This is a genomic window from Paeniglutamicibacter cryotolerans (genome assembly GCF_014190875.1).
GTDB lineage: Bacteria > Actinomycetota > Actinomycetes > Actinomycetales > Micrococcaceae > Paeniglutamicibacter > Paeniglutamicibacter cryotolerans.
The window spans coordinates 627,340-1,088,712 of sequence record NZ_JACHVS010000001.1; the positions used below are offsets into that span (position 1 = coordinate 627,340).

General features: G+C 64.4%; 427 protein-coding genes, 2 tRNA genes, 14 pseudogenes and 2 riboswitches (2 of these 445 cut by a window edge). Of the genes and pseudogenes, 188 read left to right on the forward strand and 255 right to left on the reverse strand.

The genetic code is table 11. From position 1 onward, the window contains the following. A protein-coding gene (locus tag E9229_RS03045; protein WP_183509801.1) for a sensor domain-containing phosphodiesterase crosses the window boundary here: on the forward strand, positions 1–926 show its 3' portion. The gene continues 376 nt to the left of window position 1, outside the view; the window shows 926 of its 1,302 coding nt (coding positions 377–1,302); its start codon lies off the left edge, out of view; its stop codon occupies positions 924–926. A 235-nt stretch (positions 927–1,161) separates the two neighbouring features. After that, entirely contained in the window at positions 1,162–2,565 is a 1,404-nt protein-coding gene (locus E9229_RS03050) for an NAD-dependent succinate-semialdehyde dehydrogenase (protein ID WP_183509803.1), read from the forward strand. 97 nt (positions 2,566–2,662) lie between these two features. Here the strand turns inward: E9229_RS03050 and E9229_RS03055 are convergent, their stop codons facing one another. Both E9229_RS03055 and E9229_RS03060 read right to left on the reverse strand, forming a co-directional pair. Then, positions 2,663–3,025, reverse strand: a complete 363-nt coding sequence (locus tag E9229_RS03055) for an META domain-containing protein (protein WP_183509804.1) — start codon at positions 3,023–3,025, stop codon at positions 2,663–2,665. An 83-nt stretch (positions 3,026–3,108) separates the two neighbouring features. Continuing rightward, entirely contained in the window at positions 3,109–4,350 is a 1,242-nt protein-coding gene (locus E9229_RS03060) for an SH3 domain-containing protein (RefSeq protein ID WP_183509805.1), read from the reverse strand. A 142-nt stretch (positions 4,351–4,492) separates the two neighbouring features. Between E9229_RS03060 and E9229_RS03065 the strand changes: the two genes are divergently transcribed. Next, positions 4,493–5,704 carry an AI-2E family transporter gene (locus E9229_RS03065; RefSeq protein WP_183509806.1) on the forward strand — a complete coding sequence of 404 codons (1,212 nt, stop codon included), beginning with the start codon at positions 4,493–4,495 and terminating at the stop codon, positions 5,702–5,704. Positions 5,705–5,771: 67 nt separating this feature from the next. Here E9229_RS03065 and E9229_RS19635 read toward each other — a convergent pair whose 3' ends face one another. The 5 genes and pseudogenes from E9229_RS19635 to E9229_RS03090 form a co-directional block, all read right to left on the reverse strand. Beyond that, complete coding sequence (locus E9229_RS19635; RefSeq protein ID WP_183509808.1) at positions 5,772–8,108, reverse strand: SH3 domain-containing protein; 2,337 nt, start codon at positions 8,106–8,108, stop codon at positions 5,772–5,774. 157 nt (positions 8,109–8,265) lie between these two features. Then, complete coding sequence (locus E9229_RS03075; protein WP_183509809.1) at positions 8,266–9,144, reverse strand: SH3 domain-containing protein; 879 nt, start codon at positions 9,142–9,144, stop codon at positions 8,266–8,268. Positions 9,145–9,485: 341 nt separating this feature from the next. Continuing rightward, complete coding sequence (locus tag E9229_RS03080; RefSeq protein WP_183509810.1) at positions 9,486–9,989, reverse strand: ferritin; 504 nt, start codon at positions 9,987–9,989, stop codon at positions 9,486–9,488. A gap of 914 nt (positions 9,990–10,903) precedes the next feature. Beyond that, positions 10,904–11,371, reverse strand: a complete 468-nt coding sequence (locus E9229_RS03085; protein ID WP_221184349.1) for an MSCRAMM family adhesin SdrC — start codon at positions 11,369–11,371, stop codon at positions 10,904–10,906. Positions 11,372–11,824: 453 nt separating this feature from the next. Continuing rightward, a pseudogene (locus tag E9229_RS03090) lies at positions 11,825–14,158 on the reverse strand (Tex family protein). Positions 14,159–14,295: 137 nt separating this feature from the next. Between E9229_RS03090 and E9229_RS03095 the strand changes: the two are divergent. From E9229_RS03095 to E9229_RS03105, 3 genes are all read left to right on the forward strand, one after another. Next, the gene (locus E9229_RS03095; protein ID WP_221184350.1) at positions 14,296–14,658 is read left to right on the forward strand and encodes a hypothetical protein; all 363 of its coding nucleotides are present in this window, start codon (positions 14,296–14,298) and stop codon (positions 14,656–14,658) included. A gap of 115 nt (positions 14,659–14,773) precedes the next feature. Further along, positions 14,774–15,175, forward strand: coding sequence for an RNA-binding S4 domain-containing protein (locus E9229_RS03100; protein ID WP_183509814.1), 402 nt, complete (start codon positions 14,774–14,776; stop codon positions 15,173–15,175). Positions 15,176–15,254: 79 nt separating this feature from the next. Continuing rightward, positions 15,255–15,482 (forward strand): hypothetical protein, encoded by a 228-nt coding sequence (locus E9229_RS03105; protein WP_183509815.1) that lies wholly within the window; start codon positions 15,255–15,257, stop codon positions 15,480–15,482. On the opposite strand, the gene E9229_RS03110 is transcribed toward E9229_RS03105, so the two are convergent. From E9229_RS03110 to E9229_RS03150, 10 genes and pseudogenes are all read right to left on the reverse strand, one after another. Next, positions 15,476–16,492 carry a D-2-hydroxyacid dehydrogenase gene (locus tag E9229_RS03110; RefSeq protein ID WP_221184352.1) on the reverse strand — a complete coding sequence of 339 codons (1,017 nt, stop codon included), beginning with the start codon at positions 16,490–16,492 and terminating at the stop codon, positions 15,476–15,478. The two genes, E9229_RS03105 and E9229_RS03110, sit on opposite strands and share 7 nt — an antisense overlap. A gap of 111 nt (positions 16,493–16,603) precedes the next feature. Beyond that, on the reverse strand, positions 16,604–18,004 hold the full coding sequence (locus tag E9229_RS03115) for an APC family permease (protein WP_312855585.1): 1,401 nt from the start codon (positions 18,002–18,004) through the stop codon (positions 16,604–16,606). Between the two features lie 147 nt (positions 18,005–18,151). After that, on the reverse strand, positions 18,152–18,448 hold the full coding sequence (locus tag E9229_RS19230; protein ID WP_246380336.1) for a hypothetical protein: 297 nt from the start codon (positions 18,446–18,448) through the stop codon (positions 18,152–18,154). A gap of 12 nt (positions 18,449–18,460) precedes the next feature. Next, a pseudogene (locus E9229_RS19235) lies at positions 18,461–19,002 on the reverse strand (SDR family NAD(P)-dependent oxidoreductase). Positions 19,003–19,185: 183 nt separating this feature from the next. Next, a complete protein-coding gene (locus tag E9229_RS03125; protein WP_183509817.1) occupies positions 19,186–20,790 on the reverse strand; it encodes a sulfatase family protein in 1,605 nt (534 codons plus the stop codon). Beyond that, positions 20,790–21,575, reverse strand: coding sequence for an ABC transporter ATP-binding protein (locus E9229_RS03130; protein WP_183511845.1), 786 nt, complete (start codon positions 21,573–21,575; stop codon positions 20,790–20,792). Before E9229_RS03130 ends, E9229_RS03125 begins: the two co-directional genes overlap by 1 nt. Before the next feature lie 53 nt (positions 21,576–21,628). Next, positions 21,629–22,405, reverse strand: coding sequence for an ABC transporter permease (locus tag E9229_RS03135; protein WP_183509818.1), 777 nt, complete (start codon positions 22,403–22,405; stop codon positions 21,629–21,631). After that, a complete protein-coding gene (locus tag E9229_RS03140; RefSeq protein ID WP_246380338.1) occupies positions 22,402–23,238 on the reverse strand; it encodes an ABC transporter permease in 837 nt (278 codons plus the stop codon). Before E9229_RS03140 ends, E9229_RS03135 begins: the two co-directional genes overlap by 4 nt. Then, positions 23,210–24,097: an ABC transporter substrate-binding protein gene (locus tag E9229_RS03145; RefSeq protein WP_312855695.1), complete on the reverse strand. Its 888-nt coding sequence runs from the start codon at positions 24,095–24,097 to the stop codon at positions 23,210–23,212. The genes E9229_RS03140 and E9229_RS03145 overlap by 29 nt, the downstream gene beginning before the upstream one ends. Positions 24,098–24,327: 230 nt before the next feature. Then, positions 24,328–26,022, reverse strand: a complete 1,695-nt coding sequence (locus tag E9229_RS03150) for an amidohydrolase (RefSeq protein WP_183509819.1) — start codon at positions 26,020–26,022, stop codon at positions 24,328–24,330. Positions 26,023–26,211: 189 nt separating this feature from the next. Here E9229_RS03150 and E9229_RS03155 point away from each other — a divergent pair, with 189 nt between their 5' ends. Next, complete coding sequence (locus E9229_RS03155) at positions 26,212–26,823, forward strand: TetR/AcrR family transcriptional regulator (RefSeq protein ID WP_183509820.1); 612 nt, start codon at positions 26,212–26,214, stop codon at positions 26,821–26,823. A 234-nt stretch (positions 26,824–27,057) separates the two neighbouring features. Here E9229_RS03155 and E9229_RS03160 read toward each other — a convergent pair whose 3' ends face one another. The 3 genes from E9229_RS03160 to E9229_RS03170 form a co-directional block, all read right to left on the reverse strand. Continuing rightward, positions 27,058–27,480 (reverse strand): hypothetical protein, encoded by a 423-nt coding sequence (locus tag E9229_RS03160; protein ID WP_221184353.1) that lies wholly within the window; start codon positions 27,478–27,480, stop codon positions 27,058–27,060. Between the two features lie 513 nt (positions 27,481–27,993). Then, entirely contained in the window at positions 27,994–28,953 is a 960-nt protein-coding gene (locus E9229_RS03165) for an AraC-like ligand-binding domain-containing protein (RefSeq protein WP_183509822.1), read from the reverse strand. Positions 28,954–29,070: 117 nt separating this feature from the next. Beyond that, positions 29,071–29,655, reverse strand: a complete 585-nt coding sequence (locus tag E9229_RS03170; protein ID WP_183509823.1) for a TetR/AcrR family transcriptional regulator — start codon at positions 29,653–29,655, stop codon at positions 29,071–29,073. Positions 29,656–29,792: 137 nt separating this feature from the next. Here E9229_RS03170 and E9229_RS03175 point away from each other — a divergent pair, with 137 nt between their 5' ends. Both E9229_RS03175 and E9229_RS03180 read left to right on the forward strand, forming a co-directional pair. Beyond that, on the forward strand, positions 29,793–31,742 hold the full coding sequence (locus E9229_RS03175; protein ID WP_183509824.1) for a primary-amine oxidase: 1,950 nt from the start codon (positions 29,793–29,795) through the stop codon (positions 31,740–31,742). 9 nt (positions 31,743–31,751) lie between these two features. Beyond that, entirely contained in the window at positions 31,752–32,207 is a 456-nt protein-coding gene (locus E9229_RS03180) for a hypothetical protein (protein WP_183509826.1), read from the forward strand. A 137-nt stretch (positions 32,208–32,344) separates the two neighbouring features. Here E9229_RS03180 and E9229_RS19240 read toward each other — a convergent pair whose 3' ends face one another. The 4 genes from E9229_RS19240 to E9229_RS03195 all read right to left on the reverse strand — a co-directional run bounded on the left by E9229_RS19240 (position 32,345) and on the right by E9229_RS03195 (position 37,181). After that, complete coding sequence (locus E9229_RS19240) at positions 32,345–32,578, reverse strand: hypothetical protein (RefSeq protein ID WP_246380759.1); 234 nt, start codon at positions 32,576–32,578, stop codon at positions 32,345–32,347. Positions 32,579–32,864: 286 nt separating this feature from the next. Continuing rightward, entirely contained in the window at positions 32,865–33,662 is a 798-nt protein-coding gene (locus E9229_RS19970) for an SLC13 family permease (RefSeq protein ID WP_407671320.1), read from the reverse strand. A 63-nt stretch (positions 33,663–33,725) separates the two neighbouring features. Continuing rightward, positions 33,726–35,141 (reverse strand): NAD(P)/FAD-dependent oxidoreductase, encoded by a 1,416-nt coding sequence (locus E9229_RS03190; protein WP_183509827.1) that lies wholly within the window; start codon positions 35,139–35,141, stop codon positions 33,726–33,728. Positions 35,142–35,216: 75 nt separating this feature from the next. Continuing rightward, complete coding sequence (locus E9229_RS03195; protein ID WP_183509828.1) at positions 35,217–37,181, reverse strand: S9 family peptidase; 1,965 nt, start codon at positions 37,179–37,181, stop codon at positions 35,217–35,219. 245 nt (positions 37,182–37,426) lie between these two features. Here E9229_RS03195 and E9229_RS03200 point away from each other — a divergent pair, with 245 nt between their 5' ends. Next, positions 37,427–37,975, forward strand: coding sequence for a DUF1697 domain-containing protein (locus E9229_RS03200; protein WP_183509829.1), 549 nt, complete (start codon positions 37,427–37,429; stop codon positions 37,973–37,975). Between the two features lie 79 nt (positions 37,976–38,054). Then, positions 38,055–38,693 carry a trimeric intracellular cation channel family protein gene (locus E9229_RS03205; RefSeq protein WP_183509830.1) on the forward strand — a complete coding sequence of 213 codons (639 nt, stop codon included), beginning with the start codon at positions 38,055–38,057 and terminating at the stop codon, positions 38,691–38,693. Here E9229_RS03205 and E9229_RS03210 read toward each other — a convergent pair. Next, positions 38,690–39,952 carry an MFS transporter gene (locus E9229_RS03210; RefSeq protein WP_183509831.1) on the reverse strand — a complete coding sequence of 421 codons (1,263 nt, stop codon included), beginning with the start codon at positions 39,950–39,952 and terminating at the stop codon, positions 38,690–38,692. The two genes, E9229_RS03205 and E9229_RS03210, sit on opposite strands and share 4 nt — an antisense overlap. Before the next feature lie 5 nt (positions 39,953–39,957). Continuing rightward, positions 39,958–40,500: a TetR/AcrR family transcriptional regulator gene (locus tag E9229_RS03215; RefSeq protein ID WP_183509832.1), complete on the reverse strand. Its 543-nt coding sequence runs from the start codon at positions 40,498–40,500 to the stop codon at positions 39,958–39,960. 106 nt (positions 40,501–40,606) lie between these two features. On the opposite strand from E9229_RS03215, the gene E9229_RS03220 reads away from it, so the two are divergent. Both E9229_RS03220 and E9229_RS03225 read left to right on the forward strand, forming a co-directional pair. Further along, positions 40,607–42,181 (forward strand): MFS transporter, encoded by a 1,575-nt coding sequence (locus E9229_RS03220; RefSeq protein WP_183509833.1) that lies wholly within the window; start codon positions 40,607–40,609, stop codon positions 42,179–42,181. 406 nt (positions 42,182–42,587) lie between these two features. Beyond that, positions 42,588–42,791 (forward strand): cold-shock protein, encoded by a 204-nt coding sequence (locus E9229_RS03225; RefSeq protein WP_183509835.1) that lies wholly within the window; start codon positions 42,588–42,590, stop codon positions 42,789–42,791. Between the two features lie 104 nt (positions 42,792–42,895). Here the strand turns inward: E9229_RS03225 and E9229_RS03230 are convergent, their stop codons facing one another. After that, positions 42,896–43,528 carry a hypothetical protein gene (locus E9229_RS03230; RefSeq protein ID WP_183509836.1) on the reverse strand — a complete coding sequence of 211 codons (633 nt, stop codon included), beginning with the start codon at positions 43,526–43,528 and terminating at the stop codon, positions 42,896–42,898. A 52-nt stretch (positions 43,529–43,580) separates the two neighbouring features. Here E9229_RS03230 and E9229_RS03235 point away from each other — a divergent pair, with 52 nt between their 5' ends. Beyond that, positions 43,581–44,564 (forward strand): LLM class flavin-dependent oxidoreductase, encoded by a 984-nt coding sequence (locus tag E9229_RS03235; RefSeq protein WP_183509837.1) that lies wholly within the window; start codon positions 43,581–43,583, stop codon positions 44,562–44,564. Positions 44,565–44,598: 34 nt separating this feature from the next. Here E9229_RS03235 and E9229_RS03240 read toward each other — a convergent pair whose 3' ends face one another. Beyond that, on the reverse strand, positions 44,599–45,108 hold the full coding sequence (locus tag E9229_RS03240; protein WP_246380340.1) for a hypothetical protein: 510 nt from the start codon (positions 45,106–45,108) through the stop codon (positions 44,599–44,601). Between the two features lie 121 nt (positions 45,109–45,229). On the opposite strand from E9229_RS03240, the gene E9229_RS03245 reads away from it, so the two are divergent. Both E9229_RS03245 and E9229_RS03250 read left to right on the forward strand, forming a co-directional pair. Then, entirely contained in the window at positions 45,230–45,508 is a 279-nt protein-coding gene (locus E9229_RS03245) for a hypothetical protein (RefSeq protein WP_183509839.1), read from the forward strand. A gap of 68 nt (positions 45,509–45,576) precedes the next feature. Beyond that, positions 45,577–46,509, forward strand: coding sequence for a LysR family transcriptional regulator (locus tag E9229_RS03250; RefSeq protein WP_183509840.1), 933 nt, complete (start codon positions 45,577–45,579; stop codon positions 46,507–46,509). On the opposite strand, the gene E9229_RS03255 is transcribed toward E9229_RS03250, so the two are convergent. The 9 genes from E9229_RS03255 to E9229_RS03295 form a co-directional block, all read right to left on the reverse strand. Continuing rightward, the gene (locus E9229_RS03255) at positions 46,493–47,161 is read right to left on the reverse strand and encodes an ABC transporter ATP-binding protein (RefSeq protein ID WP_246380543.1); all 669 of its coding nucleotides are present in this window, start codon (positions 47,159–47,161) and stop codon (positions 46,493–46,495) included. The two genes, E9229_RS03250 and E9229_RS03255, sit on opposite strands and share 17 nt — an antisense overlap. Positions 47,162–47,243: 82 nt before the next feature. Beyond that, positions 47,244–48,662 carry an ABC transporter permease gene (locus E9229_RS03260; RefSeq protein ID WP_312855586.1) on the reverse strand — a complete coding sequence of 473 codons (1,419 nt, stop codon included), beginning with the start codon at positions 48,660–48,662 and terminating at the stop codon, positions 47,244–47,246. 161 nt (positions 48,663–48,823) lie between these two features. Further along, positions 48,824–51,355 carry a SpoIID/LytB domain-containing protein gene (locus E9229_RS03265; protein WP_183509841.1) on the reverse strand — a complete coding sequence of 844 codons (2,532 nt, stop codon included), beginning with the start codon at positions 51,353–51,355 and terminating at the stop codon, positions 48,824–48,826. A gap of 49 nt (positions 51,356–51,404) precedes the next feature. After that, a complete protein-coding gene (locus E9229_RS03270) occupies positions 51,405–52,223 on the reverse strand; it encodes an IclR family transcriptional regulator domain-containing protein (RefSeq protein WP_183509842.1) in 819 nt (272 codons plus the stop codon). A gap of 49 nt (positions 52,224–52,272) precedes the next feature. Next, on the reverse strand, positions 52,273–52,608 hold the full coding sequence (locus tag E9229_RS03275) for a DUF202 domain-containing protein (protein ID WP_183509844.1): 336 nt from the start codon (positions 52,606–52,608) through the stop codon (positions 52,273–52,275). Beyond that, positions 52,608–52,988: a YidH family protein gene (locus tag E9229_RS03280; RefSeq protein WP_183509845.1), complete on the reverse strand. Its 381-nt coding sequence runs from the start codon at positions 52,986–52,988 to the stop codon at positions 52,608–52,610. The genes E9229_RS03275 and E9229_RS03280 overlap by 1 nt, the downstream gene beginning before the upstream one ends. A gap of 25 nt (positions 52,989–53,013) precedes the next feature. Continuing rightward, entirely contained in the window at positions 53,014–53,679 is a 666-nt protein-coding gene (locus E9229_RS03285; RefSeq protein WP_183509846.1) for a 3-oxoacid CoA-transferase subunit B, read from the reverse strand. Beyond that, positions 53,676–54,359, reverse strand: a complete 684-nt coding sequence (locus E9229_RS03290; protein WP_183509847.1) for a 3-oxoacid CoA-transferase subunit A — start codon at positions 54,357–54,359, stop codon at positions 53,676–53,678. The genes E9229_RS03285 and E9229_RS03290 overlap by 4 nt, the downstream gene beginning before the upstream one ends. Positions 54,360–54,412: 53 nt before the next feature. Further along, positions 54,413–55,624 (reverse strand): thiolase family protein, encoded by a 1,212-nt coding sequence (locus E9229_RS03295; RefSeq protein WP_183509848.1) that lies wholly within the window; start codon positions 55,622–55,624, stop codon positions 54,413–54,415. Positions 55,625–55,799: 175 nt separating this feature from the next. Between E9229_RS03295 and E9229_RS03300 the strand changes: the two genes are divergently transcribed. After that, the gene (locus E9229_RS03300; protein ID WP_246380341.1) at positions 55,800–56,834 is read left to right on the forward strand and encodes an enoyl-CoA hydratase/isomerase family protein; all 1,035 of its coding nucleotides are present in this window, start codon (positions 55,800–55,802) and stop codon (positions 56,832–56,834) included. Between the two features lie 13 nt (positions 56,835–56,847). Continuing rightward, a complete protein-coding gene (locus tag E9229_RS03305; RefSeq protein WP_183509851.1) occupies positions 56,848–57,585 on the forward strand; it encodes an IclR family transcriptional regulator in 738 nt (245 codons plus the stop codon). Between the two features lie 215 nt (positions 57,586–57,800). Here E9229_RS03305 and E9229_RS03310 read toward each other — a convergent pair whose 3' ends face one another. Together E9229_RS03310 and E9229_RS03315 are read right to left on the reverse strand one after the other, a co-directional pair. Next, positions 57,801–58,811, reverse strand: coding sequence for a PDR/VanB family oxidoreductase (locus tag E9229_RS03310; RefSeq protein WP_183509853.1), 1,011 nt, complete (start codon positions 58,809–58,811; stop codon positions 57,801–57,803). Positions 58,812–58,853: 42 nt separating this feature from the next. Further along, positions 58,854–59,948 carry an aromatic ring-hydroxylating dioxygenase subunit alpha gene (locus E9229_RS03315; RefSeq protein ID WP_183509854.1) on the reverse strand — a complete coding sequence of 365 codons (1,095 nt, stop codon included), beginning with the start codon at positions 59,946–59,948 and terminating at the stop codon, positions 58,854–58,856. Between the two features lie 186 nt (positions 59,949–60,134). On the opposite strand from E9229_RS03315, the gene E9229_RS03320 reads away from it, so the two are divergent. Then, complete coding sequence (locus tag E9229_RS03320; RefSeq protein ID WP_183509855.1) at positions 60,135–60,716, forward strand: PadR family transcriptional regulator; 582 nt, start codon at positions 60,135–60,137, stop codon at positions 60,714–60,716. A gap of 306 nt (positions 60,717–61,022) precedes the next feature. Then, positions 61,023–61,880, forward strand: a complete 858-nt coding sequence (locus E9229_RS03325; RefSeq protein WP_183509856.1) for a methylenetetrahydrofolate reductase — start codon at positions 61,023–61,025, stop codon at positions 61,878–61,880. A gap of 93 nt (positions 61,881–61,973) precedes the next feature. Here the strand turns inward: E9229_RS03325 and E9229_RS03330 are convergent, their stop codons facing one another. Further along, the gene (locus tag E9229_RS03330) at positions 61,974–62,966 is read right to left on the reverse strand and encodes an ABC transporter substrate-binding protein (protein ID WP_183509858.1); all 993 of its coding nucleotides are present in this window, start codon (positions 62,964–62,966) and stop codon (positions 61,974–61,976) included. A gap of 322 nt (positions 62,967–63,288) precedes the next feature. Here E9229_RS03330 and ligM point away from each other — a divergent pair, with 322 nt between their 5' ends. After that, positions 63,289–64,695 carry a vanillate/3-O-methylgallate O-demethylase gene (ligM, locus tag E9229_RS03335; protein WP_183509859.1) on the forward strand — a complete coding sequence of 469 codons (1,407 nt, stop codon included), beginning with the start codon at positions 63,289–63,291 and terminating at the stop codon, positions 64,693–64,695. Positions 64,696–64,766: 71 nt separating this feature from the next. Here the strand turns inward: ligM and fdhA (E9229_RS03340) are convergent, their stop codons facing one another. The 11 genes from fdhA (E9229_RS03340) to E9229_RS03390 all read right to left on the reverse strand — a co-directional run bounded on the left by fdhA (E9229_RS03340) (position 64,767) and on the right by E9229_RS03390 (position 76,216). Then, positions 64,767–65,987, reverse strand: a complete 1,221-nt coding sequence (fdhA, locus tag E9229_RS03340) for a formaldehyde dehydrogenase, glutathione-independent (RefSeq protein ID WP_183509860.1) — start codon at positions 65,985–65,987, stop codon at positions 64,767–64,769. Positions 65,988–66,226: 239 nt separating this feature from the next. Next, on the reverse strand, positions 66,227–67,096 hold the full coding sequence (locus tag E9229_RS03345; RefSeq protein ID WP_183509862.1) for an ABC transporter ATP-binding protein: 870 nt from the start codon (positions 67,094–67,096) through the stop codon (positions 66,227–66,229). After that, on the reverse strand, positions 67,086–67,859 hold the full coding sequence (locus E9229_RS03350) for an ABC transporter permease (protein ID WP_183509864.1): 774 nt from the start codon (positions 67,857–67,859) through the stop codon (positions 67,086–67,088). The genes E9229_RS03345 and E9229_RS03350 overlap by 11 nt, the downstream gene beginning before the upstream one ends. Continuing rightward, positions 67,856–68,686 carry an ABC transporter permease gene (locus E9229_RS03355; RefSeq protein WP_183509865.1) on the reverse strand — a complete coding sequence of 277 codons (831 nt, stop codon included), beginning with the start codon at positions 68,684–68,686 and terminating at the stop codon, positions 67,856–67,858. The genes E9229_RS03350 and E9229_RS03355 overlap by 4 nt, the downstream gene beginning before the upstream one ends. After that, positions 68,686–69,663, reverse strand: coding sequence for an ABC transporter substrate-binding protein (locus E9229_RS03360; RefSeq protein ID WP_183509866.1), 978 nt, complete (start codon positions 69,661–69,663; stop codon positions 68,686–68,688). The genes E9229_RS03355 and E9229_RS03360 overlap by 1 nt, the downstream gene beginning before the upstream one ends. Before the next feature lie 208 nt (positions 69,664–69,871). Continuing rightward, entirely contained in the window at positions 69,872–71,407 is a 1,536-nt protein-coding gene (locus tag E9229_RS03365; RefSeq protein WP_183509867.1) for an acyl-CoA synthetase, read from the reverse strand. Positions 71,408–71,489: 82 nt separating this feature from the next. After that, a complete protein-coding gene (locus E9229_RS03370) occupies positions 71,490–72,485 on the reverse strand; it encodes an ABC transporter substrate-binding protein (RefSeq protein WP_183509868.1) in 996 nt (331 codons plus the stop codon). A gap of 201 nt (positions 72,486–72,686) precedes the next feature. Further along, positions 72,687–73,142: a MaoC family dehydratase gene (locus E9229_RS03375; RefSeq protein WP_183509870.1), complete on the reverse strand. Its 456-nt coding sequence runs from the start codon at positions 73,140–73,142 to the stop codon at positions 72,687–72,689. Positions 73,143–73,194: 52 nt separating this feature from the next. Beyond that, positions 73,195–74,376 (reverse strand): acyl-CoA dehydrogenase family protein, encoded by a 1,182-nt coding sequence (locus E9229_RS03380; protein ID WP_183509871.1) that lies wholly within the window; start codon positions 74,374–74,376, stop codon positions 73,195–73,197. A gap of 2 nt (positions 74,377–74,378) precedes the next feature. Next, the gene (locus E9229_RS03385) at positions 74,379–75,266 is read right to left on the reverse strand and encodes an amidohydrolase family protein (protein ID WP_183509873.1); all 888 of its coding nucleotides are present in this window, start codon (positions 75,264–75,266) and stop codon (positions 74,379–74,381) included. Between the two features lie 17 nt (positions 75,267–75,283). Beyond that, positions 75,284–76,216: an SDR family oxidoreductase gene (locus E9229_RS03390; RefSeq protein ID WP_183509874.1), complete on the reverse strand. Its 933-nt coding sequence runs from the start codon at positions 76,214–76,216 to the stop codon at positions 75,284–75,286. 130 nt (positions 76,217–76,346) lie between these two features. Here E9229_RS03390 and E9229_RS03395 point away from each other — a divergent pair, with 130 nt between their 5' ends. After that, the gene (locus E9229_RS03395; protein ID WP_183509876.1) at positions 76,347–76,814 is read left to right on the forward strand and encodes a MarR family winged helix-turn-helix transcriptional regulator; all 468 of its coding nucleotides are present in this window, start codon (positions 76,347–76,349) and stop codon (positions 76,812–76,814) included. 413 nt (positions 76,815–77,227) lie between these two features. On the opposite strand, the gene E9229_RS03400 is transcribed toward E9229_RS03395, so the two are convergent. Continuing rightward, positions 77,228–77,692, reverse strand: a complete 465-nt coding sequence (locus E9229_RS03400; protein WP_183509878.1) for a DUF3592 domain-containing protein — start codon at positions 77,690–77,692, stop codon at positions 77,228–77,230. Positions 77,693–77,912: 220 nt separating this feature from the next. Between E9229_RS03400 and E9229_RS19975 the strand changes: the two genes are divergently transcribed. Both E9229_RS19975 and E9229_RS03410 read left to right on the forward strand, forming a co-directional pair. Further along, positions 77,913–78,491, forward strand: coding sequence for a LysR family transcriptional regulator (locus tag E9229_RS19975; RefSeq protein ID WP_183509879.1), 579 nt, complete (start codon positions 77,913–77,915; stop codon positions 78,489–78,491). A 56-nt stretch (positions 78,492–78,547) separates the two neighbouring features. Then, entirely contained in the window at positions 78,548–78,832 is a 285-nt protein-coding gene (locus E9229_RS03410; protein ID WP_183509881.1) for a hypothetical protein, read from the forward strand. Positions 78,833–78,942: 110 nt separating this feature from the next. Here E9229_RS03410 and E9229_RS03415 read toward each other — a convergent pair whose 3' ends face one another. Both E9229_RS03415 and E9229_RS03420 read right to left on the reverse strand, forming a co-directional pair. Beyond that, on the reverse strand, positions 78,943–80,268 hold the full coding sequence (locus tag E9229_RS03415) for an MFS transporter (RefSeq protein ID WP_183509882.1): 1,326 nt from the start codon (positions 80,266–80,268) through the stop codon (positions 78,943–78,945). Positions 80,269–80,325: 57 nt separating this feature from the next. Beyond that, a complete protein-coding gene (locus E9229_RS03420) occupies positions 80,326–81,546 on the reverse strand; it encodes a M20 metallopeptidase family protein (protein ID WP_183509883.1) in 1,221 nt (406 codons plus the stop codon). 266 nt (positions 81,547–81,812) lie between these two features. Between E9229_RS03420 and E9229_RS03425 the strand changes: the two genes are divergently transcribed. Continuing rightward, complete coding sequence (locus E9229_RS03425; RefSeq protein ID WP_183509885.1) at positions 81,813–82,826, forward strand: Lrp/AsnC family transcriptional regulator; 1,014 nt, start codon at positions 81,813–81,815, stop codon at positions 82,824–82,826. A 308-nt stretch (positions 82,827–83,134) separates the two neighbouring features. Further along, positions 83,135–84,571, forward strand: a pseudogene (locus E9229_RS03430) (amidohydrolase). A 90-nt stretch (positions 84,572–84,661) separates the two neighbouring features. Here E9229_RS03430 and E9229_RS03435 read toward each other — a convergent pair. Continuing rightward, positions 84,662–84,799: a hypothetical protein gene (locus tag E9229_RS03435; protein WP_183509886.1), complete on the reverse strand. Its 138-nt coding sequence runs from the start codon at positions 84,797–84,799 to the stop codon at positions 84,662–84,664. A gap of 189 nt (positions 84,800–84,988) precedes the next feature. On the opposite strand from E9229_RS03435, the gene E9229_RS03440 reads away from it, so the two are divergent. The 6 genes from E9229_RS03440 to pcaC all read left to right on the forward strand — a co-directional run bounded on the left by E9229_RS03440 (position 84,989) and on the right by pcaC (position 90,357). Further along, positions 84,989–86,185, forward strand: coding sequence for a 4-hydroxybenzoate 3-monooxygenase (locus E9229_RS03440; protein ID WP_183509887.1), 1,197 nt, complete (start codon positions 84,989–84,991; stop codon positions 86,183–86,185). Between the two features lie 54 nt (positions 86,186–86,239). After that, the gene (gene pcaH, locus E9229_RS03445) at positions 86,240–87,052 is read left to right on the forward strand and encodes a protocatechuate 3,4-dioxygenase subunit beta (RefSeq protein WP_183509888.1); all 813 of its coding nucleotides are present in this window, start codon (positions 86,240–86,242) and stop codon (positions 87,050–87,052) included. Continuing rightward, a complete protein-coding gene (gene pcaG, locus E9229_RS03450; protein WP_183509889.1) occupies positions 87,053–87,631 on the forward strand; it encodes a protocatechuate 3,4-dioxygenase subunit alpha in 579 nt (192 codons plus the stop codon). A gap of 122 nt (positions 87,632–87,753) precedes the next feature. Next, positions 87,754–89,145 (forward strand): lyase family protein, encoded by a 1,392-nt coding sequence (locus E9229_RS03455; RefSeq protein ID WP_183509890.1) that lies wholly within the window; start codon positions 87,754–87,756, stop codon positions 89,143–89,145. Beyond that, positions 89,142–89,963, forward strand: a complete 822-nt coding sequence (locus E9229_RS03460) for an alpha/beta fold hydrolase (RefSeq protein ID WP_183509891.1) — start codon at positions 89,142–89,144, stop codon at positions 89,961–89,963. The genes E9229_RS03455 and E9229_RS03460 overlap by 4 nt, the downstream gene beginning before the upstream one ends. Further along, positions 89,956–90,357 (forward strand): 4-carboxymuconolactone decarboxylase, encoded by a 402-nt coding sequence (gene pcaC, locus E9229_RS03465; RefSeq protein WP_183509892.1) that lies wholly within the window; start codon positions 89,956–89,958, stop codon positions 90,355–90,357. Before E9229_RS03460 ends, pcaC begins: the two co-directional genes overlap by 8 nt. A gap of 126 nt (positions 90,358–90,483) precedes the next feature. Here the strand turns inward: pcaC and E9229_RS03470 are convergent, their stop codons facing one another. Next, positions 90,484–91,086 carry a tRNA-specific adenosine deaminase gene (locus E9229_RS03470; protein WP_183509893.1) on the reverse strand — a complete coding sequence of 201 codons (603 nt, stop codon included), beginning with the start codon at positions 91,084–91,086 and terminating at the stop codon, positions 90,484–90,486. Between the two features lie 141 nt (positions 91,087–91,227). Here E9229_RS03470 and E9229_RS03475 point away from each other — a divergent pair, with 141 nt between their 5' ends. The 3 genes from E9229_RS03475 (at position 91,228) to E9229_RS03485 (ending at position 92,650) form a co-directional block, all read left to right on the forward strand. Continuing rightward, positions 91,228–91,542: a hypothetical protein gene (locus E9229_RS03475; RefSeq protein ID WP_183509895.1), complete on the forward strand. Its 315-nt coding sequence runs from the start codon at positions 91,228–91,230 to the stop codon at positions 91,540–91,542. 3 nt (positions 91,543–91,545) lie between these two features. Further along, positions 91,546–91,959, forward strand: coding sequence for a DUF4097 family beta strand repeat-containing protein (locus E9229_RS03480; protein WP_183509896.1), 414 nt, complete (start codon positions 91,546–91,548; stop codon positions 91,957–91,959). Positions 91,960–92,035: 76 nt separating this feature from the next. Continuing rightward, complete coding sequence (locus E9229_RS03485) at positions 92,036–92,650, forward strand: PadR family transcriptional regulator (RefSeq protein WP_183509897.1); 615 nt, start codon at positions 92,036–92,038, stop codon at positions 92,648–92,650. A 29-nt stretch (positions 92,651–92,679) separates the two neighbouring features. Here the strand turns inward: E9229_RS03485 and E9229_RS03490 are convergent, their stop codons facing one another. From E9229_RS03490 to E9229_RS03510, 5 genes are all read right to left on the reverse strand, one after another. Beyond that, positions 92,680–93,903 (reverse strand): MFS transporter, encoded by a 1,224-nt coding sequence (locus tag E9229_RS03490; RefSeq protein WP_183509898.1) that lies wholly within the window; start codon positions 93,901–93,903, stop codon positions 92,680–92,682. Positions 93,904–93,970: 67 nt separating this feature from the next. Beyond that, positions 93,971–95,695: an FMN-binding glutamate synthase family protein gene (locus E9229_RS03495; protein ID WP_183509899.1), complete on the reverse strand. Its 1,725-nt coding sequence runs from the start codon at positions 95,693–95,695 to the stop codon at positions 93,971–93,973. A 79-nt stretch (positions 95,696–95,774) separates the two neighbouring features. Further along, entirely contained in the window at positions 95,775–96,323 is a 549-nt protein-coding gene (locus E9229_RS03500) for an acyl-CoA thioesterase (RefSeq protein ID WP_183509900.1), read from the reverse strand. A 501-nt stretch (positions 96,324–96,824) separates the two neighbouring features. Continuing rightward, positions 96,825–98,684, reverse strand: coding sequence for a glycoside hydrolase family 15 protein (locus E9229_RS03505; RefSeq protein ID WP_183509901.1), 1,860 nt, complete (start codon positions 98,682–98,684; stop codon positions 96,825–96,827). Between the two features lie 99 nt (positions 98,685–98,783). Beyond that, a complete protein-coding gene (locus tag E9229_RS03510; RefSeq protein WP_183509902.1) occupies positions 98,784–99,764 on the reverse strand; it encodes a LysR family transcriptional regulator in 981 nt (326 codons plus the stop codon). 125 nt (positions 99,765–99,889) lie between these two features. On the opposite strand from E9229_RS03510, the gene E9229_RS03515 reads away from it, so the two are divergent. After that, positions 99,890–100,717: a HalD/BesD family halogenase gene (locus E9229_RS03515; protein WP_183509903.1), complete on the forward strand. Its 828-nt coding sequence runs from the start codon at positions 99,890–99,892 to the stop codon at positions 100,715–100,717. Positions 100,718–101,111: 394 nt separating this feature from the next. On the opposite strand, the pseudogene E9229_RS03520 reads toward E9229_RS03515, so the two are convergent. The 4 genes and pseudogenes from E9229_RS03520 to E9229_RS19250 form a co-directional block, all read right to left on the reverse strand. Then, positions 101,112–101,361: pseudogene (locus E9229_RS03520) on the reverse strand (helix-turn-helix domain-containing protein). Next, positions 101,361–101,930 carry a hypothetical protein gene (locus tag E9229_RS03525; protein ID WP_183509904.1) on the reverse strand — a complete coding sequence of 190 codons (570 nt, stop codon included), beginning with the start codon at positions 101,928–101,930 and terminating at the stop codon, positions 101,361–101,363. The pseudogene E9229_RS03520 and the gene E9229_RS03525 overlap by 1 nt, the downstream one beginning before the upstream one ends. 594 nt (positions 101,931–102,524) lie before the next feature. Then, positions 102,525–103,397: an FHA domain-containing protein gene (locus E9229_RS03530; RefSeq protein ID WP_183509905.1), complete on the reverse strand. Its 873-nt coding sequence runs from the start codon at positions 103,395–103,397 to the stop codon at positions 102,525–102,527. 12 nt (positions 103,398–103,409) lie between these two features. Then, positions 103,410–103,670, reverse strand: a complete 261-nt coding sequence (locus E9229_RS19250; RefSeq protein ID WP_312855587.1) for a hypothetical protein — start codon at positions 103,668–103,670, stop codon at positions 103,410–103,412. Positions 103,671–103,978: 308 nt separating this feature from the next. Between E9229_RS19250 and E9229_RS03535 the strand changes: the two genes are divergently transcribed. The 3 genes from E9229_RS03535 (at position 103,979) to E9229_RS03550 (ending at position 108,390) form a co-directional block, all read left to right on the forward strand. Further along, positions 103,979–104,251 (forward strand): hypothetical protein, encoded by a 273-nt coding sequence (locus E9229_RS03535; protein ID WP_221184356.1) that lies wholly within the window; start codon positions 103,979–103,981, stop codon positions 104,249–104,251. Between the two features lie 609 nt (positions 104,252–104,860). After that, complete coding sequence (locus E9229_RS03545) at positions 104,861–107,068, forward strand: glycosyltransferase (protein ID WP_183509906.1); 2,208 nt, start codon at positions 104,861–104,863, stop codon at positions 107,066–107,068. Further along, positions 107,065–108,390, forward strand: a complete 1,326-nt coding sequence (locus tag E9229_RS03550) for a glycosyltransferase (protein WP_183509907.1) — start codon at positions 107,065–107,067, stop codon at positions 108,388–108,390. Before E9229_RS03545 ends, E9229_RS03550 begins: the two co-directional genes overlap by 4 nt. Here the strand turns inward: E9229_RS03550 and E9229_RS03555 are convergent. From E9229_RS03555 to E9229_RS03565, 3 genes are all read right to left on the reverse strand, one after another. Next, on the reverse strand, positions 108,379–110,130 hold the full coding sequence (locus tag E9229_RS03555; protein WP_246380342.1) for a DHA2 family efflux MFS transporter permease subunit: 1,752 nt from the start codon (positions 110,128–110,130) through the stop codon (positions 108,379–108,381). The two genes, E9229_RS03550 and E9229_RS03555, sit on opposite strands and share 12 nt — an antisense overlap. 75 nt (positions 110,131–110,205) lie before the next feature. Further along, on the reverse strand, positions 110,206–110,790 hold the full coding sequence (locus E9229_RS03560) for an SOUL family heme-binding protein (protein WP_183509908.1): 585 nt from the start codon (positions 110,788–110,790) through the stop codon (positions 110,206–110,208). Positions 110,791–111,021: 231 nt separating this feature from the next. After that, a complete protein-coding gene (locus E9229_RS03565; RefSeq protein ID WP_183511850.1) occupies positions 111,022–114,498 on the reverse strand; it encodes a bifunctional proline dehydrogenase/L-glutamate gamma-semialdehyde dehydrogenase in 3,477 nt (1,158 codons plus the stop codon). Positions 114,499–114,770: 272 nt separating this feature from the next. On the opposite strand from E9229_RS03565, the gene E9229_RS03570 reads away from it, so the two are divergent. The 8 genes from E9229_RS03570 to bcp all read left to right on the forward strand — a co-directional run bounded on the left by E9229_RS03570 (position 114,771) and on the right by bcp (position 123,933). Continuing rightward, positions 114,771–115,703, forward strand: a complete 933-nt coding sequence (locus E9229_RS03570; RefSeq protein WP_183509909.1) for a LysR substrate-binding domain-containing protein — start codon at positions 114,771–114,773, stop codon at positions 115,701–115,703. 206 nt (positions 115,704–115,909) lie between these two features. Beyond that, positions 115,910–117,409 carry a sodium/proline symporter PutP gene (putP, locus tag E9229_RS03575; protein ID WP_183509910.1) on the forward strand — a complete coding sequence of 500 codons (1,500 nt, stop codon included), beginning with the start codon at positions 115,910–115,912 and terminating at the stop codon, positions 117,407–117,409. 109 nt (positions 117,410–117,518) lie between these two features. Then, a complete protein-coding gene (locus E9229_RS03580) occupies positions 117,519–119,048 on the forward strand; it encodes a S10 family peptidase (protein WP_183509911.1) in 1,530 nt (509 codons plus the stop codon). A 160-nt stretch (positions 119,049–119,208) separates the two neighbouring features. Next, entirely contained in the window at positions 119,209–120,249 is a 1,041-nt protein-coding gene (locus tag E9229_RS03585) for a polysaccharide deacetylase family protein (protein ID WP_183509912.1), read from the forward strand. A 39-nt stretch (positions 120,250–120,288) separates the two neighbouring features. After that, complete coding sequence (locus tag E9229_RS03590; RefSeq protein WP_183509913.1) at positions 120,289–121,689, forward strand: NAD-dependent epimerase/dehydratase family protein; 1,401 nt, start codon at positions 120,289–120,291, stop codon at positions 121,687–121,689. Continuing rightward, entirely contained in the window at positions 121,682–122,197 is a 516-nt protein-coding gene (locus tag E9229_RS03595; RefSeq protein WP_246380344.1) for a methylated-DNA--[protein]-cysteine S-methyltransferase, read from the forward strand. Before E9229_RS03590 ends, E9229_RS03595 begins: the two co-directional genes overlap by 8 nt. A gap of 107 nt (positions 122,198–122,304) precedes the next feature. Next, complete coding sequence (locus E9229_RS03600) at positions 122,305–122,730, forward strand: hypothetical protein (RefSeq protein WP_183509915.1); 426 nt, start codon at positions 122,305–122,307, stop codon at positions 122,728–122,730. Between the two features lie 726 nt (positions 122,731–123,456). Continuing rightward, on the forward strand, positions 123,457–123,933 hold the full coding sequence (gene bcp / locus E9229_RS03605; protein WP_183509916.1) for a thioredoxin-dependent thiol peroxidase: 477 nt from the start codon (positions 123,457–123,459) through the stop codon (positions 123,931–123,933). A gap of 275 nt (positions 123,934–124,208) precedes the next feature. On the opposite strand, the pseudogene E9229_RS03610 reads toward bcp, so the two are convergent. Further along, positions 124,209–124,792: pseudogene (locus tag E9229_RS03610) on the reverse strand (recombinase family protein). A 650-nt stretch (positions 124,793–125,442) separates the two neighbouring features. Between E9229_RS03610 and E9229_RS03615 the strand changes: the two are divergent. Continuing rightward, positions 125,443–126,189: pseudogene (locus tag E9229_RS03615) on the forward strand (formylglycine-generating enzyme family protein). A 213-nt stretch (positions 126,190–126,402) separates the two neighbouring features. Here E9229_RS03615 and E9229_RS03620 read toward each other — a convergent pair. Then, positions 126,403–127,509: an AAA family ATPase gene (locus tag E9229_RS03620; RefSeq protein WP_183509917.1), complete on the reverse strand. Its 1,107-nt coding sequence runs from the start codon at positions 127,507–127,509 to the stop codon at positions 126,403–126,405. A gap of 326 nt (positions 127,510–127,835) precedes the next feature. Further along, positions 127,836–128,177, reverse strand: a complete 342-nt coding sequence (locus E9229_RS03625; RefSeq protein ID WP_183509918.1) for a hypothetical protein — start codon at positions 128,175–128,177, stop codon at positions 127,836–127,838. 1,176 nt (positions 128,178–129,353) lie between these two features. Here E9229_RS03625 and E9229_RS03630 point away from each other — a divergent pair. Then, positions 129,354–129,836 carry a hypothetical protein gene (locus E9229_RS03630; RefSeq protein WP_183509919.1) on the forward strand — a complete coding sequence of 161 codons (483 nt, stop codon included), beginning with the start codon at positions 129,354–129,356 and terminating at the stop codon, positions 129,834–129,836. A 965-nt stretch (positions 129,837–130,801) separates the two neighbouring features. Then, entirely contained in the window at positions 130,802–131,197 is a 396-nt protein-coding gene (locus E9229_RS03635) for a hypothetical protein (RefSeq protein ID WP_183509920.1), read from the forward strand. A gap of 194 nt (positions 131,198–131,391) precedes the next feature. Here E9229_RS03635 and E9229_RS03640 read toward each other — a convergent pair whose 3' ends face one another. Together E9229_RS03640 and E9229_RS03645 are read right to left on the reverse strand one after the other, a co-directional pair. After that, positions 131,392–132,375 carry a hypothetical protein gene (locus tag E9229_RS03640; protein ID WP_246380346.1) on the reverse strand — a complete coding sequence of 328 codons (984 nt, stop codon included), beginning with the start codon at positions 132,373–132,375 and terminating at the stop codon, positions 131,392–131,394. Between the two features lie 357 nt (positions 132,376–132,732). Then, a pseudogene (locus E9229_RS03645) lies at positions 132,733–134,137 on the reverse strand (IS1380 family transposase). A gap of 110 nt (positions 134,138–134,247) precedes the next feature. Here E9229_RS03645 and E9229_RS03650 point away from each other — a divergent pair. The 3 genes from E9229_RS03650 (at position 134,248) to E9229_RS03660 (ending at position 135,792) form a co-directional block, all read left to right on the forward strand. Next, the gene (locus tag E9229_RS03650) at positions 134,248–134,553 is read left to right on the forward strand and encodes a DUF1801 domain-containing protein (RefSeq protein ID WP_183509922.1); all 306 of its coding nucleotides are present in this window, start codon (positions 134,248–134,250) and stop codon (positions 134,551–134,553) included. A gap of 146 nt (positions 134,554–134,699) precedes the next feature. Beyond that, positions 134,700–135,224: an RDD family protein gene (locus E9229_RS03655; protein WP_183509923.1), complete on the forward strand. Its 525-nt coding sequence runs from the start codon at positions 134,700–134,702 to the stop codon at positions 135,222–135,224. 211 nt (positions 135,225–135,435) lie between these two features. Next, positions 135,436–135,792 (forward strand): VOC family protein, encoded by a 357-nt coding sequence (locus E9229_RS03660; RefSeq protein WP_183509924.1) that lies wholly within the window; start codon positions 135,436–135,438, stop codon positions 135,790–135,792. Between the two features lie 430 nt (positions 135,793–136,222). Here E9229_RS03660 and E9229_RS03665 read toward each other — a convergent pair whose 3' ends face one another. The 10 genes from E9229_RS03665 to E9229_RS03710 all read right to left on the reverse strand — a co-directional run bounded on the left by E9229_RS03665 (position 136,223) and on the right by E9229_RS03710 (position 148,903). Further along, positions 136,223–136,939 carry a PIG-L deacetylase family protein gene (locus E9229_RS03665; protein WP_312855588.1) on the reverse strand — a complete coding sequence of 239 codons (717 nt, stop codon included), beginning with the start codon at positions 136,937–136,939 and terminating at the stop codon, positions 136,223–136,225. 351 nt (positions 136,940–137,290) lie between these two features. Beyond that, positions 137,291–138,691 (reverse strand): allantoinase AllB, encoded by a 1,401-nt coding sequence (gene allB, locus E9229_RS03670; RefSeq protein WP_183509926.1) that lies wholly within the window; start codon positions 138,689–138,691, stop codon positions 137,291–137,293. Next, positions 138,688–139,860, reverse strand: coding sequence for a glycerate kinase (locus E9229_RS03675; protein WP_183509927.1), 1,173 nt, complete (start codon positions 139,858–139,860; stop codon positions 138,688–138,690). The genes allB and E9229_RS03675 overlap by 4 nt, the downstream gene beginning before the upstream one ends. A gap of 10 nt (positions 139,861–139,870) precedes the next feature. Further along, the gene (gene gcl / locus E9229_RS03680; protein WP_183509928.1) at positions 139,871–141,664 is read right to left on the reverse strand and encodes a glyoxylate carboligase; all 1,794 of its coding nucleotides are present in this window, start codon (positions 141,662–141,664) and stop codon (positions 139,871–139,873) included. A gap of 131 nt (positions 141,665–141,795) precedes the next feature. Beyond that, positions 141,796–142,692, reverse strand: a complete 897-nt coding sequence (locus tag E9229_RS03685; protein ID WP_183509929.1) for a 2-hydroxy-3-oxopropionate reductase — start codon at positions 142,690–142,692, stop codon at positions 141,796–141,798. A gap of 42 nt (positions 142,693–142,734) precedes the next feature. Beyond that, complete coding sequence (locus E9229_RS03690) at positions 142,735–143,526, reverse strand: hydroxypyruvate isomerase family protein (protein ID WP_183509930.1); 792 nt, start codon at positions 143,524–143,526, stop codon at positions 142,735–142,737. Between the two features lie 239 nt (positions 143,527–143,765). Then, positions 143,766–144,611, reverse strand: a complete 846-nt coding sequence (locus E9229_RS03695) for a bifunctional allantoicase/(S)-ureidoglycine aminohydrolase (protein WP_183509931.1) — start codon at positions 144,609–144,611, stop codon at positions 143,766–143,768. Next, positions 144,604–145,881 (reverse strand): DUF6986 family protein, encoded by a 1,278-nt coding sequence (locus tag E9229_RS03700; protein ID WP_183509932.1) that lies wholly within the window; start codon positions 145,879–145,881, stop codon positions 144,604–144,606. The genes E9229_RS03695 and E9229_RS03700 overlap by 8 nt, the downstream gene beginning before the upstream one ends. Continuing rightward, the gene (gene aceB, locus E9229_RS03705) at positions 145,878–147,503 is read right to left on the reverse strand and encodes a malate synthase A (RefSeq protein WP_183509933.1); all 1,626 of its coding nucleotides are present in this window, start codon (positions 147,501–147,503) and stop codon (positions 145,878–145,880) included. The genes E9229_RS03700 and aceB overlap by 4 nt, the downstream gene beginning before the upstream one ends. Positions 147,504–147,514: 11 nt before the next feature. Continuing rightward, positions 147,515–148,903 carry an NAD-dependent malic enzyme gene (locus E9229_RS03710; RefSeq protein WP_183509934.1) on the reverse strand — a complete coding sequence of 463 codons (1,389 nt, stop codon included), beginning with the start codon at positions 148,901–148,903 and terminating at the stop codon, positions 147,515–147,517. A gap of 264 nt (positions 148,904–149,167) precedes the next feature. Here E9229_RS03710 and E9229_RS03715 point away from each other — a divergent pair, with 264 nt between their 5' ends. Continuing rightward, positions 149,168–149,929: an IclR family transcriptional regulator gene (locus tag E9229_RS03715; RefSeq protein ID WP_183509935.1), complete on the forward strand. Its 762-nt coding sequence runs from the start codon at positions 149,168–149,170 to the stop codon at positions 149,927–149,929. Between the two features lie 113 nt (positions 149,930–150,042). Here E9229_RS03715 and E9229_RS03720 read toward each other — a convergent pair whose 3' ends face one another. The 4 genes from E9229_RS03720 to uraD form a co-directional block, all read right to left on the reverse strand. Continuing rightward, positions 150,043–151,602 carry a nucleobase:cation symporter-2 family protein gene (locus E9229_RS03720; protein WP_183509936.1) on the reverse strand — a complete coding sequence of 520 codons (1,560 nt, stop codon included), beginning with the start codon at positions 151,600–151,602 and terminating at the stop codon, positions 150,043–150,045. Positions 151,603–151,680: 78 nt separating this feature from the next. Continuing rightward, positions 151,681–152,604 carry a factor-independent urate hydroxylase gene (pucL, locus tag E9229_RS03725; protein WP_183509937.1) on the reverse strand — a complete coding sequence of 308 codons (924 nt, stop codon included), beginning with the start codon at positions 152,602–152,604 and terminating at the stop codon, positions 151,681–151,683. Positions 152,605–152,608: 4 nt separating this feature from the next. Next, complete coding sequence (uraH, locus tag E9229_RS03730; protein ID WP_183509938.1) at positions 152,609–152,965, reverse strand: hydroxyisourate hydrolase; 357 nt, start codon at positions 152,963–152,965, stop codon at positions 152,609–152,611. Positions 152,966–153,029: 64 nt separating this feature from the next. Beyond that, on the reverse strand, positions 153,030–153,527 hold the full coding sequence (gene uraD / locus E9229_RS03735) for a 2-oxo-4-hydroxy-4-carboxy-5-ureidoimidazoline decarboxylase (protein WP_183509939.1): 498 nt from the start codon (positions 153,525–153,527) through the stop codon (positions 153,030–153,032). 369 nt (positions 153,528–153,896) lie between these two features. Between uraD and E9229_RS03740 the strand changes: the two genes are divergently transcribed. Beyond that, entirely contained in the window at positions 153,897–154,121 is a 225-nt protein-coding gene (locus tag E9229_RS03740; RefSeq protein ID WP_183509940.1) for a hypothetical protein, read from the forward strand. A gap of 330 nt (positions 154,122–154,451) precedes the next feature. On the opposite strand, the gene E9229_RS03745 is transcribed toward E9229_RS03740, so the two are convergent. The 17 genes and pseudogenes from E9229_RS03745 to E9229_RS03820 form a co-directional block, all read right to left on the reverse strand. Beyond that, positions 154,452–154,628 carry a hypothetical protein gene (locus E9229_RS03745; protein WP_183509941.1) on the reverse strand — a complete coding sequence of 59 codons (177 nt, stop codon included), beginning with the start codon at positions 154,626–154,628 and terminating at the stop codon, positions 154,452–154,454. Beyond that, on the reverse strand, positions 154,609–154,845 hold the full coding sequence (locus E9229_RS03750) for an ATP-binding protein (RefSeq protein ID WP_312855696.1): 237 nt from the start codon (positions 154,843–154,845) through the stop codon (positions 154,609–154,611). The genes E9229_RS03745 and E9229_RS03750 overlap by 20 nt, the downstream gene beginning before the upstream one ends. A gap of 264 nt (positions 154,846–155,109) precedes the next feature. Next, entirely contained in the window at positions 155,110–156,729 is a 1,620-nt protein-coding gene (locus E9229_RS03755; protein ID WP_183509943.1) for an MFS transporter, read from the reverse strand. A gap of 52 nt (positions 156,730–156,781) precedes the next feature. Further along, positions 156,782–157,087, reverse strand: coding sequence for a DUF2252 family protein (locus tag E9229_RS19980; protein ID WP_407671351.1), 306 nt, complete (start codon positions 157,085–157,087; stop codon positions 156,782–156,784). 106 nt (positions 157,088–157,193) lie between these two features. Next, positions 157,194–157,514 (reverse strand): annotated as a pseudogene (locus E9229_RS19985) (hypothetical protein); the annotation flags it as partial. Continuing rightward, complete coding sequence (locus tag E9229_RS03765) at positions 157,495–158,136, reverse strand: transposase (RefSeq protein WP_312855697.1); 642 nt, start codon at positions 158,134–158,136, stop codon at positions 157,495–157,497. The gene E9229_RS03765 and the pseudogene E9229_RS19985, both read right to left, overlap by 20 nt. Positions 158,137–158,180: 44 nt before the next feature. Continuing rightward, positions 158,181–159,146 (reverse strand): IS3 family transposase, encoded by a 966-nt coding sequence (locus E9229_RS03770; protein WP_312855589.1) that lies wholly within the window; start codon positions 159,144–159,146, stop codon positions 158,181–158,183. Between the two features lie 23 nt (positions 159,147–159,169). Beyond that, on the reverse strand, positions 159,170–159,664 hold the full coding sequence (locus E9229_RS18930; RefSeq protein WP_221184359.1) for a transposase: 495 nt from the start codon (positions 159,662–159,664) through the stop codon (positions 159,170–159,172). Positions 159,665–159,702: 38 nt separating this feature from the next. Beyond that, positions 159,703–160,119, reverse strand: coding sequence for a hypothetical protein (locus E9229_RS03780; protein WP_183509946.1), 417 nt, complete (start codon positions 160,117–160,119; stop codon positions 159,703–159,705). Between the two features lie 18 nt (positions 160,120–160,137). Further along, entirely contained in the window at positions 160,138–161,304 is a 1,167-nt protein-coding gene (locus E9229_RS03785) for an ISAs1 family transposase (protein WP_221184360.1), read from the reverse strand. A 124-nt stretch (positions 161,305–161,428) separates the two neighbouring features. Continuing rightward, positions 161,429–162,076, reverse strand: a complete 648-nt coding sequence (locus tag E9229_RS03790) for a hypothetical protein (protein ID WP_183509947.1) — start codon at positions 162,074–162,076, stop codon at positions 161,429–161,431. 105 nt (positions 162,077–162,181) lie between these two features. Next, positions 162,182–162,682, reverse strand: a complete 501-nt coding sequence (locus E9229_RS19990) for a DUF2252 family protein (RefSeq protein WP_407671352.1) — start codon at positions 162,680–162,682, stop codon at positions 162,182–162,184. Positions 162,683–162,764: 82 nt separating this feature from the next. Then, on the reverse strand, positions 162,765–163,202 hold the full coding sequence (locus E9229_RS03800) for a GAP family protein (RefSeq protein WP_312855590.1): 438 nt from the start codon (positions 163,200–163,202) through the stop codon (positions 162,765–162,767). A gap of 234 nt (positions 163,203–163,436) precedes the next feature. Then, a complete protein-coding gene (aceE, locus tag E9229_RS03805; RefSeq protein WP_183509950.1) occupies positions 163,437–166,193 on the reverse strand; it encodes a pyruvate dehydrogenase (acetyl-transferring), homodimeric type in 2,757 nt (918 codons plus the stop codon). A 560-nt stretch (positions 166,194–166,753) separates the two neighbouring features. Then, positions 166,754–166,826, reverse strand: a tRNA-Ala gene (locus E9229_RS03810). Between the two features lie 271 nt (positions 166,827–167,097). After that, the gene (locus E9229_RS03815) at positions 167,098–168,336 is read right to left on the reverse strand and encodes an MFS transporter (protein WP_407671321.1); all 1,239 of its coding nucleotides are present in this window, start codon (positions 168,334–168,336) and stop codon (positions 167,098–167,100) included. Between the two features lie 127 nt (positions 168,337–168,463). After that, entirely contained in the window at positions 168,464–169,717 is a 1,254-nt protein-coding gene (locus E9229_RS03820; protein ID WP_183509951.1) for an NAD(P)/FAD-dependent oxidoreductase, read from the reverse strand. A gap of 127 nt (positions 169,718–169,844) precedes the next feature. Between E9229_RS03820 and E9229_RS03825 the strand changes: the two genes are divergently transcribed. Then, a complete protein-coding gene (locus tag E9229_RS03825) occupies positions 169,845–170,306 on the forward strand; it encodes a GNAT family N-acetyltransferase (protein ID WP_183509952.1) in 462 nt (153 codons plus the stop codon). Here the strand turns inward: E9229_RS03825 and E9229_RS03830 are convergent. The 4 genes from E9229_RS03830 to E9229_RS03845 all read right to left on the reverse strand — a co-directional run bounded on the left by E9229_RS03830 (position 170,294) and on the right by E9229_RS03845 (position 173,290). Further along, on the reverse strand, positions 170,294–171,460 hold the full coding sequence (locus E9229_RS03830) for a N(5)-(carboxyethyl)ornithine synthase (RefSeq protein WP_183509953.1): 1,167 nt from the start codon (positions 171,458–171,460) through the stop codon (positions 170,294–170,296). The two genes, E9229_RS03825 and E9229_RS03830, sit on opposite strands and share 13 nt — an antisense overlap. 174 nt (positions 171,461–171,634) lie before the next feature. After that, entirely contained in the window at positions 171,635–172,546 is a 912-nt protein-coding gene (locus E9229_RS03835; protein ID WP_183509954.1) for an FUSC family protein, read from the reverse strand. 391 nt (positions 172,547–172,937) lie between these two features. Beyond that, positions 172,938–173,010 (reverse strand) — tRNA-Ala (locus tag E9229_RS03840). An 82-nt stretch (positions 173,011–173,092) separates the two neighbouring features. Beyond that, complete coding sequence (locus E9229_RS03845) at positions 173,093–173,290, reverse strand: helix-turn-helix domain-containing protein (RefSeq protein ID WP_221184361.1); 198 nt, start codon at positions 173,288–173,290, stop codon at positions 173,093–173,095. Positions 173,291–173,754: 464 nt separating this feature from the next. Between E9229_RS03845 and E9229_RS03850 the strand changes: the two genes are divergently transcribed. The 3 genes from E9229_RS03850 to E9229_RS03860 all read left to right on the forward strand — a co-directional run bounded on the left by E9229_RS03850 (position 173,755) and on the right by E9229_RS03860 (position 175,915). Continuing rightward, on the forward strand, positions 173,755–174,228 hold the full coding sequence (locus E9229_RS03850) for an Lrp/AsnC family transcriptional regulator (RefSeq protein WP_183509956.1): 474 nt from the start codon (positions 173,755–173,757) through the stop codon (positions 174,226–174,228). Positions 174,229–174,824: 596 nt separating this feature from the next. After that, positions 174,825–175,181: a hypothetical protein gene (locus E9229_RS03855; protein WP_183509957.1), complete on the forward strand. Its 357-nt coding sequence runs from the start codon at positions 174,825–174,827 to the stop codon at positions 175,179–175,181. 497 nt (positions 175,182–175,678) lie between these two features. After that, a complete protein-coding gene (locus E9229_RS03860; RefSeq protein ID WP_183509958.1) occupies positions 175,679–175,915 on the forward strand; it encodes a hypothetical protein in 237 nt (78 codons plus the stop codon). Between the two features lie 55 nt (positions 175,916–175,970). On the opposite strand, the gene E9229_RS03865 is transcribed toward E9229_RS03860, so the two are convergent. From E9229_RS03865 to E9229_RS03880, 4 genes are read right to left on the reverse strand one after another with little or no spacing between them, the layout of a single operon-like run. After that, positions 175,971–177,107 (reverse strand): acyl-CoA dehydrogenase family protein, encoded by a 1,137-nt coding sequence (locus E9229_RS03865; protein WP_183509959.1) that lies wholly within the window; start codon positions 177,105–177,107, stop codon positions 175,971–175,973. A 47-nt stretch (positions 177,108–177,154) separates the two neighbouring features. Continuing rightward, complete coding sequence (locus tag E9229_RS03870) at positions 177,155–178,087, reverse strand: cytochrome b/b6 domain-containing protein (protein WP_183509960.1); 933 nt, start codon at positions 178,085–178,087, stop codon at positions 177,155–177,157. 35 nt (positions 178,088–178,122) lie between these two features. Then, positions 178,123–179,091, reverse strand: coding sequence for an electron transfer flavoprotein subunit alpha/FixB family protein (locus E9229_RS03875; protein WP_183509961.1), 969 nt, complete (start codon positions 179,089–179,091; stop codon positions 178,123–178,125). Between the two features lie 14 nt (positions 179,092–179,105). After that, positions 179,106–179,864, reverse strand: a complete 759-nt coding sequence (locus E9229_RS03880) for an electron transfer flavoprotein subunit beta/FixA family protein (RefSeq protein ID WP_183509962.1) — start codon at positions 179,862–179,864, stop codon at positions 179,106–179,108. 331 nt (positions 179,865–180,195) lie between these two features. Here E9229_RS03880 and E9229_RS03885 point away from each other — a divergent pair, with 331 nt between their 5' ends. Then, on the forward strand, positions 180,196–181,275 hold the full coding sequence (locus tag E9229_RS03885) for a leucine-rich repeat domain-containing protein (RefSeq protein WP_183509963.1): 1,080 nt from the start codon (positions 180,196–180,198) through the stop codon (positions 181,273–181,275). Positions 181,276–181,310: 35 nt separating this feature from the next. Here the strand turns inward: E9229_RS03885 and E9229_RS18935 are convergent, their stop codons facing one another. From E9229_RS18935 to E9229_RS03905, 5 genes are all read right to left on the reverse strand, one after another. Then, the gene (locus E9229_RS18935) at positions 181,311–182,030 is read right to left on the reverse strand and encodes a transposase (protein WP_221184362.1); all 720 of its coding nucleotides are present in this window, start codon (positions 182,028–182,030) and stop codon (positions 181,311–181,313) included. Then, positions 181,942–182,466: a helix-turn-helix domain-containing protein gene (locus E9229_RS18940; RefSeq protein ID WP_221184363.1), complete on the reverse strand. Its 525-nt coding sequence runs from the start codon at positions 182,464–182,466 to the stop codon at positions 181,942–181,944. The genes E9229_RS18935 and E9229_RS18940 overlap by 89 nt, the downstream gene beginning before the upstream one ends. A 219-nt stretch (positions 182,467–182,685) precedes the next feature. Next, entirely contained in the window at positions 182,686–183,228 is a 543-nt protein-coding gene (gene idi / locus E9229_RS03895; protein WP_183509964.1) for an isopentenyl-diphosphate Delta-isomerase, read from the reverse strand. After that, positions 183,225–184,694 (reverse strand): SDR family oxidoreductase, encoded by a 1,470-nt coding sequence (locus E9229_RS03900; protein ID WP_183509965.1) that lies wholly within the window; start codon positions 184,692–184,694, stop codon positions 183,225–183,227. The genes idi and E9229_RS03900 overlap by 4 nt, the downstream gene beginning before the upstream one ends. Next, the gene (locus tag E9229_RS03905) at positions 184,691–185,530 is read right to left on the reverse strand and encodes a TspO/MBR family protein (protein WP_183509966.1); all 840 of its coding nucleotides are present in this window, start codon (positions 185,528–185,530) and stop codon (positions 184,691–184,693) included. Before E9229_RS03905 ends, E9229_RS03900 begins: the two co-directional genes overlap by 4 nt. Before the next feature lie 157 nt (positions 185,531–185,687). Here E9229_RS03905 and E9229_RS03910 point away from each other — a divergent pair, with 157 nt between their 5' ends. The 8 genes from E9229_RS03910 to E9229_RS03945 all read left to right on the forward strand — a co-directional run bounded on the left by E9229_RS03910 (position 185,688) and on the right by E9229_RS03945 (position 192,805). Then, on the forward strand, positions 185,688–186,161 hold the full coding sequence (locus E9229_RS03910; RefSeq protein WP_183509967.1) for a MarR family winged helix-turn-helix transcriptional regulator: 474 nt from the start codon (positions 185,688–185,690) through the stop codon (positions 186,159–186,161). An 11-nt stretch (positions 186,162–186,172) separates the two neighbouring features. Continuing rightward, complete coding sequence (locus tag E9229_RS03915) at positions 186,173–187,291, forward strand: polyprenyl synthetase family protein (protein ID WP_183509968.1); 1,119 nt, start codon at positions 186,173–186,175, stop codon at positions 187,289–187,291. A 2-nt stretch (positions 187,292–187,293) separates the two neighbouring features. Next, positions 187,294–188,187, forward strand: coding sequence for a phytoene/squalene synthase family protein (locus tag E9229_RS03920; protein ID WP_183509969.1), 894 nt, complete (start codon positions 187,294–187,296; stop codon positions 188,185–188,187). 74 nt (positions 188,188–188,261) lie between these two features. Further along, complete coding sequence (crtI, locus tag E9229_RS03925) at positions 188,262–189,839, forward strand: phytoene desaturase family protein (RefSeq protein WP_183511855.1); 1,578 nt, start codon at positions 188,262–188,264, stop codon at positions 189,837–189,839. Next, positions 189,836–190,171 carry a lycopene cyclase domain-containing protein gene (locus E9229_RS03930; protein WP_183509970.1) on the forward strand — a complete coding sequence of 112 codons (336 nt, stop codon included), beginning with the start codon at positions 189,836–189,838 and terminating at the stop codon, positions 190,169–190,171. Before crtI ends, E9229_RS03930 begins: the two co-directional genes overlap by 4 nt. Beyond that, on the forward strand, positions 190,168–190,482 hold the full coding sequence (locus E9229_RS03935; RefSeq protein WP_183509971.1) for a lycopene cyclase domain-containing protein: 315 nt from the start codon (positions 190,168–190,170) through the stop codon (positions 190,480–190,482). The genes E9229_RS03930 and E9229_RS03935 overlap by 4 nt, the downstream gene beginning before the upstream one ends. After that, the gene (locus E9229_RS03940) at positions 190,479–191,333 is read left to right on the forward strand and encodes a prenyltransferase (protein ID WP_183509972.1); all 855 of its coding nucleotides are present in this window, start codon (positions 190,479–190,481) and stop codon (positions 191,331–191,333) included. The genes E9229_RS03935 and E9229_RS03940 overlap by 4 nt, the downstream gene beginning before the upstream one ends. Next, on the forward strand, positions 191,333–192,805 hold the full coding sequence (locus tag E9229_RS03945) for a cryptochrome/photolyase family protein (protein ID WP_183509973.1): 1,473 nt from the start codon (positions 191,333–191,335) through the stop codon (positions 192,803–192,805). The genes E9229_RS03940 and E9229_RS03945 overlap by 1 nt, the downstream gene beginning before the upstream one ends. On the opposite strand, the gene E9229_RS03950 is transcribed toward E9229_RS03945, so the two are convergent. From E9229_RS03950 to E9229_RS03960, 3 genes are all read right to left on the reverse strand, one after another. Further along, positions 192,747–194,261, reverse strand: coding sequence for an APC family permease (locus E9229_RS03950; RefSeq protein ID WP_183511856.1), 1,515 nt, complete (start codon positions 194,259–194,261; stop codon positions 192,747–192,749). The genes E9229_RS03945 and E9229_RS03950 overlap by 59 nt on opposite strands. Positions 194,262–194,347: 86 nt before the next feature. Then, complete coding sequence (locus tag E9229_RS03955) at positions 194,348–195,235, reverse strand: universal stress protein (protein ID WP_183509975.1); 888 nt, start codon at positions 195,233–195,235, stop codon at positions 194,348–194,350. A gap of 3 nt (positions 195,236–195,238) precedes the next feature. Continuing rightward, on the reverse strand, positions 195,239–196,660 hold the full coding sequence (locus E9229_RS03960; protein ID WP_183509976.1) for a flavin monoamine oxidase family protein: 1,422 nt from the start codon (positions 196,658–196,660) through the stop codon (positions 195,239–195,241). A gap of 84 nt (positions 196,661–196,744) precedes the next feature. On the opposite strand from E9229_RS03960, the gene E9229_RS03965 reads away from it, so the two are divergent. Both E9229_RS03965 and E9229_RS03970 read left to right on the forward strand, forming a co-directional pair. Then, positions 196,745–197,470, forward strand: a complete 726-nt coding sequence (locus tag E9229_RS03965; protein WP_312855591.1) for a TetR/AcrR family transcriptional regulator — start codon at positions 196,745–196,747, stop codon at positions 197,468–197,470. Between the two features lie 34 nt (positions 197,471–197,504). After that, on the forward strand, positions 197,505–197,711 hold the full coding sequence (locus tag E9229_RS03970) for a LapA family protein (protein ID WP_183509977.1): 207 nt from the start codon (positions 197,505–197,507) through the stop codon (positions 197,709–197,711). 19 nt (positions 197,712–197,730) lie between these two features. On the opposite strand, the gene E9229_RS03975 is transcribed toward E9229_RS03970, so the two are convergent. The 3 genes from E9229_RS03975 to E9229_RS03985 form a co-directional block, all read right to left on the reverse strand. Continuing rightward, the gene (locus E9229_RS03975; protein WP_183509978.1) at positions 197,731–198,951 is read right to left on the reverse strand and encodes a low temperature requirement protein A; all 1,221 of its coding nucleotides are present in this window, start codon (positions 198,949–198,951) and stop codon (positions 197,731–197,733) included. Positions 198,952–199,179: 228 nt separating this feature from the next. Next, a complete protein-coding gene (locus E9229_RS03980; protein WP_183509980.1) occupies positions 199,180–199,563 on the reverse strand; it encodes a hypothetical protein in 384 nt (127 codons plus the stop codon). 169 nt (positions 199,564–199,732) lie between these two features. Beyond that, on the reverse strand, positions 199,733–200,233 hold the full coding sequence (locus E9229_RS03985) for a DUF456 domain-containing protein (protein WP_183509981.1): 501 nt from the start codon (positions 200,231–200,233) through the stop codon (positions 199,733–199,735). Between the two features lie 190 nt (positions 200,234–200,423). On the opposite strand from E9229_RS03985, the pseudogene E9229_RS19780 reads away from it, so the two are divergent. The 9 genes and pseudogenes from E9229_RS19780 to E9229_RS04030 form a co-directional block, all read left to right on the forward strand. Beyond that, positions 200,424–200,507 (forward strand): annotated as a pseudogene (locus E9229_RS19780) (allophanate hydrolase); the annotation flags it as partial. Between the two features lie 52 nt (positions 200,508–200,559). Next, positions 200,560–200,955, forward strand: coding sequence for a hypothetical protein (locus E9229_RS03995; RefSeq protein ID WP_312855706.1), 396 nt, complete (start codon positions 200,560–200,562; stop codon positions 200,953–200,955). 96 nt (positions 200,956–201,051) lie between these two features. Then, positions 201,052–201,393 carry a DUF6507 family protein gene (locus E9229_RS04000; protein ID WP_183509983.1) on the forward strand — a complete coding sequence of 114 codons (342 nt, stop codon included), beginning with the start codon at positions 201,052–201,054 and terminating at the stop codon, positions 201,391–201,393. Beyond that, complete coding sequence (locus E9229_RS04005) at positions 201,390–202,556, forward strand: hypothetical protein (protein ID WP_183509984.1); 1,167 nt, start codon at positions 201,390–201,392, stop codon at positions 202,554–202,556. The genes E9229_RS04000 and E9229_RS04005 overlap by 4 nt, the downstream gene beginning before the upstream one ends. Before the next feature lie 24 nt (positions 202,557–202,580). Next, a complete protein-coding gene (locus E9229_RS04010; RefSeq protein WP_183509985.1) occupies positions 202,581–203,000 on the forward strand; it encodes a hypothetical protein in 420 nt (139 codons plus the stop codon). 38 nt (positions 203,001–203,038) lie between these two features. Beyond that, positions 203,039–203,479, forward strand: a complete 441-nt coding sequence (locus E9229_RS04015) for a hypothetical protein (RefSeq protein ID WP_221184365.1) — start codon at positions 203,039–203,041, stop codon at positions 203,477–203,479. Beyond that, complete coding sequence (locus tag E9229_RS04020) at positions 203,476–204,351, forward strand: hypothetical protein (RefSeq protein WP_183509987.1); 876 nt, start codon at positions 203,476–203,478, stop codon at positions 204,349–204,351. Before E9229_RS04015 ends, E9229_RS04020 begins: the two co-directional genes overlap by 4 nt. A 120-nt stretch (positions 204,352–204,471) precedes the next feature. Further along, on the forward strand, positions 204,472–205,230 hold the full coding sequence (locus tag E9229_RS04025) for a LamB/YcsF family protein (protein ID WP_183509988.1): 759 nt from the start codon (positions 204,472–204,474) through the stop codon (positions 205,228–205,230). After that, complete coding sequence (locus tag E9229_RS04030; protein WP_312855592.1) at positions 205,227–206,822, forward strand: 5-oxoprolinase subunit B/C family protein; 1,596 nt, start codon at positions 205,227–205,229, stop codon at positions 206,820–206,822. Before E9229_RS04025 ends, E9229_RS04030 begins: the two co-directional genes overlap by 4 nt. A 36-nt stretch (positions 206,823–206,858) precedes the next feature. Here E9229_RS04030 and E9229_RS04035 read toward each other — a convergent pair whose 3' ends face one another. Both E9229_RS04035 and E9229_RS04040 read right to left on the reverse strand, forming a co-directional pair. Further along, positions 206,859–207,623, reverse strand: a complete 765-nt coding sequence (locus E9229_RS04035) for a SurA N-terminal domain-containing protein (protein WP_183509990.1) — start codon at positions 207,621–207,623, stop codon at positions 206,859–206,861. A gap of 302 nt (positions 207,624–207,925) precedes the next feature. Continuing rightward, positions 207,926–208,183, reverse strand: coding sequence for a metal-sensitive transcriptional regulator (locus tag E9229_RS04040; protein ID WP_183509991.1), 258 nt, complete (start codon positions 208,181–208,183; stop codon positions 207,926–207,928). A gap of 422 nt (positions 208,184–208,605) precedes the next feature. Between E9229_RS04040 and E9229_RS04045 the strand changes: the two genes are divergently transcribed. From E9229_RS04045 to E9229_RS04060, 4 genes are all read left to right on the forward strand, one after another. Beyond that, entirely contained in the window at positions 208,606–210,063 is a 1,458-nt protein-coding gene (locus E9229_RS04045) for a GuaB1 family IMP dehydrogenase-related protein (protein ID WP_183509992.1), read from the forward strand. Positions 210,064–210,384: 321 nt separating this feature from the next. Further along, complete coding sequence (locus tag E9229_RS04050; RefSeq protein WP_246380348.1) at positions 210,385–211,464, forward strand: thermonuclease family protein; 1,080 nt, start codon at positions 210,385–210,387, stop codon at positions 211,462–211,464. A gap of 121 nt (positions 211,465–211,585) precedes the next feature. Beyond that, positions 211,586–212,389 (forward strand): ABC transporter ATP-binding protein, encoded by an 804-nt coding sequence (locus E9229_RS04055; protein WP_183509993.1) that lies wholly within the window; start codon positions 211,586–211,588, stop codon positions 212,387–212,389. Continuing rightward, positions 212,386–213,120, forward strand: a complete 735-nt coding sequence (locus tag E9229_RS04060; protein WP_183509994.1) for an ABC transporter permease — start codon at positions 212,386–212,388, stop codon at positions 213,118–213,120. Before E9229_RS04055 ends, E9229_RS04060 begins: the two co-directional genes overlap by 4 nt. Positions 213,121–213,144: 24 nt before the next feature. Here E9229_RS04060 and E9229_RS04065 read toward each other — a convergent pair whose 3' ends face one another. Then, positions 213,145–213,639, reverse strand: a complete 495-nt coding sequence (locus E9229_RS04065) for an Lrp/AsnC family transcriptional regulator (RefSeq protein WP_183509995.1) — start codon at positions 213,637–213,639, stop codon at positions 213,145–213,147. Between the two features lie 168 nt (positions 213,640–213,807). Here E9229_RS04065 and ald point away from each other — a divergent pair, with 168 nt between their 5' ends. Continuing rightward, on the forward strand, positions 213,808–214,917 hold the full coding sequence (gene ald / locus E9229_RS04070; RefSeq protein ID WP_183509996.1) for an alanine dehydrogenase: 1,110 nt from the start codon (positions 213,808–213,810) through the stop codon (positions 214,915–214,917). Positions 214,918–214,950: 33 nt separating this feature from the next. Here the strand turns inward: ald and E9229_RS04075 are convergent, their stop codons facing one another. Together E9229_RS04075 and E9229_RS04080 are read right to left on the reverse strand one after the other, a co-directional pair. Further along, positions 214,951–215,403, reverse strand: coding sequence for a DedA family protein (locus E9229_RS04075; RefSeq protein ID WP_183509997.1), 453 nt, complete (start codon positions 215,401–215,403; stop codon positions 214,951–214,953). Positions 215,404–215,486: 83 nt separating this feature from the next. Next, positions 215,487–216,764: an MFS transporter gene (locus E9229_RS04080; protein WP_183509998.1), complete on the reverse strand. Its 1,278-nt coding sequence runs from the start codon at positions 216,762–216,764 to the stop codon at positions 215,487–215,489. 320 nt (positions 216,765–217,084) lie between these two features. On the opposite strand from E9229_RS04080, the gene E9229_RS04085 reads away from it, so the two are divergent. After that, entirely contained in the window at positions 217,085–217,933 is an 849-nt protein-coding gene (locus E9229_RS04085) for a hypothetical protein (RefSeq protein ID WP_183509999.1), read from the forward strand. Positions 217,934–217,943: 10 nt separating this feature from the next. Here the strand turns inward: E9229_RS04085 and E9229_RS04090 are convergent, their stop codons facing one another. The 3 genes from E9229_RS04090 to E9229_RS04100 form a co-directional block, all read right to left on the reverse strand. Continuing rightward, positions 217,944–219,155 (reverse strand): NAD(P)/FAD-dependent oxidoreductase, encoded by a 1,212-nt coding sequence (locus E9229_RS04090; protein WP_312855593.1) that lies wholly within the window; start codon positions 219,153–219,155, stop codon positions 217,944–217,946. A 15-nt stretch (positions 219,156–219,170) separates the two neighbouring features. After that, positions 219,171–219,506 (reverse strand): bifunctional 3-phenylpropionate/cinnamic acid dioxygenase ferredoxin subunit, encoded by a 336-nt coding sequence (locus E9229_RS04095; RefSeq protein ID WP_183510001.1) that lies wholly within the window; start codon positions 219,504–219,506, stop codon positions 219,171–219,173. 148 nt (positions 219,507–219,654) lie between these two features. Continuing rightward, the gene (locus tag E9229_RS04100) at positions 219,655–220,125 is read right to left on the reverse strand and encodes a hypothetical protein (protein WP_183510002.1); all 471 of its coding nucleotides are present in this window, start codon (positions 220,123–220,125) and stop codon (positions 219,655–219,657) included. Positions 220,126–220,197: 72 nt separating this feature from the next. Between E9229_RS04100 and E9229_RS04105 the strand changes: the two genes are divergently transcribed. Next, complete coding sequence (locus tag E9229_RS04105) at positions 220,198–221,316, forward strand: PQQ-dependent sugar dehydrogenase (RefSeq protein WP_183510003.1); 1,119 nt, start codon at positions 220,198–220,200, stop codon at positions 221,314–221,316. A 77-nt stretch (positions 221,317–221,393) separates the two neighbouring features. Here the strand turns inward: E9229_RS04105 and E9229_RS04110 are convergent, their stop codons facing one another. Continuing rightward, a complete protein-coding gene (locus E9229_RS04110) occupies positions 221,394–221,675 on the reverse strand; it encodes a YciI family protein (RefSeq protein ID WP_183510004.1) in 282 nt (93 codons plus the stop codon). A gap of 327 nt (positions 221,676–222,002) precedes the next feature. Here E9229_RS04110 and E9229_RS04115 point away from each other — a divergent pair, with 327 nt between their 5' ends. After that, positions 222,003–222,878, forward strand: a complete 876-nt coding sequence (locus E9229_RS04115) for an SDR family NAD(P)-dependent oxidoreductase (protein ID WP_312855594.1) — start codon at positions 222,003–222,005, stop codon at positions 222,876–222,878. Positions 222,879–222,900: 22 nt separating this feature from the next. Here the strand turns inward: E9229_RS04115 and E9229_RS04120 are convergent, their stop codons facing one another. Then, the gene (locus tag E9229_RS04120) at positions 222,901–223,734 is read right to left on the reverse strand and encodes a formate/nitrite transporter family protein (protein ID WP_183510006.1); all 834 of its coding nucleotides are present in this window, start codon (positions 223,732–223,734) and stop codon (positions 222,901–222,903) included. Positions 223,735–224,296: 562 nt separating this feature from the next. On the opposite strand from E9229_RS04120, the gene E9229_RS04125 reads away from it, so the two are divergent. From E9229_RS04125 to E9229_RS04145, 5 genes are all read left to right on the forward strand, one after another. Beyond that, positions 224,297–225,952: an MDR family MFS transporter gene (locus E9229_RS04125; protein ID WP_183511860.1), complete on the forward strand. Its 1,656-nt coding sequence runs from the start codon at positions 224,297–224,299 to the stop codon at positions 225,950–225,952. A gap of 1 nt (position 225,953) precedes the next feature. Continuing rightward, complete coding sequence (locus E9229_RS04130) at positions 225,954–226,442, forward strand: MarR family winged helix-turn-helix transcriptional regulator (RefSeq protein ID WP_183510007.1); 489 nt, start codon at positions 225,954–225,956, stop codon at positions 226,440–226,442. 216 nt (positions 226,443–226,658) lie between these two features. Beyond that, positions 226,659–226,774, forward strand: a riboswitch (SAM riboswitch). Between the two features lie 39 nt (positions 226,775–226,813). Continuing rightward, positions 226,814–227,362 carry an OsmC family protein gene (locus E9229_RS04135; RefSeq protein WP_183510008.1) on the forward strand — a complete coding sequence of 183 codons (549 nt, stop codon included), beginning with the start codon at positions 226,814–226,816 and terminating at the stop codon, positions 227,360–227,362. A gap of 85 nt (positions 227,363–227,447) precedes the next feature. Beyond that, on the forward strand, positions 227,448–228,338 hold the full coding sequence (locus E9229_RS04140; protein ID WP_183510009.1) for an aldo/keto reductase: 891 nt from the start codon (positions 227,448–227,450) through the stop codon (positions 228,336–228,338). A gap of 261 nt (positions 228,339–228,599) precedes the next feature. Beyond that, complete coding sequence (locus E9229_RS04145; RefSeq protein WP_183510010.1) at positions 228,600–230,267, forward strand: phytoene desaturase family protein; 1,668 nt, start codon at positions 228,600–228,602, stop codon at positions 230,265–230,267. Here the strand turns inward: E9229_RS04145 and E9229_RS04150 are convergent. Continuing rightward, positions 230,195–231,589, reverse strand: a complete 1,395-nt coding sequence (locus E9229_RS04150; protein WP_183510011.1) for an MFS transporter — start codon at positions 231,587–231,589, stop codon at positions 230,195–230,197. The two genes, E9229_RS04145 and E9229_RS04150, sit on opposite strands and share 73 nt — an antisense overlap. Positions 231,590–231,859: 270 nt before the next feature. Between E9229_RS04150 and E9229_RS04155 the strand changes: the two genes are divergently transcribed. The 3 genes from E9229_RS04155 to E9229_RS04165 all read left to right on the forward strand — a co-directional run bounded on the left by E9229_RS04155 (position 231,860) and on the right by E9229_RS04165 (position 236,567). Next, positions 231,860–233,038, forward strand: a complete 1,179-nt coding sequence (locus E9229_RS04155) for a siderophore-interacting protein (RefSeq protein WP_312855595.1) — start codon at positions 231,860–231,862, stop codon at positions 233,036–233,038. A 384-nt stretch (positions 233,039–233,422) separates the two neighbouring features. Continuing rightward, positions 233,423–234,457 (forward strand): FUSC family protein, encoded by a 1,035-nt coding sequence (locus tag E9229_RS04160; RefSeq protein ID WP_246380350.1) that lies wholly within the window; start codon positions 233,423–233,425, stop codon positions 234,455–234,457. A 214-nt stretch (positions 234,458–234,671) separates the two neighbouring features. Then, positions 234,672–236,567 (forward strand): FAD-binding monooxygenase, encoded by a 1,896-nt coding sequence (locus E9229_RS04165; protein WP_183510012.1) that lies wholly within the window; start codon positions 234,672–234,674, stop codon positions 236,565–236,567. A 103-nt stretch (positions 236,568–236,670) separates the two neighbouring features. Here E9229_RS04165 and E9229_RS04170 read toward each other — a convergent pair whose 3' ends face one another. Beyond that, positions 236,671–237,342, reverse strand: a complete 672-nt coding sequence (locus E9229_RS04170) for a DNA alkylation repair protein (RefSeq protein ID WP_183510013.1) — start codon at positions 237,340–237,342, stop codon at positions 236,671–236,673. Positions 237,343–237,667: 325 nt separating this feature from the next. On the opposite strand from E9229_RS04170, the gene E9229_RS04175 reads away from it, so the two are divergent. Further along, positions 237,668–238,237: a hypothetical protein gene (locus tag E9229_RS04175; protein ID WP_183510014.1), complete on the forward strand. Its 570-nt coding sequence runs from the start codon at positions 237,668–237,670 to the stop codon at positions 238,235–238,237. 670 nt (positions 238,238–238,907) lie between these two features. On the opposite strand, the gene E9229_RS04180 is transcribed toward E9229_RS04175, so the two are convergent. Both E9229_RS04180 and E9229_RS04185 read right to left on the reverse strand, forming a co-directional pair. After that, positions 238,908–239,198, reverse strand: coding sequence for an antibiotic biosynthesis monooxygenase family protein (locus tag E9229_RS04180; protein WP_183510015.1), 291 nt, complete (start codon positions 239,196–239,198; stop codon positions 238,908–238,910). A gap of 450 nt (positions 239,199–239,648) precedes the next feature. Further along, positions 239,649–241,487 (reverse strand): plasmid pRiA4b ORF-3 family protein, encoded by a 1,839-nt coding sequence (locus E9229_RS04185; protein WP_183510016.1) that lies wholly within the window; start codon positions 241,485–241,487, stop codon positions 239,649–239,651. 318 nt (positions 241,488–241,805) lie between these two features. Between E9229_RS04185 and E9229_RS04190 the strand changes: the two genes are divergently transcribed. After that, positions 241,806–243,190 (forward strand): IS3 family transposase gene (locus tag E9229_RS04190; RefSeq protein WP_183510017.1). Its coding sequence is split into 2 segments (ribosomal slippage): positions 241,806–242,124 and positions 242,124–243,190, totalling 1,386 coding nucleotides; the frame shifts between segments, so codons are not numbered across the junction. Positions 243,191–243,271: 81 nt separating this feature from the next. Here the strand turns inward: E9229_RS04190 and E9229_RS04195 are convergent. The 7 genes from E9229_RS04195 to E9229_RS04220 all read right to left on the reverse strand — a co-directional run bounded on the left by E9229_RS04195 (position 243,272) and on the right by E9229_RS04220 (position 247,751). Beyond that, on the reverse strand, positions 243,272–243,457 hold the full coding sequence (locus tag E9229_RS04195) for a hypothetical protein (RefSeq protein ID WP_183510018.1): 186 nt from the start codon (positions 243,455–243,457) through the stop codon (positions 243,272–243,274). Between the two features lie 70 nt (positions 243,458–243,527). Beyond that, on the reverse strand, positions 243,528–244,325 hold the full coding sequence (locus E9229_RS04200) for a dioxygenase family protein (RefSeq protein WP_183510019.1): 798 nt from the start codon (positions 244,323–244,325) through the stop codon (positions 243,528–243,530). A 193-nt stretch (positions 244,326–244,518) separates the two neighbouring features. Beyond that, entirely contained in the window at positions 244,519–245,469 is a 951-nt protein-coding gene (locus tag E9229_RS04205) for an alpha/beta hydrolase fold domain-containing protein (protein ID WP_183510020.1), read from the reverse strand. Continuing rightward, positions 245,466–245,825 (reverse strand): hypothetical protein, encoded by a 360-nt coding sequence (locus E9229_RS04210; RefSeq protein WP_183510021.1) that lies wholly within the window; start codon positions 245,823–245,825, stop codon positions 245,466–245,468. The genes E9229_RS04205 and E9229_RS04210 overlap by 4 nt, the downstream gene beginning before the upstream one ends. Positions 245,826–245,843: 18 nt before the next feature. Next, positions 245,844–246,563 carry an MFS transporter gene (locus E9229_RS04215; RefSeq protein WP_183510022.1) on the reverse strand — a complete coding sequence of 240 codons (720 nt, stop codon included), beginning with the start codon at positions 246,561–246,563 and terminating at the stop codon, positions 245,844–245,846. A 12-nt stretch (positions 246,564–246,575) separates the two neighbouring features. Beyond that, positions 246,576–246,698 (reverse strand): hypothetical protein, encoded by a 123-nt coding sequence (locus E9229_RS19640; protein ID WP_281369445.1) that lies wholly within the window; start codon positions 246,696–246,698, stop codon positions 246,576–246,578. Positions 246,699–246,932: 234 nt separating this feature from the next. Further along, positions 246,933–247,751, reverse strand: a complete 819-nt coding sequence (locus E9229_RS04220) for an SDR family oxidoreductase (protein WP_183510023.1) — start codon at positions 247,749–247,751, stop codon at positions 246,933–246,935. A gap of 1,139 nt (positions 247,752–248,890) precedes the next feature. Here E9229_RS04220 and E9229_RS04225 point away from each other — a divergent pair. Then, positions 248,891–250,165 carry an IS30 family transposase gene (locus E9229_RS04225; protein WP_456152386.1) on the forward strand — a complete coding sequence of 425 codons (1,275 nt, stop codon included), beginning with the start codon at positions 248,891–248,893 and terminating at the stop codon, positions 250,163–250,165. 112 nt (positions 250,166–250,277) lie between these two features. Here E9229_RS04225 and E9229_RS04230 read toward each other — a convergent pair whose 3' ends face one another. Both E9229_RS04230 and E9229_RS04235 read right to left on the reverse strand, forming a co-directional pair. Further along, on the reverse strand, positions 250,278–250,919 hold the full coding sequence (locus E9229_RS04230) for an NADPH-dependent F420 reductase (RefSeq protein WP_183510024.1): 642 nt from the start codon (positions 250,917–250,919) through the stop codon (positions 250,278–250,280). An 83-nt stretch (positions 250,920–251,002) separates the two neighbouring features. Next, on the reverse strand, positions 251,003–251,923 hold the full coding sequence (locus tag E9229_RS04235; RefSeq protein WP_246380352.1) for an EamA family transporter: 921 nt from the start codon (positions 251,921–251,923) through the stop codon (positions 251,003–251,005). Between the two features lie 68 nt (positions 251,924–251,991). Here E9229_RS04235 and E9229_RS19785 point away from each other — a divergent pair, with 68 nt between their 5' ends. Then, positions 251,992–252,909: a LysR substrate-binding domain-containing protein gene (locus E9229_RS19785; RefSeq protein WP_221184367.1), complete on the forward strand. Its 918-nt coding sequence runs from the start codon at positions 251,992–251,994 to the stop codon at positions 252,907–252,909. A gap of 490 nt (positions 252,910–253,399) precedes the next feature. Further along, positions 253,400–253,945 carry a hypothetical protein gene (locus tag E9229_RS04245; protein ID WP_183510025.1) on the forward strand — a complete coding sequence of 182 codons (546 nt, stop codon included), beginning with the start codon at positions 253,400–253,402 and terminating at the stop codon, positions 253,943–253,945. Between the two features lie 73 nt (positions 253,946–254,018). Here E9229_RS04245 and E9229_RS04250 read toward each other — a convergent pair whose 3' ends face one another. The 4 genes from E9229_RS04250 to E9229_RS04265 form a co-directional block, all read right to left on the reverse strand. Further along, the gene (locus E9229_RS04250; protein ID WP_183510026.1) at positions 254,019–256,508 is read right to left on the reverse strand and encodes a GcvT family protein; all 2,490 of its coding nucleotides are present in this window, start codon (positions 256,506–256,508) and stop codon (positions 254,019–254,021) included. 23 nt (positions 256,509–256,531) lie between these two features. After that, complete coding sequence (purU, locus tag E9229_RS04255) at positions 256,532–257,485, reverse strand: formyltetrahydrofolate deformylase (protein WP_183510027.1); 954 nt, start codon at positions 257,483–257,485, stop codon at positions 256,532–256,534. Then, complete coding sequence (locus E9229_RS04260) at positions 257,482–259,362, reverse strand: BCCT family transporter (protein ID WP_183510028.1); 1,881 nt, start codon at positions 259,360–259,362, stop codon at positions 257,482–257,484. Before E9229_RS04260 ends, purU begins: the two co-directional genes overlap by 4 nt. Positions 259,363–259,906: 544 nt before the next feature. Then, positions 259,907–260,839, reverse strand: a complete 933-nt coding sequence (locus tag E9229_RS04265) for a LysR family transcriptional regulator (RefSeq protein WP_183510029.1) — start codon at positions 260,837–260,839, stop codon at positions 259,907–259,909. Positions 260,840–260,993: 154 nt separating this feature from the next. Here E9229_RS04265 and E9229_RS04270 point away from each other — a divergent pair, with 154 nt between their 5' ends. The 3 genes from E9229_RS04270 (at position 260,994) to fdhA (E9229_RS04280) (ending at position 265,126) form a co-directional block, all read left to right on the forward strand. Continuing rightward, on the forward strand, positions 260,994–262,298 hold the full coding sequence (locus E9229_RS04270) for an aromatic ring-hydroxylating oxygenase subunit alpha (protein WP_183510030.1): 1,305 nt from the start codon (positions 260,994–260,996) through the stop codon (positions 262,296–262,298). Continuing rightward, complete coding sequence (locus E9229_RS04275) at positions 262,295–263,698, forward strand: ferredoxin reductase (RefSeq protein ID WP_183510031.1); 1,404 nt, start codon at positions 262,295–262,297, stop codon at positions 263,696–263,698. Before E9229_RS04270 ends, E9229_RS04275 begins: the two co-directional genes overlap by 4 nt. Positions 263,699–263,905: 207 nt before the next feature. Beyond that, positions 263,906–265,126: a formaldehyde dehydrogenase, glutathione-independent gene (gene fdhA / locus E9229_RS04280; RefSeq protein ID WP_183509860.1), complete on the forward strand. Its 1,221-nt coding sequence runs from the start codon at positions 263,906–263,908 to the stop codon at positions 265,124–265,126. A 434-nt stretch (positions 265,127–265,560) separates the two neighbouring features. On the opposite strand, the gene E9229_RS04285 is transcribed toward fdhA (E9229_RS04280), so the two are convergent. Further along, complete coding sequence (locus tag E9229_RS04285) at positions 265,561–266,370, reverse strand: IclR family transcriptional regulator (protein WP_183510032.1); 810 nt, start codon at positions 266,368–266,370, stop codon at positions 265,561–265,563. A gap of 283 nt (positions 266,371–266,653) precedes the next feature. Here E9229_RS04285 and E9229_RS19260 point away from each other — a divergent pair. Both E9229_RS19260 and E9229_RS04295 read left to right on the forward strand, forming a co-directional pair. Then, positions 266,654–266,891 (forward strand): annotated as a pseudogene (locus E9229_RS19260) (IS1380 family transposase); the annotation flags it as partial. Positions 266,892–267,041: 150 nt separating this feature from the next. After that, a complete protein-coding gene (locus E9229_RS04295) occupies positions 267,042–267,431 on the forward strand; it encodes a helix-turn-helix domain-containing protein (RefSeq protein WP_183510033.1) in 390 nt (129 codons plus the stop codon). 1,108 nt (positions 267,432–268,539) lie between these two features. On the opposite strand, the gene E9229_RS04300 is transcribed toward E9229_RS04295, so the two are convergent. The 7 genes from E9229_RS04300 to E9229_RS19265 all read right to left on the reverse strand — a co-directional run bounded on the left by E9229_RS04300 (position 268,540) and on the right by E9229_RS19265 (position 275,527). Beyond that, a complete protein-coding gene (locus E9229_RS04300) occupies positions 268,540–269,484 on the reverse strand; it encodes a glycine betaine ABC transporter substrate-binding protein (RefSeq protein ID WP_407671322.1) in 945 nt (314 codons plus the stop codon). Between the two features lie 94 nt (positions 269,485–269,578). After that, positions 269,579–270,373 (reverse strand): ABC transporter permease, encoded by a 795-nt coding sequence (locus E9229_RS04305; RefSeq protein ID WP_183510035.1) that lies wholly within the window; start codon positions 270,371–270,373, stop codon positions 269,579–269,581. Further along, the gene (locus E9229_RS04310; protein WP_183510036.1) at positions 270,370–271,674 is read right to left on the reverse strand and encodes an ATP-binding cassette domain-containing protein; all 1,305 of its coding nucleotides are present in this window, start codon (positions 271,672–271,674) and stop codon (positions 270,370–270,372) included. The genes E9229_RS04305 and E9229_RS04310 overlap by 4 nt, the downstream gene beginning before the upstream one ends. Next, positions 271,667–272,308, reverse strand: coding sequence for an ABC transporter permease (locus E9229_RS04315; protein WP_183510037.1), 642 nt, complete (start codon positions 272,306–272,308; stop codon positions 271,667–271,669). Before E9229_RS04315 ends, E9229_RS04310 begins: the two co-directional genes overlap by 8 nt. Positions 272,309–272,976: 668 nt before the next feature. After that, positions 272,977–273,654 carry a FadR/GntR family transcriptional regulator gene (locus E9229_RS04320; protein ID WP_183510038.1) on the reverse strand — a complete coding sequence of 226 codons (678 nt, stop codon included), beginning with the start codon at positions 273,652–273,654 and terminating at the stop codon, positions 272,977–272,979. Next, entirely contained in the window at positions 273,651–274,928 is a 1,278-nt protein-coding gene (locus tag E9229_RS04325) for an MFS transporter (RefSeq protein ID WP_183510039.1), read from the reverse strand. Before E9229_RS04325 ends, E9229_RS04320 begins: the two co-directional genes overlap by 4 nt. Positions 274,929–275,011: 83 nt before the next feature. Next, positions 275,012–275,527: a MarR family winged helix-turn-helix transcriptional regulator gene (locus E9229_RS19265; protein ID WP_312855596.1), complete on the reverse strand. Its 516-nt coding sequence runs from the start codon at positions 275,525–275,527 to the stop codon at positions 275,012–275,014. 56 nt (positions 275,528–275,583) lie between these two features. Here E9229_RS19265 and E9229_RS04335 point away from each other — a divergent pair, with 56 nt between their 5' ends. The 5 genes and pseudogenes from E9229_RS04335 to E9229_RS04355 all read left to right on the forward strand — a co-directional run bounded on the left by E9229_RS04335 (position 275,584) and on the right by E9229_RS04355 (position 279,405). Beyond that, positions 275,584–276,300, forward strand: a complete 717-nt coding sequence (locus E9229_RS04335; protein WP_312855698.1) for an NADPH-dependent F420 reductase — start codon at positions 275,584–275,586, stop codon at positions 276,298–276,300. Positions 276,301–276,940: 640 nt separating this feature from the next. Further along, complete coding sequence (locus tag E9229_RS04340) at positions 276,941–278,155, forward strand: CynX/NimT family MFS transporter (protein WP_183510040.1); 1,215 nt, start codon at positions 276,941–276,943, stop codon at positions 278,153–278,155. 92 nt (positions 278,156–278,247) lie between these two features. Further along, positions 278,248–278,637, forward strand: coding sequence for a DUF1304 domain-containing protein (locus E9229_RS04345; protein ID WP_183510041.1), 390 nt, complete (start codon positions 278,248–278,250; stop codon positions 278,635–278,637). Between the two features lie 94 nt (positions 278,638–278,731). Continuing rightward, a pseudogene (locus E9229_RS04350) lies at positions 278,732–278,899 on the forward strand (bifunctional D-altronate/D-mannonate dehydratase); the annotation flags it as partial. Beyond that, the gene (locus E9229_RS04355; protein WP_312855597.1) at positions 278,896–279,405 is read left to right on the forward strand and encodes a gluconokinase; all 510 of its coding nucleotides are present in this window, start codon (positions 278,896–278,898) and stop codon (positions 279,403–279,405) included. The pseudogene E9229_RS04350 and the gene E9229_RS04355, both read left to right, overlap by 4 nt. Positions 279,406–279,528: 123 nt before the next feature. Here the strand turns inward: E9229_RS04355 and E9229_RS04360 are convergent, their stop codons facing one another. After that, positions 279,529–280,263, reverse strand: a complete 735-nt coding sequence (locus E9229_RS04360) for a FadR/GntR family transcriptional regulator (protein WP_312855598.1) — start codon at positions 280,261–280,263, stop codon at positions 279,529–279,531. Between the two features lie 106 nt (positions 280,264–280,369). On the opposite strand from E9229_RS04360, the gene E9229_RS04365 reads away from it, so the two are divergent. The 4 genes from E9229_RS04365 (at position 280,370) to E9229_RS04380 (ending at position 284,077) form a co-directional block, all read left to right on the forward strand. Then, positions 280,370–281,164 carry a (Fe-S)-binding protein gene (locus E9229_RS04365; protein WP_183510043.1) on the forward strand — a complete coding sequence of 265 codons (795 nt, stop codon included), beginning with the start codon at positions 280,370–280,372 and terminating at the stop codon, positions 281,162–281,164. Then, entirely contained in the window at positions 281,161–282,672 is a 1,512-nt protein-coding gene (locus E9229_RS04370) for a LutB/LldF family L-lactate oxidation iron-sulfur protein (RefSeq protein ID WP_183510044.1), read from the forward strand. Before E9229_RS04365 ends, E9229_RS04370 begins: the two co-directional genes overlap by 4 nt. Beyond that, positions 282,669–283,313, forward strand: a complete 645-nt coding sequence (locus E9229_RS04375) for a LutC/YkgG family protein (RefSeq protein WP_183510045.1) — start codon at positions 282,669–282,671, stop codon at positions 283,311–283,313. The genes E9229_RS04370 and E9229_RS04375 overlap by 4 nt, the downstream gene beginning before the upstream one ends. An 86-nt stretch (positions 283,314–283,399) precedes the next feature. Next, complete coding sequence (locus tag E9229_RS04380) at positions 283,400–284,077, forward strand: DUF805 domain-containing protein (RefSeq protein ID WP_183510046.1); 678 nt, start codon at positions 283,400–283,402, stop codon at positions 284,075–284,077. Between the two features lie 85 nt (positions 284,078–284,162). On the opposite strand, the gene E9229_RS04385 is transcribed toward E9229_RS04380, so the two are convergent. Then, positions 284,163–284,549, reverse strand: coding sequence for a hypothetical protein (locus E9229_RS04385; RefSeq protein WP_183510047.1), 387 nt, complete (start codon positions 284,547–284,549; stop codon positions 284,163–284,165). Between the two features lie 426 nt (positions 284,550–284,975). Next, complete coding sequence (locus E9229_RS04390; RefSeq protein ID WP_221184368.1) at positions 284,976–286,460, reverse strand: PAS domain-containing sensor histidine kinase; 1,485 nt, start codon at positions 286,458–286,460, stop codon at positions 284,976–284,978. A gap of 108 nt (positions 286,461–286,568) precedes the next feature. Between E9229_RS04390 and E9229_RS04395 the strand changes: the two genes are divergently transcribed. The 7 genes from E9229_RS04395 to E9229_RS04425 all read left to right on the forward strand — a co-directional run bounded on the left by E9229_RS04395 (position 286,569) and on the right by E9229_RS04425 (position 292,391). Continuing rightward, on the forward strand, positions 286,569–287,798 hold the full coding sequence (locus E9229_RS04395; protein ID WP_221184369.1) for an acyl-CoA dehydrogenase family protein: 1,230 nt from the start codon (positions 286,569–286,571) through the stop codon (positions 287,796–287,798). 49 nt (positions 287,799–287,847) lie between these two features. Continuing rightward, entirely contained in the window at positions 287,848–288,234 is a 387-nt protein-coding gene (locus E9229_RS04400; protein WP_183510048.1) for a hypothetical protein, read from the forward strand. A 2-nt stretch (positions 288,235–288,236) separates the two neighbouring features. Further along, positions 288,237–288,770: a nuclear transport factor 2 family protein gene (locus E9229_RS04405; protein ID WP_183510049.1), complete on the forward strand. Its 534-nt coding sequence runs from the start codon at positions 288,237–288,239 to the stop codon at positions 288,768–288,770. Next, positions 288,770–290,047, forward strand: a complete 1,278-nt coding sequence (locus E9229_RS04410) for an aromatic ring-hydroxylating oxygenase subunit alpha (protein WP_183510050.1) — start codon at positions 288,770–288,772, stop codon at positions 290,045–290,047. Before E9229_RS04405 ends, E9229_RS04410 begins: the two co-directional genes overlap by 1 nt. Continuing rightward, positions 290,040–290,573 (forward strand): aromatic-ring-hydroxylating dioxygenase subunit beta, encoded by a 534-nt coding sequence (locus E9229_RS04415; protein WP_221184370.1) that lies wholly within the window; start codon positions 290,040–290,042, stop codon positions 290,571–290,573. Before E9229_RS04410 ends, E9229_RS04415 begins: the two co-directional genes overlap by 8 nt. Before the next feature lie 10 nt (positions 290,574–290,583). Continuing rightward, positions 290,584–291,366 (forward strand): SDR family NAD(P)-dependent oxidoreductase, encoded by a 783-nt coding sequence (locus tag E9229_RS04420; RefSeq protein WP_183510051.1) that lies wholly within the window; start codon positions 290,584–290,586, stop codon positions 291,364–291,366. Positions 291,367–291,434: 68 nt separating this feature from the next. Beyond that, positions 291,435–292,391, forward strand: a complete 957-nt coding sequence (locus tag E9229_RS04425) for a PDR/VanB family oxidoreductase (RefSeq protein WP_183510052.1) — start codon at positions 291,435–291,437, stop codon at positions 292,389–292,391. Between the two features lie 494 nt (positions 292,392–292,885). On the opposite strand, the gene E9229_RS04430 is transcribed toward E9229_RS04425, so the two are convergent. Next, entirely contained in the window at positions 292,886–293,584 is a 699-nt protein-coding gene (locus E9229_RS04430; RefSeq protein ID WP_183510053.1) for a hypothetical protein, read from the reverse strand. A 129-nt stretch (positions 293,585–293,713) separates the two neighbouring features. Here E9229_RS04430 and E9229_RS04435 point away from each other — a divergent pair, with 129 nt between their 5' ends. Beyond that, the gene (locus tag E9229_RS04435) at positions 293,714–295,348 is read left to right on the forward strand and encodes an amidohydrolase (RefSeq protein ID WP_183510055.1); all 1,635 of its coding nucleotides are present in this window, start codon (positions 293,714–293,716) and stop codon (positions 295,346–295,348) included. 1,200 nt (positions 295,349–296,548) lie between these two features. Here the strand turns inward: E9229_RS04435 and E9229_RS04440 are convergent. From E9229_RS04440 to E9229_RS04465, 6 genes are read right to left on the reverse strand one after another with little or no spacing between them, the layout of a single operon-like run. Beyond that, entirely contained in the window at positions 296,549–297,922 is a 1,374-nt protein-coding gene (locus E9229_RS04440) for an NAD(P)/FAD-dependent oxidoreductase (RefSeq protein WP_183510056.1), read from the reverse strand. 33 nt (positions 297,923–297,955) lie between these two features. After that, positions 297,956–299,062 (reverse strand): ABC transporter ATP-binding protein, encoded by a 1,107-nt coding sequence (locus tag E9229_RS04445; RefSeq protein ID WP_183510057.1) that lies wholly within the window; start codon positions 299,060–299,062, stop codon positions 297,956–297,958. Continuing rightward, positions 299,055–299,849, reverse strand: a complete 795-nt coding sequence (locus E9229_RS04450) for an ABC transporter permease (protein ID WP_183510059.1) — start codon at positions 299,847–299,849, stop codon at positions 299,055–299,057. The genes E9229_RS04445 and E9229_RS04450 overlap by 8 nt, the downstream gene beginning before the upstream one ends. Further along, positions 299,846–300,760 (reverse strand): ABC transporter permease, encoded by a 915-nt coding sequence (locus E9229_RS04455; protein WP_183510060.1) that lies wholly within the window; start codon positions 300,758–300,760, stop codon positions 299,846–299,848. The genes E9229_RS04450 and E9229_RS04455 overlap by 4 nt, the downstream gene beginning before the upstream one ends. Beyond that, the gene (locus E9229_RS04460) at positions 300,757–301,884 is read right to left on the reverse strand and encodes an ABC transporter substrate-binding protein (RefSeq protein ID WP_183510061.1); all 1,128 of its coding nucleotides are present in this window, start codon (positions 301,882–301,884) and stop codon (positions 300,757–300,759) included. The genes E9229_RS04455 and E9229_RS04460 overlap by 4 nt, the downstream gene beginning before the upstream one ends. A 45-nt stretch (positions 301,885–301,929) precedes the next feature. After that, on the reverse strand, positions 301,930–302,496 hold the full coding sequence (locus tag E9229_RS04465) for a helix-turn-helix domain-containing protein (protein WP_183510062.1): 567 nt from the start codon (positions 302,494–302,496) through the stop codon (positions 301,930–301,932). 166 nt (positions 302,497–302,662) lie between these two features. On the opposite strand from E9229_RS04465, the gene E9229_RS04470 reads away from it, so the two are divergent. Both E9229_RS04470 and E9229_RS04475 read left to right on the forward strand, forming a co-directional pair. Continuing rightward, positions 302,663–303,373 (forward strand): TetR/AcrR family transcriptional regulator, encoded by a 711-nt coding sequence (locus E9229_RS04470; protein WP_183510063.1) that lies wholly within the window; start codon positions 302,663–302,665, stop codon positions 303,371–303,373. Continuing rightward, positions 303,370–305,355, forward strand: a complete 1,986-nt coding sequence (locus E9229_RS04475) for an oxidoreductase (RefSeq protein ID WP_183510064.1) — start codon at positions 303,370–303,372, stop codon at positions 305,353–305,355. The genes E9229_RS04470 and E9229_RS04475 overlap by 4 nt, the downstream gene beginning before the upstream one ends. 401 nt (positions 305,356–305,756) lie before the next feature. On the opposite strand, the gene E9229_RS04480 is transcribed toward E9229_RS04475, so the two are convergent. Further along, positions 305,757–307,166, reverse strand: coding sequence for a PucR family transcriptional regulator (locus E9229_RS04480; protein ID WP_246380575.1), 1,410 nt, complete (start codon positions 307,164–307,166; stop codon positions 305,757–305,759). 148 nt (positions 307,167–307,314) lie between these two features. Here E9229_RS04480 and E9229_RS04485 point away from each other — a divergent pair, with 148 nt between their 5' ends. Both E9229_RS04485 and E9229_RS04490 read left to right on the forward strand, forming a co-directional pair. Beyond that, positions 307,315–308,727, forward strand: coding sequence for an NAD(P)/FAD-dependent oxidoreductase (locus E9229_RS04485; RefSeq protein WP_183510066.1), 1,413 nt, complete (start codon positions 307,315–307,317; stop codon positions 308,725–308,727). Positions 308,728–308,736: 9 nt separating this feature from the next. After that, on the forward strand, positions 308,737–309,084 hold the full coding sequence (locus E9229_RS04490) for a cupin domain-containing protein (protein ID WP_183510067.1): 348 nt from the start codon (positions 308,737–308,739) through the stop codon (positions 309,082–309,084). A gap of 200 nt (positions 309,085–309,284) precedes the next feature. On the opposite strand, the pseudogene E9229_RS04495 reads toward E9229_RS04490, so the two are convergent. Beyond that, positions 309,285–309,430, reverse strand: a pseudogene (locus E9229_RS04495) (transposase); the annotation flags it as partial. Positions 309,431–309,538: 108 nt separating this feature from the next. Continuing rightward, positions 309,539–310,435 carry an ABC transporter substrate-binding protein gene (locus tag E9229_RS04500; RefSeq protein WP_183510068.1) on the reverse strand — a complete coding sequence of 299 codons (897 nt, stop codon included), beginning with the start codon at positions 310,433–310,435 and terminating at the stop codon, positions 309,539–309,541. A 334-nt stretch (positions 310,436–310,769) separates the two neighbouring features. On the opposite strand from E9229_RS04500, the gene E9229_RS04505 reads away from it, so the two are divergent. From E9229_RS04505 to E9229_RS04530, 6 genes are all read left to right on the forward strand, one after another. Continuing rightward, complete coding sequence (locus E9229_RS04505; protein ID WP_183510069.1) at positions 310,770–311,231, forward strand: GntR family transcriptional regulator; 462 nt, start codon at positions 310,770–310,772, stop codon at positions 311,229–311,231. 71 nt (positions 311,232–311,302) lie between these two features. After that, positions 311,303–311,641 carry a hypothetical protein gene (locus E9229_RS04510; RefSeq protein ID WP_183510070.1) on the forward strand — a complete coding sequence of 113 codons (339 nt, stop codon included), beginning with the start codon at positions 311,303–311,305 and terminating at the stop codon, positions 311,639–311,641. Further along, the gene (locus E9229_RS04515) at positions 311,623–313,044 is read left to right on the forward strand and encodes an amidohydrolase family protein (RefSeq protein WP_183510071.1); all 1,422 of its coding nucleotides are present in this window, start codon (positions 311,623–311,625) and stop codon (positions 313,042–313,044) included. The genes E9229_RS04510 and E9229_RS04515 overlap by 19 nt, the downstream gene beginning before the upstream one ends. Next, positions 312,947–313,159 carry an amidohydrolase family protein gene (locus tag E9229_RS19995; protein ID WP_407671323.1) on the forward strand — a complete coding sequence of 71 codons (213 nt, stop codon included), beginning with the start codon at positions 312,947–312,949 and terminating at the stop codon, positions 313,157–313,159. The genes E9229_RS04515 and E9229_RS19995 overlap by 98 nt, the downstream gene beginning before the upstream one ends. Next, entirely contained in the window at positions 313,156–313,929 is a 774-nt protein-coding gene (locus E9229_RS04525; protein ID WP_183510074.1) for an SDR family NAD(P)-dependent oxidoreductase, read from the forward strand. Before E9229_RS19995 ends, E9229_RS04525 begins: the two co-directional genes overlap by 4 nt. A 32-nt stretch (positions 313,930–313,961) precedes the next feature. Beyond that, positions 313,962–316,934, forward strand: a complete 2,973-nt coding sequence (locus tag E9229_RS04530) for an aminotransferase (protein WP_183510075.1) — start codon at positions 313,962–313,964, stop codon at positions 316,932–316,934. Positions 316,935–317,064: 130 nt separating this feature from the next. Here E9229_RS04530 and E9229_RS20000 read toward each other — a convergent pair whose 3' ends face one another. The 4 genes from E9229_RS20000 to E9229_RS04550 all read right to left on the reverse strand — a co-directional run bounded on the left by E9229_RS20000 (position 317,065) and on the right by E9229_RS04550 (position 319,293). After that, a complete protein-coding gene (locus E9229_RS20000; protein ID WP_183511873.1) occupies positions 317,065–317,211 on the reverse strand; it encodes a winged helix-turn-helix transcriptional regulator in 147 nt (48 codons plus the stop codon). Positions 317,212–317,835: 624 nt separating this feature from the next. Further along, positions 317,836–318,201, reverse strand: coding sequence for a hypothetical protein (locus E9229_RS04540; RefSeq protein WP_183510076.1), 366 nt, complete (start codon positions 318,199–318,201; stop codon positions 317,836–317,838). A gap of 13 nt (positions 318,202–318,214) precedes the next feature. Continuing rightward, entirely contained in the window at positions 318,215–318,655 is a 441-nt protein-coding gene (locus E9229_RS20005; protein WP_407671324.1) for a J domain-containing protein, read from the reverse strand. 215 nt (positions 318,656–318,870) lie between these two features. Then, positions 318,871–319,293 carry an Hsp20/alpha crystallin family protein gene (locus tag E9229_RS04550; RefSeq protein ID WP_183510078.1) on the reverse strand — a complete coding sequence of 141 codons (423 nt, stop codon included), beginning with the start codon at positions 319,291–319,293 and terminating at the stop codon, positions 318,871–318,873. A gap of 168 nt (positions 319,294–319,461) precedes the next feature. On the opposite strand from E9229_RS04550, the gene E9229_RS04555 reads away from it, so the two are divergent. The 5 genes and pseudogenes from E9229_RS04555 to E9229_RS04575 all read left to right on the forward strand — a co-directional run bounded on the left by E9229_RS04555 (position 319,462) and on the right by E9229_RS04575 (position 323,024). Further along, on the forward strand, positions 319,462–319,782 hold the full coding sequence (locus E9229_RS04555) for a MerR family transcriptional regulator (protein ID WP_183510080.1): 321 nt from the start codon (positions 319,462–319,464) through the stop codon (positions 319,780–319,782). Between the two features lie 141 nt (positions 319,783–319,923). Further along, entirely contained in the window at positions 319,924–320,169 is a 246-nt protein-coding gene (locus tag E9229_RS04560; RefSeq protein ID WP_183510081.1) for a hypothetical protein, read from the forward strand. A gap of 340 nt (positions 320,170–320,509) precedes the next feature. Continuing rightward, complete coding sequence (locus E9229_RS04565) at positions 320,510–321,430, forward strand: IS630 family transposase (protein WP_221184372.1); 921 nt, start codon at positions 320,510–320,512, stop codon at positions 321,428–321,430. A gap of 165 nt (positions 321,431–321,595) precedes the next feature. Then, a pseudogene (locus tag E9229_RS20175) lies at positions 321,596–322,524 on the forward strand (IS982 family transposase). Between the two features lie 110 nt (positions 322,525–322,634). Further along, a complete protein-coding gene (locus tag E9229_RS04575; RefSeq protein WP_281369447.1) occupies positions 322,635–323,024 on the forward strand; it encodes a GNAT family N-acetyltransferase in 390 nt (129 codons plus the stop codon). A 283-nt stretch (positions 323,025–323,307) separates the two neighbouring features. Here the strand turns inward: E9229_RS04575 and E9229_RS04580 are convergent, their stop codons facing one another. Then, complete coding sequence (locus E9229_RS04580; protein WP_183510083.1) at positions 323,308–323,871, reverse strand: hypothetical protein; 564 nt, start codon at positions 323,869–323,871, stop codon at positions 323,308–323,310. A 587-nt stretch (positions 323,872–324,458) separates the two neighbouring features. Here E9229_RS04580 and E9229_RS04585 point away from each other — a divergent pair. After that, entirely contained in the window at positions 324,459–325,910 is a 1,452-nt protein-coding gene (locus tag E9229_RS04585) for an APC family permease (RefSeq protein WP_183510084.1), read from the forward strand. Positions 325,911–326,100: 190 nt separating this feature from the next. On the opposite strand, the gene E9229_RS19650 is transcribed toward E9229_RS04585, so the two are convergent. Together E9229_RS19650 and E9229_RS04590 are read right to left on the reverse strand one after the other, a co-directional pair. After that, the gene (locus tag E9229_RS19650; protein ID WP_281369448.1) at positions 326,101–326,226 is read right to left on the reverse strand and encodes a hypothetical protein; all 126 of its coding nucleotides are present in this window, start codon (positions 326,224–326,226) and stop codon (positions 326,101–326,103) included. A gap of 482 nt (positions 326,227–326,708) precedes the next feature. Continuing rightward, complete coding sequence (locus tag E9229_RS04590; protein WP_183510085.1) at positions 326,709–327,350, reverse strand: response regulator transcription factor; 642 nt, start codon at positions 327,348–327,350, stop codon at positions 326,709–326,711. 286 nt (positions 327,351–327,636) lie between these two features. Here E9229_RS04590 and E9229_RS04595 point away from each other — a divergent pair, with 286 nt between their 5' ends. The 3 genes from E9229_RS04595 (at position 327,637) to E9229_RS04605 (ending at position 331,076) form a co-directional block, all read left to right on the forward strand. Then, positions 327,637–328,101 carry a flavin reductase gene (locus E9229_RS04595; RefSeq protein ID WP_221184374.1) on the forward strand — a complete coding sequence of 155 codons (465 nt, stop codon included), beginning with the start codon at positions 327,637–327,639 and terminating at the stop codon, positions 328,099–328,101. A gap of 60 nt (positions 328,102–328,161) precedes the next feature. Further along, positions 328,162–329,472 carry an amidase gene (locus tag E9229_RS04600; RefSeq protein WP_183510087.1) on the forward strand — a complete coding sequence of 437 codons (1,311 nt, stop codon included), beginning with the start codon at positions 328,162–328,164 and terminating at the stop codon, positions 329,470–329,472. 239 nt (positions 329,473–329,711) lie between these two features. Continuing rightward, positions 329,712–331,076: an MFS transporter gene (locus E9229_RS04605; RefSeq protein WP_246380355.1), complete on the forward strand. Its 1,365-nt coding sequence runs from the start codon at positions 329,712–329,714 to the stop codon at positions 331,074–331,076. A gap of 205 nt (positions 331,077–331,281) precedes the next feature. Here the strand turns inward: E9229_RS04605 and E9229_RS04610 are convergent, their stop codons facing one another. From E9229_RS04610 to E9229_RS19790, 3 genes are all read right to left on the reverse strand, one after another. Next, complete coding sequence (locus E9229_RS04610) at positions 331,282–332,043, reverse strand: SDR family NAD(P)-dependent oxidoreductase (RefSeq protein WP_183510089.1); 762 nt, start codon at positions 332,041–332,043, stop codon at positions 331,282–331,284. Positions 332,044–332,319: 276 nt separating this feature from the next. Continuing rightward, positions 332,320–332,592, reverse strand: a complete 273-nt coding sequence (locus tag E9229_RS04615) for a hypothetical protein (RefSeq protein ID WP_221184376.1) — start codon at positions 332,590–332,592, stop codon at positions 332,320–332,322. Positions 332,593–332,705: 113 nt separating this feature from the next. Continuing rightward, positions 332,706–333,365, reverse strand: coding sequence for a peptidyl-tRNA hydrolase (locus E9229_RS19790; RefSeq protein WP_183510090.1), 660 nt, complete (start codon positions 333,363–333,365; stop codon positions 332,706–332,708). 115 nt (positions 333,366–333,480) lie between these two features. Here E9229_RS19790 and E9229_RS04625 point away from each other — a divergent pair, with 115 nt between their 5' ends. Then, complete coding sequence (locus tag E9229_RS04625) at positions 333,481–334,329, forward strand: fumarylacetoacetate hydrolase family protein (protein WP_183510091.1); 849 nt, start codon at positions 333,481–333,483, stop codon at positions 334,327–334,329. Between the two features lie 9 nt (positions 334,330–334,338). Here E9229_RS04625 and E9229_RS04630 read toward each other — a convergent pair whose 3' ends face one another. Continuing rightward, on the reverse strand, positions 334,339–334,956 hold the full coding sequence (locus E9229_RS04630; RefSeq protein ID WP_183510093.1) for a class I SAM-dependent methyltransferase: 618 nt from the start codon (positions 334,954–334,956) through the stop codon (positions 334,339–334,341). 126 nt (positions 334,957–335,082) lie between these two features. Here E9229_RS04630 and E9229_RS04635 point away from each other — a divergent pair, with 126 nt between their 5' ends. From E9229_RS04635 to E9229_RS04645, 3 genes are all read left to right on the forward strand, one after another. After that, the gene (locus E9229_RS04635; RefSeq protein WP_183510094.1) at positions 335,083–335,739 is read left to right on the forward strand and encodes an SDR family oxidoreductase; all 657 of its coding nucleotides are present in this window, start codon (positions 335,083–335,085) and stop codon (positions 335,737–335,739) included. Positions 335,740–335,797: 58 nt separating this feature from the next. Continuing rightward, a complete protein-coding gene (gene rraA / locus E9229_RS04640) occupies positions 335,798–336,268 on the forward strand; it encodes a ribonuclease E activity regulator RraA (RefSeq protein WP_183510095.1) in 471 nt (156 codons plus the stop codon). 77 nt (positions 336,269–336,345) lie between these two features. After that, entirely contained in the window at positions 336,346–337,899 is a 1,554-nt protein-coding gene (locus tag E9229_RS04645) for a long-chain-fatty-acid--CoA ligase (RefSeq protein WP_183510096.1), read from the forward strand. An 83-nt stretch (positions 337,900–337,982) separates the two neighbouring features. Here E9229_RS04645 and E9229_RS04650 read toward each other — a convergent pair whose 3' ends face one another. After that, complete coding sequence (locus E9229_RS04650) at positions 337,983–338,828, reverse strand: HpcH/HpaI aldolase/citrate lyase family protein (RefSeq protein ID WP_183510097.1); 846 nt, start codon at positions 338,826–338,828, stop codon at positions 337,983–337,985. Positions 338,829–339,096: 268 nt separating this feature from the next. Here E9229_RS04650 and cycA point away from each other — a divergent pair, with 268 nt between their 5' ends. Then, on the forward strand, positions 339,097–340,572 hold the full coding sequence (gene cycA, locus E9229_RS04655) for a D-serine/D-alanine/glycine transporter (protein ID WP_183510099.1): 1,476 nt from the start codon (positions 339,097–339,099) through the stop codon (positions 340,570–340,572). 87 nt (positions 340,573–340,659) lie between these two features. Here the strand turns inward: cycA and E9229_RS04660 are convergent, their stop codons facing one another. The 4 genes from E9229_RS04660 to E9229_RS04675 all read right to left on the reverse strand — a co-directional run bounded on the left by E9229_RS04660 (position 340,660) and on the right by E9229_RS04675 (position 347,626). Further along, positions 340,660–342,249 (reverse strand): GMC family oxidoreductase, encoded by a 1,590-nt coding sequence (locus E9229_RS04660; protein WP_183510100.1) that lies wholly within the window; start codon positions 342,247–342,249, stop codon positions 340,660–340,662. Between the two features lie 14 nt (positions 342,250–342,263). Then, complete coding sequence (locus E9229_RS04665) at positions 342,264–343,778, reverse strand: aldehyde dehydrogenase family protein (protein WP_183510101.1); 1,515 nt, start codon at positions 343,776–343,778, stop codon at positions 342,264–342,266. Then, a complete protein-coding gene (betT, locus tag E9229_RS04670) occupies positions 343,775–345,988 on the reverse strand; it encodes a choline BCCT transporter BetT (RefSeq protein ID WP_183510102.1) in 2,214 nt (737 codons plus the stop codon). Before betT ends, E9229_RS04665 begins: the two co-directional genes overlap by 4 nt. 459 nt (positions 345,989–346,447) lie before the next feature. Next, on the reverse strand, positions 346,448–347,626 hold the full coding sequence (locus E9229_RS04675) for an NAD(P)-dependent malic enzyme (protein ID WP_183510103.1): 1,179 nt from the start codon (positions 347,624–347,626) through the stop codon (positions 346,448–346,450). A 323-nt stretch (positions 347,627–347,949) separates the two neighbouring features. Here E9229_RS04675 and E9229_RS04680 point away from each other — a divergent pair, with 323 nt between their 5' ends. The 3 genes from E9229_RS04680 to E9229_RS04690 all read left to right on the forward strand — a co-directional run bounded on the left by E9229_RS04680 (position 347,950) and on the right by E9229_RS04690 (position 350,453). Further along, the gene (locus E9229_RS04680; protein ID WP_246380357.1) at positions 347,950–348,402 is read left to right on the forward strand and encodes a helix-turn-helix domain-containing protein; all 453 of its coding nucleotides are present in this window, start codon (positions 347,950–347,952) and stop codon (positions 348,400–348,402) included. 52 nt (positions 348,403–348,454) lie between these two features. After that, positions 348,455–349,114, forward strand: a complete 660-nt coding sequence (locus E9229_RS04685; protein WP_183510104.1) for a GerMN domain-containing protein — start codon at positions 348,455–348,457, stop codon at positions 349,112–349,114. A gap of 85 nt (positions 349,115–349,199) precedes the next feature. Continuing rightward, positions 349,200–350,453, forward strand: coding sequence for an aminotransferase-like domain-containing protein (locus tag E9229_RS04690; protein ID WP_221184377.1), 1,254 nt, complete (start codon positions 349,200–349,202; stop codon positions 350,451–350,453). 163 nt (positions 350,454–350,616) lie between these two features. On the opposite strand, the gene E9229_RS04695 is transcribed toward E9229_RS04690, so the two are convergent. Then, positions 350,617–350,988 (reverse strand): winged helix-turn-helix transcriptional regulator, encoded by a 372-nt coding sequence (locus tag E9229_RS04695; RefSeq protein WP_183510107.1) that lies wholly within the window; start codon positions 350,986–350,988, stop codon positions 350,617–350,619. Positions 350,989–351,093: 105 nt separating this feature from the next. Between E9229_RS04695 and E9229_RS04700 the strand changes: the two genes are divergently transcribed. After that, a complete protein-coding gene (locus E9229_RS04700) occupies positions 351,094–351,696 on the forward strand; it encodes an NAD(P)-dependent oxidoreductase (RefSeq protein ID WP_183510108.1) in 603 nt (200 codons plus the stop codon). A gap of 83 nt (positions 351,697–351,779) precedes the next feature. Further along, on the forward strand, positions 351,780–352,406 hold the full coding sequence (locus E9229_RS04705; RefSeq protein WP_183510109.1) for a flavin reductase family protein: 627 nt from the start codon (positions 351,780–351,782) through the stop codon (positions 352,404–352,406). A 64-nt stretch (positions 352,407–352,470) separates the two neighbouring features. On the opposite strand, the gene E9229_RS04710 is transcribed toward E9229_RS04705, so the two are convergent. From E9229_RS04710 to E9229_RS04735, 6 genes are all read right to left on the reverse strand, one after another. Beyond that, positions 352,471–354,066, reverse strand: a complete 1,596-nt coding sequence (locus E9229_RS04710; RefSeq protein WP_183510110.1) for a 4-hydroxyphenylacetate 3-hydroxylase family protein — start codon at positions 354,064–354,066, stop codon at positions 352,471–352,473. A gap of 102 nt (positions 354,067–354,168) precedes the next feature. Continuing rightward, positions 354,169–354,753, reverse strand: a complete 585-nt coding sequence (locus tag E9229_RS04715; RefSeq protein ID WP_183510111.1) for a flavin reductase family protein — start codon at positions 354,751–354,753, stop codon at positions 354,169–354,171. A 311-nt stretch (positions 354,754–355,064) separates the two neighbouring features. Next, on the reverse strand, positions 355,065–355,916 hold the full coding sequence (gene catA, locus E9229_RS04720) for a catechol 1,2-dioxygenase (protein ID WP_183510113.1): 852 nt from the start codon (positions 355,914–355,916) through the stop codon (positions 355,065–355,067). Positions 355,917–356,071: 155 nt separating this feature from the next. Continuing rightward, the gene (catC, locus tag E9229_RS04725; RefSeq protein ID WP_183510114.1) at positions 356,072–356,350 is read right to left on the reverse strand and encodes a muconolactone Delta-isomerase; all 279 of its coding nucleotides are present in this window, start codon (positions 356,348–356,350) and stop codon (positions 356,072–356,074) included. Between the two features lie 57 nt (positions 356,351–356,407). Then, positions 356,408–357,508, reverse strand: a complete 1,101-nt coding sequence (locus E9229_RS04730; protein WP_183510115.1) for an enolase C-terminal domain-like protein — start codon at positions 357,506–357,508, stop codon at positions 356,408–356,410. Further along, positions 357,505–358,398 carry a LysR substrate-binding domain-containing protein gene (locus E9229_RS04735; protein ID WP_183510116.1) on the reverse strand — a complete coding sequence of 298 codons (894 nt, stop codon included), beginning with the start codon at positions 358,396–358,398 and terminating at the stop codon, positions 357,505–357,507. Before E9229_RS04735 ends, E9229_RS04730 begins: the two co-directional genes overlap by 4 nt. Positions 358,399–358,711: 313 nt before the next feature. Here E9229_RS04735 and E9229_RS04740 point away from each other — a divergent pair, with 313 nt between their 5' ends. Genes E9229_RS04740 through E9229_RS04755 form a run of 4 tightly spaced genes read left to right on the forward strand, consistent with a single transcriptional unit; the run spans position 358,712 to position 363,869 of the window. Beyond that, positions 358,712–360,367, forward strand: coding sequence for an ABC transporter substrate-binding protein (locus E9229_RS04740; protein ID WP_183510119.1), 1,656 nt, complete (start codon positions 358,712–358,714; stop codon positions 360,365–360,367). A 12-nt stretch (positions 360,368–360,379) separates the two neighbouring features. Next, entirely contained in the window at positions 360,380–361,345 is a 966-nt protein-coding gene (locus E9229_RS04745; RefSeq protein WP_183510120.1) for an ABC transporter permease, read from the forward strand. After that, positions 361,342–362,235 carry an ABC transporter permease gene (locus E9229_RS04750; protein WP_183510121.1) on the forward strand — a complete coding sequence of 298 codons (894 nt, stop codon included), beginning with the start codon at positions 361,342–361,344 and terminating at the stop codon, positions 362,233–362,235. Before E9229_RS04745 ends, E9229_RS04750 begins: the two co-directional genes overlap by 4 nt. Beyond that, positions 362,232–363,869, forward strand: coding sequence for a dipeptide ABC transporter ATP-binding protein (locus tag E9229_RS04755; protein WP_183510122.1), 1,638 nt, complete (start codon positions 362,232–362,234; stop codon positions 363,867–363,869). The genes E9229_RS04750 and E9229_RS04755 overlap by 4 nt, the downstream gene beginning before the upstream one ends. Here the strand turns inward: E9229_RS04755 and E9229_RS04760 are convergent. Then, positions 363,824–364,291 (reverse strand): hypothetical protein, encoded by a 468-nt coding sequence (locus tag E9229_RS04760; protein ID WP_183510124.1) that lies wholly within the window; start codon positions 364,289–364,291, stop codon positions 363,824–363,826. The two genes, E9229_RS04755 and E9229_RS04760, sit on opposite strands and share 46 nt — an antisense overlap. A 297-nt stretch (positions 364,292–364,588) precedes the next feature. Here E9229_RS04760 and E9229_RS04765 point away from each other — a divergent pair, with 297 nt between their 5' ends. Both E9229_RS04765 and E9229_RS04770 read left to right on the forward strand, forming a co-directional pair. Beyond that, complete coding sequence (locus E9229_RS04765; RefSeq protein WP_183510125.1) at positions 364,589–364,954, forward strand: hypothetical protein; 366 nt, start codon at positions 364,589–364,591, stop codon at positions 364,952–364,954. Positions 364,955–364,967: 13 nt separating this feature from the next. Beyond that, positions 364,968–365,621 (forward strand): vWA domain-containing protein, encoded by a 654-nt coding sequence (locus tag E9229_RS04770; protein ID WP_183510126.1) that lies wholly within the window; start codon positions 364,968–364,970, stop codon positions 365,619–365,621. An 83-nt stretch (positions 365,622–365,704) separates the two neighbouring features. Here E9229_RS04770 and E9229_RS04775 read toward each other — a convergent pair whose 3' ends face one another. The 5 genes from E9229_RS04775 to E9229_RS04795 form a co-directional block, all read right to left on the reverse strand. Continuing rightward, complete coding sequence (locus E9229_RS04775; RefSeq protein ID WP_183510127.1) at positions 365,705–366,484, reverse strand: hypothetical protein; 780 nt, start codon at positions 366,482–366,484, stop codon at positions 365,705–365,707. Between the two features lie 125 nt (positions 366,485–366,609). Further along, positions 366,610–368,016, reverse strand: a complete 1,407-nt coding sequence (locus E9229_RS04780) for a dihydrolipoamide acetyltransferase family protein (RefSeq protein WP_183510128.1) — start codon at positions 368,014–368,016, stop codon at positions 366,610–366,612. A gap of 51 nt (positions 368,017–368,067) precedes the next feature. Next, complete coding sequence (locus tag E9229_RS04785) at positions 368,068–369,048, reverse strand: alpha-ketoacid dehydrogenase subunit beta (RefSeq protein WP_183510129.1); 981 nt, start codon at positions 369,046–369,048, stop codon at positions 368,068–368,070. Further along, positions 369,045–370,202, reverse strand: a complete 1,158-nt coding sequence (gene pdhA, locus E9229_RS04790) for a pyruvate dehydrogenase (acetyl-transferring) E1 component subunit alpha (RefSeq protein WP_183510131.1) — start codon at positions 370,200–370,202, stop codon at positions 369,045–369,047. Before pdhA ends, E9229_RS04785 begins: the two co-directional genes overlap by 4 nt. Positions 370,203–370,323: 121 nt before the next feature. After that, on the reverse strand, positions 370,324–371,445 hold the full coding sequence (locus E9229_RS04795; RefSeq protein ID WP_183510132.1) for a histidinol-phosphate transaminase: 1,122 nt from the start codon (positions 371,443–371,445) through the stop codon (positions 370,324–370,326). A gap of 97 nt (positions 371,446–371,542) precedes the next feature. Here E9229_RS04795 and E9229_RS04800 point away from each other — a divergent pair, with 97 nt between their 5' ends. Beyond that, on the forward strand, positions 371,543–371,950 hold the full coding sequence (locus tag E9229_RS04800) for a phage holin family protein (RefSeq protein WP_183511879.1): 408 nt from the start codon (positions 371,543–371,545) through the stop codon (positions 371,948–371,950). An 85-nt stretch (positions 371,951–372,035) separates the two neighbouring features. Here the strand turns inward: E9229_RS04800 and E9229_RS04805 are convergent, their stop codons facing one another. From E9229_RS04805 to E9229_RS04815, 3 genes are all read right to left on the reverse strand, one after another. Further along, positions 372,036–373,121, reverse strand: a complete 1,086-nt coding sequence (locus E9229_RS04805; protein WP_183510133.1) for an inositol-3-phosphate synthase — start codon at positions 373,119–373,121, stop codon at positions 372,036–372,038. 245 nt (positions 373,122–373,366) lie between these two features. Then, positions 373,367–374,845, reverse strand: a complete 1,479-nt coding sequence (locus E9229_RS04810; RefSeq protein WP_183510134.1) for a hypothetical protein — start codon at positions 374,843–374,845, stop codon at positions 373,367–373,369. Positions 374,846–374,859: 14 nt separating this feature from the next. Beyond that, positions 374,860–375,147 carry a hypothetical protein gene (locus E9229_RS04815; protein ID WP_183510135.1) on the reverse strand — a complete coding sequence of 96 codons (288 nt, stop codon included), beginning with the start codon at positions 375,145–375,147 and terminating at the stop codon, positions 374,860–374,862. Between the two features lie 194 nt (positions 375,148–375,341). Between E9229_RS04815 and purB the strand changes: the two genes are divergently transcribed. Further along, positions 375,342–376,751: an adenylosuccinate lyase gene (gene purB / locus E9229_RS04820; RefSeq protein WP_183510136.1), complete on the forward strand. Its 1,410-nt coding sequence runs from the start codon at positions 375,342–375,344 to the stop codon at positions 376,749–376,751. Between the two features lie 134 nt (positions 376,752–376,885). Here purB and E9229_RS04825 read toward each other — a convergent pair whose 3' ends face one another. From E9229_RS04825 to E9229_RS04850, 6 genes are all read right to left on the reverse strand, one after another. After that, entirely contained in the window at positions 376,886–377,641 is a 756-nt protein-coding gene (locus E9229_RS04825) for an ABC transporter permease (RefSeq protein ID WP_183510137.1), read from the reverse strand. Then, positions 377,638–378,591 (reverse strand): ABC transporter ATP-binding protein, encoded by a 954-nt coding sequence (locus E9229_RS04830; protein ID WP_246380359.1) that lies wholly within the window; start codon positions 378,589–378,591, stop codon positions 377,638–377,640. The genes E9229_RS04825 and E9229_RS04830 overlap by 4 nt, the downstream gene beginning before the upstream one ends. Positions 378,592–378,687: 96 nt before the next feature. After that, complete coding sequence (locus E9229_RS04835; RefSeq protein ID WP_183510138.1) at positions 378,688–379,428, reverse strand: flagellar basal body-associated FliL family protein; 741 nt, start codon at positions 379,426–379,428, stop codon at positions 378,688–378,690. A 61-nt stretch (positions 379,429–379,489) separates the two neighbouring features. Beyond that, the gene (locus E9229_RS04840; protein ID WP_183510139.1) at positions 379,490–380,347 is read right to left on the reverse strand and encodes a GDSL-type esterase/lipase family protein; all 858 of its coding nucleotides are present in this window, start codon (positions 380,345–380,347) and stop codon (positions 379,490–379,492) included. After that, positions 380,344–383,535 (reverse strand): variant leucine-rich repeat-containing protein, encoded by a 3,192-nt coding sequence (locus E9229_RS04845; RefSeq protein WP_183510140.1) that lies wholly within the window; start codon positions 383,533–383,535, stop codon positions 380,344–380,346. The genes E9229_RS04840 and E9229_RS04845 overlap by 4 nt, the downstream gene beginning before the upstream one ends. Before the next feature lie 198 nt (positions 383,536–383,733). Beyond that, positions 383,734–385,641 carry a hypothetical protein gene (locus tag E9229_RS04850; protein ID WP_183510141.1) on the reverse strand — a complete coding sequence of 636 codons (1,908 nt, stop codon included), beginning with the start codon at positions 385,639–385,641 and terminating at the stop codon, positions 383,734–383,736. A 554-nt stretch (positions 385,642–386,195) separates the two neighbouring features. Here E9229_RS04850 and E9229_RS04855 point away from each other — a divergent pair. Further along, positions 386,196–386,633: an acyl-CoA thioesterase gene (locus E9229_RS04855; protein WP_183511882.1), complete on the forward strand. Its 438-nt coding sequence runs from the start codon at positions 386,196–386,198 to the stop codon at positions 386,631–386,633. On the opposite strand, the gene E9229_RS04860 is transcribed toward E9229_RS04855, so the two are convergent. The 5 genes from E9229_RS04860 to E9229_RS04880 all read right to left on the reverse strand — a co-directional run bounded on the left by E9229_RS04860 (position 386,630) and on the right by E9229_RS04880 (position 390,434). Further along, positions 386,630–387,031: a DUF2695 domain-containing protein gene (locus E9229_RS04860; protein ID WP_183510142.1), complete on the reverse strand. Its 402-nt coding sequence runs from the start codon at positions 387,029–387,031 to the stop codon at positions 386,630–386,632. The genes E9229_RS04855 and E9229_RS04860 overlap by 4 nt on opposite strands. An 89-nt stretch (positions 387,032–387,120) precedes the next feature. After that, the gene (locus tag E9229_RS04865) at positions 387,121–388,329 is read right to left on the reverse strand and encodes an aminotransferase class I/II-fold pyridoxal phosphate-dependent enzyme (protein WP_183510144.1); all 1,209 of its coding nucleotides are present in this window, start codon (positions 388,327–388,329) and stop codon (positions 387,121–387,123) included. Positions 388,330–388,714: 385 nt separating this feature from the next. After that, on the reverse strand, positions 388,715–389,545 hold the full coding sequence (locus E9229_RS04870; protein ID WP_183510145.1) for an oxygenase MpaB family protein: 831 nt from the start codon (positions 389,543–389,545) through the stop codon (positions 388,715–388,717). 38 nt (positions 389,546–389,583) lie between these two features. Continuing rightward, positions 389,584–389,784, reverse strand: a complete 201-nt coding sequence (locus tag E9229_RS04875) for a DUF6186 family protein (RefSeq protein ID WP_183510147.1) — start codon at positions 389,782–389,784, stop codon at positions 389,584–389,586. Then, positions 389,781–390,434 carry a hypothetical protein gene (locus E9229_RS04880; protein ID WP_183510148.1) on the reverse strand — a complete coding sequence of 218 codons (654 nt, stop codon included), beginning with the start codon at positions 390,432–390,434 and terminating at the stop codon, positions 389,781–389,783. The genes E9229_RS04875 and E9229_RS04880 overlap by 4 nt, the downstream gene beginning before the upstream one ends. Before the next feature lie 165 nt (positions 390,435–390,599). Between E9229_RS04880 and E9229_RS04885 the strand changes: the two genes are divergently transcribed. Beyond that, positions 390,600–391,769 carry an N-formylglutamate amidohydrolase gene (locus E9229_RS04885; RefSeq protein ID WP_221184378.1) on the forward strand — a complete coding sequence of 390 codons (1,170 nt, stop codon included), beginning with the start codon at positions 390,600–390,602 and terminating at the stop codon, positions 391,767–391,769. Here E9229_RS04885 and E9229_RS04890 read toward each other — a convergent pair. Then, positions 391,745–393,040: pseudogene (locus tag E9229_RS04890) on the reverse strand (anaerobic C4-dicarboxylate transporter family protein); the annotation flags it as partial. The gene E9229_RS04885 and the pseudogene E9229_RS04890 overlap by 25 nt on opposite strands. A gap of 240 nt (positions 393,041–393,280) precedes the next feature. Beyond that, positions 393,281–394,498, reverse strand: a complete 1,218-nt coding sequence (gene rlmN / locus E9229_RS04895) for a 23S rRNA (adenine(2503)-C(2))-methyltransferase RlmN (protein WP_246380581.1) — start codon at positions 394,496–394,498, stop codon at positions 393,281–393,283. 275 nt (positions 394,499–394,773) lie between these two features. Between rlmN and E9229_RS04900 the strand changes: the two genes are divergently transcribed. Next, positions 394,774–395,214 (forward strand): pyrimidine dimer DNA glycosylase/endonuclease V, encoded by a 441-nt coding sequence (locus E9229_RS04900; protein ID WP_183510149.1) that lies wholly within the window; start codon positions 394,774–394,776, stop codon positions 395,212–395,214. Positions 395,215–395,464: 250 nt separating this feature from the next. On the opposite strand, the gene E9229_RS04905 is transcribed toward E9229_RS04900, so the two are convergent. The 4 genes from E9229_RS04905 to E9229_RS04915 are packed head-to-tail and all read right to left on the reverse strand — an operon-like array spanning position 395,465 to position 398,902. Then, positions 395,465–396,247 carry an ABC transporter ATP-binding protein gene (locus E9229_RS04905; protein WP_183510150.1) on the reverse strand — a complete coding sequence of 261 codons (783 nt, stop codon included), beginning with the start codon at positions 396,245–396,247 and terminating at the stop codon, positions 395,465–395,467. Positions 396,248–396,267: 20 nt separating this feature from the next. Then, positions 396,268–397,086: an ABC transporter permease gene (locus E9229_RS18955; protein ID WP_312855600.1), complete on the reverse strand. Its 819-nt coding sequence runs from the start codon at positions 397,084–397,086 to the stop codon at positions 396,268–396,270. Then, positions 397,050–397,910 carry an ABC transporter permease gene (locus tag E9229_RS18960; protein ID WP_221184379.1) on the reverse strand — a complete coding sequence of 287 codons (861 nt, stop codon included), beginning with the start codon at positions 397,908–397,910 and terminating at the stop codon, positions 397,050–397,052. Before E9229_RS18960 ends, E9229_RS18955 begins: the two co-directional genes overlap by 37 nt. Next, entirely contained in the window at positions 397,907–398,902 is a 996-nt protein-coding gene (locus tag E9229_RS04915; protein ID WP_183510153.1) for an ABC transporter substrate-binding protein, read from the reverse strand. The genes E9229_RS18960 and E9229_RS04915 overlap by 4 nt, the downstream gene beginning before the upstream one ends. A 358-nt stretch (positions 398,903–399,260) precedes the next feature. Here E9229_RS04915 and E9229_RS04920 point away from each other — a divergent pair, with 358 nt between their 5' ends. After that, positions 399,261–400,268: a PDR/VanB family oxidoreductase gene (locus E9229_RS04920; protein ID WP_312855601.1), complete on the forward strand. Its 1,008-nt coding sequence runs from the start codon at positions 399,261–399,263 to the stop codon at positions 400,266–400,268. A gap of 317 nt (positions 400,269–400,585) precedes the next feature. On the opposite strand, the gene E9229_RS04925 is transcribed toward E9229_RS04920, so the two are convergent. After that, positions 400,586–401,740 (reverse strand): hypothetical protein, encoded by a 1,155-nt coding sequence (locus tag E9229_RS04925; RefSeq protein ID WP_183510154.1) that lies wholly within the window; start codon positions 401,738–401,740, stop codon positions 400,586–400,588. 201 nt (positions 401,741–401,941) lie between these two features. Here E9229_RS04925 and E9229_RS04930 point away from each other — a divergent pair, with 201 nt between their 5' ends. The 6 genes from E9229_RS04930 (at position 401,942) to E9229_RS04955 (ending at position 410,245) form a co-directional block, all read left to right on the forward strand. After that, positions 401,942–403,543, forward strand: coding sequence for a carboxyl transferase domain-containing protein (locus E9229_RS04930; protein WP_183510155.1), 1,602 nt, complete (start codon positions 401,942–401,944; stop codon positions 403,541–403,543). Positions 403,544–403,548: 5 nt separating this feature from the next. Continuing rightward, entirely contained in the window at positions 403,549–405,609 is a 2,061-nt protein-coding gene (locus tag E9229_RS04935; RefSeq protein ID WP_183510156.1) for an acetyl/propionyl/methylcrotonyl-CoA carboxylase subunit alpha, read from the forward strand. Next, positions 405,606–406,454, forward strand: coding sequence for an HpcH/HpaI aldolase/citrate lyase family protein (locus E9229_RS04940; RefSeq protein ID WP_183510158.1), 849 nt, complete (start codon positions 405,606–405,608; stop codon positions 406,452–406,454). The genes E9229_RS04935 and E9229_RS04940 overlap by 4 nt, the downstream gene beginning before the upstream one ends. Positions 406,455–406,471: 17 nt before the next feature. Continuing rightward, positions 406,472–407,200 carry a CoA transferase subunit A gene (locus E9229_RS04945; protein ID WP_183510159.1) on the forward strand — a complete coding sequence of 243 codons (729 nt, stop codon included), beginning with the start codon at positions 406,472–406,474 and terminating at the stop codon, positions 407,198–407,200. A 394-nt stretch (positions 407,201–407,594) separates the two neighbouring features. Further along, positions 407,595–409,382 carry an ATP-binding protein gene (locus E9229_RS04950; protein ID WP_183510160.1) on the forward strand — a complete coding sequence of 596 codons (1,788 nt, stop codon included), beginning with the start codon at positions 407,595–407,597 and terminating at the stop codon, positions 409,380–409,382. A 416-nt stretch (positions 409,383–409,798) separates the two neighbouring features. After that, the gene (locus E9229_RS04955) at positions 409,799–410,245 is read left to right on the forward strand and encodes a hypothetical protein (RefSeq protein ID WP_183510161.1); all 447 of its coding nucleotides are present in this window, start codon (positions 409,799–409,801) and stop codon (positions 410,243–410,245) included. 10 nt (positions 410,246–410,255) lie between these two features. Here the strand turns inward: E9229_RS04955 and E9229_RS04960 are convergent, their stop codons facing one another. The 5 genes from E9229_RS04960 to E9229_RS04980 form a co-directional block, all read right to left on the reverse strand. Beyond that, positions 410,256–410,669 carry a DUF779 domain-containing protein gene (locus tag E9229_RS04960; protein ID WP_183510163.1) on the reverse strand — a complete coding sequence of 138 codons (414 nt, stop codon included), beginning with the start codon at positions 410,667–410,669 and terminating at the stop codon, positions 410,256–410,258. Positions 410,670–410,789: 120 nt separating this feature from the next. Next, the gene (adhP, locus tag E9229_RS04965) at positions 410,790–411,836 is read right to left on the reverse strand and encodes an alcohol dehydrogenase AdhP (protein WP_183510164.1); all 1,047 of its coding nucleotides are present in this window, start codon (positions 411,834–411,836) and stop codon (positions 410,790–410,792) included. Between the two features lie 123 nt (positions 411,837–411,959). Continuing rightward, positions 411,960–413,483, reverse strand: coding sequence for an acetaldehyde dehydrogenase ExaC (exaC, locus tag E9229_RS04970; protein WP_183510165.1), 1,524 nt, complete (start codon positions 413,481–413,483; stop codon positions 411,960–411,962). Positions 413,484–413,584: 101 nt separating this feature from the next. Next, complete coding sequence (locus E9229_RS04975) at positions 413,585–414,976, reverse strand: GAF domain-containing protein (RefSeq protein WP_183510166.1); 1,392 nt, start codon at positions 414,974–414,976, stop codon at positions 413,585–413,587. 311 nt (positions 414,977–415,287) lie between these two features. After that, positions 415,288–415,917, reverse strand: coding sequence for a TMEM175 family protein (locus E9229_RS04980; RefSeq protein WP_183510167.1), 630 nt, complete (start codon positions 415,915–415,917; stop codon positions 415,288–415,290). Positions 415,918–416,158: 241 nt separating this feature from the next. Between E9229_RS04980 and E9229_RS04985 the strand changes: the two genes are divergently transcribed. Together E9229_RS04985 and E9229_RS04990 are read left to right on the forward strand one after the other, a co-directional pair. Further along, positions 416,159–416,569, forward strand: a complete 411-nt coding sequence (locus tag E9229_RS04985; RefSeq protein WP_183510169.1) for a VOC family protein — start codon at positions 416,159–416,161, stop codon at positions 416,567–416,569. 432 nt (positions 416,570–417,001) lie between these two features. After that, positions 417,002–418,174, forward strand: a complete 1,173-nt coding sequence (locus E9229_RS04990) for a nitrilase-related carbon-nitrogen hydrolase (RefSeq protein WP_183510170.1) — start codon at positions 417,002–417,004, stop codon at positions 418,172–418,174. A 241-nt stretch (positions 418,175–418,415) separates the two neighbouring features. Here E9229_RS04990 and E9229_RS04995 read toward each other — a convergent pair whose 3' ends face one another. From E9229_RS04995 to E9229_RS05005, 3 genes are all read right to left on the reverse strand, one after another. Next, positions 418,416–418,586, reverse strand: a complete 171-nt coding sequence (locus tag E9229_RS04995; protein ID WP_183510171.1) for a hypothetical protein — start codon at positions 418,584–418,586, stop codon at positions 418,416–418,418. A gap of 65 nt (positions 418,587–418,651) precedes the next feature. Further along, positions 418,652–420,133, reverse strand: coding sequence for a SulP family inorganic anion transporter (locus E9229_RS05000; protein ID WP_183510172.1), 1,482 nt, complete (start codon positions 420,131–420,133; stop codon positions 418,652–418,654). Further along, positions 420,130–421,398 (reverse strand): carboxylate--amine ligase, encoded by a 1,269-nt coding sequence (locus E9229_RS05005; protein WP_183510174.1) that lies wholly within the window; start codon positions 421,396–421,398, stop codon positions 420,130–420,132. Before E9229_RS05005 ends, E9229_RS05000 begins: the two co-directional genes overlap by 4 nt. Positions 421,399–421,480: 82 nt before the next feature. Between E9229_RS05005 and E9229_RS05010 the strand changes: the two genes are divergently transcribed. The 3 genes from E9229_RS05010 to E9229_RS05020 all read left to right on the forward strand — a co-directional run bounded on the left by E9229_RS05010 (position 421,481) and on the right by E9229_RS05020 (position 424,456). Then, complete coding sequence (locus E9229_RS05010) at positions 421,481–421,810, forward strand: metal-sensitive transcriptional regulator (protein ID WP_183510175.1); 330 nt, start codon at positions 421,481–421,483, stop codon at positions 421,808–421,810. A gap of 110 nt (positions 421,811–421,920) precedes the next feature. Beyond that, positions 421,921–422,148, forward strand: a complete 228-nt coding sequence (locus E9229_RS05015) for a heavy-metal-associated domain-containing protein (protein ID WP_183510176.1) — start codon at positions 421,921–421,923, stop codon at positions 422,146–422,148. A gap of 31 nt (positions 422,149–422,179) precedes the next feature. Further along, positions 422,180–424,456, forward strand: coding sequence for a heavy metal translocating P-type ATPase (locus tag E9229_RS05020; protein ID WP_183510177.1), 2,277 nt, complete (start codon positions 422,180–422,182; stop codon positions 424,454–424,456). 16 nt (positions 424,457–424,472) lie between these two features. Here E9229_RS05020 and E9229_RS05025 read toward each other — a convergent pair whose 3' ends face one another. Next, positions 424,473–425,432, reverse strand: coding sequence for an EamA family transporter (locus E9229_RS05025; RefSeq protein ID WP_183510178.1), 960 nt, complete (start codon positions 425,430–425,432; stop codon positions 424,473–424,475). A 143-nt stretch (positions 425,433–425,575) separates the two neighbouring features. Here E9229_RS05025 and E9229_RS05030 point away from each other — a divergent pair, with 143 nt between their 5' ends. Next, positions 425,576–426,124: a CGNR zinc finger domain-containing protein gene (locus E9229_RS05030; protein WP_183511887.1), complete on the forward strand. Its 549-nt coding sequence runs from the start codon at positions 425,576–425,578 to the stop codon at positions 426,122–426,124. Between the two features lie 64 nt (positions 426,125–426,188). Then, positions 426,189–426,518, forward strand: a complete 330-nt coding sequence (locus tag E9229_RS05035; protein WP_183510179.1) for a hypothetical protein — start codon at positions 426,189–426,191, stop codon at positions 426,516–426,518. Positions 426,519–426,603: 85 nt separating this feature from the next. Here E9229_RS05035 and E9229_RS05040 read toward each other — a convergent pair whose 3' ends face one another. The 3 genes from E9229_RS05040 to E9229_RS05050 are packed head-to-tail and all read right to left on the reverse strand — an operon-like array spanning position 426,604 to position 428,751. Beyond that, a complete protein-coding gene (locus tag E9229_RS05040) occupies positions 426,604–426,903 on the reverse strand; it encodes a hypothetical protein (RefSeq protein WP_312855602.1) in 300 nt (99 codons plus the stop codon). A 40-nt stretch (positions 426,904–426,943) separates the two neighbouring features. After that, positions 426,944–427,510 (reverse strand): hypothetical protein, encoded by a 567-nt coding sequence (locus E9229_RS05045; protein ID WP_183510180.1) that lies wholly within the window; start codon positions 427,508–427,510, stop codon positions 426,944–426,946. 23 nt (positions 427,511–427,533) lie between these two features. Beyond that, complete coding sequence (locus tag E9229_RS05050) at positions 427,534–428,751, reverse strand: alpha-hydroxy acid oxidase (RefSeq protein ID WP_183510181.1); 1,218 nt, start codon at positions 428,749–428,751, stop codon at positions 427,534–427,536. A 162-nt stretch (positions 428,752–428,913) separates the two neighbouring features. Here E9229_RS05050 and E9229_RS05055 point away from each other — a divergent pair, with 162 nt between their 5' ends. After that, positions 428,914–429,573, forward strand: coding sequence for a GntR family transcriptional regulator (locus tag E9229_RS05055; protein WP_183510182.1), 660 nt, complete (start codon positions 428,914–428,916; stop codon positions 429,571–429,573). 29 nt (positions 429,574–429,602) lie between these two features. On the opposite strand, the gene E9229_RS05060 is transcribed toward E9229_RS05055, so the two are convergent. The 6 genes from E9229_RS05060 to E9229_RS05085 form a co-directional block, all read right to left on the reverse strand. Beyond that, positions 429,603–430,949 carry an MATE family efflux transporter gene (locus E9229_RS05060; protein WP_183511889.1) on the reverse strand — a complete coding sequence of 449 codons (1,347 nt, stop codon included), beginning with the start codon at positions 430,947–430,949 and terminating at the stop codon, positions 429,603–429,605. A gap of 19 nt (positions 430,950–430,968) precedes the next feature. Continuing rightward, a complete protein-coding gene (locus tag E9229_RS05065) occupies positions 430,969–432,141 on the reverse strand; it encodes an MFS transporter (RefSeq protein WP_312855603.1) in 1,173 nt (390 codons plus the stop codon). A gap of 78 nt (positions 432,142–432,219) precedes the next feature. Further along, a complete protein-coding gene (locus E9229_RS05070) occupies positions 432,220–432,984 on the reverse strand; it encodes a CPBP family intramembrane glutamic endopeptidase (protein WP_183510185.1) in 765 nt (254 codons plus the stop codon). 74 nt (positions 432,985–433,058) lie between these two features. Continuing rightward, positions 433,059–433,715, reverse strand: coding sequence for a pentapeptide repeat-containing protein (locus E9229_RS05075; protein ID WP_183510186.1), 657 nt, complete (start codon positions 433,713–433,715; stop codon positions 433,059–433,061). 99 nt (positions 433,716–433,814) lie between these two features. Then, the gene (locus E9229_RS05080; RefSeq protein ID WP_281369452.1) at positions 433,815–435,845 is read right to left on the reverse strand and encodes an ABC transporter ATP-binding protein; all 2,031 of its coding nucleotides are present in this window, start codon (positions 435,843–435,845) and stop codon (positions 433,815–433,817) included. After that, the gene (locus E9229_RS05085; protein WP_183510187.1) at positions 435,846–437,579 is read right to left on the reverse strand and encodes an ABC transporter ATP-binding protein; all 1,734 of its coding nucleotides are present in this window, start codon (positions 437,577–437,579) and stop codon (positions 435,846–435,848) included. Positions 437,580–437,802: 223 nt separating this feature from the next. Between E9229_RS05085 and E9229_RS05090 the strand changes: the two genes are divergently transcribed. Continuing rightward, positions 437,803–438,564: an SDR family oxidoreductase gene (locus E9229_RS05090; RefSeq protein WP_183510188.1), complete on the forward strand. Its 762-nt coding sequence runs from the start codon at positions 437,803–437,805 to the stop codon at positions 438,562–438,564. 57 nt (positions 438,565–438,621) lie between these two features. Here E9229_RS05090 and E9229_RS05095 read toward each other — a convergent pair whose 3' ends face one another. Both E9229_RS05095 and E9229_RS05100 read right to left on the reverse strand, forming a co-directional pair. Further along, positions 438,622–439,074, reverse strand: coding sequence for an SRPBCC family protein (locus E9229_RS05095; protein WP_183510189.1), 453 nt, complete (start codon positions 439,072–439,074; stop codon positions 438,622–438,624). 71 nt (positions 439,075–439,145) lie between these two features. Further along, entirely contained in the window at positions 439,146–439,583 is a 438-nt protein-coding gene (locus E9229_RS05100) for a YybH family protein (protein WP_183510190.1), read from the reverse strand. A gap of 107 nt (positions 439,584–439,690) precedes the next feature. Between E9229_RS05100 and E9229_RS05105 the strand changes: the two genes are divergently transcribed. The 6 genes from E9229_RS05105 to E9229_RS05130 are packed head-to-tail and all read left to right on the forward strand — an operon-like array spanning position 439,691 to position 444,071. Then, positions 439,691–440,794 carry a WD40/YVTN/BNR-like repeat-containing protein gene (locus E9229_RS05105; RefSeq protein ID WP_183511892.1) on the forward strand — a complete coding sequence of 368 codons (1,104 nt, stop codon included), beginning with the start codon at positions 439,691–439,693 and terminating at the stop codon, positions 440,792–440,794. Then, the gene (locus E9229_RS05110) at positions 440,794–441,081 is read left to right on the forward strand and encodes a MoaD/ThiS family protein (RefSeq protein ID WP_183510191.1); all 288 of its coding nucleotides are present in this window, start codon (positions 440,794–440,796) and stop codon (positions 441,079–441,081) included. The genes E9229_RS05105 and E9229_RS05110 overlap by 1 nt, the downstream gene beginning before the upstream one ends. Positions 441,082–441,139: 58 nt before the next feature. Continuing rightward, entirely contained in the window at positions 441,140–442,249 is a 1,110-nt protein-coding gene (locus E9229_RS05115) for a tellurite resistance/C4-dicarboxylate transporter family protein (protein WP_183510192.1), read from the forward strand. Positions 442,250–442,305: 56 nt separating this feature from the next. Continuing rightward, on the forward strand, positions 442,306–443,304 hold the full coding sequence (locus E9229_RS05120) for a pirin family protein (RefSeq protein ID WP_183510193.1): 999 nt from the start codon (positions 442,306–442,308) through the stop codon (positions 443,302–443,304). Positions 443,305–443,316: 12 nt separating this feature from the next. Next, positions 443,317–443,727, forward strand: coding sequence for a ribonuclease E inhibitor RraB (locus E9229_RS05125; protein ID WP_183510194.1), 411 nt, complete (start codon positions 443,317–443,319; stop codon positions 443,725–443,727). Next, positions 443,724–444,071 (forward strand): GNAT family N-acetyltransferase, encoded by a 348-nt coding sequence (locus tag E9229_RS05130; RefSeq protein WP_183510195.1) that lies wholly within the window; start codon positions 443,724–443,726, stop codon positions 444,069–444,071. The genes E9229_RS05125 and E9229_RS05130 overlap by 4 nt, the downstream gene beginning before the upstream one ends. Before the next feature lie 111 nt (positions 444,072–444,182). Here the strand turns inward: E9229_RS05130 and E9229_RS05135 are convergent, their stop codons facing one another. Next, a complete protein-coding gene (locus tag E9229_RS05135) occupies positions 444,183–445,577 on the reverse strand; it encodes an MFS transporter (protein ID WP_183510196.1) in 1,395 nt (464 codons plus the stop codon). Positions 445,578–445,674: 97 nt separating this feature from the next. Then, the gene (gene dnaB, locus E9229_RS05140) at positions 445,675–447,048 is read right to left on the reverse strand and encodes a replicative DNA helicase (RefSeq protein ID WP_183510198.1); all 1,374 of its coding nucleotides are present in this window, start codon (positions 447,046–447,048) and stop codon (positions 445,675–445,677) included. 508 nt (positions 447,049–447,556) lie between these two features. Between dnaB and E9229_RS05145 the strand changes: the two genes are divergently transcribed. Beyond that, complete coding sequence (locus tag E9229_RS05145; protein WP_183510199.1) at positions 447,557–447,979, forward strand: DUF1801 domain-containing protein; 423 nt, start codon at positions 447,557–447,559, stop codon at positions 447,977–447,979. 878 nt (positions 447,980–448,857) lie between these two features. Here E9229_RS05145 and E9229_RS05150 read toward each other — a convergent pair. The 5 genes from E9229_RS05150 to rpsF form a co-directional block, all read right to left on the reverse strand. Continuing rightward, a complete protein-coding gene (locus E9229_RS05150; protein ID WP_183510200.1) occupies positions 448,858–449,367 on the reverse strand; it encodes a flavin reductase family protein in 510 nt (169 codons plus the stop codon). Positions 449,368–449,430: 63 nt separating this feature from the next. Next, a riboswitch (SAM riboswitch) is annotated at positions 449,431–449,542 on the reverse strand. Positions 449,543–449,706: 164 nt separating this feature from the next. Further along, positions 449,707–450,159, reverse strand: a complete 453-nt coding sequence (gene rplI / locus E9229_RS05155) for a 50S ribosomal protein L9 (RefSeq protein ID WP_183510201.1) — start codon at positions 450,157–450,159, stop codon at positions 449,707–449,709. A gap of 15 nt (positions 450,160–450,174) precedes the next feature. Beyond that, positions 450,175–450,414 carry a 30S ribosomal protein S18 gene (gene rpsR / locus E9229_RS05160; protein ID WP_071894491.1) on the reverse strand — a complete coding sequence of 80 codons (240 nt, stop codon included), beginning with the start codon at positions 450,412–450,414 and terminating at the stop codon, positions 450,175–450,177. Between the two features lie 62 nt (positions 450,415–450,476). Then, the gene (locus E9229_RS05165) at positions 450,477–451,067 is read right to left on the reverse strand and encodes a single-stranded DNA-binding protein (RefSeq protein WP_183510202.1); all 591 of its coding nucleotides are present in this window, start codon (positions 451,065–451,067) and stop codon (positions 450,477–450,479) included. Positions 451,068–451,110: 43 nt separating this feature from the next. After that, entirely contained in the window at positions 451,111–451,416 is a 306-nt protein-coding gene (rpsF, locus tag E9229_RS05170) for a 30S ribosomal protein S6 (RefSeq protein WP_183510203.1), read from the reverse strand. 294 nt (positions 451,417–451,710) lie between these two features. Here rpsF and E9229_RS05175 point away from each other — a divergent pair, with 294 nt between their 5' ends. Beyond that, positions 451,711–453,075, forward strand: a complete 1,365-nt coding sequence (locus tag E9229_RS05175; protein ID WP_183510204.1) for a TrkH family potassium uptake protein — start codon at positions 451,711–451,713, stop codon at positions 453,073–453,075. Continuing rightward, positions 453,068–453,766 (forward strand): potassium channel family protein, encoded by a 699-nt coding sequence (locus E9229_RS05180; RefSeq protein ID WP_246380364.1) that lies wholly within the window; start codon positions 453,068–453,070, stop codon positions 453,764–453,766. Before E9229_RS05175 ends, E9229_RS05180 begins: the two co-directional genes overlap by 8 nt. A gap of 12 nt (positions 453,767–453,778) precedes the next feature. Here E9229_RS05180 and E9229_RS05185 read toward each other — a convergent pair whose 3' ends face one another. From E9229_RS05185 to E9229_RS05210, 6 genes are read right to left on the reverse strand one after another with little or no spacing between them, the layout of a single operon-like run. Beyond that, positions 453,779–455,065 carry a M18 family aminopeptidase gene (locus E9229_RS05185; RefSeq protein WP_183510206.1) on the reverse strand — a complete coding sequence of 429 codons (1,287 nt, stop codon included), beginning with the start codon at positions 455,063–455,065 and terminating at the stop codon, positions 453,779–453,781. 47 nt (positions 455,066–455,112) lie between these two features. Further along, positions 455,113–455,277, reverse strand: coding sequence for a hypothetical protein (locus tag E9229_RS05190; RefSeq protein ID WP_183510207.1), 165 nt, complete (start codon positions 455,275–455,277; stop codon positions 455,113–455,115). Between the two features lie 9 nt (positions 455,278–455,286). Next, positions 455,287–456,027 carry a response regulator gene (locus E9229_RS05195; protein WP_183510208.1) on the reverse strand — a complete coding sequence of 247 codons (741 nt, stop codon included), beginning with the start codon at positions 456,025–456,027 and terminating at the stop codon, positions 455,287–455,289. After that, positions 456,017–457,330, reverse strand: coding sequence for a sensor histidine kinase (locus E9229_RS05200; protein ID WP_183510209.1), 1,314 nt, complete (start codon positions 457,328–457,330; stop codon positions 456,017–456,019). Before E9229_RS05200 ends, E9229_RS05195 begins: the two co-directional genes overlap by 11 nt. Before the next feature lie 34 nt (positions 457,331–457,364). Next, positions 457,365–458,237 (reverse strand): ABC transporter permease subunit, encoded by an 873-nt coding sequence (locus E9229_RS05205; RefSeq protein WP_183510210.1) that lies wholly within the window; start codon positions 458,235–458,237, stop codon positions 457,365–457,367. Position 458,238: 1 nt separating this feature from the next. Next, positions 458,239–459,186, reverse strand: coding sequence for an ABC transporter ATP-binding protein (locus E9229_RS05210; protein WP_183510212.1), 948 nt, complete (start codon positions 459,184–459,186; stop codon positions 458,239–458,241). A 167-nt stretch (positions 459,187–459,353) separates the two neighbouring features. Between E9229_RS05210 and E9229_RS05215 the strand changes: the two genes are divergently transcribed. Beyond that, positions 459,354–460,289, forward strand: a complete 936-nt coding sequence (locus E9229_RS05215) for a formylglycine-generating enzyme family protein (protein ID WP_183510213.1) — start codon at positions 459,354–459,356, stop codon at positions 460,287–460,289. 12 nt (positions 460,290–460,301) lie between these two features. Here the strand turns inward: E9229_RS05215 and E9229_RS05220 are convergent, their stop codons facing one another. Next, positions 460,302–461,373, reverse strand: partial view of a S53 family peptidase gene (locus tag E9229_RS05220; RefSeq protein ID WP_221184381.1) — the 3' portion only. The gene runs 599 nt beyond the window's last position; the window shows 1,072 of its 1,671 coding nt (coding positions 600–1,671); its start codon lies beyond the right edge, outside the window — the gene reads right to left on this strand; it ends in the stop codon at positions 460,302–460,304.

A 461,373-nucleotide genomic window follows, 5' to 3' on the forward strand; every position in this document is an offset into this window, starting at 1 on the left:
GCACCGCCCAGGGCCCGAGAGGCAGCGGCAGCCTCGTCACCGCTTACCGCCATCGGGATGGACGCAGGATACCGGTGGAGGTGTCGGCTCGGGCATTCCATGATGGTGCGGGGCAGAGCGCGGGATACGAGGGAACGAGCCGTGCCCTGGCCCCGGGGACGGCAGATGTCGCGGCTCTCGAGGAAGCCATGGCCCGGGTTGCCATGGTGCTTGCCACGCGGGCACTGTGCACGGCCTTCCAGCCCGTCCACTGCCTGTCGACCGGAACAGTGCTGGGAGCCGAGGCCTTGACCCGCTTTCCCGGTTCTCCGTGCCTGTCCCCGGAGACGTGGTTCAGGGAGGCGGCGATGACTGGGCTGGGAGTGGAGCTGGAAATCATGGCCTTGGAAACCGCCCTCCGGGCCGCCCTCGGGGTCCCGGCGCAACTATACGTCGCGGTAAACCTCTCCCCGGAGGCCTGCCTGGACCCGCGGCTCATCGATCTGCTCGCGGCATCCGGCCTCGCCGCCGGACGCATCATGGTGGAGATCACCGAGCGCCACCACGTGCACGACTATGCTCCACTCACCGCTGCGTTGGAATCCTTGCGTCGCGCCGGGGTGAGGCTCAGCGTCGATGACGCTGGAGCCGGGTTCGCTTCCATGCGCCATATCCTTGAGCTCAAACCGGACGTGGTCAAACTCGACCGGGGCCTCATCGCCGGCATCGATGCAGATCCGGGGCAACGGGCCCTGGGTGCCGCGATGGTCGGTTTTGCCGGTGAGATCGGAGCCTCGCTGGTTGCCGAAGGCATCGAAACCGAGGCCGAGCTTGCCACGGTCACCGCACTGGGCATGGGCTCGGGGCAAGGCTACCTGCTCGGTCGCCCCACCACCCTGCCCGAAGACTGGGCCCGGTGGCAGCTGGCACCGCTGCAGGACCGTTAGGATCTGCGCCCATCCCGGCGTGAAGGGTCGACGCACGCCACAATGCATACGGATTTCGTAGCAATTTGTCAGCAAAACAACTGTTTGCGCATAATCAGGATCACCTAACAACGAAAACATTCCTAGTACGCTCGTGATTGGGTTCACAAATTGAACTTTTCGGGACATGATGGGTAGAGATCTGCGAAGGGAACCTCGTTCCTGCCGCCCGAGCGACCACTGAAGGAGCAAGGCCGTGACCGCCACCGCCCCCACGCCGAATGTCCCCGGCTACCGAGTTCTCAACCCCGCCACCGGCGCAGTGGTTGAAGAATTCCAGACCGCCACCGATGCCCAGATCCAGGACGCGCTTGCCGCCTCCGCGGCAGCGTACGCCACCTGGAAGAACGTTCCGATCGAGGAACGCGCGGTCATTGTGCACCGCATTGCCGAACTGTTCACCGAGCGGGCGGGCAAGCTCGCATCGATCATCACCGAGGAAATGGGCAAGGCCTACTCGCAGTCCCAGGGCGAAGCCGAGTTCTGCACCGACATCTTCGCCTACTTCGCCACCGAGGGCCCTGCCCTGACGGCAGACATGCCGATCAAGGCCATGAATGGAGGACGCGCCGTTGTCCAGAAGCTCCCGGTCGGCCCGTTGCTGGGCATCATGCCGTGGAACTACCCATACTACCAGGTTGCCCGCTTCGCCGCGCCGAACCTGATGCTGGGCAACACCATCGTGCTCAAACACGCTGAAATGTGCCCCCGCTCCGCGCTGGCCATCCAGGCGATCATGGACGATGCGGGCCTGCCCGCCGGCGTCTACACCAACGTCTTCGCCAGCCATGACCAGATCGCCGACATCATCGCCGATGCCCGCATCCAGGGGGTCTCGCTGACCGGTTCCGAGCGCGCAGGTGCCATCATCGGCCAGCTGGCCGGCAAGAATCTGAAGAAGGCCGTGCTGGAACTCGGAGGTTCGGATCCATACGTGATCTTGGATTCCGATGACGTCAAGGACGCCGCCAACACCGCATGGTTCACGCGCATCGAGAACACGGGCCAGGCCTGCAACTCGAACAAGCGCATGATCGTCATGGAGGACATCTTCGACGAGTTCGTTTCCGAGCTCACCGCGCTGGCCACCGGCCTGGTTCCGGGCGACCCGGCCAAGGAAGAGGAGGGCACCTTCGGCCCGCTGTCCTCCCGTGTCGCTGCGGAGGCCCTGTCCGAGCAGATCCAGGACGCCCTTGACAAGGGCGCGACGCTGCACGCCGGCGGCACGCTGCACGAGGGCCCGAGTGCCTTCCTCGAACCGACGGTGCTCACCGGCATCGTTCCGGGCATGCGGGCCTACCACGAGGAACTTTTCGGACCGGTCGCCGTGGTCTACAAAGTCTCCACCGACGAGGAGGCCCTAAAGCTCGCAAACGACACCCCGTACGGTCTCGGCGGAGCAGTCTTCAGCCGGAACGAGGAGCGCGCCCACAAGGTCGCTTCGGGTCTGGAATCCGGCATGAGCAACGTGAACACCCCGGCAGGCGAAGGCGCCGACATGCCCTTCGGCGGCGTGAAGCGCTCGGGCTACGGCCGTGAACTCGGCCCGCTGGGCATGGATGAGTTCGTGAACAAGCGCCTGTTCTACATCGCCGACTAATCAGTCCGGCAACAACCGGGGGCGTGTCCGACACATCAAACGATGTGCCGGGCACGCCCTTCTAGTAGTTGATCGCCCGGTACATGCCCGGACAGGCCTAGTGGCCGCGCTGCAGGGTCCCGATCATCGCGCCGCTCGCGTCCTCGATCACGAGCCTGTCGTTATCCACCGTGGCCGAGGCGGCATCACCGAGCCAGACGTCGACTTCCTCGCACATCATGCGTGTTCCGGCCAGCGTTCCGAAGGCGATGACTCCTCCGGAATCTTCCCAGCTGCCCATCAGCCTGTTGCAGCCGTCGGTTCCAGAAACCTGGCCGCCGTCTTCAATCACCAGTTGCGGCTGGCCCTGCCCTTGCTCGCCCCACGTGCCGATCGGCGTGGCGGCGGTTGAACCGTTTGCCGCACAGGACGACAGGAGCAGGGCGGCGGCGATGGCGCCCAGGAGCTGGGTTCTTCTCATGACTGCAAGCCTAGGGGCTGGGCCCGTCCCAAGCGATGGTTTGGGACGGGATTACCACTTCATTCCACCCGGGATTCCCCCGGTTATCGCCCCACATATTCGAAATGCCACGCTTCGGCGTATTTTGATCCCTCTTCGAGATAAGACCGATGCACCCAGTTGTACTTCTTCGAGTTCACCTTCAACCATTTGAAGTACTTCCCGCGGAAGGAATAGTCGTACGTCTCGGGCAGGTCGATGGCCGTACCCCATCCGTGGTTCGAGGTACCTGGTCGGGCGGCAACGAGCGGCCCCAAATCGGTCCAGTAGTAGTCCTGGGTCTCCCGCGTCCGGTAAGCCAAGTCTATGGTCAACGAGGTGCCGAACTTTTTCTTGAAGCTGGCATTCAAATGCGTCAGGTCAGCCAAGGCCGGTGCGGCGATCAGCGTCTTCTCGCGGTCCCAAGGAATGGCCACCAGCATCGAGGCGGGCACCTTACCGTTGACCTGCCTGTGCACCGTGGCTCTGCTGATCTCCTTGGAATTGACCGTCGGTGCCGTGCTGTTTCGTTGCAACGCGGAGGTCTTCATCCACCCGTAGGTTCCCTGCGTCCGTACGAAATACCAGCCAGCGACCCCACCTGCCTTCCGCTCTTGGGCGAGATCCCGATAGGCCACCGAATAGCGCGGAATGTCACCGATCTTCATCGGTCCGTTGACACTGGACCGCAGACCGGACCCGGCGGTCTTGGTGTAGTAGCGGTCGGTGAGTCCGGCCCGGTTGCTCGTGTAGGCGCCTTCGATGTAGATCTCACGACCCGGCTTGTTCGCGACGCCCTTCAGGTAGCCGGAGTTCACCCAACCGGTCTTCCCCCGATGGGTGACCCTCTTCCATTTTCCCTGAGTGGCCTTCAGCTCGAGGATGGCCCCCTTCGGGATGGAACCGAGAACCTTTGAAGAGGTGGTCGCCTGCTTCCGCAGGTTCAGCGTGGCAGTACTCTTACCGAGTCCAGGTTTCTTTGCCTCCGCCGGCTTGAGGTAGGCGGTGCTCACCCATCCGGTCTTGGACCTGTAGGTGGTCTTGCTCCATCCGCCCGAGGTGGCACTGATTGCGAGCTGGGTGTCCCGTGGTATGACGAGGAGTACCTTGGTGTTCGTTCCCGCACGCAGGCGCAGGTTGAGGTTGGCAGTCGCCCGTTTCACCTCTTTGGCGGCGACGGCGGCAGCGATGGTCACAGGAACGGAGGTGGCTGCAGTGGCAACCGGCGGGGCACCCCAGAACGAAAAAGCCAACACTCCCACCGTCAGCACCCGGAGGCGTGCACCAGGTGTCTTTGCATAGGTCATATAGGGGTTCTCCGCTGTCGGTTCCGGCTGCTGCAATGTTGGCCATCAAATCCCCTCCAGCTTATCTCCACCAATTCACCTTTCGAATGCGCATCGTCCGGGCAAACGTTTAGAGTTGTTCCTAAAACCATCTAGGAGTGAAATGCCGTTTCTGAAGAATTGGGTCAGGAAACGCCCGGCCGCAAGAACAGCCAACGAATCAGTGGCGTCCAACGCAGTGGGCGCGGATCCGACGTTCACCATCGGGCAGCTGTGGACGGATGGCATGGGCCGTTCGGCCACCCGCTCGATTCAGGTCCTGACGGTTCTGGCGCTTGCCGCCGTCGTCGTCTGGGGCCTCATGCAGCTGAGCTTGGTCGTCCTGCCGGTACTCATCGCACTGATCCTATGCAGCGCGCTCTGGCCGCTGGTGAGACTTCTGCGCAAGTTCATGTCCGCGTTGCTCGCCGCCTGGTCCGTCTTCCTTGGATCCTTGGTGATCCTCGGCGGGATCGGCTATCTACTGGTGATCTCGGTGATGGCCGAGGCAGACACGCTGGCCGACAAGGCGGTCGAGGGTTTTCATACGCTCCAGGGCATGATCCAACAGCTGCCCATCAATATCAGTGAGCAGCAGATCAACGATGCCATCAAACAGTCCACCGATTTCTTGACCAGCAGCCAATTCGGTGCCGGAGCGCTGAACGGGATCTCCGCTGCCGGGAACTTCGTCACCGGGCTCATCCTGTTGCTGGTGATCTTGTTCTTCTTCCTCAAGGACGGGGACCGCATCTGGGCCTTCTTCGTGTCCTGGGTACCTCGCCATCTGGAAAGCCGCTGGCTTGCTTCCGGAGCCCGGACCGTGGAAACCCTGGGCGGCTACATCCGCGGCACAGCTACCATTGCCGCGGTCGACGCGGTTGGCATCACTGCCGCGTTGCTGATCCTGCGCGTGCCGCTGGCGATCCCGCTGGGTGTCATCGTCTTCCTTAGCTCCTTCATCCCGATGGTTGGCGCCACGTTCGCCGGCATCCTAGCCACGCTGATCGCTTTGGTCACCAACGGTCCCGTCGTCGCGCTGATCGTGCTGGGCGCCGTCATCCTGGTCAACCAGCTCGAAGGAAACTTCCTGCAGCCGGTCGTCATGGCCCACGCGTTGAACCTGCACGCGTTGGTCATTCTGCTGGCGCTGGCTGCCGGCACGGTCCTGGGCGGGCTTGTCGGTGCGGTACTCGCGGTGCCTATCACCGCGGTCTTCTGGTCGATCGTGAAGATCTGGAGCGGACGGGATAACCAGGCCCCGGAACCCGAACCCGCGAAAACCGATTCCACTGACAACGGCGGTGACCCCAAACAAGCCGCTGCAGCGGGCTAAGGCGGAGGCTTCGGTGAAGAGCAGCATGGCCCGGCGCTTTACCAAGCAGCAGACCCTGCTGCCTTGCTTACTTCAAGTAACCGGAGTGCACCCAGCCGGTCTTTTTACCATAGGAGACCTTCGCCCAGCTGCCCTTGGTGGCCTGGACGGTGAGCTTCTTCCCCACCGGAACCAACAGCAGCGACTTCTGCGCGGTCGAAGCCCCGGCACGTAGGTTCAACCTTGCGATGGTGGTTTTCACCTTCGACTTCGCCGTTTTCATCTTCGATTTGGCCGGCTTCACTGCGACGGTCTTCTTGGCCGGTTTCGCTTCCACCAGCTGCGAGGCAGGTGCCCATCCGGTCCTTGAAGCTACCGCAAAACGCAACCACGATCCACTGCGTGCACTCACCGTGACCTTTGCTCCCTTGGGCAACACCTTGAGGGCCTTGGACTTGGTGCTGGCGCTTTGCCGCACGGTTAGTTTCACCTTGGTCTTGTAGGTTTTTTTGGCCACGGTGGTGACCTTGGGTGCAGCCGGTTTAATGAGCTTCAGGTAGTTGCCTGCCACCCATCCCTGGCTCGTCCCGACCTGGACGTAGCGCCATTTACCCTGAGCTTTAAGCAGCGCCACTTTCGTGCCCTTGGCCAGCACGCGCACTGATTTGGACTTGACGTCCGGTTTCTGGCGCAGGTTCAAGCCGTTGGTGGTCGTGTGGCTGGCCTTTGCTACGGCAGGTTTGGCCGACGGCTGGGGTTTCACCACTACGGGCTTGGGCTTCACGACCACGGGCTTGGGCTTGGGCTTGGGCTTGGCAGGGGGTTTGGGTCCTGCCGGCTGCACTGGTTTGACCACGGTGGGCTTGATGGCCTGCAGATACTGGGCGGCCACCCAACCGGTGTTCGGGCCGGCCTGCACCTGGCGCCAGGTGTTTTGCGTAGCGACGACGGCAACTTCTGTTCCCTTGACGAGGACCTTGAGCGACGTCGTTGAAGCGGAGGGTCCCTGGCGCAGGTTCAGCCCGTTGGTGGTGATGTGAGTCGCCTTCGCGGCGACGGGCTTCGGCTTTTCTACCGGTGGCGCAGGCACGACCGGAGGAGTTGGCGTTGGGGCTCCGATGGCCTTCAAAGCGCTGGCGGGAACCCATCCGGTGGTCTGACCGGCCTGGACTTCCATCCAGCCGTTCAGGCTACGCCTGATGGCGACCTGTGTACCGGCGGCAATTTTTCCGGATTCGGTTTGTGTGACTGCAGCGCCCTTGCGCAGCACGGTTGCGGCAACGGTTTCACGGGTCGGTTTGGCTACGGCCGGATCGAGTGTCGCGGTCCAGGTGAACAGCGGGGCACTGACCCAGCCGATCTTACCGGCATGGGAAATCCTCAGCCAACCCGATTTGCTTTGGTACACATCCACCACGGAACCGGCTTTGACCTGCCCCATGACCGAGTACCAGGTTGCCGTGCCGGTGCGAAGGTTCGCCGTGCCATTGGCCCGGTACCTTGCAATGGGCAGGAGCATGCCATTGGTATCCGCCCCCGCGGATGTCAGGCTTCCAGCCGGCGCATCCCCCATGCGGTAAGGGGTCGCTGCGTAACGGTCGATCCATCCCGTGTTCTTCCCGTAAGTGACCTTGACGTAGTTGCCATTGATCTTGCCGTTGATGGCACCGGGCTTACTGCTGATCAGGGCATTGCGTGGAATCTTGGCGACCACGCTGGAGCCACTATCAGCCGTGGCAAAGACATCGATCATGCCGCGCGCATAGTAGGTGCAGGAACTCGGCGGGGTTTGCGGATAGATCAACGAGGCGTTCTTCGCCAACGAGATCCCCTGCGCGGACAACCACGCCGCGGGGTCCAGCAGGTTCGCGTCGTTCGAGTAGAAGCGTTCCTTCCAGACCTCGAGGTGCAGGTGCGGGCCGGTTGACGGACCAGAGGAGCCCACCACACCGATCTGCTGCCCGGCCTTGATCTTCTGCCCCTCCTTCACATGCGTGCTGGCATTCCACATGTGCAAATATGCGGTTTCGTAGACCTTGCCGCCAATATTATGTTTCAGGATGATCTGGCCACTGACGGCGGAGGTGCCGTTCAATGTCTTACGTACCACCCCATCGGTGACCGCATAGATCGGGTCGCCGTTCTGCGAGCCCAGGTCCTGTCCTAGGTGGTGGGTGGAACCGCCGACCACCGGAATACAGCGAGGGCCCTGCGGGGAAGAAAGACGGTACCCCTTCTTCGGGTCCAAGGGCAAGGCCCAACGGCGGGCACTGTCCTTGGTGGTGTCTTCGATGGGTGCCGATGCCGAAGCAAGTGTCACCGTAAGCGGGGTGGAGCCGGACGCGCTAGCTGGAAGTGCCGGCAGCAGGCCGAGAGCCAGCGAGATGCCGAGCGCCAAGGCCAGTCGTTGCGGGGTTCTTCTCATGGAATTGTGGGTCCTCGATGACGGGCTGGAGGCTACCAGCCGGATGCGTGTGATCAGGTGGGGGCTTCCCCACGAGGTCCCCACCACCAAGCACCCTATTTCACTTCGGGGATTCTTGCACGTAATGCTTCAGAATCGGGCAAAGACTAAGACCTGGCTAGTGGAGGAACTGTTCGCGGATCCAGCCAGCATGCCCGTCGTAGTCGACCTGGGCCCAGTCGCCTCGGGTCCCGCGCACGGTGAGGACGCTCCCGGCGGGGATGTCCAGAATGACCCTGAATTTTTCCGATGCTCCCGTGCGCAGGACGGCATCTGCGTTGGTTTTCGGCTGAAGTTCGAACCCACCAATACGTTCGAGGTGCGTGGCCGGGATCCAGCCGGCACCGCGCTCCAGTTCAATGCGCTTCCAACCACGTAGTGAACCATTCACGTTGACCTTGGCACCACGCTGCAGGATCTGCAGGGTCGCATAGTGGTCTCCCGCATCCTTGCGGACGTTCAGCCGGACCGTGGTGCGGTAGGGCTCGGGTTCAAGGGCGATGATGCCGCGCAAGGGACGGTTGATCGGCAGGGGGCTCAGGTACGCACTGGACACCCAACCACTGGCGGTGCCGGCATAGATCCGGGACCAGGTTCCCTGGCGTTCCATCGCGGCGACCCGCGAGTCCTTGACCAGTACGCGAACGACGGTGTAATTGGTTCCGGCTCCCCGGCGCAGGTTCAGAATTGCGGTAGTTATGTGGGTTGGCGGTGGCCCGGAGGGGACGTCGGCTTCAAGGCCCGCAGCCTTGAGCGCGGACCCGGGGAGGTGCGGAGCTGCGAGGGTGCGCAGACAGTGCCCGGGCACCCAGCCGAAGAGGGAACCGGCCTGGACGCTCGCCCAGGAACCATGGCGGGCCAACAACGTTACGGCGCTGGCATCCGGCAGGATCCGTTGGACGGCATATTCGGTCCCAGAGCCCTTGCGGAGGTTCAGTTCACCGACGGTCACGTGTGTCGGGGCCGGGGAGGATCCGCCGTTTCGAAACGACGTCATGGTCGTCCGACCGCCACGTACCGCGTCAAGCGAAGCGCCCGGGAAGCCGTCAACATGCAAGCGCACCTCGTTCTTGGGAATCTCCGGTCCCCCTCTCGGGTTGCGGTAGCAGACAGGTCCCGCAGGTGATGCGGGTATATCCGTTAAGACTAATCGACGAGCCGATGGCCCAGGTATCGCTGCGGCCTTGTATTCGTCACAGTTGCTCCAATCCGGCACAGGTAGCGGCAATCGGTCTTGACGTTCACGAAGCGCGGATCCTGAACGATTGGATTCGACTCGGTTAAATGCAAAGGCCCGGACCGCGGGAAAGCCCCGGGCCCGGACCAAGAGCGGTTCGGTTATTCGCCGGCTGGGTTACGCGAGCCGAGCTCCGCGTCCAAGCGCAGCAGGCCGTTGCCGTCATTTTCAATCAAGCGCACGCGGCCGACGATTTCACTGACCGTCGCTTCTTCTTCGATCTGCTCGTTGACGAACCAGTTAAGCAGCGGTACCGAGTCGATGTCGCCTTCCAACTGGGCCAAGCGGTAGAGGTCGCGGATGGACTCCGAGACCTTCTTCTCATGGGCCAGTGCGGCCTCGAAGGCGTCCAGGACCGTTGCCACGGAAACAACCGGGGCGGTGATGTCGCCAATCGCGGGGCGGGCGTCGCGGTCGGTCATGTGTCCCAAGAACTTCTCGGCGTGGTGGGTTTCCTCGTCGGACTGGGCCCGGAACCAATCGGCAATGCCGGGGAGGTCCATGATTTCCATCTCGACCGCAAGTTGCCGGTAGACCACCGACGCCCGGAGCTCAAGTGTTACCTGATCGTTGAATGCGTCTGCAAGCTTTCCTGTAAGTTCCATGGGCACTACGTTACGTCCACAATCCGACCTTGTCACCGAAGGACGGCCGTACTAAATGACGTGAAATTAGGAACCTCGAGTGGCCGATTCCTCGATCATGAAGGTGATGCTCACCTATTGTCGCGCACCGTCGAGTCGATCAAGGCATCGGGCGCGAGTACGGGCACAAACTGCACCCTAGATCGTTGACTTTTCAACTCCCTTGGGAAAAATCATTGGCAGCAATACCTCGGAGCATTCCATTTCCGCCCCGTTTGCATCTGCTTGGTCGGCCTTGGCTGCGCATCTCGGTCATGGCCCCACGAGCGGCTTTGCCCCGAGATCTTTTGGTAACTGGGCAAAGCCGATGTCACTTCAGATTATTCGGTAGGTCCCTCAGCTAATGATGCCTGAGCCTCCACAGGAAGGACCCGCGATCATTCGCTGTTGACCATTGTGGCTAGCTCAGCTTGCGGCCGCGGACCAGCAGGAGCCCTGCTATGAATAGCATCCGGCCGGCAGCGCCGATTCCCAGCGCGGTGAAGCCGGTGTTGACCAGGCCACCCTCCGGCGTCTTCGGTGCGACGGTGTCAGCTGGAATCGCCCCTTCGGGCCCTCCACCCTAATCATCCGAATTCGGCAAAGGGCGGTCGAACCGGGGTATCCGGGGCTTCCCGAACAAATGGGGCCCCAAGTTCAACCGGAGTTTCCGGAACGATTGGCGTTCCGGCTCAACCGGCGCTTTTCAGCACGAAGCCGAAGTCCAAAGTGGGATCCCGATCCCCGTGGTTCGCCAAGCCTTCGGAAGATGCCGTCTACTTGGAGGACTCGCCTTCTCGGTCGCCTTGTCCGGATTTCGCCGGCAGATAGCCCTTCAGCGCATCCGGAGAAGCCTCGCGGTGTAAGACTGCACCTCCTTCAGAACTGGAAAATTCTCAAATGAAGTAAGCACCCTGCCTCTCGGTCACCGGCTCACCCTCAGGACCAACCGAGACCAGAACAACACCGGCGATACCAGCCTCATTCTCATCCTGCAGGCCATCACAATTAGTATCAAACCAAACGTAATAGCCCACCAACACCCTGCCCGGATTCACGAAGAATCCGAAGTCCGGTGTCGGGTCATGACCTCCATCGGTCTTCGGCACATCATCGGACGGATCGGCAAAACACAGCTGCAGGTCCGCATGGAGTCGTGCTGATGGGAACCCCAACGCCATTGCCTGATTGGTTTCAGGCCGGGACCAAGCATGCACGTTACCTCTGCGCTGCCCTATCCATGAGCACGCGAACCAGCCGCGGCCAGTTCCGGCAGGGGCGCTGATCAGCAATAGACGTGAGGTGCCCGGATCTCTTAATGTGAAGCGTCCCAGTGCTGGATGGCGTTGCTCTCGGATGGACATGCTTCGCCTCGGCGGCTGCACGTCGTGTTCACGTAAATGCTCGCAGTTGAGTTGCCATCCGGCGACAAAGTTGGGGGGCTTCACGGATGAAAGCGAAGGCACCCGAGATTCATCCTAGGCGACCGGCCAGAAGAACCTGCCGACAAGTCTTGTCGTGAGTAATCCCGTCCGCTGTGCCGGCAGCACTGATGTCATGACGTGATCGAGGCACCTTCCGAAGGCGTAGACGTTTCTTGCCTCCCCGCATGGCCCTTGAACACAACGGGGAATACCGGCACACTCGGGGACTGATTCACAGGTAGGGGTTCGGGCACCCGCAGCGGCACTGATGAGCCGGGGAAGCAGCAGTGACCTCGTAGCGAAACAGGTGATGCTCTGGCATTCCTCTCCCGGTCTCGTGCGCCGGGTGCTGTCCGGATGTCGGCCGCAAATTTATGCCCCTCGGGTAGGGCGCTATTTGCCTAGTCCAGCCCGTCGCAGGGCATCGGCCATAGCCGAGCTTCCCGGGGCCGGAACCCTGGCCTCCTTGGCTGCCGCGGGAGCACCGGAGCGCGGATGCTCTGCCCCGCGCGGTCCGCGTGATCCGCCGGTTTTCGACTCTCCGGCAGCCGGCAAGTCGTCATCGAGGCGAAGGGTCAGTGAAATGCGCTTACGCCCGGGATCGACTTCCAGCACCTTGACCTTGACGACCTGCCCGGAAGTCACCACCTCCCGCGGATCTGAAATGAACTTGGAGCTCATGGCCGAGACATGGACCAGCCCATCCTGGTGCACTCCCACATCCACGAAGGCGCCGAAGGCCGCCACGTTGGAGACCGTTCCCTCCAAGATCATCCCCGGGGCCAGATCCGAGATCTTCTCGACCCCTTCCTTCAGCGCTGCCGTCACGAATTCGGGGCGCGGGTCGCGGGCAGGGCGCACCAGCTCACTGATCACGTCGCATACCGTCGGCAGGCCGAACTAATCATCCACGAAGGCCGAGGCATCCAGCGTCGCCACCGATCCGGTGCCTGCCGCACTCAGCAGCTTCTTGGCGAGGGCGTAGGCCTCCGGGTGCACGGCCAACGCATCCAGGGGTTCCTTGCCTCCGGATACACGCAGGAAGCCCGCACATTGTTCAAAGGCCTTGGCCCCCAAACGCGGAACCTTAAGCAGCGCACGCCGGGTGGCAAAGGGCCCGTTCGCATCGCGGTATTCGACGATGTTACGACTGAGCAGCGGGCCGACACCGGCGACCCGCGCCAGCAGCGACGGGGATGCGGTATTCACATCGACGCCTACGGCATTCACGCAGTCCTCCACCACGGCATCCAGTGAACGGTCCAGCTTCGTCGGATTCAGGTCATGCTGGTACTGGCCCACGCCGATGGACTTGGGTTCGATCTTCACCAGTTCAGCCAAGGGGTCCTGCAGCCGGCGCGCGATGGAGACGGCGCCGCGGATGGAGACGTCCAGTTCGGGCAGTTCGGCCGAGGCAAGCGCCGAAGCCGAATACACCGAAGCACCCGCCTCGGAGACGATGACCTTTGCCGGTTTGTCGGTGAGTAGGGCGATCAGCTCGCCGGCGAGCTTGTCCGTTTCCCGGCTTGCGGTCCCGTTGCCCACGGCGATGAGTTCGGTGCCGTGTTTTTTTGCCAGTGCGGCAAGCGTTGCCAGAGATTCGTTCCATTTGTTGGCCGGTGCGTGCGGGTAGATGGTCGCGATATCCACTACCTTTCCGGTGCCGTCCACCACTGCGGCTTTCACCCCGGTGCGCAGCCCCGGGTCCAAGCCCAGCACGGTGCGGTTTCCGGCGGGTGCCGCCAGAAGCACGTCTCGTAGGTTGGCGGCGAAGACCTTGACCGCCGCCTCCTCCGCCGCCTCGAACAGCCGAGTGCGCAGATCCGATTCCAGCCGGGCCAGCAGCCTGCCTCGCCAAGCAAGCCTGACCGTTTGGGCCAACCATTTTCCGGCCGGGGCATCTGCGCCAGCCGTCACGCCCAACGACCGGGCAACTGCCGCCTCGTAGCCGGAGCGGGCCTTCGTCAAAGCGTCCTCGTCACGCGGATCAGCCTCCGCCAGTTCCAGGTTCAACGCACCCTCGCGTTCCCCACGCAGCAGGGCCAGGACCCGGTGCGAGGGCTGGGCATGGATTGGCTGGACGAAGTCGGCGTAGTCGGCGAACTTCGAACGATCCATGTCGGCAGCCGATGCAGCGGTTGCGGTGGAGCGTAGCCGCCCGCCCTTCCAGAGCCGCTCACGAAGATCAGCCACCAGCGGCGCATCAAGGCCCACGCGTTCGGTGAGGATCGCCCGGGCTCCGGCCAGCGCATCTGCTGCCGCAAGGATCGCGTGTTCCTCATTCAGATAGGCGGCAGCCGTTGATTCCGGATCCAGGTTCGCATCCCGGAGCAGTGCGTCGGCCAGCGGTTCGAGCCCCGCTTCGCGGGCAACCTAGGCCCGGGTACGGCGCTTGGACTTATAGGGAAGATAAAGGTCTTCAAGCTCTGACTTCGTGGAGGCGTCCAAGATTGAGGTGCGCAGCTCGGCGGTGAGCTTTCCGGCCTCGTCGATGGCCTTGAGCACGGTGGCGCGGCGGTCTTCGAGCTCGCGCAGGTAGCGCAACCGTTCTTCCAGGTCCCGCAGCTGGGCATCATCAAGAGTCCCGGTTGCTTCCTTGCGGTACCGGGCGATGAAGGGAACGGTCGCTCCCCCGTCGAGCAGTTCAATGGCGGCGCGGACCTGCCAGTCCTTGACGTCGAGTTCGGATGCGATCTTCTGGATGATGTTCAGCTCACTCACCAGCACTAGTCTGCCGTATCGACCCTGGCACCCCGCTTCATTTGCCACATCTCAGCCACGTCGTGCCGCGAACCGGCCGCCTACGGAGCGGGCTGACGGGGTCCGGGTCGCAAGCTTCCACCGCCACATCACCGGATACGCTTATGCACATGCGTTCATCCCTGTTCAAGATCCTTTCCGGCACGGCCGTCGCCTTGGCCCTCATGGCTTCATCAGGCTGTGCCCAGGTGGCGGATACGGCTAAGCAGGCCGCCTCGAGCGCTGCATCTCAGGTAGCCGAAACGGCAAGGACCGAGGCGGTCAAGGCAATCTGCGCCCCGGTGCGCGACGGCAAGCTCAATGCAGCCGAAGTGAAGAAGCTCTCCGGCTTCATGGACCTGGCCGAGCAGTCGGGCCTCCCCCGGGAATTCACCACTCCGCTGCGCGCATTTGCCGATTCGGGCCTGGAGACACCGAAGGACGTCCAGCAGCAGCTGATGACGGCCTGCGACAACGCCACGAAATAAACGCGGACCGGGTTCCCTCAGCATCGGGCTTCCACGACGCCCTCCGGTCGGCCTGCTGTTCATCACCGCGCCGAGGTACAGCATCGATTGTCCTTTGCCCGTAGAATCGGCCACTGTGACGAGTATTAGCATTTCCAAGGCAGCCGTCCGCGTCGACGCGTGGCTATGGGCGATCCGTATTTATAAGACGCGGTCCGCGGCAACCGCCGCATGCCGGGCCGGCCATGTCCGGCTGGGCGACAGGCCCGTGAAGGCAGCCCAAATCATTGTCCCGGGTGACCGGATCAGGGTCCGGCAGCCCGGATTCGAGCGCATCCTGGAAGTCCAGTACGTCATTTCCAAGCGCGTCGGCCCCGAGGCGGCCGCCCGTTGCTTCATCGACCACACGCCGCCACGGCCCAAGGAATACATTCCGCAGATTCCGGTACGCGACCGCGGCACCGGCAGGCCGACGAAAAAGGACAGGCGCGAAATGGAACGGCTCCGCGACGGTTTCACCCCGGGCCCACCGGCATAGTATGGGCAGTGGAAGCCTTGTCCCCGGGCCCCGGCTTCTGTTTCCCCCCTTCGGGCCCTCTGAACAAACGAGGAATTTGATGGCTACCAAGAAGCGTTGGAAAGACCTGAGCCCCAAGAGCCGGTTCCGCATCCTGGCGCTGGCCGCAGTGCAGTTGGGGCTGCAGTTCATCGTGCTGCGGGATCTGGCCCGGCGCCCGGCAGAACTGGTCAATGGCGCCAAGGGCAAGTGGGTTGCCCTGTCGTTCATTAACTTCGCCGGCCCCCTGGCCTATCTGCTGACCGGTCGGCGTTCCAAGGCTCAGTAGCCGCGTGCCGAATCGTAGGGGTTGCGCAGCGGTTGCCCGTCGATGTACCGGTTGAGGTTGTCCACGAAAAGCTCAACGAGCCGCTCGTTTTCCGTCCATACGTTTGCTGCGGTATGCGGGCTCAACAGCACGTTTGGGGCGCTCCAGAGCGGATTCCCGGCGGGCAGCGGTTCCGGGTGGGCGACATCAAGCACGGCGCCGGAGAGGTGTCCAGCTTCCAGGAACGCGATCAGGGCCCGCTGGTCAACGACCTCGCCGCGGGCAATGTTGACCAGCAACGACCCGGGCTTCATGGCTGCCAGCTGTTCGGCGCCCAGCAATCCCCGGGTCTCATGGGTCAGCGGGCAGGCAAGCACCACGATGTCAGCGGCTCCCAGCGCCGCGGGGCCGAACTCGACGCAGGCACCGAACGGCCGACCCAGATCCCGGGGTGTCCGGGTGGTCCCGATACAGTCGACCCCGAAGAAGTCCAGTGTCCTGGCCACTTCCCGCCCGATGCTTCCCGCGCCCACAATCAGCGCTTTGCGCCCCCGTAGCGTGGCACTGGCCCCGGTTTTCCAGTCCCGGTCGGCCATGCCGCGCTGAAGCCCGGGGACATCGCGCACGAAGTGCAGCAGCCCGGCCACCACGAACTCCGCTAGCGCCCTGGCATGGACGCCGGCTGCCGTGGTGAGGGCAACAGCATCGTCGGTGAAGCCCAAGGCAGCTGCGCGCGCTCCGATGCCGGCCGAAGTCCCCTGGACCCATTTCAGGTTCGGGCTGTTTTTGCGCCAGCACTCCGGTTGCCACCAGTCGAAGTCGAACATCACCTCGGCCCGACCCAGCAACGAGTGCCATGTCCCCAACTGCCCGGCGTCCAGCTCGCGCGGGGTACCCCGGTGGTCGCTGCGGAATCCGGGGACCGGCAGCAGTTCCGGCGCGTAGTGGATCTCGGCGCGGGGCACCCCTGCTCGCAGCCGCTGCACGAGTTCTGGTTCGAGATAACTGGCCATCAGCACGTGCGGGGACAAATCCTGCTCCTGTTTGGGTTAACGGTTTCGGGCCCGGCACCGCCGGTCAAGGCGGTAGCGGACCCGAAACAGGGGGTGGTGGGCGTTCCCGGAAAGATTCCGGGTGGTGCGTTAGTTCCGGATGTCGGCCGGGGCCACTTCCTCGAACTTCTCCAGGTCGTTGCTCAGTCCAGCATATGTTCCCGGTTTCTTCGCACGTAGGTAGTTGCCGTAGATGACGGCGCCGATCAACGCGAGCAGCAGCAGGATCGGCAGCAGCGAGACGGCCAGCGCGTCGGAACCGGCAAGCAGCGGGAAGTTCCAAATGGCCATGGCCACGATGCACAGCAGCCCGAGGAACCCGATGCCGGGAGCCACGAAGGTGGAAAGCCAGCGATTGTCGCCTTCACGACGGAAGTAGACCACGATGGAGAGGGCGGCAAGCATCTGCAGCACCAGGATGCACAGGGTTCCGAATCCGATCATGGTCGGCACCAGCGTGAGGATCGGGTCCATGCCGGACACGGCAAATGCTGCGGCGACAGCTCCGGCAAACACGAAGTTGACAATGCCGCCGGTCAGCGGGACGCCGTTCTTCGCTGTCACGGACAGGGACTTGGGCAGGACCCGGGCACGGCCGAGCGCAAACAGGTAACGGGTTGCCGCGTTGTGGAAGGCCAGCAGTGCGGCGAACAGGGAGACCATGAGCAGGATCATCATGGTACGGGTCAGGAACCCGCCGAGGTACTGCTCCGAAAGACTGAAGATCAGGTCGCCCGATTCCAGGTGCTCCAGAGCCACCGTCTGTGCCTGGGCTGCACCGATGGCACTGACGATGGCCCATGTGGTGAAGGCCAGAATCAGCCCGATAGTCGTGATGGCGATGTAGGTCGCCCGCGGGATGGTCTTGAGCGGGCTCTTGGCTTCCTCACCAAAGAGGGCGGTGGCCTCGAACCCAAGGAAGCCGGTGGATGCGAGGAGCAAGCCGATGCCGAAGGATCCGGTCAGGATGATTTCGGGGCTGAAGACATCGAAGGTGAAACCGGACTGGAAGAGCACGGCAAAGTCGAAGATCATCAGCATCAGGGTCTCGAGCACCAGGGCGACGCCCAGCACCTTGGCGCTGAAGTCGATTCCGCGCCGGGCGAAGAGGAATGCCACGGCCATGGCCGCGATGCCCCAGATGATCCAGTGCACGTTCAGGCCGAAGAGGTCGGCGATGATGATCTGCATGAAGAATCCGGTGGTGCCAATGGCACCGGCAACGAAGAAGTTATAGCCCATGGTGGCGATGAAGCCGGCGACCAGGCCGCCGACGGGCCCCAGGCCCTTGACCACGAAGGCATAGAAACCGCCCGCGTTGACTAGTTTCTTGGACATCTGCGCGTAGCCCACGGCAAAGAGCAGCAGGATGGCGGCGACCACCAGGAACGAGACGACCATGCCACCACCGTTGCCCAAGGCGATGGCCATGGCCGCCACCACGACGACACCGGTCAGCGGTGCCACAGCTGCCAGCACGAGGAACACCACCCCCGGGACTCCTAATGCGTTGGCCTGCAGTTTTCCGACTTCTGTACTTCTAGATTTTGACATCTGAAACACTTTCCTCAGGGAACGGTTGATGAAGCGCGATAATGTGCCTAGTCTGCCCTCGTTTGCCGCCCATGGGCATGACGTTCAGCGCACACCATTTGGGTAAGAGCGCACGTGGGCCCGTTTCGGGTCGATTGCCAGCCCGCTATGAGCCGAAAGCGAGCGTGCGCTGGTCCACGTTGTGCGCCCGCCTTCTGCCGCTGTGGTTACGCCGGTGGTGGAAGAGGATGTTTCAGAGGCCTGGAACGAGACGATGGAGGCCCTTTCGGCCGGTTCTTCCGCACGGTCCAGCGGCACGTTTTCCGCAACCTTCGCTGAGGCCGCGTCCCGGCTGTCCAGCCCTCCGCCGGCCTTCAGCTCGACCATTCCGGTATCGGCCATCGGGGTGCCGGCTCAGCCGGGGCACAGGGCGTTGACGCGGATTCCCCGGCGCCCGTAGTCGCGGGCCTGTGACCTCATCCGGCCGATCAGTGCGTGCTTTCCCACCGTGTACCCGGCAGTCTGTGGGCCGGCATCGAGTCCGGCCAAGGATGAGATGACCACAATGGCCCCGGCTGAATCGGTGAGCGCCGGCAGGGCCGACCGAATCGGCATGAAGGCCGTGGTGAGGTTCGCATTCAGTGATGCCGCCCAGTCCTCGTCGCTGGTCTGCCCCACGGTGGCGACCCCGTGCCCGCCGGCGTTTGCCACCACGACGTCCAGCCTGCCGTGGGCCTGCAGGACGGCGGCGATGACTGCGTCGGCACACGCGGAAGTCGACATGTCTCCGGCCTGGCGAGCGCACCGATCTGCTCGGCAACCAGATGCAACGGTTCCGCCCGGCGCCCGATAATAACCACCCGCAGGCCCTCTGCCGCCAGTTTCCCGGCGATGGCAGCACCGATTCCGGTGCCGCCTCCGGTCACCAGCGCCACCTTTTGATCCTCGTCCCACATGGACAGTGCTCCCACTGTACCGTTCGTTGGGCACGGGTTGAATGCCCCTTACCCAGAACTCTGTCGCATTCAGGCGGGCCGTGGCTTGGCTTGACTTGGCTTGGCTTGGCTTGGCTTGGCTTTAACCGATCATCCCTTGACGGCCAGCGTACAAAGGGCGGGAGCCGGTACCCGCCCGGGCACTCAAGCTGCTGCCGTAGGAGCTATCCCGTCGTCCAGAACCCCGGCCATGCTCTGGAGCATGGCCGATTCCAGGCGGTGGCGAAGCCCCGATGCCGTCGGATCGAATGCGACATTGACCAGCTCGTGCGGGTCGCTGCGGTGGTCGTAGACCTCGAGTTCGTCGGTACCGAAGTAGATCGTCATCCGTCCCTCTTCGGTAATGACCGTGCGCATGCGCACCGGCGCCGGAAGCCCCGACAACGAAAATGGCTGTTCCTCCTCCACCAGTACCGCCTCCCTGAGTCGCGTCTTTTCACCGGTCAAGAGCGGCTGCAGGCTCATGCCCTGGATTCCGCGGAACGCGGGGGTCGCAGTGAGCCCCAGCAGGGTCGGTGCCACGTCGGCGCTGGAGACCAGCGAACCGTTCAGCCCGGGGACAAGCCCCGGAACCCGGATGGTCAACGGCACGCGGGTCACGGCCCGGTAATGCACGAAGTGCTTGAGCATCAGGCCATGGTCTCCGAACAGGTCCCCGTGGTCGGAGGTGAACACGATGATCGTGTCCTGGTACTGCCCGGTTTCCCGCAGCGCGCTCAGCACGTTGCCGATCTGCTCGTCCATGAACGTGATCAGCCCGTACTGGGCCGCCGCGGCCGCGCGGTACTGCTCCTCGTTCACGGCAAACGACATCGTCGGGTCGCTGTTCGGAATGCCCCGCGCGTCAATCATCTCCCTGATGTGTGCCGGGGAGGCAGCATGGTCCTGCTCGAACCCGATCGGGAGTTCGAGTGCCTCGGGATCGTAGAGTCGGGAATAGTCCACCGGCGGGGCAAAGGGGTGATGCGGGTCCGGGAACGAGACGAACAGGAAGAACGGGTCATCCTGCGCCGCAGCGGCACGGACCCGCGCCTCGGCCCGTTCACCGATGAAGCGGGTGGGATGGGCCTCGGCCGGGATCGCCGAGGTGTAGACCTGTTCCCAGGACGCGGCCCGGTCCAGTGCCTGCTCGACCCCGCCGAGAGCGCGCGGATCGACGCCGCGTTCGCGGGCCCAATGCACGTAGTGCCCGCCGGGGGCGTCCCCGTGCCCGATGACCAGGTCGACCTCCTGGTACCCGTAGTAGTCGGCGGGCATCTCGACCAGGGAGGCATCGTGCCGGGCCCGGTTTTCCCACTGGTCCCATCCGGCATCACGGTCCCGGTGCGCCGAATCGCGGGCCCCGGATTCCAGCAGCAGCGGCTGGGTTTGTTCGATCTGCTCGCGCTGTTCGGGCTCGAAGTCCCAGCCCATGTTCTGGTGGTGCAGCTTTCCGACGGCCGCCGTGTTGTACCCGTCGGACGCCAGCTGGCGCACGAACGTCGAGGCGTCGGGATCCAACGCAATCCCGTTGCAGCGGGTGCCATGGGCCGAGGGCCAGCGCCCGGTGAGCAGCGATGCGCGGTTCGGCATGCAGGTCGGGTTGGCGACCGTCGCCTCGGTGAAGATGACCGATTCGGCCGCCAGCGCGTCGATGTTCGGGGTGCGCACCTGGTTGTTTCCGGCAAAGCCCAGGTGGTCGGCGCGCAACTGGTCGGCGATGAAAACGATCACGTTGGGGCGCTTCGCGGCGCCTGGTTCCCGCAACATCAGGCCTTCCTGATCAGCGACAGCACGTTGGTGCGCTGGACGGCGAACTCGGGCAGCGCACGGGTGTGGATCTGGTCCCGGGGCGCGGGCAGGTCGATGTCGACGATTTCCAACACCCGGGCCGGCTTGGAGCCGATGGCCACCACACGGTCCGCCAGGTAAACGGCCTCGTCGATGTCGTGGGTGACCAGCAGGATGGTCATGTTGAAGTCGTCGCGGATCTTCAGGCAGAGGTCCTCGAGCTCGAAGCGGGTCTGCGCGTCGACCGAGGCGAACGGCTCGTCCATGACCAGGATCTCGGGCTGGTAGGCCAGCGCCCGGGCGATGGCCACACGCTGCTGCATTCCGCCGGAGAGCTGCCACGGGTACTTGTTCACCGCTGCGCTCAGGCCCACTGCCTCCAGCGCCTCGTCGATGCGGCGGTTCAGTTCGGCCTTGGGCAGGCGCAGGTGGCGCAGCGGCAGCAGCAGGTTCTTGCGTACAGTCAGCCAGGGCATCAGCGAGCGCGAGTAGTCCTGGAAGACCAGCGCCATTTCCGGCGGCGGGCCGGAGATCTCCTTCCCGTCGATCTCGATCGACCCGGAGGACAGCGGGTGCAACCCGGCCAGGCACTTGAGCAGTGTCGTCTTGCCGACGCCCGATGGCCCGACGATGCAGACCACCTCGCCGGCATCCACCGAGAAAGTCAAGTCCCCGATGATCCGGGCCGCCGTGGGGCCGGACCCGTAGCTCTTGCCCAGGGCATTGACCTCCAGCCGCGGCGTGGTCTGAATCGAGGTTTCCATGTCTGACTCCAGTGTTGTGGTGCGGGTGGTGGATGCGGTGGGGCTGTGCGTGCTCATGCTGCGCGCTCCTGGGCCCGCAATCCGATGTACCAGGCGAGGACCCGGCGTTTGACCAGTTCGAAGACCATGTTGGCCATGAAACCGATCAGCCCCAGCAGCAGGATGCCCGCCCACATATCAGCCGACATGAACGACTGCTGGGCCAACAGCGTCAGCGCGCCGATGCCCTGCGAGGAGCCGAGCATTTCGGAGGCGATCATCACGATGAATGCGACCTGCAGGCTGACCTGCATGCCGGAGGCGATCTGTGGGGAGGCGGAGGGCAGGTAGACCCGGGTGATGCGTTCGGCCGTCGTCAACCGGTAGACCTGGCAGACGTCTTTCAGCCCGCCGTCCACCGAGCGGATGCCGTCCATGGTGGCGATCAGCGTGGGGAAGAACGCCGCCAGGGCGATGTTCGCCACGCGCATTTCCACGCCGAAGCCGATCAGCGTGATCAAGATCGGCACCAGGGCCACGGCCGGGATGCCACGGAAGAAGTGGATGACCGGTTCGAACATCCACCGGATCAACGGGACCATGGCCAGGACGAAGCCGATGACCAGCCCGGCCGCGACGCCCAGGGTGAAGCCCAGCGTGAGGTTGCGCAGCGAGAGCATCACATCCGAGCTGAAGTGGGCGAAGAGCCACAGTTCCTGGAAGCGGATCAGGATCTGCTGCAGCGGAGGAAAGAAGGGGTTCGTGGAGTTCGCGCTGCCGAACCACCACGCGGCGAGCGCGGCGAGCGGGGTCAGGACGCCGATCGCCCAGAGGGCCTTGCTGCTTTTCATGGTTTCACCTCCCTGTGGGACGGGTGCCAGTGCAGCACCTTGGCTTCGACCGATTCGGCAACGCCCTGGAACACCAGTCCCAGGATGCCCAGCACGGCAACCAGTGCGTAGAGCGTGGCGTAGTTGCCGGCCGCCTGAGCCTGGTAGATGGAGCGGCCCAGGCCGGGTGCGCCTCCGAGCAGCCCGGCAACGACGGTGACCACCAGCGATGCCGGGGCGGAGACGCGCATCGCGGTGCCGATGAAGGGGCCCGCGCTGGGCAGCACGATCCGCCACATCGTTTCGCCCCTGCCCAGTCCGTAGGACCGGGCGGTGGACAGCGCCACCGGGTCGGTGTCGGCGACACCGGCCATCGTCTGCATGGCAATGCCCAGCGCACATCCGATGACCACCAGCACCAGCGCCATCGGCGTGGTGGGGCCCAGCACCATGACCATCAGCGGCAGCACCACAATCGGCGGAATCGGTTTGAGGAATTCGAAGATCGCCAGCGTGGCGGCGCGGATGACCCGCGAGCTGCCCATGAGCACACCGAGCAGAACGCCGAGCACGGCGCTGATGCCCAGGCCCGTCAGCGCTATGGCGACGGTAAGTCCAGCGTCGTGCCAGAACGTTGCGGTGCCCAGCAGCTCAACGAACCTGCCGATGGTCTCTGTGGCGGTGGGCAGGGCGTTGCCGAAGCTCCCGGCCACCGCGGTCAGCTGCCAGATGCCCAGCGCGATCAGTGCCCCGAGCAGTCCCAGGCCGGGACGCAGCAGCGCGTTCTTCCTCCGGGGGCGGACCATCAGCCCCTTCGGGACCCGGCTACTTCTGGTTGAGGATAAGACCGTCATTGAGTTCCACCTTCTTCGGCAGGAATCCCAAGTTCACCAGGCGGTCGTTGACCCGGTCTATGTCGGCGATCTCCACGCTGGTCGGCCAGTAGGCAACTGCACCGCTCTTGATGACATCCAGCGGGGTGTCGGTGAGCTTGGCAGCTGCTTCCTGGGCCTCGGGGTGATGTTCGTTGGCGTAGGCATTGGCCTTGTTGATGGCCCGTTCGAAGCCGGCCATCGCTTCGGTCTTGGAGTTCACCGCGCTGTCGCCGGCAACCCAGAGGCCGACGGCGCCGGTCTCGAAGAACTCGAGCCCCGGGGAGGCGACCAGCTTGTCGCCGGCAGCGACGCCCTTGGCGATGAACGGGGCAACCAGGCCTGCCGCATCGATGCGGCCCTGCTGCAGCGACTGCAGCGCCGATGCCGGGTCCAACACCATCCAGTTGACCTTGGACGGGTCCCCGCCGGCTTCCTTGATGGTGTTGGATATCGTCACCTCGAGCTGCGCCTTGCGTGCCGGAACCGAGACGTTCTTGCCCTCCAGCTCCTTGGCCGAGGCGACGCCCGAGTCCTTGCCGACCAGCAGGCCCGTGTCATCCACGATGGACCCGTTGTTGCCGTTGGCCTTTGCCTTGGCCATGGCATCGGGGGCGTAGCCGTCGGCCGCCGCGACGATCTTCAGTTTCACGTTCTGCGAAAGCGCGTTCAACAAGGGGATCGAGGGGGTGTAGGTCAGATCCAGCTGGCCGGACTGCGCTGCGGCGATGCCAGCCGGCGGGTTAGCGACCACCGATGTTTCGACCTTCAGGCCCTCGGCCTCGAAGTAGCCCTTGTCCTGGGCGAAGGAGATGGCCGCGTCCGAGCCGATGCCGACAATGCCGACCTTTCAGGGTCTGGACGCCACCTGATGAGGCAGGCGCCTGGTCCCCTGACCCACAGGCCGCCAGTGTCAGCGCGACGGACGTCGCAGCAGCGAGGGCCAGGAATCGTGTTGTCTTCTTCATGATGTCTCCTTGGGAGTGCCGGCTGCCGCATGGCCGCCTTGGCTGGGGGTGTGCTGGATCGGTCCATTGGCCGCCAACGAGGGGTTTATCGGGTGGGGAAGGATCAGTCGAGCCGGTGCACGATGCGCCCGTGGGCGATCGTGGCCTTGACCTGGTTGCCGCGCAGGTGGCCCACGTCCGGGTCCAACGGCTGTTCCATGACGCACAGGTCTGCGAGGTATCCGGCGGCAATCCGGCCCTTGCGGCCGGTGGCGTGGTCCTGCCAGGCCGGATGGCTGGTCATCATGTCGATTGCCGCTTCGAGCGGGACCCGTTCGGGGTCGTCGGCGGCTCCTGGCCCGGCCGATGAGTCCCGGGTGACGGCCGCGATGACGGTTTCACGCCAGTCCGGGCTGGTGACCGGGGCATCGGAGGCGATGTTTGTCCTGATTCCGGCGGCCAGGGCCGAGGCCAGCGGCTGGTGCTTGGCGAAGCGGTCGGCTCCCAGCACGCGGCGCATCAGGGCTCCGGCGCCAGCCCGGATGGCCGGGTTGGTGCTGTAGCCGATGCCGTGCTTGGCCAGATCGGCCAGCGCCTGGGCGTCGGCGAAAGAGCCGTGGATGATATAGTGCCGGGCATCACGCTGATCGGCTGCCTGCGCGGCGGCGATGGCTTCCACGGCCGCGGCGGTTGTCGCATCGCCCGTTGCGTGGATGCCCGCCTGCAGCCCGGCGCCGTGGATGGCCGCGACAATGGCACGCAACTCCGCCTCGCGTTCGGCGTCGGTGGCGCCGGCAATCACCATTGCCCCGTGATCGAGCCCGCAGGGGGTCTCATAGGGCTCGGACATCCAGGCGGTGCCCGAGCGTGGCGTGCCATCGGCAAAGACCTTGACCCCCGCAATGCGTAGCGTATCAGCGTCGATGCCGCGGTCCTCGAGTGAGCCGGGCAGCACGGAGGCGAGCCCCTCGGCCACCGCCTTCGCGGTGGCTCCGCCGGTTCCAGTGAACAACAGCAGCGCGTTGACCCGGAGGCTGAGTTCACCACTCGCCGCGAGGTCCGCCAGAGCCTGCAGCCCGGCGGTGGCGCAGGCGCCGCCGAAGAGTCCCATGCCGCCCGGTCCCAGACCGGGTTCGGTCAGCGAGGTGATGCCCCAGGCATGGAGCTTGGCCTGGTAGGCAAGAAGTGATGAGCGCAGCAGTGCGGCTGGCAAGGGCGGAATGACCGGAGAAAGCAGTTCCATGGCGGCGTCGGTGAGCTTGCCGTTTGCCGTGCCGTCGCCGTTGGTGCCAACGACTCCCCCGGTAGTCCCCTTTGCCACTTTGCCCTCCAGCCCGGCAAGGTCAGCTGCCTTCCGGTTGACCAGCAGCTGGTGTCCGGTCTGGTCGTAGGCGACCATCGGAGCGTCGGGGTGCAGCTCGAACAACGCATCGGGCCCGCCCTCGCCCAGGACGACCTCGTCCCAGCCGTGGGCGCGGATCCAGCCATCCTCGCCGGGGGATTCCGCCCGCAGGATGTCGACCACTGCCGCCCAGTCGCCGGCGACTTCGGCACCGATCTTGACCGTACCGAATTCGGCGACGGCACTCGCCACGAAGTGCAGGTGCCCGTCGTTGATGCCCGGCAGGATGGCTCCCCCGGCGGCGTCGATGAGAATCGTACCGGCCTCGGCAAACTGAAGCAGTTCAGCCCCACCGACGGCCAGGATGCGACCGCCTGCGATTGCCACGGCACTCGCCTGCGCCGCTCCATCGGAGGCCAGGACTTCGCCGGAATGCACGATCAGCTCTGCGGCGGGCAGCGTTTGGGCCATGATCATCAGCTCGGCTCCTCTCTTTCCATGCTGTGGATACTGTGATCCACGCAACTCTTGGATTAGAGTATGTCGTATGACTAAGTCAATTGACCATACTTTTTCCGAACTATTTTTTTGGCGCTGAAGCATGGCCCCCGACCGTCCGGGCCCACGCCCGCCCTACCATTGGATGAACCCAGGAAGAGGTGCCCCATGGCCCGAGTCTCAGCAAAGGACCGCAGCCTGCAATTCGTGCAGGCAGCCGCACGTGTCATTGCCCGCGATGGAGCCGGTGCCGCAACAACGCGCCGCATAGCGGCGGAGGCCGAAGCACCGCTGGCGGCACTTCACTACTGCTTCCGCAGTAAGGACGAACTACTGGAGGAGGTGTACCGCTATCTAAGCGCCGACTACGCCAGGGCGCTTCCACCGATGTCACCCGGTGCCAGCATCGAGGAAACGATCACCCAGCACGCGCACCGGATCTGGAACCGGATGTTGGCCGAACCGCATGAGCAGGTGACCACGCTCGAGCTGCTTCTGCGCCGCTACCGGCTCGATGCCGAGGAGCAGGAACGCGCGCTGGCGGTGAACCGCACCATGTACGAGGGGTGGGTCAAGTCAACCGCCGAGCTGTTCCGCCAGGGCGCAGCGAACTCGGCAATGGAAGAGGGGCGCGATTTCGAGATCATTGCGTGGTTCTTCGTCGCAACGATCGACGGGGTGAGCATGCAGCACCTCTCGGACCCCAACGAGGCGCGCTCGGCACGGCTGATTGAGGCACTGATCGACGCGACGATCCACATGGTACACCGGCGGGACTGAGGATCGGGCGCGGGGAAAGTCCTTCTCAGGCGACGCGCTTGACCCATGGCGCCACGTCATGACCAGGCTCGCAGGCGGGAGCGTCTCGATGATCCGGAAATAGTCGCGCGATCACTGACGGGTCGACACCCACGCGGGATTCAGGTGCGGCTCACCGCGCCTCCCGGCGCTCCGCGACGCCGAAGTAGACGGCCCCGTTTCCGGAGCCGCGGTCTCGTCACTGTGCGGCAACGCTCAGGAGCTGGACTCAAGCCGGTCGACGAAGCCCACCAAGGGGCTGACCACGAGTGTCACTTGCTGTCCGGCACGGATCCCCGAAGCCTTTTTCGCATCCCGCAGCGTCCAGGCATGAGTACCGCTTCCGGTATCGATCACCAGCTCGTGGCGCACCTTGCGCCGTTCAGACCAGGACCAGCCCACGTTCGGGCCCCGGTCCCAGAGCGCGTTGTTGAGCTGGTCCGGCAGGAAGTCGAGGAACCTACGCTCCGAAATGCTCACCACGACCCCGGGGATGCTTCGGCGCGGCCCCAGATCCAGGATGCCAACCACGATTCGCACCGCAGCGGCCAAGGTCAGCAGCACCAGCACGAATCCGGCGACCATTAGCAGCCCACGCAGGCCGGCGGCCGCGCCGTCGAGCACAGCGATCTCCTTCATTGCCGTGCCCATGTTGACGGTACCCACCAGCAGGAGGATGCATATGGCGCACTGGACGGTACCCCTGAAAATCAATGAGATCGGTGAATGACCCGACCAAGGACGCAAGGACATCCCGAGGAACCTCGCCCACGAACCGGTGTTATCCACTTTCAACCATCCTTCTTTTGACACGCCAGCACGGGCATCATCCCCTCGGCGTAGAACGGACAACCCTTCGGCGCGTGGGGCACTAATGGCCTAGTATGCGCTGGTCAGCACAGTCTAGCCCCGAAACGGCAGCAATTCCTCAAACCGATGGAGCCTATGCGATGTGCCGCGGCAGAGCAGCGAAACCGACGGTGGACAAGTCAGCTGGAAACACGCAAAACAGCTAAGCCGGGAATGTCCTAGATGCTGCCCCGGACACTGGCATGGCACGCCGCGAAACTGGTCCAGGAGGACAATTCTTCGGCAGGACGGAGCCCCCTGGTCAGCTCCGAAGCCAAGGGATGGCCGATGCCCGGGCCGTACTTACGCAGCCCGGCAGAGGCCCGGATCCAGCAGCGCAGAGCGCCGGTACGACACCGGCGATTCACCATAGGCGGCCCGGAAGATCCGGGAGAAGTGCGCCGCGTCGGGCAGGCCCCAGCGCGTGCCGATGGTACCTACGGGAGCCTCGGCTTGCAGCGGATCCAGCAGGTCCCGGCGGCACCGCTCCAGCCGGTGCTCGCGGATCCAGGTGGCTACGGTACTCCCGGTTTCACCGAAGGCCTTGTGCAGGCTGCGGGTGGACATGAAATGGGCCGAGGCGATCAGCCCCGGCGTCAGCATCGGGTTGGCCAGCTGGCCGTCGATGAATTGCTGGATCCGGCGCAGTTGGCGCGATTGTTCGGCGTTCGCGCGGGCCGGACGCGAGGAGACCTCGTCGGCCAGCACGGTGGCGAGCAGGTCGATCAGGTTCATCGCCAGCCGGTGTCCGATCGGCCCGTCAAGTTCCGGCAGCATCTCGCCCAGTTGGGCGAGGAACGGAACGATGGCCCGGCCCAGCCCGGTGGTTTCGCCCATGCGCACTGCGGTGAGCTCGGCAATGTCCTCGGCTGGCAGGTCGATCAGCTGCTGCGGCAGCATCATCACGAGAGTCTTGAATTCTTCGTCGAAGCTCAGCGTGTAGGGGCGTTCGGTGTCGTAAATGACAAAGCCTCCGGGGGTGAGCACCGCCTCGCGGCCATCCTGGCGCAGGATGCCCCGGCCACTGACCTGCATGCTGAGCTTGTAGTACCTGTCGGTGGATTCACTGATCAACTGCGGGGTACGCAGGACCCGATGAGCGGTGGCGCTGACCTCGACGATGGCCAACTCGGCGAACTGGTGGCCGCGCAGGGTCCCCCTGAATTCGCCCGGGGTCCACTGCTGGGAATCGAGGGCAACGAAGGATTCGGACACCAGCTGACGCCATTGGGCAAAAGTCTCTGCGCTGTTCACCTGATACATGGGCCCCCACACCTCAATTTCGGGTAATCGTGACCTGCGCCACGCAAATGTGAGCGTACTGGATGGCCCGGCTTAAGTCACGCTTTTTCTCCCAGCGTCGAATAACAACCAGCTGGACTATCCAGTTGGCAGCAACCCGGACAGGATGGAGTCCAGCTGGAGAAGGAGTGACGCCGCCGAGTTGGCGCCGCCGTCCACCACCGCCACCACCTGCGCTCCGATCATGAACGTCAACAGCGACTCCGCGCCGGCATCGCACTGACCCTCTCCCCGGACCCCGGATTCGACCAGGCGATCACGCAGCTCGTCGCGCCACTGGGCCATCGCCGCGACGTTGTAGGCGGCCTTGGCGGGGTCATGCATGGCCGCCTGCCAGAACGGGATGACCACCCGCGCCTCGGCGAGCCGCTCCTCATCCAGGGGCAGGATCTCACGGCAAAAGGCCCGCAGTCCCTCGATGCCCGAGAGCCCGCGCACCGCCACCTCGGCGCGCCCATTGGTCCGCGAAAAGACGTAGTTGAACGTGGCCTGCAGCAGGTCGTCCTTCGTGGGGAAGTAGGGCTTGAGCGCCCCGTTGGCGAAGCCCGCCTCCGCTGCAACCTCGCGCATCGTGGCGGCATCGAGCCCCAAGCGGGCGATGATTCGCCAGGTGGCCTCCACCAGTTCGACGCGACGCCGGTCGTGGTCGACGATCTTAGGCAACGACTTTCCCTCCCTTTTGCCGGCCATGGAGCCCGGCTGAAACCGGATTGTGGACCAACCCTTGCCCAACAGCCTATGCCGGTCTATTCTCTACAAGTATAGAATAAAAAGTGTTCCACTTCACACTGGAGGATCAGATGACAGAGACCTGCGCACACGAGGCAAACAGCACCATCGTCCTGGACGACGGCCCCACCGCCGCCTACTCGCTGGCCACAGCCGGTGAAATCACAGCCGTCCGCGGACTGCTCGCCGATGCGGGGCACCTGCCTGAATCCGGCCGTCTGGCCTACTTGGGGCTTGTCGATCCCGAACGCGGTACCGAGGACGGGCCGCTGAACCGCCGCTTCCGCGCGTTCATCATCGACACCGCGGGCACGGCGCCAAAGGACGTGACCGTCTCCGTCACGAACGGCACCATCGACTCGGTCCTCGAGCTGGACACCGCACTGACCGGCGAGCTGCCGGTGCTCGAGGAGGAGTTCGAGGTCGTCGAGGAACTGCTGTACACGCACCCGGAATGGCTCGCCGCCATCGCCGCCCGCGACCTGGACATCGACAAGGTCCGTGTCGCCCCGCTCTCGGCCGGCGTGTACGACGAGGAATATCCCGAAGAGACCGGCCGCCGGATCCTGCGCGGCCTGGCCTTCTACCAGGACTTCCCCGAGGATTCGGCCTGGGCCCACCCGATCGACGGACTCGTCGCCTACGTCGATGTCGCAAACAAGACCGTTGACCGCGTGCTGGACCTGGGCATCGTCCCGGTGCCGGCCGAACACGGCAACTACACCGACCCGGAACTGACCGGCGAGCTGCGCACCACGCAGAAGCCGATCGAGATCACCCAGCCCGAGGGCGCCAGCTTCACTGTCACCGGATCCAACCACGTCGAGTGGGAAAAATGGTCCTTGGACGTGGGCTTCGACGCCCGCGAGGGACTGGTCCTGCACAACCTCTCCTTCGACGACAACGGCAAGCGCCGGCGCATCATCAACCGCGCCTCCATCGCCGAGATGGTCGTTCCCTATGGCGATCCCTCGCCGGTGCGCTCCTGGCAGAACTACTTCGACACCGGCGAATACCAGATCGGCCAGTACGCGAACTCGCTCGAACTGGGCTGCGACTGCCTGGGTGAGATCCACTACATCTCCCCGACCATCTCCGACGCGTTCGGCAACCCGCGCGAGATCCGCAACGGCATCTGCATGCACGAGGAGGACTACTCCATCCTCGCCAAGCACTCGGACCTGTGGACCGGGATCGACTACACCCGCCGCAACCGCCGCCTGGTGATCTCGTTCTTCACCACCATCGGCAACTACGACTACGGCTTCTACTGGTACCTGTACCTGGACGGCACCATCGAGCTGGAGGCCAAGGCCACCGGCGTCGTGTTCACCTCGGCGCAGCCGTCCAAGGACTACCCGTATTCCTCGGAGATCGCACCGGGCCTTGGCGCACCGTTCCACCAGCACCTGTTCAGCGCCCGCCTGGACATGGCGCTTGACGGCAACACCAACCGCGTCGAGGAAGAGGACGCCGTCCGCGTGCCGATGGGCCCGGGCAACGAACGCGGCAACGCGTTCACCCGCAAGCGCACCGTGCTGAAGACCGAATCCGAGGGCGTACGCGAGGCCGACATGAAGGTGGGCCGTTCCTGGATCATCTCCAACCCGAACTCGCTGAACCGCCTCGGCGAGCCGGTGGGCTACAAGCTGCACACCCAGGGCAACCCGACGCTGCTGGCCGACCCGGAATCCTCGATCGCCCGCCGCGCGGCGTTCGCCACGAAGGACCTCTGGGTGACCCGCTTCGCCGAGGAGGAGCGCTACCCGACCGGCGACTTCGTCAACCAGTCCCCGATGGACCAGGGGTTGCCGCAGTTCATCGCTGCGAACCGCGACATCGACACCCAGGACATCGTCGTGTGGCACACCTTCGGGCTGACCCACTACCCGCGCGTGGAAGATTGGCCGATCATGCCGGTGGACTCGGTGGGCTTCAAGATGCGCCCCGAGGGATTCTTCGACCGCTCGCCGGTCCTGGACGTCCCCGCGCCGGCCGCTTCCAAGCACTGCGCCGGCTAGCGACCCCCCATGAGTACGACGATGCTTCGGACCCGCGGGCCGGAATCCATCCGGGCCGCGGTTCCCCGCCCCGGCCGGGCGGGGAACCGGGGCGTCGCCGTGCTGGTGCTCGTGGCGGCTTCCGCCCACGTGTGGATGCTGGCGGTCCACGACCACGGTCCCTGGCTCTCGGTGCTGCTGTTGGCCATGACCGCGCTGTGCCTCAAATGCGCGGCCGGCGCCTGGTTCAAGCCGGGCGTTTCGGAACTCGGCCCGATCATGGGCATGTCGCTCGGCATGGCGGTGCTGCACGCCGCGCTGGCCCTGGGCGTGCCCGGGGGCACCGGCGGGCACGACCACGCGGCTGCCGGGTACGGTGCGGCGAACACCGCGGCCGGGCTCATGCTGGGCATCGTGGTGCTGGAACTGGCTGTCGCCTTCGCCGCAGCCCTGGCGCTGCGGGCCGGGCGGACCGCCGGCAACTAACGACATCGTTCCCGAAGCAGGGAAGAGGGGCAGTCCGCGAATCCTCGCGGGCTGCCCCTCTTCCCTGCTTGCAGTGGGTTCCGCACGTCGTGCGTCCACGCCGGCACCGGCCGGCTCGCGGGTTCACCCGTTGACGCCTACAGCAGCGTCATCACGAAGGTCTTGTCCTTGCCGATGAACCACATGTCCTCGGTGCCGATCGCGTGGTCCCCGAAACGCCCCGCGATTTCAGCGGCGCCCATCGAACCGGCATGCAGCACGTGGTCATAGCAGGGGCGCAGCTCGTTGGCAAAGGATTCCTGCTTGCCCATGAGGTGATCGGCATTGCGTTTCTTGTATTCGGACACGAAGTCGATGCCCTCGGCCAGCATCCCCAGCTCTTCGAACCGCTGCCGGTTGGCGGTTGGCGGTTGGCGGTTGGCGGTTGGCGGTTGGCGGTCAAAGCAACCATGGTCGTGGCGTGGACATCGGAGCACACCACGCCGGGCTTCAGTGCGCCGATGATGTCCTCACGCATGATCCAGGTCAACAGGTCGTAGGCTTCCTTTCCTTCCGGCGTCAGCAACAGCGAGCGGGCCATGTCACTGGTAGCCAGCACGATTCCTCCGACGGTGACCTTGACTCCGGCATCCAGCTGGATGCACTTGGTGTCCCCGTTCAAGGGGAAATCCGTGGGCGGTCCGGGGAAGAGCATTCGGGTAGCGGAATGCAGGTTGGTGAAATACGGTTCGATGCAGAACCGGATACCGTTGACTTCCCTGAACGACTGGATCGCTTCCAAGTACACGGCATACACGTCGTTCTCGGTCCGGGCATTGACCGCGCCGATCTGCCGCTGTCCATGGTCCAAGGCCTGCTCGATACACGTGACCCTTGCCCTCGCCGCGATGAACTGGAACGGCAAGTCCTCATGGTCGCGGATATCACGCCAGTGACCAGCGGAATCGAGGCATTGGCGGTCTGCAGCCCGCACTCGGCAAGGCAGTCCGACCAGCTCGAATTCGAAGAACCCGATGCCGCGGCCCGTCGACTCCAGGGCCCCTCCAGGATCAGGATGTTCACCGGGGATCCGGTAAGCACCAGCAGGGATCCGGCGTGGGCTGCGAGGGCCATCGGCATCAGCAGCTGCGCCGGTTTGCGTCCCAGCCGCACGGACGGCACCACGATCATCGGCAGCAGCGCCGCCACCGCCCCGTTCACCAAGATGAACGCGGTCAACACGGCGGTAATGCCCATCATCAGGGCCAGCAGCCAGCTGCGGCTGTCCCCGGCACAGCGAATCAGCACCACCGCCCCGCTGCCGAAGCCCGAATAGGCCGTATCTGCGTCGATGACGCCCGTGCCGAAAAGCGCCAGCGCCACCGCGAGCGCGACGATTTCCACCGGCAGCCTGTTCCAGATGAACGCGGCAACGGCAACACCGGGGATGATCAGGGTAATGGCGCTCTGCGTCATGGACGTACACTGGCCCGCACCGATCCGACGGCTACCGGTCCTTACTTACCACCAGGCGCCGGGTCAGCGGCCCGAAACGAAATCGGCCGCGAGCGCGACCGGCGAGGTGGTGGCCCGTCCGGCCGCCTCCTGTGCATCGGCCCGGTGGTAGGCGGCATACATGCCCTGAACGGCGATCCACCGCAGCGGTTCGACTTCCCAGCGTCGCACCGTGCGGTTGACCCACGGCATCACCACGCGTTCAGTGTTGGCACCCAACACCAGGTCCGCCAGCGTGCGCCCGGCCAGGTTCGTGGCCGTGACGCCCGTTCCGACGTACCCTCCGGCGAAGCCCAACCCGGTCTTCGGATCGTGCCCGACGGTGGCCTTCCAATCTCGCGGGACGCCGAGGACCCCGGCCCAGGCCCGCTCGATCCCCGCGTCGGCGGCGGCGGGGAACATGTCCTTCAGGATCCGTTCGAGCGCGACGATGGTCTCGGGCTGGGTCTCCCCGTTTGTGTCGGTGCGCGAGCCGAAGCGGTAGGGCACGCCCCGTCCGCCAATCGCTACCCGGTCATCGGCAGTGCGCTGTGCGTATATATATGTATGGGCGAGGTCTTCGAGGGTTTCGCGGCCTTCCCAGCCGACCTCGGCCCAGAAACCGGCCTCCAGCGGCGCCGTGACGATCATCGAGGAGTTCATCGGCAGCCACTCGCGGTGCAGGCCCTTGATGTTGGCGGTGAAGCCTTCGGTGGCGCGCAGCACGTGGGTTGCCGCCACCTGCCCGCGGCCCGTCACGGCCAGCGCCCTCGGTCGGGGAGCCCCGGGCGCATTGGATCCGGCACCGGCACCGAGGATCTCGGTGACCGGGCTCTGTTCGTAAATCCGAACGCCCAGGCGCTCCACCGCCGCGGCAAGGCCCTGCACCAGCTTGGCCGGCTGGATCCTGGCACAGTGCGGGATGTGCATGCCCCCGAGCGTCCCGGCGACGTTGATCCGTTCCCGGGTCTGTTCCGCCGTCAGCAGTTTCGCGTCCCCCTCGGGCCAGCGCGCTTCGTCGCGGGCCAGGGCCCCGAGCCGGTGCAGCTGCGCCGGGTTGCGGGCCACCAGCAGTTCCCCGCCCTTGAGGATGTCTGCGTCGATGCCTTCGGCCGCCGCCACTGCGATGACCTCGTCTATCGCTTCGTTGAGCAGTTCTTGGAATCGGCCGGTCAGCTCGCGGCCGTGGCTCTTCTCGTAGCCGGAGCGCCCGCCGGTGATCGAGTTCGCCAGCCAGCCGCCGTTGCGCCCCGAGGCTCCGAACCCGGCAAAGTGCGATTCGAGGATGGCGATGTCGAGGGACGGGTCGGCCTTCTTCAGGTAGTAGGCGGTCCACAGGCCGGTGTATCCGGCCCCGACGATCGCCACGTCCACCTCGAGGTCCCCGGGCAGTGCCGGGCGCGGTGCGGGGAGGCCGATTTCGTCGTACCAGAAGGAAACGTTGCCGTTGATGGTGCTCATGAATCAAGACTCCAGGGGTTGGTTCGCGCTTCGGACGGAACGGCGGCGTGCTGCGGTGCTGTTCAGCGGGTCCCGCTAACTCAGTTCGATCGGCGGCACGTCCGCTTCGAACCCGAAGACCCGCGCGTAGAAGGCGAGCGAGAGTTCGCGGTCCCTGATGATGTTCTCGCGGCGCCGGAAGCCGTGCTGCTCGCCCTTGAAGAGCACGTAGGCATGCGGAATGCCCTTGGCATCCAACGCGTCGGCGACGACCTGCGACTGGGCCGGCGGCACCACCTTGTCCTCGTCTCCCTGCAGCAGCAGAACGGGGCAGTTCAGCGAATCGAGGTGGTTGATCGGTGCCCGCTGCGCATAGAGCTCCCGGGCCTCGGGCCACGGACCCACCAGCGATTCCATGTAGCGGGATTCGAAGTCATGGGTGTCCTGAACCAGCGCCGCGAGGTCCGATACGCCGTAACGGGAGATGCCGGCGGCAAAGACATCGGATCCGGTCAGGGCAGCCAGCACGGTCCAGCCGCCGGCCGAACCGCCCTCGATCGCCAAGCGGTGCGGGTCGGCCAGCCCGGCATCGACCAGGCCGGTCATGACGGCCAGGGTGTCCTGGACATCGACCACTCCCCATTGGCCACGCAGCCGGTTCCGGTAGGCGCGGCCGTAACCGGTGGAGCCGCCGTAGTTGACGTCGACGACCCCGATGCCGCGGCTGGTGTAGTAGGCGATGCCCGGTGAGAGCCGGGCGAAGGCCTGGGACGTCGGGCCGCCGTGGATCAGCGCCACGTAGGGCGGCAGCTCGCCCTCCAGCCCGGCGTACTGCCCCAGTTTCGGTGCGTAGACGTGGGCGTAGACCGGTTCGCCGTCGGAATTGACGAATTCCATCGGGCGGGCGTCCGGAAGCGCGCGTGGATCCGGCAGCGCCGATTCGGACAAGCTGATGTTTTCCACAGCTTCTGTGGATAAGTTAATAACCCGTAGGCCGTCCCCCTCGGTCAGCGAGGTGGCGTTGACCAGCGCAAGGCCCCCGGCGACGTCGGCGGGTGAGATCCGGCTGAACGGAAGGTCCAAGTCAGTCAGCGTGGACGTGGCCAGGTCCAGACGCCCCAGGCTGGAGCCGTGGGTACCGTGGGTGACAAGCAGCGTCCGCTCATCGAGCACGGCAAACCAGGTGGTCCCGACCTGCCACAGCGGTCCGGCAAACTCCTCCTCGCGGGGACACAGCGCACGGATCCCGGCACCGGTGTCGAGGTCGGCGGCGTAGAGGTTCCACCAGCCGGAGCGGTCCGAGACGAAGGCCAACTCGGAGCCGGTGATCCATTCGGGCTGCAGTACCGATTCATCGGGCCCGCCGGCCACCGTGGACACCTCGCGTGCGACGCCGTCCGCTCCGAGTTCGGCGACGTGCAGTTCGGTCCCGTCCCAGGGCATGTTCGGGTGTTCCCAGCTGATCCAGGCGATCCTGGTTCCGGCGTGGTTCAGCCGTGGCGCCGCAACGAAGCGCGAGGACGGTGTCACCCGGCGCAGGTGTCCGGGATCGGCGGCGGCCGATCCATCGAGCGGAATCGCCACGATGTAACGGACCAGCGCATCGCGATGGTCCTCGCAAACGGCCAGGACCTCGCCGTCGTGGGTTCCGGGGATGAATTCGGCGAAACGCAACAGGGGTTCCCCCGCGGCCATCGACTCCGGGGTCAGCGGCTGCGGTTCCCCGCCGGCCTGATCCTGCAGGTAGACCCGCTGGTCGGCGAAGTTGGCGAACACCAGCACGCGGTTTCCCCCGGGGGCCACCGGCAGCCAGGAGGAGCCGCCATATTCGTTGACGCGGCTGCGCACATTAAAGGGCGCGGCCACGAGCTCGCGGGGAGCCTCGTCAGTGGTTGCGCCACGGGCCATCACGGTGAGCCGCCCGCCATCGGCCGGCCGCCCCTCCAACCACCAGAGCCCACCGTCAACGAAGGCTCCGCCGCCAACGGGCGTGGTGCCGGCCGTGGAGGATTCCGCGGATAGGGGTGACGGCCAGGAACCATAGGGCGCACGCGTAGTCATGTCCCGAGCCTACAGAAAACACTACCGGGATGTGCGCTGCGCCACTGTCACAGTTTCCCGCCCCCGCCATTCCCGCCGAATGCCTTGCGGGCCCGTCCACCCGTGCTCGTGGGGCCGGCATCGGCCGAACACGGGTACACCCCTTCGACTACGTGTTGCATGAACGGAGTGCAGCGCCGGACCTCCAGCCGGCTCCCGACATGCGCGTCTTGCCCACACAGGTGCACTGGCACAAGACTGGGGCCATGAATGCCTATGCCGTCTTCTTGCGCGGAATCAATGTCAACGGGGTCAAGATCCTCATGTCGGAGCTGGGCAGCGTCCTCACCGAGGCCGGATTCGAGTCGGTGAAGACGCTGCTGGCATCGGGCAACGTGGTGCTCACTGCGGACACCGACGACGCGGACCAGGTCAAGGAACGCTGCGAGGCGGCGCTGCGCGAGGCCTTCGGTTATGAGGCCTGGGTGATTGTGCGAAGGCGTCAGCAACTCCAGGAAGCCCTGGCAGCCTATCCCTTCACCACACCGAATGACGGCACGCCCCGACACGCATACATCACCCTTGCCACCGGCGAGGCGGAGGCCGCGGCGCTGCTGGACGATGCCCCCGAGCCTTCGGAGCAGGAGCGCGCGGCCGTCTTCGCAGACGTCGTGTTCTGGGAGGCCCCGAAGGGCGGAAGCACCACTACCAGCCTGGCTCGGCATTTCGCCAAGGCGAAATTCCAGGCCACCACCACGACCCGCAACCGGAACACCATCGAAAAGGTCATCGCGGCGCTGCCCCAGGACGCCTGAAGAGGCAGCGATTCACGCCACCGGGGGCGGGTGCTGTAGCCTCGCCTCCTGAAACCACGACCACCCCAGAAAGGACGCCATGGTGTTGACGCCGCTGATTCTGGACCTCATCGGAGTATTTTTCTTTGCCGTTTCCGGCTCCCTGTTGGCTGCCCGGCGTGGGTTCGACATCGTTGGCTCGCTGCTGCTGGGATCCCTGACCGGGCTCGGCGGAGGCGTGCTCCGCGATCTGATCCTCGGCGTGACGCCGAATGCCTTCGCACACCCGGTGTACTTCCTGCCGCCGCTGCTGGCCGTCATCGCCGTTTATCTCTTCGCGCCCAGCGTTGACAGCTACAAGGGAACGCTGCTGGTCTTCGACGCGGGCGGCCTGGCCCTGTTCTGCATAGTGGGTACCCTCAAGGCCCTGGATCTCGGGATGCCGCCGGTCGCGGCCATCCTGTTGGGCATGACCACCGCCCTGGGCGGAGGGTTGATGCGCGACGTGGTGGCCAACCAGGTGCCCACGTTGTTCGACCCGAAGGATATCTATGCCATCCCCGCGCTCCTGGGAGCCGGGCTGACCGCCCTGTTCTGGCAGCTCGGGTTCGTGAACGGCTGGTTCCAACTGGGCGTCGCCACAGTGGTTTTCACCCTGCGCGTGCTGGCCATGCGTTTTTCCTGGCACGTCCCCAAGGCCGTCGGTCCCTGGCATGGGAACTGGGCGCCGCGCCTTTAGTCGACGCGTTCCAGTTGGGCCCCGGCCTGTTGGTGCTTCGCATCCTCGATGCGCCGCGGACCGTTGACCATGACGGCACCGATGAGCATCACCACGATGCAGACGCCGAGCATCGCGAACGAGGCGCCCCAACCGCCCGTCGCGTCGCGCACCACACCGAAAAGCAGCGGTGCGACGGCCGCACCCCCATAGCCCAGGCCTTGGGCAAAGCCGGAGAGCACGCCCGAACCATGGGTGCTGCGCGAGCGCAGATTCACCATCAGCAGCGCCGTGGCAAAGGTGCCCTGGCCCAGCCCGGAGAACGTCATCCAGATCAGGGTTCCCTCCATCGGGGACAGATACAGCCCGATGTGCCCGATGATCCAGAACGCCGTGAACAGCGAAACGGCGATGATGGGGTTGCGCAGCCGGGGAATCCACAACGGCACGAGAAGGCTCATCGGCAGCCCGAGGATCGCGAAATAGGCCAGCATGGAACCGGCGGCTCCGGCATCCATTCCAGCATCGGTGAGGTAGGGCGGGAGCCAGGTGAAGTACACGTAGGTCTGCGCTGAGTTTCCGGCCAGGAAGATGGCCAGGCCCCACGCGACCGGCGAGCGCCAGGGATTGATTTTCACCGGCTCGATGGCAGCTTCCGGCATCCGGTGGGGGTCGGCGGCGAGGGCCGCGGCATGGCTGCGCCGATCCTTGGTGAATTGGACCACCCAGGGCACGAGTACCACGGCGCTGAGAAGCGCCCACAGGGCGATGGAGATCCGCCAGTTGGTGAGCCCGGCAACCGGCACGGCGAGCACTGGGCTCAGCGCGGTACCCACGGCGAGCATCGTCACGTATCCGGCAGTGACCACCGCGATGCGGCTCGGGAAATACTTCTTGACCAACGGCGGCAGCACCACGTTGCCCATGCCGTAGCCGGCGAGGGTCAGTGCCGAGAGTGCGAGGAACGGTGCCACGTCGCCGACCAGGGCACGGGACACTTGTCCGAAGATCGCCAACAGCACCGCGATGACCAGTACCTTCTCAAGCCCCCATGTCTTGATCAAGCGCGGGGTCAGCAAGCCGGAGGCGGCGAACACGACGGGTGCCAGCATCGCGAGCAGACCAGTGCTGAAGGAATCGAAGCCCAGTTCCGGTCCGATGCTTCCCAGCAGCGGGGGAACGGAGACAACGGCCGAGCGGATGCTCAGTGCCATCAGCATGATGCCGAGAAGTGCGCCGATTTTTCCGGCATAGGCCTTCTGTTGGGGTGTGACCGTCATGGGTATTAGTGCTCTGCCTTCAGTCTGTCGACCTGCACTAGCAGGTCCTCGAGTGCCTCGCCGAAGGTACTGCGGTACCAGGCGCCCGGCATGGAGGTTTGATAGTAGAGGCCCTCGCCGATGAGCATGATGGCCTCCGCCGCGTGTTCATCGGCCACCTCGCCGCGAATCAGTTCAAGCCAGGAGTGCTGAATGGTGTCGAGGGCCTTCAGTGACGGAGCGTGGCCGCCTTGGGCCAGGCGCAGCACCGCATTGAAGAAACGGTCGAATTCTCCGCCGACAATGCACGATGTGCGGACGAAGTAACGCGAAGGGCCCTCCGGGGCGGACGCCATGTTTTCGAGGTCCCTGGCGACCAGGTCGTTCAGTCCATCGATGATGGCTTGGGCGAGCGATTCCTTGGAAGGGAAATGGTATAGCAGGCCCCCCTTGGAGACACCGGCCAGGGCCGCAGTGGCTTCCATGGTGGCGGCGCGTTCGCCGTCGTCGCAAATCATGGCGACATATGCCGCGATGATCTTTTCTTTGGCTACTGGTGGGCGGGACATGACATCGACTCTAGTCGCTTTCGTGTAAGCACCATCTCATTGTAACTGTACCGTCCAGACGGTACAGTTACTCTCGTATATGCCCATGACTACCCGGGAACCAGCCATGACGACGAACAGCATCAAGCACAAGAGCATCGATCAGCACATCGACCCCGGTCACCGACGACGTTGGGCTGCACTGTTCGTATTAATGCTCCCGGTGCTGCTCATCTCGGTGGATAACACAGTACTCAGCTTCGCCGTCCCCGCCCTCACCGAGGCGCTGCTCCCCACCGGACCGCAGCTGCTGTGGATCATCGACATCTATCCGCTGATCCTTGCTGGCCTGCTTGTACCCATGGGCTCGCTCGGCGACAGGTTCGGGCGCCGCAGAATGCTGCTGATCGGCTCCACCGGATTCGCACTGGTCTCCGCGGCCGCCGCCTTCGCCTCCAGCGCCGAGCAGCTCATCGCAGCCCGCGCCCTGCTCGGTGTCTTCGGCGCCATGCTGATGCCCGCAACGCTCTCGCTGATCCGCAACATCTTCACTGAGGCAAACGAGCGCCGCAAGGCCATCGCCGTGTGGGCCGCGGCGTTCTCCGGCGGCGCCGCCTTGGGTCCGATCGTGGGCGGCTATCTGCTCGAACACTTCTGGTGGGGCTCGGTCTTCCTGATGGCGGTCCCAGTCCTCTTCCCGCTGCTGATCCTCGGCCCGACATTGATCCCCGAATCCAAGGACCCGAAGCCTGCTCCCATCGATCCGATGAGCATCGTGCTGGCCATTTCGACGCTGCTGCCGATCGTGTACGGCATCAAGGAAGCCACCACGGCTGACAGCCTGCTGATACCGATAGCGGCCATTCTGGTTGGCTTGGTCAGTGGAATGGCCTTCACCTTCCGCCAGCTGCGTCGGAAAAATCCGATGCTCGATGTCCGGCTGTTCAAGAATCCCATCTTCAGCGGAGCCTTGGCAGTCAACCTGCTGAGCATCTTCGCGTTCGTCGGATTCATCTACTTCCTGTCCCAGCACCTGCAGCTGGTTGCGGGCTACTCTCCCATCGATGCGGGCCTGCTGATGCTGCCCGGGCTGGCCATGACGGTGACGTTCGGGTTCCTCGCCGTACCCCTGGTGCGCCGCTTCAAGACGGTCACCGTTGTCGTGGCCGGCCTGGCCATGAACGCCGCGGCTTACGGGATCGTCGCATTCTTCGGGCAGAGCGGTTCCGTCCCGGCACTCATGGTCGCCTTCTGCGTCCTGGGGGCAGGCGTCGGCATGTCCGAAACCCTGTCCAACGACCTTGCACTGGGGGCCGTCCCGGCTTCCAAGGCGGGCGCCGCCTCGGCCATCTCCGAAACCGCCTACGAGATCGGCTCGGTCATGGGCATCGCCGTTCTGGGCAGCATACTGAACGCCGTGTTCGCGAAGAACCTCTTGATTCCCGCCGGCCTGACCGGCCAGCAGGCCACCGATGCCGCCCAGACACTGGGCGGAGCGCATCTGGTCGCCTCACAACTTCCGGGCACCAAGGCCGATACCGCGGCGGCTCTGCTGGATTCCGCCGCACATGCCTTTGATACGGGCGTCATGATCACCTCCATCATTGCCGTGGTCCTCACCGTCCTAGCCGCATTCATCGTCTTCTGTGCCATGCGCGGATACAGCGGGGACGTCACGAAAAAGGCTGACAGCACCCACTAGAAGCAGCGTCCGGAGCTGGTCGAGGGGCTGCGAATCCACACCCGATTCGAGGCGCCTCGCCGCCCGCAGGGCCCGGGAATCCGCGGTATTTCCCGTGAAGCGGAAGCCCCCGCGCCTCGGGGAGCACATCAGAATCGACGGTCAAAAGGTCGAAGTGGCCAAATTAATCACCACTTTTTGACAAACAACAACGAACTTTGCGACCGCGGCTAGTTTGTAAGGCTCAAGTCGCGTAGCGTAGATAGCGTAGTTCTAGTTTTTCTCGCAGTAATTTCAGTGCAAACACCCCGTTGCCGGGGCGAGTACCTTTCTGAACCGCGGTGAATCACGTAGCTGCAGGCAGAGTCCACAGTGGATTTTGCTCCCCCTACGTCCATTTACAGGACAGTCTCGAAAGGACATCATCATGGCAACTGGTACCGTCAAGTGGTTCAACGCTGAAAAGGGCTTCGGCTTCATCGCTCCGGACGACAACTCGGACGACGTGTTCGCACACTACTCCGCCATCCAGTCGAACGGCTTCCGTTCGCTCGAAGAGGGCCAGCGCGTCGAGTTCGAAGTTACCCAGGGCCAGAAGGGCCTGCAGGCCACCGATATTCGTCCCCTCTAAGACGAATCCTGGTTCGCGGCCCTGAGCTGATGGATTACTCCGTCTACTAGGAACACCGCATCCTTTGCACGGAAGGCGACACCTGAAGGTGTCGCCTTCCGTCGTTAACCCGGCGCCTGTTTCGTCGCCTCGATGTAGTCGATGATCATGGCCCCGTCCCAGGGGACGAGCGCCGCATACCAGCGGTCCAACCGGTCATCGCCGATGCCACCGGAACGGTACGCTGCGCTGAACTTCACGAATGATCCGGAATCCGTATGGCTGTATTCCAGCATCTGCTGAAGTTCGAAGCTCGCCCTCGTCCCTGCCCCAGTGAGCCGGGCACTGCGCAGGTTGGCCAGGTTGATGGCCTCGCGCTGGGCGTAGTACTCATCCCAGGCGGCATCGTCGCGGGTCACGAACAGCTTCCCGACGAAGGCCTTCCTGTTGGCCCGGGCCAAATCCGGAAGGCAATGGGCCGCAAGGTCCGCCGCCCGCCAGGCCGGGTCATCGGCCACCGCCTGCGTTCCGGCATTGGCCCAGTCCGAATACGCGGCCAGCAGATCGGCGGCGTGCTGCGCATCGGACCCCTGGCCGATCCGCGGTACGTCAACCACCGCAACGTCAGGGCAAGCTGCGGCCGGGGATGTGGCGCTTGGTACGGCGGTGTTTTCCGGGGCAGGATCCGGCCCGGTGCACCCGCTCAGAAGTGCCAGTCCCAGCACACCGGAGAGGGAAAGCAATGCGCGTGTGTCCATCGACTCAGGCTACCGGGGGAATGGAACGGCACCGAAACGGGTTGTCGCCTATGTGAGCATTCCCTTATCGATACTTGACCTGGCCCCCATCCGCCGCGGTGGCACAGCCGCACAGACCTTCCAAGAAAGCGTCGAACTGGCGCAGACGGCAGAAGCAGAGGGATACCAGCGCATCTGGTATGCCGAGCACCACAACATGCCATCGATCGCCTCCAGCGCCACCAGCGTGCTGATCGGCCACATTGCGCACCACACCAGCACCATTCGCCTCGGCGCCGGCGGCATCATGCTGCCCAACCATTCCCCGCTGGTGATCGCCGAACAGTTCGGCACCCTCGAAACCCTCTTCCCCGGACGCATCGACCTGGGCCTGGGACGGGCCCCGGGCAGCGACCAGCTCACGTTCAGGGCCCTGCGCCGCGAACATGCTGCCGCTGATGCGTTCCCGCACGACGTGCTCGAGCTCCAGGGCTACCTCGCCGGAGAATCGAGGATCCCCGGTGTTAATGCCTACCCGGGCCACGGGACGAATGTTCCACTCTATATCCTGGGCTCCAGCCTCTATGGTGCCCGGCTTGCCGCCCAGTTGGGCCTGCCCTACTCCTTCGCCTCGCACTTCGCACCCGATGCGCTGCTCCAGGCGGTGGCCCTGTACCGGGCCGAGTTCCAGCCATCGGAGTACCAGGCCGAACCGTATGTGATCGCCGGGGTCGGCGTCGTTGCAGCGGAGACAGACGAAGCGGCGTTGGCCACCATGGAACAGGTCAAGCGCGATCGGGTGCGCATGTTCCTGGGCCGAGGCCGCGCCACCGAGTTCACCGATGACGAACTGGAAATGGTCTTGGATTCCCCCGCCGGCGAATCGGTGCTGAAGATGCTCCAATACACGGCTGTTGGCAGCGGGGAAAGCGTCGCCCGCTACCTGGGCGAGTTCGCGCAGCTGGCCGGTGCCGACGAGCTGATCACCGTGCACAATTCATCGAGCGCCCGGGATCGACTGTCCTCCGTGCGCATCACGGCACGCTCCATGGCCTAAGCCTGCATGCGGCCCGTCGGCGTCGACCGGCGGGTCAGCGGTGCTCCGGCGCCATCGGCACGACCCAGCGGCGCACCGCCAGCACGAGGGCGGTGACCAGCAGCAGGATCAGCAGCCCGTCGGCCGCAATGTAAAAGTAGTGGGCCAGCGAGCCGCCGTCGTCGGTTCCGGCCAGCACGGCATCCGTACGCTTATTCAGCAATGGTCGAATCACCGCGACCTTGGCCAGTAGCACCACACCGAGCGCCACCACTACTTGGATGAACCGGACACCGACTCCGCGCCGGATGCAGGCCGCAAGCAGGCCGATGAACAACACCACCTCGAGAATGTTCATGGCCCCGAAGACCAACCGTCCGATGCCCAGTCCGAGCGGGATCGTGATCCCCGGCGCGGTGAACTTCAATGGGGCCTCAATCAGTGAGATCCCGATGATCAGGCCCAACCAAAGTGCCGGAAGCAGCAGTCTGGCGGCGGCGGCCAACATCGCCCCACCGGTGGGGACCAGTGCCGGGAAGTGGTTCGCCTGCTGTGTCTGACTCATGCTTCGACACTACGCCCAGCAGCAGAAAACTTCCCATTCCCAAGTAGCCCGGCTGCACCTAGGCTGGCAATAGCGGAGGCGCATCCGGCGCCCACCGAACCCGGAAGGGAGAGCAACGGCCATGAGCGACGTATTTGACGAAACGGTTTTCGACGAGCAAGTAGACGACGATCTGGATATTCCGGAGGACGGCAGGGACGGGCAGCCCTATGACGGTTCCTCCGACGTTCCGGAAACCATGGATGAACTGGACCCGTTGAAGAAGCACCGCTACCTGATCGATGACGATCTGCGGATCGAGGACGAGGTGGATGAGGGTGCGGACCCCGAAGACGATGATTCGGTGGAGTGGATCGAGGAAGACGACCAGGTAGCTGATGAGGACAAGGTCGAGGACTAAGCGGCCCCCGCTCAGTATGATGGGAAAGCAACGCTAAGCACTTTCCCATCCGAGAAACAGGAGCGATAGTGGTCAATCCGGTTCATCTGCGGACCCTGATCGAAGCCGTGACCCACAAGTCCTTCACCACTGCGGCGGCACGTCTGGGCTACACGGCATCGGCCGTGTCCCAGCAGATGGCCTCCCTCGAACGCGACACCGGCACCGTGCTCTTCACCCGCAGCGCGCGGAGCATCGAACCGACGCCAGCCGCGCTGACCATGGTGCGCTACGCCCGCCGCGTGTTGACCGACATCGACGCGCTGTTGGCAGCAAGCGCCGCCGCCGAACTCGGTGTCGACGGTAAGCCCGTCCAGGAACTGCGGCTGGGCATCTTCCCCTCGCTTGCCACCTATGTGCTGCCGCGCATGCTCGGCTCCAAAGACTGGGATTCACTGGGAGTCAGGCTCCAGCTGATCGTGGGCGAACCGGCCCAGACCATCCAGGGACTGCGTTCGGACGGGGAACTGGACCTGGCCCTGGTCTTCCAAGTCGGACCCGCCGGCTTGTCTTGGCCCAGCTCGCTGAATCGACAATGGATTGGAGATGACCACTTCCGCGTGGTCCTACCCCGGTCTTGGGGCATCACCGACGGCGCCGAAGTCACCGCCGAACAACTGGCGGATATGCCCTGGATCATGCACCACCCCGGATTTGCCGATGCGACGCTGATCTCCCGGCTCTTCTCGGCACTGAACCTGCACCCCCGCGTGGTGGCCTATTGCGACGATTTCAATGCATCGCTCCACCTGGCAGCCGCCGGGCTCGGGGCTGCCTTGGTGCCGGATCTGGCCATGGAGCAGGCACCCGAGGCAGTAGTGGTGGTCGATGTCCCCGAGATCCGGCTGGCCCGCAGCATCTTCTCCCTCGAACCCGGGGACCGGTCCAACCCACAGGCGCGGGTCTTCATGGACCGGCTCGCCGTGTTGCTCGCAGAGCCCCGGCTCAGCCGACCTCGGTGACCGTCCCCTTGCTGATCCGCAGCAGGCGTCCGGCCCGCCGGGCCACGGCCGAATCTGGGCTGACCATCACGATGCTCAGCCCAGCTCGCCACAGCTCCTCGAAGAGTCCCCTGATTTCATCGCGGGTGGCCTCATCAAGGTTCCCGGTCGGCTCGTCGGCAAGCAGCACCCGCGGCTTCTTGGCCAGCGCACGGGCGATGGCCACGCGTTGCTGCTGACCGCCGGAGAGTTCGCCGGGCAGGTGGGTTCTACGCTCGGCCAGACCCACGGATGCCAGCGCAGCGCTGGCCCGGGCTAGGCGTTCGCTCGGGGCCAATCGCAGCGGAGCCAGCCCCATTTCCACGTTCTCGAGGGCACTGAGCGTGGGAATCAAATTGTAGTGCTGGAAGACGAATCCGATGTCGTGGGCCCGAAGGTCCGCCAGCGCCCTGTCACCCAGTATCGTGATATCCCGTCCGGCCAGATGCACGCTGCCGGCTGTGGGCCTATCGAGTGCACCGAGCATCTGCAGCAGCGTTGATTTGCCACCCCCGGTCGTACCTTGGATCACGACCAGCTCGCCGGGCATGATCTCCAGGTCCACGCCACGCAGCGCCTTCACCGTGCGGCCCTTTTGTTGGTAGGTCTTCTCGACCTGACTCAGCCGGTACAGGGGTTCTCGTTTCGAGGACCCCTGGTCAGCAGTGGCTTGCAGGTGCTCACCTGTCTTGTTCATTATTGCCTCGCTCATGTTTTCAGGCCACCGATCGCAATGCTTCTGCCGGACGCAGTCGGGCGGCACGCCATCCACCCAGGATTCTGGCGAGTAGTCCGCCAGCGACGGCCACGGCCAGGGCCATCAGGTTCACGGAGAAGGGCAGGTGCAGCACGACGTCTGCCGCCGTGGCGACCGCTTGGGCTGCGGCCCCGCCACCACGTTCGCCACCGGACCCCGCTCCACCGCCCATGAAACCGGATCCCTGTGTCGAGCTGGCCGCGGCGGCGGTGAGCGTGGGGGAGAACAGGTTGACAATCAATATCCCGGCCACACCCGCCACGATCCCGATCACGCCACCGATCAGCGACTGGATCAGCGATTCCCCGGCGACTTGTTTGACGATGCTCGTGTTGCGCCAGCCGATCGCCTTCAACGTTCCAAATTCCCGGGTCCGTCGAGAAACCCCGGAGAGGGTCAGCAGGATGGCCAGGAGGAAAGCCACGCCCAGTACTGCCACCGAGAGCCATGTGCCCAGGGAAGCCACGAGGCCGGAGGCGGTGGACAAGGAACCGGTCACGGTGGAGCCCAGATCGGCCTGGGTATTGATGGTGTTATCCGGCAGCACGTTGGCCAGGTCCGCCTTCAGCGCGGAGACCTTGTCCGCGTTGTCGGCCAGCACGTAGAGGGTGCTGGCCATTCCGGCTTTGTCAGAGAGCTTTTGTGCCACATCCAGCGGGGTGTAGCTATTTGAAGCCGTCTCGGCCTCGGCTCCGGTGCCGGTGAAATTGGTTCCGCCAATGGAAAGCTTGTCCTTGAGGGCCAGATCGGAGCTGGTTGCGTAGGCTGCATCCAAGACCACGTTGTACTTTCCGGCATCATCGGCGCCCAGCAACCGACCGGAGCTGAGAGTCGCCGATGCCAAGGGACCCACTGTTGCTCCCTCGGCGTCTACACCCATGACGGTGAAGGAATCCACGTTGAATGCCCCTCCCCCGCCCGGGCCCTGCCGCTGCGCGTTTCCACTCGGGGAACCCATGGTGGAGCCCTCGGATCGGGAAGGGATCTCGTCGTTGAAAGTGACGTTGTTCAGTGAAAGCACGCCGGAGGCGGCTGCCACGCCAGTGCTGCCTTGCACCGTCTTCAATGCCGTGGACTTGAAGCTCGTCGATCCCCGACCGGTTGTCAACCGGGATTTGGCAACCTCTGTGGTCCTATGTCCGGTAGCGCTTCCCTCACGGGAGCCGAACTCGAATCTGGAGCCCGAGGGGCGTTCCCCGTTGGCCGGGGCTTGGGGCGCCGCTGTAATGGTGATGTCCGTGCCAAATCCGTACACCGAAGACAGGGCCTCGGATTGCGCGGTTCGGACTCCGGTCGACAGTGAGTTGACGATCATCACCAGGGCGATGCCCAGAGCCATCGCAGTGTCGCTGATTGCCGTTTGCTTTCTCCGGCCCACGAGTTCCCGCCGTAACTACCGTGCAAATATGCGATCCCTTTCACGACGTGGCTCGTTGCCGCGTCGTGAACCACGCTATGGATGAAATCTATGCCGTGGCATAGGCCGTCCTGAGTGGGGCTGTGTCCAGCTGTGTATTTCGGGTGGCGAGGTTTCCGCTGCTACTTGTACCGCTTCATGCTTGCCCCGCTGGACCGGCGAATGTTTCCGGTACCGTTCTTGGAGATCTTAGTGCCGCTGACCTTCACTGCGGCCTTCTTCGCAGCAGCCAGGCCCCCGCTGTAGGTACCCGGTTTGAACCCACCCCACCCGTTGGCAGTGATGGAGGACTTGGTGATCTTCACGTTCTTTGCCGTTGAGACGGTGATGCCGGCCTGGCCGTTGCGGTACGCGTTCACCGTCTTCAGTTCGGTCCCGCGGCCGGTGACCTGGATGCCGATTCCGTGATTGTCAGCGCTGCGCAGGGAGAAGGCCTGAGAGTGGGCACCTTTGAGCACCACGGCACCGGTGTTCGTGGCATTGGCATAGCCAACGACGCCGATCCGGCCCACCCGGGAGAACGTCGAGGTGCTCAGCGCCTTGGAACGCACAGCCAGCGAATACTTGTTCTTCTTGCTCGGAGCCTTACCCGTGTAGAGCGCGCGGTTCTTGTGATCCACCCAGTACGTACCGGCCTTGACCTTGGACTTGGCGGTGACCCGCTTCAGCGGGGAGCCATTGGCGAAGAGCAACTGAGCCGTGTTGCACTGGGCACCGGGTTTGCAGGCTGCGGACTTCTTCGCCTTGGCCGGGATGTATTTGGAGGAGATCTTGTAGATCTTGGCCGCCTTCTTGGCCTTCACCTCGATGCGCCCGTCCAGGACCGATTTGGTGCTGCCGACACCCAGCAGGGTCTGGCGCGATTTCAGCTTCACACCGGTGGGTTTGAAGGTTCCGGTGCCCAAGCAAATGACTGCTCCCTCGGGCTTTGCGTTGATCGCCTTTTGAATGCTTGCCCCGGATTTCACCGTCGTGCTGCAGTACTTCGCCGGGTTGATCGTCGAATTGGCGGTGGTGGTTCCGGACGCCGGCTTGGCAGTGAAGATCCAGGGCGAGAGCCCGTTGAACGAGGTGCGGAAGTCCCGTCCGGAAACCGTGGCTTTCTTCCCGTCCATCGAGGTGGCTGTGGCTGTCTTGATCGTCTTGTCGGTGGAACTGGCAATGGAGATCTTCGCGACGCTGGGCAGCTTGAAGAGCTTGCGGGCGTCTTTCTGAGTCAGCGAATCGGTCCAGGACCGGTAGGGGTTTTTGCTTGACACCATCGTGGACCACTCATCCTTGACACCCCTCAGGTACGCCGGAGTGGGGCCTCCCCAGACTGCGGAGGAATCACGGGTATGCCCACCGGTCGACGAGGAGTACAGAGTCTCGGCCAGAGCAGTGCCATAGGTCACCACCCGGGATTTGACCGGGCCCTTCGCTGCATTCCGCTGCACAGTTGCGTCAACGGCCGCTTTCCACGCACCAGCAGAGGTTAAACCCACGGCATCGTTTTCATGGTTCCATCCGGTGTACTTCTGAGATTTCACCTCGTCATACACGTTGCAGTCGCAGGCCGCTTTCACTGAGCCCATATTGCGCATGGCATAGGTGCGCCCGGCAATCGCCTGCGCCTGCAGTGCCGCCGGTTCCCAGAACGAGGGCATCTCGGCCAGCCCATAAAGGTATTCGTCGTTCAGCCGCATGACGCCCACGGCGTTGACCTGCTTGTCGAGGACGCCGACCTGGATCTTGCCGTGCTTGTAGGTGACTGCCCCGCGGTTCTCGGCGTTGGCCTTCTCCACGGTGAGGACCGAGATGTTTTCCGATGGCCAGGCGCGCGTGCCTTCCCAGAGGATCTCGAGCTTGCCCTTCAGCGTCACGGTGACCGCCTTGACGGGCTTCTTGTTCGGGTCCTTCAACGTGTAGCTGAGTTTGCCACCGGAGAGCTTCAGGTCCAGGATGCTGCCACGTCCTGCCACCGTGGTCTTCTTGTAGTCGCCGCCCAGATCCCGCAGCTGCATCGCCGATCCGGCGACCCTCAGCCGGGCGGTATCGGCCTTGAGCAACTGCACGCGGATGTCGGAATTGGCGTACCTGGTGCTCCAGTCCGCCTTGGAACCAGAGTAGTAGTACTCGAGAATCCGCTGGGCGCTCCAACCCTCCACCGCCATGGCCCGCGCACCGTACTGGCTCATGCCCACTCCGTGGCCCCAACCGGCACCGTTGATGGTGAAGGACGCGGGTCCACCGTTGGCGATGGCATATCCGGTTCCGTCCGGGCGCACCCCGAGGATCGCCTTGTCGAAGACCTGGCGTTTGTCCTTGCCGTAGGCGTACTGCTCGGCCTTGGGGTATCCGTATTTTCCGGTCTCCCAGCCGGTATCCGCCCACACGTTGGCCATCGCCTTGTACACGGTCACGGCCTTGCGCTTGGTCGAGTAGACCACCACCCCGTCGCGGTACGCGCGCCAGGAGCTGGCATCGCGCAGCTTGCCGGTCCCCGCATCAGCCCCGCCGAGCTTGGCCGCAGCCTTGGCCAGATAGGCCTTGTTCGCCGAGGCGATGCTCGGGGCTGCGGCCACCACCTGGATCGGGGCGGCGGTTGCCGGCGCCACTGGCCCCAGCAGGGAGGCAAGCAATGCCGTACCGAGCAGTGCGGAGATCAGCTTCATGGGTCAATGCCTTTCGAACCAGGGTCAGGGAAGTGGAACAAGTGAGTGTTCAGCGCCGGGCTGCCAGGGCGGCCCGGACCTGTTCGGCGGCAGCGAGGAGTTCGGGCAGTACGAGCGCGGCAGCCTCGTCGACATCGTGCCCGGTGCCGTTGGGCAACGTGCTCATGGAGATGTTCAGCGCCGCTGCCACCGATCCGTCGGGAGCGAAGACCGGTGCCGCGATGGAACGCAGCCCGATCTCCAATTCCTGATCCACCAAACAGTAGCCTTGCGCCCTGACCCGGGTCAGCTCGGCACGCAGTTCGGCCGGGTCGGTGATGGTGTTCGGTGTCAGCGCCGAAAGCTCCCGGCCGGCCAGACGCGCTTCCAGGTCGGCTGCGGGAAGATGTGCGAGCAGCACCCGGCCCATCGACGTGGCGTAGGCCGGGAAGCGGCTGCCCACGGAGATCCCCACCCGCATGATCGATCGGGCATGCACCCGGGAAATGTAGACGACGTCGGCTCCGTCGAGGACCGAGGCGGAGGAGGATTCACGCATCCGGGCCGAGAGTCCTTGCAGCACCGGGTCGATGAGCTGGGGCAGCGTATGGCTGGACAGGTAGGAGTAGCCCAGCTGCAGCACGCGCGAGGTCAACTCGAAGTGCTTGCCGTCGGTTTGAACATAACCCAGGTCGGCCAGCGTGAGCAGGAAGCGCCGGGCAGTGGCACGGGAGAGCCCGGTCAGCTTCGCCACGTCGGTGAGCGTCATCGAGGGGTGTTCGGCGTCGAAGGCACGGATGACGTCCAGTCCGCGGGCCAGGGATTGCACGAATTGGCTGCCCGCATTGCTGTTTTCGACAGCCTGCGGGACTGCGCTCGTGTGCTCCATGTGGTCCTTCCGATGTGGTCGCTGGGGCGGTGGGTGCTCATGCGCCGAACTACACCGAAAGCACAACCACCAGTCCCAGCGTACCGATCGCCAGCACGCTGAGGCTCATCCAGAGCACGGCGGCCACGTCGGCGTGGATACGTTCGTCGGAAATTCCCCGGGCGCGCACCGCATAGCGGCGGCGCTGGGTGAGGTAGATCCCGGCGGCCAGCCCCACGGCGAGCAGCACCATCGCCAACGTTCCAACCCCGTAGTGCGGCATCCAGCGCAGGAAGACCGACGCCGCGACACAGAGCGAGAGCGTGGTGCGCCCCCAGGACATGACTGTGCGTTCGGGCTGCAGGCCAGGATCGCGATGTGCGCGTTCCGGAGGGGCGGAAGCCACTAGTGGGTCGCTATCAAAACCGCGACGATGGCCGCCGCAATGGCGCCGCCGAAGCCCAGCAGCGGGATGATCAAGGGTAGCGGCAACGGCCGTCCGTGGCGCATGCTGCGTTCCACCGAGGCCCAACGCACCGCGGCGCCACCGGAAATCAACATCCCGATGCAGATGATGAACACCGCGAGGCCCTGGCGCAACTGCTCGGGGAACACGTCGGAGGCGAAGGCTTCCAACGCGATTCCACCGGCCAGGAAGGCGAGCGCGGTGCGGATCCAGGCCAGGAATGTGCGCTCGTTGGCCAGCGTAAAGCGTGCGTCGGGTTCTGCTCCCCCGGGCAGCACCTTGCGGGCCAGCCAGCCTCGTCCCTCTTCTGGTTCGCTCATCGCTTTTCCCTTTGAACTTGCTTGATTAGACGCGGCGCAGTGCCACGGGCAGACGCTCGGCCAGCTCCTCAAAGCCTATCCCGTGCGTGGAACGCACGCTGACTCCGGATGCGTCGATGACGAACACGGCGGACTCCGTGTAGATACGCGAGACGCAGCCCAGCCCGGTCACCGGGTAGGTCAGCTCGCTGACCAGCTTCGAGGAACCGTCCTTGGCGAACAGTCCCATCATGACCCAGGTTTCCTTGGCGCCGATGGCCAGATCCATGGCGCCGCCCACGGCCGGGATGGCGCCCGGTGCGCCGGTATGCCAGTTGGCCAGGTCGCCGGACGCCGAGACCTGGAAGGCCCCGAGCACGCAGACGTCCAGATGCCCGCCGCGCATCATCGCGAACGAATCGGCGTGGTGGAAATAGGAGGCCCCGGGCAGCTCGGTCACCGGGATCTTGCCGGCATTGATCAGGTCCGGATCGATGTCGTCGCCCTCTGCCGCCGGGCCCATGCCCAGCATGCCGTTTTCGGTATGCAGCGTCACGCCCTGCTCCGCCGTGAGGTAGTTCGAGACAAGCGTCGGCTGGCCGATGCCCAGGTTCACGAAGGAACCCGGGGCGATGTCCGCCGCCACGATGGCAGCGAGCTCATTGCGGTCCAGTGCCGCATCGGTGTGGGTGAAGGTCATTTCGGTGCTCATGCCTGTTCTCCTGCACTGGTGCCAAGGGCGACGATGGTGTTGACGTAGATGCCGGGGGTGATCACGTTCTCCGGGTCGATCGAGCCGGCCGGCACCACCTCATGAACCTGCACGATGGTGGACGTCGCCGCTGCGGCCATGATCGGACCGAAGTTCCGGGCCGTCTTGCGGTAGACCAGGTTGCCGAAGGTATCGGCGCGCAGGGCCTTGATCAGTGCAACGTCTGCATGGATCGGGTACTCCAGCACGTAGCCCTTGCCGTCGATCATCCGGGTTTCCTTGCCCTCGGCGAGCATGGTGCCGTATCCGGTCGGCGTGAAGAACGCTCCGATGCCGGCACCGGCGGCGCGGATGCGCTCGGCCAGGTTGCCCTGCGGCACCAGCTCGAGTTCTATTTCACCGGCGCGGTAGGCGGCATCGAAGTGCCATGAGTCGGACTGGCGCGGGAAGGAACAGATGATCTTGGAGACCTTGCGTTCCTTGATCAGCAGCGCCAATCCGGCGTCCGCCTGCCCGGCGTTGTTGTTCACCACCGTCAGGTTGGTGGCGCCGCATTCCAGCAGCGCGTCGATGAGTTCCATCGGCTGCCCGGCATTGCCGAACCCGCCAATCAGGACGGTCGAGCCGTCGGTAATTCCCGCCACTGCCTCGGCGGCTGTGGCTGCGATCCTCGGTGCCATGCTTTTCGTTTCCCTTGTCTCGTTAGGTAGGTACTGCGGCCCGCGGCGGGTGCCTAGCGGGTGGCCTCGGTGTTTTCCAGCACGACGGCCAGGCCCTGCCCGACGCCGATGCAGATCGCAGCGACGCCCCAGCGGTCGCCGGTGGCACGCAGCCGGGCCGCCAGAGTGCCCAGGATGCGCAGGCCGGAGGCTCCCAGCGGGTGGCCGATGGCGATGGCCCCGCCCCACGCGTTGACGAGCTCCGGGTCGATGTCCCAGGCCCGGATGCAGGCCAGCGACTGTGCGGCGAATGCCTCGTTCAGTTCAACGGCTGCCACGTCGTTCCAGGAGATGCCGGCCTTGGCCAGCGCCTTGTTGGCCGCCTCCACCGGGGCAAAGCCGAAGAACCGCGGGTCGTTCGCATGCGAGGCCCGGGAGGCGATGCGGGCCAGCGGTGCGGTGCCGAGCATCGCCTGTGCCTTTTCGCTGCCGATCCAGGCGGCCGAGGCGCCATCGGACATCGGGGAGGCGTTGCCGGCGGTGACGGTGCCGTTCTCTGCCGGGCGGAAGACGGTGCGCAGCGCCGCGAGCGTCTCGGCGGTGGAGTCGGCGCGGATGGTCTCGTCGCGGATGGTTTCGGTTCCGCGCTGGGAGGCAGCCGGCACTGAAACGACCAGGTTGTCGTAGTGTCCGGCGTCCCAGGCCGCTGCCGCCCGCTGGTGGCTTGCGGCGGAGAACGCATCCTGGTCTTTGCGGGAGATGGAGTACTTTTCGCGCAGCTGCTCGGTGGCTTCGCCCAGGGAGACGGTCCATTCGCCGGGCATGGCCGGGTTGACCAGGCGCCAGCCGAGGGTCGAGTTGGACAGTTCGAGGTTCGCCATCGGGAACGGCCGGTCGGTCTTGGGCAGCACCCAGGGCGCACGGCTCATGGATTCGGTGCCGCCGACGAGGAGCAGGTCGGCGTCCCCGACATTGATCTGGCGCGATGCCGCAATGGCCGCATCGAGGGATGAACCACAAAGCCGGTTCATGGTGGTGCCCGGCAAAGAGGTCGGCAGGCCAGCCAGCAGCGTGGCCATGCGGGCCACGTTGCGGTTTTCCTCGCCGGCTCCGTTGGCGTTGCCGAAGATCGACTCGTCGATGTCGGCGGTGTCCAGCTCGGGGGCGCGGGCGACGAGCGTGCGCACCACATGTGCCGCCAAATCGTCGGGCCGGTGCCCGGAAAGCGATCCGCCGATCTTGCCGAAGGGTGTGCGTACCGCGTCGTAGACGTAGGCCTGCTGCATTGAGTCTCCCAAAACCATACTAAAGTTCACATATTGAACATTTGTGCGTATTTTGAACTTTAGCAGGTGTCGGCCTTGGTTTTCAAGGGTGACCCCACGGATTTCGGGTAGCGTTTCACTACGGAACCACCCTCCTGCCGCCCACTGTGGCGCGATGGGAGCGAAAGGAAACGCATTGAGCCACCACGTCAGCTCCACCGTCGCCGACGGCCTGGGCATCATCACGCTGGACCGCCCCTCGAAGATCAACGCGCTCACGGGCGGCATGCTCCGGGAACTTGCCCGCACCCTCACCACATGGGCCGATAACCCGGCCGTAAAGACGGTGCTCCTGCTGGGAAACGGCGAGCGTGGTTTCTGCGCCGGGGGTGACATCAAGGATTTCCACACCGCCATCGTCAGCGGCAACCACTCGGACTTCACCGGAATTCTGGCCGGGGAATTTGCCATGAACCTGATCATCGCCACTTACCCGAAACCGGTGGCAAGCATGATGCACGGGCTGACGATGGGAGGCGGTGTTGGACTGGGGTCCCATGCAGGAATCAGAATCGTCGCACCGAACTCGAAGCTGGCCATGCCCGAGGTGAAGATCGGATACAGTCCCGATGTCGGTGGCACGCACCTGTTGGGCAACGCCCCGGGGCGTCTGGGCGAATACCTGGCCATGACCGGAACCACGATGGACGCGGCGGACGCCATCCATGCCGGCTTCGCGGACTTCATGGTCGCCGCCGAGGACTTCGACGACGTACTGGCCACGCTGCCGGATCTGGCCGGGCTGCCCGCGCTCGAGACATCGATGGCACTGGAAATCCTGCTCGGAAAGCCGGCCCGCTCGGACCTTGCTGCCCGCCAGCCATGGATCGACGATATGTTCTCGGCCCCGACGTCGGCGACGATCCTCGAGCGGCTTGATGCGGCAGGACATGCCGGGGCACGCGAAGCAGCCGAAATGATCAGAGCCAATTCCCCGCTGGGTGTTGAAACAGCACTACAGGCCGTCCGGGCCGCCCGCTCGGAAAACCACTTGCGCTCGGCACTGGAAAGGGAACTGCGCATCGCCGCCTTCCTGATGCATGAACCGGATTTGGCCGAAGGCATCCGAGCCCAGGTCATCGACAAGGACCGCAACCCGGCTTGGAACCCGGCCAGCGCCACCGAACTTGACCTCGAACGCATTGCCGCCGTCATAGCGGACCCGGCGTAACGGGGCACCAGGGATGGCCAACTCCGATTCAGGGGATTCGATGCTGGACCGTTTGGTGCGGATCCTTGATGCCTTCGATGCCGAGAACCCGACGCTGAGCGTCGGGGCGCTGGCCCGTCGCGCCCGGGTACCGCGGGCAACCACTTACCGGCTTGTCGACGAGCTGGTCGGGCACGGCCTGCTCGCCCGCGAACGGGAGGGCACCCTGCGGCTGGGACTGCGCCTCTGGGAACTGGCCAACCGCTCCTCCGCCGCCCGCGACCTTCGCGAAGTCGCCATGCCCTTCATGGAAGACGTGAACCAGCTGGTGCGCCAGAGCATCCAGCTGGCGATCCTGCACGACGACGAGGTACTGGTCATCGAACGGCTGTCCCGGCCCGGATCCGTGGTGAACCAGGCTTCCGTCGCCGGCCGGATGCCGGTCCACCGGACCTCCATGGGCATGGCCCTGCTCGCTTTCTCCCCCTTCCCGGTGCGGGAGGGCTATCTTGAACGCCATGGGACGGTGATTAGTGCGCTGCATGTGGATTTGCGCCGCGAGCTGGCTCATATCCGACTCAACGGCTACGCCACCTTCGACGGCTTCATCGACTCCGAGTCCACGGGTGCCTCGGTGCCCGTCCTTGACGCCCACGGGCATGCATTAGCCGTCCTCGCTGTCGTGGTTCCGCGCGGCTCCGAGAGCCTGCCTGCCGCGGTGATGGCGCTGCGCACCGCATCACGCGGCATCTCGCGCGCCCTGAGAGCCTGATTGCCGCCTAAGCTGCGTCGCTACCTCATGGTGAATAGCGCAAGGCCCACCTCCGGGACAACAGTGCCTGCTTTTCGGTACCACATAGACCCATAGTGCCCGCCCGGGATTGAGCCGCTCATGAGGAAAAGTCCCCAAGCAAGGAATGACCTCTCCGTCCGGAAGCGAACATCCCGGACGGAGGCCCCAACACATGGCTCGCTCCGCGGCCTCGCTTAGGAGATGCCGATGGTGACCACCGCGGGGCCCGAAGGAGCCGCGTCCGCCTTCGCTCCGGTCTCCGAGGTGACCGCGCGCGAGACGCAGCAGTTCAGCTTCGTGTTCTGACGCTGCTGACGCTCGCTGAAGAACACGTCGCGGTGATCGATCCGTCCCTCCAACGAGAGAATCTGTACCTCGCAGAGACCGCATTCGCCCTTGCGGCAGTCGAACATCATCTCGGCTCCGGCATCTTCCAGGGCTTCGAGCATGGACCGACCCTGCGGAACGGTGACCTCAAGATCCAGCCGCGGCACCCGGACTATGAACTCCTCCGGGTCATACCATCCGCTGTTGCCGAAGGTTTCGTACCGTAGCGAGGGCAGGTCCAACTCGCGTTCGGTCCACGTGCGGCGCACCGCGTCCATGAGTCGGATCGGCCCACACATGTACAGCTCCGTGCCCTCTTCAGCACGGGCGACCAAGTCCGGGACGTTCAGCGAGGTTCCCTCGTCATCGACGTGAACTTCCAGATTTCCCCCGTGTTCCGCCTGCAATTGCTCCAGGTAGGCCATGGCGTTCCGGTTCCGTCCAACGTAGACCAGCGTGTAGTCCGCCTTGATCCGCTTCAGCACGGCCGCCATGTTGGCGATCGCTGTAATGCCGATCCCGCCGGCCAGCAGCAGGTAGCGCTGCGCACCGACACGCAGCGGGAAGTTCTGCAGCGGCTGGGTGACTTCCAACCGGTCGCCGACCTCCAGACCATGCATGAAGACCGATCCTCCGCGGGACAGCGGGGCGAGCATGACGCTGATCGCCAGGGCCCCGCCGTCATCGCTGGAGTCCACCACGGAGTATGAGCGCTTGGCATCCTGCCCGTCGATGGTGACCTTCAGGTCGATGTGCGATCCGGGTTCGGCCTTGATCGGGAGCGAAGGCTCCAGGACGATGCGCATGATCCCCTCGGCCACGGGCACCACCCGGATGATCGTCGCCGACTGCCAGATTTCAATGTTTGTTGCTGCCATGAGTTTTCTCTGTCGCTTTCCGGCGGGCTCTTCTCCCCCGCCCTAGGCGGAGGGAACCAGTCGACCCTCGGCGGCGAGCATGCGCTCCAGGATGCGGCGCACCCACATTCCACCGGCATCGATGTTCAGGTTGTAGAACTCGTAGTCCGGGTTGGCATCGATGGCCTCCTGCTGAGCCTTGAGCATGACCTCGTCCTCCCCGAAGACACCGTGGACACCATCGCGCAGCTGGGTGGTGATCAACTGATTGTCCAGGCAGTAGTTGCGCATGAAGGCCCAGAAGTAGTGGCTGGACCGGTCGGTTTCCGGGGTCAGCGTGTTCATCACGAACCCGTTCACGCCTTGGCTGCGGTCACCCTCCGGGGCGCCGGTGCCGGCCTTGGCCACCCCGACGTCGATCCTGATGGTGCCGGGGGCCTCGAAGTGGATGATCTGCCAGCGATCGACCTTGCCTTCGAAGCCCGGGAACTTGTCGCGCATGTTCTTCAGCCAGAACGGCGGGGCATCGATGTTGTGCATCCAGCGGGTGACGGTGACCGTATTGCCCTCGTGGGTGGTGACGAAGTCGGACTCGGAGAGCTCGTCCTGGCCAATGGTGGACGCGTGCACGAATTCCTCGTGGGTCAGGTCCATCAGGTTATCGAGCACCAGCTGGTAGTTGCAGGCCGCATGGATGGTCAGGCCGTCGCCGGCCCATTCGGGGCTGTCCATCTGGTGCATATCCGGAACCAGGTCCGGGTCGGCCAGTGTCGGATCACCCATCCAGATCCACACATAGCGGTAGCGCTCAACGATCGGAAAGGAGGGAACCGTGGCGCTGGGATTGATGGTTTCCTGGGCCGGCATGGACACGCAGCGTCCGGCCGAGTTGTAGATGATGCCGTGGTACGGGCACTGGATCTTGTCCTTGTCCATAGTCTTGCCCATCGACAGCGGAGCCAGGCGGTGCCAGCAGGCATCGGCCAGGGCAACCGCCTTGCCGTCCTCGGTGCGGTACATCGCAACCGGGCGGTTCGCAATGCGGCGCGACATCGGCTTGCGGGTGACCTCATGGTCCCAGGCCGCAACGTACCAGGCGTTAAGCGGGTGGCCGAGGATCTTGTTGGTCGTGGAGCTGACGGACGTGACGGCGGTCATGGGGTCTACCTTCCAGTGCAGACGCCGGTCCCAGGCTAAGCGGGTCCGGTGGATGGTCGCGGATTTTCCTGCGATTGATATGGTCGAACAACGACCAACTAACTATGTTCATAGTTAGTTCTACTGGACTACACAATAGCTTCCGATATAGTGATTGGCAACACACCACCGAAAGAAGGCCGCCCAATGAGCCTGCGTTACGCGTTGCTCGCACTTCTCAACGTCGAGCCCATGACCGGCTATGACCTGTACAAGGTATTCGAGAGCTCGGTGGGGCACGTCTGGCATGCTCCGGATTCGCAGATCTACCCGGAACTCAAGCGCATGGAGTCCGAGGGGCTGCTCCTGGGTGAAGACATCCCCTGGGGTCAACGCGGCAAAAAACGGCAGTACCACGTCACGAAGGCCGGGACAGAAGCCTTTAGCGCCTGGATGAACACCACCATGGAGTATGCCCGCGTCCGCGAGCCGGCACACCTGCGAGCCGCCTACATGGAGTGGGCGGAACCCGAAGCGGCACGCGAACAAATGAGGGCACATATCAAGCACCACAAGGGGCTGCTTGAACAATGGCGCGAAAAGGTCAGGGAAATTGAAGAGGGCTCGAGTCCGATGCTCAACCGCCGACTGGCCAACACCCCCTCGTCCGAGCAGGAAAAGACCACCGCGTTCAAAGCATTCGCGTACGAAGGGCTCATTTCGCAGGCCGAGGCGGAAGTTTCCTGGGCCAAACGAGGCCTCAAGCTCATCGACCGCCTAAACCCATAACCACGCCGCACCGGCAGATCCGGAAGAGGGCTCGGTCTCCGCGGCGAGAACGAGGAGCCCACCGGCTGGACTCGGCCCAATCCCTGCCGTCGCGGATGCAGCCAAGGGCTGGGCGGGCTTCGAGATACGGCAGCAATGAACGCCCAAGCGAATGGAAGGACGAGCTAGAGATTCGCGTCCTCACCTGATCCCAAGGACAAGGGAAACCCGCGGCTGCGGCCATGGACAGGAGACTGCATTCGAGATATACCTATGGGCATAGCTACTACTGTTAATATCCCCGCTGCGGGGCACGGAGGCCACAGCATGACCCCAGAGCATCCCGACCCGACATCAGGTCCACGACGCCTGCTGTCCGGATTCTCCATGGAGATGACGGGCAAGGACATCCCGGAACTCGAGGCAGCCACACCAAACATTCCACCCGGCACACCCATCAATGTCACGTTCCTGGGCAACGAGGATCTGGGCATGAGGGTTGCCGCCGCTTCGGCGGTCAAGGCGGCCGGGTTCCATCCCGTTCCACACATTTCGGCACGAAGACTCAGCTCGGCCACGGAGCTAGGGGAATTCCTCGACGCCCTGGCAAAACACGGAGCCTCGGGACATGTCTTCGCCGTGGGAGGGGATCCGGCAACCCCCATGGGCCCCTATCCGGATGCGCTTTCGCTGATCGCCTCAGGAGTGTTCGAAGATTTCGGAGTCGGAACGGTTTCCATCGCCGGATACCCCGACGGGCATGCCGAAATCGATGACCGCATGCTCTGGGCCGCGCTCGAGGCCAAGCATGCGGCGCTGGCAGAACGTGGACTGGGTGGCGAGATCATTACCCAGTTCGGGTTCGACACGACGCCTGTCCTGGACTGGCTCGCCGAGCTGCGAGGCCGTGGCGTCGACCTACCGGTCCGGGTCGGGGTCCCTGGCCCTGCGGGCATCAAACGCCTACTGGGATACGCCCGGCGGTTCGGAGTCTCATCATCGGCAGGAATCGCCAAGCGCTACGGCTTTTCCCTTTCCAACCTCTTGGGAAACGCCGGCCCAGAGCGCTTCATCCAGGATCTCGCCCGTGATTATGACCCGTCCCTCCACGGGGAAGTCCAGCTTCACTTCTACACCTTCGGCGGGCTCGAAGCCACAGCTGACTGGGTGGCCGGGCAACGCTGAGGGCATCGCCACCCGGTGCGAATCGAACCATGAAGGGGGCGGCCTGCCCGGGAATTTCCCCGGGCAGGCCGCCCCTGCCATCCTTACTGACTGCTACTTCGTTGGCAGCAAAGCGGCCATGTCCGGAACCTTGTCGATCAGTCCGCGATCAAGCGAGATCGCGGCGACCTCCTGGATGGAGGCTTCGTTCACCTCAGTGAGGAATCGCGGCATGGTCAGCTTCTCGATGACCTCAGGCTTCAGCGTCGTGTAGTCGGGAAGCACGGCCTTTGCCTTTTCCGGGTTCTCGTCCGCGAACTTCTGCGACGCCGTCATGGCGCGGGTGAACTTCGCCGCGGTTTCCGGGTTCTCCTTGATGTAGTCATCGGAGGTGAAGTAGACGGCGACCGTCAGGTCCTTGACGGGCTCAGCGTAGTTCGAGAAGACCGGGACGTTTCCGTCGGCACCAGCAATGGTCACGAACGGTTCGACCGCGGCAATGGCGTCGACGTTTCCGGCATCCAGCTGTGCGGCCATATCCGGGAAAGGCATTTCAACGAACTGGATCTTTGTGTAGTCGCCGCCAGCCTTCTTAACAGCTTCGCTGATCGTCGAGTCGGAGATGTTGTTCAAGGTGTTCACGGCGACCTTCTTGCCGACGAGGTCCTTGATCTCTTTGATGTCGCTGTCCGGCTTCGTCATGACGGCGGCGAAGTCTTCCTTCGTGTTACCGGTGGAGCTGCCGCCGGGGGCAACCATCTTCAGCGGCAAGCCCTTGGAGCGGGCAACGATCATCGAGGTGACGTTGGAGAAGCCGAAGTCCATTTGCTTGCTCGTAATAGCCGGAACGATGGCCGCGCCGCCCTGCGCGAGGGTCAGCTTGACGTCCAGGCCCTCCTTTTCAAAGATGCCCTCCTTCACACCGAGGTAGATCGGGGCGACATCGACGATCGGGATGACTCCAACTTCAATCTGTTCCAGGCCTGCTGCACCACCGCTAGCGCTCGGTGCGGCATCGTCCGTCACGCCAGCCGAGGGCGATCCGCCGCCACACGCCGTCAGACTCAATGCGGCAACGAGCGCGAGGGCTCCAACGATTTTTTTCATTCTGTTCTCCAAGATTCTCGGGGATCTACCCCAAAGCCGAGTGATGCTCGTCTCATAGTACCTATATACATAGGTATATGGGAGTCATGTGACTACGCAATTTTCCGATCCTCCGAAACTCTTACCAAATCATCAGTGAACGGCGGTTCGGTGGCACCAACTTGCCTCCCACCAGCATCGAAACCCGTCCTCAATAACTATCGACTTAGTGTCCCAGCTGGCTTATGGTCTGGGTAGCGACCAATGGGCCGCACCTTCGTATTCCAGAGCGATTCCCTCTTTCCACGGACATCGCTCCCCCACGAAAAGGAAGCCATTGAACATGTCACCCAAAAACCTCCAAGAGGTCCTTGACGAGGCCGGAGACACTGTCGAACTGCTGCGAAATTCGCAGCTGGGAGCCTATGTCTACCCCGTAGTTGCCCCGGAATTCTCCAATTGGCGCAGTGAGCAGCGCGCTTGGCGCGAAACCGCAGTGCTATATGACCAGACCCACCACATGGACAACCTGTTCATCTCTGGGCCCGATGCTCTCAAGCTCATTTCAGCCACGGCCATCAATAGTGTCGCCGAGTTCCCACTAGACCGGGCCAAGCAATATGTCCCGGTCACGCCCGCCGGCCACGTCATCGGGGATGGCATCCTGTTCCACGAGGCCCCCGACGAGTACGTGTATGTGGGCCGGGCGCCGGCGGCCAACTGGCTCCTTTTCCAAGCGGAGACCGGTGGCTACGACGTGCGAATCGAGGTAGATCGCCGCTCGCCCTCCCGACCCATGGGCAAACCCGTCCAGCGCAGATACTGGCGCTTTCAGATCCAAGGCCCCCAGGCCTGGAACATCATCGAAAAGCTCAATGGCGAACCCCTGGAAAAGCAGCGGTTCTTCAGCATGAGCCACATGAACATTGCCGGGCAGCGGGTTCGCACCCTGCGCCATGGAATGGCAGGTGCGCCCGGCCTGGAGATCTGGGGGCCGTACGATTCATATGACCTGATCCGCCAGTCCGTCCTGGAAGCCGGTGCGGAATTCGGCATGGTCCCCGTGGGTGCGCGAGCCTATCCCTCCAACACCTTGGAATCCGGATGGATCCCCTCGCCGCTTCCGGGAATCTACACGGGCGATGAACTGATCGATTACCGCAAGTGGCTGGGCGCAGACAGCTACGAGGCAACTAACGCAGTGGCTGGAAGCTTCGATTCGACGAATGTCGAGGACTACTATCACACACCTTGGGAACTCGGATACGGCTCGTTCGTGAAATTCGACCACGATTTCATCGGGCGCGAGGCGCTGGAGAAAATCGATCCAGCCACCCAGCGCAAGAAGGTCACACTCGCCTGGAACGACGAAGACCTGGGCACGATCCTGACCTCGATACTCGGCCCCGATTCGCTGCCCTACAAGTTCTTCGACCTGCCGTTGGCCAACTACGGCTCATCGAACTACGACAGGGTCATTGATGCCGACGGCAAAACGGTGGGCTTGTCCATGTTCACCGGATACAGCTCCAACGAGCGCCGGGGACTCTCCCTGGCGGTGGTCGATGCAGACGTCCCGGAAGGGACCGAGCTACGCGTCGTCTGGGGAGAGCCCGACGGCGGCACCAGGAAGACGACCGTCGAACCCCACCGGCAGTTCGAGGCCCGCGTTGTCGTAAGTCCCACCCCCTACTCGGCGGTGGCCCGGGCCGAATACCACGGCGGATGGCGGACCTCCTACGGGACATAAGCCAAAGGGGGCGGCCCCTGCCGCGGAGGATGCTTGGTCCATCGCGGCAGGGACCGCCCCCACCTTTAGCGTTAGTTGTTGAGGTAGCCGTTGGGGTTCAGCACGTACTTCGTCGCGGCCCCGGCATCGAATTCGGCGTAGCCGCGCGGGGCGTCCTCGAGCAGGATCGCCTGCGCGTTGACGGCCTTGGCGATGTGGATCCGCTCGTGCAGGATCGCCATCATCAACGCCCGGTTGTATTTCATGGCCGGGCATTGTCCGGTGGTGAAGGACAGGGATTTGGCCCAGCCGGTGCCCAGGGACAGGGACAGGGAGCCCTTCTGGGCCGCTTCGTCCGCTGCTCCGGGATCCCCGGTGACGTAGAGGCCCGGGATGCCCAGGGATCCTCCGGCGGCGGTGAGGTCCATCAGCGAGTTCAGCACGGTGGCCGGGGCCTCGGCGGCCCCGGCACCGTGGCCGTGGCCGCGGGCTTCGAAGCCGACGGCGTCGATGCCCGCATCGACCTCGCGCACGCCGAGCAGCTGTTCGATCTGGTCCGCCGGGTCCCCGTGGGCGACGTTGATCCCTTCGCAGCCGAAGGAGCGGGCCTGGGCCAGGCGGTCCTCGTTCAGGTCCCCGACGATGACCACCGCGGCGCCGAGGAGCTGGGCGGAGGCTGCGGCGGCCAGGCCGACCGGTCCGGCGCCGGCGACGTAGACGGTGGAGCCGACGGTGACCCCGGCGGTGACTGCGCCGTGGAAGCCGGTGGGCAGGATGTCCGAGAGCATGGTCAGGTCCATGATCTTTTCCAGGGCCTGGTCGCGGTCCGGGAACCGGAGCAGGTTCCAGTCGGCGTAGGGGACCAGGACGTATTCGGCTTGGCCGCCGACCCAGCCGCCCATGTCGACGTAGCCGTAGGCGGATCCGGGGCGGTCGGGGTTCACGTTCAGGCAGATCCCGGTCTTTTGTTCCTTGCAGTTGCGGCAGCGGCCGCAGGAGATGTTGAAGGGGACCGAGACGATGTCTCCGACCTTGATGAATTCGACGTCCCGGCCCACCTCGATGACTTCGCCGGTGATTTCGTGGCCCAGGACCAGGCCGGTGGGGGCGGTGGTGCGTCCGCGGACCATGTGTTGGTCCGAGCCGCAGATGTTGGTGGCCACGGTGCGCAGGATGACCCCGTGCGGGACCTTGCGGCCCACGTTGGCGGGGTTGACTCCGGGTCCGTCGGTGAGTTCGAAGGTGGGGAAGGGGGTGTCGATGACCTCGACGATGCCCGGGCCCTGGTAGGCGACTGCCCTGTTACCTGACATGCTGCGACTCCTTCATTAACGATCAAGATATTCCCGTGACGCTGCTCACGGCCTCCTGTCAGACTACCTATGAACATAGATATTGTCAGTAGGTTTTCAAAACTCTTTTGACGGAACCGCCAGCCCCGGAAGGCTTCGCCTCCGTACATGCAAAAGGCCAGGAGCCACCATCACCCGACTGGGATAAGTGGCCCCTGGCCCTGCTCGTCAGGCCCAGGGGCCGACTATGGTGTTCTGGATCAGGAGGTGGCACCGACGGCGGTGATGGCCTCCTCGGGGCGGTGGCCCGCCTTCGCCTTCTGGATCTCCGCATACACGTGGTGACGCAGCTCGGTGAACCGCGGCAGCGACCGGGTCTCGAGCTGGTCGCGCTCGTCCGGCAGGTCGATGACCAGGTCTTCCTGCACGATCGTCGGGGAGGAGGACAGGATGATGACGCGCTCGCCCAGGTAGATCGACTCGTCGATATCGTGGGTCACGAACAGCACCGTCACGCCCAGCTTCTTCCAGACGCTGCGGATCAAATCCTCCAGATCCGCACGGGTCTGCGCATCGACTGCGGCGAACGGCTCATCCATCAGCAGCACCTCCGGCTGGTACGCCACGGCACGGGCGATCGCCACGCGCTGCTGCATGCCACCGGAAAGTTGCCATGGGTAGGACTTGGGCACGTGGGCAAGGCCCACTGCCTCCAGCGCCTCGGCGACCAGGCGGGCGCGCTCGGCCTTGGGCACACCGGCGTTCTTCAGCGGCAGCTCGACGTTCTCTGCCACGCGCAGCCACGGGAAGAGCGAGCGCCCGTACTCCTGGAAGACCACTGCCATTTTCTTCGGCGGGCCGGTGACCTTCTGCCCGTCCAGCGTCACCGAACCACTGGTGGATCCCAGCAGACCGGCGATGCACTTGAGCAGCGTCGTCTTACCCGAGCCCGAGGGCCCGACCAGGCAGACCAGCTCGCCGCGGCCCAGGTCGAAGGTCAGGTTGCGCACCGCCTCGATGTCGCCGGCGTCGGTGTGGTAGACCTTCTTCAGGCCACGGACCGCGAGCAGTGCCTCGCCATCGGGAAGGGTGCGTCCGGCGGGGGTGGGACGAATCGAATCAGACTGCATTTTCAACCTCTTTCAGACCGTGGTACCAGCGCAGTACCCGGCGTTCACACCATTGGAAGATAAAGGACAGGGCCACGCCGATCAGGCCCAGCACCACGATGCCCGACCACATTTCCGGCACCGCGAAGGAGCGCTGGAACTGCACGATCGTGAAGCCCAGGCCGGAGGATGAAGCAAACATCTCGGAGATGACCATCAGGATCAGGCCGATCGACAGGGACTGGCGGATGCCGGCCATGATCGTGGGCGTCGAGGAGGGCAGCACCTGATAACGAATCCGGTTGAACCCGGACAGGCCGTAGGACTTCGAGGTCTCGGTCTGGACCGAGTCGATGGAGCGCACTCCCTCGATGGTGTTCAGCAGCACCGGCCAGACACAGCCGAAGATGATCACGGCGATCTTCATGCCGTCGTTGATGCCCACCAGCAGCATCAACACCGGCACAAGCACCGGCGGTGGAAGCGCGCGGAAGAACTCGAACACCGGCTCGGTCACCGCACGCACCGTACGGTTCAGGCCCACTGCCAGTCCCAGGACGATGCCCAGGACGATCGCTATGCCCAGGCCGATGACCAGGCGCATGACCGAGGGAAGCACGTCGGTGAGGATCCGGTCCCCGATCCACGTCTCGATGAACGTTTCGAAGAGCTGGACCGGGGTCGGAACGAAGAAGTTCGGTTCACCGGAGGTGGCAATCCACCACCAGGCAATCAGGATGATGGGCAAACCCAGCAGGTAGCCCAGGGTCTTGAGGAATTTCACGAGACAACCTCCCCGCGGACCGAGGGGTGCCAGGCCAGGATCCGCTTCTCCACGATTCGCGTGATGACATTGATGGCCAGGCCGAGCAGGCCGGTGGCCACGATCAGCGCATACATGCCGGCGATGGCGCCACCGGACTGGGCGAGGGCGATTTCCTTGCCCAAGCCGTCGGAACCGATGATCAGTTCCGCGGTGATCGCCAGGATCAGCGCGACCGAGGCGGCCAGGCGGATGCCGGTCATCAGATACGGCAGCATGGTCGGGAAGATGACGTCGCGGATCTGCTGCAGGTAGGAGAAGCCATAGGACTTCGCCGTTTGCATCGCCACGTTGTCCACGTCGGCCACCCCGTAAAGCACCTGGATCAATACCTGCCAGAAGCAGGCGTAGATGATCAGCAGCAGTGAGGATTCGATCTTCACGCCGAAGAGCAGCACAGCCAACGGGATCAGCGCGACCGACGGGATCGGGCGCAGGAACTCGATGGTGGAGTTGGTGGCCCGGCGCAGGAACGGGGACATCCCGATGACCAGGCCCAGCACCAGTGCCGTCAGCACGGCGACGGCCAGGCCGATGGCCCAGGCCAGCATGGTGTGGCCCACTGCCACCCAGAAGGCGGTCAGGCCGAAGTCGCCGACCAGGGCGACCAGGACCTCGGAGGCCGGCGGCAGGTACTTGGCCTTGACCAGGCCCAGGGCGGGCATCAGTTCCCAAATGCCCAGGAAGCCGATGATGCCGAACAGGCCCAGCAGCCACGTGGGCAGGCCCTTGGACGGCACCGTCTTTTTCACCCGGCCCGGGGCCGGTTTTTGTATGGTTTGAGTCATTAGGGCATCAATTCATCGAGGTTGACCGGCTTGGAAACGGTACCGAACTTCTGGGCCGCATCGGCCAGCTTGGCTGCAGCGTCCATGTCGAAGTCCACGCGGTAGCGCGGGAGCACGATCTTTTCACGGGTGTCGGCGTCGATCTTGGTGTAGGTGCCCACGATGTCGCGGACTTCCTTCGGGTTGGCCTGTGCGAACTCAAGCGACTTGTTCATGGCACGCGTGAACTTCGCGGTCAGCTCAGGCTTGGATTCAACATTGGCCTTGGTGGTGAAGTAGCCGGCAATGTCGAGCTCGGGGTGGAAATCCGAGAAGTTCGTCGTCACGATGCGCGATCCCTCAGCCAGGGACTGGGTGAGGAACGGATCCAGGATCCAGGCCGCATCGACGATTCCGTTTTCCAGAGCGGCGGGCGCATCAGGGAAGGGAACCTCGACGAAATCGATGGTGCCGGGGTCTCCGCCGGCGTCGGTGACCACCTGGGAGATGGTGGTGTCACCGATATTTGAAAGGTTGTTCACCGAGACCTTTTTGCCGGCCAGGTCCTTCGGGGACTTGATCGGGGAATCGTCGTTCACAACCACTGCGCCGAAATCGATGGTGGTATCGCCGCTGGTGGTGGCACCGTTAGCGACGAGCTTCATGTCAAGACCCTTGTCGTTCGCCACCATCGGGGAGATCAGGTTGGAGAAAGCGAAGTCGTAGCTGCCGGACTGGACACCGGGCACGATGGCCGATCCACCGGTTGCGGTCTGGATATCAAGGTCAAGGCCTTCTTCCTCGAAGAAGCCCTTGGCCTTGCCAAGCCAGATCGGGGCGGTATCCACGATCGGAATGACTCCGACGGTGATTTTCTCAAGGTCTGCACCCGCGGCTCCGGTCTTTACCTCCGCGGCACCGCTGGGCGAACCGGAACCGCAGGCGCTCAATGCCAGGATCCCCATGGCGGCCAGTGCAATTTTGAGCTTGTTCTTCATGACGAACTTCGTCCTTCATTAGTTGGTGCTGTTTTGCGGGCCCGGCCCAAGATGGGAGTGGCAGCGGGCTGCACTGGGGCACATCGGCCGTTGATAGACCTCACATGCACCGGTGATGAAAGTCACTCACGTGTCGACAACAATACCTATGGGTATAGTTATTTTGCAATTCGTTACGGATGCAGAAAGCACACACTTGACGGACAAGTCAGACAGGCGCGGACGAGTTGCCGAAGGTTTTTCGAAGGTCCGCCTTGCGGATCTTTCCGCTGGCGGTGCGCGGTAGCTCGTCGGCGATCACGAAGGAACGCGGGATCTTGTACCGGGCGATGCGCCCGTCTAGGTGCTCCATGATCCGCGCGCCCGTCACTTCGCAACCCTCGGCCGGAACGACAATGGCCCGCGGGACCTCGCCCCATTTAGGATCGGGCACACCGATGACGGCGACGGAAGATACCTCGGTGAGCTCCATGATGGCCTGCTCGATCTCGGCGGGGTAGACATTCTCGCCACCCGAGATGATCATGTCCTTCAGCCGGTCGGAGATGTACAGGAAACCCTCGTCATCGAGGTACCCCATGTCGCCGGAGCGGAACCACACGTCGTCAGCATAGGATTCGGCGCTCGCCTCGGGACGGTTCCAGTACTGAAGGATGACGTTCGGTCCGGAAAGCAGGATCTCCCCGACCACGCCGGCCGGGACCTGGGCGCCGCGATCATCGATGACCCGCACGGCGGAGAAGAAGTGGGGAAGCCCTGCCGAGCCGATCTTTTCACGCGAGCGTTCCGCCTGCAGCGAGGTCGCCCCGGGAGCAGTTTCGGTCATGCCGTAGCCGCCCGAGAAGCCCAGGCCGCGTTCCTCATAGGCCTCGAGCACACGCAGCGGAACGGCTGACCCACCGCAGGTGAGCATGCGCAGGGAGGAAATGTCGGTAGCGCCCCACGCGGGGTGTTCGGCCAGCATCTGGTAGGTGGTGGGAACGCCCGAGAGCGATGTGACCTGGTGCCGTTCGATGGCGTCGAGCACCAACGACGGTTCGAAGCGGTCCTGCAGGACCAGGGTCCCGCCCTTGAGCAGCGTGGGCAGGGCCCCCATGCCCAGCGATGCGGCGTGGAACATCGGGGCGATCATCAGGGCCACCGCGTCGGAAGTGACGTCGTAGTCGACTAGCACGTTGAAGGAGTTCCATGTCATGTTTCCGTGCGTGAGCACTGCACCCTTCGGGGCCCCGGTGGTTCCCGAAGTGTAGAGGATGATCGCCGGATCCTCCAGGCCCACCGGCACATCCCGATGCCCGGACGAGGCCGCTGCCAGGGACCGCTCGTAGGGGGAATCAAGTCCCGGCTCATCGGCCACCACGAGCCGGTGCCCGACAGCGGTATCGCGCACTGCAGGGTCGGCCAGCCCCTCGAGCGACTCCGGGCTGATCAGCACGGTGCTGCCCGAATCGTTCAGGGCATAGGTCAGTTCGCGCGCGGCAAGACGGGTATTGAGCGGAACGAACACCGCACCGATGCTGCCGCAGGCAAAAAGCGTTTCCAGGAATGCCGGGTGGTTGTTGCCCAGGTAGGCAACCCGCGAGCCATGGCCGGCACCGAGCCCGCGCAGGACATCGGCCAGCTGGTCGACGCGCAGCGCCAGCTCGTCGTAGGACAGGGATACCCCGTCCTTGATGATGGCCGCGTGGCCCTTGGACTTGACGCGGCGCTTGTGGATCCAGCTACCCAGGCCCTGGTTCTGCATTGGTACCTCTCATATGCTGCGGGCCGCCCACGCGGCCCGCAGCTGCTATCTCATCTAACCGACGGGCGGAAGGAGCCCGGCGCTACTTCTTGATGGTCAACGCCGCGATGTCGGGCGTCTTGGAGATGAATTCGAATTTGGCCGCCAGTGCGCCGAGCTTGTCCAGCTGCTCGGAGGGGACAACGGCGTCCCAGGTTTCCATCTTCAGGTTTTCGGCAACCTTGGCATCCATCTTCATGAACGTGGGAAGCAGGGCCTTGGCTCCGGCCTGGTCGCTCTCGGCCGCGTCAAGAGTTTCGGCCATGGCGGCCTGGAACTTGGCGACGACGTCCGGGCTCTCTTGGGCGAACTTGCCGCTGGTGAAGCTGACCATGGTCGGAAGGCCCGGGATGGCCTTCTGGTTCGGGTAGCCGAGCAACTTGTTCTCCGGGACGGCCAGTGCCTTGGACAGGAAGGGCTCCGGAACCCAGATCGCGTCCATGTTCTTGCGGTCGAGCTGCGCCTCCATATCGGGGAAAGGCATTTCGCTGAACTTCAGCGCCTTGGGGTCCCCGCCATCAATGGCGGCCGATTCCATGATGGTCAGGTCGCCCTGGGTCTTCAGCGCGTTCACCGAGGTGGTCTTGCCAGCCAGGTCGGCGAAGGTGTTGATGCCCGAATCGGCGCGGACGACGACGCCGTTGATGTCGTCGCCGGTGGCCTTGGAGTTGGAGTACCCGGTGACGATCTTCATGTCCAGGCCCTTGTCCACCGCGGTGATGACCGACAGCGGGTTTCCGACGGCGAAGTTCAGGTCACCGGTGGATACGGCGGGAAGCATTGCCGCACCGGCGGAGGCGGTGGTGAGTTCGATGTCGAGGCCGTGCTTCTCGAAGATCTTCTTGTCCACGCCGTACTGCATGGCCACGGAGGGCGCGATCGGCAGGATGCCGACGACGACCTTGGTCAGTCCCCCGGCCTCTCCGGACTTCGGTGCTTCGGTGCTTGCCGCACCGGAGGGGGATCCGCCGCCGCAGCCGGTCAGGGCCAATGCGGCAATTGACGCTCCTGCGAGCATCGTGGCAAGTCGCTTCTTCATGGTCTCTCCTTGGTGATTCGCTACGGCTTTTGGTTCCGGATCAAACCCATTGGGTTCATGTGATCCGCACCACTCCATACAACCTAGGTCTAATAGTTGAAAAAATCAATAGTTGATAAGAAGTGGTGTTCAATCGTGCCGCAACGACGGCCAGCGAGGCTCCCCCAGGAAGGGGGAGGCCCGGCTGGCCGTGGGAGGACCCTAGGCGTAGAAGCGGTAGATTCCGCGGGAAACCACTGCCGGCTTCGGCGCACCCTCAACCTCGACAACCTGGTCGACGGCGATCTGGTAGCCGCCCTTGACCTCGTCGACCTCGGCGATGATGGCCTTCATGCGGATCTGCGAGCCCACGGGAACCGGCGAGGGGAAGCGGACCTTGTCCAGGCCGTAGTTCACACGGGTGGAGACGCCGGTGACGTCGAAGAGCTCGGACCAGAAGGCGATCTGCAGGCTCAGCGAGAGGTAGCCGTGGGCGATAGGTCCACCGAACGGGCCCTCCTTGGCCTTTTCCGGATCGGTGTGGATCCACTGGTGGTCATCCGTCGCGTCGGCGAACGTGTTGATCTGGTCCTGGGTGACGGTGCGGAAGTCGCTGTAGCCCAGATCGGTACCTGCGGCCGATGCGAGCTGTTCGTAGGAAAGAATGGTCTGGCCCATGGGAGGGTCCTCCTGTGCAGTGGTGATGGGTGTGGAAAAAGCGGGGTGGGGCTTAGCGGAAGGCCCCGATGCCGGTGATGGCCCGCCCGACGATCAGCGAATTGATCTCGTGCGTGCCCTCGTAGGAATAGATGGCCTCGGCATCGGCATGGAAACGGGCCACGCCGTAATCCAGCACGATGCCGTTGCCGCCGCAGACCTCGCGGGCCAGCGCGGCGGTTTCGCGCAGCATCCTGGCGGTGAACATCTTCGCCATAGACGAGGATTCGTCCTTGTAGACGCCCCCGTCCTGCTGCTGGGTCAGCCTGACCACCATTGCCAGGGCAGCCGTGACATTGGAGAGCATGTGCGCGAGCTTCTCCTGGATCAGCTGGAACGAGGCAAGCGGCCGGCCGAACTGCTCGCGCTCCAGCACGTACTTCAGCGCCGCCTCGTAGGCGCCCGCCGCGGCACCGGTGGCGATCCAGGCGACATCGGAGCGCATGTTGCGCAGGCAGGCAGCGACATCGGCGAACGAGTTGATGTTCGCCAGGCGCGCCGATGCGGGAACCCGCACGTCGGACAGGTCAATGTCGGCGTTCTGCATGATGCGCAGGCTGGCCTTGCGCTCGATCTTTCTCAGCGTCACTCCGGCCGAAGCGGTGGGCACCAGGAAGCACTTGACCTTGGCGTCTGCCTCGTCGCGGGCGAAAACGGCGAGCACGTCGGACTGCGCGGCTCCCCCGATCCAGCGCTTGGTCCCGTTAATGACCCATTCACCGGCCCCGGCATCGAACCGCGCGCTGGTGGACAGGCCACCGGCGATGTCAGATCCGTGGTCCGGCTCGGTCAGGGCGAAGACCCCCTTATATGAGTAGTCGGCGATCAAGGGGTCGAGCTCGGCCACCTGTTCGGCGCTGCCGCCTAGGTTCACCGTGGTCCGAAAGAGCCCGGACTGTGCGTTGTAGAACGTCACCACCGATGCATCGACGCGGCCGATCTCGAAGTTGCGGAACCCGGCGAAGAGCCCGCGCACCTCCTCGCCGGCGGCGATGACCTCGGCCGGGCGCATCATGTCCAACTCGATGAGCGGGGCGATGACCTGGGTGGGGAACTCCCCCTTTTCCCAGTATTCGTCGACCACCGGGCGCACATGCCCGTCGAGCACAGCACGCAGCCGCAGCAGCGCGGCGCGTTCGGCGTCGGAGAGCAGTTCGGCAAAACCGTACTGGTCACTCGGGTAGAAGGCGTTCATGCCTACGCCAATCCCAGCAGGCGTGCCGCGTTGTCCTTGAGGATCAAGGGGCGCACCTCGTCCTTGAGCGGCAGCTCGGCGAAGGCTCCGAGCCACTTCCCGGGGGTGATCAGCGGGTAGTCGGTGCCGAAGAGGACCTTGCGCGAGAGCACGTTGTTGCTCATCTTCACCAGCGAGGCCGGGAAGTACTTCGGGCTCCAGCCCGAGAGGTCAATGAACACGTTCGCCTTATGCGTGGCGATCGAGTTCGCCTCGTCTTGCCATGGCACCGAGGGGTGCGCCATGATGATTCTCAGCCCCGGGAAGTCAGCAGCCACGTCGTCGAGCAGCAACGGGTTGGAGTAGCGCAGCTTGATGCCGCGCCCGCCGGGCAGCCCGGCACCCATGCCGTTCTGGCCCGTGTGGAAGATGCAGGGCAGGCCCAGTTCCTCCAGCACGGCCCAGAGCGGGTAGAACTCCTGGCTTGAGGGGTCGAAACCCTGCAGTGAGGGGTGGAACTTGAAGCCCCGCACCCCGAGCACGTCCGCCTGGTGGCGGGCACCGGCCAGCGCGTCGGCACCGGTACGCGGATCGACCGACCCGAAGGGGATCAGCACGTCGTTGTTGCGTGCCGCGCCGGCCACCAGTTCCTCAATCGAGTTCGGCTCGTGGCCCAGCGCGGTGCGCGCATCGACGGTGAACAGCACGGCGGCCATTCCGGCCTCGCGGTAGACCTCCGCAATGCGGTCGACCGACGGGGTGCGCTCGGTGGACTTGAAGTAAGCGGCTGAGGCCTCGAAGAGGTCATCCGGCATGGCCTTGTGGCCGCAGTCGTCCACCTCGAGGTGCACGTGCATGTCGATCGCGGTGATCTTCGCCAGGTCGATCGCTGATTCGTAGCGGATGCTCATGGGACGCCGGCGCTTTTCTACTTGGCTGCCGGTTCGGGCTGCAGTTCGGCCGGGAGTTCGGGGAACCGCTCGCCGACGGACTGCAGCTTGGAGCCGAAGACCGCGCCGAACTGCTCCTGCAAGGTGGTGTAGTCCCAGCCGCCATCGTGGAATTCCGAGGCGATGGCCTCGGGGTGGCTCCACAGCTGCAGCCGGTCGCCGCCGGCACCGATCGCCTGGCCGTTGATGTTGCCGGCCTCCTCGGAGGCGAGGAAGGCGATGAGCCCGGCGACGTCGTCGGCCGTGCCGAAGCCCAGTTCCTTGCGGAAGAAGTCGTGCATGACCTCGCCGGCCTCATCGGCCTCGACGGCCTTGGCGAAGTAGGGGACGGTCTTGGTCATGGCGGTGGCTGCCACGGGGATCACGGCGTTGACCGTAACGCCGGCACGCTTCATTTCCAGCGCCCAGGTGCGGACCATGCCCACGATGCCGGCCTTGGCGGCCGCGTAGTTGGTCTGGCCGAAGTTGCCGCGTTGGCCGGTGGGCGAGCCGATGGTGATGATGCGGCCGGCGATGCCGTTCTCCTTGAAGTAGCCGTAGGCCTCGCGGACGCAGGTGAAGGTGCCGCGCAGGTGCACGTTGATGACCAGGTCGAAGTCCTCGTCGGTCATCTTCAGAATCGATTTGTCGCGCAACACGCCGGCGTTGGTGACCAGGATGTCCAGGCGGCCGAAGTTCTCCACCGCGGCGGCAACCAGCGCCTTGGCGGTTTCGGTGGAACCGACCGGCGCGACGACAGCGACGGCCTTGCCGCCGGCTGCTGCAATCGATGCGACGGCATCCGCTGCCACGTCGGCGTCGACGTCGTTGATGACGACCGCTGCGCCCTGGCGTGAGAGTTCCTGTGCGTAGCTCAGGCCGAGCCCGCGGCCGCTACCGGTGACAATGGCTACTTTTCCTGCGAGTGACATCTGGACTCCTTCGTGTGGCGCTGTTGCCCCACCGTGCATATCGTGGGAATGTTACTTAGATACATGACAACTTATATTCTTGAAAAAGTCAACGATTAAGTTTCTCACCAATAACCGAGGAGCACCACCCATGGCCACCAAGACTGGCATCGCCACCGCCGGCATCGAGCGGTTCCTCGGGAGCGAGCTGGCCGGGGACATCGAGTTCCTCGCAGCCCGGACCAGGTCGCTCGGCTCGGCCCGCGCCAACCGGCTGCTGGCTCCGATGGACCTGAAGGTCCGCTCCTATTCGGTGCTGTCACTGGCCTGCAGCAACCTCGCACCCACACAGCGCGATCTCGCCGAATTCCTCTCGCTTGACCCGAGCCAGATCGTCCCGCTGGTTGATGCACTCGAGGCCCGCGGACTGGTCGAGCGCCATCCGGACTTGCACGACCGCCGCTCCAAAGTCGTCGCCGGCACCGAGGAGGGGCACAAGCTCTACCTGAAAGCACGACGCGCCACCGCCGCGGGCGAGTCCGTCACCATGTCCAACCTCAGCGAGGCCGAGCGCACGACACTGCGCGAACTGCTCTCACGGATCGCCTTCGACTCGTAGGCCCAAGGGACCATCCGGCGGGTTCCGGGGCGCCGTTTGCCGTTATCCACGGTGATCCGCTGCCGCCGGACCAAACACCTCGGCGAATCCAACCGGGATCATCAACTTCCGGGGACCGGTTCGGTACCGGATCCTTCACCGCACCGCAGCCTGCAACGGCGGTACGGTTCCTCCACTGCTATCCTCCACCGGAACGGCACACAGCTTGGGCTCAGCCCGGGCACCTTTCGTGGAATTCCCCTCATGGGGGTGCAAGAGATGATCCAGCGGGCCCCGGCCCTCTCCCCGGACCGGGGACCAGCTGTGTTCACACGGGGAGTCCGGCGTGCGGCCCCTACCGTCGGAGCATGGTCATCTCACAGGTCCCGATAACAACGGTTCCATCCGGTTCTTCTTCCCCGCACAGGCCCCTGCTACTTCCTCCGGGTGTGAACCACCGAGCGCACGCAAACCACGATCAAGAAGGCTGCCACCGACGTCATCACACCGCCTCCTGCCAACATTCCCAGGGTCCTGGCCTTGCCCGCGTTCCCGTCCCGCAGGCGCGCTGATGTGGGGTGCTGCAAAACATACTCCAGTTCGACCTGCTGCCCGTCGGAGAACACGCGGTTGGATCCGCTGGTCCAGATCTTAGTTTCCACCGACTGCCCCCCGGCGGATTCGAACCCGACCTGTAGCGACGTCGATGCCGTCCGCCCCGCAACCCATTTCACGGTTCCAAGGGTCTGCAGGATCGTACTGTCGGTAGCCTGGAAGGCTGCGGCATTTGCCCTGTCCTGCAGACCTTGCCCGACAAAGGCCAGGCCAAGCGCCATGAATGCGAGCAGAAGCACAACCACGACGGCGCCGATGAGCCTCGAGGTGATCTTGGTTTTCATTCGCCTCTTTCTGGTGTTTCCTGCGGCGAAAGCGCCCGCCGCGTGCGGGGCTGAATTTCGGATACCATGCTAATCGATTCCTGCGGGACCAGGATCACCGGAGCAGCCGCAGACCCGACAGGTCCAGCACCTCCCTATCGGGGATCGTCGGAAACCGCCCGTGGAACGTGATCTGCAACCTCGTCGATACCCTCCTGTGTCGGCAGCACCCTGAACCCGCATGTTGTGCTCGGGAGATGAATTACCGACATCTGCTGTACTTCCTGAGCGTGGTCGCCACGGCACGGTCACTGCTGCGACAGAGGCCCTCCACATTGCCCAGCCGGCCCTGAGCCGGCAATTGAAAACGTTCGAACGCGAACTTAATTGTCAATTGTTCGAAACCCGCAGTAATCGCCTGACGCTGACTCCCAGTGGTCGTGCATTCGGTGGCCCGGCACGAAAACTCCTGGTCCAGACACGTGATCCGCAAGATGCCGCACAGGTGCTGCGCACCTGGCAGGTGTCCACCCTTTCCTGCGCCGCCACCGCCGCTTCTATCTGCGGCTTCCTGGCACCCTTCATTGCCCCCCCCTCGCAGGAGCCAACGATCGTGGTCAGGGAGGCCTCACACTTCAGCTTGGAGGAGGCCCTGCTACATGACCTTGATTCATCATCTCCCCGATACTGCCCAGCAGCACGCTGGATCCGGGCCCCCTGGGAAGCATCGCCCTGCGCGCGTTCTCTCCAGAAGGGCATCCCTAGCTGCGCTCGGGGCGGGACTTGGTTGGTTTGCCCTAACTCTGCGACGAACAATTGATCATCCCCTCCAGGCATAGCGTCAGCCGGCAGATCTCGGATGAATCCCTCAATCGTATGGATCTGGATCTGAGCCAAACGATCATCTGGGACGACGTGCTCTCCGCCATGGCAGTGGTTGCGGAAGGTCGCGGGATCAGCATCAGCATCAGCATCGAAGTATCGGTCTACGCGCCCCGGGGCATCGACATCGTTGAATCCGCAGAAGACCCCATCGTAAGCGCGCTCAAAATGAATATGCATGCGACTTGGCATCGGGGGCACTACGCCAAGGCCAAGATCCGGGAAACGGCCCGCCAGCTGCGCCCCTGGGCCGAACCGCGGCAGTCTGAGGCAAGGTGACCAGGCGTCCCGCGGTCCCGGAACGGCAAAGGCCTGGGGGTGCATATGCCATCGGCATACGCACCCCCAGGCCTTCCCAAAGTTGGAAGCCGGAACCCGGGCGGGAAGGCCTACTCCTTGGTCAGGTCCTTGCCCTTGGACTCGGGCAGGGTGAGTGCGACGACCGTGGAGATCAACAGCAGCGTGATCACGTAGATGTTGAACGTGGCCGGACCGAACCGGGCGCCCAAGAACGTCTGCAGATACGGTGCTGTGCCACCGAAGAGGGCAACGGCCACGGCATACGGGATGGCCACGCCAATGGTCCGGATACGGGTGGGGAACATCTCGGCGAAGACGGCAGGCAAGATGGACAACGTGGCGCCCATGAAGAACAGGATCACCGCAGCCGGAATGAACAGCGAAAGGAACGAGGATGAGACCATGGCCTGCATGGGGGCGAAAAGCAGCATCGGAACGCCGGTGCCGATGACCAGCCCGGCCCTCCGCCCGAATTTGTCGGAGAACCGGCCCCAGAACGGCAGTGCAATGATCAGCACCACGTTGCTCAGCAGGTTGGCCAGCAGGGCCGCGCCCTGGTCCATGCCGTTCAGGACCACTGCCTGTTGGACCGCGGAGACTGCCCAGACGTAGTAGCAGACGGTGCCGCCAACGCCCAGACCAATAACTCGAAGGGCAGAACGCCAGTGCTTGCGGACTTCCGGGAACATCGGTGCGCGTTCGCCGGTCTTTGAGGCCGCGAAGGCCTCTGTTTCATGCATCCGACTGCGGGAGAACATGACAGCCAGGCCCAGCAGGCCGCCGATGACGAACGGGATGCGCCAGCCCCAGGCATGCATGATGTCACCGGGCAGGATCGCATTGAGGATCACGCCCATGAGCATGCCTGCCACGATGCCGATGGTTCCCGAGACGTAGATCATCGATGACCAGAGTCCACGGCGCTTGGCCGGGGCGGTCTCGGCAATATAGGTCTGAGCCGATGGCATCTCCCCACCGTGCGCAAGTCCCTGCAGCAGCCGTGCTGTCAACAGGATGATTGCTGCCCAGACCCCGGCATTGGCGTAGGTGGGGACGGCCGCGATCAGCAGCGATCCCACCGAGGCCAGCCCCACGGTGGAAAGCATCGAGGCCCGGCGGCCCACATTGTCCGAGAGCCAACCAAAGAGCCATCCGCCCACCGGGCGGGCTAGGAAGCCCACGGCAAAGACACCCATGACGCCAAGTAGCGCGGAAAGCGGATCCTCCGGGTTGAATATCTCGGTGGCGAAGTAGATGGCGAAGGCCGAGTAGATCCCCCAGTCGAACCATTCCAGGGCATTGCCCATGCCGGTGGCAACGAGGGTACGACGCTCCCGGGGCGTGGCCTTGCGGTCGAGATCGGCGGTGACAGGGAGGTCTGCCCCTAATTGTGGATGATGGTGTTGCAACGTCATGATGCATCCTTGGGTTTGAAAGACCGGGTGTTGATTTCGACGAGGCGCCGGGGACGATTAACGTGCGGCGAGTTCACCGATGCGTGAGAAGGCCAGATGCGTGTATAGAGCAGTCCCGGAGGTGAGCACCGAATCGTCGAACACGGCCCGCGGCGAGTGGTTGTACTCACCCTGGTCCCCGGCCAGCGGGGTCGCATCCAGATTAATGAAGCTGCCCGGGACCTGCGCCAGCACGTCGGCGAAGTCCTCGGAACCGCCCAACGGGTTGGCTATGGCCAAGTGCCGGTCCTCGCCGAAGAGCTCTATGATCTGCTCCTGGACGAAAGTCGTGTTTTCCTGGTCGTTGACCAGGACTCGGCCCCCCACACGGTAGTCCACATCCACTTCGAGCCCGTGTGCCGAGGCGATTCCCTTGAGCAGTCGCGGCACCGCCACCATCATTTTTTCACGGGACGCATCTGAATACATCCGGATACTGGCGCCGAATTCAGCGGTATCGGGAATCACGTTGATGGCTTCGCCTGCCTTGACCATTCCCACGGCCACGACGACCGGGTCGTGGGCATCGAACTGGCGGGTCACCATGGACTGCAGTGCGGTGATCATTTCTGCCATCACCGGGACCGGGTCCTTGGCCCGGTGCGGTGCCGAGCCGTGCCCACCACGGCCCAGAACCGTTACATAGAGCCCGTCTGCGGCCGACATCATGATTCCCTGCCGGGTCATGAACTGCCCGGTGGCACCACCTGAACTGAACACATGCAGGCCGTATGCCGAATCGACACGGCGTCCGGCCAGGTCCAGGATCCCTTCCTCGATCATCATCGGCGCCCCCGCCAGCAGTTCTTCGGCAGGCTGGAACATGAAGACCACGTCCCCGTCCAGCAGGTGGCGGCGATCGGCCAAAAGCCGAGCTGCCCCGGCAAGCATCGAGGTATGCAGGTCATGGCCGCAGGCATGCATGCGGCCATCGATCCGGGAGCTGAACTCAACACCGGTGGCTTCCTGCACCGGCAAGGCATCCATGTCGGCACGCAGGAGCACGACCGGGCGGTTGACGGAGGGCTCGGTGGCGGTTCCGCGCAGCACCGCACCGATCGAAGTGCATCCCTTGCCCAGAGTGACTTCCAGGGGCAGGTCCGCTAGCTCGGTAAGCACGGTTTCCTGGGTCCGGGGAAGGTCCAGCCCAAGCTCGGGGGCCTGGTGCAGCGTGTGGCGCAGCCGGGTCAGGTCCCCATGCAGCTCGTGGGCATCTTGAAGGATGGTTGTCGTGGTCATGGTGACCCTTTCCTAGACGGCCCTCCCTGGGCCCCTACCGACGTTCGGCATGGGCGGGGTGGGGCCGGACGTGCTTATCGGCTGATTTAATCTTGGGACATAGATCACATCCAGTAAAAAAGAATGATGAAATCACCAGAATCATTGGTTCAAATCGAAGAAACCGCCAAGCACCTTGATGCTGAAGGGCATTGTCCCTCCAAGGGAGCCAGTCGTTGGACCCGTTCCGGGAATCCGTTCTGGCCAGAAGACGCGAGAATGAAAGCATGCAGATGCTCAGCGAACGTGATTTGGAACTGATCCACGCCCTGCAGATCGCCCCGAGGGTCTCCTGGGCAGCGGCCTCCGAGATCCTCGACGCCCACCCGGCGGTGCTGGCACAGCGCTGGGACAACCTGCGTTCCATGGGAGCTGTCTGGATTGCCGCCCAGCCTACCGGTCATCCACGGCAACAGGTCATCAGTTTCACCCAGGTCAGTTGTGCTCCTGAACACCGCGATTCCATCATCCGCTCCCTGATGGAGGTCTCCGAGGTCTATTCCGTGGACATGCTCTCGCAAAACCACCGGCTGGGCATCATGCTCACCGGCAAATCCATGTCGAATGTCGTGAACGGGACCTTCAATGAGATCACTCAGCTGCCCGGGGTAACTGCCCTGCACTCGAACTTTTCGGTGCAAATGCACTTCACCGCCAGGGACTGGCACCTGAGCGCTCTCGGCCGCTCCCAGATCGCCGCGCTACGCGAACTCGATGGACAGCAAACACATACGGACCCGGGCATCGCCATCCGCGAAGAGCACCGGCCGATCCTTTCGCTCCTGCAGCAAAATGGCCGGTGCACCGCTGCTGATGTTGCACGCGTCACGGGCCTGTCGCCGACCTCGGCACGACGCCAGCTTTCACGGGTGCTGCATAGTGACATCATCACCCTGCGTTGCGACATGGCCCAAGCCCTCTCGGGTTTCCCCATCACCGCCCAATGGTATGCCCGGCTTCCGGCCTCACAGCACGCCGAAGCGGCCCGGGCCTTGTCCACCCTGCCCAACATGCGCATGGTCTGCACCACGACTGGCCAGGCCAACCTGCTCATCACCATGTGGCTTGCCTCCGTCAACGACATACTCGATGCCCAGCGGAGCATTGAAACGGCCGCAACGGGGATCGAACTGCTCGAAAGCGCCCTCTTGATCAGCCCGTCCAAGCGCATGGGCTGGCTCCTGCGCCCGGACAGTACCACCACTGGCAGGCAGGTTGCCCCTCCGCTTCCATTGCGGTGAAGGCCAGCCAGTCCATGCCCGACGGGCATCATCAGTCCACCTTCTTGGTCGTGGCAGGTCGGGAACACCACGGCATATGCTTGGCTTCCATCGCGCCCGGCGCTTGGCGGGACAAGTCCCCCACTGAGGCGGGTCCGCCATCCGAAAGGTCGCTACGCAGTGCCTCCCACGCTTTTTACCAATGGCCGCATCCACACGCTCAATCCCCGGCAACCCTTGGCCCAGGCCATATTGACGGACCAGGGGCGCATTATCGCGGTCGGCAGCCGGGACGAGATGTGCGCCGCGTCCCCTCCGGAACCCGCTGCGTGGATTTGGGCGGGGCAACGGTCCTGCCCGGCTTCACCGATTCACATATCCACACCGCGAGCCTGGCCCGGGCCTTGACCGAAGTGAACATGCGCGAAATCGCTTCGCTTTCCGAGGCCCTCGAGCGCCTCGCCGCAGCCAGTGGACGCTACGTCCCGCAGTAGTGGATCTTTGGCGGCTGGTGGAACCACAACGCCTGGGAAATCCCCGCACAGCCCGACCGGCTTCCACTTGACCGCTTATGCCCCGAGAACCCAGTGGCGCTTACCAGCGCCGACGGGCATACCGTGTGGGCCAACTCGCTGGCCCTGTCATTGTTGGGAATCCACGAAGACAGTGAGAATCCTCCCGGCGGGGAACTCGTTCGAGATGAACAGGGACGCCTCACAGGCATCCTACGTGAATCCGCTGTCTTCGCCGTTCGCGAGCTGGCCGCAAGTCCCCTCTCGGGCAACCTGGAAACCCAGTTGCTGAGCGCCCAACGGCACCTGCTTTCCCACGGCATCACCTCCGTACATGACATCGACGGGCCCGATGCACACGCTGCTTTTGTATCCTTGCGCCAGCAGGGACTGCTCGACCTGCGCGTGCATAAACTGCTTGCCGTGGGCGAGCTGGAGTCCGCGATCACCGCCGGACTTCGGTCCTATGAGGGGGACGGATGGATCAGCCGTGGTGCGGTGAAGATCTTCTCAGACGGGGCTGCCGGTTCACATACCTGCCATATGTCAGAGCCCTTCGCCGACGACGAATCAAATGTAGGCATGGAGGTGACAGCCTACTCCGAACTGGTCCGTCTGGTCGGGACCGCGGCCGAAGCCGGCATTGCAGTAGCCATCCACGCCATTGGAGACCGAGCCAACCACCTGGCCCTGAACGCACTGGCCGGAGCATCGGAGGCAACGGGCCGCCATGCCCTGCGCCACCGCGTCGAGCACGCCCAGTTCCTTCTCCCGTCCGATGTGGACCGTTTCGCCTCGCTGGGCGTCATCGCATCAATGCAGCCCCAGCACTGCCCTTCAGACGTTCCGCTGCTGGGCATGATCGCCGGACCGGATCTGGCCTCCTACGCATGGAAGTCGCTGCTGCGCAGCGGGGCCGAAGTGGTCTTCGGTTCCGATTCTCCCATCGAACCGGCCATTCCGCTGAAGGGGATTCATGCGGCGCTGAAACGGACCACGCCTGCCGGGGAACCGCCCGGCGGATGGGACCCGGCCGAACGGCTCAGCCTGGCCGAGGCGCTTCACGGATATTGCGTGGCTCCAGCCTTCGCCTCCGGCGAGGAAAAGCTCAAGGGCTTACTGCGCCCCGGAATGCTCTCGGACTTCATCGTGCTGGACCAGGACCCCTTTGCCCTTCCGACCCACGAGGTCAAGCACGTGCGGGTGCAGTCCACAGTGGTCGGCGGTGTGGAGCGCTACCATCGCGAGGCCTGAGCCACCCGGTCGGCCAGGCTCCCCGTTCTATCCACGACATAGGTGGCGATCCTGGCTGCCCCTGGCCCGGAGGGCTCCTGCTTGCGGCAATCATGCTGAGGCGGCAGTGGCCGCATAGACTCCGCTGAGGTTCCCCACGCCACGGACAATCATCTCCGGGACCAGTCTGCGCAATAATGCTCCCGGTTCATCGACGCCGGGGCCATCGGCGAAGCTGGCTATACCCATTGACTGAAGATTCCGCCGCGGAGTAGAGGCGAAAGAGTTCAAAAATTCTCATTCAATGAGACAGGCGTGGTGCGCTTGCTCACGCCTGCCCGACACTGGAAGCAGCAAGATACAGCCTCCAACGGTGCGCCCCGGCGCAGAGTCCCCCGGCTGATCGACTCCCTCGAACCAGCCAAGGAGCCTCCTTTCATGGCCAACGAACGCACCCTGATCAAGACCCGCGTGGGCATCGTCGGCGGCGGCCCCGCCGGCTTGATGCTGAGCCATCTGCTTTCCCATTCCGGCATCGAGAACCTCGTTGTCGAAATGCGCGACCACGAGACCATCCGCAACACCCACCGCGCCGGCATCCTCGAAGCCCAGGCGGTGAAGATGCTGACCGACTCCGGCATCAACGGCCGGGTACTGACCCACGGCGACGAACATTCGGGAATCGACCTGCGCTTCAACGGAGAATCGCATCCGCTGGACTTCACCGACCTGGTCGACGCGACAGTCACGCTCTACGCGCAGAACGAGGTCTTCGTGGACCTGGCGGCAGCCCGTGAGCGCGACGGCGGGGACGTGCGCTATGGCGCCGAGGTCACCGCCGTCTTCGACATGGAGACCGACACCCCGAAGTTCCATTTCACCGACGCTCAGGGCCAGGCCTTCGAGGTGCACTGCGACATCCTCGTCGGTGCCGACGGTTCGCGCAGCTTCTGCCGCCGCGCCATCCCCGAGGACAAGCGCGAAAACTATACGGTCAAGTACCCGTTCGCCTGGTTCGGCATCCTCGCCGAAGCCCCCAAGTCCTCCGCCGAGCTGATCTACGCCAACTCCCCGCACGGCTTCGCACTGATCTCCCAGCGCAGCGAGAGCGTCCAGCGCATGTACTTCCAGTGCGACCCGAACGAAGACACCAGCAGCTGGGACGACGACCGCATTTGGGCCGAATTGCAGCGCCGCGTCGACGGTCCGGACGGCTTCGAGCTCAAGCGTGGACGGATCTTCGACAAGTCGGTGCTGCCGTTCCGCTCGTTCGTGCGCGAACCCCTCTCCCACGGCCGCCTCTACCTGGTCGGCGATGCCGGGCACACCGTCCCGCCAACCGGCGCCAAGGGTCTGAACTTGGCCTTTGCCGACGTGAAGGTGCTCTTCGAAGCCATCGACTCTTACTATTCCACGAGGGGGATCGCCCTGCTCGAGGGCTACTCCGACACGGCGCTCAAGCGCGTGTGGAAGGCGCAGAACTTCTCCTACTGGATGACCACCATGCTGCACACTCCCCCGAACGCCGATCCATTCCAGCTCAAGCGCGCGATCGGCGAGCTCGAGACGGTCGTCAACTCCCGTTACGGCCAGCAATACCTGGCCGAGTCCTACACCGGGTGGCCACATTCCTGACCGGATCGGCTGCCCGGAAAAACCACATCGAACACCCTTGAAAGGAGTAGCTCCATGAACATCGAAGAATTCGAAGACGGCCATGTCATCGACACCAACCCGGATGCAGCCGCTGCCACCCAGGACCAGATCACTGCGGAAATCGGCGCGATCCACGAGGCCTACGAGGCCTCGGGCAAGTTGGAAACCCAGCCACGCATCGACTTCACGCCGTACCGTTCCTCACTGCTGCGCCACCCCACCAAGTCGCTGCACCACGCGGACCCGGAAACCATCGAACTGTACGCCCCGGCCTTCGGCCAGCGAGACGTGCACGCCCTGGAGTCGGATCTGACCATCCAGCACAACGGCGAACCCATCGGCGAGCGCATCGTCGTCACCGGTCGCGTGCTCGACGGCGACGGCCGCCCGGTCGTCAACCAGCTCGTGGAAATCTGGCAGGCAAACGCCGCCGGCCGCTATATCCACAAGCGCGACCAGCACCCGGCGCCGATCGACCCGAACTTCACCGGCGTCGGCCGCACCATCACCGGGGAGAACGGCGAATACTCGTTCACCACCATCAAGCCGGCCCCGTACCCGTGGAAGAACCACCACAACGCTTGGCGCCCGGCGCACATCCATTTCTCGCTCTTCGGAACCGACTTCACCCAGCGCATGATCACCCAGATGTACTTCCCGGGCGATCCGTTGTTCTCGCTGGACCCGATCTACCAGGCGATCACCGACGTCAAGGCCCGTGAGCGCCTCGTGGCAACGTACGACCACAATGTCACGACGCACGAATGGTCTACCGGCTACAGCTGGGACATCGTGCTCACCGGCAGCAACCGCACCTGGATGGAAGAGGAAGAGGGCGAGCACTAGATGTCCAAGGCTCCAGCATTGAAACTGACACCGACCCCGGGCCAGACCATCGGCCCGTTCTACGGTTACGCGCTCCCGTTCAAGGACGGCGGGAAGCTCGTTGACCGCGCCCACCCGGGCTCGATCCGCCTGCACGGCGTGATCACCGACGGCGCCGGGGAAACCATCCCCGACGCGCTGCTGGAAATCTGGCAGCCCGACGAGGAGGGCAACGTCGTCTCCGAGACGGGCTCGCTGGTCCGCGACGGCCACACCTTCACCGGCTTCGGCCGGGTGGCGGTGGACAACGTCGGGCACTACACCTTCACCACGGTGAATCCGGGAGCGACCGAGGCCGGCAAGGCCCCGTTCATCATGCTCACCGTCTTCGCCCGGGGCCTGCTCAACCGGCTGTTCACGCGCATCTACCTGCCCGAGGACACCGAGGCACTGGCAACCGACCCATTGCTGACCTCGATGGACGAGTCCGCACGCTCCTCGCTGATCGCCACTCGCGAGGCCAACGGGGACCTGCGTTTCGACATCAGCCTGCAGGGCGGGAACGAGACCGCGTTCCTGTCATACCCGCGCGAGTCCTAGCACCGGGCGCACCCCGCCGGTCCCCGCCCTTCGACGGCCGGCACCGGCGGGGTGCGCGCCGCGTTAAGCGCCGGCACCCGTACGATCAAAGAACAACACCCCTTTTTGTCAGGAGCACCACCTTGAGCGATGCCGACTACGGCCTGCTGAATCCAGCCTGGGCCGGGAGCCCGGTTGCCGCCCACACCTCCGATGCCGCCTTCGTCCAGGGGATGCTCGACGTAGAATCGGCCTGGGTCGCCACGCTTGCCGCCGCAGGTCTGGCCACCGACGATGACGCAGCGGCCGTTACGTCGATCGCGCAGGCCGACCTCTACGACCTCGCCTCGTTGGCGGCCCGCGGACAGGATGGCGGCAACGCGCTGATCCCGCTGCTGGGCGACATGCGGGCGCTGCTGGCCGCCGACGGCGCCGAGGCATCGGCTTCCAAGGCGCTGCACCGAGGCGCCACCAGCCAGGACATCATCGATTCGGCCCTGATGCTGATGGCGTCGCGGGCCATGTCGGTGATCGGCGCCGAGCTGCGCACTGCGGCCGCCGGGCTGGCCGCATTGGCCGATGCCCACCGTGGAACGCTGTGCGTGGCGCGTTCACTGACCCAACATGCGCTGCCCACCACGTTCGGGCTGCGTGCGGCCAACTGGCTCTCCGGCGTGCTGCTGGCGGGGTCGCGCCTTGATGCGGCAGAAGCAGCGCTGCCGCTGCAATGGGGAGGAGCCGTGGGAACCCTCGCCTCGCTGCGCGATGCGCTCGGCACCGACCCCGAGTCCGGCGTCCGTGTCGGGGCCCTGGTCTCGGATCTGGCATCCCGGTTGGGCCTGGCCAATCCCGTCACGCCCTGGCACACCAACCGCCTGCCAATCACCGGGATCGGCGCCGCATTAGCCGATGTCATCGCCGTCGGAGGCAAGGTAGCCGCCGACGTGCTAATCCTCTCCCGCCCGGAGATCGCCGAGGTTTCCGAACCCCGCGAGGCCGGCAAGGGAGGTTCTTCGGCCATGCCGCAGAAGCAGAACCCGGTGCTCTGCGTGATGCTGCGCAACGCGGCACTTGCCGCACCCGCACACGTCTCCTCGCTCTTCCTGGCCGCTGGCACGGCGGTGGACGAGCGACCCGATGGCGCCTGGCACACCGAATGGGCTCCGCTACGTGAGCTGCTGCGCCTGGCCGGTGGTTCAACGGCCAAGCTCGCCACACTGGCCACCGGGCTCGGCGTGCACCCTGCTGCCATGGCAGTAAACGCCGGCATCTCCGGCGACTTGCTGGTCAGTGAGCGGCTGATGAGCCGCCTGACCCCGCTGCTCGCCGGCGGCAAGCCCACCCTGCAGCGCATCATCGGTGAATCACTGGCCTCCGGCGTCCCATTGCGCGAGCTGCTGCGCTCCGACATCCCCCTGGCCACACTCTCCAACCGGGACCTGACAACGCTGCTTGACCCCTCCGGATACCTGGGCCAAAACAACGAATTCATCGACAGCATTCTCACCGACTTCCAGAATTGGATTGCCTCATGACCGCTCCGCTCCTTACTCCCACGCTCCTGCACCAGGACACCGAAAAGCCCACGCTGATCCTGGGCCCCTCACTGGGCACCGGTTCGCTGGCCCTGTGGGGGCCGTCCGTTCCCGCACTGAGCGGGCACTTCCAGCTATTGGCCTGGGACCTGCCCGGGCACGGGGCAAGTGCGCCCTCCACCGGTGGCTTCACCGTTGCCGAACTGGCAGGTGCCGTGGTGGCAATGCTCGAAGCCCTGGAGACCGACGGCGTGATTGTCGCCGGGCGCCCGCTGTTCTATGCCGGCGTGTCCATCGGCGGCGCGACCGGCCTGCAGCTCGGCCACGACTACCCTTCGCTCTTCGCCGGGATCTCGATCGTCTGCTCCTCGGCGAAGTTCGCCACCCCCGAATTCTGGAACGACCGCGCCGATCTGGTCGCCACGGCGGGTACCCCCACCATGGTCACCGGCTCGGCCGAACGCTGGTTTGCCCCGGGCTTCATCGAGAAGAACCCGGTTCCGGCCACCGATCTGCTGCACAACCTGCAGGATGCAGACCGCTTCTCCTATGCCCACGCCTGCCGCGCCCTGGGCGGCTACGACCTGAGCAACAAGCTCGGTGCCGTCACCGCACCGGTGCTGGCCATTGCCGGCGCGCACGATGTCGTTTCGCCTCCGGAACACGCCCACGCGATCGCCGAGGGCGTCGCGGACGGCCGCGCCGTCATCATCGATTCAGTCGCGCACCTGGCCCCGGCCGAGGATCCCGCAGCGACCAGCGCGCTGCTCATCGATTTCTTCACCAGCATTCCGATCAAGGAGGCCACCCATGGCTGATTCCACCCGCCTGCCCGGCGATACCTATGACGCCGGGTTCGAGGTGCGCCGCCAAGTCCTGGGCGATGCACACGTGGACCGCGCGACCAGCAGCTCCAACGACTTCACCGACGAGTTTCAGGAAATGATCACCCGGTACGCGTGGGGCACCATCTGGACCCGTGACGGACTCGAACGCACCACGCGTTCGGCCATCACGCTCACCGCGCTGATCGCCGGTGGATTCTGGGAGGAGCTGGAAATGCACGTCCATGCGGCGCTGCGCAACGGGATGACACCCGATGAAATCAAGGAAGTCTTCCTGCAGTCGGCCATCTACTGCTCCGTCCCGGCAGCCAACACCGCCTTCAAGATCGGCAAGAAGGTCCTGGCCGAATACGAGTCGGCCCAGTAGTACCCGGAATGCACCAGCGCCTACCGACACCATTTGGGGTCGGTAGGCGCTGGTATTTCCGCCGTGCGGCATGGTCCGGTACCGGTGTCTGGATCCGACACGGCGATGGACGGACCGACATCGGTGTCACATCCTGCGGAGCCCCGATTCCTGGGCAATCTCCCCGGATGCAACGCGGCGGGCATACTCACCAAAAACCGTTGCCAGCTCGGCGGTAAGCTGCCCGCCATTGACCTCGATGCCGCGCCGGGCACATTCGGTTTCCCAATCGGGAAGCATCGGTCCTTCGTCGTATCCGGTGAGTTCCTCGATCATCCGGGCGCTCAGTCCGTATTCGATGGCGCCGATGCCAGACCAGATGACAGCGCCCAGGCACATGAGGCAGGGCTGGGCGTTGGTGGTCAGTACACTGCGCCCCGGTCCGCCCCGCGCACCCAGGTCCCATCTCCCCAGGGCCCGGTTGGCCAGTTGCAGTGCCACCATTTCGGAATGCATGCCCGAGAGCTTCGAATCAAGCACCAGGTTCACGCCCAGCGACTGCAGGGCCCCGGTTTCCGCGTCGGTAACGATGGCAGCAAACGGACCCCCTGTCCTCTCCTCGACGTTGCGGATGGCCAGGGAATTCACCAGGCGCAACCGGTCGTCCCGCTCGGTGAGGCGGGACGGGATGTGCGTGGACTCGAGCAGCAGCCAAGGCGGCAGCAAGACGGCGAAACCGGTCGGCATCATCGTCGGCTCCTTTCAGTATGGGGCCCTGCAACCATCATGCTGCCGCCCCGCCACGCAGGCAAGGCGGCTGGGCAAAGCGATACTCTGCGGGGGCCGTGCCAAGGAACAAAACGCGATATATCGCGACTTTAAGGAGCAGGCATGAACACGAACCAGTGGTCCATCAGCACCCCGCAAACGCTGGACCTCGACGATGTTGCCGAACTGCGCGTCGCCCTAGTGCGCGGCCGCGTGGATGTCATCACCCACGCCGAACCCACCACCACCGTCCAGGTCAGCGAGATCTCCGGGCGCCCCCTCAACGTCAGTCTCAACGCAGGGATCCTGCGGGTCGAACACCTCGATTCCGGAAACTGGCTGAGCAAGATCATGAACTTCGACAACCGGGACCGGGTCGTGATCTCCATCGCCATCCCCGCCTCCCTACTCGTGGCGGTCTCAACCGTCAGCGCATAGGGCATGGTCAGCGGCACCAGTGGCCACACAAGGCTCAAGACCGTCTCCGGCTCGCTGCTGGCAGACGCCACCGCCGGGACACTGAGCGTGGACACCGTCTCCGGTGAGATCATCACCCGCAACCACCGAGGCCACTTCGCCGCCAAGTCGGTATCGGGAGAGGTCACGGCATCCGGTGAACTGGAATCGGTGCGGGCATCGACCGTTTCGGGCAATTTCTCCTTCGACATCGGCGGCACACCGGTGGACCTGGTCTCCAAGTCGGTCTCCGGCGACCTGACGGTCCGCATCCCAGAGGGCCTGGGCATCGATCTGGTTGCCACGTCGACCTCCGGTTCGATCTGCCTCGACGGCGAACGCCATTCGGGGATTTCGCAAAACTGGAAATCCGCCGTGGAGACGGGACCCCGGCATTGAACGTCCGCAGTTCCTCGGTCTCCGGAAACGTGTCAATTGTGCACCGCACCCCCTCCACCCGCGAGGGCGGCTACTAATGGCACCAGTCTTCGCCCACGAGGCACTGAGGCTCTACTTGCTTTCGCTGCTGAACGACGGGCCGAAGCACGGCTACGAGTTGATGCGGGCGCTGAGCGACCGCTTCGGCGGCACCTACACTCCCAGTGCCGGGACCATCTATCCGCGCCTGGCCAAGCTCGAGGAGGATGGCCTGGTCGTCACGGACCTCGACGGCAGGTGCACCATCTACCGCATCACCGATGCGGGCCTGGCCGAACTGGCAGCCCGGGCCGGGGACCTGGCCGGGATCAAAGCCGAGATCTCCGCCTCGGTCCGGCGCTTGGCCGATGAGCTGCGCAAGGACATCCGCACCAACATGCGCGGCTTGCGGGCAGACCTTGCCGCCACCGCGGAACAGGCCCGCGCAGGGGCCTGCGCCACACCCGCCGCGATCATCGCCAGTGCTGCATCAGGGCGCCGGATGCTCATGGAAGCCGAGGTGATACTGGCCGAGTTCAGGAATGACATCCGCATCGAACTCCGCCGGGCGTCGGACAACTCCCTGGATGGCCTCACCCTGGAAACCCTGCGCACCGTGCTTGGCCAGGCCCGGATCTCCATCGAATCGGCGCTCGGGCACCGGAAGCCCTAGCACTAGCCCGGGGCAACGGCCACGGCCAGTTAGGGCGCGGGCTCCCTTCCGCGCGTCTGTTGCCCGCGCAGGGCCCGGAGCGAGGATGCGGTGGCGGCCGCCATCGCCCCACCGAGCGCGAGGAAAACGGCTCCCGCGCCGGCGCCTCCGGCAAACAATCCGATTCCCACGGGGATCACGGCCTGGCCCAGGCGGGTGCCCATGAGCCGCAACGACATCCAGGTTCCGCGTGTCCCCTCGCTCGCCGCCATGCTCACCACGCTCATGCTCAACGGCTGCCCTACGCCCAGGAACAACCCGGCCACGACCAGCAGCACCCCGAGCCATGGCACCGGCAACGGCGCAGCGATCAGTGCAACGAGCGCCGCCGAGATGCCGGTCGACACCAGCAGCAGCCTTTCGCGGCCAACCCGCCGCACCAGCCGCTCCAGCCCGAAACGGGACACCACAGTGGCCCCGCCCCGCAGCGCCAGCAGCACTCCCACAACGGACGTCGGGATTCCGCGCTCAATGGCCAACGCCGGCAGGTAGACCTGCAGCAGGTCGATCGTGCACAGCACCATCATGCTCAACATAATCGAGGCGATCAGCGTGCGCCGGGTCTCCGGATCCGTGGCCAGTGCCCCACGCAGGGTCTGTGGTGTTGCCGGACCCGCTCCCTGCGCCATGCCGAACCGACCGGCCACCATGAATGAGGTCGCGATCAGCAGCCCGACAACGGATACCAAGTAGGCGATGAACAACCGGCCGGTGTCCGGACGCACAGCGGCGCCGCCAATGACGGCCAGGGTCAACGGGGCCGCGGTCTGGGCCAGAGCCGTGGCAGTGGTGTAATACCCGAAGACCCGGTCCATGTTCGCTGATGGCGCGGAGGCCAGCCGACTCTGCTCCCCCAGCAGGCACATCAGGTGCCCGATCCCCAGGATCAGGTTCCAGCCCAGCAGAGCCTCGAGCGAGGACGCGGCCATCAGCAGCCCGAACCCGGAACCGAGCATCAGCAGGGCACCAATCACCAGCACTTGGGCCTCGCGTCCGGCATCCGTGCGTCGGCCGATCCAGATGGCCAGGAATGCGGGAAGGATAGAGAAGCTGGCTACCACCAGGCCCAACATGCCGGGATCGACGCCCAGCTCGAGCGCCCGATAGGAGGTCGTGGGGCGGATCAGGTAGACGGCCACCTGCAGGAAAGCCGCATGGGCCAGGACCGCCGGGAATCCGATCCCACGGACACGGGGTTCGGTCGATCGCAGCATCTGCCCAATCTATGCGACCCGCCGCCGCTGCGCCCGGTTCATGACGACGCGCACCCGTGGCCCATCGCTACCTGGCCGGGCGGCCCTCGGGCCGGCCCGGGTTCTCGCCCACCGGCAGCACAGCGCGGCGGGCTGAGTCCTTGGGCTCGACCCGGCTCGGTGGAGCCGACTGCGCGGGTTCCCGGGGGCTGGGCCACGGCATCGGTGCATGTTCGCCAAAGGTATCGGCGTCAGATTCCAGCCAATCGGCCTTCCAGCCGCGCGGCGGTGATGAAAGAAGTTCCCCCGGAGCCAGCCAGTTGTGGATTGCAGCATAGCTGCGGGTGGTCAGGTGGTCGGTGCGCCGGCGAAGCATCCGGGCGTTGAGCTGGGAGGGATGGGTGACACCCATTGAGGCCATGATCTGCGCAGCCTCTTGCACCGTGAGCTTCTGGTAGTTGTGCACCCGGTTGCCCTTGTCTGTGACATCGAGTGCGCGCATCAGGCGCGGGTCTTGGGTGGTCACACCAACAGGGCACCTGTTTGTATGGCATTTCTGTGCCTGGATGCACCCTGTGGCCATCATCATGGCCCGGGCGCTCATGGTGAAGTCGGCACCCTGGATCAGTCGCTTGACGATGTCCGAGCCGGTAGCCACCTTCCCGGCGGCACCGATGCGGATCTTGTCTCGCAGCCCGCAGCCGACAAGTGCGTTGTGCACGAGCATCAGCCCCTCGGTCAGGGGCGTGCCGACATGGTCCTCGTATTCCAGGGGCGCCGCACCGGTCCCGCCCTCGGAACCGTCCACGATGATGTAGTCCGGCGTGATTCCGGTTTCCAACATGGCCTTGCACATCGCCAGGACGTCGGTGCGCGATCCCACGCAGAACTTGTATCCGATCGGCTTGCCGCCGGAGAGCTCGCGCAGCTGCGCCACGAAGCCCATGAGTTCCCGCGGCGTGTGGAATGCGGAATGCGACGCCGGCGAAATGCAGTCCGTTCCCATGGGCACCTCGCGCGCCTCAGAGATTTCGGCGGTGATCTTGGCCGCCGGCAGTACCCCTCCGAGTCCGGGCTTCGCACCCTGGCTCAGCTTGATCGTGATGCCTTTGACGTGTTCGTTGGCGGCCTTGGCGGAAAAGGCCGCCGGGTCGAATTTCCCCTCGGCGGTGCGGGCGCCGAAGTAGCCGGAGCCGATCTCCCAGAATAGGTCTGCCCCGTGTTCGAGATGGTACTTGGTCAGCCCGCCCTCTCCGGTCTCCTGGACGAATCCGCCCATGGCGGCACCCTTGTTCATTGCCAGCACGGCGTTCTTGGACAGTGCGCCGAAGCTCATCGACGACACGTTCATCAGCGCCATGTCATAGGGCTGCAGACAGTCCGGGCCGCCGATGCGCACCCGGTGCGGGCGGGCGGGGACCTCGGCCGGTGCGGTGGAATGGAGTAGGAATTCGTATCCGGCCTCGTTCACGTCGCGTTCGGTACCGAATGCCTTGTGGCTGTCGGCGCCCTTGGCCCGCGCATAGACCAGCGAGCGGGTGTCCCGGTCGAAAGGCCGCCCGTCGGTGTTGCGCTCGATGAAGTACTGCTGGATTTCGGGGCGGATGGACTCGAGCAGGAAGCGCATGCGTCCGAGCACCGGGTAGTTGCGCAGGATCGCGTGCTTGGTCTGGACCATGTCATGAACGCCCAGTCCCAGCAGTGCCAGCGCGAGGGCGAGAAACACCCACCGGCCCGGGGTACCGAAGGAGAAGGCGACCATGGCGGCGAAGCCAAGGAGCGAGAACAAAGCAATCAGTAGGAAGCGCACCATGGGCCCGAGCTTACAACCCTAGGTACTCTTGGACCCGCACTGCGGAAAATCGTTACGCCCCAAAGCCTCAGGTCGGACACTATGCCCAGAAGTGCGGAGCCGGCTTGCGCGTCCCGGGAAGCGCAGTGTTTTTACGCCAGTCGGCTACCCAGGCGGGCAGGACGAGGTCCGCCGGCACCTCGTGTCCGACGGCGGAGATGATATCGGCGTTAGACACCGGGCCCTTCTTCGAGAGCATGCGCGTGGCGATGACTGCACCGACGTAGATCTCCCCGTTGGCGATCATGCGTTGTTCGAAGTAGATGCAGCGTTCGTCCATGCCAAGCATCCGGGTCTCCTGGGTGAACTTCTGGTTGAAGACCACCGATTTTCGGAAGGTGATGGTCTCGGCCTGCACGACGGGAGTCCATTTGTTGCGCCGCATCGTGGCGAAGGCACCCGAGCGCAGCATCAAATCGAAGCGGCCTAGGTCGAACAGTGAGAAATACATACCGTTGTTGATATGCCCGGCGATGTCAATGTCGGTGAGCATGGCCCGCATGTCCATGCTGCCGACATCGAACAGGCCGAGCGTGGGACGTCTGCGGGAGGTGGCCAACAGGAGCAGGAAGCGGAGGAGAACGTGCATGGACGACAGTCTACTTGTCAGTAACTTATCCGTCGCATGTTTCGATGCTTAATGAACACGCCGCCGAACGGCGGCCCCGCGACGGGGCACCGGGCTCCTGCTTCATCGTGGGCGCCTTCGGACTCGGATCAGCCAAGGGCTCGCCGGAGACAGCACGTCCAAGCGGCCCACTGTCATCCGGCCTCCCCGCGGCTCGCCTGTATCGCGATGCTCGCCGGGCCAGAGGCATGGGCGGGCAGACTGTCCGTGGGCGAAGCAACGGGCGGTCCGGTTCAGATAATCCGGGGGACGCCGCTTCAGCGCCCGGTCCCACCGCTCGTGGAACGCCCCGGTGGACCCGGGCATCTTCCCAACTATGATCGGCGTGGTGGCATGGCTTGCTTGACGGACGCACCCGGACGACCTGGACCATCCGGTCGGTATCTACTATTTCGAACCCGCACGTCGAAGTCGAAACGAGCATGACTGCATCGGCCGGGCCGAAACCCAACCGCCCCTTTCTTAGAGAGCCGCCTGGGCATGGCCATTGATCGCATCTGCGGCACGAATCAAGGCAAGGTGCGAGAACGCCTGCGGGAAGTTCCCGGCCATGCGCTGCTGCACGGTGTCGTATTCCTCGGCCATCAGCCCCAATTCGTTGGAGTAGGACAACAGCTGGTCCATCAGGGACCGGGCCGCGGCCAGCTGTCCGGAACGGGCATATTGCTCTACCAGCCAAAACGAACAGGCCAAAAACGGATGCTCTCCGGGCGGTAGCCCATCCAGCCCGTCGTGGGTGCGATACCGCAGCAGCAAGCCGGCGTCATCCAGGAGCTGCTTCTGCATGAGCTCCACCGTGCCAAGCATTTCCGGTGAATCGTGACGTACGAAGCCCACTTGCGCGATCACCAGCAGCGAGGCGTCCAGCTCGGTTCCACCGTATGTCTGGGTGAAGGAGTTTAGTTCCTTGTTGAATCCCTGTTCCATGATTTCGATCCGCAGCCGATCGCGCAGCCGCTCCCAGGTCTCCGCATCACCATCCAACCCGTGGTCGCGCACGGCGCGCACCCCACGGTCGAAGGAAGCCCACATCATCACCCGAGAATGGGTGAAATGTTGCTGGTCCCCCCGCATTTCCCAGATTCCATGGTCCTTGCGGTTAAAGTGCTTCTCCACGTAGCCGAGCAAGGCCTTTTGCAGCGGCCAGGAAAAGTGATCCTCCACGCCGCCGATATTGCGTAGCTTTTCGAGCGCGACCAGCACTTCGCCGACGACGTCGCCCTGATATTGATTCACCGCACCGTTACCGACCCGCACCGGGGTCGAATCCTCATAGCCCCGCAGGTGGCGCAGTTCATCCTCAGGCAGCTCACGTTCCCCGCTCAACCCGTACATGATCTGCAAGTCTTCGGGATCCCCGGCCACTGCGCGCAATAGCCAGTTGCGCCAATGCAGGGCTTCCTTCTCATATCCGTGGGTCATCATGGCTTCAAGGGTCAACGCAGCATCCCGCAGCCAGCAGAACCGGTAGTCCCAATTTCGCTGCCCCCCGAAGGCCTCGGGCAGCGAGGTGGTCGGGGCCGCGACGATGCCACCGGTTGCCTCATGTGTCAGGGCACGCAACACCAGCAGCGAGCGGCGAACATGTGCCTGGTAGGCATTCTGCTCGGGGATGTCCTTGGCCCATTCCTGCCAATAGGTGGTTGAAGCATGCAATTCCGCACCCACATTGCGCATCGGGGGTACGGACCTGTGCGACGGATACCAGCACAACTCGAAATCCACCACATCGCCGGCCTCGATCAGGAAATCGCCCTCATGCTGGTGCTCGGAGGCGTGCGGCAGCCGTGAACCGTGGAGCACCACCGCATCTGGTCCGGCAACCGCCACGATGGATTCGGCACCTGTCGCGTCATCGTCATGCCGCCGCACCCACGGCACGACCTTGCCGTAGCCGAAACGGATGCTGATTTCCTGATGCATCAGCACCTTGCCTGCGAGGCATTCCACCCGGCGCACCAGTGAGGCCCGTCGGTCTCCCACCGGCATGAAATCGGTGACGAGCACCTCGCCCTCGTCTGTGCGCCACAGCGTGCGCAGCACGAACGTCGAATCGACGTAGGTTCTTCCCACCACCCGCGGATGGCCCCCGTCCTCCGGCTTCCGGTCTGGCCGGACGCCATCCTTGTCCAGGCAGTGGTCTTGGGCACCTGCCGGGGCGAGTAGCCATCGACCATTTTCCGTGGTCCCCAGCAGCGAGGCGAAGACCGAGGGCGAGTCGAAGCGAGGGTAGCAGAGCCAGTCGATGGAACCGGTTCGGGAAACCAAGGCTCCGGTCCGCTGGTCGGAGAGTAACGCGTAATCCTCAATTGGAGATGCCATCCCTCAAGCCAAGCGCACCGGGGGGTTCCTATGCAAGGGGCTGGGTAGATGGCGTGGGTTACTTTGATGAAAAAAGGTGCATAGTCACTGGTCAGACGCTTAAGGAAGCTCCTTTTCCCCTGCGGTGACATCCGCCTCGGACAGGTGGTGGTTCATAAGCTCCATTTGCTGGAAAGCCTCTTTTTGCGCCACCCTGATGAAGGCCTCAACCGAGGGGTTACGAAGACGGTCCCGATGCCAGGCGATCCCCACGATTCTGGGCTTTACCCCAGCCAAGGCCTTCACTCGGATCCCCCGGCGGCCGGGATCCACCGATAGCCAGGAAACGACCGCGGCACCCACGCCCTCGGCTGCCATGCCTAGCACCGTCCCGTTATCGTTTGAGCGCAGGACGATCTGTTTGGCGAGTTCGGGTCTGCCAAATCGGTTCTCGATGGCATGTTCGGGCCGAATCCGCCCATAGGTGATCAGCGGCAGGTGATCCAGATCTGCTAGCGGGACGGGCCCGGGCCCCGTGATCAGCGACGAGCCCTCGCTCACGGCCACCACGTACGGGTCTTCCAGCAGTTCAATCGCGGCAAACGGCCCGGGAATCAGGGGGAAGACGATGAAAGCCACGTCCAGATGCCCATTTTCGACCTCCCGCAGCAGCTCACCATCGTCCTCACTTTCGAATAACTCAACGCGCACGCCCGGCCAGAGCCGGGAGAAATCACGGAGGATCCGTGGCAGGATCCGCACGCCCACGCTTTGGTAGCAACCAACCCGAACGACCCCGGCCGTGCCCGCCGCCACGGCTTCAAGGTCTGCGGCAGCACTTGCCAGCCGCGCCATGATCGCCTCGGCGTGACCACAAAGGATTTCACCGGCAACCGTCAGCACGACTTTCTTGGGCCCAGCTGAACGCTTCACCAGCTCCTGACCCACGATCCGCTCCAGCCTGGTGATTTGCTGGCTGATGGCCGACTGGGTGAAGCCCAGTGACTCCGCGGCCTTGCTAAAGGACTCCAGCGAACCCACGCGCGTCAGGCATAACAAAAGGCGTAGCTCCAGCGAGTGCGGATCGATTTCAACAGTCACGGTCACCCCTCCTTCCTTTTATAAGCAGCTCTAATGATAAGCCAATAATTTGCTAATTGCCCTAATGCACAATGCGTCATAGCCTTATTTCAGCAGCAGGAACACAGACTCAACAGGAGGCAGTCATGACACAGCACACCCTTCCCCCCGCAGCAGCATCCTACGCGGATGTCGTCGATCTGGACCGCTACCCGATTCACGATCTGGACAGCGAACGCGGCGAGGCCTTCGTCGCGGAATGCCGCAAGGAACTTGCCGAAAAGGGAGCCTGCAACCTCCCGGGATTCATCACCCCGGATGCAGTTGCCGAGATGGTTCGCCTGGCTAACGAGCTCAAGGACAAGGCCTGGACGTCTTCGCGCCCCCACAACGTCTACTTCACCGAGCTCGATAAGACCGTTCCGGCCGAGCACCCGCTGGCCCACGAAGTCCGCTCCGTCAAGCACGGCATCGCCAACGACTTCATTCCTGCCGAGGCTCCCCTCAGCCGTCTCTACTCCTCCGATGACCTGACCCGCTTCATTGCCGCTGTCCTTGAGAAGCCGGTCCTCTTCCGCAGCGCCGACCCACTCGACGCACTCCAGGTCACCCACATGGGCGAGGGAGACGAACTGGGCTGGCACTTCGACCGCAGCGAGTTCTCCATCACCGTGATGTACCAGCCCTCGGAAGAAGGCGGCGAATTCTATTACCACCCCGCCCTGCGCTCCGATGACGATCCGAACTACGACGGCATCACCGCCGTGCTGCAGGGAGACGAGACCGGCCAGATGCTCCTTCCCGGAGCCCCCGGCACCCTGGCCTTCTTCCACGGCCACAACGCCCTGCACCACGTCACCCCGGTCGTGGGCGCCACCTCGCGCATCAACACTGTCCTGACTTACGGCGAACACCCGGACATGAAGCTGAACGACATCACCTCGGAACTGTTCTACGGCCGCACCTCCGCCTAACCACCACTGCCCTCATACGGCAGTCCAGGCTCCATGGAGCGCGGCCATCGCGCCACGCCATAACAAACGGGTCCCCCGGATTTTCCGGGGGACCCGTTTGTTGCCGTTGCCAGAGCGCCCGGCGCACCTCCACTCCGGTCAACGCCGACTCCCCCATTGGAACGATTGAGCCCGGCAGGGTTACCGGATGCGGCTCGAATTGAGTCCTATCTCAGGTCCAGCCAGTGGCAGCCCCTTGGCCGATTCACTCTGCCTGCGCACGGGGCCTGCATACAACCGAACCCTGCCTCGGTGCACTTCACAGAATGGCGCTCCTGCCGGCCGAGTCGCCCGGCCTACGCTATGGGATCCAGCTGTCGATGGTGCCCGGCCAGCCCTTCGACCAAGGCAGCTATTAGCGGTGCGATTCGCGCTCTTCCTCCAGGGCAAGCAATTCTCCGATCTGGCATTCAAGTGCCTCGCAGACGGCCACGAGCGTACTGAATCTAATCGCCTTCGCCCTGTCATTCTTGAGCACCGAGAGGTTCACGATGCTAACCCCGGCCAACTCCGCAAGCCTCGTCAGGGGCATCCCCCCGCTCTACCAGGAGCTCGTCGAGCCGACAGTGAACCAGACGCTGAGGCTCAGGGTGGTTATCGTGCATTAGACCAAACCCTCGGTGCCACGCTGGAGCCGGGTCCCGCGCCCAAAGGCCAACGAGGTCAAGGCCAGGACGGCACCCAGCCCGAAGAGGAAATAGTTTACATTCTGGATGTCAAAGAACCCGTTTGCCGAGATCCACTCCTGAATTTCGGTGTCGGCCACCTCGGCTCCGGAGGTGGGAAACCCAAGTTGGTGCGCGGCCATGGCATCAGCGACATTCGTCAGCCAGGGCGAAGTAGTGGAGGTAAAGAGGGCAACGGTTCCAAGCCCCAGCAGGGCCCAGTGCACCAAGGAACTAAAGGGCCGGTCCTTCCAAAGCCGACGGCAGATCAGAATCACCGCCAGGCAGCCTGCGATGAAAAGCAGGAAGTAGAGTCCCTCAGACACGATCGTGGCAACCCTCGAACCCACCAGTGCCTCCGCGCTTTCGATCTGTATGTTCGAATAGGTGACATGCGATTTGCCGATACTCCCCTTGACCCTGGGAATCATATCCAGAAGAGTGGCCACCGTAGGGTGGATGACGAAGGGCTTGGAGAACGCCCAATCGGTGGTGATCAGCAAATACATCAGCCCTAGCAGACCGCACACCGTCGCTGCCACGCCATGAGTGCCAAAAAAGTCCAGCCGCCAAATCGACCCAGGCGATCGATCGTCAATACCGGTGCGTCTCTCATGATGATCCCTTATCGATTGTCGTTAATAACGAGTATCGATAACATATCGAAGTCGCGCCGGGCGGTTAACCCTCGCCGATCAAAGTAGCCTTCCCCCCCCGACTCGAAGGGAAGTTCTCAAGCAACACTGGGATGCCCTGTGAAGAACATGGTCCTCCGGCCTACGCACGGCATCCACGAGGGCGAAACCGGACAGTGACCCCCACACGGACCCCGGTCTGCCCTTGTCGTAGCCTCGGGTGGCCTTGTTCGGTAAGCCTTCGGTCAAGCGTGCGCTGGCGAACAGGCACGTCGCTAAAACACCTCGTGCAGCGTTGCACCGGGCGCATCGGAAGTACTTTCCGACTTAACGACGGCCAGCTGATCATCTGACGACGCATCCGCTGGACTCCTTCAAACCACTCTTCGTAATGCGGGTGCGGACACAAAAGGGGCATCCCCCGCCCTGTTATGGGGGAATGCCCACGACGAAAACGCTGGTATTTATTTATTCGTTTGAGTCCCGTTCGACAAGGCCGGTGCGCGGATTCAGCTGCGGCCGCTGGAAAGACAACTCCCCGCCGTTGCGCCCACCAAACGGCCGGCCATGATCAGCGTATTCTTCCCGGAAGAACACCAGCCTCCAATCGCCAAGCTCAATCCTGGCACCACTGCGAAGCGTGTAATCACGTCCGGGTCTGAATCCCGCACTTCCCCCCACTGGGCCGTTGGCGATGAGCACATACTCGTCCAGGTCGTTATGCACGATGCGGGCGTGCACGGGCTCGAGGCCAGGAAGCACAAGCCCCGCATCAGGGGAACTTCCGATCTCGATCACCTCTGCCTCGACGTTCATCACCTTGGGCGCCTTGCCGTCCCACGATTCACTATCCCTGACGAAGATGATGCGTGGGCGTCCCCCTCCACGTGCATAGTGCGTTGTAGTCACACGGCGTCGATACATCTTGAGAAAGGTCGGCGCTAGCGGGAACAACGTCTCAGGAACGGTCATCGGCACTACCGCAACAGAACTGCGCTTGCGGCCAAAAAGACCCCGGGTCGCTTCAAGCTTGCCGATCCGCATGGCCGGTGAATTCATTCCTATGCGCGCAATGAAATTCGGCTTAACATCCCCCATGCTGATCAGAACCCCGTGAGGCCCTTCGACTTCGACCGTCACCCCGGCCTTTTTCAGTCGTAGAGCAAACTCATTCAAAGCCTTGCGATCAATCATCTTCACCGAGGGGAAGACGGAGAGCGAATCGGCGCTGATGGTAATGACTTTGCCGTCGGCCTTGACCGATCCGCCGATGCGCTCGGGATCGACTCCCTCATCACTAGGAACTTCCACAGAGAACGCCATATCAATGTCGAAACGCATGGAGGGCACCGGCTACTTGCGATACGGGTCGGAACCCACGGATGCGTCATCACTGGTCGTCACGCGCAACGTGCCATCGAATTTCCAGACCGCCCGTGGAGCATCCGGTCCAATATCCCGTGGTACCTCGACGACCATGTCAACCAGAGTGTAGTTAACTGCGGCCCCACGCCCTGTGAGATAGGACCAAAGCTGTTGACCTAAATCGGACCAGTCCCCGATTTGAAGCTCTTCGTGTGCAGACGGCGTACCGGAATCCAAATTCTCCACCACAACCACTCCTTTGTATTAGCAACGGAAAATAACCTTGGCAAAACGCTTCGGTCAGCCCTTAAGACGATCTGGAACTCACAGTAGCGTCCCCCGCAACTAAGGTAAATAGCCTTGTTCGCGCTATTTCCGGGAGGCAACGCTCGGCAAGGAATGTACCTTGAAAAGCACCTCAGCGTGGGGCATATCTAGTACCGCGGCCTACAAGGTTTGCTTTCCCAGGCTGATGGCCGGGGCCGGTCCCCGTTGCGGACCCGGTGTTTTCGGCGCACGCTGATGGTGCGGGATTCCGCCCTTCCCAGGAGGCTGCGATGACACAGCGTGTGACGGTTCGAGACATCGAGTACCACGAAGAGGCCCTGCTGCTGCAGATCGTACGGCGCGGCGGGTCCGGCCCGGTGGTGACCTGGCGCCGGGCCCAGATGGTGCTGCTCTCGGCCCGGGGCATGGACGTGGCCAGCCTCGCCGAGGTCGCCTTCACCAGCCCCGACGCCGGTCCGCGACGTCCTGCACCACTTCAACGACGACGGCTTCGAGTCCCTGCATCCCCACGACGCCGGAGGACGCCCGGCGAAATTCACTGACGCCCAACGCGAACAGATCAAAAGGATCGCCCTGGATGGCACGGACCATCCCCGCCACCGGGCCCAGTCCGGGATGATCCGCCGCTTCATTATTTGGCGTAACCACCACACCACCGACCCGAAACTGCGCAAGGTCATCCGCCGCGCCTCACTGATCAAGCGGGCAAAGGTTACCTGACGCAGTACTAGCAGGCACCCGCCCCTCACGCTTCGAGGTGGTGAGCACACCTGCCATTCGGAATGCAGCTGAAACATCGGCCGCGCTGGAATGCTCGGCGGTCTGTCCAGCCAGAAGTTGGCACGCCGCAAGCGTGGGACCGTGGGGTGTCAACCATGGCTCCCTGCGATCGATAGAGCAGGCTCATCAGCTTCGGTCCTCGAGCAAAGACCGTCACCTGTCGATCGCATGGCATGGCAAGGGGCGCCCCCGCATGCAGCAGTGGGAACTCCTCGTTCGGTCTGGCATGGTTCGGCTCTTTTCCTGTCATATGGTTCACCTATGCGAGAAACTGGTGTTCCTCTTGGTTACCCAATTGCTTGTCCGCATAGGATCAGACTTAGATTTCACATTCCGCATTGGCCCGCCCACACTCTTGACGGGGGATATCCATGAAAATCCAGCATTGCCTCGACGCGGTGAAGAATGCCGACCGCCTAATCGATGCCCTGCGACTGGCAGAGGAATTGGCATTTGAAGCAAGCCGCGATGCGGGCACCAGGAACATCCGCCTGCTACGCAGTGCCATCGGTTCCGAGGACCAACTGGTAGCGATCGCAGCAACGCATGCCCTGGCTCAGGTTTTGGACGAGGAAGCCGATGCAGTGCTCTCCGAACTACTCTCCAGCGACCGTGTTTTCCTACGCGAGCATGCCGTGTGGGCACATGCTTCACGCAGCCCCCGCCCCGAGTCGATCGGTCGGATCATCGGGTTCGTTGCCACGGGAGGATTCGCAGGGATGCTTGCCCAACGGACCCTCGAGGTATGGGCAAGCTCGGCTTCGGAGCTCGTCACCGCCGGGCTGGAGGGCTCCCTGATTGGCGTCATGGACCCGGAGAGTCGCTATCGACTGGTCGAGACCCTGGGCTTGGTGGATCATGCGGCGGCAACCACCGCCTTGATGCGTCTTGCCAAGGACTCCGGTGAGGACGTCTCGGTGCGCGTTGCTGCGGTTGCTGCTCTGGGGCAGCGTCCGGGCAACTCCGCCGTATCCGGGCTGCTAGCCACCTTGACGGATGCTGGGGGGATCCTTTCGGAGGTTGCCCACCTTTCGCTGCTTGATCTACTCGTTCGGGACACCCCGGGCGACGACAGCCTGCCAGAGATCCCGGAACCCGGGCTAACCATTGCCCAGCTCTTCCTACATGCCGATATCGATGCGGACCTGAGCCTCTCCGGAAGCGGCGACAATGGTGGAATCGCCACGTTGTTGGTGAGGTTGGGCGACGCACTGGTATCCGGGGGCACTGATGCGGCTGCCGCACGGCTGGAGGCACCGCGTAGCGCGGGCGTCAGCCGTGTGCTGACCCTCTCCCGAGGGAGCCTGGAGGAGGCGGGGCAGTGCCTGTCGTTATTGGCGAATAGCAATGAGGGTCACCTGTACGGTCGCATACCGTTGCTTCAGGACCCATTGCCAGCCGCTCACGCTTGGCCAGTGCTGGTGGCCGTGCGCCGGGGCATCAGCCGGATCCTGAAATCCGCAGGACGGGTGGACGCCCTGCATTTGCGCATGGCGGATGTGGGCAGCATGGCAGCATTCGACGTTGCCAAGGCCCTGGACATTCCAGTCGTATTCACCGTGGCACCGGACCCTCACGCCGTCATCAACTCCATGGATCTCTCTGGCCACCTGAACCGCACGAATTTCGGAGAGGTGGATCAGGACGAACATTTTTGGTTTCGTGCCCGGCTCGTGCAAAGGCTGGCCTCGAACGCAGCACACACGGTGTTCTTTCCACGTCCGAACCTCACTGCGGATATGAAACAGTTAGTCGGCATCGATCTGGAACGTGCCCCGGAAAGACACACCATTGTCCCCGAAGGAATCGACGTGGCGGCAATCGACGCGGCGGTTATTGAAGCCCAGTCGCTCGCCTCCGGCGGACCGGCCACGACCCCGCTCCTCGATCTCCAGAGCCTGCTGGAGAACCTCCCGGCCGAACGCCGTGGCTTGCCACTGCTGATCAGCGTCGGGCGATTCCACCGGGTCAAGGGCATGGCCTCCATTGTCGAAGCCTGGGCACAGGGAGAGTTACGGGACCGGGCCAACCTGCTGCTGATCGGAGGGAACCTGAAAGACCCCTCGGAAGCTGAGCTCGAACAACTCGACCGGATCGAGCAGGTCGTTCCCGTGGATGGCCGCGCCAGGGCCGGCCTCCTCCTTGCGGGCCACCGTCCCAACGGCACCGTGGCACGTTGGGTTGCTGCGGTCCGGACCGGGATTCCCGGATTCGCAGCACCCCGCGGCATCTATGTGTGCGGCAGCATCAAAGAGGAATTCGGCATCGCTTTGCTCGAGGCAATGGCCACCGGACTACTCGTGGTAGCCCCGAATGGCGGGGGCCCTGCGACCTATGTGGAGCAGGGGCGCACCGGGTTCCTTACACGGACCTGGGACATCGAGATGCTGCGCATGGCCATCATCGATGCTTTGACGTTATCGGAAACCGAAACCTCGGACGAGCGTGCCGCTCATTCGCGAAGCATCGTCCAGAGCGATTTCACGATCGACGCCATGGCCCAGGCGCTGACCGGCGTCTATTCAGAGGTGTACCGTGACGACCTCGATCTTCGAAGAGAATTGATTTCAGTCCTATGAGCCTCCTGATCATCAGCCCAGACTACGCATCACATCTGTACCCGCTCGCGGCACTGGGTACGGCATGGCTGGAGGCCGGCGAAAAGGTGGTGGTCGCCACCGGTCCGGCCACCGCGTCGATTGTCCGCTCCTTTGGTTTTGAGCACGTGAACCTTCAGCTCAGTCGTGGTTCGAATCCCGGAGTCATTCGCGCCGAGGAGCAGCCGGCAGGCGAGGACGACGCCCTGCGCGGTTTCTTTTCGGCAACACGGCTCGGCATGATCGAAACCCTCGCTTTCCAGGCGGAGGCCCGGATGAACGATCTGATGTGGGAGCCGGTCAAGACGGCCCGGGCCGTTCAGCAAATCATCGCAGGGCTCGAACCGGATGCGATCATCGTGGACCATCTGGCATTCAGCGCACGCCTTGCCATGGTGGCTGCAGGGATCAGCCACGTCGACGTCGTCTTGGGCCACCCCACGGCCCTGCCCCTGCCGGCTGCCGCAGAGGTCTATGGTCTTCCACCGGCATGGCCGGCGGCCTTCTCCCCGAGTGCCCAGGAGGCACAGGATTTGCGGGAACTCTGCACGCGTGTCAGCGAATCATTCACCGCCGAATGGAACGCGGCCTTGGCGGAGTTGGCTCCGGGAGCGTCACCGTCCACCGATGCCTTCGCCGAACATGGCGATCTCCTAGTCTTCAATTACCCTGCGGAGCTGATGCCGCTCGCCCGTGCAGAACTCCTACCTCCCCATATCGTGATCGGTTCATCCGTACGCGCCGAGGCCAGGGAGGAACACATCGACCGGTGGCTCTGCGCAAGTAATGAACCCTTTGCGTATGTCAGCTTCGGCAGCTTCCTCTCGGTGCGTGACGACGTGATGCGCAATATCGTCACCGCCTTACGGGAGTCGGGGATCCGCGCGGCCATTGCCTACGGATCGGCTGACCCCGCAACGCTGGGAGAGATTCCGGAGCACTGGCTACTGGGCGACTTCCTTCCACAGGTCACCTTGCTGGGTGCGGCGGCCGTCGGAGTGACGCACGGAGGAAACAATAGCGTTACCGAGTCACTGACATTCGGTGTTCCCCTCGTCGTCCTGCCGTTTTCCACCGATCAGTTCGCCGGCGCCGAAGCACTCGAACGAGTTGGCTTCGGGATGGCGCTGGCACCGAATACCGCGACGGTCGAAGAGATCAAACACGCCATCGGCTCCATGCTGGACTTACCTGACCATACCCGCGAAGCTCTCCGGGAGCTGGGGCAGTCCCTGCGCCGTGATGAGGGCCGGCGCAAAATCCGCACGGTCTTGACCTCCATGGCTTCCGACTCATCCGTCTAGAGGCTCCTCGTGGCTCGTCGAACGAGGAGCCGAGGCCGGAAGTTCCGAATCGGATAACTCGTGATTCAACCGTGGTTGTAAGCGGAAACTCGTCAAGAGGCCTAAGATCAAGGCTCCAGCGGCAATCCAAGATGCCACCGAGACCCCCTGAGTCAATGCTGTCCGTGCGGCATCTGCAATGGGGGCGGTTTCAGCATGGGCAGCAAGCGCCGCAATCGTACCGCCGGCACTCGTCGTGACCGAGTCCACGGCCCCCTGAAGCTGCGGATAGTGGGCAACCAAGGATTCGACTTGGGCTTGGGTGGAATTCTTCAGCGTGGTGAATAAGGCCGTACCCAAAATGGCGATTCCCAGGGCCGATCCCACTTGCCTCGCAGTTGATTGGGTGGATGCTGCCTGACCGGAGCGCTGCACCGGGACATCGGCCAGAACAACCTGGGTGAGCTGGGCAGTCGCGAATCCCACTCCGATGCCGTATACGAAGAGGATGGCCGAGGTAAGCCAGGTCGGAGTGTCAGTGCGTATGACCATCGCCAAGGTCGCTACCGATAGGATTTCCAGCCCGACGCCCAATTGAACCATGCGAACTGCCGGGAGGGATTTGGCCAGGGCCGATACGGCACCAGAGGCCACGAATGATCCGATGGCCAGCGGGACCAGCGCCAGTCCAGATTGGAATGCACTGAGCCCGAGCACGTTTTGAAACCAGATCGGAAGTGAGAGTATCAGCCCGAACTCACCTAAGCTGACTGTCAGTGCCGTGATGTTTCCGCGAGCGAACGACGGAATGTCGAACAGGGAAATATCAAGCAACACGCTTCGCCGCGCTGTTGCGCGGGATTTTTCCAGGAATATGAAACCAATCAGCGCCGCCAAGGCGAGCACAAAGGTCCAAGGGATCGGGGAGAGCCCGAAGATGGCGAAAGGGGCATCGCTGGATGCGCGCCACCAACCGTAATGACGCCCTTCAATCAGGCCGAAGGCCAATGCTCCAAAACCTACCACCGAGAGCAAAGCACCTAGGTAGTCATCAAGTTTTCCGCTGTCCTGTTCGCGGGATTCGGCCACGAACCAGAGGATTCCTGCAGCGGCCAGCAATCCGAGCGGGACATTGATCAAGAAGGCCCAGTTCCAGCTGTAGGTCGTGGTCAGCCATCCACCAATGATGGGACCCAGTGCGGCCATCCCCCCGATAGTCGAGCCCCACACCGCGAAGGCGATGGTGCGTTCCTTACCGCGGAAGTTGGCATTGAGCAAGGACAGCGTGGTGGGCAGGATCATCGAACCGCCGATCCCTTGGACGGCGCGCGCCGAAATCAGCCAGAGTCCCGAGGTTGCCATGGCGCACAGTGCGGAGCTGAGCAAAAATACCAGTAATCCCAGAATCAGGATCCGACGGCGGCCCACCCTGTCAGCCACTCGGCCCCAGACGAGGAGCAGCGCGGCGAAAATCAAGGTGTAGATTTCCTGGATCCATTGGACTTCCGTGGTGTTAAGCCCCAGATCATCAATCACTGAGGGAACCGCCACGGCCACGATTGTACTGTCCATGATGATCAACGCAACGGACAAGCTGATGGCGCCGAGACCGAACCAGCGCAACTTCACATATCGTTCTTTGATTGCTTCCACGATGGAAAGACTACTCCTAGATAGTTCCATGATGGAAGTAGTTTTCGCGAGAAATTTGCTGCCCAGCTGATCGCTCGGTGACGTCCCCTGAAGTACCTGACGAGACATATCCCAGGTCCCCGCTTTACCCGAACAGCCCCACATCGATGACGGGTCGGAGCATGGCCCACCGCAAGGTGGAAGTCAGCTCGGATCCTCCAGGTCAAACATGATTTCGTTGCGGCGTAAGAACCACGGCTTAAAGGGGGGATCGAACCTGGCGAAACGCGGTTCCCCCCTAGTGGTGAAACCCGCAGCACGAAGCGCAATCCGTAGATCTTGGAGGTGGCTCTGATAATTCGGCTGACTCCAGCGCCCGCTATAGCCCTTCACTGCCACCAGTCCCTCCTCAACCCTGCGCAAGTGCACGCGTGGGTTGGTGGGCACAGGAGCGCTTTCGAGCCGCAGCTGCTTCGGCAAGACGAACGCGACGCGGTATCGCCCGGTCCGGCCACCAGCTGACGAATCACCGATGCCCTGCTGGATGACGGGGGCCGTCATCGCGATCTTTTCCGATGCTGCGGTCTGGACCACCGGCGCCGTCATGGCAATATCACGGGATAAGCGGTTCCCGCCGCCAATGTATCCAAACAGATCACGGAAAGCACGGTTTCCTGCATCCTCGAAACTGGCATCAACCAAAACTTCGGCTAGTAGATGTTCGGGATATCGGCGAATCTCAAACTCCGCACGACTTTGCTCCACGCGGTAGGGCTGCTGCTCCGTCATGCCCCCAAGCTACTCCGTTGCCTGCACTTTTTCCACGAGCCTTCAAGGAAGACACGTTAACGGACCGCCTCCCGCTCCGCGTTATCCTGGTTCGGCTCGCGGCATGAGAATCCGGGCACAAGGGCCGAGGTGTAGAACCCCGAAAAATACGACGATGACTCCGCGCAGCAAAGCTCGGGGCCCGCACCTTACTGGGGAAGATACGAGCCCCGCGGTTAGCGGCAGTGTCTACTAGATGACCGAGTCGCTGAGGTGGTTCGGAGTGCCGAAGCGGTGCGCGGTGATGGAGATAGCCTGTTCGTGCAAGAATGTCAGCATTTCCACGCGGCCGGCTGCCACGACGTCGCCGGCGTAGATGGCGACGTCCGGCTTGCCGTTGGTGGCCTCGGCGGTCCCGGCGAGCGAGCCGCCGATCAGTCGGATGCGGGCCGCGGAGTCCGGTCCGGTCTTCGCCGCCAGTGCCTCGGCGCGATGGGTCCATGCCGCCGCATCCTCGATGGACACGGAGACTCCGGCGCCGGTGATGGCGGCACGCAGAGCGGCCGGGATTTCAACGGCGGAGCTCAGCGCGATGCGGGAACCGGCGGTGAGGCCGGCAGAGACGATACGGGCCATTTCGGCCAGACCGTGACCCGAGGTCTGCGCCTCGAAGCGCACGGTGACGTCCAGGGCGCGGTAACGGAACACATTGCGCTCGGCGTGCAGGTCGGAGACGTCCTTGGCCGTGTTGAACTCGTTGTTCCACACGACGGCGTCGGAGGCCAGCGCACGCTCGAGCCATGCGACATCCGGCTCGCCGATGCCGGCGGAGCGTGCCGCCTCAAGCATCGAGGTGTCGGAGCGGCCCAGGGCGGTGGTTGCCGCGGTGATCGGGGCATCCTTCCAGGAGCCCATGCCGACGAGGTAGTTCGGTCCGCCGGCCTTGGTGCCAGCACCGACCGCCGACTTCTTCCAGCCGCCGAACGGCTGGCGCTGCACGATGGCACCGGTGATGCCGCGGTTGATGTAGAGGTTGCCGGCCTGGATGTTCTCCAGCCAATGGGCCATCTCATCGGAATCCAGCGAGTGCAGGCCCGAGGTCAGGCCGTAGTCGATGTCGTTGACCATGGCTATGGCCTCTTCGAGGGTCTCCGCTGTCATGACGCCGAGGATCGGGCCGAAGTACTCGGTCAGGTGGAACTCGGAGCCGCGCTTGACGCCCGAGCGGATGCCCGGGCTCCACAGCTTGCCCGAATCGTCGAGCTTGGACGGCTCGAGCACCCACTTCTCACCGCTGCCCAGCGTGGTCAGGCCGCGCAGCAGCTTGCCCTGTGCGGGTTCGATCACCGGGCCCATCTGGGTCTGCGGGTCCTGCGGGTAGCCGATCTTCAGCGAGTTGACGGCGTCGACCAGCTGGTTGTGGAAGCGTTTGGACTTCGCCACCGAGCCGACCATGATGACCAGCGAGGCGGCGGAGCACTTCTGTCCCGCGTGGCCGAAGGCCGACAGCGCGACGTCCTTGGCTGCCAGGTCCAGGTCCGCGTTCGGGGTGACGATGACGGCGTTCTTGCCGCTGGTCTCGGCCAGCATCGGCAGGTCCTTGCGGAACGAGCGGAACAGCTGAGCCGTCTCGTAGCCTCCAGTGAGAATCAGCCGGTCAACCGCCGGGTGCGAAACGAGTTCGGTGCCCAGTCCCTTTTCGGAGAGCTGGATAAACTGCAGCACATCGCGCGGCACGCCGGCTTCCCAGAGCGCCTCGATCATGACGGCACCGGAGCGGGCCGCCTGGCCCGCTGGCTTGATCACGACGGCCGAGCCTGCGGCAAGCGCGGACAAGGCCGAGCCGGCCGGGATGGCCACCGGGAAATTCCACGGCGGGGTCACGACGGTGACCTTCGAGGGCACGAACACGGCGCCGTCGACGTTTTCCAGTTCCAAACCGCGCTGGGCGTAGTAGTGGGCGAAGTCGATGGCTTCGGAGACCTCGGGGTCGCCCTGGTCCAGGGTCTTGCCGCACTCGGAGCCCATGACCTCGAGCAGTTCGGCACGGCGTGCCTCCAAGGTGACACCGGCGCGGTGCAGGATCGCAGCACGTGCCGCCGCGCCCATTTCCTGCCAACCGGCGGAAGCCGCGACGGCGGTATCCATGACGGCGTTCAGCTCGTCCTCCGTGGCCAGGGTGTGGGCTGCGATGGTGTCGTTGCCCAGCGTCGAGCCGACCATCTTTTGCACGATGGCGCGGCCCCAGGCGCGGTTGCCCGGCAGGTCGGGGTCGGTGTCCGGGGTGTTCTCGAAGTCGGCGGTGCCGTCGGCCAGCGCGCTCAGCTTGGCCTCGATGGCGGCAGCATCGGGCTTCGTACGGTCCTGGATGCGGTGCGGTGCCGGGATGACGTTGCTCAAGGCGTTCAGCGAGTCCATGAAGCGGGCGCGTTCGCGCTCGAACAGTGCCTCGTTGGCCTCGAGCTCGAAGACTGCGGACATGAAGTTCTCCTGGCTCGCGCCCTCTTCAAGGCGGCGGATCAGGTAGGCGATGGCCACGTCGAACTCGCCCGGGTGGACGACCGGGGTGTAGAGCAGCAGCTCGCCGACGTCACGGCGCACAGCCTCGGCCTGGCCGGTGGCCATGCCCAGCAGCATCTCGAATTCAATGCCGGCGGTGACGCCGCGGGACTTGGCCAGCAGCCAGGCCAGTGCGACGTCGAAGAGGTTGTGGCCGGCTATGCCGATGCGCACGTTTTCCACATGGCCCGGGCGCAGCGAGTACTCGAGCACCGACTTGTAGGAAGTGTCCGAATCCTGCTTGGAGTTGCAGGTCGCCACGGGCCAGCCGTGCAGGTTCGCCTCGACCTGTTCCATGGGCAGGTTGGCGCCCTTGACGACGCGGACCTTGATCGACGCGCCACCGCGGGCCACGCGCTTGGCGGACCATTCCTGCAGGTGGATCATGGCGCTCAGGGCATCGGGCAGGTAGGCCTGCAGCACGATGCCGGCCTCGAGGTCCAGGAACTCGGGAAGGTCCAGGATCCGGGTGAAGACCGCAATGGTCAGGTCCAGGTCCTTGTATTCCTCCATGTCCAGGTTGATGAACTTCTGCTTCGGCGTGGCCTGGGCGGCGACGGCGTACAGCGGAATCAGCTTGTCCACGATGTGGCCAACGGCCTCGTCGAAGGCCCAGTGGTTGTGCGGTGCAACGGTCGAGGAAACCTTGATCGAGACGTAGTCGACATCGTCGCGGGCGAGCAGCTTGTGGGTGCCCTCCAGGCGGCGCGCGGCCTCCCCCTCGCCGAGGATGGCCTCGCCGAGCAGGTTGATGTTGAGGTCGATCCCGTCCTTCTTGATCTTCTTGATCGAGGCGCCGAGCTTGGCATCAGTGGCGTCGATAATCAGGTGGCCGACCATTTCGCGCAGCACGCGGCGGGCGATCGGCACGACGATGCCGGGAAGGATCGGGGCCATGGTGCCGCCGAGGGCGACCGCAGACTTCATATACCAGGGCAGGAAGGAGGGGACCTTCGGGGCCAGGGCCTTGAGATTGCGCGCAGCAACCTTCAAGTCCTCGGGGCGAATCACGCCGTCAACGAAGCCGACCGTGAAGTCCAGGCCATTGGGGTCCTTCAGGACGCCTGCCAGCTGGGCGGCGGACGCGTCAACCGGGACCTTTGCACCTTCGGTGAGCCAGTGCCGAACAAGCGTGACCGCCTCGTCGGCGAGCTCCTGCGGGGTGGTCATGGGGGTGCCATCTGCGTGCAGGGCGGGGGCGAGGGTGCGGGCCTGCACCGGTGATTGTGACACTGCTCTTCTTCTCCTACAAAGCGATGAGGGGTAGGGGCGTACCCGCCGGGCTGCTGAACGGCAGGGCGCAGTCGGGTTCAGGAATCAGTATGGAGGTTGCGATGCCTTAAGCAAAAGCGTACTTTTCCGATGCTTTTACTTCGGGTTTTCCGATGTATTCTGAAGGTGTTCCAGGCCACTGCCGCACCCCGAGGAAAAGGCACCCCACAATGCTTGAAATCCGCCGTTTACGCCTCCTGCGCGAACTGAGCATCCGCGGAACCATCGCCGAGGTCGCCGCCACCCTGAGCTACTCACCGTCATCGGTGTCACAACAGCTCGCCCTGCTTGAAAAGGAGGTTGGAGTGCCGTTGATGCGCAAGGTGGGCCGGAGGCTGGCCCTCACCCCGCAGGCAAACGTGCTCGTCGCCCACACCGAAGAGCTGCTTGACTCACTTGAGCGGGCCGAGGCCGCACTCTCCTCGACCATGCCGACCGTCTCCGGGACGGTGCGCCTGGCGGTATTCCAGACAGCCGTCCTCGCCCTGATGCCGCACGTGCTGCGCCAGCTGCGTGAGGAGCACCCGAAACTGCGCGTCGAGCTGGTCCAGCATGAGCCCGAAACGGCACTACACGAGACCTGGGCACGGGATTTCGACCTGGTAGTAGCGGAACAATACCCCGGACATGCGGCGCCCCACTATGCGGAGCTCGATCACGAGGAGCTGACCCATGACCCACTGCGGCTGGCCCTGCCGCTGCGCACCGAACAGGCCCCGGCCGAATTCCACCGGGTGGAATCCATTGCCCAGGCAGCAGGCCTGCCCTGGGTCATGGAGCCGCGCGGTGCGGCCTCACGGCACTGGGCGGAGCAGGTATGCAGGCTGGCCGGCTTCGAACCGGACGTGCGCTATCAGACGGCAGACCTGCAGGCGCATGTGCGGCTGGTGGAATCCGGTAATGCGGTAGCATTACTGCCGGACCTCGTCTGGGCCGCCCAGCCCAGGGACTTGCGCACGGTAGCGTTGCCCGGATTGCCGCAGCGCACCATCTTCACCGCAATGCGCCGCTCCAGTGCGCAAAACCCCGCCATCAGGGCGGTGCGGAGGGCACTGCAGGACGAGGCCGGCGCACTACCCCGCGACATCGGTCAGGGGAGCTAGGGAAAGTGCAGCAGGGGAGTGCCGGAAGGTTCCCCGGAAAAGGTAACAGAGGGATAACGGAGCCGTGATTGCGATCACAATGGTGCCGCCTTTGATGCAATACTCGATAACCGTCCGCCAAGCGCTCCCTAGCGTGGGCACAACATTCCTCCGGTTCAGTGTCATAGCTCAACCCCCGCTGAACCCGAATAAGAACAAGGATTCCTATGTCCGACCAAGCCTTCCAGCTGATCGCGATCGCTGTGTACCTGTGCGCGATGCTCGCCATCGGCTACTTCGCATTCAAGCGCACCACCAACATCGACGATTACATGCTTGCCGACCGCGGGCTCAAGCCCGGCGTAGCGGCCCTGTCCGCCGGCGCCTCCGACATGTCCGGCTGGCTGCTCATGGGCCTGCCCGGCGCGATCTACCTCAACGGACTGATCTCCGCCTGGATCGCCATCGGCCTCACCATCGGCGCCTGGCTCAACTGGAAGTTCGTCGCTCCGCGACTGCGTTCCTACACGGAGGTGGCGCAGAACGCGATCACCATCCCAAGCTTCTTCGAAAAGCGGCTCAAGGACAATAGCCACGCACTGCGCATCAGCGCCGCTGTCATCATCCTGGCCTTCTTCACGTTCTACGTGTCCTCCGGCATGGTCGCCGCGGGCAAGTTCTTCGAGGCCTCCTTCGGCTGGGACTACTTCACCGGCATGTTCATGGTCGCCGGCATCACGCTGGTCTACACGATCTTCGGCGGCTTCCTCGGCGCAACGCTCACAGATGTGGCCCAGGGCCTGCTGATGTTTGCAGCATTGATTGCCGTGCCGATTGTCGCAGTGATCCAGATGGGAAACCTCGGCGACTTCAGCACCAAACTGACCGAGGTCAACCCCGACGCACTAAACCTCTTCTCCAGCTTCGGCGGGGACGCGAACTGGTTCATGGCCGCGATAGCGATCTTCTCCACCGCCGCCTGGGGCCTGGGCTACTTCGGCCAGCCGCACATCCTCGTGCGCTTCATGGCTCTGCGTTCCCCGGGAGAGGCAAAGACAGCCCGCCGGATCGGCATCGGTTGGATGATCCTCACCGCCGTCGGCGCCATCGCCACGGCACTGATCGGCATCGTCTACTTCGCCGAGTCCCCGTTGGACAAGTCCAGCTCGGAAACGGTCTTCCTGCTGCTGAGCCAAGTCTTCTTCCACCCGTTCGTCGCCGGACTGGTGCTGGCGGCGGTCCTGGCAGCGATCATGTCCACCATGTCCTCGCAACTGATCGTCTGCTCCTCGGCCCTGGTCGAGGACCTCTACAACATCGTCGGACGCACTGCATCCCCGAAGAAGCAGGTCAACCTGGGACGTCTCGGCGTGCTGATCGTCGCCGTGGTCGCCGCGCTGATGGCCCTGAACCGGAACTCCAGCATCTTGGATCTGGTCGGCTTCGCCTGGGCCGGCTTCGGCGCCGCCTTCGGCCCGATCGTGCTGCTGAGCCTGTACTGGCGCAAGCTCACCGCCACCGGCGCGCTGGCCGGCATGCTCACCGGTGCAGCCACCGTATTCATCTGGGGCAACATCGATCCGTTGACCCAGAATATGTACGAGATCGTCCCCGGCTTCCTGCTGAACCTGCTCGTCACGGTCCTGGTCTCGCGGGCAACGTTCAAGGCAAACGAGGTCATCGAGGACGAGTTCTCCATCATGGAGAAGCAGGTCGCCGGCGTCTAGCCCGACCCGCTCCCCACGGCGCCGTACCCGCATCCCTTCCGAAGGGATGCGGGTACGGCGCCGTTGCGCATCCAGCGCACTACCGGATACGGCGGGTACGCTGATTCCCATGCCCGAACACACCGCCGCGCCAGCACCCGTCGAACCAGCCAAGCCAGAGGCCACGGACGACTTCACCACACGACGCCATGCCACGGCCTCCGGGCTGCGCTACACCTCGACCACCGGGCGCATGGTGCTGCGCCGTGAGGAGTCCACCGGGGGCAAGGCCGAGGGGCACCGGCCCAAGGCCGAAATCTTCCTGGTCTCCTACACAGCAGACCAGGCGCCAACCGAATCCCCCGCGGCGGTGAACGCCAAGCCGCGGGCCAAGAAGCACACGGACCCGGTTCCAGCGCCGTTACCCAACCCGCGCCCCGTCATCTTCGCTTTCAACGGCGGACCGGGCTCGGCCAGCGTCTGGCTGCACATGGGCCTGCTGGGCCCGCGCATCGTCGATTCGGGCGACGCCGGGAACATGACACCCGCGCCCTACGGCATCATCGATAACCCGGAAACCATCCTCGAGCACGCCGATCTGGTCATGATCGACCCGGTGAACACCGGATTCTCCCGCGTCGTCGACGGCGGCAAGGACGACGAGTTCCATTCCTTCATCGAGGACCGCGATCTGATCGCCGAGGTCATCCGGCTCTGGGTCACCCGCAACGAGCGCTGGCTCTCCCCCAAGTACCTCATCGGCGAAAGCTACGGCACGCTGCGCGCCGTGGCCGTGGCCCGACGCCTGTACGAGGCCTACGGCATGGCGGTCAACGGGCTGGGGTTGATCAGCACGGTGCTGAACATGTCCACCCTGGACTTCGCCCCGGGCAATGACACCCCCTACGCGCTGCACCTGCCCACTTACGCCGCCATCGCCCACCACCACGGTCGCCACGGGAACCGGCCGCTTCAGGAAGTGGTTCGCGACGCCGAGGATTATGCCTCGGGCGACTACGTGCTGGCGCTGCATCTGGGCAACCGGATCTCCAAGCGCAAATACGACGCGGCGGTCAAGCACTTGGCGGAGCTGACCACACTGTCGGAGGCCTTCATCAGGCGCACCGACCTGCGTTGGGACTACATGGAATTCGCCACCGAGCTGCTGCGCGAAAAGGGGCTGATGGTCGGGCGCATCGACGGCCGCTTCACCGGGCGCCCGCCGCGGCTGCAGGAATCACACACCTGGGACGACCCCTCGCTGCGCGCCATCGCCGGACCGTACTCGGCGGCCATCAACCACTACGTGCGGGCCGAACTGGGCTATAGCTCGGACCTGCCCTACGAGGTGCTCACCGGCCGCGTCCAGCCCTGGAGCTACAAGACGTTCGAGGGCGTTCCGGTCGACGTGACCCGGGACTTGGAACGGCTGATGGTCGATCTGCCGCACCTGCGCGTGCATGTCGACTACGGATACCACGACGGCGCCACCCCGCACTTCGCCGCCGAATACGTGTGGGCGCACATGAACCTGGGCCCGGAGGCGCGAACCCGCCTCAGCCATCACTATCACGCCGCCGGGCACATGATGTATCTGAACCCCGCCTGCCGCAGCGACCAGCTCAGCGCGCTGGCCGCTTTCGTAGCGCCGGCCGGGTAGGCCATTCCCACCCGTGCCGCCACCAAAAAAGGGGCACGGCGGCACGGACCGATTCCAACGATTCGGTCACGGCCACCCGCCTGCTGTTGTCCGATTCCTGCGGTGCGCCCACACTGGGGCTCAGGCCTGCGGCCCAGACCACCGTCACCAGGGGGAGTCAATGTGGGATCCGGTAACGAAAGACCACGCGATCATCCGCATCGCGGGAACGTTCCTGCTCATTGCGGTGCTGGCGGCAGGCCCGGCGGGCATTGCTTCGGTCACACCGCCGCCTTCCGTGGCAGCAGCCCCGGCTTCAGCCCCCGCCGTGGCTTTGGCGGGGGGCTTCGCCGCGGCAAAGCTCCCGTCCTCGCTCACCACCACGGCAGCCCTGCATCTACGAACCGGCAGCGGCACCTCGTTCAGGATCCTACTCACCATCCCGAAGGGCAAGGCGGTCAGTGTCCTGGCCAAGGCTGCCAACGGCTGGTACCGGGTCCGCTATGCGGGAAAAACCGGTTGGGCCAGCGGCAAATACCTGGGTAAGGGGAAGCCGGGCGGATCATCGACTCCGCACCTACCGCGCGCCCACCAGAACAGCGGCCCGAACAGGTCATCCAGGGTCGTGCTGACCTTCGACGACTGCCCACGCACCCTCACCGCCTTCACGGCGGCGATCAACTACGCGTCGAGGCACGACATCGCGCTGGTCCTGGCTCCCACGGGAGATTGCCTCACCTCGTTCAAGCACCGCTACGGAGTGGACCTGGCCGCACGCGCCCGGGCCAAGGGCCACTGGGTGATCAACCACTCGGTCTCGCACCCTGACCTGCGCACGCTTTCCTGCGCGCAGGCCGCCGCCCAGTTGCGCGGCACCGGGGTTCGCACCAACTACGGACGTCCTCCCTATGGCGCCATAGACGAAGGAGTGCGCTGCGCATATGCCAGAGTCGGAATGAATATTTGGACCTGGACCCGAGACACCCTTGACTGGAGCACCAAGTCGAAGTCCACCACCATTGCCCGGGCCTCAGCGGCGAAGCCGGGCGACACAGTGCTGATGCACATGGGGTGGCAGGGCTTCGCTCCCGACTCGATCCGCCAGATCAAAAAGGGCCTTGACCGGCGCGGAGTGGAGCTCTGCCGCGCCTACCACGGGGCCAACGGGACGGGTCCGGTCTATCGCACCCCGCGGCTGCTCCCCGCCTCGCTGCCCTGCTGAGTGTCCGCAGGGGCGATGCCCGGGAACTATGCTGGGCCTATGCTCTGGAACCGCACGCAGTCGCATTTTTTCGCCCTTGAACCCCACCAACTATGGGACGTATTAAAGGACCCGTCGACGCTTCCGCGGTGGAACCGGGCGGTTGCCGCGCTGGTCCCTCGCGGCGAGGAGACCGGACCGGGCACTGAACTGGATCAGGTCCCGAATCCCCCGCTATTCGGCGCGATCCATTCGCGCACCGCACCGCCGGCGACCATCACCCGCTACGAGGAGGGGCGGGCCCTGGCCTGGCGCCAGCCGCAACCCGGCGGCGGACTGATTGTCAGCTGGGAGATCGATTCCGAGGCCGGGGGTACCCGGCTGACCCAAATCGTCTGCGTTGCCGGTCCCGGCTCCCCCGTCTTCGTCAAAGCAGCGGCCCGTCCGCTGGCCTCCCGCTTCGCCGAGAACTGCGCCAGGCTTTACACCCTGGCCGGAGGCGTTCCAAGCACCGGCCACAAGGTCGTCATCGCCGGAGGCAACGGCTGTCTAGGTCGGGCGTTGGCCGCGGACCTGTTATGCCGCGGGCACGAGATAGCCATCCTGACCCGCAACCCACTGCCGGATTCACCATTCCGCCAGGTTGCCTGGGACGGCTCGTCCACCGGATCTTGGGCCGCGGAACTGGAATCTGGTGGCGGCCCCATCTCATTGGTGAATCTGGCCGGCAAGCTGGTCGACTGCCGACCCACGGCGGATAACATCGAGGCGCTGCGGGATTCCAGGGTCTCCCCCACCAGGCTCCTCGTTCGGGCCTCGCGGGAACTGAGCACGCCGCTGACCCACTGGGTGCAGGCCAGCACCACGGCCATCTACGGCGACGCGCACGATGCCCAGCTCTCCGAGGACTCGCCGCTTCCCCTCGGTGCCGATGCGCTGGAGCAGATGACCGGTGTGGCGCTGCCGTGGGAGCAGGCTGCCCAGGGCGCCAACTCCGGTTCGCTTCACCTGTTGCGGACCTCGATCGTACTGGCCCAGGAATCCCCCGCCTTCGACCGGCTCGCCCTGCTGGCCAGGGCTGGTCTGGGCGGAAAGGTAGGCAACGGCAAACAATGGGTGAGCTGGATCCACCTGGCCGACTGGCTGCGCGTGGTCCGCGCCTGCCTGGGCCTAGAGCCGGGCTTGGACGTCCCCGACGGCCCTGTGGTTGCCTCCGCCCCGCATCCTGTCACCAATCAGGAGCTGATGCATGAGTTGCGCACCCGGCTCGCCCCGGGCCCGCTGAAGAAACATTCACTGGCGACGCCGACGCCGCTAGTGCGCATCGGTGCCGCAGCCCTACGCACCGACCCGGCACTCGGGCTGACCGGCCGCCATGTGACGTCACACGTGCTGGCCGAGATCGGCTTCGAGTTCGCCCAGCCGGCGCTGAGCCCGGCCTTGGATGAGCTCCTTGGCTGAGTCGCTGCGGCATCTGAGGGCCGGTTCCCCGGTTGGGGAGCTCACCCTGGTGGCCGCTGGCGACGCCCTGGCCGCCGTCTACCTGCCCGCATCCTCGCAGCACCCCGCGCCCGAGCAGCTGGGAGAACCAGCCAGCGGCTACGATCCCCTCCTCGAGAGGGCGGCCCGGCAGCTGGCCGAGTACTTCACCGGAAAGCGCCGGAACTTCGACCTGCCCCTTGAGCCGGAAGGCACCGCCTTTCAGCGGCGCGTCTGGTCGGCCCTGTCCCGGATCCCGTTCGGCGAAACCCGCACCTACCTGGATCTCGCGCTGGAGCTCGGCGATGCCAGACTGACCCGCGCCGTGGGCACTGCAAATGGGCGCAACCCGCTGTCCATCGTCGTTCCCTGCCACCGGGTCATCGGCAGCGACGGGTCGTTGACCGGTTACGCCGGTGGCTTGCCAGCCAAGTTGCTCCTGCTACGCCTCGAAGGAAGTGCCCGGGAAGCCGAACCTACGCTTTTCTAGGTTTCACCTTGAGTCTCCAGCTCCTGCGGCTAGGCTGGCATAGGTGGGGAAGCATGCGACGGTTTGCCGCGCTTCCGGATTAGGCCTGCGGTATCGAGGTGCCCTCCATGACACAAACTGCCATCGTTTATTTCGCTCGTCGTGCCGCCAGTGTGCAATATGCCCGGTGGCTTTCCGACCGATTGGCATTCCTGAGCAGGCGCGCCCAGCTCCTGACGGTGGCCAATGCCTCGGCCCACGAAGTCGTATTCTTCGATGTCGTGGTGCTCATCGGCCCCATGCGCTGGGGTCGGATGCATGGCATGGCCGTAGCCAAGGCGGTGGCCCCGATGCGCCCCACGGCCATCCTGGTCACGGGACCGGCCCCGGCACACCGGGTGCTGCGGCTGCTTCCGGCCGCGGTCCGGGACGAGGTGGCTGTTTTCAACCTCCCGGCCAAGGCCGAGGAAGCCGCCTCCGTCAATGCCGCGGCGGAGTGGGTCCTGGCCGCGACCCCGCCCCGACGCGGACCTCCTCGGACCCTCTCCGGCTGAGCGTTCACTTTCGGGCTCCGCGATCTATTGAACCAACGAGGGGTCGAGATCGCGGGCCCCGGCAGCTCGTCTTCGTGGTGTCCTGAAAACCGAAGCCTCGGGATTAAACAACCGAGTCTGCCCACCGCCCGTTGCTCCATACCCCCTCGGGTGACCATCGAAGGCGTGAAGAGCCCCTGTGACCGCCCCACGGACCTACCCCCATCTCAATCCCTGCGTCCGCCTTGGGCCGTCCACGTCCGCTAGCAGAACCTTGTTCGCCTCGATACTGGCAGCGCGCTTTGGGGCTGTCCGGTCACCCTGCCGGGTTGGGGCGTCCGGGTATCACCTTCCTGTCGGAACTCGCCGCCGGGGCGAACCGGGACACTGCCATAACTGCACTTCATTGCGTTGAATCCGGGCCCGGGACGGATCCGGGCACCGGAAAACCGGGCGACAATCCGGCCCGGCACCCCAGCACGTTCGCCGTTACCGAGGAATGGTGCGAGACAGCCCGATAAAGAATTATCGACTCGCAGGCGAATCCCAGTCGGCCTGGCCCCGCCCATTGGCCTCCGCCTTGCCGGTCGAGGCCGAGGGGACACCCCTGCCACTTTGAGGAGATACGGTAGCTCGAGCATCTCCCGGAATGGCGCCCGAAGTTCCCGGTTATCCATTCCCTTCGTAAGAAAATATTCGTAGAATGATAGTGACATTTCACTGTGCGAAATTATATGGAGGTTTTCCATGAACAACACCCAGGCGCGACTCCAGCCGGGCAATACTGCTCCAGACTTCTCCCTCCAAGACTCCGAGGGGCATACCGCCTCCCTGGCGGACCGCAAGGGCCGATCAGTGGTCGTCTATTTCTACCCCAAGGCAGCCACCCCCGGTTGCACCACGGAAGCCTGCGATTTTCGCGATAATCTCAGCGCCCTTCAGGGTGCCGGATATGACGTGCTGGGCATCTCCCCCGACGGTGGCGAGGATCTGCGTGCCTTCGCCGCGGCCGAGAACCTGACCTTCCCACTGCTCTCGGACCCCGATGCCGCGGTCGCCCGGGCCTACGGCTCCTATGGCGAGAAGGAAATCAACGGCAAGAAGCTCACCGGGGTACTGCGCAGCACCATCGTCGTGGGCCCGGATGGCACGGTCACCCAGTCCGAGTACAACATCCAGCCCCAGGGTCATGTGCGTGAACTACGCGCCTCACTGGGCATCTAGCAGGAATTCAGCGAGCCTCACGCCCACCACGACGACGGTCCCGGCGAACTCTCCGCGGGGACCGTCGCGGGATTTCATGTCCTCGCCGGGACACCGCGCGCGTAGCGGAAGAATCCTGGTGGCAGGGCCAGACCAAGTGGGCTTCCTTCGCCGGCATTTCCCGGGCATCAGGCACAGGGGCCAATACGGGGTCCGGTCTTACTGGTAACGCCCGGAAATTCACGCTGAGAAAGTTCCGATGTCGATTCCGGCGTGGAGGGTGGAATTTTGTGGATCTACGTGGTGGCGTCGCTGGCGCGCTTGATGGCTCGGTAGACGGTGGATCGGACCACTCCGAAGAGTTCGGCAATTTCAACGGTCGTGTGTTTCCCCGCCAGATGCACGGCGAGGAGATGTTCTTCCTGCTTCTTGGAGAGCTTGGGCTGCTTTCCGCGCAACTTTCCCTTGGCTTTGGCGACAGCCGTCCCTTCACGGGTTCGTGCCCGGATCAGGTCTGCCTCGAACTCGGCAACCATGGCCAGGACATGGAACAGGAGTTTCCCTACGGGGTCGGTGGGGTCATGGACGGAGCCGCCGATGCAGAGCTTGACTTCGCGACGGGTGAGTTCATCAACGATGTCCTTTGCATCGCGCAGTGACCTGGCCAGGCGGTCGAGCTTGGTCACGAGGAGGGTATCCCCGCCCGGCAGGCCGCCAGGGCTTGCCCCAGTCCAGGACGTGCCCGGCTTGTGCCAGTGAGGCCCTGGTCAGTGAAAGTCTTTTCAGGTGACACACCCATCGCCAGTAGCGCGTTCTTTTGGGCGGTGAGGTCTTGGTCGTTGATGGATACGCGAGCGTATCCGAGGAGGAGCCTGGTCATGATTTTGAGTGTGCCGTTTAGCCCCCCATCACCGGGCTTTTTCTCGGGCATGATATACGGGAATCCGGCACCTGCGGTACCACGAGGATTCGAGAATTTCCGAAGTCCTCCTCACTCACTCCGGTGAACGACCGGCTTGCGGGACTGCTAACGCCCACATGGAATCTCTTTGGGAAACGTTAGCCGGACGTTTCAATGTCAATCCACGATCCCCAACACATCTAACTGCCTCGATTTCGCCTCGCCCGTTCCACCAAGATGACGATCATTAATGCGGCTACCATTATTACCACGTTGCCGATCATCAGAGGATGCAGCAGGTTTGGAACCGCAACAGCCAGTACTCCCATCGCAATCATCAGGATTATCGCAGGCCCAAGTATTGCTAATCTCAACTTAAACACGCCGCACTCCTGATGGTCCCCAATTGAGTTCTAGCTTTGCGTCAGATATCCGAACCGTACCCGACAGTCACGTACCCGCCAATGGCATTGACGAAAAGCCGGAACGAAAATGCACTGATCATCGAAGCGTCCCGCAGAGCGTTCCTCAAAGGAACTGCCAAAGTGCGACTTTTCAGCTCCGACGGGTGCGTGAATCCACGGGTCGGTCTCCGAACTGGTTACGGGACTACATGGGAGCATTGTGAAATGTCTACGTTTGATCTTCGCCCTCTACCGGCCGGACAAGTGGAACTGCACGACGCGCGACGGCAGCGCCGTTGGGTTGTCGAGCTGGAACCATTCGAAATCGGGGCCGTCCCTGTCACCACAGCCCAGCACGCGCAGCTGATGGGTAATATCGGACCAGCATCCCAATCGCCACTAGTGGATATTAATTGGCTGGACGCCGTCAAGTTTTGTATTGCAGCGTCAGTGGGCGAGGGCCTTGACCCTGCCTACGCCTTTGACACAGGTGACGTGATTTGGCGAACTAGAGCCTCCGGTTACCGCTTACCCACTGAAGCTGAGTGGGAATATGCGTGCCGCGCTGGCACCGTTGGGCCACACTAAGGACCCCTCGATGCCATTGGCTGGACAGCGAATGACAAACTGGAAAATCCGGAAGACGTGGGCCTAAAACAGCCCAATGCCTTTGGACTCCACGACACCCTCGGAAACGTCTGGGAATGGTGCTGGGATCTGCTCGATCCCGCCCGGTACGGCGATTACCAAGTTTTTCGTGGGGGAGGTTTTGCTGACAAACAGTGGAGCGTGCGGGCCTCGACGCGTCGCGGCGGTGCGTCTGGGATGAGTCACCCAGATCTCGGCCTACGTCTGGCGCGGGGTGCCTTCCAAGATGCGGTAACAGTTCAAGGCTGGTCAGCGGAGGCCGATTCTGAACGTGGAAAGATCACTGGCATGTTGCCATCAGGGTGGACGCCCAGGCACCACTAACTCTGTTCAATATGGACCAGCTTGTGGGCATACCGGTGAGCGTCAGCAGGAGGTTCCTCAACCGACACAGCGATACTTCTTCAACTAGAAAAGCTCGCTTTCTCCGGCATACGCGTCATGGCAGCTCTGAACAGATGCCTGAACTCAAGGGTTTTCGCACTTCTCCCTAGATGACAAAAGACAATTGTGATTGGTTAACTGCAACGTCCAGCATCAGATTCCGACGACATACTCGCGTAGGCCGGGTATCGCGAAATCAATCAGTCCTCGACCCGCGGGCTGGATGAGCCCAGCGTCGATGAGCCTAGCTCGGTAGTTGCCGATCGTATTTTTTGCGTCTCCGAGACGCATACCAATCTCAGCAGTGCTCGACGGCCCATCATCTTCGGACATTGCCTGTAAGAAGTCGATATCTTTGGGCGATGCCGTGGCTAATGCCGCAGCCAGCACTACGCGCGTGTTTTTCCGGTGCGCGGCAGCCAAAGCCAGATCAACACCAGCTTCTGTCAGTGGGGTTTCTTTTGATTCTGCTACTTGCCACAAGTGGTATCCCACCAGTTGTATGAGGAATGGATAGCCTCCGGTTGATTTGGCTGCTTTCCGAATGAGCTTCGGAGAAATTGGGTGTTCTAGGCTTGCGAACGTCGCTAGGTAGGAGTCTTCAACCTCACGGATTGCCGCGGCATGCAAGTCGATTCGGTCGGCCCGGCGGAGGAACGTTGCGACGCCTTCATTGAGTAGATCAGAGACGGCTGCTGGTAAGCCTGCAAACAACAACGCAATAGGCAGTCCTTGACGGATGAAGTGCTGCACGAAGGCAGCCAGCTGCGCAAGCTCATCGCGGTTGGCCCCATGAATCTCATCCAAGGTGATAATCAGCCCGGTGCGCTTCTCCTCCAGCAACTGCAACAGCTGTTCGCCTAGTTGCCGCCATCCTAATTGCTGAGCTGGGGCCAACTGTGAAGTAATCGAGAAGCCTGCGGCTCCAATGCCTGTAATTTTCCGGCCCTTCGGCCCCTTTCCCAGTTCTTCGGCAGCTGAACGCATGGCTTCACCTATTCGGCCCAAGAAACCAATCGTTGCAGTCTCTGAAACCACTAACCATCCTTGGGCACGCGCGATGTCTTCGGCTTCCCCGAGCATGACGGTCTTGCCGATACCACGGGCTCCGGTAAAAATAGTGAGCAAGCCGGGGGCACCGGATCTAATTTGTAGTCCGTAAGAGAACTCGTCTAGCAGCCCAGCTCGGCCGATGAGTTGTGGCGGCTCGGCTCCTGCCGTGGGACGGAAAGGATTCTGAGTTGCTTGCTGACTGGCCACGAATTCTCCTGTGAATAGCTGTGTACCCAGTGTACCCCTGTGTACAAGATGAACAGGCGTGTACTCAAGTCTTCCAGCCACATCGGCTGAATCTGAGAAAGCACGTCACTAAATGCACGGTTCAATTTCGCGTGTCAGCTGACCCGTACGAGGTTCCCGAGTGGCACACGCCCGATTGTCACTCAATGCCCCGCATTGATTTCGGTTAACCATGGGCCAACCGGCTTACGGGCGTTCGATTGCGGACAACGGCACCTGAGCCCAATGTCAGGAGCCGGCCAGTCCGGGGAGGCCGCAAAGGGTAGCTGGCATCAGGCCCGAAGTTTTCATTGCTCGGACTTGCTGACCCTGACTGAATGTATTTCAATCCCCTCACTTTCGGTGGGGTTCTCTCCGTATATGCGAACAGCGCTCTTTTGCATGTGCATCCCATCGGGGCTTTGAGTGACTAGGGCCGGCCCTTCTGCGAATACCTCAAATTCCCTGCCATTGCATTTTGCCTTCGCCCATTCAAGAACTTCATCAATTCCCTTCGCCTCAGTTATGCACGCTGATTCTGACCGGAAACCGGCGTACTTCCCGGATGGCGCATCCCAAAAACGAACGAAAAACGTCTTTGCGGAAATTCGAACTTCCAGCGCAAGCAGGTCCGATGGAGTCACCTTCATGCTGCCCCAGCTCCTTGGTAGTAGAGGTTTTCGCGACCCATCTGATTGTGGAGGATCTTCTCAGTTCAAACTAGCCGTCGGCGGGAGTAATTCGAAAACCGCGAGGAATCTTCAATCCACCTTTTGCGCAAAAACCGCTGGAAGGCTACGTTCGGCCTACCAGCGAACATCTCAGGGGGGAAATGGGTAAGAAACTACTGTCTGCCACACTGATCTGCAGCTTAGCCGGGATCGGCTTGGTCGCAGGATCTGTGGGGGCGGCGGCACCGGCTTCAGCCGCAGTGATTGTGTCTGTGTGCACAGTCAAAACGAACTACGCGCATGGGTCTACGCACGTTAGCGGCACGATTAATGTCGAAGGCAACATCAATTGCACCGATGTCATGCCAGAGATCTATTTGCGCACGACCCTGAGGAAGACCAGCAACAACAAGAGCTGGCAGGGAACGCCAAAGGACTATTTCAACGCTACGACGTTCTCTACGTTTGCCAGCACCAGTTGCAATCGAGCGCCTGGAAGCTTCCGTGGCGAAACCTACTATTCACTACGTTTCCCGCCTGGCTACACGCCAGCGACGGCAAAAGGGACGGTTAGCGGGGCGATAACGTCCGTGAACTGCAATGGGGCGAATTTGCTACCAGAGCAACCACGAGAAGCGGAGACCGTGGTCGTCCGCTCGACCATCATGGCCCCAGGATCGCAGGTGCCCAACCCGGGAAGTGTTCAGCCGGAGCTGTTCTAGCGAGAAAAATTACCGGGAGAGGTGAAGGGGTAATAAGCGCCCGTCACCTTTTCCTGCGTGACAGCAATGGGCCGAGTAAGACGCCTTGTTGGCAGAGCCAGGAGTACCGCTCTACTTGCTGATTCCGAAACGCAAGGCCACGCTGAACGACGCAAATCTGTCGTAGTCCACGACTTGAACGCAGAGCCCAGGTCCATGCCGATCTTGCCCCCCTGCCCGCCGCAAAACTGCCCGGTGAGGGTTCGACAAACGGGACCGACGAAGGTTCACAGTCTTCATCAGCGGGTTCGGCGCTGACGATTGTGGTGATGCCGAACGGATGGTGCACGTCCTACAGCGGTTCCAAGTATGCCGGGCCGAGCAGGATCAGGGTCGCGGATGTTAGGGTTCAGCAAAGGGTGGGACTTCTTGGCAAGCACCTGGGCAGGAGGCGATGAGCGTGAAGGCGGACGAGGTAACGATCGGATCCTACCCACGGGATGATGTCTTCAACTCCTGGGTGAAGGATGGACTGGTCAGAGCAGGAACAGCAAAGATCAGCGTCCGCATAGCCGACGGTTCACTCAAGCGGGTCGGTGAGCTCATCCTTGGGAGTCTTGACGTCCTGCATCCTGCCGTCGAGGTCGGCGCTGAGATCATCATCGACCTACACGGGCAGTTCGATGGTCAGGTTTACGAGCGGCAGGTCACTTTCTTCGCTACCGGCGACGAGGGTCATGACGTGTACATCTCCGCAGTTGGTCCGGGGGCACGCGCAGAGCCTAAAACAGGTCGCCTATTCAAGAAGACCCGCTACTGTGGTTTCGAATTCGGCGTGCTGGCCATGGCAGTGACGACAGAGCAGGGCACACGCGTGACGAGTCGATCAAGTCCGCTCATCGAGCACGGTCCCGGTGATGGCGTCGCCCCGAGCTGACAGCATTGGTCTTGGGCGGACGGCCACACACAGACCTTATGCCCCCCAGCCCAAGACGGAAACGCCCTCGAAACGGATCGATCACCATAAACGTCCCTCCCCAACGATCAAGTGCTCGCAAGGCGTTCCACTATCGGACACTTCGTCTGGTGCGCCTTGTCCCAGCCGGACACCGATCTGGATCCCTGAAGAATCGTGCTCGTGGTCTGGAGCCTGTGTCGTACTCCAAACCCGCTTCACGATCAGCAGCTGCAATTTGTTCATGGAAGCGCTTGTGCACCCAGTGCCGCTTGCCGAGCAAACGGACTTCCGCCCAGCGGCCAGAGACCGGGCCAAGCCGGGTGTTCCTCGTCATCTGGCCGGCTAAGGCTTGAGGTTTCGCGCCGCCTGACCACTTGGAGCTGTCGAGCACGTAGATTGCTTCAGGCGTCACAACGACGCATCGGTACTCGTTCCCGAACATGAGGCCGGTTAGATACGTGACGATGAAATAGAAGAAGCTCGGTGCCGCCTGGGCGATGAAGGCTTGGCGGATCTCGCTCCCCACGGGCAGGAAGGGCAGCGCTCGTTCCACGAGATTCGCTCGCGGCATGACGGGCCTATCGGGCTGTGGGGGCATGCTCCAAGAATACGGCAGGCGCATGCACTTACGGGCCTGTGTCGACGTACTCGCCGCACTGATGCAGGGGCGTCTCGTACGGAACAGCCCTGGCGGGATGGGAGGCATCATCCGCCGGTCGCCGCCGCGGTCGTTCGTCTCGTCGCCGGTGACAGTTCCCAAGTGAAAACGACAAACACGGACCCCTCATCTGCACCATTCTGTTTTCAGTGCGCCACCTGCCGGTCCTATGCAGGACACAAACTTCAATCGCTACGAAGCCTTGAACCGACTATGGCTTCAGCCTCCGACCAACGACTTCCAATGCGTGTTAGATTCGGCTTTACCGACAGTGAAAGGCCTAATCATGAGCCCAATAATTCGTCTGGTGAGTTTTGCCGACAGTGACAACGCAACCACCGGTGAAACAGTAGAAGTGTCGGTGCGGCATGAGGCCGAACTCGACAACGGAAAGCTGGTTTTGCTTTTGAATGACCGCGGGTGGTGTTCCAGCGGTCATTGGTCCGAAGTCCGGCAGCAGGAGATCGAGGAAACGGTCCGCGTTGTTGTGGGACCCGATGAGCCCTATGGCGAGGAGAACGTAGAAGAAGCAATAACCGGACACTGGGCCTACATACAAGATATCCTGACCCAGCAGGGAATCGAGGTCAGGGTTTCTGAGTTACGGGAAATGCAGCATGACGTGGTGCTCAGCAAGCGACTCCAGGATCGCCTAGGCATTGGCAACAACCATTCAGGCTGAGCCAGCCCTACCCGGACATCTGGCGGCGTTCTAAAAGCGCGCACGTTCGCCAGATCAACGCCCGGTAAAGGTTCCTGCTGCGGGCATGAAATCGCAGTGCAGGCGCCTTCGGACATCAGTACTGTCGACTTTGGAAAATGACACTCGTTCCCGGTACAGGAAGCCCATAGGCATACGGCCCCGCGCGCCCAACGTCACTGGGGGCGATTGAGCACGTCGCCATCACAAGTCAGATCGGCGCCGGTTCGAATCGGGAGCACTTCGAGACCCGGCGTTCGCATGAGCTCGTGGATGAGTGCCGCGGTTCCCGCAACGAGCGTCGAGTCGAAGTCGATCTCGGTGGCGAGCACCCACGCGTGGTCCTCGGGCCACAGGATGCTGGGCGACTGCGCCCACATTGAATCATCGACCCAGGGCACCTGGTCGGGCCACCTGACATCGGCGAAGCCGTTCGCCCCGGCCTCGAACAGAATATAGTTCCGCCCGGTGCCACCATGCAGGTCGAACCGCGGCCCTGCTGAGACCTCACGCGCCAGCAGCCCGGAGCCAGGTTCGGGCTCGCGGGGAGCGAGCCCCGGAAGTGCCTCGAACATCGACCGCGCACCGGCGATCCCTTGTCGTGCGGCCGAAGTAAGCCGTTCGGGCAGCGACGGACCGGCGGGGTGCGCAGCATCTTCATCGGTGTAGCGTGCTGGCATTCCGCCGCTTGGCTCGAACCCGAAGTGCGCTACTCCTGCCGAGCTCACCAGACCACCCCAGCCATCCCAAACGGCGGCGATGCCGGCATCCGGAGTCGCGGTGTGGCGGGCCAGAACTTCGGATGCCACCGCAAGCGAGGCGGCATCAAGATTGCCCTCGGACGTGCTGCCGTAGCGCCAACCGTCTGCGGAGATCGCCCCGTCGGCATTTCCATAGTCGCGCCGCACCAGCCGTGCATACTGCGCCTCGGGGTGCATGGTCGTGTTGAATGATGCCGCAGCCTTCGCCCACGCGACGCGCTCCGTCTCGAGCGATGCCTCGATGTCCTGGACACTGTTGAAGCATGTCGACTCGTCAACACCCCGCCACGTCTTCGTGTCTCGCGGGCGGTCGCGCTCGACGGGATGGAACACCCGCGCGTACATCTCGAAACCGCGGGGCACAATCGACAGGATGCTGCCAAACGGTTCGGCTTCCATGGGACGAAGCCACTCGCCCCGTGCGAGGTCAGGCACCCACTTGAAACTTTCTGACATGCACCCATTCTCCACCAGCGCCATCGGTGTCGTCCGCTAGCGGACGATCCGTATCGCCTTGGGCATCTGGGATCGTCAGCATCTAGCCGACCATCCGATCACCCACACTTTCGCAGGCTGTCGTTTAACGAAGCAACCCCGAAGCTAAGCCTTGATCCACCGATCCGCCCCCGGTCGTCGTCTGCTGACGACGGACGGGGGCGGTTTCGTTTTTGGGCACGGGAAGGGCGCCAGCCTCTCTGCCGGCGGGTGTTCCACGATGGTTTCCTGGTTGCGCCGCAGAGGGCTCGGTGAACGGTTCTAGGCGATTTGGGGTGGGGCGTGCACGGAAGTGAAGAGCCGTTCCCCTTCGGTTTCCCAGGGCCAATCCAGCGGAAGCCGGAGCTTGGTTTTCCTGGCACTGCGCGCGATGCGCGCCGGAACCTGGATGAGCGTGCGCCGGACCGTTGCGCTCCTGGCCTTGGCTGGCCTTGGCGAAGGTGCCGCCGGCCAGGATTCCGGTGGCGCGGGTGAGGTTGTAGGCGATGGCCGCGGCCACCAGCCAGGCACTATTGGCGCCGAAGTGCCCGGAGGGCATATGGGCCAGTGCGCTGTCCTTCAAATCTGCGTTGACCTGCTCGATGACCGCGTGTTGGCGGTGGGCCTTGTCCGCCGCGACGGTGTCCAGGACACCGTGGTCCACGGTGGTGAAGAACGCGTGGAAACGGTGGCTGTCAAAGAGGGTGCCTTGCCCGGCGGCCTTCTTCGGGTTCAGTTCCGGGATCCGGCGCACCACCAGGCGCCCGGGAACCCGTTCGGCTTTCTTGCGGGAGGTGAACGCGGTGAAGCCGGTTTCGGCGACCTCGGCGCTGGAGACCAAAACCCCGGTGGATTCGTCAAGGATCGCATCGGTGTAGTGGATGGTCTCCCAGGCATCCTCCGGGATCGTGGCGATCGCCCGCTTCACGGCCGGGTCCATGCGCACCGTCACCGAGACCTGCGCGCCCGCCTTCAAGGCCGCCGATACCGGCCCGTGGCCGTAGTAGGCGGAGTCGAAACGGCACAACACCTTCGATCCGGGTTGGCAACGTGTGAGCGTGCCCAGTGCCTCGGTGACGAACTTCTTGGCTCCGCGGGCGGAGTTGGCTGCGCCCTTGCGCAGGCGTTGGGCGGCAATGAACGGCACCGCGTCCTTCGTGGATGCTGTGGCCAGCAAGGCGTTGAGCCCGCGCACCCCGGAATATCCGTAGCCCGAGCCCTGCTTCTGGTAGCCGTGGACCTCGATGATGGTGTCATCGACGTCGAGGTAAACGTAGTCATCAGCGGCAACATCACCCAGCAGTGGGGCCTTGCGGTTCAGGCTCACCAGGAACCTGGAGGCCACGGCATCGAGCTGGCGTACGTGCCCGAAGGTGAAGGAGCGCAGGAAGGACCCCAGGGTGGAGGGGGCATAGCAGGCGGTGAAGACCTTTTTCATGGCTCCGTGCCGCAACAGGGCCATATCGTCAATGGAGTCGGCGCCGGCCACCATCCCGGCCACGAGGGAAGCAATCTTTAACCCGGGGTGGGCACCTTTGTCGGTGGGCACGCTGAGCCATTGGTCAGTCAGTTCATGCAGGCCTGAGTCCCGGGCCAGGACCATGGCCGGCAGCAACCCGGCGGTGGACACGAGGTTCGGTTCGTCGAAGGAAACTGACACGGCGGAGGGATTGTGGGAAACTTGCATCTACGAGATGTCCTTCATTTCAGGAATGTTGCTACTGTCGCAAGTTCAATTTTCCCTGATACGACGGGCATTTCGTGGTTAAAACGCCGAGCAGCTCCCAAATCTCATCGGTGGATCAAGGCTTAGTGCTGCTGGAGGAAATTCGTGCGCTACCGACTCCGCTGGAAGAGAGCATCAAATGGCGCAACCCCTACTTCGACTACAACGGCGCAGTCGTGAAGTGGTACGTAGCTAAGGCGTGGCTCAACGTCTACTTCTACAAGGGCTATCTGCTCGAGGACTCGGAAGGCTTGTTCGAGCAAACCGACGACCTCCGGATCAGGACGGTCAAGATTACCCAGGCCCGGCCGTTGGACCGGGTTTCCTTTGCTGCGCTTCTGGATGCCGCGGTCCAGCTCAACACACCGGGCGGGTAGATGGCACACCGGTGGCATGGCGTCGTACCCGGCGGCCGCGGAGGCGGATCCGCAAATTCGAAAACCTCTTGATGAGGTAATTCTGTCTCAGTAGCCGGGTTGGCTTTCCAACGGTCCCATGCCGAGAGGCTGCTAGGCTCACAAACGTGAGTCGATACCCCTGGAGACGTTTGGTGGCTTGTCTTGTTGACTGGCTGCTGGTCCTGGGATGGGTGGCTACTACTGCCGCAGTGGGGATTCCCTTGTTTCTCAGCGGCGTGACAAGAGGATTGTCGGTCGTAGCACTGAATCTCGTCGCAACACTTGTGTTGGTGGCCCCGGTGACCGTTGGCCTGGCTGTGCTCGAATCAGGCGTTCGGGAAGCAACTATTGGCAAGCGCGCTCGTCAGCTGATTGTCGTCAACGTCACAACGGGCCAGCGCATATCCATGAAACGCGCACTCCTTCGCAACGCCTTGAAGATAGCCTTGCCATGGACGATTGGCCATGCAGCCGTGTATGGGATCGTCCGCACGAGCATGACAGGCTCTGTTCCGCCCGCTATCTGGGTTGTGACTGCAATTGCCTACGTTCTACCAATCGCATACGTGGTCTCTCTGTTCATCGGCTCAGGACGGACACCCTACGATCGAATTTCCGGCACGTCTGTTGTCATCCACACCCCCGTCTAAATCAGCGACACCGGATCAAGAAGCGCTCTCAATCTCCTGTTTCCCGCCCGCAGGACGGTCCTCTTACGATGATCGCGCACGACCTGCGATGTCGGGTTCGTCGTACACGAGCGCCTGTCACAGATTGGTCCGGCTGGCGTTGGGCCGTATGCGGTGGACAGCCATCGGTTCGAACGGCACGATTAAGGGACATCGACGACTGGAGAAGCCCATGCACGTCATCCGCGTGACGATTGACCTCACGGTACCCGACATAAAGGAGGCGAGGGCCTTCTACGCGGACTACCTCGGGCTCGACGGGGAGGACTTGGGCCTCGACTGGGTCACCCGCTTTATCGTGCCCGGCTCCGGGGAGCACATCCAGCTCGTATCCCGAGATGCGACGGCGTCCGAGAATCCACTGCTCACCTTCAAAGTCGATGATGTCGACGACGCCTACGCTGAGGCCCGTCGACGCGGCTACGAGGTTGTTCATCCCCTGACCACAGAGCCGTGGGGCATTCGCCGGTTCTTCGTCCGCGCACCCGACGGGACGGTGCTAAACATCGCCCAGCACCGCGACCACTAAGATCGCCCAGCACCGCTGGCGACACCAGCTATCCCGACCACGGCTTAACTGGCGTCTCGGACTCGACGACGGGCTCAGCCGACCGCACCCGGACCCGTTGCAGATCCCCCGCAGGGCTCGGCGAACCATCCCGCAGAGGGTTCCCCTCTGGAACTGCCATTGTGCGACTTTTCGGCCCCAGCGCGCGCATGAGTCCACGGGCCGGTCTCTGACCGGCTTGCGGGGCACTCTGAAATGCCTATCCGGACGGACCCCTTACGGGTGCTTCCCGGCGGCCTGCTCATCACTATGAAAATCGACCGCCATGGAACCCATTCAACAGTCCGCTGACTCCTTAGCGTGAATTTCCGGGCAATTCTTCCCCAGACCCCAATACCTCAAATCCATATCGACGCGGGAGCGGGGAATACCCCCGCAGAATCACCGCGCATCACCCCATCGGCAGGACGCGCACACCCAGCGCGTACTCGACTCCGGCCTCTCGACCTGTATTTGTCAGCAGACCGGTGAGCAGTTCCCGTGCCGATACATGATCGGGCAAAGCCGAAAGATAGACCTCGTGCGCATTGAGTGAGGCGATGCCCATTTCCAAGGACTTCTCGCTCACGGGAATGGCGTGGGTGTTTTCCGTCCCGGTGACCAACAGCCATGAAACCGCCCAGGCCCCCGGATCGCTTTCCGCCTCGTCAGGGCGGAACAGCCACGGATTATCGGCATCTCGGATCGCATCAATCACGCCAAGTCCCGCTGCCCTGTGATCAGCATGGTTGAGCCCCCACGGCACCTCCAACTCCCACGTCATGGTCAATACGGCATCCGGTTTGAACCTGCGGATCTGGTGGGTTATATGAGCCCTTACTTCAAGGTCTGCTTCCAACAGGCCATCGGGCAAATCCAAGATGGTGAGATCCGAAACCCCGACGATTTCACAGGCCCGGCGTTGTTCTTCAGCGCGCAGGGGGCCCACCGTGCGCGGATCCATTCCGCGGATGCCTGCCTCTCCCGACGTCAGGAGAAGGTATCCCACCTCGATCCCGCGTGAGCGCCATTCGGCTACGGCAGCCGACGCCCCATATTCCATATCGTCAGGATGGGCCACCACGCATAGAACACGTTGAATTTCTGAATCGTTCAGGTACGGAAGCACTGCGGCTCTCTCTCCATCTGATGAACTTGCGGAATTGCCATTGATGGGTCGAGTGTAGGGGAACATGGCCGGAATTTCACCGCTGGTACGGCTCGGCTGAGCGCAAACCCAGACAGGGGACATCGGCCCCCGGCACCCAAGCCGTTCCGGATCACCCGGACCGGTTTTGGCATGCTGCCAACCGATGCACCGTTGCAGCGGAGAAGGCACTGTCGGCGACGGGGCCGTGTCGAGGCACTGCTCCATGGGGAAACTTCCGGAGAGCGCCGTTTCACCGCCCCCGGAACATCGCCCATGCCGCGATACGGCTAGGACGACGTTACGGGTCGGGCCGGCCCGTCTCCCGGGCGCCTAGGCCTGGCCCCGGCGCAGCAACTGTCCATGCGGGGTCTGGAAATCCACTTCCGCTCCACGCACGAACGTCCGGCGCACCTTCCCTGCCAGCGCCTTGCCCTGGTAGGGCGAAATCGGGTTGCGGTGGTGTAGCGCATCGACATCGACCACGTAGCTTTCTTCCGGCGCGAAGACCGAGAAGTCTGCGTCGTAGCCCAGCGCAATGTGCCCCTTGTGGGAGAGCCGCGCCAGTTCGGCCGGCTTGTGCGCCATCCAGGAGAGCACTTGCTCCAAGGCGATGCCGCGGCGCTTGGCCTCCGTCCAGATCAGCGAGAGGCCCAGCTGAAGCGAGGCTACCCCGCCCCAGGCCACGCCGAAATCGCCGTTTTCCAGGTCCTTCAGATCCAGTGTGGAGGGCGAATGGTCCGAGACGATGCAGTCGATGACTCCATCGGCGAGACCCTTCCACAGCAGTTCGCGGTTGGAGGCCTCGCGGATCGGCGGGCAGCATTTGTATGCGGTGGCCCCGTTCGGGATCTCCTCCGCCAGCAGGGTGAGGTAGTGCGGGCAGGTTTCCACGCTCAACTTCACCCCGTCTCGCTTGGCACTGGCGATCATCGCCAACGCGTCGGAGGAGGACAGATGCAGGATGTGCGCCCGAGCACCGGTCCAGCGGGCACGTTCGATGACCTCGGCAATGGCCACGTTTTCGGCCCCACGGGGACGGGAGGCCAGGAATCTTCCGTACTGGTCGCCCTCCGCGTTCGGTGCCCGGTCGATGGCCCGCGAATCCTCGGCATGGACCAGCATCACTGAATCGAATTGGCGTAGTTCGGCCATGTCCGCTTCCATCTCGTCCGGCTCCAGGTAGGGGAATTCATCGACACCCGAGTGCAACAGGAAGCACTTGAAACCGAACACCCCCTCGTCGTGCAGCTCGCGGAGGTCCTTCTGGTTCCCCGGGATCGCTCCGCCCCAGAAACCGACATCGACAAAGGCCTGGGTTTCGGCGGCGGCGCGCTTCAACGCAAGCGCCGCGACGTCGACCGTCGGCGGGATCGAATTCAGCGGCATGTCCACGATGGTGGTCACCCCTCCAGCGGCGGCGGCCCGGGTCGCCGAGGCGAAACCCTCCCATTCGGTCCGTCCGGGCTCGTTGACGTGTACGTGAGTGTCCACCAGGCCCGGAATCATGACCTCATCCGGGGCAAGTTCGACGTATTCGCGTCCCTGCAGTCCGTTTCCTAGGGGTTCGATGGCGATGACCCGGCCATTGCTGATGCCTACCTCGCGCCCGACGATCCCGGCGCCGGTGAGCACTCGCGCACCGCTGATAACCAGGTCGTAGACGATCCGCGTTTCGGCGTCCTGGCCCTGCGCCGACTGCTGCCCCGCGCTGGTTTCCGTTGTATTGCTCATGCGCTGATTCCTCCTTGATTCGTTGTGACCATCATCTCTCCTTCCAGCAGCCCGCGGGCAATCACGGCTCCGGCCTCGGCCACGAGCCGTGCAGCATCCGCCATGCACACCACGGGATCCGGTTCCAGCGAAGTCAGGGATACCACCTGGCCGAAGCCAGCCCCGCGGGTCTGGTCCTCGTCGAGCAGGCTGCGCCCGCATACCGCATGTGCGGGGATTCCCGCGGCGGTAGCCACGCTGGCGACCCCGACCGGCGCCTTGCCGGCGAGGCTTTGCAGGTCGAGGCTTCCCTCGCCGGTAATGACGGCGGCGGCCCCGGCCAATGCTGCATGCAGCCCGGTCAACTCAAGGACCACGTCGATGCCGCGGCGGCGTTCTGCCCCGAGCACAGCCAGCGCGGCGAACCCGGCCCCACCGGCTGCACCGGCACCGGGCAGAACCGCGGCCGCCCGCGCCCGGCCCTCCCCCAAAGCAACATCCAGGACGGACACCCAATGCTCAAGTCCTGATTCCAGGGTGGTCACTTCGGCGGGCCCGGCACCCTTTTGCGGCCCGAATACCGCAGCTGCCCCGTTCGTACCCAGCAACGGATTGTCCACGTCGGCGGCCAGCACGAATTCGGTCAGTTCCAGGCGGGGGTCCATCCCGGCGAGATCAACCTCGTGGATCAGCCCCAACCCGCCGCCGCCCTGGGGTACCGGGTTCCCGGCGAGGTCCAGCAGGCGCGCCCCCAACCCCCGCAGGAGGCCGGCCCCGCCATCGGTGCAGGCACTTCCCCCCACGCCGAGCACGATGCGCCGGGCCCCGGTGTCTAGGGCAGCGGCAATCAGCTGCCCGGCGCCCAGGCTGGTGGAGCCCAGCGCATCGAGCGCGCCACCGGGCAAGAGATCCAGCCCGGAGGCGGCCGCCAGTTCGATGACGGCGCTGGCGCCGTCGATCGCGATCGCCGCTTCAAGGTCACGGCCGGTGGGCCCTGTCACCGTATGCCTGGATTCCCTGTGGCCGGCCTCGAGCGCCGCCGCCAAGGTGCCTTCGCCGCCATCTGCAACCGGGATGAGCACGGTACGGGCATCTGGAAGCACACGCTCGATGCCCTCGCGCAAGGCCCGGGCCACTTCGGCCCCGGTGAGTGAACCCTTGAACTTGTCCGGGGCGATTACGATCAACATGGCCGCAAGCCTAGGCGTTCACGGTGGCCACGGTCAGCGGCGTGATGGCGGTCGGGGCGTCCGCGGCCACCAGGGCAAGGTCCTCGAACTCATTGATGTTATCCAGCTCGGTGCCCATGGAAATATTGGTCACTCGTTCCAGGATGACCTCGACCACGACCGGCACCTGGTGCTCCGCCGCCAGTGCTCCGGCGCGGGCGAAGCCGGCGGCCAGATCGGCCGGGTCCTCGACCCGCACGGCCTTGCAGCCCAGGCCCTCGGCGACCTTGACGTGGTCCACTCCGTAGCCGTTGGTTTCCGGGGAGTTGATGTTTTCGAAGCCGAGCTGGACATGGTAGTCCATCTCGAAGCCGCGCTGGGCCTGGCGAATCAGGCCCAGGTAGGAGTTGTTGACGACGACATGGATGTAGGGCAGTTTGAACTGCGCACCAACGGCCAGTTCCTCGAGCATGAACTGGAAATCGTAGTCGCCGGAGAGCGCAACGACTGTTTCCCCGGGCTTGCCGCGCACCACGCCCAGAGCTGCGGGACCAGTCCAGCCCAGCGGGCCGGCCTGTCCGGCATTGATCCAACGGCGCGGACCGTAGACGTGCAGCATCTGCGCGCCGGCGATCTGGGACAGCCCAATGGTGGAGACATAGGTGGTATCCGGGCCGAAGGCCGCATTCATTTCCTGGTACACGCGCTGCGGCTTGATCGGAATGTTATCGAAGTTGGTCTTGCGGTGGCCCTCCCCCTTGCGGGCGGTGGTGACGTCGGCCCAACCGGAGTAGTCCTTCAGGGAACCGGCCGCCTGGCGTTCGGCCGCGACCTCGATCAGGATCTCCAGCGCGGCCTTCGCATCGGAGACGACGCCGAAGTGCGGGGAGAAAACCCGACCGATCTGGGTCGGTTCGATGTCCACGTGCACGAACGTGCGTCCGGCGGTGTAGGTGTCAAGCCCACCGGTGTGGCGGTTTGCCCAGCGGTTGCCCAGGCCCAGGACGAAGTCCGAGTCCAGGAAGTTCGCGTTGCCGTAGCGGTGGTGGGTCTGCAGCCCGACCATGCCGGCCATCAGCCGGTGGTCGTCCGGGATCGTCCCCCAGCCCATCAGCGTCGGGATCACCGGCACGTTGAGCAGTTCGGCCAGCTCGACCAGCTGTGCGGAGGCATCGGCATTGATGATGCCACCACCGGCGACAATGACCGGGTGTTCGCTGGCGCTCAGCAGGTCCAGGATCTTCTCGGCCTGGCGGCGGGTGGCCCTCGGCTTCTCGACGGCCAGCGGCTCGTAGGCTTCGATGTCGAACTCGATGACTGCCTGTTGCACGTCGATGGGCAGGTCGATCAGCACGGGGCCCGGGCGGCCCGAGCGCATGAGCTGGAACGCCTTCTGGAAGGTGCCCGGAACCTGACCCGGTTCCATGACAGTCACGGCCATCTTGGTCAGCGGTTTGGCAATCGATTCGATGTCCACGGCCTGGAAATCTTCCTTGTGCAGCTTCGCCACCGGGGCCTGACCGGTGATGCACAGGATCGGGATGGAGTCGGCGAACGCCGCGTAGAGCCCGGTGATCATGTCGGTGCCGGCCGGACCCGAGGTGCCCAGGCAGAGCCCGATGTTCCCGGCAGCGGAACGCGAGTAGCCGTCGGCCATATGCGAGGCGCCCTCGACGTGTCGGGCCAGGGTGTGGCGGATCCCGCCGTGGGCCCGCATGGCCGAGTAGAACGGGTTGATGGCGGCTCCGGGCAGCCCGAAGGCCTCGGTGGCCCCCTCCTTTTCGAGGATCAGCACGGCTGCATCAACGGTACGCATCTGGGTCATGAGGTTCTCCTAATACGGGTGCACCGGCACTGCCGGGCGGGGGGGGGTATGTGGCGGCCGCCGGTGCGCGTCTAGCACAGGCACCGGCGGCCGGGATGAGGGGGTCGCAGAGCCTAGGCTCCGGTCGGGGATCAGGCCGCTTCGGTAGTTCCGGAAAGTCGCTGGACACCGCGGAAGAGGCCCGAGTGGTCTAGCCCACCGTCGCCGTTGGCGACGGTGGATGCCACCAGCTGGGCCACGACGGCACCCAGCGGCAATACGATGCCGGCCTCGCGGGCAGCCGAGGTGACGATACCCATGTCCTTGTTGTGCAGGGCCAGGCGGAAGCCCGGGCCGAAGGAACGGTCCAGGATCTTCTGGCCTTTCTGTTCCAGTACCTTGGAACCGGCCAGCCCGCCACCGAGCACCCGCAAGGCCGCGGTGGTGTCCACGCCGTAGGCCTCAAGGAAGACGACGGCCTCGGAGAGCGCCTGGATATTGGCAGCAACGATCAGCTGGTTGGCTGCCTTCACCGTCTGTCCAGAGCCAACCGGGCCCACGTGCACGATGGTCTTGCCAATGGATTCAAGGACCGGTAGAGCGGTTTCGAAGTCCTCCTTCTCCCCGCCGACCATGATCGAGAGCACGGCATCGATGGCGCCCTGTTCTCCACCGGATACCGGCCCGTCCAGCGGGCGCAGTCCCGCCGCACGGGCTTCGGCGGCCAGTTCCACTGCCACATCGGGGCGGATCGAGGAGTTGTCGATCCACAGTGCCCCGGCCTTGGCGTGGGCGAAGACGCCCTGCTCGCCGCGTACGACGGCAGCTACGTCCGGGGAGTCCGGAACCATGGTGATGATGACGTCGGCCCCGGCCACCGCTTCGGGGATGCCCGCGGCGGAGGTCCCCCCGGCCGCGGCCAGGTCAGCGGCACCTTGTGGGCTACGGTTATAGCCGCTGACCGTGTATCCGGCCTTGACCAGGTTGATGGCCATGGGCAGGCCCATGATGCCCAGTCCAATGAATGCGACGTGTTCCTTGTTCGACACGGTATGTCTCCTTCTGAAATCTGGTGGATGGGGCGGTTCGGATCAGGCGTTCTGGCGGATCAGCCAACCGAAGGCGTCCTCGACGGCGGCCTTGTACTCCAGGCCGATGTGCCCGGCATAGCCCAGTTCACGGCTGCGGGTGATCCAGTCGCCCAGCGGGAGGGTTCCGCTGCCCGGTGCCCCGCGTCCCGGATCGTCGGCTATCTGGATGTGCCCGAATTCGTGGGCGTGGGCGTTGATAACGGCCTCGACATCGTCACCGTTGACTGCCAGATGATAGAAGTCGGCGAGCAGCTTCACGTTCTGGACACCGGCTGCACGGGTCTTGGCGATCACCGACAGCGCGTCGTCGGCGAACTTTAACGGATAGCGGGCCGCGCCCGAGACCGGTTCGAGCAATACCGTACCGCCGATGGCCGCCACGCCGATGGCGGCCGCAACCAGGTTCTCAACTGCCAGCTCGTCCTGGGCCTCGGGAGTGTGCTCCTCCTGGCGGTTTCCGTAGAGCGCGTTGAAGGCGGTGCATCCGGTGGCGGAGCCGATAGCCACAACGATTTCGATGTTTTCCTTGAACTCGGAGCAGCGGCCCTTCCAAGAGACCAGTCCGCGGTCTCCCGCTGGCATGTCTCCGGCATTGAAGTTCAGGCCAGTGAGCTGAACGCCGGCGTCCTTCAATGCGGCGATGAACTGGTCAACCTCGGCGTCCTTCGGAACGGATGCGGCGAAGGGCCACCAGAATTCCACGTTTTCGAAACCGGCGGCCTTGGCGGCCGCGGGTCGCTGGAGCAGCGGCAGCTCGGTCAGCAGGATGGAGCAGTTGACGGTGTAGGACACGATCGTCACCCTTCTATTTCATATCGTGGAAATAAGTTCTTGTTACATGAAACCCTAGAAGTGGCCAGGGTCACTGTCAAGAGATTTATCGCTAAATGGACACATGATTTCGCCATGCGATATTTAATGCCCGATGAGGCGCTTCGAGTCCGTCCGCAACGACCATGGGCCTCGTTAGGCTGGCAGCCAGCTGCCGGCCTAACGAGGCCCATTCGGGTGTCCCGCGGAACAACCTGCCCTTACAGGGCGATCTGTCGATTCACGTCCTTGTAGAGCAAGTACCGGAAATTGGCGGGGCCACCGGCATAGCAAGCCTGTGGGCAGAAGGCGCGTAGAGCCATGTAGTCGCCCTCCTGCACCTCCACCCAGTCGCCGTTGAGCCGGTAGACGGCCTTGCCTTCGAGGACGTAGAGGCCATGCTCCATCACATGGGTCTCTGCAAACGGAATCGAGGCCCCGGGTTCGAAGGTCACGATGTTCACGTGCATGTCGTAGGCCAGGTTTTCCGGATCCAGCATCCTGGTCGTGCGCCACTTGTTGTCGGTACCCGGCATGGCGCCGGGCACCAGGTCCGCTTCATTGCCCACGACCGGGGCAGGAACGTGTCCGGCCAGCGCCTCGTAGCGCTTGCGGATCCAGTGGAAGCGGACCACGTCGACACCGTTGTTCGCGGCTTTCCAGGCCGTTCCGGCCGGAAGGAAGGCGAATCCTCCCGCTTCCAGCTCGTGCCCCTGTCCCTCAATTTCCAGCGCCAGGCGCCCTTCGACCACAAACAGGAATCCCTCGACACCAGACTGCGGTTCCGGGTTTTCGGAGCCGCCGCCGGGCGACACCTCGACGATGGACTGGGCGAAAGTCGTCGCACCCCCGGCCACGGGCCGGTTCAACACCCAGGCCCGGGTGCCGGTCCATTCGGGAAAGACCGAGGTGACAATATCGCGCATCACTCCGCGCGGAATCACCGTGTAGGCCTCGGTAACGATCGCCCGGTCGGTGAGCAGGTCATTCTGTGGCGGATGCCCGCCCAAATCACTGTAGTAGGGGCTGCGCTGGAGCGGTTTCGTGGCCGACGGGGTGTTAGACATGGCATTCTTCCTTGGTCGTGTGGCGGGAGAGGGCGATCTCCTCGAGCTGGCCGAAGCCGATGCCGGCCTCTGCGCTGATTTCTTCCAGGGTCAGTGCCCCGCAGGAGTGCCCACGGTGGATGAACCGGGCCAACGCACGGGCGGTGGCCGGCTCGTCCATGATGGACGATTCGATCTGGTGGACGTAGTTGTTCAATCGCCGTGCCGCGGCACCGAAGCCGTCGCGGTAGAACGAGTAGGTGGCCAGGTATCGGGTCACCAGCTGGGCCGGATGCAGGTCCCAGCCCTGGTAGATCCCGCGTTCCAGATGCCGGCGCACCAACCGGGCGTGCAGGGCCCAAGCCCCGGCAACGTCCTTCGGGGAACCAAGCGGCAAGATATTCGTCGAGCCATCCGAGAGGTGCACGCCGGTACCTGCAACGGCCACCTGCATCACCGACTTGGCATAGTCGGCAGCCGGGTGTTCCATCGACTGGTAGGCGGCGGCTATACCCAGCGACGCCGAATAGTCATAAGTGCCGTAGTGCAGCGAAGAGACCCGGCCCTTGCCCGCATGGATGAGCCGCGCCGAGGGTACCGTGCCGTCTTGGGAGAGGATCAGCTGCGGGGTTTCCATCTGGACTTCGAACCGCAGCCGGCCGGGAGCCAGTCCGTGGGCCAGTTCGAGCTCTTCGCAGATGAAGACCATGGCTTCAACCTGGGCCACCGTGGTGACCTTAGGCAGGGTCAGCACCAACCCCGAGGGTAGCGGGCCATGCGCGGAAAGCTCGGAAAGAAAGAGGTCAAGGGTGCGCAGCGCCCTTGACCGGGTAGGCGCCTCGAAACACTTGAACCTGATCCCAATGAACGGGGGCGCGGTGCCTCCGGCCACCGCTCGGGCCACCAGCCGGGCCGCTTCGCTGGCCGAGGCATCCTCCTCGGCATCGCCACGGTTGCCGTAGCCGTCCTCGAAGTCCAGGCGAAGGTCCTCGATCGGCTCACTGCCCAGCTTGAGCCCGACGAGTTCCGCGAGGCGTTGGGTCTGCTCCAGCCCCAGGGAGCGGGCAATGGCTTCGAGTCCGCCAGCCGATGCGGCGGCCTCCAGCGCGGCACCTCCCCAATCGGCCGCCAGCGTTTCGTTGAATTTGTCGGCCGGCACGTAGGCGGTGTGGATCGGCTGGCGGGTGCCGTCATCGCCCGGATAGGAGTGCTCGAGCATCCGGTCCGTAGCGGCCAGGCGCAGCTCCACGGACTGCAGGGCTCCGGCGTTCAGCACCGGAGCGGCTTTCATGGGGCCACCAGCTCGGAGGAAAGCAGCCGGTAGGCCGGTAGCGTCAGGAAGTCCTCGAAGTCTTCGTCCCGTCCCGAGACCAGTCGGCCAATCAGTTCGGCGGCAGGCTCGTAGTAGCGGGCAAAGCGGTCCTCGTCGGCAATTTCCGCGCGCAGGCGCTCGATTTCCTCGGCCAGGATCCCCTCGACCAGCCCGGCAGTGATCACGTTGCCGGTGTCATCGGCGACGACGCGGTTGCGGATCTGCTGCCAGACCTGCGAGCGGGAGATTTCGGCGGTGGCCGCATCCTCCATGAGATTGTGGATCGCCACGGCGCCGTTGCCGCTGAGCCAGGCAGCGGTGTAGGCGACGGCTACGTAGAGGTTGGCGTGCACACCGGCCTCGGTCACCTGTCCGGGGGCGGAAGCGACGTCCAGCAGCTGGTCGGCGCTCACGCTGACCTCCGGGCGCTGGCGGGACAGCTGGTTCGGCTCGTTTCCGAGCACCGACCCAAAGACCTCGGCACAGATCCCGACCAGGTCAGGGTGCGCCACCCAGGAGCCATCGAATCCGTCGTTGGCCTCGCGGGTCTTGTCGGCCCGGACCTTCGCGAAGGCCACCTCGGTCACCTCGGGTTCGCGGCGGTTGGGGATCACTGCGGCCATGCCGCCCATGGCAAATGCACCGCGTTTGTGGCACGTGGCCACCAGCAAATCGGTATAGGCGCGCATCATCGGAGCCGTCATAGCCACAGCGGCACGGTCGGGCATGATGAACTTGTCACCGGCCTCGCGGAAGGTCTTGATGATGCTGAAGAGGTAGTCCCATCGCCCGGCATTCAGTCCGGACGCATGATCGCGCAGCTCGTAGAGGATCTCGTCCATCTCGAAGGCGGCAGGAATGGTCTCGATCAGCACGGTGGCGCGAATGGTCCCGTGCACCAGGCCCAGTTCCGACTCGGCGAAGGTGAAGACCTCGTTCCACAGCCTGGCTTCAAGATGCGATTCCATCTTCGGCAGGTAGTAGAACGGTCCCTGGCCTGTGGCTGCCAGATGCACGGCGTTGTGGAAGAAGTGCAGTCCGAAGTCGACCAGTGCACCGACGGCGGGAGCCCCGTCAACGGACAGGTTGGATTCGGGCAGGTGCCACCCGCGCGGGCGCACCACCACGGTGGCGAGGGACGCATCGGCACGCAGGGCGTAGGCCTTGCCTTCCGGCGAGGTGTAGGACAGGGTCCCGCGAGCCGCGGCACCGAGGTTCACCAGGGCGTCGATGACGTTTGACCAGGTCGGCGTGGCCGCGTCCTCGAGGTCCGCAAGCCAGACCTTGGCCCCGGAGTTCAGGGCGTTGATGGCCATCTTGGCCGGGGTGGCCGGTCCGGTGATTTCCACTCGTCGGTCACGCAGCGCCTCGGGAGCTTCGGCAACCCTCCAGTCGCCGTTGCGGATGTGCGCCGTTTCGGGCAGGAAATCCATCGTTCCGCTGGCGGATGCCGTGGCGCGGGCCCCGGCCCTGGCATTGATCAGCGAGGTGCGGGTGGCGGCGAAGCGGTGGTGCAGTTTTTCGACGAAGTCCAGTGCTTCCGCGCTGAGGATTTCCGCGGCGCCGGTGATGTCCGGGGTTCCGTTGAGGATATAGGTCATGGCAGGGGTCCTTACTTCTTCTTGGAGACGGCGGCCACGACTGCGGCGGCGACATCTGAGGCGACGTGTGGATCAAAGACGTTGGGGACGATGAATCCCGGGTTCAGTTCGGCGTCCGAGACGCGGGCTGCGATGGCGTTGGCCGCGGCCACGAGCATGGCCGGTTCGATTTCCGAGACTCCCGCGTCCAGGAGACCGCGGAAGAATCCGGGGAAGGCCAGCACGTTGTTGATCTGGTTCGGGAAGTCGCTACGCCCGGTGGCGACCACTGCCGCATGGCGGCCGGCGATGTTCGGGTCGATTTCCGGGTCCGGGTTGGCCATGGCGAAGACGATCGAGTCCTTGGCCATGGAGGCCACGTGTTTTTCTTCGAGCACGTCTGGTGCCGAAACGCCGATGAAGACATCGGCCCCGGCGACTGCATCGTGCAGCGTTCCACTGAAGTTGTCCGGGTTCGTGTTTGCTGCCAACCAAGCGCGGTGGGGATCGGCATGCTCGCTATTGCGGTCGATGGCGCCGTTCCGTCCGCAGGCAATGATGTTCGTTGCACCGCGCGCCTGCAGCAGCTGGATAATGGCGTTGCCGGCGGCTCCGACACCCGAGACCACGATCTTAACCGACTCGATGCGCTTGTTCACGACGAGCAGGGCGTTCTGCAGCGCGGCGAGGGTCACGATCGCCGTGCCGTGCTGATCGTCGTGGAAGACCGGGATATCCAGTTCCTCGCGCAGGCGGGCCTCGATCTCGAAGCAACGCGGTGCGGCGATGTCTTCGAGGTTGATGCCTCCGTAGACGGGCGCCAACGCCTTCACGATCATGATGATTTCCTCGGTGTCCTGCGTGTCAAGACACACCGGCCACGCGTCGACATCGGCAAACTGCTTGAAGAGCGCGGCCTTGCCCTCCATCACCGGCAGCGCGGCGGCCGGGCCGATATTTCCCAGGCCCAGCACGGCCGAACCGTCGGTGACCACGGCAATGGTGTTGCGCTTGATGGTCAGGTTGCGGGCGTCGGCGGGGTTCTTGGCAATCGCCAGGCAGACCCGGGCCACACCCGGGGTGTAGGCACGGGAAAGGTCATCTCGGTTGCGCAGCGGAACCTTCGGATTCACCGAGAGCTTGCCGCCCAGATGCATCAGGAAGGTGCGGTCACTCACGTGCTGGACCGTGACATCGTCAAGCGCGTTCAGGGCATCACGGACGCGCTCGGCGTGCTCTTCGCCCGTCGTGTTGCAGCTGACGTCCACGACCATGGTGTCGTGCCCCGATTCGGTCACGTCAAGTGCCGTGATGGCACCTCCTACGGAACCCACCGCGATGGCAAGTTCGCTGGTCGCGGTGATCGTCGCGGGGGTTTCCACCCGAAGCGTCAGTGAGTATCCGGGGCTGGGATTCGCCATGCATGCCTCCTGGTTGCGAAAGTAAGCGTCGTCACTCTCGATTTTATTATTTCCGTATAGTGGACATTATTATCTAACAGATGGAAACGCAAGGGGTTTTGTTGAGAAGTCCCCCCGAGCGCGACAAACAGTTTTCCGAATCGTGGAATCAAACAACCCCCATCCGGTATTCTGGGATCCAGTGCGGCCCACTTCGAGATGACTTATGGGCAGCCGTCGCACCGGCCCATCACCCGCACGGAATAGACCCGGAAGAGGCACAAGATGTCCATCAAGCAAGCCAGTGGCGTGCAGTCTGTTGAACGCGCCTTCGAGCTCCTTGAGCTGATGGCCCGCGCCGGCGGAGAGGTTACGCTCACCCAGCTCGCCACTGAAACCCCGCTGCCGCTACCGACCATCCACCGCCTGTTGCGGACTCTGGTGGGCATCGGATATGTCAGGCAGCTGCCCAGCCGCAGATATTCGCTCGGGCCCCGGCTGATCCGCCTCGGAGAGGTGGCCAACCGCCAGCTGGGCGCACTGGCGGAACCCGTCCTGCGCGAAATGGTGGAACAGTTGGGCGAGTCGGCCAACATGGCGGTACTGGACGGGGACATGGTCACCTACATCTCCCAAGTCCCCTCCCCCCACTCGATGCGCATGTTCACCGAGGTGGGCCGCCGGGCCAACCTCCACGACACCGGCGTGGGCAAGGCGATCCTCTCGGTGCTCGCCGACGAACGCGTCCGGCGCCTGGTCGGCGAGGCCGGCATGCCCACCCCCACGCCGAATACTATAGCCACCCTCCCCGACCTGTTCACCGAGCTCGAGCGCATCCGCGACGTCGGCTACGCGGTTGACGAGGAGGAGCAGGAACCCGGCGTCCGGTGCTTTGCGATGGCGGTGCCCGGGGCGCCGACACCGATGGCGTTGTCCATCTCCGGCCCCACGACCCGGGTGGATGCCGCCTTCGCCGACCGGGCCATTCCGGCCCTGATCCTGGCAACCTCAAAGATCGCCAGCGCACTGGTGGCTGTAGAGAACTGAGCCTCTCGGCACCCCTGCCCCGCAGGGAAAGACCAGTGGGAATACCCCCACGACCGAAGCTGCGGCATGCGCCCCTGCGGGGGCGCATGCCGCAGCTTCGGTCGTTCGGAAACCTACTTCCGCTCGAATTCGCTGACTTCCGGTACCGGAATGCCGGCATTCTTGCATTCATGCTGGTGCCGTACCACCTCAGCCCTGAACTCCTCATCTGTCACGAGAATGATTTCATCGCCGTCGGCATCGATCAGCTTGCCGGCCTGGAAGTAGTCTCCGTCGAGCAACCCGCGGACCTCCTCGCGGCGGACCATGCGCGGTGGCGTGGCCACCAGGACCGAGCCGCCCTTCTTCGGGTTGCCGAACTTCATCTCGTTGAAGAGCAGGTTCAACAGCACCGCCATCACCGCGGCGGAGCTGATTCCGGAGTGGAAGATGGTGGCGAACCAGGTCGGGAACGCATCGTAGAAGTCGGGCTTGACGATCGGGATCATGCCGAAGGCCAGCGAGGCCGAAACGATGATCATATTCAGGCCCTTGTCATAGTTCACCTTCGACAAGGTGCGCACGCCGCTGGCTGCAACGGTGCCGAAGAGCACGATCCCGGCCCCACCGAGAACCGGAGTGGGGATGGCCGCAACGACGCGTCCGAGGACCGGCAGAACACCCAGGACCACCAGGATGCCGCCGCCTGCGGTAACCACGAAGCGGGATTTGACCCCGGTAATGGCCACGAGGCCGACGTTCTGGGCAAAGGCGCTCTGGGTGAAGGTGTTGAAGAAGGGGGCGACGATGCTCGAGGCCATGTCGGCGCGAAGCCCGTTGGCGATACGCTTGGAGTCGACCCGGGTCTTCGCAATTTCGCCCACGGCCAGGATGTCCGCCGTGGTTTCGGTGAGGATGACCAGCACCACGATGGTCATCGAAATAATGCCGCCGATCTCGAAGACGGGCCAGCCGAAGGCCAACGGAGCCGGAATGGCGAAGATCGGTCCATTGCCCACGCGGGAGAAGTCGGTCATGCCCACGGCCGCGGCGATCAATGTGCCGATAACCATGGCCAGCAGGATGGAGAGCCGCGAGATGGCGGCGACGCCGACCTTGCTCAACAACAGGACGATGGCGAAGGTGACGGCCGCCAGGCCGATGTTCGGCAGGCTGCCGTAGTCCTCGGAGCTGGCGTTTCCACCCATGGCCCAGTTCGCGGCAACCGGGGTCAGCGAGAGCCCGATCATCGTAATCACCACGCCAGTCACCACCGGTGGGAAGAACCGTACGATGCGGGCGAAGAACGGGGCTATCAGGAAGCCTATCGCTGAAGCCGCGAGCACCGCGCCAAAGACCGCGGGAAGGCCACCGCCTCCGTTGACGATGGCAACGAGCGTGGCCACCGAGGCGAAGGACGTTCCCTGCACCAGAGGCAGCTGGCAACCGAAGAACGGAATGCCGACGGTCTGCAGGATAGTTGCCAGGCCGCCGATGAACAGACAGCTGGCAACCAGCACACCGACCTGGACATCGTCCAGGCCAGCGGCCCTGCCGATAATCAGCGGAGGGGCAATGATGCCCCCGTACATGGTCAAGACGTGTTGGAAACCGTAGGCGATGGTCCGTCCCAGGGGCAGGACCTCATCTTCGGGGCGTTTCGGTATAGCAGTATGACTACTGACAGCCTTCATGGCTGACCTCCTTAGTGGATGCCGCGATGGGGTTGTGGTGCCCCGCCCCGCAGGAGGGGCACCACAACCGTTCATCGCCTAGCAGAAACCGGGCGTATTTTCCCAAACTGAATGCGTGGCGGGGACCCCTTCACGCGTGATCGTGGCCTCGATCAGCCCGTACGGGCGATCAGCCGCAAAGAACACCTCGTTGGGATTCTCCTGCCCGAAGGGCGAGAGGTCAACGAGGAAGTGGTGCTTGTTCGGCAAAGACATGCGGATTTCCTGGATTTCCGGGTGGGCTTCCAGGACCAGCTTGCCCATCTCAAACATCGATTGCTGCAGGGCTAGCGAGTGCGTGGCGGAGAAGCCCTTCAGCAGCAGCCCGCGCACCGAGGCGTATATGGCGTTGAAGTCGATGGTGCCGGCGTCTGCCGCCACATCGTCGTAGCGCCAGCGGGCAGTGACATCCGTGGCCAGGATCCGATCGGTGGCTTCCTGCAGCGTGGTGTACTTGTCCACAGGGAACCCGGTGAACTCGCTGCCAGTCGACTTCAGGACCGTCAGGTCCCGGATGCCCGCCAGGAAGTGGAAGCGGCCGTTCTCCACCTCGAGCGCGGCGGTGCGTACCTCGGACTTGTTCCGCGAGAACGAGTGGTCGTGGTCCTCGATGCGGTCCCAGAAGTACTGCTCGGCCGACCAGCGGCCGCCGTTGACCCATGCGAATTCCGAGGTGAAGTGCTTACCAAGACGCCCCAAGAATGCTTCCGGGGAACCCACTCCGTCGCGAGCGAAGGAATACACGGTATTCTTCTGCGTGTCGGTCGGAACCACGTGGGCATTATCGCCGTCCAGGTGCGCGTTTTCGAAGTCTCCATGCAGCTGAGAGCTGACATTCAGGTCCTCGATGGTGTGCCGCGCGGAGTCACGGGTCACCTTGACTACCCGAACTTCGGCCTTGCCGAACTGGTTCTTGCCCAGGATGATGCTGGTGCCGGTCTTCGCTTCTGCTGTGGTGGTCATGAGATTAGCTCCCTCGGTACGTGGAATATGCAAACGGGCTGATAAGAAGGGGTACATGGTAGTGATCGGTGGTGCTAGACACCTGGAAATCGATTGTTACCGTGGGGAAGAAAGTTTCCGTTCCCTGCTTCCCGAAGTAGGCGCCAGTGTCGAATCCGACGCGGTAGGTGCCGACTTCAACCTGAACCGGTCCCAGGTTTCTGATGCGGCCATCGCCGTCAGTGAACCCGGATCCGATTTCTTGCCAGCCGGATGCCGTCTTAGCTTCCAGCGTGGCCTTGACACCGGAGGCGGGCCTCCCGGTCCCGGTGTCGAGTACATGGGTGGTGATATGGCTGACTTCAGCCGGTAATGAGCTCATGAATGGCTCCTGTCTGTGGGTCGTGGCTGTACGGCGGGCCCGGCCAACCGGATCCGCGGAACGGTCAGGGTGCGTCGATCAGGTTGCGCAGACGAAGGACGGCGATCTCGCGGAGCTGCGTTGCCGTTTCGGCGAACTCTTGCGCGTCATTGTTCCGCAGCCGGCCTTCAAGCGATTCGAGAATTTCCCCGGCGCTGCGACCGGCGGCACGGATCAGAAAAACTCGGTCGAAGCGCTCTTCGTATGCGGCGTTGCCCTCGCTCAGGCGGCGGGCCATGTCCTGGTCAGCACTGACGCCCGACTGCTCGGTACGGCTCATTCTTGCTTCGCTCGAGCTGCCGGCCGCACGGTCCCCGATCCGGGGATGGTGGGCCAATGCCGTGGCGAGTTCGGCCGAGGTGAAGGGAAATGCGGAATTGCTGGCCGTCCGAAGCAAGGCATTCAGGTCCGCATATGGACGGGAACTGACAATTGCCTCAATCCAGCGATCAATGTCGGCGCAGGGACGTACCAACTGGCGCACTGAATTTACGGGGGCGCTATTGAAATCGGTCAAATTCATCGGGTGTCAGCTCTTTTCGCACTCGTGCGTTCGAATCCACCACGTCGCTGAACACCCTTACCGTTGGCGTTGCCGCCAAGTTTGACTCGATGTTTTTACATGGTGGAATTTTTATTTCATTTCAAATGTAAGCGGCGTCACACTAAAGCGCAATGGGGGTGCTAAATATTTTTCCCAGCCCCGCAATCACGCTGGAGGGGAGCTGCAGCCCGAGCGGCGCACCCAGGAAGGGGCGAGCCTGCAACTCGGCGCGGGCAGAGGCGTGGCGCCGGCCAGCCATTGCCACACCGCCCGGCCTGCCGCATACTATTTCCGTAGAACAAAACATTTATTCCATAAAGTGATAATTTGAGATCGAAGGAGGCTCCGATGAAGACCATCGACAAAGGGACCACGGGCAAGGTCGCTGTCCGTCCGCGGTCGTCGCCGGCCCACAAGCCCGCGGAGCCGGATATGAACAGCACGATGTTTGCCATCTACAAGGTCGGCGGCAGCGACCCGGACTTCATACTGCCCGTCCCCCGAGCACGTACCGCCGGAAGGCTGAATAAGCTGATTTCACGCCTGCGCCCGGGAAGCAAACCGGTTATCTGACGGAAGGAAGCCAGCTTCTGGAAGACCCAAACGCCAGGAAAGCATTCCGCCACATGCTGCAGCGGGTCCCGCGTTGGGAGGCGCATGCGGAGCCTGCTGCATTTTCATCGTGAGTCCATTGATCCGCCCCCACCCCCATATGATTCCGGCCTTCGGGGGCTTTTATTTCTGGCACGGGACAGGAGTCCCCCGCCCCGGCGACTGCTGGGCTCACTGCCGGGGCCAGCCGCGGATCCAACCCCGTTAAAGCCGCTTCCAAGGCCGGGCCTCACCATGGAGCGGGAAGTGCGCCAAAATATTTCTGGTCCTGTCGGCGATTCACCTGCTTCGTCAAGTTGAAGTCGGCAATTTCAGCGCCAAGAAACAGGCCTCTGTGCAGCCCGCCCATTCCACCAGGGCACTCTTGACCTGGCAGGACTCGCCACTGAACTGCAACAAACCCCCGTGGTGCACGATCAGGTCGATCACCACGGCAGTCATACCTTCATCACCGAACACCGTGCCCACCGATCTGTAAGTAATCCATGTTCCTTTCCAGGCGCCCCTCCTCCATGCTCCGGTGCAGCATCATCGCCAGCGAGGACTTGGTGAAGAACTGCTCCTCGACGCCCTTGCGGCACGCCTCGGCCACCAAGGCCGTGGCCAGACGCGTCATGCCGGTCCCTGCCTCCCCACTGAGGACTAGACCTTGGGCAAGACCTTGGGCAAGCTCGATGAACTCCACCAATTCCAACGCCTCACGCCCTTATGCCGCAGGGAAGCTGGCGAACACATAATCGAAACCCCGCAGGGACTTCAACGCTGGCAACCGGGCTCACATCAGCAGCCGGGACCGCCATAAAGCCTGCCAAGACTCATCCCCGGCCACCAGCACCCCATGCGGGTATTCGCGCCACCTCGGGGCCGAGCCGATTGGCAGCAAGATCCATCGAACGAGAGGCCAGCGGGCGGCTTCTGGTCGGCCGGATGGCTCGTGGCACATCACGGTTCACCGCGTCGGCCGTTTCATTCGTTTTCGCTCCTGCGTCGGTGCCGTGCCAGGAATATTGCGAGACAGCAGCAGTGCGATCCCGCTGATCATCGCGAGGGAAGCGAAAGAGACCCTGAGAGCGCTGACTTGGGCCCGCTGGTACAGGTTGGTCAGTTCGGTGGCATCTGACGGGCTGAGGCCTACTCGCTCAGCAATTGCCTCGACACTGGTTGCCGGGATGATCGCGATGCCGGAGTTCGTCTCTTGGACCACGGTCGCCTGCACGGATTCAGGGAGCATACTCGAATTCACGCTACCCAGAAAAACACTTCCCAGCGAGGCGATCAGGATCGATCCGATCAGCGCGGTCCCTAACGAGGAGCCAAGGTTCTGCATCACTCCCTGAAGTCCGCCGACTTCGCTTGATTGCTGTTCGGGGACACTGGTCATATTCACGTTACCGAGTTGCGAAGCTAGAAGGCCCAAGGCCGCCCCCGCGAAGAACATCCCGACCCCGAAGGCGACGCCCTTCAAATCAACTGAGACCGATGCAAGCAGGAAGAGGCTGCTTGCTACCAGGATCAGCTGGCCGATGCGCACGATCCTCTTCGCAGACCAGCGCCGACTGAGCCAAGTGCCGAATACCGAGAAGAGGATGAGAGCGATCGAGAGTGGAAAAATCTTGATGCCCGTTTGAAGAGCATTGAGACCGAGCGTCATTTGCAGGTAAATCGGCACCATGAAGAATAGGCCGGCGGTGATGGCATACTGGGCAGACAATACGCTCAAGCCACTCTGGAGCCTGGGGATCGAGAGCATCGACACCTGCAGTAGCGGGGTGCGCCCGGCGAGGACGAGCTCCTTCTGTCGGTGAAGGAACCACCACAGCAACACGACGCCTGCAGCCATGACGTAGGGCACAGGTGACAGGCCGAGCGGCGTGATCGGAACCCCACCAATCGTCGGCGGAAGGATCGGAAGGATCCAACCCCACGTTTTCGACTGAAGCATGCCCACCACGATTAACACGAGGCCGGCGGCCGACAGGAGGGCGCTGAGCACATCGATCCGGATGCGAACAGGCCTGCTGCGGTCCGCTACAAATCGGGTCACCAGCAGCACAAGGACTATCACGACGCTTTCTCCGAAAAAAACGAAACGCCAACTGGAGTAAGTCGTGACCAGTCCCCCGATGAGCGGTCCAGCCGCAACGGCCGCGCCCGATACGGCTCCGAGGACGGCGAACGCCGTGACCCGGTCACGGCCGGTGTAGTTTTCGGCCACCAACGCAGCAATGGCAGGAATGACCAGGACAGCACCCAGCCCCTCGATCACCGCCCAACCGATAAACAACACGGTGATGTTGGGGCTGAGGCCGGTGATCAGTGACCCCAGTCCATAGACCACTGCTCCGATGACGAATGCTCGCCGGCGACCCCAGACATCGCCGAGCTTGGCACCGAGAAGCATTACCGCAGCCATTGTCAGCGTGTAGAAGGTGATCGTGCTCTGCATGGCACCCACCGTGGTGCGTAGGTCTACGACAATGGCTGAGATAGAGACGTTCATCACGGTACTATCTAGGACCATCACGAATTGTGCACTGCCGAGGATTCCGACTGCAGACCACCTCGCCATGGTTAAATCACCTCCAAATTGCGGGTGTCGAACTCGAAAATGGGGCGCATGTCTACAGTCCGCCGACGGCTTGAAGGCGTCCGGAATCGATCGTGTGCAGGAACGCCGCAAAGTTCTGTCCACTTTGGTCCGCGCGCTGCCCCGCAACGTCGGCAAGTGCCCGGTCGATAAGGTTTGCGGATCCGCGGTAGGCGGCGCAGGCGACACGATCCCCGGTGCAAGAATGAGCCAGAGCCAGTGTTTCTCCGCAGAGTTCCGCATACGGCACCGCAGCGGTCGGGCGCATCGTGACTACATTGGCGGAACCCTTCCAATCCTTCCGTCGACTCACAGAGAAGTCGCGCACCTCCCCGTTCATCTTGGTTGGCGCGTTGCCAGCCAGGGAAGATGTTGCTGGCCGCCTTCCACGGCACCATCCACGCCCACGTTCCAACGTTTCCGAGCCCGACCGGCTTTATGACCATGTCTGCATAGCTGGACTCGGAGAGCGGATGTGGTTCAAACGGCAGGGTACCGGCGTAGCTGGCCAGCAGGCTGTGCAGGTAAATCTCGGTTTCCACCCTCTCCTCCTGGTCAAATATGGGGGCCACTCGCGGTTCGATCACAGGAAGATAGATGATGACGCACAGATGATGATTGGTTAATTTGACCCGCTTGGAGAACGCTTCCATGGCGTCCGAGACTCGAGCCTTGGTGATTGCCTGTTCGCTGCGTTTAGCTTGGTCCTTTCCCGCCCGATGAGCGTTGCGTTCCACATCGAACCGGTTATACCGGGCATCGAGCACACGTGCATTTCTCAGGTGCCTCGTCCTCAGACCCGAATCCGCGTGTAGTGGATTTTCGGGGCTGATCTACTGGCGATGCGCGGGAATCGGGCAATTTTCGGTTTTTGGGCATGGAGGCGACCCGGCTCTCGTGCCAGGTTGACGAAAGGCCCATATTCCTTGGGGCGTTCTTTCTCGTGTGGTTCGGGCAGTGGTCCCCGGCATCAGTGGGGGACGGTAATTCTTGTAGTTTCGGCAGGACGCGCGTGAGCAGGTTTTCACCGGGCGGCAAGCGCAGGTATGTAATCCCGGCCCCGCGGGTGATCCTCCCGGGGATCGCGAACAGCTCCCGACGTATCGTCTTGACGGTGCGCCGCCCGCGTCCGTTGCCGTGGTCGCTCCCGGTGATTTCCTGGATCCAAGCGCTGATCGCGCACCCCAACAGCCCCGCCCACATCCACACACTGTTGGCTGAAAAAGAAGATGATGGCAAATGGCGCATAGCGGTGCCGTGCTTGGCGTTCTTGTTCAGTTCCTCGATATCGGTGCGGTGCCGGTACCAGAATTCAACCTCCGCCAGCTTCTCCTCGGTGCTGAGGTCCATGTTGGTGAGGATGAAGGAATAGGAGTCGACTTCGTCGATGCGTCCCGGAACTTGTCAAATCAAATGAGACATAGTGGTGGTCGTTAATGCGTCGAAGGCTCGGCTCTTTTCGCCGGGTCGTTAATGGCCGCCTTGACCGGTAACGGCGGCGCGGCTGGCCGGCGAGCAAATCGCTCTGGGTGCGCGTGATAGGCCCGGTCCAAGGTGATCTGGCGTCGCTCACGCACCGCGCCAGCGGTGCCGTAATGCACGCTCGCCGGGGTGTGATAACCGATCCCCGAGTGCCGGTGCTCATGGTTGTAGTAGACGGTGAACCCTTCTATCCAGGCCCGTGCCTCGTTCACCGAGGCGAAGCGTTCGGGGTAGTCAGAGGTGTATTTCATTGATTTGAACTGGGCCTCGCTGTAAGGGTTGTCATTGCTCGTGTGGGGCCTGGAGTGGGACCTGGTGATATCCATATCCACCAACATCGATGCCAATGCCTTTGACGTCATCGCCGCCCCTCCGTCGGCATGCAGGTAGCCCGGCGGGTGACCGCCGGTATCGGCGACGATCTCCTGGACGAGGTCCGCGGCCAGCTGCCCATCCTCGATGATTTCGACCCGCCAACCAACGACATAGCGGGAGAAAATATCGAGCACCACGTAGGCGTGATACCAGATTCCCTTGGCCGGACCACGCATTTTCGTGATATCCCACGACCAGACGGAATTGGGTTCGGTGGCCATTAGCTCGGGTATTTTTCGAGGCGGGTGGGTCGCCTGCCGCCTGCGCTCACCACTCATCTTTGCATCCGCCAGGATGCGATACATGCTGCGCTGAGAGCACCAATATCGACCCTCATCTAGTTCGCGGACATAGACCTGGGTTGGTGAAAGGCTCGCGTAGTCCTCGCGGTTGAGCACGGCCAAAACCTCTGCCCGTTCGCCTGGTGAGAGCTCCGCTGGGTGCTGCGCCTTGGGCCAGGGACCGTGCATCCGCGGCTTGGGGCTGGACTGACGGTGATGGGTGGCCCGGGAGCGGCCCACCAGCTTGCAGGCATTCACCACACCCAGATGGGGGATGAGTTCTACTACGGTCTCTGCTTGCCACGATGTGTATTCGGTGCCGGTGATGACGCGTTCTTCGAGCAGAGAGCTTCCAAGAACGCGACCCCTTTTCCCAAGGTGTCCAAAGCGGCATCAGATGAGGCCAGCTGGTCGCGGGTCCGCTCGTGTGAGGCCCGTTCGGCAGCCAGCTCTTTGGTCAGCTGAGCGATCTGAGTCTGCTCGGTTGAGTTCTTCGGCCGGCCCCGGCGTGCCGTCGGTTTCTCGAGCTTGCCCGCCTCAAATGCAGCCCGCCATTCTTGGATATGGGAGTCGTAAAGCCGTTCGCGGCGAAGTATCGCGCCCTTGGATCCGTTCGGTGCCGAGTCGTATTCCTTGACGATTGCCCGTTTGAACTCGGCGGTAAAGGTCCTGCGTGCTGGCCGGTCCGAACGTGGTCCCTGCTCCGGTGACTCTTGGTCCTGGCCGGTGGGTTCTTCCGGTGCGGGTTGCCCGGTCTCGTCTGGTGTGGATGTGGTCATGGTGAAGTTTCCCTCCTGCCTTCAGCCTCTATTCTCGTTCAAGAAGCGGTCTCTAACGAGTCTGGCTGATAGGGTCCTTCCAAGGCGAGGGCGAGCTGGTGCTTGGATATGGTGCGTCGCTTGCGGGCCCTGGCAGTGGGGATCTTGCCTGCGGCCACGCGGGTGCGCCGGGCGATACAGGTAATGTTTTCGTCTTTGGGCCAGTTGCCGGGCAGGTAGTCGATGACAGCGATTTCGGTGTTTTCCATGCCGATGGTCGGGATCCAGGTGTAGCGGCCCAGTCCCGCGGCAGCGGCCATGACCTTGCCGGTGCGCTTGGCGCCGATGGCAAATTCCACGTTGCGTTCCAGGCAGGCCTTCGCCAGGTTCCCGGCGAAGTATCCGGCGTCCCAACGGCAGCGGATCTGCTGCACGCCCTCCGGCAGCCCGGCGATGGATCGGTCCAGGATGTCCACGGCGTTGGCGCGTCACGGCTAATGCAAAGTCGTTGATAGGCCCGTAATCCCAATGGTTTTCATTGGACGGGCCGGGTTGAAGGACATCTTGCGGTTGCCCTGGGCGACATTCTTGGTGCCGGCCAGCAGTAGGACGCTGATCGCCAGGCTCCGCATGGAGGCCATCACCCGGGGTGCTGATCCGGTCCGGACCTGTGATTTGTCCTCCAAATAAATTGAGTCCCTCCGCCAATGGAGACCGTTTTCTATGCCCCAGTGCCCCCGGACCCAGGTGTTCAGTTGCTTTGGGCTGCCCCGATGCACGGGCACGGAGGTGATGATGTAGACCGTTTCGATGGACCAGGTGTTCGTGCCTCGTTTCTTGGTTTTGCGGATCAGTTGGGCCACTTGGGCGACGTGGGGGAAGCCCAGGCCTTTCGGGACGCTGGAGACCTTGATCCTCCGGATGGCCCGGCGTCCATGGCCCGTATCGCGCTGGTCATTGCCCACCGGTGCAAGCTCCCACGGCAGGGCAGTCAAGTGCTTGAGCAGCTTGGGCTGGTTGGCTTTCACGGTGAGCACGAAATGCGCCCCCTGCTGGTGGAGGAACTCGGCGTGAGCCCGCTGGGTATGCAGGGCGTCGGCGGTAAAGATCCTGCCCTGCAGGTCACCCAGGGTTTCCAGGAGCGTCTCGAATTGCGTGATCTCATTGGTTTTCCCACCAACCTCGACTTGTCCCAGGACGGCGCCGGTGTTGTGGTCGACCGCGGCCATCAGGTGCACCCGGGTTCCGCCTGCGTGCTTGGCGCCACGGACCTCCTTGCCATCGATGGCAATGACCTGGGCATCGATGCGGGTGCGTACCCAGGTTCCCACGGCCTGGTCGAACGCGTCGGCGTCAAGGGAACCCAGGACGCGTTGGTAGGTGGTCACGTGCGGGGCTCGGAAGCCGGTGCCGTGCAGGGAGGTGTCGGCGGCGTGAAGCGCCCAGTCAGCGATGGCGGCAAAGGATTTCGAGCCGGCGAGCACGGCGCACAGGGTGGTGGCCAGGATCCAGGCCAGGGCATGGCGGACGCCGCGGGGCTTGCGGGGATCGGGAAACAAGGCCAAGACCTCGGCGATGGATTGCGCCTCGATGTGCTGGGCGAGGTCCCGGGGCAGGTCCTCCAGCTGGCGGCGGATGCGGGTGATGGGGGAAGATGGCATGGAAGGACTCCTGTTGCACTGATGATCTCGACAATCACCAGTTCTAACAGGGGTCTTTCGTCATCAGAAGCACCGTTGGGCGCGTGTTGCGCCGGGGTTGGATTCCACCGCTACCGACTTTGCATTAGCCGTGGTTGGCGCGTGGGTCTTCGGTTCCGCCCATGAGTTCGGCGGCCAAAGGGATCCCGGCCTCGGCCCGGAATCCGATGTGGGAGCGCAGGGTCAGGGCGCCGGTGTAGGCGTGGGCGGCTTTTTCCTTGGAACGCCCGTAGACCTCGATGTCGGTGGCGTCCCCGTCGATGGTCGCGACCTTGAGCAGGCTGCTGCGCCTGGGCAGCGACAGCAGGCCCAGCATCGTGGTGTTGATGGAGGCAACACCCGCTTCGATACCAGCCAGCTGGTGGGGTCCGAAGCGTTTGGCGATTCCGTAGGCGGTGGTGGAGGGAGGGGTGGGCACCGGTTCCAGTTCCTGGCCCGCGACGTCCCGCCTTCTGCGGTCCAAGCCCACGAAGAAGTCTTCCCCGGCCAACTGTGCCGAGGCCATGGAGAGGAGTAGTTCCCCGCCTGAGAGTCCCCGGTTTCGTTGTTTCACCGCACCGATCCCGGCTTCCAGTGAGTCCTTGAGCCCGAGGACTCGGTCGGCCTCTCGTAGGGCTTCTATGCCAGCGGAGGGGGTCAGTCGGGGGTCCGGGGTTCCGATGCGGACCCGTCGTGCGCGTTGGCGCTTTTTCCCGGTTTTGGGGGTCTTCTTTTTGCCGCGTAAGCTTGCCACTGAACAAGTGTCCTTTTCTGCTTGGCTAATTTTCGGTTTCGTCACCTTAATTATCCCAAGTCAAAGGGCACTTGTTCGGCTTAAACACACCCTTGGTTTAGGTGCTTACTCGCGGATTCGGGTCAGACGGTACGCCCTACCTACAGCACAAGTTATCTCTCGCCGCTTTGTGCGGAAGAAGTCACCTTCCCGTCCCACGATCTCGAAGCTCGCGGCAAGCCTCCACAGATCCCATGCACATTGTCCGGCGAGGGTATCCTCGAAGTCGTATAAGTCAAAGATGGAGGGGTGCTCAGGGGCTCCGAAGAGGTCGGAATCTGACAGGCGTGCGTCATCACAGATTTGGGCTTGCAACCCCGAATCTGGTGTAGAGGCGAGATCTGCAGTCTTGATCAGGGCCGCACCTCGAAAGAAGGCGAACGGAGAGCTCGTCATGCCTCTGTGACGGATTTGGGCGAGCTCGGGGACATGTGACCGCGCTCCTTCCTCGAAGAGATTCGCTGGGTCCCTAGTACCTACCGGCACCTGTCGGATGCCATGGACAGAATGTCGGGTCCGTGTGCCCACGGCACGCCCCGCGGCCGTTCGTTCCGGACAGCTAATCATGATCGAATGATAAGCGCATCCGGTGGTTCCGACATCATAATCAACGCGGGAATTTTCGAAGATCCTCAACCAAGAAGAACCATCACAAACGTGTGCGATTGTTTCCGATGATCACAAGACCGATCATCTTCAGGATCAGGATGCTGACAATCTGGTTGTTGCGAGCGATCCAGGTTCGGGCGGACACCAGCAATTCCTGAGTCCTGGCTGGCGCAACCAAAACTCCGATGACGGGCGCCGTGACGCTCGAGGCTGCAATGATCGTGTAGACCGAGAAGATGATGGGAACCTCGGTCAGGCTCCGATCACAGCTTCGTAGCGAATTCCCTGCAGCAGCCAACAGGATCGCATTGGGCCGCAGTCGAGGGACGCAACCAAATCCAAAGGATGTCCATGGTTCGAAGGGCGCCACTGCGGACAGCCATTTGGGTTCGGCTGCCGTCCGCCTGCGTCGGTACCTCATGCGGGACAGCGACATATAAGCCTCCGATGTTCGAGGCCACACAGTGGTCACGGACATACTCAGGATCGTTCAAGGCGCATTTCGAAACCATTGCGGGACAGCGACATATAAGCCTCCGATGTTCGAGGCCACACAGTGGTCACGGACATACTCAGGATCGTTCAAGGCGCATTTCGAAACCATTGCGGGACACCCCCGGCAGCAAGTCCGTCAAGGTTCCCCCGCTCACCGCGGAACCGCCCTGACTATCAAGGCCACACGACAGCCAGAGGCGGGTCTGCGGATTCAGGATTAGGCGCACGCGCCGTGGTCTGCCGGGATTTCATCGAGCTGATACCTCGCGAACGCCGCGGCCGGCACCGACGCGTCCACCTCCCCGCGCTTGGCCAGCATCTGCAGCGTACGCACCACCACCGAGTGCGCGTCGATCTTGAAGAAGCGCCGCGCCGCAGCCCGGGTATCCGAGAAGCCGAAGCCGTCGGCACCCAGGGTCGCGAACTCGTTCGGGACGAACTGGCGGATCTGATCCGGCACGGCCTTCATGTAATCGGTCACCGCGATCACCGGACCGGCCGCCCCGGCCAGCTGCCGGGTCACGAACGGCACCCGCGGCACCGCACCCGGATCCAGGAACGATTCCTCCTCGGCCGCCAACCCGTCACGGCGCAACTCGTTCCAGCTGGTCACCGACCAGACATCGGCCGACACCCCCCACTCCTGGGCCAGCAGGCGCTGGGCCTCGATGGTCCAGGGCACCGCCACGCCCGAGGCCAGCAGCTGCGCACGCGGGCCATCGACCGTGGCCGGGGAAGCCAGGTAGATGCCGCCGAGCACACCGGCGACGTCCAGGTCCTCGGGCTCCTTGGGCTGCTGGTACGGCTCGTTATACAACGTGATGTAATACATCACGTTCGGATCCTCATGCTTCCCGCCATACATGCGCTGAAGGCCGGCCTTCATGATATGCCCGATCTCATAACCGTAGGCCGGATCGTAGGTGATCACCGCCGGGTTGGTCGAGGCCAGGATCGGGGAGTGCCCGTCGGCGTGCTGCAGCCCCTCGCCGGTCAGCGTGGTGCGCCCGGCGGTGGCACCCATGATGAACCCGCGGGCCATCTGGTCCCCGGCGGCCCAGAAGGCATCGCCGGTGCGCTGGAAGCCGAACATCGAGTAGAACACGTAGATCGGCACCAGCGGCTCATCATGCGTGGCATAGGAGGTACCGGCGGCGGTGAACGCGGCCACCGCACCGGCCTCGTTGATGCCCGGGTGGATCAGCTGCCCGGAGACCGACTCCTTGTAGGCCAGGACCAGTTCGCGGTCCACCGAGAGGTAGTTCTGTCCGCCCGGGTTGTAGATCTTCGCCGTGGGGAAGAACGAGTCCATGCCGAAGGTGCGGGACTCATCGGGAACCACCGGCACCACGCGCTTGCCGAAGTCCTTGTCGCGCATCAAATCCTTGAGCAGGCGCACGAAGGCCATCGTGGTGGCGGCCTCCTGCTTGCCCGAACCGCGGGCCGCGACCTCGTAGGCCTTGTCCTCGGGCAGGTGGATGGCCTTGGCCTGGGCCCGGCGTGCGGGCACGGCTCCGCCCAGGGCGGCACGGTGCTCCATCATGTACTTGATTTCCGGTGCGTCCATGCCCGGGTGGTAGTACGGGGGCAGGTACGGGTCCGCTTCGAGCTGGGCATCGGTGATCGGGATGCGCAGGTGGTCGCGGAAGGCCTTGAGGTCCTCCAGGGTCAGCTTCTTCATCTGGTGGGTCGCGTTGCGGCCCTCGAAGTGCGGGCCCAGCCCGTAGCCCTTGACCGTCTTGGTCAAGATGACCGTCGGCTTGCCCTTGAACTCGGTGGCGGCCTGGTAGGCGGCATACATCTTGTGGTAGTCGTGGCCGCCGCGCTTGAGGTTCCAGATCTGCGTGTCGGACATGTCCGCGACCATTTCCTTGGTCTGCGGGGACTTGCCGAAGAAGTGCTCGCGCACGAAGCCGCCGGATTCAGCCTTGTAGGTCTGGTAGTCCCCGTCCGGTGTCTGGTTCATGATCTCGACCAGGGAGTTATCGGTGTCGGCGTCCAGCAGGGCATCCCACTCCCGGCCCCAGACGACCTTGATGACGTTCCAGCCGGCGCCGCGGAAGAACGCTTCGAGTTCCTGCATGATCTTGCCGTTGCCGCGCACCGGGCCATCGAGGCGCTGCAGGTTGCAGTTCACCACGAAGGTCAGGTTGTCGAGGTGTTCGTTGGCGGCGAGCTGGAGCAGGCCGCGTGATTCGGGCTCGTCCATTTCACCGTCGCCCAAAAACGCCCAGACGTGCTGGCCGGAGGTGTCCTTGATGCCGCGGTTTTGCAGGTAGCGGTTGGATTGGGCCTGATAGATCGCGTTCATCGGGCCGATGCCCATGGACACGGTCGGGAATTCCCAGAAGTCCGGCATGGAGCGCGGGTGCGGATAGGAGGGCAGGGCGTGGCCCTTGCGGGACTTTTCCTGGCGGAAGCCGTCGAGGTCTTCCTCGCTCAGGCGCCCTTCCATGAACGCGCGGGCGTACATGCCGGGGGAGGCATGGCCCTGGAAGAAGACCTGGTCTCCGCCGGAAGGGTGGTCCTTGCCCTTGAAGAAGTGGTTGAAGCCGACCTCGTAGAGGGTGGCGGCACCGGCGTAGGTGGAGATGTGTCCGCCGACGCCCACCCCGGGGCGTTGGCCGCGGTGGACCATCACGGCGGCGTTCCAGCGCATCCAGGCGCGGTAGCGGCGTTCGACTTGTTCATCGCCGGGGAAGTCCGGTTCCTGGTCCACGGGGATGGTGTTGACGTAGTCGGTGGTGGTCACCATGGGCACTCCGACGCTTTTGGCGCCGGCGCGCTGGAGTAGTGAGCGCACGATGTATTGGGCGCGTTCGGTGCCTTGGGTTTCCACCAGGTCATCGAAGGATTCGATCCATTCGGCGGTTTCTTCGGGATCGCGATCCGGTAGCTGGCTGGTCAAGCCGCTGCGGATGTGGGAAATATGTTCCTCTACAACTTGGATCCGCGGCTCATCAATAATGGTCATGCTGTCCTCTCGAGGTAGAGAAAGTCGAGATGTCCCACAGGACCATTAGACTCTCGCGATGTGAAAACTTTTTATCACATTGCAATAACCAGTGAACTCGGTCACTGCATCCCTGTCAACACTGCCACTCCGGGCACCCCGTTGATTGATCCACAAAAGCCTCCCCCGGCCGCCTGCCCCCACTCCCCATAGCCGGCGCAGCGCGCCATGCCGACGAATCGCCCACGCGAACGCGCAAGCCACACCACGAGGGTGCCGATAGCCGCAGGACCATGAGCAGATGGGTGGCATGGAAACCCGACGGGACGGCACCCCTGGCTCACCGCCGACTCCCCTGCATCGTTCATTGGCGCTGACGACAGGCATTATCCGGCATGGTCCGAGCACGACGGCGTTGCCGGGATTACGGATGCCCGCAGTGAGGGTGCAACGACGCGCTCTGCGCCCGATTTCGCTCGAAGGCACGACGCAGATGAGAAAGGCCCCCGACCGAAGAGGGGGCCTGTCCTGTTAAGCAAACCAGCGAGATATCAATGAAGATATCTCGCTGGTTTATCTCGTGGAGGTAAGGGGATTCGAACCCCTGACCTTCTGCATGCCATGCAGACGCGCTACCAACTGCGCCATACCCCCGAGGAGGTGATTACAACAAACCGTTTGGACTGCCGAACCGGATAATAATCTACAACACCTTGGGGCCAAAACGCCAATCGGTGCCCGCACCCAGCGGGAAACCCGGATTTCAGTGCCCTTCCCACCTTGGGGGGAACCGCTGGTCACGATCCCGCGGCGTGCGGTATGGCCTCGGGCTGCTTCGTGGGAGTCAAGGGCGGGGACCACCCCATGCCATCAGCCCTCGACAAACAGGCAGAAGCAACTGCCCGGCGCGGAAGCCTGGAGTTCCTCAGATCCGAGCCTTCGCCTGTCGCTTTGCACGTGCCCCGGTGATCAGCGCAAGGCACAGCCCGAGCACTGCCAGACCCGAACCCAGGAACGCAGGCGCTTGGTATCCAAACCCGGCCAGGATGACCCAGGCCCCCAGTGCCGCGCCCATGGCGTTGGCGACGTTCAGTGCCGAGTGGTTCAGCGACGCGGCCAGCGACTGCGCATGTGGGGCCGAGTCCATCAGCAGCGCCTGAAGACCCGGGACCATCGTCGAACCAGTAATGCCCAGCAGGAAGAGCAGGATCAGCGCCGGGGCCTGGAACGGGGACAGCAGGCCGAACAGCAACTGGAAGAGGACCATCGCACACGATGCGACGTAGATCGAGCCCATCACTGACCAGTCGGCCAACCGGCCGCCAATCACATTGCCCACTACCATGCCCACGCCGTAGAGTCCCAGCACAAGCGGGATGGAGGAGATGGACATGCCAGTCACCAGCGTCAGCGTCGGGCTGATGAAGGAATAGACGGCGAAGAAGCCACCGAACCCGACGATGCCGGTCAGCATGGCCAGCCAGACCTGCCCGTTGCGCAACGCGGTGAGCTCCCGGCGGATGCTTGCTTCCTTGTGGGCCGGCGCATGGGGGACAAAAGTGCGGATGGCCAGCCAGGTCAGCGCGCCGACGATGCCCACCGCACCGAACATCCAGCGCCACCCGTAGACCTGGCCCAGGAACACCACCAGCGGCACACCCACGACGTTGGAGACGGAGAGCCCCAGCATCACCCAGGCGATGGCCCGGCCGCGCATTGACGCGGGCACCAGCGTCCCAGCGAGGATGGCAGCGATACCGAAATAGGCCCCGTGCGGCAACCCGGCCAAGAACCGCGAAGCAAGCATCCACTCGTAGGTGGGGGCCAGCACCGAACTCAGGTTGGCGGCGGTGAAGAAGACCATCAGCCACAGCACCATCGTCTTGCGGGCCACTTTGGCGCCTAGGGCCGTCAGCACCGGGGCGCCGACGACCACGCCCAGGGCGTATGAGGAAATCAGGTAACCCATGCTCGGATTATCGACACCCAAGTCGATGGCGCCCTCCTGCAGCAGGCCCATGATGCTGAACTCGGTGGTCCCGATGCCGAATCCTCCCAGGGCCAGGGCCAGCACGGCCAGTAGCAGCGGACGCCCAGTGAGTAACTGGCTGGCGGTCCGCTTCGAGGTCGGCGGGGAAGTCGGTGAAACGGCGTCGTTGATCAAGGCGGCCTTCGAGAGTGGGGTGTGCGGGGTCCCTGTTGCTTCGTCGCATCACGGGGCTGGCCCCACCAGCTTACGCCGATGGCATCCTGGACTTCAGCGGCCGCCCACCGGTCAGTAGCGCCGCTGATCATATCCCGTCGTTCAGTTCCTCCAGCCCGATGGCAAGATCGGTGAGCCGCCCGGCGGGGATCGCCTTGCCCACCAGAGCACGCAGGGCATCGTTAACGTCCCAGGTGTTCACGTTCATCGCGGCACTGATCACACCGTCCGCCAGCCAGAACGCGATGAATGCGCCGTCGGCCAGATTGCCCCGGATGAGCACCTCGTCACTGGGCGCGGAGCGACCCACGTATTCCATGCCCAAGTCGAACTGGTCGGTGAAGAAGTACGGCTGCCAAGCGTAGTCCTCGATACCCTCCAGGATGCTGCCCGCTACCAGCTTGCCCTGGCGGATCGCGTTGTCCCAGTGCTCCACGCGCAGGCGTTCGCCCCGCAGGGTGTTCCAGGCATTGGCCACGTCGCCGATGGCGAAGACCGAACTGTCCAGTGTCCGAAGCCTGGAGTCGACGACCACACCGTTGTCGATTTCCAGTCCCGCCGCCTCAGCCAGTTCCGTATTGGGCATCGCCCCGATGGCCACCAGGACCAAGTCCGCTTCCACGTCCCCCGCACTGGTGTGGAGCCCTGCGGCACGGCCATTGCGTTCGATGATCCCCTCGACACTGGTGCCCAGGTGCAGGTCGACGCCGTTGCGGCGATGCAGCTCCGCCAGATACCCGCCGATGGTTTCGCCCAGGATCCGCTCCAGCGGCAGGTGCTCGGGTGCCACCACGGTGACTTCGACCCCAGCCTGCCGGGCGGAGGCGGCGATCTCCAGACCGATCCAGCCCGAACCCACGATCGCCAGCCGCGCCCCGGGCTTGAACTGCTCCCGCAGCGCCTCGCTGTCAGCCAGAGTACGCAGGTAGTGCACGCCTGGTAGCTTGGCGCCGGGCATTTTTCCGGGGATCCTCGGCCGGGAACCGGTCGCCAGGATCAGAGCCTCGTAGTCCAGCTCCTCGCCACCGGACAGCCGGACCTTCTTGGCTTCGGTGTCGATCGACTCGACCCGGGTCCCGAAGCGGGTGGTGACACGATGCTGTTCATACCAGTCGGCGGCGTGAACGAAGACCTCCTCACGTGGCTTGCTTCCCTGCAGGTATTCCTTAGACAGCGGGGGACGCTCATAGGGCCGTTCCGGTTCCTCACCGATCAATATGATGGCCCCTCGGTAGTTCCGTTCCCGCAGCGACTGGACGGCATGGGCCGCCGCCAGTCCCGCCCCGATGATGACGCAGCCGGCACCAGCCTTGCCGCTTTCCTCTCCAGCCAGCGAGTCCATGGTTTACGCTCCCCGTTTCGATGTCCCCGGCCGTTGCGGTCGGGGATCCGTTCCTGCCAGAGTGGCACCGGGGACCGGCAATGGCAACGGTATGCGCCCACCGCTCGGCGGGGTCTAGGCTGGGCCCATGCCTGTTTTCGCACCGATTCGCAGCCCGAAAATGCGCTCTGCCACCGCAGCCGACCTCCCCCTGATATGGCGCCGCGAATACGCCTACATGCTCGAATTCGAGCCCTCGCAGTCCGGAGGCTGGCTGACCGCGACGGACAGGAATCTGCATCTATGGATCCAGCAGCTGGACCGCGCCACGGTCATCGAGTCAGATGGGGAGGTGGCCGGCTATTCGATCTGGATGGGCGAAGACGACGAAGCGGTGCTCATCACGGTGCAAGTGCTGCCCGCGTGGCGTCGGCGCGGACTGGGAGGGCTGCTGATGGACCGGTTCGTCTCGGAGGCTGATGCCGCCGGACACGCCCGCAAGGCCCTCGGTGTGCTCAAGGGAAACCCGGCCGAGGCGTTATACATCTCGGCCGGGTTCCGGCACACTCACGACGAGGGCGGCTACCGCTTCATGAGCTACGCGTCCTGACGCGCCCCGGCCACCAGATGCGGATAACGAGCATCGCGGTGTTGAAAATCCAGAATGGCCGTGTTGCGGATGACCCCGTCCTGGATTTCGATCGCCCGTTGGATCGTTTCATTCCCTGCCCACGCATCGGGCCCGGCCACAACCGTGTCGATGAACGGCAGCAGCGCCTCGCTGATTTCCCAGCTCGCCGAATTCCAGAGGTACGAAGGGCTGTGGTCAACGGCGTAGTAGTTGATGTTCTCCCCCACGGTGAACATCGGCTCGGCGAAGGACGTCGGAAGCGCCCAATCGAACCCCATGCCCTCGTCGCAGGACACATCCACGATGATGCTCCCCGGGGTGAACGCAGTCAGGTCTGCGGTGCGCAGATACATCAGTGGGGCATTGGGGTCCTGCAGCGTACAGTTCACGACAATGTCGTTCTCCGCCAAGAACGGCGCCAATGGTACTCGTCCATCCTCCGTGATGACCTCGCTGAGGTCCCCCCCACCGTCATGGTCGAACTGCACCATATCCACAGCATGGATCGGCGATGCCACCGCTGCGACGGCCCGGCTGGTCAACACCCGGACATCATGGATACCGTGGGCGCGTAGCGCGGTGACCGCCCCGCGGGCGGTTGCCCCGAATCCGATCACCACGGCGGAGAGCCGTCGCCCATAGTCTCCGGTGGAACCGCATAGGGCCAGAGCATGGATGACCGATGCGTAACCGGCTAGCTCGTTGTTCTTATGGAACACATGCAAGCCGAAACTACCGTCGCTGCCCCAATGGTTCATCGCCTCGAACGCGATCAGCGTCAGCTTCTTATCGATGGCCAACTGCGTAACCCGCTTGTCCTGGACGCAGTGCGGCCAGCCCCATAGGACCTGTCCGTCACGCATCTCCTCCAAATCGGCCGCCTGCGGCTTCGGCAGCAGCAGGATGTCCGATGCGGCGATGATCTCGGCACGAGTCCCGATTTTCCCCACTAAGGGCGCCATCTGGTCATCGTCCATCCCGAACGGCAAGCCGTATCCGGATTCCACCATGATGCGATCCCTGTGTTCGCCGTCGATGCGCTCGAAGTGGGCGGGGTGGATGGGCACCCGGTGTTCGTCAGACTTGCGGGATGTACCCAGCACTCCCAGTGTCAAAGAATTCTTCACAGGCATGTCGCACGTCCAATCGGGACGCCTCGGTGGCGTCCCATATGACCCTCACCGTACACGTGATCACCCTTTGATCGGCAGGGCCTCTGCCCTAGTCGGACCAACAGTCCGGCATCAGCGTCAAGTTCCCTGCCGGGGTCGGCTGCTGTACAGAGCATTCGTGCCGAGTCGAGGGCTTTAGTCGGAGGCGGCTTCGCGTCGGGATTCCCAGTGGCGGAGCACCAGGGCGATCAGCACCGCCGCGACGATGCCAATCACCGTGAAAACAACCCGCTCAATGGTCAGCTCGAACCCCCGTTCAATATCGCCAAGCGATGCGAAGATCAACAGCATGGGCGTCAGGGCCAGCGCCTGCATCAGGTAGGCCCCTCCCATGGAGTACCAGACGAGGAAGAACAGGCACAGCACGGCGACAATGATTGCGCCCCATACAGGAAGGAATAGCACAGCCAGAAGCGCGATGATGGCGCCCAGGAAAGTGCCGATGAGGCGCCCGTTGAGGGTCTCCCGGCGCTGATTGGGCAGCGGCCGCAGGGCCATCAGAACGGTGACAGCGATCCAGTAACCGTGGGGGATGTCAAAGGCGAGGCTCCAGAACATGATTCCGGCGCACAATATGCCCACCGCTATGCCGTGCTCCCAGGCAGTCCGTTTTTCAACGGGCAGGGCCGGGGCCTGAAACTTCAGCAGGCGGGTGATCAGGGCGCCCACGACTCCCCCTCCAAGAATCCACAAGACCGCGGCCCACCAGCTGAGGTCGATGGGACCGGGGCCAAAGAGGATCACGATGATCGGTGTCAGTGAGAGCAGGCCGGCGGAGCGCTGGTTGGTGAGGGCAAACAGGACAGCGGAAACGAAGATGAGCACGGCGATGGCCCACGGTGTCGAACCGGCCCAAGAAGCCAGACCTCCCAGTGCCGCGCCAAGGACTACCAGCAGGGCAGCCTGTCGTGGCCGACTGACTGGAGTGACCGCCATCCCCAGGCCCATGGCCAGACCGAAGCCCATACTTGCCGAGACCCCGCCCAACACGCTCACGATTGCCGAAGGAATCAGGATAGCCACGAGGAGCTTGAGTGTTGTCGGCAAGGTTCCTGGCTGGGGACGACTGAGAATCACCATGGTGTCGCTGCCTTTGCATCAGTCCGGTTAGATGGAAAACTACCCTCCGAGGGGGCCTGGTGAAGAAACCGATATTAACAACCACCATACTGCGGCGAATCCGGCTCCCCGACTAAGTCGGAGATCTATTCTTCGCGACACGTTGCGCGCACTGGGGCATACTGAATGATCTTCGGCGCTGCGGACGATGTCATCTTCCTTGAAACTCCATCAGTGAAAGATCGAGCGATGCCTCTTCGCCCGCAGTTAATCCCCTTCATGCACGATTATGCAATTGACTACAGTGATTGCGACACCGTTGAGGAATCGTACGGAGCATTAAACGGAAAACCCCCGGAAGTCCGGGGGGGTGATTTTGTGGAGCTTAGGGGAATCGAACCCCTGACCTTTTCATTGCGAACGAAACGCTCTACCAACTGAGCTAAAGCCCCGTGTTCCAAACCTGGCGGCCGTGAACCCTGTAAGAATATCCCCCACAGGTCCCGTGATGCAAAATGAACCACGTCACATGTGCTAGAGATTATTTTCCGACTCTATGGCTTCCCTAGCCGTTGCATATTGACGCTGGATGTAGGCTTCAAGTTCGCTTCGTTCAACACGCCAGACACCGCGACCACCGATCTTAATGGCCGGAAGATCGCCGCTACGCACCAACGACCGCACCTGGGGTAGATTGACGTTCAGCTCATCGGCAACGTCTTCCAGACGCATGAATCTCATACCCAAAATCTAGTTCCCCCACCAGCAACTCTCCACCCAGCCGAGCCGAACTGTGGATAACTTCCGCACAATGACCAGGAACAGGATTTTGTGGAAAACAAGTATCCGACTAAACGGCAGACGGCCCGGCGGACTCCTCCAATGTACGAGAGGGAACGCGGGCCGTCTTGCCTTTAAACCATGGCTGCGGGCTTCGTGGGCCGTTTCGAAAACCAGCTGGGATATCGCCTTATTTCGCCAACCGCTCCCCCTCTTAGCTTGTGGCCTAGGGCGAGCAACTGACTCAATTGAAGCAAGCATCGGTCATACCGTGCAACAAGCTTGGGAATCAGTGAGCATATTGACTAACCTAGATCAGAGAGAACCAAACAACTTGGTCAGTCTGACGGACTGCACCAGATCGGCCCCGGATCTTGCACGCCACCGGGCCCATCAACGAATCGAACAGGAGCCTCATGACACCGGAGACCTACCACTTGGACGAGACGGATAAGCGCATCCTCTTGGCAATGGACGAGGACCCCCGGATTCCGACGATGATGCTCGCCCAACGCCTCGGACTTGCCCGTGGCACTGTGCAGACGCGGCTAGAACGCCTTGCCTCATCGGGAGCCCTTCGACCGAATAGCAGCCGCATCAAACCGGCCTCCCTGGGACGCGGGGTTTCGGCAGTGGTCAGCGCCGAGCTGGATCAGGCACACCTCAACGAGGCGATTGACGCGCTGCGTAGGATCCCCGAGGTCCTCGAATGCGTGGCCCCGGCCGGTGATACTGACCTGCTGATCCGGGTAGTGGCCCGCGATCCCGACGATCTGTACCGGGTCAGCGAGGAGATTCGCCTGTGCCCGGGCATCACCCGGACTTCGACATCGATGATCCTGCGCGATGTCATCCCCTACCGCACCACAGAGCTCTTGAAGAGCGTATAACGCATTCTCCAGGCACCCACAGGACAACTCCCCCGTTCTCGACGGGCCTTGTCGCCCGACGGCCCGTGAAACCCACCGGACCGGGTTCCGGTCGACCTGCTTACGGCCGGAGGACCACCTCCAACGAGCTAATGGTCGGGCATCCATACAGCGTCAGTTCCCAGGTTGAAAATCACGGGTCCCGCCCACGCCGCTTTGTGCAGGTCCCGGCCCCCGAATACGTCACGACTCCGACCGATAACTGTCCGCGAAACCTGATCCCTGCAATCACGGCACATGCTCTGGACCTTCCAGCCAGGTGGATAGGGCCCATGATCGTGCAGTACGCCGTCGGGTGGCGGGAGGCGTTCGAGGCGCGATCCGGCATAGCCGTGGCCCTCTACACAGCGGCGGCATTCCTACCCCAGGCGTGGTCTTCCTTTTCGGAAGGGTGCTTGCCGACCGGATGAACAGCAAGGACCTGTTGACCATCACCGCCAACGCCTTCTGGCAGGCCCTTCCGATGCACAACGGGGCATCGAACCCTGGATTATCCTGCTCGTGGTCGGGGGTCCGGTCGCTGGCCGACGTCGTTCGTCTCGCCCCTGCTGGTTGAGATGACCCTCGTCCCCGATTTCTGGATGGTGGCGGTCCTCGAGATCGTTTTCAGCACCGGCATGATCCTGGGCGGAGTGCTGATGTCAGCCCAGCTGGCCAACCATAGCCGAACCACCTTGTTGGTGTTCTGCTTCTTCCTGTTCGCGTTCGGCCTCCTGCACCCGTTGTTCGACGAGCGGTTAATGACGCTGATTCGGGAGACGGTGGAACCGGGGATGCCGGGACGGCTCTTCAGCTACGTGGGCATCCTCATGGCACTTTCCACGCCGTTCGCCATGACTGCGTTCGCCCGCTCACCGATGTCATCAGCGTCCAGCCGTTGCTGGCTTGTGCGGGCATGGCCAACTTGCCGGTAACGCTCCTCGCCATGCCGGTCCACCCGCCGGCAGGGCGGCGATGGCAACGGATCGCGCCAACGCCTCCAGCGCTCGGGAGACCGGGGACGCGGAAGCTGGAGTCGGACACCGAAATGGAACCGGTCGGGCAGGTTTCCTGAGCCTCCGGGCTGCCGAAAGCCCCTCATCTCCAGCCACCACCCCATGGCTGTGTACGCTGCCTGCACGCTAGATTGAATCCAAAAAACCACCCTTCAGGGGTGCTGGGGAGCCGAAGGTGCAAGAGGAAACCATGTCAACGCCGCAACCCACAGGCCGCATCAAGACCATCAATGGGGGCTTCCACCTGGTCTTGGTCCGCCGATTCCCCTCACCGGCCACTGGTCTCTGGTCTCCGGGCGGACCTGACCGAATCGGCATTGATGGGACGCTAGGATCGGGCGCGGAGAGGGCCACCCCTCCAGCGGGTCGGTTGACTACTTCATGACAGCCGAAGACGCAGAGGCATCGGCGATGCCGTGTGGCACCTGTACTTCGACCTCGAGGAGGCCGAAGGCATCACGACGCCGACCTTCGGGCAGAAGCTGAACCCCTCCGATGATCCGACGGATATCTGCCCGGGCTGCGAATACTACCTCGCCCGGCTCACCCTCACCGCGGCCCGCGAGGGACGCGATGCCGGCTCGATCCAGTGGGACGACTACTACCCGGGCTTTCGGCCGCCTACGCCCTGGACGGGCGACCTCCTGTGCTGATCGATGCGACAGCTGGCCGCCGCGGAAGACCTCCTCGACCGGCGCTGGTCGTTACCTACCGGTCCACGGCCAGGCGACCGATGATCAGCTTCATGATCTCGTTGCTTCCCTCGAGGATCTGGTGCACGCGCAGGTCCCTCACGATCTTCTCGATCCCGTATTCGGTGAGGTACCCGTAGCCGCCATGCAGTTGCAGCGCCGTGTTCGCCGCGTTGAACCCGGCGTCGGTGGCGACCTTCTTCGCCATCGCACACAGCCTGACGGTGTCCTTGCTGCCGCGCTCAAGCGCATCGGCCGCGCGCCAGACCATGGTGCGCGCCGTTTCCAGCTCGGTTTCCATGTCGGCGATCTGGAACAGCAGCGCCTGCTGACCGATCAGCGGGGCTCCGAAGGCCGAGCGTTCCTTCAGGTACGCGATGGATTTGTCCAGCGCCGCCTGCCCGCCGCCGAGCGAGCAGGCACCGATGTTGATCCGGCCGCCGTTGAGCCCCTTCATCGCGATCCCGAATCCGGTCCCCTCCTCGCCGAGCCGGTTGGCAGCGGGAATGCGCACGTTCTCGAGCACCACCTGGCGGGTGGGCTGGGCATTCCACCCCATCTTCTTCTCCAGCGCACCGAAGGACAGCCCCGGCGTCCCGTCCGGAACAATGAACGCCGTGATACCGGCGCTGCCGGTGTCGGCGGTGCGTGCCATCACCAGGTACACCCCGGCGGATCCGGCGCCCGAGATGAACTGCTTGGTCCCGTTCAGCACGTAGTGCTCCCCGTCGCGGACCGCGCGGGTGCTCAGAGCCCCGGCATCCGAGCCGACTCCGGGTTCGGTCAGGCAGTAGCTGCCCAGCGAGGCCATCGTGCAGAGGTCCGGAAGCCATGTCGCACGCTGTCCGTCGTTGCCGAAGCGGTCGATCATCCAGGCGACCATGTTGTGGATGGAAATGTAGGCGGCAATCGTCGGATCCGCCTTGGCCAGCTCCTCGAAGATCAGGGCTGCATCCAGACGGGTCATCCCCGATCCGCCATGCTGCTCCCCCACATAGATCCCGCCCATGCCCAGCCCGCCGGCATCGGCCAGCACGTCCACCGGGAAATGATGTTCCTGGTCCCAGGCCGCCGCATGCGGTGCGATGTGCTCGGCGGCGAAATCGCGCACCATTTCGACGATGGCCTGTTGGTCCTCGGTCAGTTCAAACATCTCTGCTCCTTGGTCGCTGGACGATGAGGTGCGGTGTGCCGTACCTGCTATTTGCCGACCTTTCCGGTCAGCGCGGCGATCGGCCGCAGGAAGAGGGGGCGGGCAAGGAACCAGAACCCGACGACGACCACTATCGAGACGGCAAAGAGGATGAGCCCGGTCCAGCTCGTCGAGTTGTTCGACGCATACATGTGGTTCAGGTTGTTCAGCGCCCCGGTGGCCAGCACCAGTGCGACGTGGACGACGACGAATGCGACGAAATAGATCATCACCGGGAAGTGCAGGGCCCGGGCCAGCTCCATCGGGTAGGCCTTGTTCAGCCGCACGGCCTTCTTCGGCCAGGCCCCGGACATGCGCAGTCCGGTGATGATGGCCAGTGGGGCAGCGATGAACACCGTGGTGAAGTAGGCCAGCAGCTGCAGCGCGTTGTAGTTCGTCCAGCCGCTTTCGGTGGGCCAGTTCAGCGAAAGGTACTGCAGAGCCGCGGAAACCGCGTTGGGGAACACGTCCCAACTGGTAGGGACGATCCGCATCCATTGCCCAGTGGCAAAGAGGATGACCACGAAGATGATGCCGTTGAGCACCCACAGCGCATCGAGCGTCAAGTGGAACCAGAGCTCGAGGCTGATCTTGGTGGGGGCGCCCTTGGTGCGGATCAGGCCCTTGTTGTTCCTCAGCCAGTGCGCCTTGGGCCGAGCGGTGGTGCGCACCTGCCAGCCGGTGCGCACTATCAGCACCAGGAAGAACATATTCATGAAGTGCTGCCAGCCCAGCCAGGCGGGGAACCCGACGGGGGCGCCCGTCGGAAGGGCCGAATGGCCGGTGCGGGTTTCCATCCAGGTCTTCACCGGGTCCAACCCCACCAGCCAGCGGGCGAGCAGCACCATGATGACCAGCAGGATGATCAATGAACCGGCGATGATTCCGGCCCGGGTCCACGTGTTGGACTCTGGTTGCCTGCTGCTGGTCCGGGTGCTCATCGATGTGTCCTCGCTGGTTTCTTCGTCGGGCTCGGTTAAGTGCGGTTCTTGAGCAGCTCGATGACCTGCGGGACCACCGTGAACACGTCACCGACGATACCCAGGTCGGCCACCTCGAAGATCGGGGCGTCCTCGTCCTGGTTGATGGCCACGATGGTCTTGGAGCTCTGCATACCGGCCCGGTGCTGGATTGCCCCGGAGATTCCCAAGGCGATATACAGCTGCGGGGCGACGGTGACACCGGTCTGACCGACCTGTGCCGTCTGGGCGATGTATCCGGCGTCGACGGCAGCGCGCGATGCCCCGACCGCTCCGCCGAGGGCGTCGGCCAGCTGTTCGACCAGCGCGAAATTGGCCTCCGATCCGATGCCGCGTCCACCGGAGACCACAGTTGCTGCACCGCGCAGCTCCGGGCGGGCACTGGTTTCGGGCGCCGGGGAGAAGCTCAGCACCGCGGCTTGGTTTCCGGGCGGGGCCGGCATGTCGGCCTTGAGGAGTTCGGGGATGGCGGCGGGGGCCTGTTCGTCGATGGCCCCCTGGCGCACGGTGATGATCGGCAGCCCGCCATCGGCGACGGCGTGCACGGTGAAGCTTCCGCCGAAGACCGAGTGTTCGGCGATGATCTGTCCGTCATGCGCGGCGACGTCGACGACGTCTGCGAGAAGCACCCCCCCGGCGCGCACAGCCAGCCGGCCTGCCGCCTCGCGCCCGTCGGCGGATCCGGAAAGCAGTACGGCCGCGGGCGCGTACGCCGCCACCGCCGCGCCCAGGGCATCGACGAGGGGCGTGGCAAGGATGGCCTGTGTCGCGTCCGATGTCACGGCATGGACCCTCACCGCTCCGAGCTCACCGAGCCGGGCTACCGCCTCGGTGGCCAGCGGCACGTCGGAGACGGTGAGGGCAATCGGCGTTCCGAGCCGGGCCGCAGCGGCCAGCAGGCCGCGGGCCGCCGCTCCAACGTGTCCGCTGCGGGTCAATTCGATGTGGACCAGGATGTCGCTCATGTTTGTTCCCCTTGCTAGATCAGTCGCTGGGCGGCCAGGAAGTCGACGAGTCCCGCTGCGGCGCTTCCGTCGTCGATAAGCTTCCGCCCCGCACTGCGTGGTGGCCGTTCGGTGACGTCCAGGACCCTGCTCCGGCTGGCGGGCGTAGCGCCCCTTGCTGGAACCGTCGCGACTGGCTTGCGCTTGGCGCCCATGATTCCCTTGAAGTTCGGGAACCTCGCCTCGGGAAAGCGTTCGGTGATGGTCAGCATCGCAGGCAAGGCTGCCTCGACCATCTGTGATCCGGCCTCTGTCTGGCGTTCCCCGCTCGCCTTCCCGCTACCGATCTCGGCCGAGACCAATGACCCGAGCATCGGCAGGCCCAGGTGCTCGGCCACCATGGCCGGCACCATTCCGGCGCGTCCGTCGGTGGACTCGTTACCCGCGATGAACAAGTCCGCCCCGATATCGCGCAGGGCAGCGGCGAGGTTCGACGCGGTGAGCAGCAGATCGGCACCGGCCAGTGAGTCGTCAAGGATGTGGATGCCCGAATCAGCCCCCATCGACAGGGCCTTGCGCACCGCCTTCGTTGCCTCGCCCGGTCCCATGGTGACCACGACGATCTCCGTGGACTTGTCCCGGTCCTTCACGGTGAGGGCTAGTTCGAGGGCCCGTTCGGTGATTTCGTCGACGACGGGGTCGTTGGCTGCCCGGTCTAGCAAGCCGGTCGCGGCATCGATTCTTCGCTCTTCCCACGTGTCAGGAACCTGCTTGATCAAGACCGCGATTTTCATGCTTTCGCTCCTTAAGCTGCCGGGCCGTTTGCCTGATCGTGAGACTACTAGGGCACCCCTCGAATTACTAGGTCTTCCTAGTAATATCCGTGCCGGAAACACTTGAGTGGCAGAAGCTGCGGGGTCGGAACCGAACCGACCGAATCGCCTGAGGCGGGTTCCTGCACCATCACTTGACGGAACCCGGGAATGACGACGAAACTACGGGGCAACTCGACGCAGTTCATGGCCCACCAGTACGGATGATCATGCTGTTGACGCACCCATCGGTATTCCCGCAGCCAGGGGCTATGCTTCGACGCAATCACGACCTGCCATTCATTGGAGGATCATGCTCTGGAAAATCACCGCACTGACTGCAACGGCCGCTTCAGCCGCCGGGGCACTCGTGGGAACATCAATGCCGGCCCAGGCCGCAGCCAAGACCATCTACACGCAATGCACTGCCGACGGTTTACCGCAGAAGCTGACCAAGAAGACGCTGTCGACAGGGCGATACATCGTTTGCACCGATCTGGCTGACCTCTCGGCCTTGAAGGGGGCAAAGAAACTGGAAAGCCTCAGCTTGAATGGCAGCAAGAAGCTGAAGATCACCGGCACCTCCAAGCTCCAGAGCCTGTCGACGGGGCCAACCAAGGTCACCTCACTGGGTAACATCGCCCGGCTCAAGCACCTCGCCAACCTCATGATTTCAACCACCAAGTCGTTCAACTACGCACAGCTGGCCAGTCGCAATCAGCTGTTGTCACTCGAGGTCAACACCGGGACTTCAACGATTAATCTTGCCTCCGTTGCAGCGCTTCCAAAGTTAGGGTGGTTCGTCCTGGATGGCGAGAACAAGCAGTCGCTGTCACAGTTGAAGAAGTCCAAATCACTGCAGCTGATCTTTCTCAGTGCCGACCGGAAAGTGAAGCTTAAGAAGGGACAGACCTATAAGTTCACGGCAGCGACCACGCAGAAGTTCGGCGTAGCCACCCTGCGCAGCACCATCGGCTGGAAGTACACCCCGAAAGAGGTTCAGCTCCGTGAAATCTACCGATGTCGGCGAGGCGATCCTTGTCGGAGCAAAGGAAAGCAAACTGGGAAAGATCCCCGTGATGAGCAGAATATTCATTCATCTGCATACCCCAGGGAAAATCGATTTCGTCAGGCCCAAAGTCGCGGCGAAGTCCATCCACAAGGGACAGATGGCGACGGCAGTCAACGCCACGGAGAAGAACTCCAAGGGCTGGAACACCGTCATTTCCAAGTGCAGTTACCAGTGGCAGCGCAACACAAAGAACATCAAGGGGGCGACCAAGCTCAACTACAAGGCCACCAGCGCCGATGTCGGCAAGACCCTGCGCCTGCGAACCGCCTGCACCGTGACCGCCACGGCCAAAACATTCTCCGGTTTCACTGCCAACACTAAGTACTCGGGAGCCGTCAGGGTCAGCTAGTACCGCGTCAGGCAACCTTTGCCCGTTTGATGAGTGAGGCCCGACGAATGACCTTGCGCAGCTTCGGGTCGGTGCTGTGGTGGTTACGCCAAATAATGAAGCGGCGGATCATCCCGGCCTGGGCCCGGTGGCTGGGATGGTCCGTGCCATCCAGGGCAAAGTAGCGCAGCGCGGTGAACTGGGGCTCAATCCGGTTCAGCCACGAGCTGTAATACGGCACGTAGGCGATCTCGACGTTGTTCGCCGCGGCCCAGTCCCCGACCCGGGTATCGACCTTCGTGGACAGGTGCGGGGAGTAGTTATCCATGATGATCGCGATCCGCTGGGCTGCGGGATGCAGCGACCTCAGGTAGCGGGCGAAAGCCAGGAACTCCGTCCGGCGCTTGCGGGCCTTGACGTGTCCGTAGAGCCGGTTGGTGGACAGGTCGTAGCCGGCCAGCAGGTGCCGTACCCCGTTCGGTCGCTGGTAGGTCGCCCGCCGTCGGCGGCGGCGCGGGGCAGCCTGATCCCCTGGGCCGGCGGCCTTCGGTGCCCATTGGTGCCCGGGATGCGGCTGCAGGTTCAAGGGCCCGAATTCGTCGAAGCAGATGACGACCTCCGGATCCCCGTCACCGGGGTTGGCCTTTCCGTCGGCGATGTCATAGAGGTGAAGGACGCGATCCTTCTTCGCTTCGTAGTCCGGGTCCGTGCTGCCCTTCCAGGTTTTGATGGATTGGAAAGGAGACATTTTGTTGGCGCAACAGCATGCGCAGTCCCTCAGGGGAAATGTCCTCTACCACCTCCTTCTGAACCAGGTAGTCGACCAGCTTGGACAGGCTCCAGGTGGAGAACGGCAGGTCGTGGTCCCCTGGGCGATCCAGGGCGATCCTGCGGATCTGTTCGCGTTGGGCGTCGGTGAATTTCGCCGGGCGCCCGCCGGCATAGTGGGGTTCCAACGAGTCGAGCCCGTCGGTGTTGAAGTGGTGCAGGACGTCTCGGACCCGGTCGGGGCTGGTGAAGGCGACTTCGGCGATCGGGGCCACGTCCATGCCCCGGGCCGAGAGCAGCACCATCTGGGCCCGGCGCCAGGTTACCACCGGTCCGGACCCGCCGCGCCGCACGATCTGCAGCAGCCGGGCCTCTTCGTCGGCCTCGATGTCTCGAACCGTCACACGCTGTGTCATCGCAGCCTCCTGGGAAGGGCGGAAACCCGTACCACCAGCGTGCGCCGAAAACACCGTGCCCGCAACGGGAACCGGCCCCGGCCATCAGACTAGGAAAGCAAACATTGCAAGCCGCGGTACTAGTAGGGCTCTTTCGGCTTTTGCTCCAAGGGGCGCACCGGGTCCGCCCCGTTGCACCCCTTGGAGCGTCCGGGCACTGCGAGGCGCCCTGCCGCGGGGCTAGGAACCCAGTGCGCCCTGAGCTACCTGTTCCACGAGCCAAGGTGAGAAGGCAAAGGGTGCTGCCTCGATTGCCGAGCGCAGCTCTTCCGGGGTGCACCATGCGCATTCGGCGACCTCTTCGGGAACCGGCTGCAAGCCGCCGTCGATGGTGGCCCGGTAGACCGGACAGATCTCGTTTTCCACCACTCCACTGGCATCCACGGCCCGGTAGCGGAAACCGGGAAGCACCGGGGTGATACCGGAAACCATCATGCCCAGTTCTTGTGCAGCCCGTCGGTTGATCGCATCCTCGAAGGACTCGCCGGGTCCCGGGTGGCCACAGAACGAATTCGTCCAGACACCGCCCCAGGTCTTCTTACTCAGGGCTCGGCGGGTGAGCAGGATCCTTCCTGCGCTGTCATAGACGTGACAGGAAAATGCGAGGTGCAGTGGTGTCTCCGCAGTGTGGATCGCATACTTCTGCGCCGTGCCGATTTCGGTGCCTTCGTTATTGAGCAAGACCACGAGTTCGGGTCCGTGGTGTGGATCGGTGATCGTCATGGTGCTGGTTTCGCCGTTTCTGCCGCGACCGCGATGCGGTTGGCCATGCTGGAAAAAATCACGCCATGGAATGGCAGGACTGCAAACCAATATAGCCGCCCGGCCAGACCCCTGGGAAAGAAGACGGCCCGCTGCCGATACAGGGTCGTGCCATCCTTGGCCTCTTCCACCATGAATTCGAGCCATGCCCCGCCCGGAACCTTCATCTCCGCACGTAGAAGCAGGAAACTGCCCGGAATGATGTCTTCGACTCGCCACCAGTCCACTACGTCGTTGAGCTGCAGCTTAGTCTGGCTGCGCCGTCCCCTGACCAAGCCCACCCCCCCGGCCAGCTTATCCATCCAGCCGCGTACCGACCAGGCCAGCGGCATCGAATACCAGCCATTGTCACCGCCGATGGCCTCAATGACGGCCCAGACGCTCTGGGTTGAGGCCACAGTAGTCTTTTCCCGGGTATCGGTGAAAACCTTCTGCCCGGCCCACTCCGGGTCGCTGGGCAGTGAATCGGCCGGGGCCAGGACCGGGTGTGCAGTAGCCCAAGAAGTTTCCACGATGCCGCGCTCGATCTTCTTCAGCGCCAATTCCACGGATCTGCGGTAACCAGTAAGCCCGCCAGCGGGAGGGGCAATTACCGCGTCGATGTCGTGGTTGCGCATCACACAGTCGTGCTGGAGCGATTCGACCAGCGGAAGCGCCAGGGCTCGCGGAATCGGGGTCACCAGGTTTACCCACTGTCCGGCCAGCCACGGGGTAAGCACCGGAAGGGCAATCACTAGCGGTCGGCGCATGCCGGCAGCTTGGGCATAGGTTCGCATCATCTCGGAATAGGTCAGCACGTCGGGACCACCCACGTCATAGGTCCCATCAATTGGCTTTTCCAGCTGCCCGGCCTGCCCCAGATAATGCAGGGCATCCCTGATGGCTATGGGCTGGATGTGGTTCAGCACCCACCGCGGGGCCGGCATCACCGGCAAGACGTCCGTCAGGTGCCTGACCATCTCGAAACTTGCAGATCCGGATCCGATGACCAGTCCGGCCTGGAAGACAAGAGTCGGGACGCCGGAGAGTCTCAGGACCTCGCCGACCTCTTGGCGTGATTCCAAGTGGCGGCTCAGCTCCCCTTCCGGATGCAACCCGGAGAGATACACCAACTGGCCGACCTTGTGTTTGCGAGCAGCTGCCGCGGTCATCCGCGCACAGGTTCGCTCCGTCCGTTCAAAATTAGCTGCTCCTCCCATGGAATGAACCAGGTAATAGAGCACGTCGGCCCCGCGACAAAAATCGTCGGCCACTGCCGCATCCTCCAGCGAGCCCTCGACGATCTCGACATCCCCTGCCCACGGAACATCGCGCAGCTTTCCTGCATTACGCGTCAGGACCCGCACCGAATGCCCCTGTTCCAGAAGGATCGGGACCAATCGGCCGCCGATATAACCGGTGGCTCCGGTCACTGCCATGAGGCTCATCGCAGGACTCCCGATGCAGCTTCGGTGCGCGACGTGGATGCGCCGGGGTGGCGGCCAAGCATCCTCACCGCGGCAGTAGCTAATAGGACCACTCCGGCGGCGCAGAAGGCCGTGATGGCGATGGGTGTGGAAACAAGGCCGCCATCAAGGCGTCCCACACCGATCCAGGCTAAGCCCCAGCTCAAGGCAAGGGACGGCGTCCAGCGGCCCCCGGTTCCTACAGCGGTGGCAACTCCGATCAACGCTGCAACCCCGAGCACGAGCCCGGCCGCCAGGTCCGTCGGAAGGCCGAAGGCCTTGAATCCATGGGAAGCCAGCAATGCCGAGACGTTGGCGACGGTGGCGACGGCAACCCAGCCCAGGTACAGCCCCATGGTTCCGTCGAGGAATACCGCATCCACAAGACCAGCAGGACGGTCCCGGTTGAGAAGCGCGATGGTGCGTCCCAGGACGGCCAACAAGATGACGATGACCACGAGGCTCAGCGCCAGGAAACCGCCCTGCACGGTCCAGATCCAAGCCGCATTCAACAGTGCCGAGGCCGCGATCCACGTTCTCGTCCGGGCATAGCGTTCCGAGTCCAACCGGCTGGGCAGCAACTGAAGTACCGCCAGGACGCTGAGGCCGAGATAAATCACGCTCCAAATCGAAAAGGCTCCGGTTCCCGGCGCAAGCGGTGTTCCGTCGGCTGACAACCAGCCATCGACAGCATCCTGGATCGGGGTACCCCCCAGCGCGCCTGAACCGACGAACGCCGTGACGATAGACAGCGCTACCAGGACCAGCACCACCAGGGCCGTGGTCCTGGTGCGCCGTCGCGAAAGATCATTTGTCATGGTGCGTTTCCTTTGAGATCCGGATTCGGCACGCCGTGCGACGTGTCTTCTCGACAAATAGAAGTAGTTCCACCAGTATGTATTTAGAAGATCTAACAATCAAGAGAAACGTGAGTTTCACATCGAAGATTCCCAGCCAGCAGCGCCGAGGCCGACTATGCACCCGGCCTCGGCGCTGCTGCGCCAGATACTGGTCCTGAACGCGTCCTTGGAATTCGAGATGCGTCGAGCCATGCGGATCAACGAAACCGACTTTCAGGCTCTCCAGCACATCATCGCCAGCCGGTCCATGTCTCCAGGAGAGCTAGCCACACGCATGCACCTGACCTCGGCTGCAGTCACCACCATCATTGATCGGCTCGAACGGGCCGGGCACGTGCAACGGACTGCCCACCCCACGGACCGCCGCCGCCGACTGGTCTGCATCACCCCTCAAGCCATGCAGGAGGCCATGGAACACCTCATGCCCATGATCATGGAGTCCGATGCCTCGGTAAAGAACATGGAACCCGAGGCTCAACAGGCAGTTGTCGGGTATCTTAGGGCCACGACTGAAGCCATAGAACGGCGTATCCGGAAGATGCGCGAAACAGACCCATCATCGGCCCCGACCCCGGACGAGTTAGGCTAAGGACAGGCACCATGGAAACAGAAACCGGGCAGAGAGAGCACCTCCAGCTGCACCCCGAAGCCACTGCGCGAAGGGACGCCATGACGGACATCGACTGGGAATCGTTCCGCAGGCACGTTCAGTCCCAGCTTGCGGACTTCCTCTCCGGCTCGCGCGCGGCCATCGACCGGCCACCGGAGCATGGTTCCCCGTTCTGGGCCGGACTCCAGAGCGCACTATCCGGCGGGAAAATGACCCGCCCACGCTTGGTCAGGATGGCTTATCTGGCCCATGGCGGCAGCGATGACCGGGCCTGCGCCCAGCTTGCTGCATCTTTTGAACTGCTCCATGCCGCCCTGCTGATCCACGACGACGTGATCGACCGTGACTTCGTGCGCCGTGGCGTACCTACCCTCTCGGCCGTATACCGCGACCACGCACTGAAACTGGGGCAAGAACTCGAGGATGCCGAACACGCCGGCCAATCCGCGGCCATCATTGCCGGGGATCTTCTGCTTGCCGGCTCCATCCGGCTCTCCTCGTTGGCCGCCGTCACCGGCCCGGACCCGGTAGGCGTGATCGAGGCCATGGCAACGGCGGTTGTCAGGTCCGCCAGCGGTGAGCTCGACGACCTCTTGTACTCGCTCCAGTCGAATACCACCAGCGTCGCCAACGTGCTGGACATGGAGCGCATGAAGACCGCAGCCTACTCCTTCGAAGCACCGCTGGCCGCCGGAGCCCTGCTCGCCGGGAGCGGCACCCAGGCGGCTGCCCAGCTGGGTGCCGTTGGGCGCCGGATAGGCATTGCCTACCAGATCATCGACGATGTCTTAGGCACCTTCGGCAACACACTGGTCACCGGCAAACCAGTAGATTCGGACCTGCGCGAGGGTAAGCACACCATCCTTTCCGCCTATGCGGCCACCGTCTGCGACTTCGATGCACACGTGCGAGGCTTCCGCCGTGGGGACCTGGACATAGCAGGTCTCCGGCAGCTGCTGCGCGACTGCGGGGCCGAGGAGTACGCCCGTAATCTGGCCGCAGAGCTAGTGCAGAAGGCACTCGTGGACCTCGGCTCAATTACGCTGACCGATGCCGTCCGAGCTGACTTTGAAAGCATCGCCCATTACGCCATTAACAGGGGAAAATAAACATGATCACCGACCCATTACTGCGCTACAGCGACGTGGCCTCCTGTAGTGCCAGCGCCGTGATTTCGAAGTATTCAACTTCCTTCTCCTTGGCCTGCCGGCTGCTGGAACCCGGAACCCGGTCACACATTGAAAACATCTATGCCTTGGTCCGCGTTGCCGACGAAGCCGTGGATGGGGCCGCCACGGCGGCAGGGTTGAGCACCACCGCCGTCGCCGAGCAGCTTGACCTGCTGGAGGCAGAAACCCTGCGTGCAATGGCCTGTGGCTACAGCACGAACCTGGTGGTGCATGCCTTTGCCCGCAGTGCACGGACGTGCGGAATCACCAGTGAACTCACCGCACCGTTTTTCGCCTCGATGCGCAGCGACCTGTCCATCAGCGAACACTCCCCGGCCTCTCTGGACGGGTACATCTATGGTTCGGCCGAAGTCGTCGGGCTGATGTGCCTGCGGGCCTTCCAGATTTTGCCCGATGCAGACCATGCGCACGAGCAGGAGCTGCGCATCGCGGCCCGCCGGCTGGGAGCCGCTTTCCAGAAGGTGAACTTCCTGCGCGATTTGGCCGCAGACTCCGAGGATCTGGGCCGCAGCTACTTCCCCGATACCGTTCCCGCCATGCTCACCGAGGAACGCAAAGCCGAGCTGGTCGCCGAGATCCGCGCCGATTTGGATTATGCGGCCACCGGCATCGTCCGGCTCCCGCCATCGGTGAGGCGTGCGGTGGGCATGACGCACGATTTGTTCCGGGCGCTGGTTCTGCGTATCGAACGCGTTCCCGCGAGCGACCTGCTCCGTACCCGGGTGCGGGTCGGCGGCCCGCGCAAGGCGCTGATCGCCGCCCGTGCGCTGACCAGGCGTTTCGATGCCGTTCCGGTCAAGCGGGTGGCGGCATGAGCTTGGGATCATTCGGACACCGGATCGGATCACGCCGGTCCGCTAGGAAGCTTTCACGCCTGAACACTCAGCCGATGCAATGCGTGGTCATCGGCGGCGGTATCGCCGGGCTGGCCACCGCCGGGCTGCTGGCCCGCGATGGACACCAGGTCACGCTGCTGGACAAGGGCACGGAGCTCGGTGGTCGCGCCGGGCGCTGGAGCGCCGGAGGTTTCACCTTCGACACCGGCCCCTCCTGGTACCTGATGCCCCAAGTGATCGATCACTGGTTTGCCCTGATGGGCTCCAGTGCGGCAGCGGAACTGGACTTGGTGGCACTGGACCCCGCCTACCGCCTCTTCAGCGGCGAGGGCGATGCACCACTCGATGTCCGCACCGGTCGGGTAGAAGCCTCCGGACTCTTCGAATCATTGGACCCGGGTTCAGGCAAACGGTTGGAACGCTATCTGGATTCGGCCTCCGACACCTATGAGATGGCTAAGCAGCACTTCCTGTATGACGAGTTCGCCAATTTCAAGGGCCTGCTCAACGGCCCGGTGCTGGCCCGGCTGCCCAAGCTGGCACGGCTGCTGCTGACATCGCTTGACACCTTCGTCGCCCGCTCCTTCGGCAACCTGCGCCAACGCCAGATTCTGGGCTATCCGGCGGTTTTCCTGGGCACCACCCCGTTCAAGGCCCCAGCCATGTACCACCTCATGAGCCACTTGGACTTGACCGAGGGCGTGGCCTACCCCCAGGGCGGATTCGCCGCGCTGATCGACTCCATGGAACGACTCGTCCGCGCCGAAGGGGTGGACATCAAGCTCGGTGCCACGGCGACGCAGATCATCTCCGGCCCCGTCCCCGGCGGGGCCCGGGCCGAGGCAGTGGCCTGGACCGATGCCCAGGGCGAATCCCACCGTAGCGCAGCCCGGATCGTTGTTGGCGCCGCCGATCTGCACCATATCGAAACCAGGCTCCTGCCTGAACCCCTGCGCGAGCACCCGGCGTCGGCTTGGGCGAAGACCGACCCCGGGCCCAGTGCCGTGCTCGTGTGCCTGGGTGTGCGCGGGGCACTGGACATGCTCACCCATCACAACCTGTTCTTCACCTCCGACTGGAGGGATAACTTCACCCGCATTGACACCGGCAGCGAGCTGGCCGCCGAAACTTCCATCTATGTCTGCGCTCCCTCCACCACCGATACGTCGGTTTCACCTGCAGGGGATTCGAACCTTTTCATCCTGGTCCCCTCCCCCGCGGCCCCGCAGTGGGGCCACGGAGGCCTCGACGGACAGGGAAGCGAGATGGTGGAACGGGTCGCCGATGCTGCCATCGATCAGCTGGCGGCTTGGGCCGGCATCACCGATCTGCGCGACCGCATCACGCTCAGGCGCACCGTCGGACCGGCCGACTTCGTCGACGACGTCAACGCCTTCCGCGGCAGCGCTCTGGGTCCGGCCCACACGCTGCGCCAAAGTGCGTTTTTCCGTCCAGGGATCCGGAACCATAAGCTCGAGGGGCTCTTCTATGCCGGAAGTTCGGTCCGCCCGGGCATCGGTGTTCCCATGTGCATGATCAGCGCCGAGCTGGTGCTCAAGGCCGTGCGGGGCGATACCCGATCCGGACCCGTGGAAGTCGGCAGCAGCCTCGCCGCGAAGGCAGGAAAATGATCTACCTGTTGGTCCTCGTGGCCCTGCTCGGATGCATGTGCGCTATAGATGCCCGATACCGCCTCTTCTTCTTTGACCGGCCGCTGGCGGCGGCCCTCACGCTCGTCGCCGGGCTGGCCTATTTTCTGTTCTGGGACATCTGGGCCATTGCCGAAGGCATCTTCCTGCATCTGCCCTCACCGCTGATGACCGGGATCATGGTCGGGCACCAGCTACCGCTGGAAGAGGTCTTCTTCCTGGCTTTCCTGTGTTATCAGACCATGATCCTGTTCGTTGGGGCTCGCCGCCTGCTGGCCAGTCGCCAACGCAAGGAATCGGAGGCCCGGGCATGAGCTTCATTCAACTCGATGTCATCTTCCTGCTCATTGCCGCACTGGTCCTGGCCGTAGCCTGCATTCGGCGCCGGGTCGATAGGACCGCCCTGTGGGCCATTGTGGCGAGCATGCTGATCCTGTGCGTGCTGACCGCGGTGTTCGACAATGTCATGATCGGCGTGGGCCTCTTCGAGTACGCCAGCGCTCCGCTGGCGGGAATCAGGCTGGGGCTGGCGCCGATCGAGGACTTCGCCTACCCCATTGGCGCTGCACTGCTGCTGCCCGGCCTCTGGTTGCTACTCACCAAAAAGGGAGGTGCCCGACGATGAAGGAGCTGATCGCTACCTCGCGCCCCGTTTCCTGGGTTAATACCGCATACCCCTTTGCCGCAGCGTATTTCCTGACCACGGGCCGGATCGACTGGCTGCTCATCGTGGGCACGCTGTTCTTCCTCTTCCCCTATAATCTGGCGATGTACGGGATCAACGATGTGTTTGACTACGAATCGGACCTGTTAAACCCCCGCAAGGGTGGTGCCGAGGGGGCTGTCGTCTCCCGCAGCCGACACCGCGGAATCCTGATTGCCTCGGCCGTGACCTGCATTCCGTTCGTCCTCGTGCTGTTGGCGGCCGGTTCGCTGACCGCCAACCTTGTCCTGGTCCTCTCGCTGGCCGCGGTGCTGGCCTACAGCGCCCCGAAACTGCGTTTCAAGGAACGTCCGTTCATCGACTCGGCAACCTCCTCGATTCATTTTGTCTCCCCGGCCTTGTACGCACTGGTCCTGGGTGATGCGGTATTCACCCCCGGGCTGTGGGCACTGCTAGCCGGCTACTTCCTCTGGGGTGCCGCCAGCCAGGCCTTCGGTTCGGTGCAGGACATCCTCCCGGACCGTGAAGCAGGCATCGGCTCGGTGGGCACCGTATTGGGCACCCGAACGACAGTGGTGGGATCGGCGGTGACGTATCTGGGTGCCGGTGTGCTGATGCTCGCCACCGCTTGGCCCGGCCCGCTAGCGGCGCTGCTCACCCTGCCCTACGCCCATAATGCGCTGCGCTTTGCCCGGTTGGACGACGGGTCCTCCGATGCGGCAAATGCCGGGTGGCGCAGGTTCTTATGGCTGAACTACGTCACCGGTTTCCTAGTGACAATGCTGTTGATCTGGTATGCGGTGTTGCGCTAATGGCGAGCTCACATACCGACGGCAATCCGGCGGACACCGCCATCGTGTGGTTCCGCGATGACCTGAGGGTGGCCGATAACCCGGCCTTGCTCGCTGCTGCAGCCCACGGGAACGCGGTGGGTCTCTATGTGCTGGATCAGGAGTCTGCAGGCATCAGGCCACTGGGTGGTGCCGCCCGGTGGTGGCTGCACCATGCACTGGAAGACCTGCGGGCCGGGCTTGCCGGGCTCGGGATTCCACTCATCCTGGCCCGTGGACCCGCGGCTCTCCTGGTTCCGGAGATCTGCGACCAGGTCGGCGCTTCGGCGGTGTTCTGGAACCGCCGCTATGGGGCGGTCGAACGCGTTGTGGACACCGTAGCCAAACAACGTCTCCAGCGGGCAGACGTTCAGGTGGAGAGCTTCCAGGCATCATTGCTGCATGAACCGTGGAGGCTGGCCACCGGTGCCGGCACCCCCTACCGGGTGTTCACACCGTTTTGGAAGGCTGCCAGCAGCCTGGAAATTCGCTATCCGCTTCCCACGCCGGCACCCGGATGCGGGGCTCCCGGGAGGATTCCCGCCGGCGACGCATTGGACGACCTGTGTCTGCTGCCACTCGGCGTCGACTGGGCCGCCGGGCTGCGGGAGCACTGGAGCCCGAGCGAGGGCGCCGGACTATCGCTGCTGGGCGCCTTCATCCAGGACGTCCTCCCCGACTATGCCACCGCGCGCGAGCGCCCCGATCTGCACGGCAGCAGCCGCTTGTCGCCCTACCTGCGCTGGGGCCAGCTCAGTCCGTTCCAGGTCTGGCATGCCTTGGCCGGCAGCCGCGCCGGGCACCCGCATGACGCGTCGGTCTTCGCCTCCCAACTGGGGTGGCGGGAATTCTGTTGGCACCAACTGTTCCACAACCCGGACTTGGCAGTCGCCAACCTGCGCCCGGTGTTCAACGCCTATCCCTGGAAATGGCCGGATGCCTCCGAACCCGCAGCGGAAGGCCCCGATACCCGCGCCCACCTCGCCGCCTGGCAGCAGGGGATGACCGGGCTGCCGCTGGTTGACGCCGGCCAACGCGAGCTCTGGCATACCGGCTGGATGCACAACCGGGTCCGCATGGTTTCCGCGAGCTTCCTGGTCAAGAACCTGGGCATCCACTGGCGGCTCGGCGAGCAGTGGTTCTGGGACACTCTGGTGGATGCCGATGCCGCCTCGAATCCGGCGAATTGGCAGTGGGTGGCCGGTTCGGGAGCCGATGCCTCCCCCTTCTTCAGGATCTTCAATCCCGAAACCCAGGCCAAGAAGTTCGACCCCGAGGGCCGGTACACCGGCGCCTGGGTCCCCGAAGCGGGCAACCCGCACTACCCGGAACCGCTGGTCGACCTGAAGGAGTCGCGCGCCCTTGCCCTGGACTCCTACGCGGGGATGAAGGCCGCTACTTCATCCGTTGCAGTGTCTTCCCCCGGAAGAAGTCCGGATTCTTCGCCCGCATGATGAACATGAGCACGACTCCCAGCAGCAGCACCGAGAAGCCAAGCACGAAGACCATGCCCACGCCGAACAGCGAGCTGCCCGAACCGTAGCCGGGATCCAGCGAGTCGATGGCCGTCTTCACGAACATCACCAGGAGGATCACACCGCCCAGCAGGGGGGCCAGGAACTTGAACACCACGGACCGCGCCGAGGAGAACGACTCGCGGCGGAAGTACCAGACGCACGCCAATGCCGTGACGCCGTAGTAGAAGCAGATCATCAGGCCCAGCGCGGTGATCGTGTCCCACAGGGCGTTTTCGCTCAACAGTCGCGTGGCCACGTAGAACACCGCGGCGGCGATGCCGGCGGTGATCGTTGCCGTCGACGGGGACATGTAGCGCGGGGACACGGCACCGAAACGCTTCGGCAGCGCCTTGTAGTAGCCCATGGCCAGAATGGTCCGGGCCGGGGAGACGAACGTCGACTGCAGCGAGGCCGCCGAGGAGGACAGGATGGACAGCGACATCAGGATGGCGAACGGTCCCATCACGGGTCCTGCAAGCGCGGCGAAGATCGAGTCCTTGTTCTCCAGGTTGCCGACACCCAGGCCGGTCGTCCCGATCCCCGCGTAGGAGATCACCGAGAGCGAGACGACCATGTAGATGGCCATGATGATCAGCACCGTGAGCGTGGCGGCGCGGCCCGGGATCTTGTCCGGGTCCTTCGTCTCCTCGTTCATGGTCAAGGTGACGTCCCAACCCCAGAAGATGAAGATCGAGAGCGAGACACCGGCCGCGAACCCCGCGAACGAATCGACGGAGAACGGGTTGAACCAGTCCCAGGTGATCGGCGTGGCATCGAAGGCCGTACCCGCACCGACGTGGGCGAAGGCCGCAATCGCGAACCAGCCCAGCACCACCAGCTGGAAGGCCACCAGCGTGTACTGGAACGCCTTGGTGGTCTGCAGGCCGCGATAGGAGATCCAGCAGGCCACGGCGATGAACAACAGCGTGGTGGGGATGTTGATCCACAGGTTGTGGGTCAGCCCCGCCAACGCTTCGTTGCCCGTCACCTGGGCGAGCATCAGGTAGAAGAAGTCCACTGCGACGGCCGCCAGGTTGGAGAGCACGATGACCGTGGCCGCGATCAGTCCCCACCCGCCCATCCAGCCGATCCACGGGCCGAAGGCGCGCGTGGCCCAGGTGAACGAGGTCCCCGAATCCGGCATGGCCGAGTTCAGTTCGCGGTAGCCCAGGGCCACCAGCAGCATCGGCAGGAAGCCGGCCAGGAAGATGGCCGGCAGATGGGTTCCGACCTCCGCCACGGTCGGCCCCAGCGCCGCGGTCAGCGTATAGGCCGGGGCAATGCAGGAAACGCCGATCACGACGGCGCCGAGCAATCCGACGGCCCCCTTGCCCAGGCCCTTGTCGCCCAGGCCACCGGCCTTCTGTTCAGCCGGCGCTGTGCCGGTGACCATGTCAGTCATTCTTTATTCCTAGCTCGGGTCGGGCCCGGGCGCAGCATCGCGCCGTAAGTGAAACGTGGTGAAGCGGTATCCGCCGGTTAGCGGTCCTGCTGGCTGCGGCGGTAGCTCCGGGGCACGACGAGCATCGGAACCGGCAGCGTACGCAGCATGCGTTGGGCTGTACTGCCCAGGAAGAGCCTGCGCTTACGCGCGAGCCGGCTGGAGCCGACCACGGCGATTTCGCCGGGAATCCATTCGAGGACCTGGACTGCGTCCTCGATATTCTTCCCGGAGGCAACCTCGACCTCGGCGGAAGCCCCCACTGCGGAAACGATGCTGGAGATTTTGGCCTCGATGGCCTCGACCAGCGATTCGTCGATGATTTCGCCTTCGTCGGCAAAGTCCATGGCCATCAGCGAGACGACCCGCAACGGGACGCGTTGTGCCGTGGCTGCCTGTGCGGCCGTCTCGACGACGCCCTTGGTGCCCGGGCGGGCTCCGATGAACGCCGTGACGCGGCTGAGCACCGGGATCCCGCCCTCCCCGAAACCATCCGGTGCCAGGGCCACCGGGAACGGCGAGGAATGCAGCAGCGCGCTGGCCACCGATCCGAGGCCCAGCATGCCGGCCATGCGACCGTGCTGGCCGCCGACCACGATCAGGTCGGCGCCGGTTTCCTTGGCCACGGCAATCATGCCCGCTGCCTCGGAGTCGGCGCTACGCACCAGCACGCGGGCGCTGCTGCCCTCCGGCACCAGGGTCAGCGCCTCGGCTGCCCAGGCGTCGATCCGTTCGGCGATGATCGATTTGTAGCCATGGTCGCTGCCCGGGTAGACGGCGGAGAAGGGAGTGTCCTGGGGCAGGACCATGACGATGTCCAGGTGTGGTGAGGCGCCGTTGCCGGCACCGGAACCGCCGACCGAGGCGGCCAGGGCAATTGCCTCTGCTCCGCGACGGTCGGCTGTGTATCCAACGATGATGCGCATGGGTTAGGCGGTCACCGTCGCCAGGGCGTTCAGCGGATCGACACCGTTGTAGCTGGAATCGTATTCGGTTCCGTCAACCGCTGCGATGATGCGTGCGGCGGTGCGGCGTCCCATGCGGACGGCGCCGTCGACGTGCTGGTAGCCCTCGCCGGCCAGGTCCGAAGACGAGAAGTAGATCGGGCCGACATTCTCGTTCTGGGCCGGCCCGAAGCGGTACAGGCCGCCCAGGTCGTAGCTGGTGGCGTACGCGCCGCGGGTCCACTCCTCGGAGCCGAAGTCGGAGAGGTAGAAGACCTCCGGGGTCAGCGCCCTCTCGCCCAGGTATTCGGCCAGTCCCTGGAGGATGGCCTCCTTGCGCGCGGCTTCGCTCAGCTCGAACATCGCATCTGCCTTGAGATCGGAGATGAAGCCGACCAGGGTGCCGGTGGATTCACCGTGGTAGGTGTTGTCGTAGACCTCCTGGACCAGCTGGTTCGGGCCGAAGCAGGTGGCCGAGAGGCCCTCTTCGCGCCAGAACGGGGTGGAGTAGACGGCGTGCACCTTAATTACCAGGCCCATGGACTGGTGCTGGTGCGTGATGTGCTGGCGGCGCGGCAGTGGCGGGTTGTACGAAATGCGCGAGTACAGGTTCGGCGGAACGGCGATGACGACCTTCTTGGCGTTGACCGTGACGTCGGCGCCGTAGGCCGTCACGCCCTCCTGGGACCAGTCGAGCTTCAGCACGGGGTTGTTCAGGTAGACGTCATCGCCCAAGCGCGCCGCCACGGCGATGGAAACGCCCTGCATGGTACCGACCATGCGGCGGTCCAGGATGAAGTCCTCGTCGACCAGGTTGGAGAAGGATCCGGCGGACGCGGACATCAGCAGCGCCTGCAGCGCGGAGAAGGTGTGGGCGGGCTTGGTGAGCATGCCACCGGCGATGAACAGGCCGATGTTATTGCAGGCCGATTCGTCACTGGAGATGGTGCGCAGCCAGTGGTGGAAGGAGATCATGTCCAGCTCGGCGGCGCGCGGGTGCTCCCACGGGACGTCCGGGTCGATCTCGGCGGTGATGCGGTCCAGCTCGGCGATGAGCTTGTTCATTTCGGCAATGGTGGCTTCCCCCACGGGGAAGTCCTCGCCGTCGTAGGCGGTGCGGGTGCCGTCCTCGGCGATGTAGACGGACTTGCCCTGCTTGTAGCGCTCGAAGGTTTCGATGCCCAGCTCCTCGATCAGCGAGTAAAGCGCCGTCTGGTCCGGGGAGATCCATTGGCCACCGATTTCGATGGTTGCGCCATCCATGGTGTCGGTCCAGGTACGGCCGCCAACGCGGTCTCGGGCTTCGAGCACGGCAACGGTCTTTCCTGCCTTGCGCAGCTCGTAGGCTGCCGACAGGCCCGATGGGCCGGCTCCGATGATGACGACATCGCGATCCAACGGTGCCATGGTTACCACTACTTTCCTGTGTGTGCCACCCTAAATGAATGACGTTCATTTACACTTAGATGGTAGACCACATAGTGTGTATCTGTGAAGCAGAGCACGTCGGGCGACGAAAACCGCATGGCCGGGACAACCCAGGTACCCGCCGAACGGCGCCGCGCCGGGCGGCCGAAGGGAACGGTGCTGCAGCGCGAGAAGATCGCCGCCGCGGCGCTGGAACTCGTCGGGGCCCACGGCTACGAGGCACTGACCATGTCCGCGGTGGCCCGCGAGCTCAGCGTCTCCCCTTCTGCCCTCTACAACCACGTCGAGTCCAAGCAGCAGCTACTACAGTGGATCCAGGAACTGGTCATGGCACGGGTCGAATCCGACGCCTTCCACACCCTGGACATCGGGGCTGCGCTGCGGGCCTGGGCAACCTCCTACCGCAATGTCTTTGCAGCCCATTCTCCGCTGATCCCGGTCATCGCGATCCTGCCGGTGGCCGGATCGCCAAACACCTTGCTGATGTATGAGGAGGTCGCCGCCGGGATGGACCGCGCCGGATGGCCACGGGCCGACATCGTTTCCTCGATCGTCGCGCTGGAGTCCTTCATCTTCGGCTCGGCACTCGATGCCACGGCACCGTTGGACATCTTCGACCCCGGCCCGCATTCGGGCAGCCTGCCGGTCTTCGAGGATGCGCTGCGCCTGCAACGGGAATCAGGCAAGTCCAGCGCCGACGACGCGTTTTTCATTGGTCTCGAGGCACTGGTCAACGGGCTCATTTCCCGCCTTTCACCCGTCGGCGGCCTAGGATCTACGCATAACTGAAAAGCATGCTGGAAAAACGCCGGGCGGCAAGGTCATGACCTTCCTTGCCTCCGTCAGCCCGAAGAACTGGATTGCCGTCGCCGTCATCATCCTGGCCGTCATCTTCATCGTGCAGAACCGCGCCACGGTATCGATCACCGTGTTCTTCATGCAGTTCCAGGCCCCGCTCTGGGTCAGCCTGGGCATCGTACTGCTGGTGGGTTGGCTAGCGGGACGCTTCTCGTTCCGCAAGCGGAAGTAACAGCTCCATCCTCGCCCGGTCAGGTGACACCCATGCCACGGGATCGGGCCAAGCGGGCCAGCGCCACTGCCCGGCGGCGGTGCCCCACGAGCTCGTCCACCACGATCGAGCCGGCCGGGGCGATGAGGATCAGCACCAGGCACAGTGTGTGCGGGAAGCCGCGCACGGCCAGCAGGACCGACCCGCCACCCATGAGCAGCATCGCCACACCGTAGGAGAGGTGCAACAGGTCAACCCCCATCATGTGGGAATACAGGAACGTCAGTGCCAGCATGAAGACGGCAACGGGAATCGCCACGGCGGCAACCACCGCCGCCTCGGCGATCCGGGTCCGCCCCTGCAGGTAGTAGGCATAGAGGTGCAGGCCCGCTCCGGTGGCGGCAATCGAGGCAAAGACCAGCATGTGGGCATAACCGAACACGAACGAACGCTCACGGCGCCGATGCAGCGCGGTCCCCGAGGGCATGAGGAAATACAGCCACCACATGGCAAAGGCCAGTCCGGTTCCGGCCAGCCCGACCACTGCCGTATCCAGGTTCCAGCCGCTGTCCGCGACCACGGCGCGCAGCGCATCGATCGTGCCCAGCAGGCATTCGCCCAGTGCGATGATCACCAGCAGGCTATAGCGTTCGGCGATGTGGTGCGCGTGCCACGGCGTCCTTGATTTCCTTTCGGCGATGACCGGTGTCGCCATCTCGAGCAGGAACAGCGGGGCCGCCATCAGGAACATCACGGCAACCCCCGTATCGATGAATATCACCGCAACCCAACCAGCCTGCGCCACAGCCAGGTACTTCGCATAGGCGCGGCAGGTGGCACGGTGGGCCGGGTCCTGTCGGGCGGCCCGCAGCCATTGAAACAGCAGCGCCACGCGCATCACCACGTAGCCGAGCACCATGACCCGGTTATCCACGTGGACCCCGGCCTCGATGGAGGTGAACATCGGCTCGATCCCCATGGCCAGGATCAGCACGCCGAGCATCTGGACCATGGTGACGACCCTGAAGACCCAGTCGTCCGTGTCATAGGCACTGGCAAACCAGCTGAAGTTGATCCACGCCCAGATGACGGCGAACATGGCGAATCCGAAACCGATCAGTCCCGTCCCCACCTTTCCTTCGGCCATGCTCCGGGCAAACAGTCCTGCTGCCACGCCGAAGGCAATGGCGAACGTCAGATCGAAGAATAATTCCAGCGGAGTGGAGACCCGGTTTTCCTCGTGGGGATCCCGGCCGCCCATGCGCGTCATCGCATGCCGCAACTGATGCGGGCTCCCGCTCCGCCCCCCGAAGCTGCCGGGCCTCGTTCCGCGGGTACTTTTCGGGGGGACCATGGCGTTCCTACGGGGTTCGGGGGGGTATTGCCTGGCAGGTGGTCTGCCCAGCATAGGCTCGCACCCTGTTCCGAAGCGCCGGATTCCCGGCGCATTGCCGGGGAGAACGGGACCGGGCAAGGCAGCCGGGGGCCGTTAGAAGCCGGCGCCGTGCATCGACTCGACCAACCAGGTGTTGCCCATGTTCATGGCCAGCAGTGTCATTCCACCGGCCAGCACGGCGGCGACGGCGGCCCAGGCCAGCGACACCTTCACCAGGAACCTGAGCTCGGAGCGGGTGAACGGCAGCTTGTCCGCGGCAAAGTCGTCGGCCAGCTGGTGCATCCGCGCAACCGGCACCGTCGCGGGCATGGCATTCGCGCCTCCCAGGCTGTTCGGGGCCCAGTCGGCACTGCCGTCGCGCAGCCGGGCGACCATCACATCGGCCTTGCGGTCATGGCGCAGCTCGACAATGAAGTCACCATGGCGGGCCAGAAGGATGTCCGCGCCCAGGCTCATTGGCTGCTGTGCCAGCTGCATGTCATTCCCTTGATCTGCCGTGTGGGCGATGCCCCGGATCCCGCTCGTACCCCTTCAGGCTACGGTCGCGCACGAGCAGCGGGACAGCACTTTCAGCCATTCGTCGGCAAACTCACACGCCGTTGTGAGGCGCGCCGCCGCTGGGTGTTAAGCGTGCCACGTGCGCTGGTCAACGGGTGGAAAAATGTACGATGACGCCGATCATCCAGAGCGATGAGGCGAACGCGGCGCAGCCGAACTCGGTGAGGATGCCCAGCCCGGTGGATTTCAGCACAGCCACCGAGGACCGCGTCGCCTCGGGAACGTCGCGCCTCCTGAGAAGTTCGCTGCCGAAGAGTCCCAGCCCGAATCCGAGAAACAGGCCGATGACGGGGACCACGAACATCCCGGCCACCGCGCAGACGACGGCCACCAGGATGGAGCCCTTGGGGATCGACTGCTTCTTGAGCTTGCGCCCGGTCAGCACGGTCGATGCCGTGGCTCCGGTGATGGCCACCGCCATCCCGATGCCGGCGAAAACCCATGCCGCCGGGCTGCCGATGAACCAGGCCCAGGCCAGCAGCGTGCCGATGGCCAGGAAGCTTCCGGGCAACACCGGATAGACGGTGCCGATAACCGCCACCAGCAGGAGCAGCCCGGCAATGAGAGTTGCAATGATTTGTGGATCCACGGGACCAGTCTGCCAGCCCGATCCCCCTTCCCGGTGCGGGGTCATCGTGAGGGAAGAGCACTGGTAATGGTGAAAGGTCGGACAAAACGCCGAAGCGACAGGCATCCGCAGTGCTGGTGATCCGAGCACCATCGGCGCCACCACCAGCGTGGCAGTCAGCTCCGTCCAATGCGCCTACCCGAAGCTCGCCGTGTTCGGCGGGTTCGCCCCGGGGCTCACCCATCTTGCGGCAACGCGGGGCAGACTGTTCGTGCCACGGCGTTCCAGCCCGCGCACCCGGGTCCGGATCCCGGCTGCTGGCCATTGCGTATTTCCTCCTGCAAGGCGTGATCATCCGCTCCCAGGGCAGCGGTTCGGTGCTGGCCCGGGCTATCGGACGGGATCTGAAGGGCAAGACGAACCCGGTGCGTTATCTCATCGGCATTGCGCTGGCACTGGCGGGCGGGGTCCAGGCCAATGCCCTGGACTTCTCCGGTTTCGCGGTCTTCGCAGGCGTCTCGGTGCTCTGGCTGATTCCCGACCGCCGGATCGAACGGAACATCACCGCCGGAACAGCGCAACCCGGTCCTTGGCGGGCGGGGGCAGGCATCGTACGTGGCCGCCGGAACGAGCACCCCCACGCATCACTGCTCGGAGCCTTAAACAGCGGCACTGCGGACTTTGCCCAGCCGTGCGGGGAAGTCCTTGCATCCGCCCGGGGACACGCAGCCACCGTCCCGTGACCGGGACAACACCCATTGCCGGCGGGTAGTTCTCCCCATCGCGCGGTCTTCGCGTAGCCACTATCGTGTTGGTGGGGAAACGAAAGGGAACGATTCATGGCATTGGCGAACTGGGATGTGAATCCCTCAGCGGCACGGGCGGTGATTGCCGGGGTACGTGGGCACGCCGAATCCTTCGAACCCTTGGAAAAGGCGTTGAAGGCGTCGGTGGAGGACGCTGCTGCCTCCTCCAAAAGCACCTCGATCGCCGGTGCTCTGCAGTCCACCTATGAGGGCTACCTGGCCAAGGTTGCGGCCGTGGCCGGGCTGAGCGCCCTGAAAGTCGTTAATCAGGCCGACAAGATCGTGAACGCGTTCGTGGACGCCGACAAGACCATGGCGTCTATCGCCCGGCAAGCAATCGACGAAGTCCCCTCCTCCCTGGCGAATGCACAGTGAGCGTCGATCTCAGCGGGCTCCCGGAACTGCCGGACACCGGGGCACTGCGCGAAGACGCCCTGACGCTCAAGGAAGCAGCCGCCGCTTTGAAGGCGTTATGCGGCGACTGCCAGACCGGCTGGCGCCCGATCCAGGGCACCATCTCCTGCAGCAACGACCAGGAAGCCATCTACACGGCGCTGGACCGCATGGACGACTACGGGGAGGCACTGGACCTCTCGGCAACTGTCGTGGCTTCCGCGCTGGCCACCTATTGCGACGAGATCGACGGGCTGCGGAACCGCTACAACGCAGCGGTTTCCGCGTCCATGGTCTGTTACGCACCGGACGCCACGGTCGACGGCGCCCAGGATCCCACGCAAAAGGCACAGGACGAGGTCAACGCCGTGGCGGCCCTCATGCTGGGGATGGAACAACGTTGCGCCGATTCCATCAAGGCCGCTGATCCGGGCAGCAGCACACCCGCTCCCGACTATTCACGGCAGGACATGGCGCTGGCGGTTGGCGCCCAGGAGGCGCTCAAACGCCTGCGGACCGCGGATTTCCAGTTCACCGTCTCCATCACCATCTCCATCCGCACGCTGGACTACTCGAAGCTGGAGATCCCCTATGCGGATGGTTCCCTGCTCACCCACGAACGGCTGGTCCTGACACAGAGCAGCATCCGCACGGATGTGGCCGTCCGTGGCACCGCACCGGTTTTTTCCAGCTCACCACGCGCCACCATCGGGGAACCACCCCGATGGGCGAAGATCGGTGGCAATGTCCTCGGCGTCCTGGACGTCGGACTCACTGCATGGGGTGCGGGGTCCGACGAATGGAACGACGACCTGATCGACCATCCCGAATACTCGGAGAGGAAACAATGGGATAGCGCCATTAAGTCGGCCGGGCTGCGCACTGCCGGAGCCGCCGCCGGAGGCGCCGCCGGAACGGCAGTGGGCGCCGCTGCCGGTGCCGCGATCTTCGGAACCCTCGGGTCGGTGGTTCCCGTGGCCGGCACCGCCGCGGGCATTGCCGTCGGTGGCTTCCTGGGCGGCGTAGTCGGTGGATTCGTCGGCAGCACCGTCGGCGAAGGCATCGGCGGTTTCCTCGACAACATCTCGGACGGCGAAGGCCTGGGCGATGCCATCGGCAACGCATGGAATGATTTGTGGGGCTAATGCACGCCACCCAAGGAGCATCACATGCCTGAATACATCCTGACCGTGCTCATCCTGGCCGCGATCATGCTGGCCTGTGCGATCCCGCTGGGTGTGATGAGCTACCGCGGCTACCGCGGGAGCTGGCGCCGCTTCCTGGTGATGCAGCCTCCACTGATCCCCGTCGGGCGCTACTGGGGCCTGCTGACCAGCGCCGTGCTGGCATTGTTGGTTATTTGGGCCTGTGGGACGACCATGCTGAGCATCCTGCCACGCACCGGATCCTGGACCGGGCAGCATTCCTTCTGGCTCGTCACGGTCCCGGTCATCGTGTTGGTGGCCGCTGCCTACCTTTTCTCCTGGTGGCTGCCGCGGGCCTGGCGCCCCGGATGGCTGAGGGAACAGGACCGCGGCACCCGCCATGACCCCATGGCGCGGAGTCACCGCCATCCGGACGCCCACTGACCACCCACGCACGGTAGATAAACGGAACAGGCAAAAACATGGAAAACCGAATGACCGCCGGCCCGCTGTCGCTGGAGCTTCCCTCCGGTTGGGAACCAGGCCCAGGCATCGCTGGCACCGATGCCATCGCGCTGGCCCCCGCCGATTCCGCCGGAGGGTTCCGGCCGAACCTGGTGGTGAACTCCGAACCATTCAGCGGATCCACGGCCAAGCTCTCCACCGTGGTGCTGGCCACCCACCAGGTGACGATGTCCGACTACCACCTGATCGATGTCGAAGCGTGGGACGGTCTCGCATCCGAAGGCCGGCGCTTCGAATTCATGCACCGGCAGGGCGGCCTCCTGCTGCATTGCATCCAATACACAGCCAGCCTGAACGGGCTGGCCACCCATGTGACATTCAGCTGCGCCGAAGACCAGTTGGCCCGCTGGGACGCCGCACTCCTCGAGTGCGCCGAGACGATCGGGGCATCCGCATGAGCCCGTCCATCCCCGAGCGCGAACCGCGCCTCGATACGCGGGCCAGTGAACGCGCCGCCGTGCCGCGGGAGGAGCTCTCCGGGCTCGGAATCCGCCAGCCTTATCGCAGTGCCGGGCCTTGGCTCTCCCCCGACGCGCTGGCCATGCTGGGACTGTTGGGCCCACGGGCGAGCGTCGGGGTGTCGGCGGACGGCACGTCCCTGGTGAGCAGGCGAGGAGGCCTGGGAGTCTTCGAAAAGCGCGGCACGGCCCCGGCGCTGGAGGAACTGGTCGCAGCCGATCTGGCCTCCCGGGACGGCAAGCTGAGCGGCGCAGGACTCCTGTGCACCGGGCCGCTTCGCGATACGGCATCTGCCTGGCGCGTCATGACCCGGCTCGGCGGCCGGGAGTCGTTGCTGCAGCTGTGGATCGGCACCGCTGGCGACGCGCTGGTCCTGGCCGGACCCTCCTGGCACCAACAGATCCTGGCCGACCGGACCCAGGGGCCATTCAGCGGACATTCGCAGATCGACTACCTTGTTGCCGGTGAGGCGGCAGGCGTGGTCACCAGCTGGCTCGGCATCGGCCCGTCATGGTTCTGCAGGGAGCCGGCCTTCTCCATCGACCGCCGACTCTACGACGCGCGGCTCGCCGGCGACCAGGGGCACCCGGGAACCCCTCCCGGGCCTCCGGAGCTTTGGGAGCATCAGTGGCTGGCCTGGCAGATCGAGGACCAGCGCGGGCTTTCCAGTACGTTCCTCAACGCCGGCCCGGCCGGGCACTTCACCGTGCAGGCCAACGCCGGGGCAGCAGTGCTGGAACGCGTTCCCGCCCGCAATGTGTACCGCCAGCTGGCCATGTTGCTGGCAGACGGGAAGAGCAGGCTGCGTTAGCCATCCAGCGGTTGGCCCAACCAGCACCCCCGCTCCCGATCGGCCGCCTTGTCACCGTGTTGAGGAATCACTGGCGATGGTGGAAGCTTGGAGAAAACGCCGAAGCGATAGGGATCCACCATGCCGTCCATCGATCTGAACGCCGACGTCGGGGAGTCCTTCGGCAGCTGGAGCATGGGCGATGACGCGGCCATCTTCGGTTCCGTTTCCAGTGCGAACATCGCCTGTGGATTCCATGCCGGGGACCCGAGCACCATCGCCACGACAGCACGCGCCGCCGTCACCGCGTCGATCACCATCGGCGCGCACGTGGGCTACCGCGACCTGGTCGGTTTCGGCCGGCGTTTCATCGATGCCTCCCCCACCGAGCTGGCCGACGACGTGCTCTACCAGCTCGGAGCGCTCTCCGCCATGGCCCGGGCGGCCGGTGGAAGCGTCAAGTACGTCAAGCCCCACGGCGCCCTCTACAACGCGATAGTGCACCACGAGGCCCAGGCCAGGGCCGTCATCGACGGGATCAGGGCGTTTGGCGGGGAGCTGCCGGTGCTGCTGCTGCCCGGCTCGATCGCCCTGGAACTAGCGGACAAGGCCGGATTGCGCGGTGTCACCGAGGCCTTCGCCGATCGGAACTACACCCCCGAAGGCACATTGGTCCCCCGCCGGGACCCCGACGCGCTGCAACACGACCCGGAGGCAGCCACCGTCAACATGCTCCGGATGGTCACCGAGGGACGGGTGAAGGCCGTCGACGGGTCGCTGATCCCGATGAAGGCGGAGAGCATATGCGTGCATTCGGACGCCCCGGGCGCAGTCGCCCTGGCCTCGCACCTGCGTGCCGCCCTGGAAGACGCCGGGGTCCGGATCAACGGCTTCGCGTGAGCATCACGGCGATCCACCGTGCCGGTCACCGTTCGCTGCTCCTGGACCTGTCGGGGCCCGGCACGGCGCTGGCCCTGTCCTCGATGCTGGAGGCCGAGCCCCTGTCCGGACAACAGGAAGTGCTGCCCGGCGCCGGCTCGGTCCTGCTCTCCTTCGATACGGCTGCATCCGCCCGCCGGGCGGTTCCGGTGCTGCGCACCCTGGACCCGGGCGAGCTGCCCCCGGGTACCGGGAAGCTGGTCGAGATCCCCGTCCACTACAACGGGGCGGACTTGGACGAGGTCGCGGCGCTGACCGGACTCAGCCGCGAGGCGGTCATCTCCATCCATTGCGCCCACCCGTGGCTCGCCGTGTTCGGCGGCTTCGCCCCGGGGTTCGCCTACCTGGCAGCAACGGGCGGCGAGTTGTTCGTACCACGACGCGACACCCCGCGCACCAGGGTCCCCGCCGGTTCGGTCGCCCTGGCTGGCGGCTATTCGGCGATCTATCCGAGTCCATCGCCCGGGGGCTGGCAGCTGGTCGGGCACACCAATGCGCGACTCTGGTCACTGGAGCGCGCCGAACCAGCACTGATCCAAGCCGGGAACCGGGTCCGGTTCCTGCCCGCACGCGAGCATCTGCCTCCGCTCCAAACCCCGGAAAGCCACCCGGAAGGGCCCACCGAGCCCGGTGCCGATGCGCTGGAGGTCTTCGCCTCCGGGTTGCAGTCACTGCTGCAGGATAAGGGCCGTCGCGACATGGCCGGTATCGGGGTCGGAACCTCGGGCTCGGCCGATGCGGCTTCTGCGGCACAGGCAAACCGACTGGTCGGAAACGATTCCGGGGATGCCGTCATCGAGAACCTGTTCGGCGGTTTGTCGCTGCGCGCCCACGGTGACCAGGTCCTTGCCGTCACCGGCGCCCGGACCGGGCTGCTGGTCACATCACCCGGCGAGACCGGCCTGGTATCCACACCCGCCCAGGACGCACCGTTCCTGCTCCCCGACGGGCACCTGCTCACGCTGGGCCCGGCACGGGAAGGGCTGCGCTGCTATGTGGCTGTCCGCTGCGGATTCAACGAACCGGCGGTGCTGGGCAGCCGCTCGACCGACACGCTCTCGGGCCTCGGTCCGCAACCATTGGTTCCCGGACGGCTACTCCCGCTCGGCGCAGCAGCCGGGTCGCGCATCGTGGGCCATCCGGAGCCCGGTACCGTGCCCGAAGCGGGTTTCGCGGAGCCCGTCTTCCTGCGCGTGATCCCGGGTCCGCGCGATGACTGGTTCGGCTCTGCGGGCCTGGAGCGGCTGTGCGGGCAGGAATGGCTGGTGGATGCTGCTTCAAACCGGGTCGGCCTCCGCCTGGCGCTGCCCGTGGGCTCGCTGCCGCTGGAACGGATCAGGGCCGGGGAACCGGACAGCGAGGGCATGGTCACCGGCGCGTTGCAGGTGCCGCCGTCGGGACTGCCCGTGTTGTTCCTGGCCGATCATCCGGTGACCGGTGGCTACCCGGTGATCGGCGTCGTGGCCGAACGCGATGTGTGGACGGCCGCCCAGTTGCGGCCCGGGACCCGGATCCGGTTTTCCCTGGCAGACGAAGACGCCCCGGTCGAATAACGACCGGGGCGTGCCGCGGATACCTCGTGGTTCCGCTTACTTCTTGGGTACTGCTACCTCCAGGTGGCTGACGACATCGGCCTTGGTGCGCAGGTCATCGATCAGCGACTGCACTGCGGTGTTTTCCTTCTCGTCCAACGCCTGCTTCTTGAACGTCGCCTTCACGTCCTTGAACGCCGGGATCTTGGTCTTGGCCCCGGTCGCCGCGTCCGACTGCTCCTGGGCCTGGACTGCAGCATCGTAGGCCTTGCGCACTTCCTCGTCGGTGACGGTGAAGGGATCGAACATCTCCTTGATGAGCTTCTGGATCTTGACCTGGCGGACCAGCTGCTCATTGACCTGCTTCGCGTCGATGCCCTGCTTCTTCATCGCTTCGAGGAACTTGGCCGAGGTCAACGAACTCGCCTTGGCGATCTCGGCGAGCGCCGCGTCGGTTTCCTTCTTCGATGCGGTGAGCTTGTGCTTGTCCGCTGCCTGGCTCAACAGTTCGGTGCTGACCATGCCGGTCAGGGTCTGTTCCTTGAGCAGTGCCTGGTCCACCGGCTGCCCGGTGGTTGCGGCCTGCGCCGAAGCCTGGCTGAACTGCCCCTCGTAGGTCTTGGTGAACTCGGCCTTGGTGATCGGCACGCCGTCGACCTCGGCCACCGGATCAGGGATCCCCGCGACATCGGGCGTGGTCGCCTGATCGGTGGCGGGACTGGACGCGGCGGGGGTGGGCGCCGGCTCCGGGGCCGATGAGCAACCGGCGAGCACCGCCAGGGAGCAGGCTAGGGCCAGGGGCAGCAGCAACTTTTTCAGCACGATCGGACCTTCAGTCAGGCGGTGGGGGACCTGGCGAGAATATCAGCCGAGACTGGTGGCTCGCTGAATACCCACTGATGGACGCCGGCAGTTGGACACGACATCTCAGCTGGTTGCCGGGTGTCTGATTGAGCATCATCTCCACGTCGACTTCCTTGGCCCAGGGCCTACGGGCACTCTCCGATACCGAGGCACACGAACCCTGGAATTCAAGAACTGGCCAATCGTGCGGATGGAGAACTTCTGCTGCGCATCATTGGCCGACTCGCCAGGTGACAGCGGCGGAGATCCATCCGCGGCGGTCAGGCCAGTGACATGAACAGCTTTTCCATTTCCTTGCGGTCCATACTCGGATCCTCGCTGGTCAGGCACTGCTCAAGCCCCGTGGCGATAATCGCGAAACCGGCACGGTCGATGGCCTTGGAAACGGCTGCGATCTGGGTGACCACATCCTTGCATTCGGCACCCTCCTCAAGCATGCGGGTGACAGCGGCCAACTGACCCTGGGCCCGCTTGAGGCGGTTGATGACCGGCTTGAGTTCCGTGGGATCGAGCTTCATGGGGACATTCCTTTTCCTAGTCGTCTAAACCTCCATCAATCATACCCCTGGGGGTAATTTGGATACCCAGCGGGGTATATGAGAGGCTGGACGCACCACCGCCCATTCCCCTGGAACGCGGCAGCACTCCATCCACCACCACGCAAGGAGCCCCCCTCATGTGCAGGCCAGTCAAATGCAAGAAATGCTCGAAGACCACCTGGGCCGGCTGCGGTAACCACGTCCAGGATGTCATGCGGCACATCCCCAAGAACGAGCGCTGCAGCTGCGACCCCAACGCGCCCCGGGAAAAATCCGGCGGATGGCTTTCCCGGCTCCTCGGCGGCAGGTAGCCCACACCTCGACCATCACCCCTCCACCCGGAGATCACCACACGTGATGCGAGTCACCAGCAAAGGCTCGTTTGCCGCTAGTCTGAAGCAGTGATCTTCCTCAATGACGTGAAACCGGCCTACGACCTCACCTATAACGACGTGTTCATGGTGCCGTCCCGCTCGGCCGTCGCCTCGCGCACCGGCGTCGATCTGAGTACACCGGACGGGACCGGCACCTCGATCCCGTTGGTAGTCTCCAACATGACGGCCGTTGCCGGCCGCCGCATGGCCGAAACGGTGGCCCGACGCGGCGGCATCGCCATCCTGCCCCAGGACATCGGCCAGGAGGCGGCAGCCGACATGATCGCGCAGGTGAAGCGGGCCCATCCGGTCTTCGAAACCCCGATCACCGTCCAGGTCGACGATGCCGTTGCCACGGCGCTCTCGCTACTCGGCAAGCGCGCCCACGGCGCCGCAGTGGTTCTGGACGGACATCTCCCGGTGGGTATCGTCGCCGAAAAGGACTGCCTCGAGGTGGACCGATTCACCCGTATTTCGCAGGTCATGACCACGGATATCGTCACCGTGGCACCGGATGCCGATCTGCGCTCCGTCTTCGACACGTTGACCGGCCGCCATCTGGGCATGGTCCCGGTGATCGACGGCGAACGCCTGTCCGGAGTACTCACCCGCAAGGGCGTGCTGCGCTCCACCATGTACTCCCCCGCGGTGGACCCCGAGGGCCGGTTGCTGGTCGGTGGAGCCGTCGGGATCAACGGCGACGTGCGGGCCAAGGCCACCTCGCTGCTCGAATCCGGGGTCGACGTGTTGGTGGTCGATACGGCGCACGGTCACCAGGAAAAGATGATCGAGGCACTGCCGGCCATCACCGCCGCACGGGACGACTTTGCCCAGCGCACCGGGCGCCGGATCCAGATCGCCGCCGGAAACGTCGTCTCGGCCGCGGGCGTCGCCGATCTGGTCGCCTCCGGGGCCGACATCCTGAAGGTCGGGGTGGGCCCGGGGGCGATGTGCACCACCCGGATGATGACAGGAGTGGGCCGCCCCCAGTTCTCCGCCGTGCTCGAATGCTCGAGCGCGGCCATCGAGTTGGGCGCCGAAGTGTGGGCCGACGGCGGCGTAAAGTACCCGCGCGACGTCGCACTGGCCCTGGCCGCGGGAGCCGGTTCGGTGATGATCGGATCCTGGTTCGCCGGAACCTACGAATCCGCCGGGGACCTTTCCCACGACGCGAACGGCCGCCTCTACAAGGAAAGCTTCGGCATGGCCTCGGCGCGCGCGGTGCAGCAGCGCACCCGCCACCAGTCGGCCTTCGACCGGGCCCGCGCCGGGCTCTTCGAAGAGGGCATCTCACAGTCCCGGATGTACCTGGATCCGGCCCGACCGGGCGTCGAGGACCTGATCGACTCGATCGTTTCCGGGGTGCGCTCGGCCTTCACCTACGCCGGGGCCGACTCGATCGGGGAGTTCCGGCGCCGGGCCATCGTCGGGGTGCAGTCAAGCGCCGGCTACGAAGAAGGAAGGCCGCGCGACACCTCCTGGTGACGTACCCCCTTCCCGGTTTCCACCGCTCACCCGCCGCCGCTGCCTGCCTTTCCGGCCATGGCGTCCGCGTCCTTCGCCCGGCTTGGACACTCGGCATCCGGGCCGTATCCGCACCACTAGAAGCACCATCGGCCCGGCCCGTGGCACGCGTCAAGGTGACAGCTCACTGTCGGTTGGATTCTCGCATCCCCTGCTTCAAAGGAAGCCACCTCGACGCCACCCTGACAACGGTGTGCCCGCACCCCGTGGCATGGACCCCGCACCGGGCCCCCTGCCGGTACAGTCGAGCCTTTACCAATCTCATTTTTCAAAGGAGTTTCATTGTTCGGGGGAAACAACACGGCAGGGGTCGCCAGGCTCCGGCTTGCCACGGTCGTCGCCACCATGTTCAGCGTCGGACTCGTCGCCACGGGCTGTACGACAGCACCGGTACCGACGGCCGACAAGGCCGAGCCACACGCCACCGTGGTTCGCGTGATCGACGGAGACACCATCGTCGCCGACGTTTCGGGAACCGAGGAAACCATTCGATTGCTGAACCTCGACACCCCGGAAACCAAGGATCCGAGCGTGCCAGTCGAATGCCTTGGCCCGGAAGCCACGGAATTCATGGAATCCCTGCTGAATCCGGGCGACGAGATCGACCTGGAATACGACGTGCAGCGCCTTGATGCGTACGGCCGCACACTGGCGGGCGTCTACAAGGACGGCTCCCTGGTCAATGCGGACATCGCAGCGGCGGGTCTCGGCGTGGCGGTGACCTACCCACCGAACGAACGCTTCTACGCCGAGGTGAAGGCCGCAGAAGCCATGGCACAGAAGGCCGCAGAAGGGCTCTTCAGTCCGGACGTCGCCTGCACCGTTCCCGCCATGGCGACGGCGGTCATCGACGATCTGGAAAACCTCGAACCGGCCGACCCCGGGTCTTCGGCGTCGGCGGGCAAGGCCTTGGCCGTCGTCTCGGCCGCCGTGGTTGCCGGAAAGGCGAAGAGAGCGGGCCTGAAGGCCTTGAATACCGCCGATGACGGGGTCCGCGGTGCCGTCTGGGCTACCAGCAAGGGCAGGTACCTGCCAGGGGTCGATTCCGCTCTCGAAGGCGCGCGGACATTGGAAACCCAGCTGACCAAGGACCTTTCGGTTCTGGCCAAGAAGGAAAAGGCCGAACGCCTGGCAAAGGCCGAGGCAAAGAAGAAGGCAGAGGCCAGGCAAAAGGCAATCGTGGCCGAGCAGCAAGCAGCGGCCCGGCGCAAGGCAGCAGCCACGAAGCGTTACGTGGCCCCGAAAAAGAGCTACCGGGCACCGGCACAACCCCGAAAGCGAAGCACCGGTGGCGGATCATACTCCGGCTACAACGGTCCGCGCTGCTACGCGCCGGGCGGAAAGAGCTGGAGGCCCTGCTGACCACCAGGCCAGTCCTCCCCGGACACGGGATGCCCACCTGCTCCGCACCGAGCTGACGGCAGCCCCGGCGGAAAACCCCGCGAGCCTTGACCTAGGGCTGACATGGGGTTGAACTGATCCCATGGCAACAGCTGGCACGGCAATCGAAATAAACGCGCTGCGGGTGCGGCGGGGGAAGACCGAGGTCCTCTCCGGGCTGGTGCTGAGCGTTCCCGCCGGCGCCGTCGTGGGCCTGCTGGGTCCCAGCGGATGCGGCAAGACCACACTGATGCGCTCCATCGTGGGCACCCAGAAAACAGCCGGCGGGGACGTGCTGGTGCTGGGTGAACCGGCAGGCTCCCCCGGCCTGCGCCGCCGGGTCGGTTACATGACCCAACAGGCAAGCATCTACGAAGACCTCTCCGTGAGGCAGAATCTGAAGTACTTTGCCCGAGTCCTCTCGACCGGAGCCGAGGACGTAGCCCGGGTGCTCGAGCTGACCGATCTGAGCGCCAAGACCGACCAGCTTGCAGCTTCCCTCTCCGGAGGCGAACGCAGCCGGCTGTCCCTGGCGGCGGCGTTGCTGGGGCGTCCCGAGCTGCTGGTGCTCGACGAGCCGACCGTTGGGCTTGACCCGGTGTTGCGGGCCGACCTCTGGGCCCTTTTTCGTCTGCTCGCAGACGCCGGAACCACGCTGCTGGTATCGAGCCACGTCATGGACGAGGCGACCCGTTGTGACAGGCTGCTGCTCATGCGCGAGGGCACGATCATCGCCGACGATTCGCCCGACGGACTGCTTGAATCCACCGGAACAAGCACCGCCGAGGCAGCATTTCTCGCCATCATCGCTCAGGACGGGAGCCGCAAACCGCCACCGAAGGAGCAGGTCGCCGCACCTCCGCCTCCGGCGCCCCGGCACCGCCTCAGCGAAGGCGACACGCCATGAACGCCTCCGGGACGCTAGCCACCGCTGGTCGGGTGTTGAACCAGATCCGGCACGATCCGCGCACTATCGGGCTGCTGCTGCTGGTGCCCAGCCTGCTCATTGGCCTGGTTGCCTGGATCTTCACCGACACCCAGGTCTTCTCGACCATCGGGCCGGCGATGATTGCACTTTTCCCCTTCATCATCATGTTCCTGGTCACCAGCATCGCCACCCTGCGTGAACGGCGCAGCGGCACCTTGGAACGGTTGCTGAGCATGCCGCTGGGCAAGGGCTCGTTCATTCTGGGTTATGCGTTGGCGTTCGGCCTGCTGGCAGTGGTACAGACAGGCATTGCCGTCTGGTTTTCAGTGGGTTTCTGCGGGCTGGAGATCAAGGGCCAAATCTGGCTGCTCTTTGCCGTGGCAGTGGCAGATGCTCTGCTGGGAACGGCATTGGGCCTTTTGGCCAGCGCCTTTGCCCGTACCGAATTCCAGGTCGTGCAGTTCATGCCGGCCTTTATTTTCCCGCAGATCCTGCTTGGCGGGATCTTCCTGCCCCGGGACCAGATGCCCGCGGTCTTGGAGACAATCGGCGACTGGCTTCCGCTCTCCCACGCCATCGACGCGTTGACGGCGACGGCCGATAACTCGCAGGACGCCGGCTACATCGGCGTCCGGCTCCTGTTCATCGGCGCATGGATCATTGGATCGCTAGTCCTCGGTTCGGTGACCCTGCGCCGGCGTACCGCTTAAGCCGGGGTCGCCATTGCTCGCTGGCTACAGCCAGGGTGCGGTGCCCTGCGAATGCTCGAATACCAACGAGGTCTGGGTACTGGCCACCGCGGGGTTCGCCGACAGGTTATCGAGCACGAACTGGCGCACGTCATCCGAATCGCGCACGGCCACATGGATCAGGAAATCATCGGTGCCACCCAGGAAGAACAGCTGGGTGACGCCGGGCTTGGCCCGCATCTCCTCTGAGAAGGCGCCCATCAGGTGCCTTGCCCCGGGCCGGATCCGCACGAAGATCAGCGCCTCGAGCGCATGGCCCAGAACCTCGGGGGCCACCTCGACGGTGAATTTGCGAATCACCCCGGCCGAACGCAGCGCGTTGAGCCGGGCCAGGCAGGTGGAGGGGGCGATGCCGAGCTCCTCGGCCAGGGAGTTGTTGGTCCGGCGGGAGTTCTCGGTCAGCATGCGCAGCAGACCACGATCGATGTCATCCAGCTCGACGGGAGCCCGGCCCCTGATTTTCTTCGACGCTGCGGGCATTTTCGTACCAACTTCCGTAGGAATTCAACTATTTCATCATAAACCCCTACGAATATCAGCCGATGGGTACAATCAGCCGTAGAAAGCCCAGGATCGGGCCAGGAAGTTCAGTTCGGATTTATCTACCATGAAGCCCCGGGCCACGCCCGGGTCGGCCAGGAGCAGCGCATGATCATCGGCGTCCCGAAGGAAGTCAAGAACAACGAGTTCCGGGTGGCTATCACCCCGGCCGGAGTTGCCGAGTTCATGACCCACGGCCATGAAGTGGTCATCGAGGCCGGGGCAGGGCTCGGTTCAGGGATCACTGACGGATACTTCGCCGCGGCCGGCGCGAGGATCCTCGAGGATGCCGATGCCGTCTGGTCCACCGCCGGGATGGTACTCAAGGTCAAGGAGCCGCAGCAGGCCGAATACCACCGGATGCACGAGGGCCAGATCCTCTTCACCTACCTGCATCTGGCCGCCTCGGCCGCCTGTACCAACGCACTGCTCGAATCCGGCACCACCGCCATCGCCTATGAGACGGTGGCTTCGGGCCGCGCACTGCCACTGCTGGCACCGATGTCCGAGGTCGCCGGCCGGCTTGCCGCGCAGATCGGGGCGGTCCACCTGCAACAGCCCAACGGCGGCTCGGGCATCCTGATGGGCGGGGTCCCGGGTACCCGCCCGGCGAAGGTCGTGGTGATCGGCGGCGGCGTGGCGGGCGAGAATGCGGCGGTGGCAGCCGTTGGGATGGGCGCCGACGTGACCATCATCGACATTTCGTTGTCCCGGCTGAAGGAGATCGACACAGTTCACCAGGGCCGGATCAAGACGCTTGCCTCCTCGAAGTATGCCATCGGCGTCGAGGTTGCGGAAGCCGACCTGGTCATCGGCTCGGTGCTGATCCCGGGTGCCGCGGCACCGAAGCTGGTCACCTTGGACATGGTCGAGCGGATGCGTCCCGGTTCGGTGCTGGTGGACATCGCCATCGACCAGGGAGGCTGTTTCGAGGGCTCGCACGCCACCACCCACGAGGACCCGACCTTCAAAGTCCACGATGCCATCTACTACTGTGTGGGTAACATGCCCGGCGCCGTTCCGCAGACCTCGACGGCCGCCCTGACCAACGCCACGCTTCCCTATGCGCTGCGCATTGCCGACAAGGGCTGGGAACAGGCCATGCGCGAAGATGCAGGACTTGCCGAGGGCCTCAACATCCACGCCGGCCAAGTCACCTACGCACCGGTTGCCGAGGCGCTGGGGCTCAGGCATGTGGAAACGGGTTCACTGCTCTAGGAGCGGATCCGGTGCGGCATCGGCACGAAGAGCTCAGCCTTCCCGGCGCCGGTACCTGATCCAGGCAACCGTCACGAGGACCACCAAGACCGCAGCGCCGGCGATCCACTGCCAACCCAATGCGAACCAGGCCAGGAACACCGCCATGCCAACGGTGGAATACAGCAAGGCCCAGAGCAGGCAACCAACGATGACCGAGGGAATATACCGTCCCAGTGCCATCCGGCCCACGCCGGCGCTGGCGTTCACGGCGGTCTGGATGCCGACGGTCAGGAACGCGAGCGGGACGGCGAAGATGCCCCAGCGGGTGATGAACTTCTGTGCCCGCTGGTAGATCGGCCCGGTCAGAAGATGCTCGAAGCGGGTGTGCTGCACTCCGGCGGCGATGCCGCGGCCCAGCCAATAGGTGGTGTTGGCACGCGCCATGGCGAGCAGGAAAAGAAACGAAAATGCCCATCCAAAGGGTGCGTCCTTGTACCAATCCATGCTCGCAAGTCTATCGGCCGGTCGATATCCAGCTGACCGTTTTCAGGGTGACGCGGCGCGCACCCGGCGACCGGCCCGGCGCCTCAGGCTACCGATTTGATCCGGCGGACCAGGTAGGCGCCGGTGAGGCCGATCAGGGCCGCCACGACGAACAGTGCCGTATACCCGCCGAGCACCTTGACCGAGAAAAGTGCCAGCGCCGGAGCGATGACCTGCGGCAATGAGTTGGCGATATTGATGATGCCCAGATCCTTGCCCCGCCCCGCAGCAGAGGGGAGCACCTGGGTGAGCAGCGCAAAGTCCACGGCGAGGTAGGCGCCGAAGCCGGCCCCCAGCACGGCGGCACCGACCAGCGCGCCGGCCCACACCGGGAAGATCGCCATGATCAGCGCGGCACAGGCGATCACGATGGAGGCCCCCATGACAAAGACCTTGCGCCGCCCCGTCCGATCGCTCCACGGGCCGGCCAGCACCGCGGTGATGATCACCATGACGGCATAGATCCCGGTGAGGATCAGCACGCCCTCGGCGGGGTTCGGGTACTTGATCACGTCGGTGAGGAAGAAGAGCAGGTAGACGATGGTCATCTGGTTGCCCACGTTCATCATGAAGCGTGTGAGCCATGCCCAGCCGAAATCAGGGTTGTGTGCCGGATTGATCCAGAAACCGGACAGGAAGGAACGCCAGGCGAACGGCGGACGCGCGCTTTCCGGGAGTTCCGGATCATCCGGTTTGATCATGTAGGGAATCACCGAAACCGCCAGCGCGACGGCGCAGATGAAATAGCCCACGGCGATGTTTCCGGTGATCACGAAGCCCACCACCGAGCCGAGCATGATGCCGGCCGTCTGTCCCATGGCGGCCATCCCGCCCACACGCCCGCGCTGGAGCACCGGCACCCGGTCCGGGATGGCCGCAGTGACAGCCGAGTACATCGCGTTGGCGCCGGCCTGCACGCCGCACCAGGCCAACAGCATCAACGCGACGCTCGAGGCGCCGGCCAGGAAGAGCAACGACGCCACACCGAGGATGGCACCGACAAGGATCCACGGTGAACGGCGTCCCAGCCGTGATGTGGTTCTATCCGACAGCGCACCGAAGAGCGGATTGGCTACCAGTGCCACCGAGGCGCCGCACGCCGTCACCAGCGTCAGGATGGCTTCCTTGCTTTCCGGGGAGATGGCAGTGGCCTGCAGCCCGAGCAGGATGTTGATCGGCGCAAAAAAGGCGATGTTGATGCCGACATTGACCAGCGCTACCCCGGTGACCCAGCCCCTGGTGACCCTCCGGGTGGGTTCGGCTAGCGCCTCCGGGGCAGTCTCGGGGCTCCCTCCCGGTCCGGTGATGCGGAAATCACCCATCACAGCATCCCGGAGATCAGACCAGTCCCGATGGATCCAACCAGCCCGATGATCAATAGCCAGGCGATGGGCTTGTGGTATTTGCGCAACTTGTTCATGGTCAGTTCATCGTAGGCGAGTAGCTGGTCCCGAGTCCTCCCGGGAGACCTTTGCCCGGCGGGGTTGGCAGGAATCGAAACGCTATCGTGACCCGCCAGCAGCCCTCAGTCCGGGCCCGATGGCCGCACATTGCATCTAATGGGAGCGCATTTAACCACACCCTAGCGGCCCTCAGCGCGTCCGCCGCCGCCAACTAGCCGGGCGCCAGCTAGTCTGGAAGCATGACCGAAGCGCTCCCGCCGGAACGAACCTGGAAGCCGCGGCACCGCGGCTGGAAGCTGGCGCACCACTTGGTGCCGGCCTTCGTCCTGATCACCTTCCTCGCAGGCATCGGCATCCTCTCGATTTACTACGGACGACTGACCCTGGCCAGCGCAATCATCACCATCGCCGTCGCCGCTGCGGCCGCCGTGATTTCCGTCTTCATGCGCCCCGCCGATGATGCGGAGACCGGGCTTGCCGACGTGCAAACCAGCACCGGGGTGCGCGCCGGAACCTACTTCCCGATGTTCCCGGTGTCCAAGGTGCTGGCAGCGGTCATCGTCGGCTTCGGCGTCATAGCCACGATCTCCGCGCTAGCACTCGGGGCGAAGCTACTGTTCCTGCATAATTCCAGGCCGTTGTTCCTTGCCGTCGCGGCGACGATCGCCCTACTGGCCGCAGGGCTGCTGATCCTGGCCAAGGGTCTGGGCATGGCCAGGCTGGCCGCGGCCGCCCAGCCGGCAGGAGTCTATTTGACTCGCAGCCGGGTCCTGGTCTTCGGCGCCCAGGGCAGCCGCGAGATGTACTGGGCTGAGGTCGGCAGGATCGACGCCGAGGACCCCCCGGGCCGCCACCCGCTCGGACTGCGCGGACCGGCGCTGCTGATGCTGCGTAAGCAGCCGGGCCCCCCGGCGCCGGGCAGCCCCATCTCCGACCAGAGGTACGACCGGATGCAGATCAACGTGCAAGACCTTGCCGTGGACCCTGACCGGCTGCTTGCCGCACTGGATTTCTATGCCGGGCATGGGCCCGAACGCGCCGAGCTGGGGACCGCCGCATCGCTGGAACGCATAGCCATGTTGGCTTAACGGTGTTGGCTTAACGGGCCAGCTTGCGCAGGTCCACGGCGGGATCGGCGAGCAGGTCGGCGGCGACGACGATCCGGCGGTCGATGATCCGGCGGGCCGCGCGGATCGCAAGCCCCCCGTCAATGGATGCGGCTCCGGCCATGGTGCCGTCTGCCGCCAGCCGGAAGACCACCTGCGAACCGTCGGGATTCGAACGCACCACGCTGGTTCCCGGGGCCGCCATGTCACCGACGCCCTCCACATGCACCCCATGCCGGTCGGACCAGAACCAGGGCGCTCCGGGAGATGCCGGGTTCTGGCCCAGCAGCGCCGCAGCCGTTACGGCCCCGGCATTGCGGGCGTTTTCCCAGTGTTCGGCCCGGCGTTCCAGATGCCCGTCGGCGGCACGGATCCGGGCCACGTCGCCCACGGCGAAGACCCGGGGCGCCGAGGTGCGCCCATGCGGATCGATGATGATGCCGTTGTCGGTCTCCAACCCGGCGGTCTCGGCGAGCGCCGTGTTCGGGACGATGCCCACTCCCACGAGCACCGCGTCGGCCTCGATGCTCCGCCCGGATTCCAGGTGGACGGTGCGGACCGGTCCCTCGGCGGTGATCTCGACGGGAAGGCCGGTGAGGACCTCGATGCCGCGATCCGCATGCATCAGGTGCAGCCGGGTGGCCAGTTCGGGACCCAGCGCCGGAACCAGCGGCGGGTCGATGGGGTCGATCAGCACCACGGTGGCGCCGAGTTCCAGGGCGGCGGAGGCAACCTCGGCGCCGATGAGTCCGGCACCGATGATCGCCAGCCGGATGCCGGGGGCCAGCGCAACACGCAGCCTGTCGGCGTCGGCCATGGTGCGCAGCTCGAAGAGCGCCGGGTCCCGGGCCCCGGGGATCGGCAACCTGCGTGCACTGCCCCCGGTGGCAAGCACCACGGCGTCGGCATTAAGCGTCTGCCCGTTCTCCAGCACTACGGTGCCGGTAGCTGCATCCAGCGCAACCACACTCCCGGTCACGAGCGTGATCCCCTGTTCACTGAACCAGGCGGCGGGTGAGAGTTCGATGTCGGCCACCCCTCGGCGCCCGAGCAGGTATTCTTTGCTCAGCGGGGGCCTGTCATAGGGCAGCGGGGCCGGGTCCACGATGGACAGCGCGCCGGCGTAGCCCCGGGCGCGCAGCTCCCGGGCGGTGTTGTATCCGGCCAGACCACCGCCGATGACCAGAACTGATGCGGGATTCACGGGGTGGTCTTCCATTTAGGCGCCGGCGTGGGGGAAGAGCAGGATCTCCCCGTCCTTCACCTCGACCTTGTGCGATCGGGCGGCGACCGTTGCCGGCAGGCACAGTGCGGCGCCGGTCTTCAGGCAGAAGCGGGCGGAGTGCACCGGGCATTCCACCTCGGTACCTTCAACCCAACCCTCCGCCAGCGAGGCCGTTTCATGGGTGCATTCGTCGTTGATGGCGTAGAAGTTGCCATCCTCGGCGTGGAAAATGGCGATGTCCTCGCCCGTACCGTTTTCGTCGCCAGGGACGACCATGGCCTCGCCCTCGTCGATTGCGTCGACGGAACCCACATTGATTGGATCGCTCACGGTACTACCCCTTGGTTGGTGCTGGTGCGGCACATTCGGCCGCCCTCCCCTCAAGTGTTCCCCGCCGTGTGCCCAAAGGGCAATTGGGCTGCCCGTCCTCCTGCCGTTTCCCCGCACGGCGAACGGCAGGGGTTTCCTCCCCGACCTGTCAGCCGCCCTCCCCGAAAGCACCGGCGATATCCACCGCGGCCGCAGCGGTCATCTCTCCGCCATCGAGCTTCACCTCGTAGACCATGGTCCGCAGCCCGTTTCCCACCAGGATCCAGGCAGTGGTTTCGCCGCGGCTCACCTCAAGGCCCGTCAACCGGGGATCAAGGTGGCAGAGGTGCCTGGAAGAGGAGCCCAAGTCGTCAAGGAGCTCGCACCACACCTCGTGGCGGCCGGGGTCACCGGGTATCGTATCGGGTTCCCCCTCGAAGGGAGCCCGGACAGTGGCACCTCGTTTCCTGAGCGACTGCACGATCTGACCGCGGGTGCCATCCAGCTGAAGCGTGACCTCGCCACCCGGAAATCGGATGACGGCAGCGTCCCCGGTGGACCCCAATTCGGTGAAAAGCGATGCAGCTTGGGTGCGTTCCACCATCGCGAGCTCGCGGAGGAGGCGCCCTGCAGGGGTCATTCGGAATTCCATGGTGGCACACTAGCGGGTCTGTGCCGGTTTCCATACCCTGAACCCATGGACATGCCCTTCATGGAATCGCAAGGTGCGGGCCCCGCCAGACGCACCGTTCTGGGTTTCGGCTCGCTGGTTGTGGGACTCGGGTTGCTTTCGGCTTGTACCCCGTCCGCCGGCCCCACCCCTGATCCGACGGCACCATCCTCCGATCCCGCCACCGTACCGGGTCCGGTCATCACCGCCACACTGGCCACGGGATTGGACACACCCTGGTCCATCGCTTTCCTTCCGGGCGCCGAGGCCCTGGTCTCGGAACGCGACACCGGTGCCATCCGGAGCATCGGACCGGCCGGGACCCCGGTCGTGGCAACGGTTCCGGGCGTGGTGCACGGCGGCGAGGGCGGCTTGCTGGGGCTGGCACCCTCCCCCGATTTCACCTCAACGGGGCAGCTCTTTATCTACTACACAGCGGTCGACGGAAACCGGGTCTCACGCTTCGCCCATTCCCGGGCGGGGCTGGGACCCGAACAGGTCCTGGTTTCTGGGATTCCGTCGGCGTCGATCCACAATGGCGGTCGGATCAAGTTCGGTCCAGACGGATACCTCTACATAGGCACCGGCGACGCCGGTCAACAGGATGCGGCGCAGGATATCGGGTCGCTGGGCGGCAAGATCCTGCGCGTGGATCCCGACGGTGCGGCGGCGCCCGGAAACCCTTTCGGTTCGCTGATCTTTTCCTTCGGCCACCGCAACGTCCAGGGACTGGCCTGGGACGCCTCGGGGCGGATGTGGGCCAGCGAGCTCGGCCCGGACCGCGACGACGAACTGAACCTGATCACCCCCGGGACGAACTACGGTTGGCCGCTGGTGACCGGCGCCCAGGCGGATGTGCGCTTTGAACCGGCAGCCCATGTCTGGCCATCCACCGCCGATGCCTCCCCCAGCGCCTTGGCCATCGACGACGGCGTCGCCTATGTTGCTGCGTTGCGCGGGGAAAGGCTCTGGACCCTGCCGCTGCCCACACGTGGCCGGGAGAATGCCGGCGGGGGAACCCTGTCTGGATCCACCGAGTACTTCCAGGGAGAATACGGTCGGTTGCGCGATGTGGTCCGGGCACCGGATTCCAGCCTGTGGATCGCCACGAACGAGGGCTCCTCCTCGCGGATCCTGCGGTTGGTTCCAGGCAGGGGATGACCCAGCCGACGCCACGGCAACGGTTTGCGGCACGTCACCCCGCTGGGTACCGCCCCGTCCAGCGCCGCTATCGGCGGTCAGCCGCCGTAGATGATGTTCCATCGCCGCACGGTGCGTTCGGCGATGAGGCCGTGGGCATGGAAGGGATCCCCGTTCATGAGCAGGGCCACTGCGTCGGCATCTTCGCCCTGGATGATCAATAACGCGCCCGGGATGCCGTCGTCGTTAAAGGGACCGCTGGTCAACAGCGTTCCGTCTTCGAACAGGGCACGCAGGAACTCCACGTGACCGGGCCGGTGATGATCGCGTTCGGGGAGTGTCGACTCGATGTAGCTATAGGTAACGGCGAATGCTGCCACGATGCCTGTGGCCTTTCCCTAGAATTTCCGCACCCCGGAGCGGGGTCTGCACATAATCTGCCAGCCCGGGGGCGCTGCGTCCACTTTGCTACGGCGCAGCCTGACGGTGCGTCAAGATGCAGGTGCGCATGCAAGGAGCCGCAGCAAATTGCAAGGTGCCCTGTACCCGCCGCAGCGATGCGCGCATTGCGCCCTGCGGGATCGGATCGGGTGTTTGCCGGGGCCCAGGCGTTCGAGTCCCGGCACGGCCCGCAACGCCCGCGAGTCACGGCAAGAGTGCCAGCTTGGCCGGGGCGTCGGTACCGTCGAGGGGATGCCCGGGTTATCGTGGGGAGGTCCAGCAACCGTCCGGAACCTCTGGAGCACATCATCATCGATTCCAAGACCATCGTCATCACCGGTGCCAGCAATGGGATCGGCGCCGCCGCCGCCCGAAAGCTCTCCGCCCTGGGTCATCAGGTGGTGCTGGTCGGAAGGAACCGCGAGCGGACCGCCGCGCTGGCGTCCGAGTTGAAGTCCGGATATTTCCTGGCCGATTTCTCCGACCTCGCAGAGGTCCGGGAACTGGCCGCAAACCTACGGGCGGCACACCCGCGCATCGATATCCTGGCGAACAACGCCGGGGGCATCTTCACCGATGTCCGGCAGGAAAGCCATGACGGACACGAGCTGACCTTCCAGGTGAACTACCTTTCACCATTCCTGCTGACCAGCTTGCTCCTCGACCGGCTGGTGGCCAGCCACGGGACAGTGGTCAACACCTCATCGGTGGCCAGCCGCCTGTATGGACATCTGGACCTGGAGAACTTGGAAAGCCGGGGTTCCTACACCGCCGCCCGTGCCTACGGCACCGCAAAGCTGGCACAGATCCTTTTCACCGGCGAGTTGCAACGGCAGTACGGTCCGGCCGGGCTCAACGCCGCAGCCTTCCATCCGGGCATCGTTTCCAGCGGATTCTCCGCCGGGCCCGGGGACGCCATGCGCGGCGTGTACCAAAACCGGTGGATCAAGCCGTTCCTCACCCGTCCGGAAAAGGGTGCGGACACCCTGGTGTTCCTTGCGACGACACCCGCGGGAACGGGGTGGAAGCCCGGGTCCTATTTCGTCCGGCGCAAACTTTCCAAGGTCCCCGGCCAGGCATCCGACACCGCGCTGTCCACGGCGCTCTGGGAGCGCAGCAAGGCACTTCTGGCACTGGACTAGGCCACCGCCCCGGTGGCATCGTTCATCTGGGTGCGGTCGGATCGGCCGGCGCATCCTGCCGCCGTTCCTTGAGCAGGTCCTTGTTGCGCACCAAACGCAGCGCGGTGACCAGAAGCAGCCCCCCGATCATATTGAACAACAGCGTATAGCCGAACCACCCCAGCCAATCGAGGTAGCTCACCTGCACCCCGGCATGGATGGCCCCGAAGATCAGTAGTGAATCGAGAATGGAGTGGAAGAGTTGCAGGCCGGCAAGCAGGAACCCGCCGGAGACGGCCGCGATGATCTTGGCCACCTCCGAGTCGGTGCCGTGCTGCATGCGTGTCATCAGCGTGATGGTGCTGCCGCCCAGGACCGCCAGACACACCGATTGCCAGCCGAATCCGGCTCCCGTGAAATGCTCGGCGCTGGACCTCAATTCAGGTATCCACTGCGGAAAGGCCTGCACGACAATCCACATGAAACACCACCCGCCGACGAGGTTCATGACCAGGGTCCCGCCCCACAGCTTGAAAAGCTGACCGATTCCGGCCTCCTTGGCGGCCACTGCGGCGATCGGGACCAGGAACCCCTCGGTGAACAGCTCGCTTTTGGCCAGCAGCAGGGCAACGAACCCGATGCCGAAGGCCAGCCCTGCCAGCAGATGGTCCTGCGTCTGGTGCATGACCGCCAGGTAAGCCATCACCCCGATGCCCACTTCCAGCCCGCCGAAGGTTCCGGTCACGAGGATGGTTGGCCAGGTCCGCGCCAGGCGTTGGGCACCTTCCTCGACGATGCGGTCGAAGGACTCCTCGATCTCCGACTCGACCGGGGCATCATTGCTCCCCAACTGCCGTCTGCGCGCATCCGAACTCATCGGGGTCCTCCGTCCCGTTGCACGATCGGCTGAATTTCCCCTGCGGCACCCCACCGAGTGCGTGAATCATCGTTCACAGTGAGGGCCCCGCCCGTCTTGGGCCGAGCCATCGGCCAACTAGGCGACCCCGTTGCGATCGGTGCACGTTCCAAAGACATCACATCGGGGTGATGCGGCCCCGGATGCGGTGACAGCCTCCCCGGCAGCGAACCGGGCCACTGTCCCCTGTCGATCTCCGAGAACCCCCTGGTGTCCACCCTGCCGACGAACATCGACCGGGAGCATTCAAGTGCCTCCCCGGCGCCATCACGGAAGCTGGCAGAGGGGTTCAGGACGGGTCGCATCCGGAGGTCTCCTTTCAGGGGTGCGGCAGGTTCCGCATCCTCATTCTCCATCCCCCCGGCTCACATGGATAGATGCACATCACGTCAAACTAGTTGCACCTAGGCAACCAATTCTATATAGTTGACATTAATCAACCATCTTCCACGTTTTTTGGAGTCACGTTTTGCCCCGAGAAAAAACCACCGTTAAAGCGGCACCCGCCCTGTCCGAATCAGGCATGACCCATCGCCAGGTACTCCAGTCACTGACCGGCCTGCTCATGGGCATGTTCGTATCGATCCTGGCCGGCACCGTGGTCTCCACGTCGCTGCCAGTCATCCTCTCCGACCTCAAGGGCGACCAGACCGCCTACACCTGGGTCATCACCGCCACCCTGCTGGCCACCACGATCTCTACCCCCATCTGGGGCAAGCTCGCCGACCTGTCCAACCGCAAGGTGCTGCTGCAGCTCTCACTGGTCATCTTCGTGGTTGCCTCGGCCATCGCCGGGTTCTCGCAGGACACTTCCATGCTGATCACCATGCGCGTCTTCCAGGGCCTGGGCGCCGGTGGCCTGACCGCGCTGAGCCAGATCGTCATGGCCGATATCATTTCTCCGCGTGAGCGCGGCAAGTACATGGGCTTGTTTGGTGCCGTCATGGCCCTGGGCACCGTGGGCGGCCCGCTGATCGGCGGCTTCATCACCGACTCGATCAACTGGCGCTGGAACTTCTTCATAGCACTGCCGTTCGCCGCCATCGCCATCATTCTCATCCAGAAGACCCTGCACCTGCCCACCAAGGCCAAGCGCAAGGTCAGCATCGACTATGCAGGCATCGTCCTACTCACCGCAGGCGTCTCGCTTCTCCTGATCTGGGTTTCCCTCGGTGGCAAGCAGTTCGACTGGGCTTCAAGCACCAGCATCATGATGGTTCTCGGTTCAGCCGTGGCGCTGATCGCCTTCATCATCGTGGAACTGAAGGTCTCCGAGCCGATCATCCCACTCTCGATGTTCAAGAACCGCACCTTCACCCTTGCCGTCTTCGCTTCGATCTCAGTGGGCGTGTCGATGTTCGGCACCTCGGTCTTCCTGGCCCAGTACATGCAGTTGGCCCGCGGTGCCAATGCCACCCAGTCCGGCCTGATGACCATTCCCATGATGGCAGGCCTGTTGATCGTCTCCACCGTGGCCGGCGCCCTGATCTCCAAGCATGGTAAGTGGAAGGCGATCATGGTCACCGGTTCGCTGCTCCAGCTCGCCGGGCTCTACCTGCTGGGGACCATCCACTTCGACACCAACTTCGTCCTCGTCTCCGTCTACATGTTCCTGTTGGGCGCCGGCCTGGGCATGGTCATGCAGAACCTCGTACTGATTGTCCAGAACGCAGTCACCCCCGCCGAAATCGGCGTGGCCAGTTCCGGCATCGCCTTCTTCCGCTCCCTGGGCGGAACGGTCGGCGTTTCGGTCCTGGGTGCGCTCATGGCCACCAAGGTCGTGGACCTGTTGGGCGCCCGGGCCGCAGACATGCAGGCAGCCATCGCGGCTTTGGGCGAAAAGGGAAAGGAAGTGGGCGCGGCGCTGGCTAGCGGCAACATCCCGTCGGTCCACAGCCTGCCGGACTCGGTACGCACCATCATCGAGTCTGCCTACGGCGACGCCGTGGCACACGTCTTCATGATTGCCGCCCCCCTGAGCATCCTCACCATCCTGGCCATCGTCTTCCTGCCGAACCTGGAACTGAGCAACCAGACCCGGCACCAGCGCGAAGAGACCGACGCCGCAGCGGCACTAACCGCCGAGGGGTCGGAAGCTACCGAAATCCTGATGGCCGACGCCGAAGCAGCCGTAGGGGCTTCGACCCCCGGAGTCGGTCCGGAAGCGGGACGCCGCTAGCATGAACTGCCTGACCGATCCTTTCTCGCTGCAGGCTGCAGGAGCCGGCTCCGATTCCGCTCTGACCGAGGCGATCGGGGAAGTTGAGAAACAGTTCGGCACCATGGTCATCAAGGCCCGGACCAGCATCAGGGACCGGGCTGCGGCCATCCATCCCGAGCTGCACCCGATGGGCTTCAAGGTCCTGACCATCCTGTCCCAGTCAGGACCCATGCAGCAGGTGGGCCTGGCCGAGGCGGTACGGATCGACAAGGCCATGATGAGCCGCACGATCAAACAGCTCGAGGAGTTTGGCCTGGTGTCCCGTTGCACCGATCCCAGCGACGGCCGCGCGCTACTGGTTGACATGACCGCCGAGGCCCGCAAACGCTACGATGCGACTCTGGCTCATGCCCGCAAGCTACTCCATGATCGGTTCTCCACCTGGGACCTCGCAGAGGTCCAACGGCTCGCGGACCTACTGGCCAGACTCAACGAGTCCAGTGGCTAACGGCAAATCACGGTCCCGTCCCGACGCAAGATGCGCCGGGACGGGACCGCTTTGGTTCCGGGCATCCGCCATCCGGGCAGGAGGCAGCAGCTTCGCCTGTGCTCAGTCCACCCTGCGTGCATGCGCCCGGGTTGCTGCCGCAGCGTAGCCGGAGTGTGACCCCAGATGACAGAGGCATTGCCTCCTGTGCCGGCGCCTTGGAACAATCGAAATCAGAATCAAGAGCCCCCACCGCAAGGCCCTGGCCGGTTGGGCAGCAACCCCCTTCGTCATAGCGGGGTGCTCCAGGTGAGGATTCGACGCCACCATCAGGACCGGCGTAAGTATGGCGATATGCCTTGGCATGCGCCACGAGGCCAAGGAATGAGACCATGTCCGAAACGCTGCTTGAACCCACCGGGCTCGAGAACCTGCGAAGCGCCAGGCTAGACGCCGCAGGGTCGGCTTGGAGCGAACGCATAACCACCAACGCGGCCTTCGCGGCGCTGACTTTCACCACCAACGGCAGAGCCGAGGGTTCGGTTGCCACGGATATCACCGCCGGAAAGCACGGCTTCCGGGTCGATGAACCGGCCGGCTTGGCTGGCGGCGATTCGGCGCCCAGCCCGGTCGAATACGCGCTCGGCGCGCTGATTTCCTGCCAAGTCGTCGTCTATCGGCTCTATGCCCACCAGCTGGGCATCAAGATCGACTCGCTGGAGATCAAGGCCGAGGGCGATCTGGATGTGCGCGGGCTCTTCGGTATCAACAGTTCGGTCCGCGCCGGCTTCTCCGGTGTCCGCCTGCTGGTCAACGTCACTGGGCCGGAAACCCGCGAACGCTACGTCCAGCTCCAGGTCGCAGTCGATGCGCACTGCCCGGTGTTGGACCTCTTCACCAACCCCACCCCGGTTTCCGTGGAACTGGTGACCGAAAACTAGCGCCCGACCCAGCCGATGCCACCCATCGGCGTGACGCCGGGTTTTCCGATGGAATAAACCCGGCGTCACACCGGTTGGCCAAAGCATGACCCACGGCACACTCAGCTCCCCGTCCACCTCACTCGCCATCAAGGACCTCGGCACGGTCAACCGCTTGGGCTACGGCGCCATGCGCATCACCGGCCCAGGGATCTGGGGTGAACCCGAGGACCGCCCGGCCGCACTGGCCACCGTCCGCCGCGCGGTGGAACTCGGCGTGGACTTCATCGACACGGCCGACTCCTACGGACCGGACGTCTCCGAGCAGATCATCGCCGAAGCGCTGCATCCCTATGCCGCCGGGCTGCGCATCGGCACCAAGGCCGGTCAGACTCGTACCGGACCGAACCAGTGGGTTCCGCTCGGCCGCGCCGAATACCTGCGCCAGCAGGTCGAACTGAGCCTGCGCAAGCTCAAGGTCGACGCCCTTGACCTGTTCCAGCTGCACCGCATCGACCCGAAGGTACCCGTCCAAGAGCAGTTCGGCGTCCTGCGCGAGCTCCAGGAGGAGGGCAAGGTCCGCGCGCTGGGCCTCTCGCAGGTCACCGTCGCCGAACTGGAAACAGCAGCCGAGTACTTCACCGTCGCCAGCGTGCAGAACCGCTACAACCTCACCGACCGCTCATCCGAGGACGTCCTGCATTACGCGGAGGCCCACGGGATCGCGTTCATCCCCTGGGCTCCCATCTCGGCCGGGGCACTGTCTGCACCCGGTGGAGTGGTGCACGAGGTGGCCCAACGGCTCGGAGCGACGGCCTCGCAAGTGGCCCTTGCCTGGCTGCTGCACCGGTCCCCAGCCATGCTCCCGATCCCCGGCACGTCCTCCGTGAATCACCTCGAGGAGAACTTGGGCGCGTCCAAGCTGCTGTTGGATGAGGCTGCGTTTGCCGCCCTGGACGCGGCCGGGCGCGCGGAATACGAGGCCGGAAAAAGCTAGCACCGACCCGGTCCCGCTGCTCCCCTGACCCGCGGAATCCCCGCGGGCGTAGGGTCAACCAGCCGATGCACCTCTCAGGGAAATGCGGGCAGATATCCACCCGGCCCGGGCAAAGACTCTTGCGGGAGCGGTCAATCAGCCCTCATGCATCAGTTTTCGCCATCTCTTCGCGGGGTTCGAAAATGGCCTGACGGGTCACTGGCTACCGTTGGCCACGCCATCTGGCAGTCCCCGGGCACCCCAGCAAAGGACACAGACGAGATGAACGCACACCACCAGGTCGAATCCGGTAACGGGTCGCCCGGTAAGACCCCGAACCGGTATGACACCGTCATCGTCGGCGGTGGCCACAACGGCCTCGCGGCCGCTGCCTACCTGTCCCGGGCCGGGCAATCGGTGCTCCTGTTGGAGAAGCTGGACGTGCTCGGCGGTGCCGCCGTATCAACCCGCTCCTTCGAGGGCCTGGAGGCGAACCTGTCACGCTATTCCTACCTGGTGAGCCTGCTGCCCGCCAAGGTCATCACGGACCTGGGACTCAATATTTCACTGGCCCGCCGCCGGTACTCCTCCTACACCCCGAACCCGGCCGCACCGACCCGTGGCCTGCTGGTCGACAACGAGGACGCCGCGGCAACCGCCGAGTCGTTCGCAGCCATCGGCGCCCCCGAGAGCGAAGCGGCGGCCTTCGCCGCGTTCTACTCCGATTGCCGCCGGCTCACCGAGGTGCTGTGGCCGAGCATCACCGAACCCCTGACCACCCGGTCGCAGGCCAAGGAGCTTGCCGTCGCGGCCGGCGCCGGGGAGATGTGGGAAAGACTGATCGAGCGCCCGCTGGGTGAGGCCATCACGGAGGCGCTGCACAACGACCTGGCCCGTGGCGTCGTGCTGACGGATGGACTCATCGGCACCTTTTCCCGGCCCGACGACGCCGACCTGCAGCAGAACATCTGCTTCCTCTACCATCTGGTTGGCGGCGGCACTGGTGACTGGGACCTGCCCATCGGCGGCATGGGCACCATCTCGGCAGAGCTGGAGCGCGTCGCCCGCGAAGCCGGCGCCACGCTTCTCACCGGGGCCGAGGTCCGATCCATCGCGGCGGACCACCAGGTCAGCTACATGCGTGACGGGAAGATGCTGACAGCGACCGGTTCCCACCTGCTGGCCAACGTCGCCCCGGTTGTCCTGAACCGCCTCGGAGCAGGACAGCTGGTTCCCCCGAACCCGAACAACGAACGCGGCGGCGCCCAAGTCAAGGTCAATCTGTTGCTGAAGCGGCTGCCCCGGCTCAAGGACGAATCGGTCAGCCCGGAAGCGGCGTTCGGCGGCACCTTCCACGTCAACGAGACCTACACGCAGTTGCAACACGCCTACGAGCAGGCGTCCGGCGGCCGGGTCCCCAGCCCTCTGCCGTGTGAAATCTACTGCCACACGTTGACCGACCCCAGCATACTTTCCGCCGAGCTGCAGGCGGCCGGAGCCCACACGCTGACCGTCTTCGGACTGCATGTCCCGCACGCCCTGGCCTCCGAAGAGAACAACGATGCGCTACGCTCCGAGCTCCAGGCGGCGGTGTTTGCCTCGCTGAACTCGGTCCTCGCCGAACCCATCGAAGACCTGCTCATGCGCGATCGAAACGGTGCCCCCTGCGTGGAAACCAAGACCACGCTCGACATCCAGCGCACCCTGGGCATGCCCGGTGGAAACATCTTCCATGGTGGACTGGACTGGCCCTTCCTCGAGGACGATGCCCCGCTCGATACCCCGGCCCGTCGCTGGGGTGTCGACACAGCAGATCCGCAGATCCTGCTGTGCGGATCGGGCTCCCGCCGCGGCGGCGCAGTCAGCGCGCTGGGCGGCTACAGCGCCGCAATGGCCGTGCTGGAAATATCGGCCGGTCCGGCTGGGCAGACGAAACTCAGCGGCCCCTGATCACCGCCGGGCGACGCCCGGATCCCGACGCGGTCCCACCACCTCGGGATTCGGGGGCGTTGCCCGGGGCGGATGGTGCGCGTTGGTCCGGACCGGCTCACCCGCGGATGTGGGCGCCGGTGTTCGCCGGCAACCGCAGCACCCCGACGAGAGCAAGAAGCGCCAACAGCGCCATGAGCAGGAAGGCACACTGGAAGGGGGCCAGAAGCGCCTGCGGGTACCCTCCAACCAGCCGCAGCGCCAAGGATAGTTCCCGCCGCACCGGCCAGTTCGCCCAGCGTTGCCGAGAGCGCGTTCGCGGAACCGACGGCCGCGCGCTCGACATCGGCGAACGGCAGCGCGTTGAACGCGGTGAAACCGGTGGAGCGGAAGACACCGCTAAGCACCAGCACGGCAAAGACCAGCCACAGCGGAGTCCACACGGTGAAGAACGCGAAACCAATGAAGCTGGCCATGGTGCCAATCAGTGCGCTGCCGAGTACCTGCTTGAAGCCGAAGCGCAGCAGCATCGGGGTGGTGAACGGCTTGATGCCGATATTGCCGATGAAGATGCCGGTCACCATGGGTCCGGCCTGCACCGGAGTCCACCCGAACCCATTGAGGTATAGCAGCGGCAACAGGTACGGGGCCGAGGTGACGATCACCCGGAACAGGAAACCCGCGGTATTGGAAAACCTGAAGGAGCGCACCGCGAAGATCCTGATGTTCAACAACGGTTCCGGGGCGCGCAGCAGCGAACGTACGGCAAGGACCCCGGAGAGCAGCAGCAATCCGACCCACTGCAGCGAGCGGGTTTCAACCGCAGCGTCGGTGGCCAGGCGCAGTGCAGACACCAGCGCCCTGGCGCCGAGTGGGATGTTGATCAGGAAGATCCTTTGCCAGCCGAAGTGCGTGGAGATGAATCCGCCCAGCGCCGGGGCAACCAGCGGTGCCACCAGCGAGGGCCAGGTGAGCAGCGCGATCACCCGCAGCAGGTCGGATTTGTCCGCGGTCCGCAGCCCCACCAGCCGGCCCACCAGCCGGCCCACCAGCCGGCCCACCAGGACCAGCATGGAGGCACCCAGTCCTTGCAGTACCCGGCTGAGCGTGAGCGCGGTCGGGGTGGATCTGAGCGCGCGCAGCAGCGAACCCAGCACGAAGACGACGATGGCCGCGCAGAAGATCAGGCGAGCATCGAACCGTGAGCTGAGCCCGGCCCCCAGCGGGATGGCCGTCGCGGCGGCCACCAGATAGGCGGTGAGCGCCAAAGCCACATCGGCCGAGAATTCCCGTGCCATCTGCGGCATGGCCGTGACGATGGCGGTCGCGTCGAAGTTCTCCATGAACAACGTGCCGGCTACCGGCAGCGGAAGGCCGATCGGGCGCTGCGCATTAACAGAGCCCGCAAACGACCCTTTCCCTGCCCCCCGGGGGCTGCACTCCGGGGCCAGGCGGCATGCACTGCGCCTCAGATCGTTCCATGGCGGCGTACCAACGCTCCAAGTGCTTCAGCATGAGCCGGCGGCGGGCTCCTTGTATCCGCGGCCGGACCGGGCCAGACTCGGTGGTAGGAGCAGAACCATACTCCGACCACAGCATAAGGAGCCCCTACCATGTCGACGCCCCCCGACGCATCGCCCCATTCCGACCATCTCGCACCGTCACTGGCCCCGGTCCATGCGCGGGTCTTCGAGGCGGCGGTCCACGCCGGGCGCAAGGCCGGGCGGAAGGCGGCAAAGCACCAGCTGAAGCGGGCGGCCAAGCGCGGCGGCCGGGAACTCCCCCAGCGCCTGCGCCAGGAGGTGCTCGAGGAGGCCGAACGGGCGGCCGAACGGGCTGCCTACGCCGCGGCGTCCAAGGCGCTGAGGAAGCACTCGAAGCATTCGATGGCCTCCGGTCCGCACGAACCTGTCCCGGCGGCGCAGTCCCACGTGGCGCCCATGGCGACAACCGAGGTCCCGCATCCCGGGTCCCGTCCTGCACCAGCGCACGGCTCGCAGGTGGTGCTCGAGGTGCTGCGGGTTGAACCGTTGAGCCCCCACATGGTGCGGATCGTTGCCGGAGGCCCCGCGTTCTCCCGGTTCTCCAGCAACGGCGCGGCCGACCAGCACGTGAAGCTGCACTTCGCCAACCCGGCGCTCGGGCTGGTGCCGCCCTATGACATGCGCCGGCTGCGTAAGTCCCTGGCCCGCGAGGACCAGCCGGTGTCCCGCACCTATACGGTGCGCTGGCACGATCCGGTGGCACGGGAACTGGCCATCGATTTCGTGCTTCATGGCGACGACGGCGTTGCCGGGAACTGGGCCGCCCGGGCCGAACCCGGAGATCCCGTGGTGCTGTCCTCGTCCAGCGGCAAGTTCCGCCCGGACCCCGCGGCTGATCGACACGTCTACGCGGGAGACGAATCGGCGCTGCCGGCGATCGCCGCGGCGCTGGAGATGCTGCCGCGGCAGGCTGCCGGTCAGGTCTTCATCGAGGTCGATTCGGCCTCCGACCGGCAGGAACTCAACTGCCCGCCGGGAATGGAGGTGACATGGCTGTATCGCGGAGGAGCTCCGGCGGGAACCCGTTCGCTGCTTCTCGACGCGCTGCGCACGCTTCCCGTTCCCTCAGGCCGGGTGGAGGTTCTGGCCCACGGTGAACGCACCGCCATGCATGAGCTGCGCCGACTCGTCTCGGGCTGGGGCATCGACCAGCGCCGCATCCAGGTCTCCTCCTACTGGACGGCAGGTCGGGCCAAGCGGACGTTCCGCCCGGTGCCGGCGCCCGGGCCGGTGCTCTCAGCCATGTAGCCCGGGGCGTGGGAACCTCGGAGCACGGCCGTCTCCGGAACGCAAGGCGTTGCAGTCCGGCCCGGACGATGAGCCTTCGCCCGCCGGCAATCCTCGCTCATCAGGGGAATCCCCTAGTTTCTCACCTTCCGGGCCTTCGCCGAGAGGCACTTCGGATCCACCGCCACCAGAAGCCGGGCCTTCTTGGTAACGGCGGCGCAGGCAAAGCAGCCGGACGATTCAGCGCGGCAGGACCCGGGCAATCCACTAGTGAAACACCCCGATTCGAGGCAGTCAGCAAAGAACGTCGGCGCTCGGAGCCTCGCACACATGAATGTCCGGGATCCGGGACACCGTTTGGTCACGATCCGGCATCCGGGCATCGGTCGTTGTAGGTTGAATCCGATGGACAAGCAGCCAAACCGAGCCGAGATGTGGCTGAACCGCGGCTTCTTCTCCGTTCCGTCGCCCGATGGCGACAGGATCGCCGCGGCCAGGATGTTCATCGGCCTGGCCATCCCGTCGCTGACCCTGCTGCTGACCGGGCACCCCGAGCTGGTGATGTACGCCGTCTTCGGCTGCTTCACCGGGATGTACGGTCGCGGCGAACCGCACCAGCTGCGCCTGTTCCACCAGTTCTGGGCCGCCGTGTTCCTCTGTGCCTGTGTATTGGCAGGGGTCCTCTTTTCCGCGTCCGCGCTCGGGCTGTGGGCCTTCGTCGTAGCCGAGACTCTTCTGGCCGGCATCGGCTCGATCATCGCCGATCGGTTGCGGCTAGTGCCGGCTGGCCCCTTCTTCGGGCTATTCGCCTTCGGCGCGTGTGCCGCGACGCCGCTGCAGGGGCCGCCCGGGATCCCTGCGACCATCGCCGTGTTGGCTGCCGGCTGTGCCATCGTCGTCGGCTTTGCCGGGTGGTTCCGTGCCCGGACATGGCACCTGGGCATTCGCCGCGCGGACCACGTTCCCGATCCGGGACGGCTTAAACGCGCGCTGGCGACCGCACTCATGTATCTGCTGGCCGTCGGTGTCGCGGGTGGCCTGGCCACGCTCCTGGGCTGGGGCCACCCATATTGGGCCATGGCCTCTGCCGCCGTTCCGCTCTCCGTCGCGGGCCTGTCCCACGGGGTTTCCCGGGGCTTCCATCGTGTAATCGGAACCTATGCGGGGTTGGTCATAGCGGCAGTCGTCCTCATGGTCTTCAGCCATCCGGTGTTCCTGGTCCTGCTGGTCATCGCCTGCCAGTTCCCCACCGAACTGTTCATCAGGCGCCATTACGCCCTTTCGCTGGTGTTTTTCACCCCGTTGATCCTGAGCATGACGTATCTGGCCCATCCGGGCCCGGTGGGAGAACTGGTACTGGACCGCGCCGCCGAAACCACCATCGGTTCCCTGGTGGGCATGCTCGCCCTGCTTCTCTTCCGCCGCCTTAAACGCGTTTGAGCCTCCCCGAGAGTGCATCCGACCCGGGGAACGGGATGCATCACCGGCCAGCTAATCACCGTTTCATGACGAGACGCCGATCTGCGCAGTTGTTATCCAGGTCATGTTTCTCGTATGGTTTCCCATAGGAAGTCCGTGTTCGACTATTGAAATCGAAGTTCTAATATGGAACACGAATGGCAGCCAGCGACAGCTCAACGAAGTGAGGACCCCCGTGCATTTCCACCACCACGGCTACGTATCAACCGACCCGCGCGTCCAGCCGGCCGCCGGGACCGGCATCGACCGCCCCGCCGAGCTTCCGGATGAGGTGGACGTGCTCATCGTGGGCTCCGGTCCGGCCGGCATGCTCGCGGCTGCCCAGCTTGCCCAGTTCCCGGGCATCACCACGCGCATCATCGAACGCCGCGAAGGCCGTCTGGCCATCGGCCAGGCCGACGGCATCCAAGCCCGCAGCGTCGAGACCTTCCAGGCCTTCGGCTTTGCCGACCGCATCATTTCCGAGGCCTACCGCATTACCGAGATGGCCTTCTGGCGCCCGGACACGGAAAACCCCACGCACATCGTCCGCGGCGGCCGCGCCCTGGATGACGAGTCCGGGATCAGCGAATTCCCGCACCTGATCGTCAACCAGGCCCGCGTGCTCGACTACTTCGCCGAGGTGGCTGAGAATTCAGCCTCCCGCCTGACGCCCGACTACGGCTGGGACTTCCAGACACTGGAGGTCACCGACGAGGGCGACTTCCCGGTCAAGGTCACGCTCAAGCGCAGCGCCGGCCCGGACGAGGGAACCGAGCGCATCGTGCACGCCAAGTACGTCATCGGTTGCGACGGTGCCCGCAGCAAGGTCCGCACCTCGATCGGCGCCACTCTGGCCGGCGTCACCGCAAACCACGCCTGGGGCGTCATGGACGTGCTGGCCAACTCGGACTTCCCGGACATCCGCCTGAAGTGCGCTATCCAGTCCCACGACGGCGGATCCATCCTGCACATCCCGCGCGAGGGCGGACACCTGTTCCGCATGTACGTCGACCTCGGCGAGGTGGCCGAGGATGACAACGGTGCTGTCCGCAAGACCAGCATCGACGAGATCATCGCCAAGGGCAACGCCATCATGAACCCGTACACGGTCGACGTGCGCAACGTCGCCTGGCACAGCGTCTACGAGGTCGGCCACCGCCTCACCGACCGGTTCGACGACGTACCTCTCGAGGAGATCGGCACCCGCAACCCGCGCGTCTTCATCACCGGCGATGCCTGCCACACGCACAGCGCGAAGGCCGGACAGGGCATGAACGTCTCCATGCAGGACGGATTCAACATCGCCTGGAAGCTGGGCCACGTGCTCGAGGGCCGCAGCCCCGAGTCGCTGCTCGCCACCTACTCGGCCGAACGACAGGTCATCGCGAAGAACCTGATCGACTTCGACAAGGAATGGTCGACGCTGATGGCCAAGAAGCCCGAGGACTTCGAAAACCCCTCGGACCTCGAGGACTTCTACGTGCGCACCGCCGAGTTCCCGGCAGGCTTCATGACCGAGTACACTCCCTCGATGCTCACCAACACCGCCACGCACCAGGACCTGGCCACCGGGTTCCCGGTCGGCAAGCGTTTCAAGTCCGAGCGCGCCGTGCGCGTGTGCGATGCCAATCCGCTGCACCTGGGCCACCAGGCAACGGCAGACGGCCGCTGGCGCATCTACGTCTTCGCCGACCAGGCCGCTGCCGGTGAGGCATCGAAGACAGCCGACTTCGCGCAGTGGCTCGCCACCGCATCGGACTCGCCGCTGGCTGCAACGCCCGCGGGCCTGGACTCCGACGCCTGGTTCGACACGAAGGTGATCTACCAGCAGAAGCACGAGGACATCAGCCTCATGGAGGTCCCCGCCGTCTTCAAGCCGCAGGTCGGCCCGTTCAAGCTCGACTACCTGGAGAAGGTCTACGGCGTGGATCCGAAGTCGGACATCTTCGACGCCCGCGGCCTGTCCCGCGACGGCGTCATCGTCGTGGTCCGCCCGGACCAGTACGTGGCGAACGTGCTGCCGCTGACCGCAACCGACGAGCTGGCTGCATTCTTCGCACCACTGCTGAGCGGCTTGCAGGCCAAGTAGCACCACCCAATCGGGCCGCGGACCGCGTAAAGAGGTGAGGGGATCCGTTCATGTGAACGGATCCCCTCATTTGCTTAAGTTCAACGCGGTCGGCGGAAACTTCTCAGTCCGGGCTTTGGCGCCGCACCATCTCGTTGATCCAGATCGGAGCGAACGGAGAGGTGCAGTTCGGTGGCGTCGGATAGTCCTTGAGCACCTCGAGGCGTTCGCCGATGTCGATGGCCCGGCCGCGGAGTGCGGGGTGGTTGATGCCGATCTGGCCCAACACGTTGTTCATCCCCCACTGCAGGCGCTCCGGCGCCTGCTTCATGTCGGCCTCAATGGTGCCGAGCAGCCCCGGAAGGTCAAGGCCCTCCGGCTTCTTCACCACCCGATCGGCCGTCAGCTCCCACGCGGCGCTGGCCACCACGGGATCCGGGTCGGCCATCCAGGCCAGGCGCAGCTCCTCCGCATGGGGGCCCTTCTTGACCACGTAGCTCACCAGCCAGCCGTGCACCTTGGGTACCCGTGACTCGCGCAGCATGGCATCCAGCTCGTCGGGCGTGAATTCCTTCGGGCGGCAGATCAACAGCGCCAACAGCCGGGCGGCGGTGTCGCCGGTTGCCCACAAGTCGCGGGCCAGGTCCTGCTGGGTTTTCAGCCGTTTTGCCACGGCGCGCAGCTTGGCCAGGTTCACCCCGTGGTCATCGCCGTGCCTTTCGTTGATGGCACGTGACTTGGGGTCCTCAAGTGCGGCCAACTCGGCCATGACGTCCGCCATCGTCGTCTCCGGCATGACACTCCTTCGCAGTCGTCGCTGTCGTTGTCGTTGCCTGCGGCTCACAGCGTAGGTCGAGGGGAACCACCCCGTCATTCTCCGAGCTTACGAACCCAGTCCGATGATTCAGCCGGCATCAAAGCCCTTTCATTCTGCCGGATTGCGAAGTCGGCTTCGCACAGGGAAGATCCCCTACCGGGAGTTCCGACCGGGGCAGCTTCAGGAACCTGAACGCCCGTTCCACGACGCAGCATCACCACGCTTCTCCCCTCCCCGGGTGGAAGCACTTTGCGCCCCACGACCGGGACCCGCTGAACGAATGGGACCAATTGGAGATTAAGCTATGACCATGACACCGAAGCCACCGCCGATCCCAGCAAGAACGCAGCGAACCGCGTCAATAATCATCCTTCTCTTCGCGGCCGCATTCCTGTTGTTTGGCCAAAACATGTTCCAAGCCGGGAGCCATGACTCAAAAACCGCCCAGGCGCTGCAGGCCTCGGGCATGCCCGGCATCGTCACCGATGTCCGGGCCCACGTAGGGCGGGGCAGTAACAACAATATGCCGAGGGTGCTGCGCTTGGAACTGACGTTCGCGGGCACCGGCGGGGAAGAACACACGATCGAGACCAACCATTTCTCCCAGTCCTCCAACGTATTCGATATTTCCAAGCGTGGCTGGGTAGATGACTTTCCCGCTCGGGACGAGATCATCGGCCAGCCCGTCGCCTATCTACTAGGCGAAAGCCCCGCCGTCGAAATGACGAGCGAGCTACCGGCCATGGCCACACGGGGCTGGACTTTTCCAAACTATCTCGGCATTGCATTAATGATCATGGGCAGCGGTGCTGCAATCGGCGGGACGGTGAGCCTGATGCGAGCCAAGCACCAAATCAAATTGGAAAAGCACTAAGGACACGACACCGCGAGTCGGATCGTTGCCATGGTCCGCACCCGACCGATGCCGCTTTCGTGAGCCCACGGCGGGTGCTGCACCGGGTTCATACCCCAACACCGCAGTGGCTACGGCGCAGGTAAGGCACTGTGGAATCCACCGCATCTGGCTTGTGGCAGCGATAACGGCCCTTACCCGCGTCGCGGCGGCGTCCTTCGGCTTCTGACCCGGAGGTCTTCTTCAAGCCGCTCGCATCCAAGTGAGCCTGGCGCGGGGCTGGCGACGTAGCTACTGCCTGCAAGGCTCACCGGGGTCCGCCGGGTTGGGTGCAGCCTGCCCAGCAGGCCTGTCAGCGGCTGCGAACCGGCACCAAAAGCTTGATCCAGGCGACGTTCCCAGCACACCCTCATGGCTCCGCAGGCGCTATCTGATTCATCGCAGGAGCTTTCATCACCGTGCGTCCGGCAGGGCATCGGTGGCGGACTGCGTAGGGACGTGCTCGAAACGGCCGGTTCGCCAGCACCTGCTCGGAGGCTCCAAGCGCTTTGCTGATCTCGTCGAACCCCCGGGTCCGGTCAACAGTTCGCGGATCACCGGCGGTGTCGATGTTCCGACCGATCGGGCCGGGCCTCCATCGTCGATAGCCTGACTCTCGCGGATAAAACGAACGCCGGCGAACGGTTAGACACTATCCCAGGTCGACTACCTCGAACTCGAGCAGTCCCATGCCTTCGGCAACCGGCTTCTGGGCCGAGGAGTCATGCCCTGGGCGGTTGTCACGCCAGTTTTCGAAGTCCTCGCGGGTGGCCCACTGGGTGTAGACAAAGTAGCGGTCCTCCCCGGCGACGGGACGCAGCAGCTGGAAGCCTTCGAACCCCGGGGACCCATCCACCGATGCCTTGCGGGCAGCGAAGCGTGATTCCAGTTCCGGGCCTGCGCCGGCGGGGATCTTGAGGGCGTTGATGACGACGATGGACATGATGCTCCTTACCGGGGCCCGTGGGAATCGGGCCACTTCCACTCCACGCTACCGCACAGCAACAATGGGGCGGCATGGCGTTGTCAACATTTCAGCGCGCCATTTCACGGCGGGCGCCGCATCCCACCAACGCAGCCGTTTCCAGACGTCCCGGGCGGCGGAATATTCACATTCAGCGCATCACGTCGCTTAGATCAGTCCCCTTCGAGCACCAGAAGCACCCGGTCTACATCTACGGACAGCGAATAGAAATGCCATCTAACCTGGTCATCAGGTGAAATCAAACTGCTTAGTTGTAGCCTCGAAGTCCGCACGACACCCAAGTAAAATTTAAATTGAATTTAATTGTACTTGGGTGCAACGCACGCGCTCGATGACAACTAAATCTTGTAGAGAAGAAAAAGTCCGCCATGGCGACCATTCAAGCTGGCTGGCCTTCTTGCGCCCCTGTCACTTTGCAGGAGGGGATATCGGGCCTGCAAGCCAATCATGGCCCAAGAGCAGGCCTGCTCTTGCCCGAAATATTTCGTTGACATCATTCTTGTCGAAATATTTCGGATCAAGAATTTCGTCTGGTGACAGCCCTAACCATTCACGGGTTTCCTCATGCTCGGGATGCTCGGGGTCGGTCGACGCTTCAACTTTTTCCGCCCAGCCCCATATCCCGCCACTGTCATCCGTCGGTGCGAGCCCGCGCCCGCCGGTACACAGGGGAAGCGTTGCAGCAGCTGATGCTTCCAGTATTTTTTCGAGCACAATCCGATGTTCCCAGTCATCCCCGAAATCATACGTGTACGTGATCTTCTCCCCCACGGCGAGCATGACTTCGGACAGCCGGGTGCGTGACTCGTCTCTGGATCTTTCACCAAAGTCACTCATATCGTATTCGGCTGGGGCATACGACGGTCCGTTCCAGCCACCAACACGGAACTCATGCATATGGGAATCCCACCATCCAAACGCCGACTGGATGATTTCATGCAGTTCAGAGAGCTGGATCCCGGAGGGTACAAGCACCCGACGCCAGATGGGTGGGGAGGACCGATGAAGCATGATCTTGAGCTGATAGATGGAAGCAGGTTTTTCTTTCCACGCTGGCCTTACTGCTTCGGAGTTGCCCCCTTGCCCGCGATCTCTGTCGGGGAATTGCGCATCCTCGTACTCACCCTCAATGAAGCCCGGAAATCCCTCGACCAGGCACCTGTTCAGGTGTCGGGGCGTCCGGAAGTGGGTGTCGCTTGTCAACAGACCCTGTTCCATGAGAAACAGCAGTTCCCGGTTGAAGGCCTTGGCCATCGCCCTCCCGAGAATATTCTCCTCGGCAGTGGCCCCTGGCGGGGTTTCCATGGCCTGGAGCATCTGCACCGGCGCCGGCGCAGCGGAAGCCCCGGCTGCAAGCACCGACAAGACCAGCATGCCCAACTCGTGTCCGAGAATTTGACGGGTTTCGAACTCACCTGCCCAGATCCTCAGGAAACAAGTCAGCAAGGCCCGGTAGGCCTCCAATTTCTCCTGATCCGATATTCCGGGGGCACCCAGGGGACGGGCTGGAGCCACTTTGGTCACCCCGGTCTCTAGCATGCCGGACGTCTGCATGGCCTCCCACAATGGATTCAGCAGTGGCACCTCACGCATGGTCCGCACCTGATACGTCGGCGAGCTACCGGTGAGCTCATCGGGTTCCCCGACACCTGGCATGAGCGATTCCATTTCATCGAATCGCTTCCTGGTTCCGATCGCCGAGATACCGACTGAGGCAGCTGCAGGTTCGATATCCGCAAGGCGTAATGCACCGGTTGCCGTCACTGCCTTTCCCCTCCCAACCCATGCCAGCAGGGACAGCGCATGCCGAACCAAGGGCGTCGCTTCAAATGCCTGGATCTCCTCGTCCAGCGGAATCCGCGGCACCAGTAACGCGGGAGTCGGCACATCCTCGATGCCGTCCTCGCAGAGCATGGCATGGACCTGATGGTAGTCTGCGTTGCTTCCGCTCCAACGCCCGGTTTCCAGGAGGAAATCAATGTACAGATGGAATGCCGAGAAGACCGGTTCCGTGTCATCCCCTAAGAGGGCATCAACCATGTCCAGTGCCACGTCCGTGGCGTCCGCGGTGAAAGTCGAAACGTCGGCGGAGCCGGAAACGTCCCTATACCGGCCGATCACTATCGCGGCCTCTTCTAGGACGGCCTTTGCCTCATGGGCGGGGCCAAAGCCTGCAGCGAACCATTCCACGAAGGGCTTGATCATCGGTGACATGGCCTTCATGGCAACGTAGCTGCTCAGATCCACCGGGATCCCCTGCAAATGTCCCGGAGCAGGAGACCCCGCACTTTTCCTGCCAGTCGGCTTCTTGGACTTTGGGGCCTTACTTTTCTTGGACATTCGTCTCCAATGGTGATGCTCTGATAACTCGTTTGGCACCTACGCTATGTGGCGACATCGCGTCAAGCAACCTCCACACGAGACATGAACTCGGGTGCCCCTATGTGCCAGGGTTGAACGGTGCCAACGTGACATAGCAAGTCACCCCGATGGCGCAGGGCGAGAAGTAGGAAACCGATCAATATGTCTAACCTAGTTTTGGCCGATGTAGGCCAAGATGGATCTATGAGTAGTTCCGGACCGCGCTCCGGTGGACCGACCCCACGTAGGTCCTTCACCCCCGCGCAGAAGCTTGAATTTTTGACCCGATACGAGGAAGCCTGCACCCGTCAGGAAGGGAACGCTTTCCTGCGGGAGCAAGGCCTGTATTCCTCGCAAATGACCGAATGGCGCAAGCAGCGTGACGCCGGCGTCCTGCAGGGCAAGAAGGCCGGTGAAGCTATCGGGAAGCTGACTGCTGAGCAGTCAGAGATCGCGCGTTTGCGCCGCCAGCTGGAGGTGAGCGAGGGCCGGTTGAAGCAGACCGAGGCAGCCTTGGGAATCATGGAAAAACTCTCGGCGTTCTTCGAGAACGCCATCTCAGAATCACCAGCAGCGCCGAAGTCCAAGAAGAAATGATGGGTGCCTACCAGCAGCTTCGTGACCAACAGCTCTCCACCCGCGAAGCCGCGGCACTGACAGGGGTTTCGCGCACCACGGTCTACCGCAAACCCGCCGCACCGCAAGATCACATTCAGGTGGTGCCGCCGAACAAGCTGAGCAGCGAGGAACGTGCGGAGATCTTGGCCGCGTTGAACTCGCTCCAGTTCGTGGATCTACCACCGCAGCAGGTCTATGCGAAGCTGCTCGATAAGGGTATCTATCTGGGGTCGGTTTCCACGTTCTACCGGTTGCTGAACGAGAATCGGCAGGTGATGGAGCGCCGGCGCCTGGCCACGCACCCACCCCGGGCTATTCCGGAGTTGGTCGCTAACGCCCCTGGTCAGGTCATGAGTTGGGATATAACCAAGTTAGCTGGCCCGGTCAAAGGCAAGTACTTTGATTGCTATTTGATGATGGATATCCACTCGCGGTTCATCGTTGGGGCCCACGTACATGCCACCGAGTCAGCGGTGCTGGCGGTGGAGATGATGAAGGAGATATTCGGGGTCCATGGCATCCCCGAAACAGTGCACGCCGATCGTGGCACGAGCATGACGTCGAAGACCGTGGCCGCGCTGCTTTCGGACTTGGGTGTCACCAGATCTCATTCCCGACCGAGAGTCAGTAATGATAATCCCTACTCAGAGTCGTTATTTAAGTCTTTGAAGTATGGTCCAACGTTCCCAGAACGCTTTGGTTCCCTGGGTGATGCGCGGGCCTTTATCAGTGACTTCGTGGATTGGTACAATCACCATCATCAGCACTCTGGCATCGGTTTTCACACGCCGGCCAACGTGCACTACGGCCACGCCGACGGGGTCGCGCAGAAGCGCTCCAACACGCTGGCCGCGGCCAGGGCGAAACATCCCGAACGATTCACCAGCAGTACCGACGCCAAGATCCTGGCCCTACCTGGGCCCGCGTGGATCAACCAACCAGCTGAGGCCATCGCAAAAGAGGCTGTCTAACTCACGCTGGCACCGTTTGACTTGAAAAGTTCCGGCCCCCGACAAAGTGTCAGGGGAACCCGCGTTATCGATTGGCGGCGCTTAATGCTTCTCCCCGATGGCTACCGTCCAGCCGGCAACACCATCGGCGCTCAGGCCGGCCCCCTCCTTCCCAAGGTAGATGGCTCCGACGCCGAGCTCCCTAGCACCACTGGATTCACAGCCCAACCGGGCCTCGGCCCCCGTCAGTTCGAATACCTGGCTGGCCTTGTCACGGCCGCCCTTCATGGCGAGGACCTTCGTCCATTCGGCAGCAGCAATAATAGTTCGATGTGAACGCGACGGGCACACCGGATGCTTAGCTCAACGTCCAGGAACGCTTGGACAGTCCGAACCAGAAGCCGTCGATCGCCGTCTTCGCCTCGATGCCGCCCGATGCGTAGGCCGCGCCGAGTGCTACGTAGAGCGGCGCCCAGTGTTCGGAGCGCGGGTGCGCCTCGCGGGCGGCCGGAGCCTTGTGCAGGTAATCGAGGATGGAGTCCACGTCGCCGCGGGTCATGGCTTCCTCGGCCCAGTGGTCGAATTCCGCGGAAGCGGCCGGGGGCTCGGTGTCCGGACCTGCCGCCGGATTGAACCAGCGCAGGTTGTGCGTGGTGAAGCCCGATCCGACGATCAGCGTGCCGCGTTCACGCAACGGGGCCAGCGACTGGCCCAGGTCGAACAGTCCCGCGGGGTCCAGCGTCGGCATCGACATCTGCACCACCGGCACATCGGCATCGGGGAACATCTCCTTCAGCGGCACATAGGCGCCGTGGTCGAGCCCGCGGGTTTCATCGCGTTCGATGTGGTGGCCGTGGCTGACCGTCAGGTGTTCGACCTCGGCGGCAAGATCCGGGGCCAGCGGTGCGTCATAGCGGACGTCGTAGTACTTCTGCGCGAAGCCCCGGAAGTCGTAGACGAGCTCGTTCTTCTGCTCGGTCGCACTGAGCGTCACCGGGGCGTTTTCCCAGTGCGCGGAGACCATCAGGATGTCCTTGGGCGTTTGAATGGTGTCCGACCAGGCGGCGAGCTCTCCGGTCCAGTGGGCGTCGTCGGCCAGCGGAGGGGCTCCGTGGCTCAGGAACAGGACGGGAGGAAGGGCTGCTGTCTGTGTCATGGTTCAAGCATATGCCGAATTACTTGATGCTTCAATCAATACTGGCATAAACCATGCTGTGTTACCGCCGGACGCGCCCCCACCGGCGGCTGCGGGCCTGCCCTCGGCTCAAGAACCACCCCGCACGTGCCTGGAAGGGAAGCCGAGGACCTCCCCCTCCCGCGCAGATCAGGGGCCGGGCTTGGCTCATCCCCTACCAGCCGGCAGGCGCTCCCCCGTCGGTGAGGAACTCGGCGATGAGCGCATAGAGGCGGGAGATCGCTTCGGGCACCTTGTCCTCGGAGAACGCAAAAGCGTGCAGCATGCCCGGCGCGATCACCAGGTGCGCGCGGGCACCCGCCGCCCTCATCCGCTCGACATATTCGACGGCCTTCGTGAGGAGCGGATCGTACTCGACGGCGATCACCAAAGTCTCTGGCATCTCCGGCGCAAAGGGCCCCGACAACGGCGATGCGGCGGCTCGGTCCGCACCGGCGGGGAAGTAGTTGTCGAAATACCACTTCACCCGCTCGGCGGAGAGGAAATACCCCGTGGCGAACTCGCGCAGGCTCTCACCGCCCATGGTGTAGTCGACACTCGGGTAGAGCAGTAGCTGCCGGTCGATCGGCGAGCTCCACTGCCCAGCGGCAACGGGCATCGCAATGGATTCTACCTTCGCGGCCCCACCGGAGTCGGCCACCGCCTGGATCTTGCCCGTCGTTTCCACATTCCCGAGCACCACATCGAGATCGCGCAGGGCCCGGTAGACGTCGCCGAGCCCCTCGGGGAACAAGGCCTCGGGCGATCGGCGGTAGTCCACCGATACGACGACCATGCCGGTTGCCGCCGCCGTACGCCGTGCGCCGTGCGGAGGAATCATAGACCTCGAGGTCTCCGGCCTGTGCCCGCCGCCGTGGACGAACAGGATGACGTCGCTGGGGGATTCCGGCCGCGGCACGTACACGCGCACGGGCACCGCGTCGGCCCCGCCAACCACGGCATCGAACACCCGAGCGTCGGCAACGCTCGGCAAGACGAAGGCACTGAGGCCGACCAAGGCGGCGCGGGCGGATTCAGGCGTCGGGACGAAACCGTCGCGTGCCGCCTGCTCGACCAGCGGGTTCAACCCATCAAGGTATTCGCGGAACGCCGAATGCATGCTCATGCCTTGGCCTCCGCCTCGGGCGGCGGGTTCTTCTTGAACCAGCTCCACAGCAGGTAGGCGCCGATCACGAACGTCGACTCAACGACCACGATGAAGGCGAGCGGGACGTTCGAGACGGGAATGCCGTTTTCCAGCCCACCCGTCGCATCCGCGATCCACGCGAAAATCTGGATGAACAGCGCCGATCCAGCGTAGGCGACGGCCCGGAAGATCGAGAAGGTCACGGCGATCTGGCGCGGACTGACGCCGGGGCGGATGAATGCGAGCTGCACGAAGAACGGCATGGGGAAGAAGATCACGAGCCCGAGGATGACCCCGATTAACGGCGCAAGGCGGTGGTCGGTCATGGCGAGCACGGCCGCGGCGGCGATGACCTACGCCGCACCACAGACCACGACGACCGTGGGTTTGTGCACATCGGGCACGCGGGTCGAAACCAGCGTCGCGGAAAGCGCGCCGACGACTCCCGCAGAGACGACCCATCGGATCGTCTCAGGGTCCATGAACGTGAAGGCGACGATGTAGTAGGAGAGGAAGCCCGTGGAGGAGAGGGCGAAGACCCAGTTGAACCACTGCCGGAATCCGTCACGCATGGTGAAGGAGGAATCGACCGCGACACCCTGGCTGACCGGACCCTTCAACCCCCGCCGCGCGACGATGAGCCAGAGCAGTAACAAGACCAGGGACAGGGAGGCTGCCAGGACAGCGGCGAACGCGGGGTTTCCGGCCATCTGCGAGCCGAAGGTGAGGGCAACGGCGAGGCCGGCATTAAAGGCGACCGAGTTCAACCCGTTGGCGACCTGCAGCGCACCTCCGGTGAGCAGTCGCGCGACGATGCCCGAGAGCAGCACCACCATCAGCGCACCACTGAGCCCGAGCACGAGCACGAAGCGAATGAAGAAGATCAGCGGGAATGCGTCGGTCAGCGAGACCAGCCCGCCCAGGACGATCAGTCCCGAAGCGAGCGTGAAGGCATGCCGGGGTCCCATGCGTAGCAGCACGTTGGCTGCGAGGAGGCTGCCAATCACCTGCGCGAGCGTAATCGCGTTGGTCATCAGTGCGGTGCGCGAGGCATTGAATCCGAGGCTGCGCACATACAGGTCGCCTCAGTTCCAGGCGACGGCAATGAGCACGTAACTGTGGAAGAGCATCGCCGAGATCAGGAATTTCACCTGTCCGGACACCTCCACACCGGTCGATTGCGCTGCAGTTTTCGACGCTTCGCTCATCAAAACTCCGTTCATTACCTTCTCACCTGCACCGGACCAGTAATGGACTGTCCTGCAGGCCATTGCGTCGAACAGTCCAGCGCAACCGGGGCACCGGAAAGAGCATCGTACGGCTCCTCGGGGAACGGTGGGAAGCACACGACGAAATGGCCCCCGGGCACAGGGTATCCCGGGGGTATTTCGGGTTTGATCACCGTCTCGGGGGCCGAGGTTCCGCGCCCCGGACGGGTCGGTTCAGCGCTTGGCGGCCTTCGCGGGGCGCCCCACGAAGTGGTCCATGGTGTTGTTGACTCCCAGTGCGTTGGCCAGCTTGTCGAAGAGGAACACCGGCAGCATGCGGGCCAGGGCCAGCGCGTGCACGGCGCGCGGCATCACCAGCTGCCCCTTACCGGCCTCGATCGCGTTGAGGATCTTTTCCGCCACGTAGTCCTGCTTCAGGATGGGCAGGATCAGCGGGTACTTCGTCTGCACGCCGTCGAACATACCCGTATCCGTGTAGTACGGGCAGACCACTAGGGAGTTGACGCCGGTGCCGTCCTTCGCCAGCTCGACGCGCAGTGATTCAGCGAACCCGAACGCGGCGAACTTGGAGGCCGAATAGTCGGTCTGCTTCGCGACGCCGACCAGGCCCGCAGCACTGGAAACGGTCACGATAGTCCCTCGGCGGCGCTCGATCATGCCGCCGAGGAACGCGCGGGTGACCCAGAACAGCGCCAGCGTGTTCACCCGGATGGTGCGTTCGATGGCCTCCTCGCTGGCATCGAGCAGCTTCTTGCCGGTGACCACCCCGGCGTTGTTCACCACGATGTCGACCGGACCGGCGGCGTCGGCCATCGCCGTGACCTCATCCTTGTTCGACACGTCCAGGGCAAAGGATTCCGCTGAGCCACCGGCGGCGCGGACCGCATCGCGGACAGCCTCCCCGGCCTCCGGGTCCAGGTCCCAGATCACGATGCGCGCGCCGCGGCGGGCGGCCCCGAGGGCGAGCAGGCGGCCGATGCCGCTGCCGCCGCCGGTGATCAGGACGCGCTGGTTCTTCAAGGGGTGGCGCATGGTTGCTCCTAGTTCGCTCGGATCGAGGGGCCGTGACAGACCGGCCAACGACCGCCCGGACCACCCTGCAAACAGCGATGACCTGCGGTTGATTGAACCCTACCGCGATGACCGTCCGGATCGACCGGCCTTCGTCAAATGCCCGCCACCACGGGTCGCCGTCGAACGGATCCCCGGCTCCAGGGCATCACCGCCGGAGGGTCTGCGAGACATTGGGCCAACGGCCAGGGCGCTGGTCGTTCCGTGCTTTTTCGCCAGGGGATGAGAAGACATGCACGATCCACAGCGGTCCGGTCCACGCGATTCTCATCGATGTGGCGGCCGATGGGCGGTCCCTTCAACTTGCTGCTCGGGACACCACTGCGGCCGGCGATCACTGTCGCCGCTGCCTTCACCGCATGCCCGCCGGTGAAGCACTGGACCTGAACCTCACTTCCCCCTGCACCGGGCACCCGGTGGAACACCGGATGCAATGCCCTGGTCTGGACCCGGGATCTTGAGTTCTAGTGATCGTTGCAACACCCCCGAATCCCTCGGGAGATGCAACAACCATGAACACCGCACCCTCACCATCAAATAATGCTTCCTTAAGGGGAAAAACAGCCGCCACACCCCCGGCCCCGGCTAAGCGCTCCAACCGGCGCCACACACCCCAAGATAAGACCGCGTTCTTCGAGGCGCTGGACCGTCTGGGCACCATCGCGGCCGCAGCCCGGGAACTGGGCTTCAACCGTGCCACTTGCACCATGTGGTCCCGCACCACTGCCCAGCCCCCGGGACAGGAATACACCCCCGCGCAGCGCGAGGAGTTCTTCGTCCTGCACGACCGCCTGAACAACGTCGCCGATGCTGCACGGCAGCTGGGGATCAACGTCCAAACTGCATTCAACTGGGCCTATTCCATCAAGGCGGTCACCCGCAGGCCCCAGCGCGCCCTGAGCGCCAGAGAACAGGAACTCAAACCCTTGCGCGAGGGGTTCCTCACCGCACTGGCGCGCGTGGGAAGCGTCACCGTCGCCGCCCGGGAGGTGGGCGTGGAACCCAGCCAAGGCGCCAGTTGGGCCAGGGCCGCCGGGATCCGCAACATCCCCCGGCTCTCGGGTCAACGCGATCAATACTTGGCACTACGCCGTGAGGGCATGCCCCAGAAGACAGCCGTAGCCGCCACGGGCGCAGAGCGGAAGAATGCAGCCCGCTGGGAACAGGCACTGATGCCGGTCATAGATCGTCTTGATACCCCAAACCTTTCATCAGACGCGTATAAACAGGAGGTGACCACACTCGTCTGCGAAACACCTGCGCTCGAAACCTGCTTGCCCGTTTTAGGGGTTCGGGTGCCCGATTCACCGGCCAGCCTCGACCCCGGGAACCTGGAACCTGCGCTGATCCCCGAGATTCCATTGGAGGTCCTCGAAGCCACGAACAGCACCCGCTACCTGTCGCTGCCCGAGCGCGAAACGATTCGGGACATGCTCCAAGCCGGTGCCTCGCAGCGGGCCATCGCCCGGGAGCTGGGGCGTAGCCCCAGCTCGATTGGCCGGGAGATCAAGCGCAACTCCCACCCTGTGTTGGGATACCGCCCCTACACCGCCCAGCGAACCTCCACCGCCCAGCGCCAGCGGCCCAAGCCCAGTAAGCTGGCAGCGCCGGGAGAACTGCGTGATTACGTGCTTGCCAAGCTACGTAAGCACTGGTCCCCGGAGCAGATTTCGAACTTGTTGATCAAGGAGTTCCCCGATGACCCCTCTATGCGCGTGAGCCACGAAACGATCTATCAGGCCCTCTATCTTCAGGCCCGTGGTGGGCTAAGCCTGGAGGTGAAATCGGCCCTGCGTACCGGGCGCACCCGACGCAAAAAGCACAAGAATCCCCGGAAGCGTACGGAGCGTTTCCGGGATCCAATGGTCAATATTTCTGAGCGCCCGGCAGAGGTTGAGGACCGTGCCGTGCCCGGGCATTGGGAAGGGGACCTGATCATCGGGGCGCACAGTGGCTCGGCGATCGGGACCCTGGTGGAACGCACCACCCGCTACGTGATGCTGATACATCTACCGGTGGATCACACGGCCGCATCGGTGCGTGACGGGCTCATCGAAGCAATGCTCACCCTGCCCGAACACTTGCGTGGTTCGCTGACGTGGGATCAGGGGTCGGAGATGGCCAAACACCTGGCTTTCAGCGTCGCGACCGACATGGATGTCTACTTCTGCGATCCACATAGTCCCTGGCAGCGCGGGTCCAATGAGAACACCAACGGGCTGCTGCGTCAGTACTTCCCCAAGAGCACCGATTTAGGTGTTTATGGGCTGGAGGATCTGGAGCATGTCGCCCAGGAGCTCAACAGCCGGCCACGTAAAACGTTGGATTGGGACACCCCGGCCGAGCGTCTACGTGATTTACTGGTCACGACATAACCACGGGTGTTGCATCGACCCCTAGAATTCGCCGATACGGCACATCCAGCCGTTACTACGACGACGGGAAGCAGCCAGCTGCCTCTGCGGATCCGTTCCTGGATCCGCCGGGTCAGATCAGCCGCGGGGCCCGGGCCAGGTTGCTCTCCAGCTCCGCGGCATTCTGTCGCACCACGTAGGCCGGGCGGTCGCGCTCTACCCGCCAGCTCTCGGCGAGCGGGCCGATGTCCACGGTGTCGAAACCGAAGTCGTCGTAGAGCCCGATGACCAGCGCGATGGCCTCCTGGTGGTTGGAGGCGGTGGCCAGCGCCCGGCGGTTTTCACTGCCGGCCGGCAACCCGGCGGTGGTGATGTCCCCAGCCGGAATGTGGTTGAAGCCCTTGGCGACCTTCGAAGCGGACAGGTGCTCCTGCACCAGGCCCGAGGTGGTGGCCTCGCCCTTATCCAGCACCTCGATGTGGCCGTCGCGTTCCCAGTAGTAGTTGATCGTGTCGATGACGATCTTCCCGGCCAATTCCTCAGCCGGAAGCTGACTGTAGTTCTTCAGCGGGATGGTAACGACGGCGAAGTCCGCCGCCTGCGCCGCGCCGGCTGCCGTGGCGGCCCGCGCTCGCGGGCCGAGTTCTGCCACCAGCTCCGTCAGGGTTTCGGGCCCCCGGGAATTGCCGATGACCACGTCGTAACCCAACTGCACGGCCTTGCGTGCGATTTGGGATCCAATGTGTCCTGCTCCGATGATTCCGATCGTTGTCATGCAGTATTCAACAGCGCCATGGGAGCCGGTATTCCGTCAAGGCCCCAGATGGCAACCGCGCCGTGCAGCGGTTTCCCCTATGGCTACGATGCCCGGTCAGCTGCCACCGGGCTCAGCGGTGCAGCGGCCACCGGTTCGTCCACAGGCACCACGCGTTCCCCCGAGCGGGTCGCTCCGATGCCCGCGGCAATCACCAGTCCGATGCCGATCACCGCCGCCGGACGCGGTACCTGGTGCAGCAGCATCAGCCCGACGACCACCGCGATAGCCGGCTCCAGGCACATCAGCGTGCCGAAGGCAGCCGTGGTCAGCCGCCGCAGCGCCGACAGTTCGAGGCTGAACGGGATCACCGGCAGCAACAGCGCCAGCGCGAACCCGATGGCCAGCAGCTGCCAATCCATGTTGCCGAGCACCGCGGGACCGACCGCCAGCGAGGCGACCACCGCGGCCACCGGCATGGACATGCCCAGCGCGGAAATCCCGGACACCGCGTCCCCGGCCTTCTGCGTGAGCAGCACGTAGGCGGCCCAGCACACCGCTGCACCGAGGGCGCACAGCACCCCGAGAGGATCGGTGGCACCCTGCCAGGGCTCGGTCAGCAGGAGCACCCCGACCGCCGCCACCAGCGCCCACCAGCGGGCCCGCCCACGGCCCTGGGCCACGGCAACCGAGAGCGGTCCGAGGAACTCCAGCGCACTGGCCGTACCCAACGGGATCGTCTGGACGGCAAACATGAAGCCCAGTGTCATTCCCGCGGTTGCCACGCCCAGCAAGACCAGTATTCCGATCGTGGCCCTGTCGAAGGAAACCTTCCACGGGCGGGCGACTGCCACGATGATGACCGCAGCCCAGGCCAGGCGAAGCCAAGCCACCCCATCGGGACCGAGCCGGCCGGCCAAACCGACGGAGGCCGCCAATCCCAGCTGGACGCAGCACATCGCGGCGCATGCCATCAGCGTGCCGGTGCCGGCGGTGCTCGTCTTCGGGAACCGGGTCAAAGTCATGGGTCAAGTAGACACGAGGCAAGCAGTCCGCGTCCACGCGAGAATCATCAACATACCGTTCATGATCCGTGGACAATGATCTCCATGGATACCCGGCGCCTCCAATACCTCTACGGGCTCTCCCCCATGGGATCGATGCGCGCGGTTGCCGATGTGCTGGGCACCACGACGTCGTCGGTCTCCCAGCAGATCGCGCAACTGGGCCGGACACCGGAGTCCGGCTGACCGAGCCGGAGGGCAGGGGCGTACGCCTGGCACCGGAGGGACGCAGGCTCGCCGGCCATGCCCAGGGGATCCTGGCTGCGGTTGACGCGGCACGGCTGGACCTCGATGCCGCAGCCGAGCCGTCGGTAACCCTGCGCATCGCCGGTTTTGCCACAGCCATCCGCCGGACCCTGATGCCGGTGATCGGGGAACTGGCCGAACACCATCCCGGAGTGTCCATCGAGGTGCTCGAACACGAACCGGAGGAGGCCCTGCGCCTGCTCGCCGCCGACGAGGTCGCCCTGGCCCTGACCTACGACTACAACCTCGCACCACACGCCGTCGGCACGGCGGTGGAGACCCGGCCGCTGTGGAGCACGCCCTGGGGCCTTGGCGTACGCAGCGAGGAGGCGAAAGCGTTGGGCGGAAAGGACGGAGCCGCCGATGCCGCGACCATCTTCACTGCCTTCGGGAAACACCACTGGATCGGGAACTCGCGCAATATCGCCGACGAGACGGTGCTGCGCATCATCGCCTCGATAGCCGGGTTCGAACCGGACATGCGTCACCAATCCGACAGCCTGGACCTGGTTGAGGAGCTGATCCTGGCCAGGCTCGGCGTCGGGCTGCTCCCCATGGACCGCCCGGCGTGCAGCGTCATCACCATCCTGCCGCTGCATCACCCCGACCTCCGGCTGCGCGCCTATGCCCGGACCCGCAGCGGACACAGCGGCTGGCCCGCCCTGGCACTGGTGTTGGAACGGCTCGGCCGCAAGGCCTAAGCGCGGTGGCCCCTCGGGTACGGGAGAGGATTGATTCCCCTTTGCCCCACCGAACCGGATTGCGGACACCGCCGAGCCAAGTACCACCGGCTGCCACTGGGTGGATGGCCCCTCTCTCCTGGCCACCGCGTTCGGGCCGGCTCGTCCCTGCGGCCTCCGCCGAAATCGTCGAGGAGCACCCGCAGATCCTCCGGGTAGCGTTGGTCCGGGCCATGGATGAGTGATTCGTCACCATCCGGATCGGCAAATCGGCAAGGAGGCGCTTTCGGACAGCTGAAGCCGGGGCGCCACCGATGGCCGGCACCCCGGGCTCCGCCTTGTTCCCTTTCCGTACGAGGCAAGGGATCCACGCTCCCGTAGCGAAAGTATCCCGGCGCAGCCCGGACAGTGGAGGACGCCGTTCAGCCCTACCGCTTCACCGGGCCATTTCCGGTCAGGGCCACGCCAAAGCAGTTTTGACGTGGCCGGCCGGCGGAGTAGACATGAGGGTATGACTAGCAAGAACCTTTCAGGAAACACTCTTCGAATCCTCAGGGGCGGCACCTCGCTGGCACTTCTGGGCCTGGGCCTGGCCGGATGCTCCTCCGCTGCGGCACCGGCGCCCACCGTGACGGTTACCGCCTCCGTGCCCACCCAGGCCCCTGCCGCGGCCACGCCGAGCGCGACCACCGCCCCGGAAGCCACCGCTACCACGGCCGCGCCCTCCCCGAGCACCGAGGCAGCTGTCGAACGACGTGTCGTGATGACCGTGACCGGCGCCAAGGACACCGCATTGGTCAAGGCCCTCGTGGTGACGTCGGACAGCAAGGAAAGCGATGCCCAGATGCGTAGCCAGAAGCTGCCCTTCACCCGGGAAGTCACGCTTCCCGCCACGACCGACTTCACCAAGGTCCTGGTGCTGGGTAAATACTCCTCGGGTGCCACCGGCAAAATCTCCTGCACGGTGAGCATCGACGGCAAGGAGGTCGCCTCGTCCAGCTCGAGCAGCCACCAGCCGGCCGAGTGCCTCTTCATCAACAAGGATTCAGCGAAGTAGGGAACTACCCCCGTGCCGCCCAGGGCCTCCGGCCGCCATCCCTGAGGGGACGGTGGCCGGGGGGGTCCTTTGCCTATCCGCGCAGGCGTTCCATCTTCGGGTCGAACAGCGGGTCGGCGGCGACCGTGGCGGGGATCCGCTGACCGAAGTACTCGATCTCCACCACGTCGCCCTCCACCGTCCCGGCCGGCAGCCAGGCGTAGGCCAGCGGGGTGCGCACCGTGTAGCCGTAGGCTGCGCTGGTGACGTAGCCGCAAGCCGTCCCGTCGATGTAGACCGGCTCCTTGCCCAACACCATCGAAGTTCCGTCGTTGATGGTCAGGCAACGCAACGCCCGCTCCGAGGGCTTGTTGCGCAGCACGTCCACCGCTTCGGCGCCGACGAACCCGGTCTTGTCCTTGGCGATGGAGAAGCCCAGGCCGGATTCGAACGGGTGGTGCTCCGGGGTGACGTCGGTGCCCCAGAGCCGGTAGCCCTTTTCCAGCCGCAGCGAGTTGAATGCGCCGCGGCCGGCGGCGATGATGCCTTCCTCCCGGCCCGCTTCGAAGAGCACGTCCCAGAGCTTCTGCCCGTGCTCGGCGCTGGTGTACAGCTCCCAACCGAGCTCACCCACATAGGACAGTCGCATCGCGGTGACCGGCACGCCGCCGATGACCACCTCGTTGGAGCGGAAGTACTTCAGCGTCTCGTTGCTGAAGTCATCGCGGCTGACCTTGGCCATGACCTCGCGGGCCAGCGGGCCCCACAGCCCGATGCAGCAGGTGGCCCCGGTGATGTCCGCGACGTGCGCCCACGCCGCCGGGTCGGCGGCCCCCTGTCGGCGGGCCTCCACAGTGAAGTAGTCGAGGTCGATGTTTCCGTTCACGCCGAGCTGGAAGCGGTCCTCGCCCAGCCGCGCGATGGTCACATCCGAACGGATGCCGCCGTCCGCGTTCAGCAGCAGGCAGTAGGTGACGGCGCCGGGCTTCTTGGCGATATTGCCGGTGCTCAGCTTCTGCAGCAAAGCCAGCGCACCGGGGCCGCTGACCTCCAGGCGCTTGAGCGGTGTCATGTCGTACATCGCCACCGCAGTGCGGGTCTTCCACGCCTCCGCCGCGGAGATCGGCGAGTGGAACTTGTTCGACCATTCATCGCGTTCCGGGCCGGCCCACTCTGAGGGCATGTCGTCGAGCAGGTGCCGGTTCGCCTCGAACCAGTGCGGGCGCTCCCAGGCGGCCGACTCCAAGTAGAAGGCACCGAGCTCGTCCTGCCGGCGGCGGAACGGGGCCGAGCGCAGGTCCCGCGGCGAAGTGCGCGGCTCCAGCGGGTGGCGGATGTCGTAGATCTCGACGAAGTTCTGTGCCGAGGTCTCCTCGACGTACTCCCTGGTGGTCTGCACTGCCTCGAAGCGGGAGAGGTCGCAGTCATGCAACGGCGTGGTCGACTGCCCGTCAACCAGCAGCTCGGCCACCGCCTTCGCGATGCCGGCCGAGTGGGTCACCCAAATGGCCTCGGCGACAAAGAAGCCGTCCAGCTGCGGGGCCTGTCCGACCAGCGAGCCGCCATCGGGGGTGAAGGAGAAGATCCCGTTGAACCCGTCCTCGAAGGTGCGTCCTTCAAGCCCCGGGAGCAGCTTCTTCGAATCCTCCCAGACGGGAAGGAAGTCCTCCTCGGTGAAATCCAGCCGCGAGGGCATGTTGTGCTCCGACATCTGGTCGGAGGGCACGCGTTCCAGCGAGTCGAGCGCGACGGGCATCGGACGGTGGGCGTATGATCCGATCCCGATCCGGTCCCCGTGCTCGCGGTAGTAGAGGTCCTTGTCCTGGTGGCGCAGGATCGGCAGCGAGGCGCCGTTGGGCAGCTCATTGCGCCCGGCCTGCTCCGGCAGCGCGTCGGTGGTGACGTACTGGTGGCCCAGCGGCAGCAGCGGCACCTTCAGCCCGATCATGTCGCCAATGGCCGGCCCCCAGAACCCGGCGCAGGAGACGACGATGTCCGCCTCGACGATCCGCTCGCCGATGCGCACGCCGGTGACCTTGCCGCCTTCCTGCTCGATGCCGGTGACCGTCGTGTCGCCGAGGTAGGTGACACCGGCAGCGGTTGAACGCTCGATGAGCAGCTGCACGGCACGGGCGGCAAGTGCCAGTCCGTCGCTCGGGACGAAGAAGCCCCCCAGGACCTCCTCCTGTGCCAGCAGCGGGTACATCTCCTTGCATTGCGCCGGGTCAAGCAGCCTGCCCTCCAGCCCCCATGCGGTGGCGAAGCCGTGGCGGCGGTGCAGTTCGGCGAGCCGCTCGGGAGTCGTGGCGACTTCGAGCCCGCCGACCTGGTTGAAGCAGGAGGTCCCGTCCTTCACCAGAGAGAGCAGCTTCGCCACCGTATAGCCGGCGAACTCGGTCATGGCCTTTGACGGGTTGGTCTGGAAGACCAGGCCCGGGGCATGGGATGTCGATCCGCCGGCCAGGTGCAGCGGGCCCTGTTCGATGACCGTGGTGTTGGTCCAACCGCGGATGGCCAGTTCGTCGGCCAGGTTGGCGCCGACGATGCCGGCACCGATGATGACGACGCGGGGTGCAGTGCTCATGTGTTTCAGACTCCTGTGTTTGCTTAGCGGAAGACGACGGTGCGGGTCTTGTTGATCAGGATGCGGTGCTGGCAATGCCAGGTGATGGCGCGGGAGAGCGCCTGCATTTCGGCGTCGCGGCCGATCCTCACCAGCGCGTCGGCATCCGGGACGTGGTCCACCCGGAAGACCTCCTGCTCGATGATCGGCCCCTCGTCGAGCGACTCGGTGACGTAGTGGGCGGTCGCGCCGACCATCTTCACCCCGCGCTCGTAGGCCTGGTGGTAGGGCTTGGCACCCTTGAACCCGGGCAGGAACGAGTGGTGGATATTGATCGCGCGGCCGTGCAGACGGGAGGTGAGTCCGTCGGAGAGCACCTGCATGTAGCGGGCGAGCACCACCAGGTCCGCCTGATACTGCACGATCAGGTCCTCCAGCGCCGCCTCGGCCCCGGCCTTGGTTGCTGCGGTCACCGGAACGTGGATGAACGGCAGCCCGGCGGCCTCGGCCATCGGGCGCAGGTCCTCGTGGTTGGAGACGACCGCGACCAGCTCGGCGCCCAGGGTGCCGGTGTTCCAGCGGTAGATCAGGTCGTTGAGGCAGTGCCCGAACTTCGAGACCATGACCAGCACCCGCTGGGGGCGCCCGTCGTGGATGGTGAAGTCCATGCCGAAGTCCTGCGCCACGGCGCCGAATTCGGTGCTCAGCGCCGCCGCGGTGGCCTCCGGGCCGCCTCCGGCGAACTCGGTGCGCAGGAAGAGCTGTCCGCTGACGTGGTCGTCGAACTGCTGGTGTTCGGCGATGTCGAAGCCGCGGTCATCGAGGAAGCCGGTCACGGCGCGCACGATCCCAGGGCGGTCCGGACAGGCCAGGGTCAGCACGAATCGGGTGGTGCGTGGCCGCGCCGCACCGGACTGGCGGATGCCGACGTGGTCCTGGATGGCTGCCGTCACCGTGCTCCCCTGGGTCTCGCGCGGGTGGATGTGCTGGGTGGTCATTTCTTCGCTCCGTTCGTCGGGCATTTGTCGTTGTCGGTGCACTCTTTGGTGCAGTCGTGTTTGGTCACCAGTTCAAATGGCACGCCCCCGTGTTCGTCCACCGCGGTGCGAATGGCCCGCTCGACCACAGAATCGGCCAGCCGCTTGCGCAGGGCAAGCGGGTCATGGCGCAGATCCCTGACCAGCGCGAAGCACAAGACGAACATGACGATGGCGAAAGGCAGCGCGGAGACAATGGTGATGTTCTTCAGACCGTTCAGGGCTTCCCCGGGGTTGTCCCCTCCGGCCAGCAGCATGATCGCTGCCACGGCACCGGTGAGCACGCCCCAGAACACAATGACCCGCTTTGAGGGTTCCATCGCGCCGTTGGTGCTCAGCGAGCCCATGACGATCGAGGCGGAATCGGCACCCGTGACGAAGAAGATGCCCACCAGGACCATGGCCAGGACCGCAATTGCGATCGTCACCCCTTGGCTAACCCCCAGGTTCTGGATCAGATCGAACAGGGCTCCTTGGAAGTTGATCGCGGGTTCCCCATCAACCATCGGCACGAGTCCCTCGGAGGCGCCGTTGGAGGCGTCGGCCTTGAGCTGGATGTTGAACGCGGCACCACCGAAGATGGAGAACCAGATGACGGAAACCAGCGAGGGGACCAGCAGCACCCCGGTGACGAACTGCCTGATGGTGCGTCCACGGCTGATCCGGGCGATGAACATTCCCACGAACGGTGCCCATGAAACCCACCAGGCCCAGTAGAAGATGGTCCAGCCGGACAACCAGGCCCGGACCGATTCATCGCCGGCGAGCTCGGTACGTGAGGCCATCGAGGGCAGGTCGCGGATGAAGTCGCCGATGGCGGAGGGCACCAGGTTCAGGATCATCAGAGTCGGGCCGAGCACGAAGACCAGCACGGCCAGCAGCAGGGCCAACAGCATGTTGATGTTTGAGAGCCACTGGATGCCCCAGGAGATTCCGGAGACGGCCGAAAGTACGAAGCAGATGGTCAGCACGGTGATGACCACAACCAGCACCGGGGAGCCGACTTTGCCGATCCAGCCGTTGAATTCAATGCCGCTGGCGATCTGCATGGCACCCAGGCCGAGCGATGCGGCGGTGCCGAAGAGGGTTGCGAAGATGGCGAGGATATTGATGGCCTTTCCGGCCGGGCCATTCACTCGCTTCCCGAACAACGAGGTGAAGGCGGATGAAATGAGCTGACGGCGGCCCAGCCGGAAGGTGCTGTAGGCCATCGCGATGCCAACCACCGCGAACATCGCCCACGGGTGGATGCTCCAGTGGAAGATAGAGGTCGCCATCGCGGTCTGGATGGCCTCGGGGGTGCGTCCGTCAACTGTTCCCGGCGGTGGTGAAACATAGTGGAAGAGCGGTTCGGCCACTCCATAGAAGACCAACCCGATGCCCATGCCGGCACTGAACATCATGGAGATCCACGAGATGGTCTTGAATTCCGGTTTCTCTCCGTCACGGCCCAACGGGATGTTACCGAAGCGGCCCAGGGCCAGCCAGAGCACGAACACCACGAAGAAGGAGGCCAGCGAGACAAAGAGCCAACCGGTATTTTCGGTGACCCAGGACAACGCCACGTTGGAGACGGCCGAGAGTGACTTCGGGTTGCTCAGGCCCCAAATGACGAAAGCCAGCGCGAAGGCTCCGGCGATGCCGAAGATGACCTTATCCATTCCCTCAGGTAGGCGTACCAGGCTGCGGATGGCGTTTCTCTCCGACTCACTGTCCTTCAACTCCCGCAGGATCGCGGTGTCGTCCGGTGACCGAGACTCCGTCCCCGCGTTATCTGACAGGTAACATTGCGCATCGGCGGGTTCATCGGAGAGAAATTCTTGGGTATCAACAACCATGGAATATTCCTTTGCTTGGGGGTGCGAGATGCGTCTGAAGAATTGACGTGTTGCCGTGCCCCGTTGGCACAGGACCCGATGCCCGTCGGTTCACGCACCGGGGGTGAAAAATCGGTCATTCCGATGCCACCCGAAACAACGCAAAAGCAAGATCATGGGTCGAAGACCAATCCGGTGACGGGCCTGGCTCCCTGACGCGGGGTGAACGTTAGGACTTGGCTCGCATTGTTATTTGCCGGCGGCGTACGTGGCTTCTCAGTTCAAGCAGACGTCACGCATCAATCGCCTCTTTCCTTTCCGCGGCCCTTCCGTGCTTCTATTCGGTCTTCAAAGGGCTGATGTTGTTTTGCAATACACAACAGCAAGCGTCCTGAGCAACAAGCGTGGCGCACGTCACAGGTCAAAGTCAAGGATCGGATGCTAATAATTTGAACATGCTGGATGCGACCGAGCGTTGCAAGCAAAAGCACCCGCCGCCCCAAAAGGGCAGCGGCATGAGCGACGCCAGATCACCACCCACATGCCGGACGCTAGCCGCGCGGAATCAACAATCACTTTCCAGTCGCTCCGTGAGAATTCGCCTCGCCCGGGTCTGCAGGATATTCAGGGATTCCTTGATCAGCGGCGAACCCATGCTGCCCATGCGTACAGCGGCCACAATTCTACGTGCCGGCTTTCCGCGGCCCGATATGGGTAGTCGAATCACGTTCTCCGCACTTCCCAGGGGCGCCAAGCGCGGCAACAGGCCCACTCCCAATCCGGCACCAACGAAAGCGATCAGGGTTTCCCATTCGACGGCCTCATGAGCGATTCGCGGAGTCACCCCGACGGCAGTGAACGCCGCCACAAAAAGGGAATGATAGGCGGACCCGGGGGCGTCGGTAATCCAGGGATCGGTTGCCATCTCTTCAAGTGTCACCGTTTCCCGCGACGCCAGCCGATGGTCCGCAGGGAGGATGACGTCGAGGGGGTCATGGAGCAGCGTTGTCTGCTCAAAGCGGCGGTCTTCGTCCGGGTGCACCTCCGCCTGCATGGCAACGATGACGGCCAGGTCGATTCGCTCGGCGATCAGCAGGTCAAAACATCGTGCCGGATTCGCCTCGAGAACCTGAACCTCCAGCAGGGGGCGCGCCGATCGAAGCGCGGCCGCAAGCGGTGCCAGCAATTGGGCGGCGGCACTGGAGAATCCCCCGATGCCCAAATGGGACTGCACCTGGCCGCCGGCCTCCAACGCCGAGGCACGCAGTAGCTCCCATTGCGCGATCAGCGCATCCGAGCCCGACACTAGCTGTCGACCCGTGGCGGTGAGCCGCAGGCCTCGGCCATCCTTTGTCAGCAACTGCATTCCAAGCACACGCTGAAGTTCGCGCAACTGCGCGGAGATCGCAGAAGGGGAGTATCCCGTGAGCTCCGCAGTAGCTGCCACTGAGCCGCACCGGGAAAATACTCTGAGCGTTGCGAGACGCGGATCAATCATGCACCTATCTTGCACTATTATCGCCAAAATATTGCGATTTTGCCGCAGTAGATTGTGACGAATCTCATGACATCATGATTTCAATAGCTTCAGTTGAAGCAATCAACTCGCAGCCCCAGTAGCTTATGCCTACCTCGCCCTCGGAGGAATCCTTATGCCTGCTTCAGTGAACGTGCCGATCAATTCACGCGGCAAGCTCGCCTCGTCATTACCAGCTGAGCAGCTGGCGGAGATCGCCGAGCTTTTCGAATACCGACGCGAGGGCTTTTCACTCGATGCTCCCTTCTACACGGAGCCCGCAATCTTCAAAATAGATATGCAGGCGATATTCGGCCAGCACTGGCTCTTCGCGGCGAGCGTTGCGGAACTTCCCGAGCCGGGCGACTATGTAACCGTGGACTACGGTCCTTATTCCTTGATCATCTTGCGCAATGACGATGGCGGCGTGAACGTCATGCACAACGTATGCCGCCACCGTGGCGCACGCGTCTTGACCCAGCCCGCCGGGAGCACCGGAAACATGGTGTGCGGTTACCACGCTTGGACCTACTCGCCCAACGGTGATCTGATCCACGCCTCAGCTCCGGGGGAAACCAAGTTCGACAAGAGCTGTTTCGGCCTCAAGCGGGCCCACGGCCGCGAGTATGCCGGCCTCATCTTCGTCTGCATCGCCGACGAAGCACCAACGGACTTTGATGAAACGGCAAAGGTCTTCGAGCCCTACCTCGTGCCACACGACCTGCCAAAGACGAAGGTGGCCTACCAGCAGAACATCATCGAAGAAGCCAACTGGAAGCTCGTCATGGAGAACAACCGTGAGTGCTACCACTGCGACGGCCATCCGGAGCTTGCCTGTTCGCTCTTCCCGACGTGGGGCCTCACCGAGGGGCTCATCCCACAGCATCTCGAAGCAGTTTGGGATCGCAGCAAGGAAGCCCAAGCCGCCCTCGAAGAGCGTTGCCGGCGCTACGGCATCCCTTATGAAGTCTTCGAGGAACTCGATACCCGTGTGGCGGGAATCCGCATCTCCCGCGAATCCCTCGACGGCGACGGCGAATCGTTCTCAGCCGACGGGCACCGGCTCTCCAAGAAGCTGCTGGGAGACTTGCCTGATTTTCGACTCGGGCGATGCTCGATGCACCTTCAACCCAACAGCTGGTTCCATTTCCTCGGCGACCATGTCATCACGTTCGCCGTCTTCCCCATCAACGAGCATCAGACTCTGGTTCGTACTACGTGGCTTGTCGCAGATGACGCCGTCGAAGGCGACGACTACGACCTCGACAAACTCACTTACACCTGGAAGCAGACCAATCTGCAGGACAAGGAATTCGTGGAGCTGTGTCAAAACGGCGCCAACAGCCCGGCCTATGAGCCCGGCCCCTACATGAAGAGCGAGTATCAGGTCGAGGCATTCATCAACTGGTACGTGCAGCGAGTGCAGGAGCACTTAGCATGATCGAGAGCATGACCGCCACCGCAATTCCTGAGCCGCAGCGCATCCGCGGCCTTGAAATGCCGTGGAACAGGGTACTGGGAAGCACCGATGGGCCCGCCGGCGCAGCCCGAGCACTCGGCCCGTGGCATCCACAGGAGTTCCTCGCCGAGTGCGTCGAGACAGTGCCCGAGGCCGGCGGCATGATGACTTTCATATTCCGACGCATCGACGGCGCCCCCCTGGCCTTCCGACCGGGCCAGTACCTGAATATCGCCTTTCCCGTGCACGGTGAGAATCAGGACCCGGTGGATCGTAGCTACTCGTTGTCCAGTTCGCCGACCGAACCCTGGACGTTCAATGTCACGGTCAAACGTGATCCCACGGGCCTGGTCTCGCCATGGGCACACGAGAACGTCCAACCCGGCACCATCCTCGAGATGCTCGGACCCGTTGGGGCCTTCCACCTGCCCGATGTCGACCGACGGGCGCGCTACCTCCTGCTGGCCGCGGGAGCCGGCATCACACCCATCATGTCCATGCTGCGGACCATCCATTCGCTCCCCGGGCAGGCGGATGTCGTGGTTCTCTACCATGGCTCCGAACCCGGAGGCTTCGCCTTCTGCAAGGAGCTGGCCTACATTGCCTCGGTGGATTCCCGCATCAAGGTCTTCTACTCCTTGGGTGACCGCAATCAGCCCGCTGGATGGGCTGGCCTGAGCGGTCGCTTAACTGCCGCAATGATTGACCAAGTGGCTCCGGATGCCAACGGACGAAAAGTCTATGCCTGTGGCCCGGAAGGATACCTCAATAGTGTGTCCGAGCTGCTGGCCGCAGTTGGCGTCGACGATACGTCTATCCATATGGAGTTCTTCTCGGGAGACCGTCAGACCACGATGGAATACCGGGCAGAGGTCGCGCTTGCGGAGGAAATCGCCGAGGAAATCGCGGATTCCGCGGAGGTGTACTACGAAAACCAGCCCTCGACCCTGGGAATGTACGAACCTGCCTACGATGCAGAGGGGGCCATAGAGGCCTCGGGTCTTCCGCTGGAAGCCGCCGATCCCGACTTCTCAGGATCCGAGGCCCTCGCTGATGGAGCGGAAGAGGCACTTGATTCCAGCCCGCCCGATATCTCAGCATTCGATACCGTTGGAACGGGAAGCCTCACCTTGTCCTTCATCCGCACCCGCCTCAACGTCCGCATCAATCCCGAGGAGAAAATCCTTGGGGTTGCCCAACACGCCGGCGTGAGGATCGGAGCAAACTGTCAAGAAGGAATGTGTGGCTCGTGCAAGGTGGTCAAACTCTCCGGGGACGTTGAGATGAACCACCAGGGCGGCATCCGTGCCCGAGAAATCGCTGTCGGAAAGTTCCTGCCATGCTGTTCGACCGCACAGAACGACCTCGTCATCGATGCCTAACCGCTTCAAACTGATCACGACATTTAAGCTTCTGCTTCTGCCGCGGCCAGCTCCATAGCCCTCGCTTCGGTGTGGAGAGCAAGCATTGCGACGACTAGTCGTGCCAAGCCCCGCTTCACAGATACTGTCCACTACGGACCAGACATTCAGTCCACTACGACTGGTGTCACCACTCAGTTCTCATCGCCAACTCATAGGAGCCATTTAATGTCAGGTAACAGGGCAGTCGCCTACCAGGGCCCGGGCATCGTCGAGGTCATCGACACCCCCTTCCCCACCTTCGAACTCACCGACGGACCCGGAGTCAACCCCGCCAACGTGGGCCGCAAGGTCCCGCACGGGGTCATCCTGCGCACCGTGGCCACCAACATCTGCGGCTCGGACCAACACATGGTCCGCGGACGCACCACCGCCCCCACCGGCCTGGTCCTGGGCCACGAAATCACCGGCGAAGTCATCGAGGTGGGCCGGGACGTCGAATTCATCAAGGTCGGAGACATCGTCTCGGTCCCCTTCAACATCTCCTGCGGCCGCTGCCGCAACTGCAAGGAACAAAAGACCGGGATCTGCCTGAACGTGAACCCCGACCGCCCCGGATCCGCCTACGGCTACGTCGACATGGGCGGCTGGGTCGGCGGCCAAGCCGAATACGTCCTGGTCCCCTACGCCGACTGGAACCTGCTCCGGTTCCCGGACCGCGACCAGGCCCTGGAAAAGATCATGGACCTGACCATGCTCTCGGACATCCTGCCCACCGGCTTCCACGGCGCAGTCACCGCCGGGGTCACCGTCGGCTCCACCGTCTACGTCGCCGGCGCCGGACCGGTCGGCCTGGCCGCCGCAGCCTCCGCCCAGCTCCTCGGCGCCGCGGTGGTCATCGTCGGGGACCTGAACGAGGACCGCCTGGCCCAGGCCCGCTCCTTCGGCTGCGAAGGAATCAACGTCGCCCACGGGGACCCCGCGGACCAGATCGAACAGCTGCTCGGCGTGCGCGAGGTCGATGCGGGCATCGACGCCGTCGGCTTCGAAGCCCGCGGCCACGGCCACGGCGCCGGGGCCGCCGAGGCCCCGGCCACCGTGCTGAACTCGCTCATGGACCTCACCGCCGCCGGAGGATCCCTGGGCATCCCGGGCCTCTACGTCACCGGGGATCCCGGAGCAGCGGACGAAGCGGCCCAGAAGGGCTCCCTGTCCCTGTCCCTGGGCACCGGCTGGGCCAAATCCCTGTCCTTCACCACCGGACAATGCCCGGCCATGAAATACAACCGGGCGTTGATGATGGCGATCCTGCACGAGCGGATCCACATCGCCAAGGCCGTCAACGCGCAGGCGATCCTGCTCGAGGACGCCCCGCGCGGCTACGCCGAATTCGATGCCGGTGCCGCGACGAAGTACGTGCTGAACCCCAACGGCTACCTCAACAACTAACCTGAACCCTCGATGGGGGACCACAGCTGAGCTAGCTGACTGGCTCTCTGGGCGGCTGAACGAAAATGCGCAGTGGCCGGTTCAGGTGTACTAGGTGGCTGCTTTTCTCCGGTTACAGGAAGTAGCGATCCCAGGCGGGTTGACCAGGGATCGCTACTTCCATGGCCGCTAAGTAGGTGCCGCGCCTGGGTGCCTGGGTCTCTTCGCGCGATTCCTCGGCATGGCAGAACACGTTGAAAGGCACCTGCGAGTTCTGGGACCACTGGCTCCCTCGGCAAGGCGGAGTCGATGCTGCACTCATGAACCATTCATCGGCCTCGTTCATGAGACCGCCCGGGCCATTCTCACGCACTAGTGGTTGAACAAGGCTGGCCTGCAGCGTACCGAGCTGATGCCAACAGGACGTTGCCCGCTCCCGTGACGCTGCCTAAACATCACGTCCCGGAGTAGCCCATCGCGACGCTGATCTGCTTCCCCGCCCGTTTGAGTCCATCGAGCAGGCCAGGGATTTCCTGCGGATCAAATCGAAATGCCGGACCAGAAATAGTAATTGAGGCCACCACGTTGCCAAGATGGTTGCGCACCGGTGCGGCAACCGAGTTAATTCCCAATTCAAATTCCTCACGAGCCTGTGCGTAGCCATTCTTCACGGCACGCAGCAGGTCACGTTCCAGTGCTAAGCGGTTATCGATCGTGTTTGCCGTGCGTTTCGGAAGCCCGGTGGTCTTCAAAATCTTCTCCCGCTCGTCGGCACCGAGACCCGCTAGGAGAATCTTTCCACTGGAGGTGGCATGCAAGGGGGTCAGGCTACCCAGCCAATCGTAGGTCGCTAGCGTCGAGGGCCCCATGGCTTGGTCGACGTTGACCGCGTATTCCTCCCGGAGGACCGCCAAATTGACTGTCTCCTTGTATTCGAGGGCGAGCGCCTCGAGCACCGGTCGGGCCTGCCCGACCAGTGAGAGGCGTCCGGGGATCGAGGCGGCCAGCTTCAAGATCCCGAACCCGAGCTCATACTTACCGCGATTGTTATTCTGCTGAACCATGCCTCGGGCCAACAGTGAGCCAAGGAGTCGCGATGCCGTGGATTTGTGGATCCCCATCTCGTCGGCGACCTCTCCAACTCCGGCGCTGCCCTCCCGGGCAAGGATTTCCAACATGGCCAGCGCCCGGTCAACCGATTGAACGCCACCCGGTACCGCTTCGTCATCGCCGCTCTCGTCGGCCTGCGGTTCTCCCAAAGTCATGAAACCCAGCACTTCCCGTCTCAGTAGGGGTGATCCTCTCCCGGCTTCCCATACTATGCCGGAAGGCCAGGCGACCTTATGTCTGTCCAAACCGTAACGCGACAGAGAATGGGCATATTTTTATACAATATTAAGCATTGATCCACCGATGAACGTCCGTGAACGACCGGCGTTCTAACCACGAAATGCCCCAGTTCTCGGGGTAAATTGAACTTACCCTAGAGCAATTTTGCCAGAGCGAAAGGGCTCTTCGCAGAAGCAAGTTTCTCACAGCCCTTCCTCGATGCCAGCCTCCTTCGACGAGACAAACCTGGTCGCCTCCGCCGGACTGCTACCCATCATGCCCACCCCTGGCCCGGGATACAGGGCTGCAAGACCTCGTAGGCCAATGGGTGAAAAACCCCACCGAGAAGGGAGCAAACGCGGGCCTGAAACTCTCCTCTCTGGTCGCCGGAATGATTGCCGGCGCCGATTCCGTTGACGACATGGCCCTGCTGCGCCACGGAGCCATGAACAAGGTTTCCCAGTCCACCCAGTACTGCGGCATGCAAGGTTTGCTCCTGCCCGGTGACGGGTGGGGATGACCTGCCGTTGCGTGGACGCCGATGTGGTCGCACTCTGGAGATACGGGATTCCGTGTTGACCCAGGAGCGACTCCCCTGACACAGCGAGTGAAAGTACGGACACTCGAACCGGAAGAAGAAGCCCAGTTGCTGCAGATCGTGCGGCGAAGTACGGGATCGGTGGTCACCTGGAGACGGGCGCACCTGGTCCTGCTCTCGACCCGGGACCTGGACGTGGCGGTGATCGCGGAGGTCGCCTTCACCAGCGTGGACCCCGTCCACGACGTGCTGCATGACTTCACCGATGACGGCTTTGATTCCCGGCATCCGAAGTACGCCGGAGGCCGGCCACCGAAATTCAGCCCCGAACAGCGAGACCTGATCAAACAGGTCGCCCTGGGGCGTCCCGCCGATGACCACCTGCCGTTTCCCCCTGGAACCTGTCCACACTGGCCGGCTACCTCATCTCACAGGGGTGGTGGACGCGATTTCCCCTGAGGGCCTGCGGTTGGTGCTGCGCAAGGAAAACGTTTCCTTTCCAGTGCAGCACCACCTGAAAGACCAGCAACGATCCCGACTATGAGGCGAAGCAGAACCGCGTCCTGGAACTCGACAAGAGTGCAGAGGGTACGCCGGAACCCGGTGCTGGGGACCCGGGCGTGGTTTTCTGCATGGATGACTTCGGGGCGTTGAATCTCCAGCCGCCTCCCGGGTACCCATGGACGCCGGCCACCACCGGGACCGGGGGCCAGCAGACCCCGCGCCGCAGGCGACGAAGATCACCACGCACAAGAGCATCAAGGAGGCCAAAATCTGTGTACTTGACACCGGCGCACCCGCCTACAGGGCTTACGGTGGAAATTGATTCCCCGGCTTTCGGCTTGGTTTCTCTCCAGCAAGGGTCGACGCGTTTGGTAAAGCGCCAGCAAGTTGGGCGGATCTGCCTGCGGCGAGACAATTACCGTGCTCAGGACTCCTGAGGTACCCAAGTTCCAGCTCAGAGAAACCGCGGAAACCCGTGGTTTCTCTGAGCCCGATATCTGTCAGGTCGGCCCGGATCCAACATAATTAATGCAAAGTCAGCTGCAGTGCTGATCATGCAACACTCCTGATATTCCGCGGTTTTGATGGTCCAGAATAGGCAAAGTCCACTCCCGAACGTTGCATCAATTAAAGCGGTATGTCGAGAGTCCTGGTGCTCCCGTGGGCGGAGATCGCCACGAAGTAGGCCATGTCTGGGAAGGCCCATACCCGCAGCTACACGGTCATAACTGGCTACGGAACAGAATTCCTGAATGATCTCCACCCAGGTCCGGAAAGTCTCCGTGATGTCCGGGCTCGACCCTGACGCCGGATACGACTGCGGCATTGGAGTCCGCAGCGGCAAGAACGCCGTGATGTCCAGTACAAAGTTGCCGTATTGGCGGCAACGTCAAGCTGGCAGACACATCGGCCAACCCGAAGCCCGCCAGTTCCATGCTCCAGCGCGGCCTCAAACCCGACAGCGCACAGCAGATTGCTCAGATCAGGTCGTTCATGTTCGGCACAAGTGCCATCAGCAAGCGCAGGAATATGCCGCCGACCCTCGTTGGGTCGGCGGCATGCTCTATGGCGCTGGGGTAATTAGCCCTTCTGAGACCATCCAGTTGAAGGCGACATCCGCCGGCTCCTCCCCCGCCACATCGACCTTATAGTTCAGCGCGCGCATCGACTCGTCGGTCAGCAGGGGCGAGATCTGGGCAAAGACATCCTGCAACTGCGGATATTTCTCCAGTGTCGCAGTGAGGAAAACCGGAGCCACGTTGTAGGCCGGGAAGAAGTGCCGGTCATCTTCGAGCACCGTCAGGTCCAGTGCATCGATCCGTCCGTCGGTGGTGAACACCTCGCCGAAGTTGCACACACCCTGGTCGGTGGCCGAATAGACGGCACCGGTGTCAAAGATGCCGATGTTTTCATCCGGTACACCGTCGGCGGCGCCCCGGGTCAAACCATAGGCCTTGAGCATCGGGTTGAAGCCGTCGGGCCGGGAATTGAATTCCGATTCCAAGCAGAACGTCCGCTCGGACACGGGCAGATCCGCGATCTGCGACATCTTGGAAATGTTCCCCAGTTGCTCCACCGCCTCGCTGCGCACCGCCAAGGCATAGGTGTTGTTCAACGGTGCCGGTTCACCCCAGGTGATCCCATTGCCCAGGTCCTCGTCGTGGACCGCCTGCCATTGCTTTTGCTTGTCGGGGATCCCCTCGGCGTGTCCCATGTATGAGATCCAGGCGCTGCCCAGATATTCCCACATCATGTCCGCCTGGCCCGTTGTCATCAGCTTGCGTGCGGGCTGGCTGCCCGGCACGTTACTCATGTCACTGACCTTGAATCCCGCGGCTTGGGCCGCGAGGACTGCGATCTTTCCCAGAATCAGTTGCTCGGTGAAGTTCTTGCTTGTTATGACCAGCGAGGCGTTTTGCGGTAGCCCCTCGATGGGTTTGATGCTTCCCTGTCCCGCCGGGGGCACATAGGAGGAGGCCGGCTCAAGTCCGCAGCCAGTGGCTGCCAAGCCCAGGCATCCCATGATGGCGAGCAGGCTTCCGACCCTCCGGATCCGGCCCCGCCGGCCAGCCTGTGCACGGAGGTGGTGTCGGTTCTTCATATCAAATTCCCTTCGGGCGGGCCACGTGTTCAACGAGGCGTCCCACCCAGTCAACGACCAATGCCAGCAGTGCCACGAGGACAGATCCGCAGACCAAAACCACGGTGAGGCCCAGGTTCACTCCGGTGATGATCAGGATTCCCAGGCCGCCTCCGTTGATGAAGGTGGCCAGGGTGGCCGTACCCACCAGCAGCACCAACGCGGTCCGGATTCCGGCCAGCATGATCGGCACTGCCAATGGCAGTTCTATCTTCCAGAGCACGGCAGAGGAGCTCATGCCCATCCCGCGGCCTGCCTCGACGAGCCGATCATCGACCTGGCGCAGGCCCACCATGGTGTTGCGAAGCACCGGGAGCACCGCATAGAGGACCAGTGCGATGATCGCGGCCCAAAAGCCGAATCCCACCCACATGGCCAGCAGCACGATCAGCCCGATGGCAGGCGCTGCTTGGCCGAAATTGGCTACGGCCATCACTGGCCCGCTGAATCTGCGCAGCGGGGCGCGGGTGAGCAGGACACCCAGCGGAATGGCGATCGCCAGCACGATGACAGCCGCGACGGCGGTCAGGGCCAGGTGTTCCACGGTGTATCCCCACAGCGCGGCGGGGGCCAGGGTAGTCCGTTCCGTGGCACTGAGATCTGCCGTGGCGAGAAAGAGGACCACGAGGGACAAGGCCACGGCAATGCCGAAGAGTTGCCACCCGAGCGCCTTCCAGCTGCCCGCGTCCGATGACACCGGAGCATCGGGTCCGGTGGCGGTACCCAGGTTCGGATGGGCAGCCTGAACGGCGCTCATGCCCGGGCCCTCCCGTGTTCGGCCTCCACCGCTGAACGCGCATCGGCGGCGTCGGCCGCCAGTGCAGCAGCGATTGCGGTGGTCGGAATTGCCCCGCTATTGAGGCCCACGGGGGCATCGCCGTCGTTCAGGGCGGAATCGTGGGCGGCACTGATGGCCTCCATCACCGTCTGGACGGTGATCAGCCCCTTGAAGATGTCCCTGTTTCCGGTGACCAGTGCGGCCTCCGAACTGGCCACGAGCATGGTGTCCAGCGCATCGTTCAACGTTGACTTGTCGCCGATGACCGGTATCCGGGGATCCACCGTGTCGTCGATGATCTGCAGCCGGGAAAGCTGGCGGCGCGAGAGCCACTGAATCGGGCGGCGGCGTCGGTCAAGGACCACGGCATGCTTACCGCCGGCCCCCTGCAGGCGCGAGAGCACGTCGCTGGCCAAGTCGCCGGGAAGCGCGGTGACGGCCTCAGCGAGCTTGACCTCGTTCACCCGGGAGAGCGTGAGCTGTTTGAGCCCTGCACCGGAGCCAATGAAGTTCTCCACGAATTCGTTGGCCGGATTGGCCAGGATCCGCTCGGGCGAATCGTACTGGACCAACTGGGCGCCCTCATCGAAGACGGCGATCCAGTCTCCGAGCTTCACCGCCTCGTCGAAGTCGTGGGTCACGCAGACGATGGTCTTCTGCAGTTCCGACTGGATGTTCAGCAGTTCGTCCTGCAGCCGCTGGCGGGTGATCGGATCCACAGCACCGAAGGGCTCATCCATGAGCAGGACCGGCGGGTCGGCAGCCAGCGCACGGGCCACACCCACGCGCTGCTGCTGTCCGCCGGAGAGCTCCTTGGGGTAGCGGTCCCGGTAGACGGCGGGATCCAGCGAGACCAGTTCCAGCAGCTCGTCAACGCGCGCCGCGATGCGGGCTTTGTCCCAGCCGAGCATCTTGGGCACCAGGCCGATGTTCGTTGCGACGCTCATGTGCGGGAAGAGCCCGCCAGCTTGGATCACGTACCCGATTTGGCGGCGCAGCTTATCGCCGTCCATCGTGGTGACGTCTTCCCCGTTAATGACGATCTTTCCGCCGCTGGGCTCGATCAACCGGTTGATCATTTTCAGCGTGGTGGTCTTGCCGCAGCCCGAGGGGCCCACGAACATGACCACCGAGCCGGCGGGGATCTCCAGCGTCAGACCGCCGACGGCCGGCTTGCCCTGACCGGGGTAGCGCTTGGTGACTTCGTCCAGAAGGATCGAGGCGCCGGTGACTGCCCCCGGATTTTCTGCAGAAAGTGACTTGTTGTGTGAATCAGACACGGATACCTCGCGGTGTGGTTAGTCGGCCGATCCCCACAAGGATCAGGTCGAGAATGAGGGCCAGGATGATCACGCCAATGACTCCCACGGCGACGGACTCCAACGCATTGGCACCGCCGAGCCGGGATAGTCCTGAAAAGATGAATCCACCCAGGCCGGGGCCCAGCGCATAGGCTGCCACTGCGGCAATACCCATGACCATCTGCGCCGAAACGCGTACTCCGGCCAGGATGACGGGCCAAGCCAGGGGAAGCTCGACGGTGGCCCACGCGCGGAAGCGGCTCATGCCGATTCCCCGGGCGGACTCAACCACGCCCGGATCGATGCCGTTCAAGCCCACGATGGCATTGCGCAAAATGGGCAGGGTCGCGAAGAACGACACGACGATGACGGCCGGGGCCACGCCGAATCCGACCGGAGCAATCAGCAGCCCGATGAGGGCAAAGGAGGGGATGGTCAGGCCGATGGCCGAGACGCTGTTGGCCACCGAGGCCAGGGATTTACTGCGGTAGACCAGCGCCGCCAGGACAACGGCGATGACTGTTGCCAGGATTAGACACTGAACAACCAAACTGAAATGTTGCCATGAGGCAAACAGGATTTGGCGATATCTATCGCCGACGAATTCCCACACATTAAGACCTTCTTCACGTTAGTTTCGTATCAAACAGGGCCTTGCCGCAAAGGCAGGCCCGCTACCTCAAGGTAATGGATTCAGCACCCAGTATCCACCTGAAGTCCATGCATCCAGGCCGGCCGGCTCCTCGAACTATCTCTAGAATCCGCGGAATTCAGGTGATGTCGAGGCTTTGCCGCAAGCAATCAGTCACACCCCAAAAAAATATGCATTATGCGGACTACGCAGCGTTTCTTCTGTGCAACCCCACCGGGGAGAGCCCCCTGATGGTTCCTGGAATGCATCGTCGCCCCCAGTACCACGGCCAGCTTTGTGAGGTGTGAACGACCGAAGGTGGCCAAGGCCTTGTTGACGTCCACGGTTCGACGCCCTTGTCCCGTGCAGTGCGCGATGGATCCTTGCGAAGAGGCCCCCCAGCGGCTTCCTCGTGGCGGACCGGATCCCGGATCCGCCGGGCCAGACACCGCAGTTCGTTTGCGGTTCCATGCACGCCCGAAGAATGTCAGGCGTTCGGCCAAGCCCCGCCCGAAGAGCGCATCGGCCTTGCCTCGGGGCGCAGCTACCTGCATGGTCGAAGATGGCGATTCGGGCTTCCCGTGCGGCCTCGTGCGCCGCTTGGGCATCGGGAGTCTGTTTGCCGAGGCGAATTCCTTCGCGGTGGATGATCAGGGCATCCACTCCATGCAGTAGCTGAGGTTCGAATGAACGCTGTCACAGGCAGCCTCCGCGTCGCCGGCCTCAATGGCGTCAACCAGGTCCTCGTGCCCCGCTGAGCGACACCCGGCGAAACCCTCACGTAACCGCTGGGCCATTTCCCGCCCGTGGAAGACGTCGCCGAAGGAGCCGTAGAGCTCGAGCAGCAGCGAGTTTCCCGAGGCCTCGGCGACGGTGAGGTGGAACGCCCAATCGGCACCGATCCAGGCTTCTGCGTCCTCGGCGTCCCAGGCCAGCTGACGTTGCGCCAGCAGCCCGCGCATTGAGGCGACCTGCTTTTCGGTTGCAGCTGTGCAGGCCAGCCGGGCGGCCTGGGTATCCAGGCCGAAGCGGACCTGGAGGACCTCCTCGTCGCTGTGGTTGCGGTAGGCCCGCTGCACTGCACCGTGGATCTCACTGGTGGCCCGGACGTAGGTTCCGTCTCCGCGCCGGACCTCGAGTAGGCCCGAGTGGGCCAGCGCCTTGATGGCTTCGCGCAGGGTCCCCCGGGACACCCCGAGCTGTTCCATGAGCACCGGTTCGGCCGGAATGCGTTCATGCAGGGCCCAGACACCGGTCACTATGGCGTTGCGCAATTGTCCGGTGACGGCGTCGGACAGGGGAAGGCGGGCAGTGTTTTCGAGGCTCATGCCGTTTTCCTTCCCGGGAACTTGGGCGTCAGCCCGATTCCGAGCAGCAGCTGCAGGAAGGCAACGCCCGCCAGCAGCCAGAGCGACAGCGTCCAGCCGTTGGTTGCCGCGTAGAGCAGGCCCATGCCGAACGGTCCGATCGTGGAGAAGAGGTAGCCCAGCGACTGGGAAATGGTCGACATGGCGGTGGTCTCGGCCGCGTTCTTTCCGCTGCGGCTGATCACCACGAGGATCAGTGGGAAGACGGCAAATTGGATTCCTATCAGGACCGGTCCGATGAACGCCAATGACAGCGGCAGGTACAACAGGCAGAGCACCCCGGCCATGGCAGCCAGGGCACAGATGTTCATGGCCGTGCGGAGCCTTCCCGGCCGATTGGCCAGGGTCAGCAGCAGGATGCTGGCGGGGACCGAAACGATTTGCATGAGCCCGAGCATGACGCCCGCTGCCTCGGGGGTCATTCCCCGGGAAATCAGGATGATCGAGAGCCAGCTGATGATGGCGTAGACGAACAGCGCCTGGGCCAGGAAGAACCCGGTAATCATCAGCCCTTTACTGGTCTTCAGCAGGGCCCACGGCGATACCCGCTCCTGGTCCGTCGATGTGGTCTGCCGCTTGGCGCTCAGGACGATGGGCAGGAACACCAGGATGCCCACGACCCCGAGAATCGACCAGGCGGCCAGGCCGAGCAGCGGGGAGTCAAGCTGCCGGGCCAACGGAACGCTGAGCGAGGATGCCGCCGTCGCCCCGATGGACATGGTGATCGTATAGACACCGGTCATGGTGGAGGTCTTGTGCGAATAGTTTTGGCGGATGAAGGACGGCATGGTGACGTTGCACAGCGCCAGGCCGCACATCGCCAGGACCGTGCCGAGCATGAGCACGCCCACCGAGGGAATCCCCCGGACCGCGAGCCCCGCGGTCAGCAGCGCCAGCGCGAGCAGGATCGTGCGTTCGATCCCCATCCGGCGCACCACCCCGGACGTTGTGGCACCGGCCACGGCAAAGACAAGCGTGGGAATCGAGGGCAGCAAGGCAGCCACGAAAGGGCCGTACCCCAAAAAGAGCTGCATATCGTGGAAGAGTGCAGCGGCGCTGCTGATGCCCGCGCGCAGGTTCAGCCCGATCAGGACCACCGCCACCACGCCGAGGATGCTCATCCGGCGCAGGCGCCTGCGTTCGGCCGCTGACTGGTCCTGGTGGGATGCTTCCGATTTTTCGGGCTTCGTGGGGGAAAGGGCTTGCGGCTGCTCGACCGGACTTGTTTGCGACATTGCGTAAACATTAGACGTCCAATGTTTGCCGCGTCGAATCCATGACGCGGTGGCTGCCGCTGGCGCATCCCCAGATGGGTCAGCTAGGAGCCCGCAGCCGTCCCCGGCATTTGCTCGACGGCTTCGCAGGCACCCAGGTCCGAAGGGTCGACCTCCGGGCTATCGCAGGCTACGCGGCGCAACAGCCCGCGGAACACCTCCTGCTCCACCGGATCCAGCGCGCCCAGCACTCGTGCTTCGACATCGCGAACCCGCCGCTCGAGGTCGGCGAGCTCGATCCGCCCCTTCCGGGTGGCGACAATGATGCGGGCTCGGCGGTCGGCGGGGCTCAATTGCCGTTCCACCAGCCCGGCCTTCACGAAGTCATCGATGAGGTAGGTCATTACCGTCCGGTCGATGCCTAGGTGGGTTGCTAGCGCCAACTGGTTCGGCAACGACCCGTCGATCACCGCAACCATCACTTGGTAACCCCGGGGGCCGTGGGGGAATTCCCCGGTCACCTCGGCCGTGGCGTTCTGGTAGTTGCGGATCAGGACGCCTAGGGTCCACCCGAAGTTCTCACCGGCGCTAACACCGTCTCGCGTTGATTCGCTGCTCACAATCCCCAGTCTAAACCATCCATCGTCTTTACAGCAGATGATCTGCGAGTAAGATTATCTGTAGAGCCTCAAGAAATCGAGAACCGCCTCGGGAACGGCCGGCCGGAAGGAATCGGGACGTGAGTATGAAGACCATCGGGATCCTCGGTGCGGGCAAGGTCGGTACCGCCGTCGCCCGCCAGGCGATGCGCGCCGGCTACAGGGTCAACATCGCCGCTTCAGGCGACCCGCAGAAGATCGCGCTGATCATCGAGATCATGGCCCCGGGCGCCACCGCCCTGTCGGCGGCCGAAGTCATCGATGCGGCCGATCTGGTCATCCTGTCCGTTCCGCTGCGGAAATTCACTTCCCTGGACGCCTCAGCCCTGGCCGGGAAACATGTCGTGGACACCATGAACTACTGGGCCGAGAACGACGGGGACATGCCCGAGCTCGACGCTTCCGCATCGAGTTCGGAGATGGTCGCCCAGCACCTTTCCGGCGCGCTGGTGGCCAAATCCCTGAACCACATCGGCTACCACGAACTGGAACAGGACGGGTTGCCCGACGGCACACCCGGACGCCGTGCACTGGCCGTCGCCTCCGACCATGCCCAGACCCTGGAACTGGTCATGGAACTGGTCGAGGCCATGGGCTATGACGCAGTGGATGCCGGCGACCTGGCTTCCGGGTCGGCCTTCGAATCGGGCACAGAGATCTTCAATGGAGTCCATACCCGCGAACAGATGCTCGCGCTGCTCGACTCCCATGCCCTCGTCCTGCAGGGTCCTTAGGCGCACCAGTCCACCCCGAATGACGGCGGGAGGGTCGGTGCCATCCGTTCGATCGTGACGACCCCGGACGACACCGCCCCTCCCGTTTCGGTGTTTCGCGGCCTACCGGCCGGCTACTTCGTGACCGAACCAGTCAATGCGGCAATACTCCGAAGCACCAGCGGCCTGGCCGCGAACCATGCCAAGCCTGTAGTGCTACTTCCGGACCCCATGTTGCGGGGGCAGTCCTCGACAGCTCACCGATCCCAGGGCCGCTTGAAAGGATACTCCAGCTGGAAACATCTCGCTGACTGTAGTGAACGCTGCTCTCCGATCTGCAGGTTTCTTCAGATGCCCCAGCAGGTGGGGGCCCGCGCCAAAGGCGATGCCGAGTACCTCTCCGATATAAACGGAAAAAGTCTTGCTAGCCATGATTGGCCTTATCAATAGTGATCCATGAACAGGGGACTGTTCGCCTGCCGTTCATGGATCTCTCTGCACCGACCTCACTGACGGTTGCTTGTGGCTCATTGAGGACACAGTCTCCGGAGCAACCCACGCTCTCTTACACAGTCAAATACCAAAACCCGTCATGTGAGCACCGATCGCGTAACGTGACCTTCGATGCTTGACGAGGGGAAACGCGAACATGGGCTTGAAAATGGCAGCTGCGACACGGCGGTCTTCCGGCGCACTGATGATCGCCGGGATCCTGCTGGTCGCAGCGAACCTGCGCCCCGTGCTGACAAGCGTCGGTCCGCTGCTCGACCAGATCGGCGCCGAAACGGGGCTCGGCGCACCCGCACTAGGCCTTTTGGCTGCCGTGCCGCTTCTGGCTTTCGCCCTGGTTTCGCCGCTCGCGCAGTCGCTGAGCGAGCGTTTCGGAGTCGAACGCACGGTGTTCGCGGCGCTGTTGGTGCTGATCTGTGGCACGCTATTGCGGCCATTGCCCGGAAGCGTCGCCTATCTCTGGGTCGGGACCTTCATCATCGGCGCCTCCATTGCCGTCTGCAATGTGCTGCTCCCGGCGCTGCTCAAACGTGACTTCCCCGAGAAGGTCGCCAAGCTGACCGGAGCCTACTCGGCGGTGATCGGCGGCGTGGCATCGCTGGGTGCCGGGCTCTCGGTGCCGCTGTCGATGATTCGGCTGCCCGACGGTTCACAGGCCGGCTGGCGCCTCGCGCTCGGCGCATATGTGCTCCTCGCCATACCGGCGGTGCTGCTCTGGCTGCCCCAGTTGCGTCGCAAATCCCCGGATTCCGACGTTGCCCGCCAGCTGGCAGCCGTCCCAGCACCGGCGCGCGGGGCCGTCTGGAAGTCGGCCGTGGCCTGGCAGGTGACCATCTACATGGGGCTGCAGTCGCTCACCTTCTTCAGCCTGGTCACGTGGCTGCCAACCCTGGAACGCTCCTACGGGCGCAGCGATGTCGCATCGGGTTGGGACCTGATGCTCTTCCAGCTCATTGGAGTCGTGGCCAGTCTGCTGACTCCGCTCATGCTGCGCGGTGAGGAGCAGCGCATCGGGGCGGCCTTCCCTCCGGCATTGCTTGTCGTGGCGGTGCTGGGCGTCATGTTCTTCCCGCCCCTGATGCTGCTATGGGTTTTGCTGTCCGGTCTGAGCAGCGGCAGCTCGCTGGTGGTGGCGTTGGCTTTATTTGGACTGCGGACCGGAAACCACCGCCAGGCCGGTGCGTTGTCCGGCATGGCCCAGTCCATCGGCTATCTCCTTGCCGCTGCCGGCCCCCCGCTATTCGGGGCCCTTTTTGCCGTCGCGGGAGGATGGCCGCTTCCGCTGGCCTTCCTGGCCCTGGCCGCTTCAGCGCAGATTGCCGTCGGATCACTTGTCGGTAGGAACCGGAACGCATTCGCCCGTTGAGACCGGTCAAGGGCATTGCGATCCGGCGCATCGCCCCTAACATGGGGAAATGGGCCCCGGACAGGCGTCCCACCCGGATTAGGAGCACTGCCATGCAGGTTCTCACGCTGGTTTTCGCTGGCATTGCCGCACTCGTCCACGTCTACATCTTCGTGCTCGAGTCGTTGCGCTGGGATCGGCCATCCACGCGCTCGGCGTTCGGGGTCAAAACCGATCAGGAGGCAGCGGCAACACGACCGCTCGCCTTCAACCAAGGGTTCTACAACCTCTTCCTGGCCCTCATGGCCGGTACGGGCATCACCTTCGTTGCAGCCGGTTCCACCACCGTGGGCGCGACGCTGATCTTCGCCTCGGCCGGTTCGATGCTGGCCGCAGGGCTGGTCCTGTGGATATCCAATCCCCGGATGATGAGGGCGGCGCTGATCCAGCTCGCCGCCCCGGTGTTGGCCATCATCAGTGGACTGGTTGCCTTCATTGCGTGACTCCCGGGGGGCCCCGCACTGGTCTCCCTTACTAGCATCCCCTCGACGAGGCGCGAAGCGCTCGGCTGGTCTCCCGACCGGGCATTTACCCGCGAACGAGGTCTTCCACCAGTCGATGACCTTTACCGACGGGTACCTGTACCCCGGGGATGAACCGGGTCTCGGCGTGATCTTCAATGAGGGAGCGGCCCTGGCCTACCCCTACCAACAGGCGTACCTGCCCTACAACCGCCTGCGGGACGGAACGGTGCACGATTGGTGAGCGGGGGCCGGCCCGTCATCGTCATGGGCGTCTCCGGCTCGGGAAAGACAACAGTGGGCACCCGGGTGGCACAGGAACTGGGAGTTGCGTTCATTGACGGTGATGCCCTCCACCCGGTGGCCAACAAGGAGAAGATGGCCGCCGGTCGTGCGCTGGACGACGCTGACCGGTATCCGTGGCTCGCACGCATCGGCGCCGAGCTGGCCGAAGCAACGGCCAACGGCCGGCCGGTCGTGATCGCCTGCTCCGCCCTGCGGCGCAGCTACCGGGACGCGCTACGCGCGGCGGAGCCCACGACACGCTTCGTGTACCTGAAAGGGGACGGCCCACTGATCGGCGAGCGCATGGCACAACGCCACCACGAATTCATGCCGGCTTCGCTGCTGCAAACCCAGCTGGAAACCCTCGAACCGCCTGGCCCGGACGAGGAGGCCATCACCGTGGACATCGGACAGGACCTGGATTTGGTGGTGGAGGCCGTGACGGCGCTGCTGCAGGCAGACTGATCCACCCCGGCAAACCCCCGGCGCCCGGACCGGGGTCCTACCGCTCAACGGGTGGGCAGCTGGCCGAGGTACCCTCCGTGCGATTCATGCTCCCACAGTGGACGGAGAGTCCCCGGATGCCAGTCAGCGACCGGATGAATCGTCGTGGAACCAGTGGATGTGTTCACGCAACAGTTCGGCGGCTCCGTTTCCGTCTCCGGCCAACAGGGCAGCGTGAATGCCGCGGTGCTGGGTGCGCAGCACCCCGACCATCGCGGTCCATTCCGCGGGCCCCTGCACCGATTCGCCGACGTAGCCGCTGATCGACAGGCGCAGGGATTCCATCATTGCCTCGATGACGGCATTGCCTGCCAGCGAACTGAGCAGCACGTGGAACCGGGCATCGAGCGCGTGGAAGCCCTCGCGCTCCAGGTCCGGGTCCTCCATGGCATCCAACAGCTCGCCTGCCCGGGTCAGTTTTTCGCGCACTGCGGCATCGTGCTGGTCCAATCGGGCCGATCTGGCGGCCCAGGTCTCGAGCAGCACCCGGGATTCGACGATGTCGTCCACCGGCAGGCGCCGTGTTGCCACATGCATACGCAGAGCCGCAGCCAGGCCGGCGGCGGGGTTGGACACCACCACGGCACCCGAGCCGGGGCCGGAGCCGGTGGCCGTCTTCACCACGCCCAGCACATCCAGGATGCGGATCGCATCACGCACCGAGGCGCGGGAAATACCGTGGGTTTCGGCCAGTGCCCGCTCCCCGGGAAGCCGGTCCCCCAGCTGGAGCATGCCGGAACGCAGCTGCTCCTCGATGCTCTCAAGCACCGTCTCATAGGCGCGCGCCCCGGGTTCAGGGGTTCTGGGTTCACTGGTCACCGCCCCATCATCCCATGTGGAACGCCCGATCTGGACGGGCATGGCACCTCCGACCTAGTATGGTCAGACCACAGGTGGACCAGGTTGTCCGGAAGGTAGCCAACGCATGAGAATCGCACTTTTCGCCACGTGCATCGTCGACGCGATGTACCCGCAGACGGCCCAGGCCACCGTCAGGATCCTCGAGCGGCTCGGCCACGAGATCATCTTCCCCGCCGGCCAGGCCTGCTGCGGGCAGATGCACATCAACTCCGGCTACCTCGACGAGGCGAAGCCGGTGGTGGAAAACCACGCACGCGCCTTCGGCGCCGATGACTACGACGTGGCAGTGGCACCCTCGGGATCCTGTGTCGCCTCGGTCAAACACCAGCACCCCATGATCGCCCGGCGGTACGGGGATGCCGGGCTCGAGGAACGAACAACGGCCATCGGCGCCAGGACCTACGAACTCTCCCAGCTGCTCACCGACGTCCTGGGCATCACCGACGCCGCGGCCCAGCTCGGATCGCACTATCCGCACCAGGTCACCTACCACTCCTCCTGCCACGGCATGCGGCTGCTCAAGCTGGAGGACCGGCAACTTGACCTGCTGCGCAGCGTCGGCGGCATCGAGGTCACCGAACTGCCCGAGGCAGACCAGTGCTGCGGATTCGGCGGCACATTCGCGCTGAAGAACGCCGAGGTCTCTTCGGCCATGCTCGCCGACAAGGTGCGCAACATCGAATCCACCGGCGCCGGGCTCTGCGCCGGTGGCGATGCATCATGCCTGCTGCACATCGGCGGCGGGCTATCGCGTTCCGGCAGCCCGGCAACCACGCTGCACCTGGCCAGGATCCTGGCCAGCACGATGCAGGATCCGGCGCCGGCGCCCGAATCCCTGCGGAGCGGAGCCCGGGCATGAGCAAGGTCTTCATCGGCATGCCTCCCCTGCCTGCCTTCGGAAGCGGCAACCTCAACCTCACCGAGCCCTTCCCCCGGGCCGCGGCGCGCGAACTGGGCAACCAGCAGCTGCGCTCGAACCTGCGCCATGCCACCCACACGATCCGGGACAAGCGGCTGAAGGTCGTCGCCGAGCTGCCCGACTGGGAGGAACTGCGCGACGCGGGCTCGGCCATCAAGGAATCGGTCATGGCCGACCTCCCGGCACTGCTGGAGCGGTTCGAGGCGAATTTCACCGCACGCGGCGGGAAAGTCCATTGGGCCCGCGACGCAGCCGAGGCGAATGCGATCATCACCGAGCTGGTCCGCGCCACCGGCGCGCAGGAGGTGGTGAAGGTCAAGTCCATGGCCACCCAGGAGATCGGGCTCAACGAGCACCTCGAAACCGAGGGCATCGCCGCCTTTGAGACCGACCTGGCCGAGCTCATCGTCCAGCTCGGCCACGACAAGCCCAGCCACATCCTGGTCCCGGCAATCCACAAGAACCGCACGCAGGTCCGGGACATCTTCCTGGCCGAGATGCCCGGAGTGGACCCGGATCTGACCAACGACCCGGCCATGCTGGCCGGCGCCGCCCGGTCCTATCTGCGCAGCAAGTTCCTCACGGCCAGGGTCGCCATTTCGGGTGCCAACTTCGGCATCGCCGACTCCGGCACGCTGGCGGTCGTCGAATCCGAGGGCAACGGACGCATGTGCCTGACCCTGCCCGAAACACTGATCACCGTGATGGGCATCGAAAAACTGCTGCCGACCTTCGCCGACCTCGAGGTGTTCATGGCGTTGCTGCCGCGCTCCTCCACCGGCGAGCGCATGAACCCGTACACCTCGCTGTGGACCGGCGTCACCGCCGGCGACGGACCGCAAGACGTGCACCTGGTGCTCCTCGATAACGGACGCAGCGCGGCACTGGCCGATGAGATGGGTCGCTCGGCGCTGCATTGCATCCGCTGTTCGGCCTGCATGAACGTTTGCCCGGTGTATGAGCGCACCGGTGGACACGCCTACGGCTCCACCTACCCGGGGCCGATCGGGGCGATCCTCTCTCCGCTGATGACCGGGATCGAAGCGGAAGAGAACAACTCGCTGCCCTATGCCTCATCGCTGTGCGGGGCCTGCTTCGACGCCTGCCCCGTGAAGATCAACATCCCGGAGATCCTGGTCCACCTGCGCGGAAAGGACGTCGACTCGCGCAGGGGAAGGATGAAGCCGCCCTCGCAGATGGACCTGCTGATGAAGGGAGCGCAGTGGGCCTTCTCCTCCGGAACGCACCTGGGGCTGCTGGAAAAGGGCCTGCCGCTGGGCCGGTTGGCGGCGGGGCGCAGCAAGAAGATCAAGCACCTGCCCGGGCTCGCTGCCCGGTGGACGGACAGCCGGGACATTCCCGCACCGCCGCCTGCCTCCTTCCGTGACTGGTGGGCGAAGGAACACGTGCCCGAGGCACCGATCACCCAGCAGGGAGGGGAAGCATGAGCGCCCGGGAGGAAATCCTGGCCCGGATCACCGGGGCGCTGGCCGATTCCCCCGTGGCGCGACCTGTCCCCCGGGGCTACCTCCGGGCCTCAGATACCTCAACAGCACGGCTGATCGAGCTGCTCACCGACCGGTTGGCTGACTACAAGGCCCACGTCGATGTCGTTGCCTCGGCAGGGGTCCCGGGTATCCTGGCCGGGCTGCTGGCCGGGGCCGAGAGCTACGTGGTGCCCTCCGGGCTGCCCGATGACTGGTTCGCGCACCCAGCACTGGAGGCAGACGGTGCACCGCGCCGGCTGCGCGATGACGTGTCGTGCCCACTGTCGGTTGCCGAGCTGGACCGGGCCTCGGCGGTCATCACCGCCAGCGCCGTGTCGGTGGCCGAGTCGGGCACGATCATGCTCGACGGATCCCCGGCCCAGGGGCGCCGGGTGATCAGTCTGGTCCCGGACCACCACGTGTGCCTGGTCCCCGCCTCGAGCATCGTGCACATCCTGCCCGAGGCTGTGGCCCGGTTGGATGGAACCCGGGCGATGACCTGGATTTCGGGGCCGAGCGCCACCAGCGACATCGAACTGGAGCGGGTGGAGGGGGTCCACGGTCCGCGCCGGCTCGATGTCATCATCATCACCGACAAATAGGCTGGTCGCCTGCGGTTCCGCTTAGGACGGGAGACATTCATCGGTTAGCGTTTACCTCAGACAATCCAATGGAGGAACCCCGTATCATGAGCATTGACCCCTACGCGGCGCAGCCGTCCGCCGCCGTCCCCCTGGACAAGCCACTCTACGGAGCCAGCTTCGGCCAAGCTGTTTCCCGCTTCTTCAAGAAGTACGGCACCTTCTCCGGCCGGGCCAGCCGCAGCGAATTCTGGTGGGTGCAGCTCTTCACCACGCTGGTGGCCATCGTCCTGACTATCGTCATCATCGCAGGAGCCGTGGCCACCTCGGGCCCGGACGTCAGCGAACCCGGGACGGGCATCATTCCGGGCCTGATTCTGCTCATCATCTTCGCCCTGGCGATCATCGTTCCAGGCATCGCCGTGACGGTACGCCGGCTCCACGACGCCAACTTCAGCGGCTGGTTCTACCTGCTGACCCTCACCTCCGTCGGCGGCATCATCGTACTGGTGTTCACGCTGCTCGAGCCCAAGCCCGAAGGTGCGCGCTTCGACGCTGACTTCAACGGCCAGTTCCCGGGCCAGCCCGGCGTCTACCCGATGCAGCCGGGCCAATACCCGGGCTCGCAGTACCCGGGTGCGCCGACCCCGTATGGCACCCCGGGCCACTACCCGGGCGCCTCGAACCCGCCGGCCGCCAACCCGTATGGAACCCCGGGCCAGACCCCGCCGCCGCCGAACCCCTACGGAACCCCCGGCCAGGATCCCCACAAGCCGGGCGCCTAACCGCTAGATTCCGAACCATGGCCGGCTCCTCCCGCATGGGAGGGGCCGGCCATGGCCGTTAACCGCGCTGGCCACGGGCAGGACGTTACAGGGCGACGGCGAGCTGCCGCAGCACATTGCAAAGGACCCCGAAGGCGGCCGACGACCAAGCCAAGACCGTGAACAACAGCACGTGGGACTCTGGTTCATCCAGTTGCCACTGCCCGCGGTTGCCCGGCTTGTAGTACACGACGCCGGAGTCCGGGACACCGTGGGGATCCTCGCTCGGCTGGCAGTTGAGCACCCCGTCGTGCCCGGTCCAGAGGAGGCAAGGCTGCCCCTCGAGCACCACCGGCTCATAGGAGGCCGAGCGCCACAACGCATGCTGGCGGCGTTCGTAGGACACCATCACGAAGAAGAAAGCGGCTGCCAACAGCCCAACCCACCCGATGACGCCAAGCCCGGGGCCGAGGGCAGTGAGGATGTCGTTCATGGTTGAATCCTATGTCCGTACGGACCTCCGCCGGGCCCCGCCCGTCATCTGAGCGTTCCGAGCACCTCGTTCACGCCGCCGTCGGTGACCGGTGGATGGCGAGCGCATCGTGCGGGTCCCCGCCGATCCTCCGCGGCGACAGGGAGGCGGTGCCGCCACGCAGGTACCCAGCGGCCCCGCGCTCCGTGGTGGCGATCTCCGCGTTTTACAGGTCCAGGCCCGGTGTGGCCGGGCTCCGCCGCCAGCGCCAGAAGCATCATGCCGGTCTCGATGGCATGTTCAACCCGTTGGCCGCATAGCTGACCCGGGCGGAGGGGCTGGCCTTCGCCCGGGCATCGGCGGGCGCGGAGAGCACCACGGTGTGCGGGCCGGTGAAGCGGGCCCGGGTTAGCGACCTTCAGGGGAAGCCCGCCGCCGTTTCCCGGATCAGGTCAGCGGCAGCGCGAAGGAGAACGTCGAGCCGCCGCCGGGGTTTTCCTCCGCGGTGATGGTGCCGTGGTGCCGGGTGACGATCCGGTGGCTCAACGCCAGCCCGAGCCCGCTGCCATCGGCCTTCGTGGTGAACGCGCCGTCGAAGATCCGCCCGTCGGGGAAGCCGGAGAGCCCTGATCCGTGGTCGATGACCCGGAAGACGGCGAAGCCGCCCTCCCGCGCCGTTTCGAGCCGCACCATGCGCTGCTCCTGCGGGAAGCCGGACATCTCCTCGATCGCGTTGCGGCACAGGTTCAGCACCACCTGGCCGATCAGCACCTTCTCGCAGAGCACCGGCAGCTCCCCCGGATCCAGGGCGACCTCCAGCGTCGTGGAGTGCCGCGAGGCAACCAGTTCGATGAAGTACCGGCAGTCTTGCGCCACGGCGTTCAGGTCGACATGTTGTTCAGAGGTCTCCAGCGTGCCCACGAAGCCACGCAGGCTGCGCAGGATCTGGTTGGCCCGCTCGACCTGCCGTTGCGCGTTCTGAAGCCCGAACTCCAGCTCGGCGACGCTCATCGTGCCCGCCTGGTGGCGGCGTTGGACTCCGTCCAGGAAGTTGGTGGCTGCGCCCAGCGGCTGGCCCAGCTCGTGCGAAAGCGCCATCGCCATGTCGCCCATGACGTTGTACCGGGCCAGATAGTTCAGGTGCTCCTGGTCGCGCTCGCGTTCCCGGTCCTCGCGCACCCGCTCGGTGATGTCGTGCAGGAAAACCAGCGTGCCGGCCAGGTCGTGCTTCAGGTCGATGCGCTGGCAGGCGGCCCCGAACCAACGCGACTCCCCCGCGGGACCATGCAGTTCCAGCCGGCAGGTGACCATGCCGTCGTCCTGCGCGCATTCGGCCGACGCCCGGGCAAAGGCCTGTGCCGCTTCGCCCCGGCAGAACCCGGCGAAGTCCAGCCCGATCACCTCGTGCGGGTGGAGTCCCAGCTGCGGAAACAACGAATTGCTCGCATAGGAGATCCTCCCGTCCACGCCGATGACCAGGATCGCCTCGCCCATGTTCCCGATGAATGCGTTCAGCCGGCCCTTGGTCCGCTCCAGTCCGCTCTTGAGCCGTTCCTCGCGTTCCACGTCGCGGAATTCGACGAGCACCACCTCGCGCTCCTCGAGCACCACGTGCCGGGCCAGTGCCTCGGTGAGGAAGTCCTGTCCGTCCTTGTTCCGGTACATCCACTGCGTCCGGCTGGCCCCGTGCTCCACGGCATCCTGGAGCCAGCGCCGTCCGATGGTCCGGCTGTAGGGCTCGGCCAGGCCGCTCATGTCGTTTGCCTTCAGCGGGCGCAGTTCATCGAGCGTGAATCCGAACATCCGGCACGCCGCCGGGTTCGCCCACAGGATGTCCTTCGTCGCAGCATCGTGCATCAGCAGGCACTGCTCCAACCCGGTGAGCAGGATCCGCGCGTCGGCCTCTGACGGTTCGTATTTTTGGGTATCCACGGCTACTAGTTCTATCCCAGTCGGGCGCCACCGCAATAGGTAGTTACTTCAGGCGGCATCGTCCTTTCTTTGCCCGGCGGCGCATAAACACCCATTGAAGGGCAGTAATTGGGTCAATACCGTGATGCAGACAACACCAGCCTGACCCCCGCAGTTCCCGCCCGGGCCAAGGAACAGACCAACGAGGAGCCCCACATGACGTCCGTTGCCGAAGCCCCAGCGCAGGACACGCTGACCGCGGTCCTGGAACTCGTCGATCGGCGGCGCGAGGAGTTCAACACGAACCGCTTCGTGCCCAAGGACGTCATCGCTGCCTTCAAGGCAGCCGGCATCTACCGCGCTGCCACCCCGCGCCAGTTCGGCGGCGACGCGCTGCCACCGGCAGAGTTCCTGCGCAAAATCGAACTGATCTCCACCGTCGATGCCTCCAGCGGCTGGGTTGCCAGCTTCGGCTCGGCCCTGGTGTACCTGGCGGCGCTGCCGGTGGACACGCAGGCCGAACTGTACAAGGACGGCCCCGACCTGGCTTTCGCCGGAGGGCTCTTCCCGGTCCAGAAGGCCGAGCTGAGAAACGGGGCGTTCCATGTCAAGGGCACCTGGAAGTTCGCCAGCGGCTGCAAGGGCGCCGACCTGCTCGGCGTGGGCATCGCCGGTGGCGAGTCGGCAGCGGGCAAGCCGCGCACGGCGCTGCTGCGCCCGGACCAGGTCACCATCCAGGACAACTGGGATGTCATCGGCCTGCATGGCACCGGCAGCCACGACTTGATCGTGGACGGCGTCGACGTGGACCAGGACTGGACGTTCATTCGCGGTGGCGAGCCGATGATCGACGAGCCGCTCTACCACTACCCCACCATTGCCTATGCGGCGCAGGTCCTGGCCGTGGTGAACCTCGGCGTAGGCCGTGCGGCCCTGGACTACGCGACGCAGATCGGCGCCGGACGGACCGGCATCACCGGCGCGCCGAAGCTTGCTGACCGCGCCTACTACCGCATCGAACTGGCCAAGGCCGAGGCCCTGCTGCGTTCGGCCCGTGCCTTCTTCTACGAGATCACCGAGGAAACATATGCGACTGTCGTCGCCACCGGCCGGGCCACGGATGCGCAGAAGGCGTTGCTGCGCCTGGCCTCCACGCACGTGGCCAAGGTCGGCGCGCAGGCAGTCAACACCGCCTACTCGCTCTCCGGCACAGCCGCGATCTACGACGGCAATCCGCTGCAGCGCCACCTGCGCGACTCGGCCGTCGTCACCCAGCATGCGTTCCTGGGCGATGGCATGTACGACGGCACCGGGTCGGTCCTGATGGGCCAGCCGCCTCTCATCCCCGGCTTCATCTAACCCGCGCCCCCCACCTCATCCACCGCAAGATCCCAGCGAAGGAATAACCATGACAGCGAGCGATGCCCGCCCCGAGCCGTTGCGCACCCTGTTCTGCATCGGCATCAACCAGAACTTCTTCAACCTGCCCAAGAAGGACATCGGCCCGGTCTGGGTCGCCTTCTCCGGCATGCTCTCGGCCATGGCGTCGATGCCCGGCGTCGATGTCATCGGCAACATGGACGACGACTCCCACGTGGTCGGCCCGTCGGCCGGATGGCCTTGGACCTGCTACGTGATGGCCGACGTCGACACGCAGGAAACCGTCAAGGCGGTCTGCAACCTGTTCCGCACCACCATGGTCGATGAGACCCACGCGCTATGGACCTACGCCCACATCGAGGCCCGCATGGGCCGTGCGCTGACCATCCGCAACGACGTCGAAATCGCCAAGTAACCATGGTCGGAGTCCGGGCCACCACGAGCCTCACCGGGTTGGAGACGCGCCTGCAGCTGCTGGAGGCGGGCGAATCGATCCGCTGGATCATTTCCCGCTACCTGGAGTTGTGCGACGTTCCGCAACCGGAATTCGACCTCGCCGAGCTCGGCTCGCTGTTCACGCACGATGCCACCTGGCAGGGAATCGGACCCGAATATGATGCGAAGTTCGGCCGCTACAGCGGCCGCGAAGCCATCGTCGAAATGCTCGGTCACCACCTGCTGCCCGGCGGCCCGTTCACCGCCAATGCCCATGTGCTGGGCGAGGGACGCATCAACATCTCGTTCCCCACGGCGAGTGGCAGCTGGATCATGCAGCAGCTCTCGCAGTACGCGGACGGCCGCCAGGAAGTGGTGGCTGCCCGGATCACCGTGGACTTCGAACTCGGCGGGGCCATGGCCCTGATCAAGGCCTTCCGCACCCAGCGCCTCGTGGCGCTTTCCCCGGCGGACCTCGCCACCCCCACACTAGCCACCACCTTAAGGAGTCACTGATGAGTACCCCCCTCATGGAGAACCACGACGGCTTCTCCGCACTTGCCGCCACCGATCGGGTCGCCGGGCAGCTTTACACCGATCCGGAGATCTTCGAGGCCGAGCTGGAGAAGATCTTCTACAAGACCTGGGTCTGGGTGGCCCACGAGTCGGAGATCCCGGACAAGGGCAACTTCAAGAAGGCGATGATCGGCCGCCAGCCGGTCATCGTCACCCGCGACCGCAAGGGCGCGCTGAACGTGCTGCTGAACCGCTGCCGCCACCGTGGCGCCTCGATCTGCGAGCCGGACAAGGGCAAGGCCAACGGCTTCACCTGCCCGTACCACTCCTGGTCCTACTCGCTCGACGGGCAGCTGCGCGGCATCCCGTACCCCGAGGGCTATGAGGGCGTGATCGAGAAGAAGGACATGCCGCTGCAGAAGCTGCGCGTCGAGTCCTACGCCGGGATGGTCTTCGCCTCCTTCAACCAGGACATCGAACCGCTCGAGGACTTCCTGGGCGATGCGAAGCTGTGGATGGACCGCTTCATGATGCAGGGCGCAGGCTTCGGCATCAAGGTCCAGGGCGAGCACAAGTTCCGCTTCGACGGCAACTGGAAGATTCAGCTGGAGAACACCACCGACGGCTACCACTTCCCCATAGTTCACCGTTCGTGGATGGCCTCGGTCGACGCCGAAACCGCTGACATGCTCTCCTTCATGACCGATGAGAACGCGGTGACCCACGCGCTGGGCAACGGCCACAGCGTCGCCATCATGGTCCCCGAGCACGTGGAGCTGGATGCCGACGACGGCACCGAGGAGCTGCAGGAACGATTCCGCCACATCATCGATGAACTCTCCGAGACGATGCCGGCCGACCAGGTCCGCCGCATCGTGCGTTCGATGCACGGTGCCGGGTTCAACCTGAACCTGTTCCCGAACGTCGCCATGTCGATGTCCTTCTTCCGCGTGCTGCGCCCGATCTCGGTCAACGAGACCGAGGTCCAGCACATGGCCCTGGGCCTGGATGGCGGACCGGAAAGCGTCAACCGCGAACGCCTGCGCATCCACGAACACTTCCAGGGCCCGTTCGGTTTCGGTACACCCGATGATGCCGAGGCATGGGACCGCGTGCAGCGCGGCGCCAACGGCAACCCGCAGATGCCGATCATGGTCAACCGCGGCCTGAACCGCGAAACGACGGGTACAGAAGGCTGGAAGACATCGCACGTGACCGACGAATCAGGCATGCGCGAATCCTACTCGCAGTGGAAGAAGATGATGGGCAATGACTAGCGAAAGCACCCTGACGGCACCCCTGGAAAACGGCTTCGCGTCCGACGCGCTGCTCGATCCGATGGTCTCCAAGGCCATCGCGCTGATCTGGCACGAGGCCACGCTGCTCGATGCCAAAAACTACGTCGCCTGGGAGGCCCTGTGGACCCCGGGCGGGAAGTACGTGATCCCGATCGATCCGGACACCGATGACTTCGAGTCCGGCCTGAACATGATCTACGACGATGCCCGGATGCGCCGCATGCGCGTGACCCGGCTGACCGAGGGCTACTCGATGTCTGCCGTCGCCTCGGCGCGCACGGCACGCACCATCTCCCGCTTCACCGTCACGGCGAACGACGGCGAGTGCGTGACGCTGCGCTCGGCGCAGATCATCGTGGGATTCAAGCGCGAAAAGCACCTGCTGCTGGCCGCAGACCTGGAACACCGGATCAGCTTCGTCGACGGCGAACCGCGCCTGGATCTGAAGGTCGTCCGCCTGGTCAATTCCGAAGGGGCCGTCACGGCCTCGGGATTCCTCCTCTAAGGGGCACCCCATGACGACAACAGTTGAAACCACGGCAGCACCCCGCATCGACAACGGCCAAGTCGCCGTCGTCACCGGCGCAACCCGCGGACTGGGCGCGGTCATCGCGCGCACCCTGCATGCTGCCGGCTATTCGGTGCTCGCCACCGGCAGCCGGATCGGACCGGTCCAGGACCTGGCCGACGAGCTGGATCCCAGCGGCAAGACGGCCGCAGCCACGGTGCTCGACGTCCGCAGCAAGGACGACTTCTCAGCGGCGCTCCAAGCCGCGGTGGAGCGTTGGGGAACGGCCCACGTGCTGGTCAACAACGCCGGCCGCTCCCAGGTCCAGGCGCTGATGGACATCAGCCCGGAGGACTTCTCGGCGATCGTTTCCACCAACCTCGACGGCGTCTTCCTGGGCTGCCAGGTTTTCGGCAGCTACTTCGCTTCCAACGGCTACGGCCGCATCGTGAACATCGGCTCACTGGCCGGCCAGAACGGCGGCACAGCCACCGGCGCGCACTACGCGGCAGCCAAGGGCGGAGTGGTCACCTTGACCAAGGTCTTCGCCCGCGACCTGGCCTCCGGCGGTGTCACGGTGAACTCGGTGTCCCCGGGCCCGCTCGATCTGCCGGTGGTCCACGAGACGGTCGCCCCGGACAAGCTGGAGGCCGTCAAGGCGAGCATTCCCGTGGGCCGTCTCGGCTCCGCGGAATTCATCGCCTCGACCGTCGCCCTGCTGGCATCCCCCGAGGCCGCTTCGGTCAACGGCGCCAGCTGGGACATCAACGGGGGGCTGTTCATGCGCTGATCGCCACCGCGATCAGCGCACGGCGCCCCGACACATGCGTAGCACCACCAAGCTAGAGGAGTACGGACATGAAAAAGGTCCGGGTTAAAGTGGCAGCGGTTTCGGATGAAACCAGCAGCATCAAGACGTTTCGTTTGGAACGCGCCGACGGGTCGGTCTTTGCCCCGGCCCCGGCCGGCGCGCATATCGATATTGTCGGTCCCACCGAGGTCACCCGCCAGTACTCGCTGTGCAACGCACCGGACGAGGGCTCCTACCTGGTCGCGGTGAAGCTCGAACCCGAGTCCCGCGGCGGTTCCGCCGCACTTCACGGCGAGGTGGCCGTGGGCACCGAACTCGAGGTCAGCGAGCCGCGCAACCTGCTCAACGTGGCAACCGATGCCGACCGCCACGTGCTGGTGGCGGCCGGCATCGGCATCACCCCGATGATCAGCATCGCCTACGATCTGCACCGTTCGAACACCGACTTCGAGCTGCACTACTTTGCCCGCTCCCACGCGGAGGCCGCATTCACCGAGTTACTCGAGCAGCGCTGCGGCTTCACCGAATCGGTGCGCTTCCACTTCGGGATTCCGCGCGGCGAGCAGGGCGCCATCATGACCGCCCTCGCACAGGACGCCGGAGCCGGCGTCCATGTCTACACCTGTGGCCCGGTCGGCTTCATGGAGAAGGTCCATGACGCATTTGCCCCGGTGATCGGCGAGGCCCAGTTCCACATCGAGCATTTCGAGGCCGAGGCGATCGATGCCTCCCACGACACGGCGTTCGAGGTGGAACTGGATACCGGTGAAGTCTTCGAGATCCCGGCCGACCGCTCGATCGTGGACGTGCTCCAGGAAAACGGCATCGAGGTCGATACTTCCTGCAAGGAGGGAATCTGCGGCACCTGCGTCATGGGCGTGCTCGAGGGAGTTCCCGAGCACCGCGATAACTGCCTCTCCACCTCGGAGAAGGCGGCAAATGACCAGATGGCCACCTGCGTGTCCCGGACGTGCGGCAAGCGCCTGCTGTTGGAGCTCTTCTAGCCATGCAGCTGTGGGCCGAAAGTCCCCGATCAAAAACCCATGAAGGTAATCCGTCAGAGCCTGGACCGGCGCTTTGGCTGCCGGATCCGATCTGCAGGAGGAACCGACGTGTACAGGAAGCCGGTTTCCCGAAGGATTGAGAACATTTCCGCCACGTGACCGGGTTTCTCGAACCGCCGACAGGCCTCCTGCGACGCAAACACCGCGAGGCCTGTCGACCCGGCAGAAGCGTAGGAATTCCCTGTCCACCATTTGACCGGATTGGCGTCCGTATCGGGATCTGAGTAGTAGTGGACCGCGATTGCACGACAAGCCCCCGGCTTGAGGGTTGTAGTCCCTCATGCCTCCGGCACTCAGATATACCGTGTGCGTTTTCAGTTTGACGTTTGGGCGGATATTCCGATGCTGGTTGCCTTGCCCACAACCCCTACCTGCGCCACGGAGCACACCCTGGACATGCTTATCTGGTTCGACGGCCCTTCCGCAATGCTGGACTATTTGCGGGAGAGCACCTCGGCGCTGTTGAGGATCACGAATTCATGCCCATCGGTCAGCACGTTCAGGTATCCAGGATCGACGCTGAGGACGTAACCGATGACGTTGCCGGTCGTTGTCCTAATCTGCTCCTGGGGAACCCACGGCGTCTGGACGAACGCGGCGACGAGCAGCAGGGCCAGCCCGGCCACCCACCCCACGCTGGCCATGGACAGAGAGAACATGCGGCGGAGCCAGTGCTTCAAGGAAAGCCTGCGAATCAGCACGAAAACCACGAAAACGGCCGCTGCTGCCGGCGGTAGCCACCAGATTTTGAAGCTGATCGTCAACGCCAGCAGCGTGACTGCAGCCAGGGTGGTGGCCAAGAATATCGACGACCGATGCCCGCCCTCGGACCAGAGGTACGTGGCCAGGAGCAGCGGGAAAACCCCCACCAGCAGGATCTGCACCAGGAAGTGACCGGCCATGAGGGATCCGAAGACGAGGGCCAGTCCGTCGCTCAGGCTCAGCGTGGTACTCACCGCGAACGCGGTGTTCCAGTCATATCCGGAGACGGCAAAGATACGCAGAATCAAGAAAACGAATCCCACCGAGGCAGCAGGGACAATATCTCCGGAAGAGAAACGCCGGCCCTCGCCGGCAGTTGCTGCTTCGGTACCCGGCTTCCTGCCGGTGGCGTTGGCTTTGTTGTCGGTCATGGGTCGAGGCTAGTGCGCAATGCCGCCCGCAGCCCAATTCGGCTCCGTTCGGCCACCCGTGGAACACCTAGCCGGCTTGGGTTGTGGATCGAAGGCGCTTTCCCGCTCGTCTCGTCATAGGCTTGGGACATGCCCACCTCACGCCTCACAAAGGTCGAGTCAGCACCCCGCAACGCTGATTTTGTATTCACCGGTGGACCGGTGTTGACGATGGATGGGGACCGTCCCTTGGCGGAATCGGTTGCAGTTCGTGGTGGGCGCATCGTGTCGGTCGGATCCGCGCTGGAAGTCCACGACTTTGTCGGGCCCGCCACGGAACGGATTGATCTGGCCGGACGGACGCTTCTTCCCGGGTTCATCGATCCGCACATGCATTCGGCGTTGGTTCAACTCGCTGACTGGGTTGAGGTGAGCCCCATGTCCACGCCAACCGCTGACGCGGTGTTTACCGCTTTACGTAGTGCCGCGCCGACCTCGACGGGCTGGGTGCTGGCCCAACAGTTCGATCCGAGCATCACGATCGGACATCCACGACTGGATCGCACACTGCTCGATCGCCTGATCCCCGATCGACCGGCTCTGGTGTTGGAAAGCAACGGACACGTCGCCTACGCGAACTCTCTCGCCTTCGAGCTAGCCGGTGTCGATCGTGATACGCCGGATCCGCCCGCAGGCCGGTATGTGCGCGATGAGCGGGGCGAGTTGACGGGCAGGCTCGAGGAATCGTCGGCGACCGCCGCATTCACCATCGGGTTTCCCATGGCCAGCGGCGACGCACTGGTGGGCCGTATCCGTGACCTGCTGTGGCATGCGGCAGGCAAGGGCACGACGCTGCTGCACGACTGCGGTATCGGATCGATCGACGGGGCCACCGATCTCGAGGTGCTGCGGAAAGCCATTGCAACAGATTCGCCGGTGCGCTACCGAGGGATGCTGGTGTCCAGCGCCTACGACGAATGGTCGCGGCTGGGCCTGACGCCGGGATTCGGTGACGACTTGTTCCGGGTGCACGGAATCAAAGCGTGGTCAGACGGATCCAACCAGGCCGGATCCGGATATCAACGGGAACCGTACCTTGGCACCACGTCGCGCGGCACCCTCAATTATTCAGCTGAAGAACTCGCCGAGATCGTGCTCAGGGCCCACATCGACGGCTGGCAAGTTGGTGTGCACGCCAATGGCGACGCAGCAATCGACGTCACGATCGACGCGTTCGATCAGGCTTTGGCTGCACACCCTCGCGCGGATCATCGTCACCGGGTCGAGCACTGCAGCATCCTGCATCCGGAGCAGATCGAGCACATGGCATCTCTCGGCCTGTCGCCGTCGTTTCTGATAGGCCACATTCGTTGGTGGGGTACCGCGTTCCGCGACCGGTTGCTGGGGCCAGAACGCGCGAACCTCTATGATCCGTGCGCATCAGCACTGCGCGCGGGGTTACGGATTTCACTGCACAGCGACTGGAACGTCACTCCGCTGGATCCACTGCGATACGTGGAGGACGCCGTCACCCGGGTGATGGCCGAAAATGGTGAGGTGCTGAACCCCGACGAATGCATCCCGGTCGAGGCGGCTCTGCGCGCGGTCACGATCGATGCAGCCTGGCAATGCCGATCGGAGGACATCACCGGGTCGATCGAGGTCGGCAAATTCGCGGACTTCGTCCTGCTGGAAGAGGACCCGCGGAACGTCGATCCGACCACCATCTCAAAGATCGCCGTTTCGGAGACGCGGCTGGCCGGCGAGGTCCGCTTCTGCCGATGAGCGGCGCAAGTTCATCGGAACCTGAGCGCAGCATAACCCGTCCGGCGCACGCCGCGGCGTTCGCGGCCGTCCGGGTCTTCGGCTTCACCGTCTTGCGGATCCTTGCCATGTCCGCATACACGTGGGATACCGACCCCTGGGACTTGAGCAGGCCTAGGTCATCAGTGAAATTCGGGCATGCGACCTGCTCATTGCGCCCGGCAACAGCCTGAACCACATGGTCGTAGGGAACATATTCCACCCGCCTATACAGTCGACTAAGCTTCGCAGCAGAGATACTGGTACACCCCAAAACAACACATTCGAATCCCGAGAAAAGCGTTGCGTTAGGGTATCTATTCATACTTTTGCGGCAGAACTGCACAAGCCTCTGGCCATGACGGCCCCTAGGGCAGCGCGTCGGATATGCCCGGGTTTAGAGCAAAACGACCAGAACCTCGTCTGCCATCGGGAAAATCTGAGACATCTGGACCTCCTGTTCAAGGAGAAGCAACCCGGCGCCCTCCGCGGACGGTCGCACCGCGCTGGCCGAAGTGATCGCCAAGGAAGCCAGTTTGTAATTCCTCACCGGGAAGACCTGCTTCCACACCGGCACCGCGGACCCATTCATTGAGTTTCAATTGCAGTGCACATCGTATCTTCATTCGCCCGGCTCGAGCGCTCCATTAGCAAGGAACGCCAAGGCCGAGGGTTTCGAGGATGCCAAGGTCCGCGTCGCCCTGCAGCTGGGTGTCGACCACTCCACCCTGCATCTGGCTCTGTCCGCGACACGCAGCAGGAAGTGGCACCGGCTGTGCTTCGTTCACTTTAAGTCGGCCACGATACTCAGGGAGAAATCAAGCAAACCTTTCGCGGTGACGGCTTCGGCCCGCTGCATGTCGTAACGGCACACAAAAATGTGGCATGGCGAACGGGACGGCAATTTTGAATCCCCTGCCCGTGACCTCTAGGATCCAGGCTTCCGTCCTGATGCCGCACATCCAAGTTGTCCTTGGCCGCCGTGTTGGAAGGTCGTTCCATGACGCTTTTCGGACCCCGCTCCGGAGGCATGGCCCTCGGTGAGGCCTCCAGCATGCAGTTAGTGCTTGTCGTGAGTTAGGTTTCGAAGTCCATAGCTCTGCACAGACGATCTCGAGATGGATCAACTGTGGTCTCAGGTCCGCTATCTTCCTTCTGTTCGCATGGTGTTGTTGGCGGTTTCTAGACTCGTCCAGAGACGCGGTCCGCAAGATGAGCGATCTTTGAGGTTGACGATTTGCCGCCCTTTTCTGCCCAGTCGGCCATGCCGTAAGCCTTGTATAACGTCTGGACCGCAACCCAGCGGGCGGGCTCAACTTCCCAGCGTCGCACCTTGCGGTTCACCCACGGCATGGAGGCCAGCTCACTGCCGGGGTCAAGGATCAGGTCCCGCAAGGTCCGCCCGGCCAGGTTGGTGGCGGTGACCCCGGTACCCACGTAGCCTCCGGCCCACCCGATACCCGTTTCCTTATCCAGTCCGACGGTGGCCTTCCAATCCCGGGGGACTCCCAGCACGCCGGCCCAGGCGTGGTCGATCGCGGCATCGCGGGTGGCTGGAAACATGACATGGAGGATATCTGTGAGTAGCTTGATGGTGCCGCGCTGGGTTGCCCCGTCGGTGTCCGTCTTGGATCCGTAGCGGTACGGCACCCCGCGCCCGCCCAAGGCGATGCGGTTATCGGCGGTGCGTTGGGCATACATATAGGCGTGGGCCATGTCGCCCACGACATCGCGTCCGTTCCAGCCAATGGCATCCCATACCGAATCCGGCAGCGGTTCGGTGGCGATCATGGAGGAGTTCATGGGCAGCCATTCGCGGTGAGCGCCCTTCAGGTTCGCGGTGAACCCCTCGGTGGCGCGCAGGATATAGGTGGCTTGAACGGTTCCGTACGTGGTGATGGCCTTGCGCGGCAAGACCTCGGTGACGGTGGTCCCCTCGTAGATCCTCACGCCCAGCCTCAAGCAGGCATCGGCCAGACCGCGGACCAGCTTCACGGGGTGGATCCGGGCCGCATGGGGGTGGTGGATGGAGCCCAGCGCCCCGGCGATGTCCACCCGTTCCCTGGTCTGCCCGGCATCCAACAACCGGGCTCCGGCCTCGGGCCACTGCGCCTCATCGTCGGCCAGGGCCTGCAGGCGCAGCAGCTGGGCCTGGTTGCGGGCCACGTTCAGCTCCCCGCCCTTGATGTATCCGGCGTCGATGCCTTCAGCGCCGGATACGCTAATGACCTCGTCAACCGTTTCGTTCAGCAGCTCCTGGAAACGGCCCACCGTAGACCGTCCGTGGGATGCAACGTACTGATCCCGGCCACCGGTGATCGAATTGGTCAGCCACCCGCCGTTGCGCCCGGAGGCGCCGAAGCCGGCAAACCTGGATTCGAGCACCACAATATCCAGCGACGGGTCGGCCTTCTTCAGGTAGTACGCGGTCCACAACCCGGTGTAGCCGGCACCGACGATCACCACGTCGGCGATGGTGTCCCCGGTCAGGGGCGTGCGCTGACCCGGGAGGCCATCGGCGGCGAACCAAAAGGAAACGTTGCCGTTAACAGTCATGGTGGGGGTATCTCTTTCGTTTTCGTGCTTGGATCAGGTGATGGAGACGAGGTCGTAGTCGCTGAGCAGCACGCCGTGTTCGCGGGTCCAATAGACCCAGGCGCGGTCCCCGGAGACCAGTGTGGTGCCGTGCTCGCGGGAGGCGCGCACGATGCCGGTGGATCCGTCGGGCAGTTCGAGTTCGTATTTGTGCCCGGAGCCGAGGTAGATGTTCTGGATGACGGTGACCGGGACCATGGTGGAGCCCTGCGGGACTTGCACAGCGTGCTCTACCACGCGCATTTGCTCGGGCCGCAGCACTAGCGCACCCTTGGTGGGCACCGTTTTAGTAACCGGGCCATTGAGGGTGGTGCCATGGAAGTCCATGGACCAGTCGCGCCCGTTGCTGTCCACCGCGGCCTTGAAGACGGTGGATTCACCCATGAACTTGGCCACGAACAGGGACTCTGGACGCTCGTAGAGATCCGAGCTGGTGCCGACCTGCTCGATGCGCCCGTTATTGAAGATGGCGATGCGGTCCGAGAGGATCAGTGCTTCTTCCTGATCGTGGGTGACGAACACGAAGGTGCGCCCTACCTCTTGGTGGATGCGCTTGATCTCCAGCTGCAACTTCTCGCGCAGGTTCTTGTCCAGGGCGCCGAGCGGTTCATCCATGAGCAGTGCCATCGGGTCAAAAACCATGGCCCGGGCGAACGCGACACGCTGCTGCTGGCCGCCGGAGAGCTCCTTCGGGTAGCGGCCTTCATAGCCGGAGAGGCCCACGGTGTTCAGCACCTGGGTGATCATCTGGGACTGTTTGTCCTTGGGGACCTTGCGTTGGCGCAGCGGGAAGGCGATATTTTCGGCGACGCTCATGTGCGGAAAGAGGGCGTAGTGCTGGAAGACCACACCGAGTCCGCGTTGGTGCGCCGGGACGTGGTCCACGCGCCGACCGTCGATTTCGATGGACCCGCTTGAGAGGTCAGTGAAACCGGCAATGAGGTTCAGCGTGGTGGTCTTACCCGAACCCGAGGGACCCAGCAGGGTGATGAATTCGCCTGGCTTGATGCTCAGTGAGACGTCGCGCACCGCGATGGATTTGTCGTAGCGTTTGGTGGCGTTGTTGACATCGATGCGGATGCCGGTCGTGGGGTTAGACATGTTTCCTCCTGCGCATGCTCAACAGGCCAACGGCGATGATGACGGTGGTGAGCAGCATGATCATGGTGGCTGCGGCGGCGATAGTGGGGTCAGTGTCGCGGGTGACCGATGCATACATCTTCACCGGCAGGGTTTCTAGGTAAGGGCTCTTGATGAAGATCGAGAGCACGACCTCGTCGAACGAGGTGACGAACGCGAACAGGGCGCCGGAGACGACTCCGGGCATGATCAGCGGCAGCATCACGGTACGGAACGCGTTCCAGCGACTGGCCCCGAGGCTGGCGGCGGCCGTGCTCAGGCGTTCGTCGTAGCCGGCCAAGGCCGCGGTGACGGAGACCAGCACGAACGGGATGGCCAGGATGGAGTGGGCGGCGACGAAGCCGATGAGGGTCCCCAGCAGTTGGAAGCGCAGGAACAGGGCGTAGATGCCGATGGCCAAGATGATGGCCGGGACCACCAGCGGTGCTAGGACCAGGACTTGGGCGGCTTTGGCCCAGCGTCTGCGTTTCCAGGAGCGGATGCCCACGGCGGCCGCGGTGCCGAAGCTGGTGGCCACGATGACCACGATGACGGCAACCAGGATGGAGTTGCCGAAGGCGCTGGTCCAGGCGGGGTCTTCAAAGAAGTTCGTGTACCAGCGGGTGGACCACCCCGTGGGCGGGAAGCTGAGCGAGGCTTTGTCGGTGAAGCCCAGCGGGATGACCACCAAGGTGGGGGCCACCAGCAGGAACGCGACCAGGGCCGTGTAGATTCCGAGCAGGCTCCGGGTCAGGGGACGGTGTTTCATATCAGATCTCCATCGTCACCGGTGTGGCGTTTGCTGCGTTTGGTCAGCAGGGCCAGCAGGCCCAGCAGCAGGAGGGTTGCCACCAGGAGCAGGACCCCCAGGACGCTGCCCCGGCCCCATTGGAGCTGGCCGTTGACCTGAACGTAGATGTATTGGGAAATGAGCATTTGTGAGGGTGAGCCGAGCAAGGCGGGGGTGATGTAGAAGCCCAGTGCCTGGATGAAGACCAGCAGCGAGCCGGAGATCACCCCGGGCATGGCCAGCGGGACGAAGATCTTGAAGAATGCGACCGAGGGGCGGGCGCCGAGGCTGGCGGCGGCCTGGACCAGGCGCAGGTCGACGTTGCCCATGGCGGAGTATAGGGGCAGGACCATGAACGGCAGCAGGACCTGAACCATGCCAATGAGGATGCCGGTGGTGTTGCGGATCATGCTGAACGGGCCCAGACCCACCCAGGAAAGGACCTCGTTGACCAGCCCGGTGTCCTGGAGCAGGATGATCCAGGCGAAGGAGCGGATCATCAGGGAAGTCCAGAAGGGAATGAGTACGATGACGATCAACACGGTCTTCATCTTCTGGCTGGAGATGGTCATGAAGTAGGCGTAGGGGTAGGCCAGGGCCAGACAGATGACGGCGGAAAGCAGTGCGATCCACAGGGTGCGGCCCAGGATGACCCAGTTGGCGGAGTCGGAGGCGAACCACTGGTAGTTCTGGAAGCCCAGCACGGGGTCCGAGACGCTGGTCCACATGGATTCGGCCAGGGGGTAGGCGAATATGCCCGCGGCCAGGGCCAGTGCGGGCAGGATCAGCCAGGCGGGGCCGGGCCGGAATCTGCGTTTGCGGTCCGCGGCCCGGTCCGTGCGGCCGGAGGCGGGCTCCGGCCGCACGGTGTCGAGGGTTGGAAGGCTCATTTTGCGACCCAGGCGACCCACTGCTCGGCGACCTGGGTGTAGTTCTTGCCCCACCAGGCAAAGTCACTCTTGAGCACCTTGGGGGCAATGGCCGGGTCGGTGATCAGGAAGTTCTTCGCGGTCTCGCTCAGGTTCGGTTTGGCCTCGGTGTTGATCGGGGAGTAGGAGGTTTCCTCGGTCAGCTTCGCCTGCTGTTCGGCACCCAGGTAGTAATTGATCGCTGCCATGGATGCCTGGGGGTTTTTGGCGCCCTTGGGCACCGTCAGCGTGTCCATAACGACCGCGGATGCGTCCCAGAGCGGGGCGTAGTGGGCGCCGTTGTCCACGGCGCCGAAGGCGCGGCCGGACCACATGACCGACATGTCGACCTCCCCGGATTCGAGCATCTGCTGGGCCTGGGCCCCGGTGGTCCAGTAGACCAGGGAATCCTTGATGGTATCGAGCTTCTTGAAGGCCCGGTCCATGTCCAGCGGGTAGAGGTCCTTCGGATCCACACCGTCGGCGATCAGGGCACCTTCGATGATGCCGGCTTCGATGTTCTCGGTGCCGTCGATCGAGCGCTTGCCCGGGTACTTCGCGGTGTCGAAGAAGTCAGCCCACGAGGTGGGTGCGTCCTTGTACTTATCGGTGTTATACATCAGCACGTTGGCGTACTGCATAGCCGGGACGGCGCACTCGCTGACCAGCCCCTCGGGTACCTTGGAGACGTCGATGATGTCCAAGTCCAGCGGCATCAGTTCGGTTCCGCACTGGCTGGCCGCCCAATATGAGCCAGTGTCCACGATGTCCCAGGAGACGTTGTTGGATTCGACCTGGGCCTTGATTTTGGAGTATTCGGTCGGCCCATCGGAGAGGATCTTGGCTCCCGATTCCTTGCCGAACGGGGTAATCGCTGCCGCCATCTGGCCGTCCTGGTAGAGCCCGCCATAGGAGACGAAGGTGAGCGTCTGGCCCTTGAGCGCGTCGGCCTTGACGGTGCCTGCCTTAGCTGGCCCGCTGCCGAGATCTACTTCCGCGGCCGGAGCCCCGCTGCTGCTGCCGCAGGCGCTCAGCAGCAGCGCCGAGGCGGCTGCGAGCGATAGGACGGTGAAACCACGGGACTTTTTGGACTTCGAATCAATCATGACTGCTCCTACTTCGTTGTATGGATACTTCGTTTGCAGGCTTATTCAGCTTGTGGGCGGTGAAACTACCCACAGGACCTCGGCGGTCTCCCTGTCCAGGTTTCGCAGACCATGCTCGGTGGAGGAGACGTATTCGATACTGTCGCCCGGTTCGAGGATGTGCACCTCGTCCGCGAGGTAGAGTTCGACCCGTCCCTTGAGGCAGAGTACGAACTCTTGGGAGTTGCCATGGAAGTAATGTTGCGCACCGGTGCTGCCGCCGGGTTCGATATCGGCAGTGCAGATTTCAAGGTTGCGTAGCGGGGCCTTTGTGAGGATGAACTTGGTCAGTCCGTCCGCCATGGTGATCGAACGCCGATCCGCCCTGCGCAACACTCCACGGGACTCCTTGATGCCACCCTCGATGAGCTCAGCGGTGCTCACTCCCAGTGCGGTGGCTAGATTCTTCAGGCTGGCCACGCTCGCATTCGACCGGTCATTCTCCAGCTGGCTGATGAATCCCGAGCTGAGCCCCGTCGTGGAGGCCAACCGACGAAGGGTCAGGCCCCGGAGTTCACGTGCGGACCGTATGCGGGAGCCGAGGGTCTCCTCGGTCTCTGCATCTGCGCTCATTTACGCTGTGCCCCTTTCACCAAGACCAAACACCGTGTCCTGCCCCACTAAGCGGGACGTTCAGCAACCATAAAGGTTTTGTGATGCAGGACACAACACTTGAAAGGATTGTTGCCCTTCCGTGATCAGTTGTGGCTCCGCGGGAAGGTTGGCATAGGTTGACTAAATGGAGCGACGTGGACGACCCAAGGCCAATCCCGAATTATTAGAACCCATCCTGCTGGCGGTAGTGGGGCTCATTGCCCGGCGCGGAGTCGGCGTTATTTCGATGCGGGATGTGGCCGATGCCTCCGGAGTGTCGGTGGGGCGCCTACAGCACCATTTCGGAAGTCGCCGCAACCTGATGCTCCGGGCTCAGGAGTGGTTCCTGTATTCGGTCATCGAGGAAATCGGGGTCATGGCCGCCGGCGCGGACTCCCCATGGGACCGACTCACCCGCGTGTGCCTACGCGCCTCCGCCGGCGCCGATCAGGAGAGGCGAGCAGCGATCTGGATCGACCTGCTGGCCGAGGCCCAGCGCGACACCGAGGTGCGGTCGCTGGTGGAGGCCATTAACGACCGTTGGCTAGAGGTCTTGGAAGGCCTTGTCAGGGAGGGTGTCGCCTCCGGCGAGTTCAGGCCTGCGCTCGGGGCTCGGGAGTCGGCCTACATGTTAGTGATTTTCGTCGATGGGCTGGATGTTGCCGAACTGAGTGGACCCCCGGGAGAGGCGAGGCGCGAGGCGCGCTTGTTCACTGCTGCCCGGCTACTGCTTGGCCTGGAGGCCGAACAGGGCCCCTTGACAGCCCACGAGGAGATTGCCAATATATCCGTATTGGAAAATCAGGACGGAGTCACCCGGGCTCCACGCCACAGCCCGAGAGGCCTCCGCCCATGAATGCCACCCAGTCAGACCACCTCCCCTCCCGGGATCGGGGAGCCGTTCTGTCCCCGGGCCAGCTCGGACCGGTCACGTTACGCAACCGCGTCTTCAGCTCCGCCCACCAAACCTCGCTGGTCCGGGACCATGTACCTACCGATGATCTGCGGGCATACCATGAGGAGCGTGCACGTGGCGGGATAGGAGCCATCTTCCTGGAGGCGACCGCAGTGCACGCCAGTGGCCTGCTCACGGCCAAAACCATGGGTGGGTACCTGCCCGAAATCGTCGAGCCCCTGGCTGCCGTCACCCGGGCCGTGCAACGCAACGGCGCCAAGATTTTCGTCCAGCTCTTTCATGGTGGACGCGAACAAATCGCTTCCGCACCTAAGGCCGCGGCACTAGCGCCTAGTGCGGTGCCGTCTGCCCGTTTCCATGTCGAGCCCCGCGCCATGGACGCCGAAGATATTGCCGAGCTCGTGGCCGGATATGCGCTCTCCGCCCGCCACATGGCAGAAGCTGGGCTGGACGGCGTCGAGATCTCTGCCTCCCACGCCTATCTTCCTGCCCAGTTCATCGCTCCGCGCACTAACCTGCGCACTGACGACTACGGCGGGGAACTGCGCAATCGACTACGCTTCCTGCTCGAGGTCATCGCGGCGGTGCGAGCCAACTTAAGCCCCGACATGGCCCTTGGCGTGAGGGTGGCCCTCGATGAGATCAGCCCCGGTGCCATGGGCTATGACGAATGCGCCGAGGTCTCCGAGATCCTAGCCCGTGAGGCGGGAATCGACTTCATTTCCCTTGTGGTCGGTGACTCGGCGACCTATCAGGGATCGACGTTCATCGCTCCCCGGGCGTCCACCATGCCCGCGAGCATCATCGAGCGGCTCCACGGGATCAAGGCCCGACTCGGTGGCAACGTCTCCGTGCTGGCCACCACCCGCATCACCGAACTCGACGAGGCCGATGCGGCAGTGGCCCGAGGCGCCCTGGACTTTGTGGGCATGACTAGGGCGCATATCGCCGACCCGCACCTGATCCGGAAGGCACAGGATGGAGCGAGCGCGATTCCCTGCATTGGCTGTAATGTCGGATGCATTGGGCACTACCATGCGGGGCTTCCCATCGCCTGCGTCATGAACGTGGCCACCGGACGCGAACGCACCACTGCGCAGCCGGTCCGCATCGAGCCAATCCGTAGCGCCGGGAACCTGGCCGTGCTTGGGGCCGGGCCGGCCGGCATTGCGGCCGCCGTCGCCGGGTCCGAAGCTGGCAAGAACGTGACCGTCTTCGAAAAGACCGGTGCCATCGGGGGCCAGCTGCGTCTGGCCGGAACCGCTCCCGACCACGCAGCTGTGTGGGAAGCCTGGTCCACCTGGGCCCGGACAGGGATCGCCGAAAACCAGATCGAGGTACTCCTGGGCCAAGAACCAGACCCCGGCATACTGGCGGGATTCGACGAGGTCGTCGTGGCCACCGGTGCACGGCCCTACCGTGATCGTAGCCTGTGGGCTACGGACACCGTACACACAGTGCTCGATGCGTGGGAAGTTCTGGAAAGCCCCGGAGCCGTCCAAGGACCAGTGCTCGTGGCAGATTGGGGAGGAGACCCCACAGGGCTGGACTGCGCCGAGGTCCTTCTGGGCCGGGGCCTGGAAGTCCAGTATTCCTACGCCGGACCATCACCAACCGAGCAAGTGCACCAATACCAGCGCAATGGCTACCTGGGTCGGCTTGACAATGCCGGGCTAGTACTGCTTCCGCACCTTGAGCTGTCGACCAGTGACGGGGAGCTGACCCTACGCAACGTGTTTTCCGGCCGATTGGTGGAAATTGACCCGGCCATCAGAACGATCGTGGCCTCTCACGGGCGGGTCCCACACACATACGCGGGCTGCGCGGAACTGGCCGGCCCGGTCAGTGTCGTGGGGGACGCATTGGGACCACGGACTCTGGAAGAGGCCATGCTCGAGGGCACCCTCGCCGGTGGCCGTTGAGAGAAGTCATGCGGATGGACGCAGTGCGCTCACCCTTCTCCGCATCCCGGAAGGCCAGTGCACCCGCATGGCAATGACGGGGTACATCGAGTCTTGATACAACAGGCGCCAGTTGCACAGCGTCAACCAGGGGTTGCCGCCGGCCAAGGTTCGGGATGAATACCGGAACCAGCTCAAGGCGATTACGGCGTCAGAGGAAATATCAATGAAGCCGTCTCAAAAGCTTGACGAAGACAGCCGGGATTTTAGGGAAGTTTGTATATGTGAGTTGGCGGATGATCGGATAAGGACGAGGGGATCTCATTTTGCAAGCCTTAGCACGAGCTAAGTGCCAAGTGACCCAAATCGCTCATAATTCAAGGTGTCCACACGGGTCACGTTTCAGATTTATTGATCAGTGATCAGAGTATTCCAGCCCGATGTCCCGCCTGCATGGCCAACCAGAACTTGCTCGTACCCTCTGTTGATGAGGGGTGTAGGCCCGTCAGCTTCTCGATGGAATTTAGCCGGTAAACCAAAGTCTGCCGGTGGATATTCAATGCCTTTGAAGCCTGAAGGAAGGACCGGTCACAGCCCAGAAATAACTCCAACGACCGGTAGAGGTCACCATTATTAGCTTGGTCGTGGGCAGTGATCGGGCCCAAGAATTTCTCCACTAACGCGCGAGAGCCGGAAACGCTGCGTGGAAAAAAGTCGTCCGCTTCATTCCCCTCGCCATACGTGCACTGTTCCGCTCCGGAGTCCTGAGCGTCCCGTAGCGACAGCATCGCTTGCCGACGTGCTTCGGGTACCCCGTTGACTCCGGAGAGGGGCAGACTGATGCCCACTTGGGTACCTTGTCCTAGCAATCCGGCAAGTTTCGAGATCCGGGGAATGTCATTGTACATGAGGATCAGCAGCGCCTCGTCATCCATGGCCAATAACATGCCGGCGTTCTGAATGGCCGACGCAAAGTGAATGGTGTCGCCATCGTATTCACCACCCAGCCCCACGCAGATTCGCAAGAATACCAAGTCCTTAGAATCGTGGAGCTTGCCCATGAATGAGGTTACCGCCGAGAGCTCAACCGCCCCTTTGAGCAGGCTGCAAAGGATTTGTTCACCTTCGGTGCGCCTCTGATCCAACGACTTTGCATGTTGTTCCAGGTCCAAGGCGGTGATGCCTGCTGCGTAGTGCGCCAGCCGAGCGTCAGGCGGCGACGTGGATTCCGTCCTCAGGCACAGAGAAGTACGCATCCGGCCGGGAACGGGAATGATACTGCTGTCGCTGTCGCCAGCGTCACCCTTCATGCCCTGGTGAGACGACACCAAGACCTGCCCGGTGACGTCATCGATGAGCTGCATGCGCCACCCCAGCGCGCGTGCAACGGCCTCCAGTCTTTGTATTCGGTCGGCTCCGCGGGCGAGCGCCTCCCCGTAGGCATCAAACAGGCGCTTGGCCTTCTCCAATCGGAGATGCTCCAGGTCCAGAGAATTCTTGATGACGATACGTGCCAAGGAGACGAACTCCAGCTCAAAGGAAGCGCTCAGCAGCGGAAATTGCAATTCGTCGGCCAGCTGAAGCATCGCTTCGTGGACCGGTGGCGCGCCTGGATGCGGCGCAATGATGAGCCCACTTACCCCGGCGTCGATGATGCGATTCAGCCAATTGGCCTGCGCCGCGCCGGAAGGCATCCCGGCTCCAGTTGTCATGAGCAGGTCCCCGCGGTTCACCCACTGCCATGGGTCTGGAAGGTCTACTGCGTGGGCCCAAGAAACCGGGCGTCTACCGCCACTCAGGCCTGCCAGGTATTCAATGCCAAGTCCGGGCATTAGCACAAGGTTGTCGACGGTAATCACCAAAGCTGGATGCCTGACTTTGTTAGAAGGTATAAGCGATGATTGACACTTTAGCAAAAAGTAGCATGGCGCACGTCACATATTTCGACCACCCTCGGAGTAACGAATGAAAGGATGAACCATGCCGAGTAAGTCCCGGACTAAACCACGACTCCGAGAAATCGAAACTCCCGAAGTCGGGGTGCCCGTCTGGGCGGAGCCCAAGCCTGAGGCTAAACGTCCAGCTTTGACCAATGACCGTACCGCAGATGTTGTTATTGTCGGGGCCGGGTATACCGGCTTATGGACGGCGTATTACCTGCTGAAGGAAGACCCCACATTGGATGTGGTGATTCTCGAACGTGAATATGCCGGATTCGGCGCATCGGGTCGCAACGGTGGTTGGTGCTCGGCGATCTTCCCCATCAGTTTGGGACACCTCGCGAAACTGCACAACCATCAGGCTGCCATGGACCTGCAGCATGCCATGAACGACACTGTCGACGAAGTGGGCAGAGTTGTAGCCGAGGAGGCGATTGATTGCGACTATAGCAAGGAAGGCTTCCTCTCGCTGGCGCGCTCGAGTGCCCAACTTCAGCGGGCCAAAACCACCATCGCCGGCGCGCGGGACTTCGGGCTTCCGAGCCAGTGGAATTTACGTACGCAGGAGGAAGCCCGATCCATGATCGGAGCTGAGGGAACCCTCGGGGCTGCATACACCCCACACTGCGCCTTGGTCCATCCAGGAAAACTAGTGCGCGGGCTTGCTGAGACCGTCGAACGGATGGGGGCGACTATCCACGAGAACACCGCAGCCACACACATCGCACCCGGTCAGGTGGACACGGAGAGAGGGCGAGTCAACGCCAAGTTCGTGGTTCGCGCGACCGAGGGCTACACCTCGGAGCTACCTGGCCAAGAACGCACATTGGTTCCTCTATATTCTCTGGTGTTAGCCACCGAGCCATTACCTGAGACTGTCCGGAACGAATTACAGCTAAACCACCGTTTCGGATTCAACGACTTGCGCAATTTGCGCATCTATGCGCAAATGACCAAAGACGGGCGCATGGTCTTCGGTGGTCGCGGGGCCCCCTATCACTTCGGCTCAGCGGTACAGGCGGGATACGACGTTAATAACGCCATCCATGCCAAGATCCACCGGACCATGATTGATTTCTTCCCCATGCTCAAGGACGCCGCGATCACTCACCGTTGGGGCGGTCCGCTGGGAGTACCTCGAGATTGGCACCCGTCGGTGGGGCTGGAAAGCAGCACGGGTCTGGCCTGGGCCGGGCCGTATGTCGGGGACGGAGTCGCCACCAGCAACCTAGCTGCTCGGATACTGCGCAATCTCATCTTGGGTAAGATGGACCGACTAAACAACCTGCCCATTGTTGATCACCGTTCCCCCCAGTGGGAACCCGAGCCGCTGCGGTGGCTGCTAGTAAACATGGGTCTCGTCGCGGCCTCGGCTGGAGATCTTGAAGAGCGGATCACCAACAAACCATCGAATATTTCCAAGTTACTCGAGAAGATCACTGGCGCACACTAAGGAGAAATCATGGCAGCCATGACCCATATAAAAAAGACAGATGTCGAGGGGCATTTGCCCGAAGCCGGCATTCGAGCAGGAGCCGACAGCGGGAATCCGATGCTCAATGTCCAAGCGCTGGAACACATCACCGGCAGCAACGTGGGTATCTGGGAATGTCAACCCGGAGGATGGCCGGTTGTCGACCGATCCGACACTGAAGTTTGTTACATCCTGGCCGGCGCGGCAAGAATCACCGACGAAGCCAGCGGTGACGTCCGCGAGATCGCAGCTGGAGACCTCGTGGTACTTCCTGTGGGATGGACCGGTCGATGGGACGTCACCGAAACAGTCCGCAAGGTCTACGCAATTTATTAGCGACAAAGGCGACGCCCCGGCGAATTCATACGGGTCGCGGAGGCCATGCCCCTGTTACAGCGTGGATTGTGGAAACCTGGGCTGAAGTTATATGTGCCGTTTCCACGAGGTCCCAGCTAATCCGGGGAAACGGCCCCCGGTCGCGCCCACACCCCCAGCGTTTCCGTACGGAAAAGTGGCTCTTATGATGCTTCCGTGGGTCATCCGCGCCCCGGGAGCACCGGTTTGTGGCCACCGAGGCTGAGCATCGCCAGACTGATCAAGGCTTCAGGGGACTTGAACCCGAACGCACCCGGGTCATCAACCTGATTTTCGCATTCATGGATTCGACCCGCCCGTTACTTATTTTCCACATCGGGCATTTTTAGCCCGTTTGAGTGCCGATTCGCTCGTGGCCCTTCGAGATCGAACCCGGGACCCTACTTGAGGTAATGGTCGAAGTCCGCCATGGTGATCATGTTGCTGGTCGGATCTTCCAATCCGCGTACAGCTTCGCGTAGTAGGGGTCGTCGATCAGATCCCGCATGGCAACGCGCAGCGCCTTGGTCAATTCGCTTCCCTTCTTCACGGCCATGCCTACACCGACCGGCTGGTAAGCCGGGCCGCTGGCCACTTCGAACTTACCGCCGGACTGCTGACCCTGGTAGGCCAGAGTGCTTCCCGTGGAGATCATGCCTTCGATGCGGCCGGAGGTCAGCGCCAAGTTGACATCGGACTGGCTCGGGAAGGTCTTGAGGTCGATCGACTCCTTACCGGCGTCGGTGCAGGCCTTGGAGAATTCCGGGCCCTGGATCAGGGCCTGGATTGAACCGTTCTGCGCTCCAATGGCGTGCCCGCACATGCTGTTGTCCTCCAGGTGCAGATCCAACGGGTTGCCCTTGGTCACACCCAGAGCCGTACCGCCTTGGAGGTAGGGGACGAAGTCGACGATCTTGGTGCGTTCGGGCCTGATGCCAAAAGATGACATGCACACATCGAACTTACCCGAGGCAAGGCCGGGAAGGATCGTATCGAAGGTTGCAGCCTTGTGCTCCGGCTTGAGACCCAGTGAAGCCGCCAGGTGATCGGTCAGATCGATTTCGAATCCGATCATGGTCTTGCCGTCGGTGGCAAAGTACTCGAACGGCGCATACGAGGGATCCGAGGCGATGGTCAAGATGCCTTTGTCCCGGATCTCAGCGGGGGGCAGTGCGCGCGCCGCCTCGTTGACGCCCTTCTCTTGAATACCGGCATCGGTTGACTTCGCCTCGGCCACGCTGCCCTCCGCCGAGGCGTTGGTGCAGGCCGTGAGCGCGAAGACGGTAGCCACGGCAACGGAAAAGACCGCCAGTGGACGCTTGATGGAATTCATGAAATGCCTTTCGAAAATTTGCCGACTTGAAAAAGAGGAAAGAGAGGATTTCCTTGCGTCATGGACTCAGTAACAAGCCCAAGGTTTGGCCTGGTTCTTGATGGAAGGCTGGGCTTTTTTATCCCCGTTGTCCGGCCGGTTACCTGCTACCGGAGTTGGCATTTCACACCTTCCCAGTGCACGTATACACTGCATTCAAGTGATTGTTGTGATGTCAATCACTAGTTTTGCCTAGTGGGAACGGCCCCCCCATGACAATCACACCCGCCGTCGACTAGGTCGATAACGCCACACCACGACACGGCATCCACCGGCCGGACGGGAAGGAAACGCAATGAACGAAATCATGGCGGAGCCCCTGGTCGCCCGGGTGTACCGCATCCTCAGCGAGGACATCGTCACCGGCCGCATCGCACCCGGGACGCCCCTGATCCAAAAGCAGCTGGCCGCCCGCTTCGAAGTTTCCAGGACCCCCATTCGCGACGTCCTCACCCAGCTCACCGCCGACGGACTGGCCCAACTGATCTCCGGCAAGGGCTGCTTCGTCAGCAATGTTTCCCGCGATGCCGTCACCGACGTCTACGCCGTACGCGCGGCGTTGGAGGAACCGGTCTTCCGGACGGTTTTTGGAAAGCACACCGCCCTGCAGCTACATCAACTGCGCATCCTAGCCACCGAAACACTGCAGGTCTCCCCTGAAAACGGCGAAGAATTCTACGAGGCGTCACTGCAATTCCACCAACTGCTCATGGCTCCATGCCCAGGGCTCCTGACGTATCAAAATTGCAGTAAATGAGAACCGCGGATTTCTGCGGTTTTTCTTTGCCTACCCCCGCAGTGAATTCGCCAGGCGTGTATGGCATCATCATGCTGCAGCTTCTCGCCTCGATCTCCGTTCTGATCTTCATCATGCGCAACAGGCAGCTCGCGCGTCGGTGGTACGTCCTGCCGACTGCAATCATCTCGGTGGTCGCGATGGCCGTGTTGCTTGTGGTCCTGGTAATCACCATCGACTACCTGACCTCAGCTGGCCCCGCGATCAACGCGGTCATCCTCGCCGTCGTTCCCATGGTGCTGCTGCTCGGCGCCTTCTATGCACTGAACCTGCGCGTACGTCGGCCTGAGGTGTTCGCACGGATCGGCGGCGCCGATCCGGAATCGGCCCGCGTCGAGATCGGAGAAGCCCGATGGCGCACGAAGGCATAGCCGACCTGGTGGTCATCGCGAGCACGGTCATCACCATGGCACCGGACTCGATGACAGACGCCGCCGAGGGTGTGGTCATTGTCCCTGGCGAGGCAGTGGCGCTCGGGACCAGGATTGCGTTGCAGCCCTGCATCGGCGAGACGACGCGAGTGATCGACCTTCCCGATGCGGTGATCCTGCCGGGGTTCGTCGACAGCCACATCCATCCGGTATTCGGTATCAAACTCACCCGCGGTGCGGACCTCAGTCGATGCCGCACCCTCGCTGGCGTCGAGTCGACGCTTCGCGCCGAGGTCACCAGGCTGGCCGCTGAGGACTGGCTGCTCGGCTGGGGCCTTGACCCGAACGCTTTCGGAGAAGAGCCCGTGCCCCCCACGGTCCTGAGCTCCGTGGCAGGAGAGCGGCCTGCGTTTATCCGCTTCTTCGACGACAATGCCGCTCTGGCGTCCGATGCCGCGCTCACGCTGGGTGGGGTCACCGGTCTCGAAGAGTTCACCGACGGCTCACGCGTGGTGACCGACGACCAGGGTCCGAACAGATACCTCCTCGAACTTAAGGCCATCCATCTCATGGAAGCCGTCCTCTCGCCACTGCGCTTCGGTCACCGCGCTGAAGCACTCTTCGACGTGTTCCTGCACCGGGCGCGTGGCGGATTCATGTCCGGGCAGGTGCAGGGTCTCGCACCCGATGCGATCGGGCTCTTCCAGATGATCGAAGCGACGCGCGACCTGCCGATCAGGCTTCGCATCTCGCCCTGGCATCTACCGCGGGCGCCGCTCGAAAAGGTGTCCCGGCTGGCCGAGTTGAAGGGCACCCATGGCTGGCACTGGGTCGTGGAGGGCGTCAAGCTCATGATCGACGGCACCATCGACAACGGAACGGCCTGGCTTCATGAGCCGAACTGTCTGGGGGAGTCTCCGGCCTCGCTCTTGCTCAACCCGGAGCAGTACCGCCGCGCGCTCACGGAATACGCCGCGACGCATCGGATCGAGCACATTGAAACAAAGACGGATGCCGTGCTCTCCGTCTTCGTGACGTCGAAAGGGACCACAAACATGCAACCCACGCACTGCACGCTGTTCACTAAGGCGGATGAAAGCGACAACTGGTCGCGACGGCTGGGGCACGAGCACACTGAGCACGGATTGCGGACCCGCGATCTGGTCAGTGCCGGGATGCCGCTCGCACTCCGATCGGACTGGCCTGTCGCGCCGAGTGACACTGTTGGCATCCTTGCGCACGCCCAGCTGCGGCGCCCTCACGATGATCCCGACGCGACGCCGATCAATCCAAATCAGGCGCTCGATGCGCTGCGGGGGGCTGACCGTGGATCCGTATCGCACGGTCGGTCGTGTCCGCGGCATCCTCGCTGTCGGTGCTGTCGCGGACATCACGGTGCTTGATCGTGATCCTCGGGCGGTGAACCCCGAGACTCTGGGTGACGCCGTGGTGCTGTTGACCCTCGTGGACGGTCGCGTCGTCATCGATGCCAACGATCAGCGAGCGGTGTCGTCATGACGCCGTCACCTGAGCGCGTCGCCATCGTCACCGGTGCCGGCAGCGAGCACGGCATCGGCTTCTCCGCAGCCCGTCGTCTGGGTGCTGAAGGTATGCGCCTGGTTCTCACATCCACGACGGAGCGCATCTTCGTCCGCGTCGACGAGCTGCGAGCTGCGGGTGTGGAGGCTGTGGGGGTCGTCGCCGACCTCACGCGGCAGAGCGGGGTCGATGCCGTTGTGGCGTGCGCCGGTGAGACGTTCGGCGCCATCGATGTGCTGGTCAACAACGCCGGCATGACCTCGGTGTCCGACCCAGACATGCCAGGAGCCATCGACGATCTGTCCGCAGCCAGCTGGCACGCGTCTGTCGAGCGCAACCTGACCACCGCGTTCCTGATGACCCGCGCCGTCGTGGAGGGGATGCGGAACCGCGGCTATGGTCGCATCGTGAATGTCTCATCCGTGTCCGGGCCTGTCGCCGCCTTCGTCGGGGACGTCGCCTACCATGCGTCCAAAGCAGGAGTCGTCGGTTTGACTCGAGCTGCAGCGGTCGAGTTGGCGCCTGCAGGGATCACGGTGAACGCGGTCGCGCCGGGATGGATCGATACGGCCTCGGCGACAGACCGTGAAAGGGCGATGGGTGCGGCGACACCGGTCGGGCGCTCCGGCACTGCGCAGGAAGTCGCATACGTGATCGCGTTCCTCGCGGCCGAGGGGGCTTCTTACATCACCGGACAGTTAATCACTGTCGATGGAGCGAACTCCATCACTGAAGAGCGCGGTCATTGAGGCCCGTGACGAACGAACGAAAGGCGAGAAAAATGACCACGAACGAGAACACCAAGGGATTCGATTTTTTCGCGGCGGGAGAGTTACCAGCACCGATCGTGTCTCCCGACCTGGCGGAGCGGTGGGCTGAGGAGGCCTTCGGCCTCTCCGTCCGTGCCGTCGATCTCGGCAGCCAGCAGGATGCGAACTTCCTGCTTATGAACATGCCTGGCGCGAGCGATGCGCAGGGGGAAGATCCGGTCGCGGTGATGAAGATTTCCAACAGTGCGTTCGACGCCGGCACCGTCGACGATCAGGATCGTGCTGCGCAGTGGGTGGCGGACTTCGATCGAGGACTGCGTGCCCCGAGTCGGATGGGAGAGGTTGCAATCCTCAATTCTCCGACCGGAACCCACATCGTGCGTCTCATCCGCTATCTCGAAGGAGGAACACTGCATGGCAGCGATTATCTGTCCGTTGCGGCTGTCGCGGAGATGGGAAGGGTCTCCGGCGAGGTGAGTACCGCTCTGGCCAACCTCCCCATCCCGCCGGCAGAACGCATCCTGCAATGGGATCTGCGTCAAGGACCGCGGGTGGTCGAGTTCCTTGCCGGCCACATCGCTGATACCGAACTGCGCCAGAGGGTGGTGCGTGTGGTTCGTGCTGAGGCTGACCGCGTCGAACGTGTGGCGGCGCTTCTTCCGGTGCAGGTCATCCACGGTGACCTGACGGATGACAATTTGATGCGGTCGGCTTCACCGGACGTCAGCCGGCTCTTGGACGGCGTCATCGACTTCGGCGACCTAATGCTCTCCTGGTGCGTCGCGGAGCTCGCCACGACGATCTCGTCCATCTTGCATCACGATGGCGCGTCCGCTCTGTCTGTCCTGCCGGCGGTTCGGGCGTTCCACCGAATTCGCCCTCTGAGCATCCACGAGGTGGAGGCACTGTGGCCGCTCGTCGTCATTCGCGGGGCCGTGCTCGTAACGAGCGGACATCAGCAGGTCGGCACTGACGAATTCAACGACTATGCCCGAGATGGCCTCGTTCGTGAGCAGCTCATCTTCGACCGCGCGACATCGGTGCCTTCGTCGGTGATGACCGAGATCATCGCTCAGGATCTGGACCTCCGGTCACCCGGTTCAGGGATCGATATCGCTGCATCCGGGGTGTTGGACATCAATGGCAGCGTTGCTCAGCTCGATCTCAGCGTGGGCAGTCGCATCCTCGACGACGGCGCATGGACGACCGACGATGACGCCCGGCACGCCGTCGACGCAGCGATCAATGCACTCTTCGCAGCAGGACACGAGGCGGTCATCGCGCCGTTCGGTGCGATAGACGCCACCCGAAGCCGTCCCCTCGCTACAGAACCAGCGGCCACCTGGCGGACAGGCACGGACGTGTGGGTGTCGAGTGATGTGGAGCTCTTGGCGCCGTGGTCGGGGGAGATCACCGCCACGAGGTCCGGAATCATCCTGACCGGCGACGATGCGACCCTCCGGATCACCGCAGACCAAGAGCTGGCCGAAGCCCCCGTCGCATCATCGAAGGTGACCACGGGCACGCCAATCGGGGTACTCCGCCCCGGCGCGCGCTACCGACTCACGGTGACAGCGCGGGACTTCGAGTCGGACGTTCCCGACGTCGTGCTGCCGGAACTCGCTGCCGGGTGGATGCCGCATCTCGGTGATCCTGGAACGCTCTTCGGGCTCGTCGATGCCGTCCAGGGGGAGTTCGTCGACGACAACGCCGAGATCGATCTCCTGTCCCGACGCGGGGCCGTGCTGGCGGACGTGCAGGAGCACTACTACGCTCTCCCCCCGCGGATCGATCGCGGATGGAAGCATCACCTCATCGCCGACGACGGCCGAGTCTTCCTCGACATGGTCAACAACGTGACCGTGCTCGGGCACAGCCACCCCAGGGTGGCTCGCGCGATCGCTGATCAGTGGAAGACCTTCAATTCCAATTCCCGGTTCCACTATGCTTCGATCGTCGCACTCGCTGAGAAGCTGACAGCGCTGCTCCCGGAGAGTCTCGACACGGTGTTCCTGGTCAACTCAGGATCGGAGGCGGTCGAGCTCGCTCTGCGTCTGGCGCGAGTGCACACCGGACGTGAGGATCTGCTGGCGGTGCGCGAGAGCTATCACGGATGGACGTACCTCGCTGATGCGGTGTCGACCTCCGCCGCAGACAACCCGCGTGCTCTGGCATCGAGGCCTGAGTGGGTGCATACGCTCGATGTGCCAAATGCCTTCAGGGGCCGTTACCGGGGCGAGGAGGCACACCGGTACGCGGACGATGCTGCAGCCGTGGTGCGAGGGCTCGTCGCTTCCGGGCGACCACCGGCGGCGTTCATCTGCGAGCCGGTCTACGGCAGCGCGGGCGGCGTGACGCTCCCGGCGGGGTACCTGGAGGCTGTGTACTCCGAAGTGCGGCGCGCGGGCGGGGTGACGATCGCGGATGAGGTGCAGGTCGGACTCGGGCGACTGGGCAGCTGGTTCTGGGGGTTCCAGCAGCAAGACGTCGTCCCCGATCTAGTTACGATCGCCAAGTCCTTCGGTGACGGACACCCTCTGGGTGCCGTGGTCACCACCAAAGCCATCGCCGCGAGCTACGCGGACGAGGGCTACTTCTTCTCGTCGACCGGCGGTAGCCCCGTATCCAGCGTCGTCGGCTCGACGGTTCTCGACGTCATCGCCGAGGAAGACCTCGCAGGCAACGCGCGACGGGTGGGTACGCATTTGAAGAACCGATTGCAGGAACTCGCGCAACGGCACGAACTCATCGGCGCAGTGCACGGAGAGGGGCTCTATCTCGGTGTGGAATTCGTCCGCGATCGGATCACGCTCGAGCCGGCCACCGCAGAGACGTCGGGGATCTGCGAGCGACTGCTTCAGTGCGGAATCATCGTACAGCCCACCGGGAACCTGATGAATGTGTTGAAGATCAAACCGCCGCTCAGCTTCGACGAGGCTGCTGCGGACTTCTTCGTCGATGCGCTGGATCGTGTGCTCGCCTGACGGACGCCGCCTCAATGGCGTGTGGCTGCTGCACAAGCCCGGTCATCGAACACGGCATCTCGCCGGTGCGCGCTCGTCCAGGTGCGAGTGCGGAACGCGCTTCGCAATCATCGACTGTTCATCGGTCGAATCACTCTCGGCTGTCCTCACTCTCCTCTTGATGATCGAGGGTCCACTGGATCATGGCTTGCATGGGTTCGCTGAAAGACGTCCCGAGTGCCGTCAATGCATATTCCCCTCGAGGGGGGGTGACTCCGGCTAGTGCTGTGACCGGTATGTCCGGTGGCTTTTCTCAGGCTGCCCGGGCCACATCGTGCCGTCCCCAACGGTGTCCTTTTCGCTTCGGACGCGTGCGCGATCACGGCGTTGGTCGTCCAGGACCTCCGGGCTGCGTCCATGGGCGTTGCGCCAGCGCAAGTAAGTCTGGAGGGCGGCCGCGTCCCGACAGGCCGGAGAGGTCATAGTCAACGGGCCCGCCAAACCCCAGCACGGTGTCCGCATGTCGGGGAAAATGCGAACTACCGGGTGCTTGGGATCTCCGGAGAGGCTCATATCGCAAGCGTACTGCGATGGTTGGCTAATGACTTGAGCCTGGTTCGAGAAGAATCACGAAGTCAGACACGCAAACGGGGTCCGGGCACAGTCCTGTAAGCCGATCCCCGACCGCGACACCCGGGCACTAAAATCTTGACAGTTAACTACGATGACATTCCGCACCACTCGGCGGCCGGGACCCCGCCCGGGACAAAGTCTCCTCCGGGTAACTCAAACGCGTCAACACAGGACGCCACACGGTGGTGATGAACAAACCGCATGACGCCCTCAGCGGAGTCTCCTACCTGCCACGTGCGAGGCGAGGGTCTTTCATTCCTAGTCGAGGAATCAGCCCATTTCGGTCGACCTAGGGCGATCCGTCGATGAAGGCCTGGGCATGCTCCACGGCTTTCTTGAACGCGTCATTGCGCAGCCTCACCTTCTCCAGTTGCCCCGACTCGAGGTAGTCAGTAAGCCCTGGACGCAACAGCCAAATATCCCCCTGCGGGGGAAGGTAAAACATCGCGAACGACCGATGCGATTCATCATCACTCCACACCGGGACAACCGCCAGAGCCGCTCCGGTATCAATGTTGATCCATTGGGCACGTGGCATGGGCTGCTCATGGACCTCGGGATCCAGGAACGGGGCGGTGCCCGGGCCCCAGCGTTCCTCGAAACGTTCATGGAAAACCGGCAGCAACGGCGAATCGTAGCGACGCCATGGACTCATCGTGAAGCACCTCCTAGTTAGAGGGTTCCCACCGAAGAGGGGAGATTTGGATGGGTGGGGTGTCGTGGACCACAAGCCGTGGTGTGTGCTGGCGCACCGTCACGTGATGGGACTGCGATCGATCACCTGATGGTTGATCGGCTGGCCATTGTTGGGGTGACGGGCTCCCCCCGGCACGCCCGCGCTCAGCACCGACAGATGGACGCGATAATGCTTGATACGCTTCCATCACGCGCGCCAAGGCCTTATCGGTGCTCTCCCGAGAAGCCGGGGAGGATGCCCCGGGACACAGGGTGTCGGGGTGGTAGCGGCGAACCCCGGACCGGTAGGCCCGGGATATCTCACGTGGTGTGGCCCCGTCGTTCAGTCCCAACACGAGGTAAGGATCTGCCGGTTCGTCCACGTTCCCACCTCCTTCGGTAACTCTTTCGATATCTTGGGCTTCAGCACCCACCTGCAGGGTGAGGTGTGCCGGTGGGTTCCAAGGACCTCAAGGGCCCGGAACCCACCGGCTCCAGGAAATCGATGCAGGGAACCGATAGTGTGGCGTTTTCGACACGGTGGCGGGTCCGCAAAGGACTCGCGCCGCATCGTGGTGTCGGGTTCTCTGCGTTCCCCTTGCCCCCCCGGGGCAAGCACGATGCTGGCACTGCCCCGCTGGCGAGGTTCCTAGGCGTCGATCGCTTCGCGGTCCTCGCTGGGGGAGGTAATGGCAATCTTGCGCGGCTTGGCCTTTTCGGCCACCGGAATGCGCAGGCGCAGCACCCCGGCTTCGTAGCTGGCTTCGATGTGTTCGGTATCCAGGTTCTCGCCCAAGACCAGCTGACGGCTGAACACTCCCCGGGGCCGCTCGGAGGCGAGCATTTCCAAGTCTTTATTCAAGGCCGGACGCTCCGCCTTCACGGTCACCACGTTGCGTTCAACATCCAAGTCGATCGACCCCGGGCTGATTCCGGGCAAATCGAACTCGACTTCGAAAGTATCCCCATCGCGCCAAGCATCCATGCTCATCGCTGCCGGGCGGCCCGGGGTTCCGAAAACCTGCTGAGCGATCCGGTCAAGATCACGGAACGGGTCTGTACGCATCAACATGGCAGTTGCACTCCTTCACAGTGTCTCTGATATGCCATTTCCACTTTGTCGTATCCCCGATAACCTGTATCAGCGGATATAATTTTTATAACACAGTCATTATCGGCGGTGCAAGCCTGCCGGACTCCCCGCACTGATCGACTCAGGGATAAGGGAAAGGACGGGAAGATGACTCAGAAGAGACCAAAGGACCTGGCCGTGTACGCGATTTCGGTCGCCGCCGAACTGGTGGGCACCGGTCAGCAGAACCTGCGCCTCTATGAACGCAAAGGTCTTCTGGACCCCCAACGCACCGAAGGGGGAACTCGCCGCTACAGCGAGAAGGACCTCGATATCCTGCGTCGGATCTCCCATCTCCTCGCCCAAGGTCTGAACCTGTCGGGAATCCGGCTGGTACTGTCCCTGGAGGCAGAAAACATCTCGCTGAAAAACAAGCTCGACCGGCAGGACGCGAAGCCTGACCAGCAGCAGAAGGCCTCGGAAAGCTGATTCCGCTCCGGCGCATCGGCACGCACCCTGGGTGAAGATCATCCTTGGTTGACCGGCCTTGAAACACTTCCCGGCCTGTCCTACCGTGGTATCCCGTGCTAGCGCTTTTCTTTCCATCACTGGTGAACAGGAGGCAGATCAATGAGCGAAGCTATTGACCCCCTGGACCCGGCTGATGCCGCGGCCATCGCGCAAGGCGTCATCGCACCGGATGATGCCCGACCCCTGGACCTGGACGATGAGCTCCCCACGGGCCCGGACGGTGAGCGGTTGGTGGTGTGGGACGAAGTGCACGACCGGGAGCTGGAACCCAACGAAGATCCTGGAATCGATGCGTACCTCGATGAACCCACCGATGATGAGGCTCCACCGGAAGCACAGGCCTAATAAGCACCCAGAGCAGTACGGTGCCTACTATCCGTAGGCACTCTGCTGGGCCGCGTCTCGGTCCCCTCAAACCCCTAGTACTGTGTCGTAGCTAATAATCTGAGAATATGGTGTCAAGCTTGGTTGGGCGGGTTTCCCCCTAACACCCGCAGGGAATCGGGTCAGATCATGGGCAGAACCAAGTCGCGTCCGGTGGAGCTCAGCGCCGTGGACCGGGGACACTCTCACGCGCATCGTACGCACGGGATCCGCACCGGCGCAGCAGGTACGCCGAGCACGCCTCCTGCTCGAACTCGATGAAAACCATCCAGACTGGGAAGGTCCCTCCCCGACTCAAGACGTGATCGCCGAACGCGCCGGAGTCTGCGTGGACACCGTCGTGAAGGTCTCCAAGGCCTACGCGGACCGCGGTGGCGACGCCCTGGATACGGTCACCCGCAAGAAGCGCCTAACCCCGCCGGTGGAAGCAAAAATCACCGGAGATGTCGAGGTCCGGCTGATCGCACTGGCCTGCACCAAGCCGCCCGAGGGGTATGAGCGGTGGAGCCTACGCCTTCTGGAAAAGCACGTCCTACTCACCGAGGGAATCCCTGCGCTGGATCACTCGAGCATCGGTCGGGTTTTAAAAAAAACGAAACTTCAGCCTCACCTAAAGGAATATTGGGCGATCCCGCCCACGGCGAACGGGGAATTCGTGGCCCGCCTGCAGGACGTTTTGGAGGTTTACGCACTCCCGTATGACCCGGAGGTCCCGGTGGTCGCCATGGATGAAAAACCATACCAACTTTTGGATTACACCCGGCCCGGCATCGAGGCGAAGCCCGGGCGCACCCGCAAGGAAGACTATGAGTACTCCCGCAAGGGAGTATGTTCGATCTTCGTGTGGGGTGAACCGCTGGCCGGCAAGCGCCGGGTGATCGCCCGGCCGCGGCGCACCCGCGTGGAATGGGCCCACGAACTCCAGAAGTTGCTCACTGTTGATTATCCCGAAGCCAGGAAGGTCATCCTGGTGATGGATAACTCAACACCCATACACTCGGTTCCCTCTATGAGGCGTTTGCCCCGGCCGAGGCCCGGGAGTTGGCCGCTCGCCTGGAAATCCACTACACGCCCAAGCACGGTTCGTGGCTCAATATTGCCGAGATTGAACTCTCTGCGCTCTCGCGCCAATGCCTCTCCCGGCGCATCCCCGACATCGAGGCACTCAACCTTCAACTGGGCCACTGGCAAGACGCCACCAACGCCGAGGAGCGGACCGTGAACTGGCAGTTCACTACTGATGACACTCGGATCAAGCTTCGTCATCTATACACAGAATATTAGACGTGACAAAGTACTAGATGATTGATTCTAAGGGGTGACGGCGCGGGCAAGGGTGTCCAGACTCGAGGTGTAAACACCCAACACTCGAACCTGGAGAGTTCCGATGGATCCCGACCTGGACACCCTTGCAACAGCACTGTACGCCTGCGCAGACGACTTTTTGAAGGCCAATCCGCACCTGGTTCCGTGGCGTCCGGCCATCGGTTTCCACCCAGGATCAGTGACGCTGAACTGGTCACCATCGCCGTGCTCCAGGCCCTGCTCGGTTTCACCTCCGAACGCCGCTGGCTCCGACAAACCGATGCCGACCTGCGCCGATGGTTCCAGAATCTGCCCCAGCAACCCGGATACAACAAGCGGTTGCGCAAGCTCGGCGGGACCCTGCAGGCTCTCAACGAACACCTGGCGCGCACCACCGGGCTCTGGTCCGATGAGATCTGGCTCGCCGATTCAACCCCGGTCGAATGCGGGCACTCCCGCGAAACCGCCCACCGTTCCGAGCTGGTCGGCTGGGCCGAATACGGGTAATGCGCCTCGCATTCTCGCTGGTTCTGGGGCCCGCGCCTGCATCTGCTCTGCACCCCGGCCGGACTGCCGGTCAGCTACGCGCTGACCGGCGCGAAGGCCGATGAACGCCAGGCGCTGCTCGGCATCCTGGAAAACCTCCCCACCCCGGTCGGGCCGGAACAGTTCATCATCGCGGATAAGAACTACTACGGCCGGGCCTTCGAACGTGATCTCACCGAGGCCGGTATCACCCTGATCCGGCCCACCCGCCAGGGCGAGAAAACCCGCCCCGGCAAGCGGCTGCTCAAGCCGTTAACTCAGGTCATCGAGTCAATCAACCAGACGTTCAAGGGCCAGTTGGACCTGGAGGCCCACGTCGGACGGAGTATCGCCCGGGTGACCGTGAGGGTCCTGCAACGCATCCTCGCGCTGACCACGGCGATCTGGCACAACCAGCACTGCGGCGTCCATCCACTGCGATCGTTGACCGCCTATGACCATGAGCCCTTGGAATCAATCATCTAGATGCTCTGGCTTGAATTTGCCGGCCTTCAGCTCCACCACCACGTACCGGTCCGAGGGCACGCGACACAGCAGGAGGTCGAGGTAATTCCGAGCTCGGAATTTTATCGATCTTGTCTTGTTCCATTCCACCCTGCCATAATGCGGGCATGGAGGACATCACCATTTGCTGGATAGGGGAAACACCGACCGATTCATGGGGCCAGCTTGCGGCCTTTACCAAGGACGGGAGCATTGTCGGCCAGGCGACATACAAGCGTTGGGAGCAGAAACCCGAGCTAACGTATCTCAGTGGCTTCTTCGTTGATAACGAGTACCGGAAGCATGGCATCGCAAGTGACATGATGCATAAGATCTTCGAGCGTCTCGGCCGCAACCGCCCGTACATGGTGAATCTGTCCGGAAACCTGGATCGCCTCTTCATGGAAACCATCGCAGCAGAGGAAGACGCGCCCAAGCTTTTCGAGATGCTTGACGACCGCTCCTACAAGCCGATGAACTAACGTCATCCTTGGGGCCCTGTGACCGGCCCCTGGCCAACGGGTACTACCGTCGTTGAGGGAACGACAACGTCTTCACTTGTCAAAGCTGGAGCATCGGTAACGCGCGGCCCCAACCTCATGGGCTGATGCCAGTGAGTGACCTGTCCCACGCTGCTGGAAAAGCACCACGGGCCATGCAGACCATGTGCCCGTTAGCGGCACGCGCGCGCACGATGGTGGTCAGCGGGGAAACCGGTGTAGTCCCGGACCGGGTCCTGGGACCGCAGCGTGCTTGAAGCTCGGCTCATGCAGCTGCGTGCCAACCGGCGGCGTCGGTGGCGGCGAGCTTGCCCAGTTTGGCGATCCGGCCGCTGTCCCCCGAAGCCAGGACATCCAGTGCCGTGCTCTCCCCCAGCTGGGCCAGGCGTGCGGTGAGCCAATAGGTGACGGCCCAGCCATCCACCCCAGTGCCCAGCAGGATGCTCAGCAGCTTCCGGAGCCCGGTCGCCACCGCGCCGTTGATGAACTGGAAGGCCGGGAAGAGCACGACCCCGTCCGCGGTCTTCACCCGCAGCAGGCGGTGGTTTTTGGCCCGCTCGCTCACGGCCTGGCGCGACACGTCGCCCAGCACCTTGCGCACCCGGTCCGTGGTGTAGAAAGCGCCGAGGCGGTCGTTGATCCGGTTGGCCGTCCCGACGGCATCGGCCATGGCGTTGACCGTGGCGCGCTCGGCCTCTCCGGAGAAGTCGGTGACCTCATGGGAGGCAACCATCTGCTCGAGTCGGCGTCCCATGCCGTCCAGGACGCGCTCGCGCCAATTCTCGGCGGTCGACGTACCGTCCTGCGGGAGGTCGATGAGATCGCTCATGGTGATTACCTCTTTTCTGTCCCCTCCACCTTTTCACCTTTGGTCAAGGCAAGTTCCAGCAACTCGAAGTAGGTCCACTGTGGTTCCCGCGGCCGGCACTGAACACCACTATCGCACCAGCGAAGGTGAATCAGGCATCAAGGAGAAGTGCCACCGGCTCACGCACGCTGATCGGACGGCTCAGATACCCAATAAGCGTTCGGTGCCGGGTAGATGAACCTGCGGTAGGCCGAGCGGGGACGCTTATCCGGTGGCCGCCGCAAAGACGTCGGCCATATGGCGGCGCAGTTCGGAACAGTTCTTCAGGTCTCCTGAATTCAGCTCCTTCGTTCGTATCCGGTACGGTCCACGCAACCATTCGACCGTGACGATCAGCACATTTCAAGACAAACCACGCACCGTGACCTGCCTCGCGTTTTCGGCCAAACGGTAGCCCGCAAGCGCCAAAAGGCGCGATGCACACGATGGCCGGCCGCTGCATTGAGCGCCCGTCCAGCCAGTGCCATGGCTTTTAGCGATCTGCACATAGATGCGGGTCACGTTTTTCAGTCATACTTCACCGTTGCAAACACAAGGAGTAAACCCTCATGACTACAGATTTCAAGACCCAGGCTGGACCGGCGAACACGCTGGCCAAGACGCTGGGCAACCGCGATGCACTCGCATTGGGCTTCGGCGCCATGATCGGCTTCGGCTGGGTCGTTCTCACCGGCGATTGGCTGGCCAGTGCCGGAACCATGGGCGCGATTCTCGCGATGGTTACCGGCGGCATCATCATGGCCATCGTCGGTCTGACCTATGCAGAATTGACTGCATCCATGCCGATGGCAGGAGGCGAGCATAACTTTATTTTGCGCGCCCTTGGTCCACGCCCGTCCTTCATCGGCTCGTGGGCAATCACCGGTGGCTATGTAACGATTGTGGCCTTTGAGGCAGTGGCATTCCCCCGGACCGTCGAATACATCCTGCCCGGGCTGAGCCAGATCCCGCTGTGGACCATTGCCGGGTTCCAAGTCCACCTCACTTGGGCCCTGGTTGGCGTGGCCGCAGGCGCATTGATCACCTTCATCAACATCCGCGGCGTCAAGCAGGCCGGAATAGTACAGACCTTTACGGTGCTGTTCCTGCTGGTTATCGGCGCACTGCTCATCTTTGGTTCGGTCATCGGCGGCGACGTGCAGAACATGGAGCCGCTGTTCACCAACGGCGTTAGCGGCTACTTCACAGTACTGATGGTCGTTCCGTTCCTCTTCATCGGCTTCGACGTGATTCCGCAGTCTGCCGAAGAGGTCAACATCCCGGCCCGCCAGGTCGGCAAGCTCGTGGTGTTGGCTGTCGTGCTAGCCACCATTTGGTACATCATGGTCGTGCTGACCACTGCTTCCTCGATGCCGGCATCCGAACTGGTCAAGACGGACATCGCCACGGCCGATGCCATGGGCGCGCTGTTCGGCTCTGCGTTGATGGCCAAGATCCTGATCGCCGGCGGCATCGCAGGCATCTTGACCTCGTGGAACTCGCTGCTGCTGGGCGCATCCCGCCTGGTCTACTCGCTGGCCCGCAGCGGCATGCTCCCGGCATGGTTCGGAGCACTTCACCCGAAATTCCGCACCCCGCACAACGCCCTGCTGTTCATCGGCGGCCTCTCCATGCTGGCCCCGTTCTTCGGCGTCAAGATGCTCGGCTGGCTGGTCGACGGTGGCGCACCGAGCATCATCATGGCCTACTTCCTGGTGGCCGTGACCTTCCTGGTGCTGCGCAAGCGCGAACCGGCAATGGATCGCCCGCTACGCGTCGGCGGCAAGGGCAAGGGGGGCATCGCGATCGGCATCGCCGCAGTGGTGCTGACCTTGGCCCTGTTCAGCCTGTACATGCCGGGCATGCCGGCTTCACTGAGCTGGCAGCCCTGGCTGATTTTCGCCGTTTGGTGGGGCCTGGGTGCGCTGTTCTTCTTCAAGGTCCCCGCCGGCATCAAGCCCGGAGTGGACGCCGAACACCAGGTCCTTGAAATCGTGAAGGCCCGCAAGGCCAAGAAGTAACGCCCACCACAAGGGCGCTTTGCATCAAACGCCGCTGGCGAGTCCCGCATGGAGGATGTCCTCCGGTGGCGTTTAATGTTGGCCCACATGGCCGGATGGGCCCTTGTTTCCATGGACATGAGCGTCGCGGCGAACACGGCAAACAGTTGGTCGGCCTCTTTCGCGGCGCTCACCATGGGAATGCCTATCTTCAACGTGTCGCCAGCGGAACCCCGCTGGCTCCCAGCACCCCGTTTTCCTTCTTCTGTTCGATGATGCCATCCGCCCCGACCCACGGGGCCTCGTCGGGACGGATGGCATCGAGCCCGAAGAACAAGGGGTGGCCCGTGACGGCATCGGCGGCCGATGCTCCCGCGGCAAGCTCCCGCAGCGAGTGACTCAGCCCTGCATCCCACTATCTGTTGCAGCTCAGAGGCCTACGGACCGGCGTTTGGGGTATCGCGGTGGATTATCGGTCCGGTAGAACCGTTGGCGGCAGTTGAAAGCCGCAGGTTGGACGCGGCGAACCGGCACGAACTACCGTGACAATGGCGTCCTCGTGTGGGGCTACGCCCCTGGCCGGGCAAGCCAATAAGGACTGAACCGTCTCCTCCCTGGTGGTAAATGCGCCGATAGCGATAGGGCGTTCAGCAACATCGCCGGGGATCGCATCGGCGTCGTTATCGGCACTTTTTGATTGGCTTGATCCTTTTGCCGGCCCCGCTGCAAAATGAGCATCGAAGAGGTCGCGAGAGGTATCGGAGGCTCTCCAATACCAGTGCTCCAGATAAGTCGGCCTGGGCGTGCATGGGTCCCGCCCTATAGGTCCGATACCAGATCGATCCGCCGGCTCAGCACGTCCCTGACCAGCGTCGAGATGCTTTCCGCGTTGGTCTTGGACTTGATCCGGGCCCGGTGCACATCGATCGTCTTCACGCTGGTACCCAGTTGCCGGGCGATGTTCTGACTCGGCAGCCCGTCGATGACCAGCAGCAGGATCTCGCGTTCACGTGGGGTCAGCGTGCGCAGCCGCTCGAGCACCTGTTTCCGCTCGGCGCATTCGGCGAAACGCACCTCGGCCAGTTCCAGCGTCTCCTGCACGGCATCGAGCATCTGCTGCGGATCGTAGGGCTTCTCGAAGAAGTTGACCGCTCCCTGCTGCAACGCGCGCACCGACATGCGGACATCGCCGTGCGCCGAGACGAAGATGATCGGGATCGGCGCACCGATCTGGTTCAAGGTCTCCTGCAGCGCGAACCCGCCGGTCCGGGGCATCCGCACATCCAGCACCAAACAGGAGGCCCGCTCCTTGTCGTATCCATCGAGGAACGAAGCCACGTCGTTGTAGCTCTTGGAGGCGATGTCCACGGAGTCCAGAAGCCACGCGAGTGATGTGCATAGCTCATCGTCGTCATCGACGATGTACACGATCGGTTCGGCGGACTTCGTTGTGTTAGTCATGCTCTCCATCTCCAACTGCTTCGACATGGAACCCTAGGCCATTCCATGACCGTCCCGGAAGTAAGGGAACTACCTACGGGCATTGGGCCAGTCGCCCCGATTCCTAGGGCAACTGGGGATATCCCGGAAGTGATTCAGTTCATAGATTACTAACCAAGCCCCCGGAATCCGGAATAAGACACCACGGGGCCCAAACCGACCATTCGCCATCCGACGGGCTGAAGCAGCCGAGCAGGAGAGCAAAATGACACAGCTAACCCAAATCCAAATGGACTTTCGGACTGCGATGGCACACCTTCCGGCAGCCGTCAGCATCATCACCACCGACGGGCCGCACGGCCGGATGGGCATTACGGTCAGCGCCATCTGCTCGGTCACCGATTCCCCGCCCACCGTGCTGGTCTGCGTAAACAAGAACAGCGCGGCCCACGATGTCTTCAAGAACAACGGCCGGGTAGGCATCAACGTGCTGGCCGGCGAGCAGGAGGACCTGGCCCGCCACTTCTCCGGCGCCACCCAGGTTCCCATGGAGCAGCGTTTCGCGTGGGACATCTGGGAAAAGGACACCGCCGTTCCGGTGCTCGCCGATGCCCACGTGAAGTGCATCGGCACCATCGAGGCCATTACCGAACAGGGGTCGCACTCGGTGTTGTTCGTCCGCCTCGACCGGGTCGAGGTCAACAACGAGAACAACTCCCTGGTGTACTTCAACCGCGCCTTCCACCCGGTGGGCCTACCGGTCGCCGTCTAACCCACGGCCCGCCGCCGCACACACCCAGTACGCTACTCGTCGACGCCTATGGATCCCCGCATGAGAGCAGTAGAAGCCGCCGCCCCCGTATCGCTGGCAGCATCGATCCAGCGCCTGGCCGCCGGGGTGGCAACGCCGCTGGACCTGGTCGGGGAATCGCTGGCCCGGATCGAGGCGTTGGAGCCCGAGCTCAGGGCGTGGGTGAGCGTTGATGCAGACGGCGCACTCGCCGCAGCGCATGCGTTGGCAGACGCCCCGGAGGGATCCCGTGGACCACTGTGGGGCACCCCGGCCGGAGTAAAGGACATCATCGACGTGGCGGGGATGCGCACGGGCTGCGGTTCGGCGATCTTCGACCACGCTGCACCGGCAACTGACGACGCGGCCTGCATCGCCGCACTGCGGAACGCCGGCGGCATCGTGATGGGTAAGACGGTCACGACCGAGTTCGCCTACTTCGCGCCCGGGCCCACCAGCAACCCGCACCGTCCGGCCGGTGGCACCGAGCCGCACACGCCCGGCGGTTCCTCCAGTGGATCCGCTGTGGCTGTCGCGAGCGGCATGGTTCCCTTTGCCTTTGGCACGCAGACGGCGGGCTCGCTCACCCGGCCCGCCTCCTACTGCGGCGTTGCGGGTCTCGTCGCCCCGATCCACGCGATTCCGACCGACGGCGTCACCGGGCTGAGCCACAGCCTGGACTCGATCGGCTTCCTTGCCGCTACCGCGGCCGACCTGCGCATCGCCTATGCGGCCATCTCCGGAACCCCGGTTCCTGCACCGGGCCCGAAGCGCCCGCCCCGGCTGCTGGTCTGGGACGGCAGCGACATCGCAGGAATCTCCGATGACATGCTTGCGGGCCTGCAGCGGGCACTGGCAACCGCCCGCATGCGCGGCGCTCTTCTCGAATCGCTCGGCTCCGCAGCCGCCGTCCGGGACCTGGTGCCGCTGCACAAGAACATCATGGGCTACGAAGCGGCACGCACCCACGAATGGCTGTGCTTGCGCAAGGACGAGGTCAGCGAGCCGCTGGCCGAACTCCTCTCCGGTGGCGAACGGCTGACCGACACGGACTTCCACGAAGCCAAAGCCGGACTGGCCGCAGCCCGGAAGGACGTGCTGAACCGGCTGCAGCACTTCGACGCCATCATCGCACCAGCAGCACCCGGGGCGGCACCCGAAGGACTGGCCAAGACCGGCGATCCGATCCTCAGCCGTCCGTGGCAGGCGCTCGGCCTGCCCACTGTCACCATTCCCGGTCTGCGCGATGCGGCGGGCATGCCGTTGGGCATCCAGGTCATTGGCAATCCGGGCCATCCGGGGTCCCTGCTGGACATCGCCGAGTGGATTGAACCTTCGTTGGACAAAAGCTAAGGCTTTCCCCTACTGCAGCGAGGATTACCCGCATCCAAGGGCGGGAATCAGCAACTATCGACAGTGCCGTGCGCCACATAATCTTCAATGGTCACTCAAAAAGCCGTAGGAATTCCGGCCATCCCAACCATCAAGACCTTGAGGTGCCTTTGTCTTCAACACAGCTCCAACACGATCGAACGCTGGGCGGTGCCATCCGCAACGGGCGGATGAACCGCCGTGCATGGACGGTCACGATCATGCTGGTCCTCTTCCAAATCGTTGCCTTCGCCGACAAAGCCGTACTCGGCCTCGTCGCCTACAAGGCGATCCCGGAACTGGGAATCACTACAGTCCAGTTCGGCATGATCGGCAGCGCGTTCTTCTTCCTCTACGCCATCGGCTCCGTGGTCCTGGGCTTGATCGCCGGCCGCACATCGGTCAAATGGGTCATCTTCGCCATGGGCCTGGCCTGGGCCGTGCTCCAGTTCCCGATGCTCTTCGGCGGCGGCGCTGCCATCCTGCTCGTCACCCGCGTCCTGCTCGGTGGTGCGGAGGGCCCGGCAACGGCCATGTCGCTCTCCTCGGCCCATTCCTGGTTCAAGCCGGCCGAGCGTGCCCTGCCGAGCAACCTGATCGCCATCGGCTCCACGCTGGGACCGGTCCTTGCCGCCCCGTTCCTCGCCTTCATCATCAGCAACTTCGGTTGGCGCTGGGCCTTTGGCGCCCTCGGCCTGATGGGCCTGGCCTGGGTCATCGCTTGGCGCCTCCTTGGTGCCGATGGTCCATTCGGCAACTCAAAGAAGCGGGAAACGGCCGACCCGGAAGCCGCAGTGCTCCCCGCCCCTCCGGTCCGGGAAAAGACGGCAGGTGAAATCGCCTCGGATGAGCGGACGAAGCAGTACGAGGACCAGAAGCCGGTCAAGATCGCTTGGATCCTGTTCAGCGCATCGTTCCTGGTTGCGGCATTCGGTGGTTTCACCAACTTCTGGACGCAGGGCTTCCTCACCACCTGGTCGCCGAAGTACCTGGCTGGCGTGGTCAACATGTCCCCGGAAATGGTCGCGCTGATCACCACCTTCCCGTGGATCTTCGGCGCCGTGGTGCTGCTGGGCCTCGGCTTCCTGGGCCGCAACCAGATGCGCCAGGGCAAATCGGTACGTGCAGCGATCGCCACCCCCTTCGGCGTCTGCCTGGTGTTGGCCGGCGCCTGCTTCCTGGCCCTGCCCTTCGCCTCCGGCCCGATGGTCGTCGTGCTTCTGACCCTCGGCGCCGGCTTCAGCGTCATCTACCCGATGGCCCCCTCGGCCATGGCCTATGCGGTCGGCGCCGGACAGCGCCCGGTGGTCATGGCGACGCTCGGCGGTGTCGCCTCCATCGGCGCCATCATCTCCCCGACGGCCGTGGGCCTATTCATGGAGCAGGCCGGCTACCGGACAGCCGCCAAGGGCACCCCGGAGACGGCTGAAATGATCGGGAATATGATCTCCGGCGTAAACCAGTCGCTGACCATCGCCGGTGGCCTGCTGCTGGCTGCGGGCATCCTCTCGGTCCTCTTCTTCAACCCGGACAAGACCGGAGAACGCCTCCAGCTTCGCCTCGCGGCGAAGAGTACCAACTCATGAACTTCCACCGCGGTTCGAGGCATGACCGCGGTGGGATCGGTGCCGGCCGGTAGGGATCCCGACCGGCACCACGGGTGAAATCCGGCCCATGACGGACCGGGCATGGCGGCCACTGTTGTTCGATGCAGATCCGAAACAACGCTGGCCGCCATTTTCCGTTCGCCGGCGGAAGCGGCTACCCGGGGACCACCGGGGACTGTGGAAATCAGGCGGGGAAGGAGGACCGCGAGGAGTAGCCGAAGTCCGAGAGGATGTTCGTCCCGTTGATCGCCCGCGAGCCCTTGTCAGCGAGGAACACCACGGTCCGGGCTACGTCTTCGGCTGCGACCACGGGAAAATCCGATCCCTCGAAGGCCTCGTCGCCCAGGCCGCGCCTGGCCATGGGCGTATCGACGATCGACGGGCAGACGCTGTTGACGCGGATTCCGTGGTCTTCGAAGAGTTCATAGGACATGGCCCGCGTGAGCTGGACCAGTGCGCCCTTCGACGCGTTGTAGGCCAGCATCCCGGGTGCTGCAACGAAGCCCGAATCGGAGCCGATGATGGTCACCGATGGATGGGGCTCCCCAATGAGGAACGGCAGTGCGAATTTCACCGCATGGAAGACACCGATCACGTTGACCTCCAGCACGCGCAGGAAGTCCTTCGTCGTCACGTCCGGGAGCGCGTTGCCCATTTCCCCTTCCACCCCGGCACACGCGACGACGGTATCCAGGCCGCCGAACAGGTCGGCGAATTCCTTGAGTGCCGCGGCCATGGCCTCCTCCTCGGCGACATCGGCAACGATGCCATGGCATTGCTCCGGCGCATGGCCGGCGAGCGGTCCAGCCATGGCCTTCTCCAGGCTCTGCCGGGTCCGGCTGATGATGCCGACGCGTGCACCCTCGGCCAGGAAGGCCTGCGCCGTGGCGAGGCCGATGCCCGAGGCACCACCGGTGATGACGACCCTTTGGGGTATCCTCTGCATGCTATCCATGAAGTACGTTCCGTTCGGTGGTGGTTGGGGGGCGATGGGATTCGTCGCCTTTGCTCGCATTCTGCCCCACCGGGCAGGAAACCGGACCCGATCGGGGAAACTTTCACGGATGTTACTCGGGTGCTGCGCGCCCGAACGCGGTCGCGCCCCGGCGGCACCGGTTGCCAGCGTACCTTTCGCTGTGTTCCGTTAGCCGCGCGGGGCTCGGGGACGGTTCTCCCAGCGTCGGTGGGGAGTGCGTTCCCCCGTTGCTTCGATCCGGTGGGTTCAGTCGACCCAGGCTGCGTCGGCGGTCCAGTATTCCAAGCCTGATTCGCTCAGGCCGTGCTTCCATTCCCCGGTACGCTCCAGCTTCGGCTCGACCGTCACCAGCGACTTGTCTGCCGCGTCGGGGCCATCGGCGCTCACACCCCAGTGCACCCAGTTCACCTCAAGGTCGTTTTCATCGTGAACGAACAGGTCGACGTGGTGCCACCCGTAGTTGAAGGTGTCTGTGTAACACGTCAGGAACATCTTGTGGTGGTTCTTGGGGTAGGGCAACTGGACCTCCAGGTAAGTGCTTTTCCAGCATGCTACTGGCTGAAAGGCAACGATGACATGGGGGTTACCTTTACCTCGGAAACCGGCCCAGGCCGCACGCACCCGAGGCCCGGTCAGCTCCTGGGGAGCACCGCCACCACATAGGCGGTGGTGGAACCCGGTTCGATCTCCGTGCGTCCGGCATCCTGGATCACCGGGCCGGACGCCGAGCGCTGTCCGGCCACGAAGGCGGTCAGGTCCAGCTGGCGCACGGTGAGCGGGAATCCGGCATCGGCCCAGGCATCCACCGAGCCCTGCCCGGCCTCGATCAGCCAGGCGAAGAGCGCATGCGCGGCCTGGGCCGCCGACTTTCCGGTGGACATCTTCAACGAGGCGTTGAGCATGATGCGCAGCGGTGCGTCGGGCAGCGGGTCGCCCTCGGGAAGCTGGGTTCCGGAGACCTGGAGCTTGGCCAGCAGCTTGGGCAGTTCCTGGGCCGGCATCGGCGGAAGGCCCGCGGCGCTCGCCCCGCCGACCTGGGAGAGCACGTGTTCGGGGTGGGCGGCCAGCACCTTGGCAAACATCTTCGCATCGGCCCGGCGGACGGACTTGGCGAAGGCCCCGGCGGCCCAGACCGGCCAGGCCGGGTTCTCGGGATCGCGCATGAAGGCCTGCACCGACGCCAGCGCCACGGCGGCGATGCCGTGGTCGGCACCGGCCGGTTCCTCCCGGTCCACCAGCAGGATGATGGGTTGGACAAGTTCGAAGGGCTCACGATCGGCATAGTCAGTCACGCATCAAGCCTATGGCCTGTGAAGGATTCCCCCACCGCACGGCTCCGGATCCTGCTGCGCGTCAAAAACCGGCGGCGTCGTGCCTCAAGGGTGTGCGTTGTGTTTCGATGGAAGCATGCGTTTTGCCACCCTGCGCCGCGCCGGCGCCCCAGAGTCCACGTTCGCCGCTCTCATCGTCGATGAGGCCGCCCACGAATTGGCCGGTTTCGCCGATGTCGGCGCCTTCCTGGCCGCGTCCGATGCCGAGCAGCTTGACGCTGTCGATGCGGCACACGATGCCGCGGACCCGGTCCCGGTGGCCGACGCCGACTTCGCCACCCTGGTGTGCAACCCCTCGAAGGTGTTCTGCATCGGCTTGAACTACCGCAACCACATCGAGGAGACCGGCAACGAGGTGCCGAAGTTCCCGACGGTGTTCACCAAGTTCGCCGCCTCGCTGACCGGCGCCCACGATCCGATCGAGATCCCGTCCGAGGACCACCGCATCGACTGGGAGGGCGAGCTGGCCATCGTCATCGGCAAGCCCGGACGCCGCATTGCCGCCGAGGACGCTGCCGCACACATCGCCGGATACGCGGTCTCCAACGACGTCTCGATGCGCGGCTGGCAGGGCCGCACCACCGAATGGACGCAGGGCAAGTGCTGGGAGGCCGCCTCGCCGGTCGGCCCGTACCTGGTCACCGGGGAGGACTTCACCCCCGGCGCGAGGATCACCACCCGCGTCAACGGGGCGGTGATGCAGCAGGATTCCACGGCGGACCTGGTCTTCTCCCCCGCTGATCTGGTCGCGTACCTGTCCACCATGGTCACCTTGGCACCCGGTGACCTGATCCTCACCGGCACGCCCGCGGGCGTCGCCCTGGGCCGCAAGGACGCTGAAGGGCGCCATCCGTGGCTGCGGGCCGGCGACGTGCTGGAAACCGAGATCGAGGGCCTGGGCATCCAGCGCAACGTCTTTAGCTGAACCGCCCTTCTACCTCGGCACGGCCGTGCCGAGGTAGAAACAGCCCTGGCTGCGCGGCATACCGGGCTCGTAGAAGCATTCCAGTTCGGCCGGTTCGAATCCGGACTCCTGCAGCAGGGCCTCGATGTCGCGGGTGAGGTGGCAACCGCCGACCAGGCGCCGCTGCAGCGGTTCGATCCGGCGCTGCCAGCGGCGTACCGATTCCTCGGGCGCCAACCCGTGTTCGACGAAGCGTAGGAATCCCCCGGGCTTGAGCACCCTGCGCACCTCGGCAAGTGCCCGGACCGGGTCAGGGATGGTGCACAGGGTCCAGGTCGAGAGCGCCGTATCGAAGCTGTCATCGGGCGAGTCCAGCAGTTGTCCATCGAGGCCGGCCCGGTGGATCGGGATCGCCGACTTGTCCCGCCGGCGCGCCGCGAGTTCCCACGCGGTGCCCGAGGGGTCAACGGCGCTCACCGAGGCCAACGTGGGCGGGTAGAACGGCACATTGGCGCCGGAGCCGAATCCCAGTTCCAGCACCGCTCCGCGCAGCGGGGCGCAGACCCGGGCGCGCAGCCTGCCGGTGGCCCGCGGGCCGCAGCCCACGTTGATCAGCCGTGGCAGGATCTGCTCCGCGTACAGTCCCATCGTGTTTTCCCTCCCGGTGTCCAGTGTCTGCCGCCACCCGGCGCCGCGGCAAGGGGCCGGTGGATACCGGGCGGCATCCACCGGCCGGGGTAGGGTGGCAAGCACCACCAGAAGAAGGAGTTTCGGATGAAGATCACCATCATCGGCGGGCACGGCAAGGTCGCGCTGATCCTGTCCCGGCTGCTGTCGGAGCGCGGCGATAGCGTCACCTCGATCATCCGGAACCCGGACCAGGCCCCTGCTGTCGCGGCCACGGGCGCCCACCCGCTGGTGTTGGACATCGAGGGCGCCGATACGCCCGAACTGGCCGAGGCCTTCAGCGGCTCCGATGCGCTCATCTGGTCGGCGGGGGCCGGTGGCGGAGATCCGGACCGCACCTATGCGGTGGACCGCGATGCGGCGATCCGTTCGATCAATGCCGCAGAGGAGGCGGGGGTGGACCGCTATGTCATGGTCTCGTTCCTGACCGCCGACGAGAGCTTCCTGGTCCCACTCGATGACCCGTTCTACCCCTACATGGCGGCGAAGATCACCGCCGATGCGCACCTGCGCTCCTCGGCGCTGAAGTGGACCATCCTGGCCCCGGGCCGGCTCACCGATGCCGAGGGGAGCGGCCTGATCACCCCGGACCCCGACCCGACGGCCGACACCGCCACCTCGCGGAGAAACGTGGCGTTGGCTGCCATGGCGTGTTTGGTTGACCCGAGCAGCATCGGCACCACGCTGGGGTTCTCCGACGGGAGCATCCCGCTCAGCCGCTGGATCGGTGGACTGCACGACTAGCCGCGTCATGCCGGGTCAGGTGCGGGAACATGGCCGGGGCGCATCGTAGGCTGTGCCCATGACCTTTACGACGTGCGACCTTTTTGATGCCGACGAATCCCTGCAGTCCGTTGCGCTGCCGTTGCGGAATTTCGGTGCACGGGTGCGCTTCACCGGCCCGGTGCGGACCATCCGCTGCTACCGGGACAACGGACTGGTCAAGTCAATCCTGAACTCCCCGGGCAATGGGGCGGTGCTGGTCATCGACGGTGCCGGGTCGCTGGACTCGGCACTGATGGGCGACCTGATTGCCGCCGCCGCCGTGGCCAACGGATGGGCCGGGGTCATCGTCAATGGCGCCATCCGCGACTCGGTGGACATCGCTGCCCTGGCTTTGGGTGTGAAGGCGCTGGGCACCAACCCGCGCAAGTCCGCCAAGGACGGCGCCGGAGCGGTGGACGTGCCCGTCGAATTCGGCTCCGTGCGCTTTATCCCGGGTGCGACGGTATGGAGCGACGAGGACGGGATCCTCGCGACCCACGGCAAGTGAGACTCGATTCCTTGACATGGACCTGAGTTTTACGCAAGGTGAGATGTGATCCAGCCCATGCATCCCAAGGAGTCACCATGACCGAAGCCGTCGCGAACGCCACCCTGTCCGTTGCAGCCATCCTTGCCGAGTCCGCCCGGCGCTACCCGGACCACGTGGCAATCACCGTCGGCGACTCCGACACCACCTACGCGCAGCTCTGGGACCAGAGCCGGTCCTACGCTGGCGCACTGCGCGCTCAGGGCATCGGGCCCGATGACCGGGTCGCGATCCTGATCCCCAATGTCACCGACTTTGCCCGCGTCTACTATGCTGTGCTCGCGCTCGGGGCGACGGCGGTCCCGATCCACGCACTGCTCAAGCGCCACGAGATCGCCTACATGCTGCAGGACGCCGATGTGAAGACACTCGTGTGCGCCGCCCCGCTGCTCGGCGAGGGCGCCCCCGGCGCCGAAACCGCCGGCGCAACGGTCTTCTCGGTGCTCTCCCCCGAGGCCGGGGCACACGCCCGGCTCGAGGATCTGGCCGCCGCGGCGGAGCCGATCGCCGAATACATGCACCGCTCCCCGCTGGACATCGCCACCATCCTCTACACCTCGGGCACCACCGGAAAGCCCAAGGGAGCCCTGGGCACCCACCTGTCCCTGGTTGAACAGGTCAACGTGATCCTGCTCAACACCCTGGACATCCGCTCGGGCGACAAGATCTTCGGCGGGCTGCCGCTGTTCCACACCTTCGGCCAGACGGTGGTGCTCAACGCCGGGCTGCGGGTCGGCGCACAACTGATGCTGCTGCCAAAGTTCACCGGCGCGGCCGCGCTGGATCTGCTGCAGAACCACGGCATCAACGTCTTCTGCGGCGTTCCAACCATGTACGTGGCGCTGCTGGAGGCCGCCCGGGAGAAGCCGGGCCCGGCGCCGGAATTGCGCTATGCGGTTTCCGGCGGCTCCGCGCTGCCGGTCTCGGTGCTGAACCGTTTCCACGAGACCTTCGGCGGCCACATCCATGAGGGCTACGGGCTGACCGAGACCTCGCCGGTGGCGACGTTCAACCATGTGGGGCGCCCGGCCCGCGCCGGCACCATCGGCACCCCGATCTGGGGCGTCGAGGTGGAGATCGCCCGGACCGAGGTGTACGACGCCATCGAACTACTGCCCCGCGGAGAGGTCGGCGAGCTGGTGATCCGCGGGCACAACCTGTTTTCCGGCTACCTGAACCGCCCCGAGGCAACGGCCGAGGCCATGGTCGATGGCTGGTTCCGGACCGGAGACCTCGGCACCAAGGACGCAGACGATTACGTGAGCATCGTGGACCGCAAGAAGGACATGATCCTGCGCAACGGCTACAACGTCTACCCGCGCGAGGTCGAGGAGGCGCTTATCCGGCACCCGGAGATCACCAATGCAGCCGTCTTCGGCGTCGAGGATCCGACCCACGGGCAGGAAATCGCCGCCGCCATCACGCTGGCACCGGGCAGCACGCTGGATGCCGAGGCGATCCGCGCCTATGCCGCCGAACAGGTAGCGGCCTACAAGTACCCGCGTCTGATCCACATCGTCACCGAATTCCCGCTGGGCCCCAGCGGGAAGATCCTCAAGCGCGAGCTGGTGGTCACCTTCTCCCGGGAGTAGGGCGGAATCCCCGAGCGCATCATGAGGACGAAGCATCCCGCCCGCTGCCGGGGACGGGACGCTTCTCAACAGCAACAAGTGACCTAGGCGTTCCAGAGTCCGTAGGAATCGGCCAGATCGGCGATCTTCTGCGCACGGGCCAGTCGCGGCAGGTAGGATCCGTCGCCGACCGAGGCCCCGGCGGCGTGGGCTTCGAGCATGTCGTGTGCCCAGTCCAGCTCGTCGGTGCTCGGGGCCAGGCCCTGGTTCGCTCCATCGATCTGGTCGACGCTCAAGCACAGCTTGCCGGTCATGCCCATGGACGCCGTGACTGCCGCGTCGGACAGGACCCGGGCCTGGTCGGCTCCCGGCGTCGAGGGGCCATCGATCGCGCCGGGCAGCTTGCCCACGCGCGAGGCGACAACGAGCTTGCCGCGGGCATAGGCCAGGGCCAGCGGGTCATCGGAGACGCCGGTGTCCTTGCGGAAGTCGTTCACGCCGAAGGCCAGGCGGAAAGTGCCCGGGGCCGAGGCGATGGAGGTCGCGGCCTCGATGCCGAGCGCCGATTCGATCAGCGCGAGCACCGGGGTGCCGGCGGTCAGGCGCATCGCCGTGTAGGTAACCTGCTCGGGCTTTTCGGTCATCGCGAGCATGACACCGCGCAAGCCCGGCGCCTTGGACAGGGCCGCAAGGTCCTTGGCCCAGAAGTCGGTATCGATGCCGTTCACGCGCACCCAGGCCGTCATGCCGGTGGACAGGGCCTCTACGACCGATTCGCGGGCCTCGTCCTTCTTGTCATCGGGGACTGCGGCTTCCATGTCGAAAATGACCGAGTCCGCCTCGGAGGCAAGCGCGGGGCCGAATTTCTCCGGGTGTGCGGCGTTGACCAGCAGCCAGGATCGGGACAGTTTTGCGGGCAGAGACGCCGCACGTCGGTTACGGAAAGCCATGCACAACAGCCTATCGAGTTCCGGGCCGTTCGTTTAACGCGACCGGTGCTGCCACACCCCGCCACGGGGCCATTCCCTTCCGCCCCACCGCCCGCCTTTGGCGCGCTTCGATCACGGTGCCGGACATTGACTGTTGATTCTGCGGCGATACATGCACCTAACCGAATTTATGATGCGCTTTTCTCGTCGCCTTTCCCGCGGGCGTAAGGTTTCTACGGCTGTGACCTCTCCGACACGGCCCACGCTCCACACCGCAAGGAACCAACGCATGTCTGAAAAGACTTCAGGTCCGACCCCAACGGCCCCGTCCTCCGCCGACGACCAGCCGCTTGAACGGGCACTATCCAACCGCCACATCCAGCTCATGGCCATTGGCGGGGCCATCGGAACCGGCCTGTTCATGGGTTCGGGTAAAACGATCTCCGTGGCCGGGCCCTCGGTGATCTTCGTGTACATGATCATCGGCTTCATGCTCTTCTTCGTCATGCGCGCCATGGGCGAGCTGCTGCTGAGCAACCTGGCCTACAAGAACTTCAGCGACTTCGCCGGGGATTTGCTGGGCCCCTGGGCCTCCTTCTTCACCGGCTGGACCTACTGGTTCTGCTGGATCGTCACCGGCATCGCCGACGTGGTGGCCATCGCCCACTACGTGGCGTTCTGGTGGCCGAACCTGCCGCTATGGATCCCGGCCGTCGCCTGCATCCTGATCCTGCTGGGCCTGAACCTGCCCACCGTACGCGCCTTCGGCGAGACCGAGTTCTGGTTCGCGCTGATCAAGATCGTCGCCATCCTGGCGCTGATCGTCACCGGCCTGGTCATGATCATCGTGGGCTTCGAAACCGACGGGGCCCGCGCGTCCTTCAGCAACCTATGGGACAACGGGGGCATGTTCCCGACCGGCTTCATGGGCTTCGTCGCCGGGTTCCAGATCGCCGTGTTCGCCTTCGTGGGCATCGAGCTGGTCGGTACGGCCGCCGCCGAGACCAAGGACCCGGAAAAGAACCTGCCGCGCGCGGTGAACTCGATTCCGGTGCGCGTACTGCTCTTCTACGTGGGTGCGCTGATCATCCTCATGGCCGTCCGCCCGTGGTCCGATTACAGCGCCGATGAATCGCCCTTCGTGGGCATGTTCGCCCTGGCCGGCCTGGTCGGCGCTGCCGGGGTGGTGAACTTCGTGGTCCTGACCTCGGCCACCTCGAGTGCCAACTCGGGCATATATTCCACCTCGCGCATGGTCTACGGGCTGGCCCGGGAGGGCGATGCGCCCAATGGCTTCGGCAGGCTCTCGTCCCGCAGGGTCCCGAAGAACGCACTGGTCTTCTCCTGCATGTTCCTGCTCGCCGGCGTCGCCCTGCTCTACGCCGAAGGTTCGGTGGCAGAGGCGTTCACGCTGGTCACCACGATCTCGGCGCTGTGCTTCATGTTCGTATGGTCGATCATCCTGATCAGCTACATCGTCTTCCGCCGACGCCGCCCGCAGCTGCACGCGGCCAGCTCGTTCAAGATGCCCGGCGGGGCGTTCATGCCGTACGTGGTGCTCGCCTTCTTCGGCTTCATCATTTGGGCGCTGACCACCCAGCCGGACACGCTCATGGCATTGGCCTTCACCCCCGGGTGGTTCCTCGTCCTGGCGATCGGCTACCTGGTGCTGCGCCGCAACACGCAGCACGGAATCCTCCGCGCCGAACACGCGGCCAAGGTCGCTGCCGAGCACGCCGAACGCCGCGCCCACCTGCGCGGCTAGGACTACCGGCACGGCCAACGGCCGCCGTCGCGGTTCCCCTGTGGCGGGGAGCGCGCCGGCGGCCGTTGGCGTACCGGGCCGCTCGGGCTAGAAGCCGTCCCTGATCAGCTCGGCACAGCGTTCGCCGATCATCATGGTGGTGATGTTCGGGTTCACCGTGACCAGCGCCGGCATCACGGAGGCGTCGGCAACCCGCAGCCCGCTCACGCCCTTGACCCGCAGCTGCGGATCCAGCGGCGACATCTCGTCCTCCGGGGCGCCCATGCGCACCGATCCAGCCGGGTGGTACACGGTGTTGTGGGTGCGCTTGATGTAGTCGGCGATCTGCTCGTCGCTCTGCACCTCCACCCCCGGGTAGAGCTCGACCCCGGCCCATTCGGCCATGGCCGGCCGGGAGACGATGTCGCGGGCCTTGCGGATCCCGGCGATCATGACCCGCATGTCGTGTCCGCCCTCATCGGTGAAGTAGCGCGGATCCACTCGCGGCTTGTCGCGGTAGTCGCGGCTGCGCAGGCGCACCGTGCCCCGGGACTTGGCCCGAGTGACATTCGGGGTCAGGCAGAAGCCGTTGTCGGTGGTCGGATAGCCGTGGCGCAACGTGTGCATGTCGAAGGGGACGGATCCGTAGTGCATCATCAAATCCGGGCGGTCCAGGCCCTCGACGGTGTTGGCGAAGATCCCGATCTCCCACCACTGGGTGGATTCGGTCACCATCGGCTTCTTCGCCTCCCACTGGATCACTCCCTCGGGGTGGTCCTGCAGGTTGGAGCCGACGCCCGGTGAATGCACCAGGAGTTCCACGCCATGCTCGGCCAGGTGCTCGGCCGGGCCGATCCCCGAGAGCATCAGCAGCTTGGGCGAATCGATGGCTCCGGCACTGACAATGACTTCGCGGCGCGCCGTCAGCTCGTGGGTGCGGCCGAACGACGAATCCACGACGTCCACTCCGGTACAGGCCTTGTCCGCGTCGAAGCGCAGGCGTCGGGCCCGCAGCCCGGTGAGCAGCGTCAGGTTCTCCCGGTCGCGGATCGGATGGAGGTAGGAGACCGAGCTGGAGGCGCGGGTTCCGTCGGCCTGCCTGTTGATCTGGAAGAAGCTGGCACCGGTCCGTGTCGTGGAGCCGTTGTTGAATTGCGCGCGCGGGATGCCCGCCTGCTCGCAGGCATCGAGCACGGCGACGCCACAGGGGTCGGCGGGTGGCACGTTCATCAGGTGCACCGGCCCGGCGTCCCCGTGGTGGGGCGCGTCCGGCCCGGCGTTCTCGTTGGTTTCCAGCTGCTTGTAGAGCCGGAAGCCGGTCTCGGCGTTCCAGCCGTGGGCTCCATGGTCCTTTTCCCAGGCGTCGAGGTCCTCGGCCGGGGCCCAGAAGGCGATGCAGGAGTTGTGGCTCGAGCACCCGCCCAGGACCTTGGCGCGGGAATGGCGCATGAAGGAATTGCCGTTCTCCTGTTCCTCGATCGGGTAGTCCCAGTCGTAGCCGGATTCCAGCAGTTCCATCCACCGGTCCAGTCTCAGGACCTCGGGCAGGTCGCCGTCGTCCGGGCCCGCCTCGACGAGCGCCACCTGGAGTGCGGGATCCTCGCTGAGCCGGGCCGCCACAGCGGCACCTGCCGAACCACCGCCGATCACGATGTAGTCGAATTCCGTGGCGGGAAGCCCGCTGTTCTGTTCAGTCATTTGGCTGCTCCTTGTCAGTTACCGGCGAACCAGCCGGTGACCTGCGGGTCGAGGTTCTGGTAGATGTGCTTGGCTTCCTGGTATTCACCCAGGCCGGTGGGGCCCAGCTCGCGGCCGACTCCGGACTGGCCGAAGCCGCCCCATTCGGCCTGCGGCAGGTAAGGGTGGAAATCGTTGATCCAGACGGTTCCATGGCGCAGGGCCCCGGCAACGCGCTGCGCCTTGCCCGCATCCTGCGTCCAGACGGCTCCGGCCAACCCGTAATCCGTGTCGTTGCCGATCGCCACCGCCTCGGCCTCCGTGGTGAACGTTTCAACGGTGACCGTCGGTCCGAAGGCTTCCTCACGGGCGACGGACATGTCGCCGGTGACCCGATCGAGCACCGTCGGGAGGTAGAAGTGGCCGGATTCCAGGTTGGTCCCGTCGGCATTGGTGGCAGCCCGGCCGCCGCAGCGCAGCCGGGCGCCCTCGGCGATGCCCCTGCGCACATAGGCATCAACCTTGTCCCGGTGCCCGGCCGAGATCAGTGCCCCGGAATCCGCCGCCTCGTCGAATGGCCCGCCAAGGCGGATCAGCCCGGCCCGGCGCACCAGCTCGTCGACGAAGGCCTCTGCGATCGACTCCTCTACCACCAGCCGGGAGCCAGCCGAGCAGACCTGCCCGGAGTGGACGAACGCGCCATTGAGCGCGTTGTCCACCGCGGCATCGAAGTCGGCATCGGCGAAGATGACGTTCGGGTTCTTCCCGCCGAGCTCCAGCGCCACCTTTTTCACCGTGCCAGCAGCCGCAGCGGCAACGGCCCGCCCGGTGACCAGCCCCCCGGTGAAGGAGACCATGTCCACGTCGCGGTGCTCACTGAGCGGAGGTCCGACCCGGGAACCGGCGCCGGTGACCAGGTTCGCCACGCCGGCGGGCAGCCCCAGCTCGTGCAGCACCTCCATCATCAGGATCGATGTCGAGGGGGTCAGCTCGGCCGGCTTGAGGATGAAGGAACAACCGGCAGCCAGTGCCGGCGCGATCTTCCAGGCCGCCTGCAGCAGCGGGTAGTTCCACGGGGTGATCATCGAACACACGCCGACCGGTTCGTAGACGATCCGCGAGACCACCGAGTTGTCCCCCGCATCGACGATCCTGCCGGCGTCCTGCCCCGACACCTTGCCGTAGTAGGTGAAGCAGGCGGCGATGTCATCGATGTCCAGCCGGGCCTCGAGGATCCGCTTGCCGGTGTCCAGCGCCTCGGCCCGGGCGAATTCCTCCTTGCGTTCGAGCAACCGCGCCGCCACCCTGAGCAGGAACGACCCGCGTTCGGGGGCCGGCACCGAAGACCAGACCCCCGCATCGAACGAGGCGCGGGCGGCGGCAATCGCCCGTTCCGAGTCGGCTCCACTCCCCTCCGACACGGTGGCAACCACCTCGCCGCTGCCCGGGCAGGTGATCTGCCGGGTCGCCCCGTCGGCCGCCGCCGCCCAGGTTCCGCCGATGAAGATGCTGACCCCGGGCGCGGGGGCTGCCCCGTTAGTGTTGCTCATGCGTTTTCCTCTTCCATGATTTCATCGCCGTCCCGTCGGGCGTTCTTGGCCGCGGGCTTGATCGTGGGGATCATTCCCGTATCGAAGTCGGTATCCCAGTCGTTCTTGTCGGGGCTGTCATCGGAGACCCGGCTTCGCCCGGCGGATTCGGACTGTCCGCGCAGGAAAGACATGTGCACCTCGTACTGGTCGAGCACATCCGAGATGATCTGCTCGCGGGTGCGGCCCATGAGGTCGTAGCCGTGGCTTCCCTCCTGGGAGAAGACCTCCATCCGGTAGTACTTCTCCCCGGCGGAGGTGACCTTGGCATAGCTGGGGACCAGGAGCTGGACCGGATACACCTGGTATTTGAAGGTCCGTTCCCCACCGTGCCGGATGATCAGGTCCACCGAGTCGATGCCCAGCGCGCCGACCGGCTTGATGGTCATCTCGCCGGAGGCCCCGGCATCGGTGAATTCGGCCTTGACCTCTTCCAGCGCCGGTTCCACAACGTCCTTGACGAACCTCTGCGCTTGTTCGGCGCCCGGATAGGACATGACCCGGGCCAGCCGCTGGTGCCAGCTCCGATGGTGTTCGATGCCGCCGGCCCCGGTCCGCGAGGACAGGACGGTGTGCAGCGTCTTCTTGTAGCTGCCGGCCAGCGAGCGTTCGATCCGCAGCGCCTTGTAGAGCCCGAGCATGATGAACACGAGCACTATCGAGAACGGCAGGCCCATGATCACCGTCGCCTGTTGGAGTGTCGCCACGCCGTCGATCAGCAGCATGGCCAGGGTCAGCAGGCCGGTGGCGACGGCCCAGAAAACGCGGACCCACTTCGGCCCGTCGGACTCGGAGTCCTTCAGGTGGGAGGTGAAGTTCGCCATCACGAGGGCGCCGGAATCGGCGCTGGTGACGTAGAAGAGCAGCCCAGTGAAGGTGGCGATGCCGGCTACCAGCGGGACCGCCGGATATTGCTCGAGCAGCGAATAGAAGCCGCGTTCGGGGGTGTTCATGGCGATGTCGCCGAATTCGGCGTTCCCGCCCATGACCAGGCTCAGCGCGCTGTTACCGAAGATGGAGATCCACAGCAGGATGAAGGCAAAGGGGACGACAAGTACGCCGGCGACGAACTGGCGGATGGTGCGCCCACGCGATATGCGGGCCAGGAACAGGCCGACGAACGGTGCCCAGGCGATCCACCAGGCCCAGAAGAACAGGGTCCAACCGTTGAGCCACGCGTCGGGCCGGTCGTACGCGAAGGTGTTCAGCGCCATGCCCGGGAAGAGCGAGAGCGTATCGCCGATGTTCTGCACGATGCCGTCGAGCAGGAATCGGGTCTTGCCGGCAAACAGGATGAAGAGCATCAGCACGATGCAGAGGATGATGTTCAGCTCGGAGAGTCGGCGGATGCCCTTTTCCACGCCGGTGAGCACGGAAATTGTCGCCATGATGACGGAGAGCGCGATCAGGGCGATCTGCACTCCCTTCGATTCCTCGATGCCGAACATGAAGGAGAGTCCGAAGTTCAGTTGGGCGACGCCGATGCCCAGCGAGGTGGCGATGCCGAAGATCGCGCCGAGCACCGCCGCGATGTCCACTCCGTGGCCCAGCGGGCCATGGATGCGCTTGCCCAGGATCGGGTAGAGGGCGGAGCGGATGGACAGCGGGAGGTTGTGGCGGTAGGCGAAGTACGCCAGCGCCAGGCCGATCAGGGCGTAGAGGCCCCAGCCGAGGATGCCGTAGTGGAAGAGCGTCCAGGCCATGGCCATGCGGGCGGCTTCGACGGTGCTTCCGTCTCCCGTGGGCGGGGCCAGGTATTGGGTCACCGGCTCGGCAACGGAGAAGAACATCAGATCGATGCCGATGCCCGCGGCAAAGAGCATCGCGGCCCAAGTGAACAGGTTGAATCCCGGTCTTGAATGGTCGGGCCCGAGTCGGGTCTTCCCGACCTTGGACAGGGCAATGCCGATGACAAAGAGCAGGACGACGACGACGATCAGCGAATACCACCAGCCGAACGTGCTTCCCACCCAGCTGACCACGGCGCCGATCACTGCATTGGCGCCCGCCTGGTCGATCAGCGACCAGGCGATGATGGCCAGTACTCCGGCGGCGGAGCCGAAGAAGACGACTTTGTTGATCCGGGTTGGGCCCCGCCCTGGCGGGGCAGACCCGCTCTGCTCGTAGGAAGTGGAGACGGTAGACCGTTTCGAGAATTTAGCCTCACTCATGCCCGAACGCTAACAGAGCACATCGGATAAAACGTGAAGTTGATCACACTGTTTCTGTTGCATGCCACGCCGCATGTGCTGCAATCCGGGGCGCGCGGGTCGCGTTCAAATCGGGGGGAAACGTGAAGCGCCGCCCGTAGCCGCACCCCTCGAGCCACGTGACAAACCTTGATATATCAATGTTCCGGGACAGGTTGACAGTGAAAAGTTGAATCAAAGATGCCGGGCATTCCGCGGTCAGTGAGGCTGGATCGGATGATGAACCCGTGCAGCGGCTCGACCAAATCGACGTGCCGGTTTTTGTCGAATATGACGCACCCCCTGCGTTCCATGACGAAGGGGCGTTCGCACTTCGACGCCTTCGCCGCGCCTTTATCCGGGCCCGAACGACGCAATGGCCGGCCCTCGCACCCCTTGGACAGAATGCGCGGGCAGGCCATTGCAGAGAAGCCGACGTACCTATTTCGCGGTGGCGGCGGCCTTCGCGACGGCCGCCGCCACGACATCCGCCACGCGCGGATCAAGCGGGGAGGGAACAATGTAGTCGGCGCTGAGATTGTCTTCGGCAAGGGCCGCTATGGCAAGCGCCGCGGCAACCTTCATCTCCGGGGTGATGCGCCGCGCCCCGGAGTCCAAGGCGCCGCGGAAGATGCCGGGGAAGGCGAGCACGTTGTTGATCTGGTTCGGGAAGTCCGAACGGCCCGTTGCCACGACAGCGGCGTACTTGCGGGCCACCTCCGGCATGACCTCCGGGTCCGGGTTGGACAGGGCGAAAATGATGGCGTTCTCGTTCATTGCCTCGAGGTCGGCTTCGACGAACTTGGAGGATGAAACGCCGACGACGGCGTCCGCTCCGTCCAGCGCCTCGCGGATGCCGCCGATGATGCCGCCCTTGTTCGTCTTGGCGGCATAGCGGGCCTTGATCGAGTTCAGGTCGTCACGGTCGCGGTGGATGATGCCCTGGGAATCGACCAGGACCACGTCACCGATCCCCGCGTTGCCCAAGATCTCGGCGATGGCGATGCCGGCGGCGCCGGCGCCGCTGATGACCACGCGCATGTCGGCGAAGTCCTTGCCGGCGACCTTCGCGGCGTTGGTGAGCGCAGCGAGGACCACGACGGCGGTACCGTGCTGGTCATCGTGCATGACCGGGCAGTCCAGCGCCTCGATGAGGCGCTCCTCGAGTTCGAAGCAGCGCGGGGCCGAAACGTCCTCGAGGTTCACCGCCCCGAAACTCGGTCGCAGGCGCACCAGCGTCTCGACGATTTCGTCGACGTTCGTGGTGTCCAGCACCAGCGGAATGGAGTTCAGCCCGCCGAACTGGGAGAAGAGCGCCGATTTGCCCTCCATCACCGGCAGCGACGCGGCTGCGCCGATGTTGCCCAGGCCCAGCACCGCGGTGCCGTCGGAAACGACCACGACCAGGCGTGAGGCCCAGGTGTGTGTGGCGTGCATCGACGGGTCGCTGGCGATGGCCCGGGAAACCTGGGCAACACCCGGGGTGTAGGCGATGGAAAGGTCCCGCTTGGTATCCAGCGCCATAGTGCTGGATACGACGAGCTTCCCACCGATGTGGGCGTCGAAGATCTCCGCGTCGGTGATGGTGACGGCTGCATTAACGGACGTATCGATAGACATTGATGTCTCCTGTGAAAGTTCTGAAATGGAGAAGCGAGGACCGGCATTGATTCGCTGGAATCGGGATCGCCGCCGCAATCGGGGCGAAGGCGGATTCATGCCTCGCTGTGCACTCGCCGGCCCGGGGTATGGGCTCGTTGCGATGGCGCACTGGTCAGTACTTTCTTTAGACCGTAGCTACCAAGGTAGTTCATCGGGGCGTGGCAGCGCTACCGTTTACCCTCATATGTCGCTCGCCGCGGCCCCCCCTCTCATGGTGCGGCAACGGGACCACAACGGCCGCATCCTCGTGCGAAAGCGCCCCCGTGTTGCATGATGGTTCCATGCCAGCTCACATGTCTTCCCTGATCAAAGCCATCACGCATCCCGCCCTCGGGGTGAAGGAGGCCGGGAGCCTGCGAGCCTCCCTTGCCGAATCCGCCGACGTCACGGTCTTCGTCAACGGCACTGCCCTCCGCCTGCCCGATGGCGCCCGCGATGCCCTGCTCGATGCCCTGACCCGCTTCGCCCGCGGGGAATCGGTGACGATCAGTACAGCTGAATCCCTGCTCAACACCTCCCAAGCAGCCCAGCTGGCCGGCGTTTCAGCCTCGTACCTGCGCCAGCTGACGGATTCGGGGGCGATCCCGGTCGAATACCGCGGCAGTCACCGGCGGATTCGACCGGCCGATGTCCAGGCCTGGCTGGATTCCCGCGCGGGTGCGGCCCACAAGTCAGCCGCAGGCGGCGACCAGGGAATCCCGCCAGCCCTTTCCGGGCCCGGAAGCCGGGCCTAGCATGGGGGTACCGAAGGTTGGTCGCATCTCCCAGCGCTAAGGAGTGGCCCGCATGCCCGGAAAGCGTCAGCTCGCCCCCGCCCTGACCGCACTGCTCGTTGCGCTGGCTGGCTGCGCGCCGGCTCAGGACCAGATGCCGGCACCCTCTGCGACCGGGGCATCATCCGCGCCGGTCACGGCCACGGCACCCACTCCCGGCATGGGCAGCCAGATCCCGACGATGCGCCCCTCGGCCTCGGACAAGATCCCCGAACCGTCCGCCTCGGAACCGGGCTCGAACACCGTGCCGCCCACCGGACCCCCCACGACAGCCGATCTGACGATCTACTACGTGGCGGTGGGAGACCGCGGGAAGTCCGGACCGGAATTCGGTTGCGGTGACAGCATCGTGGCCATACCAGCTGGCCCGCGGAAATTCACCGACAAGGTCGGGGCCGCCCTGGAGCTGCTGCTTTCGGATACCTCGAGCGGCCACGGCGACTCGGGCCTCACCAACGCTGTGGCTTCATCAACGCTGGCCTTCGTGTCGTCGTCAACGAGCGGTCAAACGGTGACGGTGAACCTGCGTGGGCACGTATCCTCGGGCGGGGCCTGCGAGGATCAACGGATCATCGAACAGCTCAGCCGCACCGCCGCCACGGCCGCCTCAGTACAAACGGCGCGCATCCTCGTCAACGGAATCCCGATATCCATGCTCTTGAACGGGAAATAGGAATCCGGTGAAACCAAGCCCTTGTTGACTAATAGACAACAAACGTTGCTATTCTAGGTGTGTGAACTCACAGTCAGGAACGACCTTGCCCAGTGAACCCGAGATCGCCCTAGGGCGCGTCACCCCGGCGCTGCGCCACGAGTCGCTGTTCTCCGAACGTGCGGCGAACATCAAGCAGTCGGCCGTGCGCGACGTCTTCGACCTGTCCTTGGACCCCTCGCTGGTGTCGCTGGCCGGGGGAAATCCATACCTGCAATCGCTTCCCCTGGACAAGCTCGGCGCCATGGCTTCGGAATTGATTATCGAGCACGGCATGACGGCACTGCAGTACGGCGGCGGCCAGGGCACGCCGGAATTGCGCGCACAGATCTGCGAGGTCATGGCCGAGGAGGGCATCCTGGACGCTGATCCGGCAAACATCGTGGTCACCACCGGCTCGCAATCGGCCCAGGACGTCGCGTGCAAGGTCTTCTGCGACCCCGGGGATACCATCCTGTGCGAGGACCCGACCTACGTCGGGGCACTGAACACCTTCGAGGCCTATCAGGCGAGGGTCGAGCCCATCCCCACCGACGAGCACGGGATGATCCCGGCCGAACTCGCCAAGCGCATCGCCGAATTGCGCGCCGCGGGCGCCACCATCAAGCTCCTCTACACGATCCCGAACTTCAACAACCCTTCGGGCATCACCCTCTGCGCCGAACGCCGCCCGCAGATCATGGAGATCTGCCGCGAAGCAAACATCTTGGTGCTCGAAGACAACCCGTACGGGATGCTGCGCTATACCGGGGATCCCATCCTCCCCCTCCGCGCGGACTACCCCGACGATGTCATCTACATGGGCTCCTTCTCCAAGATCCTGGCCCCTGGCCTGCGCATCGGCTGGGCCCTGGTGCCCGAGCACCTGCAGCGCCGCTTCTATCTGGCATCCGAGGCGGTCACCCTCTGCCCGCCGACGTTCAACCAGATGTTGATCAGCGAATACCTCAAGCACCATGATTGGCGTGGGCAGATAGCCAGCTACCGCGACCTGTATGCCGGACGTTGCGCCGGAATGCTGGATTCATTGGCGGAGTTCATGCCGGAGTCGGTCAGCTGGACCCGCCCGGAGGGTGGATTCTTCGTCTGGGTGACGTTGCCGGAGGGCATCGATACCTACCCCCTGTTGGCAAAGGCCATCGATGCCGGTGTCGTCTTCATACCGGGCGCCGCATTCAGCCCCGCCGACACCCCGAGCAACAAGCTGCGGCTGGCCTTCAGCGCGATTTCCGCGGACAAGATCCACGAGGGAGTGCGCCGCCTGGCCCCCGTGCTGCGCGAGGCCATCGAGGCGCGTTAACTGCATTCCGGGGCGGGGTCCTCCGGGGCCTGCCCCGGATGGCCTTCGCGTCGCGGATCAGGCGGTGGCTGCCGAGATCGCATTGCTGGCATACCCCCTGCGGAGACCTGCCGCCTCCGGACGGAACTTCCGCGCGGATCTTCCCACCGGACCGGGGAACCGCTCAGTTCCCCGGGCGCAGGTCGTAGGCGTCGCGGGCCTCGATGATGGCCCCGGCGTGGGCCTCGGCCCAGAGCCGAACGGCCTCAAGCGGGCCGAGCAGCGTGCACCCCAGCGCGCTGAGTTCGTATTCGACGCGGACCGGCACCTCGGCATGCACCGTCCGGCCAATCAGTCCGTCGCGCTCCAGGGTGCGCAGTGTTTGGGTCAGCACCTTGGGCGTCACGCCCCCAATGTCGTTGCGCAACCGGGAGAACCGCCTCGGCCCGTCCTTCAACGACGCGATGACCAGCGGCGACCACTTGTCGCCGATGCGTTGCATGATGACTCGGGAGGGGCAGCCCAACGTCATCACGTCGAATCCGGTGGTGTCCATATGGTGACTATATTACTTGGAGGTACTTGGTATCCAATGGATACCATTGACTTGTTGGCGCGGCATCCCTGCCGCGCGGCGCACAAACCGAAGGAAAGGGCACTCATGAAAATCGCCGTTTACGGAGCCACCGGCATGGTGGGGAGCCAGCTGGTCGCCGAGGCCCTTTCGCGCGGGCACGAAGTCACCGCGGTCACCCGCCGGGGCACCACTGTCGAGGGCACCACCGCCGTGGGGGCGGACCTGTCCGATATTGCCACCTACCGCACGCTGGCAGCCGAAAACGACGTCGTGATCCTGTCCATCCCACCGTCCCGCACCGGCGGGGACCACCAGGAATACCTGGATGCCCACGAGGAAATCTCCGAGACGCTCGTCCCGGCCCGGCTCTTCATCGTCGGCGGCGCCGGCGCCACCGAAATCAACGGCGTGCGCCTGGTCGACATCCCGGGCTTTCCCGAGGCCTACGCCCCGGAGGCCCGCACGATGGGCACCGTGCTGGACTTCTACACCTCGGCATCGGGTCTGGATTGGACCATGCTGGCCCCGGCACCGGAGATCGCCCCCGGGACGCGCACCGGCGACTACAAGCTGGGCAACGACTCCCCCGCCGGCGACAAGGTCAGCACCCAGGACTTCGCCGTTGCCGCACTGGATGAGATCGAGGCGCCCAAGCACCTGCACCGCCGCTTCACTGTCGCGAACTAGCACCAGCCCACGCCACAGGTGAAAGCACATCGGGTGCCCGGACGGTTGCGCCGCCCGGGCACCCGATGTGCTTTGCTTGGGGCATGCGCCTTGAATTCGATGCCGGTTCGCTTCCGGCCCGCCACGTCTACCGGCTACTGACCTCGCTGGTCATCCCGCGCCCGATCGCCTGGGTCTCCACGCTCGATGCCTCCGGCACGGCCAATCTGGCCCCGCATTCCTTCTTCACCGTGGCCTCGTCAGACCCCGGAATCGTGCAGTTCACCTCGGTGACGCGCAAGGACACGCTGCGCAACATCGAAGCCACCGGAGAGTTCGTCGTGAACCTCGCACCCCGCCGCCTCCTGGATGCCGTCAACCTGACGTCGACCCCGTTCCCCGACGGAGTCAACGAATTCGATGTTGCGTCCCTGGCCATGGAGCCGAGCCTGAGCGTCTCCGTCCCGCGGGTTGCCGAATCGCCCGCGGCGCTCGAGTGCCAGCTGCACCGGGTCATCGAGGTGGGAAACTCGTTCCTGGTCCTGGGCCTGGTCACCCACGTGGCCATCAACGAGTCGGTACTCGACGAGGCCGGGCACCCGCGGCCCGGGAAGCTCGATCCGCTCTCCCGGCTCGGCAGCAACGAATGGGGAACCCTGGGCGAGGTGCTTGCCCTCGACCGAATCACCCTCGAACAATGGCGCTCGGCCCAGGAACCAACCATCGATTAAGGCAGGCCGGGGACCCGACGCCGCGTTTTGGCGTCTGGACCCCGGCCTGCTGAGGCCGTGCGGGCTACTTCTTCAGGAAGATGCTCACATCGTCGTTGTTGATCAGGTCGGGCGCCGTCCAACCGTCCAAGTCGTACTCGGACATGCACTGCTCGGCGAAGCCCTTCATCATGTCGGTGGTGCCCTGGGCCTGGGCTGCGAACAGGATCTCGGACTTCACGTTTTCGTGGTTGCCCGAGTAGTTGCGCTCGTACAGCTCGTGGCGGCCGCCGAATTCGGAGCCGATGGCATCCCAGAGCAGCTTCATCAGCTTGACCCGGTCAACCGCCTCGATGCCCTCGGAGCCGCGCAGGTACTTGTCGATGTACGGGCGGATCTCCGGTGTCTTGAAGTCGTGGGCCGAAGAGTTCAGGTAAATCAGGCCGGAGGCGACATCCTGCTCAATGATCTCCTTGATCCGCGGGTAGCCGATGGACATGAACATCCGGTAGGACAGGCCGTAGTCGAGCTTGGGCAGCACGGTGTTATCTGGTCCGGCATCGGGGTTCATCGCCATGGCATCGGCCAGCGCGTAGAACATGTTACGCCAGCCCAGGACCTCGCCGGCGCGTGACTGGACGCCGCGGAAGTCCTTGGTGCCGGTGATTTCCAGTGCCTTGAGCAGCAGGCCGGCGATGAAGTCCAGCTTCACCGCCAGGCGGATGACGCCCTGGTAGGTGAAGCGGTTCAGGAAGCCGGTCTGCGGGAAGAAGTTGTTGACCTTCTCCACGTCCCCGTAGGCAAAGACGTTCTCCCAGGGGATGAGCACCTTGTCGAAGACGAAGACGGAGTCGTTCTCATCCAGCCGGGACGAGAGCGGATAGTCGAAGGGCGTTCCCATCACGGCTGCCTGCTGGCTGTATGAGGCCCGCGAGATCAGCTTCACACCCGGGGCGTCCATCGGGACCGTGCAGATCAGCGCAAATTCCTTGCGCTTGATCGGGAGACCGTAGTGGGCGATGAAGTTGTACTGGGTGATGGCCGAACCGGTGGCGACGACCTTGGCACCGGAGACGATCAGACCCGAGTCGGTTTCCTTGTCGACTTTCATGAACACGTCGCCGACCTGGTCCGGCGGCAGGTGGCGGTCGACCGGCGGGTTGATGATCGCGTGGTTCCAGTACAACACCTTCTCCTGCGACTCGTTGTACCAGCGGATCGCGTTGTCCTGGAAGGGTTCGTAGAACTCCGGCATGCCACCGAGCGTGCCCAGGAAGGCTCCCTTGTAGTCCGGTGAGCGCCCCATCCAGCCGTAGGTCATCCGGGCCCATGTCTCGATGGCGACGCGGGCGTCCTTCAGGTCCTGGACGGTGCGGGCGACCTTGAAGAACGGGTGGGTCTGGCCGCCCGAACCGGTGTCGGTGGGAACCAGCAACTTGTCCGCCGTCGGGGGCTGGTGGAATCCGTCGTACAGACGGGCCGCCATGCGCACCGAGTTCCTGAAGGCCGGGTGCGTCGTGACGTCCTTGACGCGTTCTCCGTAGATCCAGACCTCGCGGTCATCGCGCAGCGACTCGATGTATTCATCGCCGGTCTGGGGAAGAAGCCGGTTCGCGGGTGTGGTCCGCTCGCTCATGTCCGGGCCGCTCGAGGGTATCTGCTCATCCAGGATTTCAGTCATTGTCTTACCTTTCGGTCGAGGCACTTCAGATGGGGATCAGGTACTACTTTCGGGTGGAACGGGTGGGACGGTGGTGTTGCTTGGGTGGAAATCAGCGGGGCTTCACTCCGGCGCCGGAGCGAAGGACTTGAACGAACTGGCGCCGGAGAACCACCCGCCGTCCGGGCCGTCGCCGGACTTGGCCCAGGGCATGCCGTCGACGTGGTCTCCGACATGGCGGAACTTGCCGGCGAAAAAGATCAGCGGGTCGGCCTGGCGGACCTCCAGCGCCACGACCTCTCCAACGACGATGATGTGGTCTCCGCCGTCGTAGATGTTCCACGGCCTGCATTCGAGGGTTGCGGTGTTGCCGATCAGCACGGGCACGTCCCCGTCCAGGGTCCAGTCGGGCTCGCGGTTCATCGGCTTGCCGGCAAAGTGCAGCGCCGTTTCCATTTGGCCGACGGAGAGGATGTTGATGGCGAAGCACGAACCCTCGAGGTATCTGGCTGCCTTGGAGCTGCGGGTCAGGGTGACCTGTGCCAGCGGCGGGTCCAGGGACACTGCGGTGAAGGCGTTGACGGTGGCCCCGTGCGGGGTCCCGTCGGCGCCGCGGGTGGTGACCACCGTGACGCCGGTGCCGAACTGGCCGAAGGCATTGCGCAGCTCCCGGGGGTCGATGGCCGCAAGTGCGACGTCGTGTGTCATGACGGGCTCACTTTCACTGGAATTGCCGTAGAGATCGGGGGGTGCCGGCTGCCGGCCTGTTTCAGTGTCGGGAAACGGCGGCCATTGCCCGTTGGCCGCGATGGTGCAGGAAGGGTGCGCCATCATGGGGGGGCGCCGTCGGGGATCGCGAAGAGGATCTGCCCGTCACCCGGTTTCGGGGCCGCCCCGTGGGCCGACCGCGGTGAAACTCGCGGGGTTCTTTCGAGAAGGGGTACTGCCGGTGAGGTTCGGGGGACGATCCGGCAGGGCACTGGTCCCCCGCCGGATCATCCCCGCCTTATCGCGAGGGCCTAGGCCTGCGGGTCAAGCCGGAAATCGTACGTGGCCTGCACGCCCTTGCCGCTGCCCGCCGGCTGGATGTCGAGCATCAGTTCCGGCTTCACCGCGGTGGCGATGTCGTCATCGTTGTGCACGTCGCCCGGGAAGTACAGCTGCGCGGTGAGCAGTTCATGGCCCGGTGCCGAGACCTTCAGGTGCAGGTGCGCCGGGCGCCAGGCGTGCCAGCCAGCCGCCTCGATCAGCTGCCCGCAGGCGCCTTCGGTCGGAATCTGGTACGGGGCCGGCTGCATGGTGCGGATCTCGAAGTTTCCTTCGGCGTCGGCGATGAAGGTCCCGCGCAGGTTCCATTCCGGGATGCCCGGGGCGAACTGTGAGTAGAAGCCCAACTCATCGGCGTGCCACAGCTCGATCTTGGCATTGGACAACGGGGCGCCGGCAACGGACTTGACCTGGCCTTGGAAGAGCAGCGGAGTACCCGGCTCGTCCTCGCGCATTTCGATGCTGGCCGGGGAGTTCTGCTGCGGGGCCTCGGGCACGTAGTAGGGGCCCTCGATGGAGCCCTTGTTGCCTTCGCGGTGGTCGGTGGCAACGTCCTCGACCGAGTGCTCAAGCCAGACATCCAGGAACAGCGGCCATTCGCCGTCCTCTCCGACCTTGATCAGCCAGGCCTTCAGGGCGTTGAACTCGTCGTAGCTCACGCGCTCCTCGAGCACGATGTCATTGGCCGCCTTGATCAGCTTGCTGGCCAGAAGGTTTACACGCTCCACGTCGGCGGCGATTGCCGACGTCTTGCCGGAGGAACGGAAGCGGTCGGTGGCCGCGTTACCCGATGCTGCTGCTGAGGCTTCGGTCTCTGTCGACATGAGGACTCCTTTGTCATTTACGTGGTTTTTTGTGGCCTGTGCCAAGTCGCGCCATCGGGTGATGGTTGTCACGTTGACTGCCCATGGCCCCAATGTATGTTGGTTATTAGGAAGAGAGAAATACTTCTTTTGCGTTCATTGAGACTTTTGAAGTCCTAGTTGATATCCGATGGATGCTTTGCCAGTGGCGTCACCTGGATGTCCATGTACGGGAAGAGCGGCAATCCGCTCAACACGTCGTGCAATTCGTCATTGGATGCGACCTCGAAGATGGAGTAGTTCGAGTACTCCCCGACGACGCGCCAGATGTGCGGCCAGCGGCCGTCGCGCTGCAGTCCCTGCGAGTACTCCTTTTCGACGGCCTTGATTTCGGCGGCCTCCGCGGCCGGCAGGTCCGAGGGGATATTGACGTCCATGCGAACGAGGAACAACATGCTGCCTCCTGGGGCAAAGGATGTGGGCGCGGCGGGTGCCGAACCCAAGGGAAACGCTTAGTTGGATCGGTAGTGGGCGAGCTTGTCCTCGTCGATCGCGGCACCGACACCGGGCACGTCGCGCACCGAAATGGTGCCATTGAGGATGGCGATCGGCTCCGCCATCAGGTCATCGGACATGTCCAGGAAGTTGGACAGTTCCCCGGCCTTGCGCGTCGTGGCCTCGTGGGCGGCACCGAAGGTCACCGTGGCCATCGAACCGACCTGGGTGTCGATCTGGTTGCCCATGGTGACGTCGACGCCGAGTCCGGTGCACAGGCCGAGGATCTGCTGGGCTTCGGTGAACCCGCTGCGGGCGGTCTTGATGCAGATGGCGTTACTGCCCCCCGAGAGCAGTTCGCGCGAGACGTCCCCGGCGGTCGGCACCGATTCGTCGCCGACGATCGGGATCGGCGACTTCTCCACGAGCCTGCGCCGGCCCATGGCCTCCTTGGCATCGCAGGGCTCCTCGAGCATGGTCAGCCCGAGCCCCTCGGTCCGGCGGAGCACCTCGAGCGCCTCGTTGGCACTCCAGCCGCGATTGGCATCGAGGTAGAGCTCGACGTCCTCGCCCAAACCAGCACGCAGCACGTGGCAGGCCTCGATATCCAGGGCCAGCGGTCGGCGGCCGACCTTGAGCTTGAAGGTGGTAATGCCGTATTCCTCGCCGAAACGCAGCGCCTCGTCGAGCAACTCCTGGGCGGGGCGGAAACCGAGCATGTGCGAGACGCGCATGTGGTCGGCGTAGCCACCCAGCAGCTTGTGCACCGGGGCTCCCAACGACTTGCCCATCAGGTCCCAGAGCGCGATGTCCACCGCACCCTTGGCTACCTGGTTGTTGATGGTCCGGTTCAGGATCGCATGGACCTTGCCGCGGTCCATCGCATCCAGCCCGATCATTGCGGGGGCGAAGACCTTCTCCACGATGGATTTGATCGAATCCTGGGTTTCACCGTAGGTGTAGGGGCGCGGCGGGGCATCAGCCTCCCCGACCAATCCATCGTCGGTGTGGATCCGCACGAGGATGTGTTCGGCCACCAGGACCTCGCCGCTGGCGAACTTCAGCGGGTGGGCATAGGGAATCGCATAGGGGATCGCCTCGATCCGTTGAATCTTCATGCCGGTGTTCCTTCCAGGGAAGCGGGACTATCGAAAAGGTCTAGGAACTTCAGGAGCAGGGCCGACTCGTTGCCGGCTTTCCAGGCCACGGCCAGATCAACGGCCGGGGCATTGCGCAGCGCCCTGAAGACGATGCCCTGCAGCGCGAACATGCGCCGCGTGGTCGGCACCAGGGCAACGCCCATGCCAGCCGAGACGAAGGAGAGCAGCGTAGAGGTCTCATGGGCCTCTTGCACGACCCGCGGGGAGAATCCCGTCTTCCGGCAGGCCTCCAATGCGATCCGGTTCACGGCGGAGGACAGCGGATAGCTGATGAAAGGCTCACCGGCCAGGTCCGCGAGGTCCAGCAGGCCTCGCGATGCCAGCTCGTGGTCCTCGGGCAGGGCAACGACCAGCTCGTCCTGTTCGAGGAACTTCAGGCTCAATTGACCCGAGCGAACCGGCGGACGCAGGATGGCGACGTCAAGCCGCTCCTCCTCGAGCGCGATCTCCATCTGCGGAGTCAGCATTTCCCCCTGCACGTTCAACCGCAGCCCGGGCATGTCGATCTGGGCCGCCTGCACGATGCGCGGCATCAGCCGGTAGGTAGCGGTCCCGGAAACGCCGATCCGCAGGATGCCGCTGGCACCCTGCCCGACGAGCCTGACATCCTGCTCGACCTTCTCGACCTCCGCCAGCAACAGCCTGGCCCGGGCCAGCAGCAGTTCACCGGCCGGGGTCAGGTCGACCTTGCGCGTGGTGCGCACCAGCAGCAGGGTGTCCAGCTGCTCCTCGAGCTGCTTGATCTGCTGCGAGAGCGGGGGCTGGGCCATGTGCAGGCGCTGAGCCGCCCGCCCGAAGTGCTTTTCCTCGGCTACGGCGACGAAGTAACGCAGTTGACGCATGTCCATGTCGCTACCTCCGGTCGGGGGCACCGTTGTGCGCCTCTGTCAGATTAGGACGGAATTATTACTTATGTAAAATACATATTTTCACTACATTCACACTTTTTTCGTATGGATCTCCTTTTGGACGGTCCACCGGCGACGTTCGGCCCGGGGCTACCAGCTCCTGTGAGTCCCATCACAAGATGACGCGCATCCTTAGCCTCGGGTGCCCGCTCGATTATCCTTGGAGCAAGCCCCAAGCACGGCAGCCGACACAGCCCGCAGGGGCGCAAACGGCTTCCGGATCCCCCTTTTACTTGTCAGGAAATCCTTCTCCATGCCGCTTTCACGTCCTTCGCTGCCTAGCGCCGCGCTTCTTGCCGGCACCCTGTCGGCCATGATCCTTCTGGCTGGCTGTTCCTCCGCCGTTCCGGTGGCCGGGTTGGACGCCGAGCCCATGTCGGGTGGCACCCTGGTCTATGCCTCGGGCGACGCCGAGCCCAGCTGCCTGGATCCACACGTGGGCGGCAACTACCCGCAGGCCCTGTTGGCCGGCCAGTTCCTGGAAACCCTGTACACCAAGGATGCCGAGGGCAAGCTCGTGCCCTGGCTCGCCGAATCCGCCGACCCCTCGGCCGACGGCCTGTCCTGGACGCTGAAGCTGCGCGATGGCATCACCTTTACCGACGGCACAGCCCTTGATGCAGCGGCCGTCAAGGCAAACATCGAGCACCTGCAGGACCCCGAAACGACCTCTTCCACCGGTTACCTCGCGGTGAAGAAGATCAAGTCCGCCAAGGTCATTGCCCCGGACACCCTGGAGCTGGCGATGTCGGCACCGGACAACGCGCTGCTTGAATCCTTCTCCATGCCGTGGGTGGCCATCGAGTCCCCGGCGGGGATCTCCCGCGGCAAGGAAGAGAACTGCTCCGCACCGATCGGCACCGGCCCGTTCAAGGTCGGTTCCTGGACCCGGCAGGACTCCGTCGCGCTGCTGCGCAACGACGGCTACACGCGCCCCGTCGCCGATCCGGGCCACACGGGCCCGGCCTACCTGGACGGAATCGCCTGGAAGTTCATTCCGGAAACGGCAACCCGGCAGGCCGCGCTGCAGGCCGGGGATGTGCACATCATCGACAACCCGCAGCCCAACGCCATTGCGGCAGCCGACAAGAGCGGGATGCTGGACCACCTGGATGCGCCACGCCCCGGTGCCTCCAACCGCATCGAGCTGAACTCCTCCAAGGCGCCCTTCGACGACGCCCGGGTCCGCGAGGCCTTCATCCGTGCCGTCAACGTCAAGGGCGGCATCGACTCGCTGTTCTTCGGCACGGCCCAGCGCTCCTTCTCCGCCCTGTCCAGCATCGAGCCGCTGGGCTACTCCGACGCGGAGGAATTCGTCACCGACGCGCAGACGGCCGGACGCCTGCTGGACGAGGCCGGCTGGGTCGACCGCGACGCGCAGGGCTACCGCACCAAGGACGGCAAGCGCCTCTCGCTGACCTTCCCGGTGAGCACCAACCAGTCGGTGCCGGCCGAGCAGTCGCTCTTCGAACAGATCCAGGCCACCGCCAAGGACGCCGGCATCGAGATCAACCTGAACCTGCTTGATCTCTCCAGCTGGTACGGCGCACTCGCTGCAAACGACTACAACCTGGTCTCCGCGCCCTACACCAAGGTCGGCCCGGGCGTGCTGCGCATCCTGTTCCACTCGGATTCCACCATCCCGGCGCCCAGCGGCTACTTCGCCAACCTGTCCCAGGTCAAGGACAAGAAACTGGACGCGCTGCTCGACGAGGCAGGGACCACCAACGATCCGGCGAAGCGGATGGAGCTCTACACGAAGGCGCAGAAGCTGGTGCTCGAGGGCCACTACCTGCTGCCGCTCTACGACCAGCAGAACCACTTCCTGTACTCCACGAAGCTCGTCGGCGTCGGGGCCACCACGGCCGTGTCCTCACCGACGTTCTTCGACACCCGCTTCACCAAGTAGCAGCGGTACCCGATGGCCGTGGCAGGTGCATCCAGCTGGCGGTCCCCCAAGGCCGTCCGCTGGGTGCTGGGCAGGATCGGCGGCGCCGTATTCGTGCTCTGGGCCGTGGCCACCGCCATCTTCTTCGGCATCCGGCTCATTCCCGGTGACCCTGCAGCCGCCATCATGGGCGGACCCGGCTCGCAGGCCTCGGCCGAGGCCCTGGAAACAGCGCGCCGCGACTACGGACTGGACCGGCCGCTGGTCGTCCAGTACCTGATGCTGTTGGGCCGGTTGCTGCGCGGGGACCTGGGCGACTCCTATTCGCTGAAGGCACCCGTCGCCCGGGTCCTGGGCGAGTTGATTCCGGGAACCATGCTGCTCGCGGTGCTGTCCCTGATCGTTGCCTGGCTGCTGGCGTTGGGCCTGGCAACGTTCTCGATGCTGAACGGGCGCATCGCCGCGACGGTTGCCTCGGGCCTGGAAATCGCGGCGGCCGCCATCCCGCACTTCTGGTTGGCCAGCGTGCTGATCATGCTCTTCTCCAATGCGCTGGGCTGGCTACCACCGGTCAGCACACGTACCCCCGCCGGGCTGGTGTTGCCGGTGCTCACGCTGGCCCTCCCGCTGGCCGGCTTCCTGGGCCAGGTCATGCGCGACTCGATGCTCCAAGCCATGTCCGGCCCCTTTGCCCTGGCCGCCCGGGCTCGCGGCGAATCCGAAGCCGGGCTGCTGGCCCGGCACGCCCTGCGCCATGCGGCGCTGCCGGGCATCAACCTCTCCGGCTGGGCCTTTGGTTCGCTGCTCAGCGGGGCCGTGGTCGTGGAGAGCATCTTCGCCCGCCCGGGCCTGGGCCGCAGCCTGCTCTCCGCCGTCACCGTGCGCGACGTGCCGATGGTCATGGGCATAGCGCTGGCCTCGGCGCTGGCCTATGTGCTGATCATGGCGCTCTCCGACTTGGCCGAACGCGCCCTGGACCCGAGCAGGAGCACCGCATGAGCACCGCCGGGGCACCACCCGGCGGAGGGAACCCGCTTCTGGCCGGCACCGGCATCGGGCGGCGGCCAGGCTCCGGGTCCGCGGGCAGGTTCGCCACGGCGCTCCCGATCTGGATGGCGGTGGCAGTGGCGCTGTTCCTGGCCCTTGCGGCCATCGCGCCGGGACTCCTTGCCCCCGACGATCCGCTGGCCATCAATCCCGCACAGTCCTTCGAGGGCCCGTCCGGCACGCACCTGCTGGGCACCGACGAATCGGGCCGGGACATCTACTCGCGCATCATTTACGGTGCCCGTTCCTCGCTGTTGATCGGCGCCGCGGCAACCGGCCTCGGGCTGTTCTTGGCACTGCTCCTGGGTACAGTCGCCGGCCTGGGCGGGCGCTGGGCGGACACCGTCATCGGGCGCGTCCTCGAGGTGCTCTTCGCACTGCCCGGGCTGCTGCTGGCGCTGGTGTTCATCGCCCTGGCCGGACCGGGAACCACGACCACCGTGATGGCGGTGGCACTGACCACCGCGCCGGGCTATGCACGGATCATCAGGGCCCAGGTCATGGCGCTGCGCTCCTCCGCCATGGTGGAGGCCGCCCGGGTCCTGGGCCGTACCCGCACCCGGATCCTGTTCGGGCACCTGCTTCCCAACGCCCTGGGACCGGTCATGGTGCTGGCCACCCTGGGCCTGGGGCAGGCTGTCGTGTGGGCATCATCGCTCAGCTTCCTCGGACTCGGCGCCCCTCCCCCGGCACCAGAATGGGGTTCGATGCTCGCCGCCGGGCGCACCTACCTGTCGCTGGCCTGGTGGATGACGTTCTTCCCCGGCTTGGCCATCGTCGCCATCGCTGCTGCAAGCACCGTGCTGGGCCGGGCGCTGCAACGCCGGGCGGTGGGCGCATGATCAGCGGAGATGACCTGCTGCGGGTCGAGAACCTGAACGTTTCCTTCGGCAACACCCAGGTGGTGCACGGGGTCGGCCTGCAGCTGAAACGCGGTGAAACCCTCGCCCTGGTGGGCGAATCGGGCTCGGGGAAGTCAGTCACGGCCCGCTCCCTGATTGGGCTGGCCGGCTCCGGATCGCGCGTGCTGGCCGATGCGCTTGAGTTGGAGGGCCGGGACCTGCGCACGCTCGGGAACAGCGGCTGGCGTACGTTGCGCGGGACCCGCGCCGGTTATGTGTCCCAGGACGCCCTCGGGTCCTTGGACCCGCTGCGGTCCATCGGACGCGAAATCGAGGATTCGCTGCGCCTGCATACCAAGCTGGGAGCCCGTGCCCGCGCCGCCCGGGTGCTCGAACTGCTCGAAGCCGTCGGCCTGGACGAGCCCGCGCTGCGGGCCGGACAACGCTCCGGGGAGCTCTCCGGCGGCATGCGCCAGCGCGCATTGATAGCCGCGGCCGTGGCCATGAACCCGCCGCTTCTCATCGCCGACGAACCGACCACGGCGCTGGACGCCACCATCCAGGCGCAGATCATGGAGCTGCTGGCACAACTGTGCTCGGCCGGGACCGGCCTGCTGCTGATCAGCCACGACCTGGCGGTGGTGGCATCGGTCGCCGACCGGATCGCGGTCATGTCCGCCGGCCGGATCGTGGAACAGGGGCCCACCGCCCAGGTGCTCGGAACCCCGAGCCACGCCTACACCCGGGCGCTGCTGCGCGCCGTCCCCTCCGGGCAGCCGCGCGGGACCCTGCTGTCGGCGGCGTCCGAACGCATCGAGGTCAACACCCCGATACCGGCACCCACCGCTCCCGTCCCGGAAGACGCCGAGGTGCTGCGGGCCAGCGACCTCCACAAGTCCTTCAGGCGGCCCGACGGTTCGCGCTTCGAGGCGGTGCGCGGGGTGTCCCTGTCGCTGGCGGCCGGTAAGACGCTGGGCCTGGTCGGGGAATCGGGGTCCGGGAAGACCACGACGGCGCGCCTGGTGCTGGCCCTGGAAACACCGGACGCCGGCTCGGTCCGGCTTTTCGGTGCACAGTGGAGTTCGCTTCCCGAGGCCACCCGCCGTCCGTTACGGCCGCGCGTCGGCGCCGTCTACCAGGACCCGCAGGCCTCCTTCGACCCGCGCCTGAGCGTCGGCCAGCTGCTGACCGACGCGCTCAGCGGCGGGAAGACCCGCCGCCCGGGACCCTGGCGCGCTGAAACCGCGGCCCTGCTGGAGCTCGTCGGCCTGGATCCGACGCTGGCCTCCAGCAACCCGCGTACGCTCTCGGGCGGCCAACGCCAGCGCGTGGCGATTGCCCGGGCCTTGGCCCCGAAGCCGGAACTGCTGATCTGCGACGAGCCGGTCTCGGCACTGGACGTGTCGGTACAGGCACAGATCCTGGACCTGCTGGACGAGCTGCAGCAACGGCTGGGACTCAGCTGCCTGTTCATCTCCCACGACCTCGCCGTGGTGCGCCACATGAGCGATACGGTAGCCGTGATGCGCGGCGGACGGATCCTCGAGCAGGGGTGCACCGAGGCGGTCTTCACCGCCCCGGTGCACCCCTACACCCGGGATTTGTTGGCGGCTTCGCCGACCCTCTCTCCATAGCGTGACTTGATGACCATGACCTTCCGCAGGTCTTTAGGGGAATTGCCGCCAGCGGCCTGGACATCGAAGGCGTCAGTCGTTTTTGGTTCGGGACCGTAAAGGGCCAGCTTTCTCAGCTTGCCGACATCTGTCCGCGTCTTACCCACGCCGAAGCATGGATCCTCCTCACGCACCGCGTCCAAGATGATCGTGCCGATGTATTTTCGGCCCTTCCACTGCGACCCCCTGCAAATGGTGGTCGCGTATAACCCGTCCCGTTTCTTGCGTGCCGAAATCTTCAGGCCGGCAAGGCACCCCTTGACCGCTTTAGCCTGTCCGGGATGTCCAATTCCTGTGAACTGGACCTTAACTTTCTCGGCAGCCACCCCGGTGACTGCAGCCGGGCCGGAGATCGCCGCGGAAGCGGGCGGAACAGGTCCCATAAGTCATGCCCACGCCATGGCCAGTCCACGACAAACACCCCAAGAATTACGCATTGATCTCCTTGAATACGCGTATCCACCTGCTGAATTTCCCACCCCACCTGGACTCGATGTCAAGGACTCATGGCAGACCGGAGCAGAATTCCGGATTCATCCGATCACGCCAGCCGTGCCTCCCAAGCGCCCGTTGGCAGTGGCGGGAGTCAACCGACACGGAACTTCCTTGATAACCATCCCGCGCAAATTATCTACGTTCTGACTATTGATGCATGTGCACAAACTGCGCATACTTGCCTTATGAGCGACAAGAAAAACGCTTCGATCGACCAGGCCCGCCAACTGCTAGCGGATATTCCGTCCGAGGCACTGGCAGTGGTCGAGCGGCTTGGTGAAGTTCGTGAACTACTCGATGCTGCGCTCAATGAGGCGATGGCCGAGGCAACACTCGGGGGCGCTTCGATCCGCTCGGTGGCCGTCCGGGCCGGGCTTTCACCCAATTCGGTACCCCCGCGGCTTGCCCGCACCTCGCAGTTGTCCAGCTACTCGGAGCCGGACGGCAAGGTCTCCGGATCTTCCATCGAACGGGCCCGCTACGATTCCGAAATCGGCCGCCCGCCACCCAAGGCGCCGCTGACGTTCAAGCCACGGCGTTCCACCTCCTGAAAGGAAACCAGCCATGTCCAGCAACGATTCCTCCCTGTTTGTCTTTCTTCTCGACCGATCCGGCTCCATGAACGACATCAAGAACGACGTCGAAGGCGCTTTCCGGGCCCTGATCGACGAACAGAAGGCAGTCCCCGGCTCCGCGACGGTCTCGCTGCACCAGTTCGACGACACTTACGAGGATGTTTTCGTGGGGCTTCCGATAGAGCAGGTCAAACCGTTGGTCATCCGTCCCCGTGGAACCACTGCACTCCTTGATGCCATCGGCCGCACCGTCACCGCCACCCGGGAACGCATCGCCGCAATGCCGGCCGGCCAGCGCCCCGGGACGGTCCACCTGAACATCATGACCGACGGACTGGAAAACGCCTCGAAAGAATACACCCGGCCCGCCATCAAAGCCTTGTTGGAGGCCCAGGAAAAGGTCGACAAATGGCTCATTGCCTACCTTGGAACCAACCAGGATGCAGTAGAGGTTGGCACCAGTCTGGGCATCTCGCCCGAGCGTTCACTGACCTATACGAGCGCGACAGTACGCAGCGCCATGTCCTCCTACAGCGAGCTCACCACGAAGGCCCGCAAGGCCCGCCGGGACGGCGCTTCGCCCGATGCTGTCATCGCCGGCGCCAGCTTCACCGACCTTCAGCGGGAAGAAGCCGGAAACTAGGGAAACATCCCAACCCTGGAGAATGATTCCCCGGGACAAAAACCACGGAATCACTCGCCAGATGCCATCAGCCCCCGCCGAAGCTACTTCTCGGCGAGGGAGTGAACGCCGAGCATGGTCTGCTTCATCAGCGCGTAGTTCGGATCCGCCATGAACGCCTTGGCCTGATCGAGCGTCGGGGTCTCCGGATCGATATCGGCGCCGCCGGTAAATCCCTCGTCGGTGGCGAATACGGTGCCCGATTCCTGCAGCGCCTGAAAGTACGGTGCCACTGCTGTGCTGTCGTTCGCGTCGAGCAGCGAATCATCGACGACCATCAGCCGGGCCGTCGATTCGGGTAGCGTCCCGTGGGCGTTCGCTCCCGGGGTGACCCTCGCATGCTCGAAGACGAAGGAGGCGGGGGCATCGAGCGTGGAGTCCAGCGACTGAGTCTCGAGGTAGGTGCGCTGGTAGGTGCTCGTGTTCCCGTCCATGTCACTGGCCGAGTACGGGGCGAAGCGGGCCAGCACCGTCCCGTAGGCATCGACCATGTTCCACTCCCCGAATTTGTTCTCCTTCGAGGTTTCGGCGCCGACGCAACCCACGCATTCACCCGGGATGACCCGCCACTGCGCCGGGTGGCTGAACCCGATGCCGAACGCCTCGAAGTCCACCCAGGAGACCTCGGGCGCCGTGATGGTTGCGGCGGAGGTGGCCTCCGCGGCCCCCGTACCCTCCAGGTCCCGGGGATCGGCCGAACCACAACCGCCGAGCACCAGCACCGATGCCAGCAGCACGCTCCCCCTCCGGAGGCCGGGTCCGAAGCGGACGGCGGCGAGCCGCTCATGGACGGGGGTGCAGGTCGGGCGCGGAACGGCTGGCACGGCTACCTCCTGTGCGTGCCGCCGCGCGTCGACGGCACATATACCTACACCATGCGCCAAACGAAATGCCCCAGGGAATCCCCGGGGCATAACGAATTGGGCAAAATGCGGGAACCGCGACCGTGCTACTCGAGCAGCAGCGCCGGTTCCTCCATGATGGCCGCGACATCGGCCATGAAGCGCGCCGAGAGGTCCCCGTCGACCACACGGTGGTCGAAGCTGCCGCCCAGGGTGGTGATCCAACGCGGAACCACCTCGCCGGCAACTACCCACGGCTTCTGCTTGATCGTGCCGAAGGCGACGATGGCCACCTCGCCGGGGTTGATGATCGGGGTGCCGATGTCGATGCCCAGGGCGCCGATGTTGGTGATCGTCAGCGTGCCGTTGCCCATGGATTCGGGACGGGTCCTGCCCTCGCGGGCGGTGGAGGCCAGCTCGTTCAGCGCAATGGCCAGCTCGCGCAGGTTCAGGTCCTGGGCGTCCTTGATGTTCGGGACCAGCAACCCGCGCGGGGTCGCGGCGGCGATGCCCAGGTTCATGAAGTGCTTGACCTGGATCTCGGCTCCGTTCTCGACCTCGACCCAGCTGGCATTCACCGAGGGGTTGCGGGCCGCCGCCCAGATCACGGCGCGGGCCAGGATCAGCAGCGGGGAGACCTTGATGCCCTCGAAGTCGCGGCTCTTCTTTAGGCGCTGGACGAATTCCATGGTGCGTGAGGCGTCGACATCGACGAAGATCGACACGTGCGGCGCGGTAAACGCCGATTCGACCATGGCCTTGGCCGTGGCCTTGCGCACCCCCTTCACCGGGATGCGTTCGATGCGCTTGTCGCCCTCGGCGTCCTTCAGCGTCCAGAAGTTCGGTGCCGCCTCGCGCTCTGCCTCGCGTTGCGCCTGGTAGGAGAGCAGGTCTGCGCGCGTGATTTCACCCTGTCCACCGGTGCCGGTGACCTCGGCCAGGTCGATGCCCAGTTCCTTGGCGATCTTGCGCACCGGGGGCTTGGCCAGCACCCGGTTCACCAGCGAGGCGACCGCTGGCCGGGCCGCTGCCGCCTGGCGGCCGATGGCCTGGGGCAGCGAGGAGACGCGACGCACAGCGGCCTCGGCGGTGGCAACGGGGGCCTTTACCTCGCGGGCCGGGGCAGCGGCGGGCGGACGGCTGGTCCGGGCCCGGCGCTTGACCGCGTCGGCCTTCGGACCGGATCCGACCAGCGGGCCGGGCTCCTCCGAGGCGACGGGCACCGCCTCGCCGCCGGCGCCGGGCGCTTCGGCCACGGGTGCGGGGGCCGGCGTTCCAGCCGTCTCCTCGACGCTGAACAGCGGGGCTCCCACGGCCAGGGTCTGCCCCTCGGCGGCATGCAGCTCGGTGACGATGCCGGCGAATGGGCTGGGCAGCTCCACCAGCGACTTGGCCGTCTCGATCTCGACGAACACCTGGTTGATGACCACGGTGTCGCCCGGGGCGACTTTCCAGCCGACGATATCGGCCTCGGTCAGGCCTTCACCCACGTCGGGAAGATTGAACGTGCTCATCGGTTTCTCCTTGGGAAGCTGAAGCGGGAATCGGGTGCGGCAATGGGTGAGCTAGTACGCGAATGAGCGGTCGAGCGCCTCGAGCAGCTTGTCGATGTCGGGCAGGTACTGCTCCTCCACCTTGGCTACCGGGTAGGGCATGTGGAAACCGCCGACGCGGATGACTGGGGCCTCGAGCGAGAGGAAGGCGCGCTCGGAGACGCGGGCCGCGATCTCGCCGCCGATGCCGCCGAAGGTCGGGGCCTCGTGGGTGATAATCAGCCGCCCGGTCTTTTCGACCGATTCGGTGATGGTGTCGAAGTCGATCGGAGAGACGGAGCGCAGGTCGATGACCTCGACGCTGCGGCCGTCCTCCACGGCGGCCTCGGCCGCGGCAAGCGCCACGGGAACCAGCGGCCCGTAGGTGACGATGGTGGCGTCGTTGCCGGGGCGCACCACCTGGGCGCGGAAGGCGTCCGGCGCCGGGTTCTCGGTGTCGACCTCGCCCTTGAGCCAGTAGCGGCGCTTGGGTTCGAAGAAGATCACCGGGTCCTGCGAGGCGGCTGCCTGCTGGATCATCCAGTAGGCATCGTGCGCGTTGGACGGCGCCATGATGCGCAGGCCGGCCGTGTGGGCGAAGAGCGCCTCCGGGGATTCGGAGTGGTGCTCGATCGATCCGATGCCGCCGCCGTAGGGAATGCGGATGACCACCGGCGCGCCAAAGCGGCCCTCGGAGCGGGCACGCATCTTAGCCAGCTGCGTGGTGATCTGGTTGAAGCCCGGAAAGACGAAGCCGTCGAACTGGATCTCGGCGATCGGCGAGTAGCCGCGGATGGCCATGCCGATGCAGGTGCCGATAATGCCGGACTCGGCCAGCGGGGAGTCGACGACGCGGTCGGAACCGAACTCGCCGAGCAGACCGTCGGTGACCCGGTACACGCCACCGAGGCGGCCGATGTCCTCCCCGATCAGCAGCGATTTCGGGTTTTCCTCAAGCACGCGGCGCAGCCCGGCGGTGATTGCCTTGGCGATGGTCATCGTGGTGGTGCTCATCGTGCGTTCTCCTGTGCCGTGTCGTCCGTGTTCCCGGCGAAGCCGGCTTCGTACTCGAGGTGCCAGGCCAGCTCTTCCTTGATCAGCGGGTGGGCCTCGGCGTAGACGTTGGCGAAGGACTGGGCCAGCACCGGTTCGGGGAAGGCCATGGCCTCCTCGCGGACGCGGGTCGCCATCTCGTTGCCGTCGACCACCACCTGTTCGAAGAACGCGTCGTCGGCCATGCCGGAGGAGCGCAGGTAGGCCTCGAGACGGGTGAGCGGATCGCGTGCCACCCAGGCCTGCTCGTCGGCATCGAGCCGGTACTTGGTGGGGTCATCCGCCGTGGTGTGGGCGCTCATCCGGTAGGTGTAGGCCTCGATCAGTGCCGGTCCCTCGCCGCGGCGGGCGCGTTCCAGCGCCCAGCGGGTCACCGCCAACACCGCCAGCACGTCGTTGCCGTCGACTCGAATGCCGGGGAAGCCGTAGCCCGCGGCACGCTGTGCCAGCGGCACCTTGGACTGCACCTCGAACGGGACCGAGATGGCCCACTGGTTGTTCTGGCAGAAGAAGACGACCGGGGAGTTGAAGCTCGCGGCGAAGACCATCGACTCGTGCACGTCACCCTCGGAGGAGGCGCCGTCGCCGAAGTAGGCCACGACGGCGGTGCCCTCCTTTTCCAGGCGTTCGGCATCCCAGCCGGCCTGGTCGCGCTGCACGCCCATGGCGTACCCGGTGGCGTGGGGCATCTGGGCCGCCAGCACCATCGTGTACATGTGGAAGTTGTTTTCCCGAGGATCCCAGCCGCCGTTGGAGATCCCCCGGAAAATGCGCAGCATCTGCGGGAAGTCCACGTTGCGGGTCAGTGCGACGCCGTGTTCGCGGTAGGTCGGGAAGATGTAGTCGTTGGGTCGGGTGGCCCGGCCGGAGCCGATCTGAGCCGCTTCCTGACCGCGCAGCGGTACCCAGAGTGCGAGCTGGCCCTGGCGCTGGAGCGCCGTGGCTTCCTGGTCGAAACGCCGGGTGAGGGCCATGTCGCGGTAGAACCCGCGCAGCATCGAGGCGTCGACGTCGGTGACGTACGAGTCGAACTCCGGGTTCGACAACAGCTCGCCATCTGGACTCAAAAGCTGGATCAGCTGTGGTTCAGATGTTTCTTGCTCGATGCGGGTCATGCAACGGGGCCCTTCACTAGGAAATATGCCTCAATCGGAATGCATTCCGCGTGGGGCATGTTGGCGGCAATTCTTAAACAAGCCTAGCGGCGGCCCAAAGTCGACCGCCGCAGGAATAGACCTAGGAAAGTCCCGGGCCCTTTGGATACTTGCTACAAAGATCGAGGAAGCGGGTATTACCCTCCACCTCACCGATGCTCACACGCACACCCTCGTTTGCGAAGCCGCGCACGGAGAGCGCCTGACCCTGCGCAAGGGCCGCAAACTCGGCGGAGTTGGCGCCCAGTGGCAGCCAAACGAAGTTGCCTTCGGTCTCCGGGAAGACCCACCCGAGGGCCTTCAAGCCGGCGACGACGCGCTCGCGCTCGTCCACCAGGCTTTGTACCCTTTCCACAACCTTGTCGATGTTTGCCAACGACGCAACGGCCGCATCCTCGGCCAGCGAGGAGACGGTGAACGGGGTCGCGGCAACACGCAGGTACGCAGTGATCTCCGGGTGCGAGACCGAGTAGCCGACGCGCAGGTTCGCCAGGCCGTGGGCCTTGGAGAAGGTCCGCAGGACCACGACGTTCGGGTGCTTGCGGTAGGACTCGATGCCGTCCACCGCATTCTCGTTGCGCACGAATTCCTGGTAGGCCTCGTCAATGACGATCAGCACGTTCGACGGGACCTTGGCAATGAAGTCCTCGACCTCATCGCTGAGCAGCACCGGACCGGTGGGGTTGTTCGGGGTGCAGAGTAGGATGACCGAGGTGTTCTCGTTGACCGCGGCCGCCATGGCGTCCAGGTCGTGCCGTCCATCGGCCGTGAGCGGAACCTGGACCGAGGAGGCGCCAGCCGTCTCGATGCAGATCGGGTAGGCCTCGAAGGAGCGCCAGGCGTAGACGACCTCATCCGGCACGCCATCCTCGTTCTGTCCGGCAAACGTGGCGAGGATCTGGTTCAGCGCACCGAGGGATCCTGCACCGGTCACGATGTCTTCGGCCGGCACGTCAAGGTATCCCGCCAGGGCGTTGCGCAACTTCGTGGCCAGCGGATCCGGATAGCGGTTGATCTCCAGCTGGGCGTGGATCGCCTCGATGACCTCGGGCAACGGGGCCAGCGGGTTTTCGTTCGAGGACAGCTTGTAGGACTGCAGCCCGTCGATGGCCGCAGGGGGTTTTCCGGCGGCGTACTTCGGCAGGCGCCCGATCACCGGGCGGGGTTGGACGGTATCGTGCGACGTGGAATTCTCGGAGGTCATGCCCCCAGCCTATCTGCCGCCATTGAATTCCGCGGAGGCACACGCCACCGCTCGGGACCATGGCCAGCTTCCCGAAAGCCGTGAGAACATGAATCGCATGAAGGTTTTCCTGCTCCGTGTCATTGCCAATGCCCTCGCCCTGGGTGTCGCCGCCTGGCTGATCCCGGGCATCCACATCGGGACCGGGGCGACGGACCAGCTCACCGAGTACGGTTCGGTCAATACGATCCTGGCCTACCTCTTCATCGGCCTGATCTTCGGACTGGTCAACGCCATCGTGCGGCCCATCGTCAGCCTCCTGGCGCTGCCGATCACCTGCCTGACGCTGGGCCTCTTTGCCGTGGTCATCAATGCCGGAATGCTGATGCTCACCTCGTGGCTCAGCAGCTTCACCCCGATTCCGTTCCACGTGGAGACGTTCTTCTGGGATGCAATCCTCGGAGCGATCATCATCAGCATCGTCTCGGCCCTGATCGGCCTGATCACCCCCAAGTCCCGCACCTAAGCACCCCCCCCCCCGACCCTCCGAAAACGACGATGCTCCCTCCCCGAAATCAAGCACGGGGAGGGAGCATCGTCGTTAATGCCGTCTAGGACTGCAGGTCGCCGCGGATGAAGGCCTCGACCTTCTCCTTGGCGATGTCGTCGTTGTACTGTTCCGGCGGCGACTTCATGAAGTACGAGGATGCCGAGAGCAACGGTCCTCCCACCCCGCGGTCAAGCGCGATCTTGGCCGCCCGCACGGCGTCGATGATCACCCCGGCCGAGTTCGGCGAGTCCCAGACCTCGAGCTTGTATTCCAGTGACACCGGAACATCGCCGAAGTTGCGGCCCTCCAAGCGGACGAAGGCCCATTTGCGGTCATCGAGCCAGGACACGTAGTCCGACGGGCCGATGTGCACATCATCGGGGCCGAGCTCGGCCGAGGTGTTGGAGGTGACCGCCTGGGTCTTGGAGATCTTCTTGGATTCAAGCCGGTCGCGCTCCAGCATGTTCTTGAAGTCCATGTTGCCGCCGACGTTGAGCTGGTAGGTGCGGTCCAGGGTCACGCCGCGGTCCTCGAACAGCTTGGCCATCACCCGGTGGGTGATGGTGGCACCGATCTGGGACTTGATGTCGTCGCCCACGATCGGCACGCCGGCCGCGGTGAACTTGTCCGCCCATTCCTTCGTGCCGGCAATGAAGACCGGCAGCGCGTTGACGAAGGCTACACCGGCGTCGATGCAGGCCTGCGCGTAGAACTTCGCCGCCGCGTCCGAACCGACGGGAAGGTAGCAAACCAAGACGTCGACGCGCGCCTCTTTCAACGCAGCAACCATGTCAACGGGCTCCACTGCGGATTCGGTAATGGTCTCGCGGTAGTACTTGCCCAGGCCGTCAAGGGTGTGGCCACGCTGGACCGTGATGCCGGTTTCCGGAACGTCGCAGATCTTGATGGTGTTGTTCTCGGAGGCGAGGATCGCGTCGGCCAGATCCAGCCCGACCTTCTTCTCATCGACGTCGAAAGCTGCAACGAAGTGCACATCATTGACATGGTACTTGCCAAACTTGACGTGCATCAGGCCGGGAACCGTTGTACCCGGATCCGCATCGCTGTAGTACACGACACCCTGCACCAGCGACGAGGCGCAGTTGCCCACGCCCACGATGGCAACTCGAATGGGATTTTCAGACACCTTTGTCTCCTCAAACTTTCGGTTTCCGGGCGGAGAACGGCCAACCCGGATCTTTTAGCTCTGTAACAGTACTGCCAATCCACGCCGCCAATCACATCGGTTACGCCGCCTGGATCCGCACCCCTTCCGGGGCCGAAGCAGCTCCACAAGGCGAATTTTGCAGCCGCAGCCGTTCGGACTAGGAGCGGGACAAATCAGCGGGACCCGGGGATCGCGTCCGAGCCGCGCTCCCCGGGCCGCCAATGCTACGCCCCCGGGGCCCAATCCCTGCGGGGACCTGCTTTCCGCCGGTTCCCCGCCGGCGGAACCGCCCGCATCACCGGCACTGGTACGGCACGGCGCAGCTGCACGGTGCGAACGGTTGCGGCACCGGCCCCGGTGAACAGCACGCCCAGGGCGCCAACCGCCTCACCCACTGCTGGGTCGTTGGTAGCGGATAGTTTAGCGGCATGCCCCGCATAGTTGCTCAGCCGGTGGGCAGGTCCGAATCCGGCAACCGGCCCTTCGGCACCCCCCGATGCCGCATCGAAGCTGACCGTCACCCGATTGCGCACTGCGGGGTTCGGGGCACCGTCGGCACCCGGCACCGGGTCGCCGCGATCCTCCAGATGCAACCCCCGAACGGATGCGGGCAACTCGATCCCCGCCACCGGGGAGCCGGCGCTGAAAACGTACCGCACCGCATACGGCCCGGCGATGCGCGGATCCGAAGCGAGGTTCGCGGCATGGATCCCGCCCTGGCTGTATCCGGAAAGGATCACCCGGTCCCCCGGGTGGGCTCCTGCCTCACCCAGCGCCCGCTGGACAGCGGCTGCCGTGTGCTGGCTACCCATCCCCATCGACTCCACAATGCCACCGACATCCCACGGGTTCTGCCGCAGCGGCAGCCCGGCCTCCCGGCCCGGAAGCCGGGGAAGCAGGGCCGGGTCAAACAGCTCCGCTTCCTGCGTTCCGGGAATGGTGACGATATGCAGCGGTCCGGCATCGGTGGGGACCGTCGTGATCAACAGCGAACCGGGCGGAGCCTGCTCTGCACGCTCCTGCAGGTCCATCAATCCGGCGATCCCGGGCGCCAGCTTCGCCGGCGCCGAAGCCCTTACCGATTCCACGTCGACCGGCCCCACCCGCACCAGTTCGGCGTCGATCGTTGCCTGCCCGAGCAGCGGGTAGAGCCGCCGTGCCGCAGCATCGTCGAAGAGCCCGCCAGGCTGCCTATCGCGCAGCATCGGCAGCAGGAAACCAGCCCCGGCACCACCCGGCCCGGGCAGCAGAATGGCCAGCTTGGCCAGCAACTCCGGCAGTTGGGCCACCAGTCCCTCCGTGGTGAGGGTTCCCGGGCGTCGGTTCGGTCCGGCCAGATCCCGTAACAGCTGCCACCCGAGGGCCGCGGTCCCGGCATGGTTCGCCGCGGCAGCAGCCCTGGCCTCCGCCAGCTCGTAGATCCCACGCGCCGTGGATACCTTCAGCGCCAGCGCCGCGGATTCGGCCGCCAGACGCAGGGAGGTCACCAACAACGCGGCAAACTCCCGTTGGGCCTCCAGCAACCTGAACCTGAGCGTCACGGTGCCCAGCGCAGCCGCCGGAATGGACAAACCGGGCGCCCCGAGGAGCAGCGACGCTTCGCCCAGAAAGACTGCACTGGCATCGAGGCCGGCACCCGCCCGCTCCAGCTCGGCGCAAGAGAAGTCGATGCTCTTGATGCCTCCGCGGCTGTCGTAGCCCATGACGCCACCGCCGGCTACCGCATGAACGGGTAGACGGGGGCCGCCGACTGCGCGAGGATCGCCGCCTCGAGCTCCAGCAGGTCAGCGCGCGCCGCCGCCAGCTGAATCTGAGCCGACCCCATCCGGGCATCCAGGTCAAGCAGCTGCAGATGCAGTTCCCCGGACCGCCGGTTGAATGCCTGCCCGGCCGGGGATTCCCAGCGCAGCGCCAGCACCACCGCCAGTTGTTCGCGCCCGCGCATCACCGATCCGCGCGCGGCCGCCAGCCTGATCATCATGTCCTCGGCAATCGATTCGAGCATGTGCCCCCACGATCTCCCTTCGTGCCCCGGTACCGGATGCCGCGGGCCCGGCCGGGCCCGCGATATTCCACGCTAGGACTGCGTCGGCATGTCGGCTCGGCGGGAGTGCAGGAATGTGGACAGCGGCGGCCGTCGACTTCACGTGGATGGCATCGGGACTCCCCGGCTCCGGCAAACATGAAAGAATGGGCATCATGGCTGAAACCGCGCGCATCTCCCTTGCATCCGAACCCCTCGCCCTGGGCGCCCTGGACGGTCGTTACCGTTCGGCCGTCGCCCCGCTGGTCGACCACCTCTCCGAAGCGGCACTGAACCGCGACCGCGTCCACGTGGAAGTCGAATGGCTCATCCACCTGACGGACAACTCCGTCCTTCCCGGCACCTCGCCGCTGAGCGCCGAACAGCGCGAGGCCCTGCGCGCCATCGTGACCGGCTTCGACGCCGCCTCGGTCAACGAACTTGCCGAGATCGAGGCAGTGACCGTCCACGACGTGAAGGCCGTCGAGTACTACATCGGCCGTCGCCTTGAAGCCATCGGCATCTCCAAGCTGACCGCGCTGGTGCACTTCGGGTGTACCTCCGAGGACATCAACAACCTCGCCTACGCCCTGGGCGTCCGCGACGCCGTCAACAATGTCTGGCTGCCCGCCGCCCGCACCCTGGTCGCCCAGATCACCGCGATGGCCACGGAATCCCGCGACGTGCCGATGCTTTCGCGCACCCACGGCCAGCCAGCCACCCCGACCACCCTCGGCAAGGAAATGGCGGTACTTGCCTGGCGCCTGACCCGCCAGCTGGACCGCATCGAGGCCACCGAGTACCTGGGCAAGATCAACGGCGCCACCGGCACCTACGCCGCGCACTACGCCTCGGTCCCGGCGGCCGACTGGCAGGAAGTCTCACGCACCTTCGTCGAGGGCCTGGGCCTGAGCTGGAACCCCTTGACCACCCAGATCGAATCCCACGACTGGCAGGCCGAGCTGTACGCGGACATGGCCCGCTTCAACCGGATCCTGCACAACCTGTGCACCGACGTGTGGAGCTACATCTCGATCGGCTACTTCGCGCAGATCCCCGTCGCGGGCGCCACCGGTTCCTCCACGATGCCGCACAAGGTCAACCCGATCCGCTTCGAGAACGCCGAAGCCAACCTGGAGATCTCCAACGGCCTGCTCGACACCTTGGGTTCCACCCTGGTCACCAGCCGTTGGCAGCGCGACCTCACCGATTCCTCCTCCCAGCGCAACATCGGCACGGCCTTCGGCCACTCGCTGCTGGCGATCTCCAACGTTGCCAAGGGCCTTGACCGCCTCGATGTCGCAGCCGACGTGCTGGCGGACGACCTGGACCATAACTGGGAGGTGCTCGGCGAGGCCATCCAGATGGTCATGCGCGCCGAGGCCATCGCCGGCGTCCCCGGCATGGAAAACCCGTACGAGCGCCTGAAGGACCTGACCCGCGGCCAGCGCGTCAACGCGGCCCGCATGCAGGAGTTCGTCTCCTCCCTGGGCCTGTCCGCCGCGGCCGAGGCACGCCTGCTGGCGCTGACCCCGGGCACGTACAACGGCATCGCCTCGCAGTTGGTGGACCACCTCAAGAAGTAACAACATGCCTGCCGGAGTGATCCGGCGACTGCCACGAACAGCGCTGCCCGCGCTCCCCTTTAGGGGAGCGCGGGCAGCGCTGTTCCGTTCCCGGGACCGGCTCCGACGGCGCCCGGCGACATCCTCCGCACCGCTCACCGGCGTTGGCGCGAACGGCGCACCGCAAGCAACGCGGCGACGGCGAAGATCAGGGTCCAGGCCACGACATTGGCCAGGAGCGTGGGCACCGTGTCCGACACGGCGCCGCCGCCGGAGGCAAAGCCCTCCGTCAACGGGTACCGCACGAGCCCGGTGTAGCCGTACATCGGCGTGAACCGGGCGATATCCAGCATCGTCCCGCTGAGCGGCATGAAGACGTTGCCGAAGAAGGAGAAGAAGACCAGCAGACCGCTGGCCACACCGATTGCCGTCTCCGACTTGAAGACCAGCCCCGCTGCCATGCCGTAGAAGGCGAACATCGACGATCCGACCACGGCAATGCCATAGCTGGTCCACCAGATCCACGGCGCATCTGCCTGCGCGCCGGTGGCCAAGCCAACCAGGAAGACGATTCCCGCCGCGACGGCGGCGACGATCAACGCGACGGTGACCTTGGAACCGACGAAACCCGCCGGGCGCATCGGGGTCAATGCGATCTGCCGGCCCCAGCCGAGCATTGATTCGGTGGCAGCCGTTCCGGCGATGCCGGTCGTGGCGACGGCGGCACCGTAGGCGGCCATCGATGCCATCACGTAGAAACGGACGTTTCCGTTACCGGCCGTTTCCCCGCCGCCACCGAAGGTGTTGCCGAAAAGCAGGTACATGACCACCGGAAGCAGCAGTGCGAACATCAGGTTGCCGGTGTCGCGGGATTGCCGGGTCAGTTCGATCCGGATATAGGTCGGGTTCATTTGCCTTCTCCGGTCAGTTCGATGAAGGCGGATTCGAGCGTCGGGGCGATGATTTCCAGGTCCCTGCCTCCCAGGTCATTCAGCAGCAGCCGGGCGATGGCATCGGAGTCGCTTCCCGTGACTTCCAGGCGCGTGCCGCGCAGGGAGACTGACTTGACGCCGGGTAGTTCCCGCAGCCGTTGCAGGCGGGGGTCGGCATCGGGCGGCCCGGGCAGCTCATCGAGATCGGCGCTCACCTTCCGGCCGCCGGTCATGGCCCGCAGCTGCGCCGTCGGCCCGTCGGCGAGGACGCGTCCCTTGCCGATGAGGATGGTGCGCTCGGCGAAATCCTGCGCCTCTTCGAGGTAGTGCGTGGCAAAGACGACGGTACGCCCCGCAGATGCATCCTGGCGCATCGTGTCCCAAAACGCGTGGCGGGCCCCGACGTCCATGCCGGCCGTGGGCTCGTCGAGGATCAGCAACCGTGGATCGGGCAGCAGCGCGAGGGCGAACTTCAGCCGCTGCTGTTCCCCACCGGAGCATTTGGAGACCCGGCGCCTGGCCAGCGACTGGATGTCGGTGCGTTCCATGACCTCGTCGATGCGGTCCTTGGCCCCGTGCAGCGCGGCAATGGCGGTCACGGTCTCGCGCACGCTCAGGTCCCGCAGCAATCCACCGGTCTGCAGCACGGCGGATATATCGCCCCGGATCACAGCGGCCTGCGCACTGGACCCGAAGACCTCGACCGTCCCAGCAGTGGGTGTGGTGAGCCCAAGCATCATGTCGATGGTGGTGGTCTTCCCAGCGCCGTTGGGCCCGAGGAACGCGACGATCTCACCCGTGCCAATGTCCAGGTCGATACCGTCGACTGCTGCCAACGGCCCATCGGAGGTGCGGAAGACCTTGCGCACGCCACTCAGACGTAGGGCCGGCGCCGCGTACCCCGTCATCTGGTCACTACTTTCTCTCATGATTCGATTATTGACTGTTTTACGCCGCTGCAGAAGTTGCAGATGTCATGATCCAGCCATGACGGAAGCCATGGGTGGATCGTGGGAAGGGCTTTTCTACCCCCAAGTGTTGTAGTTGGTGATCGGATCATCGGCCTGGGTCGTTGAACCGATCACCACTTGGAGCCGTTCATGATCGAAGTAGTAGGTGGTCTTGCCCGACCCGCTACCGGTGGTGGCCTCGAAACCGTCATAGCCGATTCGTTGCGCTGGCAGGTCCATGATGTTGCCGGATTTCTTCCCCTCACCGCGGTAGAACAGGCGGCCGCTGACATCGCAGATGGAGAGGTAGTGCTTGGCCGTCTCGGCGAGGGCCACCAGTGATCCATCGGCGCAGTGCCGGTAGCTGAGGCGTCGGTCTTCGGCGGTCCGTTCGCCCGGTTTCAGGTATGCCTCGCCCTGGTCTTCCGACGTCGCCTCGACCGGGGTCGGGGCCTTGGACCACTGGGCCGCTCCTGATGAGGCGGCGGCGCTTGAGGACGCGAACGGCTCTTTGGACGGAGTCGGCGTAGCCACCGGGGTGGCCGATGGAGTCGCTGCCGGGCTCTGGGACGGGGTCACCGACGGGGTTGCCGATACCGCATGCGTCGGAGCCGCCATGCTGTCCGGCTTTGCCGCCTTGTTCAGGAACCAGATGGCTCCGATGGCGAGGACGCCGATCACCAGGACAGCCACGGCACCGATCAGGAGGGCCGGCCCCTTGCCCTTCTTCGGGGGAATCGGTTCCTGACTGAATTCCGGAACGAATTCCGGAAACTGTGCGGGCGGAGGTGGAGGTGGCGGTGCGTTAAAGGGCATGTCGATCCGTTTCAGTGCGAGTTGTCGTTGTCGGAAGTCTATTGGTGTTTCACCGTCCGGATCAGCCGCCCAGGTGCGGGATCAGGACCCGGCTCAGTGCGGCATAGCCGGTGGCCGTCGGATGCAGGACCTCCTGGGCCCGGGCGCTGGAGCCTGCCGCATTGAGCAGTGAAACCACTCCGTAGGGATTGATCCAGGCATCATCGCTGCAGGGACCGTGATCCCCCAGCGCCGCTGCCGTTTCGGGCACGAAGCGCAGCCGGTCCCCGTCGCGGTGCCCGCGCCCGACCTTGTCCACCGCCTTGGCGATGGTCGAGTTCAGCGGGGAGATCACCGCGCGTCCGCACGTCCGCTCGGCCCCATTGATGCGCCCGCAGGCGCCGGAACCGTCGAGCAGGTCGGGATAGGCCGGTACGATGACCTGCGCGCCGGTGTCATCCAGGAGCCGTGTGTATAGCGCCTCCAGCCGCGGGGCCAGGTCAGCCATCAACCCGACCGTCCTCGACGCGATCGCCGGGTCGGTGGAGCAGTCGAATGCCTCACGCACCAGGCAGTCATCGAGGAGCTCCGGAAAGCCGATGTCGTTGGCCCCGACCAGCAGCACCACTACATCGGGCCGCCGGGCACGGATGGCCGCCAACTGGTTGGGAAATTCCCGCCGCCCAGGTAACAGGTGCTCCGCGGTTCCGCTGAAGTCGGCAACTGTTGCCCGCGAACAGGCCACAACGCTCCGGGTGTCGGAGGGCCCGTCGATTCCCGCGAGCACTTCTTCCGGAGTGGCACGCAAGCGGGCCTGAACAGACTGCGTTTCCGTGGCCGGGTCCGCGATGCGAGTCCCCAAGCCGATCAGCGCCGGGGACACCAGCAGGACGGTTGCGCACGCCAACATCAGCGCCGTCGCACGCAACCACCTGCTCATCGCCGGTTCAGCGCTTCGGCGACTCCCGGCGAGTTGACCTGTGACAGCCACTGAAGCAGCTGCGGGTAGGCAGCCGGGTTGGCGGCGATGGCAGCGTGCAGCTCCTGGTGGGTTGCCGCGAGTTCTTGCAGCCGTGCCGGCGCCGTGGCCGGGCTGGAAGCCTCGGCTAACAGCAGGTCTTCCGTGTCGGACGGCTGGCCCTGCCCGCTGCCCGGGGCCAGCGAGAGGATCCACTGGCGCAGTCCATCGTAGGCGGAGGGGTTGGCCAGGATGGCCTCATGCAGGTGCGGGTAGGCACCTGCAAGTTCCTGCAGCCTCGTCGGCGCGGTCCCCGGGTTGGAAGCCTCGGCTACCAACGGATCAACGGCTGCAACCTGCTGGATCGGCTGCTGGGAGATGATCCACTGGCGCAACCCGTCGTAGGTCGCCGGGTTGGCCAGGATCGCTGCATGCAGGTACTGGTGTGCACCCGCAAGTTCCTGCAGCCGCACACCGGGCGTTGCCGGGTTGGAGGCCTCCTTCAGCATCGGGTCGACGACGGGAACTATAGGGGTCGCTCCGCGAAGCACCGTCTGCGAATCGTCGACTTCGAAGCCGGCGAGGGTTTCCTCCGAGGTTTCCTGGGACGGGGAAACGACAGCGGTCTCCTCCTGCGCTGCATTGGCCTCCGGGGCATTCCCGGCCTCGGCCGGTTCCGCATGGACCGGCCGCTGGGCGATGATCCACGCGCGCAGCCCGTCGTAGGCCGCTGGGTTGGCCAGGATGGCCTCATGCAGCTGTGGGTAGGCGCCGGCCAGTTCCTGCAACCGAGTAGCGGACGTGGCCGGGTTCGTGGCCTCGTCCAGCATGGGGTCGGCAACCGGGGCGGGATCGGCGCGCAGAATCGTGTCGTCCCCCGCTCCCCCGATGCTGTCGGAGAAGTCCGCCTTCGGCTTGACGAGTTCGGATTCGACGTCCACTCCCTCGGTCATCGGCTTTTCCTCGACTAGTTCCTCCACTGCGGTGTCGGCCTCCACCGAATCCTGCGCACCGATGATCGGCTCGGCGACCACGGCTTCGACTTCTGCTTCTGCTTCTGCTTCAGCTTCAGCTTCAGCTTCAGCTTCAGCTTCAGCTTCGGGCTCAGCCTCAGCGATGACCGGTTCCACTGGCACGATTTCCTCGGCAACCGGAGCTGTTTCGGCCTCGATCCCTTCGGTGGCGTCGCCTACCGGAACGACCGGCTCCGGCTGCTCATCCACTGCAGGCTGCTCCTCGGCGACGGTTTCTACCGGGGCTGCCTCAAGCGGGGCTGCCTCAATGGCAGCTTCCGGGACCAGCTCCGCTTCCACCGATACCGACTCAATGCCAGCGACCGGTTCGACCACGGCATGAACAAGCGCGCCTTGGACCTGACGCTGGTCGATGATCCAATCGCGCAGCCCGTCATAGGCCGCCGGGTTAGCCAGGATTGCCTCGTGCAGCTGCGGGTGTGCTCCGGCGAGTTCCTGCAGACGTACAGCGGGGGTGGTCGGGCTCGTGGCCTCGGCCAGCAACGGATCGACGGCCTCCACGGCAACCGGTTCGGCGACCGCCGGCTCCCGTGCCGGGCTGCTTGGACGCTGCTGAACGAGCCAGTCGCGCAGGTCGGTGTAGGTGGCCGGGTTGCCGATGATCGCCTCACGGGTGTGCGGGTAGTTCAGCGCCAGCTCACGTAGGCGTGCACCGGATGTGGCTGGGTTTGCCGCCTCGGCCACAGCCTGGTCGGCTCCGGCGGGGGAAGCGGCGGGCGCCGGCTGTGACGCGTCCGGTGCCTGAACCCCATCGAAGCTGAACCCACGGCTCACCTGCGGGGTGCCCTTCAGTGCCTTGTATGCGGCACGGTTGGAAGCCGGGGCCCACAGCAGGCCGAGCAGCGCAACGGGAACGACGAAGGTGATCAAGAGCAGCAGTCCTGCCATCCACCCGGTTCCGTATCCGTTGCTCGCGGCCATGATGACCACGACCAGGAAGAGCACGAAGACGATGCCGGCATAGGCGCTCAGAAGGTTGTATGCCCGTGCAGGGCTGGCGGCGAAGGACTGCTTGGCGACCATGGCACCAACGCCCATGATCACGGAGAAGAGCAGTGTCATCACGAGCTGGGCGGTGATCGGCCCGGTGGAGTAGCCGCGCATGGCGACCATCGTGCCGATCGTACTAAGGATGGAGACCGTGGCCAGCACCAGGGTCATGTTCAGCAGCAGGTGGTCCACCTGGATCCACTTGCTCTTGGGCTCCACCGGCAGCATCCGCCGGGAGATGGATGGCGCGGCGGCGGCGGCACCGAAGGGCAGCCACATGAACGCGGAGAAGACGAACTGGTCGCCGAAGAGGGTGGCGTTGGCTTCCAACCCGCTGCCCAGCGATACCAGCGCAAGGAAGGCTCCGGCCAGGCCCAGCCCGACAGCAGCCAGACGGGCCGGTTCACTCCGGGCGTAGATCCGCCGGCCCAGCTCGACCATCGGGTAGAGGACCAGCAATCCGGAGCTGATGGTCGAGAGCAGGAACCAGCTGCCCGAGCCGTTCAGGCCGACCAGCATCTTGATGAGCTGGACAAAGCCCACGAGTACGGCCAGCGCCCCAACGCCCAGCAGGACGAAGGTCCAGCGTTGGTCGCGGACGACGTCCGCGGGCTGCCCGCCCATTTCGGCCTTGCGCGGTTGGGCGGCCAGCAGCGCCCCGGCCAGGCCGAAGGCTGCGGCCTGCCCCAGCGCACCGGAGCGTTCAAGGGCACCGCCCCTGATGAGGATCATGACGAGATAAACCAGGAAAAGGACCACATAAGGAATGTTCGCGGCGATCCTCAGGTCCTGCATCTTGCGGTAGTTCCACGATGCACCGAAGGCCCCGGCCCGCCACAGATAGGTCAGGCCCAGGGACAAGATGCTCAGAATCGTGATGAGCAGGACGGCGATGCTGGAAGAAGCCTGCACGAGGTTCCCGGCCGAGCCCGGATATGTCCAGACCATGAAGAGCGAAATAATCAACAGCACTGCCGCAAGTGCATCCACGACATAGTCGCGGACGGGGATTCCAGCAAACGGGTTCGGGGTCACGGCGGGCGCTGGGTGCTGGCCCGGTGTCGCGACCTGCTGCTGGGGGGTGCCGCTGTATTGCGGCCGCGCGGAGTCCGGCGGGGGCGCCGGCAAGTTACTGGGTACGGTCATCGTTACTTTCCTGCTGTCTGCGACTGCTGCCGAACCCTCCAGCATCGTGGTGGGGTCGGCCAAGAGGGGCGCGGTGGTCTGATGATTGCTTTACTCCATTGAATCAGCAATCCCCTCTGCGGCCGGGGCTTTCATTCGTGTCCGCTGAAACGGGCGCGCATCCGCCACCAACGTCGGTTCCTGTTGCGCGCCAGCCGGTTACTCGTCTGCGAAGAAAAGCCGGGGATCAACTCCCCACCACGCATCCATGTCCCCCTCTGCGGGAGCGATGGTGAGCGTGAATCCACCGGCCTCCATCGGCAGGGGAATTTCCGGCCGGCTGGCCTTGCGTCCATCAACGGTGAACTCGCGGTCACCTTCGGTATTCCAGTTTTCATCACCCACGGTGAAGGTCACCGGTCCAGGCACGGTCACACCATCCGGGAACTCAAGGAACAGCTTCTTGTTTGTCTTCTCGGGAATCTCGACCCGCACGTTCTCGAGCCCGTATCCAAACGAGACTTGCCGTCCCTCGGTCGACCCGTCGATCAGCGGAGGATCGACGTGACGTTCGATGGCAACGTCGGCGCTCATCGTGAAGCCGTTGCCGCCCTCCCGGAAACCGTTGGCCCAGGAGCCGCTGGGTTTGGCGTCAAGAACCAGCACATAGCGCCCCGGGTCCAACTCACAGCCGGCATAGTCGCGCGACAGGTTGCACCTGAAGTCATCCTGGGTCAGCTTTCCGCCGGCGCCCTCCGCATGGACGGATACCGTCAATGTTTCATCGGATCTGAGCACGACCTTCTGCCGCTCATCGAGGTTCATCGTACGTACCGCGTATCCGGCCGAGTTGAATTCCACGGAGGACGTCGCCCCGAGCTGCAGTTCACCACCCGATGCCGTCGTGCGTTCCATGCCGAGGAAGACTAGCGTCTGCTCCGGGGTCAGTGACTTCAACCAGCTGGAGGCCATGTCGGCTGTCGTATCCAACAAGCTGACCTTCCATACACCGTCTTCCTTGACTGTGGTCAAGCCAAACTTTCCGTCAATGCTCGCCACCGACATGGCGTTTTCCATTCCGCTCCCGTCAACATCAAAGAACCCCGAACCGTTCAGGCAGGTCTGCGTGTTTTGCGAGTCTTCAATGCACTTTTCGGTGATGACGGCCCGCCCGCCGTCGCTGCCGAGGCTCACGTTCTTGGCGATGGCGTGCGCGCGATTGCCCATCACCGGACCGGCGGTGAAGTTGACGTCTCCCAGGGTCAGCTGCGGTGCGCCATACGATGCACCCGAGCTATTCCACAGCCCTCCATAGAGGTACAGTGCTGTCGCCTCGTCCTTGGCGAGGGCCGGGGCCAGCAACCGGGGATCACCCTGCGTGACGGCGTCCACCAGGGCGCTCACGCCGTTGGCTGCCGCAGTTTCGGGGTTGCTGCCGCCCGGAGAGAATTCATCGGGCAAGTATCCCCGGAAGTCCCCCGACTCGTTCGAGTCCGCGTATTGGCTCCAAGCGCCGGCCGCATCAAGTGCGCTCAGCATCGGGCTCACGTACCAGCGTCCACCGGACTTCGAGGCAACCAGGGTGATCCCGGTCTTGTTGGGACCTAATTCGGCGATGAACTGGGTTTCCTGGATGACCTCCATGTTGCCGTTGGATTCAAAACCCGCGCGCAGCACGCCTTTAGTTTCCTGCGGGCGGACCGTCATCGTGATCTCGCCCGAGCCGTAGCGGACCAGTGCATAGTCATCGGAAATCTTTGTCACCACCGGAGGGGCCCCTGAGACTGAAATGTCCACGCCATCGAGGGACAATTCGGAATCCACCGGTGCTTCGCTGGTGGTTTTGGCAATCGCTTCAGCAATTCCCTGGTCCTTGAACGTCTTTTGGACCTGGTCCGTCACCCTCATCACGGCGTCGCGTTCCCGTGGGGCGATCATGCCGTAGAGGGAAACCAAGTCCTTGCCATTGATCGAGGAGGCGATCTTCTGAGCGGCTTCCTCCGGGCTTGCGGCACCTCCGCGCAGGATGTTCTGGACGATGAAGAAGCCGGCGATCGCCGCCGCCAGAACCACCAGCACGATCGAGGAAATGACGATCAGCTTCTTGGACGGTTTCTTCCGCTGCACCGTCGAAACCGGCGGGAGCGGCGGGACCGGAGGTAGTCCGGCACCTCCTGTTGCCGGCGGCGGAGGCGGCGGCAGATGCCCGCCTCCCGGTGCGTTCGCGTAGCCCTGTGTCGACATAACTGTCCCCTGAGTTAGGTGGTGTCGACCGGCCGGGTTTCCGCGGAAATCCGGTGATCAACCCGAATAAGTGAGGGTACCGCTTCAACCCACAGCCGAAACCCGACAGCTCCCCGTGTTTGCAGGATGCGAATTCTCTGCTGCGACTCGTCGAACCATCATGAAATATGCCAATTTGAATAATACTATCCAAATGAATTTCAGCGGCACTCGAGGCCGTTGAAACCACCGTGCAGCCAAACCCATGGCACCGCTTCCCCTCCCCAGAAAGCCGAAAGCTGGGTTTTTCTGAAACTGTGCAGGACCGGGGCTCCCCGCAAAACCAATGGAAGAAAAACCAGCACGAGAGCAGGACCACCGCAAACCTCCGACACCCAACCTGGTCGGGAACGTCACGCAAATCCCTGCACAAGACCCCGACCGGTACTGTCAATTGCATGGATACAGGCGACATTACTTTCCACACCCGCAAATGGGTCAGGCCCGAAGACCTCAACGCCAATGGCACGCTTTTCGGTGGCAGCCTGCTGCGTTGGATCGACGAAGAGGCGGCAATCTACGCGATCGTCCAGCTTGGCAACGGTCATGCGGTGACCAAATACATGTCGGAAATCAATTTCGTCTCCTCGGCACAGCAGGGCGACCTGATTGAGATGGGCCTGACGGCGACGGCCTTCGGGCGCACCTCGCTGACCATGCGGGCAGAGGTCCGAAACATGTTCACACGCCAGTCGATCCTGACCATCGAAAAGATCGTCTTCGTGAACATGGGCACCGATGGCCTGCCCGCCGCCCACGGCTACACGGAGATCACCTACGACCGCGACCGGGTTCCCAGCGAGCATATCCGGCCCGTTGTCGCGCCGGAAGGCTAATCGGCTCGCTTGGCATGCGGCCTGCCCCATTGGACGCCCTCGCGTTTCACCCAGAGGGCGCAGGGGCGGATGCATCCCTTCCTGACGCGGAGGCACGCGGGCGACGGGGTAGCGCGAACTTCGTGGGGCGTCGGGAGCATCCACTTTTCGGGAGTCCTCCGGTAGACGTTGGCGATGACCTCGCAATCGCAATGACCACCGAGCTCGGCAAACTTCCGCTCGATCGCGGTGGCCCGCGGTGCCCGGGCATCGCGGTATGCCGTCGTCCATTTCAACCCGACACATTCGCGGTTGAGCATTCGGTGGACGAAGCAGGGCAGGCATTCGCCATCCAGCGGCAGCTGCTCCGGGAGTGGGAGCAGCTGGTTCTCCAGCTGGGGCGACATGTATTGATCCATGACCATTGACCTCCTGGGAAAATGGTCACCCGCCAGGCACTACACCACCTCCGCGCGTGGCTGCGGTGTGGATAAGCCGTGGTTTTGTCCTACCGGACTTTCGACTGGAAGCGGATGATCCGCTCGATCGCACCAAGAACCGCCTCGTGGCCCGCGGCGAAGCTGAGCCTGACCGCCTTGCGGCCGGCGGCCGAATCGAAGTCAGCGCCCGGGACCAGTGCGACGCCCTCCTCTTCCAGGAGTGCGGCACAATATTCGCCGGCGTCGGCGAAACTGCCCAGAGCGCCGCCCAGCTCGGCATAGAAGTAGAAGGCACCATCGGCCGGAGCCGCGGCACCCCAGCCCAGTCGGCCCAGATTGGCCAGCAGCGCTTCACGGGTTGCGGCGAATGCCTCGACCTCGCGGTCAGCCTGTGCGTATGATTCCTCATCGAAGGCAGCCAGTGCCGCATATTGGGCCGGCGCCGGAGGACAGAGCGCCACGTTGCCGGCCAGGGCATCCACCGCATCGATCAGGTCATTGGGTACCAGCGCCCAACCCAGCCGCCAACCGGTCATGCCCCAGTACTTGGAAAAACTGGAGATGACCATGGAATCGCGGCCCAGCTCCCAGGCACAGACACCGCGGGCGTCCTCGGCGCCGGGCGCTGGGTAGGTGATGCCGTGATAGATCTCGTCACTGACAAGACGCACTGCGTTTTCGGCGCACCACCTGGTCAGCGCCTCGAATTCCGCACGGGTCACCATCGTGCCCGTGGGGTTGGCCGGTGAGGCAAGGATCAGCCCGGCGAGCGGCCCGTGTTCCCGGGATGCGGCAGCCAGCTGTCCGGGAGTCGGCTGGTAGCGCGTTTCCGGACCGCAATCGATCTCCACGACATCGACGCCCAAGGCGCGCAGGATGTTCCGGTAGGCCGGATACCCCGGACGGGCCAGCGCGACCCTGTCACCGGGGTTGAACGCGGCCAGGAAACCAAGCATGAAGGCGCCCGAGCTGCCGGTTGTCACGGCGACGTTGCGGACCGGGACCTCGATGCCGTACCAGCGCTGGTAATGTCCGGCGATCGCGGCGCGCAGTTCAGTGATGCCCAGTGCCGGGGTGTAGGTCAGCGGGCGGGCTTCAGCGTGGATCCGTGCGGCAGCGGCCGAGACCGCTGCCGGGGCACCACTGCCGGGTTCCCCCGCACACAGCGAGATCACGTCACGACCGGCTGAGCGCAGTTCGGTGACCCGGGCCAAGATGCGCATCACGCCAAAGGGCGGAACCTGTGCCCGACCTGCCACCTTCAACTGCTGATTCATTGGATTGCTCCTTTGTCGGGTACCGGGGCTTCGAATTCAACATTGCCACACCGCCGAGCCCCGGTAGGATTATTGGAGAACCAGCCACGTAACGAAGGAGCACCCATGTGCAAGAAGGTCACCTGCGACACCTGCTCGAAGCCCACCTGGGCCGGTTGCGGCGAGCACATTGAAGACGCCCTGGGCGACGTGGCAGCGGCCGAACGCTGCACCTGCGCGCGCTAATCAGCCCGGTCCGCAAAAGAGGAGTTGCCATCGCCCGCGATGACAGCTCCTCTGTCATGAGCGGCGCCGCATGCCCCGTGCAGGAAGGTCCTTCCGGAGTCAGGAGCCCGGCGGCGAAGGCCTCCGGGCATGTTTCCGGCCCGGAGAACGGCAGATCCGGCTACGCTTCCCGGCCGTCGGCCCGGCGCAGGTAGATGCCCATCGGTGCCCGTCGGATCCAACGTGGAGTCACCCGTACGAGGCAGCGCAGGGCACCGAAGAACATCCCCAGCCGCCGTTCTTGGCCCGTCGTCCAGGTGTAGCCGAACCCGCTGCGCACCGTTTCCGGGAGCAGGCCGATGGTCACGAACCGGGCCAGCGGCATTCCGGCGCGCAGCCACCAAGGCGCCTTTTCGGCCCTGAGCAGCACCTCGGCGACACCGCGCGCCGTCTCATCGACCCGGAGCCCTGCCACAGCATCCTCCCAGTAGGCCCGGAAATCGGCGCGCGTGGCCGGCCACAGCCCCTCGGGCATCTGCAGGGCGCTACCCAGGACACCATATTGGCGGTAGACCCGTTCGGCAGTTTCCGGCTCGAGCCCGGAAAATATCCGCTCATACATTCCCATGCCGGACTCGTAAAGCGTTGCCGCCACCCACAGCTGCAATTGCGGGTCGAAGGCCGAATAGGCCGGGTGGCTGCCATCGTCAGCCGGCTCGGAACGGACCGGCCCGTGCGCCGCGTTGACCCGGCGACTGACCAGTTCCCGCTGTGCTTCGGTTCCGTTGGTGAGGGCGTAGATATAGGTCAAGGTCCCCTGCAGGCGACGCATCGGGTCGGTGGCGAAGCCCGAATGCCGGGCCACCCCATGGCCCACGGCCGGATGCGCCAGCTGCAACAGGACCGAACGCCCGGCGCCGACCAGCAGCACCGCCTCCGGGGCGATGTCCGAGATCCCCTCGACCCGCCTGCCTCGTCCAAACACCGTCCACCCCGCCTCATCGGCCCGCATCAGGCCTCCATCCTTCCATGGCACCGCGACCGGCCGGTTCAGCCGGGCATCAGGAAGTGCCAGCCGAGCCACCAGCAGAATAGCAAGAGCGTCATTCGGGCCGCCCGGTTTTCCCACACGATTGCTCCCAGCTCCGCCGGGCTCGCCCAGCTCCGCGGCCAGGCGGCCGGCAGCACGAAAAGCAGCAGTGCCACAACCGGCACGGCGAGGTATCCGACGATAGCCCATTCCCTGGTCACTGTGCCTTCCTCGGTGTGGTGGTGCGGGGCCACACCAGCGCGGCACATGCTCCCACCCACAGCACCGTGCCAAGCCAGCGCGAGGACGGAACCAGGAACAGCGGATCGATCAGGTCCGAGAGCGGCGGGTGGGTGGATTCCTCCCACGGGTCCAAGCGCGCCGTGAAATACATGCCCAGCTCCCAGAGGCACAGAAACAGCACGACGGCGGCCCACGCCCAGGCGGACCGGCGCAGTCGCAATCCGGACGCCCGCACCGCCGATGGCTTCGGGTTCCGCCAGCCCAGAGCAAGCATGGCGCCCAACAGCACGAGCAGCGCGACCCCCAGTCCCACCCCGGGCTGCTGGAACGCAAGGATCGTGGCCAGGCCGGGAACCAACAGCCAGGCCCACCGCCGACGGATCATCCGCGGACTATGGGCGGCCAAGCCATCGGCCCCGCCGCCCGTTGGCATCTCTCCGACGGCCAGTACGGCGGCCAGACCCAGATAGAGGGTCCCGTCGATGGGGGCACCGCGGTAAAGGTGGAAGGCCCCGGTCAGGACAAGCACGGCCACCGCACCCCGGCCCAGACGGCGCTGTCCGACACCGGAACCGGCGCCCCGGCCCCTCCCGCCCGGGTGAACCCCGCCCGCATGAACGTTGTCCATGGTCCCTAGTTGACCATCGTTTTCCTGCTCCGGCCAGAGCCTTGGGCCACCCCGGGAACCTGGCCGCCCGCAGCCCCCCGGAAAATCTTTGCCCGGGCCTCGGATTCCCGCCCGTTCCGCAGTTAGGCTCGTCCCCAACGGAGAGTCGCGAAAGGATCACCCCCCATGGCAACCACCGCTCCAGCACAGCCGATACCCACAGGTGCACCCATCCTCATTCCCGCGGGAAAGACCTTCAGCCCCACCGAAATCACCTTCTTCCAAGGCAAGGGCAACAGAACGCTGGAGCAGGCCATCGACGAGGCAGATGTGCTGGTTTCCTGCCCGCATTCGGGGGATGCGGTACCCGAGGAACTGGCACCCTTCCTGGCCCCGGAATTCACGCACCGGCTCCAGTTCGATTACAGCGACAGGACAACCGGTCCGGTGGTCCGGGCCTGGGCGGAGATCGATCCGCGCATCATCTACGTGGAGAATCCCCATCCCCGACTCTTGCGGGACCCCAACCGCGCCAAGCCCGCCGATCTCGCGGCCCAACTGCGCCAGGCCTTCGAGCGCGTCCGTGCCGCTGGAGCTTGGAACCGAGTCGATTTGACCGGCATCGACACAATCCGACCGGTGACCTTTTCGTTTTACCCGCTGCTGAAGGTCCCGGGCAGCGACGCCGAGCTGACGGCCATGGTCAAGGCCTTCGAGCAGGTCGCCGAACGCGGGCTGGGCGTCTACGAGGCGACCCGCGATTCGCTGCGCACCGCCATGCTCACCGCCGCAATCAAGCGCGCCGCGGCGACCGGGACGCAGCAGAACATCACCACGTTGTCCTTCCACGACACCATGAACCACACTGCCACCCGCGACGGGGCGGTAAACGTGGAGCGTGCCCCGAAGGACCGGCTGCCCGATGTCGTCGCGCTGTCCAACCGCGGGGATAAGCAGGGCAACCGCCGCGGATCCGAGGTCATCACCATGGACCCCGACCAGCTGCGCACCCTGGCCGAATGCCACCGGATCGGCTTCAACGTCTCCGATCCGGCTGCCGTCGCGCTGAACACCCCGTACCTGGGCAGCCAGGAAATCATCGCCGCCGGTGAGGAATTCCGCGAGCTCACGGATGCCACGTTCATCCTCACCGCCGGCACGTCGCGGGTGCGGGTGGGCGCGGTGCAGGCCGAATTCCTCCGCGAGCACCTGCTCGGCGAACGGGCAACGGCCGAACTCACCCGTCCCGGAACCGGCTGGCCGGAGGAAGACACACAGTGGACTGCAACGCTGGCCCGCCACTGCCAGACGAGCTGGGACGAGTTCCGGGCCTACCAGGCGGGGCAGGATTCCTGATTCGGATCACGCCGCGGAACCGGCCAGGAGAGGATGGCGCCCAGGACCACGCCGGGGATGATCGTGGTGACTGCCAGAATCAGCGTGGGGATGAAGAACGAGTGGTCGTAGAGCTTGGTGCCCAGCTTCGTTGAACCGCTGGCATCGAAGTTCGCCGCCGCGATCTGGGAGCCGTTGGTCGGCAGCAGGTAGATGCCGGCGAACGCGCCCACCCACATGCCCGAGAGCAGCGCGGGAGCCATCCCGGCCGCCAGGCCGATCGGAACCACGGTCCGGGTCGCCGTCGACTGGCTGGTGGTGAGCACGCAAACCAGGAACATGCCGAGGGCGAAGATCCACGGCGCCTTGGTGACAAGAGCGCCGACGCCGTTGGCGCTCATCTCCGTATGCGCTCCGAGGAACGTATCGGTCAACCAGGCCAGGCCGAAGAGCGCGATGGCTGAGACCATGCCGGCTTTGAACACGGACGTCGCCGAGACCTCGGTCAGCTTGGGCCGGCAGACCAGCACCGTCAGCGTGCCCACCAGCAGCATGATCACCTGGATCATCGGTGTCATCGCTATCGGGTTTCCGGCGGCATCCTGCGGGCGCAGGTCCTTGAACAGACCGTAGATGACGATCGCCGCCACGCCGGCGAAGAAGATCAGCGCCGCATTGCGGCCCTCCTTCGTGACGGTAACCTCCACCTTGATGGCGCCTGAGTGCATATCGGGGGAGGGAATGGTTCCGGCAGCGATCTTCGCCTGGATCTCGGGATCGTTGGCGATGTCCTTGCCCAGCCTATTGACCACGAATGCGGCGCCGACGATGCCGAACAGTGCCGCCGGAAAGGTGACCTTGATGATGTCGATCAGTTCGAAGTCGTACGGGGAAACCGCGGTCAGCGTGACCATCTCCGCCATGGCTGCGGAGACCGGGCTGCAGGCCAGCGCGATGCCGGTGGCCACCACCGAGAGCGGCAGCGGACGCGAGGGGCGGATTCCGTTGCGGTAGGACAGGTCCGAAATCACCGGAAGCAACGGGTAGAGGATGTTGCTGGTTCCGGCGCCAGCGGCGAACAGGAAGGAGACGAGCGGGGCGATGAACGTGATCCGTGTCGGATCCGCCTCAATCAGTTTCGCCGCTATCGAGACCATCCAGTCGATGCCGCCGGCGACCTGCATCGTGGCTGAGGCGACGACAACGGCCAGCACGATCAGCAACGCGTCGACCGGCGGGCTGCCCACGGGAAGGCCCACGGGAAGGCCCAGGATGAACACCAGCACGAAGACGCCCGCACCGCTTCACAGGCCCAGCCCGACACCTCTGGAGCGAGTACCCATCACGATGGCTGCCAAAACCACCAGGAGTTCGATGATGAATCGCGCCGTTTCCATGAGTCCCCTGAGTGCTTACGCCGGTGGGATGCAGGATACAGCGGCTGGAGTTGTTCCACCATGGGGTCCGGTTAAACAGCCGAGCCGACGCCCCGGATCAAGGGGGCGTCGGCTCGATGTGCCTGATGCCGTTGGTTACTCGGCCGCGGCGAGCTGGCCGCAGGCACCGTCGATTTCCTTGCCGCGGGTATCGCGCAATGTCGTGGGAACGCCTGCGGATTCGAGCCGGTCGATGAACTCGGCCGTCACGTCCTTCTCCGAGGCGGTCCAGACCGATCCCGGGGTCGGGTTCAGCGGGATCGGGTTCACGTGGACCCAGCCGCGGCCGCGGGCGTTGAGCTTGCGGGCCAGCAGGTCAGCGCGCCAGCCGTGGTCGTTCATGTCCTTGATCAGCGCGTACTCGATGGAAACGCGGCGGCCGGTCTTGACGTAGTAGTTGTACGCGGCATCCAGCGCCTCGTCTACCTTCCAGCGCGAGTTCACCGGGATCATTTCGTCGCGCAACTCGTCATCCGGCGCGTGCAGCGAGAGGGCGAAGGTGACCGGGATGTTCTCCTCGGACAGCTTGTTGATCGCCGGGACCAGGCCCACCGTGGAGACGGTGATGCCACGCGCGCTCATGCCCAGGCCCTCGGGGGCGTCGGCCGCCATGCGGTGCACGGCGTTCATCACGCGCTTGTAGTTGGCCAGCGGCTCACCCATGCCCATGAAGACGATGTTGGTGACGCGCTCGGCATCGTGCCCGCCGTCGCGTCGCTTGCCGCCTAGCCCGCCCTCGGCAATGACGCGGTTCGCCTGGACGACCTGGTCCAGGATTTCCGCGGCTGACATATTACGGGTCAGGCCGGCCTGGCCGGTGGCGCAGAACGGGCAATTCATGCCGCAGCCGCACTGGCTGGAAACGCACAGGGTCACGCGGCCCGGGTAGCGCATGAGCACCGATTCGACCAGCGAACCGTCGAACAGGCGCCAGAGGAACTTCACCGTGTCACCGTTGTCAGTGGTCAGACGCTTGACCTCGGTGAGCAGCTTCGGGAACATGACATCGGCGATCTCGGCCCGGCGGTCCTTGGGAAGGTCGCTCATGAGCTCGGGATCGGTCGTGTAGTGCTGGAAGTAGTGCACCGAGAGCTGCTTGGCCCGGAAACCGGGGATGCCCATTTCCTTCAGTTTTTCCGCGCGTTCGGCCAGAGTGAGGTCGGCCAGGTGCGTCGGCGGCTGGGAGACGCGCGCCTTGGCGGTGAACTGCAGTTGCGGGCGTCCGTCATCGCCCATGGCCTGCTTCCAGCCCTCGGCCGTCGGACGTACCTGCGCGCGGCCCTCGGCCTTGGCGCGGGACTCGGAAATCCGCATCTGCTGGGCACCTTGGGCCGCGGCACGAGCGGCGCGCTCAGATTCGTGGCGGCGCACCGTGTCTTCGTGGTGCTCTTCGCGGTCGGCGCGAGCAGCCACCGCTTCCGACGTGCGGCTGCGGGCATGCTCGGGCGCTGGTGTGTTTTCGGAGGAAGTCATCACCTCCATTCTCCCACGCATGTCCAGTCTGTGGGCGGTGAGGTTGGGCACCACGGTTCGCGCTCATGCCGCTCCCGCCACCGCGATGCGGCATCGGCCGGCACTAGTCTGGCTACATGCGCATCTGGTCCCTTCACCCCGGCTACCTCGATGCCAAGGGCCTGGTCGCCTGTTGGCGTGAAACCCTGCTCGCCCAAAAGGTGCTCGACGGGAGGACCGCCGGTTACCGCAACCACCCGCAGCTGCCCAGGTTCCGGACCTTGGATGATCCGCTGGCAGCCATCGGCGCCTATCTGGACGGGCTGGAGGCGGAGGCCGCCTTGCGCGGATACCGGTTCAACCGCTCGCTGATCCTGCGGCCGCATGCCTGCCCGGAGGAAACCCTTCTCCCGGTGCACGCCGGTCAGCTCGACTACGAAACCGACCATCTGCTGGCAAAGTTGGCCATCCGCGACCCGGCCCGGCATGCGGTTCTGGCCGATGCCTCCGGGAAGGTGCGCCCGCACCCGCTATTCACAGTGGTTCCCGGCGGGGTGGAGGACTGGGAAGTGCGCTGAGTTTCGCCCCCCGCGAGCCCGAGTTGCCCGGCTATGTCGTTTTCGCAGGCACCGATGCAAAAATAATCCGCACAATCTTCACCTAAGGAGATTGCTCCGCTCCGCTATGCACCGTAGATCAAGGGGTAGCTCGTCTGTGTCATCAGCCAGCCTGGAGGCTAAGGCACCGGGCGCAGTACTGCCATCCGGTGCCCGCCATCTCTGGGCACCGGATGGGCCGGAGACCTGCTCCAGCGCTTCGAAACGGCGACTAGAGGCTGGCTCCGGTAAAGGTCTTGGCCCTCTGGATTTCGGCATATAGCCGTGTCCGTAATTCCGCGAAACGAGGAAGGGCCCTTGTCTCAAGCTGGTCCCGCTGACGAGGAAGATCCACCGTCATATCGCATTGGACCACCGTTGGAGTCGAGGAAAGCACGATGACTCGCTCGGCAAGGTAAACCGCTTCATCTATGTCATGGGTGACGAAGATGGTGGTGATTCCCAGGTCGTTCCAAATATGACGGACCAGGTCCTCAAGTTCAGCGCGAGTCTGGGCATCGACTGCGGCAAACGGCTCATCCATGAGAAGCACATCGGGTCGGAATGCAATGGCGCGGGCGATGGCGACACGTTGCTGCATGCCCCCGGAGAGCTGCCAGGGATACGATTTGGCGGACTTCTCCAAGCCAACGTGCTCGAGGGCCTCCATGACGCGCTTTTTCCGCTCGGCCTTCGGTACCCGGCTCTCTTTGAGGGGAAGCTCGACATTGTCGGCGATGCGCAGCCAGGGGAACAGGCTCCGCCCGTATTCCTGGAACACGAGGGCCAGGCCTTCCGGGGGACCAGACACCTCCTTGCCGGCTACTACGACTGTCCCCCTGGTGGGGCGCATGAGCCCGGACATGCATTTAAGCAGTGTTGTCTTTCCGCTGCCGGAAGGCCCGACCAGACAGATGAACTCACCCTGCGCCGCAGTGAAGGTCACATCCCGAAGGGCCTCGAAGGCAAACCCACGGGAGTTGTAGACCTTTTGCAGATTCTCTACTTTTAGCATTTTGATCCTTGTATTCAGAACTAGGAGTTGCGTGCGGAGTCGCGCATGCCTTGGTACCAGGCAAGGGTGCGTCCCTCAACCAGTTGAAGCACCTGGGATGCCGCCAAACCGAGCAGTCCCAGGACGATGATTCCCGTCCACATTTCGGGGAGTGCAAAGTTCCTCTGGAACTGGATGATCGAGAACCCCAGACCGTTGGTGGCGGCGAACATCTCGCTGATCACCATGAGGATGATGCCCACGGAAAGTCCTTGGCGCAGCCCGGCAAAGATCTGCGGAGAAGCACCCGGAATGACGACCCTCAGGATCGTCCCGAAGCTCGTGAATCGGTATGATTTGGCCGTATCCACCATGACCGAATCGACGGACCGCACGCCTTCAATGGTGTTCAGGAGAATCGGCCATAGGCACCCCAAGAGCACAACGGCGATCTTCATGGAGTCGCCGATACCCATGAACAGGGAAATGATCGGAACCAGAACGGGCCCTGGAATGGCCCGGAAGAGCTCCAACGTCGGCTCGCAGAATGCTCGGACTTTGGTATTCAGCCCGATGGCCGCTCCCAGAGCAATGGCTACCAGAGCGGCCAGGACATAGCCCGTCGTCAGCCGACCAATGCTGGCGAAACCATCGACGACGATGCGCGAGGATAGCCCGCCCTTGAACCAAGTTTCCGGGAAGGCCGCCAAGATGGATTGCAGGGAGGGGAAATACGGGCTGGTGTTGTTGGCGCTGAGAAACCACCAGAAAATGAAAAGAATCACAGGAACCGTAAATACATAAAGTAACTTTTTTATGATTTTCAAAGTTCTACTTCTTTCCTGAAGGACATGTGCCACGACAGCAGGCGTTTTTCGATATAGCGCGCCAAGATGTTGACGAGCACTCCGAGGAAACCGGTGACCAGGACCAATGCATACATTTTGGGTGTGTTTCCGGCGGATTCGGCCGTCGTAATGGCCTGACCAATACCGGGTGTCCCGATCATCATCTGAGCGGTGACAGTCAAGACGAGCGCCACGGACGAAGCCAACCGGAATCCCGTCATGATGAAGGGCAGTGCGGTGGGCAGCACTACGTGCCGAATGATCCCGATTCGCGTGAAGCGGTAGGATCGCGCCGTATCGGCGACAACTGGATCCACATCGATGACCCCGTAGATCGTTTGGATCAGCACCTGCCAGAACGAGGCATAGATGACCAGGATCAACGCCGATTCGTAGGCTGGGCCAAAGAGCAGCACCACCAAGGGGATGAGTGCAACGGACGGGATCGGTCGGAGGAACTCGATCGTGGAACCGAGCGCATTTCGTGCGCGCTCGCTGGAACCGATCAGGAGCCCCAGAATCGCGCCGGCCGCGGTAGCGATCAAGAGCCCAAGGGCCCACACGTACACCGTGTCGTAGATCGCCTGCCATAGAAGTGGATCCGCGAGCAGGGAAGCCAGCTGACCCAGAATGACCGTCGTCGGAGGGAGATCCTGCGCGCGGACGATTCCCAGCGGCGCCAGGAACTGGACGACCACTGCCAAAGTCGCCAGTCCGCAGAGGCCAAGGACAACGTTCTGCCCCTTGGCGGCGAAAGCTATTCTTTGGGACCGTTGACGTTGCTGCCCCAGGCCCCCCGGTCGGGTTCGTTGTGCCGTAGTCGTCGAGATGCTCATCGACCGAAGAAGCCGTCGAAATCAGGTGCCTGGGAAAGGACACCGTACTTCTGTGCCGCGTCGGCCAGTTTCTGCAGGCCGACTTCATTGGGGGCCATCGGCCACTGCGACAGCTCAACCTTTGCGGCGATATCCGGGCTCAGACCCGCATAGTCCTGGATGATCGTGCGAACCGCATCGGGGTTCTTCGTTGCGTAGTCGAAGGACTTCTCCACAGCGGCGTTGTAACGCTTGACCAGCTCCGGGTTCTCGGTGGCCGTCTTCTTGGACGTGAAGTAGTAGGCAGCGTCGAAATTCTCTGCCATGTCGGTCATCGGGCTCCCGACGATCTCTCCTCCCTCCGAGAGAATCTGCGTCCGGAACGGCTCCGTTGTCCACGCAGCATCAATTTCACCTGCAGCTAGCTGCGCCGGCATGTTGGGGTAGGGAATCTCCACGAACTTGACGGTTGAGGGATCGACACCAGCCTTCTCGAGGGAGGCCCGCATGGTGATGTCACCGAAGTTGTTCAGTGCGTTGAGCGCAACCGTCTTGCCCTTGAGGTCGGCCATGGTTGAAATACCGCTCGCCGGGAGGGCTGCAACCTCGGTGGTGTCCTTGCCCGCGAGGTTGGTCGACGTCGATCCGTTGGAGGTTACCTGAATGGGGATGCCCTTCCCATGGGCGACCATGAGGGAAACGACGTTGCTGTAGCCGAACTGGTATTCGCCGGAGACGACCGCGGGGATGATGGCTGCGCCGCCCTGCGCCAGCTGGATCGTCGGGTCCAGGTTTTCTTCCTTGAAGAACCCCTGCTGGATGCCCAGGTAGATCGGTGCGACATCCGTGATGGGAAGCAGCCCGATGGTGATCTTTTCCATGCCGGAATCACTGCCCGCTGACGCTCCCGGAACGGAAGGGCTGCAAGCGGTCAGGGAAAGCGAAGTAAACGCGACTGCCGCAATGCCCATGAAGGTGCGTCGGCCGAGAATGGAAGCTTTGGAGCGATTCATTGTTCTGGTCCTTTCGGGGAATAGGAATGCGCCTATGGGGCTGCGGGGAGGACCCCACCCCCAGGAGCGAATTCCATGAGCCTCGGACCGTGGCCATGATCCCCGGTATTTGGCGTGATGGTTGTGCCTCATCATTTTGATGGGAAGCGGGAATATGAGCGAAGGGAGTTCCCGCATATTGAGAACACTTGTGGCGCAATCCAGCATTCGGATTCATCATCTTCGGGAAATAAAAATGGTTTTGATGAGATGAAAATTATCTTTGACGGAAATTGTGGGATTCGGGTTTCCGAAACAAGGCGTCCACCTTCAGTGCGGTTCCGGCCGCTAACCATGACCACAGCACAGGAGGTGCCTCGTGAGCACAACAATCGAAACAACAGTGGTTCCCGAACCACAGGTGGACCTGGGCATCGCCGATGACGGCTTCTTCGAGGTCGAAGTCGCCGAAATCCGCCCCGAAGCCGACGGCGTCCTCTCGCTGCACCTGGCCCACCCGGCCGGGAAGCCGCTGCCCGACTGGGCTCCGGGCTCCCATATCGACGTACTGCTGCCCAACGGGCTGCTGCGCCAGTACTCGCTGTGCTCCGAGGCCGGCGCCGGACGCTGGCGCCTGGGCGTCCTGCGCGAGGCGGCGGGCCGCGGCGGATCGGCCTACGTGCACGATGACCTGCGTCCCGGGGCGCGGATCAAGGTCCGCGAACCACGCAACAACTTCACCCTGAAACCGGCACCGGAGTACCTGTTCCTGGCCGGCGGCATCGGGATCACCCCGATCCTGCCGATGCTCGCCGCAGCGCAGGAATCGGGGATCCCGTGGCGCCTGGTCTACATGGGCCGCTCCCGGAGTTCGATGGCGTTCCTTTCCGAGCTGGAGCAGTTCGGGGACAAGGTGCAGGTGCATGCCGATGACGAGGCGGGCTTGTTCCCGCTGAAGGACCTGCTGCAGGCCCCGGATGCCGGCTTCCACACCTACGTGTGCGGCCCGGGCCCGCTGCTGGACTTCATTTCCTCGCTGACCAGCGCGTGGGACGACCAGAAGCGTTTCCACTTCGAGCGTTTCGTCGCCGATCCCGCCGCCACGGCACCGGCTGCCGGGGACCACGAGTTCACCGTCGAGACCACCGAGGGCATCGAGGTCCAGGTGCCGGTGGGCACCAGCATCCTGGACGCGCTGGCCGGCGCCGGGGTGCCGGTGCTGAACTCCTGCCGCGAGGGCATCTGCGGTACCTGTGAGACCACGGTGGTCTCCGGGGAGATCGACCACCGTGATTCGCTGCTCTCGGAGGAGGAACGCGAGGCAGGGGAGACCATGATGATCTGCGTGTCCCGGTGCAAGGGCCTGCGCATGATCCTGGACCTCTAGAGCCGGGTTCCGGTGACGGGCCGCCAGATGGCGGTTGCAGGTGCAGGTGCATGTGCATGTGCATGTGCATGTGCATGTGCATGTGCATGTGCCACCGGTGTACCCGACAACTTCGCATCCCTCGAGGATGCGGGCTGGCAGGTCCATGCCTACGGTCCCACCGGTGTTCCCCGCGCACTCGCCTTGGCTGCCGAACACGGACTGGCGGTGCGGACCTTTCCCGCGGCCCCGCACCGCCACCTTCCCGACGGGGCGGTGGTGCTGGTTCGGCCAGACATGTTTGCCGCGCACTTCGAACGGGACGACCGGAACGCCGGCTAAACGCGGCCTTCCGGTGCCGGCACGTTGCCTGCGTCGCCGTGGCCCTGCAACAGCTGGACCATGGCGGAGGTATTCCTGATGAACACCACCAGCCAGGCGAAGACGATGCCCGATACGGCCAGTTCAAGCGCCGTCACGTTGTAGTAGTGCAGCGGGTGCCACAACACTGTCGCCCCGGCAATGCCAACCACTGCCAACAGGCTCAGCAGCACGAACGCCTTCGGAAAACCCGGCAGCCACAGCGGCACCCCCAGCAGCAGCACCAGCAGGAACCCGGCAGCCACCCGCACGAACGCCGTGTGCACCGGCTCGGCCACGCTGATCGGAACCAGCCCGATTCCGACCATGCAGAGCCCCGTCCCGATCAGGCAGGCCCGCACCACCTTCGGCCGTGGCAGCAGCACCCGGCGCAGGCCGGCAGCGGCAGCGGCGCGCTGCCGCAATTGCGCATAGCCGACCAGGTCGCGCACGATGAAAGAGGTGAGCGTGGTCAACAGCAACCCGGAGACGGTGATGGTGGTGTTGAACGTCCAGAAAGAGGTCAGCCCGGCAGTGCCGGTGCCCAGCTCGCTGAACATGCTGTGCCACCACAACGGGTTCTCGGCGAAGAGCATCGAGACCAGCATTCCCGCCCCCATGAACGCAGCCAGCAGCACCGAAAGCGTGGCGGCGCTGATCCGGGCACCGGAGTTGTAGCCCAGGTAACCGGCGATGCCGGCGGTCAGCGCAATCATTACGCTTCCTGCCATCCAGTCGACTGTCAGCCCGAAAAACGCGTCCTGGAAGACCCTGAAGATACCCAGTGCGGCCATGACCGCGATGGATCCATGCATCACCGCCAGCGCGGCATGGTCGGTCAGCCGCCGGTAGAGCGGCCGGGCGCCGAGCCATCCGTCCTTCACCCCGAGCATGGTGCTGTAGCCCAAAACGCATCCCGTGGCGGCTGCGCCTCCGCCGAGCAGCGCTGCATACAGGGCAATCGACGCGTCACCGGCCAGCGGCGGCCGATAGCCGCGGAAGGCAATGACCCCGACGAAGGCGGCAACAGCCGCGGAGGCGAGTCCCACCCAGATCGACCGGGCTTCAATGCCAATCTGTTCGGCCGGCACGGGGTTTCCCGCGGGGACAGTTCCCTCGTCTTGCGTGACCATGACCGCGCGCACCTCCCTAGAGGTGCCGGACGGCGCCGGCACCCGATTCACTGCCTGCCTCGATTCTTCCACGCAGGACCAGGCCCCTGTCACGAATGTTGATTGACACACCGGCCCAGCTCGCGTTCACTGGAGCCAATGGGCCCCGCCGACCCCCACCAGCCGCCGGAGCAGCCCCGTCGATCAGCGAGAAGGGGAACGATGCTGAGACTCACCGGCAGCCTGGACACCGCCTCCGACGCGTTCATGACCAACGAGCGGGAACAGGTTCTGCTGGTGGAGCAGCTGCGCACCCGGCTCGCCGCAGCGGCCCTCGGCGGTCCGGAGAAGTCCCGGACCCGGCATGTGGAACGCGGCAAGCTGCTGCCGCGGGAACGCGTTGACCGGCTGCTGGACCCCGGCTCCCCGTTCCTGGAAATCGCACCGCTGGCCGCGGATGGCATGTACGGCGGGGAGGTCCCGGGCGCGGGAATCATCGCCGGCATCGGGTTGGTGCACGGACGGCACACGCTGGTGATCTGCAACGACGCAACTGTCAAGGGCGGCACCTATTTCCCGATGACGGTCAAGAAACACCTGCGGGCGCAGGAGATCGCCCACGAGAACCGGCTGCCGTGCATCTACCTGGTCGATTCGGGAGGAGCGTTCCTGCCGATGCAGGACGAGGTCTTCCCCGACCGCGAGCACTTCGGACGGATCTTCTACAACCAGGCAACGCTCTCCGCCGCCGGCATTCCGCAGATCGCTGCGGTGCTCGGCTCCTGCACGGCCGGCGGCGCCTACGTGCCGGCCATGAGCGACGAAACGGTGATAGTGCGCAACCAGGGCACCATCTTCCTCGCCGGCCCGCCGCTGGTGAAGGCCGCCATCGGGGAGATCGTCACCGCCCAGGAGCTCGGCGGCGGCGACATGCATGCCACCGTCTCCGGCGTGGTGGACCACCTGGCCGAGGACGATGAGCACGCGTTGGCCATCGTGCGCGACATCATCGGTACATTGCCTCCACCACCGGCCCGGGAACATCCCGCGGTGCAGGAACCGCTCGCCGATCCAAGCCAGCTATACGGGGCCGTCCCGGTGGACGTGAACGAGCCCTACGACGTGCACGAGGTGATTGCGCGGATCATCGACGGCTCGGTCTTCCACGAGTTCAAGGCCGGATACGGTCCCACCCTGGTCACCGGGTTCGCCCGCATCCACGGGCACGAGGTCGGTATCGTGGCGAACAACGGGGTGCTGTTCTCCGAATCCGCGCTCAAGGGCGCTCACTTCATCGAGCTCTGCGACCAGCGCGGGATCCCGCTGGTGTTCCTGCAGAACCTCGCCGGCTTCATGGTCGGAAAGGACTATGAGGCGGGCGGCATCGCCAAGCACGGAGCGAAGATGGTCACCGCGGTGGCCACCACCCGCGTCCCGAAGCTGACCATCATCATCGGCGGCTCCTTCGGAGCGGGCAACTATTCGATGTGCGGACGGGCGTATTCCCCGCGCTTCCTGTGGATGTGGCCGGCGGCCCGGATCTCGGTGATGGGCGGCAACCAGGCCGCCTCGGTGCTGGCCACCGTCAAGCGCGACGGCATCGAGGCGGCCGGTGGCACCTGGTCGGCCGGGGACGAGGAGGCGTTCAGGGAACCGCTGCGCGGGCAATACGAGTCGCAGGGCAACCCCTACTATTCAACGGCAAGACTCTGGGACGATGGCATCATCGACCCGGCCGACACCCGGCGCGTGCTGGGCATGGCACTGGGCATCTGCGCCGGCGAAGAGCTGCCGGCGACCTCCTTCGGCGTCTTCAGGATGTGAGCCCCATGAACCCGAGGCACGAGCCTCCCACCACGGCAGCGGCCACCTTTACCCGGGTGCTGGTGGCCAACCGCGGCGAAATCGCCGTACGCGTGATCCGCACGCTGCGCGAACTGGGCATCGAATCGGTGGCAGTGTATTCCGACGCCGACGCCGACGCCCGGCACGTCACCGAGGCCGACCTGGCCGTGCGGGTGGGGCCGGGTCCTGCGGCGGAGAGCTATCTGGATACCGATGCCATCCTTGCGGCCTGCCGGGCAACGGGCGCGCAGGCCGTGCACCCCGGTTACGGTTTCCTCTCCGAGAACGTCGACTTCGCCCGGGCCCTGGCTGCGGCCGGCATCGTGTTCATCGGCCCCGGGGAACACGCGATCCTGCTCATGGGTGACAAGATCCGGGCAAAGAACCACGTGGCCGCATACGGGGTTCCGGTCGTGCCCGGGCTGGCCGAACCCGGACTCACCAACGAACAGCTGGCCGCCGCGGCACCCGGGATCGGCTTCCCGCTGCTGATCAAGCCCTCGGCCGGCGGGGGCGGCAAGGGCATGGTCGTCGTGGACGGGCCCGGGGATCTGGCCGAGGCTCTGGCCAGCGCCCGGCGCACGGCAGCCAGCGCATTCGGGGACGACACGCTGCTGCTCGAACGCCTCGTCGCATCCCCGCGCCACATCGAAGTCCAGGTCCTGGCCGACACCCACGGGAATACGGTGTTCCTCGGCGAGCGCGAGTGCTCGTTGCAACGCAGGCACCAGAAGGTCATCGAGGAGGCTCCTGCCCCCCTGCTTGAGTCGTTGCCCGATGGCGCGGACATCCGCGAACGGATCGGCCGGGCAGCCGTGGCTGCCGCGGCGTCCGTCGGCTACGTAGGGGCCGGGACGGTGGAATTCCTGGTTTCGGACGAGGCACCCGGTGAGTTCTTCTTCATGGAAATGAACACCCGGCTGCAGGTCGAGCACCCGGTCACCGAGGAGGTCGTCCGCATCGATGGGCGGCGCATCGACCTGGTGGCCTGGCAGCTGCGCATCGCCGCGGGGCAGCGCCTGGACTTCACCCAGGACGATGTCACGTTGCAGGGGCACGCCATCGAGGCACGGCTCTACGCCGAGGAACCGGCCCGCGGCTTCCTCCCCTCCACCGGCACCGTGCTTGCGGTACGCGAACCCACCGGCGGGCAGGTGCGGGTGGATTCGGCACTGGCGGCCGGCACCCCGGTTCCCCCGTTCTACGATCCGATGCTGGCCAAGGTCATCGGCACCGGTCCGGACCGCGCGGCTGCGCTGTCCACCCTGGAACGGGCACTGGCCGGGACGCTGGTGCTGGGCGTGAAGACCAACACCGAATATCTGCGCCTGCTGCTGGCCGACCCCGACGTGGTGGCGGGGAGGCTGGACACCACGCTGATCGAACGCCGGCTGCCGGAGCTGGAGTTTGCCACGCCCTCCCCCGCGACACTGGCGCTGGCGGTACACCTTCACCTTGCGTCGTCACCCCGTTCGGGCGGACCTTGGGGTGCCGATGACGGGTGGCGGATCGGCGGGGCGCAACTGCTGCGGCTCACCGCCGAGGTCGACGGCGCGACCCACCTGCTCGGCGCCACCTGCGACGGGGAGCGCAGCACCATCCACCACGCTGGCGAGACCTACTCCGTGGCACCGGCTGGGGTCGGTTCCTTCGCCGTCAACGGCCTGCTGCTCCCGGTAGATTCGGCCACCGGACCGGACGGAACAGTGTGGATCAACCACGCGGGTTGGTGCGGCGCCGTCTCCTTCCCGACCCGGCGTCAGCTGCTGGATCGCCGCCTCGAGGGCCTCGGCCGGGAATCTGGCACCGTCTCGCCGCAGGTCCGCAGCCCCATGCCCGGAACCGTCATAGCGGTGGCTGTCACCGATGGGCAGTCGGTCGAGACCGGTGATCTGCTGCTGGTCATCGAGGCGATGAAGATGGAACACCGGTTGACGGCGCCCACCCCCGGAATGGCGGAGATCGGGCATCTGCGGGTCGGCGATCTGGTCAAGGCAAACCAGCTCGTGGCAAGCATCGGTACGGAAAAGGAGACGGCACGATGAGGGGACCACTCGAACGGGGCCCGGCGCTCCTGTTCTGTCCGGCCAACAGGCCGGACCGCTACGCCAAGGCGCTGGAACGCGGCGACGCGGTGATCCTCGACCTGGAGGATGCCCTCACCCCGGCGGACCGCGCCACAGCCCGGCAGCAGGTGCTTGAACATCCACTGGATCCGGGCCGCACCATCGTGCGGGTCAACCCGGCGGGCACGGCCGACTTCGCCCAGGACCTGCAGATGCTCTCGCACACCCGCTATACGACGGTGATGCTGGCCAAGACCGAAACCACGTCGGACCTCGATGCGCTGGCCGGCTTCAAGGTGCTCGCGCTGTGCGAGACGGCCCTCGGGGTACTCAACGCCCCCCGGATAGCCGCCCACCACTCCACCGTGGCACTGATGTGGGGAGCGGAGGACCTGATTGCCTCCCTGGGAGGGTCATCCAGCCGGAATGCGTCCGGCACCTACCGGGATGTGGCACTCCATTCCCGCTCACGGGTTCTGCTGGCCGCCGGAGCCCACGGGAAGCTGGCCATCGACTCCGTATTCCTGGACATCGCCGACCATCCGGGGTTGCTGCACGAGTCCCGCGATGCCGTGGCCTGCGGGTTCGGGGCCAAGGCTGCCATCCACCCGGGTCAGGTCCCGTTCATCCGCGAGGGATTCGCCCCCTCGGCCGCGGAGCTGGAGCTGGCATCGAGCGTGCTGGCCGCGGCACACGGCCGCGGCGTCTTCGAATTCGGGGGCCGCATGATCGATGAGCCCCTGCTGCGTCATGCCCGGTCGGTGCTGGCCCGGTCTGGAGCCACCCCACCTGTTCCAGCCGCTCCCCCTCCAACCGCCGAATAGAAAATGAGGTCAGCATCATGAGCGCTCCGTCAAAGGGCAAGCTGAGGGCAGATGCCGCGGCGGCCCTGGAATCCGTCCTGGCCGACGGGATCACCATTGCCGTGGGCGGCTTCGGGCTCAGCGGCAACCCCACCGACCTGATCCACGCCGTCCGCGACTCCGGGATCCGCAACCTCACCATCGTGTCGAACAACATGGGCGTGGACGGCAAGGGCCTGGGACTACTCATCGACGCGGGACAGGTCTCCAAGGTGCTGGCCTCCTATGTCGGGGAGAACAAGCGCTTCGCCGAGGAGTACCTGTCCGGGAAGCTTGAGGTCGAGTTCGTTCCCCAGGGCACCCTGGCCGAGCGCCTGCGTGCCGGAGGCGCCGGCATACCGGCCTTTTATACAAGGACAGGGGTCGGGACGCTGGTCGCGGAGGGGAAGCCGCACGAGGAGTTCGACGGGCAACTCTACGTGCGTGAACGCTCGATCGTCACGGACCTCGCGCTGGTCCACGCACACGCGGCGGACACCGATGGGAACCTCACCTACCGCTACACCGCACGGAACTTCAATCCGGTGGTGGCGACGGCCGGAAGGGTGACGGTCGCCGAAGCCGAGGTCATCGTCGGGCCAGGAGCCATCGACCCTAACCACGTCGTCACTCCCGGGGTCTATATCCAGCGCCTGGTCCAGGCCATCGACCGGGTCAAAGACATCGAACAACGCACGGTCCGCCCACGGCCCTCCACCAGAGGTTAGCCCAGACCCCCTCCTCGAGCGTGAGATGGCATCTGGCTACTCCGGTGCGGAGCGGTTTCCTATGCCCTGGCATCGGTCACAGGGTTGCTCGGCGGCCGAGTCTCCGACCGTGGCAGCGATGGCGTGAAACCGGGTGTCAGGGGTGTGGATGGGGTGTTGAAATGGCGTCGCAGACTCGAAATTAAACATTAGAAACTGTTGATATTAGATCTGAGACACATGTTGAAACATCGGAAATGGTTCCATTACCTTCGCGATCAAACGCTAAAAATGCAGGTCAGGAAAGAAATATCGAGGAGATACAGTGTATTTTTCGACATGTGACGTCGCTTAAACTTGTAAAAGTGCGTTTCATACTTTCAATGTTTACTTCCACATCGCCTAAGATGGACAAATGGCATGGACTCCCGAGAATCTTCAATTCCTTCTGGCGCGACTACGTGCCAACACCGGTGACATCACCGACGTCGATGTCCGCAAAGCCGCACAGGGAAGTCCCGACCTCGCCGAAACCCTGAGTGCTTTCGGTAACAGCCCGGACGGGGGAACCATCGTTTTGGGGCTGGACGCGGACAACGGGTTCATCGCCACCGGGGTCGAGGATGCCGGCACCCTGGAGGCGGTAGTTTCGTCCCAGGCGCGCACGGGCGTCGTCCCCCGGGTCCGAGTCTCCTTCGAGCGGACGGTGCTCGACGGAGAAACTATCGTCATCGCCACCGTCGCCGGCCTTTCCACACACGCCCGGCCATGCCGGACCAGCCAGGGAAACGTCGCTTATTTGCGACATCCCGATGGCAATTGCCGCATGTCCGAACAGGAGATCGAACAGGTTTCGGCATCCGGGCGGCGCCCCCGGTTCGATGCGCAGCCCATCGATGAGACTTCCCCTGCCGACCTCGACCCCCAGCTGCGGGACCAGTTCCTCCATGTCGCCCGGTCAACGTCGAGGCGCTTGAGCGATTTTTCCGACGCGGACATCCTACGTTTCAAGCGGGTCATCGAACCCCACGGCGACAGGCTGACCCTTGCCGGGCTGTACGCGCTGGGCAGGTACCCGCAGCAGTTCGAACCACAGCTGTCCATCACCGCCGTGGCCGAGGCACCGGCGCCGGGAGGGAGCCGCAATCTCGACCGTGCGGAATTCGACGGACCACTGCCCGAGCTGCTCGACCGGGCCGTGGAGTGGGTCCAGCGCAACACCCGTACCGAGATCCTCTTCGCTTCCGACGGCCACGGACGGGACGAAACCGAGATTCCCATGGTCGCCGTGCGCGAACTCATCGCCAACGCACTGGTGCACCGCGATCTGGGTCCGCACACCGCCGGGAAGAACATCCATATCCGGCTCACCAACGACCGCCTGACCATCACCAGCCCCGGCGGGCTCTGGGGCCTGAGCCGAGACCAGCTCGGATGGCCGGGCGGGAAGTCGGCGGTGAACGAGTTCCTGTACGAGATCTGCAAAATGACGCGCACCGCATCGGCGCACCGCGTCATCGAGGGCGAAGGCGGCGGACTGTACGAGGTCAGGCAATCGCTCAAGGACGCAGGACACCGCCACCCCGGTTTCCACGACAGCGGCGTCCGCTTCACCGCTTCGGTTCCCCGCCGCACACCGATCTCTTCCAGTGACCTGCACTGGCTCCATGTCTTGCCGGCCAGCACCCGACTGTCGGAAATCCAACGGCAGGTCCTGGTGTCCATGCGCAACGGCCACACCTGGACCGAACAGCTGGTCCGCGACGAGTACACCCCCGTCGAGTCCACACATGCCCAGGCCACCTTGCAGGGGCTGGTTGCCGAGGGCCTGGCCATTGCCATCGGCGGAGGCCGGACTCCCTCCTATGCCATTTCCCCGGTGCTGGCATCCATGCCCTCCGGTGCACTCCAGGGAACGGCATCCTCCCGTGCGCCCCGACACGTGCAGAGGTCCGCCGGCGACGAGCCAGCGGCCGGCCCGCGCGCGGGCACCGCCGCTGTCCCGAAGAAATCAAAGAACGCGGACACCATCCTGGGCGAACTGAAGGCCGGGCCGCTGGAGGTGGCAGACATTTCCACCCGGACCGGGCTCACACCCAACCAGATCCGCTATGCCCTGTCCCCGCTGCTGAGTTCCGGGACGATCATGCGCGATGGCGGACAGGGGCACAAAGTCACCAGCTACCGCCTGGCCGGCCAGTAGCACTGCGGGCAGTATCGCCGCCGTTCGGCAGATGGCGCAGATCACCCGCTGGCCGTGCATCGGAACGAGGCGCCCTGGAGCAGATTGTGCCAAGCTATTGATGCACCGACAGGGGCTTTCATCAAGCCGTACATCTGCGGTGCAGCATCGAGAAGGAGAACCCAATGCGCGTGAATCCATACTATTCAAATAACACGAGCGATCCCAACGTCCACCACGTTCAAAGCGATTGCCCGACAGGCCAACAGATCTCCGCCGAAAACAAGCGATTCGGTACGAACGGGTACCCCAAGTGCAAGCAGTGCGCGGCGAAGTAGTTCAGCAACCCCGCCCGGGACCCGGGCGGACGCACTCGGGCCCCTGATTCCGAAGGACACGATGACTGAGCCGTCTACCAGCCCGGTACCCTTGAAACCATGACCGGCCCCAGCCACCGTGGAGATCCCGCCGGCAAGCCGACGCGGGCCGAGAAACGTGAGTACTACAGCACCATCACGGCCCGTGCCGCGGCGCGCAACGGCATGAGCGAGGCCGAGTACAGGAAGTACGCTTCGCGGGTCGGCACCCGCCCGCATCCCCTGCACCGGCCCGCCGGACTACTGGGTATAAGCATCGTCATCACCCTGATCACCGGCGCGACCTTGGTGGTCTCCGCCATTCAATGGGCGGTCAACCGCGTTAATATCATGGCCTCGTTCTGGCTCATCGTCGTGTTCCTGGTGGGGCTGTGCATCTGGTCGTGGTTCCTGGTGGCGCATGAATACCGCACCTCCCGGAACCGGCGGCGCGACTCGGTGACCCTCATGGACCAGGGACACTCCGCCGTCGACGATGGACCGGATCCCGGCGGCCCGGTGATCTAATTGCCCGGCGTCAGCTGGCAGGGAACTCGATGATCTCGCTGCGGATCAAAAAGCGCTTGCCCTCCGGCGCCTCCACGGAGAAGCCCGAACCGCGCCCGGCCACGACATCGACGGTGAGCCGGGTGTGTTTCCAGTACTCGAACTGCTCTCGGGACATCCAGAAGTCGATTTGCCCCAGCGGTGCACCCGCGGCGTCATCCAGGGCGAAGACGCCGAGCCTGATGTCCGAGTCCCCGGTCCGGAACTCCCCGGCGGGGAAGCACATCGGCGAGGAGCCGTCGCAGCAACCTCCGGACTGGTGGAACATCAGCGGTCCATGCCGTTCCCAGAGCAGGCGCAGCAGTTCCACGGCGCTGGGGCTCAGCCCCACCCGGGAGAAATCCTCCCCGGGAATCGTTGGTGCTGCCTCAATGGCGGTTTCCATGTCGTTCCTCCCTGCCTTGTTGGGCCAAGTCCACGGCCCGGGTGCGCACCGGTGGGCGCGGTCCGGGCCGTGGTCGTGGGGTGGGCCGTGGTCGTGGGGTGGGTGTTTTCCTACTGCCGTTCAGGAGACAGTCTGCGCCCGTTCGCCGACGTAGTCGATGACCACGCGGCCGTCGATCTTCGCATGGATCATCTCGTCGAAGACGGCGTTGATGTCATCGAGCGGACGGGTCTGGATGGTCGGCTTGATCTTGCCTTGGGCGTAGAAGTCCAATGCCTCGATCATGTCCTGCCGGGTGCCCACTATGGATCCGCGGATGGTCAGGCCCTTGAGCACGATGTCGAAGATCGGTGCCGGGAATTCCCCCGGCGGCAGGCCGTTGAACACTATCGTTCCGCCGCGGCGGGTCATATTGATGGCCTGGCCGAAGGCGGCCGGGTGCACCGCGGTGACCAGTACGCCGTGGGCACCACCGGTGGCCCGCTGGATGGCCTCGGCCGGGTCCTCGGCAAACGCGTTGACCGTGACCTCGGCGCCGTGGCTGCGGGCCAGCGCCAGCTTCTCCTCGGCGACGTCGACCGCCGCGACACGCATTCCCATGGCAACGGCATACTGCACGGCAATGTGGCCCAGGCCGCCGATGCCGGAGATGACCACCCACTGGCCGGGTTTCACCTCGGTCTGCTTCAGGCCCTTGTAGACGGTCACTCCGGCGCAGAGAACGGGGGCGATCTCATACGGGTCCGCGCCCTCCGGGATGCGGGCAGCGAACTTCACGTCCACCAACATGTACTCACCGAACGAGCCGTCCACCGAATAGCCGCCGTTCTGCTGCGATTCGCAGAGCGTTTCCCAGCCGGTGCGGCAGAATTCGCAATTGCCGCAGGCACTGGCGAGCCAGGCATTGCCGATCAGGTCACCGATCTCCACCTCGGTGACTCCCTCGCCGAGCTTGACGACGTTGCCGACACCCTCGTGTCCCGGGATCAGCGGCAGGTTCGGCTTCACCGGCCAGTCGCCGTGTGCAGCATGCAGGTCGGTATGGCAGACGCCGGAGGCGACGAGTTTGACCAGTACCTGGCCTGGGCCCGGTTCCGGAATGGGGGCGTTTCCTACTTCGAGTTGCTCGCCGAACGTGTTGACGATGGCCGCGCGCATGGTTCCCATGAAATGTCCTTAGGTTGGGTTCCGGGCATGGGCGCGCCAAAGACGCCTTCGTCGCACGATTCGTGCGCCCCTGCCCGGACTGGGTCTGGAGGGGGGTCGTACCGGAGGTGGCAGGGGCAGTGCTTAGAAGAAGCCGAGCTTGTTCTCGTTGTAGGAGACCAGCAGGTTCTTGGTCTGCTGGTAATGGTCCAGCATCATCAGGTGGTTCTCCCGCCCGATGCCCGATGACTTGTAACCGCCGAAGGCCGAGTGTGCCGGATACGCGTGGTACTGGTTGACCCAGACGCGTCCGGCCTGGATGTCTCGGCCGGCCCGGGAGGCGGTATTGCCGTTGCGGCTCCACACACCGGACCCGAGTCCGTACAGGGTGTCATTGGCGATGGAGATGGCATCGTCGTAGTCGGAGAAACGGGCCACCGAGACGACGGGTCCGAAGATCTCCTCCTGGAAGACGCGCATCTTGTTGTGGCCCTCGAAAATGGTCGGCTGGACGTAGTAGCCGTTGGCCAGGTCGCCCTCCAGCTCGGCGCGGGCGCCACCGGTGAGGACCTTCGCGCCCTCCTGCTTGCCGATGTCCAGGTAGGAGAGGATCTTTTCCAGCTGGTCGTTGGACGCTTGGGCGCCCATCATGGTGTTCGTGTCCAGCGGGTTGCCCTGGATAATCGCCTCGGTGCGCTTGATGACGTCGCCCATGAACTGGTCGTAGATCGAGTCCTGGACCAGCGCGCGCGACGGGCAGGTGCAGACCTCGCCCTGGTTCAGCGCGAACATGGTGAAGCCCTCCTGGGCCTTGTCGTAGAACGCGTCGTCATGTGCGGCAATGTCCTCGAAGAAGATATTCGGAGACTTGCCGCCGAGTTCGAGGGTGACCGGGATCAGATTCTCGGAGGCGTACTGCATGATCAGTCGGCCAGTGGTGGTCTCACCGGTGAACGCGATCTTGCGAATGCGCTTGGAGGATGCCAGCGGCTTGCCGGCCTCGACGCCGAATCCGTTGACGATGTTCAGCACGCCGGCCGGGAGCAGGTCGCCGATGAGCTCCATCAGCACCAGGATCGACACCGGAGTCTGTTCGGCGGGCTTGAGCACGATGGCGTTGCCTGCCGCCAGGGCGGGGGCGAGCTTCCACACGGCCATCAGGATCGGGAAGTTCCAGGGGATGATCTGCCCGACCACACCCAACGGCTCGTGGAAGTGGTACGCGGTGGTGTGCTCGTCGATTTGTGACAGCCCGCCCTCCTGGGCCCGGATGGCCCCGGCAAAGTAGCGGAAGTGGTCCACGGCCAGGGGCAGGTCGGCGTTGAGGGTTTCGCGCACCGCCTTGCCGTTATCCCAGGTTTCCACCACGGCGAGCATTTCGAGGTTGTCCTCGATGCGGTCGGCGATCTTGTTCAGGATGACGGCGCGTTGGGCCGGGCTGGTCTTGCCCCAGTCCGGGGCGGCGGCCTCCGCCGCATCGAGCGCCGCGTCGATGTCCTCGGCCGTACCGCGGCCCACCTCGCAGAAACCCTTGCCGGTGACCGGGGTGATGTTCTCGAAATAGCCGCCCTTGATCGGTGCCTTCCATTCACCGCCGATGTAGTGCTCATAGCGGGACTTGAACGAATAAAGCGAACCTTCGGTGCCTGGTGCTGCGTAGACGGTCATGACTACTCCTGTGTCGATGGCTTGAACTGCTGAACGTGACGCTACCCACTCCAACGTTGCGCCCACGTTGCACGCCAACGGCCCATGATTCGGGCCCCGGCCTACCGTCCCGTGGCCCGAAGCCGCTCCAGCCGCGCGACAACCACCGCCCGGTGCGGGGATCTGCCCCCGAGCACCTGCAGCGCGGTTTCCAACAGCTCCTCGTCATCGAGGGTTTCGGGCAGTCCGAGGTAACGAACCAGCTGCCCGGCCGTGGCATCCTGCAACATGGCTTGGCGCAGCGCCCCGGATACCTCTGCCCGGATCTCCGCGATACCCGGGGCCTCAGACCGCGCCAGCACCGGACCCGCATAAGCCTCGAGTGCAGCATCGAGATCACCTGTGGCTACCGCGTCGGCGACCTCCCGGGCGTCGAGCATGACAGCCTGGCCAAGTCGGTAGGGCCGGGACGCGGGGACGAATCCCGCATCGACACCTGCCATGGCCTTGCGGAGCCGGACCATTTCGGCGCGCAGCGTGCCGGCGTGGGCTGCCTCCGGATCCAGTACGAGCAATTCGGCGAGTTCCTCGCTGCCCAGCCCGTGACGGTGCCAGGCCAGCAGGGTCAGGATTTCGGCGTGCCTCAGGCTGAGCTCGGCGGTTCCGTCCGCCCCGGACACCGCCGGTGGAACCGGGCCGCCCACCCTCAGCCGGGGCACTCCGCCGCCGACGAATGATGTGGGACCCACTACTGGCGTTGCTTCCGGCCCCGGATCGGTGCGGGTCATGAGGTATCCGGGTTTTCCCGGTCCGGCAGCCGGTGGCGCCGCAAACTCCATCGCCGGTTCCCGGCTGCGGTCACCGGTGAACGACTGCCACCTCAGCTCGGATTCGGCGGCCGCAACAGCGGCCCGCAACAGGGCCAGGCTGTGTGCGGCAACCGCGTCGTCGCCGCCGGTCAGGTCCACCACCCCGAGCAGTTCGCCGGTGAGCGGATCGTGAATCGGCACCGCTGTGCAACTCCATTGGTGGGCTATCGGGTTGAAATGCTCGGCGCCGCTGACTTGGACTCCCACGCCCGTAACCAGCGCGGTTCCCGGCGCGGAGGTACCCACTGCGCGCTCGGACCAGTCGGCGCCAGGCTGGAAAGCCATGGCCTCGGCCCGACGACGCACCGGAGCATCGCCCTGGACCCACAGGAGCCGCCCGGTTTCATCCCCGATGGCCACGAGAAGCCCGGTGCCTTCGGCCGGCGAGGCGAGCAAGCGGTCGAACACCGGGATCACTGTCCCCAGCCGGTGTACGCGCAAGCGCTCGTCAAGTTCCTCGTCGGGAAGCACGTCGCGGGAGGTGGGCTGCTTTGCGGACAAGAATCCCAGCGAGCGCAGCCACGACTCGCGGACGACGGCCCTCAGCTCGGGGGCAACCTTGCGCCAGTCGCTGGTGCCGAGCATTTCATGCGCGGCGACTGCCCGCCGCTGCAGGTTCCTTGACGCGGGCGACGTCGCAGACATTCATCACCATCCGAAAGGGAACCCACAGGGACGTCACCCGGAGTCAGGACCCCGGGTCACACGGTTTGGCTCACAGTCTAGGTGAGCATCCCCTTCCCGGGAACCCCGGAAACTTGTAGACAGCAAGACAGGTGGGGATCAAAAATGGCAGAGCACCGACGACCGGCGTCACCGGGCTGAATTACCTTCGGCTGGACGCGGGTGGTCTCACAGAATCCACTTTTCGGTCAGTGCCGCCGCCGGGCGCCTGAAGGCGTAGTCGTCGGCGGCGCGGACGGGACGCATTGTTGACGATGAAACCCCGTTCAGCCTTAGACCTCGCGCCCGGTCGCGGCCGCCAAGCGGGCGGTCTGCTCCTTCACGAACCGACGCATCTGGTATTTGCCGGAAATCACCGAATACGGCAGGATCAGGATCCACGAAAACAAGGCGAAGTCCGGTCTGATGAACTCCACCGGTATCGACATCACGAACACCACCCAGCCCGGGTCCTGACTGCGCAGCACCAGCCGGTACATGGGCCGATCCACCCACGGCTGCATCAACCCGGACCGGTAGGCATGTCGCCACAGCCAGTTCAGGCTCAAGAAACTGCCTGATATGGTAAGCGAATAGATCACCGGCGGCCAGGGTGTTTGAGAATTTGCCTCAAACAGCAGCGCCGTCGGTACAGGCAGGAACACCACAAAGAAGAGCGCCAGAAGATTGATGACCTGAAGCTTGCCGTCATGGCCCTTCATGGCGTTGAACCGTCGGTGGTGGGCCAGCCACAGGCGACCCACCAGCACAAAGCTCAAAATGAAGCCCGCCAAAGGTTCCCGCTGGTCCATCAGGATGCCGTTGAACTGTGCAGCAGTCATATTCGAGGGCATGGCCGGCAGCTTCAGGTCCAGCACCAACAGCGTCATGGCTATGGCAAACACTGCGTCGCTGAAGAACACCGTCCGGTCCAGTTCACGGCCGCGGCGTAAGCGTCCCGCGAACGCCGCAATCTCGTCCGAGTACTTTCCCCGGTTCTGTGGCGGCGCAGCATTCTTGCGACTTCCTTGATGGCGGCCCACAACGATAAATTTAGGGGAACTCCGCAACCCTGGCTAGGCCCTTGGCAGCCCACCTGCGCAATGGAAGGATAGGCGTACCGAATCCGGTATCGCAGCTCTCCAGCAAAGGAAGTGCCTTCCCATGGACCGCATGATATTCGTCAACCTGCCTACCGAGAATCTGGACGCCGCAAACACGTTCTACGGGGCCCTGGGATTTCGTCGGAATCCGGATTTCTCGAACGATGACGCTTCTGCTTGGGAAATCAGCGGCTCCATCTGGCTGATGTCGCTTCGCGCAGAGTTCTATGGCAGCTTCATGCGCAACGGAGACGAACCGTGCTTCGGATCCGGGAAACGCGAGGTCATGAACGGGCTGAGCTGTACAACCCGCGAGGAGGTGGACGCGCTTACCGCCGCGGCTTCGAGAAATGGCGGTTCGGTCTATCGGGCCGCGGAGGAGCAGTTCCCGGGCATGTATGGCTCCGCGGTACTGGACCCCGACGGGCACGCCTGGGAGCTGATCTACCTGGAGGTGCCCCAGGAGAGCTGATGCCGCAGGTGGAGTCCAGCCATACCTCCCCTCCGCACGGAACTCAATGCCCTCGATGAAATCACTACTGAAGCCCACATTCCCCGCGCTGCGCTTCTTGGACACGTGATGCGCTTTTCGGATAGCGGCCCGTGCGTGCCGGTTACGAAGATGGTCATGCACATGATTCCCGGACCTGTACGTTCACGTCGGACTGCAGTGGGTGGATCGCTCAGCTTCCCAGCCAGGGGCTTCGCCAGGGATGTTCTCCGAGCCCCGGTTCGGGGTCGTCTCCCACTGCGTCAGTCATTGTCTTTCCCGCGGCCTTGCAACCGGCAAGAAGGCAAGAGGTTCCGTGGGGCAAGGGAAGAACAACTCGCTGGTTGAGCGCGGCCAACGTGGATGCGCCAGGCACGCGGGTGCTCTGAATCAACACCTTATGGAAGGAACCAGATGACCACCCCGGGACCGATCGCACCCTATATTGCCCTAGGGCTCTCCACCGTTGTTCACGGTGTATCAAGGCGCGCGCATATCCGCAGGAACCTCGACATCATCGAGGATTGCCTGAGGGGTGCCATTGAAACGATCAACATCAACATGCCGGTCAAGGTCGTCACCCTCGCGGAAGGCGCCCTCACCGGGTTTACCGACGAGGTATTCGACCTGCCCCATTCGCTGTCGGCCCGGGAACTCTTCATCGACATTCCGGGCGAGGAAACGGAGCGGCTCGGCAAGCTGGCCCGGGAATACGACACCTACGTCATCGGCCAATGCAAGGCCCGCTGGCCCGAGGTCATGAAGGACCGCTTCTTCAACATGTTGTTCATCATCGACCCCCGTGGCGAGGTTGTGCACAAGGCACCCAAGAATCACCTGTGGTGTCGGGAGCATTCCTGCACGCCACACGATATCTACGACCGCTGGACCGAGCTCTTCGGGGACGGCATCGACGCCTTCTACCCGGTGCTGAAGACCGAGGACATCGGCAATATCGGCACCATCTGCTGCAGCGACGGCGAATATCCCGAAGCCGTCCGCGCCTTGGCCTTCGGCGGCGCGGAAGTCGTCTATCGGCCCAGCGAAGCCATGCCGATGACAGGCTCGGGCAGCCATGGAGGCGGTAGTTGGATGATCCAGAATCGAGCCCACGCGGAGTTCAACTCCGTTTACATGCTGTGCCCCAACGTTGGACCCGTGTATGTAACACCCCGGATGGAACACCCGTTTAATGTCAGTGGCGGGAACTCGCACATCGTCGACTACCGTGGAGAAATCATGTCGCACTCGGTCTCGAACGACAACTCGGTGGTATCGGCAGTCATTGACATCGAGGCCCTGCGCCAGTTCCGGGTCATGAACCTCAATAGCAATTGGACCAAGGATCTTCGGACCGAGCTCTTCAAGAAAATGTACGAGCAACCCGTGCACCCGAAGAACCTCGCCATGGTCGATGAGCCGCAGCAGCACAAGGAAGTGGACGACATCTACCGCGGAAACATCCAACGGCTGATCGATCGCGGCACCTACACGAAGCCGTTCCACCGGTTCGAGGGTGCCCGTTACCAGTCGAAATCCACCGACGACGAGGGATTCAGGGCCTTGCAGGCCCTTTGGGATAACTGAGGCTACCGGCTTCAGGCCGACGCATGGTGGAAGTCGGCGACTACGCCTTCTTCCGGCTCGAGGGATGCGGTCCATGCGGTGTTTCCCGCAAAACCGACAGTGACCCCGGTCCGGCCGCCTGGACCGAGCCGCTGATCCGTTCCAGCCGCCGGCGTCGCCTTCGGGCCCGCCAACATCAGATTCCCGGGCCTCGGGTCAGCGGCACCGGGCGTGATCGCGCAGACCGAAACGGGAGGCAACCTCAGCGGCTGGTGCAGGCCTCATTGGAGCAGCCCGCATCGCGGGGCAGCCAGTGCGCCTCGCCCTCCCCCTGATCGGTCCAGCGGATATGCCGGTGCTGCCCGCAGAGCTCGCAGGCGGGAGCGTTGTAAGCTGCCTTTTCCGCATCCGTATACAAGCGGTATTCACCCATGACGGCCTCCTTCGTGGCTTTGTCGCCACTCTACGCCGGAAGCGGCGGCCGGGGCTAGAACCGGCTCAGAGGTTCCCGCTGAGCCGTGTGCGCATGTTCGCCGAGGCCTCGTTCAGGCCAACGATGGACACCTCGGTGCCCATGCGCCGGTACTTGTCGGTAATGCTGTCCAGCACCGCAACCGTTGAGGCATCCCAAAGGTGCGATGCCGACAGGTCTATCTCCACCCGGGACGGGTCCCGCGCATAGTCGAACTGCGTGTAGAGGTCGTTGGACGAGGCAAAGAACAGTTCGCCGCGCACCGTGTACTTGGCGCTCGCATCCTTGCCGTCGCCCTCGACCACGCGGGTAACCCGCACGAAGTGGGCCACCCGGCGGGCAAAGAGCACCATGGCAGCCAGGACACCGGCACCCACGCCGATGGCCAGGTTGTTGGTTGCCACCACGACGGCAACGGTAATCAGCATGACCGCTGTCTCGGACTTGGGCAGCCGGCGCAGGGTTGCCGGAGTGATTGAATGCCAGTTGAACGTCAGGATGGAGACGTGGATCATCACCGCGACCAACGCCGCCATTGGAATCATGCCGACCAGATCTCCTGCCAGGAGCACCAGCAGGAGCAGGAAGAATCCGGCGAGGAACGTCGAGAGCCGAGTCCGGGCACCTGACATCTTCACGTTGATCATGGTCTGGCCGATCATCGCGCATCCACCCATGCCGCCGAAGAGCCCGGTGACCAGGTTGGCCACACCCTGCCCCCAGGCCTCGCGGGTCTTGCTGGATCGGGTGTCGGTGATGTCGTCCACCAGCTTGGCCGTGAGCAGCGATTCCAGCAGGCCCACGGCCGCCATCGAGAGCGCGTAGGGGAAGATGATCCGCAGCGTTTCCAGCGTGGCCGGGACATCGGGCAGCATCAACGGTGGAATCGAGGTCAGCAGCTCGCCCTTGTCGGCGACGGTGGGAACCGACAGGGAGGCGACGGCGACGATGATGGTGAGCAGCACGATGGCCACCAGCGGCGCGGGGACCGCCTTGAGCACCCTGGGGCCCAGGATCAGCAGCGCCAGGGCGCCGAGGACCAGCGGATAGACCGCCCAGGGGACACCGATCAGCTCGGGCAGCTGGGCCAGGACGACCAGGATCGCCAGCGCGTTCACGAACCCGATCATGACCGAACGCGGAATGAACCGCATCAGCTTCGCCACACCGGCAAGTGCTAGCGCCACCTGCAGGACCCCGGCAAGCAACACCGTGGCTATCAGGTACTGCACACCATGGCTGGCTACCAGCGGTGCAATCACCAGTGCGACGGCGCCGGTGGCTGCCGAGATCATGGCCCGGCGTCCGCCGGTCAGTGAAATGGTGATGGCCATGGTGACCGCCGAAAACAAGCCGACCCTCGGATCCACGCCGGCAATGACGCTGAACGCCAGCGCCTCGGGGATCAGGGCCAGTGCCACGACCAGTCCGGCGAGGACCTCAACGCGGATTCGCCGTAGCGAACGCAGGCTCAGCGGGACGCCGGTAGCCGTATCGATGGCGCTCATGCGGCCGGGTGGTGGCGCTTGAATTTACGGTAGTGGTTCACGCTGCTGGCCAGGATGTAGTACCAGCGGCGAGGATTGGTTTCCCTGGCGTAGTACAGCGGGTGGCTGTAGCGCTTGGCAGCGATCAACTGCTCGACGCCGGCCTTCATGTCCGCCGGCACGTAGCGGCGCAGCAGGCGCAGCGGCAGGATCGTATACAGGTGGCGATCCTGCGCGACGGTCAGCCCCGGGGCCCCGGCCAGTCCACCGTGCAGGTATTCCTCGACGTAGAAGCGGGCCACATTGTGCCCGGCGGCCGTGACGTAGAAGTGGTTCCGGCCCAGGCGGGGGTTGATCTCGAAGAACCGGTAGGACCCGTCACGCGGGTCGCGCTTCATGTCGAACATGGAGAAGCCGGTCCAGCCCAGCTCCTTGAGCATCTTGGCTCCCTCACGCACGGCGGTCTCGTTGGGTTCGGCGACGATGGCCGCCGAGTTGCCCAGTGCGCCGGGGGCATGTTCCTCGACGATGACCCGTCCGGTGGAGGCGAAACGGACCTCGCCGGAGCGGTCGCTGAAGAACGTGACCAGATGCATTCCGCTGTCGTCACCAGGGATAAGGTCCTGGATGACCAGGGTTCCGGTGTAGCCGGCGGCTGAGGCATCGCGGATGAGTCCGGTGAGCTCTGCTGCCGAGGCAACGGTGTGGACCTTCTTCTTCCCCGCGAAGTCGAGTGCGCCCCAGGCGACCCCGTCGGAGGGCTTCACGATGGCGGGGAAGGGCACGGATTCGGCCGCGAGCCGGGCCGCGAGCGTCGCCGGATCGTCGGCGCCGGGAGCGCAGTCGAAGTCGACGGTGGCCGGGTAGGGGATCTGGAGTCTGCTGCAGAGCGCGTAGAAGTCGTCCTTGCCGGTGGCCCGGTCAAGCACCTCTTCACCGACGTACGGGATGGTGAACCATTCGCCCAGCGCCTCCGCGTTGCGGGCGATGAAGCGGATGTGCTGGTCGGCGGCGCCGAGCAGCAGCAGCGGGCGCGGCCCGGCGACCAGTTCACCGAATTCACGGCCCAGCCCGGCGACGAAGCGGGCGAAGGCGGCGTCGTCGTCCTGCGCGGAAAAGGGGCGGGGTTCCAGGATGCGGGAGTGGTCGATGATGCCCGTGATCACCGTCGGAACAAGGACGGAGATGGCCCCGTATTCCTGGTGGAACTCGCGAGCCATGGAGTAGGCGCCGATGTCCCCGCCGAGAATGACGGGGACAAAGGGCTGTTCATCGGGAATGCGCATGATCCAAAACTACCAACCTTCCCCAAATCACATACCCCCACCCCGTATTTGACTTCATACCCACCAGGGGTATTATTGAGGCATGGAAAGCATGCCAGTCGCCACCGATCCCCACGTAGAGCACGGCTACACCACGGACAAGGAGGCCCTGCTCAAGCGCCTGCGGCGCATTGAGGGTCAGGTACGCGGCGTGGCCCGCATGGTCGACGAGGAAAAATACTGCATCGACATCCTCACACAGGTCTCCGCCATCAATGCGGCACTGCACAAGGTCAGCCTCGGGCTGGTCGAGGATCACATTGCGCACTGCGTTGTCGGCGCGGCCGCGGAATCGCTGGCCACCGGCGACGACTCCATCGTCAGGGACAAGGTCGCCGAGGCGACGACGGCCATCGGCCGGCTGCTGCGCTGACCCCCCCGCTCGCTTCCTCGCCACCGAGGAGAACCCAGGGCAATGAATCCGGCTGCGGCACCGACAGGAACGACACGCCCACCATCGGCACACCACCACGGGAGAACAGCATGAGCACCGAAACCATCGTCAGCCTCGAGGGACTGACCTGCGGCCACTGCGTCGCATCGGTCACAGAGGAAATCGAAGCCCTTGACGCCGTCACCTCGGTCAGCATCAAGCTGGTCGCCGGCGGCATCTCCACCGCCACCATCTCCTCCACCGATCCGCTCTCCACCGCCGAGATCAGCGAAGCGGTTGCCGAGGCGGGCTACACGCTAGTCGGCGACAACGCCTAAACACCTCCACTTCCCCGAAGGACCCGTTCACATGAGCCAGGAAACCGGCGCACAACCTGTCGAGCGCATCGTCGAACTCGATATCGAGGGCATGACCTGCGCATCGTGCGTGAACCGCGTCGAACGCAAACTCGGAAAGCTCGAGGGCGTATCTGCCACCGTCAACCTCCCGCTCGAATCGGCGCGCGTCAGCGTGGCGGGCGGGACCACCGACGAGAAACTCATTGAGGCGATCCAGTCCGCCGGCTACCAGGCGCGGCTGAAGGTCGACCAGTACGCGGCGACCGCCGGAGTGCCCGCAGTTCCGGAGGCCGGTACCCCCGGGGAAGCCTCCGACCAGGGGGGCCACGTCCCTGAGGATTCGGCCGCCGCACTGCGCCCACGACTGATCACGGCGGCCATCTTCACGCTTCCGCTGTTCATCATCTCCATGATCCCCGCCGCCCAGTTCCCCCACTGGGGCTGGGTCGCCTTTGCCCTGGCCACACCCGTCGCCACGTGGGCCGCCTGGCCTTTCCACCGGGCAGCTGCCATCAACGCGCGACACGGCGCCTCCACGATGGACACCCTGGTGTCGATCGGCGTGCTGGCCGCCTACCTCTATTCGGCGTGGCAGTTGATCGTGGACCCGGCCATGACGGCCCACCTCGGCATGGCCATGGACCAGCACCGGCTCTACTTCGAGACGGCGGGCGTGGTGGCCACGTTCCTGCTGCTCGGACGCTACCTGGAGGCGCAGGCCAAGGCCCGTGCCGGCGATGCCCTGAAATCGCTCCTTGATCTGGGCGCCAAGGATGCCACGCTGCTGCGCGACGGTGTCGAGGTGCTCGTTCCCACCGCATCTCTGATCCCGGGCGACGAATTCGTGGTCCGCCCCGGCGAGAAGATCGCCACCGACGGCTTCATCGTCACCGGCAGCTCGGCCATCGACTCCTCGATGCTCACCGGCGAATCGCTCCCCCAGGAAGTCGGGCCCGACGCCACGGTCACCGGCGCTACCATCAACACATCGGGCCGCCTGCTGGTGCGTGCCACCCGCGTCGGCAAGGACACCACGCTGGCCCAAATGGGCCGGCTGGTCTCCGAGGCGCAGACCGGCAAGGCTCCGATCGCTCGCCTGGCCGACCGCATTTCCGCCGTCTTCGTGCCCATCGTGCTTCTCATCGCCATACTGACGTTCGCCGCATGGCTTCTGTTCAGCGGCGACATCCAGTCCGCCTTCACCGCGTCGGTGGCCGTGCTGGTCATCGCCTGTCCCTGCGCATTGGGCCTTGCCACTCCCATCGGGCTGCTGGTCGGCACCGGGCGCGGGGCCCAGCTGGGCATCCTGATCCGGGGACCGCACGTCCTGGAAGACACGCGCAAGATCGACACAGTCCTGCTGGACAAGACGGGAACCGTCACCGAGGGCAAGCTCGCCGTCACCGACACGCTGGCCCTCGATGGGTGCGACGACCGGGAACTGCTCCGCCTGGCCGGAGCCGTCGAATCGGGTTCCGAGCACCCCATCGCCCGGGCCATCGTTACGGCCGCCAGCGAGGCCGGTCCGGTACCGACCGCCACGGGCTTCACCTCCGCGGCGGGTGGCGGCGTCCGGGCCAGCGTCGAGGATTCGCTCGTCGTGGCCGGGCGCATTAGCTGGCTCGAGGAAAACGGTGTCCAACTCTCCGAATCCGAGCTCGGCTTGCTGCACGGGGTCCAGGAACGCGGCGCCACCGCCATCCTCATGGCCATCGACGGCCGCCTGGCCGGCATCATCAGCCTGCGCGACACGGTCAAGGCAGGATCGGCTCGGGCCATCGCCCGGCTCAAGGAACTGGGCCTGCGCCCGATCCTGCTCACCGGCGACAATGCCGCGGTAGCGGCGATCGTAGCGGCCGAGGTCGGCATCGCCCCGGAGGACGTCTTTGCCGACGTGCTGCCCGCGGGCAAGGCCGATACGGTCAGGAAGCTCCAGGCCGTGGGGTCCCTAGTGGCCATGGTCGGCGACGGAGTCAACGACGCACCGGCGTTGGCGCAGGCCGATCTGGGCATCGCCATGGGCTCGGGCACCGACGTCGCCATCGAGGCGGCAGACCTGACCATCATGGGTAACGACCTCGCCCAGGTAGCCCAGTCCATCGAGCTCTCCCGCGGGACGCTGCGCACCATCAAGACGAACCTGTTCTGGGCCTTCGCCTACAACACGCTCGGCATTCCGGTCGCCGCCCTGGGCCTGCTAAACCCGATGATCGCCGGCGCGGCCATGGCAGCAAGCTCGGTCCTGGTGGTCGCCAACAGCCTGCGCCTGCGCTCCTTCGGCCGCTGAAACCGGCACGGTGGCCTCAGCGGCCGCGAAGCTCGTCCGCGCGGACCAACAGCACACCGCCGACAATGAGCAGCCCGCCGAGCAGTTGGATGCCGGCGGGCAGCTCGCCGAGCAGCAGCCAGGCCCACAGCACGGCAAAAAGCACCTCTGTCAGCGAGATGAAGGAGGCGAGCTTCGAACCCAGCGACCGTGCCGCCATGATCCCGGTGACATAGGACAACACCGTCGAAAAGAGGATCAGCCCGCCGAGCGCCACCCACCATTCGGTGCGCCATGAGGCGAGGTCCACCGGGCCGAATCCGACGGCCATCGGCACCACGCCGAAGGCGCCGAGCAAGCCCATCAGGATCGATCCGACCAGCAATCCACCGGTGGCCAGCCCCACCGGCGGAAGCGCGTCGGTGGTCCGGGCACTGACGAAGAAGTAGACGGCCAGCCCCACGGCCGCCCCGAAGCCCCACAGCACGCCGATCGGGTCGACGCGCTGGTCCCCGGCCAAGTCCAGGACGGCCACCAGCCCCACGAGCGAGAGCAGGGTTCCGCCGATGGTCAACGGTGCCGGGCGTCGACGCGATCGAGCCCACAGCACCATCACGATCAGGACCGGCGCCAGATATTCCAGCAGCAGCGCGACTCCCACGTCCAGGCGTTCGACGGCCTGGAAGTAGAAGAACTGGCAGGCGGCAATGCCGAAGATCCCAAAGAGCAGGATCGACTTCAGGTTGGCCTTCAGGCTCCCCCAGTGCCCACGCATCGCCCAGAGAGTGGGGATCAGCAGGATCAGCGAGGCTCCGCCCATGCGTGCCGTCACGGCCGCACCGGGGGTCCACCCCGCTTCAAGCAGCGCCTTCGCGAAGGACCCGGAGACCCCGAAAACCGCCGATGAGAACAGGGCCACGCCAATCCCGTTGAATCCGCGACGGGGTTCTGCCCGCTGGGCAACTGTCGGTACGGCTGGCGCTGTCGGCTCGCTCATTGAGGCTTCTTTCGGGAACGACTCACTGCCCTGGAACCGGCTTGATGCGTCGATTCAATCGTCAGGAGTAAAAACTAGTATGCTCATGACATTAGACTGGGCGGAGAAAATCCGTCAATTCACGTGACCTGACAGGAGTAACCATCACCTTTGCACCTGACACACTGCTGGCACTGCAATCCGTCGTCAACCTCATCAATTCCGCCGAATCGGAGATCGACGGGCTGTTGACCCTGGCCGACCTCGACGTGTTCCTGGACCGCGAGCGATTCACCGGGTCCCGCGCCCATAACGACAGCGAGTTGCGCGACGTGCGCCAGCTGCGGGTGCGGCTACGCGGCATCTGGGAGTCCAACGAAGACGAAGCAGTGCAATTGATCAACAGCATCCTGCGCACCGCACGCGCCCTGCCCCAACTGGTCAAGCACGACGATTGGGACTACCACCTGCATGCCACCACCCCCGAGGCCCCCCTCGCCGAACGCATGGCGGTCGAGGCAGCCATGGCGCTGGTCGATGTGGTGAGGACGGGGGAACTGCAAAGACTGCGCGTGTGCGCGGGCAACGGCTGCCGGGCAGTGGTGCTCGATTCATCCCGGAACCGCTCGCGCCTCTACTGCAACACGGGGAACTGCGCCAACCGGGAACACGTGCGCGCCTATCGGGAGCGCCGCTCCCAACCGGAAGCCTGATCGGGGCCATACACTGGGAGCAGGCACTGCGCCCCGGTCGGCGCCCCGATGCAAGGAGCATGACGTGAACACACCAAACATCCCCGAACAGCACGCATCGGATGACTTCGACGTGGAGCTGGAAAATGCCAAGGAGAACCCCGTCCGCGCCGCGGCCCGCTGGGTAGTCGGCCTGGCTGACGCCGCGCTCGGCGGGGACGGCACCGATGTCATGGGGGCCACCGCGGTGGTGCGCCGCAAGGACAACGATGCCGAGATCCTCCGCGTCACGGGGAACAACATCGACGAGGCGGAGGGGCTGATCGCCCTGATCCGGAGCGACCTGGAGCAGCTGAGCCGCGATGAGTTCCTGGCCGAGTGGGGCGGTAAGGACAACGCCGAACCGGTCGGCTAGGCGGTTACATATCAGGCACTAAACAGGTGGGCCCGCGCTTCGAAAAGCGCGGGCCCTCCTTGGTTCCGGGCGTTTGCCCGCTTTGCTAGCTGCCCTGCTTCTTTTCCGGCGCATCGGACGCGCGGTTGATGCCGGAACCGGCGCCCAGCTCCGACGGGTTTTCCTTGCCGGCCATCGTCATCACGGAAATCACCAGCAGGCTGGCGACAAAGGCGATGCCGAAGGCGGTCAGGCCAATATCGATGCGCAGCGGCTTATCGGAGCCGCCGGTCGAGGAAATCATGGCCACCAGGCCTGCGACGATGCCCAGGACGAGGGAGAAGAACAACGGCGCCTTAATGCTCTGCTGCCATGGCTTCTTCTGCTCGGAAGGATTTTTGCCCACGGTAATAGCCTCCTAGGCGAACTTTTGGTTGGGTCCCAGTCTAGCGGGAGTCGCTGGTGGACTTGGCATCGTGCCGGTAGCCCAGGGCGGAAATCAACAGGAATACGCCGATGATCACCATGCCACCGCCAACCACGCCGCCGATGGCATGGGCATCCATGCTCAGCACGAACATCATCGAAACACCGATGCCCAGCTGTACCAATCCGGTCATGAGCTGGTCTTTCAACGGAAGGTAGTCGCTGCGGTGGCGCAACCACAGCAGCAGGTCCAGCACGCCGGACAGGGCGAATACCGCCGCTGCTGCGATGCCTATCACCAAGGGCTGCGGAATAAGCACGATGATGATCGCCGCGACCAGCCAGGCCGCGCACTCGATCGCCATCGGGGCCTTGAGGTAGGCGGGCGCCGAGTCGTTGCGGGCATAGTCCCAGGTGAACTTCGCGCTCACCAGCAGCACCGCGGCCACCGCGTAGGCAACGAAGGCTGCGGACGGCTCCTGCCAGAAGATGGTCAGGGCTGCGAAGACGACTGCCGTCAACGCGCGCCACAGCACGACCTTCCATACGGAAGCGGAAATTTCGGTGGAGAGTTTCAGTTCAGGCACTCCCCGAGTCTACCGGCGCTGCGCTAAGCCCCGTGCCGCATGCGCAGCAGCTCCGGGCCCAGGTCGGAAATGGACGCGGCCCCCATGAGCTGCATGTTGACGCGGATTTCCTCGGCGAGTAATTCAATCACCCGGGCAACGCCCCGCTCCCCGCCAGCCATCAGCCCGTAAAGATAGGCCCTGCCGATCAAAACGAAATCGGCGCCAGCACACAACCCGGCGACGATGTCCGAACCGGACATGATGCCCGAGTCCAGCATGATTTCAATATCCGGACCAACCTCGGCACGGATCATCGGCAGGGCCAGCAGTGAGACCGGCGCGCGGTCCAGCTGGCGCCCGCCGTGGTTGGATACCACGAGGCCGTCGGCTCCGGCAAGAACGGACTTCCGGGCATCCTCGGTCGTCAACACGCCCTTGACTATGAGCTTGCCGGGCCAGATCGAACGGATCCACTCCAGGTCGGCGAAGGAAAGCGTGGGGTCGAACATCGAGTTGATGAGCGTGGGCAGGTCGGTGGCACTGTTCGAGAGCGAGGCGAACTTCAGCGAGTCGGTGCTGAGGAAGTTGAACCACCATTCGGGTCGGTAGGAGGCATCGAGCACCGTCTTGAGGTTCAGTTTCGGCGGTATCACCATACCGTTGCGCACATCGCGCAGCCGCTGGCCGGCCACCGGCGTATCCACAGTGACCAGCAGGGTGTCATAGCCCGCAAGCTGTGCCCGTTCGAGCAGCGCCCGCGACTTCTCCCGGTCCTTCCACAGGTAGAGCTGGAACCAGCGTCGGGATCCGGGCGCCGCCTCGGCGACCTCCTCCAACGAACGGGTTCCCATGGTGGATAGGGAGAACGGGATCCCGGCCGCCGCTGCCGCGCGAACGGCCCCGGTTTCGCCTTCCGCATGCATGAAACGGGTGAACCCGGTCGGGGCGATGCCAAAGGGAAGCGCCGACCGGCCCCCGGCGATCGAGGTCGAGAGGTCCACCTCGGCCGTGCCGTGCAGGATGCGTGGGATCAGCTCGACCGCATCGAAGGCATCACGGCTGCGCCGATAGGTCAGTTCGCGCTGGGCCGCTCCGTCGACATAGTCGAAGGCCGCTGTGGGGGTACGCCGTTTGGCGATGGTCCGCAGGTCCCAGACGTCGGCGGCCTTGGCCAGTCGCGTTGCTCGACGGTCGAAGTTGATGGCCTCGAACTGCATCAGTGAACGCAGTTCGGACATCTGGGGGAAGCGGCGTTTCATCGGTGGACTCCTGGGGTGCCGGGGCGGATAGGGGGTGTCGCTTGCGGGATGTGCCGCACTGGAGGAAAATAAAAGATCCCTGAAAGATATTTCTAGCAGATCGTCGTCCGGATCATGAAGAGATGACGTGATCGCCGGTTCGCGCCCCGAAGGAAACCACCCATGGCAGAATCCCTGGCTACCCGCCTCGGCTCCCGTTTGCGGCAGCAGATCCTCACCGGTGTCTTGGCTCCGGGGACCGTCGTCGTCGAGCCCCGCCTAGCCGCGGATTTCGCCGTATCCAAGACTCCGGTCCGCGAGGCGCTGCAGCAGCTGGCCTCCGAAGGGCTGCTGACCGTCCTTCCCAAGAAGGGCTACCTGGTCCGCACCATGGGCCTGAACGACGTGCAGGAAACCCTCGACCTGCGCATGCTGCTCGAGCCGCATGCAGCCAGGAGCGCCGCGGGGTTCCTCACCGACGCGCTCGTCGCCGACCTGCGCCAGGACCTCGACGCGCAGCGGGAAGCCGCCGAAAGCGCCCCCCTGGCGGCCATGTCCGCCGCCCGCTCCTTCCATCGGCGTCTGGCCTCCGGGTCCCGCAACGGCCGCCTGGCCGCGGCGCTGGACAAGTGCCTGGACGAGACGGCGCGGGCACACCATGTCCTTCCCGGGTTGCAGGACTACATGGGCGCACCGGAAGAACAGGCCGAACACGAACTGATCTACGCGGCCGTCGCGGCCGGCGACCCGGTTGCCGCCGAGTCGGCGATGCGCGCCCACCTGCGCTCCATCCACGCCGCGATGGCCAGCCAATTCAACGCGCCGGGCAACCTTTGGGGCTGAATCACCAAGCCGCTCCCCCCGGCCCCCGATCAGGCTCCCAGCCGCATCCAGCCGTCGTTGCGCACCCGCCAGAGCAGCGTCGCCGCGCGCGCGCCCATGTAGCCGAAGCCGAATGCCAGCCAGAGCCACAGGATCGCCGAGGTCCCCGGGTGTTCGGCCGATCCGACCCACCAGATCAGCGGCCCGTAGACCATCAGGTTCACAAGGCCCGCCAGGGCCAGGTAACGGGCATCTCCGGCGCCGATCAATACCCCGTCCAGCACGAATACCAACCCGCACAGAGGTTGGCTGGCCGCCAACACCCATAGGCCGACGGCCGCCGCTGCCCGAACCGCCGGATCGGAGGTGAACAGCGCCCCGGCAAACGGCGCCGCGACTGCCAGCAGCACCCCGGTCGCCACCCCGAAGACCAGCCCCCAGCGGCACATGATGCCGGTCAACCGCCGGGCCAAGACCTTGTCCCCGGCGCCTAGTTCCTTGCCGATCAGCGCCTGCGCCGCAATGGCCAGAGCATCGAGGGCGAAGGCAAGGAACGTGAAAATGGTGAAGACCAACTGGTGCGCCGCCAGGGTCAGCGTGCCCTGCGCCGTGGCTAACCAGACGGTAGCCAGGACGGCGATGCGCAGGCTGAGCGTACGCAGCATCAGCCACGAACCGACTTGCCCGGTGCTCAGCACGCCGGCGGCGTTCGGCAGCAGACCCGCCCCGGCCTTCCTGATCCGCGGGACCAGCAGCCACAGGTAGACGACTGCCATGCCCCATTGTGCGATGGACGTACCCAGCGCCGCACCCGCTACCGACATCCCGGCCACATAGACCAGGGTGAAATTCAAGATGATGTTGGCCCCGAACCCGGCGCCGGCGACGAACAGCGGCGTCCGGGTGTCCTGCAGCCCACGCAGCACGCCGGTGGCGGCAAGCACCAGCAGCATCGCGGGGATTCCCGGGGTGGAGTACCTGATGTAGTCGACGGCGAACCCCGCCACCACGCCGTCTGCTCCCAGGGATCCGGCCAGTGCGGGTGCGCTGAACCACCCGGCCACCGCCAGAGCCAGCCCGAGGCCAAGCGCCAGCCAGATGCCGTCGCGTCCCGCCGCCATGGCCCGGCCGAGCTGTCCGGCACCCACGGCCCGGGCCACGGCGGGGGTGGTGGAGTAGGCCAGGAAGACCATGAGGCCCACGGCCGTCTGCAGCACCGTCGCACCGAGTCCCGCGCCAGCCAGCTCATTGATGCCCAGGTGCCCGATGATCGCGGTATCGGCGAGCAGGAACAGCGGTTCGGCGATCAGGGCCCCGAGCGCGGGCAAGGCGAGGGCAAGGATCGTGCGCCCGGGTTTCTGCGGCACGCCGGATCCCGGTGGGGACGTGGTGGACATGGCTTCGGGCTTCACTCCCCTAGCCTAGTGGGAGCGTGCCGGGTTTGGCCGATCGCAGTCCGGCCACGGCCAGCGCCGCTGCGATGACCAGGAGCACACCCACGCACAGGACCAGGCCGTCCCAGCCGACGGCGGCAAACGCCAGCCCCACGGCCCATCCGAAGAGCGAGGAACCGGCGTAGTAGGCCAGGTTGTAAAGGCTGGCTGCTTGGGCACGGCCATCTGCCCCGAGCAATGGGATCCACCCGCTGGCCACGGCATGGGCCCCGAAGAAACCTGCAGTGAATACGAGCAGCCCGCCCAGGATGGCGGGCAGCCAATCGAGCAGCGTCACTGCCAGTCCGGCTGCCATGAGCCCGATGGCGCACAGCAGTACCGGAAGCCGTTGGAAGCGGGTGATCAGCGCCCCGGCGCGCCCCGAGGACCAGGTTCCGGAGAGATACGCCAGGAAGACCAGCGAGGCCATGGTCGCGGAGATTGAGAACGGCGGGGCCTCCAACCGGAAGCCCAGGTAGTTGTACACGGCCACGAAGCCGCCCATGAGCAGGAATCCCTGCGCGTAAAGCACCAGCAGGCGTGGGCGGCGCAGGTTCATCCACAGCTTCGCCCAGACACTCGGAGCCCCGGGGGTACCGCGTGGCACCGGGATGAATCCCCGCGGTTTCGGCGCGCTCACCACGAACACGGTGGCCGCAGCAGCTGCCATCAGCGCCACCGCCAGCGTCCCGACGCGCCAGCCTGCCCACTCGCCCAGCGGACCGGCTACCAGGCGTCCGGCCAGGCCACCCAGGGCCGTGCCGGCGATATAGGTTCCAGCGGCCGCCGCAGAATGCAGCGCCGCCACCTCCTCGCTCAGATAGGCCAGGGCCACCGCCGGGATCCCACCCAGCGCCATTCCCTCGGCGAAGCGCAGCGCAAGGAGCACGCCGAATCCGCTGGAGGCCGGCACCAGTAATCCGAGCACCACGGCCGCCAGCACCGCCATCTTCATGGCCCGCAGCCGCCCGAACCGGTCGGCCACGGCCGACCAAGCGATCACCGAGCACGCCAGTCCGAGGGGCGCGGCGGAGACGGTCAGGGCCGCATCGGCCTCACTGACCCCCAGGTCGCGGGAGATGGCAGGAAGCACTCCCTGCGGGGAATACAGCTGGGAGAACGTGGCGACGCCGGCGGCAAAAAGTGCCAGAATCATCCGCCGGTAACCCGGGCTGCCGGGGACGTGCCCGGTCCTGGGGCGATCGGCGGCCGCAGAGGTGGAAGCCGACATCGGCTAGGACTGCAGCAGCGGCAGCAGCGTGTACGAGACGCTTAGTGCCACCGCGTTGTTGAAGAAATGCAGCACGTAGGAATACGCCATCGACCTGCCCGAGAGCACGTAGGCGACGGAAATCACCGCACCCAGTGTCACGTACGGGATCGCCGAGGTGATCTCGAAGCTTCCGGAACCGACGAAGTGGATGCCGGCAAACAAGATGATGGAAATGACGACACAGACCCACACGTTCAGTTTCCGGCTGAGTTTGCCGATGAGCAGATGCCGGAAGATGTATTCCTCGACCAGTGGGCCCATCACCACGGCTACGAAGAACATGGTGGTGAAGGGAATCTCCCGGGTCATCCCCTCGATGGCAAGCTGGTTTTCGCTCTTCACCGCCTGCCCCATGAGGGTCAGCAGGATTGCCGTCACCATCAGCGAGCCGAACCAGGTCCCGGGAACCAGGAACCACTTGGCCCAGGGATTGTATCTGAAGGTGCGAGCCGAGTTCTTCAACGTCTTGAAGGCCATGATCATCGCCCCGGTGAACAGCACCATGTAGGCGATCAGGTTCACGGCGAACAGCGCGGCTTCCTCGTTCCTGAAGGCGCCGGCGAAACCGGGGAGGGCCATGATCAAGCTGGCGCCCCCGGCCACCATGAGCAGCAGGTACAACGCCACCATGACGGCATCGCCGACCCGGAACCGGCCCGGACCGAAGACCGGATGACGGCGGCGCGGGGTCTGCCCCAGCGACGCGGGTGCAATCTGGTAAGCCATCTTTCCAGACTAGCGACCCGGCGTGTCCGGCGCACACATCGGGTCGCGGGAGCGTCGCCCCACGAGGGCAGCGCTCAGCCGAGCAGCAGGCCGGCCTCGGCCGCCAGGATGGGGGCCAGGTCGGCCAGCTGCATCTCGTCGATGGTGGCGCCCCGCAGGCCTGAGATTCCGGTGACCGAACGCAGCGTGATCCCGCGCAGGTCGGCGTGCTTGAGCTTGGAGCCGTTGACGATCAGCGAATCGATCCGGCAGCCGGGGAAGGAAACACGTTCCAACTGGGCCGAGCCCAAGTCCAGTTCCTCGATGATCACGTCACGGAAGACCACGTCCTTTAACTTGGCCGAGCGCAGGTTCACGTAGCCTAGCTTGCCCCCGTCGAAGAGGGTGGACCGGATCGATGCTCCGTGGAGTTCGGCGGAACCGATCCGGGTGCGGCGCAGTTCGGTGTTCCACCAGACGCTGCCCGCCGCCTGCAGCGAGGGGGCGTTCAGTTCCTCGAAGCGGCAGTCCCCGAAGCTGGCCCGCTGCAGCTCGGCGCCCTGCAAACCGACGCGCTTGAACACGCATTCGGTGAAGGCCGTATCCTCCAGGTCAAGGCCCGCGCCGTCGTCCGAATCGAAAAGCAGGCCCTCGCTGCGGCCGTCGACTTCCAAGGCGGTCAGGTCCCCGAAGCCGGTGGTGACAAGCTCGGGGAATTTGGGCAGGCGCGGAACCGTGGGTGCTTTGGACATGCGATTAAGACTAGCCCCCGGAACACGACGGGGGATGCCGGGGGTGACCCATAACATCCCCCGTCGGGACCCGCGCCGGCGCCGCCGAACCGCCCGCCGCTAGATGGCTGGTACCGCGGCGGAAGTGGATTCCGGCTCTGGTTCCGCACCGGAGGCCGGGCCGGCGAACTGGGACTCGTAGAGCCTGAAATAGGCACCCCGGGCAGCGAGCAGCTGCTCGTGGTCGCCCTGCTCCACGATGTGCCCGGACTCCATCACCAGGATGGTGTCGGCGTCGCGGATCGTGGAGAGCCGGTGCGCGATCACGAAGCTGGTCCGCTCGGTGCGCAGCGCTGCCATGGCCTGCTGCACCAGCAGTTCGGTGCGCGTATCCACCGACGAGGTCGCCTCGTCCAGGATCAGCAGCGACGGGTTGGCGATGAACGCCCGGGCGATGGTGATCAGCTGCTTCTCACCGGCGGAGACGTTCGTTCCCTCGTCCTCGATCACCGTGTCGTACCCCTCGGGCAGCGCCCGCACGAACCGGTCCACATAGGTGGCCTTCGCCGCGGCGTAGACCTCCTCGTCGGTGGCCTCCAAGCGCCCGTAGCGGATGTTCTCCCGGATGGTTCCGTTGAACAACCAGGCGTCCTGCAGCACCATGCCGACCTTGGATCGCAGCTCCGCCCGAGACAGGTCGGTGATCCCGATCCCGTCGAGGGTGATCCGCCCGGAGTCGAGCTCGTAGAAGCGCATCACGAGATTCACCAGCGTGGTCTTGCCGGCGCCGGTCGGGCCGACGATGGCCACCGTATGGCCCGGGTGTGCCTCGAAGGAAAGCCCCTCGATGAGCGGCTTGTCCGGGTCGTAGGAGAAGCCGACGTTCTCGAACTCGACCAGCCCGCTGGTGCGCTCGGGCAGGTGCGCGGTAGCCTCCTCGGCGCCTTCCTCCTGCGCATCGAGCAGTTCGAAGGTCCGCTCCGCCGAGGCGACACCGGACTGGAGCATGTTGGCCATGCCGGCCATCTGTCCCAGCGGCTGGGTGAACTCGCGCGAGTACTGGATGAACGCGGTCGCATCCCCCAGGGACATCTGGCCCGAGGCGACGCGCAGGCCGCCGACCACGGCAATGCCGACGTAGGCCAGGTACGAGACGAACTGCATGACCGGGAAGATCATCCCGGAGACGAACTGGGCGCCGAAGGAGGCCTTGTAGAGCTCCTCGTTGCGCTCGTCGAAACGCGCGATCATGTCGTTTTCGCGGCCGAAGACCTTCATCAGGTCGTGCCCGGAGAAGGATTCCTCGATCTGCCCGTTCAGCGAACCTGTGGACTTCCACTGCTTCTTGAAGAGCCCCTGCGCGCGCGAACCGATCAGCCCGGCCGCCACAGCCGAGAGCGGCAGGGCGATCAGCGCAATCAGGGCGAGCTGCCAGGAAACGATGAACATCATGACCACGATGCCGATCACCGTCAGCGCGGACTGGATCAGCTGGCTGAAGGCCTGCTGGAGCGCGTTCTGGATGTTGTCCACGTCGTTGGTGACCCGGGAGAGCAGGTCACCGCGTTGGCGGGTGTCGAAGTAGTTCAGCGGCAGCCTGTTCAGCTTGCGTTCGACGTCCTTGCGCAGGTTGTAGACCACGCGCATGACCAGCTTGTTCAGCAGGTAGCCCTGCGCCCACATGAACACCGATGCCACGAAGTACATGGCCAGCACGATCATGATGTACCGTCCGAGCAGGATGAAGTCGATGCCTGCGCCGGGGACAATGTCCATCCTGGACAGCATGTCGGCCCGGTCGTTCTGGCCCTCTGCACGCAGTCCGGCGATCAGCTGCGCCATGTCGGTGCCGGCCGGGATGCCGACGCCGAAGACTCCGGAGAAGATCACGTCCATGGCCTTGCCCAGGATCTTGGGCGCTATCACCGAAAGCACCACGCCGGCCATCACGAACAGCAGCACGACGGTGATGCCGGCCTTTTCGGGGACCAGCAGCCCCATCAGCCGTTTGGCCGAGGGCCAGAACTCCTTCGCCTTGCGCACCGACTGGGTGCCGCCGAAACCGTCGTCCATCTCCATCGGGGCGAAGTCCTCCGCCGATTCCTCCACGGCGATGGCCGAAGCGTACTTTGCCTTCTTGTTCCGTGCCATCTAGGCCGCCTCCTCCGCGCTCATCTGTGATGCAACGATTTCCTTGTAGGTCTCCGAGCTTTCCAGCAGCTCTGAGTGGGTTCCACGGGCGATGATCTCGCCATTGTCCAGGACCAGGATCTGGTCGGCCCCGGTGATCGTGGAGACGCGCTGGGCGACGATGATGACGGCCGCTTCGCTGGTCGGTTCCCGCAATGCCTCGCGCAGGCGGGCGTCCGTGGCCACGTCGAGCGCGGAGAACGAATCGTCGAACAGGTAGACGCTGGGCTTGGCGACGAGCGCCCGGGCGATGCACAGGCGCTGACGCTGGCCGCCGGAGACGTTCGTGCCGCCCTGGGCGATGCCCTCATCGAGCTGGCGGGGCTTTTCCGTCACGAAGTCGCGGGCCTGGGCCACGTGCAGCGCGTCCCAGAGCTCCTCGTCGGTGGCGTGTTCGTTGCCGAAACGCAGGTTGGAGGCGATGGTTCCGGAGAACAGGTAGGGGCGCTGCGGCACGCTGGCCACCCGCTCCGAGATCTGGCCCCGGGTCATCGCCGAGACGGGGACCCCGTCAAGCAGCACCGAGCCGGAACCGGCGTCGTAGAGCCGCGGGATCAGGTTCAGCAGCGTGGTCTTGCCCGCGCCGGTGGAACCGATGATTGCCGTGGTCTTTCCCGGCTCGGCGGTGAAGTTCAGCCCGTTCAGCACCGGTGCCTCGGCACCGGGGTAGCCGAAGGAAACGTCGCGGAATTCCACGACTCCCTTGCGCGGGGCATCGGCCGTTTCCTCCGCGGGATCCGAGAGCGAGGGCCTGGTCTCCAGGACCTCGGTGATGCGCTCGGCGCAAACGGCAGCACGCGGGATCATCATCGCCATGAAGGTGCCCATCATGACGGCGCCGAGGATCTGCAGCAGGTACTGCAGGAAGGCGGTCAGCGAACCGATTTGCATGGCCCCGGAATCGACACGGTGTCCGCCGAACCAGAGCACGGAGGCCGTTGCCACATGCAAAATCATCCCGATGACCGGGAACATCAGCACGAACAGCTGGCCGACCTGCACGCCGACGCGGGTCAGCTTGGCGTTTGCTTCCTCGAAGCGTTCGGTTTCATACGGTTCGCGCACGAAGGCGCGCACCACGCGGATGCCGATGAGCTGCTCGCGCAGCACGCCGTTGATCGCGTCGATGCGGTCCTGCATGAGCCGGAAGAGCGGCATCAGGAAGCGGATCAGGATGCCGACCACGATGATCAGGAAGGGCACCGAGACCCAGACCAGCCAGGAGAGTCCAACGTCCTCACGCAGCGCCATGATGATGCCGCCGATGCACATGATCGGGGCCGAGACCATGAAGTTCAGTCCCATCAGCACGAGCATCTGCACCTGCTGGACGTCGTTGGTGCAGCGCGTGATCAACGTCGGGGCGCCGAACTTGTTGACCTCTTGCGCGGAATAGGCGGAAACGGCGCGGAAGACGTTCCGGCGCAGGTCCCGGCCGATGGCCATGGCCGTCTTGGCGCCGAAGTACACAGCCACGATGGCGGTGACGACCTGGATGAAGGCCACGGTCAGCATCACCGCACCGGTGCGCCAGATGAAGTCGATATCGCCCTGGACCACACCCTTGTCGATGATTTGGGCATTGAGGCTGGGCAGGTAGAGGGTGGCGATGGTCGTCGCCAGCTGGAAAATCAGGACGGCGATGATCCAGGGGGTATATGGTTTCGCGGTTCTGGTGATCAGTTGAAAGAGCATGTCTATGGGTCCTTTGAGCGGATCCGCCGGATCCCGGCCCTGCTGTAGTGGACCGCCGGCGGGCGCTGCCGCGCGGATCCCGGATCCGGCGGAGCATGCGCTACTCTACACGCGATCACCGACAGCTGGTCCGACCCCTGCGGCCCGGACCGGTCCGGGCCCGGCTAAGCTGTCCAGCAGGACCGATCCGGCCCCCCCACCACACCGAAAGGACCATCCTTCCATGGAGCACGAGCCAACGCCGCTGCCAGCACCCCGCACGATGCTCGTCACCGGGGCGGGGTCCGGGATCGGCCGCGCCGTGGCCCGGCGGATGCTCGCCGCCGGATGGAACCTGGTCCTGGCCGGGCGGCGCATCGGTGCCCTGGAGGACACGGCGGCCGGGTACTCCAACGCGCTGGTGATTCCCACCGACGTGTCGGTCCCGGCCGCGGTCGAGGCGCTCTTTGCCGAGGCGCAGCACAGGTTCGGGCGCATCGACGTGTTGTTTAATAACGCGGGCGCCTTCGGTCCGGCGGCCGACATCGGGGAACTGGATCCGGGCGAATGGGAAGCCGTTGCCGCGGTGAACCTCACCGGGGCCATGCTCTGCGCCGGGGCGGCATTCCGGGCCATGCGGGAGTGCGGCGGGCGGATCATCAACAATGGTTCGATCAGCGCCCAGGTGCCGCGCCCGCGGTCGGTGGCCTACGCCGTCACCAAACACGCGATTGCCGGGCTGACCAAATCGATCGAGCTGGACGGGCGCGCGTACGGAATCTGCGCCACCGAACTGGATATCGGCAACGCGGCATCGGGGATGATGCGCGACGTCGGGGCGCAGGCCGGGGCGTTGCAGGCCGATGGAAGCCGCCGCGTCGAGCCGGTCTTCGACCTGGAGCAGGCAGCCGCTGCAGTCGAGTTTGTGGCCACGCTGCCGGCCGGCACCTCGGTCAACCAGCTCACCATCACGGCCACTGGGATGCCTTTCATCGGGCGCGGCTGACCGGTTTCCCGGCCCACCCCACGCCGGGATGCCACTGGCGCGGCAGCGGGTAGGGGCTCAGGCGAAGTCGGCCAGCAGCCGATCGAGCTTGCCGAAGGACGATTCCCAGCCGGCCCGAGAGGGCTCGATGACTTCATCCGGCAATGGGCCCTGGACCAGCCGCAGGTGCGTACCTCCGGGCATATCGGAGAATTCAATGCGCAGGTCGATGATCATGTGCAACGTCATATCGTGCGGGCCATCGCGGCCCACGAGCAGTTCACCGACGCGGACCTCGGTGAAGACCGCATCGACCGGTGAGGTGTGCTCCGGGTTCTCCAGCGAATGCATGACGAATTGCTGTACCCCGCCGACGCGGGCATCGATGACGCAGCTCCCGGGGTTGATGGCCCACCCCTGGGGTCCGAACCATTCGCTGAGGATCTCGGCCTCGGTGAAGGCCGCCCAGAGTGCGGCGCGGGGTGCTGCGAAGTCGCGTTCAATGATCAGATCCAACATATCCATGCGCATGAGGTTACCCGCCGGCCGGGTTCCGCCACTAATGCTCGAACAGCGGGCCCATGACCCCGGGGCCCACGCACCTAGTGCACCGGAGGGTCGGACATGGCGGCGCCGGTCTCCAGGTTGATCGGCAGCGATGAATGCTGGTGTCCGATGACCCAGCCCTCCGGAGACCGGTTCATCCCCACTGAAATGCGGTTGGTCATCGAGCGCAACCGGTGGCCCGACGCCGAGGTCCCGGTGAACGTGACATCGGCGAAACCATAGGCGACATCCGCCCCGATGCTGGTGTGCACCCGAGTGAAGAGAACCTCCACCGACTCGTCCCCCAGCGAAGCAAACCAGCCGGTGGCCAGCTCCCGCCATTGCCCGGCTCCGGTGAACTCCCATTGACCCCATGCGTCAAAGACCTGAATATCCGGCGCATGGATGGCCATGAACGCATCGACGTCCTTGTCCGCTACTGCCCGCGCATACAGCTCGAACGCGTGGGTGACCGGATTCTGTTCGTTGCCCAAGATGGCTCCTCTGGCTTGGCCGGCTTGCTGGCCCGACAGGTCGACGGCGCCGGCTTGGGAGGTTTTTCCCCTTGAAACGGGACATTACCAGTGCTGCACTTGTACGCATGGAAACCGCTCAACAGACAGTGCTTGCCATCGGAACCAAGAAGGGCCTCTGGCTCGCCACCAGCACCGACCGCCGGGGCTGGGAGCTGACCGGCCCCCACTTCATGATGCAGGAGGTGGCTTCAACGGCCATCGACACCCGCGGCGGGCGGACCCGCATCCTGGCCGGGGTCAACGACTGGCATTGGGGTCCGGCCGTGGTGCATTCGGATGACCTCGGCGCCAGCTGGTCCGATCCGGAACAGGGAGCGATCAAATTCCCGGCGGATACCGGGGCTGCCTTGGCCCGGATCTGGCACCTGCGTCCCGATACCGAGGGGCGCCCGGGTTCGGTCTGGGCCGGCTGCGAACCAATTTCAGTGTTCCGCTCCATCGATGGAGGCGAACACTTCGAACTGAACCGCGGGCTCTGGAACCACCCGCACCGTGAGCTTTGGGGTGCCGGGTTTGGCGGCGCCGCAGTGCATAGCATCGTCCCGCATCCGGATGACGACGCCATCGTGCATGCGGCCATGAGCACTGGGGGGGTATACCGCAGCAATGACGGCGGCGCCTCCTGGACCCCTAAAAACAAGGGCATCAAGGCCCCCTTCCAGCCGGATCAGTGGCCCGAGTTCGGCCAGTGCGTGCACCGCATAGTGGGGGACGCTGGGAACCCAGAGCGTCTCTACGCGCAAAACCACCACGGGGTCTACCGCACCGACGATGCAGGCGAACAATGGATCGACATCGCCCCGGGGCTTCCGGCCGACTTCGGATTCGTGTTCCTGGCCCACCCGCATACCCCTTCAACTATCTGGACTATCCCCTTGAAGGCCGACGGCGAGCGCAACCCGGTCAACGGCAGGCTCTCGGCGTACCGCTCCACCGATGCCGGCGCGCATTGGCAGGAGCAGCATGTGGGACTGCCGGAACACGAATACAACGCGGTGCTGCGCGATGCAGCCGCGGTGGATGACCATCGTGAATCCGCCGGGGTGTACTTCGGGACCAGGGCCGGAGAGGTGTTTGCCAGCAATGACGAGGGCGCCACTTTCACGCAGGTGGCTTCCCGGTTGCCCGACGTGTTGAGCGTGCGCGCCGCCCTGGTGGTGGGGCGCTGATGGGCTCCATCATCGTGGAACTGCCGCAGATCCTGTCGGCTTGCCTGGACGGGGAGCGCCGCCGGGAAATGCTCCTTGCCGGGGAATCAACCATCGGCCGGGTGCTGGAGGAGCTCGGTAACGGGCACCCGGGGTTTGTGCGGCGGGTCCGGGACGAGACCGGAGCCGTGCGCCGCTATGTGAATGTGTTCGTGGGCCGGGACAACATTCGTGACTTGGACGGGCTGGCCACCACGGTGCGGGATGGGGATACTGTCATGATCATCGCCTCGGTGGCCGGGGGCTGAGCACTCGGTTGCCGCCACGGTGCGTTAATCTGGAAGCCATCGCCCCGAAGGAGCCGACGTGCCCCAGTCCCCCCGTTCGGTCCGGCTCAAGCCGCTGGCCGACTACCTCATCCGCCACCACTCCCGGATCGATGCAGCTGTGGCCGGGTTGCCCCCGTCAGCATTTTCCTTCGTCATGGCCACCGGCATCCTCTCCACCGGGCTGGACCTGGGGGGGCAGGCGGTTGCCGCCTGGACGTTGTTCTGGATCGCCGTGGCTGCCGGGGCGATGCTGACTATCGGATTCGTGTGGCGGGCCATTTCGCATCCGGACCGGTTCATGGCCGACCTGTGGAACCCGGGCACCATGTTCGGGTACTTCACCATCGTGGCAGCAGCCAACGTGCTGGGCCTGCACTATGACATGGCCGGGTACCCCGCTGCGGGACGCCTGCTGGCCGTCCTGGCGGGGATCTTCTGGCTGTTCCTGACCTATGCCATCCCGGCGAGCCTGCTCCTGCGCGAACGGCAACGCCCGGTGCTCGATGATGCAAACGGCAGCTGGTTCCTCTGGGTGGTTGCCACCCAGTCGATGGCAACTGCGTTGGCAGTGGTGGCACTGACCACCAAGACCCAGTTCGTGGGCGCCGTGGCGACCGGCATGTGGGGAGTGGGGGTCATGCTGTACCTGATCATCGCGACACTTGTCACGCTGCGGATGCTCACCCGCCCGAACAAGCCCGAGAACCTGAGCCCAACCTACTGGATCTTCATGGGCGCCACGGCGATCACGGTGCTCGCCGGGGCCAAGGTGCTGGCCATGCCTGCAGATTTCGCCGCCTCAATCAGCACCGACGGGTTCGTGGCTGGCGCTTCCTACGTCCTCTGGTCCGTGGGCATGTGGTGGATTCCCCTGCTGCTTGTTTTCGGTTTCTGGCGCCATGCCGTGCGCAGGTACCCACTGCGTTACGAAACGAGCTTGTGGGCCATCGTCTTCCCGCTGGGGATGTTATCGGCGGCCACCATCTTCTTCGGTGCCAACGAACAGATCCCCGAAATGATCTGGACCGGCAAGGCCGGGGTCTGGGTTGCAGTAGCCGCATGGATCGCGGCAACGAGCCTGATGGTGGGAAAATACATCAGCTGGCTCCGGGCGGGAATGCTGCCTCGGGCCGGCAAACGCCCCTGAGCGCCGGTCGCCACTGGCCTCTCGCGGCCCGTCGGCGCCGGGGCTATGCTGACCGCATGAGCAACCTGGATCAACGTCCCGACGAAGTCACGTGTGAAAAGGGCGGTGGCCCCGGACGGGACGAGCTGTTGGAACCGCGGTTTGTTCCGCTGGGTGGACCACGGGCAATGACGGTGCGCCGTACCCTGCCGCAGAAGCGGCGCAGCCTCATCGGAGCCTGGTGCTTCCTTGACCACTATGGTCCGGACCCGGTCGGGGAGCCCGGGGGCATGTCGGTCCCCCGCCACCCGCATACCGGCCTGCAGACCGTCTCCTGGCTGTTCACCGGGGCCATCGAGCACCGTGATTCGGCCGGGTTCCACGCCATTGTCCGCCCCGGCGAGCTGAACCTGATGACTGCCGGTCGCGGCATCAGCCACTCGGAGTTCTCCACTCCGGAAACCACTGTGCTGCACGGCGCTCAGCTCTGGGTGGCGCTGCCGGACCATGCCCGGAGCATCGCACCGGGCTTCGAGCACTATCGGCCTGAACCCGTCAGCGGGCCCGGCTCTGAAGTGCGGGTCTTTCTGGGGGCGGTGGGAGTTGATACCGGGGTCGCCTCCTCCCCGGTCATCGCGCACACCCCGCTGATCGGAGCCGAGATCCTACTCGAACCGGGCGCGGGCGTCGATATCGCCGTCGAGTCCACCCACGAACACGGGGTCCTGCTCGATTCCGGGTCCTTGGCGGTCAACGGAACCGATTCCCCCGTAGACCACCTCCTGTATGTGGCCCCGGGACACCGGGTCCTGCGGCTGCGGGCCGGCGGGAGCGCTGTCAGGGCACTACTGATCGGCGGCGAACCACTGGGCGAGAAGATCCTGATGTGGTGGAACTTCGTCGGCCGCACCCACGAGGAGGTCGCCGCCTACCGCAGCCAATGGCAGGCGGAGATCGGCGCCGAGGCTCCTGCCGATCCCGGGCTTGCCCCGCGGTTCGGTGATTTTCCCGCCGGCACGGCCGCTCCCCTTCCCGCGCCGGTACTGCCCGGCGTCCGCCTCCGGCCGCGCGACTGAACGGAACCGGCAATGGACGCCGACAAGGCAGCGGAATTGAAGGAGCAGCTGAAGCGGATGCGACGCTCGCTGGCCTCGCGCCTCGACCAGGGCGATCAGCTCGAGGTGCCCCGGGAGGTGGAGCACTTCGTGCTCTTCGGCTCCCGGGAGGCCGTCGCCGAAGCCACGGCGCGGCTGCGTCACGCCGGATGGGACGTCGAGGTCACGGAGGATGGTGGCGGGCGGGGGTCCACGATGCGCGCCTACCGCGAGGAGGCGGTGGACGCCGGGACTGCCGAACACTCGGTGCGTACCGTCTTCGCCATCGCCACCGAAGCGGGCGGAAGCTACGACGGCTACGGTGCCAGGATTGTCTTCGCCGACAACGGCGAACGCCCGGGATTCCTGCGCAGGATCCTTGGCCAGGAAGGAGAAGGCAGATGAGTGGCATCAGGATGCACCACGCCGAGGAACGCAGGCGCTATGACCTGCTCGACGGCGATGCGGTCATCGGCTCGGCCCACTACAGGGAGCTCTTCGAGACGGCAGCTGACGGAACGGCACGGGTGGAACGCATCTTCTTCCAGACACTGGTCGACGACGCCTATTCCGGGCAGGGGCTGGCCGGCCGGCTGACGGCCTTCGCGCTGTCCGACTCGGTGGCCTCCGGCACCCGGATCGTTGCCGTTTGCCCGTATATCAAGGCCTACCTGGCCAAGCACGATGCATTCGACGGGAACGTGATTCCGGTACGGCCCGACCACCTGGATGCGCTGCCGCAGGAGTGAGACCGCCTTCGTGCTCACTCCTGCGGCACACCTCGAGACGCTCGGGCAGGCGCCCACTTCCTGCGTCCCGGCCCCGTGCGGTGCCATGCGTGCCGTGTTCGGCTGGTCCGTTCATGTGCCCGCACCAACCTTGGGAAGTCCCTTGTGCCCCGGGACAACGCGGTGCCCCAGCGAGAGGAAGACCACGGAAATGACCAAGGTGAAGGCAAAGACTGCTGCGAAGGAATCAATCGATGCGAACGAGGTGAAGACCAGCCCCGCCGCTACAAGCGACAGCGCCGCACCCAGCGAATCGGCAATGGCCAGCGCCGAGGAGTTGAACCCCTGCGTGCCCGTGGTCGAGTAGGCAAGCGTCAGCACGCTCAACCGCGGGTAGACCAGGCCCATGCCGCCCCCACCCAGTACCCAGGCGCCAACGGCCACCAGCGCCGGCAGCTGGAACACCACCGTCACCAGCACCAGGGCGATAGCGGCAGTGGCCAGGCAGGACCCGATCCCCACTGCCCGGGCATGCGGCAGCCGTTCGCCCATGCGTCCCTGGACCGCCGATGCCAAAGACCAAGCCAGTGCACCACCGGTCAGGGCCAACCCGGCGATGGAGGGGCTCAGTCCGTAGTGGTCCATGAGCATGTAGGGCACATAGACCTCGGCCCCAAAGAAGGCGCCGGCCGCGAGCGACCGGATCAGGATCGTTGCCGGAAGTCCACGGACGGCCCGCAACGTCCCTTTCGGAAGCAAGGGACGCACGGCAACCAGGGTGATGACGACGGAGACTGCCATCAGGTAGGTCCCGACCTCCGGCACCTCTGCCAGCAGGTTCATGCCCAACACAGCCACCACCGCGAGCCCGGCCCAGCCGAGCGAGGCGAACGAAAACGGTTTTCCCTCGGCGGCGGGGCTCGAGTCCATGGAGCGCAGCGAGGGAACCACGGCAATCATCGCAATGAGAACCAGGCCCACGACACCAAGGAACACCCAGCGCCAGCCGATGTGCTCAGCGACCAGACCCGCGGCGAGCGGACCGACCAACGAGGGCACCACCCATGCAGCGGCAAAGGCAGCAAAGATCTTAGGGTGCATGATCGGCGGATACACCCGCGCGACCACCACGTACAGGGCAACGGTAATCGCGCCGCCGCCCAATCCCTGCACCAACCGCCCCACGACCAGCAGCTCCATGTTCCCGGCCAGCCCACAGATCAGCAGTCCGGCGATGAACACCGCGACCGAGGCGTAGAGCGGGCCGGCGGGCCCGTTCCGGTCGGACCAGCCGCCGGCGATCACCATGCCGAGCACGCCGCTGGCCAGAGGTCCGGCAAAGGCCAGCGCATACAGCGAAGCGCCATTGAGCTGCTCACTGACCACCGGCATCACGGTGGTCACGGCGAGGGATTCGAATCCGACGAGGAAGACCAGCGAAAAGCTGCCGATGGTTGCCCAAAGGTATGCGGGGCTCAACAGCCCACGGTCGGACACGCCGGCATTCGGCGGAAAAGCAGAGGTCATGTACTGAGCATATGCCCATGTGGGGTCGCTATGGGGAGCGGAAACAAACGGGGGCACCACCCGTGAAGGTGGTGCCCCCGGGAAGGTTTCCGACAAGCTACATTCCGGAGTCCTGCGCCATGTTGTTGAACCGCGAGTAGTGGCCCTGGAAGGCGAGCACCATGGTCTTGGTCGGGCCGTTACGGTGTTTGGCGACGATCACGTCGGCCTCGCCGGCACGGGGCGATTCCTTGTCGTAGATGTCCTCGCGGTGCAGAAGGATGACCATATCCGCGTCCTGCTCGATGGAACCGGATTCACGCAGGTCAGAGATCATTGGTTTCTTGTCGGTCCGCTGTTCGGAGCCACGGTTCAGCTGCGAGAGGGCGATGACCGGAACGTCGAGTTCCTTGGCCATCAGCTTCAGCGCACGCGAGAACTCAGAGACTTCCTGCTGTCGGGATTCCACACGCTTACCGGAGCTCATCAGCTGGAGGTAGTCCAGGATGATGAGCTTGAGGTCGTGCTTCTGCTTCAGCCGGCGGCATTTGGCTCGGATTTCCATCAGCGACATGTTCGGGGAATCGTCGATGAAAAACGGGGCGTCATTCAACCGGCCCATGGTGGTGGCGATCTTGCCCCACTGCTCGTCCTTGATCGTCCCCTTACGCAGGTCCTGCAGGCCGATGCTGGCCTCAGCGGACAGCAGACGCATCGCGATCTCGTTACGTCCCATTTCCAGGGAGAAGAAGACAGTAGTCATATTGTTCTTAATGGCCGCCGACCGAGCAAAATCCAGTGCGAAAGTGGATTTGCCGACGGCTGGTCTCGCGGCAATGACGATCATCTGCCCGCCGTGCAGACCCTGGGTCAGTTCATCGAATTCATAGAATCCGGTGGGTACGCCGGTCAGGCCGGTGCCCTTGCTGCCAGCCGACTCGATCTCATCGACGGTACCTTCGATGATGTCGCGCAGCGGCACATAATCCTCGGCGGTGCGCTTCTCGGCGACCTTGTAGATCTCCGCCTGCGCCTCGTTGACGATGTCATCAACCTCGCCGTCATGCGAATAGCCGAGCTGGACAATCTTGGTCCCGGCCTCCACTAGGCGGCGCAGTACGGCGCGCTCGCGCACGATTTCGGCATAGAAACCTGCGTTGGCCGCGGTGGGTACCGACTGGATCAGCGTGTGCAGGTAGGCGGGTCCGCCGATGCGGGTGATTTCACCGCGCTTGGTCAGCAGGTCGGACACCGTGACCGCATCGGCTGGCTCGCCGCGACCATAGAGGTCGATGATTGCTTCGTAAATGGCCTCGTGTGCCGGACGGTAGAAGTCGGGCCCGCGGAGCACCTCGACACAGTCGGCGATGGCATCCTTGGACAGCATCATGCCGCCCAAGACGCTCTGTTCGGCGACGAGATCCTGCGGGGGCGTGCGTCCATATTCGATTTCCCTGGACTCGGATGCAGAATCTGTGTGCGTTAGCGACACGGTACTTCCCTTCAAGCTTCGCGGGTTCCCTGAACTCCGCAATGTCCTTCAAGTGTCTCAGGTTCATCCGACAGCTGGGGCGGTTTCCCCACAGCCTGCGCCACCGGCAGAGCCCTGTGGAAATAGGTAGGGAACGTTGCCACCATAGACCCCTTTTCTGGCAATCCCAACAGAGTTATGCACAGGGGGTGTGCATAACCTGTGCGTGAGGCGGCGTGTCGTGTGTACAGCCTGGGGAGAACCCTGTGGATTACCAACTTTTTTTATCGAATAAAGTCTTCTGACTAGGTGTTGTATGTATTTTAGGCTGTGGGTAAGAAATACTTTCCCCGACCGTCATGCCACGCTCTTTATCCGAGAACCGTCGAGAATCCAGCTTTTCTGTCAGATTAATTACACTCTTTCCACGCTTACCCACAACTTATCCACAGACACGCCCGACGCGAGCCGCTTTAGCGTGCCCCGCCGGCCTTGCCGAGCCAACTCGGACGCTAGGATACTTCCCTGCATGCCCACCACCAAGACGCTTCCCACGCCCGTGGACCCCCATGAATTCATTGCCGGGGTCGCCCACCCGCAACGCCGGGCAGACGCCCTCGTCCTCATGGAAATGATGGAATCGGTGACCGGGCATCCGGGAACCATGTGGGGCCCGAGCATCATCGGGTCCGATAGCTACCACTATCGCTATGACAGCGGGCATGAGGGCGACGCCGCGATGATCGGTTTTTCCCCGCGGGCCTCGAGCCTCTCGCTCTACGGTCTGACCAATGCGCCACGGGCGCCCGAGCTGCTCGAGAAACTGGGCAAGAGCCGACGCGGGGCCTCCTGCCTGTACGTGAACAAACTCGCCGATGTCGATATTGACGCCCTACGCAAGCTGATGGAACACGGATATCAACACATGAAAAAGGAGCATGGCTCCACGTAAGGGGACGTCTCGTCTCGTAGTTCCCCAGAGGATGAACGCCCGACACGCGCCTTGGGTGTCAGTCATGTTGCGCCTGGCCGCTGCAGAGATGGCGCCAACGTAGTCCTCGCTGCCTTTCTTGCCTTCATTAACCTGAGCCTCCCAGCCGGAGTGCCGGGCGTTGAACCGACTCCCAGCTCAAGGCCGCTACCCGCTGGACAAACGCATTCGCGGTCGTGGCCGTCTGGGCATAGTCGACGTCCGCACGATGGCACCGCCTATGGTGTGGCCAGCAACCGGTCCGGTTAAGGGCCCGACAGCACCTTCGCGCCGCCGCTCTCCCAACTAATTCATGCCCAGGGCCACCTTCACGCTGCAACGTGGCATTCCAGATGCGGCCAACTCGAATGAACTCCACTCCGATCACCTCTCCAGGAGCGTCGCCAAGTGCCGTTTCCCCTGATCCTTCAGGCCTCTTCAAAGATTCCCGGCCACCCTTCGGCGTCCCGATCCCTGGCGAGACGCCAGATGCCGGGTCCGGCGTGGAGATCGGCACGGCGGACTGCGTGGAATCTGTCGCGCTGGCCTGCGGCGGAGACCCGGCGTTGCATCTGGCAAGCAAGAAACCGCTGCCTGCCGCAAAAACTACGGCCCACGACGGCCCCGGGGAACGGGATCGCATCGATGACGCTCCATCGCCCCCCCTCTCGCTTCTGACGGCATGCATCTGCCCCCGTGACACGAACTGAAGTTTCCGTCACGCTACTCCAGAAGAATCCTTGATGACCATGGCACACGCCACAGGGGGCCGTTCAGTCCAAGGTGCCCAGCTCATGCTTGGTCAGAGGATTGCGGAGGGCCGAGCGGTCGATGGACGCGGGGAAGGGCGTTAGCCGCCGCTAGGAGGCCAGGGCCTGCGCTTCCAAACGGCGGAACGCCGAGCCGTGGAAGACCAGTGGGTCGTTGGCCTCCTCCAGCGTGGAGAATCCATGCACCCGCAGCAGCACCACCTGGTGGTCACCGGCCGGGACCTCCTGCTCCACCGAGCAGTCCAGCCACAGGCTGGCGTCCTGCAGGAACAGGGAGCCTTCGTCCGTCGAGTCCAGACGCAGGTCGGCAAAGCGGTCCCCGGCCTTGGAGGCGATCTGGCGGCATGCCAGGTCGTGTCCCGCACCCAGGATCGAGACCCCGATACGGCCAGCCTGACGCACGACCGGCCAGGTCTTGGACGTATTCTGCACCGCGAACATCACCAGCGGTGGATCCATGGAGACGCCGACGGTAAAGGTCGAGGCGATGATGCCTTGCGGTTCTCCATCGATGATGGCGCAGAGCGCGGCAACGCCCGAGGGGTGCTGGGAGAAGGCGTGTCGCAGGGATTCCTGGTCGAGTTCCCGGTTCAGGGACATGGGCGTTTCCTTGTCAGTCGGCCCACCGGATGGAGGGTGCCGAACATGGCCACCCCTTACGGCGTGCGGTACTTGCCGCCGGTTTTCCGGGGGCCGAATCCTCACCTGGAGCACCCCACTACCGTGAGAGGGTTGCCGGCCAACAAGCCAGGGCTGTTCGTTGACGCTCTTGATTCACTACCCACGGTAGGAGAGCCGGCCCACATCAGTCAAAGGCTGTGGCGCATTGTGTCCTCACGCTTCGATCTGCTGGCTTCCCGTTAAAAAAGCGAGACCCCGCAAAAATGCGGGGTCTCACCGGTCTCGGCCGCAAGCGGTCGGGGCCATCGTGCCCAAATACTACTTGGCGGCGACGATCTGCAGGTTGAGGGTCGCAGCGACGTTCTCGTGCAGGCGAACGGTAGCGGTGTAGCTGCCGATCGACTTGATGTGGTCGTTGATCTCGACCTTGCGCTTGTCGACGTTTCCGAGGCCAGCGGCCTCGAATGCCTTCGCGATGTCTTCGGTCTTTACAGTGCCGAAGAGGCGGCCGGTTGCGCCGGCCTTGACGGCGATCTTAACCGACTTGGAGGACAGCGAAGCAGCAAGTGCCTGAGCATCTTCCAGGGAAGCAACGGCCTGAGCTGCACGTGCTGCCTTGATCGACTCCACCTGCTTCTCACCACCCTTGCTCCAGGTGATTGCGAAACCGCGCGGCAGAAGGAAGTTACGTGAGTAACCGTTCTTCACCTCGACGATGTCGCCTGCGGCACCAAGGCCGGTGACTTCGTGGGTCAGAATGAGCTTTGCCATGTTGTTTACCTTCCCTTAGCCGCGGCCAGCGCCGGAGTAAGGAAGCAGAGCAACCTCACGCGCGTTCTTGATGGCCTGTGCAATCTTGCGCTGTTCCTGAACGGAGACACCGGTGACGCGACGGGCACGGATCTTTCCGCGGTCAGAGATGAACTTGCGCAGCAATGCTACGTCCTTGTAGTCGATGACGGTAACGTCAGCGGCCTTCAAGGGGTTGGACTTTGGTTTGGGCTTACGGAGTTCAGCCTTAGCCATCGTGGAGCTCCTTTATCTTGTGGAGCCCGCAGAGGAACTCTGCGGGATGGTGAATATTTTGGTTAGAAGGGCGGTTCGTCGGAACCGGGGTTGCTGCCCCATCCGCCGTTGTTTCCTCCGGCAGGAGCACCCCAGGGATCGGCTGCAGGCGCATTCCAGTTGCCACCGCCGGATCCGCCGGCGTTGCCGCCACCGAAACCAGGGTTGCCGCCGGCGTTGCCGCCACCGAACCCGCCAGCGTTGCCGCCGGCATTTCCGCCGCCGAAGCCTCCGCCGCCACCGCCGGAGCGCTGGGTGCGGGTGACCTTGGCAGATGCGTACCGCAGCGACGGGCCGATTTCATCGACCTCTAGCTCGGTAACGGTACGCTTTTCGCCTTCTTTTGTTTCGTATGAACGCGACTTGAGGCGACCCTGGGCAACGACTCGCATGCCCTTGGTCAACGTCTCAGCGACGTTTTCGGCAGCCTCGCGCCACACCGATGCACGGAGGAACAGCGTGTCGCCGTCCTTCCACTCATTGGACTGGCGGTCGAAGGTCCGCGGGGTCGAAGCAATGGTGAAGTTCGCCACTGCCGACCCGGACGGGGTGAAACGTAGTTCTGGGTCACCGGTGAGATTACCGATAACCGTAATGACGGTCTCGCCTGCCATGGAAGCCTCCTACTGTTCTGTTCTTACAAGGGAACGACGCAGATTACTCTGCGACGACCTTCTGCTCTTCCGGACGGGTGATCTTGGTGCGCAGGATGGTCTCATTGAGGCTCAGCTGGCGATCAAGTTCCGCGGAAGTAGCGGGGGTAGCGGTGAAGTTAACCACTACGTAGATGGCTTCCGACTTCTTCTGAATGTCGTAGGCCAGGCGGCGACGGCCCCAGATGTCAACGTTTTCGATGGTTCCACCATCGTTACGGACAACGTCCAGGAACTTGCCGATGGTCGGTTCAACGGTGCGTTCGTCGACCTCGGGGTCGAGGAGCACCATCAATTCATATGCGCGCATGTGAACCCACCTCCTTTGGGCTAAACGGTCGCGGTAGTTCCGCAACAGGAGGTTCTTTGCGATGGCTGTCCCGGCACGCCCGGATGTGGGCACGACAGAAACAGCCTTGTTCATCCTAACGGATTCCGGGTCCGCCCGGGACCGTCGGGGCCCGATCGCGTGCAGAATCACACCCACCGCACCCACCCCGGGTGATTATTGTGAGATCCGCCGGCCCGCATGACGCCGCGCGGCACCACCCTCGAATGCACGAAAACGAAACATGTGCTGCGGCAAGGCCCTACGCTGGGAATCATGCACGCAGCAGCACTCCCCCGGGCCCTAGGCAGAGCCCTTCTTCCTCGCCACCCGGCCCAGGCCATAGCCCTGGGCTTCGGTACGGCGATCTTGCTCGGGACGACGCTGCTGATGCTGCCGATTTCCAAGGTGGGACCCGGGGGCGCCGATTTCCTGTCAGCGCTTTTCACCGCGACCTCTGCGGTGTGCGTCACCGGGCTGGCGGTCGTCGACACGGCCACCTACTGGACGCCGTTCGGCCAGGTAGCAATCCTGTTGATGATCCAGCTGGGTGGATTCGGCATCATGTCCTTCGCCTCGCTGCTGGCCGTGCTGATGGCCCGCCGGCTGGGGCTGAAGTCCCGAATCTCTGCGGCCACGGAGACCAAGAGCCGCGGTTTCGGTGACGTCCGCTCCGTGTTGCTCGGGGTACTGAAGACCACCATCGTGGTTGAACTCATCGTTGCAGCGCTGCTGGCGCTTCGTTTCGGCTTCGGCTATGGATCCTCACCCTGGCATGCCCTCTGGCAGGGGGTCTTCCACTCGGTGTCCGCCTTCAACAACGCCGGCTTCGCGCTCTTCAGCGACAATCTGATGGGTTTTGTCGGAGATCCGTGGATCTGCCTGCCCATTGCCGCCGCCATCATCGTCGGCGGACTGGGCTTCCCGGTGCTCTTCGAACTGCACCGCCAATACCGCAAGCCGCTGCACTGGACGATGAACACCAAGCTGGTGCTCTCCGGTACCGCGATCCTGCTCACCACGGGGACAGCATTCATCACGGCGCTGGAGTGGGACAACCCCGGGACGCTAGGCCGGCTGTCATCGGCTGACAAGCTGCTGGCCGGGTTCTTCCAGTCGGTGATGACCCGCACCGCTGGCTTCAACTCCGTCGATCTGAGTCAGATGGACCCGGCTACCTGGCTCGGCATGGACATTCTGATGTTCATCGGCGGCGGGCCAGCTGGAACCGCGGGCGGATTGAAGATCACCACGTTCGCCGTGCTGTTCTTCATCCTGCTCACCGAGATCCGGGGCGGTACCGCTGTCAATGTCTTTGGTAAGCGCCTCTCCCGGTCGGTACACCGCCAGGCGATCACCATCGTGTTGCTGGCCGTCGCATTGGTCGTGGGTTCGACGATGACGCTGATGCTGATCACCGATTTCAGCTTCGATGCCCTGCTCTTCGAGACCATCTCTGCCTTTGCGACGGTGGGGCTCTCCACCGGAATCACCGCCGCACTGCCTCCAGCCGGCCAGCTGCTGTTGGTCCTGCTGATGTTTGTCGGGCGGTTGGGGCCGGTCACGCTGGCTTCCGCACTGGCCCTGCGTTCACGTCAACTGCTCTATGAATTCCCGAAAGAGAGGCCACTCATTGGCTAGGCATCCGCTGTTTTCACCCAAATCCATTGAACGCATCACCGAGGCAGACTCGGTGGTGGTGCTCGGCCTCGGCCGCTTCGGCGGTGCCCTGGCGCTGGAGTTGGTCGCTGCCGGCACCGAGGTGCTGGGCATCGACCTCGACGAGGACATCGTGCAGTCGTATAACGGCCGACTCACCCACGTGGTGCGGGCCGATTCCACTCGCGAGGAGGTGCTGCGCCAGCTTTCGGTGCACGAGTTCGACCGAGCCGTCGTGGGCATCGGCAGCGACCTGGAGGCCAGCATCCTGACCACCTCGCTGCTGCTGCGTTTCAAACGCCCGACCATCTGGGCCAAGGCAGTCTCCGAGGCACATGGGCAGATCCTCGAACAGCTCGGCGTCGAGCACGTGATCAGCCCCGAGCAGGACATGGGGCGCAGGGTGGCCCACCTGGTCCGCGGGGCGATGCTGGACTACGTCGAATTCGAGGACGGATTCGCGATGGTCAAGACGCGGCCGCCACGTGAGGCCCTGGGCCAACCGCTGGGCGCCACCGGGATCCGGTCGCGGCACCACATCACGGTTGTCGCGGTCAAGCGCCGCAGCGGCGAGTGGGACTACACCACGCCGCAGACTGTGCTGAACGCGGACGATGAGATTATCGTCGCCGGTGCCACTGCAGCCGCCGAGCGGTTCGCTACATTGCTGTAGCGGGCGCTCCGCTCAAGCGGCGTAGAAGGCCGCTGCCACCTTCGCCAGGCGTAGCGGGTCCTCGACGCCACACAGCTCGCGGGCCGAATGCATGGAAAGCAGGGCGATGCCGATGTCGGCGGTCCTGATGCCCAGCCGGGTGGCCGTCAGCGGTCCGATTGTCGAACCGCACGGCATCTGGTTGTTGGAGACGAACTCCTGGTAGGGCACCGCGGCCGTGGCACAGAGGCCGGCGAAGAACGCGGCACCCACCCCGTCGGTGGCGTAGCGTTGGTTCGCATTGATCTTCAGCAGTGGGCCGGCCCCCAGCAGCGGGCGGTTGGCCGGGTCGTGGCGTCCCGGATAGTTCGGATGCACCGAATGCCCGGCATCCGCCGACAGGCAGAAGGAATCCGCGTAGGCGCGTGCCCGATCCTCGGTGCCCGCGTCGAGCCCGGCTCCGATGCGTTCGAGCACCTCGGCCAGGAACGGGCCGCAAGCCCCGGAGCGCGAGGCCGAACCAATTTCCTCGTGGTCGAAGGCCGCCAGCATGGCGATGTGCTCTCCGGCACCGGTTCCGGCGTGGTCGATCAGCGCCGTCAGCGAGGCGTGCATCGAGGAGAGGTTGTCCAATCGGCCGCAGGCGAAGAACTCGCCGTCGGCGCCGAAGACGACACCCGGCTGGGCATCTGCGATGACCACGTCGTAGCCGCCGATGGCCTCCGGATCCGTCCCTGCCTCGGCCGCCAGCACGCCGAGCAGGTCCGCCTGCCCCGGATCTCCGATGCCCCAGACCGGGTTCATGTGCGTCTGCTTGTCCAGCGCCAACCCCTCGTTGACGCCTCGGTCCAGATGGATGGCCAGTTGCGGGAAGCGCAGCAGCGGGGCCGTGCGGGTCAGCACCGTAGTGCCGTCGAGCAGTGCCAGCCTGCCCGCGAGCAGCAGCTCGCGGTCCAGCCAGGAATTCAGCAGCGGGCCGCCGTAAACCTCGACGCCGGCCTGCAGCCAGCCATGCGCGCCGGTGGTCGGCTTGGGCTTGAGCTTGAAGGAAGGCGAATCGGTGTGCGAGCCCAGCACGTGGAAACCCGTGGTGGCGGTGGCGGATTCCGGCCGGCACCAGGCGATGATCGCACCGTCGCGCACCACGTAGTAGTTGCCGCATTCCCGGGGCCAGGGCGCCGATTCGTCGAGCCCGGTGAATCCCGCCGCATCCAGCCGGCGGGCGGCCTCGGCCGCCGCGTGGAAGCTGGAGGGAGACTCGGCGACAAAGGCCGCCAGGTCGTTGACGTGTCCAAGTGCAGCTGCTGCTGGCTGGGCCATATGTGTTTTCCCCTTGGTGCTGCTGGGTGGGTGGACCGGAACCGGGACTAGAGCCGTTGGCGTCGCACCGCGATGACCATGGCAACCAGTCCCAGCACGATGCTAGCCCAACCGGCGATGCCCCAAGCCAGGACGGTCACCGCATAGGCCCCGCCGACCAGGAGTACCACGGCCGCCAGGAACCAGGGGCTGCGCAGGAATTCAATGTTCACGGGTGCTCCCTAGTAGTCCAGGCCCTGGCTGGGGATGACCAGCCCCGTCTCGTAGGCGTAGACGACGGCTTGGACCCGGTCGCGCAGGTGCAGCTTGGTCAGGATCCGGCGCACGTGGGTTTTCACTGTTGCCTCGGAGAGGAAGAAGCGGTGCGCGATTTCGGCGTTGGACAGGCCCTCGGAGATGGTTCCGAGCACCTCGAGTTCGCGCGGGGTGAGGTCCTCGAGCAGGGGATCGCGTTTCGGCGGCGCCACGTGTCCCGCGCTGCCGTCTGCGCCTTTGCGCACATACGTTTCCAGCAGCCGGGCCGTGACGCGCGGGGCGACCACGGCATCGCCGCTGGCCACCAGCCGGACGGCATTGACCAGTTCCTCGGGTGCGACGTCCTTGAGCAGGAACGCCGAGGCACCGGCGCGCAGCGCGGAGAACGCGTATTCGTCCAGGTCGAAGGTGGTCAGGATGATGATCCGGGCGGCGGATCCGGAATCGACGATCAGGCCGGTGGCCTCGATGCCGTCCATGACGGGCATGCGCACGTCCATCAGCACCACGTCGGGCTTCAGTTCCCCGGCCAGGCGAACGGCTTCGGCCCCGTCTGAGGCTTCGCCGAGGATGCGAAGGTCGGATTCACCCTCCAGGATCAGCCGGAAGCCCATGCGCAGCAGGGGCTGGTCATCGACCAACAGCACCCCGATGGTGCCGTCGCTGCTCGGTAGTTCGGGCGCGATGCCCCGGTCCTCAGACTTCATGGCTGCCTTCGTTAGGTGGTGCGGGGGTGGTGCCGGGTGAATGTTCGGGGAACGGCAGGATCGCGTGGACGATCCAGCCGCCGTGCGGGCCCGGGCCTGCGTAGAGCGAGCCGCCGAAAAGCGCGGCCCGTTCGGCCATGCCGCGCACTCCCTGGCCCGAGCCGATGGTTTCATTGCGGGTTCCGGCCTGGGCCCCGTTATCGGTGATGCGCAGCCGGGCAGTGCCGTCGTCGACCTCGATCTCGACGCCGACCCGGGTCGCGGAACGGGAGTAGCGCAGCACGTTGGTGAGCGATTCCTGCACGATCCGGTAGACGGTCAGCTGGAACGTGGTGTCCTCCGGCAGCTGCGGACCGGTCTGGGTGAAGGTGAGCGGGAGCCCGGCGACGCGGAATCCCTCGAGCATGTCCTGCAGCGACCCGGCAGCGGGCTGCGGGGACCGCAGGCCGGCATCACCGGCGCGCAACACCCCAATGACCCGGCGCATGTCGGCCAGCGCGCCGCGACCGGTGGAGGAGAGCTCGCGCAGCACCTGGCCGGCGCGCTCCGGATCGCGCTTGATGACCACCGCAGCGCCATCGGACAGGGCGATCATCACCGAGAGCGAATGCGCCACCACATCGTGCATTTCCCGCGCGATGCGGTTGCGCTCCCCGGCCTGGGCCAGCATCTGCGCACGGGCGGCCCAGTTCGCCAGCTCGGCATCGTGCAGCCTGTTGTTGCGGATCGCCGCGCCGATGCCCACCGCCACGATGTTCATCAGCATGGTCAGCCCGACGGCGATCAGGAAGACGACGTTTCTGCCGCCGAACTCGGTGATCGAGCGCAGTTCCGCGGCGCTGTCGGCGAGCAGCGTGGGGAAGACGAATACGGCGAAGACCAGGGTCTGCACCGCCGAGATCAGCACCGTCATGATGAACATGCGCCGGGCGGCATACTTGGTCGCCGCCGTGTAGAGCGCTATCCACAGCCCGATGTTGTTCCCGGAATAGGCCGGGTCGAAGACGGTGGCCACGGCGTCGATCACGAAAACGGCGACCAGCACGCTCAGCGGGAAGCGCCGACGCAGGAACAGCGCGGCGCCGAGCAAGCCGATCAGCACCACCGCCGACCAGGCCCCGCGCTCGGCGGCCGCCACCAGTTCGAAGCTGCTGGCCAGCAGGAAGCCGGCCACTACGCCCAGGTCCAGCAGCAGCGGGTGCCGGCGCAGGAACCGCCGGTAGGGACCGATCCGTGATTCGGAGAGCTCGGCGAAGGAGGCGCCGGGGACTTCCGATGCCTCCTGCGTCCGGATCTTGTTCATGACCTTGAGCTTAGTGCGCTTCGATGGTGTCGGCTCAGATGTCGCGGCGCTGCAGCACCAGCGCGGCAACGGCCAGCGGAATGATCGCCCAGCCCGCCACGGCGGTCGCCGCCTGCCAGGTCTCCATGCCGTTACCCATCATGGCCGGGGTGGTCAGGTTCGAGATGGCGCTCGTGGGCAGGTAGTTGCCCAACTTGTTGACCCAATACAGCGGGATGGCCATGGCAATCGAGGGCACCACGAAGACGATACCCACCATCGACATGATGCCGCCGGCCGAGTTGCGCAGCAGCGAACCCAGCGAGAACCCGATGGATGCCACCATCGAGACGCCCAGGGCGCCGATCCAGAGCGAGCGCACGAAGACCGGGTTGGCCAGCGACTGCTCCATCCCGGCGCCGGACAGGATCGGTCCGATCGCCAGGTAGGCGAGCAGCGTCGCCACGACCGACACCACGAAGGAGACGGCCATGATCAGCAGGGCCTTGGTCCAGAACACCGGCTGGCGCCGGGGTACCGCGGTGAACGTTGATCGGGCCGAACCGGTGGCGAACTCGGAGCTGATCATCATGACCGCCAGTGCACCCATGACCAGCGTGGCCATGCTGACCCCGGCCCCGGCGATGGATCCGACCATCTCCTCCATTCCGGCCGAACCACCCATCTGGGCGGCCATTTCCGGATTCCCGGACACCATGTCCTGGGTCATGCCCACGCCGACGGCGACCAGCATCGCGATGCCGACGATCACCACCACCGAGGACAGGATCAGGATCAGGGTCGAGCGCAGCGAGGTGAGCTTGATCCATTCGCCATGCAGCACGCCGGCCAGGGAAACCCCTGCGGTACCCGCCGACGGTGTTGCGTGCCGCGCATCCTTGCGTGAAACGGGGGTCATCGCACTCATCTCAGATCTGCTTTCCGGGCATGGCGCCCTGTGCCGCGGGAGCCTGCAGGCTCGAGTGGTATTCCACTTCGTCCTTGGTCAGGTCCATGTAGGCCTGTTCCAATGACTGCTGGGTGGGTGTCAGTCCGTAGACCAGGATCCGCGCATCGAGAGCGCGGGCCGCGATGGTGCGCGAATCGACGCCGGCCACCTGCAGCGTGAACTCATCGACGCGGGTGATCTGGACGTGGTCGGCGGCGAGCGCGTTCATCAGCTCGACTGCCGAATCGGTGCGCACCAGTGCCCCGGAGGTGCCCTGCCCGTTGAGGATCGCCTCGATCGGGGCATCGGCGATGATCCGGCCGCGGCCGATCACAATCAGGTGGTCCGCCGTCAGCGACATTTCGCTCATCAGGTGCGAGGAGAGGAAGACCGTCTTGCCCTGCGCCGCCTGGCTGCGGGCCAGGTTTCGTACCCAGAGCACGCCCTCGGGATCCAACCCGTTGACCGGTTCGTCGAGGATCAGCGTCTGCGGATCACCCAACAGCGCTGCGGCAATGCCCAGGCGCTGGCCCATGCCGAGCGAGAACCCGCCCACACGCTTCCTGGCCACGGCACCCAGGCCGGTCAGTTCGATGACCTCGTCGACCCGCTTCAGCGGGATCGAGTGGGTGGCTGCCAGTGCGCGCAGGTGCGAGCGGGCGCTGCGTGACTTGTGCACCGACTTGGCATCGAGCAGTGCGCCGACCTCGCGCAGCGGTGCCGCATGCCGGGCGAAGGGGCGCCCATTGACGGTGACCCTTCCGGCGCTGGGACGGTCGAGGCCCACGATCATGCGCATCGTGGTGGATTTCCCGGCGCCGTTGGGGCCGAGGAACCCGGTCACGCGACCGGGTTGGACGGTGAAGGAGACGGAATCCACCGCGCGCTTGCGGCCATAGTTCTTGGCCAGTTCCTGTGCTTCGATCATGAGTTCAACGCTACAGATCCGGGCCGCTTTCGACGCCGCCCGCAGGGATGATTTCGCGCCTCCGGCCCGTCCCCCTTCCGGAGGAGGGGCCACCTCCCCGGGGGGCCACGCGGCTCCGGGTTGGGTAGAATTGGCACAGGAACCCGCAGACTCAGGATAGTAGGAAAGTGGCAGCTTGTTGCACCCCCGCCCGTGGGCCTTCGGGTGCCCCCTCCGGCGCTGTCCCCCCAGTCCTCCCCGGCTCCGGCGCCCACCACGAACAGGTGCTCATCGGCCCCGGTTCCTTCCTGATGGGCGACGCGTTCAATGAGGGATATGCCTCGGACGGCGAACTACCGGTACACCGGGTGGGGCTGGACGCCTTCTCCATCGATGCCACGGCGGTCACCAACACCCAGTTCGCCCGGTTCATCGATGCCACCGGATACCGGACCGAGGCGCAGGTCTATGGTTCCTCGGCCGTTTTCCACCTGCTGGTGAACGCCCCGGCCAGGGACGTGCTCGGCCCGGTCCCCGGCGCCGGATGGTGGATCACCGTCAGGGGTGCCGACTGGGCCCACCCCTTCGGGGCCAATTCCGCCGCCGCCGAACTGCCCGATCACCCGGTGGTCCACGTTTCCCACAACGATGCGCTGGCGTATTGCGCCTGGTCCGGGCGCCTGCTGCCGACCGAGGCCCAGTGGGAATACGCTGCCCGCGGCGGGCTGGAATCCGCCCGTTACGCCTGGGGCGATGAGCTGCTGGGCCCAGGCGGCGAACACCGGGCAAACATCTGGCAGGGCACCTTCCCCACCATCAATACGACGGCCGACGGGTTCCTGGGTACCGCACCGGTGCGCAGCTTCGCCGCCAACGGCTACGGGCTCTACGAAATGGCCGGGAATGTGTGGGAATGGTGCGGGGATTGGTTCCTGCCCCGCTACTACGCCCGTTCCGGTCCCGACAACCCTCCAGGCCCACCGTTTGGCACCGGCCGGGTCATGCGCGGCGGTTCATACCTCTGCCACGACTCGTACTGCAACCGCTACCGGGTGGCCGCCCGCAGCTCGAACACGCCGGACTCATCCTCCGGAAACTGCGGCTTCCGCACCGTGGCGGCGTAGTCCCGCCAGGGCTCAGGAAGCGGCGGCGGTTCCCGGGGCCAGCAGCCGTTGCAAGGCGACGCCGTCGGGCACGCCCAGGCCCGTGCACGCATCCCATCCCGGCGCGGCCTTGTAGGAGCCGTTGTCACCGACGGTAATGTCCCTCAAGCCCACCGCGGGAGCATCCGGCGCATTCGGATAGAGCACCGGCTGCAACAGTCCGAACCCGCTGGCCCTCTCCCCGCAGAGCAGCACCACCAGGGCTGCCCACAAGGGCGCGACGGCGCTGGTGCCGCCGAAGACCAGGTCGGCGCCGTCCACCCGCACCCGGTAACCGGTCTGCGGGTCCGCAACCGCTGCCACGTCGGGCACGCCGCGCCCCCGCGGCAGCGCCGGTGCGGTGGAACCCGCCTTCACGAGGACGTGTTGTTGCCAGGCGGGCAGCGCGAACACGTCACTGACCCCGCCGCCGGTGGCCGAGCTGGCAGAGTCGTTCCAGACGGTTTCGCTCGATACCACGCCGGTGGCCGGATCCGCCTCGAGCCGGGTTCCCCCGCACGCCAACACGTGGGGACTGGATGCGGGGAAGTCGACGTGGTTGCGCCCGTCCTGTTCAGCATCGGCGCTTCCGTTATCCCCCGCGGCCACGGTGACGGTGATCCCCAGCATGGCGGCGTCAATGAAGGCATCGTCCATCGCGGTGCGGGCCTGCTCGGTCCATTGGTCCTCGCTCTGTCCCCAGCTGATGCTCATGGCCGCCGGGGGCGGTGAGGCATGGGTGGCCGCCGCGATGGCGTCGAGGAATCCGGCATCGGTATTCGGGGCGAAATAGACGGCCATGGCTGCGGCTGGTGCCAGCGACCCGGCCACCTCGATGTCCAGCAGCACCTCGCCATCTGCGCCCTGCGGGTCACCGCCGGGCACGTTCACCGCTCCGTCGATTCCGACGGCCGTGACCACGGGGCCGGTGATGCCCAGCGACGTGAAATAGGCATCCAGGTCCGCCTGTTCGAATCCCCCGCCCAGTTCGATGATGGCAAGGCCTTGGCCCTTCCCCCCTTCAGCCGCAGGGAAGCCGTAGATGGCGCCCAGCTCCAGGGGCGTG

Coding starts and splice junctions, on each gene's coding strand:
- catC (WP_183510114.1), bottom strand. CDS start 356,350: ATGTTGTTCCTCGTTCGCATGGACGTCAATATCCCCTCGGACCTGCCG.
- E9229_RS05200 (WP_183510209.1), bottom strand. CDS start 457,330: ATGAACAAGATCCGGACGCAGGAGGCATCGGAAGTCCCCGGCGCCTCC.
- E9229_RS03945 (WP_183509973.1), top strand. CDS start 191,333: ATGGCGAGCTCACATACCGACGGCAATCCGGCGGACACCGCCATCGTG.
- E9229_RS03165 (WP_183509822.1), bottom strand. CDS start 28,953: ATGTATCAGGTGAACAGCGCAGAGACTTTTGCCCAATGGCGTCAGCTG.
- E9229_RS03320 (WP_183509855.1), top strand. CDS start 60,135: ATGAGCCTGCGTTACGCGTTGCTCGCACTTCTCAACGTCGAGCCCATG.
- E9229_RS19640 (WP_281369445.1), bottom strand. CDS start 246,698: ATGAGCGAAGCGTCGAAAACTGCAGCGCAATCGACCGGTGTGGAGGTG.
- E9229_RS04405 (WP_183510049.1), top strand. CDS start 288,237: ATGGTCGGAGTCCGGGCCACCACGAGCCTCACCGGGTTGGAGACGCGC.
- fdhA (WP_183509860.1), bottom strand. CDS start 65,987: ATGTCAGGTAACAGGGCAGTCGCCTACCAGGGCCCGGGCATCGTCGAG.
- E9229_RS03590 (WP_183509913.1), top strand. CDS start 120,289: ATGCTCTGGAACCGCACGCAGTCGCATTTTTTCGCCCTTGAACCCCAC.
- E9229_RS03305 (WP_183509851.1), top strand. CDS start 56,848: ATGGCCAACTCCGATTCAGGGGATTCGATGCTGGACCGTTTGGTGCGG.
- E9229_RS04695 (WP_183510107.1), bottom strand. CDS start 350,988: ATGGACACCACCGGATTCGACGTGATGACGTTGGGCTGCCCCTCCCGA.
- E9229_RS05065 (WP_312855603.1), bottom strand. CDS start 432,141: ATGATTCTGGCACTTTTTGCCGCCGGCGTCGCCACGTTCTCCCAGCTG.
- E9229_RS03195 (WP_183509828.1), bottom strand. CDS start 37,181: ATGACTACGCGTGCGCCCTATGGTTCCTGGCCGTCACCCCTATCCGCG.
- E9229_RS03360 (WP_183509866.1), bottom strand. CDS start 69,663: ATGAAGAACAAGCTCAAAATTGCACTGGCCGCCATGGGGATCCTGGCA.
- pcaG (WP_183509889.1), top strand. CDS start 87,053: ATGTCCAAGGCTCCAGCATTGAAACTGACACCGACCCCGGGCCAGACC.
- E9229_RS04385 (WP_183510047.1), bottom strand. CDS start 284,549: ATGAACGACATCCTCACTGCCCTCGGCCCCGGGCTTGGCGTCATCGGG.
- E9229_RS04320 (WP_183510038.1), bottom strand. CDS start 273,654: ATGAGCCTCGAAAACACTGCCCGCCTTCCCCTGTCCGACGCCGTCACC.
- E9229_RS05150 (WP_183510200.1), bottom strand. CDS start 449,367: ATGTCCCTGAACCGGGAACTCGACCAGGAATCCCTGCGACACGCCTTC.
- E9229_RS03175 (WP_183509824.1), top strand. CDS start 29,793: ATGACAGAGACCTGCGCACACGAGGCAAACAGCACCATCGTCCTGGAC.
- E9229_RS04040 (WP_183509991.1), bottom strand. CDS start 208,183: ATGAAGCTCGATCCCACGGAACTCAAGCCGGTCATCAACCGCCTCAAG.
- catA (WP_183510113.1), bottom strand. CDS start 355,916: ATGTCGACAGAGACCGAAGCCTCAGCAGCAGCATCGGGTAACGCGGCC.
- E9229_RS04155 (WP_312855595.1), top strand. CDS start 231,860: ATGTCGACGCCCCCCGACGCATCGCCCCATTCCGACCATCTCGCACCG.
- E9229_RS04160 (WP_246380350.1), top strand. CDS start 233,423: ATGGACAAGCAGCCAAACCGAGCCGAGATGTGGCTGAACCGCGGCTTC.
- E9229_RS04010 (WP_183509985.1), top strand. CDS start 202,581: ATGCCTGAATACATCCTGACCGTGCTCATCCTGGCCGCGATCATGCTG.
- rpsR (WP_071894491.1), bottom strand. CDS start 450,414: ATGGCTAAGGCTGAACTCCGTAAGCCCAAACCAAAGTCCAACCCCTTG.
- E9229_RS03425 (WP_183509885.1), top strand. CDS start 81,813: ATGCAGATGCTCAGCGAACGTGATTTGGAACTGATCCACGCCCTGCAG.
- E9229_RS03585 (WP_183509912.1), top strand. CDS start 119,209: ATGTGGGATCCGGTAACGAAAGACCACGCGATCATCCGCATCGCGGGA.
- E9229_RS03570 (WP_183509909.1), top strand. CDS start 114,771: ATGCTTGAAATCCGCCGTTTACGCCTCCTGCGCGAACTGAGCATCCGC.
- E9229_RS03420 (WP_183509883.1), bottom strand. CDS start 81,546: ATGACCACGACAACCATCCTTCAAGATGCCCACGAGCTGCATGGGGAC.
- E9229_RS04600 (WP_183510087.1), top strand. CDS start 328,162: ATGAGAGCAGTAGAAGCCGCCGCCCCCGTATCGCTGGCAGCATCGATC.
- E9229_RS03930 (WP_183509970.1), top strand. CDS start 189,836: ATGATCTACCTGTTGGTCCTCGTGGCCCTGCTCGGATGCATGTGCGCT.
- E9229_RS03625 (WP_183509918.1), bottom strand. CDS start 128,177: ATGAAGGTGACTCCATCGGACCTGCTTGCGCTGGAAGTTCGAATTTCC.
- rplI (WP_183510201.1), bottom strand. CDS start 450,159: ATGGCAAAGCTCATTCTGACCCACGAAGTCACCGGCCTTGGTGCCGCA.
- E9229_RS03865 (WP_183509959.1), bottom strand. CDS start 177,107: ATGTTTGAACTGACCGAGGACCAACAGGCCATCGTCGAAATGGTGCGC.
- E9229_RS04470 (WP_183510063.1), top strand. CDS start 302,663: ATGGAGCGACGTGGACGACCCAAGGCCAATCCCGAATTATTAGAACCC.
- E9229_RS04530 (WP_183510075.1), top strand. CDS start 313,962: ATGACCACGAACGAGAACACCAAGGGATTCGATTTTTTCGCGGCGGGA.
- E9229_RS03490 (WP_183509898.1), bottom strand. CDS start 93,903: ATGCTGCGATCGACCGAACCCCGTGTCCGTGGGATCGGATTCCCGGCG.
- E9229_RS19230 (WP_246380336.1), bottom strand. CDS start 18,448: ATGGCCGATACCGGAATGGTCGAGCTGAAGGCCGGCGGAGGGCTGGAC.
- E9229_RS04835 (WP_183510138.1), bottom strand. CDS start 379,428: ATGCCCTTTAACGCACCGCCACCTCCACCTCCGCCCGCACAGTTTCCG.
- E9229_RS03715 (WP_183509935.1), top strand. CDS start 149,168: ATGTCCATCAAGCAAGCCAGTGGCGTGCAGTCTGTTGAACGCGCCTTC.
- pucL (WP_183509937.1), bottom strand. CDS start 152,604: ATGACCACCACAGCAGAAGCGAAGACCGGCACCAGCATCATCCTGGGC.
- E9229_RS04025 (WP_183509988.1), top strand. CDS start 204,472: ATGCCGTCCATCGATCTGAACGCCGACGTCGGGGAGTCCTTCGGCAGC.
- E9229_RS04425 (WP_183510052.1), top strand. CDS start 291,435: ATGAAAAAGGTCCGGGTTAAAGTGGCAGCGGTTTCGGATGAAACCAGC.
- E9229_RS04225 (WP_456152386.1), top strand. CDS start 248,891: ATGCCCCAGAAGACAGCCGTAGCCGCCACGGGCGCAGAGCGGAAGAAT.
- E9229_RS18930 (WP_221184359.1), bottom strand. CDS start 159,664: ATGACCACATCCACACCAGACGAGACCGGGCAACCCGCACCGGAAGAA.
- E9229_RS03440 (WP_183509887.1), top strand. CDS start 84,989: ATGGCCAACGAACGCACCCTGATCAAGACCCGCGTGGGCATCGTCGGC.
- E9229_RS04370 (WP_183510044.1), top strand. CDS start 281,161: ATGAGCAAGGTCTTCATCGGCATGCCTCCCCTGCCTGCCTTCGGAAGC.
- E9229_RS03875 (WP_183509961.1), bottom strand. CDS start 179,091: ATGAGCGACATCCTGGTCCACATCGAATTGACCCGCAGCGGACACGTT.
- pcaH (WP_183509888.1), top strand. CDS start 86,240: ATGAACATCGAAGAATTCGAAGACGGCCATGTCATCGACACCAACCCG.
- E9229_RS04220 (WP_183510023.1), bottom strand. CDS start 247,751: ATGCGCCACCCCTTGAAGAACCAGCGCGTCCTGATCACCGGCGGCGGC.
- E9229_RS04420 (WP_183510051.1), top strand. CDS start 290,584: ATGACGACAACAGTTGAAACCACGGCAGCACCCCGCATCGACAACGGC.
- E9229_RS04450 (WP_183510059.1), bottom strand. CDS start 299,849: ATGAAACACCGTCCCCTGACCCGGAGCCTGCTCGGAATCTACACGGCC.
- E9229_RS03495 (WP_183509899.1), bottom strand. CDS start 95,695: ATGGTGCGCTTCCTACTGATTGCTTTGTTCTCGCTCCTTGGCTTCGCC.
- E9229_RS03550 (WP_183509907.1), top strand. CDS start 107,065: ATGAGCCTCCTGATCATCAGCCCAGACTACGCATCACATCTGTACCCG.
- E9229_RS04905 (WP_183510150.1), bottom strand. CDS start 396,247: ATGCTAAAAGTAGAGAATCTGCAAAAGGTCTACAACTCCCGTGGGTTT.
- allB (WP_183509926.1), bottom strand. CDS start 138,691: ATGAGCAATACAACGGAAACCAGCGCGGGGCAGCAGTCGGCGCAGGGC.
- E9229_RS04440 (WP_183510056.1), bottom strand. CDS start 297,922: ATGACTGTTAACGGCAACGTTTCCTTTTGGTTCGCCGCCGATGGCCTC.
- E9229_RS04205 (WP_183510020.1), bottom strand. CDS start 245,469: ATGAGCATGCATTCGGCGTTCCGCGAATACCTTGATGGGTTGAACCCG.
- E9229_RS03075 (WP_183509809.1), bottom strand. CDS start 9,144: ATGACGTCGTTTCGAAACGGCGGATCCTCCCCGGCCCCGACACACGTG.
- E9229_RS05020 (WP_183510177.1), top strand. CDS start 422,180: ATGAGCCAGGAAACCGGCGCACAACCTGTCGAGCGCATCGTCGAACTC.
- E9229_RS03385 (WP_183509873.1), bottom strand. CDS start 75,266: ATGAGCATCCGCTACGAATCAGCGATCGACCTGGCGAAGATCACCGCG.
- E9229_RS04075 (WP_183509997.1), bottom strand. CDS start 215,403: ATGGATTGGTACAAGGACGCACCCTTTGGATGGGCATTTTCGTTTCTT.
- E9229_RS04230 (WP_183510024.1), bottom strand. CDS start 250,919: ATGACAACGATCGGAATCATCGGAGCAGGACACATTGGATCCCAAATC.
- E9229_RS03180 (WP_183509826.1), top strand. CDS start 31,752: ATGAGTACGACGATGCTTCGGACCCGCGGGCCGGAATCCATCCGGGCC.
- E9229_RS03525 (WP_183509904.1), bottom strand. CDS start 101,930: ATGTATTTGCTGATCACCACCGATTGGGCGTTCTCCAAGCCCTTCGTC.
- E9229_RS04085 (WP_183509999.1), top strand. CDS start 217,085: ATGACCGAAGCGCTCCCGCCGGAACGAACCTGGAAGCCGCGGCACCGC.
- E9229_RS04735 (WP_183510116.1), bottom strand. CDS start 358,398: ATGGACATGCGTCAACTGCGTTACTTCGTCGCCGTAGCCGAGGAAAAG.
- E9229_RS04885 (WP_221184378.1), top strand. CDS start 390,600: ATGGCAACCACCGCTCCAGCACAGCCGATACCCACAGGTGCACCCATC.
- E9229_RS03545 (WP_183509906.1), top strand. CDS start 104,861: ATGAAAATCCAGCATTGCCTCGACGCGGTGAAGAATGCCGACCGCCTA.
- E9229_RS04460 (WP_183510061.1), bottom strand. CDS start 301,884: ATGATTGATTCGAAGTCCAAAAAGTCCCGTGGTTTCACCGTCCTATCG.
- E9229_RS03280 (WP_183509845.1), bottom strand. CDS start 52,988: ATGAGCGAACCAGAAGAGGGACGAGGCTGGCTGGCCCGCAAGGTGCTG.
- E9229_RS04175 (WP_183510014.1), top strand. CDS start 237,668: ATGACCATGACACCGAAGCCACCGCCGATCCCAGCAAGAACGCAGCGA.
- purB (WP_183510136.1), top strand. CDS start 375,342: ATGGCTGAAACCGCGCGCATCTCCCTTGCATCCGAACCCCTCGCCCTG.
- E9229_RS04260 (WP_183510028.1), bottom strand. CDS start 259,362: ATGGTTGTTGATACCCAAGAATTTCTCTCCGATGAACCCGCCGATGCG.
- cycA (WP_183510099.1), top strand. CDS start 339,097: ATGTCTGAAAAGACTTCAGGTCCGACCCCAACGGCCCCGTCCTCCGCC.
- E9229_RS05205 (WP_183510210.1), bottom strand. CDS start 458,237: ATGAGTGCGATGACCCCCGTTTCACGCAAGGATGCGCGGCACGCAACA.
- putP (WP_183509910.1), top strand. CDS start 115,910: ATGTCCGACCAAGCCTTCCAGCTGATCGCGATCGCTGTGTACCTGTGC.
- E9229_RS04675 (WP_183510103.1), bottom strand. CDS start 347,626: ATGTCTATCGATACGTCCGTTAATGCAGCCGTCACCATCACCGACGCG.
- E9229_RS03375 (WP_183509870.1), bottom strand. CDS start 73,142: ATGGGCCAGACCATTCTTTCCTACGAACAGCTCGCATCGGCCGCAGGT.
- E9229_RS03190 (WP_183509827.1), bottom strand. CDS start 35,141: ATGAGCACCATCAACGGCAACGTTTCCTTCTGGTACGACGAAATCGGC.
- E9229_RS04555 (WP_183510080.1), top strand. CDS start 319,462: ATGACTCAGAAGAGACCAAAGGACCTGGCCGTGTACGCGATTTCGGTC.
- E9229_RS04960 (WP_183510163.1), bottom strand. CDS start 410,669: ATGGAAACCGCCATTGAGGCAGCACCAACGATTCCCGGGGAGGATTTC.
- E9229_RS04000 (WP_183509983.1), top strand. CDS start 201,052: ATGGCATTGGCGAACTGGGATGTGAATCCCTCAGCGGCACGGGCGGTG.
- E9229_RS04705 (WP_183510109.1), top strand. CDS start 351,780: ATGCGCCTTGAATTCGATGCCGGTTCGCTTCCGGCCCGCCACGTCTAC.
- rlmN (WP_246380581.1), bottom strand. CDS start 394,498: ATGCGGATTTCCGAGTCCCGCGCCAAGGCCGAGGGCCGCGCGCAGGTA.
- E9229_RS03380 (WP_183509871.1), bottom strand. CDS start 74,376: ATGAACGCCTTCTACCCGAGTGACCAGTACGGTTTTGCCGAACTGCTC.
- E9229_RS04660 (WP_183510100.1), bottom strand. CDS start 342,249: ATGACTGAACAGAACAGCGGGCTTCCCGCCACGGAATTCGACTACATC.
- E9229_RS03470 (WP_183509893.1), bottom strand. CDS start 91,086: ATGATGCCGACCGGTTTCGCCGTCTTGCTGCCGCCTTGGCTGCTGCTC.
- E9229_RS03270 (WP_183509842.1), bottom strand. CDS start 52,223: ATGGAGCACACGAGCGCAGTCCCGCAGGCTGTCGAAAACAGCAATGCG.
- E9229_RS04985 (WP_183510169.1), top strand. CDS start 416,159: ATGGACCGCATGATATTCGTCAACCTGCCTACCGAGAATCTGGACGCC.
- E9229_RS18940 (WP_221184363.1), bottom strand. CDS start 182,466: ATGACACAGCGTGTGACGGTTCGAGACATCGAGGCCGACGAAGAGGCC.
- E9229_RS03555 (WP_246380342.1), bottom strand. CDS start 110,130: ATGTCTCGTCAGGTACTTCAGGGGACGTCACCGAGCGATCAGCTGGGC.
- E9229_RS04195 (WP_183510018.1), bottom strand. CDS start 243,457: ATGAAGGGCGGCCGTGACAAGGCCAGCCAGGTATTCGAACTGACGGGG.
- E9229_RS04550 (WP_183510078.1), bottom strand. CDS start 319,293: ATGTTGATGCGTACAGACCCGTTCCGTGATCTTGACCGGATCGCTCAG.
- E9229_RS04715 (WP_183510111.1), bottom strand. CDS start 354,753: ATGACACACGACGTCGCACTTGCGGCCATCGACCCCCGGGAGCTGCGC.
- E9229_RS04610 (WP_183510089.1), bottom strand. CDS start 332,043: ATGCAGAGGATACCCCAAAGGGTCGTCATCACCGGTGGTGCCTCGGGC.
- idi (WP_183509964.1), bottom strand. CDS start 183,228: ATGACGATCACCGATCCACACCACGGACCCGAACTCGTGGTCTTGCTC.
- ligM (WP_183509859.1), top strand. CDS start 63,289: ATGTCACCCAAAAACCTCCAAGAGGTCCTTGACGAGGCCGGAGACACT.
- E9229_RS03485 (WP_183509897.1), top strand. CDS start 92,036: ATGGCACCAGTCTTCGCCCACGAGGCACTGAGGCTCTACTTGCTTTCG.
- E9229_RS03325 (WP_183509856.1), top strand. CDS start 61,023: ATGACCCCAGAGCATCCCGACCCGACATCAGGTCCACGACGCCTGCTG.
- E9229_RS03125 (WP_183509817.1), bottom strand. CDS start 20,790: ATGTTGCGGGAACCAGGCGCCGCGAAGCGCCCCAACGTGATCGTTTTC.
- E9229_RS04860 (WP_183510142.1), bottom strand. CDS start 387,031: ATGGATCAATACATGTCGCCCCAGCTGGAGAACCAGCTGCTCCCACTC.
- E9229_RS04950 (WP_183510160.1), top strand. CDS start 407,595: ATGGCATGGACTCCCGAGAATCTTCAATTCCTTCTGGCGCGACTACGT.
- E9229_RS04700 (WP_183510108.1), top strand. CDS start 351,094: ATGAAAATCGCCGTTTACGGAGCCACCGGCATGGTGGGGAGCCAGCTG.
- E9229_RS04430 (WP_183510053.1), bottom strand. CDS start 293,584: ATGACCGACAACAAAGCCAACGCCACCGGCAGGAAGCCGGGTACCGAA.
- E9229_RS03310 (WP_183509853.1), bottom strand. CDS start 58,811: ATGGCAGCAACAAACATTGAAATCTGGCAGTCGGCGACGATCATCCGG.
- E9229_RS03885 (WP_183509963.1), top strand. CDS start 180,196: ATGCTCTGGAAAATCACCGCACTGACTGCAACGGCCGCTTCAGCCGCC.
- E9229_RS05070 (WP_183510185.1), bottom strand. CDS start 432,984: ATGGCTTACCAGATTGCACCCGCGTCGCTGGGGCAGACCCCGCGCCGC.
- E9229_RS04340 (WP_183510040.1), top strand. CDS start 276,941: ATGGCAGCTGCGACACGGCGGTCTTCCGGCGCACTGATGATCGCCGGG.
- E9229_RS04625 (WP_183510091.1), top strand. CDS start 333,481: ATGCGTTTTGCCACCCTGCGCCGCGCCGGCGCCCCAGAGTCCACGTTC.
- E9229_RS04935 (WP_183510156.1), top strand. CDS start 403,549: ATGAACCCGAGGCACGAGCCTCCCACCACGGCAGCGGCCACCTTTACC.
- E9229_RS04445 (WP_183510057.1), bottom strand. CDS start 299,062: ATGTCTAACCCCACGACCGGCATCCGCATCGATGTCAACAACGCCACC.
- E9229_RS04270 (WP_183510030.1), top strand. CDS start 260,994: ATGCCTGCTTCAGTGAACGTGCCGATCAATTCACGCGGCAAGCTCGCC.
- E9229_RS03205 (WP_183509830.1), top strand. CDS start 38,055: ATGGTGTTGACGCCGCTGATTCTGGACCTCATCGGAGTATTTTTCTTT.
- E9229_RS05025 (WP_183510178.1), bottom strand. CDS start 425,432: ATGAGCGAGCCGACAGCGCCAGCCGTACCGACAGTTGCCCAGCGGGCA.
- E9229_RS04645 (WP_183510096.1), top strand. CDS start 336,346: ATGACCGAAGCCGTCGCGAACGCCACCCTGTCCGTTGCAGCCATCCTT.
- E9229_RS03245 (WP_183509839.1), top strand. CDS start 45,230: ATGAGCGACGTATTTGACGAAACGGTTTTCGACGAGCAAGTAGACGAC.
- E9229_RS04400 (WP_183510048.1), top strand. CDS start 287,848: ATGACAGCGAGCGATGCCCGCCCCGAGCCGTTGCGCACCCTGTTCTGC.
- E9229_RS04015 (WP_221184365.1), top strand. CDS start 203,039: ATGGAAAACCGAATGACCGCCGGCCCGCTGTCGCTGGAGCTTCCCTCC.
- E9229_RS04170 (WP_183510013.1), bottom strand. CDS start 237,342: ATGCCGGAGACGACGATGGCGGACGTCATGGCCGAGTTGGCCGCACTT.
- E9229_RS04880 (WP_183510148.1), bottom strand. CDS start 390,434: ATGGACAACGTTCATGCGGGCGGGGTTCACCCGGGCGGGAGGGGCCGG.
- E9229_RS04465 (WP_183510062.1), bottom strand. CDS start 302,496: ATGAGCGCAGATGCAGAGACCGAGGAGACCCTCGGCTCCCGCATACGG.
- E9229_RS04235 (WP_246380352.1), bottom strand. CDS start 251,923: ATGACTTTGACCCGGTTCCCGAAGACGAGCACCGCCGGCACCGGCACG.
- E9229_RS04500 (WP_183510068.1), bottom strand. CDS start 310,435: ATGAATTCCATCAAGCGTCCACTGGCGGTCTTTTCCGTTGCCGTGGCT.
- E9229_RS04650 (WP_183510097.1), bottom strand. CDS start 338,828: ATGGCTTTCCGTAACCGACGTGCGGCGTCTCTGCCCGCAAAACTGTCC.
- E9229_RS05055 (WP_183510182.1), top strand. CDS start 428,914: ATGGCAGAATCCCTGGCTACCCGCCTCGGCTCCCGTTTGCGGCAGCAG.
- E9229_RS03065 (WP_183509806.1), top strand. CDS start 4,493: ATGCCGTTTCTGAAGAATTGGGTCAGGAAACGCCCGGCCGCAAGAACA.
- E9229_RS04685 (WP_183510104.1), top strand. CDS start 348,455: ATGCCCGGAAAGCGTCAGCTCGCCCCCGCCCTGACCGCACTGCTCGTT.
- E9229_RS03785 (WP_221184360.1), bottom strand. CDS start 161,304: ATGCCATCTTCCCCCATCACCCGCATCCGCCGCCAGCTGGAGGACCTG.
- E9229_RS04680 (WP_246380357.1), top strand. CDS start 347,950: ATGCCAGCTCACATGTCTTCCCTGATCAAAGCCATCACGCATCCCGCC.
- pcaC (WP_183509892.1), top strand. CDS start 89,956: ATGGCTGATTCCACCCGCCTGCCCGGCGATACCTATGACGCCGGGTTC.
- E9229_RS03740 (WP_183509940.1), top strand. CDS start 153,897: ATGAAGACCATCGACAAAGGGACCACGGGCAAGGTCGCTGTCCGTCCG.
- E9229_RS03315 (WP_183509854.1), bottom strand. CDS start 59,948: ATGACCGCCGTCACGTCCGTCAGCTCCACGACCAACAAGATCCTCGGC.
- adhP (WP_183510164.1), bottom strand. CDS start 411,836: ATGGGAACCATGCGCGCGGCCATCGTCAACACGTTCGGCGAGCAACTC.
- exaC (WP_183510165.1), bottom strand. CDS start 413,483: ATGACCGTCTACGCAGCACCAGGCACCGAAGGTTCGCTTTATTCGTTC.
- E9229_RS04055 (WP_183509993.1), top strand. CDS start 211,586: ATGGCAACAGCTGGCACGGCAATCGAAATAAACGCGCTGCGGGTGCGG.
- E9229_RS04475 (WP_183510064.1), top strand. CDS start 303,370: ATGAATGCCACCCAGTCAGACCACCTCCCCTCCCGGGATCGGGGAGCC.
- E9229_RS03975 (WP_183509978.1), bottom strand. CDS start 198,951: ATGGGCGGCCGGGATCCCCACGAGGAAAACCGGGTCTCCACTCCGCTG.
- E9229_RS03435 (WP_183509886.1), bottom strand. CDS start 84,799: ATGGGTATAGCCAGCTTCGCCGATGGCCCCGGCGTCGATGAACCGGGA.
- E9229_RS03755 (WP_183509943.1), bottom strand. CDS start 156,729: ATGGCGAGGTGGTCTGCAGTCGGAATCCTCGGCAGTGCACAATTCGTG.
- E9229_RS04140 (WP_183510009.1), top strand. CDS start 227,448: ATGACCCACGGCACACTCAGCTCCCCGTCCACCTCACTCGCCATCAAG.
- E9229_RS03370 (WP_183509868.1), bottom strand. CDS start 72,485: ATGAAGAAGCGACTTGCCACGATGCTCGCAGGAGCGTCAATTGCCGCA.
- E9229_RS03920 (WP_183509969.1), top strand. CDS start 187,294: ATGATCACCGACCCATTACTGCGCTACAGCGACGTGGCCTCCTGTAGT.
- E9229_RS03225 (WP_183509835.1), top strand. CDS start 42,588: ATGGCAACTGGTACCGTCAAGTGGTTCAACGCTGAAAAGGGCTTCGGC.
- E9229_RS05085 (WP_183510187.1), bottom strand. CDS start 437,579: ATGCTCTTTCAACTGATCACCAGAACCGCGAAACCATATACCCCCTGG.
- E9229_RS04410 (WP_183510050.1), top strand. CDS start 288,770: ATGAGTACCCCCCTCATGGAGAACCACGACGGCTTCTCCGCACTTGCC.
- E9229_RS03080 (WP_183509810.1), bottom strand. CDS start 9,989: ATGGAACTTACAGGAAAGCTTGCAGACGCATTCAACGATCAGGTAACA.
- E9229_RS04145 (WP_183510010.1), top strand. CDS start 228,600: ATGAACGCACACCACCAGGTCGAATCCGGTAACGGGTCGCCCGGTAAG.
- E9229_RS05090 (WP_183510188.1), top strand. CDS start 437,803: ATGGAGCACGAGCCAACGCCGCTGCCAGCACCCCGCACGATGCTCGTC.
- E9229_RS03060 (WP_183509805.1), bottom strand. CDS start 4,350: ATGACCTATGCAAAGACACCTGGTGCACGCCTCCGGGTGCTGACGGTG.
- betT (WP_183510102.1), bottom strand. CDS start 345,988: ATGAGTGAGGCTAAATTCTCGAAACGGTCTACCGTCTCCACTTCCTAC.
- E9229_RS19975 (WP_183509879.1), top strand. CDS start 77,913: ATGTTGTGCTCGGGAGATGAATTACCGACATCTGCTGTACTTCCTGAG.
- fdhA (WP_183509860.1), top strand. CDS start 263,906: ATGTCAGGTAACAGGGCAGTCGCCTACCAGGGCCCGGGCATCGTCGAG.
- E9229_RS04780 (WP_183510128.1), bottom strand. CDS start 368,016: ATGAGCACGTTCAATCTTCCCGACGTGGGTGAAGGCCTGACCGAGGCC.
- E9229_RS04285 (WP_183510032.1), bottom strand. CDS start 266,370: ATGACTTTGGGAGAACCGCAGGCCGACGAGAGCGGCGATGACGAAGCG.
- E9229_RS04510 (WP_183510070.1), top strand. CDS start 311,303: ATGCTGCAGCTTCTCGCCTCGATCTCCGTTCTGATCTTCATCATGCGC.
- E9229_RS04525 (WP_183510074.1), top strand. CDS start 313,156: ATGACGCCGTCACCTGAGCGCGTCGCCATCGTCACCGGTGCCGGCAGC.
- E9229_RS03150 (WP_183509819.1), bottom strand. CDS start 26,022: ATGATCATGGCCCAAACGCTGCCCGCCGCAGAGCTGATCGTGCATTCC.
- E9229_RS03265 (WP_183509841.1), bottom strand. CDS start 51,355: ATGAAGCTGATCTCCGCACTGCTCGGTACGGCATTGCTTGCCTCCCTG.
- E9229_RS03415 (WP_183509882.1), bottom strand. CDS start 80,268: ATGACGTTGCAACACCATCATCCACAATTAGGGGCAGACCTCCCTGTC.
- E9229_RS04265 (WP_183510029.1), bottom strand. CDS start 260,839: ATGATTGATCCGCGTCTCGCAACGCTCAGAGTATTTTCCCGGTGCGGC.
- E9229_RS03295 (WP_183509848.1), bottom strand. CDS start 55,624: ATGCAGCAGGCCTACGTCTACGACGCGGTACGCACACCCTTCGGCAAG.
- E9229_RS03155 (WP_183509820.1), top strand. CDS start 26,212: ATGGCCCGAGTCTCAGCAAAGGACCGCAGCCTGCAATTCGTGCAGGCA.
- E9229_RS03900 (WP_183509965.1), bottom strand. CDS start 184,694: ATGAGCCTCATGGCAGTGACCGGAGCCACCGGTTATATCGGCGGCCGA.
- E9229_RS04060 (WP_183509994.1), top strand. CDS start 212,386: ATGAACGCCTCCGGGACGCTAGCCACCGCTGGTCGGGTGTTGAACCAG.
- E9229_RS03700 (WP_183509932.1), bottom strand. CDS start 145,881: ATGAAAGCCGCTCCGGTGCTGAACGCCGGAGCCCTGCAGTCCGTGGAG.
- E9229_RS04580 (WP_183510083.1), bottom strand. CDS start 323,871: ATGAGCGATCTCATCGACCTCCCGCAGGACGGTACGTCGACCGCCGAG.
- E9229_RS03720 (WP_183509936.1), bottom strand. CDS start 151,602: ATGAAGGCTGTCAGTAGTCATACTGCTATACCGAAACGCCCCGAAGAT.
- E9229_RS19980 (WP_407671351.1), bottom strand. CDS start 157,087: ATGAACGGGGAGGTGCGCGACTTCTCTGTGAGTCGACGGAAGGATTGG.
- E9229_RS03105 (WP_183509815.1), top strand. CDS start 15,255: ATGGCTACCAAGAAGCGTTGGAAAGACCTGAGCCCCAAGAGCCGGTTC.
- E9229_RS04490 (WP_183510067.1), top strand. CDS start 308,737: ATGGCAGCCATGACCCATATAAAAAAGACAGATGTCGAGGGGCATTTG.
- aceB (WP_183509933.1), bottom strand. CDS start 147,503: ATGACCTATATCCTCAACGGAACCCCGGACATCACCGGCGCCGCGGAA.
- E9229_RS04750 (WP_183510121.1), top strand. CDS start 361,342: ATGAGCACCGCCGGGGCACCACCCGGCGGAGGGAACCCGCTTCTGGCC.
- E9229_RS04845 (WP_183510140.1), bottom strand. CDS start 383,535: ATGACCGTACCCAGTAACTTGCCGGCGCCCCCGCCGGACTCCGCGCGG.
- E9229_RS19635 (WP_183509808.1), bottom strand. CDS start 8,108: ATGAGAAGAACCCCGCAACGACTGGCCTTGGCGCTCGGCATCTCGCTG.
- E9229_RS04855 (WP_183511882.1), top strand. CDS start 386,196: ATGGATACAGGCGACATTACTTTCCACACCCGCAAATGGGTCAGGCCC.
- E9229_RS03355 (WP_183509865.1), bottom strand. CDS start 68,686: ATGACTCAAACCATACAAAAACCGGCCCCGGGCCGGGTGAAAAAGACG.
- E9229_RS04730 (WP_183510115.1), bottom strand. CDS start 357,508: ATGAAGATTCAACGGATCGAGGCGATCCCCTATGCGATTCCCTATGCC.
- E9229_RS04365 (WP_183510043.1), top strand. CDS start 280,370: ATGAGAATCGCACTTTTCGCCACGTGCATCGTCGACGCGATGTACCCG.
- E9229_RS03480 (WP_183509896.1), top strand. CDS start 91,546: ATGGTCAGCGGCACCAGTGGCCACACAAGGCTCAAGACCGTCTCCGGC.
- E9229_RS05075 (WP_183510186.1), bottom strand. CDS start 433,715: ATGTCCAAAGCACCCACGGTTCCGCGCCTGCCCAAATTCCCCGAGCTT.
- E9229_RS05050 (WP_183510181.1), bottom strand. CDS start 428,751: ATGAAACGCCGCTTCCCCCAGATGTCCGAACTGCGTTCACTGATGCAG.
- E9229_RS04135 (WP_183510008.1), top strand. CDS start 226,814: ATGTCCGAAACGCTGCTTGAACCCACCGGGCTCGAGAACCTGCGAAGC.
- E9229_RS03955 (WP_183509975.1), bottom strand. CDS start 195,235: ATGCGCATCATCGTTGGATACACAGCCGACCGTCGCGGAGCAGAGGCA.
- E9229_RS04305 (WP_183510035.1), bottom strand. CDS start 270,373: ATGAGCGCCGTTCAGGCTGCCCATCCGAACCTGGGTACCGCCACCGGA.
- E9229_RS04455 (WP_183510060.1), bottom strand. CDS start 300,760: ATGAGCCTTCCAACCCTCGACACCGTGCGGCCGGAGCCCGCCTCCGGC.
- E9229_RS05015 (WP_183510176.1), top strand. CDS start 421,921: ATGAGCACCGAAACCATCGTCAGCCTCGAGGGACTGACCTGCGGCCAC.
- E9229_RS05145 (WP_183510199.1), top strand. CDS start 447,557: ATGCCCACCACCAAGACGCTTCCCACGCCCGTGGACCCCCATGAATTC.
- E9229_RS03400 (WP_183509878.1), bottom strand. CDS start 77,692: ATGAAAACCAAGATCACCTCGAGGCTCATCGGCGCCGTCGTGGTTGTG.
- E9229_RS03980 (WP_183509980.1), bottom strand. CDS start 199,563: ATGCAGCTGGCACAGCAGCCAATGAGCCTGGGCGCGGACATCCTTCTG.
- E9229_RS04915 (WP_183510153.1), bottom strand. CDS start 398,902: ATGAATCGCTCCAAAGCTTCCATTCTCGGCCGACGCACCTTCATGGGC.
- E9229_RS03220 (WP_183509833.1), top strand. CDS start 40,607: ATGACGACGAACAGCATCAAGCACAAGAGCATCGATCAGCACATCGAC.
- E9229_RS03460 (WP_183509891.1), top strand. CDS start 89,142: ATGACCGCTCCGCTCCTTACTCCCACGCTCCTGCACCAGGACACCGAA.
- E9229_RS05110 (WP_183510191.1), top strand. CDS start 440,794: ATGGGCTCCATCATCGTGGAACTGCCGCAGATCCTGTCGGCTTGCCTG.
- E9229_RS05080 (WP_281369452.1), bottom strand. CDS start 435,845: ATGGCACGGAACAAGAAGGCAAAGTACGCTTCGGCCATCGCCGTGGAG.
- E9229_RS05105 (WP_183511892.1), top strand. CDS start 439,691: ATGGAAACCGCTCAACAGACAGTGCTTGCCATCGGAACCAAGAAGGGC.
- E9229_RS19970 (WP_407671320.1), bottom strand. CDS start 33,662: ATGACGCAGAGCGCCATTACCCTGATCATCCCCGGTGTTGCCGTTGCC.
- E9229_RS03535 (WP_221184356.1), top strand. CDS start 103,979: ATGACACAGCGTGTGACGGTTCGAGACATCGAGTACCACGAAGAGGCC.
- pdhA (WP_183510131.1), bottom strand. CDS start 370,202: ATGACCCGCATCGAGCAAGAAACATCTGAACCACAGCTGATCCAGCTT.
- uraD (WP_183509939.1), bottom strand. CDS start 153,527: ATGAATTTGACCGATTTCAATAGCGCCCCCGTAAATTCAGTGCGCCAG.
- E9229_RS03475 (WP_183509895.1), top strand. CDS start 91,228: ATGAACACGAACCAGTGGTCCATCAGCACCCCGCAAACGCTGGACCTC.
- E9229_RS03855 (WP_183509957.1), top strand. CDS start 174,825: ATGACCCTCGTCCCCGATTTCTGGATGGTGGCGGTCCTCGAGATCGTT.
- E9229_RS04800 (WP_183511879.1), top strand. CDS start 371,543: ATGAAGGTTTTCCTGCTCCGTGTCATTGCCAATGCCCTCGCCCTGGGT.
- E9229_RS04105 (WP_183510003.1), top strand. CDS start 220,198: ATGGAATCGCAAGGTGCGGGCCCCGCCAGACGCACCGTTCTGGGTTTC.
- E9229_RS04415 (WP_221184370.1), top strand. CDS start 290,040: ATGACTAGCGAAAGCACCCTGACGGCACCCCTGGAAAACGGCTTCGCG.
- E9229_RS03505 (WP_183509901.1), bottom strand. CDS start 98,684: ATGGCATCTCCAATTGAGGATTACGCGTTACTCTCCGACCAGCGGACC.
- E9229_RS03085 (WP_221184349.1), bottom strand. CDS start 11,371: ATGTCCATCCGAGAGCAACGCCATCCAGCACTGGGACGCTTCACATTA.
- E9229_RS04830 (WP_246380359.1), bottom strand. CDS start 378,591: ATGAGAGAAAGTAGTGACCAGATGACGGGGTACGCGGCGCCGGCCCTA.
- E9229_RS04900 (WP_183510149.1), top strand. CDS start 394,774: ATGCGCATCTGGTCCCTTCACCCCGGCTACCTCGATGCCAAGGGCCTG.
- E9229_RS04435 (WP_183510055.1), top strand. CDS start 293,714: ATGCCCACCTCACGCCTCACAAAGGTCGAGTCAGCACCCCGCAACGCT.
- E9229_RS03200 (WP_183509829.1), top strand. CDS start 37,427: ATGAATGCCTATGCCGTCTTCTTGCGCGGAATCAATGTCAACGGGGTC.
- E9229_RS03830 (WP_183509953.1), bottom strand. CDS start 171,460: ATGCCTGTGAAGAATTCTTTGACACTGGGAGTGCTGGGTACATCCCGC.
- E9229_RS04180 (WP_183510015.1), bottom strand. CDS start 239,198: ATGTCCATCGTCGTCATCAACGCCCTCAAGATCCCCGCCGGCGCAGGC.
- bcp (WP_183509916.1), top strand. CDS start 123,457: ATGAACAACACCCAGGCGCGACTCCAGCCGGGCAATACTGCTCCAGAC.
- E9229_RS03845 (WP_221184361.1), bottom strand. CDS start 173,290: ATGCGTCTGGAAGACGTTGCCGATGAGCTGAACGTCAATCTACCCCAG.
- E9229_RS03365 (WP_183509867.1), bottom strand. CDS start 71,407: ATGCAGAACCAGGGCCTGGGTAGCTGGATCCACAAGCGCCGCGTCAAG.
- E9229_RS03290 (WP_183509847.1), bottom strand. CDS start 54,359: ATGGCACCGAGGATCGCAGCCACAGCCGCCGAGGCAGTGGCGGGAATT.
- E9229_RS03820 (WP_183509951.1), bottom strand. CDS start 169,717: ATGGACTCGCTGGCTGGAGAGGAAAGCGGCAAGGCTGGTGCCGGCTGC.
- E9229_RS03910 (WP_183509967.1), top strand. CDS start 185,688: ATGCACCCGGCCTCGGCGCTGCTGCGCCAGATACTGGTCCTGAACGCG.
- E9229_RS04945 (WP_183510159.1), top strand. CDS start 406,472: ATGAGCGCTCCGTCAAAGGGCAAGCTGAGGGCAGATGCCGCGGCGGCC.
- E9229_RS04925 (WP_183510154.1), bottom strand. CDS start 401,740: ATGGTCACGCAAGACGAGGGAACTGTCCCCGCGGGAAACCCCGTGCCG.
- E9229_RS04125 (WP_183511860.1), top strand. CDS start 224,297: ATGACCCATCGCCAGGTACTCCAGTCACTGACCGGCCTGCTCATGGGC.
- E9229_RS05130 (WP_183510195.1), top strand. CDS start 443,724: ATGAGTGGCATCAGGATGCACCACGCCGAGGAACGCAGGCGCTATGAC.
- E9229_RS04745 (WP_183510120.1), top strand. CDS start 360,380: ATGGCCGTGGCAGGTGCATCCAGCTGGCGGTCCCCCAAGGCCGTCCGC.
- E9229_RS04825 (WP_183510137.1), bottom strand. CDS start 377,641: ATGAACCCGACCTATATCCGGATCGAACTGACCCGGCAATCCCGCGAC.
- E9229_RS04760 (WP_183510124.1), bottom strand. CDS start 364,291: ATGGGACCTGTTCCGCCCGCTTCCGCGGCGATCTCCGGCCCGGCTGCA.
- E9229_RS04995 (WP_183510171.1), bottom strand. CDS start 418,586: ATGGGTGAATACCGCTTGTATACGGATGCGGAAAAGGCAGCTTACAAC.
- E9229_RS03210 (WP_183509831.1), bottom strand. CDS start 39,952: ATGACGGTCACACCCCAACAGAAGGCCTATGCCGGAAAAATCGGCGCA.
- E9229_RS03825 (WP_183509952.1), top strand. CDS start 169,845: ATGCCTGTTTTCGCACCGATTCGCAGCCCGAAAATGCGCTCTGCCACC.
- E9229_RS03515 (WP_183509903.1), top strand. CDS start 99,890: ATGACACAGCACACCCTTCCCCCCGCAGCAGCATCCTACGCGGATGTC.
- E9229_RS04955 (WP_183510161.1), top strand. CDS start 409,799: ATGACCGGCCCCAGCCACCGTGGAGATCCCGCCGGCAAGCCGACGCGG.
- E9229_RS04590 (WP_183510085.1), bottom strand. CDS start 327,350: ATGACTAACACAACGAAGTCCGCCGAACCGATCGTGTACATCGTCGAT.
- E9229_RS04795 (WP_183510132.1), bottom strand. CDS start 371,445: ATGACCTCCGAGAATTCCACGTCGCACGATACCGTCCAACCCCGCCCG.
- E9229_RS03095 (WP_221184350.1), top strand. CDS start 14,296: ATGCACATGCGTTCATCCCTGTTCAAGATCCTTTCCGGCACGGCCGTC.
- purU (WP_183510027.1), bottom strand. CDS start 257,485: ATGACCACCCAGCACATCCACCCGCGCGAGACCCAGGGGAGCACGGTG.
- E9229_RS04605 (WP_246380355.1), top strand. CDS start 329,712: ATGCTGGTCCTCTTCCAAATCGTTGCCTTCGCCGACAAAGCCGTACTC.
- E9229_RS04635 (WP_183510094.1), top strand. CDS start 335,083: ATGAAGATCACCATCATCGGCGGGCACGGCAAGGTCGCGCTGATCCTG.
- E9229_RS04505 (WP_183510069.1), top strand. CDS start 310,770: ATGAACGAAATCATGGCGGAGCCCCTGGTCGCCCGGGTGTACCGCATC.
- E9229_RS05005 (WP_183510174.1), bottom strand. CDS start 421,398: ATGCGCATTCCCGATGAACAGCCCTTTGTCCCCGTCATTCTCGGCGGG.
- E9229_RS04870 (WP_183510145.1), bottom strand. CDS start 389,545: ATGCGGGCCGATGAGGCGGGGTGGACGGTGTTTGGACGAGGCAGGCGG.
- E9229_RS04710 (WP_183510110.1), bottom strand. CDS start 354,066: ATGACTGAAATCCTGGATGAGCAGATACCCTCGAGCGGCCCGGACATG.
- E9229_RS03240 (WP_246380340.1), bottom strand. CDS start 45,108: ATGAGTCAGACACAGCAGGCGAACCACTTCCCGGCACTGGTCCCCACC.
- E9229_RS19995 (WP_407671323.1), top strand. CDS start 312,947: ATGCGCTGCGGGGGGCTGACCGTGGATCCGTATCGCACGGTCGGTCGT.
- E9229_RS04485 (WP_183510066.1), top strand. CDS start 307,315: ATGCCGAGTAAGTCCCGGACTAAACCACGACTCCGAGAAATCGAAACT.
- E9229_RS03140 (WP_246380338.1), bottom strand. CDS start 23,238: ATGACGGTCTTATCCTCAACCAGAAGTAGCCGGGTCCCGAAGGGGCTG.
- E9229_RS03530 (WP_183509905.1), bottom strand. CDS start 103,397: ATGCGTTTCGACATTGATATGGCGTTCTCTGTGGAAGTTCCTAGTGAT.
- E9229_RS04815 (WP_183510135.1), bottom strand. CDS start 375,147: ATGCTCGAATCGATTGCCGAGGACATGATGATCAGGCTGGCGGCCGCG.
- E9229_RS04245 (WP_183510025.1), top strand. CDS start 253,400: ATGACTAGCAAGAACCTTTCAGGAAACACTCTTCGAATCCTCAGGGGC.
- E9229_RS18935 (WP_221184362.1), bottom strand. CDS start 182,030: ATGTCTCCTTTCCAATCCATCAAAACCTGGAAGGGCAGCACGGACCCG.
- E9229_RS03660 (WP_183509924.1), top strand. CDS start 135,436: ATGCACGTCATCCGCGTGACGATTGACCTCACGGTACCCGACATAAAG.
- E9229_RS18960 (WP_221184379.1), bottom strand. CDS start 397,910: ATGAGCATCTCGACGACTACGGCACAACGAACCCGACCGGGGGGCCTG.
- E9229_RS03395 (WP_183509876.1), top strand. CDS start 76,347: ATGGCCACCAAGACTGGCATCGCCACCGCCGGCATCGAGCGGTTCCTC.
- E9229_RS04150 (WP_183510011.1), bottom strand. CDS start 231,589: ATGGAGAACTTCGACGCGACCGCCATCGTCACGGCCATGCCGCAGATG.
- E9229_RS03330 (WP_183509858.1), bottom strand. CDS start 62,966: ATGAAAAAAATCGTTGGAGCCCTCGCGCTCGTTGCCGCATTGAGTCTG.
- E9229_RS04250 (WP_183510026.1), bottom strand. CDS start 256,508: ATGAGCACTGCACCCCGCGTCGTCATCATCGGTGCCGGCATCGTCGGC.
- E9229_RS04375 (WP_183510045.1), top strand. CDS start 282,669: ATGAGCGCCCGGGAGGAAATCCTGGCCCGGATCACCGGGGCGCTGGCC.
- gcl (WP_183509928.1), bottom strand. CDS start 141,664: ATGACCCAGATGCGTACCGTTGATGCAGCCGTGCTGATCCTCGAAAAG.
- E9229_RS04840 (WP_183510139.1), bottom strand. CDS start 380,347: ATGAGCAGGTGGTTGCGTGCGACGGCGCTGATGTTGGCGTGCGCAACC.
- E9229_RS05185 (WP_183510206.1), bottom strand. CDS start 455,065: ATGGCCCAGCCAGCAGCAGCTGCACTTGGACACGTCAACGACCTGGCG.
- E9229_RS05060 (WP_183511889.1), bottom strand. CDS start 430,949: ATGTCCACCACGTCCCCACCGGGATCCGGCGTGCCGCAGAAACCCGGG.
- E9229_RS03880 (WP_183509962.1), bottom strand. CDS start 179,864: ATGAAAATCGCGGTCTTGATCAAGCAGGTTCCTGACACGTGGGAAGAG.
- E9229_RS05095 (WP_183510189.1), bottom strand. CDS start 439,074: ATGCGCATGGATATGTTGGATCTGATCATTGAACGCGACTTCGCAGCA.
- E9229_RS05210 (WP_183510212.1), bottom strand. CDS start 459,186: ATGATCGAAGCACAGGAACTGGCCAAGAACTATGGCCGCAAGCGCGCG.
- E9229_RS04630 (WP_183510093.1), bottom strand. CDS start 334,956: ATGGGACTGTACGCGGAGCAGATCCTGCCACGGCTGATCAACGTGGGC.
- E9229_RS03560 (WP_183509908.1), bottom strand. CDS start 110,790: ATGACGGAGCAGCAGCCCTACCGCGTGGAGCAAAGTCGTGCGGAGTTT.
- E9229_RS03640 (WP_246380346.1), bottom strand. CDS start 132,375: ATGGAAGCCGAACCGTTTGGCAGCATCCTGTCGATTGTGCCCCGCGGT.
- E9229_RS03935 (WP_183509971.1), top strand. CDS start 190,168: ATGAGCTTCATTCAACTCGATGTCATCTTCCTGCTCATTGCCGCACTG.
- E9229_RS05120 (WP_183510193.1), top strand. CDS start 442,306: ATGAGCAACCTGGATCAACGTCCCGACGAAGTCACGTGTGAAAAGGGC.
- E9229_RS19990 (WP_407671352.1), bottom strand. CDS start 162,682: ATGATTAGCTGTCCGGAACGAACGGCCGCGGGGCGTGCCGTGGGCACA.
- E9229_RS04200 (WP_183510019.1), bottom strand. CDS start 244,325: ATGACACAGACAGCAGCCCTTCCTCCCGTCCTGTTCCTGAGCCACGGA.
- aceE (WP_183509950.1), bottom strand. CDS start 166,193: ATGACCATTATTGATGAGCCGCGGATCCAAGTTGTAGAGGAACATATT.
- E9229_RS04540 (WP_183510076.1), bottom strand. CDS start 318,201: ATGAGTCCATGGCGTCGCTACGATTCGCCGTTGCTGCCGGTTTTCCAT.
- E9229_RS03500 (WP_183509900.1), bottom strand. CDS start 96,323: ATGCACGTTCTCCTCCGCTTCCTGCTCCTGTTGGCCACCTCCCGCAGA.
- E9229_RS04930 (WP_183510155.1), top strand. CDS start 401,942: ATGCTGAGACTCACCGGCAGCCTGGACACCGCCTCCGACGCGTTCATG.
- E9229_RS05010 (WP_183510175.1), top strand. CDS start 421,481: ATGGAAAGCATGCCAGTCGCCACCGATCCCCACGTAGAGCACGGCTAC.
- E9229_RS03940 (WP_183509972.1), top strand. CDS start 190,479: ATGAAGGAGCTGATCGCTACCTCGCGCCCCGTTTCCTGGGTTAATACC.
- E9229_RS03160 (WP_221184353.1), bottom strand. CDS start 27,480: ATGAAGGAGATCGCTGTGCTCGACGGCGCGGCCGCCGGCCTGCGTGGG.
- E9229_RS03905 (WP_183509966.1), bottom strand. CDS start 185,530: ATGACAAATGATCTTTCGCGACGGCGCACCAGGACCACGGCCCTGGTG.
- E9229_RS04345 (WP_183510041.1), top strand. CDS start 278,248: ATGCAGGTTCTCACGCTGGTTTTCGCTGGCATTGCCGCACTCGTCCAC.
- E9229_RS04810 (WP_183510134.1), bottom strand. CDS start 374,845: ATGGGCTACGACAGCCGCGGAGGCATCAAGAGCATCGACTTCTCTTGC.
- ald (WP_183509996.1), top strand. CDS start 213,808: ATGATCATCGGCGTCCCGAAGGAAGTCAAGAACAACGAGTTCCGGGTG.
- E9229_RS04755 (WP_183510122.1), top strand. CDS start 362,232: ATGATCAGCGGAGATGACCTGCTGCGGGTCGAGAACCTGAACGTTTCC.
- E9229_RS03915 (WP_183509968.1), top strand. CDS start 186,173: ATGGAAACAGAAACCGGGCAGAGAGAGCACCTCCAGCTGCACCCCGAA.
- E9229_RS03390 (WP_183509874.1), bottom strand. CDS start 76,216: ATGTCACTCGCAGGAAAAGTAGCCATTGTCACCGGTAGCGGCCGCGGG.
- E9229_RS03230 (WP_183509836.1), bottom strand. CDS start 43,528: ATGGACACACGCGCATTGCTTTCCCTCTCCGGTGTGCTGGGACTGGCA.
- E9229_RS03130 (WP_183511845.1), bottom strand. CDS start 21,575: ATGGAAACCTCGATTCAGACCACGCCGCGGCTGGAGGTCAATGCCCTG.
- E9229_RS04275 (WP_183510031.1), top strand. CDS start 262,295: ATGATCGAGAGCATGACCGCCACCGCAATTCCTGAGCCGCAGCGCATC.
- E9229_RS03960 (WP_183509976.1), bottom strand. CDS start 196,660: ATGGCACCGTTGGATCGCGATGTCGTCATCATCGGAGCCGGCCCATCG.
- E9229_RS04665 (WP_183510101.1), bottom strand. CDS start 343,778: ATGAGCAACACTAACGGGGCAGCCCCCGCGCCCGGGGTCAGCATCTTC.
- E9229_RS05175 (WP_183510204.1), top strand. CDS start 451,711: ATGCACGCAGCAGCACTCCCCCGGGCCCTAGGCAGAGCCCTTCTTCCT.
- E9229_RS04380 (WP_183510046.1), top strand. CDS start 283,400: ATGAGCATTGACCCCTACGCGGCGCAGCCGTCCGCCGCCGTCCCCCTG.
- E9229_RS04325 (WP_183510039.1), bottom strand. CDS start 274,928: ATGTCGCAAACAAGTCCGGTCGAGCAGCCGCAAGCCCTTTCCCCCACG.
- rpsF (WP_183510203.1), bottom strand. CDS start 451,416: ATGCGCGCATATGAATTGATGGTGCTCCTCGACCCCGAGGTCGACGAA.
- E9229_RS03870 (WP_183509960.1), bottom strand. CDS start 178,087: ATGAGCACCCGGACCAGCAGCAGGCAACCAGAGTCCAACACGTGGACC.
- E9229_RS03135 (WP_183509818.1), bottom strand. CDS start 22,405: ATGAAAAGCAGCAAGGCCCTCTGGGCGATCGGCGTCCTGACCCCGCTC.
- uraH (WP_183509938.1), bottom strand. CDS start 152,965: ATGAGCTCATTACCGGCTGAAGTCAGCCATATCACCACCCATGTACTC.
- E9229_RS04595 (WP_221184374.1), top strand. CDS start 327,637: ATGGCACACCTTCCGGCAGCCGTCAGCATCATCACCACCGACGGGCCG.
- E9229_RS03970 (WP_183509977.1), top strand. CDS start 197,505: ATGACCTTCCTTGCCTCCGTCAGCCCGAAGAACTGGATTGCCGTCGCC.
- E9229_RS04865 (WP_183510144.1), bottom strand. CDS start 388,329: ATGAATCAGCAGTTGAAGGTGGCAGGTCGGGCACAGGTTCCGCCCTTT.
- E9229_RS04120 (WP_183510006.1), bottom strand. CDS start 223,734: ATGAGTTCGGATGCGCGCAGACGGCAGTTGGGGAGCAATGATGCCCCG.
- E9229_RS03710 (WP_183509934.1), bottom strand. CDS start 148,903: ATGGCGAATCCCAGCCCCGGATACTCACTGACGCTTCGGGTGGAAACC.
- E9229_RS03410 (WP_183509881.1), top strand. CDS start 78,548: ATGGATCTGGATCTGAGCCAAACGATCATCTGGGACGACGTGCTCTCC.
- E9229_RS03285 (WP_183509846.1), bottom strand. CDS start 53,679: ATGAGCACCGAAATGACCTTCACCCACACCGATGCGGCACTGGACCGC.
- E9229_RS05000 (WP_183510172.1), bottom strand. CDS start 420,133: ATGAGCGCCATCGATACGGCTACCGGCGTCCCGCTGAGCCTGCGTTCG.
- E9229_RS03675 (WP_183509927.1), bottom strand. CDS start 139,860: ATGTTGATCGTAATCGCCCCGGACAAGTTCAAGGGTTCACTCACCGGG.
- E9229_RS05195 (WP_183510208.1), bottom strand. CDS start 456,027: ATGAAGTCTGAGGACCGGGGCATCGCGCCCGAACTACCGAGCAGCGAC.
- E9229_RS03630 (WP_183509919.1), top strand. CDS start 129,354: ATGAGCGTGAAGGCGGACGAGGTAACGATCGGATCCTACCCACGGGAT.
- E9229_RS19240 (WP_246380759.1), bottom strand. CDS start 32,578: ATGCTGGCCGAGGGCATCGACTTCGTGTCCGAATACAAGAAACGCAAT.
- E9229_RS03600 (WP_183509915.1), top strand. CDS start 122,305: ATGACACAAACTGCCATCGTTTATTTCGCTCGTCGTGCCGCCAGTGTG.
- crtI (WP_183511855.1), top strand. CDS start 188,262: ATGCAATGCGTGGTCATCGGCGGCGGTATCGCCGGGCTGGCCACCGCC.
- E9229_RS03345 (WP_183509862.1), bottom strand. CDS start 67,096: ATGCAGTCTGATTCGATTCGTCCCACCCCCGCCGGACGCACCCTTCCC.
- E9229_RS05135 (WP_183510196.1), bottom strand. CDS start 445,577: ATGACCTCTGCTTTTCCGCCGAATGCCGGCGTGTCCGACCGTGGGCTG.
- E9229_RS04065 (WP_183509995.1), bottom strand. CDS start 213,639: ATGCCCGCAGCGTCGAAGAAAATCAGGGGCCGGGCTCCCGTCGAGCTG.
- E9229_RS04765 (WP_183510125.1), top strand. CDS start 364,589: ATGAGCGACAAGAAAAACGCTTCGATCGACCAGGCCCGCCAACTGCTA.
- E9229_RS05125 (WP_183510194.1), top strand. CDS start 443,317: ATGGACGCCGACAAGGCAGCGGAATTGAAGGAGCAGCTGAAGCGGATG.
- E9229_RS03215 (WP_183509832.1), bottom strand. CDS start 40,500: ATGTCCCGCCCACCAGTAGCCAAAGAAAAGATCATCGCGGCATATGTC.
- E9229_RS03565 (WP_183511850.1), bottom strand. CDS start 114,498: ATGACCACCCCGCAGGAGCTCGCCGACGAGGCGGTCACGCTTGTTCGG.
- E9229_RS04515 (WP_183510071.1), top strand. CDS start 311,623: ATGGCGCACGAAGGCATAGCCGACCTGGTGGTCATCGCGAGCACGGTC.
- E9229_RS04100 (WP_183510002.1), bottom strand. CDS start 220,125: ATGACCCCTGCAGGGCGCCTCCTCCGCGAGCTCGCGATGGTGGAACGC.
- E9229_RS04740 (WP_183510119.1), top strand. CDS start 358,712: ATGCCGCTTTCACGTCCTTCGCTGCCTAGCGCCGCGCTTCTTGCCGGC.
- E9229_RS04990 (WP_183510170.1), top strand. CDS start 417,002: ATGACCACCCCGGGACCGATCGCACCCTATATTGCCCTAGGGCTCTCC.
- E9229_RS03695 (WP_183509931.1), bottom strand. CDS start 144,611: ATGTCTAACACCCCGTCGGCCACGAAACCGCTCCAGCGCAGCCCCTAC.
- E9229_RS04480 (WP_246380575.1), bottom strand. CDS start 307,166: ATGCCCGGACTTGGCATTGAATACCTGGCAGGCCTGAGTGGCGGTAGA.
- E9229_RS04975 (WP_183510166.1), bottom strand. CDS start 414,976: ATGTCTGCGACGTCGCCCGCGTCAAGGAACCTGCAGCGGCGGGCAGTC.
- E9229_RS04770 (WP_183510126.1), top strand. CDS start 364,968: ATGTCCAGCAACGATTCCTCCCTGTTTGTCTTTCTTCTCGACCGATCC.
- rraA (WP_183510095.1), top strand. CDS start 335,798: ATGACCTTTACGACGTGCGACCTTTTTGATGCCGACGAATCCCTGCAG.
- E9229_RS03850 (WP_183509956.1), top strand. CDS start 173,755: ATGACACCGGAGACCTACCACTTGGACGAGACGGATAAGCGCATCCTC.
- E9229_RS03580 (WP_183509911.1), top strand. CDS start 117,519: ATGCCCGAACACACCGCCGCGCCAGCACCCGTCGAACCAGCCAAGCCA.
- E9229_RS04560 (WP_183510081.1), top strand. CDS start 319,924: ATGAGCGAAGCTATTGACCCCCTGGACCCGGCTGATGCCGCGGCCATC.
- E9229_RS03635 (WP_183509920.1), top strand. CDS start 130,802: ATGAGCCCAATAATTCGTCTGGTGAGTTTTGCCGACAGTGACAACGCA.
- E9229_RS03800 (WP_312855590.1), bottom strand. CDS start 163,202: ATGTCCGTGACCACTGTGTGGCCTCGAACATCGGAGGCTTATATGTCG.
- E9229_RS04785 (WP_183510129.1), bottom strand. CDS start 369,048: ATGAGCACCACCACGATGACCATCGCCAAGGCAATCACCGCCGGGCTG.
- E9229_RS04940 (WP_183510158.1), top strand. CDS start 405,606: ATGAGGGGACCACTCGAACGGGGCCCGGCGCTCCTGTTCTGTCCGGCC.
- E9229_RS04020 (WP_183509987.1), top strand. CDS start 203,476: ATGAGCCCGTCCATCCCCGAGCGCGAACCGCGCCTCGATACGCGGGCC.
- E9229_RS04080 (WP_183509998.1), bottom strand. CDS start 216,764: ATGGGTGATTTCCGCATCACCGGACCGGGAGGGAGCCCCGAGACTGCC.
- E9229_RS05165 (WP_183510202.1), bottom strand. CDS start 451,067: ATGGCAGGCGAGACCGTCATTACGGTTATCGGTAATCTCACCGGTGAC.
- E9229_RS04585 (WP_183510084.1), top strand. CDS start 324,459: ATGACTACAGATTTCAAGACCCAGGCTGGACCGGCGAACACGCTGGCC.
- E9229_RS03055 (WP_183509804.1), bottom strand. CDS start 3,025: ATGAGAAGAACCCAGCTCCTGGGCGCCATCGCCGCCGCCCTGCTCCTG.
- E9229_RS04130 (WP_183510007.1), top strand. CDS start 225,954: ATGAACTGCCTGACCGATCCTTTCTCGCTGCAGGCTGCAGGAGCCGGC.
- E9229_RS03950 (WP_183511856.1), bottom strand. CDS start 194,261: ATGGTCACCGGCACAGCGCCGGCTGAACAGAAGGCCGGTGGCCTGGGC.